Below are 461,373 nucleotides of genomic sequence, written 5' to 3'. Positions count from 1 at the left end.
AGTCAACCAGTAATTGATTAATTTCCCCTTGGGGTGTGCTAGGTTGACCACCACGTTTACCAACATCTAGGCACAGACAATCAGGTCTGACATACTGTAATAATTGCTGATTTACCAGAGCATCGTAGACTAACACCTCAGCCATAGCCAGAAGATTGTAAGCCTTTACCGTCAGATATGCCACATCTCCAGGTTCAGCACCCACCAGATAAACCTTCCCCTTTTGTTCAGTCATAAATTTAACCTGTGAAACCACCCAGAAAACAAATAAATTTTACTACAAAAACTGGAATTAACCTCCTATTAAAAACCCTGATAACTTGGCGTTAATCGGCGGAAAAAAGAAGAAATCACCCCCCAAAAATCAAGGAAAAAAATCGCAATAATCACTACAAATTAGATTTTATAAAATAGCAACTTGATTACAACTTTAAAAATAGATTCAAGGGACAATGAGTGCAGAAAAGAATACTCAAAATTTGCGCTCGGAGACGAATAATGGTAGCGATCGCAGAGAACGTACAGCATAGACTAAGTATACAGACTGTAGAAATTGCCCCTAACACAACGGCGATTCGCTCTCTTGATTGGACCGCGATCGCTTCGATATCGAATTCGGACTGCAAAACGGTACGACATACAACTCATATCTAATTAGGGGTGAGCAGACAATTTTGATTGATACTTCCCACCAGAAGTTTCGTCAACTATATTTAGACACACTGAAAAGTCTTGTTAACCCCAAGACAATCGATTACATAATAGTTAGCCACACAGAACCAGACCATAGTGGTCTAGTAGAAGATGTATTGCAATTAGCACCCAGAGCCACAGTATTAGCCTCAAAAATTGCCCTACAGTTTTTAGAAGGTTTAGTACACGAGCCATTTTCCAAGCGCATCGTTAAAAGTGGCGATCGGATTAATATTGGCAAAGGACACGAAATAGAATTTGTGAGTGCGCCCAATCTGCACTGGCCAGATACAATCTTCAGCTACGATCGCAAAACCGAAACCCTGTTCACCTGTGATGCATTTGGGATGCACTTCTGTGACGATCGCACCTTTGACGAAGACTTAGAAGCGATTGAACCAGACTTTAGATTTTACTATGACTGCCTCATGGCTCCAATGTCCGTTCTCTACTAAACGCCATGAAGAGAATGGGGGAACTGGGAAAAATTAACATGATCGCCAATGGTCACGGGCCAATACTGTACCATCACTTAGATATATTAACTGACTGCTACCAAACTTGGAGCCAAAGACAAGCTAAAACAGAAACCACAGTTGGCTTATTTTATGTTTCCCAGTATGGATATAGCGATGAGCTAGGTTTAGCCATAGCTGAAGGTATCCAAAAAACAGGAGTGGGAATAGAAGTCATTGACCTAGGCACAGCCGAACCCCAAGAAATTCAAGAGCTAGCAGGTAGAGCCACGGGATTGATCATCGGTATGCCCCCATCCACTGCTGTAGCAGCACAAGCCGGTATAAGTTCACTATTATCCGTAGTCACAAACAAACAACTAGTAGGTTTATTTGAATGTTACGGCGGTGACGACGAACCGATTGATACCCTGCGGCGGAAATTTATCGACCTGGGTGTTAAAGAAGCCTTCCCTGCTATTCGCATTAAACAATCTCCCACAGATGTAACATTCCATCTGTGCCAAGAAGCCGGTATAGACCTGGGACAATTACTGATGCGGGAACGCAACATCAAGCAAATCAAAGCCCTTGATGTCAACATGGAAAAAGCCCTGGGGCGGATTAGCAACGGACTGTATATTGTCACCACCCAAAAAGGTGATGTTAAAAGTGCCATGTTAGCCTCCTGGGTAGCCCAAGCCAGCCTACAACCTTTAGGATTCACCATAGCAGTAGCCAAAGACCGCGCCATTGACTCCTTAATGCGAGTAGGGGATCATTTCGTCCTCAACGTCCTAGAAGAAGGAAATTATCAAGAACTGAAAAAGCAATTTCTCAAGCGCTTACTTCCCGGTGCTGACAGATTTGCTGGGGTGAAAACCCAAACCGCTAAAAACGGCTCTCCCATCCTCACCGATGCTCTAGCATACATGGAATGTGAAGTCCAAAAGAGCATGGAGTGCAGCGACCACTGGCTCTTATACTGCACAGTTCAAGAAGGTCGTGTTTCTAAATCTGATGCACTCACAGCAGTTCGCCATCGCAAAGTAGGTAACTACTACTAATTAGGGAATGGGGAATAGGTATTAAGTATTTCCCCCCCTTTTAAAACATCCTCTTATTTTTGGCAAAAATCTATGAGCAATTCCAAACCCCGTGACGTACAAGTTATCCCCGTCGCTACAAACACCACATTTATTAGAGCGCGTAGTTGGTCACGCCTGCGGTTTGAAATTGAATACGCAAGAGAAAGAGGCACTACCTCCAATTGTTATTTAATTGAAGGTGATAAAACCGCAATTATTGACCCACCTGCTGAAACCTTCACGGAACTTTATTTAGAGGCGTTGCAGCAGACCCTGAACTTGAAAGAGTTGGATTACGTAATTTTAGGTCATTTTAGCCCCAATCGCCTGCCAACTCTCAAGGCGCTTCTACAACTAGCACCCCAGGTAACATTTGTTTGTTCTCTCTTGGGTGCAGCTAATTTGCGTCATGCTTTCCCAGATAACGCACTAGAAATTCTAGTCATGCGGGGGAAAAAAACCCTTGATTTAGGTAAGGGTCACGTTTTAAAATTCTTACCTATTCCCAGTCCGCGCTGGCCAGAAGGACTTTGTACCTACGACCAGCAAACCCAAATCCTCTACACAGATAAGCTATTTGGCTCTCATATCTGTGGGGATGAGGTGTTTGATGACCAACCGGAAGCATTACAAGAAGACCAGCGCTACTACTACAACTGTTTAATGGCTCCTCAAGCTCAACACGTAGAAGCAGCTTTGGAGAAAATATCTGATTTGCATGTGAGAATGTATGCTCCGGGTAACGGCCCATTGGTACGTACCGGATTAATCGAACTAACCAACGCCTATGCACAATGGAGCAATGCTCAAAAACACCGTGATATCTCTGTAGCTCTACTTTATGCCTCAGCTTACGGAAATACAGCAATTTTAGCTCAGGCTATGGCTTTGGGATTGACTAAAGGCGGCGCAGCAGTGCAATCAATTAACTGCGAATTTGCTACCCCTGATGAAATCCGCACTGCTATACAACAGTGTGATGGTTTTGTGATTGGTTCCCCCACTATCGGCGGTCATGCTCCCACACCTATTCACACTGCTTTGGGAATCGTCCTCACTGTGGGTGATAGTCATAAACTCGCAGGGGTTTTTGGCTCCTACGGTTGGAGTGGTGAAGCATTTGATTTGATTGAAGGTAAACTTCGCGATGCTGGTTATCGCTTTGGCTTTGATACTTTCAAAGTTAAGTTTAAACCTGATGATGTTACGCTCAAATTCTGTGAAGAAGTTGGTACAGACTTTGCTCAAACTTTGAAAAAATCTCAAAAAATCCGGTTACCCCAACAAGCTGCTACCCCTTTGGAGCAAGCTGTCGGTAGAATTGTTGGTTCAGTTTGTGTTCTCTGCGCTCAACAAGGTGATGTCTCTACTGGGATGTTAGGCTCTTGGATTTCACAAGCTACCTTCAATCCACCAGGTCTGACTGTGGCGATCGCCAAGGACAGAGCTATAGAATCTCTAATGTATCCAGGTAGTAAATTTGCTTTGAATATCCTGGAGGAAGGCCATCATTTAGAGTACACGAAGCATTTCCGCAAAAATTTTGCCCCTGGAGAAGACAGATTTGCCAACTTTAGCACCACAGTTGCAGATAATGGCTGTAAAATTCTCACCGATGCCCTAGCTTATCTAGAATGCTCCGTCCAGGAACGCATGGAATGTGGGGATCATTGGGTAATTTACGCAACTGTTGACAATGGTAAGTTAATCAAACCTGATGGTGTGACTGCCATCAACCATCGTAAAACTGGGACTCACTATTAGAAGTTTTGCCAGAGCCAGAACTTTTCGAGTACATGAAGTACAGATATTAATGTCTGGAAATGGTCTGTAAATCTCTACTGTCAGACTCCTGTCATCCTCTCAAGTTTGGCGGGAGTCTTCTTGTATAGTTAGATATTCCCTTAATTGCTCTGACATTTAGCAAAAACTTTTCTAGTTTCTAGCCCATAGGGTATCTAGAACTACAAGAGCATTTTGAACCTGGAACTTTTGGACTCATGGCCAGTCTAACAAATCTGACATAAATATTGAGGTAAGATTCCGCAATTGCCACCAAGACAATTGAATATGTATCATGTCATCTTAAGCTAGGAAATCACTATCCAGTAGTTCTCACACAACCCGTTAACCACTCTACTACAACGCTTTTATATTATTTGCTCCTATGTCTGCACCACACAACAAGATTAAATTTCCTTTTTGGCAATATTTGAATCAACCATTATTTAGTCGTAATTATCAATTAGAACTGAATCCCCGTCGTTTTGCCTATAGGTGGCGCATTGGACTTTTAGAGCGTTGCTTGAATAAAGAATGTGATGCTAAGGGGCCTCAACAGCATTAGTGGAAAATCATCGCTGGGTGTCCTACCTTTGGCGTGAGAATGGCAATTATGCTATTTTTTGGCTGGAATTTTCGGGGAACTGCTAAAAATTTAGCCCGTCTAGAGTGAAGGTAGTTAAGAGAGAATTATGCCGAAAAGCTGTTTTGGCTCCCGTGTACTCAGGGTTTCCCATGATGGGATTTTCTATTTAGAGTCCCCTGTTACCGAAGTCTGGGAGATTTTTAGATGATTAAAAAAAGTCTTGCTTTGGTCTCCTTGAGTTGGGGAATTGTCTGTGTAAGTAGTATGTGGTCAGCTGTGGCTCAGGTTTCCACACCGTCTCGGGTACAACCGCCACTCAGACTCTTTCGGGTGGAAACAGACCGCACCCCAAGGGTTGGTTGGTTGGGTTGGGATGAGCAACTTTTTCCAGGGGGTAATCCTAGTTTACCCTTAGGAGATCGCCCGGCTTTGTTGGTTGCTATTGATCATAGTTTGAGTTATCTGGAGAAAAGGAGTGCTATAGCGGCCTATCAAAACTATCCGGTTCGGGGAATAACCCATGATCGGGTGCGTCGGAGTTTGATTCGTTTCCGCCAGCTATTGGTCAGTTCCAACTCTACCGCTGAACTACAAGTTGCTGTCCGTAGAGAGTTTGACTTTTACCGTTCTGTGGGCAATGATGGCAGGGGTACTGTTAAATTTACCGCTTATTATGAACCTGTTTATTATGCTAGCCGGGTAAGGACTGGAGAATATAGGTATCCCTTATATCGCAGACCACCAGATTTTGATCAATGGCCTCAACCTCACCCGAAACGAGTTGATTTGGAAGGTGAGGATGGTTTACTAGGGGAAAGAAGCCGGTTACGCGGGTTAGAAATACTCTGGTTCCGCGATCGCTGGGAAGCATACATGGTACATATCCAAGGTTCTGCCCAAATTGAGTTAACTGATGAGGGTACTAGAACATCTGTAGGCTTTGCGGGGGGAACAGATTATCCCTGGACAAGTATCGGTCGCCAATTGTCTAAAGATGGCAAGTTGGCGGCAAATCAATTGAATATGCCGGGTATAATTAACTTTTTCCGCAATTACCCCCAGGAAATGAATAATTATCTACCCCGCTGGGAAAGATTTGTCTTTTTCCAAGAAAACCCTGGTAGACCAGCTACTGGTAGTATTAATGTCCCAGTTACGGCGGAGCGTTCTATTGCTACAGATAAGTCTCTCATGCCTGCGGGGGCATTAGCACTGATTCATACTTCACTTCCATATGTGGGTAGCAATGGCCAGATGGAATATCGCACTGTGAACCGCTTTGTTCTGGATCAGGATACAGGGAGCGCCATTAGAGGACCAGGAAGGGTGGATTATTTCATGGGGTCTGGTCAAGTAGCGGGCGATCGCGCTGGTGTTACAGGTGGGAACGGTTCACTATATTACTTACTCCTGAAAAGGTAGGGAGGGGGAATTGGGGATTGGCCACTGATGATGAGAAAGTTATCATCTTTCCTGCAGTCCCCATTAATCCGGCTGTGTACTCCTCAGTTTCTAATATGGTGGATAATCATCTTCATCTGCGTAAAGATAAGAACTAGAAATCCCAACTGCTGCCATTTTGGGTGCTTCTACTTTAATAGATTCCTTACCAAACTCTTTGTGTTCTTCAAAGGTCTTGCAGATCATTACTGACTCAGGAGAATCGGAAGCAATCAGGTATTGAGTTAATGTTCCCACTGTGGGATGCTTGTAGTCCACCGTTGAAGCCACCATGACAGTATTGGGTTCAATCCCTCTTTCTTCACACTCAATGATAGGGCAAAAAATCCCATGGGCGTGAAATAATGAGACCTTTTGCTGATAAAGGTTGCTGGCGATATACAGCATAAGCCCTTTCCAATTCAGCTATGAATCCACCGATGACTCTTCCTTGCTGAAATTCGCAGTAACTTTTGCTGAAACTTGCTCCCGCTACACCGCTGAGAGTTAATTGTAATGGAGATTCGTGGAGGAACTTTTTATTTTCCCCTACCAAGTAAATGAGGTGGCGAGTAAAGGTTTTAAATTTAAGCTTGTCTGCTAAGAAAGCATCATAATTTTCTTTAAGAGTACCAAGTTTATGACCAGTTTCCCGGTCTTTAACAGATAAAGGTCCCCGGCGCACTATAACTAATCTGGGAGCATTGCTGATAAAAACTGTTTCTACTCCAGAGCTAAACTCATGCTCTACCTGTTGCCAATTTTCATCGGGTTGAAAGCCTACAGCTGTAGCATTATCTAATTTAATTGCCAATCCATGGGGCTGCATACCATCCATACCATGGCGAGGATTAATCATCTGACACCAGGGGATGATTTGAGAAGGAGGGGCGTTAAATCTATCGTCCTCAAAGTCAAAATTAGCAGATGCTTGCATCGTTTTAGACTATCAAAAGTGTTTTGCTCCCCTCAGTTTAACAGTATGGGGAAGGAGTAAACTGGTGCTGATAGAGAGTGTTAATTTTTATTCCCAGTAGCGATTTCAACCAATATTCTCCTGAAATTAAACATAGATTTGTCCTCAAAGGGCATATCTACAGCCGTTGTAGCAGATTTAATCCGTGGGTATCAGTGCCACAGGTATTCAAGAGCTGATATTCAGCCGCTAAGTGTTGTACCTGTAGTGTTTCCACAGGGCTGGGTTTCCAAGGTTTGGGGTTGTTGTAAGCGTAGAAAGTTTCCACACCGTCAATTCCCCGTGCTGCCGCAGCTGGAATTAATTCAGCATGCGATCGCTTGTAACGAGCTGGATGGGCTAAAACTGCCAATCCTCCAGCTGCGTGGATGGATTCAATTATCTTGTCTGCTTGATATTCTAAGCCTACAGCCGGTTTTTTCTGCACATAGGGTTTCATACTAGGATGTTCTGGCTCAAAGGCGTAAGCCAAAATGTGAACTTCTACATCCAGAAGGTTAGCATTAATTTCTACCCCACTCCAGAGATAGGGAGTATTTTCACGGCTATATTCCCGGACTTTTTCTAAATAGGCTTGTGCTACATAATACCCATCTATACTATGGTGATCTGTAATTGCCAATCCTTCTAGTCCAATAGCGATGGCCTGTTCTATCAATGTAGTTGGTTGCAACCTTCCATCTGAGTGGACGGTATGCATATGAAAATTGAATAACTGGGGACAGCTGTAGGCATCAACACCTTGGAAGACTTGCCTGAGAATATTTGCACTAGTAGATGTCCTAGCAAAATTTACAACCATAAGCTTTTATCAATGAAAATACTTGATTGTTGATAGATAAACAACACCGCCAGCACTTGAAACTGTGAGTAGTTATTTTTTTAGCTTTACTAGCTCAATTTTTCAATATGTTAAGACTACCTTAGCAAATCTAAATGCTCATGGTCATGAGTATTTCCAATTACTTGTATTAATAAATGTGATGCTAATTACTAATTAATTTAAGTACTGAGATAATAGTAGATGAAATGTTGTACATCTTTACATAGAACCAACTATTGACTGAGTTGGGCGAAAATTGTTTCCCAGTTAATTACATATGGTCGTGTGCCTTTGTTAACTAAACTAAAGGCTTGGTTGGCTGTACCTGGGTAAAAAAGAGATTCTACACAAGCGGCAGCCACGTCAATGCGGCTAGCGTCTCCTGCTAAGTAATCACCAGTCTCAACTACTACCCCTTGTTTACCTCCGGTCTGAGCTTTTAGTAAGGTGTTGAGGTCATAGGATGTATAGGGGCCATCAATCAAGCGTCCCGGACGGATAATAGTGTAAGGTAATCTAGATGTGATGATGGCTTGCTCTCCCTTCTGCTTGGCATCAAGTACACCAAAGGCATTGAGAATATTAAAAGGTGGCTGGTCTTTACGGTCAACTCCCACAGAAGAGACGAAGACGAAGCGTTTGAGAAGGGGTGGTGCTGCTGATACTAAGTTGCTGACGCCTTCAGCATCTACTTTGACTGGGTGATTTTTGGCTCTGGTATTTCTATATTCAGCATCAATCAATATCCTTCCCCATTCTAGTAAGTTAGGTGGTGGGTCAAATTCCCATCTCTGGGAGGGGAAGGCAGTTGTGCCAGTACAGCAGATAATGTAGTTAATATCTTGCATAGCTGGGGGGAGGGTGGTTAGATCGCGGATGTCACCCACAGCAATTTCTACTTGTTGATTAAACATTTTTGTGGCTTGGGCGGCGTTGCGGGTGAGAAGACGAACCTTCATACCCTTTTGCAGCAAGTTGGCGGTGACCAGTTGACCCACGCCACCAGTAGCACCAGCAACTAGTACTAAATCGTTAACTGAGGCTGCAAGAGAAGTCATAAACTGATGTTAAAGGTGTTTATCTAATTTAATGAATATTTTGGCACGGTGTTTCTGCCTGGAGAAGGCGATCGCAAAAAAAAACCGGTTAAAATAACCGGGGGTGTTCATTAAGGCAGTTAAAGATATTTTCCCCGACAATGTAGAGAATTTCTGTATAAATAGTTATACTATTTCTCTTGACCACCACAGCGGGGACAATTCCGGAAAACCAGCTAAATTTTCCTGGTATCCACTCAAACCAGACTAGAGATTTGTCCTACTTGTTCCAACCCAATATCCATTAACCTGGAAAATGTACTAAAATCAATGACTTGAGTCACAAAGAGAGCAATCATGGCATCCATCCGCGAGTTGCACGAACAGTTAATTAAAAAAGAATGTTCTGCTGTTGAAATTACCCAAAAAGCCTTAGAGCGTATTCAAGCATTAGAACCGAAATTACACAGTTTCTTGCACGTCACCACAGAAAAGGCGTTAGAACAGGCTCGTGCTGTGGATGCGAAAATCGCCGCTGGGGAAGAAATAGGACTCCTAGCTGGGATTCCCATAGGGATTAAAGATAATTTGTGTACCCAGGGGGTTCCCACTACTTGCGCTTCTCGAATTTTAGAAAATTTTGTCCCGCCTTATGAATCAACAGTGACACAAAAACTGATTGATGCTGGGGCGGTACTGATTGGTAAAACGAATTTAGATGAGTTTGGTATGGGTAGTTCTACTGAGAACTCTGCCTACCAACTTACTAATAATCCTTGGGATTTATCAAGGGTTCCAGGTGGTTCTTCTGGGGGTTCGGCGGCGGCGGTAGCGGCTGATGAATGTGTTGCATCTCTGGGGACTGATACGGGCGGTTCTATTCGCCAACCGGCATCTTTTTGTGGTGTGGTGGGGATAAAACCGACTTATGGGCTGGTGTCTCGCTATGGTGTGATAGCTTACGCCTCCTCTTTGGATCAGGTGGCTTTGGGACGGACGGTGGAAGATACTGCTATTGTATTGAATGCGATCGCTGGTTACGATTCCAAAGACTCTACTAGCCTGAAAGTTGAAATCCCCAACTACACCGCCAATCTAACACCAGATTTCAAAGCCCGAAAGCTGCGAATTGGCGTGATTAAAGAAACCATGGCTGATGGTTTAGATGCTGTGGTAGAAAAGGCGGTCAGTCAAGCCATAGAGCAATTAAAGAGTTTGGGGGCGGAGATTTCGATTATTTCCTGTCCCAACTTCCGCTATGGTGTACCTAGCTACTATATTATTGCCCCCTCTGAAGCATCAGCTAATCTGGCTCGCTACGATGGTGTAAAGTATGGCTTCCGGGTTCAAGATGCAGATAATCTGCTATCTATGTATACTCGCACCCGTTCCACTGGTTTTGGTCCAGAAGTGAAACGGCGGATTATGATTGGTACTTATGCTTTGTCTGCTGGCTACTATGACGCATACTATCTCAAAGCGCAAAAAGTCAGAACTTTGATTAAACAAGACTTTGAAAATGCCTTTGAGCAGGTTGATGTGTTAGTTTGTCCTACTGCTCCCACCACAGCATTTAAAGCAGGGGAGAAAATTAGCGACCCCCTAAGTATGTACTTGAATGATCTGATGACTATCCCTGTAAATCTTGCAGGTTTACCGGGTTTAAGTGTACCTTGTGGTTTTGATGACCAGGGACTACCCATTGGGTTGCAGCTGATTGGCCGGGTACTCGGAGAAGAGCAACTATTTCAAGTGGCTTATGCTTATGAGCAATCGACTAATTGGCTAGTAAATCAGCCTCAACTCTAGGCGCAAAACCCCACCCTATAACTATTTGAGGGTGGGTAGTTTTAAGCTTCCTCCTGATGGCTGGGTAGAGTGTGAAAAATATTTGTTAAAATATATATATCTTAACAAACGGCAATTTTCAATGCAATTAAGTTTCAAACTACTATTGACGGTAGAAATAATTGTTGTCATTGGCTATTTTGCCATCTGTCTATTTCTGTTTGTCAGACAGCAGCGGTTAATTTTCTTTCCTTCCGCTGTGATTGAAAGAACACCAGAGATTTTTAACCTCCCCTATGAGGATGTCTGGTTACCTGTAAAAGTTAGGAATGGAAAGACAGAACTAATTCATGGTTGGTGGATTCCATCCCCAGAACCAAACCCTAATGTGTTGCTGTATCTCCATGGTAACGCCATCAATGTTGGCGCTAATGTTGGTCATGCTCGTCGGTTGCATCAACTGGGTTTTTCTGTGCTGCTGATTGATTATCGGGGGTATGGTCTGAGTGAAGGTGATTTTCCTAACGAAAAGCGGGTTTATGAAGATGCATCTGTTGCGTGGAATTACTTGGTAAATGAGAAGCAGATTGTACCAGGTAAAATATTTATTTATGGGCATTCTCTGGGGGGTGCGATCGCCATTGATTTGGGACTCAAACAGCCACAAGCAGCGGGGTTGATTGTGGAAAGTTCCTTTACCTCTATCCGGGATATGGTGGATTACAGGAATTTATTTTGGATGTTCCCGGTGAACTTAATTTTAACCCAGCGCTTTGAATCCATCAACAAAGTACCCCAGTTAAAAATACCAGTGTTATTTATTCATGGCATGGCTGATACAAGTGTACCATCTTTCATGAGCCAAAAGCTTTATCACGCGGCTCCCGAACCGAAAAAACTGCTGTTAGTCCCCAGTGCGGAGCATGATAATACGGCGATTGTTGCTGGTGAGGAATATCTACAATGGGTGATGTCTTTTGTGCAAGGGGTGAAAGGTGGGAGGATTTTGACTAATAGTGAGCATCAATCAGTCAATTAGGTGGTAATATTATATATATTGGGTGCTGGTAGATAAAAATACTTGAGCATTTCGCGTCAAGCCTTAATAATATAACTTTCTGGGCTTAATGGCTTGTGCGGGATTTCCTGCATAAATAGTCATTGATGCTAATGATTTAACAGCTACTCCACCCAGAGTTAATACAGCACCTTTACCGACAGTCACCCCAGGGCCAATTATTGACTTAGCAGCAATCCAACTACTTTCCTCAATATAAATTGGGGCAATTTTTAATTCAAAATCAGGGTGATTCCAGTCATGATTACCTGTGCAAAGATAGACATCTTGAGATATGCAAGCATGACTCTCTATAGTCACATGAGCTAGGTTATCTATCCAAGCATTTTCACCAATCCAGACATAATCACCGACAGTTAACCGCCAAGGAAATTTTACCCGCACTTTTGGTTTTAGGCGTACACCTTGACCAATAGTAGCTCCAAAAATGCGGAGTATCTGCACTTTGACCGATGAAATGGGTAACCAAGAACTTTCAAATAGAGGTGAACCGAGGAAGTACCAGCACAGTTGTTGCCAATAGGGAGCACCGGGGGTATAGTTACCGAGGGTGTAGTTATCTAATCGCATGCTTGGAATAAGGAAATTGAGAGTTAAAGCTGGTTCTGGTAGGACTTGAGACCATCCACAATAGGAGGTATTTCCGCGCCTTAAATTTCTTCGGGATTAATCCCCATTTCTTGCAGTCTGGCGGCTAATTTAGCGGCTTTTTCTTCCGCTTGTTCACCCTTTGACGTTCTTGTGCTACTAATTCAGTTCCCCAGGGGAGTAAATTACCGGATTCATCCCACCAGCGCAACCAAAAGCTGACTATCTCTGCTTTTTTCCCTCTCCATACACCCACAAACAGGTTTAATGCTACCAAGTAAAATCTTCCCTGTTCATCTGGGGATTGTTGCTGGTATTTACCGTCTGTTAAATGATAAACATCTAAGGTTCCGGTTTGAGGATGGAAGATCACATATACAGGGACTTTTAAAATTTGTTCATAAAAATACCATTTACCATAGGGATAATGGGGATTAATGGAGTATTCTCCCCCCTCTGTAGCACAGATAAATTCCATCACAATGGCGGGGGGTTCTCCTTCGGCGTGGGGGGTATAACTGCGGCGGATTTCCCCCTCTGGGAGGGGATGAGCTACAGGTATATAAACCCAGTCGGGGGCTTTGACGATGGTTTTGTCGCCCACGGTGGCGCATAGCCCAAAATTGGAAGCAATGAGCATGGATTCTAAGATTAATCCAGCCAGTTCTAAAGATTCTCGCAAAGCCGCAGCCAGGATGGGTTGAAGATTACTTTCCACAGGTTCATCTGGTAGGGGAAAATCCGCGGGTAGTTTTTCCCATCTCACTGGGGGTAACCTGTGTAAGGGATGGTGTTGTGTAACCGTCATGGTTTTAAGCAATGGCTGTTGATGTATTGTATCACAGATGATTATCCACCCATGGGGTATGGTTGGTGGTTATCCCTAGGTTAGGTATAATTGATGGTTATCCCTAGGTTAGGTATAATTGATGGTTATCCACACGGGAGCCAGGGAATAAATTCCCTGTCTAAAAGCTAAAGTCGGTTAAAAACCGACTGGTTTTGTGTTTGGTGATTATGGTGTTTTGGGGTGGAGTGGAGGAGGCGGTAAATCGGTTTCTTGTTCTCATAATGAAATTGTGGTTTTGTTAAAAACCGACTGGTTTTGTGTTTGGTAATTATGGTGTTCTGGGGTGGAGTGGAGGAGGCGGTAAATCGGTTGCTTGTTCTCATAATGAAATTGTATTCTACAATAGACAATTAAGGGGGAATGGAACCGATAAAATGAATATGGTTTTCAATTCCACTGATAGCATGAATAATACAAACTAGATGATCAGCCTTAGCAATTAAATAACCATATACACCTCATTTTCTATAGCAAGAGTAATTAAAGTTTTACCTTTTTTATTTGCCCCAATAATATGATAATATAAACGCCATAAAGCCATAATTAAATTGACAAATCACACAAAAATTCTCAACCCTCTTCCTCTTCCTAGTCGGTTTTTAACCGACTTGAGCTTTGAGACTCTTAATTCATTCCCCGGCTCCCCGTGTGGATAACTATCAACTATGGTTTGGGTGTGTGGATAATTATCAACTATGGTTTGGGTGTGTGGATAATTATCAACTATGTAGCTGATGTAGAGAAAATAAGCAAATATTATCTTTGATTTTTACCCAGAATTGATTATTTACCCCTTTCATTGAAACTAGCTTCTATTAAATTTATACTGAGCAGAATTTCTGCCAATACTCGCTGCAATGCGTAATATAAACCATATTTACCATCTAAAATGCCTCCTTTGACAATCAGGCAGTACACTAGTATAATTAATGGGGCGATGATTTTTAGCTTACGAAGGCGATCGCCTAAACTGAGTTCATGATTGGGGGTTTCTAGGAGTTTTTTGGTTTCAATCACCATGTAACGTTGTTGCGCCCATAACCAGCGATTTAATGGTTTGCGATCGTCGTGGTGAATGTATCCTATTAGTTGACTAGATTTACCCTCTACTAAAACCCGATGAGCGTGTCCATCATCTTGATAATTTGCTTTTTCTATTCTGTATAATACCTGGCGCGGTGGAAGTATTGTACCTCGTAAAGGTTTACCAAATACACAATATTTAAATCTAGCAAAGTAGCCGTCAATGGTAGTATCTAGAGGTAAATTTTTAATCTCCCTAATTAGTTCATCGGTTAAGATATAATCAGCATCCAGAGATAAAACCCATTCTGATTTAACTTGCTGTAAGCCATAATTGCATTGACCAGCAAAGGAATCAAATTTACGTTTAAATACGGTGGTTTGGGGATAATTTGAGAGAATTTCTAAGGTCTGATCTGTGCTGTAACTATCAATAACAATAATTGTTTTTGCCCAGGTGAGTTTTTCTAGGGTGCGATCGATGTTGGGTGCTTCGTTATAGGTGAGGATGAGGGGGGTAATTTGTTGTAGCATAGTTGGGGTAAATTTAAGCTGTCCCAAGTATAATTATCAAGGATAAGTGGCGGAAGGCGATCGCTCTGGGTTCGGGTATGTGCAGGTTGTATATATTATAGCAACCGCCAAGGTGGTTAGGACACAAACAGAAGATAAAACCATTGAAATTCAAGCGTTTCAAGGCTTCCCCCTGCTCCGGTGCCCTGTCCCCTGCTATATTTCACAGGTAGGGGATATTTGGGCGATCGTTGTTCACACGGGAACCATAATTGATCGTTATCCACACAGGGGAGCCAGGGAATAAATTCCCTGTCTCAAAGCTAAAGTCGGTTAAAAACCGACTGGTTTTGTGTTTGGCGATGATGGTGTTTTGGGGTGGGGTGGAGGTTGATCTAAATCTGTTTCTTGTTCTAATAATGAAATTGTGGTTCTGTTTAAATGATGGATTTTTTGATTATTAACATAATCTATGGCTGTGGATAATTGATGACCACCCAGGGAAAATATACCATATCCTTCTTGCCAGATAAATTTTTGTGGTAAGTTTGGCAATGAATGATTGTAATAATAAGCGCTACTTCCCTTTAAACTTTTCACACATTCGGCAATAGATAATTTAGGGGGAATAGAAATTACTAAATGAATATGGTCTTCAATTCCACCAATAGCATGAATAATACAACCCAGATGATCAGCCTTACCAATTAAATAACCATATACCTCATTTTCTATATCATGACTAATTAAAGGCTCACGTTTTTTAGTCGCCCAAATAATATGATAATATAACCGCCATAAAGCCATAATTAAATTGATAAATTAAATTAAAATAACCTCAACCTCCTTCCTAGTCGGTTTTTAACCGACTTGAGCTTTGAGACGGGGAATTCATTCCCCGGCTCCCCGGTGTGGATAACGATTGATGATGGCTCCCGTGTGGATAACGATTGAGAATGGTTCCCGTGTGGATAACGATTGAGAATGGTTCCCCCGTATGGATAACGATCGCCCCGGCTAATTAAAGGCTCACGTTTTTTAGTCGCCCAGATAATATGATAATATAACCGCCATAAAGCCATAATTAAATTGATAAATCACACAAAAAATCTCAACCTCCTTCCTAGTCGGTTTTTAACCGACTTGAGCTTTGAGACGGGGAATTCATTCCCCGGCTCCCTGGATATGCAAAACCGAATCAATCTTAGTTAAATTAGTAAGCATCGGGATTCAATCGGAGGAAATATGAGTGAATCGACATTGCTAAACTTAGATCAATCGACACCAGATTTAACCCCAGATTTTGTTAATCCCCCCACCCAGGATGAATTACTGTATGATGACGGCATCCCTATGGAAACCTATCGCCATAAACTGCAAATGGACTTACTAGTTGATCCCCTAGCAGCTTGGCTGGGCGATCAAGATGCCTTTGTAGGGGGTAATATGTTTGTTTACTTTAGTCCCCATCAATTGAAAAACCATGATTTTCGTCGTCCGGATATGTTTGCTGTGCTAGATGTTCCCAAGGGAGAGCGCAAATGCTGGGTAACCTGGGAAGAGGGTAAAGGTCAGATGTGGTAGTGGAATTGCTATCCTCTAGCACTGCTTCCAGAGACAAGACAGACAAAAAAGAAATATACCAAAACAGGCTGAGAGTACCAGAATACTTTTGGTATGATCCCTTTAATCCCAATGAGTTTGCTGGGTTCATCATCAGGGATCATGGATATGAACCAATCATCCCCGATGAGCAAAACAGGCTCATCAGTCAAAAATTAGGTTTAGCCCTAGTGCGTTGGGCGGGAGAATTTGGGGGAGCCAATGCCGTCTGGGTGCGTTGGGCAACTTTAGAGGGGGTTCTACTACCTACAGCCCGTGAATTAGCCCAACAAGCACAGCAAGAAGCCCAACAAGCACAGCAAGAAGCTCAACAAGCACAGCAAAGAGCAGAGGCTGCGGAATTGTTACTGGCACAGGAGCGCCAACAAAGGGAGGAATTGCTGGCTAAATTACAGACAATGGGGATAAATCCTGAGCAACTTTAGATGTTGTTTTATAACTTTTCAAGAGGTAATTGTCATTTTAGGGAACACCAGAAGACCGCAACAGGGGGGTGTAATTTGCTCTCCCAAGTATAATTACCAAGAATAAATTGCCGGGTGCGATCGCTGTTTTTAGCATAAATTCCCTAGGGCGATCGCTCAAACTCAGTTCTCACATTCTGAACCAGGGAGGAAATCTGGAGCTAGAATTTCTTCTAATGCAAAAGGACAGGATAGGGGAAATACTGTTTCCGGGAGGGATGTTTCTCTATGGGCATCACGCACGGACTTAGGATAAACTATTACTAATGCTGTCTCTAAATCGCTGCGCAGACTCGGACTGTCTAGCAGTAAAGCTTCTATTTGATCTCGTTGATGATCGATGGTAGCTAACCAACTCTGGCTTTGTTTATCCGGCTGATATTGCCATTTGAGCAGGTGCATAATTAAAACCTGTAAGCGGCTGCGAAGTTGACGGCGATCGCGCTTTCCCATGCTTTCCAACTCTTGAGCAATGTGTTCTGCGTCAATTTCTGATAAACATCCCCGCCGCAATAATTCCACATTCTTATTAATCCAGGCATAAAAATCTAGGTCATATTCAGCTTCTAAACTCATATTTGGCTCCCAGTTTTCCACCCGTTACTTAATATTAATATAGAATAAGATAGAATAAGTACCCCTGGGCGATCGCTCTGGGTCAGGGTATGTGCAAGTTGTATATATTATTGTCCAGCTAGGGGATATTTGGGCGATCGTTGTTCACACATTAGGTGTGGTCGCTGGTTATCCACACACCGGAGCCAGGGAATGAATTCCCTGGTTCAAAGCTAAAGTCGGTTTTTAACCGACTGGTTTTGTGTTTGGCGATGATGGTGTTCTGGGGTGGGGTGGAGGTTGGTCTAAATCTGTTGCTTGTTCTAATAATGAAATTGTGGTTCTGTTTAAATGATGGATTTTTTGATTATTAACATAATCTATGGCTGTGGATAATTGATGACCACCCAGGGAAAATATACCATATCCTTCTTGCCAGATAAATTTTTGTGGTAAGTTGGGGAATAAATGATTGTAATAATAAGCGCTACTTCCCTTTAAACTTTTCACACATTCGGCAATAGATAATTTAGGGGGTATAGAAATTACCAAATGAATATGGTCTTCAATTCCACCAATAGCATGAATAATACAACCAAGATGATCAGCCTTACCAATTAAATAACCATATACCTCATTTTCTATCTCATGAATAATGGCTCTACCGTACTTGTTATGCTAATTTAACAACTGGTTCGAGGGAACAGGGAACAGGGAACACACCGAACAGAGATTAAGAAGGAATATTCAGGCATTTTCTTCAATAACCAACATTATTTCCCTTATACGGTAAGCCTTTTCGGATTTTATCAAAACAATTTAGCATATTAGGTACTGAAGAACCTGAATAATTAAAGGCTCACGTTTTTTAGTCGCCCAAACAACAGCTTAATATAACCGCCATAAAGCCATAATTAAATTGATAAATTAAATCAAAAAATCACAGAATAAATCAAAATCACCTCAACCTCCTTCCAAGTCGGTTTTTAACCGACTTGAGCTTTGAGACGGGGAATTCATTCCCCGGTTCCGGTGTGTGGATAAATATCGACTATACCTAACGTGTGGAAACCCATGGACTGGCTCCGGTGTGTGGATAAATATCGACTATACCTAATGTGTGGAAACCCATGGACTGGCTCCCCCGTATGGATAACGATCGCCCCTGCGGTGTGTGGATAACTATTCACCGGCTCCCCCACATGGTTGTAGGCGGTTATAAAAATTAATCAGGTCTTCCCCCATTTTCAGGGAACTAAAACGTTGAATATTTTCCAGTCCCGCCTGCACTAGCTTTGTTGCTTCCTCCGATTGGTTGAGTAAAAAGTCACACTGTGCAACTATGGCTGATAAATCATCAGGACTGGCCATCAGAGCAGCATTACCAACTATTTCAGGGAGAGAACCACTGTTAGAGCAAACAACTGGACAGCCAAAAGCCATCGCTTCTAAAGGAGGCCAACCAAATCCCTCATAGTAACTGGGAAAAAGCAAGATGGAAGCCTTCAGGTATAGGGAAGATACCGCCTGATCATTGGGATGGGAAACAAAGGTAATTTTGTCACCTACTTGCAGTTCTTGAATGATCATTTGCAGCTCCATATCTGGAGGAGACCCAGCCATCACCAATGACAGGGGGTGACTCTTGACCAGTTCGGCAAAAACTCGAATTACCGTTGCTCGGTTCTTATAGAAGCCATTGTTACCAATGTGCAAAATTATTCTTTTCCCATCCCGCACTCGTTCCTGCCATCCGGGTATTTCTGCCGGAATTAAGTCTAATAAGCTACTCCTAATACCAGATAAAATCACGGTGGGAACAAGATTGCTAACGTTCTGTTGAAAGTCCTGACCTGTGCAGGTGCTGACAACACATATATTTTTCTGGGATTTGAGGGATTTTAGGTTTTCTCTAATTAACCAGCGGGCGAAAAAACCAGGCGGGGGTATGGGGAATTCCCCTTTTTGTTGCAAAACCGGAATTAAATCATGAAGGGTGACCACACATTTTTCTGGCGGTATTCCCCTGAGAACATAGCAGCTACTACCATCCATCAGGTGAAATATGTGCCCATTGTATTTGCGCATATATTTGCGCAACTGTAGCGGGGAAATCAAGAGTAACCAAAGCTGTTGAAACCGTTTTTTCAGTTTAGCCGGGAGAAAAAAAAGATCGGGGACAAGGTTCAGTAAGTCAATCCTGGTCAGTCGGACTTTTTGTGAGTAAGAAGATAAGGTTTCCGTCACCATTTCCACATAAATCAGCATACTGCCTACAGACTCAGTTGAACAAGTGGTGATTAATGCTACTTCTATCCCAGTTTGATTATCGTTAAGGGAAGGTAAGAATCCAGCCGATATTTCGGTCAATTTATCGGTCAATTTCAGAGTTTCCTATTGTTAGATTTTGGTTTATATTCTGGGTTTGATGCCATAAAAAAGCTTGCCAATACTTGGCGAAGGACAATACTAACCCCAGGGAGAACGCAATAAAAAAAGCAATAAAAGGGTCTGCCAATATTTGCCCAGAGACCATCAAGCTGCCAATGTTTGCCAGGAAAAAGGCTAAAATTCCACCTGTGTAAACCCCTAAGTACATTTGCCACTTGAATAGGGACTGCACTTGTGCCCATGCTGAAAGGACTAAACTGAGCAGCAGAAGGACTAAGGCTATAAAACCCGGTACTCCCAGTTCGACCATCACCCTACTGGTGCCACTTTCTTGCCAAGTTCTCGGTCTTTGGACATTGAAGATGGCAAGATTCTGGCTTCCTGGGGAAGCTGACCCCAGACCGGCTCCAAAAAATCCCGACTGACGCACTGTTTCGATCAAGGCATCAAAATTATGCTGTTGAAATTGTTCACCCGCAACAGCAAAATTATCTTGGTAATATCTGACATAGGTGGAGTCTTCTCCCAGATTGTTGCCAATATATGTCATAATTAACAGTGGAATCAGTAGAACGGGCAAAACGGAAAATATCCGCCCTCCACGGGCTTGGGCATAGATCAAAGTAAAAACTATTGCCGCTACGGGTAACATATAAAGCATCTTGCGACGACCACAGAAAAACAGGGCGGCGATCGCTATGGCACAAATAGCTAACCAGAGGTAGCGTTGGCTCGGTTTCGAGGTGGTGGACAGAAAAAAACTGAGTATAGAAGTTGCTGAAGCGTGCCAGCCCATGACATCTGGGGAACGGTAAAAACCTGCTACCAGCTTGACAACGTAGCCAGTACTATGTCGCACCCAATCAAAGTTAAAGGCACTGGTACCTATGAGAGTCCATCCAGGCACGACATTAAAGTATTCTAAAAATGTGCCACTCAGCATGACCACGGAGAGGAGACAATAAAAACTAAATAGTCTTTGGATATCTTCCAGGGATTGGGCAAAGTGAAAACCCACCAAAATCGCCGCCAAGAAAACGCCATAGTTAAAGATGCCAAAGACTGTCAGGAGCCAGGAGTTGGCACTATAGGTCAGAGAAATGAAGGCTGGTGGGATGCAGGCCACCAAAAACCAGTTAAAACTGCGGTTTACATTGGGATACATTCGCCAGAATGAATGCAACCAGCCTTTTTGTCCCGACATACCCACTATTATACCCAATATAATTGGCACACCTGCTAACAGGACACTGGCGGGGGCACCGGGAATTATTTTTCTCAGGGGGTCTTGTACTGCTGCTAGGAATACTAGCCAGTATATCCCCCGCCGCCAATTGCCTAGGGCGAGAATCGCCCCTAAAACTGAAATAAGTAATACTATACCAGATGCCATAAATCACTTTCCATTGTTGCTGGTAACAGTTAACTCCGCACATAACGAATGGCTTCTGTAATACCACAGACTACTTTTTGGTAATTATATTCCATCATCACTTTTCTCTGGGCGTTACTTCCCATCTCAGCCAGCTTTTCTTGACCTAGTTTGATCGCTGTAGCTAGGCGATCGCCTAACTTGTCTATTTGTCCCATGGGGTAAGTCCAACCGGTTCCCGGTGCAATCAGGTCAAGATGACATCCCACTTGATCGGAAACAATCGCTGGTAGTCCACAAGCCATAGCTTCATTGACCACTAGCCCCCAGGTTTCACCGGCATCAGAGGGGAGGACGAGACAGTCGGACACAAGGTAAGCAGCAATTATTTCACTCTGGTTGAGGAACCCGGCAAACCTAACTGGTAGTTGGTGCTCTCGGACAAATTGTTCACACATGGGGCGTAATTCCCCGTCTCCCACCATCAGTAGTTGCCCTGTGGGTTGATGGTTTTGTTGTAATAGGGCGATCGCCTGGAGTAAATCTAGGGGATGTTTTTTAGGGATAAACTTAGCACAGTAAAGGAAAGTGAGGGTGTGGGGGTCTAAGCGGAATTTTTCTACAAGAGAGGATTTTTCACCAAGGATCTGACTGGTATGGGCAGTGAATCCCTCGTTGTCTATACAATAGGGGGTAGAAAATAGTTTTTCTGGTGCTACACCATTGTTGACATAAAACTGTTGGTTAGCTCTTCCAATATACAAACAGGCACTATACTGACTAATTAATAGCCGTTGCAGTTGTTTTTTCCACCATGCCCTATGGGCAAGATGATTAGATTCCCCCCGGACAATACAGGGAATGCCATACAACCGGCAAGCTACCAGGAGTTGCAGGCAGCTTTTAACAACCCAACCATTGACGATAAAAGCATCCCAATTGCCGTTTTTGACGAGGGCAAAAATTTCTGGGGTATCACAGCCCCCAGAGTTGGTTACAGATGGTGTTTGGGCAATATTTGTTAAAACTTGATATTCATAGCCATTTAATAAAGGAACATCCCACTCAAAAGCCACCCCAAATCCATCCCCCTGCTGCATAGCATTGGGAATCATACAGAAAAAGACGTGCAGATCGATGTCGGCGTTCTGGGCTAATAGGCGAAACCAGGGTACTTGATATTGAATTGGGTGGGTGGTGAGAATACCGACTTTAAAGACCATAATTTACGTAGGGTTTGATGAAAAAGTGAGGCGGGATTAAGTCAATTAGATGCAAGGTTTCTCGTCTGTTCTACCCCTTGTTATTGCAACATTAGTCCGTCGTTTCATGAATGGCTTTTCAAAAAAAATAAAAAATAGTACACTAGCTAATAAAATGGCTGGCAACATTACTACCACTACAATGGTAAATTGTAACCACACAGGTAGTGATTCCACTAAGGGAAGTAGCACTCGACCAACTAAAGAGATGACGTAAAAATGATATAAGTAAATCGAGTAACACATTCCCCCTATTAAATAAATATAGGGCTGACTGAGTGCTGAGTTAATCAACTTTGATTTTAAAACTGAGATCAAAATAATATAGGTCAAAATGGGCAAATACAGCTTTTCATCCAAGCCAATCAATAATGTTCCGCTATAGGGTGGTAAAAACAGAAAACTCACTAATATGATGCACATGAAATCCCAGAAATAACTTTGTTTAACTGAGGTTCTCCAGTCAAACACAAAAATATTTGCTGCAAGTATTCCAGCTATGAAAAACCCAAAGTTATGGATAATTGTTGCTCCCTTTATCCAGGGGTAACTTATGTATCCTGAAGCAAAAATACCTCCTAGAAGCAGTAAAAATACTAGTACAAATTTACGAGTTTTATTGTTGATTTTTGTTAACGCAACTAATAAAATCGGTGCTATTAAATAAAACTGAAATTCTACCTCAAGAGACCAAGCAACAAAATTAATTTTGCTCATGCTGCCGTATATAATATTGTGCATGTAGGCAACACTGGCGAAAAAATGAGGCAACAGTTCATAAAAATCTTGATTTAAAACCAATACCAGCAAGGTATATATAATCAGCAAGTTAATAATATATGGAAGTCCTAAACGCAGGAGACGCCGTTTTATATATTGAAAAAAATTTGGGTAATATCCTTGTAAAAATGGCAGTGATATCATAAAACCACTAATGGCAAAAAATAATTGCACCCCTAGATAACCTCCTTTTAGTAAGGGGGCTAAAAATAATGATGTGTTTTGTTCTCCAGTTTTAGTAAAAAAATAGTCTTGAATATGATACAGAACAACACCCAAAATAGCAACAAAACGCAATCCGTCAATTACAGGCAAAAATTGCCTTCCACTTGTTTCTCTTGTGATTGTGGATAGTAATTTATTGTGCAAATCAACCATTAGACTTTTCATGGGAACTAAATTCACTAATAAAATTAATTAGGGGCAATGTTACCTTATTCCAGCGAAATCGCTCTGCATTATTAAAGGCATTTCTTGAATATAATTCCCACTCGGTTGAATCTGTTAATAATTTGATAATTTTATTAGTTTCTTGTAGAATCTTAGGCGGTTTGATAATTATACCACCAGGTCCAGCAACTTCTGGGGAAGCACAAAAATCTGCAACAATTGTTGGTGTCCCGTATGTTTGGGCTTCAATTGCTGGAATTCCAAAGGATTCGCAGCGACTAAACAAGCAGAAAACTCGAGATTTTTGATAAAATTCCTGTAGTTTCTCCCTCGATACTTTGTCAGTTATTGTGACATAATTATGCAACTTCAAATCTTGAATTAACTTTTCAATCTGCAGTTTATAGGATGTGTTACTCCATGGACCTACGATGATTAACTGTACAGAGAAGCCTTGTTGTATAACAATATCTAGCATATTGATAATTTCTTCAATTTTTTTATGCGGTGTCATGACTGAAACCGTTAAAATTGCTAACTCGCGGGGTTTAAATGCTAAATATTGCTCTCTTGCATTTTCAAAAAAATCATCATCTATTCCATTGTATAAAATATAGCTTTCTTTGGGCTGAATGCCCGTTTGTTCCAGATACAAATTCCCCAGATATGTGGAATTAAAAAACATGGCCTGTGCTTTTTTTTGGGCTTGTTTGTAGCCCTGTCTTTGCAGCCACGCCTTCAGGCGATCGCCAATTGTGTAGTGAAATTCCCCAGCATAACACCAGGGATTTTGGGCAATAACCACTTGGGGTAATTTAGTTCCGGGAACCAGAGCGCCGGAGGTTGAGATCATCAGTTGAGCTTCTAGTTGGGTCAGAAGGGACTCTAACTGAGTAAATTGCCACCAAAGTCGAGCCGGCCAGTTTTCACCAAAATTAGGGCACTCTATCCAGTGAAAACTCGAGCCTAGATCGCAACAAAGATCCCGATTGTTGTGGTGATGTAGAACAAAAAATTGATGGCGATCGCCATGATACTTGGCCAACATTCGTAAATGCCCAGAAATGACGTGTCTACCTGACATATGATTAATGGGCAGAGCATCTATGACAATATTCATATATGGGAATCCGGTTTGATTTATGAATCTTTCGCAGAGGCAGGGAACAGGGAACAGGGAACAGGGAACAGGGAACACCGAAAGAAGGGTTTCAGTATGTACTGGGTCTTGTTCAATAATCAAATAGAAGTCCTATATAGGACTTTTTGTCAGTATTCCGTACCGGATAACGGGGAACGGGTCGAGGTCAAACAATATTTGATACATTAATCATAACTTTTAAAACATCCTCTTAGTTAGCGAAAAACTATCGGGTAGGATCGTCCTGACTAATCTTATGAATGGCTAAACTTAGCCCTCTGGCCTCTGCAATTAACGTGGGGAAGATCCACCAAGGATGAGTGATATGGTGTTTTGTGCGAATGGAGCGCAATGGTCGCCAAAGTATTTGCCATAGCCAGCCATTGGGTTTTGACTTTAACAGGTAATAGTAAGCTCCCACAGCATGGGCGGGTTGGGCAGTTCTCAGGTGGTGACCATAGCTGCGTGTTCCTCCCCTTTCTACCCGTAGGTGGTGAATCAGGGCTTTCGGTTCGTAGGTAATCAAACCGTATTTTTGACAGTAGCGATGGGCAAATTCAGCTTCATAGCGGTACGCAGCCCCTATGAAGTTTTCATCAAATCCCCCCAGGGCGATCGCCACAGTGCGCTTAATGGAAAAATTGCCCCCCATGAACTCCGTAATTTGCCTGGGAATGTTACTAGTAAAGCGAAATGGATCCCCTGGTTGTAATGTCAGAGATTTTTCCCGGGCTGTAGTACCTGTCCTGCAACCAGATCAGCTTGTTGATGGGCTTGCTGGTGAGCCTGTAGTAAATCCTCATGGGGGATAATATCATCATCGAGGAAAAGGACTATCTCACCTTTAGCTTCCAAGATTCCCCGGTTCATGGCCATGGGAATAGATGGTTTAGGTAGGCGAATCCAACGAATAGAGCCTTGTTGGGCCAAGCTGTTTAATCTCGACTCAATTGTTACAGAATGATTTAAGGTCTGGTCAATCACCAAAAGTTCAAATTCTGGTGCCATTAGTCGCTGTAAGGACTCAATGGTATCAAGCAGAACTTCTCCCCGCTCATAGGTGGGGATGATCACGGAAAGTTTCATTAGTTTTTTCCCAGTCAAAAGGTTAGTTAAATATTATTATGTGGTTGATAGTTGGGATTTTCAACGATTACCGTTTTGACCTAGGAAACTCGCTGGACGACTGTTAATGAGTCACAATGATCAATTTCTTTATATCGTTCATCTTTGAGAATAACGTTTTGTGTATACTGGGCAGCACCAACGTGATCGATGTTTCTTCCTTCATAAGATCGGCTATCATGCAATGCAATTATTCCTCCACATCTAACTAAAGGTGACCAGAGTATCCAGTCGTTTTTTATTCCTTCATAGCTATGATCGCCGTCAATAAACATGAAGTCTATAGGTTGAGTCTCTATCTGCTTAAATTTCTCAATTGCTTTATGGGAAAACTCTTCTAACCATATGATATTGCCATTTTGGGTTTTAGATGCTTCGGAATGAGCAATCAGCTTTTGCCAAGAAATCCCCAACTTACCCGGCTCAAAAGGGTCAATTGCATAGATGGTTCCCTCGGTATTCATGACTTCTCTAAGTTTTCTGGTATTAACTCCATGCCAAATGCCGATTTCTACCAGGCAAGTTTTATTTTTCGCATACTTAGTCAAACATTTTGACTCAGAAGAAGTTGTTTGTGTCAAGGCTGGCTGAATAGTCACTAAGTAAGTAAGATAGTATAACAATGGGTTGTTTTTAAACATGATAGATGCAAGAATTAGCGCGTAAATACTAACTGAGTTCCGTTGCGAGGGTATTCAAAGGGTAGTGCTTGAACCAGAATCAATCCTGATGTTTCAATTTCAGTCTTCAGAGAATCGACAGTCTCATAGCTCATTGTTGCCCACAAGTCAGGACTAATTCCTTCATTTGACCCAGGGTCGGCTTCAATTATCAAGTAACCATCATTTTTAAGTAATCTTTTTATTTCTGAAAGTATTAATTTCAACTCATAACAATGGTCAAGGGAGTTTGAATAGATTACATCAACAGAATTATCGGAAAATTCTAATTTGTGGAAATCACCGTACATGACATAAGGATTGTTGTTACCAGGATTTAAATCAACGCCAACGGCAAAATAGCCTAAATCTCGAAAGGCCGCAACTTCAGCACCTAATCTTGCACCAAGACACAATGCTGTACGGTTTGAGGGTTTAATATAATCCTGTGAATGTAACTCTGATAATCTTTGCCTTAAGGATGTCCTAAATTTTTTTTCATGGCTAGATAGGTCTAGGTATTCAAGCTTAGATTTTTGAAGCTTGATATACTGGTCATAGGATGGGACATTTCTCTGAGAAATGTTTCCCGTGTTTTTCCAGTCATTCCTGGCAATAACTCTAATCTCTTGAAATCTCAGCCATTTTTTGAGAGATGAATAATCAAATAATTTGCCTAAGCGTTGCGGGCGCTCCAGTGTATCTTTTAATTCTTTGACTACTATTTGTATGAGGTTCATATTCAAAATATGTTCTATTTAAACAGGGCTTGTATGTAAAAACGAGTTGCCTCGGTGGCACATTTCTTCCATGTGTAGGATTGTGAAGTAGTCACAGCCTGTTTGCTCAATTTGGTGGAAAATTCTAAGTTTTTTAAAAGTAAGGATATTCGGTTAACAAATTCCTCTGAATTACCAACTTCACATAAAAACCCATTTTCTCCAGATTTTATATAATCTTTCATTCCTCCTTGATTACTGGCTACTACACAAAGACCCCTTGACAAGGCCTCTAATGAGGTTTTCCCTGCTCCTTCTACGAAGGAGGGAAAAATAAAAATTCCACATGAATCATATAAAGCAATAAGTTTTGGTTCTTCGGTACTTTTTATGGAGAACCCAGTTCAAAATCATTGAAAGCCTTATTGTGTCGGCATTTCATTGAAAATATTGGGCATAATTGTTTATAATCCTTACCCCGTAAGGGTTTTGTTGTTATCAATCCTCGATTACCATAAAATCTACGCAAGAACCTAAGTTTTTCTTGGGGTTGCCAATCTAGAACAGTCATTTTTTATGGCTAGACGACCTGTATAATCTATACGATTTAAAAGAATATGAATATTTTTGGATTTGAAATATTCATCAACAGCTTTTCTGGCTCCTTGCCAATGTCCGTAATCATCTATAATCAGTATTCCGTTGGGAGACAGCAAAGGAAACAAATACTCTAATTCTTTTTTCGTCGATTCATACCAATCTGTATCTAGACGAAGTAGTGATATCGATGAAGGTAAATTTAGTGGAAGAGTATCTTCAACTTTGCCTTTAACAAACACAAACTTGTCAGTTGGGTAACCAGTGGAATAACAATTCTCAGTTACAGTTCCCAGAGGAGAGTAACACCAATTAGAGGAACTATCTGTAATTTTTGTTTGAGAAAATTTCTTAATTGCATCCCCACCATAAAATGTTTTATCAAATCCTGTTGGGGAACTCATACCTTCAAACGTATCATATAGGTGAATTTTCTTGTATATACTTCCCATTTCTTTCATTTTTAATGCCATTGCCATAGCAGATCCTCCTTTCCAAACGCCACATTCAACCATATCACCGTCAATTTCATTGGAAATAATGTACTCAGTGGCTTTTATCAAGGCATTTAACCTTTCAACGCTTGTCATAGTGTAAGGTTTAACTTTATTACAAATACTAATAGTACATGGATCAAAATCTACGGGGAATTGAAGTATATTTGGGTCTTGATATTTTACAATATCTAATCCAAACTTGTTTATACCACGGAGTAGTTGTTTTTTTGCAAAGTTTTTTATTTTTTTGATAGTCATACTTCAAATGTGATGAACTTGGTTAAGTTGTTATTATATTTTGGGAAAGCTTCTGTGTAATTAAAGATGTGCCAATAACCTACAATCCAGAGCGTTGATATAGCTCTGAGGATATCAATATGAAGAAGTTTATTCTTTTATTGCTTTGCCTTAACCATTTCTACTTATTTCTAATAGGATTTGGTAGTAGTCAACTGCTTTGTCAGCACAATTTTTCCATGTATAAGACCGTGAGTCAATTACAGCTTTTTCCCTCAAGCAAGTAGCAAACTCCAGATTTTCTAGCAAACACTCTATACGGTTAACAAATTCCTCTGAATTACCAACTTCACATAAAAACCCATTTTCTCCAGATTTTATATAATCTTTCATTCCTCCTTGATTACTGGTTACTACACAAAGACCCCTTGACAAGGCCTCTAATGAGGTTTTCCCTGCTCCTTCTACGAAGGAGGGAAAAATAAAAATTCCACAGGAATCATATAAAGCAATAAGTTTTTCTTGGGGTTGCCAATCTAGAAATACTACACGAGATAAAATCTGGGCATTGAGCAAGGATTTTAAATAATTATGGGAGTTAACAGGAGTAACCCATGTCATTGTGACATCGGGATTAGAAAGTAATATTTTGTTGATGATTGCAGCTAAGATGAGTGGTGCTTTAAAAAAAGCAGATTGCCCGACATAGAGAAGTTGCTGATGTCTTTCTAAGGAATATGATTGATTCGGTGTATTGAAAAATGCTTCAGGAACTCCATGGTGTATGACTTTAATTTTCTCCGCATTGATATTAAGCTTACTTACAAGACAGTGCCTATCATCTTCACAAGTAACAATGACACCATCGCAGTATTTAATCACTTCATTCCACTGACGCTGTAACAACTTACGTAAACCTGTTGTTAATACTCCAGGAAAACGCGATTCTGGAACACCGAGTTTCTGATACCAGTAAGGTAACACTTCATCCACTCTTAACTCAACCCCATGACTGCGATTGATTACCAATCCCTTAAAGCCCCCCTGTTTTAAAGCCTTGGCGGCTAAATAAGCTTGAGGTTGACTCATTTGAATAACATCATAATCTTTTGTGGCGATCGCCTTCATAACAGCCTGACGGTAGGCTCTAGGTTGCTCTAACAAGGAATGGAGATTACCGTGAGCAATGCGCCTGGGTCTTAAATCATCAGCCCAAATTTCATCTACCTCATGACCAATTTCTCTCAATGCTTGGTTGGTGTAATAAACTGTTCCTGCAGCTCCAGAGTTAGGATCGCAAGGAGTATCGGCAACTGTCAGAATGCGTAAAGAGGACTTCATCATCAATAGGGTATTGTGTGGACTTTAGCAAAGGGAAATTGCAGAATACTTTGCCCCAAACGAAACCATCCTTTCCAGTGCCAGGGACACAGACGTACTGTTTGCCACAGGTAGTTAACTGCTCGGCGATCGCCGTTGGTTAGTAATTGAGATCCCAAAAAATAGGCAGCTTGAGCAACAGCCAAGGGGGCGGGAGGATGTTTTTGCCATTTGTTGGCGAGGAGTTGGCTGCGTAGTTGTTTTGCCTCTTCTAGATAAACAGACTCTGACTGGCTGTTTAAACGGGCAGTTTTACACAGTTGACCTAGTTCTCCAAATCGGAGTTGTATGGGACGATTAACACCGGAGGTGGAGTTAATCTCCCTGCGGTGAAGATATAGTACCTGGGACAGGCTGGCAAACTGGGCTTTTTCTGCTATCCTTAACCATAAATCTGAATCTTGAGCAAAATAGAAATCAGGGCGGTAACCACCGACGGCATTGTACACTGATTTGCGAAACAAAACACTACCATGGGCACCCGGACCCTGGCGAGCATGAAGTAATTCCTGGGTGGCTATTTCCGGCGTTTCAGCTCGTTGAATAATGGTCAGTGGCTCTCCTTGAGGTCCGATATATTGGGTAGAGCAGGAAACCATACCAATCTGTGGGCTACTTTGGATTTTAGCCAATTGCAGATCCAGGCGTTTCGGGTGGGAGTAGTCATCAGCATCCTGACGCGCAATGAATTCACCTTGGGCTTGGTTACACCCCCGGATTAAGGCCTGGGTTAGCCCAGTATTTTCTTGGTGAATTACTCTGATCCGCGAGTCCTGACTGGCTAGGCGATCTAAAATTGTTCTTGTTTCATCTGTTGAACCGTCGTTGATGATAATGAATTCAAAATCTGTGAAGGTTTGGTTCAAAATACTGTCTACTGAGGTTTTAACCCTCTGAGCATCGTTATAGACGCTCATGACAACGGAAATGATAGGCATACAGAAAGATTTTGATTTGGCTGAGTTTCTTAGCGGGGGGAAGACCGTAACCATAGCACTGTGAAAATGACTCCTAAACCAGCCCCCCAATTACGTCCGGTTAATGCTCCCACTAATATGGCATGGCGACTGGGGTTAGGTAATCGCCAGTTGCTCGGTTGCCATAGATCAGTTTGATATACTGTGTGGGCAATTAACCCTCCCAAACCTATACCAGTGCCAGTGATTGTAGCCACTAGTATTAATCCTAACAATAGTTGAACCAGTGAAAGGGGCTGTCTCCTGTCGAGTTTGTGGGATGCTGTTAATATTGTGCCCACAAACAGACCAAACCGGAGTCCCCAATCTTGATACTCTTGGGGGATGACAATGTAATCATAGCTGAGGCGATATAAACCGTAACCCAGCACTCTACCACCGATGGCACCAAACAATCCGGCAACCAAGATAATGAATATATACACCCCAAGGCGGACTGACCTGCTGCTCATCTTATGTTCTTTTCTACTTGTATATTGTTTCGGCACGCTAGACAAGTGCGCGGGTTACTTACTGGTGTTTAGATGATCGCTCCCCACACCACCATGAGGCGATCGCCATACCACTAATATCGCTAAATCTTTTGGTAATCACAATTTCATCTATCCGAGGAATCTTGGTCAAAGTCATTCTTTAACGACGCAAAAACAAACACTGCCAGCACGATAGAGTTTATCTAATTCCTTTTCTTGTTTAGTCCAGTTCATTTTTCTGGGAGCTAAAAGAGGCATACCTTGATGGATTTTATCTAGTTGAGATAATAAAAACTTAATCACTCGGGGATATCTACCCATACGGGATAACGCTTGGATTGTATCCATAGAATCCCAAAGCCGATCAACTCGTAGACATTCTACGGACGATATCAAGGAGATAAAGCCCCAAGGTGTTAAATGAAAGTAGGATTCATGAAAAGGTTCTCCTTGAGAAACTGTTCCTATATATATTCCACCTGGTTTAAGAACTCTGGCAATTTCGTGAATAACAACATAGGGATTGTGTAAGTGTTCAAGAACTGCGTATGAAAGAACGCAATCGAAGGAGGAAGATGCAAAGGGAATGGCGTGAGCGTCTCCTAAAAAGTCGGCAGAAGTGTTTGTATAATCAATGCCAACATATTGGTGTCCAAGGTATTCAACTGGAATAGCTTGATCCCGTGGGCCACATCCTAAATCAAGGATTCTACCCTTTGAATGAAGATGAGACGCAATCACAGACATCAGTTCCCTGGAATCTCTCTGTGCGTTAGGTCCACTATAGGTAATTTCAGGCCGACTTGATATTTTATCCCATGAGGCTTGGATATCAAAGATTGGAAGTCGAGGGAAACTAAGTTGTAAATTTTTCGGAGATTTGGGCTTAAGATTTTGACGGCTACCTATAAAGCCGCAGACTTGACAGCTAACAGAGCCTGAAGATAAAAAGATATCGGATAAACAATCTGGGCATCTTATGATCTCAAGATACCATGGGTTTTGTTCTAGCATTGGGTTTTAACAGGGTGTTGGAAAATTTCTAGGCAGTAAAAATTGCGGAGGGACTAAATTTTAGGATTTAAATTCACTTAATAAATAAATTGTTTCTCACTTTATCCTCGATAAATGAATGTAGCAATTGATCCTCCATAGACTTGCATATCATGAGTAAATAATTGTTTAAAAGATTCATGATTTTTTGGCTTAGGAATAGGAATTTCAACTTCAATTAGCCATTTATCCATCCACGAGCTACGCCAAATAAAATCATCATAAACATCAATTTTTTCTTACTCCTATTATGTAACGCTGAAAATACCATCATTTTTTCCCCAAAAACAAATCTGGGGATAAAACTTTATCAATATCCACAGTTGCTGGATGATCTTCATATTGAAGCCAACCAGGTCCAGGTCGGGGTATTGACCAACCTTGGAACCATTGAGGATTTGTGCCGGGGTTAGGATATTCCTGGGGTAATGTAATCATTGTATTATTGCGCACTGTCACCTGGGGATGCCAAGGGGGATTATTCATCCCTTCCACGGCAAAGAGATTTTTTTCCACCCATACATCTTTAACAGGTGGACCCCAATAGGCAAGATAACGCCCAACAAAGGTATTATTGCGAATCTGAATATTTTGAATCGGGCTTTGATTATTGGGCGAACCGGGTTTATACCAAGGATTGAGTAACTTGACCTGGGAGCCATTGACCCCACCAGCAGGATGCAGGAATCGGTTATTTTCTACTAAAACTGGCCCGGTTAAAACTGGACTTAATCCTAAGTTTTGTTCAAAGTCGTAAACTAGGTTGTGATGAAAATGAACTTTTTCAGCCAGTCCATCCATTTCGATGGCATCATCCGTACCATACATTAAAAGATTACCATAGATATTTGCCCCATTCTGCCCGGGTTTATCCAGATGAGGGGAAATCTGCAAGGCATCACCACCATGGCTAACCACATTATGACGAATTACTAAATTAGGAGAACTCGCAGAAATCAGTGTAGAGTCTGAGTAATGAGCGTATACTTCATTCCAGGGAAGCCAATTCTTTAGCCAGTTGTATTGGGGATAATTATGGTAAAGGTTATATTCAACCACGAGATGGGATGGTGCATTGATGTGAGGTGAAGCACTAATTCCTGTGCCAGCGCCTGTCAGCAGAGTATTTTTAATAGTAATGTAACCACTATCCCACAGCAAAAAGCCAGAACCAACGCCAAGTTCTAACCGTAGACCGTCAAAAACTAGATGTTGTGCCTCTAGCCAAATATTGGCCACCCGACTATTGCCCCACTCTCGCGGTGACGGAATTTCTCGGTGAAATACTAGCTTTTGATTATTTGGTATTTCTCCATGGGGTAGAAAAAGATAAAAATGCTTTGTTTCCCTATCGTAGGTAAAAGCACCGTAGGAGTTGGGTTGACTTACTAAGGTTTTCAGTCTTTCTATTCCCCCCCAGCGAACATCATAAAGAACACTGCCATTATACAGGGCATAGTAGATAGGCCAAGGGGTCTGGGTTGAATATAGTCCATTGCCATGCGATCGCCAGGTTAGATATTGGGTTACCTGTGGTGGAACAGCATTAGTGATGGTTACTGTTCCCGGTTGTTGGGCGCGAAAGGTAATGGGGCGATTGGGTGTTCCCCCACGGCGAACCCGCAGGTCTTCCCGATAGATACCGGGTAAAATAACTACCTCTTCTCCCGGTGTGGCCATATTCGCAGCCCGTTGTATAGTTTTAACAGCCCTTTGGGGACTGTTGCCTAGATTCCAGTCAGATCCCTGGGGAGAGACGTAAATTTTACCCTGGCGCAACCAAGGGGTTGGGGGTTGCCATAGATTGATGGCGGCTAAGAGGGTGCTAATTATTAGCAGTGTATCCCGCCGATAGTTTTTTATATTTTCCGACATCTAACGGCTTTTTTTCAAGGCTTCTGTCCAGGTTACTGCTCTTGGCCAACCCAAGACTTTTGTTAACGCTTTGAAGGTTCTAATTTCCCAAGGTGCATGGTGGGTAGCAACCATCTGTGTGGCAAAGCTGAGGGCTTCCTTAGCTTCTGCTATCAGTTGTCGTTCGCCGCATAGTCGAGCAATCCAGAACATTTTACGAGAAAATTGTTCTAGATAACTCCAATCAGTTAAGCCCTGGGATTTCATCCGCAGCCAAATGGATTTATCGGCCGGAAGAAATCACGGGTCAAGGCTGGGGTAAATCCTGTTTTCATCCCACTAGAGCGATCGCCGTCATGATCACGGACTAAAGCTAATGGTTCAGAAACTTGTACTATTTTAATATCTAACATTCCCGCTCGCAGGTCGTGTTCCCAGTCTTCCATACAGCAGAAGTTTTCCCATCTTTCCATGCGAGAATATAAACGACTGCGCCAAAGAGGAGAGATGGTGTGCCAACCACGGTGGATCAGAAAATCTGGAAAAATCCGTTCTATTTCCTCTGCTGTTCTGGCCCAAGTTTTTGTTTCCCCCGTTGCTATATTAGTACGGAGGGTTTGGCAATAAGCAACTTCTGACTCTGGGTTGTTTTGTAGGGCTTTAACCTGTAGTTCAATCTTTGTTGGCAGTAATAGATCATCAGAATCAAGGTATTGGATAAATTCTCCCGCAGAGTGGGATAGCCCTGTGTTGCGAGCAATGGCTGGACCAGAGTTGTCCTGATAAACATACCGAATATAATGGGGATATAGAGATGCCAATTCCTTAACTACTTGGGCAGTATTGTCAGTAGAACCATCATCAACAACCACTAACTCTATTGACTTGTAGGTTTGCTTCAAGACTGACTCAATGCACTCTCGAATCATCCTTTCCCGATTGAAAACAGGAATAATTATACTGACAAGTAAAGGTTTCATGACTTAATCTTAGGGTTTAGGAGGGTTAGTAGCTAGTTACTGTTTTCTTAACTAATACTAACAAATACTCACATTTGCTGAAAATTTCCTGTCATCTTTTGGCTTTGTGACAGAATTACAGTAAAATCACTGTATGCTACTAGGATTCAAAACCCAACTCAAAGTTAACAAGCAACAACGACTACTACTAGCGCAACACGCAGGAGTAGCCAGACCCGCTTGGAATCAAGGTTTAGCACTTTGTCAACAGGTATTATTACATAATAAACTTAATCCTGAAGAAAAAATCAAATTTCCCACAGCCATAGATTTACACAAATGGTTAGTAGCAGCCATTAAATCTAGCCATCCTTGGTATTATGAAGTGTCTAAATGCGCCCCTCAATACGCATTAAGATATTTGTCAGATGCTTTTAAATCTTTCTTCAAGAAAAGTAAAGGGTTTCCTAAGTTTAAGAAAAAGGGTAAACATGATTCTTTTACCTTAGATGGTGCCATAAAAATTGACTACAGAAAGGTAAAAGTACCCGTAATTGGTTGGATAAAAACTTATGAAATTCTCCCTACAGGATATAAACCGAAATCTGTCACCATCAGTAAACAAGCTGACAAGTGGTTTATCTCTTGTAAAATAGAAATAGAAACGACTCAAACCCAGAAAAATCAGGAGTTTGTAGGAGTTGATTTAGGAATAAATCATCTAGCAATATTATCAACAGGAGAAGTATTTGATGGAGTAAAAAGCTATAAAAAGTATGAGAAAAAGTTAGCAAGAATGCAATATTTGAACCGTCATAAACAAATATGGTCAAATAACTACAGAAAAGCACAAATCAAAATAGCAAGATTACACCAAAAAATAGCCAATATCAGAAAAGATACATTACACAAAATCACAACCTATATCAGCAAAAACCACGCGGTGATAGGGATAGAAGATTTGAATGTATCTGGGATGTTAGCGAATGGGAAATTATCAAAAGCTATATCAGATATGGGCTTTTATGAATTTAGAAGGCAGCTAGAATATAAAACACAACTGTATGGTAGTAAGTTAGTAATTGTGGATAGATATTATCCCAGTAGCAAGACTTGCTCAACTTGTGGAGAAAAGAAATCATCACTCTCATTATCTCAAAGAGTGTTTAAATGTGATAGCTGTGGTTTTGAGAGTGACAGAGATTTAAACGCTGCGATTAATTTAAAAAAAGAAGCGGTCAGATTGATCGTGTTAGCCTGTGGACTAGATAGTGCCGACACTGCTAGGAGTTCAGTGAGCGTAGTCGAACTGGTGAAACAGGAAGAAAAAGCCGACTTTTGTTAGCATTAGTTAGCTTTTTTGTATCGGTTTTGACTTTATGTTGACTTCTTTTATATCTAAACAAAGAAACCATCAGCCCTAAACCAGTGTGGTAAACAAACAGACCAGAAAGGTTGATAAAGGACAAGTCCACGGTTTAACATACCAGCAACATAACTCATGGAACTTTTTGCCATCACTAGGCAGTCAGCATAAGCTAAATGATCCATAACGGAAAATACATTCATGTCAACAAAAAGCCTTACGTCTTCATCCTCAAGAATCTTTAAGTCATCATCATCGGAGTAGGAAAATATGTAAAATCTAGGCCGGGCTTTTCTAAAGTAAAAACGTAGATGATTAATTAATGTCTGGATACACTGGCTTGAGGTATAACGCTCAGTCCACCTATTGATAGTAACATCTCCTCGCCTCATATGTATTGCAATATTGAAGTCAAATGGGGAGTAAACAAGTTCTGGATTTCTTCTCAAGAAAAAATGATCCCTTATATTGTCTAAAACACCTACAAATTCTTGAGGGTGTCCGTCACTGTAGCCATGGCAGTATAAAACACTTATACTGAGATCGTTTTTACTGGTAATAGCTTCATAAATTTTATCAACAATTGAATAATAATTGTCTACAAATAAATAATCTTGATTATTTAATCTAGGACTGTATAGATTAGTAAGGTCTAGATAATTTTCCCACTTTGCTTCCCAAAGAGGATCATTGTTATAGTTATGCTCAACTTTAATCAGTGGCGTATGATGATATCTTATACCCATACTATTAGCAAAAACTATCGTTGAGATACAAGCATGAAGCTGTGCGCCGCCTCCGTCTCTTTTTCCCGCACAAGTTATACTTATTTTTGCTTTTTCATCTAGGGCGCTTTTTTTAATGTATTCAAGTTTTTGACTGGTTTTCTTGCTTCTTAAACCATTAATATGCCGGAGATATTGTTGAAATAATCCGGATTTTTCTAGATTATAAAAACGGTTTTTTGTTAGCCTGTTCAGTAGCATAAATTTCATCCATATAGATAAGAAATAAGAAGATAGGACTTACGCACTGTACAAATTCACCATGATGTGCATGAACTAAAATCCGCCATTTCAGGCTTTTGACGATTAACTTCTGATCAATAGCGAACTGCTTGCAGCAGCGCTTCGCTATCGCTCAAAAATCATTCAAAAATCACGTTAAAATGCCTGAAACCCATACCTCATATTTGGTTGATCCTGTCAATGCGTAAGTCCTAGAAGAAATAAAATGCCATCAGTCAATGATGATAATACATATGTATTGTGATTATAACTATTGCCAACAACGCCTAATTGCTTCAAATTCATCAATAACCGCAAAAATTTGTTTAGCATAGTCTTGATCTGTCCATTTTTGAGATCTTGCCAAGCCCTTTGCTATTATATCTTGACGCAAACTATTGTTTTCCCATAAGAGTTTAATAGCACTAGCAATATCTTCAGGTTTTTTGGGGTCAACCAAAAGAGCAGCATCCCCCAATTGCTCTTGTGCACCTGGCACATCAGATGCAATTACGGGACAACCCAAGGACATAGCCTCTAACGGGGGTAAATTGTCTGGTCCAAAAAAGGTCACAAATGTAAGCGCAAAGGCATTGCGATATAATGATGCCATGTCTTCTTGAGGGACAAAGCCTAAAAAATGTACTTGACTTGACAAGTTTAATTCCTTTGTTACTGTTTCAACATAGGATTTGTTACCTGGATCAGAACCAACAAGTACCAGAGGCAACTCCAGTGCGTATTTTTGCTGTAGAGTTTTAACCGCCAATAAAAGTCCAATGTGATTTTTGTGTGACCAGAATTGTGCAGGATAAAATAAATAGTTAGGGGGGATTGAATATTTATTCAACAAGTCTTCACTAGTTACGCCAACTGGTGATAGTTGGGGAGTGAAAAAAGGTATAACCTTGATTCTCTCAGAAGGCACCTGATAAAATTTCTCGATTTCGGATTTACCCACTTCCGTGCCAGTAAGAATAAATGTAGCACGCTTAAATAGTTCAGAATAGTAGTTTTCTTTTTGATCCCATACTCCTATTTTACTTACCTCCGGGAAATATGGCTGCAAACGGTGCTGTAGATCCCAGATGGGGATGATATAAGGAACATCAAGTACGGGAAAAGTTTCTGGTGTAAGACTTAAATTCACTTGTACTTGATTAGCAATTAACAGGTCTAGTATGTATTTTTCATATAATTCCATTCCGGTTGGAAGCCTAAATTTGTTACTTGGCCTCCTGAGTTTACGGATTATTTCTTGTACCAGTGCTAGTATTTTAGACTTAATTCTAGCTCTCAAAGACCAGTCAAGAGAAACCAATTCAAGGGATGATCCCAGATGTTTGGTGTAGTGATGACTACGTGTAAATAAAATGATCGTATGTCCTGACTCGGGAGCTAATTGCAAAAACGCTTGTAATAATTGAGATCCAAAAGTGTAAGCTCCTCCAGACTGGGGAGAAATTTGGGCGTTGACTAACAAACCGATTCTCATTTAATTCCTCACCACGAAATAAACTCCCCAACTATCGAAGCCTGACGGTTTGTTAGTTAACCATTCATGATGGCTAATTAACTCCATTTGTAGTTGATTTAAGATTAATTCTATTTCTGGCTTAAACAAATACCGCATTCTGTGGGTTTCTCGCAACTCATTCACTTCGTCAGTAGTTTTATCTCTAATAAAAACATGGTAATTCACATCCACCCAATTTTCATTGGGATACATTATTGGTTCCGCTATCCGGGTAACCAAAATCTGATCATCTTCTAGGCGTTTAACCCTAACAGTGGGCTTTTCTGTCAATACTGCTGGACCATACCACACATCAAAAATACAAACTCCTCCCAATTTAAGATGTTTTTTGATAGTGTTAAAAGTAGCTTGCAAATCTTGATTAGTGGTTTGATAACTAACAACGTGAAACAAGGAAATAATGACATCAAATTGTTGATCTATGTCAACGGTTCTCACATCTCCTAGAGAGAATTTTAACCGGGAAGCTACTTGAGGATCAATATTGGTGAGGCGATCATTTGCCGATTTTAACATTTCTAAGCTGCGATCAACTCCATGAACTTGATAGCCATACTTAGCCAATAATTCAGCATGATGACCAGTACCACAACCCAATTCGAGGATTGTTTGTGCTAAAGGTACATGAGTTTGTATTAAATCGTGAATAAACTTAGCTTCTGCAAGATAATCCTTGTCTTGATAAAGCAAGTCATAATAGCGAGAATAGTTGCCGAAAATAGTCATCAAATTAATTACTTGTTTTAATTACTTATTAACTCAGAATACTCCTGAGAGTATTTGTCACTGTCACAACTTGATCTTCCGTTAATGCCAATCCACTGGGTAAGTAAAAACCACGACGGGCTAACTTTTCTGCTACCGGACAGCATACACCCTCAAATAGTCCCATTTTTTGCCAAACGGGCTGCTCGTGCATACACCAGAAAAATGGACGAGTACCAATTTTATAATCACTGAGTTTCTTCATCACTGCTTCGCCATCAAGGGGAATCTGTTCATCTAAAACAATTCCATACACCCAATAAATATTTTCTGCGTAGTCAGTTTTCTCTAGGGGTAACTGAATGCCAGGTATATCTTTTAATAAATCTGTATAAAGTTTTCCCATACTTCTCTTGCGAGCAACAAACTCATCTAGGCGCTCTAACTGGGCTACTCCTACAGCTGCTTGTAAGTTACTCATGCGCATATTCCACCCTAATTCTTCGTGGACAAATCGTTTATGGGGTTGAAAACAAAGATTGCGTAAAGATTGACAACGTTCCGCTAACTGGGGATCGTCTGTAACAATTATCCCTCCTTCACCGGTGGTAATATGCTTGTTAGGGTAAAAACTGAAGGTACTGATATGGCCAAAGCTACCACAGGGACGGTTTTTATAGCTTTGACCGTGCATCTCAGCGGCATCTTCAATTATATACAATCCATACTGATGAGCTAAATTAATTATTGGATCCATATCTACGGGCAATCCATAGATGTGAACCACCATAATGGCTTTGGTGCGGGGAGTGATTTTTGCCTCTATCTGGGTGACATCCATATTCCAAGTGAGGGGATCACTATCCACGACTATTGGTATAGCTCCAGCCCTTACAATGGCAGCAGCGCAAGAAATAATGGTAAAGGTAGGTAAAATTACTTCATCACCCGTTGTAATTCCTAATGCAGCCACAGCAGCATCTAGGGCGGCGGAACCATTGCTGACTGCAATACCATGTTGCCTTCCCACACGGTCTATAAAGTTTTGTTCTAACTGCTTAACAAAAGGACCTTCAGAAGAGATCCAGCCAGTATCAATACACTCAATCAGATATTTTTTTTCGTTGCCATCTAATAATGGCTGATTCACTGGAATAGGTTTCATTTACGAATTTAAAGTTTCTACAATTTTCGCTTGTTCTTTAGTGATACCAACAAATCTAGTTTTGTCTTGTTCTCCCACGTAAGGGCCTTGTTTAACCTCTATCATTTCAATTTCTTCTAATACTTCAAAGCCGTGACCTCCAGTGATTAAGAGAATGACATCTCCTGTTTCTAGTACACGACTTTCTAAATACTCTTGTTGGTCATTGTAAAAGTCCACACGCAGTTTACCGCGTTTGATAAACAGTACCTCTTGGGTGTAAATGACTTCACGGGGAACGGGGTTATGCACGTGGGGTTGAATAATTTTACCCATGGGGTGGTGCATATAAGCTAGTTGTTGGGATAATTCATCAGGGGTGAAAAAGTGAATTCCCGGTTGGTTGAATCGGTGGGAAATGATTAGGGCTAAGAGTTCATTTTGATGGATGATTTGCTCTATCATTTTAGTGCCCAGTGTTGATTGTCGTGTTTTAGCCTCATGTATAAACCAGAGTAAGAAAAAACGCAATGTTCAAGATGAAAAGGAATAATACAACGATCAACCAGATCTTGCCAACTGTCAACCAGCTCGTAACCAAGTTCAGATAGGGAGTCTATAAACTCCTTCCGATTAAAGACATATTGAGGGTAGAACACTTTACCACCATTCTGCAAGGTGACAAACGATTTTCCATCATACAGTGGCAACCTATTAATCAATAGATGAATAGGGGGTTTACTCAATAGAGATAGAGATAGAGATAGAGATTGAACATACTGAATAGACCCGGAGGCGATGAATATCTGTTTTGCGTTTGCTTCAGCAAATTCAGTTGTAAACTGCAAATCTACATTTCTTTCATCAGCTAATTCTTGCCCAGCTTTCACAATCTGAGGAACATCGCAAACCAACCATTTTAGTCCGTGTGAATAATCTAGGAAATGAGAATAGGCATAGTAATGGTTGCCTACATTACCACCAAAATCAAAAATTGTGGGGGGGGAAGAGTTTTGATCAAGAATTTTTATTAACCAGACCAAAAGTGGATAGTCATAAGAAGCAATTTTGGCAGGTAAATTATTTTTATACTCTAATGCTAAATCTAGGTCATTATATCCAATTGGTTTGGTTTTTGGTGCTGATAATATGGCTTCATCAAATGAGTTGTATACACCCCGAAAGCATCCATAGCAATTACCAGAAAACTGAATTTCGTACTGTCGTTCTTGCCAAGAACGATAGATTTTATAAACTAATGGAATTTTTTTTAAAATTTTCCTCATCTTTTTACCTAATTTAAATTAATTTGGATATTTTCCCACAATTTGCGGCTTTTTCGGATGATTTTATCCTGTAAATACGATTCTCGATTTAGATAGCGCTGACTTGAATTTAGAAGATTTAATGGAATTTGAGAAGATAACCGTGAGAGTAAACCCTGATGATTATGCCAATTCTCTCGAATAGCCTTAAGTTTGTTTTCAATCAGAAATGGATACATTTCATCGTAAAGATTGGGAGATAAGTTATCTAAAATTGATATTAGTTCCTCTTTGGTGTTGAAAGTCAGTATCCCTTTTGGATTAAACAATTCAGAAATCTCAGGAAAACCATAATAAATGGGAACAGTCTCTAAAAGCAGGCAATCAACAAGTTTTTCAGAAAAGTAATAATTACTAGCCACATTTTCCATTGCAATGGAAAAATAATAAGGGGCGATCGCCTCTCGTTTCCCTGGTACAGGATTAATTGATTTACCAAAGCACTCAACATTATTTGCAGTTAAACACAGATCGGCGATTTCTCGACGAAATTTATAAGCACCATCATCGGGATGAGCCAAACTCCCCATAAATGATATTAATTTTGATTTTGGTGGATGCTCGGCTAAAATTTGTTCTGAGTCTATCTCATTTCTAATGCCTAGCCAATTGGTTCCAAATATTAGAGGTTTAAAAGGCTTTCCCACATCCAGTAAGTGTTGTTGGTGTGTGAAGACAATGGGAAACCTGCGGACAATTTGGGCAATATGCTGGTAAGAATAATCAATTGGACTTTCTGTTAACATAGCAATGCGCCGATCTCTTGGATAGCGAAATACTTCATTGGATAAGACTGCTTTGCTTGCAAAAAGTCCCAGAACAAACTCCTGACCAATTTTTAAACTCGGTTCAAAAATGAAGTTAAAAGTTTGGTCTTGGAACCTGACGGTAATCGAGTCTTGACTTACCTGCTCGCCATATACATCGATGTTATAGCATTTCATTTTTTTGCTTGAGTGTATTAATCCGAACCTGAGATGAACAGGTCATTTTTTGAACAAGAATTTGATTATTGCGATCGCCGTTGGCTTTTTTGGGAGCGGAGGGGTGCCAAAGGTGAATGAAAGGCAACCACCCCCCTTCAGATATTTTACAAGTGCGTAAACGATCTAAAAATTCAGTGTCTTCTCCCCCCATCCCCAAAAGTCTTGATCATGTCCACCAATGTCCCAGTAAGTAGATTTGTGTAATGCTAGAGGGGTAGGATTATTTTCAACAATTTTCTCTACATTTATGCCAGCTACCAATTCCTGGGCATTAAGTATATGTTCAGTTGACTGACTATCAACATAAAAAATTAATCGTGCTAACCTGGCACTAGAAATTTTACCTAAAACTTGATTACATTCAATAACAAAATTAATTGGAACAACAAAGTCAGCATCTAAAATAATTAATTTTTCAGATTTAGCTTCTCTAGCCGCTTTATTTAAGGCGGAACTCTTATTAAACCCCTTCTCAGGTTGCGGGTTGACTTGATGGAAATAACGAACATCAGTGGGCAACTTATTTCTCAACAGAGGTTCGGGAGATTGTTCAACAACAATGATTTCGTAATCAACATCAACTTGGGCACGGGCTGAGGCTAAAGCCAATTCAAATTGCGGAAAACGCTCTATACCGCCAACAACAAATAAAATTGAACAATCTGGCTTGTTTGATAAATTGCTCTTAGATTCAAAGTTGAGTTTTACAGGATATAGTTGTAATACGTGCTGTAGAATACCTAACCCCACGCCGGGAAAAACCCGTGAAACTGTTAGCTGGGAAGAAAATTGCCACTGACAAATTCGCCCCCCTGTAATTAGATCAGGTTGCAAAACTTCAGAACGATTACACAGATCCAACCAGCTTAAACCCAGCAATTGGGCTAATTTAGGGGATCTTAATACTAACTCCGTTTGCCAGCGCTCGTTCAGCCAACATCCTAACTGCTCTTTTAATGTTGCCATCGGTTATCTGTCTCCTAGTTTTTTGGCAGGGACCCCACCCCAGATTTCGTAGTCAGGAATATCATGATTAACAACTGCATTGGCACCGACCACAGCACCATTGCCAATAGTAACCCCTGGCAACACCGTTACACCAGCTCCCAACCACACATCATTCCCTAGGATTACACCAGTGCGGTTTTGATCTGATGGTTGGACTTTAATCGGTAAACTCCTGTGTTTTTGATGATTACTGGCAACTAATGTACAGAATTGGCTGATCAGACAGTCTTCCCCAATCTGGATGTCACCACCCCCAGCTCGTAAATTATTGTACTGCCCAATCCAAGTGCGATCGCCAATGATAATATTGCCGTAGCCATTCAGGGGATCCCCAAATGCCAGTATATTTCCTTGACTGATGGTGACTTGTCCTGTAAGTTTTAGTCGTTGAGGTTCGTGATTGATCAAAATCACATCATTACTAATTTTCGCTTTGGGAAACCCTTGACGTATTCGGTCAACCTTAGCCAAGTGAAAGCGACGTTCTCCTAAATCTCGGATCAACAGCGGATCCCGCAGTTGCCAGATTCCTTTAAGTAAGGATAAAAACATTTTTACTCAAGCCGATCTAACTGTTGCGCTATATTCCAAAATTCGTTTTCTCTCTCGGATGTTTGTTTCTCACTCCAACTATGGGGCAATTCTCCCCCCGGATCACAGCTTGGGCCTGTGCGCTCCAACCAAATTCTAATTCTCTCAGCATTAGCCTTACCCAATAGTTTATCTAAACGATTATTTAACAACCGACTGTCTATATTGACAGGTAATATTTTTGAGGCAGATGTTGTTAAAATTTGCTCAAAAATCTTATTCCATTGCTGAACAGAAACAGGATGGGAATATTTTTTATTAATCGTTTCCCAACCACTTTGTTTTATTCTCTGCCACAAATCTTGATCTTGATGAAGCCGGATAATTTGTTGGCTAGCTGCTTGACAATCACCGACATCAAACATTAGACAATTTTCGTCATTTTTTAATGCTCCCTCTAGACCGCTGCCGACATAACGAGAGGATACAACTGCCACACCCCAAGCCATTGCTTCCCAAATCACAATTGGTCCTGTTTCCCAAGACGATGGCATAATCAATACATCACTTTCTTGATAAACTTGATTGATTAATTCATTTTCTTTTAATTGCCCTAAAAATGAAACCTCTTCAACTGAACTTAGCTCTTTCTTAAGTTCATTTTCTTCGCCCACTCCCCGCAATCAATAGTCTAAAGTTTAGATCAGCTTTTTTCAACAGACTGACAATTGTCACTAAATCATGGACTCTTTTTTGATGGCGCTCTAGTCGTCCCGAATAGGCAATAGTAAAAGGTAAATGAGGGTGTCTATTTAATGAGGTTTTGATTGCACTACCGTAAGGAGCATAGCAAACCTGATCAGCTTTTAACCCCCCATAGTTTTCCGTTAACTTACAAGCCAATTTATTTGTACAAACTACGGCATCCAGGGAATTTTTAAATAGTTTCATGTCGGCAAATAGGTCTTCCTGAATACCGTGACAGGTCATCACAATTTTAGCTTGAGTTTTCCCCCGACTTCTGAGTTCTGCTGTAGCGGCGATCGCATCAGGAATATTAACCGTTACTACAATATCTGGTGAATATTCTTGAATCGCCCTTTGCACAGCCCACCGTCGTCCTTGGGGAGTTCCAGTTTTGCAGGTAATGGCGATCGCGGTTTCACAGGGATGAACTGCTAAATATTCAGCGACTCGATGATACCGAGCCCCTTCTACTAGCCCCAAGGTAGTGCGCCACCCCAGTTGTTTTAGACCAGGTAACAGGTAGTCTAACCAGGTTGCCAGTCCACTAAGGGTGTAAGCGGAGGGTGCAATAAAAAGAATGTGAGGATTCATACAAATATACTAGTAATAATACATAAATGGTTATTCTTTTCTCAACCAAAGGCTGTCCCCGAATTTTTCAGAGACAGTGGCATACATTCTTGTAATATTTCCGGGTAGCGAACTGCTAAAGCATTTCCCCAAAGCTTTATTTTGAAATTATGGTTAAACATTAAGAGCGCACGCAATAAATATGCCTCATTCCACGACCGCCCTCCCCTGACCCATTCCTCTAAGTATTCAAATGGATAAAAAATATCATGAAAATGAATCCATACCCCCGATTTAAGCTTGGGAAGCACCTCAAAAACCAGAAAGTTAACATCACTTACCGCCTTGGAAACATGGGATGAGTCAATCAATAAAATATCTCCGGGTTGCAAACGCTCAAACAGTTCTAGCTCTTGTTCTTGTACCTTCTCTTGAATAATTGTTATTCTTGCCCTATCCGCGCTTCGCAAGTTTCTTATTAGGCGATCAGGGTAGGGTTCAATAAATATACAATTAATTGAGTTATCTAAAAACTGCTCATTGACATCTAGAATTAACGAAGATGAAAAGCCCGACCCAACTTCTATCAAATTTTTCGGATTTAAATACCTGAGTAGGGAGTAAAGTATAATTCCATCCGCATAAGTGAAAAAACCATTTTCATAAAAATAACGATTATTGTTGTCTGTGCGCTGATGTTCTGAGAATGGTATATCTTTATAAAAACGATTTGCTAAATCTTTTAGTAAAGAAATTTGCTCAGACCAGTAAAGCTCAATTCCGCCAATATCTTTTACCTGCGAAGGATATATTCGATTATCGAAATAATTTATTAAGTCTTCATGATCTGGAATGGGAGAGTAGTAATGTCCCGGCAAAAATTCTTGTTGATATTTCCATTTTTCCAGTTCTTTTAACAGAAAATCTTTTTGTGCGATAAGACTACGAAATCCTGGCAACCTTTTAATAACTTGCTTAAGCATTTTGGCTATTTATATTAATTGTTTATGTTAAAGATTATATTATTCGGCAGTATCAAGGTCTTTCAAAACTTGGGAAATTTCCTCCAGCAAAGACTCAGAATGATGACGATAAAATAACGGCCACTCTTCTCCACCAGGGGGAATGGGTGACCCCAACAAAAACCGACGGAGGCGACGTAACCCGTCAATGACACTGGCTGGAATCCCCAACTGTTCTAATCTTCCAGTTGTGGTGGGAATCTTGGGTAAAGGAGACGAACTTAAAAGCGGAGGGCGAGCCATGACTTGTTCTAAAGTTATTTTCCAACTAGTGAGGGAATTTTCCCAAGTATAGGGCTGTCCATGCACTTGCCCATTGCTAGACAGGCGGTGTCGTAAATCACCATCCTCGGCTAAACGCTGAATTTGTTGAGCCGCGCCAGCCATATCTCCCACAGGGAAGGACAAACCGGTTTCGTTTTCTTTGACTAAACCTTCGGCGTAAAAGCCGACATAACGGGAAGTGACCGGGATTACACCGTGCATCAAGGCTTCCACAATCACAATGCCAAAGGCTTCCGATGAGGATAGTAAAATCAGTACGTCAAGGTTGGGAAATATCTCTTGATAAACAACCTCGCGAGACAAAGCTCCGTGGAGTTTAACTTGGGGAGCCTTACCCAAAGCTTCATGGAGTTGAGCAAAACAAGGGCCGTCCCCGACAATATCTAATTGATAATTTAGGTTCAGCTTTTCGAGTTCTTGATACAGGGTAATTAAATCCGGCGATCGCTTGTCAAGGGTGGTTAAGCGGCCAATATATCCTATGCGAATAGGCTTTGCTTTTCCTGATGAGATGGGACGTTGTGAACTGCACTTTGGCTGATTAGCACCGTTGGGGATATGAGTCACTCTGTCTGATGGAAACCCTCCCCAGTTAATTAACACTCGTTTGGTTAGCTCTCCGGGGCAAATTACTTGGTCAATCCCATCCCGGTAACTCCTGAGATCGGCAAGCATTGGCTCTAAGTTTCCCTGAGCATGAATTACTAAACGAGTATCTAGCCCTTTTTGCTTGCTGCGAATCCCAGCCTCATAAGCATCGGCGATTCCCAATGGAATCACTATGTCAGGTTTAACTCCTTCAATACAGCGCATTAATGCCTGAACTCTACCTTCCCGATTACAGCCCCGTCCATCGACTTCAATGGTTTTTAGCTGGGGATGAACAGCACGATAGCGCTCTGGTTGGTTAAACTGCTGTCCTCGCAATAACCCGACTAATACTTCAAATTGATGCGTTGTTAAGTAGTGATAAATTTCATCAAGCCATGTCTCCACGCCGCCTGCGACAGAACTAGTTGGCATCAAAAACAAGAACCGTTTGGGATAACTCATTTGAGAAACACAATAATTGTACTGTACTAACTAGTTGGGGGTTCCAATTCAATAAACTGTTTTACCTGCTTGACAAAATTTTGGTGGCTTAATTCCTTTTCCCCAACCCAAGCAACCGTTTTAGCAGAGGCTTCATAAAGGCTGGTATTTTCCGCTAGGGCGGTAATTTGTTCAGCAATGACTTTTGGATCTAACGAAGTACAAAGCGCACCTAATGGATACTGCGCGTAAAAATCCACCAATGAAGCATATTCAGGCACGTGGGCAAAAATTGGGCGACCGAGGTTAACATAGGTACTGAGTTTAGTGGGGAAGGAGAGTTGAGCCAAGGGTTTGAGGTAGGAAGTAAAGGGATAAGGAACATAGAGCAAATCGCACTCAGCTAGTCGTTGTCTAACTTCATCAGTGGTTCGCCAACCTAAGTATTCAACATGGGCGGGGCTTGTACAGGGTAGGGTGATTTTTCCCGACATGACAATCAATTTAATTGGCTTGTTGTCTGCGATTTGCCAATTGATATAAGCCAGAGCTGCAAACAATGCCTGCCAAGCATCAGGGGCATACATCCCCCCGGAAAAGCCGATGCGGAATTCATCGGTTGATGAATATTCAGTCCGAGCTATTACCTGATTAGCCAGTCCATGACGGATAACTTCACAACGGGCTGTGTAGCGTTGTTTATAGCTTTGAGCCATAGTCTCACAAATCACACCAGTCTTAACTGATTTTTTCAGGAGTAGACCAAATCTCTTTCGGGTGCGAAATCGCATCGTAGCGTCAAGTCCACGCTCTTGGGTGAGGTAATCAATGTCATCCCAGACCTGGGTGTATAAAGGTAAATCACACTTTCCCATCAAACCAAACAGGGCGTCAACCACCACGGTTGTATTCAAAATGCCCCAGATGCGAGTGATACCTAATTCCCTCACTTGCTGCTCGATCTGGCTAACTAGGACTTTGATCTGTCTATCGTAAAATAGTAATCGTTCACCTGCACAGACTAAACCCCCCAAACGTCCACCCCAACGCCGAACGGCATGTTCTGGGGGAGATTTTAGCGGAAAAATTGTATTCAACTGCTGACTATTACCCCTGGCTTCTTCGGTAAAGGTCTCCCCAGTTAAAAGAGGAGCAACAATAAACTCTTCTCTTTTGAGACAGGTCAACATATCCCGCAACAAGATTTCTCCCACGTTAGCCCCTCCAGGGACAACGGAACCAATAACAATTAATGTTTTTGTCATCGCTGCAATAGGTACATGGTAGCCATTTCCTGGAAAATGCTATCTAAACTGCGGGTGATTTGCCAGTCGGGAAAATGGTTGTGAATTTTCGTCAGGTCACTGATATAGCAGATGTGATCGCCTTCACGATTTTTGTCAATGTAGGTGGTTCGGAAGGGTTTATTTAACAGCTGTTCCGCCTTGGCGATCGCCTCCAGGACGGAAATACTGTTTTTTCTACCACCACCCAGATTATAGACCTCACCGCAACGGGGATGTAAATAAAATTGATGCAACAAAGCACAGACATCAGATGCGTGGATATTATCCCGCACCTGTTTACCTTTATAACCGTAGATTTTATATTCTCTTCCTTCTGCACAGGCTCGCACCACATAAGCTAAAAAACCATGGAGTTCAGCAGCGCTGTGGGCTGATCCCGTCAGGCACCCGCCGCGAAAACAGGCGGTTTTCATCCCAAAGTAGCGGCCATATTCCTGTACCATCACATCCGCTGCTACTTTACTCGCACCAAATAAACTATGTTTACTCTGGTCAATGCGACAGGTTTCGGTAATACCGCCATAGTCCTGGGGATTAGCATAGTCCCAACGGCTCTCTAGTTCCACCAATGGCAACTCATTGGGGGCATCACCATAGACTTTGTTAGTGCTAAGGAAACAAAACACTGCTTCAGGGCAAGCTCTTCTGGTGGATTCCAGCAAGTTTAGTGTGCCAACGGCATTAACATCAAAATCATCAAAGGGACGACTGGCGGCTAAATCGTGGGAGGGCTGGGCTGCGGCGTGAATAATCAGGTCAAATTTTTGTTCTGAAAAGAGGTTCAGAATAGAGGGGCGATCGCGGATATCAAGGGAGAAATGCTGATACTCCGGACAGTCAACTTGTAACCGCTGCAAATTCCAGGTAGTGTCACCGTCTTTGCCAAAGAAGTCGGCTCGCATATTATTGTCAATACCTGTAACCTGCCAGCCCAGTTGGGTGAAATAACGCACCGATTCAGAGCCGATTAAGCCAGCGGAACCGGTGACTAACAGTTGCTTATCAAAAGGCATATTTAGAATTTAAAAAGGTTTATACTACCAAAATAACCCTATATCTAAAAAAACAAATTTCCCCTAAATTAGGGAGAGTAACTAGATACCGATATTTTCAAAAATCGCATCTGCGAAAAGTATTTTATCGCCGGATCGAGAGCGAAATTGCTCCAGGTTGCCCCGATAAACAAAACCCAAATTGCATAGGTATTTGTAGATATCATCAAACAGGGGTTGTTTTTCATAAAACTCATAAAAAGAAACCTCAATAATTACTAGCTTGGCACTTTTGAAAGTCTTCTCTCCTCCTTTAATAACAGAAAGTTCATAGCCTTGTACATCCAGCTTAATTAAAAGATCATCCCCAATAGTTTTATTGTTCTCTTTTACCCATTGGTCTAAACAAGTTTGTTGAACCATAACACTGGTATTAACTGATGATTCTGGCCATTCTTCTTTATGCAGTTTAGACATATTCAACATCGAAGAACTAGGGGAAAAGGAACTTGAGAACATTTGCTTTGTGCCAACTTCGTTTCCTAATGCTAAATTAAAAGTTTTAATGTTAGTATCTTCTGCTACTGATGAATAAAGCACCTTATAAACATCAGGTAGGGGTTCAAATGAATAGATAGTTGCAGCCGGAAACACATTACGAATTGTCCTAGCAGACTGTCCCTCGTTGGCACCAATATCGATAATACTTTTTATATGAAAATTCCCCAGAAATTTATAATCTTCTAATTCTTTCATTTTCTTTTCTCGTTTTTGTGCTTCACGAATATTCTTTAGAAGCCTAATTTCCAAACCAAGAGAATTGAATATTTTATGCATCACAGCTTTAATCATAGGGCTAGAAGATTGAGTTTCAAAAGATGGGTTTTAAACATATAACTAGGAAGTGATCGACAAGTTTCATAGTCCAAGGCACACTGGTTAAATGCTTAAGATGTGAGTATTGCGGGATTGAAAAGATGGCTCTTTGAGGAAGTCGCCAAAAACCACCCCGTTGCCAACACTCATAATAAGCAGCCTTGACGCGATCATCCCAAACCTCCCGACTGCTTCCCAATTGATGAGGAATCTCATACACACCTTTAACTTTAAGGGGCAATTTTTTCTCAACATAATCAAAAAATTGCCTTGTAGCAAAAGACAAATGCAATGGCGTTTGTAAGTACCAATGATTGCCCTTAAACCAACGCCAAGTCCAAGCATCCATATCGCCAGTGCTAATCAGCAATACCCCCCCCGGTTTAAGTAAATATTCTGCTTGATCTATTCCCTCTAGTGGATTGATGAGATGCTCAAACACATCAAACATTGTTACCACATCAAAACAATGATGCCACTTTGAATCTATATCTTGTAATCGCTGTGCAATAACATTAACTCCCTTAGCGCCAGCTGATTTAGCCGGTTGAATTCCCCCCTCAACGCCAAACTTGTGCCAATGAGTGGGTAAATTATGCAGAAACTTGCCCTCATTACAACCTACGTCGAGGACAGAAATAGACTCTTGATTCTGGAAATACTCTAGCAATAACGTCTTACTTCTTGACCACCCTGCATTCTTTGCCAACTCATAATCCATTGCTCCACCCGGCGCTGTGGCATAAACCTGTTTAAGTTCATCCGCTGTTAAGCAAGGTAGCCGTTGTCCTAACCCACAGTCCTGACAACGATACAGCGTTTCCGGCTGTTATGAGGTACAGTAGCAGCAATTAGCAAACCAGTTTCTTAAATGTTGAGGATTTATTAAGTCAAGTGCAACTGAAATTATTCGCTCTACCATTTCTGTTGTAGTTGGTGAAAACATCCGTAAGAAAGATTTAAGTTGTGACCACCATAACTCAATGGGGTTGAAATCTGGTGAGTATGGTGATAAACATAGAACTGAAGCCACGACAGATTCAATCATTGGCACAATTGAATCTAGTTTATGTGCGGATAAGTTATCCATCACCACCACTGCTCCTGACCATAACTCTGGCACTAAAAACTTCTCAACAAACACTTCAAATGCTGTGCCATCCATTGAATTATTCATTGTCATTAATGCCACTACTTTGTTAATACTAATTGCTCCAATTACAGTAACTTTTGAGCCTCGATAGAATGGGTTGAGAGAGTAAGCTCTTGTTCCCTTTTGTGAACGTGCATGAGACCTTGTTAGACCCAGTAAAACACCAGTTTCATCCAAAAATACTAAATTTTCTGGCTCTATATGTTTGACCTTTTCCCAATAATCTAATCTTAAATTCAGGACTCTCTCTGTCCCTGCTTGGGTAGTCTGCTTTGTTTTTTTTTACGATTTAATCCTAATTTCTGCAACGCACGACACATTGCACTTCGACCTACAAAATTGCCCGTCTTGTCTGCAAATAATTCACATAACTCTATCAATGTTGCATCTGGATATGCTTCAACCAATTCTCTTAACTCTATTTCCGCATTTGTCAGATGACTAAATTGTGGTTTTCCTCGCGGCTTGGATTGTAAATTTCCATCAAGTTTTTTTTGTTTGACAAGCTTCTGCACCAAACTCTTGCTGACGGAAAATATGTTAGCTACTTTCCTGATTGAGATATTTTTCTCAATATGTGCTGCAACTATTTTTTCTCGAAGATCGACAGAGTATGACTTCATTTGAAAGTATTAATATCTTAATCAAGTGTACCTTATAACAGACGGAAGTGCTGTATAACTGACCGGGGGAAAGATCCGATAGTCCGACCTGTTCGAGTAATCCATTGGGAAAGGGGGCACAATCCCATAAATAAACAAGACGATCAGAACCACATGCCCGACACAGTAATTTTTTAGATTTTGTTAACACTGAATTTACACTCTATATATTTCAAGTATTCTGTGAAGGTGACAACGGCACTCTCTTTTGGCTTGACTGTAACTGCCAATAATTTCTATAGATACCCGACGATAACCCCAGTAACTCACTGTGGGTTCCCCTTTCCACAATGCGTCCCTGCTGAAGCACCACAATCTGATCCGCATTAACAATCGTCGATAACCGGTGAGCAATCACTAACACCATCCGGTTTTGCCCAAACTTATCCAAAGCTTCTTGGACAAGCTTTTCTGAAACCGTATCTAGAGCGCTAGTAGCCTCGTCTAAAATCAGCAAATCCGGATCGGATAAAATCGCCCGAGCCAGGGCGATCCGTTGCCGCTGACCCCCACTGAGTCGGTATCCCCTCTCCCCGACTACCGTGTCATAGCCCAGGGGTAAATCCTGGATAAAGCCATCGGCTTGAGCCGCCTGGGCGGCAGCCATCACTTCCCAATCTGTAGCAGTCGGACAAGCAAAACGAATATTTTCAAGGATAGTGGCATTGAACAGAAAAGTATCCTGACTGACAACCCCCAATCGTTGCCGCCAGCTACTAGGATCATAGTCGCGCAAATCCCGACCATTGACCAAAATCTTTCCTCTGGTCGGCTCATAAAGCCCCACCAATAAATCCGCCAAGCTAGACTTACCCGCCCCCGACTGTCCCACCAGGGCCGTTACTTTGCCCAAAGGTAGGACAAGATTAATATCTTGCAGTACCTCCCCCTGATCAGCCAAGTAACGCAGACAAACCCCATGGAAGCTAATATCTGTGGCTAGGTTAGTAAAGGGCACTGTTCCCAGCCGCCCAAACTCCTTATCCCTGGGGTCAAGAATCTCTTGAAAGCGGGCTAACTTACCATAGTTATCAGCAAACCCCGTGACCGCTCCAGTAACACCCTGAAGACGGATATTAAACCGTTGCAAGGCCAACACAAAGGTGACTAAGCTGGGTAACACCCCAGTGCTCCGCCGGGAAAACAGCAAAAAGGCAATCCCCGCAATAATAGCCAACAAAACGACCGGTAAGGTTTGGGTAATGGGATTGGTAATATTCAGCAAGCGGATCTGTTTTTGCAGCCCCGGCTTAACCTGCTCTACTAATGCCTTAACTTCAGCCACAGCGCTGGATTGACGTCCCGTGGTGTGCAAGAGCCTTAACCCCTGCAAATTTTCCGTTACCCGTTTGCTAATTTCCACCAGTCCTTGCTCATTAACACTAGAGTAACGGCGGATACGGGGGAGTAATTGCTTTTGGATACCATAAAAAACTAAGACAGTGGCCAGAGCGGCCAATAACAGCCAAGGGGAAATGACCACCAGAATGCCTAGATAGACCAAAAGCAGCAAAAAGTTAGTGATCAAAGTATTAGCTAACTTAATCTGGGTTTGAACCGTGGGGCCAGCGCTAGCGGCATAGGAAGTTAAATCTCCTACCTTATAACGACTGGCACAGGCAAAGCTAAAACTGAGAATCAGGCGATGAATATACTCTGTGAACTTAACCTGTAATCTCACCCCTAGGTCCCCCGCAGTCACCAGATTCCAATAGTTGCAAAGCCCCAGGAAGATTTGGGACGTAACTGCTAGCCCTAATAAAAGAATAAATAACACCTCCTGACTAAGGGCATTCAACCAACTCCCTAGTCCGGGGACTCCTGCTAAGATGGCGTACTGGTTCGAGTCTATTCCTTGGGGGGTGCTCAACAGGGTAACCGCCAAGAAGATAATGCCAAAGGTTCCTCCTTCAAACATAGCCCCTACAATACCAGTGGCAAAGTTGGCTAGGATTAAGCCCCTGTTCTCCATTGCAGACTGCCAAATCAGTCGATCCGCTTCAGTTTTTAGGTAACGGTTCAAAAACCTAGAGGCTGATCTGCGTCCAAGCTTCACTGTCTTTGCTAAAGTCATTAATTCGGTTAAGGTTGTTTACAATAGTCTAGGGTAGCTGGGGAATGAATTAAGAGTCTAATAGCTTAACTCGGTTAAAAACCTACTGGTGTGGCTGGGTGTACCCAGTACCCAAGGCGATCGACCAAGGGTTGCTGCAAGCAGATCGCCCAATCGCCCAATTAGTTTAATATTTGCCATCACCTAGACAATCTAGCCGGTTTCAACTGGCTTGAGCTTTGAGACTGGGGTTTTAACCCCAGGCTCCTGGCTGGTGTGGCTGGGTGTACCCAGTACCAAAAATCGCGTTAGCGCTGTTTGCAAATCCTTATGCCGATGGTAAATACTTATTGCCAATCTTGGCTAGTATCACAAAGAAAACTATCTGCGATCGCTTCTTCAAACCTGTAGGGACATTTTTCCGGAAAAGTTCTCAAGGGTAAGTTGGTTTCTCGTAGAGCTAAATCCACCCCCGCTGCAAAACCATCCTCTACAGCCTCAGCCATGGAAGACTTTAAGCTAGGATTGCGACGAAAATGGCGGTTGATTGCACGGCGCTGTTCTCTGATATTCAGAAACCAACTGCGACAACGGTTTTCTGGCTGATATTCCCACTTGAGCAGATGACCTAACAAGACAGTAAGACGACTGACTAATTCTCGGTATTCCTGTCTTCCCAACCCTTCTAATTCAGCTTGTAAATTTTGCCAGTCTAATTCTGATACTTGCCTTTCTGCTAGTGCTTGTACTTGCCACTGAGTCCAGCCATAAAAATCCTCTTCGTATCGTGAAGCCCCTTCAGATTTCATAGTCTTGATATTAAGCTTCAAGGGTAAAACTTTTACTATATATTTTACAGGTAGCCTGGGAATAAATTAAGAGACTAAGAGGATGTTTGATAAGTTTTCAGCCGTAATTTTCATCACATCTTCACCCCATTTAATTGATTAAATCCTGTCCCCTTTCCCTTCTAAAGGGAAAGGTGAGGGTGGGGTAAAATAATATTCGATACACTAATCATGACTTGACAAACATCCTCTTAGACTTCAATAATACTCCATGTCGATCGCTGCTTTGCGCAGAAGGTCGCCAGAAACCACCACTGGATCAGGAAATACTATCATTTGTGGATACTAAAGTTGCTGCTGATGAAGTTATTTCAGTGTATCACCATTTGCGACTGGCACTGTCTAGATAACGTTTGCGATTGCGGTCACACCTTTTGGGCAATTCGGCCCCCTAATATCAAAATCAATAGGAAGGTTACGTTTGGAGAAACTGAGATCAATTAGACCGTCAAAGCCCACTCCTAAAAAATCAGCCTATGCCGAGAGTAACTATTAGTTTTTTAATATAGCATTTCCCATGCTCGTGAGGTACAATTTTTTTTAGTTTGAGGGAACACCGGAATAGGGAATAGGGAATTGGTGTGTACTTCATGAGCCTGAAAAAGGCTATAAACTTGAGATTAAAACTTCCGTTAGGAATTATTTCGTTTTTAAATTTTTTTTTATTACACATATCCATTGTACCACAAGAGTAAGAGCTAATTTCAACAATTTTTACTCTTTTTAATATTCGCTGTTTGTAGTAAAACCTCAAGATACTGTTGGCAAATAATTTGCGGTGTAAAGTGGGATTGTAGATACTCACGACCAGCTTTACCCATCTGTTCTGCTAGTGTTTGGTTATTTTGCAATAAACGGATAAATTCCGCCAGTCCCTGACCATCCCCATGGTCAAATGCCGACCCACATTCAGCCTCCGTAATTATTTGTCTTAAGCTAGAGTAGGGTGAACAAACTACCGCCAATGGCCTCCCAGCTGATAATGCTGAATACAACTTACTAGGTAATACTAAACTTTCGCTGCTGGGGCTAACACTCACCAAAGACAGGTCGCCGGTCGTGAGAGAATAGCCCAAATCTTCCTTATCTTGATAAGGTAAAAATGTAAAATTACTTAGCCCTAGTTCAAAAGCTTTAGCAATCAACTCTTCCCGTTTAGCACCCCCACCAATACACACAAACTGCACTGACTCATGTTGTAATTCTCTGGCCGCTACTAACAAAGTATCGATGTCATGACATCGCCCCATATTCCCAGAGTATAGGACTGTGAACTTATTGACTAACTTGTACTTCCAAGCAAACCAGTTTTCTGATTTGGCAATAGGTACAATTAAATCTGGGTTAGCCCAGTTATGAATTACAGAAACTTTATGGGCGACTTGGGGACAGTACTCTACAACCCGTTGTTTCATCTCTGGACTGAGAACCACAATTCCCCCTGCTTTGAGCCAGACTCGCTGATTTAAACCTTGCCAAAGTTTTGTTACCCAGTGCTGCTTTGATACTACACCCAGTGCGATCGCCACATCTGGATACAAATCATAGACTATACAAACATAGGGCAACTTCCACAGCACATTAGCCAAATAACCCACAATGGGCAAGAATGGTGGCGCTGTCGTGATCAGCAATACATCACTTCCCCGCCAAGGTGCGAGCAGATACAAAAAAGCACGAATGGTGTATAAAAGTCCATTTACAGCCTTACCGCGAATTCTCCCAGCCACATTTGCGCAGTCCGAGACCTATAAATCCTAGTTTGCTCACGCAGTTCCACACGGGGAGCCTTACTCACCCTGAACGCATATCCGGGTTGACTGGTAAACACATTAATGTCTACCCCTTGCTGTTCTAACTGCTGCACAAGTTCCTCAATTAATTGTCCTGTAGCAGCATAGTCTGGGGGAAAAAACTGTGTGACCACAGATAACTTAATTGGTTGATCACAGGAACGATCATCAACGTTGTTTGTCAAGGGTATTAATGATTTGCGCCTCTGTTGGAGATTCTTCATAAAGAATGTTGCAAAACTTGAGGGTGTAGGCGAGCGGACTTTTGAATGAAAAGTTACAATAGACAGAAAATAAATTCAAGGTTAATATATCACCTAAGATAGGCTTTTAACAATAAACGATACAAGTCGTCACAAGTCGTCATCAAAGAAATAACATTAAGTTGAGATGTATCTATCGAGACTTAGTATTTTTGATTCACAGTTAAAATAATTAACTTCAGCTTTTTATTTAGTGATATTTCAGTATTAAATATGTCTATCATTCACAACCAAACTGACAAACCCGTAAATCCCGAACAGACGAGAAACTCCATCACACCATTTTTTCCCTATTCCCCCATTCTGGAAAATCAGCAGCAAGGGGAGGATTGGAATTATAAAGAATTGTTAAGTTTGTTACGGCGTCGAGTTGTAGTTGTTGTGGGAGTAGCCACAGCTGTGCTCACAGGTGTAGGTCTAAATATTTACTTAAATCCCAAAACCCCAGAATATGAAAGCAGTTTTCAGATGCTGGTTGAACCCGTTGATAATGGGAGTGAGGTGTTAAACTTAGGCGGTAACATCAACCCAACAAGTAACCCAATAAGTTCAAGTCGTTTCGATTACGAAACTCAAATTCTAGTGCTCTTGAGTCCTCAAGTTCTGCAAAACAGCATTAAACAGTTACAAGCTAATTATCCAAACATCAACTATGGATATCTGAGTCGAGGACTGAGGATTTCTCGTGTAGGTCAAACCAAAATTATCCAGGTCAATTATCGTAGCCAAGACCCAGTGGAAGTGAAGGATGTATTAGAGAAAATCGCCGCAGATTATTTAGGCTACAGTCAAGGACAACGGCGAATTACCCTCAGTCAAGGTTTAAAATACCTAGATGAAGAACTACCCAATATACAGAAACGCGTCAACCGGGTTCAGGAAGAATTGGAAGTGTTCCGACGTAAGTATAATTTTCTCGGTCCAGATGTCCTAGCTGGTGAAATTGGAGAGCAAACCACAGATTTAACTCAACAACTCGAACAACTGGAACTACAGCTAGTCCAAGCTCGTGCTGATTGGAATTTCTTACAAACTGAAGATGGTGTCAGGTCTGTGCTGGATAACTATCCTGTATATCGGACATTAAATCAAGAATTGCGCCAATTAGAGATTCAAATTGCCACACAATCAGCTGTTTTTCAAGATGAAAACCCCACCCTAATTACACTCAAGGAAAAACAGGACAAACTCAAACCATTAATCGAGCGAGAATCACAACTATATATCCAAACCAGGCGAGCAGAAGCAGATAAATTACTCAAATCCTTAGAACTTAATCAACAAGAACTGGAAAAAAATCGCCGAATTTTAGAACTAGAACGTCAGGAATTACCCACCCTCATCCGAGAATATACAGAAATACAACGCCGTTTAGATATTGCTAATGAAAGTCTGAATCGTTTTTTATCCGCCCGGGAAGATTTGCTCATTCAAACCTCTCAGACGGAACAAGGTTGGCAATTAATTCATTTACCTAACCTACCCACAAGTCCCATAGCCTCTTCAACTATTATCCGGGATATTATTCTGGGAATTGCCGCGAGTATCTCCCTAGGGATTGGTGCAGCTTTACTCTTGGAAAAGCTAGATCATACTTATCACAATGCTTTGAGCCTCAAAGAAAGAATCAAAGTTCCTCTACTAGGGAATATTCCCTTGAACCAAGAGATGCAGCTGGGTAAATCTTCAACCCTCAAACTCAAAGATGCTTTGATGCAATTCTCGGATGGGCTGATGGAAACAAATACTCAGAGAAGCACCGTAGCCAAACGACGCTATAGCAATTACGCTAACCATTTTATCGAAGCCATCAGGGTGCTCTACACAAATATACAATTATTAAGCTCTGATACTCCCATCAGTTCTATTACCATCAGCTCCTCTATGCAAGGTGACGGTAAAAGTATAGTTGCCTTTTATCTGGCTCAAGTAGCTGTATCTATGGGGAGAAAAGTATTACTGGTAGATGCAGATTTGCGCCGCCCTAGTATTCATACCTTCGCAAATTTAAGTAATCTCTGGGGGTTGAGTAGTTTAATTACCACGGATATGTCCATAGAAAATGTAGTCACACCACTACCTGCTATGAATGAATTATCTATCATTACTTCTGGACCTATTCCCCCCGATGCACCTAAGTTACTCTCATCAGGGAAAATGAAAAAACTGATGACACAGTTTCAAGATACCTTTGATTTAGTGATTTATGATGCTCCTCCCATTGTGGGGCTAGCTGATACTAATTACATCGCTCCCCAAACCGACGGTGTGGTGATGATCGCCAGGATGGATAAAACAGACCGTTCTGTATTTGAGCAGGCTTTAACTGATCTGAAAAATTCACCGATTAATGTTTTAGGTGTAGTTGCCAATGGACACAAGCGTCATTCAGACAATTACTACCAATATTATGAATACCAACGTGACGATAAATAAGCCTCCCCTCCCGGTGCTATCCATGGGAAACCTAACTGTTATAACCCCATGGTAGCAAATTTCCCAGATTATGGAGTTGGTTTATGACCCAGTTTGATATGAGATAAACACGATTCTAAATATATACAGTCTTCACACTTTAGTTCTTTCCCAGGATTTGCACAGCCACAGGGAGGATTGACGAAACATTCCCCAGTATTTTGCGGTGTGGAATATTTTTTCCATATATAATACACAGCAGCTTCTTTTAAACAGAAAATAATATCTTGCACCATAAAAATTACCAATTACAGCATAGGCGACCTTGTACATCTTCCCATTCGATTAACCAATGCCAAATACTGAACCAACAGTTGATTTGAATGAATCTCTAGCATCTCTGAAACCTTGAGCCAAAGGATGCTTGGCTTGCAAAAATACCCGGGCACAATTACGTCCTGGTATTCCCGAAATTGACCCACCTGGATGAGTTCCCGCACCAGTTAAAAATAGATTTTCAATTGGTGTTTTATAGTTTGCTAATTCTGGTAAAGGACGGAAAAACACCATCTGATCTAAGGTCATATCAATATGATAATAATTTCCCTTATAAGCTCCTAATCTTTCTCCCAATTCCGCGGGACTCTCCACCCGACGGGCGATAGTTGCTGCTTTTACATTTGGCGCGTAGTTAGCCAACTTATCAATTACTCTGTCTGCAACTTGGTTTTTGAGTTCATCTGTCCAACCTGTACCTTTTAAACCCGTACCTTGCGCACCTGCTATCTGGTAGGGAGCAAAAAACTCAATCCATAAAGTATGTTTACCTGGTGGTGCTAATGTAGGATCAAGAGCGCTTGGCATGACCACATACATAGAGGGGTTAGTATCGGGGATTTCCCCCAAGGTACATTTACTATGGGTTTGTTCAACATGAGCCATGGAATCTGCAATTAAGATCGACCCAATCAGATAATCATCTTTGTGGTCATGGTAGGGAAAATGCAGAGGTTTATCTAAAGCCAAGTCGATTTTCAGGATGGTTTCGTTATTATTAATGATCCGGCGTTCTAATCTTGGTCGTAAATCAGGGTCAGCATCATCTACCTCATCAGTTTCCATAAGTTGTAAAAATAGACGTTTAGCATCAATGTTAGAGATAATGCCATATTTAGCCCGATATTCTTGACCTCCCCCAACTCGGACACCCACAGCCTTACCATTGTCAATTAATACTTTCTCTACCTGCTGCCCTGTTAAAATCTTACCACCTTTGCTAGTAACTAATTTAACTAATGCCTGGACTAAGGCCCCAGTTCCACCGCGGGGTCTAGTCATACCGGGATGATGACGCATAGCCATCATCATCACACCAATGGCTAGGTTTTTTTGTGAAGGGGGCGCACCGAGTTCGGAAGCGAGTCGAGACAGTGGGGCTTTTAAGAATTCTTCATCAAACCATTCTTCTAGAATATCCTCAGCACTATTCAACATGGTACGAACAAAATCCAAGCTTTTGGATGGTGAACCGATGACGGAAAATAAATCTTTGAATTTTTGGATGTTATAATTACCAAAAATATCTATAAATGATTTGGGTGGAGCGTTAAACATCGGACCCATGGCACTGATGACCCTTTGCCAGTACTCTGTAAATTCTGCGTATTTTTTAGCGTCCCGTTCATTATAACGGGCGATTTCTGCACAGGTCTTTTCTACTGATTTGTGAGCTAAAAAATACTTACCATCAGGATGGGGACAAAAAACCACTGGGTCACAATCTAAGTATTGTAAACCATATTTTTCTAGTTCTAATTCTTCGACAACTGGGCCTAAATGAATAAATTCGTGATCAATTGCACACAAGTTAAATTTAAATCCCGGGGCTTCTTGGGGTAAGCATTCCTCCGTTGTGGCTGCACCACCTGGAACTGAACGCTTTTCTAGCAGCAGAACACTATAACCAGCTTTGAGCAAATACGCTGCACATACTAGTCCGTTATGTCCTGCGCCAATGATAATAACATCATACTCTTGCATATTTGTGCTTGGATAATATGGTGATAAATTATTATTATTATTATAATTTGGGTTAGAAAGAATTTTGTTGATAATTGTATTCTACACCTGTGGTTATATGTCATGTAGTTTTACCCTGGTGTGGTTATCTATACCCCTTAATTTAAACTCTGGATATTCAACAATATATCTACAGTAAGTTATATACAAATAGCTGGTATTAATAATTAATTATCTTTGGCATCTTTGGCGATCGACCGATCGCCCTTGTTGTCATACCATAATAATGGTTGAAATACGAAGGATTTAAAGTTCTTATCCTCACCTTGTGAAAAAGCAATAAATCCTCACCACCTCAAAGATGTGAACTACCTACACTGACCTGGCGGTACAGTATAGGCTTCCCAATTCATCGGATACCGCCTCAGCCTTCGTAGATTTTTTACGTCCCGAAGACTTTGGTCTTACATCCCCTCCAAGGGCACAAGAGCTAGTTCCTAACTCTAAAAGTCGCAATCCTTCATTTCTAATATTTATCGCCGCATTAATATCTCTATCATGCTGTTTTTGGCAGTGGGGACAATCTACAAGCCTTACACCCAATGAATCATAACATTTTTGTAGCATCGGGATAGGTAGTAGAGTCTCACTACAAAGTTGAGATGATGGGAAAAAACGACCTACTTCAATATAGGTATGACCGAATTTCTCAGCTTTGTATTTAAGCATGGTTTGAAACATTTCCCATCCTTGAGCTGTTATCGCTTTCGCCAATTTGGGATTTTTCACCATATTCTTAACTGCCAAATCTTCTACACAAATAACTTGGTTGTCGTATGCTATTTTGCGAGATAGCTTGTGTAGAAAATCCTCTCTCACTCTAGCTATTTTACTAGAGACTTTTGCCACTAAACGTTTGGCTTGACGGCGTTTGTTGGATGTTTTATCTTTTTTTCTGGCTAGTTTTTTCTGCTTACGCTTTCTATTTTTTTCTAATTTTGCCAATTGTTTTTTGGGTAGGTCATACTTTGACCCTTCAGAGGTTACAGCAAAGTTTTTTAAACCCAGATCAACTCCGATCGCCTGTCGAACAGCGACTACTGGATTATCTGTTTGGTTGAAAAGAATAGAGGCGTAGTATCTGCCATCTGCATTTCTAGATATGGTGACGGTAGTGAATTTACCGGACGGTAGTTCTCTGTGAAACACGGCTTTCATTAATCCCAAATTACCAGGAAACTTAATCACAGAATCCTGTGGTAGTAACTTGACGTTTTGAGGATATTGAATCGATTGGTTACCATGTTTAGATTTAAAGTTAGGAAATTTAGTACGTTTTTCAAAGAAATTTACAAACGCACTTGAAAGATTAAATGTGACTCTTTGCAATACTTGACTGTATGCAAGTCCTAACCATTCATATTCTTTTTTTAAACCGGGAAGCAATTTATCCATTGCTGCTTTAGAAAGACCTTTCCCCGTTTCTTGATAAGCGGTAGTAGTGGCATTAAGCATATAATTCCACAACCATCGAGTATTCCCAAAACACTGAGCCAGATAGGATTCTTGTTCATCAGTAGGATAAATTCTCACTTTAATTGCTCTATACATGGTATCGACCTTACCGCGTTTATCATTTCATGATAACAGAAATCATCAAAAAATATCAACAAAAAAACAAATATTCGCAATTCATCTCAACACCTCCCTATCGGGTAGGTGTGAGCCTTCTTGCTGTTTAAGGTAAAATTTCTGTTAAGTTCATTAAGCATCTACAGCTTGCCCAGTTTTTATAAGGTACTCAGTATGACATCCACAGCATCTTCCGCCCTGCCAAATTTTTGTGAAGGAATCCAATATTTTGGTGAGGCCTTGCCAAATTTTGCAACTTATGGTAGAATTGCAGCAATAGAACCAGGAAAAAAGGCGATCGCCGATCCCACAGATCCCGCCGCCGTATATCAAACCTTACTAGCTGCCGATGCCCTACGCTATTTAACCCTACAAATCACAGCCAGTAAAGCTTCCGGACATCCGGGGGGTTTTGCCAGTCAAGCAGAAGCCTACGCAGCCTTGGTAATGCTAGGTCATAAAAACATCATGACAGAAGTGGGACACCACGCCCCCGGATTCTATAGCGCCATGTTTTTAGACCGCTCCCTAGAAGACATGGGGATTAATACAGTACAGCAACTGCGCGATCGCTTCCGGGAAAAGCACGGACTTTTAGGGCACCTTTCCGGCTACATCCCCGGCATTCTCGCACCCGCCGGACCCCTAGGGCAAGGACAACACTTTGCCATGGCCGCTGCACTACTGCACCCAGATAAGTTATTCCCTTTCACCCTGGGTGACGGCGGACTAGGTGAACCATATATTATGAGTTCCATGGCACATTTTAACACAGCCTATCCCAGTGCCACCAACTTCCTACCCGTCCTAGTGTGGAACGGCTACAGCCAAGAACATCATAGTATGGTTTCCCTCAAAACCAACGCCGAAATGAAAGCCTACTGGCAAGGAAACGGTTTTGCAGAAGTAATTCTAGTCGATGCCAAAGACTTTGACGACCAACACCAACCAGGGGACTATGTTGATAGTACCGCCTTTTCCTTTGAGCAGCGCCTAGCCTTCACCAAAACCGTACTTTTAGGCATAGATAAAGCCGCCCACTCCGCCCTCAACGGCAAACTTACCGTATTTATCATTAAACAACTCAAAGGCGCAGGGGTTCACGCCCGCGGTTCCAAATCTCATAACCTCTATCCCAAAGACACCCTAAACGCACCCCACATTATCAGTGCATTGCAAAGCCGCGCCCTCCCCGCAGAAGCTTGGGAAATAGTCAGAACCAACGCCGAACGCGCCGGTGGCGGACCCGCAGCCAAAACAGTAGTCACAGAATTTGAATTACCATTACCAGAGCTAGGGAAATTACCCCTAGAAGAATATACAGTCGCAGGTGACCCCCAAGTTTCCACCACCGCCATGGGGCGCTTAGTGGGAATCGTCGGTAAACAAGATAGTAAATTCCTAGTCACCAACGCCGACGGTAACGAAGCATCAGGAATTGCTAACATTAACCAAGCCCTCAAAGTCATTCACCCCACCACCGACGATTTATATAACCAAGCACCCAACGGTCAAGTTTATGAACCATTGAGTGAAGATGCTTGCGCAGGTTTAGCTGCAGGTTTAGCCCTCATGGGTGCGAGAACCCTATGGTGTTCCTATGAATCCTTTGCCATCAACGGGTTACCAATTTGGCAAACAGTCATCCAAGCCATGGCAGAATTACGCCGTCAAACTCCCTCAACCATTACCTTATTTACCGCCGGTGCATTAGAGCAAGGGCGCAACGGTTGGACACACCAACGCCCAGAAATTGAAGCATACTTTGCTTCCCTCATGCGTAATGGTAATGTTTTCCCCCTATTTCCCCCCGACGCTAACAGCATTCAAGTTTGTTATGACTGGGCTTTGAACACCAAAAATAAAGGAATCGTCATCACCGCCAGTAAATCACCCTTACCAATTCTTACCACCCTAGAACAAACTCGCCAAGGTTTAGCAGACGGCGCAATCTTATTACAAGAAGTTCCCGGTGATAAACAAGTTGTATTTGCAGTCATTGGCGATATGACCTTAATTCCCGTCTTTGAAGTCGCCGCTTTCTTAGAAACCGAAGGTATAGGCGTAAAAATTGTTTCTGTCATTAACCCCCGCCGTTTGTATCGTCCTCATGACACAGCTTGGGAAACTTGCTCAGAACCCGATGGCGGTTTCATGGATGATGCTCAATTTGCCCAATTATTCAGCGGTGACGCATTAATTGGTGTCACTGGTGGCGCAGCGGCCATGCTTGAACCAATCATGTTACGCAGCAACTGCAAACGTGATACTTTCGCCTGGAAACGTGGGGAAACCACCGCCAGCGCCGGGGAATTGATGGCCTTTAACGGGTTAACTGCTGAAGAATTGACTAAACGCGCCATTGAATTAGTCCACTAAACTCAGTTTTCACCCTTGACCACATACCCAACTCCCTTAGAGGATGTTTGTCAAGTCATGATTAGTGTATCAACTATTGTTTGACCCCACCCTAACCCTCCCCTTGTAAGGGGAGGGGACTGGATTTTATTGTTTTTTGTGTGTTCGGTTTGTTCCCCAATCCTTCGGTGTTCCCTGTTCGGTGTGTTCCCTTTCCTCACTGATAATTTCTCAACTCAAATAAGATTCCTATATTACCTAGAAAATTGAGCAATAGGCATTCTGGGCGGTGCTGTTCTCCACATTAAATCAATCTCCTGTGCTGTCAGTTCATAGGCTTGGTTAACTAAATCAGCCAGTCGATATTCTAATTTTACAGCTTCATATTTCCGACTTTGGATTGCTGGAACATAATCATTATATCCTTGACGCAGCGCTTTAAATTGGGAGACACCCAAAGGGTCAACCGTTTTAGATTTTGGCATTCTTTTTCTCACCTCTTCCACAAACTCAGCCAATTCTAAAGCAGCGAAATCTCCTAATTTTTGTCCCAGCTTCTCAATTTTAAATTCTATTTGCAACCACTCCAGGAAATCTTGCTCAACTTCCCCGTTCAGTTGAGTAATTTCAATTAACTTGGTAACTATTATTTCTACTTTTGCACGTATTTCTGCGGTAGGTGACGCAATGGGTAGAGTTTCTATCAAATAGCCGGCAGGGTTTAAAGCCTCATCTTTCATCCGTGGTAAACGTCGCCAATTATACCACCACATCAGAGGAGAATTGAGAACTCCCAGAATATATAAGTCAGATGTGGGAATGATAAAAGCTTTATCATTTGTAAAATAAGCTCGTGTATCATAGCTGTAAGCTGGATGAAATTGTATTACCTGATAAATTATTTTAGGTTGTGCCAAAAGAGGGTAGAATGATGGTGATGCTTGCAGCTGCCACCATAACTGTTTACCCGCTCTAGCTTCCAACTTATTTCTATAAATTTCTAAATGTTGTTTGATTACAGGATATTCTTCTATATCTATATCTTTGTGAGCGAAAATCATCCATAAATTTTCCCATTTAGAAACCCACCTTTTAATATCTTGGCCTCTTAAATAAGGCTGAATGATTTCTGCAGATTTCGGGTCAGCTTGAACCAACTTCTTCTTAGTCGCTTCATCTATTAAAAACGCCTCATTAAAACCTGTTTTGATTCCATAACAAGGTTTTACCCCAGCAAACTCCCTTAACGGAACTCCCAACCGCTGAATTTTCCCCATTAATTCCTCAACCGCAGGAGGTTCTAAACTCCAAGCATTGCTAGTAAACCGCGACCAAGGGATAGTATAACTGTTCTCTGGATTCTGCACATATTGAGTCAGGTTAATTTTAGCTATCTCCTGACGGGGAACAGAACAAACTAAAACTGATTGATTCTCATTTGATATCTGAACAATTTTAGGTTTCCTCACTACCACAATACAGGGAAAAGTATCAGCATCTTGAAAAATTGGCGCGTGTCCAAAATCTATAATTTCTTCAAACACACTCGACTCAGAAAAGAACCGTCGCAACGGTTCACCGTAACCAGAACGTAACCATTTATTAGTAACAATATAAGAAAGTATGCCTTCGGGCTTTAATAAATTTAAACCTTTTTCATAGAAATAAACATAAATATCCGCAACTCCATTATAACTTTGATAATTTGCTTGTAAATAAGGTTTAAATTCTGATAATAATTCCTGACGGATATAAGGAGGATTCCCAATTACGACATCAAAACCACCCTCAGCAAACACTTGGGGAAACTCACCTTCCCAATTAAAAGCTAAATCTGTCAGTTGTGAATCAACCACAATAGAATTACCAACTTTAATATTATCATCCAAATAAGTTAAACTTTTTCCCTGAGTTGCAGTTTTTAACCACAAAGATAACTTAGTAATTTCTACCGACTCCGGCGATAAATCAACCCCAAACAAGTTATTACTGAGAATAGTTCTATCTAATTCCATATTTTCTAAACCCTGATATTCCAGAAAGCGTAAATTATCATTAACTCGTCGATACTGACTTTCTAAATAATCAAAAGCTGCAATTAAAAACGCACCTGAACCACAAGCGGGGTCAATAACTCGCGTTTTTACTAATACCTCATCTCGGTAAGTTAACCAAAACTGAATTTCTTGTTCTCGCTGTTGTAGTGTATCTGCTGCTAGCTCAAACCGCTGTCTTAACTCATACTCTCGCGTTTGCAAATAACCACCAATGGCCACTTCAACGATATATTGAGTAATATAAGCAGGGGTGTAAAATACCCCTAATTTCTTCCGCTTACCTTGTTTTTTATCAAATTCCTTTTGAGTGATATCAGCTTTTAACTCTTCTAAATCTGTAATTGACTGCTCAAAAATCCGTCCCAGAATATCTACAGAAACTTCGGAATCAAAATCAAAGCGCGTCAGTTGTTTCAGTTGAGTACATAAAGAATCTGGAATATTTAACTGTTCATCTAACAGCGAATCATGTTGAAACAAACCCCCATTATAACCCGGAATTGGTGGATCATCATGACCTTGGTCAACCCAGCGGAAAACATTTTTATAAATTTCCCAAATCGGAACAGGAGTATAAGGGTTTCTACTATCATGAGCATTACTAATTGTCCTCTCTGGTAATAGTCCCCTATCCTCACAAAAAGCAATAAATAAAATTCTATCTAAAGTCTTTTGTGCTTTCTCAATTAAAACTTGCTCCCGGTTGGGAATATTTAAATCACAAATAAAGCGGAAATGTTTAACAATGTTTAATCTAACTTGCTGATATTCGTCATAGAGTTGTTTTGTAATTTCCTCTTGTGCTTGATTAGAAGCAGTTAACAACCTATCAATTACAGATACATTTTTAATGGGTAGAAAATTTTGCCGACAAAAAATAAAGTAAAATATTTTAAATTCCTGGAAATCTGCTAAATCTGTCAAAGAGAACCTTTGATAATAAGCAGGAGTTTTATTAATGTGATAGAGTCTTAACTCTCGATAATTAGAAATAATAATCCAATGACAATCAGGTGTATAATTAGCATAATGCCATCCTTGATCAACCGCTGATTTGTCCCTTCCAGATACAGCACGGTCTAAATTATTTTTACTTCCTTTTAATTCAATGGGTGCAACAACTAAACCCTGTAATTTTACTTGACCTTTATGGTTTTCTACGGCTGTAAAAAATCCCAAAGCTGCATCAGCAGCACCCCCACCATCAGCGATATGTTTTTCTGGGTAAATTTCCCAAGCTTTACCACCACCATCAATGACTGAACGATAACCCAACACATTTTGAAAGATATCTTTGATAAAATCACCATGTAAGGAAACTTCACTTATTTGGTCAAGTGTACCTGTTTGTAGAGCCTTAACCCATTTTTGAATAGTCTGGTGACGTTGCTCTAAATCGGAGGGAAACTTAAAATTACCTAAAGCATTTTTGAGAGCCTTTTTTTGAAATAAAGCTTTATCATCTTGCTGAATCATATATCCATATTCTCAGTAACTATATGCTGTTTTAAAAAAGTTTAAACTCATGTATATATCATTTCCCATGCTCGTGAGGTACAATTTTTTTTAGTTTGAGGGAACAGGGAATTGGTGTGTACTTCATGAGCCTGAAAAAGGCTATAAATAAACCAGTATACATTATACATTAGCATCTACCATCTCAATAACCGATGATACATATACCTAATCCTGACCAATTACTTAGTAACTAAGTATACTTTATATGTTGTTGAGATTTTATACCTGCGTGTCAATCCATCTTAATATTCACCCATAGGTAAAAAAATGGGGACACGACCGACTGAACAGCAGTATCCCCAAAAACCTATTGCCAAATATAGATAAGGATAAACAAAACAATCCAAATCACATCTACGAAGTGCCAGAATAACGAGGTCGCATTGACCCCAAAGTGACCGGAATCGTAGTTTCCCGGTAAGAAAGAACGGAAAAAAATAATCAACTGTAACAGAATACCAGTGAGAACGTGCAAACCGTGAAAACCAGTCAGCAGATAGAACATCCCACCGAATACCCCGGAAGTGAACCCAAACTCGAGGTTACTCCATTCAATACCTTGTCCCACTAAAAAGTAGGTACCCATGGCCATAGTGGCGGCCAGATAGATGCGAAATCCCCTTAAATCGTGTTTTTGTAGGGCTCGTTCTGCTAAGTAAATCACAAAGCTACTGGAAACAAGAATGACTGTATTGATGGCGGGTTCTATAATTTCTAACCCGGAAACTCCATCTGGTAACCAGTTAGGAGTTGTGGTTTTGTAGACGATATACCCGGCGAAGAAACTCAGGAAGATAACGCTTTCCGATAGGAGGAACACAATGAAGCCAAACATTTTATTGCCTTCTTCGTCGTGTTCGTGTTCAACGCCTGTGTGATGGTGAGGTAATTGCAACTCTTCTGAGTTGATGGAACTGTCCATTGATGGGAATTCTCCTTTTTTAAACCCAGAGGAACGCGGAGATTTAGTCTGCGTTTTTTAATGCGGGGTTGTTGGCTGTTAAGGGTTCTAATTTGCCGTAGCCGTAAGGTTCAGAAATAATGATGGGAATTTCCTCGAAGTTTTCCACTGGGGGGGGTGAAGAAACCATCCACTCTAGTCCGATCGCTCTCCAGGGATTATCAGGTGCTTTTTCCCCTTGCATCCAGGAAATGACCATGTTGAAAATGAATGGTAAGGTGGACATTCCCAGCATGAAAGCCCCCAGACTGGCGATAATATTCCAAAATTCGTACTCTGGAGCGTAGGAGGAAACCCGGCGTAACATTCCTTGCAAACCCAAGGGGTGCATGGGTAAAAAGTTCAGGTTAGTGCCAATAAATGTTAGCCAAAAGTGCAATTTACCCCAGCCTTCGTAGTACATTCTGCCGGTCATTTTGGGGAACCAGTGGTAAATGGCGGAATATAAACCCATGGTCACTGTGCCAAAGAGGACATAGTGAAAGTGACCGACCACAAAGTAAGTATTGTTGACGTGTACATCTACAGGTACTGAGGAAAGCATAATACCTGTGATCCCGGCGAATACAAACATGATTAAGCCACCCAGGGAAAACAGCATGGCTGTATCTAGCCGCAGTTTACCGCCCCAAATGGTTGCTACCCAAGCAAATACTTTAATACCTGTGGGTACGGATACAAACATGGTGGTAAGCATGAATATTAACCGCATCCAACCAGGTGTACCACTGACGTACATATGGTGTACCCAGACGATACCACTGACTACCGCAATTAACATTGAGGAGATGGCAACTACTTTGTAGCCAAACAATGGTTTGCGGGCGTAGACTGGGAATATTTCTGAGAAAATGCCAAAGATGGGCAAGATAATCACGTAAACAGCCGGGTGGGAGTAAAACCAGAAGTAATGCTGAAACATCACTGGATTACCGCCGTGGCTGGGGTTAAAAAAGGCAGTTCCTGCGGTCAGGTCTAGTAGTAACATCACTGCACCGGCTGTGAGTGCAGGTAATCCAAACAATTGGATAATCTGGGCGCTAAATACTGCCCAGACAAATAAAGGCATCCGAAAGAAGCCCATCCCCGGGGCGCGCATCTTGACGATGGTGGTAACAAAGTTAACAGCACCCATGATGGAGGAAACACCGGATATGGCTACTGCTAGTAACCAAACTACTTGACCATTAATTAAGTTACCGGTGGGGTTTTGCAAGCTTACTGGTGGGTAAGACCACCAACCAGCTTGGGCTGACGACCGGGGACTAAGAAACTGGTCATTAAGAGAATCCCTACCACCGGTACCATCCAAAAGGCGACGGCGTTGAGTCGGGGAAATGCCATATCTCGCGCCCCAATCATTAGGGGTACTAGATAGTTGGCAAAGCCTACTAGGGAGGGAAATGTCCACAAGAACAGCATGACAGTGCCGTGCATGGTGAACATCCCGTTATAAACGGTGCGGTCTACTAGGTCAGATTCGGGTGTAATTAGTTCTCCGCGAATTACCATGGCGAAGATCCCGCCGACGAGAAAGAAGATAAATGAGGTGACCAGGTACTGTATACCAATTACCTTATGGTCGGTGCTAAAGCTGAAGTATTTTTTCCAGCTACCTGGTTGCTCACCAGGGTGACTGATGTCTGTAACAGAGATATGTGTCATTGGTCATTACCCAGGATAATTGACTAGAGGAGATGTTGCTGGTGCTACTCTAGCCCAACCGTTTTTGACTGGCTGACTGGCTGCTTGGGCATACTCAGAGGCTGCCTGATTTGGGGCTGGTGTGGGCTTTTGGGTGGCAGCGTAGGATAGCCATTGATGGTAATCTTCGGGAGATTCCACAACTACATTGGCCTGCATGGTGGCAAAGTATGTACCACTATATTGAGAATCGGTTAACCGATACTGTCCCTCACGGATGGGTGTAAATTCAAAGTCAATGGTGTGGTTGGGTACAATGTCCTGCTTGAGGCGGAATGCAGGAATATAGAAGCCATGTAGCACGTCTTCTGATTTTAGTGCTAAACGTACCCGGCGATCGCTTGGTAAATGCAATTCGGTACTGGTAACATTTCTTTCAGGATAGTGGAACACCCACGCCCATTGTTTAGCCACTACATCAATGTTTTCTACCGGTTCCCCTTGCTCCTGGGGTGCTGCATCAGCGGCTTCCATACTTACAGGATTATGCAAATGGACTAGTTCCATGGGTCCTTGAATCCCCATTTGCTCGTAGACTTGGTAGCTATAGGCAGCAATCCATAACACTAACATAATGGGGATTGCTGTCCACACCACCTCTAAGGTAACGTTACCCTCAATGTGGGGGCCATCGCTCAAGTCCCATCTTTGTGCCCGGTGGAAAATGATCGAGTACATCAGAGTCCCGGTTACACCTAAAAAGATGAATGCACCCAGGGTGACTAAGAAGCTAATTAAATCATCAATTAGCTGAGATTCTGCTGCTGCTTGGGGGGGAAGCCAGCTATAAGCCTGCTGTCCTATCCAGAGACTGATGATAGTCACAATGGTTGCAGCCACCAACACGGTGAAAATATTTGAAATCTTCCGCAAGTCCATAATTGTTAGTTACTTGAGCATTGTGTTTAGGTCTGCGCCCATTCTCAGCAAGTTATCTGCTGTATTATGTATGCCAAATTCTGCCGCCATTTGCGCTCCTAGTGTGCCGTGGACGTACATAATCAACATCACTACTATTCCAGTGGCTAAATAACTCCACTGCACTTCTTGTGCTGGGTCTTGACTCCAAATAAAACGCTGCCATCCTCTCCAAACAGTCATCCCTAGAATCAGCCCCAGCAAGAATACCCCACCCACACCATGCCAAAGCATGGTTTCCATGGCCTGCATTCCCCAAGCACTTTTGACATCACTAGATGGTGTTGCGAGCAGCATTTCATAAAAGCCCGCAGCTACAGTGAAAATAGTAATGATAGTGGAGCCGACCATGTTGTACCACCCCACATCAAAAAAGTTGGCAGGTTCGACAGGAATGGCTAAAAACTTGAAGACCCATTTTTGCCAGGGGAACAGCATACCTACAAGATCAAAGGTAATGCCAATGATGAACAGACCCAAGGTAAGATGGACTAAGTTAGGATGAATGGGAATCGAGTAAGGTAGTCCATTAGCCCCGAATTGGCCGCTTATTTGATCAATTAATTCCGAGTTCATGGCAAGATACCTTCCTTGACTGCTTCAACAACTGGTACTGTGTGCAGTCCATATACCCACACCAGTTGATCTCCCAGATATACTTGCACGCCGACAATCACAGTTAACAACAACCCAGCCAGCATATAATGAATGGGCAATTTGTACGGGTTGCGGCTGCGAATTACATACCGCCAAGCTGTAACGGATGCGATAATTCCCGATAGGGACCAACCAACCAATGTATGTACATTTAATACTGATTTAGCTTGGGTGTAGGGTTGTGCTAAACCGGCTTCAAATTGACCGAAAATAATGGCCACGAAGATAGCGATGGTCGCCACAAACATATTCCACCAACTCACTTCAAACAGATGAGTTCTACCAGTAAAGTAACCGAGTATATCGCAGAAGAATGCAAACAAAACCATCGCAATTACGAAGTGGACAATGATGGGGTGCATCGTATCTGGATAGGGCAAATTGTGATCGTTTAAAGATGTCAGATACTCAAGCATTGTGTTCTCCTGGACATATCTATTGCACCTCACTTGTCAATGTTGCAAATCCTCACACCACTATCATGATTAACACGTGACCGGAGTTTGTATAGCTACTTGCAGCGAAATCCGGTCAATGTCAAAATATCTTACTCCTAGGTCTCTACTGAAGCTCAAAGTGATGCCGTTACTATTTATCATCAAGCATTGAGTTCAGTTCATTTGTTCATGCCGATAATCTACAAGAGCAATTTTTAATTTATCTAACAAAATTGCTGTTTTTTGTCGGAACTGTGTAACCTATCTTTTAGCTTAAAGATTTTTTTACTAATTGTCAAAAAAAATTAGAGAAAGTTGGAAAATTGTTTATCTGAAGCAACGTAATATTTCTCTAATGTAAATTATCTTGCTATTTTTCATATATTGCATATATGAAAACTTTTAGATGTATAATCTGATAGGAATACGGGGAAAAAGCCATACATTAATCAATTATTAATTTGTGATTTCCATGACTTAACACATCTGTGAGGATGTTTGTCAAGTCATGATTAGTGTATCAACTATTGTTTGACCCCACCCTAACCCTCCCCTTGTAAGGGGATGTTTGTCAAGTCATGATTAGTGTATCAACTATTGTTTGACCCCACCCTAACCCTCCCCTTGTAAGGGGAGGGGACTAGATTTTATTGTTTTTTGTGTGTTCCCCAATCCTTCCCAATCCTTCGGTGTTCGGTGTGTTCCCTGTTCCCTAAGATAAAAATTACCTGTTGAAAACTTATCAAACAACCTCTAAGAGTAAGTATTCAATCATTGAACAGCAATCTTTACCCTTTAATGGCAAGGACTTAACCAAAATCAGGGTAGGGTAGGTAATTTAGGGACGATTATACATCCACCTCAAAGGTTTTCCCTTCTACTGTTACTTTGTCGCCTAATACTAATTTGCGTCCTCTTCGGGTTTCCACTGTACCATTGACTTTTACGCCACCATCAATAATCATCAGCTTGGCTTGTCCTCCGGTTGCGGCTACACCCATGAATTTGAGAAACTGGTCTAGTTTAATCATTTAATTCGTTTTGCACGGGTCATATTTTATCCTATACGCCAGATGGCTAGTGATTCGCTATGCTGTCAGTATGTTGTTACTCTGGGTGCAAGGTGAGAAGATATTGGCAAGTACTAGGGTTATTTTGGAGTACGGCGATCGCATCTGAGATGGAGTATCGCCTGAATTTTCTGATAGCTACCCTCAGCAGTCTGGGTAATCTTGCAGGTAGTTTATTCGGACTCTTCTTATTTTACCGCACTGGTTACACCTTTACCGGCTGGTCATGGTCGGCGGCTTTACTAGTTCTGGGAATTTTTACTCTACTACAAGGGTTTGCAGCTACCTTTTTAGCGCCAAACCTCAATCGCATTGTCCGCCATGTCCAGGAAGGTACATTAGATTTTGTGTTACTCAAACCTATCCGCAGTCAGTTTTGGCTTTCGACTCACACCTTGTCACCTTGGGGACTACCAGATTTAGTTTTTGGTAGTATTGTCATTGGCTATGCAGGTACAAACCTGGGTTTAGGCATCAAGAATTACCTGATGAGTGCAGTACCGTTGTTATTTGGTTTGGTAATTCTTTATAGTCTCTGGTTTATACTGGGTGCAACCAGCATTTGGTTTGTAAAAATCTACAATTCTACAGAAGTTTTACGGGGCTTGTTAGAAGCTGGTAGATATCCTATGGTAGCTTATCCCACGGCTTACCGCTTTTTCTTTACCTTTGTAGTACCAGTGGCATTTTTAACTACAATACCAGCGGAAGCTATGCTGGGTCGGGGTGAAGTTAACTGGACAATAGGTGCTGGAATTTTAGCTGTGGTGCTGTTCTGGGTTTCTAGTAGTTTTTGGCGGTTTGCCTTGCGCTTTTATACCAGTGCTTCGAGTTAGGGCGAGAAGTGTACAAATTAAAAATAATTATAAATTACTGTTGAGCCAAGTTCTAAAATTACGCATAGCTTGACTTCTGCCAATAGTTAAACATTGCTGAACATATTCATTAATTAATTCCACAATGGGGATATTAGGAAAATTAGGACTAGATAGAACTTTGAGATATTTTCCTTGCTGTAGCACAGAAATTTCTAAACCTTGTTTTGTATATCGCCACAGTTCAGGAACTCGTAAAATCTCATAGTTATCAAATCGAGTCCGGGAAGTAATATCAATTTCAATTGCTAAATCTGGTGGTGGGTCTACAGTTAAATCAAGACGATTTTTAGCAATTACAGCAGCTTGATTTTGAATATAAAAACAAGTATCTGGTTCGACTGTTTGCCGCATTTGTTCGTTTTTTAGTGTAGTGGAACCAAAAGGTTCAAAATCAATTTGGAGTGTTTCTAGCAAAATTTTAACTAAATCACCAATATATTCTTTATCTTTTTCGTGTTCAGGTAAAGGAACCATAATTTCTAACCAACCATCACTATAAGAAATACGTGCAGCGCGTTTTTCTCCCATTTCTGCCAAAATATTTTCTAACTGCTGCCAAGTAATATCTTGTAGCAACATTTCTTGTCCTGGTTTGACGATAATCTGTTGTAGTTCTAAAAGCATACCGCCGCAAAGAGTGAGTGTAAATATTATTCTAAATCCTGCTTGGGGATTTAGGCGATCGCTCAACCATAATTCTATTGGTTAAATATAGCTAAAATCCGTTAAAATTAAAGCTTATGGATTATGGATAGGGGGATATAAGGGTGCCTACACTGGGGGTTAATATTGACCACATCGCCACCATCCGTCAAGCGCGACGGACAGTGGAACCAGACCCCGTAGCAGCGGCGGTACTGGCAGAATTAGCGGGTGCTGATGGCATTACTGTACATTTACGGGAAGATCGGCGGCATATTCAAGACAGAGATGTGTTACTGTTACGGCAAACAGTGCGATCGCACCTCAACTTAGAAATGGCCGCCACGGACGAAATGGTGAGAATTGCCCTTGATATTAAACCCGACTACGTGACCTTAGTGCCCGAAAAGCGGGAAGAAGTTACCACAGAAGGCGGACTAGATATCGCTGGGCAAACTGCTAGAATAGGGGAAATAGTTGATAAATTGCAGAGCGCTGGTATTCCGGTGAGTCTATTTATTGATGCTCAAGATGCACAAATTGAAGCATCTGTCAAGGTCAAAGCCCAATTTATTGAACTGCACACCGGCCAGTACGCTGAGGCTAAAGAGGAAAAAAGTCGCCAGCAAGAACTAGCCCTATTAGCTCACGGATGTGAGCAAGCAATAAAAGCCGGCTTACGGGTTAATGCAGGACATGGACTTACCTACTGGAACGTTTACCCCGTAGCTGCATTACCAGGAATGGAAGAACTCAACATTGGCCATACCATTATCAGTCGAGCAGCATTAGTAGGAATAGAAAGAGCAGTCCGGGAAATGAAACAAGCCATACAGGGGCTGTAACTATATCTACTGGTAGAAATTCAAAATAGAGGGGTTGGAACTGCGAAATCCACCAAATTTGGAGTTACATCTTTGAGAAGGAAGTTCTATGACCTCAACAGAGCCTAACGGTCTACCCCTTTGGGTACAGCACAGAGATCAAGTACTAGAACAGAGTACAAATATCGAATGGCGCTATGGCAAGTTTCCCGACTATACCCGTTCCAATGAGAATCTGGCGAAGGAGAGTACACGTAATCATCCCCAAGGTTCACTAGAGGCTATAGTGCAAAATCTGGTGAGAACTTTTGATGTAGAAGCTAACTTCAAAACCAACCCCCAGCAGTGGATATCAGTTGTCAATGATCAGTTCCGCATGAGTACCAATGGAGGTCCTAGCTACACTCTATCAGATGTGGTAGAGTCAGGGACTTACAAGCTGTTGATTGGTAATACTCAACATTACAAAGCTGCTGAGGAAAACTTTGAAACATCCACAAACCTCTTCCATACAGCATTTCCCGAAGGATTTCTCTGGGAGGTGTTAGAAGTGTTTTCAGCACCCCCGACTGTGGCTTTTAAGTGGCGACATTGGGGACACTTTAAAGGTGCATATAAGGACTACGCACCCACAGGAGAAACCATAGAAGTAATCGGTATGAGCATTGCCCATGTTAGCGATGACTTGAAAATCCTCTCCTTAGAACACTATTATGACAACACCAAGTTTTTGGAGAAGCTGACAGCAAGCGCAAAACCAGAAACTGGCGATCGCGATCGGGTGGTATCAGCCATACCAAAGCAGAAGCCAGGAAATTTTTGGAGTTTTCTCCAAAAATTGTGGTATGGGCAAGAAAAACCCAAAAGTGACTCAAGAAAACCTAGTGCTTGTCCATTTAGTGCCTTAATTAGGTAATTCCGGTTTAATTATTTTTCAGGGTGACAGTGGTGCATCTTCCTCAATTTATTGAATAGCAAGGGTTGAAAAATGCAAACATATTATTACGTTTTGGCAAGTCAAAAATTTCTCATCCACGAGGAACCAACCTCGGAGGTGCTCAAGGAGCGGACTCGATACTACCATGAACAAGAAAAAGAAATTGATTTTTGGTTGGTGAAGCAGCCAGCTTTCCTAGAATCACCTGAAATGGCACAGGTAAAAGCGAAGTGTCCTCAACCTGCCGCCGCCATTATTTCTACCAACCCCCAATTTATAACCTGGTTAAAACTGCGATTTGAGTATGTGATTACAGGAGAATTTCAGGCTCCCTCCGAGACTATCTCGGATCCTTTAGCATCTGTGAGCTATGTCTCTTAATATACTCTTATATTCCTGAGTTTGCTACTGAGGACTTTAGTCCTGATATTTTTGGGGACTAAAAGAGAAGAAAATCTAGGGTAGGTACAATACCTACCCTGACGGTAGGGGAACAAAAAATGCATTTTTGAAATCTTGGGCAAAGATTCCACCTGACGGGGAACAAAGAAGCTGCAAATCAAAAGATAAATTAGAGCCGTCTTGTGATGTGCAAGTGGTAGTGAATTTTGAAAGCAGTTTTGGGAGAATTTAGCTATCATTATCCTTCAATAGGTCTTGTTGAGAATCCGGTCAGACGGTTCTAGTTTCTTGGCTTCAACCCCTTTTTACCCCTCAAGAATTCCATTTATGCCTGCCAATTTTATCCAGAAATTTGATACTTTATCTAGGGCATTAGCACTGACTGCAGCCAGTTTGATGGGGAGCATGACTTTTGTGTCCGCCCAACAAAATCTTCCCGTTTGTGAACTCCCGCGCCCTGGGGAATATGTGTTATTGGTACTGAGTCCTAGGGCAGATAGTTACCAACAGCTACGCAATATTATACCAAATCAGATTCAAGCTACAACTTGCCGATATCTTACTGATACAGTCACACGCATAGGCGGATTTAACAGTATTGATGACGCGAATCGTTGGGGAAGATATATAAAGAATATTGCTGGCTTATCTAGTATCATCAGTACAAGAGCAGTAGCGGGTGATGTTGTACTAGATCCAGTTCAACCACCACCAACTCCAGGTCAGACAATTAGCTTTAATCCCCAATTACTAGGGGATGGTTATGCTGTATTGGTAGATTATTTCAATCGTCCAGAACTAGCAAATAGTATACAACAAGTAGTAGGCGGTAACATAGGTTTAGTTTCCTACGGACAACGCCCTTACCTATTGGCGGCTCATACTGGGAACCAACAAGAGGCATACAGGAAACTACAAAGGCTCAACGAAAGCGGTTTTTTTGCCATTCTAGTAGATGGAAATAAGGTAATGTTACTGCGCTCATCTGTAGCTGCTATATAAAAACTAGACAAAGCTAGACTTTACTTTCTACTTCAACGGGAGCATGGGAGCGGTTATCCCTGGTGTAGACTTGCACGCCTTAGCCAGACGCGATATTTCTCTTAAGATTTACAAGAAAGACTACCGCTATCATTGCTTGGTTTTCGCGTTGGCAATAGTCTTAATTCAATACTTGATATCGTATTATATATCAAGTGGGCGATTTTCTTAACTCACTTATGTCAATTGTTGTCAACATAAGTATAGTTTTGTCTATAAAATAGTCAGCTTAGGACTAGCTCTGTAAACTAGTAAGCAGACCGAGCTAACCAATAGATGGTTAAGCCCAAGGCGGAACCAGCGATCACCTGCACTGGTGTATGTCCGAGTAATTCCTTCAGACGGTCTTGACTAAAGTCTGGTTTTTCGTGGAATAATTCATCAATCATTTGATTGAGAATACGAGCTTGTTTACCAGCGGCTTGGCGGACTCCGGCAGCATCGTACATAACTATGATGGCGAAAACCGTAGCCAAAGCAAATTCAGCCGATGCCCAACCAAGACTTTCTCCCACACCGGCTGCAAGAGCGGTCACTAAAGCTGAATGGGCGCTAGGCATACCTCCAGTTGTAACTAAAACACGTACATTCAGTTTCCGATGTTTGACCAGCTCAACTATGAGCTTCAATGCTTGAGCAATGAAACAAGCTACCAGAGCAACCAGCAGCACCCGGTTATCTAAAATATGGCCTATGTCCTGCATGGTGTTTCGGTTCGGTTAGTAAATTTAGCGGCAATTATTTTCTGAGGAAACATTTTTATGCAACCCAAAATCCCAAGTCTAAGATTGACTTAGTGATTGCGACTGGTGATAAAGTAAGCCAGGGACTGGAGTGGGTGCGCCAATTTCCCGAAGGTTTCTAGTTCCTGACAGGCTGCTTCGACTAGCTGTTGAGCTTTGGAGCGTGACTCTTCGAGTCCCCACAGGCTAGGATAGGTAACTTTTTTAGCTATTAGGTCTTTACCGGCAGTCTTGCCTAATTGCTCCTGGGTGGCGGTGATATCTAAAATATCATCTATGATCTGAAATGCTAAACCAATGTTTTGAGAATAGCTGGTGAGTTTTTGTATATCTTGAGAAGATGCCCCGGCGAGTATTCCTCCACAAACGACGCTGGCTTCTAAAAGGGCAGCTGTTTTATGGTTATGAATGAAATTGAGGGTTTCTAGAGAAATATCTGATTTACCTTCGGAATCTAAATCAACCACTTGACCGCCCACTAAACCAGCTGCCCCTAGGGCTTTGCCCAGACGGGCGATTACTTGTAAAACTCGCTCTCTAGAAACGGTTTCGGGGGTTTGAGTGGCTACAAACTCAAAGGCGTAAGCCAACAAGCCATCACCTGCTAAGATGGCAATATCTTCACCATAAACCTTGTGATTTGTCAATCTCCCACGACGATAATCATCATTATCCATTGCTGGTAGGTCGTCGTGAATGAGAGACATTGTGTGTACCATTTCCATAGCACAGGCTGTGGGCATAGCCATGGAGATTGTACCGCCAATCATTTCACAGGCGGCAAGGCACAAAATGGGGCGCAGACGCTTACCTCCAGCTAATAGAGAGTAGCGCATGGATTGATAAATCTTTTCTGGATAGATCACAGGGATAGCCATATCCAAAGCAGTTTCACAAAGCTTTTGCCGCTCTTGGAGATAGGCTTCCAGGTTAAAGGTGGCTTGCTCTTTCATTTTCTGGAGGTTATCAGCTGCTACCATTCTTCAATTCCTTCTATTTTAGGGCTGGTTGGTTGTTTGTCTTATCCGTGACAATTTTAAACTGTTGACTGTTAAGTGTTAACAATTTGCTTTGTTTAAATAACTAGTAACTGTATTTTGTAACAACATGGCAACAGTCATGGGACCAACACCACCAGGAACTGGAGTCATATATTCGGCGACACTAGCAGTTGATTCCCAGTCAACATCTCCCACTAACCGACTTTTGCCACTGCTATCTGTTACACGATTCATACCCACATCTACCACAATAGAGCCTGGTTTGACTATTTCGCCGGTAATTAATCCTGGGCGACCTACAGCAGCAATAATAATATCAGCATTCTTGGTGATTTTACCAAGGTCGAGCGATCGCGAGTGAGCAATGGTAACAGTAGCATCAGCTTCCAGTAGCATTAAGGCCATTGGTTTACCTACTAAAATACTGCGTCCCACCACCACAACTTCTTTCCCCGGCAAAGAAATTTCATATTCCTGCAATAGCCGCATCACACCGGCTGGGGTGCAACTGCGTAAACCAGCCTCCCCCCGCACTAGCCGCCCTAAGTTAACTGGATGCAGTCCGTCAGCATCTTTGTCCGGGTCTATTTTATTTAACAGGGCTACAGCATCCAAGTGGCTAGGGAGAGGTAACTGCACGAGAATACCATCTACACGTTCATCTTGGTTGAGTGCGGCAATTACCTGCTCAAGTTCCCCTTGGGTTGTTTCTGTGGGAAAATGCTGACCAAAAGAAGCAATACCAACTTTAGTGCAAGCTCGTTCTTTGTTGCGTACATAAGCGGCTGATGCTGGGTTATCCCCCACCATTAATACAGCTAAACCAGGTAGCCGCCCAATTTTTCCTTGTGTTTGTGTAGTAATAGCTGAAATTTCTTGATGAATTTTTGCAGCTAAGGCTTTACCGTCGAGAATTTTGGCCGTTGTTGTTTTCATTGGAAAGGCTGTGAGGCGTGTTTACTTTTCGTAACATATTTGGGTTTTTTGCGTGCCTAACTACTTCAGGCATTGGCCCTTAGTTTCATAGGGTTTTGCTATCTAAAAGAATATACTCATATTATTTATCTTCTCAGATTAACTGTCTCATCTGAACAGGGAAGGATTGAAGAATCATTCCCCGAATCTGGAAATTTACCCACGGGAACTGACTCTATGCAACTAACAAAAAACTTTCATATTTGCAGCATTGCTTTGTTACTTTTAGCAGTACTTTGTAGTTGTAGTTCCTTGAGAACACCCAGCCTAAATGGAGGTAACTTGAGCATGGGTCAGAAAATCACCCTGATTCAGGAAATTAAACCAGCAACAGACCAGGGGAATATAGTTTACATCCGGGGTAAGGTAGAAAGGCAAGTTCCCCTAGTGAAGCAATGGGCATATCAAATTAATGACTCCACTGGCAAAATTTGGGTAATTACCCATCGACCCCATCTCCAAGAAGGCCAGGAAGTGGTAATTAAGGGTAAAGTTAGCTACAAGAGTATTACCCTGGCTGACCAAGAGTTTGGGGAAGTTTATCTAGAGGTTAGCCAATAGCTAGTTATTTGCTAATAATAGATTACATATCCTCATAAATGCTCAGATAGTAGTATGGCTTATGTACCACTACGAGAAGCAGTCAAACAACTGGGACTGCACCCACACACTTTAAGGAAGTACGCAGACAATGGCAAGATCGAAAGCATCAAAAACGAAGCAGGACAAAGACTTTTTAACGTTGAATCCTACCTCCGTGGTGCAGCTAGAACTTCCATTGTCTGCTACTGCCGAGTTAGTTCAACCAAGCAACGAGACGACCTTGGTAGACAAATCGCCTATATGCAATCACTCTACCCAGATGCCGAAATCATCAAAGATATCGGCAGTGGAATCAACTTTAAAAGAAAAGGACTGCAAGCCCTACTGGACAGACTTATGCTCGGAGATCAGCTCACGCTTGTTGTTACCTGTCGTGACCGACTCGCAAGGTTTGGATTCGAGCTTATTGAGTACATGGTCGAGCAAAACGGTGGACGAATCGTGGTTCTCGACAACACTGTACATTCCCCAGAGTCAGAGCTTACCTCGGATCTTCTCTCCATCCTCCACGTCTTCTCTCGTCGGATGCACGGACTCAGGAAGTACAGTAAAAAAATCAAGGAAGATCCGGATCTTCCTCACAACAGAGCAGAGGCGGATTGTTAAACAGTGGTTTGGTGTATCCAGGTTTGTTTACAACACTACTATCAAACTGCTGCAAGACTCTAGCATCAAGGCTAACTGGAAAGCGATTAAGACTGACATATTGAACGGATTACCAGAATGGAGTAAAGCAGTCCCTTATCAAATTAAATCAATTGCCATCAAAGATGCTTGTAAGTCTGTCAGCAATGCCAAGAAAAAGTTTAAAAACGGTGGTGGTGTTAGCAAGATTAAATTTAGGTCAAGAAAAGACGCTGTACAATCTTGCTACATTCCCAAATCTGCCGTAAAAGACTTAGGGATTTACCACACTGTATTAGGTAAGGTAACCTTCAAAGAAGACTTACCACAAAGCTTTGGCGACTGTCGTTTAGTATTTGCCTACCGTGATTACTATTTGACAGTTCCAGAGGATGTGCTGCAACGGAAGTCTGATAACCAAGGACGTGTTGTAGCACTTGACCCCGGTATCAGAACATTTATTACCTTCTTTTCTGAATGTAGTTTTGGCGAAATTGGCACATCTGCTAATTTACTTCAGAAGCTGTGTTTTCGTTTGGATAAGTTAATTTCTAAACTCACTAAAGCCAAGTGCAAACAAAGAAGAAGGATGAAACTTGCTGCTAGTAGACTGCGAGGTAAAATCAAAAACCTTGTAGACGAATTGCACAAGAAAACTGCTCGATTTTTGGTTAATAACTTTGACATTATTTTACTGCCCACCTTTGAAACATCCCAAATGTCTCAGAAGGCGAAACGACGAATTAGGTCAAAGTCAGTGCGCCAAATGTTAACACTCTCTCACTACCGATTTAAGTGTTTTCTCAAGCATAAGGCTTTTGAGACTAATAAAGTAGTGATGGATGTGAACGAAGCGTACACATCAAAAACAGTCAGTTGGACTGGTGAAATCATCCCCAACCTTGGTGGTGCTAAATTCGTTAAGTCTCCATCTGACGGGCGGGTAATGAGCCGGGACATAAATGGTGCGCGGGGGATTTTCCTACGTGCATTGGTTGATACGCCCTCTCTTAAAGAGTGTATTTGTTAGTGAAATTTAGCAAAAAAGTATCGGAAAGTTAAGATAATTCCGAGAAATTACCCATAAAAATCCATGATTAAGCAACCAGTTCATGTAGCGATCGCAATTCTTTATCAACAAGATAAATTCCTCATGCAACTGCGAGATAATATCCCTGGTATTCTCTACCCTGGTTACTGGGGGCTATTCGGTGGTCATCTGGAAGATGGCGAAACGCCAGATGCAGCACTCCAGCGAGAAGTAATCGAAGAAATCGGCTACAGTCTGCCAAAATTTTTTGCATTCCGCTGTTATGTAGATGATACTGTGGTTCGTCATGTGTTTCATGCACCACTCTTAGTCGAATTAAATCAACTAGTTTTAAACGAAGGGTGGGACATGAGATTATTAACACCTGAAGATATTCGCCAAGGTCAGTGTTATTCGCCAATAGCCGATGAAGTAAGACCTTTAGGGGATATACATCAGCGCATCATGTTAGATTTTATCGGTGATTAAGAAATGCCCATCTTGCCCCATAAGTCCCAGTCCCCTGGTACCACATAGTCAAGTGTTGAAATTCGGGTAAAAAACCGTACTTAAGCCGAAACTACTTTTCTATCTGAATTCCCTAGACTAAGATAATGATAGAGGCAAAAATATAAGCTACTGAGTCTCAACACTCAGTTTAATACAAGCAAAATGGGATTCTTTGACTCTGATATAGTTCAGCAGGAAGCAAAACAGCTGTTTGAGGATTATCAAGCACTAATCAAACTTGGCAGCAACTACGGCAAGTTTGATCGTGAGGGCAAAAAGCTATTCATCGAGCAAATGGAAGCTATGATGGATCGCTATCGCGTCTTTATGAAGCGATTCGAGCTGTCAGAGGATTTTATGGCGCAGATGACTGTGCAGCAACTCAAAACTCAGCTAGGTCAATTTGGCGTAACTCCCCAGCAGATGTTTGAGCAAATGCATCTGACCCTAGAGCGTATGAAAACCGAACTAGAAAAACAGCAGTAGTGAATTTAAATTTCTTGGTGCAATTTTAGTTTTTTGAAAAAAACTAAAATTGCACTAATTATTTATGGTTTAGGTTGCTCAAACTGCGAAGGTGGCTTAAAGTTCTGTGAAGGTACACCTTTGAGGGCTTGTTCCATAAAATCTTTCCAGATAGGAGCCACCATACCGCCACCGGTTGCACCTCTAGATAATGGTCTGTTATCGTCTCTACCCACCCAGACAGCAGTTGTTAACTGTGGTACAGTCCCGACATACCAAATATCCCTTTCAGATGAAGTTGTTCCTGTCTTACCAGCACTAGGACGACCTATATCCGCGGCTCTACCAGTGCCGTTAGTTACTACTGAACGCATAACATCAATGGTGGCTGCTGATGCCCATGGGTCGAGAACTAACTGTGGTTTGGGTGTATTATCTAACAAGATATTGCCACTACTATCGGTGACACGGGCCATAATCGTCGGTGGCGACTTCCAGCCATAATTGGCAAAGGTAGCGTAAGCACTCGCTAGTTCCAGAGGTGTTATGCCTATAGCTCCTAGGGGTAAAGAAGTCACAGGTTTCATGGGACTATTGATACCCAAGGTACGGGAGACTTCTACAACTTTATTCATGCCTATAGACATACCCACCCTAATCACGGGAATATTACGAGACTGGGCTAGGGCGGAACGTATTGTCATTCCACCTTGAAAGCCACCATCATAGTTTCTGGGACTGTACCAACCGCTACCATCTCGATAACTAACTGGTGTATCTTGCACTATGGTATCTGGTGTATACTTACCAGTGGCAAAAGCGGCATAGAATACTAGTGGTTTAAAAGCAGAACCTGGTTGACGCTGGGCTTGGGTTGCACGGTTAAATTCACTAGTTCGGGAATTTACACCCCCTACTAGAGCCTTAACAAACTGCGTCCGGGGGTCAATAGCTACCAGAGCAATTTGATTACCCCTTAACCCCTGACTGCTCAATTTTTGATGCCAGTTGCTGACAGTTTGTTCTGCCATAATTTGGAAATCAGCATCAACAGTGGTTTGCACACGCATTCCACCTTTTATCAGTGCGTCACGCCCAAATTTTTGAACTAACTCCCGAGACACAGTATTAGTAATATAAGGTAAAGCGCTACCTTGGAAAGAGCGAATTCTGCCAAACTTAAGTTCTTGGTTGAGAGCCTGATCATATTCATCCTGGCTAATCCAGTTCAAATCGAGCATCCGCCCCAAAACTTCTCTTTGTTTGCGTTTTGCCAGTTCCATATTCGCAAAGGGGCTAAATTCTTCTGGTGCTTGAATTAGTCCCGCCATCATGGCTGACTCAGCCAAGTTTAAAATTTCTGCTGACTTGTTAAAGTAACTGCGTGCTGCTGTTTGTACACCATAGTTATTATGACCCCAATAAACCTGATTGAGGTACATTTCTAGAATTTCTTCTTTCTTGAGGATTTGCTCTAACCTAATTGCTAGTACTGCTTCAGCTAACTTCCGGGTAAAAGCACGCCTGTGAGATAAAAACAAATTTTTTACCAGCTGCATGGTGATAGTAGAGCCTCCTTCGCGCACACCACCTGCTAGCAAGTTCGTTACCAAAGCACGTCCCACACCACTGGGATTGATACCGTGGTGATCGTAAAAATGACTATCTTCACTGGCTAGCACTGCCCGTTTAAGGTGCGGGGAAATTCTATTTAGGGGAATCACCTCCCGGTTAGCTTCTCCGTGAAGACTAGCTAGTAGTTTACCATTAATGTCATAGATATAACTTGTTTCCGAGGGAAAAAAGTTACGCATCTGTCTGACATCTGGTAAGTTACGGAAACTAACAGCCAGACCAACCAGCCCCCCGGCTACAATGGAGCTGGCCAGCATGGTGATTGACAGTAGAGTACCGCCAGTTATTTGGCCTACTCCTTTGAAAAACTCAAAACCTGATGAAGCGTGACCTTGCGGTTGCTTATTTGTCAAAGTCCTAGAAGACGACACGGCTTTCTTACTTCCTCACTTGTAAATATAACTGTAATTTATTCAATGAAGCTAGGCGGTTAATTTTTTGCCATTATATTAATTCGGTAGATTAAACTGCGGACATATTGCCTATGAGTATCACCAACCAGCCTTCCTATAGAGTACAAAACATAGTTAATGGTGAATCTGTGAGTATGAAAGAAAATTTTTTTTGGCTGCATCGTGGCGTGGTGGAAGTTTTCCCCCAACCAACTGATGCTGATAGTGAAACTGAAAGTTTAGAGAAACGCCTGTTAACTACGAACCGACCTTTAAGGATCAAACTGGGAATTGACCCCACAGGATCTGATATTCATCTTGGTCATAGCATACCAGTACGGAAACTGCGATCGTTTCAAGATGCTGGTCATACTGCTGTTTTGATTATTGGTGATTTTACCGCTCGTATTGGCGATCCTACAGGTAAGTCTGAGGTGCGCCGTCAGCTTACAGAAGCAGATGTGGCACGCAATGCTCAAACTTATCTTGACCAGGTGCGTCCTATCTTAGATTTTGACACGCCTGGTAGATTGGAGGTGCGTTATAACTCGGAATGGCTATCCCGGCTTAATTTAGGGGAGATTCTCGAGTTACTCTCTACTATGACTGTGGGACAGATGTTAGCCAAAGAGGGATTCGCGGAACGCTATAAAAAAGAGAATCCAATTTTCCTTCATGAGTTCCTCTATCCATTGATGCAAGGCTATGATTCAGTGGCTGTGGAAGCAGATGTAGAGTTAGGGGGAACTGACCAAAAGTTTAACATCGCTGTGGGGCGAGACTTGCAACGGCATTTTGGACAAAAGCCACAGTTTGGGTTACTGCTGCCGATTTTAATCGGTACGGATGGGGTGCAAAAAATGTCTAAGTCTCTCGGTAATTATGTCGGGTTATCAGAACACCCAGCCCAAAAATATCAGAAGTTACAAGGTGTTCCTGATAATTTACTATCTCAGTATTTTGAACTGTTGACTGATTTACCTTTGGATCAACTGCCAGAAAATCCCCGCGATCGCCAAATGCTTTTAGCATGGGAAGTTGTGCGACAATACAACGGTGAAGCTGCTGCTATTCAGGCTAAGGATGCGGCCAAAAGCGGTGGTAAGGAAGGTGCAGTTCCAGAGTTCTCCCTGGCGGGAGTCTCGGAGTTTCCTGTGAAGTTGGCTTACCTTCTGAATGTGACGGGTTTATGTAAAAGTACTGGGGAAGGTAAACGCAAAATTCAGGAGGGTGGTGTACGTCTAGATGGCGATCGCATTACTGATGTTGATACCATTTTTCAGGGGGAGAGTGAATTAGAGGGGCGGGTTCTACAAGTTGGCAAAAATAAGTTTGTCCGTTTAGTGCTTTAATGGCAGTTGGGAACAGATGTAGAGGCCTGAGCGGCTTCCCCTAGGGTACACAGATGAACACACATAAAAAGATTATTGTGCCTTTGGATGTGCCGGATTTACAAAGTGCGATCGCTCTTGTAGACCGGTTACCCCTGGTAGATTTCTGGAAGGTGGGTTTAGAATTATTTACTAGTTCTGGGCCAGCAATTCTGGAAGTTTTAAAGTCTCGCCAAAAGCGGATTTTTTTAGATTTGAAGTTTCACGACATCCCCAATACTGTGGCGGGGATTGTCGTGCTGCTGCTGGTTATGGGGTGGATTTACTCACAATTCACGCTACTGCTGGTCAAGATGCTTTAAAAGCTGCTTGGTCAGCTGTACAGGAGGGGGCGTTACAGGCGGGTGTGAAACCACCTCAGTTAATTGCTATCACCCTACTTACAAGTATTTCTTCTCGGCAGCTGGCAATTGATTTGAAGGTTCCCCTAGAATTACCAGAGTATGCTTTAGCAATGGCACTCATGGCTCAGGAGTGTGGGTTAAGTGGTGCTGTTTGTTCACCCCAAGAGGTAGCACAGTTAAGGCAAATTTGTGGCGATGACTTTTTGCTGGTTTGTCCAGGTATCCGCCCCAGTTGGGCACGAAAGGCAGATCAAAAGCGATCGCTGACCCCCGCCGAAGCTATACTCGCTGGCGCAGACTACCTAGTAATTGGCCGTCCTATTACTGGGTCTGATGATCCTCAGTTAGCCTGGAATCAGATCGTTGAGGAATTAACCACGTTGGCATGAAGGCAAAAGTCAGGAGAAGCAATTATCGCTGGTGGTTTATAGTTGTCTGGGGAGTCTTGACAGCAAATACTATGAATAATCCCGTATTTGCCCATATACCTATGTCACTAAACCAGAAAGAAACTCTTTGTTCTCAGACAAGTTTAGAAAAATTAACTACTCAGCTATTGCGTGATTTACCTGGCTATGCTAACCGTGCATCTCAGCGCGCCCGTCGTCGTAGTAGAAGCAGTGACATTTATAGCTATATGCTGGTGGCGGGAAAACCTGAATTTGCACCTCTACCCCTCAACATAGATGAGCGGCAAAATACAACGGTGGTTGAACAGGTTTTTTTTACTACTTTAGTAAGGCAGTATATCAGCGGCAAAGCTGTAGAATCGCAGCAATTTCACCGGCTGTTATTGACAAAATCTCTCACTGGTTGGCGTTTGGTAATGATGTTTACCCAAGAAGGTAATTATCCCCAACAGCAGGTAGTATCTCCCCCCAGGGATAGTAGTAACGGTGTGGTTGCACAAGCTGTAAAAACTTGGTTGCGAGACTGTCGGGCGCAGTAGTCAAAATTTTTCAGGTAAACAGTCATGATAGCTATTCCTCAACCCAGGGAAAAAATGTCAGTTCAAGAATATCTGGAATGGGAACCCCAGCAAGATATTCGTTATGAATATGTCAAAGGCGAAATTTTCGCCATGACGGGGGAACAATTCCCCACAATGATATTACCCTCAACCTTTATAGTGCCTTACGTCCTCATCTGGGTGGTAAAGGTTGTCGAATCAATGTCTCAGATGTCAAAGTCCAAGTTTCTCTGGAAAGTCCTTATTATTATCCCGATCTGATTGTCAGCTGTCATCCTCAAGACATTAAAGCCCAGAAATTTATTCAACATCCTAGGATAATTGTGGAAGTTCTTTCCCCAGGAACTAGCGCCAGAGATAGAGGTGAAAAATTATCAAATTATCTGCAAATGCCGAGTTTACAAGAGTATCTTTTAATTGACTCAGCAAAAATTGCCGTTGAGCGTTACTCAAGGGGGGAAGGTAGAATGTGGCTTTATTATCCCTATATCCCAGGAGACATGATTACTCTAGCAAGTATTGATTTTGAGTTTCCTATTGAGCTCCTCTATGAAAATCTAGTATTTGGGAGTCAGGAATAAAATAACTGTAGTCAGAATCCTTAACTTCTGCTATTTGTCAGTAATTTCATCTAACTTAGCGCGGACTGCTTGCATATCTTGCCACATTAACCATTTAGGCTTACCTACTTCCTTAGAAGGGTTACGCAGCAAATAAGAAGGGTGAAAAATCGGCATACACAAACGCCCCTCCCACTCCATCCACTGACCGCGAATTTTGGTCATTGCTTGTTTATCGCCGGTGATACCTTTTACCGCTGTTGCACCAGTGAGTAAAATTATTTTCGGGTCAACAAGGCGAATTTGTTCTAACAAGTAGGGTTTGCAAGCGGCAATTTCATCAGGGGTAGGGACTCGGTTTTGTGGTGGACGACACTTATTAATATTGGCAATGTATACATCACGTTCAGTACTCAGATTCACAGATGCTAATATTTTCTCTAGTAACTGTCCTGATCTGCCGACAAATGGTAAACCAGTCTCATCTTCACTTTGACCAGGGGCTTCACCTATGACCATAATTGGTGCTTGGAGATGACCACGCCCCACAACAGCATGAGTCCGACTGTCTCCCAAGGTACAACGGTGACAGTGATGACAATCCTGTGCCAACTCGCTAATATTCTTGTATGTTCCCGGTATGATGGGGATTTTTGCGTCTGTAGGAATTAAATCTCGCGGGTTCGAGTTGGGGTGGTCAAAAAGGTTGAGTTGGATGTCGCTGCTCATGAAAACGAAAATTTTAGGTTAGCAACAGATGACCTATTGCTGGCTGAGTCATGATATTACCATTTTCCAGTAGCGTTCATAAAACCCAACCCCAGCATCAAGTACTGACATCAATATAGAAATCCGGTTTGGTTTCTGAATTGATTTGTCTAGGTAGGGAACAGGGAACAGGTAAGAAGAATTGCCGTTTGTACTGAGTCTTGTTCAAAAATCAAATAGAAGTCCTATATATTAAAAATATTAATATATTGATCAACCTGCGGCTGTTTCTTGCAAAGATTATGAAGCAAAGGGTAAGCCTTGCCCTGGTGAATTGTTCAAGGGGAATAGATGACGATTAAGCGGTTAATTTTATTTTTTGTCCTCACACCGATAGCAGTCCTGTTGTCAGTCTCGTCTTTATTCGGTAGTTTACAAGAACCCCAGTTTCAGACAACTTTGGAACTGTACCAAACTAATATTGCACTCCAAGCCCAAACTTGGCTGCCAGAAGATATTAATGACGATAATTTGTCAGCAATTAAAGCTGCCATTGTGGGAGATAAACCTCTAGAAAGTGCTACCAAGCAATATCAGCAGGTACGTGAGTCGGTTCAAACAAATTGGGATAAGGTTCAAAACCAACTTGCTCAACCTCAGACTATTCCCCTACCTCCTAAACCTTTAGGAGGGGAACCCCCCCAAAGTCAGGCTTCGCCTGAAGACAAGCAAGAAAAGTTACGGCGATCACTCCAACAACTGCAAAAATTACGGGCTGACTTAGACTTAAGTCTGGGAATTTTACAAGCAAAGCAAGGACAGACAGATACGGCCATCCAGACTTGGGAAGAATTGCAGCAAACCGGGGAAGTAAATCCAGTGCGGGAAACTGCTGCTGTGTTGACTGGTCTATGGAGTACTCCCCCCCGTGTCTTACCCAATGCTCAACAGCTGATTAATCAAAATTTAGATGGTTGGTTTCGCTCTACTGCTTTAATTGAACTGTATCAACTGCAACAACGACAGGCAGCTTTATCGGAAATTAGAGCGGAACAACAAGAAGCTGCTAGCCAGTCTGTGACAAAACTAGCCCTAATTGCCACAATTCCCACGGTGACAGCATTAATGGGTCTAATATTACTGGTTTTCTTGATTGGTCAGCGTTTGCTCAAGGGGAAAGCTGCTTTATTGGCTCGCCATGCTGATTTATCTTGGTCAACGCCTTGGGGTGGAGAAACCATTTTACAAGTTTTTGTGGTGGGCTTTTTCTTTATGGGGCAAATCTTTGTGCCTCTGTTGCTATCCCTATTACCCATAGAGCGCCCTATTGTCAATGTGCGCTTTCAGGCTTGGTCGGTGTTAGTTAGCTATATGATGGTGGCATCAGGTGCACTGCTGGTGCTGTATTTATCGATTAAGCGTTTTTTGCCGCTCCCAGACCAATGGTTTCGCTTCCGGTTGCAGGATGGATGGTTTTTATGGGGATTTGGGGGTTATTGCGCGGCTTTGCCGATAGTGGTACTGGTGTCGTTGATTAATCAACAATTATGGCGGGGTCAGGGGGGTAGTAATCCTCTGTTACAACTAGCTTTGGAAAGTCAAGATAGTATGGCTCTGGGGCTGTTTTTTTTGACGGCTGCGATCGCCGCCCCCATTTTTGAAGAACTGCTGTTTCGCGGCTTTTTATTGCCTTCTTTGACTCGTTATGTACCTGTGTGGGGAGCAGTTATTTTCAGTAGTTTGTTGTTTGCGATCGCCCATTTGAGTTTATCAGAAATCCTGCCTTTAACAGCTTTGGGTGTGGTTTTAGGGATAGTGTACACGCGATCGCGTAATCTCTTGGCACCTATGCTTGTCCATAGTCTGTGGAATAGTGGCACTCTAGTGAGTCTCTTTATCTTAGGTAGTAGTAATTAATATAACATTGCTACACGGTTGATAATTTGTCAACGATTTGTTTTTATTTGCATATAATAACTATTGCACACCAAAATTCCCCACTCAGTTACTAGGCTGATCAGCTAATGTTGTACTTGTAGCAAAGTTTCCTGAATCATCAGGAAATAGCATCTACAAATAATACAAGTACTATGCATTAGTATTTAATTAATCCCACAAAACACAGCTAACTGCACTTGAACCCTATATCCTTGTAGGGAATGGGGCGCAGGTTAACACAGCGGCTGTGGTCTTGTAATATTAACGAATTGTTAATATTAATTAGAATATAGTCATCCTATTTGAGTTGAGAAATTATCAGTGAGGAAAGGGAACAGGGAAGAGAAATTGTTCATGAATCATTTAGGATTGCTATACTTTCCAAACATACTCAGAGGAATTATTCCTCTGGATCATATTGTCAAATTTGTATTTAAAATATACCAGTTAGCTTTAATGATGAATGTGGAAAATGTAGCTAGCAAAAACTTCAAAATCTATTTAGTCAATATTTACTGAAAAAATATGTTGGGTCATTTAAGTATCGATTAAAATTCTAATTTTATATTCACTTCCGAGCCGAATAGAACTAATATGGCAAATTTCAACACCACTCAACCAACTAAACAACTGATTGCTGGTTACTGCGGCATTATTTGCGGAGGATTTGGAGTTCATAAATTCGTTCTGGGATATACTCCAGAAGGCTGCATCATGTTGATTATAGCTTTAGTTGGAGGTTATTTTACCTACGGCATTAGTTTATTAATTATGCAGCTTGTGGGTTTAATTGAGGGCATGATCTATTTAAACAAAACCTCGGAAGATTTTGTTAATACCTATTTTGTGAATAAGCAGGGGTGGTTCTAGAAGTTGCTATTAGCCAGGGGAACTTATTTTTAGAGATATGCTAACAATTAAACCTAAATCTCTCACATGGGCGATGTTGCTGCTGCTGGGTATGGGCTACTTCAGCGCCGTGTCTATTTTGGACATCAACTATTTTGGTAAGAGTCTGATTGCTATGATGCCTATACAAGTGGTAGCTGTGATATATGTAACTTATATCAGAAAGATGGCTACAAAAATTCAACATTAGCGCATAAGTTTATGATCATTGAAGTTCTGTCAAATCTCCAAATTTCGCCTACGCTCAAAAGAGGTACGCTTTTATTAAGGCGTTGAATTTTCGTAGCCAACTCAACACTTGTCATGCAACTGACCCCGAAAACTCAGTTTACTCCAGAACGAAGCCCGACCTTAGAGAAAATTATCCTCGATGTGGGGGGGATGAAATGTGCTGGATGTGTAAGCGCTGTAGAGCGACAGCTAACCCAATATCCAGGAGTGAAAAGCGCCTGTGTGAACTTGGCTACAGAGGTAGCTGTGGTAGAGTCAGAACCTGGTGCTGTAGACCCGGACACACTAGCACAGCGATTAACATCAGCTGGATTTCCCTGTCAACCGCGTCAGACTAGGGGAAAAGTAGCTGGAGAAACTACGCTTGAAGAAAAAGAAGCACAAAAGCGCCAAGAAATGCGTTCTTCATTCCAGCAGTTAATCATTGCTGGGGTGCTGCTGGTGTTGTCAGGAATCGGACATTTTGAGAATATAGGCTTGTCGATCTTCTCAGAATTAAACAATATCTGGTTTCACTGTGGATTGGCAACATTGGCCATAATCATTCCCGGCCGCCCCATTATAGTAGAGGGTTGGCGGGGATGGCGGCGCAATTCGCCTAATATGAATACTCTGGTGGGATTGGGAACGCTGACAGCCTACATTGCTAGTTTAGTAGCGCTGCTATTCCCCAAAATGGGCTGGGAATGCTTCTTTGACGAACCAGTAATGATGCTGGGTTTTATCCTCCTGGGTAGGACTTTAGAACAACAAACCAGAGGAAGAGCGTCGGCGGCCTTTAGAGAATTGCTCACACTCCAACCACAAGTAGGACGGTTGATTCTCAACCCAGACCCGGAAAAAATAGGTTTGGGAACCAATATTATGGAGATTCCCGCAGAAAGGGTGCGTGTTGGTGAATGGTTGCAAGTACTACCAGGAGATAAAATTCCTGTGGATGGTGAGGTGCGCTTTGGGCAAACAACGGTGAATGAGTCCATGCTCACCGGGGAATCTGTACCAGTGATGAAGCAGCCCGGAGATATGGTAGCTGCTGGAACTATTAATCAGTCAGGAGCATTGGCTATAGTCGCCACTCGAACCGGTAGGGATACTACTTTGGCGCAAATAGTTACCCTAGTAGAAACAGCACAAACACGTAAAGCGCCAGTGCAAAAGTTAGCCGATACGGTGGCGGGTTACTTTACTTATGGTGTGTTGACGGCCTCTGTATTGACATTTGTTTTTTGGTTTTTTTGGGGTACTCACATTTGGAGTGATGTGACGGTTTCTGGGGGTATGGAAATGATGAACCATTCCCCAATGTCTCATACAGAGGTCATGGATGGGGTTCTTACCCACTCTCCTCTGCTAACCAGCTTGAAACTAGCGATCGCCGTTATGGTTGTGGCTTGTCCTTGTGCTTTGGGACTGGCGACCCCGACAGCAATTCTTGTAGGAACCGCCATGGGTGCTGAACGGGGTCTGTTAATCAAAGGTGGTGATGTCTTGGAAACAGTACACCAGTTAGATACTGTGGTATTTGATAAAACAGGTACTCTCACAACTGGTAATCCTACTGTAACAGATTGTCTACCTATGGGAGAATGGAAGGATGACAAACCCTACTCTCTCCTACAACTAGCAGCAGCAGTGGAAAATGGCACTTACCACCCCTTAGCTAAAGCCATTCAACAAGCAGCACGGGAGCAAAATCTATGTATTCCTGACGCTGTGGATTTTCATACGGAACCGGGATTGGGTGTATCTGGTATTGTGGAGGGTCTGTCTGTAATTTTGGGTAACTGCGCTTTCTTGAGTCAGCATGGCGTGACTTGGAGTGACGCTGCAGAACAGATGATCCTACAGCTAGCAGAAGATGGTAAAACAGTTGTGGGGGTAGCAGTTGGGGGAAATTTAGCCGGACTGATTGCTGTGCAAGACCCCCTGAGAGCGGATGCTCAAGCCACAGTCAACCAGTTGCGTCATATGGGTTTACGGGTTATTTTGCTCAGTGGCGATCGCTATGAAGCAGCTAAGTCCGTAGCTGAACAACTAGGACTAGATGGCGCTGATGTGATGGCTGGGGTTCTCCCCAGTCAAAAAGCGGTTCTGATCCAGGAATTACAAACACAATCAGCCTCTAAAGTCGCTATGGTTGGCGATGGTATTAATGATGCGCCGGCTTTATCACAAGCAGATGTCGGCATTGCTTTATATTCGGGAACAGATGTAGCCATGGAGACGGCGGAAATTGTCTTGATGCGCGATCGCTTAAATGATGTTGTCGCTTCAATTCAACTGAGTCGCTCTACTTTCAACAAAATCCGCCAAAATCTATTTTGGGCATTTGCATACAATACTATCGGTATTCCCTTAGCTGCGGGTGTATTATTACCCAGTTTTGGGTTTATTCTTAGTCCATCTGGGGCGGCAGCATTAATGGCTTTTAGCTCTGTGAGTGTTGTTACCAACTCAATCTTATTGCGCAATTGGTCGTCAAAAATCAAAGACTCATCACCGCTCGGTTAAAATAAGGGTTTGGTGGAAGTGCATTAAGATTATGAAAGTAGCAATTACAGGAGCAACAGGATTTGTCGGTAGTCGTTTGGTGGAAAAACTGCACAAGGAGGGTCATCAAATACTGGTGTTCACCCGCAACCCTGCTACAGCGGTGAAGGTTTTTCCCCCAGGGGCTTTTCCTCAAGTAGAAATTGTAGCCTATACCCCCACTGTGTCTGGTTCTTGGCAAGAAGCTATCAACCGTTGTGATGGTATAGTTAATTTAGCGGGAGAACCCATTGCTGAGGAACGCTGGACACCAGAACAAAAGCAGAAAATCCTCAATAGTCGCCAGCTAGGTACGCAGAAAATAGTCGAAGCTATAGCTCTGGCTAATCCTCGTCCCTCTGTGTTAGTTAATGCTTCTGCTATTGGTTATTATGGCACGAGTGAAACTGCTACCTTTGATGAAACCAGTTCACCTGGTGAGGATTTTCTAGCTCAAGTCTGTGAAGTCTGGGAAGCAGAAGCCCAAAAAGTTGAAGATGCTGGTGTCCGCTTGGTTATTCTGCGTTTTGGCATCGTTTTAGGCAATGGTGGCGCTTTGGCGAAAATGATTACACCTTTCAAGCTGTTTACAGGTGGACCCCTTGGTAGTGGTCGCCAGTGGTTATCGTGGATTCACTTAGATGATTTAGTAAATCTAATTTTGCAAGCTTTAACTAACCCGGGGATGAAAGGTGTGTATAATGCCACTGCTCCTCATCCTGTGCGGATGGCAGAGTTAAGCCAAACTTTGGGGGAGGTTATGCAACGGCCTTCCTGGTTACCCGTTCCTGGCTTTGCTCTGGAGCTGCTCTTAGGGGATGGAGCTATGGTAGTTTTGGAAGGTCAAAAAGTTATGCCTCAAGGTACTTTAGAGGCTGGCTTTAAGTATCAATATCCTCAATTATTACCAGCATTGCAAGAAATTATTGGGTAGGTTTTCACACCGGAGGAAAGAGGACTAATGTCCTCACTAAAAAACTGTTAATTAGCCTGAAATTTGCGGGAAATCCAACTAATTAAACCGCTAAGGATAGCGCCCCCCATCAGGATACCAATTGCTGGGTTAAACAGAGGTTGCCAAAGTTGATGCCATAAATCTAAACCGAGGTTGATTCCCGCAGCATCGCCAAAGGCGGCGATCGCTAACCAGCCAAAGCCAAATAAAACTAAGAATACATCAGCAACTAAAATCAAGTTTAGCCAGTTTAATAATTTTTCTTTCATACTGAGAATTGGAGTTGAAAAACCGGTATAGATATAAAGGGCTTGGGAAATTTTTTGGTTTCCCCTGTATCCCCCTAGAAGTTTTCCTCTGGGGAGAAAAACCCGGGGGATCTGATCCTAAATTTTAGGACTCAAATAGCCAGGTTTTAACTTTTGCCAAACTTTGCCAATCTGGTTTCCGGCTTAAACCATCGGCAATACTATCTTTAATATCGCTTTCCCATTCTGGGTTAACAAAAATTAACTGTTTGGCAAAATCAATATGTTCTCGTAATCCTTTTTGACCTGTTTCCAGCATTGAAACCGCCAAATTAATTCTGGCTTGTGGGTCTTGTGGATTTAACTTCACCGCCTTATGTGCTGCTTTGTAAGCCAAGTTGGGTTGATTTTCTAGCAAGTACAACCAAGCTAAACAAATCCAAGCAGAACTTGTTTTCGGGGCGCGATCGCACACTTCTTGAAATACTGGGATTAAAGATTCTGCTGGTTCACCAGCTTTATAGCGTTCCAATCCTGTATCAAACAGGAATTCAACTGTTTGAGCCATAGCAAATCAGTTAATAGTTATATAATCAATAGTCAGTAGTCAGCCGTCAATAGTCATGAACAACTGACAACCAACCACTGACAATATTACACTCCAAACGACTTACCGCAACCACAGGTTTGGGCTGCATTGGGGTTAGTAAATTGGAAACCACCACCAATCATGGCATCGCTATAATCGAGCATTAAACCATAGAGATATAATAGACTTTTGCGATCGCAAACAATTTTGAAGCCATCGTAATCAAACACTTCATCATGAGGAGTGATCTTGCTGGTGTCCTCAAAGTCCATCATGTAAGACATCCCAGAGCAACCACCTTGACGAACTCCCACTCGTAAGCAAAGTTCTTCTCCTTGCTTTTGTTGCAGGGATTTAACCTGGCGCAAGGCTGCTTCACTTAGTTGAATTCCACGTTGTTGAGACTGAGTTGCTTGTGTCATGTTGCCGTTTCAACTCCTTTAATGGTATAATAAGTAACCTATTTAGGTTTTTGATAATTCTCGGATCACCATTGAGTTTTTGCTCTTATTGTAGCGAGACTGAGATGATTATTTGCCAAATTGTAAACAATTGGTCAAAAGTAGCCAAAACTTATTATCCTAGAATGGAAGGATTGGGCATTTCCAGAGTTCGGCTCCTTATAACAACCATCAGTTGCAACTACTCTTCAGGTGTGGTCTTAGGAAGATTTTACCCAAGGCTAGCTGCTATATAAAACCTAGAGAAAGCTAGAGTTTACTTTCTACTTCAACGGGAGCATGGGAGCGGTTATCCCTTAGTAGACTTGCACGCCTTAGCCAGACGCGATATTTCTCTTAAGATTTACAATAAAGACTACCGCTATCATTGCTTGGTTTTCGCGTTGGCAATAGTCTTAATTCAATACCTGATATCGTATTATATATCAAGTGGGCGATTTTCTTAACTCACTTATGTCAATTCTTGTCAACATAAGTATAGTTTTGTCTATAAAATAGTCAGCTTAGAACTAGCTCTACTGCCAAATAGCTTCTTTTTGATTAATCTACTTTATGACAAGCTTTAATCGCTCTACCACTCGTCGGTTGAAAACATTAACTCAAATTCCTTCTGTATGGGAGGGCGATCGCCGTCCAATGTCATCATCGCCAACATCAGCTTCAGACTCCGAGAGCAACGGTGAATGTATTCTTTGGGTAGATGGTTCCCAAGGTGTGGTGCGGGGGATGGATGTAGTATCTCCTGAAATAGGTCCAGAAGCAATTGTTCGCACCTTAATGCGTGCAATGGAGCATCCCCATAGCCCTGGTAAACCAGCCAGACCCCAAAAGATTGTAGTTAAAGACCGAGAAATTCAGTTTTACCTGCGGGGTGTGCTGCAAGGCTTGGATATTAGCATTGATTACGTTCCCGAATTGCCCTTAATCGACGAACTTTTCCGCGGATTTACTGAGATACAGGATAACCAAGTTCCCGATTTACCTCCCCAATATGCACAAGTATTGCGTGATCAGGCCTTCGCTGTTTGGCACACTGCACCTTGGGAATTTTTACAAGAACAACAAATATTATCAATAGAGATTAATAACTGGGACGTTGGGACACTGTACGTTTCCGTCATGGGGATGTTGGGGATGGAGTACGGTATTTTACTTTATCGCTCTGAAGATTCTCTGAGGCAGTTTCGGGCAGAAGTTTTAGAGGATGATGAATCACAAGCACATTTAGAAGAGGCTTTCCTCAAACAAGACTGTCTATTTCTGACTTTTGAAAGTGAAGATGAAGATGAAGATGAAGATGAAATGGATGGGGACGAGGATTTAAGCGATTTACCCATATCGGAAATTGAGCCTACTTTCGGTAATATCCACCCATTAGAAGGATTGCGGTCGGTTTTGTATGAAGAGGAAGCACTAGCAGTGTTTGTGGCTCTAGAGAGCCTGATCCGCTTTATCCGCGATTACCATGAACAGCTCGATAGTGAAACTTTTCCTACCCTCAGCCGTCGCTATCGTATTTCTGTACCTAAATCCAATTCAGAATCAATTAAGTCTTTGTCTGTGACTGTCTCCACTATGCCGCAGTTAGCAGCAGAATTAGAGGAAATGGCAGGTTGGGACATGGAAGAACTAGAAATGGGAGCCGAAGACTCGCCTGATTTTCCTGGCTTGCGAGATGATCTGATCCCAGAAAATTCTTTTATCAGTCTGGGAGTAATCTCTTGGGAAATGTTAGACTCATTGCGTCAAGGAGTTCTAAATTATCAATCTGCTGAAATATCAAAAGTGGGTGATGGATTACCGGTAGTTTTAATTCAAACCTCACGACCCAAGGCTAAAACTATCATTGAAAATATTGTCGCAGCCGGCGGACTCAAAGCCATTTGCTTTAATCCGGGTGCTGATCCTTTTGATGGCGATCGCTACGATTTAGGTTTGTTGCAAACTGAAAATGGCGAATTATTCTTGTTCGGTGAATTTTTAGATGATGATCCAACCCATGGAGAAGCCCGGAAGAAATGGGATGAGCGGTGTAAAAACACCAACGGCTACTGTGCTTTGATTATTGCCAAAGGAATAAAAGGATCTACGAGTCGCAACCCCCAATTAGGAGATATGATGGCTTTATTTGAAGCGCACTCACTTTCTCATCAAGCCCTAGGTTTTGGCACTCTGCAACTCATGCCTGAGTGAGAATTTGACTAAAACTTACCCAAGAATCAATAGCTAATTCCGCTACCAACTCAGTTACAATTTGTAAAGAAACTGAAAGGGTAAGATGGAATGCGCGTTGCAATTGTGGGTGCGGGACTGGCTGGGCTAGCAACCGCGGTAGATTTGGCTGATGCTGGTTGTGAAGTAGAGATTTTTGAGTCCCGCCCATTTGTTGGTGGTAAAGTCAGTAGTTGGGTAGATGAAGATGGCAACCATATTGAAATGGGATTGCACGTATTTTTTGGTTGTTACTACCAGCTATTTGATTTAATGGAGAAAGTGGGGGCATTATCCAATTTACGGCTAAAAGAACATACCCACACTTTTATTAATCAAGGGGGACGTACTGGTAGTTTAGATTTTCGCTTTATTACTGGTGCGCCTTTCAATGGATTAAAGGCATTTTTTACAACTTCTCAATTATCATTACAAGATAAACTACAAAATGCCATCGCCTTGGGTACTAGCCCCATTGTTCGCGGATTAGTAGACTTCAACGGGGCGATGAAAACTATCCGTAACTTAGATAAAGTTAGCTTTGCTGAATGGTTCCGCAGTCACGGCGGTAGTGAGGGTAGTATCAAACGGATGTGGAACCCCATTGCTTATGCTTTGGGATTTATTGATTGTGATCATATTTCCGCCCGTTGTATGTTGACAATCTTCCAGTTTTTTGCATCTAAAACTGAAGCCTCAATTATGCGGATGCTGGAAGGTTCCCCAGATGAGTATTTGCACAAGCCCATCCTGAAATATTTAGAAGCAAGAAACGTTAAAATTCATACTCGTCGCCAAGTCAGGGAAATTCAATTTACTCAATCAGGAGAACAAACTCAGGTAACTGGTATTGTAGTTGCCCAAGGTGACACCACACAAACCGTTAGGGCTGATGCTTACCTGTGTGCTTGCGATGTCCCGGGGATTCAGCGTATATTACCCGAAGAGTGGCGTAAGTGGTCGGAATTTGACAATATTTATAAATTAGATGCAGTACCCGTGGCCACAGTACAGCTGCGATTTGATGGCTGGGTAACAGAACTCCAAGATGAACACGAACGCAAACAGCTAAATCATGCCGCGGGGATAGATAATTTACTCTATACTGCCGATGCTGACTTTTCTTGTTTTGCTGATTTAGCCCTGGCTAGTCCCAGTGATTATTATCGCCCGGGACAAGGGTCTTTATTACAGTTGGTACTCACACCGGGAGATCCTTTTATTAAACAAACCAATGAAGCGATCGCCCAACACGTCCTCAAACAAGTTCATGAACTGTTCCCCTCATCCCGCGAACTGAATATGACTTGGTATAGTGTTGTAAAACTGGCGAAATCACTCTACCGAGAAGCACCAGGGATGGATCCTTACCGTCCTGACCAAAAAACCCCAGTGCATAACTTCTTTTTAGCAGGTAGTTATACTCAACAAGATTATATTGACAGCATGGAGGGAGCAACCATTTCTGGACGGCGTGCAGCAAAAGTGATTTTAGAGAACCTGAAACAATAAGCAAACGCACCAAGCAGAGGTTAGCCAATAGCTAGTTATTTGCTAACAATAGATTATATATCCTCACAAATGCTAAGATAGCGGTATGGCTTATGTACCACTACGAGAAGCAGTCAAACAACTGGGAGTGCACCCAAACACTTTAAGGAAGTACGCAGACAATGGCAAGATTGAAAGCATCAAAAACGAAGGAGGACAAAGACTTTTTCACGTTGAATCCTACCTCCGTGGTGCAGCTAGAACTTCCTTTGTCTGCTACTGCCGAGTTAGTTCAACCAAGCAACGAGACGACCTTGGTAGACAAATCGCCTAAAAGAAGAAGGATGAAGTTTGCCGCCAGTAGACTGCGAGGTAAAATCAAAAACCTTGTAGACGAACTGCACAAGAAAACTGCTCGATTTTTGGTTGATAACTTTGACATTATTTTACTGCCAACCTTTGAAACATCCCAAATGTCTCAGAAGGCGAAACGACGAATTAGGTCAAAGTCAGTGCGCCAAATGTTAACACTCTCTCACTACCGATTTAAGCAGTTCCTTAAGCACAAGGCTTTTGAGACTAATAAAGTGGTTATGGATGTCAACGAAGCGTACACATCAAAAACAGTCAGTTGGACTGGTGAAATCATCCCCAACCTTGGTGGTGCTAAATTCGTTAAGTCTCCATCTGATGGGCAGGTAATGCGCCGGGACATAAATGGTGCGCGAGGGATTTTCCTACGTGCATTGGTTGATACGCCCTCTCTTAAAGAGTGTATTTGTTAGTGAATGTTAGCAAAAAAGTATCGGAATCAAAGAAAATGGCAGAGTGGTTAGAGCATAGTGTGCAGATTGAAGTCGATGCTCCCATAGAACTAGTATGGGGTCTGTGGTCTGACTTAGAGCAAATGCCACGTTGGATGAAGTGGATTGATTCTGTGAGGATTTCGCCAGACAACCCGGACATATCTCTATGGAAACTTAGTACAGGGGGTCTGGAATTTAAATGGAAATCCCGGATGATCAAGGTCGTCAAAGAGCAAATTATTCAATGGGAATCCGTTGATGGTCTGCCAAATCAAGGTGCGATCCGCTTTTATGACCGCCATGGTAGTAGTATTGTCAAAATGACGGTTTCCTATGCCATCCCTGGAATTATTGGCAAAATTATGGATAATTTGTTTTTGGGGCGGGTAGTTGAGTCTACCATTGAAGCTGATTTGGAAAGGTTCAAAGAATATGCTTTGAATGTTAAATCTCAAAACTAACCACCCCAAGCCATTCAAGACCAAATTAACTACCACGACTTAGCCCCTAAATTCTATTTATGGGGGCTAGCCGCATTATTGCTATAGGTTTATGATACCTAAATATTAAATGCTCACGTAACAAAATCAGGACAAAGAATTACCAAGTAGGGTCACCATACAAATTAATGATCATTTCTTCGCGCTCTGGTGACACTGAGGAAATACAGGCGCGAATGACTTCGCCATCTTCTAGTTCAACAGTGCAAGCATGACAAGAACCCATGAGGCACCCGGTGGCAATAAACACCCCAGCCCGTTGCGCTACATCTAACAGCGGTTCTCCCACTTCGGCATTAACAGTCACATCATCTGGTAAAAAGCGGACGCGAATAGTCATGAACAATAATTTTAGTTAAGGTAAAATTGGCTCTAAGTTTAAATGGGTTTCAATTTCTGTAGCCAGAGAGTCTAAAATTTGTTCTCGATGTTCTTTGTAGTTAGCAACACCTGTAGGCAAAGATTTTAAACCTCGTTGTTGACGCAGACGATTTAACCAAGCCCGTCGCCAAGGGCCATTATCAAACAGTCCGTGGAGATATGTACCCCAAACAGATTGAGAGTTATCCACTAGTCCTAAATTAGGATCATCAAATAAATGATGGTATCCTGGGTTATCTTCTGATTGTTCTATGCGCGATCGCCCTTGGTGGATTTCAAAGCCGTTGACTGGTAAACCCATTTGGGGATAATTGGAGCTAACTTGGCGCTGACGAGCAATTTTCTGTCCGGTAATTACAGTTCTAATGGGTAAAAGATTTAACCCCTGAAATCTACCAGCTTGTCCTTCTACTCCTTCGGGATCAGCGATAATTTGCCCTAGCATTTGATAGCCGCCGCAAATACCTAACACTGTACCGCCAGAAGCTGCATAGTTTTTAATTGCTTCGGACATACCCGTTTTATGCATTAGTAGCAAGTCGGTAATTGTGGTCTTTGTTCCTGGGATAATTACGGCATCGGGATGTCCTAAATCTTGCTTCATACTCAGAAATTTTACCGCAACACTCGGCTCCGACTCTAAGGGGTCAAAATCGGTAAAGTTAGCAATTCTGGGTAAGCGAATAACAGTGATATTCAGGTCAGTATTGGTTTTGTATGACTTACGTTCTAGTAGGTCTAGGGAGTCTTCGGCGGGAAAAATTTCTTGAAAATAAGGGATCACACCAATCACAGGAATGCCAATACGTTCTTCTAACCATTTTATCCCGGGTTGCAAAAGCGATCGCTGACCCCGGAATTTGTTAATTACTATACCTTTAATTAATTGACGTTCTTCTGGTTCTAGTAACTCCAGAGTTCCCACCACATGAGCAAAAGCACCACCCCGGTCAATATCAACTACTAATATAGTTGGTGCGTTTAAATATTTTGCTATCCGCATATTAGTTAAGTCGCGGTGCTTGAGGTTAATCTCCGCCGGACTACCCGCACCTTCACAGACAAGTAAATCAAATTCTGTGGATAAATGTTTTAGAGACTCTTCTATTGCCTGCCAACCAATATTAAAGTATTGTTCATAATAATCTGAAGCTTTGACTTTGCCTACAGCTCTACCTTTGATAATCACTTGGGATGTCATATCCCCCTGGGGTTTGAGTAAAATTGGGTTCATTTCTACCCCAGGGATAACACCAGCTGCCCAAGCTTGTACTGCTTGAGCATAACCAATTTCTCCCCCATTGGCGGTGACATAAGCATTCAGAGCCATGTTTTGACCTTTAAAGGGAGCGACCCGCCAACCACGCCGCGACAGAATCCGACAAATAGCTGTACTTATCAGTGATTTCCCTGCGTGGGATGTTGTTCCCACTACCATAATTGCTTTCATAGTTCGTAATTAAAAGGGTAGTCGAAACCAGTAAACTACCGCATTATACAAGCGATCGCTCCAGGAAGCATTAGGCCAATTTTGGCCATGGAATTGTTCCACCAACAGATGACCTAGAGGAGTGAGGCGGAAACTATCCGTAATTCCCTGACCATCCACTTCTCGCCGCAAAATACCCACTTGAATCAGCCAGTTTAAAGCATCATCACAAGCCAATTCTGATAAAGGGCTTTTAGTATAGCCATTCTGGACACCATTTTCCATAGCGATGGCACTTAATGGTAAACTCTGCTGACGCATAGCTTGCAACAATACAAGATTAAAAGGAGAGCATATAAGCGATCGCCTAGCCCTTTCTACTGTACTACTGGCATAAGATAAGGTTTTCTGGTCATTAGTCATTGGTCACTTCCCAATTTTGAGTACGATTTTTTTGAGTCAATTCCTTAAATATTGTAAATTATTGTAAAATTTCAAAGTCATCAATTTAAAACAGGAAAGGTTCATTATGCCTCTAGCAGTTGGTACGGATGCACCTGCATTTACCGTCAAAGATACTAACGGTAATACGGTTTCATTATCTGATTTTGCTGGGAAGACAGTTGTTTTATACTTCTACCCCAAAGATGACACCCCGGGTTGCACCAAACAAGCTTGTAGCTTCCGGGATGCTCAACCTGAATATTTAGGTAAAGATGTAGTGGTGCTGGGAGTCAGCGCCGATGATCAAGCCTCTCATCAGGCCTTTACCCAAAAATATAATCTCAACTTTCCTTTGTTGGCTGACACTAACCAAAGTTTAATCAAGGCTTATGATGTCGATGGCGGTGGTTACGCCAAGCGTGTTACCTACGTAATTGACCCTAACGGCAAAATCGTTCATGTTGACGCTAGTGTAAATACTACTACCCACGCCAGTGATGTTTTAGCGGCACTTGGTCTGTAGTTTTGAGATTTTGAATTAACCTATCAGGTTAATTCAAATCCAATTTATGGTGATTCAGTTCCTTGAGGTAAAACCGATGGTGAATCTGTATTTGAGCGTTCCTGTTCTTGAAAAGCTTTTTGTTGTCTGGCTCTAAAGTCGGATGCTGCTGAGTCTATTTGTTGTTGTTGCTCATCAGCATTCCAGTTGACATTCCCCAAATTCGCGCGGTGAATAATATCAAACATATTTAAATCACCTGAGTTTGGGCTAGCTAATGGGTCACTATTCTGGTTTGTACCACGATCTACAGAGTTAAATTGAGCCAAACTCGGTGGAGCGAGAAGCAAGGAAGCCACGCTAATTCCTGCAACACTGAGCAGGGAAAATTGAGTAAGTGATAAAAATGGTTTTTCCATGGAGTTTTGACTGTAAAATTACTATCAATAATTTAGCTGACTGAGCTTTTAGGCCAGAGTCCGCCGCAGTCGGGTTTGAATGCTCAATAAAGCTATCAACGCAAAGCCAAACAACACCAGGAGCGCTCCCCCAAAGGTAACATTACCCCAAGGTGCTGACATGACTACACTATTTAGCCCCCAATCGCTGTGAAGATATAGGTAACGAATTGGTTCTATGGCAAAGCTCAGGGGGTTGAGGGTAGCGACAATTTGCAACCACCCTGGCATAAAGGATAAAGGAGCTAAGGCGGTACTGGCAAACAATAAGGGTAGGTTAGTGACAAAAATAACCGCAATTAATTCAATGTGTCCAGGTAAGGCAAAGGCTAAACCCAGGGAAATGGCGGTTACACCCAAGGAGAGCAGAAACACGATTAAGGCGATCGCACTCAACCCGGCGGCATCGGGTAAGCCTGCCCCTAGAAATGCTGCTGCTGCTACAATTACCGCTGCTTGTAGTAAACTTTGGCTAATGATAAAGATGGCGGAAGCAAAGACAATGGAAAACCGAGAAGCTAAAGGTGCTACCAGTAACCGATTTAAAAAGCCAAATTCCCGGTCAAACATCACCGGTAACCCAGCATTCAAAGCACCCGCAAAAGCTGTAAACACAATTACACCAGCCGCCAAAAATTGACCGTAATTGCTCGTAGTTCCAAACAAACCTTTGGGGGCATTTTGGAATAAAGCCCCAAATAGCACTAACCACATCACCGGTCTGAATAATTCCAGCAACTAAGGTTGAGGGACGGCGTTGTAATTGAATAAACAACCGACGAGTTAAAGCTAGGGTCTCTTGGACTAGTTCACCCAATAAATTGGGGGCAGTATTCACATCTAATTCTGGCGATGCTAATTGCTGCCAATTCATTTCAGATTTAGGGGTAACACTCATAGTAATTTAGGAAGTAGGGTAAAAGCGGGAAGTTCCATGACCAATGACTATCTCATATTTTGCTTTTTCTCAGCTTTGAGATCGCGGGTGCTAATTGCAGCGAGTTCTGCATCCAGCAAAGTTCGCCCGGTGGCCGCGAGGTAAACATCATCTAGGCTGGGCCGAGATTGAGAAATACCAAAGATCGGCAAGCTCACAGTGTTGAGGGATTGCTGTATGGTCATTAAGGCATCATTTTCTGGTGTTACTACCAAGTTGAGGGAATTACCTTGGGCGCTGTTAATAATTACTTCTTGGACAAAGGGTAAGTTTTGTAACACTTGTTTGGCTTTTTCGGCTTCTTCTGCTGGGGAAAATTCCCGGATGCGCAGAGTGATGCGATCGCCCCCAACTTGATCTTTTAATTGAGAAGGTGTACCAACAGCAATCACCGTACCACGGTCAATAATAGCCACGCGATCGGCTAATGCGTCGATTTCTTCTAAATAGTGACTGGTAATCAATACTGTTGTTCCAGAGGCGCGTAACTGGCGTAAAAATTCCCATACCACAAACCTGCTATCTATGTCAAGCCCCACGGTCGGCTCATCTAACACTAAAACATCTGGAGCATGGAGTAAACCCGCTGCTAAGTCTAGGCGCTTGCGTAAACCACCGGAATAGGTTCCGGTCTTTTTCTCGGCGTATTCCTGTAAACCCAGTAAATTTAACACCATATCAATCCGCTGTTTAGCCACGGACCGGGGAATGTGATACAGCGCTGCTTGGAGTTGTAGTAGTTCCCGTCCAGTTAGAACCTTATCTAAAGCGACTTCTTGGGCTACATAGCCCAGTTTTTGGCGAGCGATTTTCGGGTTCTCCGTCACCGATATACCAGATACTTCGATTTTGCCAGCATCCGGTGTTGTCAGAGTACATAAAGCTCGCAGAGTCGTAGTTTTACCCGCACCGTTAGGACCGAGTAAACCAAAGATTTCCCCCGGTTCCACCTCAAAGGATACATCTTTGACTGCGACTACTTGACCGTAGTTCTTTTGTAGCTTTTCAATTAAAACGGCAGGAGCCATGACAGCTTAAACTCTAACTATACAAATCTCAACAAATTCTATTTCTATTGTAGATGAGTCGTGAGAGGTCAGGGGAGTTCTAGATCACCTTCCTTCCATGACTTTATGACTCCCCATACTGTCCCCCAGTCACCTTACCGCGAAACACAATGTACTGGTAAAGGTTGTAAAACAACATCACCGGAATCAGAAACCCGATAAAAATAATCATAATTACCAGGGAACTCGGATCAGCCGCCGCCTGATAAATGGTAATTTGATTAGGGATAATATAAGGAAAAACAATTAATCCCAACCCCAAAAAAGTCAGGACAAATAAAAGAATAGTCCAGACAAACGGCGCTCTTTCCTCTCTCAGGTTAAGACTCTTGAGAAGTTGCCAAATTAGTAACACTCCCAACACAGGAATTACCGCAAAGATATATACTAGTGGTTGTTGAAATAAGCGTGCTCTGGCATTTTCATAAATAATTGGTGTGCTAATGGTGATGAAAATAGCGCCTATTAAAGTCGTCCAAGCCGCAATTTTAGCAGTTTTAAAATGAGTAGCTTGTAATTCTCCTGTAGTCTTCCACACTAGGTAAGTCGAACCAATTAAAACATAGGCTTGAATCAAAGTTAAAGCCACTAACACAGAAGGAATGCTCAACCAGTCCCAGGTTGTACCAATAAAGTGTCCAGCTTCATCAACTTTAATTCCCTTGAGTACCGCACCTAAAGCAAAACCTTGACCGAGCGCGGCGGTAAAACTCCCAGCACCAAAGGCAAAATTCCATAAAAATTTGCGGTTGGATAACTCCCGAAATTCAAACGCTACTCCCCGGAAAATAAACCCAAACACCATAGTCAGAATGGGAATATACAAGGCGCTTAAAATTGTGCCATAAGCCAAGGGAAACGCACCGAACAGACCCCCTCCCATTAAAACTAGCCAGGTTTCGTTTGCATCCCAAATATTACTGAGACTGGTCATTAAAATTCCCCGGCGTTCCTCGTCGGATGAGGTGAGAGATAGTATCCCCACCCCTAAATCAAAACCGTCTAGCATGACGTAGAGGAACAGGAACAAAGCCAAAATTACAAACCATACTTGGGGGAGAAAATACTGGAGTGTCTCCATATAATTAACTCTTGAGATTGGTTGCTAAATTAGAGGTTGTGGAATTTTCTGATTATTGTTGTGCTTCTGCGGGACGTTCATCGGGTAGAAACTCCCCAGGGGTGGTTTCTACTGCGGGTTGAGTAATTTCTAGTCCTGGGACTGGTAAATCTAGATTTGGACCTTGACGTATTATGCGACTACCAAAGTACAAAGCTGCAATAAATAAGAGAGTGTAAACTGTAGCAAAGCTGCTGAGTGAAACTAAAACATTACTAGCAGGTATATGAGAAGCAGCGTCAACGGTGCGGATTTGTCCGTAAAGTGTCCAAGGTTGTCTTCCTACACAGCGCACAATCCACCCGGACTCTACGGCGATGTATCCTAGAGGTGCTGCAAGTATCCAACCCCGTAACAACCAGGATTGCTGGGTGATGTTTTCTACTGATAGTTTACCGCGTAACCATTGTAATGTACTGAATAACATTAAACCGGCTAAGAAAAAGCCAATGGCGATCATGGTGCGGAAGGCGTAATAAATTAAACCGACCATGTGGGGTCGATCCTCTGGTTTCCACTCTTTTAGTCCCCGTACTGGTTCGGAAAGATTTCTCTTAAATTCCAGAATGTACCCCAGGGCGTTGGGAACGGTGATTTCCCAGTCGTTTTTTTGGGCTTTTTCGTTGGGTATGGTTAGCAAACTCCAGTCAGCAGGTTGTCCCGCTGGTGAAGATTCCCATTGGGCTTCCATGGCTGCGAGTTTCGTGGGTTGATAGTGATAAACTTGCTCGCCGCTGAGGTGTCCGATGTATATTTGTAATGGTGCAACTGCGATCGCAGCTGCTAAGGCAATCTTAAAAGACTTAGAAAAGAAACCCGGTTGACGTTGCTTTAAAATATACCAAGCGCTAATTCCCCCAATCACAAATAAAGAGGTTTCCAGTGTCGCGAAAAACATATGCAGTACACTGTTAACCATAAAGGGATTTAAAATTGCTTGAAAATAATCACTGACAATAAATTTACCATCCACCATTTGCCCACCTGCGGGGGTTTGCATCCAGGAGTTTGCTGTCAAAATCCACAGGGTGGATAAGTTCGCACCTACAGCTACCAAAATTGTGGAAAGATAGTGAATGGCGGGATTGACACGCTCCCAGCCGAATAACATAATGCCTAAAAATGCAGCTTCTAGCATAAACGCCCAAGAAGCCTCAAAACCAATAACACTACCAAAAAAGTTACCCACGGCTTCCGAGAATGGTCCCCAATTGGTGCCAAACTGAAATTCCATGGGTATACCCGTTGCTACGCCAATACCAAAGTTAAGGACATAAAATTTAGACCAAAACCGAGCGTGAAGGTAATAATCAGGATTTTGAGTTTTTAGCCATACTCCTTCAACGATGACCAGATAAATCCCCATCCCCGTTGTTAGGACTGGCCAGAGCATATGGAATAGTGCTGTTAATGCAAATTGCATCCGTGATAACACCACAGAATCGGATAAAAATTCCACGATTTATCTCCCTGGGTTAGCCATACCTAGGATACACTTTTCGGCTACAATGTCAATATACTCAAAAGTTAAATTTGTATGATACTTTAGTAGAGAATATCACTTGTCCAGGATTTGTCCCGGTTGATGTTCATTGAGTAAGTGCTGAATGTTAAGTATAAGCTATAAGTTTTTGAGTATTACTTGGAGTAAATAAATTAGTGGATATAAAAAGGCGTTTTGCTCTGACTATAAACCAGCGAAGGAAGCAAATAAAATTATGTCAAGAACAAGCGAAAAAGGCATAACTTCATCGTACTTATATTTACGATTTCTTTGCTGATTTTGATATACATTATGGATAAAGATATTAAAGATAGAATCAAAGTTACCTTGAAAGAATCAATTAGGAATTTCTTTAAAGATAAAAAAGTCAAAAATTACCAAGTATTAGATGATATTTTCCCTGTTGAAAGGCGAATACGCTCTTTGATAGGCGGTTTAGAAACTAGTTTAGGTACAACTTTTTGGGAACCCATAGCTAAAACCTTAGCAGAAATCAACGGGTTTGAAATTATACATAAAAGAATATTACGCCCTGAACCATTTCCGGAAAAATTGCGGAATGAATTCAATCAATTAGTTTATGAACGTGAAAATAAGCCAAATAATCAGAGAGTTTCCACTAAGGAATGTATAAAAAGACTAAAAGAAGCTGCTTTAGCAACTCATCATCAAGATATAGGTAAATATACATCTCCTCCACCTGGAACTGGAGTTGATATTCATTTTTGTAAAGACGGAATAGAATATATTTTTGATCTCAAAACTACACAACCAAATCAAGGTGATTTTAAAGGATTCAATAAGCAACTTCTAGAGTGGTATACATATAGGTTTGCTGAAAATCCTGATGCTAACTTAGAAGCTCGTATTGCTATTCCTTTTAATCCTTTTACGCAAGATTGGTATAAAAACAAGAAAAGTATGTTAACTAATTCTCCCTTAGATATTGACCAAGATATATGGGTTGAAAATGAGTTTTGGGATTTTTGTTCTGGAATGGAAAACACCTTTGGACAACTTAAATCACTTTTTATTGAACTAGGGAAAGAAAATTTTGCAGCAGAATTTGATGATATTTTTTATCAAGACAATTTTTATAAATAAAACTTAAATTTCCAGAGTTTTGAGTAATTCTTTAGCTACATACTCGACTACAGGGACGGGAACAGCATTACCAAAGTGTTTTCTTGCAATATCATCTTTCTCATGATAATTAAAGTTTGCTGGAAAACCTTGTAACTTACAAGCGTGTTTTGCAGTAATAGGTATATATTTTTTATTTCTATATATTTTTTCTAGGAAAATATTTTTATAATCTTCCGGATGAGTAGCATAAATAGATACTGTTGCTATATAATCTTTAGCACCAGTCGCAGTTAAAGTTGGCACAATATCCGCCGTAGGTAAAATAATTCGATAAATATCATTAATACCTGTCATATTTTTAGAGTTAACAAATTCATACTTATTATCATGAGTTAAACGCAATATTGATTTTTTGACTAATTCATTTAATTCACTAACCTGGATATCAGATATTATTTCCTGAAAATTTTTAAAAGATAAAGGATTACCATCTTTATTACCGTATTTTTTACTTCTTCTATGTTTAAGAAGAGTTAAACAAATCATTTTTTCTCTGTCAGTGGTGAAGATTATATCCCAGGAATGGATTGTTGTATGTCCATTTCTCAAATCTGAAAAGATAAAAAAATCGTTTAATTCATCGTTTTTTTGAAATCTAGTTCTAGATGGTGGAACTACACCTCTAAATAAGGTCTCACTACCTAACTTAACCTTTTCCACAACTTGGATATTTTTGATATCCTCCAAAATATCTAAAACTTTGGGATGAATATTTAAAGGATTAGGAAATTTATATTCTTGATATCTGTCTATATTATTTTTAATTCCCACAATAAAAACTCTATCTCTATTTTGAGGTAAACCAAAGTCATAGGCATTTAATATTTTCCATTTAACACAATATCCTATATTCTGGAATTGTTGTAAAATCAATTCTAAGTTGTCTCGATTTTTTGGGCTGGCTAATCCACTGACATTTTCAAAAATAAAGGCTTTAGGTTGACTTTTTCTGACTAATCGAATTACGTCAAACCATAATTTACCTCTGGGATCTTCAAAACCTTTTAAACAACCTGCAACTGACCAAGGTTGGCAAGGAACACCACCGACTATTATATCAATATAAGGTGGTAGTTCACTGATTTTAGTAATGTCGCCTAGGTCAAGTTCATCTTTATTTAAGTAGCTAATAAAATTTTGTTTATAAACCTTTATTGCTTGTTTATCAACTTCGGAATATCCTAAACATTGACCACCTAATTTCTCTAAAGCAATTCTAAAACCACCAATTCCAGCAAATAAATCTATGAAAGTAAATTTGTTTTGATAAGTTACTAATTGTAAAGGTAGTTCTATTTGTTTTGGTATTTGCGAACATATAATTTTCATTTCTCTTGGCCAATCCTACTAACTAGCTATCAAGACAAAATTATTGATTATCAGAATAAATTATACCACATACTCGTCAAGATTAGCTAACAATTAAATTTTAAGCATAAAATATTGAGCCTGCATAGGCAGGCTTTTTGGTCTAACCTTAGAGGATATAGTAGCGCAATTACCGAATATCTTAATTTACCAAATCCGGGAAAACTTCTTGCACTGCTGGATGTACTAAGCGGTGATTTTGCACATTCAGGCCTTTAGCTAAGGCTGGGTTGACTTCTAGGGCTTTAATACCTAAATTTGCTAATTGGACAACATAAGGTAATGTACTGTTATTAAGGGCTTGGGTAGCCGTCCAAGGTACTGCACCCGGCATATTGGGAACTCCATAATGTACGACACCTTCTTCTATGTATACAGGATTGGTGTGTGAGGTCACGTGTAAAGTTTCTACACAACCGCCTTGGTCAACTGCAACATCTACAATTACCGAACCGGGGCGCATTTGTTGGACAAATTCACGGGATACTAGTATGGGCGCTCTGCGTCCGGGGACTAAAACAGCACCAATGAGTAAATCAGCTTCTTTGATAGCAGCTTGGATATGGGCTGAGTTGCTGTATAGTAGTTCTACTCTAGAACCAAATACATTTTCTAAGTAAGATAACCGCTCGACATTTACATCTAAGATTTGCACAGCAGCACCCATACCCACAGCAATTTTAGCCGCTTCTGTACCCACAACGCCGCCGCCTAAAATTACTACTTTTCCTGGTTTGACCCCAGGGACACCCCCTAAGAGAACTCCTCTACCACCTTGCTGGCGTTCTAGAAATCTGGCTCCGAATTGTACTGCTAGGCGACCAGCAATAATGCTCATGGGACTGAGCAAGGGTAGTTTATTGGCACCGGTTTGTTCTACGGTTTCGTAAGCGATCGCACAAGTGCCACAATCAATTAAATGCTCGGTTAAACTGCGATCGGCTGCTAAATGCAGATAAGTAAATAATATCTGCCCTTTTTGTAAATACTTATACTCATTTGTCAAAGGTTCTTTGACTTTGACAACTAAGTGCCGATTCCATGCTGCTTCGGCTGTGCAAACAATCTCAGCCCCGGCCTGTTGATAGTCCTCATCTGTAAATCCCGCACCACTACCTGCTTGACTCTGAACAAAAATGGTATGGCCATTTTCTCTGAGTACCCGCACACTAGAGGGACTTAACCCTACCCGAAACTCTTGATCCTTAAACTCCCGAGGAACGCCGATTTCCATGTTCCGCCTCTAATGATTTTTTTGTTCAACTTTAGCCTGCTCAGACTTGCACTTCCGTATTAGGGATAGCTAATTACTCAGCTAGGTGATCAAACTCCTGCCCTTGACTATTGCCCCCATATTTCTACAATATATAAAAAATAATTACAAATTGTTAAAATAGGATTGTACGGTTTCCTATTTGGAGGCTGTAGCAGATTCGGGGATTTATGCACCACCATCACTACCACCAGTTACCAATCATCTGGGGGTCAGGTTCTCCAAGTTTTAAATTCAGTGTGGTGATCAATGCCGTCTGCAAGTTTGATAATCCTTTACTGTTCACTGTTTTAACTCCCGCCAAAAAGAGGTTTCTAGAAAATGTCACAATCACAACCAACAATTACCCCCAAATTAGAAGAGCCTAAGTTTGGCTTTAATGAATATGCCGAACGCTTAAATGGCCGAGCAGCAATGATTGGCTTTTTATTGATGGTGGTGATTGAGTACTTCACTAACCAAGGTGTGCTATCATGGCTAGGCCTGAAATAGTGGGACTAGAAAATATAAAATTTCCGGTTGTAAGCTAGTAATTAGAAGTGTTTTAACCAGCTAGTTGTTTTAGCTGGTTTTGACCGTATCTCTACCTAATAGCATACCCGCTTGCACAACTTGCCATCTATGGCGCAAAAAAAATCTAGTTAGCTAGATGCATATCGTCACAATGGCAGTTAATGTGTAAGTTATTGTTGATCAAGTTAAACCTCAGGTAATCTGGACAAACCAAGCTGTGATGAATGCTGTATTACCTCGTTTTTTAAAGTCAGCCTACAGAAAAGATCCCATCATCAGCGTATTGATGACCATAGGCGTGGTAGATGCCCTGATTGGTGGACTGGATGATAGTTGGTCATTATTTGCTGTGGGTTTGGGAACTGCTGGGATTAGTCTAGCTTTTAAGTTATGGCGTATCCAGCAACGACAACCCCTACCGGATGCGGCGGAAGTACAACATTATTTACCTCCCCAATCCTCTAGTAGTACTCTACCGGTTATGACTGTTTCTCAGAAAAAACCACGCCGATAATTAACGGCTAATTGTTCTGAATTAGCTGCTGTAGTTGTTGTTGCAAAGCCGGGTCTTGCTGAACGGCGATAAATATCTCATTAAAGCGGTTGAGTTCTAGACCCCCAGCCTGCACAGCTTCCTGCTGTTGCAACACGGTTTCCTGTTGGATTGACTGAACCTGGGCGGCTACTTGGTTAAAAGACTGTTGCTCCTCTTGAGTAGCTGGTGAAGACGGTTGAGTACCGGGTGTTTGTTGTGCTTGGGACAGCTCTTGAAATCTCTCTACGCTTAGGGGTGATTGCTCAATAATTTGTAGACTTCTCTGTTGCCCTGTTTCGGCAATTTCCTGTAACCTGGGGAGAATGCTGGCAAATTTTTGCAGTTCTTCGGGGCTGACAGTAGTTTGTCCTTGAGACTGTTGAAATTGTTCCGAGATCCCTCTAGACAGTTGAGTTTGAGGTCTTGATTCTGGAGTTTGTCCAAGAGCTGAAAGATTACCTGCAAGCAACAAAAACAAAACTGAGCTACCTTTAAAAATTTGCTTTAACATACTGACTGACTCCGTAAAAATTATTAACCTTGCTCATGCAAGGAATCCGATTCCTCTTCCCAGATTTATTCAGCAATTGATGTGATAGCAAATACAAGGTATGACTGATATATAGACAGATGGGTGTACATCATGAATATCAGTTGTCGTTTAGCTTAATACATCTTGACCAATGTCTTCAAGATGACAGAGAAAGGTCTTTCGGTGAGGAGTATAAGGTTTAAATGATCAAAATATAATCAGATATAGTCAGATGTAATCATTTATGGGATATTTTGGGAATGAAACTATCTGACTACGCTAAATCAAAGGGAATAATTTACCAGACTGCTTGGAGGATGTGGAAACGTGGTGAACTTAAAGCTACTCAGCTTCCTACAGGTAGAGTCATCGTTGATGTACAAAAAACCTTTGAATGAGTTGTGATTTATACCAGAGTATCTAGTGCTGAAAATAAAAGCAATTTAGACGGTCAAGCATAAAGGCTTGTACGCTTTCTGTGGGAGAATCTATGGTCTAAGAAGAAGGAAAAGAAAAACACAAGTGCATTCTTAAATGCCTGGAGTCAGAATGCGATTAGTTGAACGACACATAATCAAAGGAAATAACAAGTGGTTTGGGGTGATTGCTCAAATGTCTTTTTTATCAAAAAACCTATTCAACTGTGCTGTTTATTTATGTCGTCAAGCCTTTTTCAATAGTCAACTGAAGAGAGCTACACTTCAAAATGTAGTTTTCTAGATTTTGAACCTATCAAAAAGCATGAACACTATTTAGGTAAAAGAATCAACAGAGGTTTATTTAGGTCTAAGTCTGGGAAAATATATTCAGCAGACTTGAATGGTTCCCTAAATATATTAAGAAAGGTAGCTGGGGACTCTATCTTTGATGGAAACTCAGTAGAGAGGCTTGTAGTTAGCCCAGTAAGGTTTAGACCTTACCAAGCTAAAAATATTTGACTATATTTTTAGTAACTATGAAAGCCAAACTTGATCAAAAAAACCCCTATCTAGGGGCTGATTGAGTAACTTTGCTGCAGTGATAATTAGTCTTTAAAGTAAATAGAGTAATCCGAACAGAATAATCCAAATTACGTCTACAAAGTGCCAATAGATTTCTGCGGCTTCGATACCAAAATGCTTTTCGTTACTATAGTGACCAGGAACGCGCGATCGCCACAATACCGCAACAATAGCCAAAACGCCAATAGTAACGTGCAGACCATGGAAGCCAGTTAAAACATAAAATGCACTGGCAAACAAATTGGTTGTTAAACCAAATTCCAGATGGGCATATTCATAAACCTGACCCATCAAGAAAACAGCACCCATCACAGCCGTAATTGTCAACCAAATACGCATCCCCTTGACATCATTCTTTTTGATGGAGGTATCAGCATTGTGCATGACAAAACTGCTAGCAATTAGATTGATGGTATTGACTCCGGGTAGCAATAGTTCTAATTCTGGCGTTCCTTCTGGAGGCCATGTTGGTAAGGTAGCACGAAAAGCTAAATAGGCTCCGAACATCCCCAGAAAAATCATTCCTTCAGCAACCAGAAACATCACTAGGCCAAATAGGCGCAGGTCTGGATGTTCTTCATGATCAGTATGGGCTGTTGCAGGATGATGATTCAGTTGAGTTTTCCCTGGGTCAATTGTTTGACTTTGCATGGATCTTTAAAAATGTAAAAATGTAAATTAACGGGGAATGGGGAATAGGGAATTATACCGATACTTTTTTGCTAACATTCACTAACAAATACACTCTTTAAGAGAGGGCGTATCAACCAATGCACGTAGGAAAATCCCCCGCGCACCATTTATGTCCCGGCTCATTACCCGCCCATCAGATGGAGACTTAACGAACTTAGCACCACCAAGGTTGGGGATGATTTCACCAGTCCAACTGACTGTTTTTGATGTGTACGCTTCGTTCACATCCATCACTACTTTATTAGTCTCAAAAGCTTTGTGCTTGAGAAACTGCTTAAATCGGTAGTGAGAGAGTGTTAACATTTGGCGCACTGACTTTGACCTAATTCGTCGTTTCGCCTTCTGAGACATTTGGGATGTTTCAAAGGTTGGCAGTAAAATCATGTCAAAGTTATCAACCAAAAATCGAGCAGTTTTCTTGTGCAATTCGTCTACAAGGTTTTTGATTTTACCTCGCAGTCTACTGGCGGCAAGTTTCATCCTTCTTCTTTGTTTACACTTGGCTTGAGTGAATTTAGAAATTAACTTATCCAAACGAAAACACAGCTTCTGAAGTAAATTAGCAGATGTGCCAATTTCACCAAAACTACATTCAGAAAAGAAGGTGATAAATGTTCTGATACCGGGGTCAAGTGCTACAACACGTCCTTGGTTATCAGACTGCTGTTGTGGCACGTCCTCTGGAACTGTCAAATAGTAATCACGGTAGGCAAACACTAAACGACAGTCGCCAAAGCTTTGTGGTAAGGCTTCTTTGAAGGTTACCTTACCTAATATAGTGTGGTAAATCCCCAAGTCTTTTACGGCAGATTTGGGAATGTAGCAAGATTGTACGGTGTCTTTTCTTGACCTAAATCTAATCTTACTAACACCACCACCGGTTTTAAACTTTTTCTTGGCATTGCTGACAGACTTACAAGCATCTTTGATGGCGATTGATTTAAGATAAGGGACTGATTTACTCCATTCTGGTAGTCCGTTCAATATGTCAGTCTTAATCGCTTTCCAGTTAGCCTTAATGCTAGAGTCTTGCAGCAGTTTGACGGTGGTGTTGTAAACAAACCTGGATACACCAAACCACTGTTTAACGATCCGCCTCTGCTCGGTTGTGAGAAAGATCCGGATCTTCCTTGATTTTTTTACTGTACTTCCTGAGTCCGTGCATCCGACGAGAGAAGACGTGGAGGATGGAGAGAAGATCCGAGGTAAGTTCTGATTCTGGGCAATGTACAGTGTTGTCAAGAACCACGATTCGTCCACCGTTTTGCTCAACCATGTACTCAATAAGCTCGAATCCAAACCTTGCGAGTCGGTCACGACAGGTAACAACAAGCGTGAGCTGATCTCCCCGCATAAGTCTGTCCAGTAAGGTTTGCAGTCCTTTCCTTTTAAAGTTGATTCCACTGCCGATATCTTTGATGATTTCGGCATCTGGGTAGAGTGATTGCATATAGGCAAGTCTACCAAGGTCGTCTCGTTGCTTGGTTGAGTTAACTCGGCAGTAGCAGACAATGGAAGTTCTAGCTGCACCACGGAGGTAGGATTCAACGTGAAAAAGTCTTTGTCCTGCTTCGTTTTTGATGCTTTCAATCTTGCCATTGTCTGCGTACTTCCTTAAAGTGTTTGGGTGCAGTCCCAGTTGTTTGACTGCTTCTCGTAGTGGTACATAAGCCATACTACTATATTAGCAGTTATGAGCATATATAATCTATTGTTAGCAAATAACTAGCTATTGGCTAACCCCTACTCGCTACTGTTAAACGCCAGACTCAATGGTGGGATATGGTTCATCAGGTTCGAGGCTCAACACCTGCTGAATATCCACTTCTTTCTTACCTACGCCATAATCATAGGGGCCTGTAGCTAAGACCGGGAGTTTCTCGAAATTCTCAATGGCTGGTGGTGAGGTGGTGGTCAATTCTAAGGTCAGTCCCCGCCAAGGATTATCACCAGCTTTTTGTCCATACCACCAACTCCAAACGGCATTGATGATAAAGGGTAATGTTGAAATCGCCAGAATATAAGACCCGTAGGTGCAGATTTCATTCAAGGAGGTGAATTTTGGGTCATATTGGGCAATACGGCGGTTCATCCCCATCAGACCCAGTTTGTGCATGGGTAAGAAGGTCATATTCAGACCGACAATGGTTAAAACAGCATGAACTTTACCCCAAAATTCGTTCATCATCCGTCCCGTCATTTTTGGGAACCAGTGATAAATAGCGGCAAAAATTCCTAAGACACTACCACCAAACAGAACGTAGTGCAAATGTGCCACTACAAAATAAGTATCATGAACGTGAATATCAAAGGGGACTGCGGCTAACATTACACCACTAACCCCGCCAATCACGAAGGTTCCTAAAAAGCCCATGGCAAAAATCATGGGACTATTGAGGCTAATTTTGCCACCCCAAATAGTTGCTAACCAACCAAAGATCTTAATCCCAGTGGGTACAGCAATGATCATGGTGGTGATCATAAAAAACATTCGTAACCAACCGGGGACACCACTGGTAAACATATGATGCGCCCAGACGATTAGCCCTAAGAAACTGATAGCCAGAGAAGAATAGGCGATCGCCTTATAGCCAAAAATTGGCTTGCGGGCATGAACCGGCAAAATTTCCGAAATTGCCCCAAAGAAAGGCAAAATCATGATATAAACCGCCGGGTGAGAATAAAACCAGAACATATGCTGGTAAACCACCGGATCCCCCCCGCCAGTGGGGTTAAAAAATGTTGTTCCTGCTAATAAGTCAAAGCCCAGAAGAATCAGCGCCCCGGCTAGTACTGGTGTAGATAGCAACACTAAAGCAGAAGTGGCCAACATTGACCAACAAAACAAAGGCATTTGATGAAAGCCCATACTGGGAACACGCATCTTCAGGATGGTAACAATAAAGTTAATGGCTCCCAAAATCGAGGATGTACCCAATAGCAGCACACTCATAATCCAGATAGCCTCACCCACTTGGCCTGTTACCAAGCTCAAAGGAGGGTAGGAAGTCCATCCAGCATCAGGCGCATCACCCAGGGCTAAACTAGCGATCAGCAACACACCCGCAGGGGGAATCATCCAAAAAGCTACAGCATTCAAGCGCGGAAATGCCATATCTCTAGCCCCAATCATCAGGGGAATGAGATAGTTAGCAAATCCTGCACCTGCTGGCACAATCCACAAAAAAATCATGATTGTGGCGTGCAGTGTAAATAAACTGTTATAAATTTCCGGGTTCACAAAATCTACCTCTGGGGTACGTAGTTCTGTCCGCACCAAGTCAGCCATCACGCCGCCAATGCAGTAGAAAACAAAGGATGTAACTAGGTATTGAATCCCAATTACCTTATGGTCGGTGCTGAAACCAAAAAAGTCTCGCCAATGTCTTTCTTGTGGTTCTTCTATATGAGGCGGAATATTGGCAGTTTTTTCTAACTGAGTTTGTGTCATAAGTTAATTAGTCATTACTCATTAGTCATTGGTCATTAGTCATTAGTAAAATGACTTTCTTCGCTTTCCTGACTTGTTTGTATGGATTGAATGACCATGAATTTATGTGCTTAGTGAGGGATGAAATCCTGACTCAGCTAGCCGCACTGTTTACTCAACAATCTTTTGGTGCATATGATGTAGCATCTCTGGCTGTATACCCATATCCCTAGTGTAAGGACTGAGAAATTCATCTGCGGACAAATCAGCAGGATTAACAGCAACGGCTTGGTTTAGGGTTTCGCTACTAGCAACCAATTGTTCTTGCATCCAGGCTTCATAGGCTTGTTGGGTTTCTACTACTACTTGGGTTTTCATTGCTCCGTGGTAAGGGCCACAAAGTTCGGCACAAATCAGGTCGTAAGTACCAGCTAATCTGGGAGTGAACCGAATTTCGCTTTGTCTACCGGGGATAGCATCTTGTTTGAGGCGGAACTCAGGAACCCAGAAAGCATGGATAACATCATTGGCTGTCATGTTGATTTCCACTTCCCGACCTACGGGAAGGTGTAGCTCACCTGTAGTCACCCCTGTATCAGGATAGGTGAAAAGCCAAGCATATTGTAAACCAGTCACATTAACCCGTAATTCTGGTGGTAGACCAGCCTTTTCGGGACTTCCCCCAATAGTGGGAGCCACACTACCTACACCGGGCGCATTCCGCTTTTGGGGAATTTGGTCAGCATTACGGACTGCTGCTGTGGCTGGGTCTTGCATTGCCTCCTCAGACTGTTCTTGATTGCGGTTCCCCCCTGTGCTGGGGGGTGTATCGCTTAAAGTTGCTGCAATCGCAGCCCCCGGCATTGTCATAGACTCCTGAGTCATCGGCGCTTCATGAACAGAATGGGGATCAAAGCCGCCAATGTCGTTATATACCTCAAAACTATAAACAGAAATACCGAGGACGATAATGGCTGGTATCGCTGTCCAGAGGATTTCTAAAGGCACATTGCCCTCAATTGGTGGTCCATCTTCAAGGTCACCGGCCCGTCGCCGGTATTTAATTGCCGAGTAGATCAAAATACCTTCCACAAGTAAGAATATACCTGTGGAAACGATCATCATGGTGTTAAACAGACCATCCACTAAAACGGCTTCGTCTGTGGCTGCTGTTGGCAACAGACCGTGATTTTGACCGTACCAAAGGCTCGATAGCGTTAGTACGATGCCAATTAGTAGTGTCCAGATGGAACTTGGAATCTTCACGGTTTACTTAAATGAATTTACTACGTTATCTCTATGCTACCCACTTACTAAGGTAGTTCAGGCAATTAAATCTGGAGTCTAATGGTTTTAAGATTTTATTAATTTTTCCAACTAAGTTCATAGTTTTGAGCATCACATATCTATTTTAGAGATTTTTATACATTTATGGCTAGACATAGCTTAGTGTCAATGCTATGTAAAATCCCATAAATATTTCAGATTGGTAAAATTAATCAATAATTATTAATCGTTAACAAATTAAAAAATACCTAAAGCTCGGCTAAAACTAGCTAGAGTGATCCAAAGTATAAGTGCAAGCCAATCTTTTCCACCCGGCTGCATAGGTTAGGGTGTAGATAGATTGGTACTCAAACTTGGAAAATTTAACGGCAGCTCAACCAAGAGCGGGCGGAAGGTACTGTTCATGAATGAATTTGTCCTAGAACAACAAAATGAAGCGGCCGCCGAGCAGCGAAAGCCCCAGGAATTAATTCGTCGCTTGGTGTGGAAAATTTGCATAGCCACCTTGATTTTGATGGCCATAGGCAGTGCCACCCGTGTGATGAATGCTGGGCTGGCTTGTCCGGACTGGCCATTGTGCTATGGGGAATTGGTGCCCACTAGACAAATGAATCTTCAAGTTTTCTTGGAGTGGTTTCACAGATTGGATGCAGGGTTAATTGGTTTGAGCGCCATAGCCCTGGCTGGGTTGTCCTGGTGGTATCGTCGTTGCTTACCCACTTGGCTGCCCTGGGCATCGACATTTGCCCTATTTTTAATCGTCTTCCAAGGGATTTTGGGAGGACTTACCGTTACCCAACTGTTGCGGTTTGATATCGTCACTGCCCATTTGGGAACGGCGCTGTTATTTTTCACTACCCTACTGGTTGTTGGCATCGCGCTCACTCCTTATCAAGGAACTGGAACTGTTGGTAAGTTACCTTGGTTGGGTTTGAGTGCCGTTATTTTTGTCTATCTGCAAAGTATACTAGGCGCTTTAGTAGGGTCTCGCTGGGCCTTACACCAATGCTTTGGTGATTCTCAGCTTTGTAATGTGATGTATAGCCATATTTTTGGCTTGGTACCGCCTACTGTGGCTACTTTGGCAGTGGTATTCATATCCTGGCGCACGCCAGCACTCCATCCAGCTTTGCGGCGATTGGCAACTATGGCTGGTGGGTTGCTGATGTTACAAATCTTCTTAGGAGTTGCCACTTTCCGATTACATCTCCAAGTCGAGCTTTTGACAGTTTCTCACCAAACTGTCGGGGCGGCTTTGCTTGGTACTTTAGTAGCTTTTACAGTTCTGGCACTACGCGACTCGGCTATGGCCCGTGAAATCAATGCTTACCCTGTTGCTTCAACAGCGAATGTTATCAGTACACCAATAAATGGAACCAATGCATAACTTAATTCGGGTTCGTTTCCCCATTGCTATGTAGCTTGCCACGGCAGGAAATCAAATTGCCATCACATCTAGCAACAACCCCCAGCTATTAGAAGTGGTAACACCATAAAAACCAAAACTGCTTGCACGCCCAAGAAAAGTCTCAACTTTCACTAGCTAGTCTGAACAAGGGTTTATGGGGGAGCCAGGAAAGATCAGGGAACCTGATCACAATCTTCCCGATCTTCTCCATCCTCCTCATCTTCCTCGTCTTCCCTGAGGATCAGTAACTATTTTTAATGTCAACTCAGTATGAGCAGGGGCTGCATAAAAGTTGTTGAAAAATAAGGAACAAGAGCTAACATGATTGAGACTAATGTCTCTCGCCAAAACCAAACATTTCTCCAAGTCATCCAAAGCTACTACCAACTCACAAAGCCGCGGATTATTCCCTTGCTGCTGATTACCACGGCTGGAAGTATGTGGATTGCTGCTCAGGGACAAGTAGATCCATTGTTGCTGTTAGTAACTCTTACTGGTGGTACTTTGGCAGCCGCTAGCGCCCAAACCATTAACTGTATCTATGACCGGGATATTGACTATGATATGGAGCGGACGCGTCATCGTCCTATCCCTTCTGGTAAGATCCAGCCCCGTGATGCCCTGATTTTTGCCATCGCTCTGGCGGTGATGTCTTTCACCCTACTCGCAGTATTCGCCAATTTACTCGCTGCTTCTCTAGCATTCTCCGGCATTATCTTTTATGTTTTGGTCTATACCCACTGGTTAAAACGCCACAGCACTCAAAATATTGTCATTGGTGGCGCGGCTGGAGCAATTCCCGCTTTAGTTGGTTGGGCGGCTGTCACAGGGACTTTAAGCTGGGCAGCATGGTTAATTTTTGCCATAGTTTTTTTATGGACACCTCCCCATTTCTGGGCGTTAGCGCTGATGATTCGGGATGACTACGCAAAAGTTGGTATCCCCATGTTACCTGTGGTTGAGGGTGATATGGCAACAGTCAAGCAGATTTGGTACTATACACTGGTCACCGTTGGTACTACTATCTTACTTGTTTATCCTTTGCACGCTAGTGGATTTGTTTATGCGGCGATCGCCCTCAGTCTGGGAGGATTATTTGTTCACAAATCTTGGCGTTTGTTACACAGTCCAGAGGATCGCACTGTGGCTAGAGAGTTGTTTCTCTATTCCATCTCTTACATGATGCTGTTATGTTTGGGTATGGTGATAGATAGTCTCCCGATTACCCATAATCTCATGACTATGATCATCACCCAGCTGCATTTTATCAGTTAAAGAATGGGGTACAATTCCCAAAAATCTGATGGTGGGTTAGCGATTACTAACCCACCATCATCTATTCTGCTTGTCAGACTCTCAGCTTGTATGCACTGGTCAATCTAAATCTGACTTTTAAATTAGGATTGATTACGAGCTTGTGTGCTATTTATCACAATGCCCACAGAATTAACCCTGTTCCCAACACACAAATAATTCCCGCCGCCCCCGCCAGGGGTTTTTTGTTTTTACCAGTCCACCATTCTGAGGCTTTACCAGTATAGCTAATTAGTTGTGCTGTATCTATGGTGGCGATCGCCCATACTAATGCTGTATGTAATCCCCAAGCTATACCCAAACTGCCCCCATCAGTAATCCTGGCTAATACCAGCATCATTCCCATCAGCCATAATCCAGGAATTTGGGGTTTGGTTTCCCGTTGTTCCCATACTAAGTGCAGAAGGGCAAAAATTAAGCTGGAAATTGTTGCTGCTACCCACAGTGGGTAATCACGCTCCAATTCAGTTAACAAGAAACCACGAAAAACTAACTCTTCTATGCCCCCAACTAATAAGGCTATCAATAAAATCGATGGTATAAACTTAATATTTGATTTTTCTAAATAGCACCAACCTAGCCAGAATTGGGACGTAAACATCATTGCTAGGCTCAATACTCCCAAACCGAAACCCAGCCCTAGGGAACTGAGCAGGGAAACACTGGCCACCAAGCCATAATCTGAAAAAGATTTATGGGATAGCCAAATCACTATCCAGAGAACCAGGGGCGCTAATAAGTAAAGTGGCACTAACAAGGGTAATTTTTGTTCCGGTTGTAAAGCTTTGGTAGGTTGCCAATTCAGTCTCATGGCGATGACTGCTGCTATTGGTAACCAGCACCCTATCCAGGTGATAAAAAATGTCATCACCATAACCAGCATTGATGCTTCTTGTATAAATGCTGCTACGCTATTGGATATTTTTATCAAAATAGACATAAAAAAACACGATAGACTTCCTGCTTGTTAATCAAGACTCTACTAGAGTTTGTCACTTGTGCAAGGGGTCTAATCGTATTGTTCCCATGTTACAAAGTTCAAGCAAAGAGAATTAGCGCTTGGCTGTTGTGGTACGAATTATTTATAAAGCCTTGACTGTTAACTTATTCATACCATTGGCAAACTTACTCTTCCAAATCTTCATCGGAGTCTTCTGAGTCTATATCTACTGAAGTCACTTTTTTATCACTTTCTCCCAGTTGAATTAAGTGGATATGTTTATATCCCAGTCTGATTTCAAACTCATCACCCGGCTTTAAGTTCATTGCCTTAGTGTAGGTAGCACCAATCACAATTTGACCGTTTTGATGAACGCTGACACGATATGTCGGTTCACGACCACGACCATCTTTAGGTGCTTCGGGACTCAGAGGAATTCCTCTAGCAGATAGCAGAGCATCATAAAAATCTGTGAGATTGACGCGAACTTGATTATTCTTAGTAACGGTGTAATATCCGCACTGCTTGGCTCTTTCTCGGCGTGGTAAATTAGATAATTCTTTCACCTTAGCAAGCAATGCTTTTCCAGTTAATGGTGCGGTTGCAGTTTCAGTCATTACGCTCAAATTTTCCTTACTTTCTCCAAACTGATAAACAAAGTTGTCTCATGTCCAGTATTTGACTACTCATGACTCTGGGGTGAGGGATAAATTCTATTATGGTCACCCACAACAGACTAGAGGTCATGGTGTCCACAAACATTGATTTCAGGGATTTTACGGCACTTTTCACCAGAAATCACCATGGGAAATCAATTGATTTTATGTGTTGGCGCTACTGTAGCAGTGTCACTTTCAGCCACCTGAACAAGTTATTTGAGTGCGACTACAAATAAGTCGTAGACCAAATAAATTGCTGGCTTTCAACTTTCAGTGCTGGCCTTTATTGCCTTTGAGTTGTGAGGTTTTCCCTAATCTGACTCTCCAGACCAAGACAGCATGGTATTTGAATAGGCTCTTACGGACATACACCTTTGTTCTGCCTGTAGAGACGTGATTTTTTTTGTCTCTACATTACGAATTTACAAATCAGCATTAGCGGTGCTTATGCAGCTATTGGTACTGGATTTGTTAGTTCGTAATTTTATATTAAATACTAGCATGAACTAATAATAGCAAAATAATTGTTTAGTTTTTAATTGAACTGCGACTAAAAACTTAAATCTAAATATCTAACCTTGGGGAGTCAAAAAGTGGGATTCATCGGACTTTTTGCCCTATTGAATATTGCAGCGAGACTTTTATAAAAATTCATCTAAATTTAGATGAGGAGTTTTGACAATTGAGTAAAATCCCAAATTTACTTGATTTTGTACACACATCCCCTAAGTGAGGATTGTCCTGATGGTTTATTCTCATGAGACAAACAGCGGATAGAGATTATATACGTCTGTCTTGGGGAAGAATAAATTTTCCCATATCTTGCAAATACCTGTTTATCACCCGATGTTATCCCACAGGTTCAGCGCTGACATATACACAAAAAAACTATCCCTTTGCGACTAGATTAGGGATTTTATGCGCCAATGGCTGCCATTACTCTTAACATCAAGAGATATTGAGAAACATGAATGGATTGAGTTTAGATATATTCACTATGCAGGATATGAACCTAGCTGTTTCTCCTGAAAAACCGACTTGTGCTTCTGCTGTGAAACAATTAGGTTAAATATTCCCCCCACCATAACTACATGATTTGCCTTTGATTTGAGAGGTTGACAAGAATCTCAGTTGTAGCACCCCTACAAATTGAATATGAATGGTTATCCTTAAACTAGAATCAGTTGCTCTTGTATGAGCAGCCTATTAACACTGGGCTGGCCATTAGGGTGAACAAGAGTATAGCTCAAGTGTAACCACCAGGCTTGATTCACGACTTCTGCGGCTGGCAATATAATTTGAAGATTGTGGTTGGTGATAATGGAAGTTTTATTTAAAATCATTCGGCAGCAACAAAATTTCTCTCCTGTTGTACAAACTTACCTTTTACAGGTAGATTCTGGCAATACAATCTTGGATTGCCTCAATCGAATTAAGTGGGAACAAGATGGAACACTCGCTTTTCGCAAAAATTGCCGCAATACAATTTGCGGTAGCTGTGCTATGCGAATCAATGGGCGTTCGGCTTTAGCTTGTAAGGAAAATGTCGGTAGTGAACTAGCTAGATTACCACAAATCCCTGCAGGGGAAAATAACGCCAACACAATTCGGGAAATTACAGTAGCTCCTTTAGGTAATATGCCGGTAATTAAAGATTTGGTCGTTGACATGACTAGTTTCTGGAATCATCTAGATGCAGTAGCTCCTTATGTAAGTACAGCGGCGCGACAGGTTCCGGAAAGGGAATTTTTACAAACACCACAGGAGCGATCGCGTCTTGATCAGACAGGTAATTGTATCATGTGTGGTGCTTGTTATTCTGAATGTAATGCCCGTGAAGTTAATCCAGATTTTGTTGGTCCTCATGCACTAGCCAAAGCCTATCGCATGGTGGCTGACTCTCGTGATGGTGAAACCGAAAATCGCTTAGAAACTTATAACCAAGGAACTAAAGGAGTATGGGGTTGTACTCGTTGTTTCTACTGTGACTCAGTTTGTCCGATGGAGGTAGCACCATTGGAGCAAATCACAAAAATTAAACAGGAAATTCTGCAACGCAAACAAGCCCAAGACAGTCGCTCAATTCGCCACCGCAAAGTATTAGTAGATTTGGTGAAAGAAGGTGGTTGGATCGATGAACGTCAATTTGGTATCCAAGTGGTTGGTAACTACTTTCGGGACCTGAAAGGACTACTGAGTCTTGCACCTCTTGGTTTACGAATGATAGTGCGCGGTAAATTCCCACTTTCCTTTGAACCTTCCCAAGGTACTCAACAAGTGCGATCACTCATTGAATCTGTACAAAAGAAAAAGAAAACCCCTGATTGATAAATTTCCCAGTCTCTATTTTCAGCGCGGCTCTTGAGGTATATTCAACCTTTGTCCCGATTGTTCATAAACTAAAACATCCCATTGACCATTGTTACTATACTCAAACGCAATCCTGCGACCATCAGCGCTAATCGTAGGGTTGCGGACTTCTGCTACCAAGTTATTAGTTAAATTTCTCGATTGTCTAGTTTCTCGGTCATAGAGAAAAATAGTAGATCGCCCCTGACGACTAGCCGCAAAAACAATGTACTGACCATTCTCAGCAACACTAGGATGAGAGGCGATGGTATCGAAGGAATTTAAACCCGGTAAATCTACCAAGGTGCGAGTTAGTGTATCGAACATATAAACATCTTGGCTACCCCGGCGATCGCTGGTAAAAACAATATATCTCCCTGAAGTTTGGGGATTTAGTTCCGAAGCTGGACTGTTAAGACTCCGACCACCAGGATCAAAAGGATAATTGACTAAGCGAGGATAGCCGACGCAGCCAGCCAATAAGCCCAACCCAGCAACAAGTATAGGTATAAAAATAGTTCGATTATTCATTTCGTCATTAGTCAATGCTGATGAACACAGATAAATTACCTAACGGATGATTATCTCACACTCGCACCGTTGGGAATATCTAACTCAATATCTGGTCCGCGGTCTAAAACTTCAATATCCCACTGACCACGGCTAGCGGTTTCAAAAACAATATAACGTCCATCTGGGCTAATTCCCGGATTTCTCAACCAGCCGCGATAAGTGGGAGTCATAACTTGTGAATTTTGCGTAGCGCGATCATAAAGTGCTACAACAGGTCTACCTTGGTCACTGGTCAGATAAGCAATGTAACGTCCGGTATAGCTCAGGCTAGGATTTTCAGTAATCGTCCTGGGTCTATTTAAACCCGGTATGCTAACCAACCGTTGTTCTTCCAAGTCATAGACCAACAGTTGGTGAGTACCATTACGATTAGATATAAATGCTAAAAAGCGACCATTTCCACTCAATGCAGGTTGCTCTTCAGTGTAGCGACTGTTGAGGGAAGTAGGCCCTAAGGGTATTTCGTTGGTACTGCAAGATAACAATAAACTAGCAAAGCTAAAAACCAGGCTCCAACGAATTGGTCTTTGGAGCCAAAATCTAGGCGTAAGTCTTTTCACCTCAATTGTCTTCCATCGCCTCCAGACCTAATGCACAGCCAATCGTATTAGATAACACCCTAATCCAAATCGGTCAAATTATCTGGCTCCCGATTGGGGTTTTCTATCGGGTTATATGGTACGTATTCAGTTGGTATTGCATCATCATCAATGGGTCTAGGTGAACTTGAGTCTGGAGACGGCCGGCGCTTTCTGGTTCGGGAAAGGACATCCTGGTCGCGAGTTTCCCGACGTGGTGGTCTATTAGTGTTACGGCTCGAAGATTTTCTCCCTTCAGTACCTGAAGTATCCCAATCATCAACTTCCCTATCAGCACTCCAATTTTCTGCTTCAAAACTCTCACGACTGCGACTCCCAGGACGGACAGAACTAGGACGACGCTTTCTGTCTGGGGTTTCTGGTCTTTCCCTACCACTGCGGCGTTCTGGGCGGCGAGGTGGTTGATCCTCATAGTATTCATCACGGGGGGAACGAGTATCCCTGCTACCCCGAATACGAGGGCGCACCGGTGGTTCTTCGTCTTCATAGGGAAGGGGTTCTAAGTCTTCTTCTACCTCAGCCTCATATCCCCTGCGATCGTAGGAATAGCTTCTGCTTACTTCTCGCTCCTCATCCACAATAGGAGTGTTCCGCTTGGCTTGTTGAGTAGCTATACCTCGCAAACGAATACTTTCAACTGCAAAAAATACAGTTGATCCGACTAAAAGCAGCTGATTAAATTGTAAAATTGGGTCTAACCGCCACCCTTGGAAAATGAGAATAAACCCGCAGAGTAAGCCCACTGCTGCAAAAAAAATATCTTGATCTCGTGACAGTTCTGGACGGACAGTGCGGAGAAAATACAGTGCTGTCCCAGACACAGCCAGGAAAATTCCTAGAATACTGGCTGAGTTCGTCCCAAAATTGACCTGAGCCAGAACGCTGGCTGAGTTCAGCCCAAAATTTACCATTGTTCTTTTCCAAATATCAAATCTATGTTAGCGAGTCACAATTAAAATCACTACTCTAATCAGGCACAATATCAACAATATATTGAAGCTTCAAAGCCTCTGGGAAAGAAGCTCTGAAGCTGTTTATCGCCAGCTAGTCAAAGTATAGCTTGTCTTCAGTGGGGGGACTGTTTGCTGTTGGTGCAATTGGGTAAGCTACATCATATTTTTTAACTCGCATAATTCAGCCCCGCAAGATGCCTAGCTGAGAAAATATGCAATGGTGTAAAGACACTGAGATCCTGCTGACAGAGTAACTTTAGGTCTAACCCCACGGTCTTACTCTCGCTACGGTCGTCAAAAACCGTTTACCCAGTCGGCTAAAGTATAAGCCTAGCTTAGTGGTTACTTTTCCCCAGAAAAGACCACGGTGGTTAAAACCACCTAGTGGCTTTCATCTGCGGGCTAAAGTCGCTGATTTTCCAGCTGACCGCGATATTTTTATGAGAGTCAAAGCGACTCTCCCAGGAATTATGAACGCTGGATTTTATCTTTTTGGCTAATGAAAATCAGCCCAACTGTAGCAGGGAGTACTACAATCACACCACCCCAAAACAGACTCCAAAGAAAATTTGCTAATGAAGGCGTCATAGTTCTAAACCTTTTTTTTACACACTTGATCATAATTCTAATATGGTGTCTCACCAAAAAAGTGCAACATCCTGACTGGTGAGTGAAAAAAAGTATCCTTCCTGGAATTCGTTAAAATTGAACCAAGAACATTCAAACATTGCAGCCTTGCTGGCTTTCGCCTAAATTCTTTCTTAGTTCACAGATAGTAGCTCAAACCAATGACTGGTGTTAACCTGACTGTTTGGATTCTCAGCCCTTTATTGGGACTGATGACATTTCTGTTTATTTTCCGGATAATTCTGACTTGGTATCCACAAGTGGACTTGAATCGTTTGCCCTTTAACCTGATAGCTTGGCCTACTGAACCCTTTTTAGTGCCATTGCGAAAGCTAGTGCAGCCCATAGGAGGGGTAGATATTACCCCTATTCTTTGGGTAGGAATTCTCAGCCTGATTAGGGAAATTCTGCTCGGTCAGCAAGGATTGCTCACCATGATGACTCGCTTGAATTAAGTAATAGGAGTGGGAGTAGGAAGAGGGTAAAAGATTTTAGCACCAGACTAACTGCTTTACCCCCTCCCCCAACCTCTTTTATTTTCCCAAGCCTAAAGGTTCATCTCCTGGACAAAATTGGTGTAGACATTACCTTGCAAGAATCGGGGGTTTTCCATAATCTTTTGATGAAATCCAATAGTAGTGGGAAGTCCGGTAATGGCACACTCTCGCAATGCGCGTTTCATGCGGTTAATTGCAGTAGCTCGGTCTGGACCCCAAACAATTAATTTACCAATCAGAGAATCATAATAGGGGGGGATTTGGTAGTCGGTGTAAACATGGGAATCAATACGGACACCGGGTCCACCAGGGGGAAGATAGCCGCTAATACGTCCGGGTGCAGGGCGAAAGTCATGCTCTGGGTCTTCGGCGTTAATGCGGCATTCAATAGCATGACCTCTTAAGATTACTTGGTCTTGGGTAATCCTTAGTCTTTCCCCTTGGGCAATGCGGATTTGTTCAGCAACTAAGTCCACTCCTGTGACCATTTCTGTTACAGGGTGCTCAACTTGAATCCGGGTGTTCATTTCCATAAAGTAGAACTTACCAGACCTATCTAGAAGAAATTCAACTGTACCAGCCCCAGTAAAGTTGATAAACTGAGCTGCTCTGACAGCAGCTTGTCCCATTTTTTCTCGTAGTTCTGGGTCAAGTGCGGGACTGGGAGCCTCTTCGAGTAACTTTTGATTGCGGCGCTGAATTGAGCAGTCCCGTTCGCCCAAATGGATAACGTTACCGTAATTATCTGCCAAAATTTGGAATTCAATATGCCGCGGACGTTCAATAAATTTTTCTATATAAACGCCAGAATTACCAAAGGCCGCTCCGGCTTCCCCTTGGGCTGCTAAGAAAAGTTTGACAAATTCACTTTCAGAACGCACTAAACGCATTCCTCTACCGCCCCCACCAGCAGTAGCTTTAATCATGACCGGATAATCCATATCCTTGGCAATTAGCAATCCTTCTTGTTCGGATTCTACTAAGCCATCACTACCTGGTACAGTTGGTACCAAAGCTTTTTGCATGGTTTCTTTAGCTGTGGATTTATCCCCCATGAGCCTTATGGCTTCAGGAGTCGGTCCAATAAAGGCAATATGATGGTCAGCACAAATTTCTGCAAATCTGGCATTTTCTGCTAAAAATCCATAACCAGGGTGAATGGCGCTGGCATTACGTGTTAGGGCAGCAGAAATAATGTTGGGAATATTCAAATAACTTTTACTACTAGCAGGTTCGCCAATGCAAACCGCTTCGTCGGCAAGTTGAACGTGGAGAGCATTCTGGTCAACTGTGGAGTGAACCGCAACCGTGGCGATTCCCATTTCTTCACAGGCGCGGAGAATGCGAAGGGCAATTTCTCCCCGATTGGCAATTAATATTTTGTCAAACTTCATAGAAATACATGGTATGCGGGAAACTCAGTCACGAAGCGTGCTGAGAGGGAAGCGACGCAAGCGGTTTGAACCGTCATGATAATTCATCCTGTTGAGCGTCAAATCAACCGGACTTTAGATTTACTAAACTGTCCTAACTGTTTCCAATCCTGATTAGATACAGAAACTTGTTTTTCATTGTCCCCACTCACCCAACCAGTTTCGATGTTAGTACCAGTAGATAGTTGTTGTCTCCTCTCGGATTTGCCACAATACTGTCGCTGGGTTTCAAATGATGACAGGATTGATTCTAGGAACTTTTGACCAACCTTTGAGTTTTGAGATAGACAAAAATAGCCAATCTTTTTCTACTCTCTCAATATTGATGGCTTGTCTTTCTATTTCCATAGTGCGGTAACGAGGATGATTCTGACAGCTTGACTTACTACTACTACTTGTGCATCTGCCAGTTTGGATTCTCTTCGGCTTTTGTGAGGGCAGTTGGTACTTCACTCATCAAGCCACTAGATTTGTCGGTCATATATCCTCCTTCCCAGGATTTGTGTCTACTTCCACTTAATTTTTGGGTGACTTTTACTAAATTTAACTATTTTCTCACTATCTTTATTTTTTTTGTGCTATAGTTTATTTCTGTACAAACAGCGCGGATGTGGCGGAATTGGTATACGCGCACGCTTGAGGTGCGTGTGGCTTTGCCTTGCGAGTTCGAGTCTCGCCATCCGCATTTTTTATTTGGTAGAAAATTGTCTCTGTAGTTTTCAACTCACTGTTGCAAGCATAATTTTTGTGCTTTTATAGAAGTAGGTGAACTTTTGTAAAGAACATTGACTGCAATTTTTACAGGGAAGAACAATTCAACATTGCCAATAGCATGGCATCCCCTCACTCCAATTTGGCAAGGTGGGGAAGAGGTGATCCAAAAAAGTTTGCCACACTCACAGTTAGCACCAGCGTGGCAATTGTTACTTTTAGGTGACGGATCGCCCACAAGACATTTACAATTACTGACGGGAGAACCGACAGAAGTGGATGTGATTGATATGTCTTTGATTGGCATGAACCCAGATGAAGCGCCGGAATTAATTCAAGCTGTGCCGGGGCCACGACTGCGGCGACAGGTATGGTTACGTACTGCATCGGGTCAACGATTGGGTTATGCTACGTCATGGTGGGAAGCTAGTCATGTGGATGAATTTTTGCAAAATCGTTCACTACCTATCTGGGCGAGTCTTGCTCGTATTCGTACAGAGTTATACCGTGATATACAGGGAATTTACTATGGTAATTCAGCCGCACTAGAGTCAGGTTTTGGGGTATCTGGTCTTTTTGGGGCCGTCATTACTTGTTTTGGCATCATGGACGACCCCTGACTTTAATATATGAAGTTTTTTCGCCTTGTTTAACCAAGTATTTGGGCAGTTCAACACTGATTTACCCAAATGGGCTAGAGCCGGGAAGTTAGTATTATTGGATACAAAATCAATATAATTTGTGTGACTACGGTGCATCTGAGGATACTGATAGCTTGCAGCTTTTTCAAGTTAGCTATACTTTCAAAGTGCTAGGAGGATGACTGATTTCCCTTCTAGGAAACATCCCAAAAAACTTGTCTACTCAATTTAGCAAAGGATGAGGTATAGGTTTCGATGACGCTGCCTATTGTATCTGTGATTAAAAAGAATACTAAGAAACCATCTGTGCTGCTGACACTATTGGCTGCTGGATTGTTAATTGGTGTGGGAAGTGCAGCATACTGGTTTTTAAGCCAGAGGCAAACATCTTCTAGAGGCTTGCCAGTGGGTGTAAATATTATCCCTCAAGATGCCCTGTTTACGGTTTCTTTAACCACAGATCCCAAACAATGGCAACAATTACAGGAGTTGGGAACAAAAGAAACCCAAGCAGAAATCACTAAAAATTTAGTGCAGTTGCGCGATCGCTTTTTGAGTGAGAATGGTTATGAGTTCCAGAAAGACATCGCCCCTTGGGTAGGCGATCAAGTCACCCTAGCAATTCTCTCGCCCCCAAAAATTCAACCAGGGATCAAACCTTTAAACAAGCATAGCGATGGTGCTATAGCCCAACAGTCCATGGTGATGGTATTACCGGTCAAAAACCTAGAAGCAGCCAACAGCATCTTGGCAGAACCCAAAACCCTGAAACAAGGTAAATGGACTGAGCATACTTATCAAGGAATTACCATTAGACAAACTGATAGTCAATCTGGGGAAAAGCTTTCAGCCGCATTAGTAGATCAAAGGTTTCTAGTCATCACTGATGATCCCCAAGCCACAGAACGAGCCATTGATACATATCAAGGTAAAGCATCCCTAGCAACAGTAGAGGGTTTTAGGGATAATTTGCGGAAAATTTCTGATCATCGCCCCTTTGCTCAGTTTTATCTGAATGTACCAATAGCCGCCAGACTAGCTGCTGTTGCTCCCAACAGTCCTTTACCTGCTCAAGTTTTAACTCAACTGCAAAATAACCAAGGTTTAGCCGGGTCTCTGACTTTGGAACCTGCAGGAATAAGGATCAGGGGTATTTCGTGGCGAAATTCTCAGAGTCAGCGTGTGCTAAAAGTGGAGAAGACCGCCGAAACCATGCAAAACCGGTTACCTGCGGACACATTAATGATGCTGTCTCACAGAAACTTACAAAGTTTGTGGGCAGACTACGTTTTAATATCACAAAAAAACCCTCTTGCGCCCATATCACCGGAACAATTGCGAGGTGGTGTCAAGTCACTTACCGGATTAGATTTAGATAAAGATTTTCTCAGTTGGATGCGAGGTGAGTTTTCTGTTTCGGTGATTCCCAATAGCTCAAATGAAGATTATTCTCAGGATTTCCGAGCTGGGTTGTTACTCATGGTACAAGCAAGAGATGCCTCTAACGGGAAAAGCCTGCGTAAGTCAGCTGAAGCATCTTTGAAAAAGCTGGATGAGGTGATGCAAAACCAATATCAGTTCCAGATTCAACCGAGTACAGTTGCAGGTAAACCGGTTATTAACTGGATTACACCCTTTAATACTTTAACTGCTACCCATGGGTGGTTAGATGACGATATTGCTTTTTTGGTAGTGGGGGCTCCCATCACAGATAAAATTATGCCTAAACCTGATCAAACACTAGCTAGTAGTGCGACATTTCAAGAAACGGTTCCTGTACAACTCCATCCCAATGGAAGATTTTTCTTGGATATGGAAAGGAGTGTACAAAACTTCACATTAAACACTGTATTTCCTCAGCAACAAACTTTTCTAGATGCCACACAATCAATTGGCGTAACATCTGCTGTCAGCGATGATCGCAGTATGCGCTATGAAATTTTTATAATACTGAAAAAAGGTGAGACAAAAGGTACCGGCTAGGTAGTCTCAAGGGTGATTTGCTGGCAGTATGGGTAGCAAGGGTTTAATGCACCAAGGGGGACTAAAAAGCATGTCCAATGAGTCTCCTAAGCCGATAGGATCAGAACAGTCAGAATGATTATTTTAAGGAATCAACTGGGGAGAACACTTTATGAATCTGGTTGAACTCCAGAACTGGTTGGACAATGCCAGTTTTGCTGTATTATTTCTCACAATGCTGGTGTATTGGGGAGGTGCTGCATTTCCCAATCTGCCCGCACTTGCTACTTTGGGGACTGGGGGTATGGCGATCGCCAATTTGTGTATAGCCACCCTGCTAGGGGCGCGATGGATAGAAGCGGGGTATTTTCCCCTCAGTAATTTGTATGAATCGCTATTTTTCTTGGTGTGGGGTATTACCGCAGTGCATCTGTTTGCGGAGAACACTAGTCACAGCCGCTTAGTAGGAGTTGTTACTGCCCCGGTAGCAATGGGGATTACTGCTTTTGCTGCTCTCACCTTACCATCAGAAATGCAATCAGCAGAACCTTTAGTACCTGCTCTCAAGTCCAACTGGCTGATGATGCACGTCAGTGTAATGATGTTGAGTTATGCCGCTTTGATGGTAGGATCACTACTAGCGATCGCCTTTCTCATAGTGACTCGCGGTGAAAATATTCAACTACAAGGCAGTTCTGTAGGTAATGGCGGTTATCGCAGTAACGGCTACCGCTTGTATAAAGCAGGGGAGCTAACTTCCCAAGCGGGGACACCGCCGGTAGAAAGTAATGGCTTTGCTCCCTTTGAAAATAACAACAATGGCAACGGTCATACGGCGGTTTTAAATTTAGTCACGGTTACTGAGTCTGCCAAGGTAGTAACTGCTGGGGAACTACTATCACCACAGCGCCTGAGCCTAGCTGAAACCTTAGACAATATGAGCTATCGCGTCATTGGACTAGGATTTCCTCTGATTACCATTGGTATTATTGCCGGTGCGGTGTGGGCTAACGAAGCTTGGGGGTCTTACTGGAGTTGGGATCCCAAAGAAACCTGGGCGTTAATTACCTGGTTAGTTTTTGCGGCCTATCTCCACGCCCGCATTACTCGCGGTTGGCAAGGTCGTCGCCCGGCCATTTTAGCCGCCAGTGGTTTTGTGGTCGTCTGGATTTGCTATTTGGGTGTGAATCTTTTAGGTAAAGGTTTGCATTCTTACGGTTGGTTTTTTTAATTATCCCCTAACTCCTCCCGCTAAGGGAGGAGGTAAAACAGAAGATCAAATGGTATGGACTGCCCTACACGCAAAAATACATCGTACGATTCGCTCGCGCCACTTATTTGAGCGTCATCAGAGGCTATTAGTAGCGGTTTCTGGTGGGCAAGATTCTCTGTGTTTAATCAAGTTACTGTCAGATTTACAACCCAAGGGTGAATGGGATTTAGGGATCGCCCACTGTGATCATCGCTGGCGTAGCGATTCTGAAGCTAATGCCCATCATGTGGAAAAATTAGCTAGAAGTTGGGGTATATGCTTTTATTTAGCCACCGCGAGGGAACCTTTAAAGAGTGAAGCGGCGGCTCGTAATTGGCGGTATCAAGCTTTAACTGCCATCGCCCAAGGAAATAGTTACCAGTATATTGTTACAGGACACACCGCCAGCGATCGCGCAGAAACTCTGCTTTACAACTTAATTCGCGGCACAGGTGCTGATGGGTTACAAGCACTTACTTGGCAAAGACCACTCACAGCAGATGTTTTACTAATTCGTCCGCTTTTAGAAATTACTCGCCAACAAACAGAGAAATTTTGTCAAGACTTTCATCTCCCCGTCTGGGAAGATATCACTAATCAAGATGTCAAATATGCCCGCAACCGCATTCGCCAAGAATTAATCCCATATTTACAAGCAAATTTCAATCCCAAAGTAGAATTCGCCTTAGCCCAAACAGCAGAACTATTACAAGGGGAAGTGGAATACTTAGAGCAAGCAGCTGACAAGTTAAGGGAAGAAGCTATAGGGGGTCTAGATGCGCACCGCAGAAGTAATGAAGGAAATTGGACTGATTTAAGGTTGAATCGGCGGGTATTACAGAAAGCACCATTAGCGCTGCAACGTCGCGTCATGAGACAAATATTACAAAATATTCTCAGTGAGCCTCCGAGTTTTGAACACATTGAAAAATTAACAGCGTTAATTATAGCACCAAACCGTTCACAAACCGATCCATTTCCTGGGGGTGCCATCGCCCAAGTCCAAGGGGATTGGATTTGCCTCGCTGTGTATAATAGACGAGATGAGTAGCGTCTCCACTGAACTTATTTACTCTCTGGCCCTAAAGCTAGGTAGGATGAAATTGGGTAAAACGCCGGGTAGTTTCACCAAACATCCTAGTGGTAATCCTAGAATCCAACTAAATCAGCAAAAACCAATCAGCACTCAGAACTTTTATTATGCTGCGGGAACAACAGCCAGTTTTAGGTTACTTCATAGAAGAAGCTAGAGACCATGTGAATACAATTGAGCAGGGGTTACTGGATATCCGAAATACCTTGAATAACCCGGAAATGGTCAACGAAATTTCCCAGGCCGCTCATTGGCTCACAGGAAGGGCGGGTATGCTAGGGCTAATTAGTATTGAACATACATCCCACCGTCTAGAAGATTGTTTTAAAGTTCTTCAAGAACATCCGGTTCAGGTTGACGAAAAGTTAACATCTTTATTTCTCAATGTATGTAATACCTTAAAGGTACTATTAGAAGATTTATGTGGTAGTTCCCAGGCTCTATCAGAAGAGACGCTTAATACTCGGGTATCAGAAAGTGCTGCGGAATTTCAAGGGCTGTATGAGCATCTGGAATTGCTTCTCAAACAAAACAGTACTAGACTGGCAAAGGAAAACACTCGAACAGAAGTAGAAATAACCGCGGAGGATATTGTCAGCCGACTGACTGAGGTGATAGCGTGGGTGGATATTCCTTATGTGCAAGAATACAGCGAAACTACATCCAAACAATCACCCCCGTCTGGAGGATTTTCAAAACAACATTCGTTCTTAGGCACGGTAGCTAAGGACTATGGGGATGAATTTCACCCGCAGGTGTTACAAAAAGTGCGGGAAATGTTGCAACTGTTTAAGAAAAACAAAACACCCGAATCTCGGCTACATCTCCAGCAATGTTGTCAGCAGTTGGTAGAAATTGGCCGGAGGCAAAATTTTCCTCACTGGTGTAGATTATGTCAAGCAGCGGCGAATGCGATCGCTAACCCTGACAATAGCTATCTCACCCTAGCCAAAATTGTCGTTACCGAAATCAAACAAGCCCAAGAACTAGTTCTCCAAGGTAGAGAAACGGAGATTGCAACTAGTGAGCAATTAATAGCCCTGTTGAACTTGGAACAACTGGAGTTATTACAGTCTGAGGACTTTCACCAGCTTGTATATGTAGAAGAAGCGACAACAGAGGATAAATTAGACTCCAATACAGATGATTGTGCTAATAATCCTGGTATTATAAAGCTTACAGACATCATAACCAGCTTAACTGAACTCTCGGATAACTGTCAAAAGGACACAGAAAATAGTGCTTGTACCCCGGTGTTATTGGGGGATGCTCAAGAAAACACAGATATGAGTGATATTGACCAGAATCATCAGGTAGGGTTAGCCGAGTTAAATATTCCCGCTGATTTAGTTCCAGATAAAACCTGTCCACAAGACAAAATTTTAGAGATTACCACTCTGAGTGAAATAGATTTTAGGGACGGCGGTTTAGCTGATTTGGGATCTTTTGTTAATATCCTCTCCTACTAACCCTTAGGGGTGTAGCGGCTTAGGAAGAGGATATCTGATAACTTTCGTTTTATGTTTTATATAAATTTACCATTTTTTTTAAGTTTTGATTGCTTATGTCTTACCCAATCAGCAACAAAAGTGATCAAGTTGATAACTACCATGGGACTTTAGTTACAGATCCTTACCGTTGGTTAGAAGAACCAGACTCAGCAGAAACCCGCAGATGGATTGCGGCTGAAAATCAAGTTACTTTTAATTACTTAAGAGAAATTCCTGCTAGGGAGAAAATTAAACAACGCCTGACTAAACTTTGGGATTATGAAAAGTATGGTACACCATGTAAAAAAGGTAATAACTACTTTTATGTCAGAAACGATGGACTGCAAAATCAAAGCGTCCTCTACACCCTAAAAAGCCTTGATGGTGAACCTAGAGTTTTACTGGACCCTAACAAACTCTCAAGCGATGGTACTATTGCCCTTTCAAGATTAGCCATTAGTGAGAATGGTCAACTTGTAGCTTATGGTATATCTATATCTGGTTCAGATTGGCAAGAGTGGAAAGTTTGTGATGTGGAAACAGGCGAAACCCTCTCAGATCATCTGAAGTGGATTAAATTTTCTGGTGCATCCTGGACAAAGGATAACCAAGGTTTTTTCTACTGTTGTTACGATGAACCAAATGCAAAAACTAAATTAGAAGATGTGAATTATTATGAAAAGCTTTATTATCATCAACTAGGTACTACCCAATCTGAAGATGTTTTAATTTACCATCGTGACGACCAAAAGGAATGGGGTTTTAGTGCTGAAGTAACTGAAGATGGCAATTATTTAATTATTTATGTTTGGCTGGGAACTGATGTGAGAAATTTAGTTTTCTACAAGGATTTAAATAACACCCATGCCGAAGTTGTAGAACTAATTAACCAGTTTGAAGCTAATTATAGTTTTATTGAAAATGATGAGAGCGTCTTTTATTTTCGTACAGATTTCAAGGCTCCACGGGGCAGATTAATTGCTATTGATACCGAAAACCCTGCTCAAGAAAGTTGGCAAGAAATTATCCCTGAATCTGCCGCAACTTTGGAAAGTGCGAAAATTATCAATAATCAATTTGTTGTTCACTACCTCCAAGATGCACGTACTCAAATTAAAATTTTTGATCTGAATGGCACATTAGTGCGTGAGGTAGAATTACCTGGAGTTGGTTCAGCAGGTGGTTTTAGTGGCAAGCGCAATGATACTGAAACTTTTTATAGTTTTACCAGCTTCACTGTACCAGAAACGATTTATCGCTACAACATGGCGACGGGTAAAAGTGAGGTTTTCCGTCAGCCACAAATAGATTTTCATCCAGAGGATTATGAAACTAAACAAGTATTCTACAGTAGTAAGGATGGTACTAAAGTACCAATGTTTATTACTCATAAAAAAGACATTAAATTAGATGGTAATAATCCCACTTATCTCTACGCTTACGGCGGTTTTAATGTCTCAATGACTCCTGATTTTTCTGTGAGCATATTGGTATGGATGGAGATGGGTGGTGTTTATGCTCTGCCAAATATACGCGGTGGTGGTGAGTATGGCGAAGAATGGCACGAGGCGGGAATGAGGGCGAAAAAGCAAAATACCTTTGATGATTTTATTGCGGCGGCGGAGTGGTTGATTGATAACAGTTATACACAAACTGGGAAATTAGCGATCGCCGGTGCTAGTAATGGCGGGTTACTGGTGGGTGCTTGTATGACTCAGCGTCCTGAGTTGTTTGGTGCAGCTTTACCAGCGGTGGGGGTAATGGATATGTTGCGATTTCATAAATTTACCATTGGCTGGGCTTGGACTAGTGAATATGGTTCACCAGATAACCCAGAGGAATTTCAAACAATATATAGTTATTCGCCACTACATAACCTCAAACCAGGGACGGTTTACCCTGCAACTTTAATTACCACAGCAGACCATGATGACCGCGTTGTTCCTGCTCATAGTTTCAAATTTGCCGCAACTTTGCAAGCTAGTCAAGCTAGTGGTGCACCAGTGTTAATCAGAATTGAGACGAAAGCCGGACATGGGACGGGTAAACCCACACAGAAGATGATTGAAGAAGCAGCAGATAAGTGGGCGTTTTTGGTGCGGACTTTGAGGGTTATTTTGTAAGTTGTCATATTTCCTATTTAACCTGTGATCCAGTTAAAGCCTCAAAACCTGAGACTATATCGAGGAGTTCAGCAGTAATAGAACTTTGACGTTGGCGGCGATACTCAGCATTAAGGTCTGATAACCGTTCGGCGATATTCTTTTGTGCAGCTTGCATTGAAGAAAGGCGACTGGCGTTTTCACTGGCTAAAGATTCAGCAAAGGCACGGTATAAAGATATAAATAAATATTCGCGGACTAATGCGGAAAATAATTGATTTTCATCCATTGTAAAGGTTGGTAATACTGGAGTAGGCCAAAGTTTGGTTTCTAAATTGTGCAACCAATGGGGGTCAACAGGTAAAAGCTGTAAACTCGTGGGGCGATAGGATGCACCAGAAAGAGATTTGTTGTAAAACAAAATAATCTGCTGGAGTTGTTGCTGTGTTTGCCATTGTTCGATGGTCAGCAACATTTCCTGCACGATAGAAGTGATTTGGCTCAGAGAATTAGGTAGAGAAAATTGGTCTGTGATGCTTTTTTCTAATGCTTCTAAGGGGTAGATTAACTGCGTTCCCACAGCGGCAATTTTGATGCTGTGTGGCTGTAACTCATTGAGTTGTTGCACAGCATAAGATACTATTCGCTCATTAAATTGACCGCACAGGCCTTGGTCTGAGCCAAATATAATTACAGCTATAGAATTATGAGATGATTTGCTGGTGGTTGCAGATGCTAATATACCCCGTTGTTGACAAAAATATCGCTGTTTGAGGACAATTTGTAATCCCATCTCGATGGTGCGGTTATAGTCAGCTAAGGATTCTACAGCTGTTTGATATTGTCTGATATTGACAGCGGCGAGGGCTTTCATGGTTTTGACTACAGACTGTAAATCTTGAACAGTACCAATTTGAGCTAATAATGATTCAATTGTGGGCATTTTCTGATTCCTCGGACTGGTGGGGGTGCAAAAAAGCTATGGCCTGTTGGACTAGATTTAACAAAGCGTTTTTATCTTCATCTCTGAGCTTTTCACCTCCTTGAATGCGATCGCTCACTTGGGGTAATTGTTCTGTAACTTTTTGGCGAACTGCTCTAGCCGCTTCCTCAATTTTATCTAGTGGGATGTCGTCAAAAATACCCTCAGTTACAGCTAACAAGACAGCAATCTGTTCTTCTACAGGTAAGGGTTGATACTGGGACTGCTTGAATATTTCTCGCACACGTCTCCCCCGTTCCAAGGTGTGGCGGGTTTCTTCATCTAACTGTGTACCAAAGCGAGCAAAAACCTCGACTTCCTGAAATTGTGAGTAAGACAGCCGTAAATCTCCAGCTACAGCGCTATAGGCTGGTAACTGGGTTTTTCCACCGACTCTGGAAACTGACTTACCTACATCCACTGCGGGTAAAATACCTTTTTGAAACAAGTCGGGAGATAAATAAATCTGTCCATCGGTGATAGAAATTAAGTTAGTGGGAATATATGCAGAAATGTTCTGCGCTTGGGTTTCCACAATTGGTAATGCAGTGAGTGAACCACCCCCAAGTTCTTCTCGCAGGTGGGTAGCACGTTCTAATAGTCGGGAGTGAATGTAGAAAATGTCACCAGGATAGGCTTCTCTCCCAGGGGGCGGCGTAATAACAGTGAGAGTTCCCGATACGCCCAGGCGTGATGGGTTAAATCATCGTAGACAATTAATACATCTCGGCCTTGTTCCATGAAGTACTCAGCAATTGTTGTGGCGGCGTAGGGGGTGATATATTGTAATCCCGGCGGATCTTCCCCAGATGCTACTACGACAATGCTATATTCCATGGCGTTATGGTTGCGTAGGTCGGCTATTACCTTGGCTACGGCTGAGGCTCGTTTACCAATGGCGCAGTAAATGCAAATGACATTTTTGTGCTTTTGATTGATTATAGTGTCTGTGGCGATCGCAGTTTTACCAATTTGGCGATCGCCTACAATTAACTCTCGTTGTCCCCTACCAATAGGCACCAAAGCATCAATCACTTTTATACCTGTCTGTAAAGGTACTGTTACGGGGGCACGATCCATAATTGCTGCGGCTTGTCTTTCCACAGGAAGACGTTCTGTATACTTAATTTTACCTTGATTATCCAGGGATTTGCCTGTAACATCTAGTACACGTCCCAAAAGTGTTTCGCCGACAGGTACATCTAAAACTCTGTGAGTGCGTTGTACCTCTTGTCCGGCAGCTATGTGTGTACTATTACCTAATAATACAACACCAATTTCCGTAGCATCTAAGTTAAAAGCAATTCCTAATACATCCCCCGAAAAGCGTAATAGTTCATCGGCTTTGACGCTGGATAAACCCGATACCTTGGCAATTCCTTGATATACGGATTTAACTATGCCAATTTCACAAGTTTTTATCTGGGGTTGGTGGTTATCTAATACTTGTTTCAGGTTTGTAAAGGTATTATTTAGGACTGTTTGTAAGGACTGTTGTTTGTTCATGAGATTTGTCTCACGTGGAGGCACAGTGGCGAAAAGGAGGAGAATTTTAATTCGTGCTTTGTTTGATGATGGCGGAGAATTCTTCTGAGAGGGTTTCTAGGTAGTCGTTGAATGTCCAGGAAACTTGATAATTGGATATTTGTAGTTTTATACCGCAGATGTTATCTGAGGATATGGTAAATTTGATATTTTTATCTTGACTGATTTTTTGGGCTTCCAAGGTATTAACAATTTTTGCTCGCTCAGGTGGGGAAATATCAAAACTGCTATAAATAACAATTTCTGGCGATGATTGGTTTACCAGTGTTTGAATTTCTGTTCTATCTATTTTTTGCAGACGATTTAAAAATACCTTGATCACTTGTTGTTCTAAACTTGCATCTGCTAAATCTTGCAAAGCACGGCGGGTAATTGCATAGGTTTGTTCCTGTACTTGTTGGCGCAAACTTGTTAAAAATTCATCTTGCTCCCGCTCAATTGCTTCCCGCCATCTTATCTGCATCGATTCAATTTCTTGGCGCGCTTGGTGGATTAATTGTTGACGTTCTTCATCGGCTGTGGCTCTAGCTTGATTGATTAAAGTAGCACGTTGTTCATTTAATTCTTGTTGCTGTCGGCGATATAATTGAGCTTCTTGTTCTGCTTCTTCCTGTTTTAATTGTGCTTCTTCCCAGCGATTGGTAATTTTTCGCTGGCGTTCTGCCATAGTTTTAGTTATGGGTTTGTACAAAAACCGCCACAGTAAAAAAACTAAAATTAGGAAGTTGATAATTTGAGCGATGACTGTAAACCAATCAATCAGCATAGATAATCTCACCCTGAATTATTTGCTAGTAAAATAATCCCAAAAAGGATTAGCAAAAATCAAAATCATTGATACCACAAAACAATAAATAGCCGTAGACTCAATAATTGCCAAACCCACAAATAAAGTGCGAGTAATAGTGTTAGCTTGGTCTGGTTGTTGAGCTATTGCGCCCAAAGCCCTGGCCACTGCCCAACCTTCAGCAATAGCCGGACCAACCGAACCAATTGCAATAGTCAAACCAGCAATAATAATAGAAACCATACCAATCAAACCAATATTATCAATATTCATCTGTGTTTATCTGTGTATATAGCATTTACCATGCTCGTGAGGTACATTTTTTTTTAGTTTGAGGGAACAGGGAACAGGGAACAGGGAATAGGGAATAGGGAATTGGTGTGTACTTCATGAGCCTGAAAAAGGCTATATCTTTGGACAAATAGATTACAATTTACTTCCTACCTTCCCCTATAAGCCCGAGTTGCAGAGGCAATATATACCATAGCCAAAATTGCGAAAATATATGCTTGAATAATCCCAATTAACAGCCCCAATAACCTAATTATAATCGGAAAAAATAAAGGCACAAGAGAAAGCAAAATAGCCACTAACATAGAACCACTCATAATATTACCAAACAAGCGCACAGCTAAAGCCAGAGTCCGGGAGAATTCGCTAATAATATTGAAAGGCAACATTAAAGGTGTAGGCTGAATATAATTTCTGAGATAACCTAATAAACCTCGATTGAGAATCCCAAACAAGGGCACAGCTACAAAGACAGACAAAGCTAAGGCCGCTGTAGTAGAGAGGGAACCTGTGGGAACTTGATAACCAGGGAAAATAGTCAGTATATTAGCGACAGCTATAAACAGAAACAAAGTACCGACAAAAGGCAAATATTGATTTGGTTCTTGTTGACTAACTTCTCTAATTTGCTGGTTGATGGTATCTATAATTATTTCTAGGCAGTTTTGCCAAGGTGAAATTGGTGGTTTCACTTTTAGGTTACGGGTGATCATCCAAGATACCACAACTAAGAGAATCATCACCAGCCAAGTAAATGCAATGGTGGCATTAATCTTGATGAATTTCCATTGCCAAAAAATTAGATTATCAGGACTAATTTCCATAGTTAGATTCCTGTTTTAGTTGCCAAAAATGCATGAAGATGATACGGGACAGTAAGAACCCTAATAGGGCAATTAGGACTCGTTGCCAGTTTCCATCCATAATCAGATATAATCCGAGTATAGTGATACTGAGGCGACCAAATAAACTACCGACAATTAAGCGAAATGGCCATTGGGTTGTGGGTATTTGTCTTACGGTTAACCATAAACTCACAAAATAGAAAATTCCCAAGGTAAATCCCAATGGTAAGGCGATGAATAAATATAAAATATTGTTCATGATGTTAGTTAATTTTTTTCTATCTCTATTGATTTGTGCTTTGCTGTTGTACCCAGAACCAGGCGTTGAGACAGCCGAGTATCAGCCCTATAAATAGCATCATTAATGTCCAGGAGTATTGGCTAGTCGATGTTTTATCAATCCAAATGCCTAGGGCAATACCAAGTAATGTGGGAATGGTGATCGACCATCCCACAAGACCGATCATGCCTAGATTAAACCATATACTTTCGTCTTTTTGTCTTTGCGCTGCCAATTTCCGGGCTAATTTGCTTTTTATCTGCTGTTGAAATTCTCTGTCTGATTTATGGCGTTTTTTTGGTAATGATTTATGTGGGTGCTTCACTGTTTGCACTTCCTACTTTTACAAGACCACGCATAAAACTAATTTCTAATTTAGCTGCGGCGGAACGCGCCATTTTTTGTTTTTCATTCAATTTTTTAAATTCTGTTTCTACTGTTTGTTGTAATGTTTCTAAATTATTACCTCTGATGGCTTGTCTAGTTGATATCAGGACTTGGTTACCACATTTGACTAAAATTCCTTGATCTACAGCCAGAAAATTTTCTTGCCCTTGTGGTGTTACAAAGGATAATATACTGGGGACTAGGGCAGTTACAAAGTCTATATGATTTGGTAGTATGCCAAAAGCGCCGTTTTCAGCTTCGGCGTTGATTTTTGTGGCTGGTTCTTCTAAAAGAATCTTTGTAGGGAGGAGGATTTTTATTTTCATACTTGTTATATAGTATAAGAAATAACTAAGTACACAAAGCCAGAGTAGATAACAAGTTAATAAATAAATAATTAATAATTATTTATTAATTCATCAACTGTACCAATCATGTAAAGTGAGCGCTCTGGATGATCAGCAAATTCATCATTGAGAATGCGATCGCATCCTGCAAGTGCAGCTTCTAAACTGACTAGTTTGCCTTGTTTCCCTGTAAACTGTTCTGTACTGAAGAAAGGTTGAGTTAAAAATCTTTCTAGTCGTCTGGCGCGGTTGACTGTTTGGCGATCACTAGCTGAAAGTTCTTCTATGCCTAAAATGGCGATAATATCTTTAAGGTCTTCGTAGTTTGCTAAGGTTTGTCTCACAGCTTGAGCTATCTGGTAGTGGTGGTTTCCCACTATTGGCGGTGTCAGCATTTTCGAGTTGGACTTTAAGGGGTCAACTGCTGGATAAAATCCCTCACTAGCACGTTTACGAGACAGCACAAGTGATGCTGATAAATGACCAAAGGTGTGAACTGCTGCGGGGTCAGTAAAATCATCGGCGGGAACATATACAGCTTGTACGGAGGTAATGGCGGCGCTGGGGGTGTTGGCGATGCGTTCTTGTAATTGAGCTAGTTCTGTTTCTAGGGTGGGTTGGTAACCAACCCGGGAGGGGATGCGCCCCATTAAACCGGAAACTTCTTGTCCCGCTTGGATAAACCGAAAAATATTATCAATCAATAAGAACACATCTTGTTTAAGATCATCGCGGAAATATTCAGCCATGGTCAGCGCTGCTTGTCCTACACGAAATCTCGCCCCGGGGGGTTCATTCATCTGACCAAAAATCATGACAGTATTCTCTAATACACCAGCCTCTTGCATCTCTCGATAGAGTTCTTCTGCTTCCCTGCTTCGTTCACCAATTCCACAAAACAGACTAATTCCGTGATACTCCCTGACTATGTTGTGAATCATCTCAGTAATCAACACAGTCTTACCCACACCTGCACCGCCAAATAATCCTGCCTTCCCACCTCGTTCTAAAGGTGCGAGAATATCAATAGCTTTAATCCCAGTTTCCAAAATTTCTGAATTTGTTGACTGCTCAATTAGGGGTACAGGGGACTGATGAAGCGATCGCCATTCTCCCCCGGATATCTCTGGTTTGCGATCAATTGTCTGGCCAAAGACATTGAACACTCTCCCCAGCAGTCGTTTTCCCACTGGAACCTGTAGGGGATGTCCCGTATTGGTTACCAAAGAACCTCGGGCTAAACCTGATGTTGGTGTCAAAGCAATTCCGCGCACGGTCTGATCGTCAATGTGACTCATCACCTCTATGACCACGCTGTAATTTTCCCCCGCTAACAACTGGGTATAAACATCGGGAAGCTGTTGATCAAATAGAATATCAATAATACTCCCGCGAACGGAAACAACTTGACCCTGATTAACTGGACACCAATCTACAGTTTGCTGCATCAATTTAATCCCTGGGAATTATTTCTATCTTTCTGCTCGTGGCGTAGTTATCTACTTGGTGCTTCCTGAAAAACACCAGATATTCACACTCCCCTGTGTCAACACACATTCATCCTTGATTCTAGCAGTGGAGGCGAGTTTACTAATATGCTGCTTAACAAGCAATTATACCATACCTGTTAACCCACCCTGACAAATAAACTCTTTGCTGTCTCCACTCCAGATGTGGCTCTTTCGACGGTCGGGATGTCCTCTTTTAGTTAGATGAGTGAAAATGTTTTTTTAGTGTTAATATTGTTTATCTGTAGCGCCTAACATCTGTAACAGTTTGTCTACATTATCTATATCCCCAACAATGCGCCGAATTGGTTGCGGCCAAACCTTAACCAGAGTGGGTGTGGCAGAAACTTGATCAATTTCCGCCTGTTCTGGATTGGTTAAAACATCAATCACTTTCATGGTGTAAGGATACCCCAGCGATCGCTCCAAAAGTCCGTGGAGATTCTGAAGAATGCGTTGTGTGTTCAAACTATGTCCAGCCACAAACAGCCGCAAAACATAACATTCTGCTTGTAACTGTAAGCTTTGTGTAAGGTTCATAGGTATATCAGACTGTACTCGAGCTTGGGAGGAGTCCAAATTGACTATTAAATCATGGTCTTGCCAAAGTTGGGGAAAGGTGGAGCGATAAGTTGCTAAGACCATATGATCGCACAATCCCTCTTGCCAAGGTGCTGTTTGCCAAACTAAATCCGTGCCAAAAATGGCATTCAGTAGAGCCTGATGTCGCATAACAGATGGATAGGCTTCAGCAAATGTTCTGACTTGGTGAGTATGTGGATCTAACCACTGGTCAATAGTTGCAGTATAGCAAGGCACTAAAAAATGTGGCGGTTCTGGTAAGTCCAAGATTTCCTGCAAAGCCGCACATAAATGTAAATGCCATCGCCCCTGCTTGTTAGGGTCGATGCAGTAAATTAAATCCCCTCCTGGTGTAAAAAGGGCAATACCTTTAAACAATTGCGGTTTTGATAGTTTATCAGTGATCAATTTAGTTACAGGGTTGAGGGAGAACAAAACTGAGAAGATTGTTTTTACCCTGTATTCTACCTAAACTTATCCCCACAGAAACCATGTGACTTGATCAAAAGCAATAACCCCCTGTCATTTTATATATTTTTATATATTTTTCTGATTTTTTGGCTCATATATAGTTGCTGCACAAAATACCGTATAATTTATCGATTTTTTAGTTATTTTCAATACTCAATAATATTTAGCTAAATCTACGTTAGATTTGCCGGTTGCGTTTGCAGCCGGCAACACTGAGGAGCTTTTCAGTCTTTTATGAGAATTATGAGAATTAGTAGTAACCTTGATAAGAAATGTTAAGTAAGACTGAATTTAAAACTGGGAAAAAACTGGCATAGCCAAGTCATATTCTGAAGTATTCCCGAAGATAGAGGCCAGAAACTAGGTGGCAAATCACGAGGGAAATTGAGCTTACACTCATCTTTATCAAAAATGAAGTGTAAAGTTTAGTAAATAAATGCTCATTTTAAGAAAAGCATTCTATATACTTAAACTTCAATTGAACAATTCAGTTAAGTCGTTAAAAACGATATATGACTGAAATGAAAACCTTGCTGTATATTTTTGGGAGGAAAAGTCATGGTTTCGGCTAAAGGCTCTAATCTAGGAAAGACCTACTCCTTGATGATCAAAAGTTTTTTGATTTGGACGTTCACATTGGCAGTATGCTTGTTGGTTGTCGGTTTTCCATTAGTCTTTTTAATGGCTACGGTCGGATGCTTATTGTCAATTGTCTTGCAATCTGTAATGCCTGTTAGTGCGGTTTTGCTGGTATCAGGCGGTTTAATTATGTTGAACGTCCTGGGAGTAATGATCGCTGCTGGCGTGTTGACTGTTAAAGGTGTACACCCCAATCAAGTCAAGTGGTTGAGCTGGTTACATGGAGAAGGAGAGCAAATACAGACCTCTTCTGTATACGCTGCTTGTCCTTTAACGTGTGAAATTGAGGTATAGTTCGTTCTGATCAATTCGACAAACAGAGCATCTGCCCGGTTAAGCCGGGTTTTTTCATGTTTAATTTCTCGATCTTGAATATAGGATTGCTATAGTTTGTACTGATCAGGTAATGATATATTCTGCAAAAATGACTATTAAAAAGAAAGTTGGCATTATTTTAGGTACACGTCCGGAGGCGATTAAACTGGCTCCTGTCATTCAAGTATTTCAAAATTCGCCAAAATTTGACTTACAGGTAATTTTAACTGGACAGCATCGCGAGATGGTAGAGCAAGTGATGCAGTTATTCAACCTAAAGGCTGATGATGATTTAGAAATTATGCAGCCCCAGCAAACCTTAAATGATATTACTTGTCGCAGCTTACAGGGATTAGAAAAATTATTTCACAAAAGTCAGCCGGAATTAGTCATAGTTCAGGGAGACACTACGACAGCTTTTGCCGCTGCTTTGGCAGCATTTTACCAAAAAATCCCCGTTGCTCATGTAGAAGCTGGGTTAAGAACTGACGAGTTATGGAATCCATATCCAGAAGAAGCGAATCGGCGGCTGATTTCTCAACTCACCCAGTTACATTTTGCGCCTACTCCCTGGGCGGCGGAGAACTTGCAACGTTCTGGCGTTTTGGGAACAATTCACATCACAGGTAACACTGTTATTGATGCACTATTAAATGTAGCTGCAACTAAACCCGCCTGTAATGTACCGGGTTTAAATTGGAATTCATATCGTACCTTGCTAGCAACAGTTCATCGGCGGGAAAACTGGGGAGAACCATTACAAGCGATCGCCCAAGCATTTTTACAGATATTAGATAAGTTTCCTGATACAGCCTTGGTGTTACCATTGCACCGTAACCCCACAGTGCGAGAACCATTACAAGGACTATTAGGGAATCATCCCCGCATCTTTTTAATTGAACCTTTAGATTATGCCGAACTAGTGGGGGCAATTGGGCGATCGCATTTCTTATTAACTGACTCTGGTGGTTTGCAAGAAGAAGCCCCAAGCCTGGGAAAACCAGTATTGGTTCTGCGAGAGACTACAGAAAGGCCAGAGGCTGTAACTGCTGGTACAGCCAAACTTGTAGGAACCACAGCGCAGAAAATTGTTCAAGCAGCCGCAGACTTACTAAGTAACCCCAAGGTCTATGACGCAATGGCCAACGCCATCAATCCTTATGGAGACGGTCACGCAGCCGAACGCATCTTAGAAATTGTGCAAAATTATTTTGAATTAACGCCCCAATAAAACCCTGCGAGTTTGAGAACCGACCATACCATCAATAGGTAAGTTATTGCGAGCCTGAAATTGTCGGACTGCGCGAGTAGTGACAGGTCCAATAATATCCCGTGGGTTGAACACCTAAAGCTCTTTGAACTTCTCTGACAGATGCGCCTCGAGATCCTAATCTCAGATTAACTCCTCTCCCCTGAGAACTTCTGTAAGTATTCCCAAATAAAACCCTACGAGTTTGGGGACCAACAATACCGTCAACAGGTAAGTTATTGCGAGCCTGAAATTGTCGGACTGCGCGAGTAGTGACAGGTCCATAATATCCCGTTGGTTGCACACCTAAAGCTCGTTGAACTTCTCTCACAGATGAACTACGAGATCCAAACCTCAGACTAACTGAGCTACCAACACCACGACTAGTAATATGAGTGTTACGACGACGATAATTTGGTGTTCTGCTAATCCATCTCGCAGAAACAAATCTATTGCGAGACAGCTTAGAAAAACCATTGATAATTTGCCCATCCCTGATTTCCGTACCATTGGGAAGACAGTCTACAATTCGAGAGTTGACGCTAGGCTGTTCACGGACACTCAGACAACTGCCGTTAGTACTGACGTATGATCTTGCAGATGTGTGAGCGTGGCTGACTGTACCAAAAAATATACTAAGCCCAGCTAAAAATAACCAAGCAGAAGATTTAAGAAAATTTAGCCCGTATAATTGCTTCTCGGAGAAATTATATTCTCTAGCTGTAACCACTCCAGAAGGCATGAAGAGTTTTTTCCACTCAAACTGAAAGTTAGGAACATGATCCTCATTTGCTTCTTCGTTGGCCATAAACATATGTGAATAAGCCATGTAGTCCATAATTGCTCCTTTGTGCAATCAATTGAGAATTTGTCCAGAATTTTTGCAGCTGGGGATTTAATTTTTCTGTAATTTCAATTACCTTCACAATTGCGATTCTGGGGAGTCAAAAGGATTAAACCCTGCCCTGAAGGTCTAATGCGTTACCCACATATTTCTTGAGGTTCTCGAAAGGATTTCGATAATTTGAAAATTACAATACTGTTGACAAAACCTAACTGATTGTGATCGATAACAACCTCATTTTATTGAGCATGAACAACTGAGGATTAAGGGTTAGGGTAGTGGTGAGCCATCGCTGTGAGAAATCTTGAGAAAAATCCGGGTAATGGATAGCTTAAGGGTAGGGACTGAATACAACAAATATCAGTGTGAATTTGCCCGCCATTGCTCTATACTTCCACAGTTTGAAAATTGCCTAAGTAACGAAGAGTACTATTTTGTGGTATAATCGATGTTTTTATTGCCCTGAGCTACTATAGTAGATAACTAAAAAAACTCATGATCAGGACCATCAGGTTAATTCCGAGGGTCTGGGTCATGAGTTAAGAAAATTATTTGATGATGGAATCAGGATTTAGTATGATTCCAGTTGTAGCTATTCCTCTTCCTCTGGTAAGCCGAAAATTGATTTATATAACTTTACATACTGCTTGGCGGATTCATGCCAACTGAAGTTCTGGCTCATACCACGTTTTTGCAATTCCTGCCATTGAGGTTGGAAACGGAAGCCTTCCCAAGCTCGGATCATACAGGTGAACAGATCTAATGGTTCATAGCGGTCAAAACAATAACCAGTACCGGCGGCGTTCATGGGGTCATGGTGCAATACGGTGTCCACTAGTCCACCTGTACGGCGCACAATAGGGGGACAACCATAACGCAAAGACATCATTTGACTGATACCGCAGGGTTCAAATCGGCTAGGCATTAAGAAAGTATCAGCACCAGCATAAATCCGACGAGACAGGGAATCATTATATAGCAGATAAGTTGCCATCCTTCCAGGATAGCGGGATGCTAACTGCCACATTTGGGTTTCGTAGTAGCGATCGCCTGTTCCCAACAGCACGAATTGGGCATCAGTATAAGCCATGAAACGGTCTAGGATTTGCAAGACCAGATCAATACCTTTTTGCTCTACTAACCGTGTTACCATGCCAATTAAAAAGGCTTTGCTGTTAACTTCTAAACCTACTTCTTCTTGGAGAGCAATTTTGTTAGCCTTGCGTTTATCCAGGGTATCGATAGTAAAGTTTTCGCTGATGGCTTTATCCGTGGCGGGATCGTAAAGCTCAAGGTCTATACCATTGATAATCCCGGATAATTTACCACTGATAAAAGATAGCAAACCTTCTAGGGTTTCGCCGTAAGCAGGAGTTTTGATTTGTTCAGCATAAGTGGGAGAAACTGTATTTACCCGGTCAGCGTACTGTACCGCTGCTGCCATGGTATTATGTCCCTGCATATACCATGGACACCAAGTAATTTTTTCTAAATACCATCTCCACGGCCCTTGATAGGCGAGGTTGTGAATAGTAAACACAGTGCTGATATCCGGGTCTTGGTGCATCCACACCGGAATCATGCCCGTGTGCCAATCGTGACAGTGGATAATTTGTGGTTTCCAGTAGTTCCAGCAAAATTCAGCTGCGCCATTGGCAAAAAAAGTAAACCGCCAGTCCTCATCATCACCACTATAAATCCGGCGGGGTAAAAATACAGGATGTCCGAATAAGTACAAGGGAACGTCAGTACCAGGTAAAACACTTTCGTAAACTTCAAAGTCCTGGAACATGGCATATCCCTTCCAAATTGGTGCTTCAGGAATCTGCATTTTGTCTGGGAGGAAGCCATAATAAGGCAAGAATATGCGGACATCATGCCCCATTTGTCTCAATATTTTGGGTAATGCACCCACCACATCCCCCATTCCTCCCACTTTGGCCACGGGAGCTGCTTCTGCTGCAACAAATAGAATCCGCATGGTAGTTTTTATTTCCCCGGTTATGCTTATCTGTTTTGAGTTATCAAGTTTTGCACTGCTATATAAAACCTAGACAAAGCTAGACTTTACTTTCTACTTCAACAGGAGCATGGGAGCGGTTATCCCTCAGTAGACTTGCACGCCTTAGCCAGACGCGATATTTCTCTTAAGATTTACAAGAAAGACTACCGCTATCATTGCTTGGTTTTCGCGTTGGCAATAGTCTTAATTCAATACTTGATATCGTAGGATTATATATCAAGTGGGCGATTTTCTTAACTCACTTATGTCAATTCTTGTCAACATAAGTATAGTTTTGTCTATAAAATAGTCAGCTTAGGACTAGCTCTAGTACTGATCTAATCACATCTGCTGACCCAATATCTCAGGAACCCCGTTGAATTTCGGTAAATATTTCCTCTAGGATTTCCTGTGCACCTTGTTGGCGTAACAGTTGTGCTAGTTCTGCGCCTAGGTTTTCAGCATCCTTAGCAGCACCTGTCACAGTGTCTTTTACCAGTTTTTGACCATCCACACTGGCAACTATGCCCGTTAGTGTTAATACATCACTATTTATCTCTGTATTTACACCTATAGGTACTTGACAACCGCCTTCGAGCACCCGCAAAAATGCTCTTTCGGCGAGACAGCGATCGCGGGTTTGAGGGTGTTCAATGGCTTTGAGGATGGTGATGATTTCCTGGTCATCTGCACGGCATTCTATCCCTAAAGCACCTTGTCCTACTGCATGGAGGGAAATTTCTGGGGGGAGAATTTGATGAATGCGATCGCTCATTCCCAGGCGCTGTAATCCCGCCGCTGCCAAAATTAGGGCATCATATTCCCCCGCATCCAGTTTAGCCATGCGTGTATTTAAATTTCCCCGGACATCCTTAAAAGTGAAATGGGGGAATTTGTGGCGTAACTGTGCGAGTCGTCTTAAGGAAGATGTGCCAATAACTGCACCTGCTGGCAAAGTTTCAATTTGCTTATCCTGATACTTCTCATGTACCACGAGGGCATCTGCGGGGTTTTCCCGCTCTGTAATCACTGCCAGGGTTAACCCTTCTGGTAAATTAGTGGGTAGATCCTTGAGGGAATGAACTGCAAAGTCAATCTCCTGACTGAGCATTCCCACTTCTAACTCTTTAGTAAATAGTCCCTTATCGCCAATTTTAGCTAATGCTACATCCAAGATTTTGTCGCCTTGGGTAGACATGGTATGGACTTCAAAAGTGATATCAGGAAAGCTTTTCTGAAGTTGTTCTCTTACCCAGTCGGTCTGAACTAGGGCGAGTTGACTTTTACGAGAACCAATGCGGATGGTGCGTGCAGGACTGGAAACAACTGAAGTCATAAATAAAACAGTATCTTAAAACCAGGCGATCAAGTTATTCTCATCTAGATTACCGCAGTGGGTAAGTCTCCGGATTGTTATTGTCTAAATTCAGGTAAACTTTATGCGGTTTTTTTTACATTTTTTTACATTTTGCTGAATTAGTTAACATTTCCCGGCTACAACCCAACTTCACGGGTAGAGGACAGACAGCCCGATAATTTGATAACTTAATTTTATGAAACTGAAGTTTTCTACCCATGAACCGTTCCGCTTGCCTTATCTTTAATCCAGTGGCGGGTCAAGGAGACCCAGAGCAAGAACTGGCGATGATTCGGGCATTATTAGAGCCAGAAATTGACTTGAATATTTATTACACAACAGCAGAACTTGGTGCTGACAAATTAGCTGAACTAGCTGTTAAACAGGGTGCACAAGCAATTATCGTGGCAGGGGGGGATGGCACTTTGTCGGCGGCTGCTACTGCTATAGTGGGTACTGATATTCCCTTGGGGATTATTTCTAGGGGAACAGCCAACGCTTTCGCTGCGGCATTAAAAATACCTGACACCATTGACGCTGCTTGTCAGACAATTTTGCAGGCGGGGACTCGATATGTAGATACAGCTTATTGTAACGGTAAGCCTATGGTACTACTGGCAGGTGTCGGCTTTGAAGCCGATACTGTAGAAATGACAGGTCCAGAAGCTAAAAAACGCCTGGGGATTATGGCTTATATTTTAGCCGGAGTACAACAACTGCGTAATTTACAGAGCTTTGAGGTTGAAATTGAGACTGATGATAAATTGATCAGAACCACTGCATCAGCTGTAACAGTAGCCAATGCTGCTCCTCCTAGTTCAGTTTTAGCTCATGGTCCAGCAGGTATAATTTATGATGATGGACTACTAGATTTAACCATAGTGGCTCCGGAAAGTAAAGCAGGAGCGATCGCCGCGACATTTCATTTATTACAAACGGCTTCCACTGGTAGCCCAGTAGAGCGAGATGATATCGGCTACCTGCGGGGAAACCGATTCAAAATTAACGCCTTACCGCCCCAAAAGGTAGTTTTAGATGGTGAAATCATTGGTACAACTCCCATTGAAGTTCATTGTGTACCAGCAGGCTTGAAAATTTTTGTCCCTTTTGACCAAGCAGTTAGCCCGGTGGAAAAACTAGAGGGACTTCCTAATTTAACAGTTGACAGCAAAGATAGCAGTAAAATTCAGGAGTAGGTTGTATTGAAACTCGTTTTTGATCCAGCGACGGCTAAAAAAATTAGCAAGATGCAGCAAAGAGTCAAATGGCAAGACCCGTTAATTTTACAGCGCGGGATTGACCAAACTCGGCTAGTTTTGGGGAACAACCACCCAGATAATCCAGAGTTTTCTTTTTTGGTAGTGGGTGACAGTGGGACTGGTAGTCACAGGGGACATCATCCGCAGCGACGGGTTGCAGAACAAATTCTACCCCATCGCCCGGAATGCAGTTTTATCTTACACACGGGTGATGTAATTTATTTAGTGGGTTCAAGTGAATATTACCAGCAGAACTTTATCCGACCTTACCGAGAATTTCTGGTGGGTGGAGAACATCCAGAAAAAATTGCTTATGACCAGATGGTTTTTAATTTTCCTGTGTTCCCAGTACCGGGAAATCATGATTACTATGACTTACCACCGATATTAAGTTTACTTTCCCTCACCACTTTACCCATTCGGCGTTTATTACCATCGCAATTAGCACTGGATGTAGGCTTACATGGTTCTGGGAAGGGTAGGGCTTATGCAAAGGCATTTTTAGATTATCTCCAAGCTTTTCAGGTTCCCGGTCAGTTAGGAAAACACTTAGATAATTACTATACGGCTCAGACAGATACAGGGCGCTGTCTGAATTACCAAGCGGGGCGCTTTACCCGGTTACCAAATCGGTATTATACGTTTTGCTACGGGGGAATTGACTTTTTTGCCCTTGATTCTAATACATTTAATGAACCAGCGGCAATACCTGAAACACGCGCCGGAATAGAACAGCGTAGACTGTTAGAAAAACGCCGTCAGGATTTTGAGCACGAAAAGCTGCAAATCATGGAAACTTCAGCCAAGCTAAATCCTGAGCATCCCAGCGCAGCGGAGAAACTGGATGACTTACAAGGTCAAATATCACAAATTGAGGAACTGATTGTTGATATTGACAAGCAATTAAACACCGATAAAACAACCGTGACTGATATCGAACAATTGGAGTGGTTAAAAAAAAGACTAATTAAATCTTGGAATACGGCAGATATACGGGGAAGAGTCCTTTATTTTCACCATCCGCCTTATGTGACTGAAGCGACAAAATGGCAACAAGCGCAAACTTTAGCCATTCGCCATCGCCTACGCGGTGTACTGGATGCGGTGGCGGCAGAAGTAGGTTATTTGACACAGGGACGACCCCTAGTGGATTTAGTCTTAAATGGTCATGCTCATTGCTTAGAACATCTGCAAACTTTGGATACAGGACACGCTGACGCTAATATTCACTGGGTTGTCTGTGGCGGTAGTGGGTATAGTCTGCGTCGCCAAAGAACTGAAGGCCCGGATTTAAGAGAAACTGTGGGAGATAGCAGTAAATTAGTGGCGCGATCGCATTTATTCATCGGTCGTCATGGTTACGGTTCTCAAAAGAGACGACCTTATTCCAGTTTACGCATTGACGTTACAGGGGATGAGCATCCTCAATTTATTCTCCGTCCCTTGGTCGCGGAATGGCATCAAAGGCAATGGCATAATTCCGAAATCAAATCTTTTACTCTGGGAAATACTCCCCTCTTCTGAGTCAGGAGAGGGGTTGGGGTGAGGTTATTTCTATGGTTGAGAAAATTACTCACCCAAAACTTCTTGTTTCCACAATCGAATTTTCTGAGTTAATTCTTGGCGAGTTTCAGATTTAGCTAGATATCGCCAACTAAACCAAGTAAAGTAAGTAAGACCAATCAACTCAAAAAATGGTGCTAGTAGGGGAACATCATTTATGGCACTTACTACAGCTATTACTAATTTAAGTGTAATCACTGCTGTAATAATTAAAGCTAAGTTGCTTAAAGAGCGCTGATTTTTATAAAAAAAGCTACTTACATATTCAGGAAATTCTCCTAAAAAGTCAGTTGTGCTTCTAGCAACTTGTTGCCATTGAGCTTGGGGTTCATAAGCTGGCGTTAGCTTTGCTAAGTTTGCATCCCTAGAAGGTGGTAGTATTCCATTAGGTGCGATAACTGCTTCGAGTTCCTTTTGTTCAGTTTCCATAGTTTTTGATGTTGGTAGTTACAGCATTTCTTTTAAATTACTGGATATTAATACAGATCACAATCGGGTTTGTGATCTGGGTGAAAATTTTTAATTAATAGGGTAATGTATAATTATCTGGATTTGCCAGTAATGAGGGTTAGATTCCCTCACTACCCTGGAATTATTTAGTTTTTCCTAGTAACTAAGCTTTAATTCCACCAATTTATCCCCGTGGCGGCGCAACAACTGCATTAACAATCACATCATTAACACCGTTAATTTCTTGGGCTAATGGTTCAATTTTAGATAACTGCGCCTGATTATTTACAGTTCCTGAGACAATGACTGTACCTTGTTCTGTAGCCTGAACTGTTAATCGGCCATCAGGTATATTCGCTTCTAATTTAGAACGAACTTCACTGGCTAAGTCTTCTGGAGTTCTGTCGGTAGTATCATCGGCTAAAGCATCAGTTCGCTCTTCACGGGCGCGAATATCAGCATCTAGTTGTCTTCTGCGGATTTCGCTTTGAGAATCTTCAAGTGAGGCTTGTCTTTCTTCTGGGGTTGGTGCTTCTACAACTTCACCGGGAGCGGGAGCAGTCCTATCGGTTCTCGCCACATCTTCACAAGCAACCGCACCCAATAATACAACGCAACTAATTAAAAAAGGAGTGAGCTTTTGCATTTTGTAACTCTTCCTCACAAATTGAAATTGTGAAAATATATTGGCGTTTTTAGGAGTAGCAAGCATTCTCTGGCGCTCTTCCTAGTTCCAATAAATAAAATGAAAGTGTTGTCAGTTTAGATTAAAGTTTTTCATCACGACGGTCTACAATCACTACTGTCGGTTCATGGCGATCGCTAGGAACTGTTTGTACAACTGGTGTAGTCTGATGTCTATGTTCTCTACCGTCATTGGGGTAGTCATAAACACCAAAATCTTGAACACCGTAGCGGTTAAAAATTGCTTCTGCTGTGGTAATTTCTGCGTCTGTGCCTTCTATAATCACTAAATAATGTCCTTGTTCAACCCGCTGCTGATAAACTCTAGCCCGTTCTTCGGGAATTCCTAAGCCGATTAAGGCACCTATTAGACCACCAGCAGCAGCACCTATACCAGCGCCTGCTAGAGTTGTCGCCAAAGTTGTTGCTGTTGCACCCGCGAGCATAATCGGCCCAATTCCTGGAATTGCTAAAGTTCCCAGACCGACTAATAAACCAGTAATACCGCCCAAAGCGCCGCCAGAAATTGCTCCAGCTGCAGCACCTTCATCGGCTTTATTACCTACCTGTTCTCTGGTTGGAGTACCAGCAATATCACCTCTGTGTTCTGCATCTTTGGCGATAACAGAAACTCCCTCCATGGAAAAGCCGGAACTTTTCAATTCATGCAATGCTTTTTCAACATCTCTACGGTTAGAAAAAGTACCTACAGCTCGTCTATGTACGTTAACTACCATTTTAACAAACCTCATCTTTATTGATATCGTTTAGATTCTTGCCAATTCTGTACCTTAACTTAGCCAGTTAATTGTATCTGGTAAATTACAGCGCATTTGATTTGATTGACGTACACAAGGGCGGGGATCCATACCCATCCTAGAGGAGTTATGATCTTAAGATGTGTACTTCATTTAGTTGAAAAGTGCTGTATTAAACTGCATCCTTCTATATAAAAATGCTATCAACACCTTCTATTTACACATTTTTATTGAGGATTTCCATCAATCCCTTGACATAATTGCGATCTCTTTCATTAGACATAAGTATTGATATCCCCAAAACAGTATGTGAATTATTGTGGAGATTTAAATTATGGCTTTTACCTTCTATTTGGGTAGGGAATTAATCAATAATAGTTAAATAGAATTATAAAAAATATGACTTTGGGAACAGGGGTTTATGACCTAAGAAAGTGGAGTTATAGATAAATGAATATTTAAAATGTGAGAAATGGTTATTGCATTCAGTAGGACTAGGAAAATCTTATGATTATGTTTCCAAGTGTGGGAACCATTTTGAAGTGGGTTTGGCTACCTATGGAGATAGCAACCAGAAATGGAACTTCAGAAAGTTTAACTCCAGAACAAGTATCATTACTGTTTTCTGGTCCGAAGTTGATAGTCGCACTATTAGCTGGTACCTTAATGGCTTTGGCCTTCCAATTTTTACTGACAAATTTTTCTCTAGCGGTAGGAATTTTATCTTTAGGAAGTGATTCCGCTGCTGGTGGTGAGTCGAGTACCTGGGGCGGTACGATTCGCAAAATTGAAAAGAAGGTGGGATTTTGGGGATTAATCAGCGCCAGTATTGCATTATTTATGGCTTGTTTTCTAGCAGTCAAACTGAGCTTAATTGAAAGTATGCTCCTAGGAGCAATTATGGGTGTAGTTATCTGGTCTACCTACTTTTCCTTAGTGGTTTGGCTGGGTTCATCAACCCTGGGTTCTTTGATTAGCTCCTTTATAAATACTACAAATGCAGGATTACAGGCTATACTCGGTGCAGTTAGGGCTAATGTGGCGAAAAAACCAGCGGTTTCTACTGCTGAAGAAATTATAGATACAGTCCGGCGGGAATTAACTTCGGGTTTAGATGCTGAAAGTATTAAGAATACTCTACAAGGTTCCTTAAAAGCTCTGCAAATACCACAACTAGATTTAGCCGATATTCGCCAACAGTTTGAGCGGATACTGGGCGATGTAGATTTATCATCTATTGGTGGGGGTGATTTAGCAGAAAAAATAAATCGCCAAACATTTGTGGATTTAATTAGCAGTCAGACAAATTTATCCAAAAAAGAAATTAATCAAATTGCTGACCAACTAGAACAGGCTTGGAAACAAGTTGTTGCTCCTCAAAGTCCTACGGAGCAAGTGATTAATTTAATTAAATCTGCTACACCCGAAGAGTTGAAATCTGAAAAATTAGGTGAACGTCTTGAGAAATTGGTGGGAGTTAGAGAAAATGGTAATGGTCGCAATGCTTGGATTCAAGAAGGGATAAAATATGGTTTGAGTAGTGGTATACCAGCAGTATTAGATCGGGTAGACTTTTCTGATATTGATCTAGAAAAAATTACCACTCAAATACAAAAGCTCAGAGACAAAGTTGAAGATATAGATGTGGAAAAAATTACCGCACAGTTACAAAGTAAAATAACTGCAAGATTACCACAGCCAACCTACAATAGTATCAAAGCGGATGTAGAAGACTACATTCTCAATTGTTTACCTTGGCATTTTAACCGCACGACAATCAGAGATGAATTTCAAGAAGTGATCTATGATCCACAGGCAGATCCTACCACCACGCGCTGGGAATTAAGCCAAATCAATCAAGAGGATTTTAGAAACTGGCTCAAACAGCGGGGTGATATCAGCGAGGGTAGGGTGACGGAAATTAGTCAGCAGATGGAAAGTATTCGGGAGGAAGTTTTAGAAATTGTTCAACAGGCCGAAGTCCGGGAAAAAGGTGACGAACTGCGCTTACGGATAGAAAATTATTTGCGTTCTACAGGTAAAGCAGAACTGAGTCCAGATGCTATTGAGCGGGATGTGAGCAATTTATTAGAAGATTTTACAGATTTAGATATCGGCTTACAAGCATTTGACCGTGATGCTTTTGTGCAATTGCTTTTACATCGTCAAGATTTGAGTACAGCAGAAGCTGATCAGATTGTCGGTCAATTAGAAAGTATCTGCGATCGCGTCTCGAATCAAGAAAGAGCAACGGCCAATGAATTATGGCAAAGAATAGAAGAGTATCTGCGGAATACCAACAAAGCAGAATTAAATCCTGAAGGTATTAAACGTGATTTTGCCGCTTTAGTAGAACAACCGGAAGTAGGAATTAATTTAATCCGCAATCGCCTATCCCATTTTAACCGGGATACAGTGGTAAAGTTACTGAGTCAAAGAGAAGATTTAAGCGAGGAGGAGGTTAACCAAACCTTTGAGGAAATCCAAGCAGTAGTTGAGCGCATTTTACAAGTACCGCAAACAACAATCAATAAATTGAGCGAATATCTGCGCAATACTAACTTGGAAACACTCAACCCAGAAGGTATGAGGAGAGATTTGGAAACATTACTCGCTGACCCGCGGGAGGGTGCTTTAGCATTCCGCCATCGCCTATCGGTTGACCGTGATACATTGGTAAAACTTCTGAGTCAACGTCAAGATTTGACCCCAGGGCAAGTTAATCAGATCATTGATCAGATAAAGTTGGGGATTAATAGTATAATTAGAACACCACGACGCTATACTAGTCGTGCGGCTCAAAGAGTTAGGGATTTTGAAGCTCATCTAGAAAATTATTTGCTTCACACTGATAAAGAGGAACTCAACCCAGAAAGCATTAAACGTGATGTGCAATTATTGCTGCGAGATCCACAAGTGGGATTGGCTAATTTAGGCGATCGCCTGGGGCGATTTGACCGTTCCACAATTGTGGCTTTATTATCTCAAAGGGAGGATATTTCCCAAGAGGAAGCTAACCGCATCGTGGATCAAATTGAGTCGGTGCGTGATTCAGTTGTGCAGCAATGGCAGCAGGTTCAGGAAAGGGTAGAATCGGTAATTGAGGGAGTTTTTGCCAAAATTCGCGATTATCTCAACTCCTTGGAGCGTCCAGAACTGAATTATGAGAGCATTCAGCAAGACTTTGCTAAATTATTCGATGATCCCCAAGCTGGATTTGAGGCTTTGCGCGATCGCCTGAATCAATTTAATCGTGATACCTTGGTAGCTATTCTCAGTTCTCGTGAGGATATTTCCCCGGAGGATGCTAACCGCATTATTAACCAAATAGAAGCGGCGCGGGATAGTATATTGCATAGAGTTGAACGCCTCCAGGAAGAAACCAAAAAACGCCTCCAAGCAATTCAAGAACAGGCACAAATTCAAGCTGAAGAAACCAAGAGAATTGTGGCTAATGCAGCTTGGTGGCTATTTGGTACGGCGTTGACTTCTCTGTTCGCCAGTGCGATCGCCGGAGCCATGGCGACTCAATTGCGGTATATGATATACATCCCACCAATGTAGAGAGCGATCAGAGTCAGTCCATCCCAAGTTACATACATCCGGGAGCGACTGACCGCATGATAGATTAGTCCAACAATGGCGACGGAGGTCATGATCATGGAAATGATCGCAGTAAACAGATGCACATCACTAATTTGCAACCACAAATCACCTTTGAGGTACGCCACATCGTAAATTCCCAGAATCGCTAAATTCCAGAGATTAGAGCCGAAAATATTAGAAACTGCCATTTCTACTGCATTCATGCGAATTGCTTCCAGGGATACCACCACTTCCGGTAGTGATGTGGCCGCAGCTAGTAACAAGGAGCCTATAAAGCTTTGTCCCAATCCAGTGGTTGTTGCTATCTCATCCCCCAAATACGCCAGCCACACACCTAAAAGTACGGTAGCTAGAGCCAGTAAGGTAAAATTCAGATAAGCTCGTCCACGTTTAATATGTTGGTATTGAGCAGCTTCTGGTTCCACTTCCAAGATAACCGCAGCCATTCGCCTGATTTCAAACTGTGTCATGATCCGGGCGCTGACTACATAAAGTAGGATTAATAACAAACTGGGAATACCAACCCATCCGAAAGCCAGATGAATTCCTTTGTTAGTTAATAGCATTCCCGCAGCAGTTAACCCCAACATCGCACAACCTAAACTAGCGGACAAACCCAGACCCACTGGTGCGCGTTTAAGTAATGGCTCCCGTCCGCTGACAAGATCGAGTATTCCCAAAACCATTAAATTGAACAGACAACTACCCAAAATACCCCCGACTGCTAAATCTGGAGCGTCTAATACCGTTACTGCACTGACTCCTGTAGCCAATTCTGGTAATGATGTGACACCGGCCAAAAGTAGACCACCAACCCAGGTACGCCCCAAGCCTGTTTTCTCAGCTACAACATCAGCGCTTTGGGAAAGCCGCATACCTACAGCAATCACCAACAGGACACACACAAGAACTTGAATAAAAAGAAACATAAGAAGTAGTGAATGAGAGAATGGGGATTAAACAAAGTATAGTCCCGTCAAGGCTATCCTTGGGGTTTTGTCAGCATTAAAAGTAATTTAACGCACATGACATCAATTTTCAAAGTAATTTAACGCACATGATATCAATTTTTGCTCCCATATGCTATTTTTTAAATTTCTTGATTTGTGTCTTTTGTGTATTTCTCCTGAGGGGGGAGGTTTCGCAAACGGTCTAGGTTCCGCATTGATTTTTAACAACTTTTAAATTTTTCAGACTGGGATCTGCGCAACCAGTGATTAGTCCACCCATGGCTTGAACTTGTTGTAAATATTCTAATGCCGATTTAGTAATCAATTCCCCTGGCATTAAAACCGGGATTCCGGGGGGATAAGGACAGACAATTTCAGCGCAGATGCGATCGCTGGTTTGTGCTAAGGGTAAAATTTCATTAGCAGCAAAAAAAGCTTCACGGGGGGAAACGGTTGTTAAATTATCGCCGACAATCAACGCCTTACCGCTTGGGGGATGACAATGGTGGTTCATCTTCTCTAGAGAGGTGAAACCTTGCACCAATTGCTCAATATCAGCTAAGGTGTTCCCTAGAGTAATAATAAAGGTGAGATGTTGCCATGAGGCCAACTCAGGGGTAACACCTAGCTGTTCATCCAGAATTGTTTCGGCTGCAAATCCTGTGAAACCTAAGCCGGAAACGTTGACAGTTAGCCGTGTTTGGTCTAAATTGGGTAGTTGTAAAATGGATAATCCGGCAATAGTGCTGATTCTGCTTCTGGCTATATCTGCAAGTTCCAGGGTGCGAGACATCAGGGCTTTTCCGTGGAGTGCCATTTGTTGACGTGCAGCATCTAAGGAAGCTAAAAGGATATAACTAGGACTGGTAGACTGGACAAGTTGTAAAGCTTTGTTGACTCGGTGAATATCTATGCTGTGTCCTTGGATGTGTAACATTGATGCTTGTGTCATGGCACCGAGTACCTTATGAGTAGATTGTACAGTTAAATCTGCGCCGGCGGCTAAGGCGGGGGTGGGTAATTGGGGATGAAAGGCAAAGTGCGCTCCGTGTGCCTCGTCTACGAGTAAGGGGATATGATATTGGTGGGTGATTTGGGCGATCGCTTGCAAATCTCCACAAACACCGTAATATGTGGGATAGACTACCAAAACTGCTTTGGCTTGAGGATGCTTTTGTAATGCAGCTTCCACAGATGCGGGTGTGATACTGTGAGCAATATCTGAAACTGGGTCATATTCAGGATTAACAAAAATTGGAATAGCACCAGAGAGAATTAACCCAGAAATAGCCGATGAATGCACATTACGCGGCAAGATAATTTTATCCCCAGGACTACAGGTAGCCAAAATTGCCGCCTCAATTCCACAGGTTGAACCATTGACAAGAAACCATGTTTGTGATGCGCCAAAAGCCTCTGCTGCTAGTGCTTGGGCGGATTGAATTACCCCTTGGGGTGCAAACAAATTATCTAAATCTGCTAGTTCTGTTAAATCAGCCTGAAAGACTTTTGTACCCAGTAAGTCAGCCAAGGGTTGAGAAATGCCCATACCTTGCTTATGTCCTGGGGTGTAAAAAGGCGCGTGAGCGTGGGTTGTATAAGCCTTTAGGGCATCTAACAAGGGGGTTTGGTGTTGATTTTGCATTTGGGAGAAAAGGAGCGGACTTGAAGTTAATATTAAAAATTTATGTGTAAAATATAATTAATTAATCAGCTATACTAGCTCATTTAAGTTTCTATATAGATTACAGTTATGCCAGAAGAAGAAGTAAATTTTTATGAAGAAGATGAAGATCAAGAAATTGAATCTGAATCGGGTATCAATCATAAATCCAAATTAGAAGAAATCCAAAAAATTGTTGTAGCTCGTACTGACTGGACAACGGCGACAATATTTGATCAAATAGTGCGTGAAAACATCCAGCTAAACCCCAGATTCCAAAGAAGAGATGCTTGGGATATTACTCGTAAGAGCCGATTCATCGAATCACTAATTTTGGGATTGCCTATACCACAAATAGTATTAGCAGCCCAGAAAGAGCGGGGTAAATTCATAGTTCTTGATGGTAAGCAAAGATTACTAACAATTCTGCAATTTTATGGTAGCAGTGAAACACCCAATAATGCTTTTGCGTTAAAAAATTTAGAGTTCAGAACTGATATGAATGGTAGTACGTATGAAGATTTAAAAAATCATCTTTTTTTCAACAAAGAGCTTGATGAGCTTGATAACCAAACTATTCGTACCATAGTACTGCGGAATGTGGAGAGCGAAACTTTTTTGTATAAAATTTTTCGCAGACTGAATGTACAAAGCACTCCTTTATCAGCACAAGAACTCAGACAAGCATTACATCCTGGGGAGTTTATCAATTTTCTCGATGACCAGTCAATTAAAAGTCAGGTTCTGAAAAAAATATTTAAATCACCCAACCCTGATTTTCGGATGCGTGATGTCGAGTTACTCTTACGTTATGTGGGTTTCCATTATTTTCTATCAGAATATCGCGGGAATTTGAAAGCATTTTTAGATGAAACTTGTCAGAGATTTAACCAAGATTGGGAACAAAGACATTATGATATTCAATATGTAGTTAATCAATTTGAACAAGCGGTGTATACAACTATTAATATATTTGAGGAAAAAAACTTTTGTCGAATGTGGTTAGAAAGTGATAAGACATATAGAAAACGTTTTAATAAAGACATTTTAGATGTGATGGTTTTTTATTTTTCCGATGAAATAATAAGAGATAATGCTGAAAAAAATAAAGAAAAAGTTGAGGAGGGATTTAAAAGATTATGTTCATCATCTCCTGACTTTAGGGCAGGTGTTGAGGGAACCACCAAGAATATGCGAGAAACTTACAATCGTCTGAGGTTATGGGGTGAAACATTATTAGAAGTTTTAGATGTAGAGTTTAATCTACCTGAATTTACTAACAATCGAATTTTCTTCAACCGTTTGAGGTAGATTTGATTGTAAATATGCCAAAATCCGCGAGGTTCCGTTGTTTAATTAAAGAATTAAAGAGGTTAAAAAGGCATTTTATCCCCAAGATTAGCCCCATAGGATCATATTCAGAAATGCAGTTATCTAGAACTCTTGCATACAGAGTTTTAGCCCATGCTGAAATTGAGTCTTATCTTGAAGATAGAGTTTGGGAAGTTACTCTAAATGCCAAACAGATGTGGGATAACGGAGGTAAAACCTGTTTGACCTTGATCAGTCTAATTGCCTTCTCAGGTCAAAATATGGAGATACCACCAGACACACTTACACCAAAACAAGGGAATAAAACAGTTCCATTAGATAAAATTAAGATAAGTAAGAAAATAGATTTGGCTATCAAGGCTTTTAAGAAGGTTATTGATAATAATCATGGAGTCAAAGAGGCTAACATTTTAGCATTACTCTTACCCATAGGGATAGATAGTGATGACTTAGATACTGCTTGGCTGGCTAACATGAATACATTTGGTAGAGAACGAGGTATTGTAGCGCATACCTCTGCTACATCATACATAACTATTCAACCACCAGACCCCGCAAATGAATTAAGCATGGTAGAGCAGATTACCGAGCAGCTTTTAAAATTAGATGAATTAATCAATAAATTAATGCAATGAAATATTCAACGCCACAGGAAATAATCATCTGTGGTGGGATGATTCTGACGGTCACTTAATGAGGTGGAAATTACTATGACAAAGTATAGCCATTTTGGGAGATGTCGGTTTTCTGGGTTGTCATTTAGCCTGGGAAGGTCGAATAATGGAATTACACCTAAGCTGATTTATTCCACTGCTATTTGGGTCTTAGAACCAGTACCAGTACACAAACTGTTCCCGGTGCAATCCCCCAAACCATCCCAGAACCTGTTTAAATTAACTTTGTAGTTCACAAAATCTTAAATCCAAAATGCTAAGAACCGGAATTGTCGGACTTCCCAACGTCGGAAAATCTACGTTATTTAATGCTGTGGTTGCTAACGCCAAAGCAGAAGCAGCTAACTTCCCTTTTTGCACGATTGAACCGAATGTCGGTGTTGTCTCAGTCCCGGATGAGCGGTTAGATGTTCTGGCTAAAATTGCTAGTTCTGTTCAGATTATACCAGCGCGGGTGGAGTTTGTCGATATCGCCGGCTTGGTTAAAGGGGCAAGTCAAGGAGAGGGGCTGGGTAATCAATTTTTGTCCCATATCCGTCAAGTTGATGCTATCGTCCATGTGGTGCGGTGTTTTGAAAATGATGATATTATCCATGTAGCCGGTTCTATTGACCCAGTGCGAGATATGGAAATCATTAATTTAGAACTGGGTTTATCAGATTTAGCACAAATTGAACGGCGAATTGAGCGCACGCGCAAACTAGCACGTACGAGCAAAGATGCACAGGTTGAAATCACAGTTTTAGAAAAATTAGCTGCTGCTTTAAACGAGGGTAAATCTGTCCGTCAGGTCAGTTTATCTGCAGAGGAAGAGGAGATAATTAAGGGATTAGAATTACTGACTAACAAGCCAATTATTTACGCGGCGAATGTGTCTGAGGATGAGTTAGCCACGGGTAATGAATTTGTGGAACAGGTTCGACAAGTTGCAGCTGGTGAAAATGCTCAAGTTGTGATTGTTTCCGCACAAGTAGAGGCGGAATTAGTGGAATTACCGGAAGAGGATAAGGCGGATTTTTTGGCCTCTTTAGGTGTGGAAGAAGGCGGGTTAAAATCTTTGATTCGTGCTACTTACACTCTTTTGGGTTTACGGACTTATTTTACTTCGGGTCCCAAGGAAACCCGCGCTTGGACAATTAACGCGGGAATGTCTGCACCCCAAGCAGCTGGGGTGATTCACTCAGATTTTGAACGGGGTTTTATTCGCGCTGAAACTGTGGCTTATCAGGATTTAGTTACACATGGTTCTATGAATGCTGCGAAGGAAAAGGGTTTGGTGCGCAGTGAAGGTAAAGAATATATTGTGCAAGAAGGGGATGTAATGCTATTCCGCTTTAATGTGTAGTTATGGGTGGTGTCCCCGGTTGATAACCGGGGACTATGTGAAAAAACTAACGACTTTTTGTTACCCAAAATTGATAGCCAGATTCATTACTTAAGCTATTGGCGAAACTCCTAGCGTCCATTTCTGAGGTAAAACTGGCAGCTTGGGTTTCTTTACCGACAATCAACGCATCACCACAATAATTATTTTTGACTGTACTCAAGCACTGGAAGGACCTTTGACAGCCCACCAATCAGCGCCAGAAACATAGGGATGACCACAAGTTGAGCGCCGTGTTAGGGAAGAATTAGAATTCCTAATGGTAGTGTTGGAAGTTGCAGTATTGACACTTGCGACATAGGTGGAGGCTAAAGATTCTAACCGTTTTCTTTCTGCGGCTAAACGTTGGCGTTCTTCCCTAGCTTGTCGAGCTTCTGCGGCTAAACGTTGTCGCTGTTCTTGAGCTTGTTGTTTCTCAGCTTCTAGGCGTTTTTGTTCTGCTTCTTGCTTTTCTCTCTCTGCTTGAGCGGCTCTTTGTTCTGCTTCTAGGCGTTTTTGTTCTGCTTCTTGTTTTTCCTGCTGGGCTTGAGCTGCATTTTGTTGGGCTTCTAGAATTTCTCGTGTCACAAAAAATCCGCCACCTAATCCTAAAGCAGTTAACACAACAGTTATGATGATCATTCTTAACTTCAAATTGGAAAACTTAGCTGTTTTTTCAGTCGGTATTTGCTTACTCTCTACTTCTGTATTGATCAGGGTTTGTGGAAGGGTATCGGATTTTGGTGATATGATGACTGTGTTTAAATGGCTGGGTGGTAATATTGATGTATTATGTTCTAATAAATGTAAGTCTTGATACATCTCTGCTGCTGTTCGATACCGACTAGATAAATCTAGCTTGATAGATTTATCTAACACCTTGGCCAATTTAGGTTCAAGATTGGGTACATGACTATGCCAATCCAGTTCCCCTGTAAGTTGACTGGTGTCAAACTCAATTGGTAATTTTCCGGTGAGGGTATAAATCATTGTTAGTCCCAGAGCATAGAGGTCTGTACTAAATACTGTTCGCCCGGCGCTCTGTTCGGGAGCCATAAAGCCTCTAGTTCCTACTATGACTGAACTGATGGTGGAACCTGACCCGAGGGTGACTGCTCCCATAGTTTCTTTGACTGCGCCAAAGTCAATTAATACGGGTAAGCGATCGCTGTCTCGTAGGATAATATTTTCTGGTTTAATATCTCGATGAATAATATTTTTGCTGTGAATATATTTCAGGGTATTAAGTAAAGAGGTGAGGATAGCGACTGCTTGCTCTGAGCTAATGATTCCCACTTGAGCCAGGTTTTTACCTTCAATATATTCTTGAACTAAATAAAATTGACCCTGATCCGCAAAGTAGCTGAGTAAAGTAGGAATTTGAGAACAATGGCTTCCGAGTTCTTCTAGCACTTCTGCTTCTTTACCGAAGAGTTTTTCAATCATTTCTGTGGAGGTATGATGACTCTGGGTAGCAGGTTTAAGGCGCTTCAACACCACCAAACGTTGGGAGGGAATTTGAGTATCCCGAGCTAGGAAGGTTTCACCAAATCCACCGGAACCCAGTGGACTAACGATTTCATAACGATTAAGGAGTAAGTTCTGCATATATAACTTCTATTTGATTGTGGGAACTGAGCTTTGTTTAATGCCAACTAAATTTGTTACTTACATAATCTTGGTTGTGATTTTTATTTTAAAGCTTCACTGAGAATAACAAAATGGAAACCTCGGCTTTTTAATTTGCTAATGATAGGTTGTATGGCGTTAACAGTGTTTTGACGATGGGGGCTTTCATCGGGATGGATCAAGGTGGGATTAGTGAGAAAGCCATCGTGCATCAAAATCACACCAGGGTTAATCACATTGGTGACAGCACGAATAATAGAAGCAACTGAACTGCTTTTTCTCCAATCATTAGTGTCAACTATCCATTGAATACTATTTAGTCCCAGTTGATGAACAATGTCTAATACCTGTGTATTTTGACGTCCATAGGGAGCCCGAAACCATTGAGTGGGATAATCCATCCCCAGACATTGGTTAATACTGTGTTCATTACTAATAATCTCCTGATGTTGTTGAGCAGGGGAAATCTGAGTAAATATAGGGTGACTATAGCTGTGATTGGCAATTTCATGTCCATCCTGATAAATATTTTTAAGAATCTCACAATTTTCTGCAATTTGTTTACCAACCACAAAAAATGTAGCTTTCACTTGATTTTTTTTGAGTATAGCTAGTATTTTGGGTGTGTATTCCTTTGTTGGAACGATCATCGAAGGTTAAGGCTACAGATTGGCTTTTCATGGCTGCTAAAAAAGTAGACTTATTGTTAAGAGATAGGTCAATAAGTGGTTTATGTGGTTTTTTTTGATCTTGAATGGTTGTTTGAAAATAATTTTCCCAAGCTTTAGCTGCTAATTGATATTCTTGTAAAACTAATAGCTGTTGATTAGCATCATTATAAATAGTGGTATTTGAAGGTATTGATTTCATTACTTTTTGAGATAGTTCTAAATTATTAATCACCTGGCTAAGAATTTTTAAACCTTCCTGTGGATCTACATTTTTATTAATAGTATTTAGCTCCTCAATAGCTTTATATAAATTTTCTTTAGCTTTGAGAAGAATTAAATTATCATAACTCACTTCAGGTGAGGAATTACCATGGGGTTGCGAATTTTTAGTAACTGTGGAATCAGGCTTAGATGGGCTTAAAGTAGAAACTTCGGTCTGTTCTGGATGCTGTTTGAAAGCAGAATTTGATATATTTCGTCTGTTATTTTGATAATCCAACAAAAAGTACGAGGTGATTATCCCTAAAATTGTGCTAATTAAGATGATTATTGCGAAATATTTATGATTTGGCATGATCAAAAAACATTGGTAGTTATTGGGTAATTTTTCAAGTCTAATTAGAGGATGTCCTTCTTTTTTTGAATGATCAAGGTAACTATCAGATAAACTAAGCTATGCACAAGTAATAATTTCCAGTTGAGACTGATATTATCCCAACTAGGTTCATAGACATCGGTGATAGCAAATGGTGCTGGGATGCTAGTACCATCAGGAAGTAAAATAGGCTCTGGGACTAAAGCATTAATATTCACTAAAGACCCATAAGCTCCCACAGACCACCGACTAACCATTAACCAGGCGAGGTATTTACTGATTGCTTCAGTTTTAAAGAGGACTCCAGAGAAAATGATTTGCGGTAGTAGTAATACTACTAGGGCACTGTTAGCCTGAGTGCTGTTTTTAACAGCGGCGGAAACCATTAGCCCTAGACAGAAACAGGAGAATAATGTCAAAAAGCTGGTAATGGAAACGCCATAAAACCAGGGAACTGTTAGAGAATCTGGCGCAGCAAAACTGATGAGAATAGCAATGACCATGATTATGGTTTGTAAACAGGTTATTGCGGCAAGAACTACTACTTTTGAGGTTAAATAGCTAAAAGCGCTTAAATTAACTAGTCTCTCTCTTAAATAAATATCATTTTCTTTAACAATTTCTTGTAAAGAAGTACCTAAACCTATCCAAATAGCAGCACAAGTAAAGACCAAGACTACAGTTTGAGCTAGGGGAGCTAGTTTAGGGTTAGCTTCACTAGCGAGAATAAAGGGTTCTTGATCTGCTATGGCTAAATTAATCAGTAAAATACCAAGGGGTGCAGTGACTAGGGAGATAATTAAGTTCACTCGGTCTCGAATCACTAACTGTAGGTATCTCTGGGCTAATATCCAGGTTTGATCTACTAAAGAGGCCTGAACTTGGCGGGGTTTGGTTGTGATGATGTGGGAATTGCTCATACCCAAGCGTTGGTCAATATATTGGGTTTGATACCGTGACTGCTTAAATAGTTCCGCAGTTCTCATGACAACTTCTTGATTATCCAACTGAATATAAATATCTGCGAAATCTTTGTTATTTAAGTCAAAAAATACACAGGCATCCTCAAATGAGCCAAAGTAGCAGAGGTTACCACCTTGACCGAGAAATACAATGCGGTCACACAGATCAATATTACTTGTAGCATGGGTAACTAAAATGATGGTTCTGCCTTGATTAGCTAACTTTCTGAGCAGTTGCATCATTTTTTTATCTAAACCGGGGTCTAACCCTGATGTGGGTTCATCTAGAAAAAATAGTTTGGGATCGACTAATAACTCTACTCCGATGGAAACTCGCTTTAATTGTCCACCGCTGAGGTTTTTAACTAACACATCCCGACAGCCTAACATTTCAATTTGAGTGAGAGTTTTTTGAATAATCGAATTTAGATCGGTATCGGGGGGAAGTCTGAGTTTAGCTGCATATCTTAAGGCTTCTGTAACTGTTAATTCCTTGTGAATAATATCTGATTGAGGCACATAACCGATTTGATTGCGATAAATATTAAAGCTCTGTCTGAGGTTTTCTCCATTGATGTAAACTGTGCCTTGGTTTGTAGGTTGAATCCCCAGTAAGGTTTTCATTAAAGTAGATTTACCGGTTCCACTTCCCCCAACTAAAGCAACTAGTTGGCCTGGCTCTATGGCTAAAGAAATCTTATTGAGTAAAACTTTTTGCGAGTTTTTATTTTTAACAACTCTAAAAATGTTCTTAGCGTCAATGCGAATATAATTACCAGTGTCAGAGATGACTAATTCATCCCCTTGTAAGACCAAAGTATAAGGAACAATTTTAATAACTGCGCCAGAGGTGAGATGAGTTTTACCATTGACTTTTGTACCATTGACAAAAACGCCATTAGTACTGCAATCATACAAGATATATTCCCCTGATCTGATATATTCAATCACCGCGTGTCTACGGGAAATGGTGGGGGCGATAATTTGTAGGTTGGCTGCGGGGTCTCTACCCACAACGGTTGACTTTTCCTTGAGAGAGATGGATGAGAAAAATGAACTTTTCTGCTGATGAGAACTACTGCTAGGGTGATGAAATTCTAATGTTACTAAAATGTTAAAATTTTGACCTATTTTAATAATATCTCCGTTTTGTAGGGAATATCCTAAATTATGACTAATTAAATGATTCTTTATAAAGAGTTTATTACTACTTGGTTGAAGGCGATCGCCATCATAAATGTAGTAATTTCCGTCAACTTCCACTAAAGTAGCTTGACAGCGACTAATTACTTTCCAGTCTGCGGGTACTAATAGGTCTGCTAGTTGGGGATCTCTGCCTATGATATGTTGGCTTTGGGTAAGTTCAAATTTGGGGAGTGTTTGACCCTGATTGGTAAGAATAATATAGGGTCTAGAGGTTGGGGTCATGCTAATGGATTGATATAAGTAATAAATGTTACTGTGTTATTGGTTAATTAGTCAAAAACTAGGTTTAAATGTCTTGTTTTTGATCACGGTTGTTTATATGTAGATAGCGCTTTGAGTTCTTAAATATACTTAAGTAGCAATAATATCTGTAACATTGTATAAAATTTATTGCATCTATCCTAAGACATATTTTTTGTGTTTATGGGTAGCAAGGTTGTTTAATCAAGGTCACAAAAAGCAAAACCGGAGGGGGATAACCTCCGGTGTGGTCAGAATTTATCGGGGAATAAAGTTCAAATTTGACCGGTAAAGACTCGTTGAGCAGGTCCTGTCATGTAAATTCGTTGGTTGGTTTCTGACCATTCAATTTGCAAGGGTCCACCAGGTAATTCTACGGTGGCGGTGCGATCGCATTTTCCGGTTAACACCCCTGCTACTAGGGAAGCACAAGCACCAGTCCCACAAGCTAATGTAATACCTGCTCCTCTTTCCCACACCCGCATTTTTAAATAGTCGCGACTGACTACTTGAATAAATTCCGTGTTTGTCCGTTGGGGAAAGGCTGGATGATGTTCAAATTGAGGGCCAATAATTTCTAGGTCAATGGCGGCGACATCTTCCACAAAGGTGATACAGTGGGGATTCCCCATACTTACACAGGTAACTTCCCAGGTTTTACCTGCTACTTCTAAGGGTTGATTAATCACTTTTGTCTGAGCAGTCCCTAGGGTTGTGGGAATTTCCCCAGCTAGCAACCGGGGTAAACCCATATCTACCTTGACTTGACCATCAGTCATGAGTTGGGGTGTAATTACACCTGCTAGGGTATGAATATGATATGAATCTTTGGTTCTAGATTCCCCTTCTAAGTCAGCTAAAAATCTGCCTAAACAACGAATACCATTACCACACATTTCCGGTTCTGAACCATCAGAATTAAAAATCCGCATAGTATAATCAGTACCGCTTTCTCCTGGTAAGGCAAAAATTACACCATCAGCACCAATGCCAAAATGGCGATCGCATAACTTAACTGCTTGTTCAGGAGTCAACAATGGTAAAGATGACAAGCGATTATCTATTAAAATAAAATCATTCCCCAAACCATGATACTTAGTAAATTCTGTTGCCATCTTCCCTAGAATAAATTATCAATGACTAGAGGAAATTATAACGAAAATGCCGACATACCCCACCTCAAAAAGATGGGGTTTTACCTACCATGAATAAATTTAACTAACTGTGGCGCGTGTTGATTCAGTATCAATGGGTTTGATGAAGTAAAGACGCAACATATGGGAAATAATCGCCAAAGTGGGGGGGATTTTTTGCCAGAACTTGATAATTCCAGGGCGATTACTTTCCTTAATTTCCGTCAGTCTCTGGGTGTTGATGAAACACTGTTCTAATCGCCAGAAAAATTCGGGGTGATTAGTATCTAAAATTATAGGAAAAGCCCTGGCTGAGGTGTTATTAGTCTCCTGGATGACTGTATTATTGTATTTGCGCGGGTGTATACCAATGGCTTCATAAAATGTGGCCCGTTCAAATACTGTAATGGTATGGGTGAGAAATACAGTCAACAAAAAGAACCGCACCCACAATCGTGCTTTCCAATTGTTCCATAATTTTGGTTGCGATCGCAACAGTGCTTTAAAGAAATCCCCATGACGGTTTTCATCCTGACACCAACTTTCAAACTTGCGGAATAGAGGATAAAATTGATATTCAGGATTTGCCTGTATATGACGGTGGATTAAGATGTAACGCCAGTAACCAATTTTCTCCGAGAGGTAGACTGTATAAATTACCCATTCTGGAGGGAAAAAAGTATATGTACGGTGTTTAGTCAGATAACTTAAGTCTAGAGACAGATTAAAATCTGCCATAGATTTATTGAGAAATCCCGCATGGCGTGCTTCATCCCGTGCCATATAATTAAAAGCATCAGCCAAGAGGGGATTTTTAGCTTTGAGTCTGCGGGATAATTCTTTAAACAGCAAAAACCCCGAAAACTCTGAAGTACATGAACGCTCTAAAAAGTCAATAAAAGCGCGGCGTTTTTCTCCATCAACGTGTTCCCAAGATTGCTGAAACTCTTCATCGCGCACAAAGTGATGGCGGTTATAGTCAGCGCGCAACTCGGCGACAATGGCCTCCAACTCAGTCTCATGCGCGGAAATATCTAAATTAGCCACCGCTTCAAAGTCAGTGGTATAAAAGCGAGGCGTTAACAAAGTTTCCTGAACAGGTGCTTTAATCCCTGGTTTCGTGTAATTGGGGTTGGGAGTTTCAATAGACTTAACCATGAGACTGCTTTCATGTTTGATCTTTTCATATTTATATAAGCATAAATTATCAAAATGACACATCAGTTAAATTATTGAAAAGTAATTTTAGATAAATAACCTTAACTACCAATTGCTAATTCTGATTTTATCCAGTAATCCAGGGAACCGAGAGACTATTTATTAACAAACTTTCTCTGTAGTCAGATGCTAAATGTGTACAGTAAAAGCCAGCCAAATCTAAAGAAATATTAATAAGTTTATAGCTATACAAATATTAATAGTTAAATTATTTTATGAGAGAACAATAATGCGATGCCTACCACCAATGATAATCGCAGCTAATTTCTACAGTTTAGCCTATTTGGTGGGAGTCAACACATCACGCATTGGGGAAACTCTTTAGACTAGATAACAGCGAAAGCAGAGAAATTTATTAGTAGTTTGATTTCCGCCGCGCTACATGAGGCGGGATGGTTACAGTTTTTTGGAGGTTTTGATGGTTTTTGTCTTGCCTGGTGTTAAATTTGATCTAAATATGATCCAAAAGTATGATACTCCTGCACCCCGATATACAAGTTATCCACCTGCTACGGAGTTAAATACAGAATTTATTGCAGGTGATTTTCGCACCGCCATCACCGCATCCAACTACCGAAAATCTCCCCTGTCTTTATACTTCCATATCCCCTTTTGTCAGACTGCTTGTTACTTTTGTGGCTGTAATACAGTAATTTCTCAAAACAAGAATATTGCCAAACCTTATATAGAACATTTGGCGCGAGAAATCAAGAACATGGCACGCTTAATTGATCAAGACAGAAAAGTCCTGCAAATTCATTGGGGTGGTGGTACACCCAACTATTTAAATCAGGAACAGGTCAAATTTTTGTGGAAACAAATTACAGATAACTTTAATATTGATTCCCAAGCTGAAATTTCCATTGAAATTAATCCCAGTTATCTCGATAAAGACTATATTTTCTTTTTGCGTGAGGTGGGGTTTAACCGGATTAGTTTTGGTATTCAAGACTTTAACCCCCAAGTACAAATTGCTGTGAATCGTCTCCAACCAGAAGCATTACTGTTTGATGTCATGGATTGGATTAAAACAGCCAAGTTTGATAGTGTGAATGTAGACCTAATTTATGGTTTACCCCATCAAACTCTCCAGACCTTTCGGGAAACAGTCAGCAAAACCATTGCATTAGATCCTAACCGCATTGTTGTGTTTAATTTCGCCTATGTACCATGGATGAAACCAGCACAAAAAAATATTCCCCAAGTCGCATTACCGCAACCCCAGGAAAAGTTAGAAATCCTCAAAATGACCATTGAGGAACTGACAAATAGTAAGTATCTCTTTATTGGTATGGATCATTTTGCTAAACAAAATGATGAACTAGCGATCGCCCAACAAAATCGTACCCTCCAGCGGAACTTTCAGGGATACACCACCCACGCAGGAACCGAACTATTAGGCTTTGGTGCTACATCTATTAGTATGCTCCATGATGCTTATGTACAGAACCACAAGCAGTTAAAGAATTATTATCAGGCGATCGCCTCGGATATTTTACCTATAAGTAAAGGTGTTAAACTTACTCAAGATGATATCATTAGAAGGGATGTAATCATGTGTATTATGTCTCACTTTCATCTGCATAAGCAAGATATAGAAGACAAACATCACATCAGTTTCGATGAATATTTTACCCATGAACTAGAGGCTTTAGCACAACTGCAAGCTGATGGACTGGTGAACATATCCACCAAAGACATAGAGGTCACAGATATTGGTAGGTTATTAGTCAGAAATATTGCTGTTATATTTGACAATTATCATCAAACCAAAGAACAGCGATTTTCCCGAGCAATTTGATATTGATGATTAATGTATAGAATATTGTTTTACCCCACCCTAACCCTCCCCTTGTCAGGGGAGGGAAAACCTTTGCGAACCTTTGCGCGTACTTAGCGACCTTTGCGTTTAAACACCGTACAGGCGATCGCCCCCCAGATCACCGACTTCCAGCCAAATTATGGTAGGGTATCTCTAATTATGTGAGAAGTCCGGGAGCTAAACTTACCCAAAGTGGATTAACCTATAACATGGTAACTACTCACACCACCTAGGGTATCTCCACCAAAAATGACAGCAGCAACCCCCCAAAGCCTAAATAAATTCGTCAACTTTTGTCAGCAACACATCAAAGGACAAGAAAAACAAGAAGCGCAAACATTCTTAGACCGATTTTTTAGAGCCTTTGGACACCAAGGACCTAGACGCGGGGGCGAAATTTGAAGAACCCATCAAAAAAGGGAGTAAAAAAGGTAAAACCGGGTTTGCTGACCTAGTGTGGAAACCCCGCGTATTAATTGAAATGAAAAAACGCGGCGAAGACCTAAGTAAACATTACTCCCAAGCATTTGATTACTGGACACGATTAGTACCCCAACGCCCCAAATACGTCATATTATGTAACTTTGATGAATTTTGGATATTTGACTTTGACATTCAGCTAGATACACCCGTAGATCAAATATCCCTAGAGCAGCTACCAGAAAGGGCGGGAGCCTTTACCTTTATGGAAATTGGCAATAAAACTCCCGTATTCAACAACAACCAGGTAGAAGTCACAGAAAGAGCCGCCCGACGCATGGGTCAATTACTCCTAGAACTAGAAAACCGGAAAATTGACAAACCAACAGCACAAAGGTTTATTTTGCAATGCGTCTTAGCTATGTTTGCTGAAGACAGACAACTATTACCAAGGGATATGTTTATTTCCTGCGTTCAAGACTGTATTAATGGCGCAAGTTCCTACGACCTTTTAGGTAATTTATTCCGGGAAATGAACCGACCGGGTAAAACCCCAGCGGGACGTTATCAAGGCGTAGAGTATTTTAATGGCGGGTTATTTTCCCACATTGAACCAGTGGAACTGACTCCAGGAGAATTAAACATTCTGGATGTTTCCGCTAAAGAGAATTGGAGTAAAGTTAGACCGGCTATTTTTGGTAACTTATTTGAAGGGACAGTAGATCAACAAGAGCGCCACGCTAAAGGTATTCACTACACCTCAGAAGTGGACATCATGAAAATTGTCCGACCTACCATTAGCCGTTATTGGGAAGAAAGAATAGAGGAAGCTAACACCCTTAAGGAATTAGAACTACTGCAATTAGAACTACAGAGCTATCGAGTCCTTGACCCAGCTTGTGGTTCTGGCAACTTTCTGTATATAGCCTATCAGGAATTAAAGAGAATTGAAACCCTGCTCTTAGAGAAAATCCAGGAAAATCGGAAATTAACCTCCAAGCAAATGCAGATGGGTTTAGTCACCCCCATGCAATTTTATGGGATGGATACTAACTTATTTGCGGTAGAGTTAGCGCGGGTAACATTAATGATTGGGCGGAAAATTGCCATTGATAATTTCCAGTTAACTGAGCCAGCTTTACCCTTGGATTCTTTAGATAGGAATATTATCTGTGGGGATGCCTTATTTAGTCAATGGCCAAAAGCCAACGCAATTATTGGGAATCCGCCATTTTTGGGGGGTAAACATATGAGAATAGCTTTAGGCGACGAATATATAGATAAAGTTTTTCAACAATTCCCCCAAGTTAAAGACTCAGTAGACTTTTGCGCCTATTGGTTTAGGTTAGCGCACCAACACCTTGATGAACAAGGGAGAGCAGGTTTAGTAGCGACCAATTCAGTCAGTCAGGGTAAAAGCAGAGTCGCAGCTTTAGATTATATTACTCAAAATCAGGGTTATATTCATGAAGCCGTATCTACCCAACCATGGTCAGGGGAAGCGAAAGTTCATGTAAGTATTGTCAACTGGTGTAAAGCCAAACCGGGTAAATACTATTTAGATGATGAGGTAGTTAGCAGAATTAATTCTTCTTTGAAATCTAGTATTGATGTTTCTCAAGCTGTGCGATTAAAAGCCAATTTGAATAAATGCTTTCAAGGGGTGATTCCGGTAGGAAAAGGTTTTTTTGTGACAGAGGAGCAAGTAAAGGAATGGATAAAAGCGGATGGGAAAAACCAAGACATTCTCAAGCAATCTATTTCAGCCAAAGATTTAACAGATAATCCCCATGGTAAACCAGAGCGGTGGATTATTGACTTTAATGATATGAGTATTGAAGATGCGAGTGAGTATCAATTACCCTTTGAGCATATTAAAATCAATGTCAAACCAGAAAGAGATAATAACCGTAGAGATGTTACCAGATTGAATTGGTGGAAATATGGCGAAAAAAGACCAGCTATGAGAAAAGCTCTTTCATCTCTATCATTTTATTTTATAGTTCCCAGACACTCTAAATGGTTTATTTTTATTCCTGCTGGATCTAATTTGCTACCAGCAGACTCAACTAATATTATTGCATCAGAAGACTTTTACATATTAGGTATTCTCACATCTAAAATACATCGCCAGTGGGTAAAAGCCCAAAGTTCAACTTTAGAAGATAGAACTCGCTACACTAATACCACCTGCTTTGAAACCTTTCCCTTTCCCCAGACAGCAACAGGGGAGATAGTAGAAAAAATCCGAGCCAAAGCCCTAGAACTGCATGAATATCGGACTCAACAAATGGAGTCTAAACAGTGGGGAATCACCACATTATATAATAAATTCTACAACGAGCCTAGTAGTAAACTGTATAAACTCCATGAACAACTAGATAAACTAGTCATGGAAGCTTATAAGTTTAACCCTGAAAATGACATTTTAGAGCAACTCTTAAAATTAAACCAAGAGCTAGGAGAGAAAGAAAACCAGAATCAACAGGTAATCGGACCCCAAGCAGTTAATTAAAATTTTGTCAAAAAACACCTTTGCGAACCTTTGCGCGTACTTAGCGACCTTTGCGTTTAAACCCCGGACAAAAACACAAATCTATAACATAGTAACTACTCACACCACCTAGGGTATCTCCACCAAAAATGACAGCAGCAACCCCCGAAACCCTAAATAAATTTGTCAACTTTTGTCAGCAACATATCAAAGGACAAGAAAAACAAGAAGCGCAAACATTCTTAGACCGATTTTTTAGAGCCTTTGGACACGAAGGAGCATTAGACGCGGGGGCGAAATTTGAAGAACCCATCAAAAAAGGGAGTAAAAAAGGTAAAACCGGCTTTGCTGACCTAGTGTGGAAACCCCGCGTATTAATTGAAATGAAAAAACGCGGCGAAGACCTAAGTAAACATTACTCCCAAGCATTTGATTACTGGACACGATTAGTACCCCAACGCCCCAAATACGTCATATTATGTAACTTTGATGAATTTTGGATATTTGACTTTGACATTCAGCTAGATACACCCGTAGATCAAATCTCCCTAGAGCAGCTACCAGAAAGGGCGGGAGCCTTCCGCTTTATGGAAATTGGCAATAAAACTCCCGTATTCAATAACAACCAGGTAGAAGTCACAGAAAGAGCCGCCCGGCCCATGGGTCAATTACTCCTAGAACTAGAAAAACGGAAAATTGAGAAACTAACAGCGCAGAGGTTTATTTTGCAATGCGTCTTAGCTATGTTTGCTGAAGACAGACAACTATTACCAAGGGATATGTTTATTTCCTGCGTTCAAGACTGTATTAATGGCGCAAGTTCCTACGACCTTTTAGGTAATTTATTCCGGGAAATGAACCGACCGGGAAAAACCCCAGCGGGACGTTATCAAGGCGTAGAGTATTTTAATGGCGGGTTATTTTCCCACATTGAACCAGTGGAACTATCCCCAGAGGAATTAAACATTCTGGATGTTTCAGCTAAAGAGAATTGGAGTAAAGTTAGACCCGCTATTTTTGGTAACTTATTTGAAGGAACAGTAGATCAACAAGAGCGCCACGCTAAAGGTATTCACTACACCTCAGAAGTGGACATCATGAAAATTGTTCGCCCTACCATTAGCCGTTATTGGGAAGAAAGAATAGAGGAAGCTAACACCCTTAAGGAACTAGAACTACTGCAATTAGAACTACAAAGCTATCGAGTCCTTGACCCTGCTTGTGGTTCTGGCAACTTTCTGTATATAGCCTATCAGGAATTAAAGAGAATTGAAACCCTGCTCTTAGAGAAAATCCAGGAAAATCAGAAATTAACCTCCAAGCAAATGCAGATAGGTTTAGTCACCCCCATGCAATTTTATGGGATGGATACTAACTTATTTGCCGTCGAGTTAGCGCGGGTAACATTAATGATTGGGCGGAAAATTGCCATTGATAACCTACAGTTAACCGAGCCAGCTTTACCCTTGGATTCTTTAGATAGGAATATTATCTGTGGGGATGCCTTATTTAGTCAATGGCCAAAAGCCAACGCAATTATTGGGAATCCACCATTTTTGGGAGGTAAAAAACTACGCCTAGAATTAGGAAATGAATATACAGATAAACTATATCAAGAATTTTCCGAAGTTAAAGGACAACCGGATTTTTGTGTGTTCTGGTTTAGAAAAGCCCATAATTATTTAGATGAGAAAGGGAGAGCGGGTTTAGTTGGGACTAATTCCATTGCTCAAGTCTCTGGGAGAAAAGCTAGTTTAGATTATATTGTTAGTCATGGTGGTATTATTTATGATGCAGTTTCTACCCAACCCTGGTCAGGAGATGCAGCTGTTCATGTGAGTATTGTTAATTGGTGTAAAGAACCAACTAAACAGAAGTTTTTAGACAGCGTAGAGGTTGAATTAATTACCACATCGTTAAAAAGTGAAACATCAGTCACCGGTGCTAAAGTATTAAAAGCTAATAAAAACTTTTCTTTTCAAGCTTGTGAATTATCCGGTAAAGGCTTTATAGTTTCTGAAGAGGAAGCGCAAGCATGGATGATTCAAGAGCCTAAAAACCGAGTAGTGCTTAAACCCATGGTGGATGGTAAGACTTTAATTAATCCCTATGAGAAGTTAGATTGGGTAATTGACTTTAATGATATGTCCATTGAACAAGCATCAGAGTATAAGTTACCTTTTGAAAGAGTTAAAGATCAAGTCAAGCCAGAAAGAGATAAAAATCGAGAGGAATCAAGAAGAATTAACTGGTGGAAATTTGGTAGAGTCAGACCAGCCATGAGGGAGGCTTTAAAAAAGCTTAAACTTTATTTTGCCATACCAAAGATTTCTAAATGGATAGTTTTCACCCCTGTAGATATATCGATTTTACCCTGTGAAGCTAATATGGTAATTGCATCAGATGACTTTTACATATTAGGTATTCTCACATCTAAAATACATCGCCAGTGGGTAAAAGCCCAAAGTTCAACCTTAAAGGGAGATACTCGCTACACTAATACCACCTGCTTTGAAACCTTTCCCTTTCCCCAGACAGCAACAGGGGAGATAGTCGAAAAAATCCGAGCCAAAACCGTAGAACTCCACGAATATCGGACTCAACAAATGGAGTCTAAACAGTGGGGAATCACCACATTATATAATAAATTCTACAACGAGCCTAGTAGTAAACTATCTAAACTCCATGAACAACTAGATAAACTAGTCATAGAAGCCTATAAATTTACCTCTGAAGATGACATTTTAGAGCAACTCTTAAAATTAAACCAAGAGCTACAAGACAAAGAAAACCAGAATCAAAAAGTAATTGGACCCGAAGCAGTGGGCGATCGCCCCTAGAGACACCCGCAGATCCCCGACTTCTAGATAAATTATGGTGGGGTGTCTATGATTATGTGAGAAGTCGGGGATCTTACCCCAAAACATCTTCCCAACAAACACCTTTGCGAACCTTTGCGCGTACTTAGCGACCTTTGCGTTTAAAAACCGTACAGGCGATCGCCTAACAAACACATAACCCCTGGTTTCTTACATCCCACCCAACCAAATAAAATATTGTCAAAAAACACCTTTGCGAACCTTTGCGCGTACTTAGCGACCTTTGCGTTTAAACATTGTACAGGCGATCGCCTAACAAACACATAACCCCTGGTTTCTTACATCCCACCCAACCAAATAAAATATTGTCAAAAAACAACTTTGCGAACCTTTGCGCGTACTTAGCGACCTTTGCGTTTAAACATTGTACAGGCGATCGCCCCAAAGCTCCCCAACTTCTAGATAAATTATCCTAGAGTATCCCTAATTATGTGAGAAATCGGGGATCTTACTTTTGATACTCATAACTATTTCCTCTGACAGAAAGCATTGTCCGTGAGAATTGATAATCTCAACTTAATCAGAGTAAATCTTGATTTTCGAGCCGTCCAGGATTTTATTCGGCTGGGGTATTACTTGCGATTAAAAATGCTTTTTATCAGAGGTATTTATGTTTTACCACAAAAAAGAGCCTATTCACCCTGTGAATGTTTGTGAAGCTGACCCTCGTTTTGCGCAATTACTCCTAGAGCAGTTTGGGGGAGCAACCGGGGAACTATCAGCAGCTTTGCAATATTGGGTACAGTCTTTTCATGTGGAAGATCCGGGAATTCGGGATATGCTCCAAGATATTGCGATTGAAGAATTTAGCCACCTGGAAATGGTGGGGAAACTAATTGAAGCTCATACTAAAAATACCGACCAGACCGAAGCATATAAAAGTACTCTGTTTGCTGTGAGAGGTATGGGACCCCACTTTTTAGATAGTCAAGGGAGTGCTTGGACAGCACATTACTTGAATGAAGGTGGCGATGTAGTTCGGGATTTAAGAGCTAATATTGCAGCTGAAGCTGGCGCACGTCAAACTTATGAGGAATTAATTAAACTAGCAACGGACCAAGGGACTAAAAATACTTTAGTGCACCTGTTAACCAGGGAAGTTTCTCATACTAGAATGTTTATGAAGGCTCTGGATTCATTAGGGAAATTAAGTGAGCCATTTTTTGGGAATATTCAACCCGATGAAACCGTTGATATTTATTACAACCTATCTGCAAATGGGGATGGTAAAGATCAGCGTGGCCCTTGGAATCGGGAGCCAGATTTTAAATACATCCCTAACCCACTGGAAAGAAAATCTTAAACTAAAGCCATAGAGCTAATAGTCAAAAAACAAAAAGCGCCTGGGAGTGTGGCCGTGTTTCCACCCCAAACGCTTTTTATTTTTAACTTGCTCCTCACACACTATTAGATAGTACAGTTAGTTACTCAAAAGGCAAGTTTGATATGTGACAGTTTATGAACTGTCATACAACCACTTGGCAGAAGTTTAGTGTAAAAAGTGACGTGTGCCAGTTAACACCATGACTAAACCGAGTTCATTTGCAGCCTTTACAGAATCCTGGTCGCGTAAACTTCCACCGGGTTGGACAATTGCAGTAATTCCCGCTGCTGCGGCTGTTTTAACTGAATCATCAAAGGGGAAAAATCCATCGCTGGCGAGAATTGCACCTTGGGCTTTTGCACCTGCTTGCTCTAAGGCAATTTTCACTGAACCAACCCGATTCATTTGACCAGCACCTACCCCTAGGGTGGTGCGATCGCGAGTAATGACAATAGCATTAGATTTGACGTGTTTACAAACCTTCCAAGCAAAGAGTAACTCAGCTAACTCGTCTGGGGTGGGTTGACGTTCTGTGACTACTTGCCATTCACCACTATCAGCTATTTTATCATCAGCGGACTGGACAAGAAAACCCCCGGCGATCGCCTTGACAGTTTCCTTAGGGCCACTAGTCAAATCTGGTAAAGTTAAAATCCGTAGTTTAGATTTTGCCGCCAAAACTTCTTGGGCTGCCGCTTCACAACCGGGAGCAACCACACATTCTAAAAATGTCTTAGTTAACTCTTCCGCTGTAGCCACATCAATGGGGTGATTGAGTGCGACAATTCCCCCAAAAGCCGAAACAGCATCAGCATTAAAGGCTTTTTGATATGCTTCCACCAGGGTACTACCCAAAGCCACACCACAGGGGTTAGTGTGTTTAATCACCGTTGCTGCTGGGGTATCAGTAAACTCCGCAATAATTTGGCGGGCGGCTTCTAAATCCACCAAATTATTATAACTCAGTTCCTTACCTTGCAATTTCGTAGCCGCAGCCCAACCGGTGGGAGTTGTACCGGTTTGATACCAAGCAGCAGGTTGATGGGGGTTTTCACCATAACGCAGAGATTGCAATTGCTGACCGGACAGGTTGTAAGTATTCTCAGATTGTTGGCTGAGATAAGCTGCTATGGCTTGGTCATAACTCGCTGTATGGGAAAACCCTTTTAAAGCAGATTTCTGGCGAAAATCTAGGGAAGCAGTCCCGTTATTGTGGCGTAATTCCTGTAAATATTCCTCATACTGTCCTGGGTCACATAATACCGTCAGATGGGCGAAATTTTTCGACGCAGCCCGTAACATCGCCGGACCACCAATATCAATTTGTTCTACCGCCTCCGATAATGTTACCCCGGGTTTAGCAATGGTCTCCTCAAAGGGATAAAGATTGACAACTACTAAATCAATGGGGCGAATTTGGTTAGTTTCTAAATCTGTTAAATGTTGGGGAATATCCCGCCGCGCCAAAATTCCGCCATGAATGCGAGGATGTAAGGTTTTAACTCGACCACCTAAAATCTCAGGTGAACCTGTGTAATCAGAAACCTTTGTCACTGGTAGTCCCGCATCCTTGAGGGTTTGGGCGGTTCCCCCGCTGCTGATTAAATTAAATTCAAATTCTTCGACCAAGCGACGGGCCAGGTCAACTATACCAGTTTTGTTAGATACACTCAGCAGGGCTAGACGCGCCATGTTTTAGTTCCTCAGATGTAGGCGATAAAACGAAAGATCCTCAGTTTTACATAAGGTTGGGTTCACTTCAAGACCGTAGGACTCAAAAGGCTGTTAGTTGTGCTGATGATCTGGGGAATAAATTAAGAGTCTGATAGCTAAAGTCCACTAAAAGTGGACTGGTGCGTTACTTAGAATACTCTAGTTAGTTTAATGTATTTTTTTATATTTCATATCAAGCTATAATATTTAGATAAATCTGCCATAGGAAGCTGCTGTTAGGCAATATCCGCGACTTCTATGAAAATTGATGCTTACTTGATAATATCATCCTAAGAAGTCGGGGATATCCTGTTAGTCAGCTTTCAGTCAGAGGTTAAAAATCCCACACTGTGGGTTTGTTACCAGTCAACGGTCAACAGTCAACGGTTCAACTCCGCTCACCGACCACCGTCAACAATGATGGGAGTTATAATTAAATCAAGCTATACGTAAACTTTTATGACTAAATGGTTTAACACTGCTGGCCCTTGTAAACCAAATATCCACTATACACTACCCACTACCGAACGGTTACCCCAATTAAAACGACTGATTGATCAAGAGAATTACTTTGTTATCCATGCACCCAGACAAACCGGTAAAACCACTGCCATGCTCACCTTAGCACAGGAATTGACAGCCAGTGGTAAATATACTGCTGTCATGGTATCTGTAGAGGTGGGGGCTGCTTTTCCAGATAAACCAGATATCGCCGAATTAGCGATTTTAGATGCTTGGCGTGGTGCTATTAGTCACAGGTTACCCGATGAATTACAACCCCCTAAATGGCCTGATGCTCCTGTAGGGCGACGGATTGGAGCAGCATTAGAATCATGGGCAAAGATTTCATCCCCTCCTTTAGTGGTGTTTATTGATGAAATCGATGCTTTAGCTAATGAAACCTTAATTGCTATATTACGACAAATTCGTGATGGTTATCCCAATCGCCCCCAAGGTTTCCCCCAATGTGTAGCCTTAATCGGGATGCGGGATGTACGTGATTATAAAGTAGCTTCTGGCGGTAGTGATAGGTTAAATACCTCTAGCCCTTTTAATATCAAGGTAGAATCTATCACATTAAGTAATTTTACATTAGAAGAGGTAAAAAGTCTATACGCACAACATACCACAGCCACAGGGCAAATCTTTACCCCCGAAGCCATTAACCACGCCTACTATTTAACTCAAGGTCAACCTTGGTTAGTCAATGCGATCGCCCGTCAAGTTACCGAGTATTTAGCAGAAGATGTAAATATCCCCATCACGGTAGATTTAATTAATCAAGCTAAGGATATACTAATTCAAAGGCAAGACACCCATTTAGATAGTCTCGCCGAGCGACTGCGAGAGGATAGGGTAAAAGCAATTATTCAACCCATGTTAGCCGGGGATGAGTTAGGCAACGTTCCTGATGATAATTTGCGCTATGTGTTAGATTTAGGTTTATGTAAACGGGATAGAGGTGGTGGACTGGAAATTGCTAATCCTATCTATAGAGAGGTATTTCCGACAACTTTAGCTAATGTCACAATTGCTTCTTTAACATTTGTTCAACCCCTGTGGTTAACACCCACTGGAAAACTGGATGTAACAGCACTGTTAAATTCATTCTTAGACTTTTGGCGACAACACGGGGAAGCATTATTTAAAAGTACCCCTTACCCAGAAATTGCTCCCCACTTAGTATTAATGGCATTTTTACACCGGGTTGTTAATGGTGGTGGTAGCCTAGAACGAGAATACGCCATAGGCTCTGGGAGGATGGATATATGTTTAAGGTATGGGGATGTAGTCTTAGGGATGGAATTAAAGGTATGGAAACAGGGTAAACCCACCCCATTACAGCAAGGATTGATACAATTAGATAAGTATTTATCAGGATTAAATCTAGATACAGGATGGTTAGTAATATTTGACCGTCGCCCTGATTTACCCCCCATTAGTGACCGAACCACCACGGAAATAGCCCGGAGTCCCCAGGGCAGAAATATCACAGTCATTCGCGGATAGGTTTGTCATCTATCCCTGTCAACCGTCAACCGTCAACTAATATGCACAGTTTTATTCCCCCTGAAAGGTTTTTTCCCTACCTAACTTGGACTGATATCCAAGCTATGCCAAATAAGGAAAATGTGGTTATTATTCAACCTGTGGGCGCTATTGAACAACATGGACCCCATTTACCTTTAATTGTTGATGCTGCTATTGGTGTGGGAGTGTTGGGGGAAGCTCTCAAAAAGCTAGATGCAAGTATTCCCGCTTATGCTTTACCTACCCTATATTATGGTAAATCCAATGAGCATTGGCATTTTCCCGGAACTATTACTTTAAGTACTCAAACCCTGACAGCAGTAATTATGGAAATGGGGGAAAGTATTTACCGCGCTGGGTTTAGAAAATTGGTGTTAATGAACTCACACGGTGGACAACCCCAAGTTATGCAAATGGTAGCCCGGGATTTACATATTCAATATGGTGATTTTTTGGTGTTTCCCTTATTTACTTGGCGTGTGCCTCATATTACCAAAGAATTATTAACACCCAAGGAAGCAGCCCAAGGTATGCACGCCGGAGATGCTGAAACTAGTATTATGCTGGCAATTCTACCAGAACAGGTAAGAATGGATCAAGCTGTTGCTGAGTATCCACCAGAACAAACACAAAGCAGTTTACTGAGTTTAGAGGGCAAACTACCTGTTTCTTGGGCTACAAAGGATATAAGTAAAACAGGGGTAATTGGCGATGCTACAACCGCAACCAAGGACAAAGGCGATCGCATCCTGGAATCTGTCTCTAACGGTTGGGTACAAGCTATTAAGGATATTTACGCTTTTGTGCAACCACAACCCCGGTGATAATTTCCATAATATCTGTCTACACCCCATTGAGATTTGTTAGTCTAGATATAGTAAAAATAATGGCTAACAGTTACCTGTTTAGACTCACAGATCATAGTTATGACGGCATTTGAACCTCACAAGCTTCGTTCTTATAGCCAGGAAGATGTCCAGAAAATACTTCAGTTAGCGATCGCTCGTCAAGCTGATGACCAAAATAAGGAATTTTCCTATGAGCAACTGTTAGAAATTGCTCAAGAGTTAGATATATCACCAGACTCTCTCAATCTAGCAGAAGTTGACTGGCGATCGCAACGGAGCGAAATTGAACAAAGACAAGCCTTTAACGCCTACCGCATCGGAAAATTTAAGAAACGTCTGGGTAATTACGCAATTCTTAACAGTTTTTTGATGCTGTTAGATTTCGTCGGCGGTGGCGGTCTTACCTGGTCGTTATATTTCTTAATATTTTGCAGCTGCACATTAGGGCTAGATACTTGGAATACCTTTCAAACTAAGGGGGAAGAGTACGAAATGGCTTTTCAAAAGTGGTATCGTAAACATCAAATCAAACAAACCATCAATACAGTCGTAAGTAAGTGGTTTAAGGCCTTACAAATTTAGCTAAAAGCCAATTTTACCAGAGATAAAACCCCTAGAAAACATCCAGAGGCTTAAACTAACAACGGGTTATTTCATAGCATTTCCCATGCTCGTGAGGTACAATTTTTTTTAGTTTGAGGGAACAGGGAACAGGGAACAGGGAACAGGGAACAGGGAATAGGGAATAGGGAATAGGGAATTGGTGTGTACTTCATGAGCCTGAAAAAGGCTATAAGTTGTTTATTCGTCGCTTTGTAAATATCCCATCGCCGCATCTAATTTAGAAGGATAACCTTCAGCAAACCTTTCAAACCAAAGACCTTCGGTAGAAAACGGATCTAATGTTTTCAACCATGTTTCTGCTTCCCCCCGTAAAGCTGCTAAACCTTGCGCCTTAATTTCAGCTTGGCGAATTTGTTCCTGTTCTATTGCTTGCTGTTTTTGCAACTCCTCAAGCGCATCTTGTTGAGCAAAATCAGTCCGCACCTGCGCCAAAAGACTATCCTCTAAAGATAAAGACTTTGTTGGTGGTGGAGTTGAGGATTTAGCTGTGTTTTTCTGTGGTTGTGGCCTGGGGATTTACCCTGATGATATTCAGCTTTGAGTTCACCCAGGAGCTTGTCAAGAGAATCCATGGTTTTAACTTAATCAGTACCCAATTAAAACTTGAAGAAGCCCAAACCACAAGGGAATCATCTGTGGTTAATTCAATCTTGAACACCGCCAAGCTCAACTAGTCAGTAATAGCATTGAGTAGAACTTCTGATAAACTCATATCTTCCATATCTTCCATGGTCACGGTGTCACAGATATCAAACTTCGCCCCAGCGCTTTGCAAATCATCATCTAAAACCTTGAGAAAGCGGGTAGCTTGTGGGTCTGTACCAACTTGAATCAAGGAAATACTTAATTCTTCGTCGGTATCCATACGGCGAGAAGCTTCGATAATTACCTTCATGACTGCTTTGCGGTCATCGGGTTCTCCATCGGTTACTACCAAGATGATTTCGCCATTGGGCTGAGTTTGACCTACACTCTTGCGGTGAAAGTAATTCTCAATTGCATCTTTTAACACAGATGCTAAGTCTGTGGAACCAGATGGGTCATTTTCTTGAAATATTTGTGTGACCTTGGACGCAGTGACATTCTCATAGCGCTTAAATCTACCAGAGAATAAATATACAGTGATCCCATCTGGGTCGAATTGCTCACACTTACTGGCTAAGGCTAGGGTGGATTCTTGTGCAGATTGCCATCTAGTTCTACCACCTTTTTGATCTGGGGTAGCCATGCTCCCGCTTTTGTCGATAATTAGTGTATAGTCCCTACTTTCTAGCATGATTTGATTCCCACTCATAACTATGCCATCTTTAGTATAGCAACTTGTATACAGGCAAGCGATCGCCCCTAGGTGAGTGAACGCTTGCCATTTAGAGGCTATTATTCCTCTTGGATATCAACCCAAATACTACCTTCTTCCACACGCACAGGGAATACAGGTAGGGTTTTTTGTTGTGAAATCATGGAAAGGACTTTACCTACACCAGGTGGCCATGGACACCAATCTTTTACCTCTCCAGTACCTAAGTCAAAAGCACTGCGATGTATAGGACAAACAATCGCCCCGTCTGCGGTAATTTTGCCATTTTTCATCGGCATTTTTAAATGAGGACAGGTGTTATCTACAGCATAAAGCTGATTCTCATGGTTGACAAGTAAAATTTTACGTGCGCCAACTTTTACTACCTGTCTCCCATTGGGTTCCAGGGACTCAGCCGCAATAACTTTAGTCCAGCCCATTAGGTTCTCCTTTCTTAATGATCTGCTTTCAGTTTCGCGCAATTGTGACCACTGCGATCGCTGGAATTAACTGATTAAACTGAATATTGTGGGTGTACGATCTGATCAGATGTAAATTTCCTCAGACTGGCCTACTTTATGCCGAAAAAACGCACACCTTCATCCCAGTCAGCAACTACAACATCACTGGCGCTGTCATCTATCCATCTTCGCATGGAAACTTTAGACAAAGAACACAAGTGGTTATTAAAACAAATTAAGCGAAAACGGACGGAACTGCAAAACTTTTTGACACAAATGAGTTCCGTAGCCACGGATGTATTAAATCGCTATCATCCCCATTTCCAAGAACTGGTAGATATTGATCGAGAAATTCATACTCTGTTTGATGAAATCTTGAATAAAAGAAAGTTGGGTAAACAGAGCAAAAAAGATATTCAAGCAATTTACTATCAACTCCAATTTGCCAGAATTATCACTCCTGAGCCTAGTAATTATGCAGAATCTCAAGACACACAGGAGGTAACAGATGATTTCTCACATCAGCAGAGAGAAGAACACAGTCAATACCAAGAACCCCAGGAGAGTCTAAACTTTTCTTCAGTAAACAAATCTGAAGCCGCCAGAAAAATTCGCCAGACATTTCTAAGTTTAGCAGAAATATTTCACCCAGACAAGGTAAAAGATAGGGAAACTCAAATACTGCATACTGAAATTATGAAAGAAATCAACAAAGCTTACCAAGAGGGTGACTTAGCCAGACTCTTGGAAATTGAACAGCAACATCAATCCGGAAAATATTATATTGATATGAATAATCAAGACGATTTAAATCGTCAATGTATGAGGATAGAACAGCAAAATCAAATCCTCAAAACTCAGTATCATAAATTGAAACAGGAACTTCGCCAAGTGAAAAATACCCCAGAAGGCGCAATGGTTACTGACTGTCGCAAAGCGGCGCGAGCAGGAATAGATGCTATTGCAAGTATGGCAGAACAACTAGAAGCTGAAATTAAAACTATTACTGCTATCCGCGATTTTGTGAGAGCCTTTAGAGAACAGAAGATCACTATCAGAGAATTCCTCGCTAGACCAGAGATTATGCGCACCTTCACCCAAGACAACATAGATGATAACCTTGAAGAAATGTTTTTTGAGTTGGGTGAAATTATGTTTTTCTAAGAGGATGTTTTAAAAGTGTTTTAGCCTAACCTAACCCTCCCATTGACAGGGGAATGGGACTTGATTTTATTGCTTCCCTTTTTGGTAAGGGTGGATTAATAGGGGGAAAAATCTGATAAAAATTCCCTCTGGGAAAGTTATAGAACAACTTCTAGAAATCAGAATTAAAAGTTACACAAAATATAATTCAATATTTTATCATGTCCCAAGGAAAAATATTACTGAAACCTGACACGTTGTGGAAAAGTATCAAGGAGCAGACCCAATACGCCCTAGAATGTGGGGCGCTGCTGTCAATACCGACTGATTTTGAATTGGTCGAAGACAATGGTGTTAAATTTTTAGTCAGAATTTTATCTAATCTGCTCCGCAAGGATACAGACAAGGAGCAGCAAAAGAAAAAAACTAATCCCTTTCTTCCCTATGAGCAAGATTTATTCGTTGCCGATATTTCCCAGAGTCATGTTTGTATATTAAACAAGTTCAATGTTGTTGACTATCACCTGCTAATTATTACCCGTGCCTTTGAAGAACAGGAAAAATTACTCACCCTAGAGGATTTTACAGCTATGTGGGCTTGTCTAGCTGAGTTTGAGGGTTTGGCGTTTTACAATGGTGGTAAACTGGCTGGAGCTAGTCAGCCACATAAACACCTGCAAATGGTACCCTTACCACTCACGCTTTCAGGGCTGCAAATACCTATAGAACCCCTACTAACATCTGCAGCATTTGTAGATTCTGTAACTACTATACCAGGATTGCCTTTTGTTCACGCTTTGGGCAAACTAAACCCCAGGGATTCGCCATACACAGCCGCAATAACTACACTAGAGCTATATCATACCTTATTAAGTGCTGTGGGGTTAGAAGCCCTTGACGACAACAGACAATCTGGAGCTTACAATCTTTTAGCTACACGGGAATGGATGTTAATTATACCGCGATCGCGTGAGGATTTTCATGGTATATCTATCAACTCCTTGGGATTTGCGGGGGCGTTGCTGCTACGAAACCAGGAACAAATGCAGATAATTAAACAATACGGCCCAATGACTATCCTCAAGAATGTGGCTTTAGCAGTGCCCTGAGTCAGTATTTCAGTGGTTCAGCCCTAACTGTACCGTGCTCAAACTCCTATTTCTAGATGAATTTAGCAAAATTGGCGGTTTACTTATTTACTTATGTTATGATTCGTATTAACATAGCTTTATGCTTTGTGCTGCACTTCTCATTTCCTCACCAGTATTTGGCGAATTAAGTTACCCGGAGTAACTCAGAATGAGAATGCTACTGGCGACAAACTTGATTCTTTTGAGCCTACAACTATTGCTGAAAAAGAGTAAAGTTTTGTTACAATGTTTTTAACTGTGTTGAAATTATGAATTTTGAGGAACAGAGGCTGGTATTAACTTAATTGAGGGAAACAGGAATTATCCTGAAATTCTCAATAGAGTCTAATCAGTAACTTTCATGTTTAGCTATTTTGTGCTTTGAGACTAATGCAAAACAACAGCAATTAGATGGTCAATAATGGTTGTGATCTCACATCTCATCGCAGAAATAGACAACATAAATAGACAACGATAGGAGTTTGACCAAGTTTAGCCTTGGGTAAGTTGCTAGAGTCAAAATACAGTGGGACTAGTTAACAATTAGAGAAAGTTTCTAGAAATCCACTGTCGTTCTCAGCTAAATAGAATGTGATGAGTTTAGCAATATAAGGTTTGATGTCATGCTAAGAAACAGCGAAATCGGGGTTAATCATGGTTCTAACCTCAAATTAAAGCTTGGAGATCAACATTACACATATTTTTCCAGGACTGGAATTTTAAGGAATCTCACCATCGGAAAGCCACTAAAATAAAAGATAGTGGAATGAATCTTTCCACTATTGAAGTCAAGAATCCCCAGATGCGAAGTGGATCTGTGATATTCACAAATCTGGGACATTTGACTAGTTTAAGTGTGCTCTCCCATGAGAGCTTAACCGAATTACATAATTTACTCCGATGAATGGTTTTGTCTAATCACATTACCAGTCAGTAAAAAAATTAAGCTTTTTTATGGAAAGCTCATTTTGTGTTGTTTTTGTTCTCAAAAGCGCAAAAGCATGATTTTTTGCTGGCGTTCATCCATCAGGGTAAATCGTAATTTTTGCCGAAATAGTGAATTTTTTAGTTGGAATCCAGTCAAGAAACATGAATAAAGTTCAAGCATCCTTTAAAGCTACAGAAACTCTGTTTCACGTGGAAGGTTACGAAAAAATTGACTTTAGTCTTGTCTATGTGAATGGTGCATTTGATATCAAAAACAGAGAAATTGCTGACAGCTATGAGAAATTTGGCCGCTGTCTAACCGTGATTGATGCTAATGTCTATGAACTTTACGGTCAGCAGATCAACTCATATTTCCAGCACTATGAGATTAAACTGACAGTATTTCCCATCATCATTACTGAACCCGCTAAAACCTTAGAAACTTTTGAAAAAATTGTCGATGCTTTTTCCAACTTTGGTTTAGTTCGTAAGGAACCGGTTTTAGTCGTTGGTGGTGGTCTAGTTACTGATGTGGCGGGATTTGCTTGCGCTGCTTACCGTCGTAAGAGTAACTATATTCGGGTTCCTACCACCTTAATTGGTTTAATTGATGCAGGTGTAGCGATTAAGGTCGCAGTTAATCATCGCAAGTTGAAAAATCGCTTGGGAGCATATCATGCACCTTTGAAGGTAATTCTGGACTTCTCATTTTTGAAGACCTTGCCAATATCTCAAGTTCGCAATGGGATGGCAGAATTAGTTAAGATTGCTGTAGTTTCTAACTCGCAAGTGTTTGAACTACTATACGAATATGGCGAACAACTGCTTTCCACTCACTTTGGACACGTGAATGCTACAGCAGAACTTAAAGAGATTGCCCATAAGGTGAACTATGAGGCTATCAAGACTATGCTAGAGTTGGAAACTCCTAACTTGCATGAAATAGACCTTGATCGCGTCATTGCTTACGGACACACTTGGAGTCCTACCCTAGAATTAGCACCCCGCGTACCTCTCTATCATGGTCATGCGGTAAACATAGATATGGCTTTGTCTGCAACCATCGCGGCAAAACGGGGGTATATTTTTACAGCGGAGCGCGATCGCATCCTAGATTTGATGAGTCGTATAGGTTTATCTCTGGATCATCCTCTACTAAATAGCGATTTGCTCTGGTATGCTACCGAGTCTATCAGCTTAACACGAGATGGCAAACAACGCGCTGCTATGCCTCGTCCCATTGGTGAGTGCTTCTTTGTTAATGATCTCACCCGTGAAGAACTTGATGCGGCTTTAGTTGAACATAAAAAACTTTGTGCTCAATACCCCCGGAAGGGAGAAGGGGTTGATGCATACATTGAAACTCAAGAAGCCAAACTACTGGAGGTGTAAAGGGATGACCAGTATTGTAGGAAAACAAACAGCTAGACCAATAACCCCACATAGCATCTTAGTCGTCCAGCTAGAGAAAACCCTGAAATTAGCACAACAAAGCAATATTCCCCCAGAGATATTAGATTCTCTGCGCCAGTCCGTGCAATTAGCAGCAGGTTTAGACCCCTATTTGGATGATTACACCACCCCGGAATCTAGACCCTTAGCAGCATTGGCGCAAAAAACTAGTCAAGAAGATTGGGGTAAACGCTTTAGCGATCGCGAAACAGTGCGTCAATTAGAGCAGGAAATGCTCTCAGGACATCTAGAGGGACAGACATTGAAAATGTTTGTTCACATGACCAAAGCCAAGCGCATTCTAGAAGTAGGAATGTTCACCGGATATTCAGCTTTAGCTATGGCTGAAGCTTTACCAAGGGATGGAAAACTGATAGCTTGTGAAGTAGACTCCTATGTGGCAAAATTTGCTCAAGCTTGCTTTGGTGAATCTCCAGACGGCTATAAAATAGTTGTAGAAGTAGCACCAACCCTAGAGACTCTACACAAATTAGCAGCCAGAAAAGAATCATTTGATTTGATTTTCATCGATGCTGACAAAAAGGAGTATGTAGAGTACTTCCACACTATCTTAGACCATCATTTACTAACCACCGATGGCTTAATATGCGTGGATAATACGTTGTTACAGGGACAAGTTTATTTACCACCAGAACAACGCACAGCCAATGGTCAAGCGATCGCACAGTTTAATTCTGTAGTCGCCGCCGATCCTCGTGTGGAGCAAGTTCTCTTACCCATCCGAGATGGTGTGACTCTGATTAGACGCATAGCGTAACCAAGCTTTCAGGGAGATGAACAGGATCAATGCTTCCTCATCTCCCCTACCTTCCTATTCTTGATATTTAGTGATAGATACAACCTGACAACCGGCTTTCATGGTAAAAATACTGACTACATTCAAAACTCTTGGTACCCTCGTCTTATTACTAATAGCCTTACCCTTCAATGCTTTGATAGTATTAACATCTTTGCTGTGGAGCCTTGTGAAATCCCCATTCACCCAAAAAAAAGCTCAACAGCAGACTATCCTGGTAAGTGGAGCCAAAATGACCAAAGCATTGCAACTGGCTCGTTGTTTCCATGCAGACGGACACAGAGTTATTCTGATTGAAACTCACAAATACTGGTTATCTGGTCATAGATTCTCCCGTTCTGTCAGTGCTTTTTATACAGTTCCAGCACCTCAATCAGACCCAGACGGCTATATCCAGGCCTTAGTAGAAATCGTGAAAAAAGAGCAAGTTGACGTTTATGTACCTGTATGTAGCCCTGTAGCTAGTTACTACGACTCCTTGGCAAAGCCAATACTATCAGAATATTGCGAGGTTTTCCACTTTGATGCAGATATTACCAAGATGCTAGATGATAAATTTGCTTTTACCCAGCAGGCGCGAAAGCTTGGTTTATCCGTCCCCAAGTCCTTTAAAATCACCGATCCACAACAAGTTATCAATTTTGATTTTAGTCAAGAAACCCGCAAATATATTCTCAAAAATCTGGCTTACGACTCTGTTCGCCGCTTAAATTTAACCAAACTTCCCTGCGAAACCCCAGAGGAGACAGCGGCCTTTGTCAACAGTTTACCCATCAGTTCCGAAAACCCTTGGATTATGCAAGAGTTTATTCCTGGTAAGGAGTTATGTACACATAGCACAGTGCGGGACGGGGAATTAAGACTACATTGTTGCTCCCACTCTTCTGCATTTCAAATCAACTATGAAAACGTCGAAAATTCCCAAATTCGTGAATGGGTGCAACACTTCGTTAAAAGTTTAGCACTGACCGGGCAAGTTTCCTTTGACTTTATCCAAGCTGAAGATGGGACAGTTTACGCCATTGAATGCAATCCCCGTACTCATTCGGCGATCACAATGTTCTACAATCATCCTGGTGTTGCACAAGCCTATCTTGGTAAAACTCCCCTACCTACAGTTTTGGAACCCCTAGCAACTAGCAAGCCCACTTACTGGATATATCACGAAATCTGGCGACTAACTGGTATCCGTTCCTGGAAACAATTGCAAACATCTGTGAATACCCTCCTCAAGGGTACTGATGCTATTTTCTGCTTTGATGACCCTGTACCATTTTTGACTCTACATCATTGGCAGATTACCTTGCTCTTGCTGAAAAATCTACAACAGCTTAAAGGTTGGGTAAAAATAGATTTCAATATTGGCAAGTTGGTAGAGTTAGGTGGCGATTAAAAGATAAATTTTTCCTTGGCTGCTATTTATAGGAAAGTCTATTATGTCTGTACTTCGTATTCTGCATTTGGTGGGGTCTGCATACAATGAGTTTTATAGTCATTTATCACGCCTTTATGCTCAAGACTGTTTGACAGCAACGGCAGATTCATCACGCTATGATTTTCAGATTGCATACGTTACACCTGATGGCCAGTGGCGTTTTCCTCCCTCTCTTAGTCCAGAGGATATCGCTATCACTAAACCGATGTCTCTAGGGGATGCTGTTAAATTTATTACATCGCAAAACATTGACCTGGCGTTACCACAAATGTTTTGTATTCCGGGAATGACTTACTACCGCGCCCTATTCGACCTGCTGAATATTCCTTATATTGGCAATAATGCCGATATTATGGCAATAGGTAGCCACAAAGCCAGAACTAAAGCAATTGTCGCTGCAGCAGGAGTGAAAGTACCTCGAGGAGAATTACTCCGCCCAGGAGATATACCCACAATTACACCACCAGTAGTCATCAAACCCGTTAGTTCTGACAATTCTTTAGGAGTGGCTTTAGTCAAGGAGGCTACTGATTATCAGGCTGCTTTGCAGACAGCATTTCAATATGCAGATGAGGTGATTGTAGAAACATTCATCCCACTCGGTCGAGAAGTTAGATGTGGTATCCTTGTTAAGGAGGGAGAGTTATTGGGTTTACCCCTAGAAGAGTATAAGTTAGACCCCCACGACAAACCTATCCGCAAATATGCTGATAAACTCAAGGAAACCGATGATGGTAACTTGGATTTTAGCGCTAAAGATCACACCAAGTCTTGGATTGTGGACTGTAATGACCCTATGACCCCACGGGTGCAGGAAGTAGCTAAACTCTGTCATCAGGCCTTGGGTTGTCGCCACTATAGTTTATTTGATTTCCGCATCGATCCAGATGGACAACCTTGGTTTTTAGAGGTTGGTTTATATTGTTCTTTTTCTCCGAGAAGTGTGATTTCCTCCATGGCCAAAACAGCGGGAATTCCTCTCAATGAATTATTCATGACGGTTATTCATGAAACTTTGCGTAGTAATCAATGAAATTTACTCAATTTCTGTTACTAGCCATTGCCATTCAGTAACTACATTCTCAGGTATATTGATCAGCAATGGCTTGACATTTTTAGTCGGCACATATAGTTTAAGTGCATCGGTGGTTCCTAGTTGGGGGAGAATTTTAGTTAATTCATATTCACCCACATTGGGAGCAGGTGCAGTTAAGCTATAGGCATCTGATGCACTCAATAGTTTTCCTGATGTTGTCTCAATTACTAATGGTTGCGGGTGAGCAATTTCTACAATCCCCGGAAAACCCACTAGGCGTAATCTTAAATCTTTGATTGTACTTTTGTCATCTTGTTTGAACAATAGCACCTGCCAAGTATAGCCTTTTTCATCTTTGATAGATACTTGGGAATGATAGCGCAAAACACCAGGGGAATCATGATGTTGTCGCAGTAATGCCTCTGCTGATTGCACACCCCATGCACTAAAAGTCAAGGTGACCAGGATTACTATAGCCCAAGTCCAGAAGTATTGCCAGACTTTTTGCTTGAGGTCATACATACGGTCAAGGGAATTCTCATGAGTAGAAACACAAAACCCGAACTACCCTAACTATAGCGTCAGTTGAGATAGGAAGTCCTCATTTTAGATTTATGTCGGAGTGTCAAATTAAATTATTTCTTGTCCTCGATGATGAGCCGCTTGTAATAATAAAGACTCAGCAAAAGCGATCGCATCTGTGGCGGACTTACCACCAGCTAACTGCGCCAGTTCTTCCCGGCGATTGGTCATATTCTCTAAACTAGTGACTCTTACCACCGTCCTGATTTCAGTGTTATTACTTAGACCAATAGTTTTTTTATCTACACGAAAATGTCTGTCAGCCATCGCCGCCACTAGGGGCTGATGGGTAACACATAAAACTTGGTTATTTTGACTTAGCTGGTGTAATTTTTCTGCGATCGCTTGGGCGACCCTCCCAGAAACCCCCACATCAATTTCATCAAATATCATAGTTTCCGCCGCATCCCCTCGGGAAAAACAAGCTTTCAGCGCCAGTAAAAAGCGACTCATTTCCCCCCCGGAAGCGATCGCTATTAAAGGTTGCAGGGGTTCCCCAGGGTTAGGGCTAAACATAAAGGTAATTTTGTCCGCACCTGTGGTTGTGGGGGAAATAGGCACGATCTCCACTTGAAACTTTACCTTTTCCATAGCTAAAGGCTTGAGTTCACACAGTAATTCAGATTCTAAATCCGCAGCGGTTTGCCGACGCAATTTAGTTAACTGTTCACAGACTTGGGTTAGATGGGCAAAACAGGCCATTTCCTGCTGTTCTAGACTTTCAATCGACTGTTCACCATCATTGAGTTCTGCCAACTCGTCTAGTATGCGTTGGTAGTGGGCGATCGCCTCTGTGAGGGTAGGGCCATACTTACGACAAATTTGCTTTAATTCTTGAATGCGCTCTTCTACTTCTTGCAATCTTTGGGGGTCGGCTTCTAAACTACTTCCGTAAGTATTAATTTGCCTTCCCACTTCCATGATCATAGTTTGAGCATCCCTGACCAGATCTAACAAAGGTTGCAATTGGCCATCGTACTCCACCATATCAGTTAATGTCGCCTCGCTGTCTGCTAATAAATCCGTTACAGAAGGTGTCTCATTATCGTTTTGATACAAGGATTGATACACCTTGTAACTCATCTGTTGCAGTTCCACTACATGATTGAGACGTTCCCGTTCTTGCTGGAGTTGTTCCCATTCCAGAGGATCTTGGAGGTTAGCAGTTCTCAATTCTTGGATTTGATACCTGAGCAAATCGAGTTGCTGTAGACGTTCCCGTTCTGATGTCCGGCGTTTTTCCAAGACCAGATAAGCTCTTTGATAAGCACTAAAGGCTGTGGCAATGATTTGACGCTGTTGCATCAGTAAGTCACCACCATACACATCTAACCATTCTCGGACTTGGGCCGGCTGTCCTACCTGTAAAGTTTGACCTTGGGCGGTGATTTCCACCAGGCGATCGCGCAGCCCTCCCATGATCTGGCGATTCACTAACACCCCATTTACCCGCGATCTACTACGGATATTACTACTACTGCCAGTAATTTCTCGGCTAACTATTACACAATTATCTTCAATTAAATCGATTTCCTGTGCTATCAACCAAGTGGTTAACGAAGGTGATAGGGTGAAAGTAGCTTCTACCAGTGAACGATTCGTTCCCGTGCGAATAACTCGACTAGAGATTTTACCCCCCAAAGCCGCATCAATGGCATCCAAGATAATGGATTTTCCCGCACCAGTTTCACCTGTTAGTACATTGAGACCAGGGCCAAATTCCAGCTCTAGTTGATCAATCAGGGCAAAATTTTCGATTCGCAGCCAAAGCAACATCAAGCCAAATTCTCCAAGAGGACAGATGCGGGTACTTTTAACTTACAGAACACTAAGCAGGTTATTTTTCTTACTTCTTGGTGCATTGTGGGCATATTGTTATGATACAACGCTTTTCTCTGGAAAGTCTATAATTGTTCCCCCTATAAGTATCAGTTGAGGATAGGGAATATCGAGATATTATTGAACTAGTAAGCCATTTTACTAGTTATTAGTAGTTTGGAGTGGATAACCCGCCCTGACAACTTGGGGAAAAACTCTAATTTATCCCTGTTTGAGGGATGATTCTTTGTAAACTTATTGTTACAATACTTTACATGCTTAATCCTCTCGGTGGCTTCCTTCATGATTGTTAAGACACTTTCCCCGACTTCGCGCAAAACCGAGGACGAACCACAAGTTACTCCAGTATTAACAGAAAATGGCATATCAACCTTAGTTGTTGATTCACCAAAATCTATGATTAACCAAAAGTCCGATACTGAGGCTATACCTTACGATCCCCAAGAGATTAGGGAACATTATCGCCAGCGCCCCCTAAAAGTTGTCCGGCGTATTTTCGCAGTCTTAGGGCCGACCCTTTCCTTTCTATTTGGGTTGTGGTGGGACAACCGCCGGGGAATAGTGGTGAAAAAAGACCCCCGTCGAGCTGTTCAACTGCGAGAGCTACTCACGAAATTGGGGCCGGCTTACATTAAAATCGGACAGGCTTTATCTACTAGACCAGATTTGGTTCCCCCCGCATATCTAGAAGAATTAACTAGGTTACAAGACCAATTACCGCCGTTTCCTAACGCCATCGCTTACCAATTTATTGAAGAAGAATTAGGCGCACCACCAGAGGAAATTTACGCCCAACTCTCCGAACAGCCCATTGCGGCGGCTTCTTTGGGGCAAGTTTATAAAGGTAAATTGAAAACTGGTGAAGAAGTCGCTATTAAAGTCCAACGCCCTGATTTAAGAGAAGCAATTACTATTGACTTGTTTATTTTGCGCCAACTCGCCGCTTGGGTAAAAAATAAAGTTAAACGAATACGCAGTGACTTAGTTGGTATCCTCGATGAATTAGGCGATCGCATCTTTGAAGAGATGGATTATATTCATGAGGGAGAAAATGCCGAACGCTTTTTCGAGTTATATGGTCACATAAAAGATATTTACATCCCGAAAATTTACTGGGAATACACCAATCGTCGCGTCCTGACCATGGAGTGGATAAGCGGCACAAAATTAACCCAAACCGCCGAAATCAACGCCCAAGGTATAGATGCTCGTTATCTGATTGAAGTGGGTGTCCAATGTTCCCTGCGCCAGCTACTCGAACACGGATTTTTCCATGCTGACCCCCACCCAGGTAATTTATTAGCCACACCAGAGGGGAAATTGGCTTATCTCGACTTTGGCATGATGAGTCAGGTACAACCGCCCCAGCGTTATGGTTTAATTGAAGCGATCGTTCACGTCGTTAACCGTGACTTTGAAGGTTTAGCCAACGATTACGTTAAACTAGATTTTTTATCACCAGACACCGACTTAACACCCATAATTCCCGCCTTTGCAAGAGTCTTTGCTGATGCTCAAGGAGCCAGCGTTGCTGACTTGAACATTAAAAGCATCACTGATGAACTCTCAGCTTTGATGTATGAATATCCTTTCCGCGTACCTCCTTACTACGCTTTAATTATTCGCTCCCTGGTAACCCTCGAAGGTATCGCTATATATATAGATCCCAACTTCAAAGTTCTCAGCGAAGCCTATCCTTATGTTGCGAAACGTCTGTTAACCGACGAAGCACCACAATTAAGAACATCACTGCAAAACTTACTATTTAAAGATGAAAAATTCCGTTGGAATCGGTTAGAAAACTTGTTACGTAATGCGAAGAAAAATCAGGATTACGACTTCAATCTAGTTTTAAACCAGGGAGTCGAGTTTCTTTCTTCTGAACGGGGTGCATTCATTCGCAACAAAATAGTAGATGAATTTCTCAATGGAGTTAATGCTGTAGGCAAAAATGTTCTGCACAACTTCACTTATATCCTGCGAGAAAGAGTAGGTTTAACAGCAGTTCACGAAATCCCAAAGGCCACAGTTGAGCAACAACAAACCTTAGACCATATTAAACGCATTTTAAATATTCTTCGGGAAAACCGTGATTTTGATCCGGTGGAATTAGCTCCCCAACTGGCCCAACTGTTAGTAAATCCAGGTGTACAGCGGTTGGGTCAACAAATTACTAATCGCCTGGCCCAAAAAGCCATAGCGCGTTTAATTCGCGAGTTATTAGCATCCGAAGAACTCGATAGTACTAAAGCTCTTCCCTTAGCTAAAACCGCAAGAGTTTAACTCAATATCTGAGAAGTTAACACCCCCCTCTTCTTACCAAGGAGAGGGGTTCGGGATCAGGTGATTTTTTCCCACATAAACTTAGATTTGAATTGTTTAACCAGAGTCTCCATGGTGACGATTTCTGTCACGTCGAAGACGTTCTTCTAAGGCTTGAATCTGTTCGCGACGTGCTTCTAGTTCTAGAGTACGACGAGCTAATTCTTGATTTTGTAAAGTTAGAGATTGTCGCCAGTTTTCGGCAAGTTCTACTTCTTCTTCTAACTGTTTTGGTGTCATACCAATGCTGAGGTAGGTTTGCACTAAATTTATTACCCAGTCCCTAGCATCTTCTAAACTTTCAATATCACCTTCAGGGGAAAGCTGCACTAAAACCAGCAAGTTATCACTCATCTTAGTTTCTGCATCCACACAAATCACAGTCTCTTCAGGGATAATTACCCACAGGTTTGGACTTTCTTGACGTGCTAACAAGCGTAACTGATAGTTATCTAAAAATTTCTTTTTATGTACTTGAGCTAGATATAGCATGGCTTTATTTTCAGCCGTGGGTAAAAGTAAAATATGATTTACAGCACTTTTAAACTCAATAAAGTAAACACATTAATATCATAAATCTTCTGGGGTGGGCAATGGCTTACGCAAGCGGTAGCTATCGGTGTCGCCCTTGTGTACCTAACTCAGATAAAATGCGCTGTAAGTTCATAGGTAATGGTTAATTTATATTTCACCATTACCTATTAGACCTATGTTAAACTACGCAAGCGATCGCGCAAAATTTCAGCTTGTTTCTCAGCTTCTGCTAAAGAATCTCTGGCTCCCTGTACCACTTCTGCTGGCGCTTTATCCACAAACTTCGGATTACTTAACCTCCCACTCAAAGACTTAGCCTCAGCTTCGGCTTTGTTGAGGCTTTTTTCCAGTTTAGCCCGCAGAGTAGCAATATCTACCACATCCCCACTCAAAGGAATTACCACTTGTACAGTACCCACAACACCAGCAATGGCATTTTCTGGTGCTGGTGGCTGTTGTAATTCTGTTTGTAAGATTTCCTTGGGATGGCGTGGCGCAGAAAACACAGCGAAAAGCTTTTGTCTGTCCTCAGCTAGGAGGAGATTTTGTACAACAAACCAAGATGCATAACCCAAACCAACTATTTCAAAAAATCTCCCCATTAAGGGAATTTCATAAATTGCCTTCCCCGTCGCTAAACCTATCCTAGTAAAGACAAGCAGTACAATAATTAAAGCAATTGTCTTTAAACCCCTCAGAGGTTTTTTCTCCACCATTTCTGGGACGGGTTCCTCTGCGGGAGAAGCTTCCCCCACACCAGCAATAGTTAAATTCTCCACCTTAGCCAAATCTTGAATATACGCCCGTCCATCTGTGAGGATTTGCTGTTCCTGGGGATTATCAGTTTGCAAGTTGGTGGTAATTTTCGCCCCTGGCTTAATATCCGCCTCAGCGCGTAAATTCCGAATCGTACGGATTGTACCAATGAGCAATTCAAACTGTGCTTCCAAATCGGGATTAATCAGGTGATTATCGCTTTGCGGATAGGCTTGTAAAGATAAACTTTCTAAAGAATCCCCTGGTTGTTGGGTGAGAGTTTGCCAAATCTCCTCAGTAATGTGAGGCATTAAGGGATGCAGTAATTTTAAAATCCCTTCCAGGACATAGGCAAGAATTTGTTGTGCTACCTTGCGGGATGCGGGATCGGCATCTTTTTGTAACCGGGATTTGACTAATTCAATATACCAGTCACAAAAATCACCCCATATAAACTCATACAGACCTTTGGCCGCTTCCCCTAAACCGTAGTTATCAATGTAATTACTAGTTTGTTTGATAACTTGATGATAACGGGAAAGAATCCACTTATCACTTAATTCTGTAGCCAGTGGTTGACCTAACTGTTGCGGCGTTTGTCCATCCAAATTCATCATCACAAACCGGGCCGCATTCCATAACTTATTAGCAAAGTTGCGCCGCCGCTTCCACCGATGACGACTCATCCTTTTTGCGGTCATATTCCAGGCGGATATTTTGACCCGCCCCCGCCACTTCTTTAACTAAGGTATAGCGCAGCGCGTCAGTACCATACTTGTCAATTAATAATAGTGGGTCAATCCCATTACCTTTAGTTTTCGACATTTTCTGACCGTTTTCATCCAGAACTAACCCGTGAATGTAAACATCATTAAATGGCATTTTCCCAGTAAAGTGTCCGGCCATCATCGTCATTCTGGCCACCCAGAAAAAGATAATATCAAAACCAGTCACCAAAGCAGTGTTAGGGTAATAAGTCCTTAAATCCGGCGTTTGTTCTGGCCAACCCAAAGTTGAAAATGGCCAAAGCCCAGAAGAAAACCAAGTATCTAACACATCTGGGTCTTGTTCTAACTTGACATTTTCGCCAAATTGTGTTTTAGCTTTTTCCCAAGCCTCATCGGCTGATTTTGCCACCACAAAGGGGGTATTATCGGTAATTTGGCCGCCGGTTTCACTCACCGCATACCAAGCCGGAATTTGATGACCCCACCATAATTGACGAGAGATACACCAATCCTTTAACTTAACCAGCCAATCACGATAAACCTTACTCCAGCGTTGGGGGACAAACTCCGGCGAATTTTGCCCGTCCAGAAATTCTAAAGCTTGATCAGCCATGGGGCGAATTTTCACAAACCACTGAGTAGATAATAGTGGTTCTACCGGGACTTTACCGCGATCGCTATAAGGAACAGTATGCTTATAATTCTCTACCTTCACCAGCACACCCTCTGACTCCAAGCGAGAAACCACATTCTTCCTAGCCACAAAGCGGTCTTGTCCCTGGAACTCCCCAGCCTGAGCATTAAGAGTTCCATCCTTATTCATAATATTGATCAACGGCAGATTGTGACGCTTACCCATTTCAAAGTCATTCGGGTCATGGGCTGGAGTCACCTTAACACAACCAGTTCCGAAAGTGGGATCAACAAACTCATCACCAATAATGGGAATTTCCCGATTCATAATTGGTAGAGTCAGGGTCTTACCAATCAAATGAGAGTACCTTTCATCATTGGGGTTAACAACCACAGCAGTATCACCCAGCATAGTTTCCGGTCTAGTGGTCGCCACCTCCACAAACCCAGAATTATCACTCAGGGGATAGCGGAAATGCCAAAGATTCCCATCAACTTCTTGATTATCCACTTCTACATCAGACACCGCCGACCCAGAAGCAGGACACCAATTCACTAAATATTCTCCACGATAAATTAATCCTGACTCATAGAGACTTACAAAGGCTTCCAGAACAGCTTTTGATAAACCTTCATCTAAAGTAAACCGTTCCCGTGTCCAATCAACCGACACACCCAAACGTTTTAACTGATTAACAATTGTACCCTCAGAGTCCGCCTTCCATTGCCAAGCGCGTTCTAAGAATTCCTCGCGCCCCAGTTCGTAGCGAGTTTTACCCTCTTTCTTGAGTTGTTTTTCTAACATCGTGTGAACGGCGATGCTGGCGTGGTCAGTTCCCGGTACCCATAGGGTGTTACGCCCTTTCATGCGGTGATAGCGCACCAGAGTATCAATTAAGGCACTTTCAAAAGCATGACCCATGTGTAAACTCCCCGTGACATTAGGAGGGGGAATCACAATACAGTAAGGTTCACCGCCTTGATTGGGGTCAGCTTTGTAAACTTGGTTTTCTTCCCAAAATTTTTGCCACCTGGCTTCGGTGGTAAATGGGTCATAGAGACTAGGGAGGTTGCTAATATTTGCGGTCATGCGGGGACAAGTAATTCTGGAAGGACTCTTATAAATTTTGCCATAGCCTGGAAGAAGGATTCATGGAAAGGAAAAGCATCAGGCGGAGATGACAGACAAACAGGAGATTTGAGAAGGTTAACCAAGAAAGTTAATGGGTGCTTCCCAGTTGAATCGAGGGTTAGTAGCTAGTTACTCTTTCCTTAACTAATACTCATAAATAATGACATTTGCTCGAAAGTTCCTGTCATCTTTTCGCTTGGTGACAAAATGCTACTAGGATTCAAAACCCAACTCAAAGTTAACAAGCAACAGCGACTACTACTGGCGCAACAGTTAGCTTTTTTGTATCGGTTGTTAGAGCAACTGTATAAATCTTCTGTGACACTTGTGCAGTCCAGTGACTAGTTAAAAAAATCAGTCCCTCTCATGGCTAAAAGCGCCGTACCATAAGCAGCTTCCCTATGCAGCGACGACATCACAGACACCTTTAAATGTCGTTCACGAATGCGAGACCAAGTAGAATTTACCGCACCACCCCCGGCAGTGTAAACACGAGTTAATTTATCTGCCCCCATTTTCTGCAATAATTTATACCCATTAGCCTCAATTCGGGCAATACTTTCTAACAACCCATGCAAAAATTCCACACTACTCTCAGGGCGTGGTGTTAATCGCGGCGGTAAAGCCGGATCATTAATGGGAAAGCGATCGCCTGGCTGCAACAATGGATAATAATCTAACTCGCTGGCTCTTGTAATATCAATTTCGCTGCTCAATCTTTCTAACTCAGCATCACTAAAAAATTGCTTTAGCACCGCCCCCCCAGTATTAGAAGCACCCCCAGCCAGCCACAAGTTACCCCAGCGATGGCTATAAATACCATATCGTGCATCTTCTACCCGGGTACGACTCAATAGTTTGACCGCCAAAGTCGAACCCAAGGATGTCACAGCTTCCCCGGGGGATTCGCCCACTAGCCAAGAAAGCGGCAATACTATCAGTTGTACCAGCATACACCAAGCAATCATCAGGGAAATGAAACTGAGTTGCTATTTCCGGGCGCAATTTGGCAATGGGAGTACCGGGGGGTAAAACTCTGGGTAACTGAATCGGTAATTCTAGTTTTTCTAGCCATTGTGGATATTTCAACTCTTCCACGTCATAGCCCAGCTTTAAAGCGTTATGGTAATCGCTAATTCCCAAATACCCATGCAGCAAAAATCCTAACCAATCGGCTTGATGCAGAAAATATCTCGCTTTGCTGAAACTCGGCTGTTGCACCATCCACAGCAATTTTACTAGGCTAGAAGTTGCACTTAATACGTTACTTTGCGGTGGTGCAAGAGTTTTTAATTGCGGCAGCACCACTGCTCCCCGCCCATCGTTATACAATAAAGGTGCATCTACAGGCTGACCAGCCGCATCACACAGCAGGACTGTGGAAGAAGTACCGTTAATGGCGATCCCCTTGATTTCTCGCCGCAATTTCTCTGGTATTTGTGTCAGCAGTCGAAATAAAGCCCCATGCCACGAATCTGCTAAGTTAGTAACAGCCCCATCTGCCCAAGGATGCTTGATTTCTGCCTGGGTGCAAGCTTCATGATTAATCACCACACCCCTAACCCCAGATGTACCGAAATCGATCCCCAAATAAAAATCCATAGTTTTATAAATTTTTTTAATGACAAATCACTGTTTTTGTTGCATCTTGTAACAAGATATTCCACATTCTTGGCAAAACAGTGAAAAGTAGTAAACGAACTGTTCAATATTGATTTGAAGCTCAGGAGGGTTCAGACCATGCCTATATCAGACACTCAGGTGTACATTGCTCTAGCTGTAGCGCTGATTCCAGGAATTCTGGCTTGGCGTTTAGCAACAGAACTCTATAAATAACGCCACGTTCTGACATGGTAACCGGGGTAGATTCAAAATCGCCCCACTCTCAAACAACAATCAGGCCAGTCCTGGTTGTTGTCTTTATAAGTATATTCTTTTAGTCAAATAGAAAACCTTTCAATTTTACCCGACAACATCTGGGAGATTTATTCAAAACAAGGCAAGATTACATATCCCCGAAACCCTGTGAAAAAAATAACCATGACTCGGAATTGACATAATCTTATAAAAGAATAATAATCGGGTAAACGGGGTGCTAGTGGCTAAATGCTAGAAGTTTTTAAATGCTAGCTACTTGCCCATATAGAGTAACATTTTAACTTTAAATATACGTGTAGCAATTTCGGAAAAATGAAGTAATATGACAGCTAAGTAAAGGTGTAAACCCTGTCAGTGTGCATTCTATGAAGTTGTCATGAAATTAGTCAGGTTTTTTAATTAAGCATAATGAACGCCATTCAACCGTCTAGACCGCCGGTACAACCTATACAAAAACGCCGGGCTGCTCCTCGACCAAAACGGCATCTTCGTCAACGTTCCTACCAGGTTATAGCCCTGGAAACCACAGCTAAAATAGCAGTTAACTTAGTCCTGTGCAGTGCAGCAGTATCTGCCCTGGTACAACTTCTGCCTTATCATTGGACACAGCAAAACAGGTTGCGAGAAGTTAAGACTGAGGTCAAGCTGATGGAAGAACGTGTTGAGAGTTTGCAAAGGGAATTTCAGCGGAATTTCGACCCCCATCAAGCTCATATTATTAGACAACAGCAAGGGTATAAATTTGACCCTAATCAATTTCCAGTAGTACTCGTAAATCCTGATGTTCAGGAAGCGGAAATATTAAATGTATTACCATAAGGCAAACAATACGTATTTATATGGATAAATCAGACTGTGGACACCCAGTTATTTTGTATCTACCCCCGGCAATATATCTACAGCAAAAAAGATTAGATGACTATGGCGTAACCGTCTTACTCATGGAGATGTAGAAACCCCATCTTCAACGAAGTAAGATGGGGTAGTTCATGACTAATCAAGTAGTAACACGAACAAATTGCTAGAATGCCCACAAGCCTTGATTTAGCTCATTGCTTGTTGCCGTCAGGTATCGTGCCTACTGTAACTCATGCTGTAGGCGACGGACAAGTGTAGCACTCAAGCACACATCGTAATTTTGAAGGTTGGGAAAATTTTTATGACAACAGCAATTTCCTATGAAGATGCACCAGATCTCACCGCTAACGATTATATTGTTATAGGTCTATCAACCTGCTTCATTAAGGAAGATGGGGAAGTTTATCAAGTGGAAGTAGTAGAACCAATTCCCTCTGCTGCTTTAGAAGCATTGTTCAAAGGTATTCCCACCTCCTATAAGCTGGCTTGTGCAACCACCCTGGGATCTGTTCTGGATGGGAATACACCTGTGCTACCAGATGGCTTTCCAGATTCGACTCAGTTTGGGGAAGAATTCGCTGTGCGGGTGTTTGCTGCAGCTCGCACCTACAAACGACGTGAAACTGCACAGTCCCTCATTCCTTTAGGTACAACCTACACTGATTTTCAATATTCAACGGAGCGTAAGCGCGTACTGAATGCCGCTAGAGTTGTCACTAAAGAAGACAATGTTAAGCAGCATTCCCACACTCACAAAATTCTTTAATCTCAGCTAATGCGGAAGGCAGTTAACTAGTTAATAATTAGCGAAAAACTATCGAACCTGATTTGAAAACAATGGTATGGGGTGGATAAAATCCACCCCATAGGTTGTTTAACGGTAATTGGTAAATTGTAAAGCCACAGGAAGGTCTTCTTGTTTCAGACGCTGCATCACAGCTTGTAAGTCATCCTTAGCTTTAGCTGAAACTCGTACAGCATCACCTTGAATTGAGGCTTGTACTTTTTTGAATTCGTCCCGAATCAATTTGGAAATTTGTTTAGCTATTTCCTGACTGATGCCTTTTTTGAGTGTGATTTCTTGACGTACACGGTTACCACTAGCTGATTCAACTTTGCCAAACTCGAAAATTTTCTGAGAAAGCTGACGCTTGGCGGCTTTTTCCCGGAGGATGTTGTGAACAGAATCTAAGGTAAACTCGCTGTCAGTGCTGACATTAATGGTTTGCTCGTTTAACTCTACAGTGGTTTGAGTATCTTTGAGGTCATAACGACCTTTGATATCTCGCATAACTTGATCGACCGCATTCACTAACTCTTGTCGATCAAAGTCGCTCACAATGTCAAAGGAATATGTAGAAGCCATAAACAATTTTAGATTTTCGGTTTACCGGTGATTTTCAACCCGCATTTCTACTGCCCAATTAACTCTGGGCTTGAATGATGCTGGAGATAATCAGAGTAGCAGAGCTCAGGGAGGCAATGGCAAACATCAGCGATCGCAATAGGGGTATATTCAAAATATAAAAAATTGAGTATAGCAAACGCGCCACCACAAAAGCGATCGCCGCCACTGTTGCTGTAGTATTATTTACCCCAGTTACATATGCCATCAGTGCTGCGGTGGCAAACAACATAAATGCTTCCAGAGAGTTTTGATGCGCCCAAGTGGCTCTTTGAGCATAGGGGGGCAATTTATCAAACATGGCGCGAGGAGTAGCAAGGGCTTCATAGCCAATCCGCACCCGCGCATAAGCTACCAATAGAAAGGGCAGATAAATCAGAAGGGCGGCAGCAGCAATAGAATACAACAAAATAACAGACACAGGCAGTTGCGATAGCATGATTAAACCAATCAATGTATTTGTAGTTAGCTGTGATGAACAGGTAACAGGTGGTTACCTGTTACCAATTCGCAGTTTCCTATATCTATCATTACCAGGGCGAGGACTTACTGCACTTTAGTCAAAGTAGAAAAGTGTGACAACTTTTCTTTGTTCTTCTGCATCTCCACAAGTTTGCAGCAGAGTACGACTGTCGTGAAAAGCAAAACAGATGAGTTGCTGGCATCGGGAGATAATCTCCTTGTTACAAATGTAACTAGCTTCAGCTAAAGACAGATTATCATTACTGGAATTTTCTACCAGATGCATCACCTGCTCTAGTTGTTGGCGTGATTCATGGGGCTGACGTTCCAAACTTTGGGGTAAAATCACCGTCAATAAATTGGGATCAGCCCGCATTGCTCCCTTAATGGCAGCTGAATTTGTCCCTGTAGCCCCAGAGGTGATGACCCGATTCCTGATAGAACCAAGGCATAGGTCATCATCTCAATGAGATTTTGATGCGTAATTGGCACATGACGAGAACCCAACAAGGCGATTCGCTTAGAACCCGTTTGTTGGATGGTCGCCAGTTCCTGCGCTAATGTATCTAGGTTGGTAAGGTCTGTTGACTGGCTCAAAGATGGACGTAATCACATTAAACAACCCAGTTATTCTACCAAACAGAGTGTAGGTGAACAGCCAAATATAGTTACATCTTGCTACATTTTTATGATGTTTGCTTCAGTAGGTCAATAGCTGCTGGACACTCCCCACGTCTAAAGACGGGGGATTCCAGCTTCACTTAAGCTAATGTCCCTCGGTGAGTTAAGCCTAGTTTAGATAACAAGCGATCAATGTCAAAATTCTCAGCCATCAACTGGCGAATGCAGTGAACCTTGATGGGTTCATGTACCCGTACTTGACCAAAGGTCCGGTCGATAATTTCCACAGTGGTTAGGGTATCTAAGTCAACCGATAGGATGGGGATTTCTAGCTCTTCAGCACGACTGAGAATAAAGGCAGGTGGTGGCAGCTGTCCAGTCAAAATCAGGCATTGTGTAGAGGTTTCTAGGGCGGCTTGTTGAATTTCCACGCGATCGCCTCCTGTGACTACTGCCATATTTCGGCGTTTGTGGAAATACTTCACAGCCGCATTGACATTCATTGCCCCAATTGCCAAACTCTCCACCATCAAATCCAAGCGATCTCGACGACAGAGAACTTCCGCCTTTAACTGGTTTACCAGTTCACCAACGCTGACACTGCGGAGTAAATCACTTTTCGGCAATGTGGCCAATACAGGGATGTCTTGCTTTTCTAGAAACGGGCATAATTGAGCGTCAACTATTTCTAATTGTTCGCTAGGGATATCATTAATCACAACTCCCACCAAGCGATCGCCCACATACCGCTTGGCAGATAATAACGCCCCAGTTGAGAGCAGTGAACTATAACGTGTTACCAACAGTACAGCCGCATCTAACGTCTCAGCAACCTGTAACAAGGACAAATCAAACAGACTGCCTTGTGTCAAATCACCTGGTCCCTCTAGCAACACTAAATCTCCCTGGGAAATTTGCAAATATTGCTGTTTTAATAACTGCCGATAATTGGTGTTGTCTTCGCCGCGCCAGCGTCTTTGGACATTGACCTCATCCAAAGCCAGTATTGTGGCCGCAACACGGTTTTTTGGTAAGTTCAGACTATGAGCAATAAACTGGACATCTTCCTCAACTAAGGTTCCGCCAGATGCACTAAAACAAGTGCCCAGGGGTTTACCGTAGGCAATATCTAGTCCTTTTTGCTGTAGCTGATGAGACAAACCCAAAACAGTTGCAGATTTACCACTATAAATCTCAGTTGAGCCAATCAGCAAACATTTAGCAGATTGTGGCACACATGCACTCCTAATTGCAAAAGGAAGGTGTTTACTAATTTTAGTGGGTTACGGCAACAGGGTGGAGTGCTCACAAGGTACAGTTCCCCATAATCTACTTTCTTGGGGCTGGTCACTGTAAAACCTAAACCTAATAAATCATCCAAAATACTTTGAAACTCCAAATTTGGTGCTAAGAAATGTTAAAAATTCGGTTACAATTAATATGCATTGGCTTTTAACAAAGAAGCTGAAGCAATAAAAGCAGAAATCAGCGCTCTCAAGTGTTGGATTCCTTGCTTTTTTTCAGCTGTATAACAACTGGTTTTTGAATCAAGTAACCTATGCCAGCGAATTCCTGGCCCGAAGATGATTATTACGAAGAGCTTGACCCACTTAACTCTGTGTTATCCGATCCCTCGGCAGATCAGCAGGAGTTAGTGGTAGAGGTGGATCCCATGTCTCTACCATCCCGGTTTCAAGGACGTAGACGCAAAGCTGCTCTCATGTTGACTGTAGTGTGGAGCGGTACAATCGCTCTGCATTTAGCTTCTTGGGGTTCAATATTGATTCTAGGACTGACCACTCTTCTAGGATTTCATGCCTTAGTGGTGGTATTTGCTAGACCCCGGCGCTATGCCAAAAACATCCAGGGAGATTTTCCCTGTGTATCTGTGCTAGTAGCTGCAAAAAATGAGGAAGCCGTTATTGGCAAGTTAGTCAAGAATCTTTGCAATCTGGAATATCCAGGTGGGCAATATGAAGTCTGGATAATTGACGATAACAGCACAGATAAGACACCGGAACTCTTAGCCCAACTAGCCCAAGAATATCAGCAACTCAAGGTTATCAGACGTTCTCCACAAGCTAGTGGCGGCAAATCAGGAGCATTAAATCAGGTATTGCCATTGACTAAGGGCGAAATTGTCGCAGTGTTTGATGCTGATGCTCAGGTAGTGCCAGACTTATTGCTCAAGGTGGTACCTTTATTCCAACGAGAAAAGGTGGGGGCGGTGCAGGTGCGAAAAGCCATCGCTAACGCCAAAGAAAATTTTTGGACTCAAGGTCAGATGGCAGAAATGGCTTTGGATACCTGGTTTCAGCAGCAACGTGTAGCCCTGGGTGGTATTGGCGAACTCCGCGGTAATGGTCAATTTGTCCGGCGTACAGCCTTAGAAAGTTGTGGCGGGTGGAATGAAGAAACCATCACGGATGATTTGGATCTGACTTTGCGCCTACATTTAAACCAATGGGACATTGACTGTACATTTTGCCCAGCTGTGCAGGAAGAGGGTGTCACAAATGCCATCGCCCTTTGGCATCAGCGCAATCGTTGGGCAGAAGGCGGCTATCAACGCTATTTAGATTACTGGGATCTAATTGTGAGAAACCGCATGGGTACGCGAAAAACCTGGGATATGCTCATGTTTATGTTGAGTATGTATATCCTACCCACAGCAGCAATTCCAGATTTATTCATGGCCCTGGCTCGGCATCGTCTACCAATTTTAGGATCGGTAACTACACTATCCGTGGGTATGTCTGTTGTGGGTATGTTTGCCGGACTGAAGCGCATACGTCAAGATGAGAAATTTAATATTTCTACATCTTTCCTGTTGCTGTTACAAACACTACGTGGTGCTTTGTATATGTTGCACTGGTTAGTTGTGATGAGCAGTACCACTGCTCGGATGTCCCTCAGACCAAAACGTCTAAAATGGGTAAAAACCGTGCATTCAGGAACCGGTAACTAGTTTTTTGCAGCCAAGTTAACACTGAAAATCCATTTCCAAATTTAAATTTGGATGGATTTTTTTTATTCGTCATCAAGTTCTGACTCGTCCATCCACTCAGATATAGTCATGGTTTCAGGACAAGTCTGATGCATCCCCTGTGAGGCGGATAATTTGCCCATCGAAGAATTGAGCTAGACGCTGGGCTGCGCTTTCCACCTCTTCGGTTCCCCAATCAGCCGGAGGTGTGGGTATTTGTGGCGGGGACAAGGTTTGCACCTTATGTACACCTGTGGTTGATTCGGTTTTGCTTGGTGCTGGTTTGGGTGTAGCTGGCGGCGGTGCGTCAGACACAAGTTGATTGTATTTGGCTGCTGGTGGTTGCTCAACGGGAGTATAATTTTGTGGTTGAGGATTTGTTCTTGTGGTGTTACCAGTCGAAGAAGTCCCTTTTTCGAGATAAACTTCGATTTGCCGCTGAAAAATCTCTTGGAAAGCAGCCTTAATCATGGGTAGATCAGATTTGAGTGCGTCTAACCAAGTACCTTTGACCGCAATACGAGCCAAGTTCCCATTAAACTCTATTATCTGGCACATTTGACCAAGTAAGGCTCTGCGGGAAGGTATGTGAATATTCACAAGTACCTGTTGCCAAACTTGAGTTAAGTCACACTCTGATGGTGTGGTCACTTTCTCTCTAGAAGGAGGGTTAGTAGTTCCACTTGCTGGTGGGGAAGTGAGAGGTTGTGGTGTGATGGTGGGTGGATGAGCCGTGCTATTTTCACTTGTGGGCTGATGTGAAGATATTGGGTTAAGGGTGGTATTTTGATTCGTGGGCTGAGGTGGTGGAGAAACAACAGGGTAATAATTTGTACCTACAACTGGCGGATTCACTGGCTGAGGTGTAATCACAGTTTGGATTTGAAGATTAGCACTGGGTAATAAACCTAATAATGTCACCTCTAACCACAAGCGCGGTTGGGTGGTATTTTTAATTTGTAGTTCCGCTGTGCGCAGGTGTTGCTGCCCCTGTAAAATGATCGTCATGTCTAGTTGCTGGGCAAATTCAACCAGTGCTATCCAGGTTTGCTGGGTACAGGTAACTAAATCCTGGCGGTTAGGTGCTGTTTTAGCTATGAGTAAGTCCCGATAGCAGGCGGCGAGATTTTGCAGAATAATTAGGGGTTCCCGTCCACTATCAAGGATTTTACGGCTGCAATCTAAAACTGCTTCTGGTTGGTTTTGAGCGATCGCCTTTAATAGCGTTAGTAAGTCTTGTTCACTGACTGAACCAACCAAATCCCAAACTTTCTCCGGGGTGACTTCACCAGTCACCAGCGCTAATTGGTCTAGTAAACTTTCCGCATCTCGCAATCCTCCCTGAGCGATTTGAGCAATCAAGGTGACAGCATCAGGAGAAATATGAATATTTTCTTGACGGGCGATCGCACTTAAATGCTTCACCATGGACTCTAACTGAATACGTCTAAAGTCAAATTTTTGGCAGCGTGAAATAATTGTTGGTAATACTCGCTGGGGGTCTGTTGTGGCTAACACAAAAACTACGTGTTTTGGTGGTTCTTCTAATGTTTTCAGGAGCGCATTAAATGCTGCGGTACTGAGCATATGACATTCATCGATCACATAAACCTTGTAGCGACACTGTACTGGTGCAAACTGCGCCTTTTCAATCAGCTCACGGATATTATCGACACCAGTGTTGCTAGCGGCATCAATTTCTATCACATCGAGGGAATAACCCTTAGTGATACCTTGACAAACATCGCACACTCCACAGGGTTCAGCAGTGGGCTGATCACTGTGGAGACAATTTAGGGACTTAGCCAGAATCCGCGCGCTGGAAGTTTTTCCCGTACCTCTCGGTCCAGTAAACAAATAGGCTGGGGCAATTTTAGCTGTGCGAATCGCGTTGGTGAGGGTGGTAGCGATCGCCTCTTGTCCGACCAATTCTACAAAACTCTTTGGGCGATACTTGTGGTGGAGGGGTTCGTAAGACATGGATAGAAGACTTTAGTGCCTTTCAATTTTGGTTAGCAGCACCCAGTCGAGTTTGGGATTAAACTATTTTAAACTTTTGGACATGGGTTGTGTATATTTGACACTCCCTCGCGCTGGTCTGTGGGCGTGTTGATCGCCTTGCCTGTGCTGGTATAATGGTCAACAATACTCAATGGTGTAGCAAAAAATGCTCAGGCGGTTAATTCAATGGTTGAAGGGTCTAATTAGTAGGTGGTTTGGCGGACAAAGAACTCACTCCCATACGGAAGATGATTTAGCACCAAGACCAGCCCCACCGCTAACAGATAGCGATTTAGAGTTTCTGTTCAACGAACTGATAGAAGGTGTCCATCAAGCCAGAGGAAAAGATTGGGCGCAAAAATGGCTAGATAATCTTGAACACCGTGTTTCTACTGAAAATTGGATACAATGGTTACGCCGCTTTGGCGAAAGATTGCTAGCATCACCTACGCCGAATAATGAATTAGCCGCTCGCTTAGTGCATCTGGGTGAGTTGGGTGTTGGTGAAGTGGGAAAAGTTGCCTATGAAGTGGGAATGCAGTTGTTAACACGCCTTTCCACAGAACCAATATGGGAATATGACAGGGATATGCCCTTAACACAACTGTACCCACCAAGGGAGTAACCCAAACCGTCACCCTAGATCAGCTGTTAGTCATGTTACAGCAGGATGAGAATTTACGCCAGCAAATTGCCCAGCAACTGGCTATTGAAACAGACGATCCACAGTTGATTGTCCAGGAACTAATCAATCAACATTATGCTGCTAGTCAATCAAATACAGATCGGAGTTAAGCGGTGATGGGGAGATGGGCGATAAATATAAATATGGTTAACTTCACCCCTATGGGTGTATGATAAGCCTCTATCCACTTGGATTGCGATTATTAGTAAGGGGCTGGGTTGATGTAATTCTGCTTCCTACTTTCGAGATATCTGTTATGTCTAGAAAAGCCAAGAGAAGAATTAGATCGAAGTCAGTCCGACAAATGCTTACTTTAAGCCAGTACAAATTCAAACAGTTCATCAAACACAAAGCTCAAGAATATGACAAAATAGTAGTTGATCTAAACGAAGCGTACACATCAAAAACGGTAAGTTGGACTGGCGAAATTATCAACAATCTAGGAGGGTCTAAAATCATCAAATCTAGGATAGATGATAAAATCATAAATTGCGGGTTGAATGGTGCGCGAGGAATTTATCTGCGCGCATTGGTTGATAGGCCTTGGTTAAGAGAGAATCACAAATTATGTATTTGTGAACATTAGTTAGCGAAAAAGTATCGCTAAGAAATCTACAGTCGGCGCTAGGGCATGCGTGGACTTAAAACAAAGCTCATCGTCTCCGATAGCCTGCATGGCCTAGGCACTGCACTAGCTGGATTGGATGAGAAGCCTACACTGAATTTCTCAAAAAAATTCAGTTACGGTAGTATGTCACGTAAGACAAAATCGGAAAGTGTTACAGATGCTCACGCAGCTATTCCAGCGGCTTAACAAGTTTTTCAAGCACCCCATGGGTCATAAGTCGACTCCATCGTTCAATACGGTAGGGGGATCTGAGGTGGCACAACCACTACCTGAGCTAACTAATGCAGATCTAGAATTTTTGTTTACCCAGTTATTGGAAGGTGTACAACAAGGACGCGGAAAACAATGGGCGATTGAGTATCTACAACGCATGGAGAATCGTATCAGTGTTGAGCGCTGGATAAATTGGTTGGTGATGTTTGGCGAAAAGTTGCTGTTATCACCACAGTCCAATCGTCAGTTAGCAAGACAGATGATACAACTAGGGCAGATGGGAATTGGCAAGGTGAGTGAACTGGCTGACGAAATTGGTATCCGCTTGTTAACGGGAGGATGGGGTGAACATGGCAAACAGAGTGAAACTAGAAGCCGTGAAATATTAAATATGCCACTGGACTCTGGAGGACAAGAGTTAATCCCTACCCATGGCGAGTTTTTATGGGATTCTCAAGGCTGGCGGGGCCAAGCCATAGATACAGAAGAATATCAGGCGACAGGAGCAACAAGCCTTGATTCTCCCTCAGAAAGATTGACTGACAATACCGAAGAAGTGACCTCGGAATATACAAATCAAGAAACCACAATCACAGCGCCAAATCTGCCCAGCCCATTTGAGAAAGATGTAATCGCCAATTTAAGGGCAATATTCTGGGAGTCACAAAGAGAAAAACCTCAGATGATCAAGTCAGAAACAGGAGGGGCAATAGTATCTTCTCCTGAAAATTGGCAAGATTTATTGGTTAATTTAGATGCAAATGTAGCGCACACCTTACATGAGTTGTTCGTGCAGCTGCATGAGAATATGAATTTAGTCCAACAGCTAGCAGATTATCTCTCACCGGCTATTATTGCTGATTCCGATGACATGCAAGCGCAAGAGTACTTTTATCAAGGTCTTCAGCAAGGGAAAACCGGTGATTTGGTAGGAGCGGTAATTTCTTATAATCAAGCCATAGCAATCAAACCTGATGCTTTTGAATATTGGTTTAACAAGGGTTTAACTTTATTTCATTTAGAAGATTTTGCACAAGCCATCGCCTCTTATGACCAAGCCGTAGCATTAAAACCCAATCATTACAAATCTTGGTATAATCGCGGTGTGACTTTAGGTGAATTAGGAGAATTTGAAGCGGCCATCGCCTCCTTTAACCAAGCTATAGAAATTCAGCCCCAAAATCCGGAGGCTTGGTCTGGTAAAGGTTTAGCGCTGCTAAAATTGGGACAAATCGGCGAGTCAATTTCTAGTTATGACCAGGCCCTGGATTTAGAACCACAAGACCCATATACCTGGTATTACCGAGGTATAGCCTTGGCTATAGATGAGAAATATCTAGAGGCTATCACCTCTTACGACAAAGCCATCGCCATTCAACCCGACTTTCATGAGGTCTGGATTGACCGAGGCGTAGTATTATTTAATTTAGGAAATTGGAACCAAGCGATCGCCTCCTGGGATCAAGCACTTGCCACCCAACCAGATTTATACTTAGCTTGGTATAATCGGGGCATTGCCTTGGAAAGGTTAGGAAATATAGAAGAAGCGATCGCTTCCTATGACAGGGCCATAGCTATCAAACCAGACTTTCACTTAGCTTGGCATAACCAGGGGCTGGCGCTGTTTTATTTAGCCAGATTTGCCAAAGCGATCATTTCCTACGACCACGCCTTAGAAGTTAAACTTGACTACTGGGAAGCTTGGATTGGTCGAGCGACAGCTGCTGGCCATTTACCTACCCAAATACCGTTAAGTTCCTTAACAGGGATCGCCAAACAAAATCCTGCCTTGCAGCGGGGCGGCTATGAGGGTAGACTAGCCAGCTTAGAGGAAGGGTTGAAATATATTCAGCCAGATACCCATCCAGAAGGTTGGGGTAGATTGCATATAGAAAAAGGTAACACTTATTACGATTTAGGCAAAAAACTGCCCAGAAATCGTTATTATTGGTCTCAAGCCATAGCTGAATACAATCAAGCACTGTTAACCTTAACAACACCAGAGTTTAGCGAATTGCATTTAGAGGTTTTGCAGTCTCTGATTAGAACATATTTAGCCATAGGTCAAACAGCACAAGCACAAGAACTACAGCAACAAGCCACTGATTTATTAACACAATTACTAATTTCACCAACTCCTTCTGAGGAGAGTAGAAGACAACTAGCCCTCAAATTTAGCGGAATTGCTCAATTAGGAGTTGATTTAGCGGTAGAGTGCGGCGAGTTGGTACAAGCTTGGGAAATGGCAGAACAGGGCAAAAATTCTTGTTTAAATTGGCTATTATTTGATTCCCATGAACACACTTATACACACTACTACACTTCGGTTCAACAACTGCTCAATCCCCACACAGCAATTATTTACTGGCATATTAGCCCAGTGGCGTTACATACCTTCATTATTAAACATCAAGCGCCATCACCCATTTTAGTCTTTACACCCATACAAGATGTAGTTAAAACAGACTTAGAAGAAAAATCCCTGCTTGTGGATGAAGTACCTCTAGCGGAAGCTGTAAGACGCTTAATTAAATTTGAACGTTGGTCTGGAAGATTGGGAACACTCATACCAAGAATATCTGACTCAAGGCGAAGACCAACACAGCAGAAGTCATCATGTTTGGCGAGTGGATATGACACAAAAGCTGGGGAAACTCCAAAATATTCTCCAGATTTCCACAGTTATACAAGAACTCAAAGATATCACCCAAGTCATTTTAATTCCCCATCGGGACTTACATAGATTACCTCTCCATGCCCTTTTTTCTCTGTCTTCGCCCTCCCGGGAAGAATTACCAAGTAAGTTGACTATTAGCTATTTACCCAGTGTCCAAACAGGTTTGTCTGTCCAAGCTCAAAGTATATCGCCATTGCTGCATCCTATATTCCTTGGTGTCGAATCTGCGAAAAGCACGAATTATCCTCCGCTAGAATTTGGTCAATTGGAAGCAGAAATTATTAGCAAAATGTTCAATAACTCGCAACTAATCCAGGGAGCTAATGCTACCAAAAGTTTAGTAGAAAATGCTGTATTTAATAAAAGTATTTTTCACTTTTCTGGCAGTGTTATCAACTGTTACAATGACCCAAAAACATCTGCATTAGTATTAGTAGATGAAGATAAAATCACCTTAGAAGAAATCCGCGATCGCAATTTAAATAGTTATCAATTGGTTACTCTTGCGGCTGGTGAAAGTGCAGTAACTAAACACCAGAATATTACCAGGGAATATGTGGATTTAGCCAGTGGTTTTCTTTGTGGAGGAGTACCTTATGTGGTAAGTAGCCTATGGACGGTAGAATCATCTGCTAGAGCCTTAGTGATGATTGAGTTCTATAGAAGACTACAAATCAATAAATCCCCAGTTAGGGCTTTAAATGAAGCAACATTATGGTTAAAAGAACTGACTGGGGATGATTTCACAAAATGGTATGAAGACTTACGAAATCATCTCACTGCTGATGAACGAACACTTGGAGTTGATTTAGCAGCTTTATATAGAAGTATTGAAACTGTTCCCCATGAAAAACTTTACAGTCATCCTTACTATTGGGCGGGATACACGATTAAAGGTGTTGCTACTTGATAACAAGATTTAAAGAAATGTGATTTTTGCATCTCATATTCAAGTGCTGTAATGCCTAATTTTTCAGGGTTTGAGGAGTGGGGAACTATCTTTTACAAACATAAAAGCACCAAAGCCCACTGACTTTTAGTCGGGGAATGAATACATAGCACCTAATGGTACATTGAGCAATTCAGTATTGACTTGATTTAAACATTATTGTAGAATTAAAGGCTGATGTATTGCACCCATAATCTAAAGCTTGTGGACGAAATAACCTCTGGGAATGAGAGGAAACTCCTCTAAGTAGGTTAGCTGGATAAAGCAATAACCCCACGTGCTTTCAGCCGTGGGAGTGTCAAGGTTGCTGCAAAACCTATCAAGCGTTTTGAGCCTGACTATGAGTTCCAATCTGGCGCTTTTGCCAAAGAATGGCTGCCAAATTACTTACCAAGGCGCTAATTGCTAGGGAGAGCAATATATAAGTAGGTAACATGACTACGCCAATGATGAACCAAGTAAATACATGGAATACCATCGCTAAGGCGAATATGCTAGCAAGTCCCGCAGATTTCCACACTTGATGTGTTGGGCGACGCAATACTGTGAGGATGATGGTCAGTAAGGAGGTAATCAAGTTGGCTGGGACTAGAAATGCACAAATGCCGATGCAATTGTCACGGGAGAACTCAGCTAAGGCGTTGAAATCAAGCATCAATTTGGTGGTATTAATGTCAACGTCTTAAAAATAAAGAATGAACGTATTTTTAGACATTTGAATTTACCTTAGCATATGCCTGAAGTGATTACTCCACTCATGTAATATAATTTAAAGTTTTTCCTAGAAATTATCATAGGAATAATAATTTTATGTCACAGGTACATAAGTCCTAAAACATCATCCTCTCCCTGAGCAAGAGCAAAATTTCAATTATTTTCAAATAGGTTAAAATTTTATTACAAAAAGTTAAGTATACATTTATAATTATGCTCAAAGAATTCTGTGTGTCACAGATGTGCGATTCCTTGACACCAGTTTGCGATCGCAAATACGCTATCCTCGGGACTGGTGCTTTAGGTGGGTTTTATGGCGCTAAATTGCAACAAGCTGGTTACGATGTCCACTTTCTGCTCAAGAGTGATTACGAACACGTGAGCAAATCTGGTTTATTGATCGAATCCAAAGACGGTGATTTTACCCTTCCCCAAGTTAAGGCCTATAATGATGTGGAACAGATGCCACAATGTGATGTAGTAATAGTGGCACTCAAGACAACTCAAAACCATTTACTACCGAAATTATTACCCCCCCTGGTAAAAGATGGTGGCGTAGTATTGGTATTGCAGAATGGATTGGGTGTAGAAGAGGATATTAGCCAAATAGTCAAGAATGTTCAAGTTATCGGCGGCTTATGTTTTCTGTGTTCCAATAAAGTAGGAGCCGGACATATTCGACACTTAGACTATGGAAAAATTACTTTGGGGGAATATACCCCTAAATATGATCCCGCTCCTCTAACAGAAAGAATACAATATGTTGCTAATGACTTTGAAACTGCTGGTATTACCATTGAATTAGCCACAGACTTACTGTTAGCGCGTTGGCAAAAACTGGTGTGGAATATACCCTACAATGGACTCTCTGTTATTCTCAATGCTAGAACAGACGAATTAATGACAGATGCTCACACCCGGATATTAGTTGAACAATTAATGAATGAAGTAGCAGCTGGGGCGAAAACCTCGGGACGAGTTATCCCTGATAGCTTCATTCAAACCATGCTGAATTATACTGTGAAGATGAAGCCCTACCGTACCAGCATGAAAATTGACTATGATGAAGGCCGTCCCCTAGAGGTAGAAGCGATTTTCGGTAACCCCTTACGAAAAGCCCAAGCAGCTGGTGCAAATTTACCGCAGATCAGCTGTATGTATCATCAACTAAAATTTCTGACCCAAAGAAATGGCATTGCTTAATCTGATTACCTGGGGTGATGGTTTTAGCACCTTGGTGAATATTGGTGCTGGTTAAAACCTCTCCTAGGCAGCAGTGCCCATCTATTTAGATTTTAGCTGAGATTGTAGCAAAAATTATTATTAATGTAAATACAACTTTTGTAGCAATACTTAAAACTAATTACAGTCTTCTATTGCAGTTTGTAAATATTTTTTGGGGGTGGCGAGATTATTCCTTTAGACTGAATCTCAACAGGAGAATATTAGAGCAATTCAGATGCATTCAATGAATTTAATGTGCCATGAATTTGTAGTTTGTCTATCCTTTTTTGCTTGTATTGCAGGGTTGCTATTACTTTGGGATCCCAAACAGCCAAAAGATAATCTAGAAGAAACAGAGAAAATTCTCTTGAGAATGAGCTTCTCTTACTGGCTAGTTTACTGTTTTGCTTTTGGTATTGAGAAGTTGATTTTACCTGACTGGGAAACCGCGCTCATGTCTGTGAAAATCACTATTGCTTTGTCGTATTTTCTGACTTTTTCTTGTGTCCTGAGTTTGCCATTACACAAGTTCTCAGTCCGCCGTGTGGAAGAATAGGCAATAGTTAACAATGGACTATGAAGCTGATTTAGTTCTCATGGCGATCGCAATGGTATCTTGAAATTTATCCTGATCTAAAGTGGTTAGGATAAAAACCTCTTGTACAGTTTTACCCTGACGGGTTATGACCTTATAACCACCCCGAATAGGTACAGATACACGCAGTTGCATTTTTGGACAGTGACCTTTAGCCCGCCCAATAACACCAGGGGTGACAGTTTGAATCCCATCCTGCAGACAGAGACGTTCTAAAATTGGGATGAGGCCAGAAATATGAGTTGAGTGATTCCAGACTAATCTGCCATCTTTAACAGAAGCGTCTTTCGCGGGTTTACCCATAATAATTAAGCCGCTTCTAAGGGAGCCATTGTTAAACCAGCTCGACGCAGCTGTTGATGATATAGTTCCGCCATTTCTTGGCGACTACCCAGACAATAGCTTGGCCTTCATAGTGTATCTGATTGGTCAAATCCCAAGCCAGATCACCCGTCATTCCGGGAATATACTTCATCAAACACTCAGAAACGTGTTGAAAAGTATTGAAGTCATCGTTTAAAACAATCACCTTATAATTCGGATAAGTTTTACGAGTGACTTGAGTAGTCCGTCCAGGATCTACAGTTGGTGCTGTACCTGCGCCGTATACAGCTGCTGAAATTCTTGTAACCATAAAACAGTTAGCCAACAGGATTTTACAAATCTACACCTACAAATTACTAGTTTAGTCTATTGTCCAGGGACTAGGGAGTAGGGAATGGAAAATTCCCCATCCCAAATCCTCAAGAAACCCTGTGAGATTAACGCCAATTATCCCAGTTTTCGTTAAAAATTGAAGTATCAGGAAAAGCTGTCGGGTTGCCATTTTGCTCTAATAGACGTTTGAGAGCCTCTAATTGTGGTTCTGGACTGGGTAAATTGTTCACCAGTTGGTAAGGTGCAACTTGATTTTTTAAGGCAAAAGCCGCGGTGGTTCCCGCAGCAGCACCCGCAGACCATTCAAAGGAGTGTACCCGATAAGCAGCGGCCGCAATGTGACTAGTGGCGATACTTTTACCTCCTACCAGCAAATTGTCGATTTTCTGGGGAATCATGGCTCTGAGAGGAATTTGGAAGGGATAAGCAGCACCAGCACCCCGCCTTTCTCCGGGAAGTTCTCTATTACCGGGCTTTTCTGGGGGGCTTTTCTCCATACAAGGATGAAAGTCTATGGCATAGTGACCAATACCTACAGAATCAGGGAAAATAGTAGAACGAGTCCGCCGTATTACCTGTTCCGGTGGCTTTGTACCTATAATAACGGATATGGCTTCTAAGCCAGCCAGTGTTGCTTGTAACCGGCGGTACATATCAGCAGGAAGTGTACGACGATAATATCCATCGTTGTAGTTGCGGCGAGAAATATCAGTTTCCCAAATGGTAAAACCTCCGGGTTGTCCCCAACTGGGACGGCCAATAATGCGTCGTCCTTCCCGGATATAGGGATATTTGGATAAGCCATGGGCTGTTCCCATGGGGGAATTGAACCCAGATATAAAACGGTGATTTGTGTGTTGCTCCTTGACACCTGTACCAAGTTGTGAATCTGTAGTCCCAGCAACTAACCAATAATAGTAGGCTAGTGCATTTTCTTCACCTTTGCGGAGGCTTTCGGTTCGTAGTCCCCCATCCATCCGCCGGGTTGTAATTGTCCAGTAGCTTGCAACTGTTGGCGAGTGTAAACTAGGTTATCTTGAGGGGTTCCAGGGCGATAGTCGTTACCCCAAGTCCAATTTTGCATGGAAATGTCCCCTGGTGTGGGAGCCGAAAACCTTACACCTCCAAATGTTGCAGGTGCTCCCTGTTGCTGGCTCCAAATGCGGCGATAGGTGAAAACTAGGTCAAAGTTTGCCAACCGCTGTAATTCATAACTAAAATATGGGGCATACTGTGGATAGAATGGGGGCATTTCCTGGGGTTGTGGTTCCTTAGTGGCTTCCATTGCAAAGGTGTAAGTGAAGCCTTGGGTACAATAAGGATTGTTTTTGGTACTGGAGGAAGAAGGTTCGAGGTGGGAGAGGGGGTCAATACCCAAACGGTAGGGAACATCTGCCAGGGCGATAATTTCTCCGGTTTCGCTAGCGTCTACGATGTACCATTTGGGAGAATTCCCTTGTGTGTTTTGGGGAACTAAGCGAATGATATTTTTAGTAAACCGAGATGAGTTTTGGTAACGATAAGCATCTTCAATGGTTTGAGATAAGGTGAAGGTGTTATGAGGTGGTGCGCCTGGGACTGGTTGATGTTGAATGGCGATCGCACTACTAATTAATTGTCCACCCCCGTCAACTGTAGAGGGTGTAATTTCTAAATCCTTAATTACTGTATTGGGAAACCATTCTAACTTGCCTTTCCCCTTTCTTTCGGCATCTCTGAGCATATGACTGATAATCGTGTGGGCATCACGAGGCAGAAAACAAGAGTCACTTACCCAGCAGTCCCCAGGGTTTAGTTTACCATACTTGCGTTCAATGCGATTTCGCAATTCCAAGTAGCCGCGAGAATAAAATTGGCGACTGCGTTGGGTGGGGCGTTCATCTAATGCAGATGTTCCCTGGGAAGAAATTTGACCCCCTAACCAATCAGTAATTTCTGTGAGACAAACTTTGCTTCCTGCTAGTAACCCCTCGTAAGCTGTAGCTACACCTGAGAGTCCGCCACCCACAACTAAAATGTCACAATTTACTGTTTTGTCTGGGTTTCTCGGTGGTGCGGCAAGAATGGCAGAATCAGGTGTAATCAAGTTGTATATTAAGCTGATACTGATTAATGAGGTCAAGCTGTAAGCTAATTTCTGTTGATGCTTCATAGTTAGGATAACGTTGAACCGCTATCTCAGGTAGACGCTACCATGTAATAAATGTTCTTCACAACTTCAATAGAGACATGGAAACTTTTGATACTTGAGCAAAAAAGCCAGACTTAAATAGGACTTAAGTAAGATTGGACTAAAAACCTGGTTCTGATGTAGGGGTGATTCATGAATTACCCCTACTTTTGTTGTGTTTTGCGTAAGTCCTGATTGTATGGGGATACTCCAGCGGTAAAGACTTGTTTTGCTGCTAATTGCAAATTAGGAAAGATCGAGGATACCAATTGATCGTTGTTTTGAAACAATCGCTTTTGATACTCATCCTCTAATAATGTACAAATTGTAACAGTAGGCTGCTTGATTTTGCCAATATAGTCTCTACCACCTATACCCAAATAATCAACTATCCAATATTCCGAGACACCCAGTAAGGCGTAATCTTCGACTTTACGGGCGTAGTCATTTTGCCAATTTGTACTGACGACTTCAGCTATTAGTTTGATAGATTTACCTGATGTAATGACTGGTTCTTGTTGCCACAATGGCTCATTGATTAGTTGTGTTTGGTCTAGGACAATAACATCGGGACGAAATGCTGTATTTGTTCCTAATAGTTTAATTAAGCAGCGATGGGGGATAAAGTATGGTAAGTCCTGATGATCAATTTCTACGTTAAGTTTGCGCCCAATTACGGATGATACCTGCTCATGGGGTCCGGTTGGTTCCACTTCGATTAATTCCCCATCAATTAGTTCGTAATTTTCTTGATCGCCGTATTCAGCAATAAATTCATCAACTGTGATTAGCTTTAGGGCTGATTTTCCCATGATGATTTTTCCTGATGATTCAATAAAGCAAGTATTCTGTGAATAAATTTCTGGAATTGTTTTTTACATATAGCTTACCTCTTAGATCAATTTTAACTTGTTTCGTCTAATTGATGCTACAGGGGGAGCCGGGGGTTAGAAACCCCCGTCTGAAAGCTAAAGTCAGATAAATCTGACACCGAAGATCATATATTGGATGGTTTTGACCGGATGCGATAGCGAAGCGCTGGTGTTAAAGGCGATCGCCATTCCATATAGCCCCCTCCCTTTGTAAGGCTATCCATTACCCGGATCTTTCTTAACATTCGTGAGAGCGATCGCTCGCAAACCCCCAAACCTTAATCCTCCGTTGATGATTCTCAAGAAAATAAGGTTTTTATCAAGAAGAATAAGGTACATTTTGTCAAGAGTAGGGAAATTTTCAAGCCTTGAAACCGTTGCCACATAAATGTTTCAAGATTGTTAAGAAAAATGTGGGTAATGAATAGCCTTTGTAAGGGTGGGGTCAAACCTCACCATAAATATTTAGTGCAATACCACTGTAAAAATTTTATGTTTTTTTAAATCTATCTTTAGATAGATGACCAGATTACTTAAATAGTATCACTGAGGTTGAATAAAATAAATGACACATTTATTTTATTATTTCCATTTGAGCGTGGTATTATAAATTTCATCTATTTAAACTTTTGCTGTTTCTTCTTATAAGTACGCATACCGTTAAATATTCAACTAACCATCAAAGGTAAAACCCATGCAATTAATAGGATTAACTAGGGCTGTAGGCTTAACAACACTGACATTCACCCTCAGTGCTACTCCCACTTGGAGTCAAACTAATCAAAACAGTTTTAAAAGGACTCCAGTACTTTACAGTCAAAGTCAGTCTGAGTTAGATAGAGCTAGAACTCACATTGGGCGCGGTCAAGAATTTTCTCGTCAGAAAAAATGGAATTTAGCTTTAGCTGAATTTAACAGAGCTATTGCCCTTGATCCTAATAATGCTCATGGTTACAGCGGTAAAGGTTTTATATATTATCGGCTGGGATATATTAGCCAAGCCACAGATAATCTTACAATGGCACAACAACTATACAAAGAACAAGGAGACGCTAAACTGTATGGGATAGTAACTCAGCTTTTAAACAATTTGGAGAAGTATTGCCGTGAGCGATCCTGTAGATCCTAAAGTTATTTAGAGGATGTTTTAAAAGTCAGAGAAGGCTAAAAATTATGCCAGCCGTCAAATCATAGCAACATAGATGAATGTCTCGGAAATTTGACGTAATCGTTTTTTTTATAACATCGCCAAATACCGCCAAGGGGATGTGTTAGCATTTGGCGAGATTTGGGGTATTTTTAACTTAATCCTAATTCTGCTCTAGCTTACTTCGGTCGCGGTGGTGTTTACTTTGGGCTAGGAGATATCAACAAAGCCAGGGAAAACTTCCAAAGAGCAGCGCAATTATTCCTCGCTCAAGGTCGTACCGCTGATTATCAAGAAGCAATTGAGATTTTAAACTCACTGTAGCTGCAAAGATACCTGAAAGTAAGCACTGAACAGGTTTTAGTATCCACACTACAATTATCGCCAGTAGAAGAAAGTCAAGTCATTCAAGTTTGATTGAACCCCGCCTAATTACCTTTCCACCTAATAAGTATCGCGTAACACCTCATTATATAATGTCCCCAAGACTAAATTAACTACCAGTGGTAACCTATCATGAACGAGCCACAACCAGGGGAATTTGATGTACTACTAGGTGGTACTAGTAACGCTCCAGAAAATGCCCTGGTCTTAGGGGGAATCCAAGAGGAGCAGCAGAGATATAAGAACCCTGACCCCAAGGTGAGGATAAATGCGATATCCCAAGCATTAAACTATGGAGATGATGGGGTTAAATTACTTCTCCAAGCTTTAACCACAGATGAATCAACCGATGTCAAGGATGCGGCTTATAATCTCTTGCGCTCTAAATATGGCGAGTTAATTGAGTCTGTAAACGCTTATCAAGCAGAAAAATCACTAACATCATGGGAGTTAAAATATACCCTCACAGGACATTTATTTGGGGTTAATTCAGTAACTTTCAGCCCGGATGGTAAAACCTTAGCTTCTGGCGGTTGGGATTGGACTATCAAACTGTGGGATGTCGCCACCCAAGAGAAAATCGCCACACTCACGGGACATTCAAGTGGGGTTCTTTCAGTAGCCTTCAGCCCGGATGGTAAAACCTTAGCCTCTAGTAGTTTTGAAGATAACACCATCAAATTGTGGGATGTCCCCACTCGGCGAGAAATCGCTACTCTCACAGGACATTCAGATGACGTTACTTCAGTAGCCTTCAGCCCGGATGGTAAAACCTTAGCTTCTGGGAGTGATGATGAAACCATCAAACTGTGGGATATCGCCACGGAGGGGTCAATCGCCACCCTCACGGGACATTCTCTGGGGGTTCGTTCAGTAGCCTTCAGCCCGGATGGTAAAACCTTAGCTTCTGGGAGTTGGGATTGGACTATCAAAGTGTGGGATGTAGCAACCCAAGAGGAAATCGCCACCAGAGATTCAGATGACGTTACTTCAATAGCCTTGAGCCCGGATGGTAAAACCTTAGCCACTGGGAGTGATGATGAAACCATCAAACTGTGGGATGTCGCCACGGGAAGGAAAATCGCCATACTTGTGGGACATTCAGATGAGGTTACTTCAGTAGCCTTCAGCCCAGATGGTAAAATCTTAGCTTCTGGGAGTGAGGATAAAACCATCAAACTGTGGAATGTAGCAACCCATCCGTTAATAGCCACCCTCACCGGACATTCATGGAACGTTACTTCAGTAGCATTCAGTCCAGATGGTAAAACCTTAGCCTTTGGGTGTTGGGATGAAATCAAACTGTGGGATGTAGCAACCCAAGAGGAAATCGCCATACTTGTGGGACATTCAGATAAGGTTACTTCAGTAGCCTTCAGCCCAGATGGTAAAATCTTAGCTTCTGGAAGTAGGGATAGCACCATCAAACTGTGGAATGTCGCCACTCAACAGGAAATCGCCACACTCACCGGTCATTCAGATCACGTTACTTCAGTAGCCTTAAGCCCAGATGGTAAAATCTTAGCTTCTGGGAGTGTGGATAAAACCATCAAACTGTGGAATGTCGCCACCCGTCAGGAAATCGCTACACTCACCGGACATTCAAGTGGGGTTAATTCAGTCGCCTTCAGCCCTAATCGTCGCACCTTAGCTTCTGGGAGTTGGGATAACACCATCAAATTGTGGGATGTCCCCACTCGGCGAGAAATCGCCACACTCACGGGACATTCAGGTGACGTTAATTCAGTAGCATTCAGCCCGGATGGTAAAACCTTAGCCTCTGGGAGTGATGATGAAACCATCAAAGTGTGGGATGTCGCCACGGGAAGGGAAATCGCCACACTCACGGGACATTCACATTACGTTTATTCAGTAGCCTTCAGCCCGGATGGTAAAACCTTAGCTTCTGGGAGTGTGGATGACACCATCAAAGTGTGGGATGTAGCAACCCAAGAAGAAATCGCCATACTTATGGGACATTCAGATGAGGTTACTTCAGTAGCATTCAGCCCAGATGGTAAAATCTTAGCTTCTGGGAGTGAGGATGACACCATCAAAGTGTGGAATGTAGCAACCCATCCGTTAATAGCCACCCTCACCGGACATTCAGACAGGGTTACTTCAGTAACCTTCAGCCCGGATGGTAAAACCTTAGCCTCTGGGAGTAGCGATAACACCATCAAGATTTGGCGAAGGCGTTATTAATCCACACCTATTCTCACAGAGAAGAAGTGAATGACAGCCCCGCTAGTGGAACAGCAGGCAAACTTATATTAACGATCGCCCTTAGTGTCGCAGCCCGTCGCCTACTTTCAAGGTTATTAAATTAAATTTATCAGCAAACGCTACCGGCTGCTTATATCAAAAAACCAGAGAAAAAAAACCAATTAGTAAAGTCCATTAGTGTGGATGATTTAATGATTCCACCCACCAAGCGATCGCTCCTAGAAGCAGCACAAATCAGAGCTACAGAAAACCGCTATCAACGGGGTGAAATCACCGAAGTAGAACGATTCCAAAAAGTCATCAATATCTGGAATGGAAGCAGTGAGAGCCACTCAAGGATGAAGTAGTAGTAAACTTCAAAAGTACCGACCCCTTAAACTCCTCCCCCTGATATTCCTTCGACTGCGCTCAGGGAACATATTGATGTCGGTGGGTAAAACCCCACAGTTCAGGCGAAGCCAAATGTGGGTAGTTTATGCTGGAACTACTTGAAGGACTAGTGAGCGTTTATCGAGGGATTGGACTTTTCCCACCTCACTCAAAGCGCTAACAATGCGGTCTAACATCTCTCCTGCTTGTTCGCGGTGTTGATGCTCTCTTCCTCGTAAGCGAATGGCGAATTTGACAGAATCGCCTTTGCTCAACCATTGAGTTGCTTGTGCTATCCGTAAATTATAATCAGCTAAACCCACATTGGGACGTAAGCGAACCTCTTTGACAGTGGGTCTAGCGCTCTGGGTCTGACGTTTTTTCTTTTGATACTGGAGCTTACCATAGTTGACAATCTTGGCAACCGGTACCTCTTTACTTTCCGACACCACAACCAGGTCAAGCTCTAGAGTTTCTGCTAGCTCTAGCGCCTCAGCAGTATCAACAAGACCACGGTTATTATTCTCATGATCAATCAAGTAGACTTGATTGGATTTAATTTGGGAGTTGATCAGTTGTTTTTTAACTACGATAATGATTTCCTCTTAATTTAATATTTGGGTTTGTGGCTTCCCTAGTCTCTGTTCTAAGACAGGTGCGCTGACTTTGCACTCACCATCTCCATAATATCATAACCGACTGCTCCACCAACCAGGTTACCCGCAATAAATTAATTTAGGGACTTGCGGGGGGGAAGTCTTCGGTGAGAATTGAATTCTGGTATAGATTGGAGATAAGCCACCCACTGCAAAAAAACTGACCCCAGAATCAGGATGGTTCTTATGAAGCGCAAAAATCAAGTTGTCCTCACTTTAGTATTGAAAAGCGCTATTGTCTTTTCGCCCTTGCTGCTCTCTGCTGGTATTGCTACTGGACAAACCAGGCCATCCGTTTCCACAGCACTGAATAGGGCTGAGGTAATATCTGCTCAGAAGTTGCAAGCACAACAGCTTACTCCAGAGCGAGTTTCCCCGGGAGTGGAACCAGGTTTGAATAACACAAATGTCTTGTGGAGTCTGTGGTTAGTGATCTTGAGTTTATTTCCTGTGTCGGTAATTGCTTTATTCTGGCTGTTGCGCCGGGTAGCAATTCGTGAGATTGTTCATAGAGCAATGGCACAGCTAGACGGGTTAGAAAATCTCCAAAACCAGCTGATTATTGTCAAGCAAGATGCGGAAAATCTGATTGGAGAATCTAAACAGAGAAATCGTGAATTGGAAACAGAACTTTTGAACTTGCAACATAATATACAAAGACAACAAGAGAATTTAGCTAATTTAGCATCGGAAATGGTGCAGTCAAAAGATGCCATCCTAGGAGAATTAAAAACGACAATTAAAGAGATTGAAGATAATTTAGAGTCTGATTTTACAGTCAAAGTCTCTCAGTTGCAGTTAGCAGCAGAACAAACAAGAGATAGAATCATAGAAGGTTTAGAAAATCTAGAGTCTGACTTTATCCATAAACTAGAGAATTTGCAGTTAGAGGCTGAACAAAAAAAGAATCTCACTCTGGAAGATTTAGAAGCATCTAGGAGTGAATTTGTGGCAGAACTTTCTCAGTTACGGTCTCAGACTCAATCAGAGAAAGATCACACTGTGGCAAATCTGATTAAAGTATATGGTGATGCTGAAAACCAAAAGAATGATATTCTAGAGAATATTAGAGAATTAGAAAGATTATTTCAAGGAGAAATATCTCACTGGCAGTCTGAGGTTCGGCAAGGAAAAGATAATATTTTTGAGAGTTTAGGAAAGTTACAGGTAGATGCGCAGCAGGAAAAAGATAAAACCCTAGATAGTTTAAGGGAGTTAGAAAATTTATTTAAGGCTCAAATCGCTGTATTACAGTCTGGGGTAGAATCACATAAGGATACTCTCCTGGAAAGTCTGACGGAATTACATTCAGAATTTGCGGGTGAATTATCTGAGTTACAGTTGGAGGCTCAAAACCGCAAAGCGCTAATTGTTACCAATTTAGAAGCATCAGCAGGGGAGTTGACAGAGCAATTTTCAGATTTACAATTTCATGCTCAAGAGCAAAAGCTGTTGATTCTGGAAAAGCTGGAAAAATTAGAGAGGGATTTTGGATCTCAACTTTCTAAGTTACAGTTGGATGCTGCACATCGCCAGGAGATGATTTTACAGGAATTAATCCAGTCTGAAGAGTCACAGGTGCAGCTACAAGGTTCAGAGTCAGTTAATGATGACTTTCAACAAGCAGAAGATTTATTTACTCAAGGGAAATATACCGAGGCGATCGCAGTTTATAATCAGGTGGTGAAAAATCAGCCAGATAATTCCCTGGCTTGGTTAAAACGAGGTTTAACTTTAGGAAGATTACAACGTTACCAAGATGCTATTGCTTCCTATGACAAGGCCATTGAAATTCGCCCAGATTATCACCAGGCTTGGTGCGATCGCGGTGTGGCTTTTGGTAAACTAGGACAGCATCAACAGGCTTTTACATCTTTTGACCAAGCTACTCAAGTCAAGGGTGATGATCCGGTGGCTTGGTTAAATCGTGGTCTTTCTTTGATAGAATTAGAAAGATATGAAGATGCCATGGCTAGTTTTGACCAAGCTATCAAAATTAATCCTAATTCTGCCAAGGTGTGGGATAAACGGGGTTATACTTTGGTCAGATTGGGAGAAGATGACGAAGCGATCGCCAGTTTTGACAAGGCGTTAGAAATTAATCCCAACTATGGGAGTGCTTATTATAATAAAGCCGCTTGCTATGCTCTGCAAAGACAACTAAAGTTAGCATTGACAAATCTGCAAAAAGCCATTGAACTCAATCCCAGTTATAAGGAAGATGCAGGATTTGACATTGATTTTGATGAAATTGCCGATGATAAAAGCTTTAAGGAAATTATTTCTGAATAGAACCATCACTATATTCCTTTCATTTTCCATATTAAAAAATTGAAAATATTCAAAGGAAACATGGGAGGATTATAGATGAGCAAACAAACCGTTGGTATCACATCTATTGGTTATTACATTCCCCCAGGAATTTTAACCAGTAAGGAAATGTCAAAACTATCTCAGTTACCTGAGTTTATTTTCACTGACAAGATTGGGATCAAACAGAAACCAGTTGCAGGTAAAGATGAACATCCCAGTGATATGGGAATTAAAGCAGCATTAGGGGCTATAGAGCAGGCAAAAATTACAGCGTGTGAAATTGATATTATTGCTTATTGTGCTGCGGGAGATTATGATTATAGATTTTGGTCTCCTGCTGCAAAAATTCAAGATGCACTTGGGGCAGAAAACGCTTTTGCATTTGAAGTGAAAAATTTTTGTAATAGTGGGAATTTAGGGATACATATTTGCAGAAATATGTTACTGGCAGATAATGATTTATGTTATGCATTAGTAGTCTGTAGTGATAAATTATCTATGCTGTTAGATTATTCAGATGTGAATAATTTATCAACATTTATCATGGGTGATGGTGCAGCAGCAGTGATTCTGAAAAAAGGAGAATTAAGTAATGAAATTCTCTCTTATCACGGGATCACCAATGGAAAGTTAGTAGATTGTCTGAAGGTATCCTCAGCAGGAACTAAGTTTCCGGTGGGAGGTAAACCAATTAAGGATGAACTAAATTATTTAAAGGTTGAAGACCCTAAAGAACTAGAAAGAATCTTACAGGATGTCTATTTATAAAACTATGGTAAAGTGATTCACAGGTCTTTAGAGAAAAGCGGTTATTCAATCAAAGATGTGGACTTTTTATTAACTAATCAAGTCAAAAAAAGTTTATCTAAAGCAATTTTAGAATCTTTGAATTTAAAGGATGAGCAGACATTGATTTCTTTGCCTGAATATGGTCATCTGGGTGCTGTAGATACTATATTTGGCTTGGCAAAAACTCTAGAAGCAAATAAAATAAAGCCTGGAAATATCGTGGTGTTAGCTAGTAGTGCGGCTGGTTTTTCATGGGCAGCATTAACTGTAAGATATTAGATAAAAAAGTATTCTAACAAGAGAATAATTTGAGCAAGATAGAGATTTATCGCTAAACTAATAATATTTGGTATGACTAGCAATATTATAGTATGACTGCTGCCACAACTGTAAAAACTGAGTACGAAGCGATTATAGGTCTAGAAACCCATTGTCAACTGAGCACCAATACCAAGATTTTCTCTAATAGCTCCACTGCTTTCGGTGCTGATCCCAATACTAACATTGACCCCGTGTGTATGGGCTTACCTGGAGTTTTACCTGTACTGAATGAAAAAGTCCTAGAATATGCGGTAAAGGCGGGTTTGGCTTTGAATTGCCAAATTGCTAAGTATAGTAAATTTGACCGTAAACAGTATTTTTATCCTGATCTGCCCAAAAATTACCAAATTTCTCAATATGACCTGCCGATTGCGGAACATGGTTGGTTAGAAATCGAATTGGTAAATGCTGAGGGGGAACCGATTCGTAAACGCATTGGTGTGACTCGGTTGCACATGGAGGAAGATGCAGGAAAACTGGTACACGCGGGGAGCGATCGCCTGTCTGGTTCTAGCTATTCTCTGGTAGACTATAATCGCGCCGGTGTGCCATTAGTAGAAATTGTTTCTGAGCCTGACTTGCGTTCTGGTGAAGAAGCTGCGGAATATGCCCAAGAATTACGCCGAATTATGCGTTATCTTGGTGTGAGTGATGGCAATATGCAAGAAGGTTCTCTACGCTGTGATGTGAATATCTCTGTGCGTCCAGTGGGACAACAGAAGTTTGGCGTTAAGGTAGAAATTAAAAATATGAACTCCTTCAACGCCATTCAAAGAGCCATTGATTATGAGATTGAGCGCCAAATTGCAGCCATAGAAGCAGGGGAGCGGATTATCCAAGAAACTCGCCTATGGGAAGAAGGCGCTCAACGTACGATTAGTATGCGGGTGAAAGAAGGTTCTAGTGATTACCGCTATTTCCCCGAACCAGATTTAGCACCGATTGAGGTATCCCAGTCCCAATTAGAGGAATGGCGAGGGGAACTTCCCGAACTACCAGCCCAAAAACGTCATCGTTATGAAAGTGATTTAGGGCTTTCAGCTTATGATACGCGGGTGTTGACAGAAGACCGCACGGTAGCAGATTATTTTGAAGGTGTGATTGTTGCTGGGGGTAATCCCAAAGCTGCTGCTAACTGGATTACTCAAGACATCGCCGCATACCTCAACAAGCAGAAGCTGAGTATTACGGAAATTGGCCTAACTCCCGCCAATTTAGCTGAGGTGATTAATCGAATTGAATCTGGTAAAATCAGCAATGCCCAAGCTAAACAAAAGCTGGCGGATTTGCTGACTGGTATTTCCCCAGAGGAGGCTTTTGCAGGTCAGGAGTTAATCACTGATCCTAGTGTACTAGAACCGATCATTGATGAGGCGATCGCTGCTAATCCCAAAGAACTAGAGAAGTATCGCAATGGTAATACTAAGCTGAAAGGCTTCTTTGTGGGACAGGTTTTGAAGAAAACCGACAAACGAGCCGATCCTCAACTAACTAATGAATTAGTTGAGAAAAAACTAAATTCTTAGAGGATGTTTGTCAAGTCATGATTAGTGTATTAAATATTGTTTGACCCCACCCTAACCCTCCCCTTGTAAAGGGAGGGGGACCTAAGAGGTTGTTTGATAAGTTTTCCACAGGCAATTTTTATCTTAGGGAACAGGGAACAGGGAACAGGGAATGGGGAATGGGGAATGGGGAACAGGGAATGGGGAATGGGGAATGGGGAACCGAAACAATCAAATCCAGTCTTTACTGTTTTTTAACCTAATTCTTCATCAATTCTTTACAAAAAGATAGAAAAATAGGTTACACCCCTCACCCCTTAAAGGCTATTCTATGTATTGTAGATGAACCCTAATGATCTGGAGAGCTGCCCATGAGCTCTCCTAATTTTTTTGTTTATTCACCACAGATAAACGGAGATAAATCAAAAGTTTGTCCTGGGAACCCGGGGTAGGTCAGGCGTACAATTACACATATAACCATAGAACTAGTCAAGCTGGTTAGCCTAGCCATATGATATAAATTCGTTTAAGTGCAGTTTTCGCCAAAATTGGTATAAGTTATGATTCATGACTGGAATACCATAACTTAAACAATTGCATCGAAATTATCAATGGTGAACTCTACTTTCGTGACCAAATTCTATGTCAATCCTATCCAAGGGAATGATACTAATCCTGGTTCTCGGTCTAGTCCCTTTAGAACTCTCACCCGGGCTTTAAAGGCCACCAAAACACCCCTAATTATTCAGTTGACATCTGGGACTTATAGTGTGGCCAATGGTGAGGTGTTTCCCCTAGTTATTTCTGCGGGGGTGACATTAGTAGGTAACGAAGCGAAAAAAGGTGTGGGGATTGTGATTTCCGGGAGTGGTGAGTATCAAACTTCTAGTTTTGGTAGACAAAATATCACATTACTGTTGCAAGATAATGCCAGTCTCTTGGGTGTGACTGTGATTAACCCTATGTCTAAAGGGACTGGGGTCTGGATTTCATCGTCAGCAAAAAATGTGGCTAACAATACTTTAACTAACTGTGGTAGAGAAGGTATATTTGTCACTGATACTGCTAAACCCGCCATTGTAGATAATGTCTTCAGGCAAAATGCTGCCAGTGGCTTGATGATGGCGCGTCATAGTAAGGGTGAAGTGCGGCGGAATGTCTTTGAGCAAAACCCCTTGGGTATTGCCATCAGTGACTATGCCGCTCCATTAATAGCAAATAACATCATATCAAATAACCGTCTAGCGATCGCCCTGTCTCGCCACGCTAGACCTGTACTGCGTCAGAATCGAATTACACAAAATACCCAGGGGGGGATGTTAGTTAATGGTAACGCCATTCCTGATTTAGGCAATAACCAAGACCCAGCTGGGAATATTTTTGAGTATAACGGTCAATTCGATTTACACAATACCACACCAGAAACACTGGTTTCAGCAGGTAATAAATTAAATCCCACCCAAGTTAAGGGTAGGGTAGATTTTATAGCTGTCCTCCAAGAGCATCCTCAAAGCCTCTCAGCCAGCAGTATTTTTCCTGACTTAGTTGGACATTGGTCAGCAGCTTTTGTGGAAGCATTGGCGAGGATGGGTGTCATTAGCGGCTTTCCCGATGGTACTTTTGCGCCGGATAGCGCCATGACTCGCGCTCAGTATGCAGCCATGATTGCCAAAAGTTTCCAGTTACCAACAAGAAATATTAATAGTAAATTTACGGATGTAAATCCCAGTTTTTGGGCAGCATCAGCGATTTACCGAAGCGCCGAAATGGGTTTTATCAGTGGGTTTCCTGATGGGACGTTTAGAGGCGGACAAAATTTGACCAGAGTACAGGCTATAGTATCTATAGTTAGTGGGTTAAAACTCACAGGGGGTCATCCCCAGGTGTTGAACCTGTACCGCGATCGCGCTCAAATCCCTACTTATGCCATTAATGCCGTAGCAGTGGCTACCCAAGCATTGCTGGTGGTGAACTATCCCCAAGCAGAAGAATTAGAACCTATGCGAGATATAACTCGTGGCGAAGTGGCAGCATTAATTTATCAAGGGTTAGTAACCAGCGGTCAGGAAAAGGCCATCCCTTCACCCTATATTGTCAGCCCCGATATTGATCTCCCCAGCTTTACAGACATCATGGGACATTGGGCAGAACCATTTATTCGGGGATTAGCCAGGATGAATTTAACTAGTGGTTTTGCTGATGGTAGCTACCAGCCCGATAAACCCATGACCCGTGCCCAATATGCCGCTTTAGTAGCCGCAGCCTTTAAGCCAGCACCCAAACGCCCAGCACCTGAGTTTACAGACGTGTTGCCAGATTTTTGGGCTGATCAAGCCTTGCAAATTGCCGCTAGGGCTGGCTTTGTCAGTGGATTTAGAGATGGCACTTTCCGACCCGGGCAAAATGTGCAAAGGTTACAGGTAATTGTCTCCCTAGTGAATGGACTGACCCTACCAACATCTGACGATAATACTTTACTCACTTATACTGATGATCATACAATTCCCGATTATGCGCGTCAAGCAGTGGAGACTGCCACACAGCACAGAATTGTTGTCAACTACCCTGACCCTAAACAACTTGTACCCCAGAGGGAAGCAACACGTGGGGAGGTGGCCGCAATGGTCTATCAGGCATTAGTTGCAATCCAGCGAACCTCAACTATTAATTCACCCTATATTGTTTAGAGAGTAAGGAGTTGAACAAGTAAAATGAAAAACACAATGTATGATGATCAGCCTGGAAACTCTCGGGAAAGAATGCTATACCAAAAAACACCATAGGCTATGAAGGATGGCTAGACAATTTATACCCCTATTCTGAACCCAATAGCGCCATGTTAAGCACAGAGTCAGAAATCTCTGCCGAATTGGCAGCCGCTCTATTAACCCATTACAGTTTTGATCTCAGTGGATATACTGCCAGGGATCTGATTAACCGTTGGCAAACCCAATATCCACTCAACTGGCTGCACTTGGCAGTGATTGAGGCGCTATATCAAGGTCGCTATAAAGCCATCTCAGTGCAACAAATATTACTATTTTGGCAACGCCGCGGTCAGGTGATTTATCATTTCAATATGGAATTTGAACGCCTGATTTGTAGCAAATTTCCCGAAAGCTTAACTCAACAGGCTACACCAGTTCTACCTGCTATTAACAAACCAATTCGCCAGGGATCAGGATCTACTGATAAACCAGTGACAACGAATTGCTTACCAGATGATCTAAAAAATGGCTATAGGCAAAGTCACACCACCACCCAACAAGGGATCAACTCACAAGAAGAGGAGAAAAACAGGACATTAGTATCTACCGGTGTGAACCTTGCTGTGTCTGGTAGTGATTCCAGGCTGAACTTACCAAGGTATCATGAGAGAAATTCCCCATTACCCAAACCTCACCAGCAGACAAAGCTGATAGCATCATCTGCTAATCATCCACCCATTGGACAATTTACTCCAGCAACCGGCAATTACTCTGATTCATTTACATCAAAACTAAAGGCGATGTCGGACGAAAAGAGATAACCGTCTATAGCTTAGGAATGACTCTATACTGACTATTAATAAAAATTCTTACCTGCTTTTAGTCAAAGACTGGTAACCTCACCCGGACTGTTTGGGGGTGAGGTAAGTGTATTTCACAAGACAGGTGATGCTTTCGCACAAATCATTTTAATGGTTCCATTATAGTTCTTAAACCCAAACTTTTGAGGACATTAAGGATTTCATCGGCATTATTGCGATCGCTAAACACTCCCACTTGCATCACTCTGCGACCTTGCCGGACAGTAGCAAATGCTTCTGGTACTAAGTTTAACACTAGATCTCGTTCCTGATTATTTGTGATATTAACTACAACGCGGTAGCGTAAACCCGGCGGATTTTCAGTAGATGCGATGCTCTGAGTGGGAGGAGTATTGGGAGGAGTATTGGGATTGGGAATTGGTAACAGAGGTGATTCCCCAAAGGGAGGTGCTTGACCTGGAGGTGGCGACTGGGGGGCTACAAATTCCACAATATTAGGATCAATCTGGAGATAATTCCTCTGTGATTGATTAGCTTGGTTTGGCTGATTGGGAGCAGAAAAGATAATTTCTTCATTGGTAGGGATTGTCTGGGTGGGAGGATTGGCGAGGGTAGGCCGCTGAGGGTTTTGACCTATGGGTGCTGTTTGAGCTTGAAAGTCTACGTTACCAATAATGCGATTTGGGAACAGGTTATTACCAACTGCAGGAATCCTCTGGTTACTCCCACTGGCATTAATATCATAGCCCATATTATTGCGAAATTGGTTTCCACCTACTTCAGTCATAGTACCTAGGTTTGGCATTGCTGGGGTGAGAACCACTAAACCATCTTCCCTACTACCTTGAATTAAATTCTGCCGTAAAATCGGCCGAGCATTACCTTGTACTATGATGCCATACCGATTGTTTTGAATTTGATTACTGCCCAATATGGGCGCAGCATTGTCAGTAATATTGATGCCAAATCCTGTTTCCTCAAAAACATTTTCCCGCACTTGCGCCTGGGAATTACCGCCAATGGTCATACCATTGGCCCCATTACGATGAAAGTAATTCTGCCTAATTGTGGGGGAGCTGTTACCACTGATAGAGATCCCATCCTGAGTATTGCGGGTAAATGTATTGTTTGTGATCACAGGATTGCTGGAGTCAACCCACAAACCATAACCACGGGGCTGGGGATTTGTGACCGTTACCCCACTTAACTCAGCCTTGTCTGCACCGACGATAGTGACGTTTTGACCACCAAAGCTGCGACTAAGGAATGTCCCACCACCTCTAATTGTAATTCCCTGTCCTTTGCTGGGACTATCTCCTTGAATCACAACACCCGGTTTGAGGTTGAGGGGAAAAATCTCCCCAGTCTCAGCAGTATAATTACCAGGGAAGAGGATAATCATTGTATTGGGAGTCGCTACTTGCAAGGCGTGGGTAATAGTTTGGAAAGGAGCGCTCTGAGTACCATTACCCGAAGTGTTATTTCCCAGACGGGGGTTGACAAATAACATTTTCACTTCAGACCTTGTGCTTTCACCCTGGGAGGTCTGAGGTATTTGAGCCGAAACTCTACCGGAACCGACACCCAGTACAGTTATAGTTATTACTCCTAAGCCTAGGGTGAAAGATAAGATGGAAGAAACCAAAAACCAGACTAATTCCTGGGAAGAATTTGATTGATCAAGGTTGCGAGTTAGCTGTAATTGCAGGAGCTTTGCTTGAGAATATTGAGAATACATAATTGGGATAAATCCACTTTCGATAAATGCTAATAATATAGGACTTATGTAGCTGTAATCATATCTTAACTGGGGGGGGAAAGTGCAATCCTCACAATCAGGTAAGGAGCAGCCCTGAATACCAGCAAAAAATATAATTTTTTATGACAGGTGTCTAAGTCCTATACTAAAGTTTTTATCCCCTGAGAATGAAGAATGTCAATCATTGGTATTATGCGATCGCTCACAGTCATCAACCTGGTAATTGTGAGAATCAATACTAGAAGTAAGCATGAACACTTTGATTTCGGCGATTGTCTTAGCCACCACACATTTATTTGCAGCTAAACTAAGATTTCTCAAATCTACACCACGTAGTCGTGGTTTCTCCTTTGGTAGCGGTGTATCTGTAGCTTATGTGTTTATTCACATTTTGCCAGAACTGAGTCAAGCACAAGTAAAACTGCAAAGCAGTGTAAATATGGTATGGAGTTTTTTAGAGCATCATGTCTATATAGTGGCACTTTTAGGTTTAACGGTTTTTTATGGCTTAGAGAGATTGGCGAAAACTTCACTTGCAGAGAGTGAAACAACAGGAAAGCCGACAGATTTTTTTTTCCTACATATTGCTGCTTTTGCGATTTATAATGTCTTAATTGGGTATTTGCTAGTACAACGAGAGAACTCAAATATTAAGGGTTTATTATTATTTTCTTTGGCCATGGCGCTGCATTTTGTGGTTAACGATCATGGTTTGCGTCAACATCACAAAAGGATCTATGACAAAATTGGTCGTTGGCTGTTGTCAATAGCGATAATTGTGGGTTGGTTTCTGGGCTCAGTTACGGAAATTAATCAGGCTATTGTTGCGGTTTTATTTGCGTTTTTAGCTGGTGGTATTGTCCTCAATGTTCTGAAGGAAGAACTACCAGAAGAGAGGGAAAGCTGTTTTTGGGCATTTGCTTGTGGTACATTGAGCTATGCAATTCTTTTATTAGCTGTGCAATAGCTGTTGGGGATTGGACTTGATGCAAATGATTGATTGACTTTGCCCAAATAAATTACACAATAAAAGTTACTAGACCTGCTGATAAATAATTCTCTATTAAAGAAAAAAAGATATTTTGTGTGTTATGCAGGTGAATTGCTGAATATATGCTTGTTGTTCAGTTTAAGATATATGATAATATCGTTCTTAAATCTTTGCTGTTTCATCTATCTAGCAAGTAAAGTATGTATAAAATTATATTAAATTTGTACTTATTTTTGATATTACCGTACTAGAAATTTTTGATCAAAATGTCTCAAAGTTTTGATATTACCCCACTTAATGCAAGTAATAATAGGGTTGTTGTTATGGTGGAGCCAAACAGCCAAAAAGCGCAAATACAGCCAGCTGTTTACCGGATTTTAGATGCTAATCTAGACCGATCCCGGGAAGGATTGCGAATTATAGAAGAATGGTGTCGCTTTGGGTTAAATAACGCGCAATTAGTTGGGGAATGCAAGTACCTGCGTCAAGAATTGGCTCATTGGCATACTGCGGAACTGCGGGCGGCGCGAGATACACCCGGTGATCCGGGTACGGAATTGACCCATCCGCAGGAAGAACAACGCTCTAGCATTGGGGCGCTATTACAAGCAAACTTTTGTCGTGTCCAAGAAGCAATGCGGGTGCTCGAAGAATACGGTAAGCTTTACCATCCCGATATGGGTAAAGCTTTGAAGCAGATGCGTTATCGTGTTTATACTCTAGAAACTAGTTTAATGGGCTACCAGCGTCATCAACTACTGTGGCGATCGCAGTTATATCTAGTGACTGCTCCCGCAGAAAATTTACTCCCACAGGTGGAAGCTGCTCTCAAGGCTGGATTAAGCCTTGTGCAATACCGGGAGAAAACTGCTGATGATTATATACGTGTGGAACGGGCGACAAGATTAAGGGAATTATGTCATTCCTACGGTGCTTTATTTATCGTTAATGACAGAGTGGATCTAGCTTTGGCGGTGGATGCAGATGGTGTACATTTGGGACAACAAGATATGCCTATTGCCATGGCTAGACAATTACTAGGACACCAACGTTTAATAGGGCGTTCTACTACCAATCCTGAAGAAATGCAAAAGGCAATTGCTGAAGGTGCAGATTATATTGGTGTGGGTCCAGTTTATGAAACCCCCACGAAAGCAAATAAGCCAGCAGCGGGCTTACAATATGTTACCTATGCCGCCCAACATAGCTCAATTCCTTGGTTTGCCATTGGGGGTATAGATACAAATAATATCAATGATGTGATCGCAGCGGGGGCGGAACGTGTAGCGGTGGTACGAGCTATCATCCAAGCGGAACAGCCGACCCTGGTAACACAATATTTGATTTCCCAGCTTCATCACATCCAACCATAACCAGTTGATAAATCAGCACTTTAAGATGTCTAATCAGATTACACTCCAGGTAAATGGCGAAACCCGTAGTTGCTCCTCCCAAACGCTGTTACCAGATTTACTGCAACAGTTCGGTTTTAATCCCCGTTTAGTAGCGGTGGAATATAATGGTGAAATTTTACACCGTCAATTTTGGCCAGAAACACAAATGCAGCCAGGCGATCGCTTAGAAATAGTCACCATTGTAGGTGGTGGTTAATTCAACACACCATTAGGGATAGGTTCAGATAGGTACAGCGAACGGTAAAGGGTTTTGCGTCTGGCTAATTGTTTACCTTTGCGACCGAGTTTTTCACGTAAATGCTGGTCGTTACACAATCGTTTGAAAGCCTGAAAAACTTCGGATCCAGATTTGGGATTCACGAGAATCCCATTTTCTTCATGGCGAACTATATCAATCACCGAGCCTAAACGAGAAGCAATCACAGGTTTACCGAAATAATTTGCTTCTAAGTAAACAATACCAAAACCCTGTATACATTCCTTGGGATCTAAGGAACTGAGCATCGCAAACAGATCACAAGCTGCATAATAACCAGCTAATTGGTCATCGGGTATATGTCCGGTCAAGTGTACTCGCTTGTCTACTCGCAAGCGCTGGGCTAATTTTTTTAATGCGGGTTCACATGGCCCTTGTCCGCAAAGTATATAGTAAACATCAAGTCCAATTGTGAGTAGCAGTGGTAAGTTTTCAATCACACGATCAAAGCTTTTTTCCTTGACTAACCTTCCTACCGAAAGAATTACTATTGCTGTTTCCGGAATATTGTACGCTTCCCGCACCCGTTGACGTAAATCATCAAAATTAGCTTGATTCTTTTGAATACCAAATTTTTCTGGTCTGACTATAGGTTGAATAACATGGGTGGGAGTGGTTAACCGGAAAGTTTTGTGGAGATAATCTTGGGTGACGTAACTGTTACAAACAATTCCCTCGGCGCGTTTCAGGGTCAATTTTAAGAGTGATCGCCATATGGGATTATTTAAACTCTCAAGAATATCGCTACCATGGAGATACATAAAAAAGCGTATGGGTAGGATATAGCTCAATAGTAATAATGCTGGAAAATCGTAGCCGTGACCCCATTCAATATAACGGTAATGATAACGAAAATAGAGTTTGATGGCTAGCACAAATGAGCAGACTAAATCGATAGTAGGTTGTAATAGACTTCCCAGAAAATTACCCAACCAGTATCGACAATTGATCCAGCGATATACAGGAAATTCTTGAGCCGCATCAAATACTTGATCGCCAGAACAAGCAGATGTGAGAACAACTACTCTTTCTGGGTCTTGAACACAGCGATTATAGAGATATTCCCCAATCACTGCTTTTTTTGGCAGAAATAGATGGGATACTACTAATATATCAGGATTTGCCCTTTCCTGTCTAATTTTTGTTCGGAGTTGTGAGATATGTTCCATGCTAATTTTTGATCAGTTGAATTTAAAAGATATGTAAGCCTTAATACTAGAATTTAGGTCAATGTTTAGATGGATTTAAATTCTAGTAATTGAACTGACTAACTTGGTAAGTATTGACTATGTTGTACCTCAAGCCAAGAAGTTAACTACATAGAAAACAAAATAGTTTATAACGGAATTAAAACCTGAAATTTGAGTGATTTCGCCATTTACAGCATCTTTTTACAACGTCTTAAATCCTCAAATTCCCCTCGCTATAGATGCTATATATACTAACTAGTGAGTGCAGAGCTTCGTGATCATTTAAGCGAGAAATGGGCTATTTTTTTATTTTAGCTAATAGCTATCATTGACAAAACAGGGATTTGTACTTTTTTTTACCAGGTTTTTTCGCACTCTGAATTAATCCCGTAACAGTTGAGTTATGTATAGATATTTACCTCTGTTTAGGATATAGAAAATTTAAATTTTGTATCCTTGCTTGAGGGAATAGATTACACATCTCTCAGCTATATTTTATAACATTCAACATGGGAAATTTCTGTGAAGTTTTTGTAAATTATTTTAGTGCTACATAAATTTTACCAATTTGATAATTTCAATGCCAAACAACTCCCCAGAAATCGTGATTCTTAGCCGATTTCATGAATAAAAAAATGCTAAAAACCTATTCAATATTGTCGGTATTAATAGCATATCCTAAATAAAGTTCTATGTCATGCCAAAATGCCCAACAAATATGATTTCCTGGTAGTATATATCATCAAATTTAGGAAACTCCCGGAAAATTATCCTGTTTTTCTGATGATGCTCAAGTTGTTAATCCGCTGGCTACATAGTTAATAGTAATACAAGTAAAAGTGATACATTACCGAGCTATTGTTAATAGCGAGTATATCTGTCATATCTGGCGTGGCGTAGCCATACCCTTAGAAGATTTTTTAAAAGGTATGATTAGTGTATCAACTATTGTTTGACCCCACCCCCTTCCTTACAAGGGTAGGTTTTTAATATGATCTGTGAAGGCAAGACTACCGAAGACAAGGAAGGAAAGTGGACAAGGAAGATTTTATACGGACAATGGTCTTTTAATGGGCTATTTTTCTTACTAAGAATACAGACTTTGTACTGTTTTTCTCCGGTGGTCACCTTGTCCACCTTGTCCACCTTGTCTTGTTCTTGTAAGGGGAGGGGACTGGATTTTATTGTTTTTTGTGTGTTCCCCAACCCTTCCCAATCCTTCGGTGTGTTCCCTGTTCGGTGTGTTCCCTAATATAAAAATTACCTGTTTAATACTTGACAAACATCCTCTTACTGATGATTATGACTGGTCTGACATCATATAAATTGTCCGTATCCTTCATGTACGGTTATCTACCACAGAAATCCCCCCTGGGCTGACTGTCCAATCCGGATAGGACGCGGTAAATTAGATATATATCAAAAAAGTGAATGTTAAAAAGAGCTAGTGTCAATCAACAACTCACTAGTTCGAGTAAGTAAAAGATTTTTGGGAACCTAGAAAGCAATCATAACTAATACAATTTCTAAGCGCCTGTGTTATGGCTAACAAACTAAAACAAACCATCAAACCCTTGTTAAAGGTTTTCTTTCTTTTCAGCCTAGTGTTAACTTTAGCACTTAGCCATGGTGATAATGCATTAGCAGCCCGCAGCGGTGGTCGCATCGGTGGCGGCTCATTTAGAGCGCCTTCTAGCCGCACCTACACACCGCGTACTTATGCGCCTCCTGGTGGTGGAGGATACTATCCCGGTGGTGGTTTCGGCTTTCCCTTCTTGATTCCCTTTTGGGGGATTGGTGGTGGGTTTGGCGGTCTATTTACCATCTTAATTTTCTTGGCGATCGCGAATTTCTTGGTACAAACCTTCCGCCGTGTGAGCGGTGGTGAAGGGGTAGACGTAGAGTATAGCAGCAATCCTGCTGTTTCTGTAACTCGGTTACAAGTTGGTTTATTAGCGCAAGCGCGTGGTTTGCAAACCGAACTTGACCAGATAGCCGAATCTGCTGATACTAACTCCCCAGAAGGGAGAGCAGAAGTATTGCAAGAAGTCAGTTTGGCTTTACTGCGTCATCCAGAATATTGGGTCTACGCAGGTGGGGGTACGCAGCAAGTTAAATTAAATGCGGCTGAAAGTCAGTTTAACCGTTTATCATTAGCCGAACGCAGCAAGTTTAGTGAAGAAACTCTCTCTAACGTCAACAACCAGCTGAAAGCAGCTTTGAAAAAAGAGGCTTTACCCCCTGCTGACCAAATCAGTGAAGCACCAGGGGAATACCTAATTGTTACCCTACTAGCGGCGACATTAGGGAAGTTGGAAATCCCAGAGGTTAACAGTGCTGATGATTTGCGTCAAGTTTTGCGGCGAATTGGTGGAATTCCAGGTGATCAACTTTTAGCTATTGAGGTGCTTTGGACTCCTCAAGCTGAAGGGGATACCCTGACTTCTGATGATATTTTGGCGGAGTATCCTGATTTAAAACTAGTGTAAAGGTCTTCTTCGCAGATGATTCCATTGAGCCATTAGATAGAGTCATTCTATCTACTGGCTTGATTTTTTCGGCTGATATAGAATTTCCCATGCTCGTGAGGTAAACAGTTTTTTAGTTTTAGGGAACAGGGAACAGGGAATAAGTAATAAGTAATAAGTAATAAGTAATAAATTGGTGTGTACTTCATTAGATACACCAAAAGGCTTTATAGTTCTTAAAAGTTCACAGTTTAAAAGTGGGTATAAAGCCACAAAAAAAGACACTTAAAATTCTCTAGCTAAAATAGCGATAGTTGTTCAGATGTTTCTTTAGCTTTGGGTTTATTTCCCTGGATTAAATTAAAAAGATAAGTACCAATTTCTTTTGCAAGCAATACCGGAACTGCATTACCAATTTGTTTATATTTAGAACTTATCGAACCAGAGAAGATCCAATCATCGGGAAAAGTTTGAATTTTTGCCGACTCGCGTACAGTTAAAGAACGCAACTCTACGGGATGACACATATCAGTAGCTTTTTGATGTGGACTTGTGGTTATTGTCGGAGAAGGTTTATCCCAGGATAATCTTCTATAAAAACCGACTTTTCCACCTCCCGAATCATAAGCACCGCCCATAGCCTCTTTTTTTAATTCCTCTGGTAAATGTCTCCAGTTTTGTCCTGCTTCTAATAATCTTAAGTATTTTAAGCGATTTTCTGAATAACTTATAAACTCTGACTCTCTATCAACTAAACCTGTTAAAGCATCTCTGAGAGTCCGCCATTTAGGTAGATGTTGACCATTTTGGCAATATTTGGGGAGAGGAAATGTAGCAGTCTCACCATCTCTAGAACCGATAAATACTACACGCTCTCTATTTTGTGGAACGCCATAATCTGCTGCTTCTAAGAGATTATAAACTACCTTATATCCTAGTTGTTTCATTTCTGATAGTACCACCCTTAATGCAGATCCTGGCATTTCATCATCTGCTAAAGGGGGATGATTTTTACCCCGTTCATTAATTGGTCTGTGACGAATAGGTGCTGAAAGTAAACCTTTGACATTTTCCATCAAGAAAAAACGGGGTTGAACTTCTTTAACAATACGAATAAATTCCATAAATAAACTACCGCGAGGGTCCATCACTGAACCTCTTTTTCCGGCGGTACTAAATGGTTGACAGGGTCAGACCACCTGTTACTAAGTCTACTTCTCCCACTTGTAAAGCACGACCTAATTTTAAAAATCTTCCTCCTTCCTCAAGTAGTCTTTGGGAACTGAGTTTTTCTATTTCTCTAGGAACAGCACTTTCTTTAAGATCAGGTCTGTTAAGAAGAATTGTTTTTGCAGCATCATGGTCTTTTTCTACTACAGTCACTGTATGAAATCCGGCTGCTTCCATACCTAAATCCAGACCAAATGCACCTGTAAATAGGGAAATAGAAATCCCTTGATCATGTATCATGAGAAGGACTACCACACAGAGTAAATATTCTTGCAGTACAATTATACTACTTGTGGCTAAAATATTTCTAACTTTTGTATGAGCCGAGGATACCGCCATCGGGGGCGGAAATTATCCACTGTGGTGGGTAAATCCCAAGGTTCACCAGTATGTAAATGAATTTCATTCACATACTGGATTGTCCTTAAATTTTAGTATGTTTATCTACTATATTAGCTAAGTCTGGAACTGCTTCTTCTACGTGTTTTTTGGCGGAACTCCGGAATTTTTCATAGGTTCCTTTAACTATTTGCCGCTTTGTGTGCTGGATTCTAGCATCGGTAATACTGAGCATAGCGTCTGCTGTTTCAGAACGACTGGCGATGAGGTGAGATGCGGGATCACCCTTGGCTATACCCTCAGTCCAGAGAGGGTCAAGGGCTGTCAGGAATTGTGGTAGCAGCTGCTCGACAATATAAGGGATGTATCCGGGGTTCACTCCTTTTAAGGCGGTGAAGGCGGTTTTCAAGGCTATACCAGTGATACCTGATTTAGAAGCTAGCTGCTGATCAATCATTTGGCAGCAATCATCTATAAGCATAGCCTTTTTGTTGGCAGTTAACAGCTGTTCAGTTAATCCCATTTTATTGCTCCTGAATATCAATGCAATGCTAATTGTAAGCTAATGGCCATTTAACTGGGTTGACATGGGCGGGTTAAATACCCACAGGTGTTTTGCGGCCGAGTAGCTGATATCATTTCCGGGTGATGGCTATTTAAACCCGGAATCCTGTAAAATTCAGTTTCTCAGTAATCTTAAACCACTGAGTGTAACTAACACTGTTGAACCTTCGTGACCAATGACCCCAATGGGTAAGTTAATGTTGCCTAAAAAGTTACCGATTAACAGTAATATAATAAAGCCTAGAGCTATAACTATATTCTGTTTGACAATGGAGTGCGATCGCCTACCTAATTCGATAGCTGTGGCTAATTTCTCTAATTTATCCGCCATCAATACTATATCTGCGGTTTCCAAAGCTACATCACTCCCGGCTATCCCCATAGCAATACCCACAGAAGCCTGGGCGAGGGCGGGAGCATCATTAATGCCGTCCCCCACCATAGCCACAGTTTGATACTCTTGTTGCAGCTGACGGATCACATTTAGCTTATCTTCAGGTAAGAGTTCCGCATACACTTGATCAATACCCACAGTCTGGGCTACGCTGTCAGCCGTGCGTTGATTGTCCCCGGTAATCATGACAATTTGCTCAACCCCTAACTTTCGCAAGCGAGTAATCATAGATACAGCTTCTGGTCTAATCAGGTCAGCAATGGCGATCGCACCTATGATCTGTTGAGCCTGTGCCACCCAAACCACAGTTTTACCCTGATTTTCCTGAGATTGCGCCCAGGTTTGTAACTCCTCCGGGGACTGGTCTACATATTCCCGGATAAAAGCTGTATTCCCCACAAACACCTGTTGATGGTTGACAAAGCCGACAATTCCCTGTCCGGGTATAGCTTGGACATCAACCCCACATTCCCAACCTGTACCAGCCGCCTGTACAATAGCCTTACCAATGGGGTGTTCAGAGCAGGATTCCAAAGCTGCCGCTATTTTTAATACTTCTGGCTCCGAATATTCACCACTAGAAATTACCCCATAAACTTGCAGATTACCTGTAGTTAAAGTACCAGTTTTATCGAAAGCAATGGCGCGAACCTGACCAATTTTTTCTAACTGCGCCCCATTCTTAAATAAAATTCCCTGTCGTGCACCATTAGCAATACCCGATAACAGTGTAGGCATAATTGCCGCCATCAGGGCACAGGGAGAAGCCACCACCAAAAAAGTCAAAGCACGATAAATAGTAACTTCCCAACTCCAACCCCAAATTAAGGGCGGTAAAAACACCAACAACACCCCGCCGACCACAACTACCCGGGCATAGATGCGTTCAAATTGCTCAATAAACTGTTGAGAAGGGGGTGCGTCCGTCTGTGCTTGTTCCACCAAACGAATCACACGCTGAATCAAACTGCTAGAAGGTGGTTTATGTACCCGAAGATGCAAAGCGCCAAAACCGTTGAGAGTTCCGGCAAAAACCTCATCTCCCACAGACTTTTCTATAGGTAAAGACTCCCCTGTAATTGCTGCTTGATTGAGGCTACTATAACCAGATATAATTATACCATCAGTAGGAATCAATTCACCTGGTTTAACAATAATTTCATCACCCACCTTGAGTTGAGTAATAGGCAGCATTTCTGCTTCTCCCCCCAGTAAAACCCGAGCTGTATCTGGTGTTAAACTCATCAAACTACGGATACTCTTCTCAGTGCGACGCATAGCGTAACCTTCCAGTGCGCCACTAATAGCAAAGATGAGGATCAAAATTCCCCCATCAATAATTAGATAGTATTCTCCACGCCATAAACCCAACCCAGCAGCACCCAGAGCAGCCACAATCATTAACAGATCAACATCTAATTCTTGTTCTTTAATTAGAGTGGTCAAACCCTCCCGGGCGCTATCATAACCACCAATCACATAAGCAGCGGGTAAAAACAGCAAAGCCCATCCTAACCAATCAACAGACAAAGCCAACCAACCCACAAACAAAAACATACCACAAAACACAGCTGCCAAAGTATCCGAACCTTCGGCAATAAATCTTGTTAAACCCCGATAACTCAGCATAATAACTCATTGATCACAATGCCCTCACCCTAAACCTTGACATTACTGTCAATGTCAAGCCTAAAATCGATAAAAACCACTTTGCGAACCTTTGCGTTAACCTTTGCGAACCTTTGCGTTTAAAAACAGATGACCACCCTAACAATCAAAGAACTCACCCAAGCAGTAGGACAAGGGATAACCCCGCGGATGGTGAGACATTACCATCAACTAGGACTACTACCACAACCACAGCGATCGCCTGGTAACTACCGCCTGTACACAGATAGAGATATAGTTAGACTGCAGCGCATAGTCGCCTTAAAAAACCAAGGCTTTCAACTTAACCATATTCGCCAGATTTTAGAAATAGAACCAGAAACAGACAACAGCAAAAGCCTAACAGAGCAACTGCAAAAACAATATGGGGCCGTAATGCAGCAAATATCCCAACTCAGACAAACAGCCTCAGCATTAGAGAGCTTATTAGGACGCGATCGCCATTGTCAAATCATGCAAGCCGAGGTATTATCGCAACTCAAACTGTTAGAAGTAGAAACCCAAGTAGGACTAGGAGAACTTAATCAACTGTGGAGTGGGTTAGATGCAGAAGTACATAATCATGCAGAAGCATTTACCGAGTCATTACAACGCATCCTTCCTGACCTGTCCGAGCGTTCGGAAATTGAACAACATTTAATAGCTGAACTAGTTTTAGCCTGTGGTGATGTGAGTTTAGTATCCTTTGTCAAACTCAGTCCAGGTGCGATCGCCACCAGTCGTAAAACCTTAAAAACCGGGTGTAAAATAGTAGTAGATATACCCACAGTCGCCGCCGCCTTAGACCAAACCAGACTCACCCACTTAGGGTGTGAAATTATCACCTTAATTGACAACCCCCATATTACCACTGCCCCAGAAGCCGAGACAGAATTCTGGGAGCAGGACAAATGGCGGCAAAAACTTGCCCAAATCAGTAATAATAGTATATTAGTCATAGGCTACGCCCCATCAGTCCTTCTAGAGACCTGTGAAGCCATCAAGCAGCAGAAAATCGCACCAGCCCTGATTATAGGCTTACCCATAGGCTTTAGCCACGCTCCTGCGGCCAAACGCCGACTTATGCAACAACCGATACCATACATTACCATAGAAGGGACTCTAGGAGGAGGCTTACTAGCGGCCACAGCCCTCAACTCTTTAGTGGAAACCTTAATCACCAAACCCCACTGCCACTGTCATCTTACAAAAATATCAGTATCTGCGCCGCAAAATCAACCAACTAATAACCGGAGTTCCAATTAAAGCTGTCACAGAGTTGATGGGTAAAACCAGGTGATTTCCTGGTAACTGAGACACCAAATCTGCAATTAAAGCCAAAATACCCCCCATGATCCTCGCAGCAGGTATTAAATTAAACTCTTGAGTAATCTGAGAGCGAGTACATGACCCCGTTGTCAAAAAGTAATGATAAATTTCATCCCAGATGTATAATTAGCGCGTCTGCTCCTAATATAAAGAGATACAATTCCAGATCCTCTAGCTTTGTCTACCCAGATCAATAATATATGTGGCAAGAAGAAAAAAAGATAGTGCAATAGTTACTCTAGCATTATTGCTGTCTTTAGTGACTACCCCTATGACAGTACCTTTGTTTGTACCGACATCAGTGCTGGCACAATCTGCTACTGACTCTTTCCTAGCGCCTCAAACAGTGGAAGATCAGACTAAAATCAAAATTGATGGTTCTACCAGCTTGGGAGCAATCAACCGCAGTTTAAAACAGAGTTTTGAGCAAGGGTTTTCTGGGACAAATGTAGAGGTTGCAACTAATGGGTCTGATGCGGCGATTTCAGCTTTGCTAAGTGGAAATATTGATATAGCAGCGATACCTCGTGATTTGACTCCAGAAGAACAAGCCCAAGGTCTGGCACAAGTATTGATTCACAGTGCAAAAATTGCTATCATAGTTGGGCGGGATAATCCCTTTGAGGGTAGTTTGACTTCTGAGCAATTCGCCGGTATTTTCAGCGGAAATATTACCAACTGGTCAGAAGTTGGAGGTACAGATAGTAATATTCGATTCATTGACCGCCCGGTAAATAGCGAAACCCGCAACACATTTCGCACCTACCCAGGTTTTCAGGGATCTGAACTGGTTACAGGCGCGAATGCTACCGTAGTCCTAGAGGATGATACCACGGAAATTATCGCCAGACTGGGCAATGATGGTATTAGCTATGCCCTGGTTCATGATGTATCGCGTCTGCCCAATGTGCGAGTGATTCCTGTGAATGAAACTTTACCGGATCAGCTTAACTATATCTATTCCCTGCCTTTGGTGTATGCTTACAGGCAAAATCCTAGCCCCAATTTAGATGCTTTTATCAAGTTTACCCAGGCAGTACCAGGAAAGCAAGCCATAGAAACGGCCCTGGCTGGGAGAGAAGTAGAAACACTAGAAATTCCTGGACTAGATCCTCCAGCTCCCCTATTAGATGAAGACCAGTCGCCAGAAAATATTTCTAGTTCTGATCAGATGCCTGAGATACCTTTATGGTGGCTTTTATTACCTACGCCTGTTATAATTGGGTTACTAATATGGCTGTTCCGGTCACGTCGGGCAGATCCTAAGAAAAAAGTCCCTGGTTATACTGCCGAAATCTCTAAAAAAAATGAGGACTCAACCCCCAGAAATGATACCTCTGTTACAGCAGCAACTGCTACGGGGTCTGTTGTTGTGCCTGAAACAGTGAATGATCAAGAACCGGTTGAAACTCAAAATTTTCAAGCTACAGATTCTCAAATCTCAGATGTGGTGTTTGAAGGGGAAAATTGGCAGAGCAAATACTCTCTTGACCAAACAGCAGCACAACACCAGCCAGAATTTGATTTAAGCGCCAGTTTGCGACTAAGTGAAAATATATCGGCACGGGTGACCAATTTACAGGAAATATCCCTAGATATTAGTGAAGAGGTGTTGAATACAGTAGCCGATGCAGCTGAACCCATCAACCATGGGACTGTCTGTGATTATCCGGAGAGGACAGATATTTTTGCAGACAGTGAAACCTTTGTAGAAATGGGGATTGACCATGAGGGTCATGGGGGCGAAGATCCATTGTTGAATCATCCCCTGGGGGATAGCTTGGCTGGCGTAGTCATGGCCGCTGCAGTGAATGGGGATCTGAGTATTATCCTTAAGCTGCGAAATCCAGAATGGGCTTATGTGACTTGGTACATTGATCAAACTTGTCAGGAAGGATTATCAAATAATGGCATATCTCAATTGTATCTGCGGCTGTATGATGTGACAGATTTAAACTTGAGTTATCAAAGTCCTCAACTGGTAGATGAATATAAAGTAAAGTGGGAAACACCAGAGAAATATATTCCGATTCCCCAAACAGATCTGCTTGCGGGGACGCTTCGCGATCGCAGTTATATCGCCGCCATAGGTTTTAAGGTAGATGATAATTGGGTAACTATTACCAGTTCTGAAGAGGTGCGCGTTTTTGCTACACCCCAAGAAGACACCAGAGGAGGATTGAATCTCGATGGGGAGCGGAGTATGATGCTTAAGCCGCGAAATCCAGAATGGGCTTATGTGACTTGGTACATTGATCAAACTTGTCAGGAAGGATTATCAAATAATGGCATATCTCAATTGTATCTGCGGCTGTATGATGTGACAGATTTAGACTTGAGTTATCAAACTCCCCAAGTGCTACAGGAGTATGAACTAGACTCAGGAATAAAAGAGGAATATATTCCGATTCCCCGCAGCGATCGCGATTATATCGCCGCCATAGGTTTTAAGGTAGATGATAATTGGGTAAGTATTACCAGTTCTGAACGGATTCGCGTTTTTGCTACACCCCAAGAAGATAGTAGGCCAGGATTTCATCTCTATGGCGACCAAAATATTATCCTCCAGCCCAAAAATGCAGAGTGGATTTATGCCACTTGGCACATTGATGGCCTGGAAGTATTGTCAAATAATGGCATATCTCAATTATATCTGCGGCTGTATGATGTCACGAATTTAGACTTGAGTTATCAAACTCCCCAACTGCTACAGGAGTATGAACTAGAGTCAGGAATAAAAGAGAAATATATTACCATTCCCCGCAGCGATCGCGATTATATCGCCGCCATAGGTTACAATATAGGTGATGATTGGGTAACTATTACCAGTTCTGAACGGATTCGCGTCTTTGGTATACCCTTGACAGATGGCACAGATAAAAATCTCCAAACGGCAAACACAACATTTCTAGATTTACCCGAGATCAGTAATGAGAGTAGTCTGATCCTTCAATTACGTACACCCAAGTGGGCTAATGCCACTTGGTACATTTCCCCATCTGACAAGGAAATATTGCAAAATAACAGCGTATCTCAATTATATCTGCGCTTATATGATGTCACAAATTTAGACTTGAGTTATCAGACTCCCCCTCTGGTACAGCAGTACGAATGCAATGACATTGCGCCTAGTCGTTATGTGGGAATTCCCGAAACTGATCATGATTATATTGCCGAAATAGGTTATACTAACCAAGGCGGTAGCTGGGAAATAATCGTCCGTTCAGAAATAGTTCGCGTATTCAGTCGTCCCCAAACAGATTTTTGGTTGATCACAGATGCTGAATTAATTATCCACGGCTCAACAGAACCCGGTGCAAAAGTAAATATTGCTGGTAAACCCATTAAAGTAAAAACAGACGGTACATTTCACCTCCGGGTTCCTTTCTCCGATGACTCAATTAACTATCTCATGACAGCAACTGCTGCTAATGGGGAAAGTAAAACAATCCGTAGGAGATTTTCTCAGGAAGATTCACGAGTGGAGCAAAAATTATAACTCTTTTGGGGTGGGTATCCCTGGGGTCGGTTAATATGATCTCCGGTGAGACCCACCCTTAAGGGCGGGTTCCATTTAAATCATGCTTTAGGGACGATGAGGAATTATTGCTAAGATACCATATCAGCTACAGCAGCTCGGACTTGCTCCGATGGCTGTGCTAAAGCTGCTAGGTAGTCTGTTTTTAATTTCTCCAGCATTGCTGGTCGTCTGTCATATAACCGCTTCAGAGGTCGAGGTTGACACTGGTTGAGAACATAAGCTGTGACTAATGGTACAGCTATGGTACTATCAGTGTAACAAACAATTGTGCTAGGTAACTCTTCTGGGTCTATTTTACCCCAACTCACAGCTTCCGAGGGAGTTGCACCTGACAAACCTCCGGTATCCGGCCGAGCGTCGGTAAACTGTACAAAGTAATCGTGTCCCCTTTCTTCTAGCCCTAAAACCTCGTGAATTTGCGGTTGTGTTTGTAGTAAAAAGTTCTTAGGGCTACCCCCACCGAGAATTACAGCTGCACTTTTTCCGGCTGATTCTCTGGCACAATAGGCGATCGCTGCTGTCTCATTCACGTCAATAGAAGGGTCTATGACTAACTTTGAACCTTCCAAAGCTAAAGCTGCAACATTCATCCCAATGGAACTATCTCCTGGGGATGAGGTATAAATAGGTACGCCACATTCATAAGCTGTGGCTAACAAACAAGAATGCTGCACTCCCAACTGCTTTTCTACTTCTCGGACATACTTACCCAATAGATAGTGAAACTCGGCAGTTCCCATGGGTTTTTGAAATACTTCTGCTTGGAGAATCTTGCGAATAAAAGCGTCAGTTTCCAGCAAGACATCATAGCCAAAGATAATATCATAGATTCTGATCGTACCATCTTGGCGCAACTTGACATCATCCAAAAACGGATTACCGGCAAACAGTTCAAAACCTAAGCCATAGTGCATATCATGGTAAAGATTTGCACCTGTACTAATCATCCAGTCAATAAAACCGTTGCGAATTAGGGGCGATAGTGCTGAAACTCCAAATCCAGCTGGTGTCATCGCACCAGAAAGGCTAACTCCCACAGTCACGCCATCTTTTAAGATATCGTGACTCATGAGTTGACAGATTTCTCGCAAACGTGCTGAGTTATAGGCTGTGAAGTAATTATTAATCAAATCTACCACGCCGATATCGGTGGACATGGGTATGGGGGAGATTTTTTGACCCAGTTTTTTTGACATTTTGGCACTCCTGAATAGTAAACACGCTGAATCTAATGTTATCTAGATTTCAGGCAATTATGACATTACCCCTAGGAAAGAATTTCGGCAAAAATTATACTGATATAAGAATAGACTGTATCGAATATTATTTGACCCCACCCTAACCCTCCCCTTGTAAGGGGAGGGGACTGGATTTGATTGTTTTTTGTGTGTTCCCCAATCCTTCCCATTCCCTAATCCTTCGGTGCTCCCCAATCCTTCGGTGTTCCCTGTTCCCTGTTCGGTGTGTTCCCTGTTCCCTAAGATAAAAATTACCTGTTGAAAACTTATCAAACATCCTCTCAGATTCTCCCGAAATTTAGTTAATTAAATCCTACAAAAATGTTGAATATCTACATTTTTCATGATCTCCAAGCCATATGATCAGGAATTAATATAGTGTTCCCAAATAATTTCTCAAGAGAATTAAATGAAACAACACGTAGTCACTCACCTGAATAAATCCAGTCTTTTCAAGACTAACCCCTTCGTCCTATAACCCTGCTGTGGGTGAGAAAATTCATATTTGATAAGTAAGGTTGATGAAAAGCGATACACCAGAAGAGTTAAACTCAGATAGAGAAATTGAACGCTTAATAGACGAAATCATGTCCTCAACCCTAACTAACTTAACTGATGAACAATACCGCCACAAGATGCAGCGGCGCAAAGAGGTACAGGATCGCCGTATAGCAGAGGCTGTACCAGAAAAAGGTTTAATTATAGTTAATACTGGTAATGGTAAGGGTAAAACCACGGCGGCTTTGGGTATGGTGTTGCGATCGCTCGGTCATGGGTATAAAGTAGCGATTGTGCAATTTATCAAAGGTGCTTGGGAACCATCAGAAAAAAAGGTTTTCAGCTTTTGGGAAAACCAGATAGAATTTCACGCTATGGGGGAAGGCTTTACCTGGGAAACTCAAGACCGCGATCGCGACCTTGACAAAGCCAGCGCCGCTTGGGAAAAATCATTAGAATATATTCGCAATCCAGAATTTCAGTTAGTGTTGCTCGATGAAATCAACATCGCCCTGAAAATGGGCTATTTACAAGTAGATCAAGTTTTAGCAGGGTTAGCAGAAAAACCACCCAACAAGCACGTAATTCTCACAGGTCGAGGCGCACCTCCTGCTTTAATTGAGCGAGCAGATTTAGTCACGGAAATGACTCTGATTAAACATCCTTTCCGGGATCAAGGAGTGAAGGCCCAAGCTGGGATTGAGTTTTAATTAACACCATCCCTCGTGGAAAAACAAGATAAAAAATCGCCCCCTGACTTCAGGAGGCGCGTCACCGCAAGCTATCTGCTTTTAGCTAGCAACATACTCCTTAACATTGGCGCGACGACGGCGCAAATGAGCAAGAGCTTGATGTTCTAGCTGACGGACGCGCTCACGGCTAAGATTTAAGCGTTCTCCCACTTTAGCTAAAGACATTTCATGACCATCTTCTAAACCAAAGCGCAGGGCTAAAACCTGTCTTTGTTGGGGGGTAAGTTCTGCGAGCAAGTTATTCAGATCTTCACGCAAGAACTCTTGGGTGGTGTAATACTCAGGAGATGGTCCTTCATCTTCGAGCATTTCTTGCAATTCTGTATCCTGGTTATCGCCGACTTTCACATCTAAGGACACTGGTTGACGCGCCATATTCAGGTATTCCCGAATCTGCATCGGCTCTAGTTCCAACTCTTGCGCAATTTCCGCAGGATTCGGCGATCGCCCCAACTTTTGCGCCAATTCCCGCTGTACTTTTTTGATTTTGTTGAGTTTCTCGGTGATATGAATCGGTAACCGAATAGTCCGACCTTGCTGGGCGATCGCCCGGGTAATCGCTTGGCGAATCCACCAGTAAGCATAGGTGGAGAACTTATAACCCCTGGTGGGATCAAACTTTTCTACACCCCTTTCTAATCCTAGAGTTCCTTCCTGGATCAAATCCAAAAACTCCATGTTGCGCTTTTGGTATTTCTTGGCGATGGCCACAACCAAACGCAGGTTGGCTTCAATCATCTTTTGCTTGGCCCGTTTACCTAGGGTCACAGAGTGTGTGATCTGTGTTTCCGTTTGGTTAACATGGGCTGCCCACTCTGCTAAACTAGGTTCATGACCTAGCTCCTGCCCTAAGGAGTCTTTAGCCTCCACAAGGGTCATCATTTGTTGTACCTGCTTGCCAAAAATAATCTCTTCTTCTCGCGTTAGCAGTGGTACCCGACCAATTTCCCGCAGATAGGTTCTGACCATATCAGCCGTGAATTTGGTATTGAGGTTTTCGGTTTTGGTTTTAACAATAGCCATTGGTGCGTTGTCCTCTACTCCGTAAATACAACGGATCTTGAATAACTAAATCTGGTTTGGAAAGGTAGTAAACATATCACGGAACATAGGGCGCTACCAAAAGAAGTCAATTCATACACCGCCTATGAAAGATTAAGAATACCCCTACCCGATATAGGTTCCCTTACCTTCCCTGAATTTTGAAGTCTCCTAGAAGCACACTTGGTTATTGGCGTAAATTCTTTTTATCCTCGGCCGCGATGTGCAATTGTAAAATCTGAAGTCGATATGATTTCTACTTATCCTATACTAAGACAAATCAAGCAGATAGTAAAGTAACTCAGGTAAATCTTTCAATTATAATTGAAAACTGTTTCGTTGACAAAAAAAATAATTTACACAAATCTTACTAACTATATCCATAGTGACGCAAAAACCCCCTCTTCAGTTGCTGACAAGTAGCGGGATAACCGAACTATTTGACCGGCGAAGATGGAGAGATGTTACGCAACCAAAGAATTTTAGGCAGCAAAAGTGCTATTGGGGATCGAATGTAGGTAGACGCGATTCATCGCGTCTTGGCAAGATTAAGGCACAATTAGCACTGGGCAAGGAGAAAGATTAATTACACGCGTAGTAACACTATCACTTGCTCCCTCGTCAGTCAAACCTAATCCTCTACAACCCATGATAATTAAATCTGCCCCGATGTCATCAGCCACATCGCAGATAGTAAAGGCTGGTTTCCCCTGTTTTTCCAGAATCTCACATTGAATTCCTTGCTGAGAAAACAAAGATCGCGCATTTTCCAGCAATTGAGAGACAAGGTCTGACGACTTCATGGGATCTGGACTGGGTACATCCGTGACTGGTTCTTCCACCACAGACAGCAGCACCAAGCGACTACCGTACTTCTGCACAACGTTGGTAACTACATCAGCAGCTTCTCGCGCTTCCCGGCTTTGATCAATTGGAAATAGTACTGTTTTAAACATCTCTGTCACTTAGCACCCCTGACTACGTTGACACTCACCTAACTAAGGATATTTAGTGTTTACCCTTGCTTCACTGTGCAAAAGTCCGCCTCTGCGAGTCCACAAGTTAACACCGTGGAACTCACCTACCGCCCTGGCAGTTCTCAAGCGCACGCTTTTTAAGTGTACGCTTTACCGCTATGATAATTTTAGCATTTCACGACAGAATCAAATCAGTCATTAGCTTAATATGCCCCGCATAAATAACGGGGGATTTACGCATCACTGCTTGCTCGTAAAATCTTGATGGTTCCACTTTCAAAACAATAACAAAAGGCTAATCAGGAGAGTCTATCATAATGTCGAAAAAAACTTTAGCAAATTTGTCTGCAAGTGATATATCAGGTAAACGTGCCTTAGTACGGGTTGATTTTAACGTCCCTGTGGATGACCAAGGCAACATCACAGATGATACTCGCATTCGCGCTGCTTTGCCCACTATCCAAGATTTGACCCAGAAGGGAGCTAAGGTAATTCTAGCTAGCCATTTTGGTCGTCCCAAGGGTGTGGATGACAAGCTGCGTTTAACCCCAGTTGCTAAACGTCTCTCGGAATTGCTAGGTCAAGAAGTTGTCAAAACTGATGACTGTATCGGCGATGCGGTTGCTGCTCAAGTTGCAGCTTTACAAAATGGACAAGTTCTGCTACTCGAAAATGTCCGCTTCTACAAGGAAGAAGAGAAAAACGACCCAGAATTTGCTAAAAAACTGGCAGCTAATGCTGACTTTTATGTGAATGATGCTTTTGGTACAGCACACCGCGCCCACGCTTCCACTGAAGGTGTAACTCACTACTTGAGTCCTTCTGTGGGGGGATATCTGATCGAGAAGGAACTACAGTACTTACAGAGTGCTATTGAAGATCCCCAACGTCCTTTGGCGGCAATTATTGGCGGTTCCAAGGTTTCCAGCAAAATAGGTGTGATTGAAACTCTCCTGGAAAAATGCGATAAGCTGATCATCGGTGGTGGGATGATTTTCACCTTCTATAAAGCCCGGGGTTTAAGTGTTGGTAAGTCTTTGGTAGAAGAAGATAAATTAGAACTGGCCAAGACTTTGGAAGCTAAAGCTCAAGAACGTGGCGTTACCTTCTTGTTACCTACAGATATCGTCTCAGCAGATAAGTTCGCCCCCGATGCTAATGCAACAACTGTCAGTATTGAAAATATTCCCGCTGATGGTATGGGTTTGGATATTGGCCCCGACTCTGTGAAGGTTTTCCAAGCAGCTTTGGCTGATTGCAAAACTGTGATTTGGAACGGCCCTATGGGTGTGTTTGAGTTTGATAAATTTGCTACCGGTACAGAAGCGATCGCTCATACTCTCGCAGAAATCGGTAAAACTGGTACAACCACAATCATCGGTGGTGGTGACTCAGTGGCGGCTGTGGAAAAGGTCGGTTTAGCTGATCAAATGAGCCACATCTCCACCGGTGGTGGCGCTAGCTTGGAACTGTTAGAAGGTAAAATCTTACCTGGTATTGCGGCTTTAGACGAAGCATAAGTAATTAATTAACAGTCAAGAGTGAACAGCCTCAAGGCTGTTCACTGTCACATTTAATACAATTTAATATAGTGTTAAGTATTTTAGCAGGGTTCCCCATCTGCAGCTATGGTGACAAAATCTCTATTACCAGTTAAGTAGTTCTTGTATGAAATATCAAATTTGGCTACACTGTCTATTGACTGGCTGCTTCTGTTTACCCCTAGGTTTTATCCCTCCTACTCCAGTCTTAGCAACACATCAACCTGACCACATAGTTAAGAGCATTTCCAGCTATGACGAATATATGCAAGTTGGTTATGCAAAAATTGCTGACAGGGAATATCGCCAAGCTTTAATATATTTCCAGCAAGCATTAGCAGCACGTCCGGGCGATCGCCAAGCCGCAGAAGCCATCAGGAATATTGAAGCTTATATTCAACCCGGTGGCAATGTAATTATATTCCCGGAAGGCAGGCCTAGCAGAACCACTGGTGCAGGTACACGTCTACCTGAATCGCTTACAAATGAAGAGGAAAAATGTTTCCCGGATGAGCAGTTTCCTGTTTCCCTCATCCCGGCCCACGAACAAGATGGAAAGCAACGAACCACGTCAGACCATCCCCAATTCTGGTTCTACATTCCTGAAACTACCACAGCAATACAAGGACTGGAATTTCTGCTCAGGGATGATCAAATACCCCAAAACCTGTATACAAAGACCTTTGAGGGTGGTATCAAAGCAGGTATTGTGAGTATCAAAATACCTACCAGTGAAGCACCATTAACAGCAGACCGTGCATATACTTGGAAACTTTCCATCATTTGTGATTCTTCTAGTCCTTCAGATTTGTACTTAAAAGGTAAGATTGAGGTAGTCAAAGATCCTAATCTTTACTCTCAGGTGCAACAGACCACGGAACCCTTAGATCAGGCAATGCTTTATGCCACCGCTGGACTGTGGGAAAATTTTGTCAGTATTTTAGCTGATTTACACCGTCAACGCCCCAATGATCCCCAGATTAATCAGTATTGGGTAGAATTGTTGACATCAGTGGGGTTGACAAAAGCACCTTCAGACTCACCATGATCAGGAAACCCAGGGAATATCAAATTTACCGACAATATGCCGTAGCAGCATCAACTCGGTGAGGGTGATTTCCCCTAGGAGCAGCCACTAAAACCACATCTCCTTGAGCATTAACTACCCATCCCTGGGCGGGGATAACTCTTCGAGTCATCATAGATACAGGACTGACCACAGCCGATGATTCCTCAGATGTGGGAGCAATTAAACTCACTTCCACCTCGCTACTACTATGTATTTGTTCCGGGGAACCAGGTAAACCCCCCTTACCTCGGACTGTAAATTCACTTTGTCCCCATTGTCGGACAAGCATTTTTAGCAATTAAAGCATTGGGGTCAACGACGTTTTCAGACAATTCAATTAATCCCTGACTGGGGTCAACCTCCGGGGTATTAGTTTCTATAACACCATCAATACCCAGTTGGGAACTAGCAGTAATTTTACTCTGTGTATCCTGAAAAATTCTCTGGGCAGTGATGTTAATATTTCCTCCTCTTCCCGCAAAAGCATCGGCAGTAATATCACTGTCTCTACTGAGGAGAAAACTGGTATTAACTGTCATGTTACCACCATTGCCAGTACCGCCGGCGCTGGCGGAAATATTGCTCTTGTCCCGTTGACGGATGTTGTCTGTGATGTTGAGGGTAATATTACCACCCTCTCCACTAGCAGTGTTGGCGGTAATTGTCGAGCCTTGACGGAGATTGAGGTTTTGCCCGGTGAGGGAAATATTACCACCGTCCCCGGCTCCCGCACTATTAACAGCAATGGTGGAACCGCCATTTAATTCTATGAGTATGGGGTTAATGACAATGTTTCCCCCTTTGCCTGTGGAGCCTGGGGTGGTGCCGAAGAAATACTGCTATGATTTAACCGCAGGTTGTCTGTGATGTTGAGTTGAATATTGCCACCGTTGCCTTGTTGGCTGGTGGAGGCGGTGATTTCTACGCCACGGGCGAGGTTTAAGTTACGGGTCTTGATGTCTATCTGACCAGCATTACCACTACCTGATGTTTCCACAGAGATTTTACCATTGCCCTGAATATCCATCTGTTGGGGGGCGGTGAGGGTGATATTTCCCCCGGCTCCGCTGGCGGTGGTGGAGGCAGAAATAAAACCGTTGTCGGTAAAGTTGATATTCAGGTTGGGCTGATTGTTATAGGGTTGTAAGGTAAGGTTACCGGCGGGGGCTTGTCCTTGGGTTTCGGCAAATATACCGAGTTTGCCGGAGATGTTTAAGTTAGAACTGTTAAGGGTGATACTACCGCCGCCTTGGCTATTAGTGGCGGTGGCGGTGGCGGTGGCACTCAGTTGAGCATCTTTACTTATGTTCAGGGTGTCTGTATTAATGTTGATGTTACCCGGTCGCCCGTCGCTGGAGGTTTCCACGATGATTTTACTGTTGTCCCCAATATCTACTATTTGAGGTGCGGTGATGGTAACATTACCGGCGTTACCTGCGCCTTGGGTAAAGGCTTCTACTCCGGCTCCGTCGGCAATTTGGAATCTGGGGGTGTTGATGGTGATGTTACCGGCATTGTTATCTGTGAGGGTGACGGCTAAAATGCCGCCAAAATCTCTGTTTAATATTCTGTCAAAATAAGTACCTGAAATCCCTACTTGCTCTGTAGCTCGAATGTTAATCGCACCGGCATTACCCTGACCACTGGTACTAGTATTAATATTACTACCATTTTCCACAGTCAAAGTAGAAGTATCAATGGTAATATCCCCGCTATTTCCTTTTGCTGTTGGTGCTACTGTACTAGATACAGAACTAGTAAAGCCTGCACTAGATTTCCCCCGGATAGTCACCCCATCGGCGGCTCTAATCACAATCGCCCCGGCATTACCCTGACCAAAGGTAGTAGCATTAATACTAGTACCATTTTCTACAGTCAAAGTAGAAGTATCAATGGTAATATCCCCGCTATTTCCTTTTGCGGTTTCTTGTCCTACTGCACTAACTACTAAACTAAGAAATCCTCGACTAGATTCCCCCCGGATAGTCACCCCATCAGCGGCTCTAATCACAATCGCCCCGCCATTACCCTTACTAAAGGTACTAGCGTTAATATTACCACCATTTGCCACGGTTAAAGTAGAAGTATCAATGGTAATACCCGCGCTATTGCCTTGTGCTGTTGGTGCTACTGCACTAGATACAGAACTAATAATGCCTTGACTAGATTCCCCCCGGATAGTTACCCCGTCAGCGGCTGTAATCACAATCGCCCCGGCATTGCCTTGACCAATGGTGCTAGCGTTAATAGTACCACCATTTTCCACAGTTAAAGTAGAAGTATCAATGGTAATATTCCCGCTATTTCCTTGTGCTGTTTGTCCTACTGCACTAATTACTGAACTAATAACGCCTTGACTAGATTCTGCGCGTATAATTACCCCATCAGCGGCTGTAATGGTTATTGCTCCCGCATTACCTTTACCAATGGTACTAGCATTAATACCACCACCATTTTCCAGAGTTAAAGTAGAAGTATCAATAGTAATACCCCCACTATTCCCTTCTCCTGTTGATCCTACTAGACTAACTACTAAACTGATAATGCCCAGACTAGATTCCCCGCCGATAGTCACCCCATCAGCGGCTGTAATCGTTATCGCTCCTGTATTACCTTTACCAGAGATACTTGCATTAATACGACCACCATCTTGTAAAGTTAAACTAGAAGTATTGATGTGGATATTCCCAGCATTTCCTTGGCCGAATACTTCATTAAATATGAATGAGTTATCCAGGGTGATGTGCTCAGTATTATTAATCTGAATATCTCCCCCTTGAGCATCTGGTGAACCCATCCCCGGTGCTATCCCAACACGCAGCTGACTATTCCCAGTTATCTCTAAATTTTGGGAATTTATTGTTATGCTCCCACCACCACCAGCAGCAACATCTACCACCGCACCATTACTGATGCTGATATTTCCTCTGGTGATATTTGTGGCTGCGCCACCCAAACTCTCAGGAAAACTCAAACCCAAGTTTTCATCTATATCAACCCTTCCGGTTTGGGTTAACCCACCCAACTCTACTGTACTTCCCGGTGATATGATTTGAGTGTTATTCAGGCTGACATCACCACCAATCAAAGCTAAAGTTTTACCCTCTGGAACACTCAGACGAGAATTAGTCAGGGTAATATTTCCTGGATGATCCCGGAATCTTAACCCCCTGGGAATATTTACTGTTAATAACGGGTCTATTGTGGTATCTGTGCTACTAAACTCATAATTATCAAAGATGATACTATCGGCACTAGAAGCCACAAAGGAACCTTTGACATCTAACCGAGCATTGGCACCAAAACTAATACCATGGGGATTAATTAAAAACAGGTTAGCATTCCCCAATACTCCCAAGGTTCCCAAAATACTAGAAGGATTACTTCCCGTCACCCTGGTTAAAATATTGCCAATACTATCGGGGTTACTAAAATAAACCCCTCTGTCAGCGCCGACATTAAAATCAGTGAAACTATGAAATAAGTTACCCCCACGGATGGCTCCCCCTTCAATGATGTCACGGTTATTTACTGTATCATTCCTGACTCTAGAATTTAAGCTATTGTCTGGTGTGAGTTGGGCGTTTACCATCTGCATATTTGCAGTAGTAATTAAGCCGATGAGCATCTGAAGGACTAACTTACAAGTGGGATGTTTGATGAATCCATCAATCATAACCTGGAATCTCCGCTTTTTTGCCATGTTCTACCCTATACTGTCAGCTTGTGGATTTATCCCAACCCAGAGGTTAGGTGCTGGTATTTCATCTGGGGAGTCTCAAAACCATTTACCTAAGAGAACGTAAATCGCCCAATAATAGGGACTCTTGTATTCTGGGTTGTTTAAAAGAGCTAATTGGGCTTGGCGTACAGCAGCGGCTTTGCTCATATTGTTACCCATCAAAGCCTGATAAAATTGACTCATGAACAGAGCCGTTGATTGATCATTTACTTGCCAAAGGGTAGCTAATGTGCTGCGAGTCCCCGCTCGGACAGCAACGCCAGCCAACCCTAGGGCGGCTCTGCTGTCTCCCTTTACGGTTTCGCAAGCACTCAATACTAGTAATTCAATAGGCTGCTGATCTCTGGAACGCAGTAAACTATTTAACTGGTTGAGATTCAGGCGATCGTCCCAAGTCAGGATAAAAGTATCATCACGTTGGGAGCTAAACTGTCCGTGGGTGGCTAGGTGAACAACAGAAAAAGGGGCTGAATTGAGGGTATTTTTGAAGCCTGCATTGGTAAAAGAGGGATTAAGTAACTCAGTGCTACTAGGAACTTGTGATTTAATTTCTTGTACTTCTTTGAGGACAAAGGGTAATGGGGAGAATTGTTGCTCCCGCGCTTCGGGGGATTCACTCAATCCGCCGATGAGAGTCCGAGGTTTTTTGTCCCGATAAGTTTGAAAGTCGGTAAGTTGTAAGCCAGGAGCACGGGCAATGTTGTACTGTTGGATCAAATAGTTTTCACCGTTGTGCAGTACAGACATAGGAATATTCTGCAAAGCACTATCCAAGACAAAAACCAAAGTTTTAGTCTGACTTTGGGCTAAATCTTTTTCAGCAGGGGCTAACAGCCATTTGTATAGTATCTGTGCATTGCTCAGGATTACTCGTTCATAGACTCGGGGATCAATTCTAATATTGTTTGGGTTAGCTAAACTCAACTCCTGAGTCAGTTCCCCCAGGATTTCCTCAACTATATTTTTATCAATCTTTGTGGTGTAATGAAGTAGGTCTTTATTTTGTGGTAACTTAACAATAATCTCAAGACGGTCTTGTAAAACAATGGGATAAATCAAGGCCGCTGTAGGGTCTTGTTTATCCGTTATGTCGTCAATTACCACCGGCTTCGCATCCAGACAAACCAAGCGCAGGAAGTTTTCTAACTCAGCTAATTGCAGAGAATCTATGGTTTCACGGGCTAGCTCTAAGTTTTTTTGGGGTATGTCTGCGTTATCTTGACGCTGCAACAGTAAACTGACATATTCACGATAAACAGGTTCAGTACTTTCTCTAAAATTAAACTGATTTTCTGTATTTATAGCCACTAAATCTCTGCGGAAGGAGCGGAGATTTGCCAATGATTGGGCGTAAGCAGTCAGGGCTGCTTCAGTTTTTCCTTGAGCTTTTAGCAGTCGCCCCTGTTGCCATTGCCATTGATAAGTTAACTCTGGTGCCTGAGCCTGCCAAGAGTACTGTAATGCCTTTTGAGTGTACTTACTAGCTGTATTCCAGTCTTGGCGACTCTCATATAATCTTCCTATAAGCCCCAGGATATAGGATTTCGTCCGTTGATCCTCAAGTTGGGCAGCATCTTGTGCAACACTGTTTAAGGTTTGAATTGCCTCCTGGAAAGATACCTCACCAACCGATGATAAATTCGGAGTGATGGGGCTGAGGCAACTCGACTGTTTTTGCTGTAAACAAAGAGAGTTTTGAGTGTAACTAACCCGAGTATAAATGGTTTCTCTACTCAGGGGGAGGTGAGTTAATGAAAATTTGAGTGGAGATATCAAAGTTTCTGCATCTGTCCATTTTTGCTCTGCTATTAATAGTTCTAGCTGATTTAGTTGAGATTTCACTTGTAAAATAGCTGAACCCGGAGATGAAAGAGAAACTGCTTTTTCATAAGCTGCTTGATATTTCTCCAAGGCTTTGGCTCGATAAATTGCCGCTTGTCGCCTATTTGCTACTTCTGTAGCTCTGTTAGCTAAGGCCAGTTCTATATTACCTAAGTTCAGCAAAACTTTACTTTCATCTTCCGGTAAATTATTGGTTTGAGCAATTGCTAAACTAGCTTGGAGGATTGTTTCCGCTGCGGGAAAATCGCCTATAATCCGCATGACATTACCGAGACTTCTTAAAGCTTGTGCTGGGTAAATATTTTGGGGATTCCCTAGTATTTGCTGTTGCAGTTTTGCTATTTCTGCCTCGGAAATATGACATTCTGCATTGCTTAAACCTAATATTTCTAATAAAGTTTGACAAGCTCGCGAATACATTCCTAAATCTTGCATAGCTTGAGCTTGATTAATCAAATTAAGATGAAGTTGACCATTGGGTGACTGGGGATAAAGTGTAGCTGCTTGTCGCCATGTATTTAAAGCCTCCTGAGATTGCCCAGTTTTTTGTAAGAGTTGCCCTTGAATATCCAGGGTTTGAGCTAAAATGCGCTGTTGTTCTGTGGTGGTTTTGGCAGATTGTAAAATCTCTAAACTTTTGTGAATGGCTGTATTAGCTGCTTCCCATTCTCCTAATTGCTGATGGGTGAGAGAAAGGTTGCTCCATACAGTGGCTGTATTGAGGGAATTACTGGGTAATGTTGTGATGGCTTGTTGCCAAACTGGTATAGCTTTGGTAAATTCCCCTGAGTTGTAAAGTTGCCTGCCTTGTTGCATCAGTTGTACTGTATCTGTATGAATCTGAGCAAATACAGGGGGGATGGCTAAAGAAAGGCAGAACAGTAGAATCAGCAGAAAAACAGAGGGCTTGAATCTGGGTTCTAATCTGAGCTTTTTTTTGTGAGTTGTTTTCATTGTCACCCTGACTTTAATTTGATCAACAATTAAGTTACATCAATACCCGGCAAGATGCCCGTACTACAAGAGCTTGAGTGCGACATTTACCGACAATATGCCGTAGCAGCATCAACTCGGTGAGGGTTATTTCCCCTAGAATCAGCCACCAAAACCACATCTCCTTGAGCATTAACTACCCATCCCTGGGCGGGGATAACTCTTCGAGTCATCATAGATACAGGACTGACCACAGCCGATGATTCCTCCAGGGTGGGAGCAATTAAACTCACTGCTACCTCATGACTGCTGTGGAGTTGTTCCGGGGAACCAGGTAAACCCCCCTTACCTCGGACTGTAAATTCACTTTGTCCCCATTGTCGGCAAGCATTTTGAGCAATTAAAGCATTGGGGTCAACGACGTTTTGAGACAATTCAATTAATCCCTGACTGGGGTCAACCTCCGGGGTATTAGTTTCTGTAACACCATCAATACCCAGTTGGGAACTAGCAGTAATTTTACTCTGTGTATCCTGAAAAATTCTCTGGGCAGTGATGTTAATATTTCCTCCTCTTCCCGCAAAAGCATTGGCAGTAATATCACTGTCTCTACTGAGGAGAAAACTGGTATTAACTGTAATCTTACCACCATTGCCAGTACCGCCGGCGCTGGCGGAAATATTGCTCTTGTCCCGTTGACGGATGTTGTCTGTGATCTTGAAGGTAATATTACCACCCTCTCCACTAGCAGTGTTGGCGGTAATTGTCGAGCCTTGACGGAGATTGAGGTTTTGCCCGGTGAGGGAAATATTACCACCGTCCCCGGCTCCCGCACTATTAACAGCAATGGTGGAAGCGCCATTTAATTCTATGAGTATGGGGTCAATGACAATGTTTCCCCCTTTGCCTGTGGAGCCTGGGGTGGTGCCGAAGAAATGCTGCTATGATTTAACCGCAGGTTGTCTGTGATGTAGAGTTGAATATTGCCAGCATTGCCTTGTTGGCTGGTGGAGGCGGTGATTTCTATGCCGTTGGCGAGGTTTAAGTTAGGGGTCTTGATGTCTATCTGACCAGCATTACCACTACCTGATGTTTCCACAGAGATTTTACCATTACCCTGAATGTTCATCTGTTGGGGGGCGGTGAGGGTGATATTTCCCCCGGCTCCGCTGGCGGTGGTGGAGGCAGAAATAAAACCGTTGTCGGTAAAGTTGATATTCAGGTTGGGTTCGTTGTTATAGGGTTGTAAGGTAAGGTTACCGGCGGGGGCTTGTCCTTGGGTTTCGGCAAATATACCGAGTTTGCCGGAGATGTTTAAGTTAGAACTGTTAAGGGTGATACTACCGCCGCCTTGGGTATTAGTGGCGGTGGCGGTGGCGGTGGCACTCAGTTGAGCATTTTTACCTATGTTCAGGGTGTCTGTATTAATGTTAATGTTACCCGGTCGCCCGGCGCTGGAGGTTTCCACGATAATTTTACTGTTGTCTCCAATATCTACGATTTGAGGTGCGGTGATGGTAACATTACCGGCCTTACCTGCGCCTTGGGTAAAGGCTTCTACTCCGGCTCCGTCGGCGATTTGGAATCTGGGGGTGTTGATGGTGATGTTACCGGCATTGTTATCTGTGAGGGTGACGGCTAAAATGCCGCCCACATCTCTGTTTGATCCTCTGTCAAAAGAGATGCCTGAGATCGCTACTTGTTCGGTTGCCGTAATTGTTATCACCCCTGCATCACCTTTACCGCGAGTATCAGCGGTAATCAAAGAACCGTTTTCCAGGCTTAAGGTGGAAGTGTTGATAGTAATACCCCGACTACTTCCTTCTGCTGTAGGTCTTACTCTACTAGATATATAACTACTAAATCCTTGACTATTTTTCCCCCTGAGACTCACTCCATCAGGAGCTGTAATGGTGATCGCTCCTGCATTCCCTTTACCAAGGGTACTGGCATTAATATTAGCTCCGTTTTCCAGGGTTAAGGTAGAAGTATCAATAGTGATACCGCCACTATTTCCTTCTCCTGTACGTAGTACTCCATTAGCTATATAACTACTAAATCCTTGACGATTTTCCCCCCTGAGACTCACTCCATCAGTAGCTGTAATTTTTATGTCTCCGGCATTACCTTTACCAGATGTACTGGCATTAATATTAGCTGCGTTTTCCAGGGTTAAGGTAGAAGTATCAATAGTGATAGCCCCACTATTGCCTACTCCAGTCCCTAATACTGTACTAGCTATATAACCACTAAATCCCAGACGATTTTCCCCCCTGAGACTCACTCCATCAGTAGCTGTAATTTTTATGTCTCCGGCATTACCTTTACCAAACGTACTGGTATTAATAAAACTATTCTTTTCTAAGGTTAAGGTAGAAGTATCAATAGTGATACCGCCACTATTTCCTTCTCCTGTAGTTAGTACAGTACTAGCTATATAACTACTAAATCCTTGACTATTTTCCCCCCTGAGAGTCACTCCATCGGTGGCTGTAATTTTAATAGCGCCGGCATTACCTTTACCCGAAGTATAGGCATTAAGATTAGCTGCGTTTTCCAGGGTTAAGGTAGAAGTATCAATAGTGATAGCCCCACTATTTCCTTCTCCTACCTGTTGTACAGTACTAGCTATATAACTGCTAAATCCTTGACTATTTTCCCCTGTCAGAGTCACTCCATCGGTGGCTGTAATTGCGATCGCTCCTGTATTACCTTTACCAAATATACCGGCATCAATAAAACCACCGTCTTTCACAGTTAAGGTAGAAGTATTGATGTGGATATTCCCAGCATTTCCTTGGCCGAATACGCCATTAAATATGAAGGAGTTATCCAGAGTGATTTTATCAGTATTATTAATCTGAATATCTCCCCCTTGGGCATCTGGTGAACCCAACCCTGATGCTATCCCTGCAAGCATTAGACTATTTCCAGTTATTTCTAAATTTTGGGAATTTATTGTTATGCCCCCACCACCCCCAGCAGCAACATCTATCACCGCACCATTACTAAGGCTGACATTTCCCATGGTGATATTTGTGGCTGCGCTATCTAAGGGCTGGGGAAAGGTCAAACGCTTTTCATCTATATCAACCCTTCCGGCTTGAGTTAAACCACCCAACTGTACTGTACTCCCCCGTGACCTGATTTGAGTGTTATTCAGGCTGACATCACCCCCAATCAAAGCTAAAGTTTTACCCTCTGGAATACTCAGACGAGAATTAGTCAGGGTAATATTTCCTGGATGATCCCGAAATCTTAACCCATTGGGAACATTCACAGTTAATAACGGCGCTACTGTGGTATCTGTGCTACTAAACTCATAATTATCAAAGATAATACTATCCGCAGTGGCAGCCACAAAGGAACCTTTGACATCTAACCGAGCATTAGCACCGAAATTAATACCATGGGGATTAATTAAAAACAGGTTAGCATTACCCAACACTCCCAAGGTTCCCAAAATGCTAGAAGGATTACTTCCCGTCACCCTGGTTAAAATATTACCAACATTATCGGGGTGACTAAAATAAACCCCTCTGTCAGCGCCGACATTAAAATCAGTGAAACTATGAAATAAGTTACTCCCACGGATGGCTCCCCCTTCGATCAGGTCACGGTTATTTACTGTATCATTCCTGACTGTGGAGTTTAAGCTATTGTCTGGTGTGAGTTGGGCGTTTACCATCTGCATATTTGCAGTAGTAATTAAGCCGATGAATATCTGAAGGAATAACTGATAACTGGGATGTTTGATTAACCCTGGAATTTTCATAACCTGGACTCCACAGAGAAATATAAACCGCTTTCTTGCCATGTTCTATCCTGAGATTTGACATGAATCAGGGGAATTCCCCAGTCAATACGAGCTTTTAACTGACCAGTCTGCCACTGCAGACCTAAGCCAGAACCCATCAAAGTATTAGTATTTAATTTAACTGTATGATCACTATTCCACCCGACCCCAAAATCTGCAAAGGGAATCACCGATAACACGCTTTCATTTTTGGATAGTCGCCACACAGGTAACTGAACCTCTGCTGTGACGACAACGCCATTATCTGTTAATAGGGACATCCTGACGATAACCCCGCACACTAGAAATTCCCCCGACACTAAACTGTTCCAATGGCACAAGAGTTTCTGTAGCTAACTGCCAATCAGAACGCAGCACCAGTAACATATCACGTTTTTGATTTAAGGCACGCACATATTGCCCTTGTCCACGCCATGAAAAAAACCGACTATCGGGCAGCTGATTGTTAATAGTAGCATCAAATAATCCCACCCCTAAATTAAATTGAGAGTAAAAAGCTAATACTGAGGTTGGGTTGCGTGTTAGCCAATTCTGAGAGAAAGCAATTTTAGAAATCCGAGTTTTCCCATCATTATTAGCACCACGAGATATAGGAAAACCTTCCGCTTCCAGTTTAGTTTGGCTGTGTTGATGGGAAAAAATCACACTTAAACCGAATTCTTGATTAGGAGTTTGAAATAATGGTTGACTCAAACCAGCTTCGTAATAGCTAGAGTCGCCAGTAATATCGAGTCTGTCAAAGGGCGGCTCGGTGACGTTAGTTCTGGTCAACCCACTGGCTAATCGCAGTTTACCATTGCTGGGATTCAAGGGGACAGTGTAGCTCAAATCTATGACATTACTACCATCAGTGTTGGCATAACCCACAGTTAAACTATCACCATCACCGGAGACATTAGCTTGATTAATTTTAATTCCCCGTCGCCATGTACCTACACTCGGAGATCGACCGTTATTAGTAAAGATATCGATATGAAAAGTATCGGCTTCTGTCACGGTAACTTCTAATAAACTTAAATCTGGTCGCACTCCTGGTGTTAATTGTGCCGATATATTTTGAATTTGAGGATCGAGTTTCAAAAGTTGTAGGGCTTCTAGGATGCGATTTTGATTCAGGGGAGTTTGTGCAGCTAAAGCCAACCGGGAACGGATGTACTCCGGTCTTAAGCGTTGGGTTCCCCTAACCTTAATATCCTCAATACCTCCCTCTATGATTGTAACTTTGACTACTGCACCTTGAGCAGAAAGGTTTTGAGTTTCAATTACCACCCCAGAATTAACAAAACCATTATCAACATAAAACTTATTTAACCGCGATTCTACTGTTAGTAAATCAGCAAAGGTAATTTTTTGATCAAGAAAATCTTGAATTTCTGCCCTTAATTTCTCGTCACTAAAGGCCGTATTACCTAAAAATTCAAATCCTTGAACTTTAAATTGACTAGGAATAGCTTCTAGGGGTGCAGTATTAGTCGGGGGGGATGGGTTTCGAGTGTAGGTTCCTGTGTTATTATATCAGGCCTACCGGCGATTGGTGTCATCATCTGCTCATAGCTCTTGGCATATGCTGGATTTGTTATGACGACGAAAAATATACTACAACAGATCCTACCCAGCCAACCTCTCTTGATTTGGCAAAATACACCTTTACAGTTTTCAACATCTTTCAATGTCTGCTTTAAGACTGGAGCCATGTATTTACCCTGATCGTACGATTGTGCATGGTTTTTCCTTAATAAAGAATATTGTGTGTTTATAAGTATTTTTAGTATATAGCGCAACGTGGTTAAGTAAACAATATGAAAAATCCTCAAAATTCAATGTTTACGATATGATTTACTTAATCCTTTAAATAAATCAACTCGTCTTGGGAGTGTCAAAGCTCCCCTACCCACCTTGGCTAGGCTAACACCTAGCTGTGTGGCTACTTTTGTTAAGATATTTGCAGCACCGTTACAGTCAGCGTTTACCAGTATCCCAGCAGAAGTTTTGTACAATCCGGGTTTTACCCTTTGACCTGACGGTTTCCATCCATTGGGTTTTTCACCATGTTTGTAGAGGCGATCGCCATCCAGGTAAGAGGCTTTTGATGTATACGCTTCTTCAGTCAGCGTTATTTTTATACCATATTCTGGACAAAGTTGTTTAAGACGTTGCGGGAAATGAGGAAACATGGGGATAAATCCCCTTGAGTCGGGTTTCATCCCCTCGCTAAAGCGTAGGGGTTCTCACGCTCCCACTATGTTTTGAGAGCAAGTTATTAATATCCTCTAACACCTGCATTGCTGAATCATATCTTTGATGGTGGTGGAGATGTACCATTTTATTTAATATTCTGGTCAATTCCTCAGTAGTATCCGCTAGTTCCGACCAATCTTGCCAAGTCTGCTCACCACTAGGAGATACTGCAGGAATAATGATGAAACCAGTTTTCAGATCCCTACCAAACTCTTTTTCTTGAGGATTTAGCCCTGTTAAGGCTTGTATGGCAATTATTCCCAAAGCATAAATGTCACTATTGAGTTTTGGTATACCACTCATTTGTTCAGGAGGTGCATAACCACGAGAAGCAAAGATAATTGAATCTAAGACATGGTTTTGGGCTTGCAGTTGTTTCACACCCCCAAAGTCAATTAAGACAATGTGTCCATCTGTTGTTCGCCTCATTAAGTTGCTGGGTTTGATGTCTTGATGAATGACATCATAGCTGTGGACAAAAACCAGTATCTGTAAAACTTCTGTGAGGATGTTGATGACTTCAGACCGTAAGTAACATATCCCGGAAGTTAACTCATGTTTCAAGGTATGACCTGGAATAAACTCCTGGACTAAATAAAAATTATTATTTTCTGAGAAAAAAGCTAGTAATTGGGGTATTTGTGGGTGTTTACCCAGGATTTCCAGAATATCTGCTTCGGTATGAAATAGCCGTTTGACTAGATTCAGATATTCTTGATCTTGACGGACAGGGCGCATCTGCTTCACAACACACAGGGGATTTCCTGGGCGTTGAATATCTTGGGCTAAGTAAGTTTCGCTAAATCCTCCCCGCCCTAAATTATTGATAATTTGATAGCGCTTTCCCAGTAATGTCTGGGTTGTGAGTAATTTTCCTAAATAATCAGGCTCTGGTGTGGGTGTGACAGTTGTTTGTTGTTTTTGCAACTCAGCAATTAATTCTTTTTGTGCTTGCAACAGTTGTATAATTTGTTTTTTCTCCCGTTGACTATCATGAGCGCTATAGGCCAGCACACTTACACTTGCAACTACCAGACCCAGTGCAGGCGCAACCACGGGAAACCATCCGCCGTGGGTAAAAATTACAAAGTTACCCACAAATAAAACCAGCAAAGATGCGACTGACCGCAGTCCTAAGCTGAATGGATATCGCAGACGCCGGGCTAAATATCCCCCCAGTACAGACCATGACCCTATCCAAAGAACTTCAACCCAACCGGGTAAAAACCAAAACAGAGGCTGGTTATTTAAAACCGCACTCAGAATCTGACTAATCATGTGTCCATGTATTTCTACCCCTGCCATCCTACCGGAATTATCAGCTTTTCCAGTATTAAATGGGGTATTGAATATATCTTTTAGGCTCGGTGCTGTGGAACCAATTAAAACAATTCGGTCTTTGACTAAATCTGGCGTAATTTTACCTGCAAGTACTTGTGTAACAGTAACTTTTTCGGCAATGTTACCTGGGGAACGGTAATTCAGTAAGATTTGGTAGCCTCTGGTATCTGCATTTTGATAACCCCCAGAGTTACTTTTGATGGGTGTAAATATCACATCACCTAATTGTAGTTCCTGATTCACGTTTGATTGCAGTGGAATGCCTTGCAGTGCTAAGTATTTCAGGGTCACCTCCAACTTAAGGAATAGCTACTTTGGCAAATGTCAGACTTTTCCACTTTCACTGCTATGAGATTACGGCGAATCAAACCATCTGTATCTTCCACAAGATCGCTAAATCCTACCCGCCCGGGTTTTACTCCCGCAGGGGCTGCAATACCAGGCTCTCGAACATTGGTATGTTTACATATAGAAATAATCGAATCACTCCGCACTAAGCGTTGTAGAAGTTGTTCATGACCTGGTTGTACAGGTAAATCACGGAAGATATCTAAACCGATCGCAATGGGTTGATGTTCTTCGAGTTTGCTCAAAAGCTGATTGAGTACTTCACCAGATAAAGGCCAACCCCATCTTTGCAAATCCTCTTCGGTGATGGAGACAATTAATAAACGGGGATCTTTACCGGGATCAGTACGCATTTGCATCATCTGGTCATAGACCTTTAACTCCAGTACCTGTAATACTTGCAGTTTCTGCAATCCCAGTATTAACACTGTGGCAATTACAGTGCCAATAATCACTGGGTACTTCAATATTTTTACTAAAAATTTAGTGATTTTTTTGATTAAGTAAGAGTCATCCACCATGATTGTTTACGTAATTTTTGCCAAGCCCAAATTTTAACTATTTCTGCTGGTCAGACTGAGAACTAGGATGATGTCCGCCCACCGATGATCAATAGTTTGTGGTGAAAGAGTCGGTAAAACCATGGCTAAAATCCTAGGTATTGGGGAAATTGAATAAACAGTATAATCATTTATATCATCGTGCTGAGAGGATGTTTTAAAAGTCAAAGTTAGTCAATGACCCACAGCAAGTTTTGCCGATCTCAAGGAGGAATTTAAACCCGCTAGCAAACAAAACTAGTTGGGTTCACTATCATTTGGCTCTGGGGTAGGTTCTGGGGTAGGTTCTGGGGTAGGTTCTGGGGTAGGTTCTGGGGTAGGTTCCGGGGTAGGTTCTGGAGTAGGTTCTGGAGTAGGTTCTGGAGTAGGTTCTGGAGTAGGAGTTTGTGCCGCAATGCTGAGTTGATAACTTAGTGGTTCTGATGCTGTGGAAGCAATTACAAACTGATAAAATCCCGATTCTGGTAATTTATTAACTAATAAATTACGTTCTGGAGAGTCTTCTAAAAATTTCACTTGGCCAGAAGGAGAATAAACCGAAAGTAAAACTTGAGGACTGGTTTCTAACTTCACTTCCATTAATTGATTTTGCGCCAGGTGAGCAATAAAAACTTTACCCCCAGTCGGGTCAACAGCTGATTGCAGATTACCTGTAACTGTTTTGCTGGTAGTACCTGGATCAAATAGAATTCTGTCTAAAGCCGTTCCAGAGACAATAGCGTTAAGTTTATCGCTAACAAACCCGTGCCAAACTTGTCCCATGGGTTGATTGATAAAATTTTGGCCTTGCTGTTGAGGAAATTGGTTGAAAAACGCAGGGTCAGCTAAATCATATAAAGAAGTCATACTCACATTGAGTTTGTTAACTTCCACTCGCCAAGCTTCCCGTTCTGCTGCTGTATAAGTTCCCAATTGTTGGCGCGACCTCGTACTCAATACAGCTACTTTTTCTAGTAATTGAGCGGCTGTTTTATCCCATTGTGCCCGCAAACTTTCATCTTGCGCTTGATCAGTGAGAGTGCGTCGCTGTAAACTGGGGTTATTGTCCCAAAATATTTGATCTACCAACCGGACGTAAAAGCTGGAATCAATTCCCAATTGTTGACGGCGATTGTTTAATCTTTGTTTACGTTGACGTTCCGCTGGGGAGAGTGGATCTGGGGGTGTCGTGGGTTGCTCAAGGGTGGGAGGGCGAGTAGGTGTAACTGTTTGTGGAGTGTGATCACTGCTAGTGAATCCCCACCAAATTCCCCCAGCTGTACCCGCAACTATGATTACTGCTACTAAGGCTGTTGCTGGTGTTAACCCGGATGTTGGTTCGGGAGATGATGAGGGAGATGGGCGCGGTGGGGGAGGGGGGGAAACAGCAACTGTAGCAGATGTGGGTGGGTTAGTGGGATATTGAGTTGGGGGATGACTCACTGATGAGGGGTTGAGAGCAGCTAAGACGTGAGCAGCTGAGTGATAGCGATCGCCTGGTCTGGGGGATAGCATTTTATCTAATATCTGTCCCAATACCGGACTGAGAGTAACTTCTCGTCGCCATTGCCAAGTTAGATTATAATTATCAATGAGTTCTGGCGGTTGTTTACCTGTCAATAAAACTAGGATGGTGACAGCCAAGGCGTACAAGTCGCTGTGAGTATACACCATACCTGTTTGCATCTGTTCTGGAGGTGCAAAGCCTATTTTACCTAGTAGGGTGGGTGATTGGGGGGATGGGGTTTTTTCCCCTTGGTAATATTGCGAGGCCACCGTTGCGGCTACTTGTTTCACGCCGCCAAAGTCAATTAATACCGGTAATTTGTCAGTACTGCGCAGAATTAAATTATCTGGTGAGATATCCCGATGAATGACCCCCATGGAGTGGATATATTTCAACACTGGCAGAATTTCTAATAACAATTGCCTAACTTCAAGTTCTGTAAATCGTAATCCTTGCTGTTTACGCGCATCTAATAAGGAACTATAAGTTTGTCCTTCTACATAATCCTGCACCAGGAACAGGTATTCCTGACCTTGTAAGTTAATTCGCAGCAGTTCCCGAAAGCGGGGAATTTGTGGATGTTCTAGCTTGTAGAGAACCGCCGCTTCTCGCTGAAATAATTCTTGGGCTTTTTGTGCAATATAGTCTGTTTGAACTTGAGGGGAAAATTCTTTTAAAACACACAGTTCACCGAAGCGGTTCAGGTCTTCAGCTAAATAGGTACGTCCAAAACCTCCCTGACCGATTTGACGAACGATTACATAGCGATCGCTTAAAGTTACACCGGGTTGAATACTATTATTTATATACATAAGTCATTAGCTATCCGATTTTTACCTGACTGACTTGATCAGCTGCGATCGCATCCCAAAGTGTCTATAGGATTTATGCTGATCTGGAGCCGAATAAGTGCGGTCAAAACCACCATATACTAAACCACAATAGGACTTATACACGAGTTACTTTGACACTATAAACTAGATTGAAACAAATTTTTCTTGATTTAGCAGTGGAAAAGGAATGGGATATTTTAGCTGGTGGAAGTCGCACCAGACTATATTCATCTGTTTGTCAGCCTCAAACCAACCGACACACCACATTTAATCGTTAAAGCTTTTAACGGTTACAGTAGCAACTATTCAAGATTTCTTAATACCTGTTAAAACCTTTTTGTTAAGCATACAATAGGATAAATCTTGTTGAGTCGGGTTTCATCCCTATGCTTTAGCGTGGGGGTTCTCACACTCCCACTATGTTTTGATAGTTAAAAGCTCCGAACATGGACTAAGCCTTGCTCGGAACCACAGTATTAAAGGGGTTGAGGACTAGATACTAGGACAAACTTCCCCCCTAGTCCTGAGGTTTTAGTAGCGGTTACGGGAACCGCCACCACCGTATCCTCCCCGTCCACCACCAAAGGAACCTTTATCCTCTTTGGGTTTAGCTTTATTCACTTTCAGGTCGCGTCCCATCCATTCCGCACCGTCTAGAGCCTCAATGGCTGCTGTTTCTTCATCGTCCGAACCCATCTCTACGAAGGCAAATCCGCGTACACGACCTGTTTCACGGTCGGTTGGTATTTGCACTCGTTTGACGGTGCCGTACTCTGTAAACACCTCAGTGAGGGCTTCTTGGGTAACGCTGTATGAAAGATTACCTATATAAATTGACATCAATGGTCTCCAAAATCACAAAAACGTAGAGATTTAGATTTCGGAGATAAGTCTGTAAATACCACAAGGAAAAAGCCTGTCAATACTAAAAACAAACGCTGTCGCCGAATTAATTCTCAACTCCAATTGTGGCACATAATTTTAATGATCACAGGAAAAGTGAAAAAAACTGTTATAAAAAGTTATGTTAAGGTAAATCTATATTTATGTCGTCTTGTCTACCCCCAGTAAGATAGATATTTGAGTCTTGCGGATTGGCAATATCAAGTCCCCCTACCCCACCTAACACACAGAAAAAGACCGCTTAGATATTGATCTCAACGGTCTTTCATGCTTGAATAATGGTATCAACGATGGGGTCTACAGGTCAGGAGGCAAAATCACCTGATCAATAGCGTGGATCACACCATTAGTACCCTTAATATCTACTTCAACTACGTTGGCATCATTGACCATCACCCCATTAGAACCAACGGAGACCCTTATGGCTCCCCCTTCAAGGCTTTGCACTTCCCCAGATGACAAATCAGTAGATAGAACTGTGCCACTGACTACGTGGTAAGTTAATAGCTTGAGCAAGATTTCTTTATTCTCTGGCTTTAACAAGTCTCTGACAGCATCTTGTGGTAATTTGGCAAATGCTTCATTGGTGGGAGCAAAGACTGTTAATTGATCTCTACCTTGCAAAGCTTCCGTTAATCCCGCTGCTTTTAATGCCGCCATTAAGGTGGTAAACTTAGGGCTAGACTCTGCTAGTGCTAACAAGGTTTTGTTTTCAGTTTGAGTTGTGGGTGGTGTGACCCTGGGGGTGGTGGGTTGAGTTCGAGGTTTATTACGGTTATAGGGAAACTCATCAAAAATACTGGGTCTAGGATTAAGTGTTCCACCCCCAGCTTGTGCTAGATTATTGGTTGCTTCATTGGCTAGAGATGGTAAATTGAGCAAAAGGCTAACACTGGCTAACCCAACTATTCCCGCAAGATTGGTCAAAAAATTGCTGTAATTTGCTTTCATAAATCTTTTTAGTCCTTCTTAATATAGGTGACATTAAAGATTTATAACACTTCGCTATGCAAAATATATAAATCCAGCAGCAATATTTTTAGTGCAAATAACTATGTAAAATTATCACTTATGCTTTTAAACACCTGAGATAATTTCCCAGAATCCATAATAAACACTTTGTACATCCTACTTGGTTTCCTAGCACCATGGCTACAGTCCTGACTAACAGACAGAATCTCCTATTTCCTCCATAAGATTTTTGCTAAATTGCTGACTTGCTCAGGAAAATTACCGGAAGTGAAGATAGAATAAGAGCGTTGTAGAATTAAACTATTGAAAATATAGGTTATGCTGGAATTATATCAGTGGGAAATATCTCAATATTCAGAGAAAGTACGGTTGATTCTAGATTACAAAGGGCTAAATTACCGTAAAATAGAAGTTACCCCCGGAATTGGACAAATAGATTTATTTCGGCTGACTGGACAAAGACAAGTGCCAGTTTTAAAGGATGGTAACAGATATATTGTTGATTCTACTGAAATTGCTAAGTATTTAGATTTAGAATATCCCGATCGCCCACTCATACCTCAAGATTCTCGACAACGTGGTTTATGCTTATTGATGGAAGAATGGGCAGATGAATCAATCGGTAAGAAAGCAAGGGTAGCTCTTTTTTCTGCTATTAGTCAAGACCAAAATTTCCGCCAGTCTTTATTACCTAATTCCACACCGGATATATTTAAAAGTCTAATTGCAGGAGTACCTGGTGATGTGTTGACTGTTTTGGGCTTTGGGGTCGGTTATAGTCCAGATGTGATTAAATCGGCGATCGCGGACTTGAAACAAGACTTAGAAGCACTAACATTATTATTGGCAGATAGTCCATATTTAACCGGTGATGAGCCGACTTTAGCTGATTTGACAGTGGCGAGTTTATCAATATTACTCAAGTTCCCAGAAGTCCCCTATTTAGACTTACCCGCAGGTATCAGAGGTAAAGGTGTACCTGGTTTAGCTGATAATCCTGATTATCAGCCATTTTTTGACTGGCGCGATCGCCTGTATACTCAATTCCGTAAACCATTAATCGCAACCCCACCAACGGGAAATGCACCCACTTCTATTCAAATTGAATAGGTGATGGGATGATGGTGATTAACTTTGTATTATTGGCTGGTTGGGTTATGGAAGTTAGGAACCACAGATGAACACAGGAATCTATAAGTTATTCAAATGAATTCTTCACAACCATTAGGTTCGGTTATCCAAGGTTCTCTGACTGGGGGGTTAGAAGTAAGATTACACCCGGATATTTCTGTGGAAGATATGCGGGTGGGTAAATTCTTGGTTGTCCATGGATTGCGATCGCGTTTTTTCTGTATGCTGACAGATGTAGCATTAGGAACTTCTAACCCCCGCATTCTTGCTAATCCCCCCGGTTGGGAAGACACTTTTTTACGGGAAGTTTTAGCTGGTAGTGGTACTTATGGTACTATCAACCTCGCCCCCATGTTGATGTTTACCCCTGAGTCTGATGAATCCTCAAATCATAGTACCAATGGTTTGGTCAAATCGCCAAATGGTTTAGCCTCATTTCAGCCCCAAACTAGTACTACTATGGAATTGCTCCCAGTAAAAACAATTCCCAGTCATTTCAGCCAAGTTTACGAAGCAAGTGAAGAGGATTTTCGCCGGGTGTTTGGTTGGGAAGATGACCCCCACAGGCGGAATTTTTCTGTGGGTAAACCCTTAGATATGGATGTACCAGTTTGTATTGATTTAAACCGCTTTGTTGAGCGGAGTAATGGGGTGTTTGGTAAATCTGGAACTGGTAAATCTTTCCTCACACGCTTACTTTTAGCCGGAGTCATCCGCAAAAATGCGGCGGTAAATTTAATTTTCGATATGCATTCCGAGTATGGTTGGGAAGCAGTAGCAGAAGGGAAAAATGTTAATACTGTTAAAGGCTTAAAACAACTATTTCCTGGTAAAGTGGAAGTCTACACCCTTGACCCTCAATCTACAAAGCGTCGGGGGGTGCGGGATGCTCAAGAATTATATCTGAGTTATGAGCAAATCACAGTTGAAGATATTAAATTATGTAGTCGAGATTTAGGACTCTCGGAAGCAGCTTTAGATAACGCCAGTATTTTACACAACGAGTTTGGTAAATCTTGGATTACCCAATTGTTTAAGATGACCGGTGAGGATATTAAAATGTTCTGCGAAGAAAAGCCAGGACATCCAGGTTCTATCACCTCTTTACAGCGTAAACTCTTGCGCTTGGAGAGTTTGAAATATATGCGGGGAGTTTGTCCCCAGAATTATATTAGTAAAATTATCCAGTCTTTGGAAGCCGGGAAAAATGTAGTCATAGAATTTGGTTCCCAATCCAATATGCTTTCTTATATGTTGGTGACTAACATGATTACTCGACGTATTCATGAGGAATATGTCAAGAAAGCAGATAAATTCTTACACAGTAAAAATCCCTGCGATCGCCCGACACCATTAATGATTACCATTGAGGAAGCGCACCGGTTCCTTGATCCGTCCATTGTCCAAAGTACAATTTTCGGCACCATCGCCCGAGAACTGCGAAAATATTTCGTAACTTTGCTAGTAGTAGACCAACGTCCATCGGGAATTGATAATGAAGTTATGTCTCAAATTGGCACACGCATCACCGCTTTGCTGAATGATGAAAAAGATATTGATGCCATTTTTACCGGTGTATCTGGTGCTGGTGGTTTGCGCTCAGTCTTAGCCAAATTAGACTCTAAACAACAAGCCTTAATTTTAGGCCATGCCGTTCCTATGCCCGTTGTGGTCAAGACTAGACCCTATGATACCACATTCTACGCCGAAATTGGTGATCCCGCTTGGGAAGAAAAGCCAGATGCAGAAGTATTTGCTGCGGCGGAAATAGCTAAAGCAGATTTAGGTTTTTAGTGCAACTTTTAAGCTAATCAAAGCGATTAAACTAGATTAACTACGGCATCCGTCAATTCTGACTCCTCAGAAAGCACGATAGAATCATGGGTCACGGTAAAGGCAGTTGCTTGCAAAGCACACAATAAAATATTGCGTGCGCCATTTACATCACGAGAAATCTGTATTCCGCAATGTGAACATTTAAAAACTTTGTTTCCACCTAGTTTATAATGAACATGACCGCAGTTACCGCACGTTTTTGATGTATATGATTCGTTACAAAGCACGACTATTACACCTTTTCTTTGTGCAGCTTGCTTAAGATGTCGCTCAAATTTGTAATGGGAAAGAGTCAACATTTGCCTTACAGACTTACTGTTTATTCTGCGTTTCTTCCCGCTACGTTTTTTAATCACCATTTGACTAGAATCAAAGGTTGGTAAGTAAATTACTTTGTAGCAATTAACAAGCAAGTTAACAGTTTTGTTATGCAAATCCTTAATTAAATTCTCAATTCTTTCTCTGACACGATTAGCAGCAATACGCATCTTTCTACGTTGACGGCATCTTGTTTTGGTAGAACGGCTGATGAGATTATCAAGGTGCTGACACAATCTTTGTATGCGTCCGATGTCTCCGGTTGCAATCTCTAAGACATTCTCGCCATCAAAACCAGTTAAGAAAGTGCGATTACCAGGGTCTACTGCTATTACCCTATCACTGCCAGTAGGTACAGTTTCTTTATATTGAGGAAAGCAACCAAACCATTTACCACGACGGTATACAAGCTCTGTGCCATATTCGCATTGCTCAGGAATAGTTTGACCAATTGTGGTAAAGCCTAAACCTTTGGTTGTGCGCGGATACCAGGTAGCATTTTTGAAATTGCCTACCTTGAATTGAATAGCTTGGCTTGTGGCTTTACAGCTTTTAAACTTCGCATTACCACCTTGACTACGAGCTTGTTTAAAGGCATCAAATGCCTCAAAACAAGCTTCTTGACGTTGATGGCCTGGTAAGGATTTTAGCTGCTTCCTTGGGAGTGACATGTTGCATCAAGACTTCATTAAATCAACTACTTTTAGTATAGGGTGAGTTAGTAAGATTTCATCGCTTTAAGCAAATCAGTTACAATTAGTTACACGTCGTAGACCTTATTGGTTTCAACCCAACTGTTCAAACAAATCAGCTAACACCACATTAGAAAATAAAAACCCTTGGGGGTCAGACAAGCGCAACCTCTCCCCAATAACTTCTACCCAACCCTTATCTAAATAAGGCTGTAAACATTTGTAAATTTCTTTGACTTGATCTTCCCCAAACTTCCCAACTAACATACTCAAACTTACACCCTCAGCCAAACGCAACCCTAACATTAAGGTTTCTAATAATACTTCTTCTGGGGGAGTCACTTCACAATCAATTATACCCCCAGAATCTAACCATCGGTAATATTCCTTGGTCTTACGGGGGCGGGTAAAGCGCTTTCCATCTATATAACTCGCCGCACCCATACCAAAACCATAATAAGGGCGGTTTTCCCAATATACCCGATTATGCTGACATTGATGACCAGGGCGGGCATAATTGGAAATCTCGTAATGTTCATAACCTGCATCAGTGAGAACTTTTTGCCCCATTTGGTACATTTTGACGGTGGTTTCATCGGTTGGTAATGGCTGGTCACCAGGTTTGTAGTAACGACCAAAGGCTGTACCTGGCTCTATGGTAAGGTCATATATAGATATATGAGTAGGCATCATCGCCACTGCTTGATCTAGGGAATCCTGCCATTGTTCTAAAGACTGATGCGGCAAACCTGAGATGAGGTCTAAGCTAAATTCGGAAATTTCGACTTGATGAATTAATTCCACAGATGTAAAAATATCTACAACAGAATGCGATCGCCCCGCAAACTGCAATAATTCGGCTTGAAAGGCTTGTACACCCAAACTAACCCGATTTACACCAACGCTGCTATAGCCAGATATATGTGCTAAATCAAAGGTTCCTGGGTCTACTTCCATAGAAATTTCTGCACCAGCAGCAATTCCCAAATGTTTTTCCAGCGTTGCTAATATCTGTTGTAACTGCTTTGTTGATAGTAAAGAAGGAGTACCACCACCAAAAAAAATTGTCTTCAGAGGTTGACCAGTGGGAGTCATGGCAATTTCCCGACATAGAGCCTCCACATACTGGGATATAGTACCAGATGTTTCGCCCCGCAGGCGATCGCCCACCACAGACACAGGAAAATCACAATAAAAGCACCGCCGTCTGCAAAAGGGAATGTGTACATATGCAGCACTCGCCATTTCAGGAACATTAAGTTTTTGATTCATTGTCAGTAAGAACTAATCAACCCCAGTGAGTATGACAAACAGTGAAAATAAATAGTTTTTCTTACAATTTCTTATCGTTTTACAACAAAAGTATGAAAAATAAAGCCAAAAAACAGTTTAGTTATAATATTTGCAGATATTACCTGCTAAAAACCCTAATGTAAGTCAATATTGATTAATCTCTCCCACCGATGAAAAATACTTGAGTTTATTGGGTCACACAATCGCGGGAAAACAAGACAACTATGATTGACGCCATTATTATTCTCTCATTCATCCTAGCAGCAGCGGGAATCGGCTTCTACAGCATTGAACTACTACCCGACGGTTCCCTTGATGGGGTCACAAACCTAGACGCTTTACGCCTGGTTTTTGCCGTATTTGCCGCTATTCTTGGCGGTGCAGTGGGTCTACGTTTCCAAACATCATATCGGCGCTTAGAGGTACAAGTCCGAGAAATGCCCTTGGAAATGATCTTAACTCGCGCCATTGGCCTAGTTATTGGGCTATTACTAGCTAACTTAATGCTAGCGCCATTATTTTTACTACCAATTCCCCAGGATTTTGGCTTTATTAAGCCACTAGTAGCCGTTGTCGGCAGTATTTTACTGGCTGTGACCGGGATGAATTTAGCCGATACCCACGGACGCGGGTTATTGCGGTTCATTAATCCCAACACTGTAGAAACAATGGTAGTGGAAGGCACACTCAAACCTGCCAGTACCAAAGTTTTAGACACTAGTTGCATTATTGACGGTCGCATTGAAGCTCTCCTAGAAACCGGATTTCTCGAGGGACAAATTTTAGTACCACAGTTTGTATTGCAGGAGTTGCAACAAGTAGCTGATGCTAGCAAAGACCAAAAGCGAGTCCGGGGAAGGCGGGGATTAGAGATTCTCAACCGCATTAAGAAAGATTACCCAGATCGGATATTGATTAACCCTGTGGACTATGAAGAAACTGCCACAGTCGATGCTAAATTAGTCCGCTTTGCCCAAGAAATCAACGGTACACTCCTCACCAATGATTACAACTTATCCAAAGTAGCCAGCGTGCAGAAAGTGCCGGTTCTGAACGTGAATGACTTAGTAAATGCTGTGCGTTCTACTTATTTACCTGGTGATAATCTTGACCTAAAGATTCTCAAAGAAGGTAAAGAACCCACTCAAGGAGTGGGCTACCTCGATGATGGCACAATGGTTGTGGTGGAAGAGGGGAGAAGTTATGTCGGTGGTGAGGTGCGGGTAGTGGTTACTAGTGCTTTGCAAACCTCCGCCGGACGCATGATTTTTGCTAAACCTCAGGCTTCAGCTTTGGCATGAAATCTCACGGCGAACTAAAGTTAAATTGCGTTATCGGTGTAGTCCCACTGCACCGATTTTGTTTAGAAAGATACAGCCAATGTCATCAGTTTCAGGTGGAAGATGGGGCACAGATACTGCCACAGCAATAGTTTTACTATTTCAATGATACGTAGGTAATTTGAGCATTGCCTGTAATAAAAGGCATCTTGATTCCAGAGGAGTTTAACCTTTATTGGCGAGGAGTGTCTTGCAAGACCGTTTTAGAGACAATTCTGGTTTTCTTGCGATCGCTCTGGGATAATTCTTCCCCAGATTGTAATCTGGTAGCAGAAGTTTGTAACACCGTTGCCGCCCCTTGATCACCCATTTGCAGAGCCGTTTTCGCCGCAGTTTGCAGCATAGTAGCAGCACCGGCGCGATCGCCCTGTTGTAATTTCGCCTCAGCTAACTGGGTTTGTCGGTACTTAGCCAATGCCAAAATAGACTGATGCACACGTGCATCAGTTTTTGGTTGATACATCCCCGTTACCTGGATATAAACCGGAACCGGAGCAGTCAATAAACCCATTTGATTTTGAGCCGGGTTATCATAGCGGACTTGGAGATTAGCGATCGCCTGTTGACCTTGTGGTAATTGTCCCAGGTAGATATTAGCCAAAATTACCCTTTGTGCATCCTTCATTAAATCTCCCAAGCGCACAGCCAAGCGCCCATCTGCTTCTTGGATCACTGGTAACTCAATGGTTTCTGGCGCAACTTGAGCAATGGGTTTAAGTTCTGCTAGGCGAGTATGACCCATCAGGGAGATCAGCAAATAAGCATTAGTCAATCCCACCCCTTGCACACGCCTAAACAGGCGGTTAAACTCATCTGCTGCTTGTTCGGGTCGTTGAATGTGGGACAAACTACCCAAGCCAGCATCGGCGATTTTTTCTAAAATATCTTGATTCCATTTGTCACCAAATCCTAAGGTGTTTAAAGTTAAATTATAGCTAGTGGCTAATTGAGCCAATTTTAAACAACGTTGATTATCGCCGTGTTCATTTTCACCATCGGTTAATAAAAAGGCTTGAGAAACAGTTTCTTTCTTTCCCTTAGCTAACTCCTGAATCCCCAAACGCAAACCTTCATCAATAGCCGTACCACCACCAGCAGATAAACTCTGAATCTGGTTTTTAATCTGCTGTGGGTCAGTAATCATTTGATTAGATACCAACACAGTCGCACGGTGATCAAAAGCAACAACACTCAGGCGATCGCCTGGTTTGAGTTTATCGACTAGATTACTAGCCGCCTGCTTCACAGTTTCTAAAGGTCGGCCGTACATTGAGCCACTATGGTCGAGAATTAAGCATAAATTCAGTGGTATATCACTGTCTTGAGCTTCAACCACAGCCGAAACCGATATAGACAACTGACGTTGACTGCTCGGTTGATATGCGTCCAAACTACCATCATTCAAGATAGGCTGTAAATTGACCTTCATAACCCAAAATTTTTAGTTAGGATATCTCTATAAAATAACTTCAAAACGCCACATCGGCACTGCGGAAAAATCAAACAGTGGCAAACAAGCAGGGTCAATCACTAATTAGCGAGAAATCCACACTTGAAGTCAGCTAACATCGCGTTAGGATGTATTACAGTTAACGGCATAGTTTCAGGCGATCAGTTGCTATGGACAATTCCCCCATCAAGGCTGTGCAAGCCCCTTATTACGGTGATAACTTTTACCGGACACCCCCGCCAGACTTACCTTCCTTATTGATGAAGGAAAGAATTGTCTATCTGGGAATGCCATTGGTGCCAGCGGTAACAGAATTGATTATTGCTGAATTGCTGTATTTGCAGTCAGACGACCCAGAGAAGCCGATAAAAATCTATATCAACTCCACAGGAACCTCCGGTTACAGTGGCGAACCCATTGGCTTTGAAACCGAAGCCTTCGCCATCTATGACACGATGAAATACATCAAGCCCCCCATCCACACCATTTGTATTGGTTCGGCAATGGGTATGGCGGCAATGTTACTCAGCGCTGGTACAAAAGGCTGTCGCGCCAGTTTGCCCCACTCGTCCATTATCCTACACCAACCTAAGAGCTACGCCCAAGGTCAAGCAACGGATATTCAAATTCGGGCAAAAGAAGTTTTGGTCAACAAAGCGGCAATGGTAGATATTCTATCCCACACCACCGGACAGGCACCAGCAAAAATTACCAAAGACATGGATCGGCTATTCTACATGACTCCCTATGAAGCTAAGGAGTATGGTTTAATTGACCGAGTTTTTGAAAAAGAGGAACTCGCCAATCCCCCATTACCTGCCAGTGTTCTCTAAGTAACACAGGTAGTGATTTACCTTGGTAAATCACTCATAACCAATGACTAATTACAAGCGGAGTAACGAATATGCCTATAGGTGTTCCTAAAGTTCCTTACCGGATGCCCGGAGGACAATATACAGACTGGATTAGCATCTACGATCGCCTTTACCGGGAGCGGATTATTTTCCTAGGCCGAGATGTTGATGATGAAATTGCTAACCAAATTATTGCGGTAATGCTATATCTGGATTCAGACGATCCAGGTAAGGATATTTATTTATACATCAATTCCCCTGGTGGTATGGTAACCTCTGGCATGGCCATTTTTGACACCATGCAACACATCAAATCAGATGTGGTGACAATTTGTGTAGGTCTAGCAGCCTCCATGGGATCATTCCTGCTCGCAGCCGGAACCAAGGGTAAGCGCATGGCATTACCTCATTCTCGGATTATGATTCACCAGCCCTCCGGCGGAACCCGTGGCCAAGCCAGTGATATCGAAATCGAAGCCAGAGAAATTCTGCGGATTCGTAGCCAGCTAAATAATATCTATGCTCAGAATACTGGTCAACCTTTAGCCAAGATTGAAAAAGACATGGATCGGGACTTTTTCATGTCTGCTGCTGAAGCTAAAGAATATGGCTTAATTGACCGTGTGATTGAAGAGCGTCCGTAAGCTAATGTTTAATACTCTCCCGATGGCCGACATTAGCGCCGGAATATGAATTAAGTAACACAGTAATCTGGTTTTTGGCCTCACCCCACCTTTGACTTGTCTCAAAGTCTCCCTTTCCCTACTAAGGAAAGGAATTGGGGGTGAGGTTCTATTTTTTTCTCCTCCATTAGATAGATCAGTAGATTGTTGATGTCGCGTCGTTAGTCAGAGGTCATGCCAGGTCTAGCTTTCTATGATCAGTTCAGAAACACTAGCAAGACTTGATGACTGTTAGTGGTCACCATTACCACTGAAAGACTCAACCAAATCGGGAGGAAAAATGCCAGCTGTTGATCAGTCAGAATTTCGACTTTTCTTTGAGGGGAAAAGTCCAGTAAAACCTCAATTCTGAGGCAAATATCAGGAGAGTAATACCATGCTATTCAAAAATCGCACAATAGCAGGTCAAATGTTGGCCCGAGAATTAGCAGACTATGCTAACACTACAGATGTCATGGTGTTAGCTCTGCCCAGAGGCGGTGTACCCGTAGGTTTTGAAGTTGCTCAAGGGTTAAATGCTCCCTTAGATGTGCTGGTGGTGCGTAAATTGGGTGTGCCTGAACAAGAAGAACTAGCAATGGGGGCGATCGCATCTGGTGGCGTGCGGATTATTAACGAATATATTATCAATTTGGTGAAGATATCCGAAGAAACAATTGCTAGAGTTGCGGCGCAAGAAGAACGAGAATTAGAACGTCGAGAACTACTGTATAGAGGCCATCGCCCTGACCCTGATTTAGAAGGACGCATAGTCATCTTGGTAGATGATGGGTTAGCTACAGGTGCCACTATGTGGGCTGCGGTAGCATCCGTGCGGCGACAGCACCCAGCCAAAATAGTTATTGCTGTACCCGTTGGTGCTGCCGCCACTTGCAAAGAGTTACAAACCGCCGTCAACGAGATCATCTGCCTTGCCACACCTGACCCCTTTTATAGTGTTGGTCTATGGTACGAAGACTTTCCCCAAACTACAGATGAGCAAGTCCGCGATTTGCTTTTCCAAGCTGAAACTAGCTATCAACCACTATCTATTGGTACCTAGGTTTACCCCAAGCGTGACAAACATATGAAAGTACCACCAGAAATTACTTATCGCAATGTTGAGAAAACCAATGCAATTGATACCCTAATTCATGAGAAAATCGCTAAATTAGAGAGTGTTTGCGATCACATCAGTAGCTGCCATATTGCCATTGAAAAAATACATGACCGCCCCCGCAGTGGTTCACCATATCGCGTGCGCATTGATATCACCGTACCCCCCGGTCACGAACTTGTGGCAGAAAGAAATCCGGGAGAGGGTATTCAGTATGACCCATTAGATGCAGTCATCCGCGATACTTTTAACGCCGCTCGTCAGCAACTAGTTAAACTCAACCAACTGCAATATGAGCGTAACGGCCAAGGTGGTAAGCTACGAGGTCATAATCAGGAACAATTCCAGGAAGCAACGGGACTAGTTACCAAACTCTTTAAAGATAGGGGCTATGGCTTCTTAAGAACTTTAGAAGGCCGAGAAATTTACTTTCACCGCAACAGTGTGTTACATCACGAATTTGAACGTTTAGAAATTGGTACCGCAGTCCATTTTGCCGAAGAAATGGGCGAAGAAGGCCCAAGCCAGCACCGTGAAGATTTTTGATAAGCCCGGCGCTGCTGTGGGTAAGTCAGACCAAACCATGATTGAACCACCATTGGGCTGGAGGGTTAGCCAATAGCTAGTTATTTACTAATAATAGATTACATATGCTCATAAATGCTCAGATAGTGGTATGGCTTATTTACCACTACGAGAAGCAGTCAAACAACTGGGACTGCACCCAAACACTTTAAGGAAGTACGCAGACAATGGCAAGATTGAAAGCATTAAAAACGAAGCAGGACAAAGACTTTTTCACGTTGAATCCTACCTCCGTGGTGCCACTAGAACTTCCTTTGTTTGCTACTGCTGAGTTAGTTCAACCAAACAACGAGACGACCTTGGTAGACTTGCCTATATGCAATCACTCTACCCAGAGTCCGAAATCATCAAAGACATCGGCAGTGGAATCAACTTCAAAAGAAAAGGACTGCAAGCCTTACTGGACAGACTTATGCTCGGAGATCAGCTCACGCTTGTTGTTACCTGTCGTGACCGACTCGCAAGGTTTGGATTCGAGCTTATTGAGTACATGGTCGAGCAAAACGGTGGAAAAATCGTGGTTCTCGACAACACTGTACATTGCCCAGAATCAGAGCTTACCTCGGATCTTCTCTCCATCCTCCACGTCTTCTCTTGTCGGATGCCCGGACTCAGTAAGTACAGTAAAAAGATCAAAGAAGATCCGGATCTTCCTCACAACCGAGCAGAGGCGGATTGTTAAGCAGTGGTTTGGTGTGTCCAGGTTTGTTTACAACACCACAGTCAAACTGCTGCAAGACTCTAGCATTAAGGCTAACTGGAAAGCGATTAAGACTCACATATTGAACGGACTACCAGAATGGAGTAAATCAGTCCCTTATCTTAAGTCAATCGCCATCAAAGATGCTTGTAAGTCTGTCAGCAATGCCAAGAAAAAGTTTAAAACCGGTGGTGGTGTTAGTAAGATTAGATTTAGGTCAAGAAAAGACGCTGTACAATCTTGCTACATTCCCAAATCCGCAGTAAAAGATGTGGGAATTTACCACACTGTATTAGGTAAGGTAACCTTCAAAGAAGCCTTACCACAAAGCTTTGGCGACTGTCGTTTAGTGTTTGCCTACCGTGATTACTATTTGACAGTTCCAGAGGATGTGCTGCAACAGAAGTCTGATAACCAAGGACGTGTTGTAGCACTTGACCCCGGTATCAGAACGTTTATCACCTTCTTTTCTGAATGTAGTTTTGGGGAAATTGGCACATCTGCTAATTTACTTCAGAAGCTGTGTTTTCGCTTGGATAAGTTAATTTCTAAATTCACTCAAGCCAAGTGTAAACAAAGAAGAAGAATGAAACTTGCTGCTAGTAGACTGCGAGGTAAAATCAAAAACCTTGTAGACGAATTGCACAAGAAAACTGCTCGATTTTTGGTTAATAACTTTGACATTATTTTACTGCCCACCTTTGAAACATCCCAAATGTCTCAGAAGGCAAAGCGACGAATTAGGTCAAAGTCAGTGCGCCAAATGTTAACACTCTCTCACTACCGATTTAAGCAGTTTCTCAAGCACAAGGCTTTTGAGACTAATAAACTAGTGATGGATGTCAACGAAGCGTACACATCAAAAACAGTCAGTTGGACTGGTGAAATCATCCCCAACCTTGGTGGTGCTAAATTCATTAAGTCTCCATCTGACGGGACTGGTAATGAGCCGGGACATAAATGGTGCGCGAGGGATTTTCCTACGTGCATTGGTTGATACGCCCTCTCTTAAAGAGTGTATTTGTTAGTAAATGTTAGCAAAAAAGTATCGGAATAAGGGTGTCACAACTTAATCAACTCCAACAAACTGCATCTCAACTGCTGGCCGCTATGCTATCTAACCCTCATATTTACCCAAAAGTTAGTGATGAGGGCGGTAATGGGGCTATGGAAGAGCAATTAATTATTGTCGCCATTGAGATGGCTGAAAGTTTAAACCAACATATAGAAAATTCTCATGGCCAAGGTACTGCTCAACTAAAGGAAAAAAACTAAATTATTCACAGGTTGACACTCCCCTGGCAGAAAATGCAGGGGATTGTTACTTGATAGGGAGATGCAAAACTGCTAGATAAATTATAATATTCTCAGCTATTAGCGGCGTTACAGGAGCAAATTTTGCTGTGATTAAGGCTATACACACTAAAGTTAAAGGGAGAGCTAGATACAAGGTTAATCAACTTTATGGTTCGCTATTACTAGAAAGATATTTAGAGCGATCGCTTGGTAATAACCCAGAAATAATTTATGTTTCTGCTAATTCGTTAACTAGTAATATTCTGGTTATTTTCACAAATAAACATAGCTTTCAGACTATAGGTTTACTTCTTGAGACAACTTTAAGAAAATTTCAAGAAAAATCTAGTTTGACTCCAACCGAAAGTTGGTTAAATAATCAGAGATTAGTTATTAATGATGCCAACCAAGAAAACACCGATAATTGGCATTTAATGACAGCAGATAGAGTCATAGATAGGTTAAATTCTGCGAAAATATCAGGTTTATCTAGTGAGTCTGCCATAGCAAACCTCAGTAAATATGGGCGAAATGTTTTAACTGCAATTCCGACCCGTTCCCCTAGCAATATTTTAATTGACCAGTTTAAATCTCTGCCAGTAGCTTTACTAGTGGGAGCGGCCGGAATTGCCATGATTACCGGGGGGATAATAGATGCTGTGGTAATTATGGGTGTTGTGGGTCTGAATGCCTTCATTGGATACACCACAGAAAGCCAATCAGCAAAAATCATTCAATCTCTCCAAAGTCAAGAGCAAATATTAACTTGGGTAATTCGAGATAGTCAGCAGGTGGAAATACCTACAGAGAACGTGGTTATAGGAGACATTTTATTGCTCAAATCTGGTAGTTATATCGCCGCAGATGCCAGACTCATGGAAGCTGATAACTTGATTGTTGATGAATCTCCCCTGACTGGGGAAAGCATCCCCATTACTAAAACTACTGCGCCTGTGTCTGGTGAAAATATACCTTTAGCAGACCGCTTGAACATGGTCTATCAAGGAACTTTTGTCACTGGCGGTCAAGGATTGGCTGTGGTTGTGGCCACAGGTAGATTTACAGAAATGGGCAAAATCCAACAACTGGTGAATCAGTCCACAGCTACAGATACCCCGCTAGAAAGACAACTAGACCAGGTGGGAAATCAACTGGTTTTATTGGGTATGGGAATTTGTAGTTTTGTCTTTGGTTTGGGAGTGCTGCGGGGATATGGTTTATTAACAATGATGCAATCATCTATATCCCTCGCGGTAGCGGCTGTTCCTGAAGGTTTGCCCACAATTGCTACCACAACCCTGGCTTTAGGTATCCGTGAGATGAGGAAGAATAATGTCCTGGTTCGCAGTCTTAGGGCTGTGGAGGCTTTGGGTTCTGTACAAACAATTTGCTTGGATAAAACCGGGACAATTACAGAAAATAAAATGTTGGTAGTGGAAATACGTACAACCACTCAACAAATTACTGTGGAGGAAGAAAATCTTAACCCCTACAGCAATGATGAACTGTTAAAGCTGATTCATATATCCGTTCTGTGCAACGAAAGTGAAGTCACTCTACAGGATAATGGTGAGTATGCGGTTACAGGTTCGCCCACGGAAAATGCTTTGATTTACTTGGCAATTAGTGCTGGGGTGGATGTCATCGCACTCAGACAAAAGTATGAACTGTTAGAAACTAATCTGCGCAGTGAAAACCGTAATCTTATGAGTACAATTCATCGCATTGACAATGATCACAAGTTGATTGCAGTTAAAGGTAACCCCGGCGAAATGATTAACTTATGTCAATGGTGGATGAAAAATGGCCAAGTTGTGCCTTTAACAGCAGAAGACAGGCGGGTAATTGAAATGGAAAACCATCGCTTGGCTGCAAAGGCTCTGCGAGTGTTGGGGGTAGCTTATAGCTATGTTGATCATGGCAATTCTGATAATTATGAAACCAACCTGATTTGGCTGGGTTTGGTGGGGATGACAGACCCGATTAGAATGGGTGTGAAACAATTAATTGGGGATTTTCATCAAGCTGGAATTGAGACGGTGATGGTTACTGGTGATCAAAGTTCCACTGCTTATGCGATCGCTCAGGAATTAGAATTAAGTCAAGATTCCCAATTAGAAATTCTGGATGCTACCCACCTTGAGAGTCTCACATCGGAGGAACTGACAGCAGTCAGCGATAAAGTTAACGTTTTTGCCCGTATCAGTCCTAGCAATAAACTGCAAATTGTCCAAGCTTTGCAAGCAGCGGGAAAAGTGGTGGCCATGACCGGGGATGGTATTAATGATGCGCCAGCACTGAAGGCGGCGCAAGTTGGTGTAGCAATGGGTAAGGGAGGAACTGATGTGGCGCGTGAAGTGGCAGATATTGTCCTAGAAGATGACAGACTAGAAACTATGATGATTGCTGTCAGTCGGGGGCGGACTATCTATAACAACATTAGAAAATCAGTGCATTTCCTCCTCTCCACCAATCTCAGCGAAATCATGGTCATGACCACCGCTACAGCTGCTGGTTTAGGTGAACCCTTAAATGCTATTCAACTGCTGTGGCTCAATTTAATCAGTGATATTTTCCCTGGTTTGTCCCTAGCTATGGAAGCACCAGAACCTGACGTATTGAGTCAGCCGCCGCGAAATCCTCATGAACCAATTATTAAAAATTCTGACTTGGGTAGAATTGTCTTTGAGTCGGGAACAATATCTGTGAGTACTTTAGCAGCATACATTTATGCTATCCTCAGATATGGTACAGGATCCCGGGCTAGTACTGTGGCCTGTATGACCCTAACAACCGCACAACTACTACATACCATTAGCTGCCGTTCGGAAAACCACAGCATATTTAGTCAAGATAGATTACCTAATAATACCTACTTAAATACTGCTATTATAGGTTCTCTTATTATACAACTGTTGGCTTTAGCTATGCCACCATTAAGGAACCTTTTAAAGATTACCTCCATTAGTTTTGTGGATAGTGCGGTGATTGTTGGTGGTGCTTTATTGCCTTTCGTTGTGAACGAAACTACAAAGATTGGTGATGAAACTGCAAAATCAAAGCTAGAAGGATTTTGAGATTTACTTTAATTAACAAGAGTCCATAACCTCCCTTGTGTACCTCACTCAGATGAAATATGCTGTATTTGTAGTTCACGCAGTCGGGGTAAAAACTGAGAAACCTAGTTCAAGAGATGTTTTTCTCTAAGGCTACTAACTATTTGGGTATGAAAAAATAGGTGGAATCAGATAAGGGTTTGTTGCTATTGTCAGACAGTTTTGGATGAGATTTTTACACGTAGCATCAAAAGCCATAACCTTAAGTGCAAGCTGAACAATTCAGATGATTTGTCAGAAATATTGCTCAAAATATGTCTAATTTCTATATTTAGTAACCCAAAGACATAGAAATTATCTACAGATCAATGGTGATAATTAACTATATGTATCTCAAAAAGATAACCTATTGGTTCCTCCCAAGTTAACTTGATTCCAATCAATGACTTGAATAAAACTTACAATTGAAGATACACTGATCACATTTCCTTTGCTTGAATAGTTATATTGATAGGAATAAAACTCACCGTTCTGGATTATGCCTAGTAAGTTCATTGATGTTAGAGAGTATACTGTTCGGGCGCATAAAAGACAGATTCATACTCGTGTTTTCCACTTCGTCTGTAAGCAATGCGACCAAACTACACAACGCGAGACCTTTGGGCCTCGTCCATTGTATTGCGAACAATGCCGGCCACCACAAGCACCAAGAAAATCCCATGAGTCATCTAAAAAAGCAAAACCCAGAGCAATGACTTATAAAAGTGATGTCAATTTAGGATAATTTGAAGTTTTATGAATAATCGACTACCATCAGCACCCCCTGAAGTTTTTATCTCGCCGTTGTTGGAATTACGAGACTACTATGCTCGTCTGGTTAAAGAGTATGAAACATTATACACACAGGCGCGATCGCAGCTGCATCATGTAGATTCTTTGTTATCTCATTGGTCTTCTGGGTCAGATGCTCAGGATGTGGGAAAACTTGAAATGCTTCCAGAAGTTTCCTACCCACCTGAAACAGACTCGTTGTTATCCATACCTGATAAGACTCTTAAGTCCGCCAGGTCTGAACTTCAAGAGTCAGAGAATTTAAATGGGAAAAATACAGAGATTACAGAACCTCGCGCACCAGCAACATCTCTAGAAAGTCAAGATCAATCAATTAAAGTCCCAGATATCCCCATGGTACCTGAGTATCAATCTCAAAGTCGCATGGAAGCTATTAAAAGTCTTCTAGAAGAACATATTGGTACTGTCTGTCATATAGACTTTATTGTGCGATCGCTTTATGGAGATTTAGCATCACCCATCTTTAGAGTTGTTAAAGCCAGAGTGCAATCCTCCCTGACACAGGGGAAAGAAAGAGGCGCCTGGTCAGTCGTTCCTGACGAACCTGGTTGCTACACTCTCAAATTAAGTTTAGTTAAGTCCAACAAAACTAAAAGTTACTCTCCTAGCGGGAAATATAACCCGAAGAAACCGCAGATTATCCCCCAGACAAATGCCATACCCATGGTTAAAGAATTTGAGGGTCGATTTTTGATCGATGCTCTTTCGGATTTCTTGCAAAAACATTCAGGGAGGGTTTTCAGTGTGGCGCAAATCATTAATGGTCTTTATGGTGAACTAGATGATCAGCAAGTGCGAGAAGTCAAGAGTAAAGTTCTTAATGAACTATCACGAGGTTATCGCATAGGGCGATTCTCTAGAGTACCCGACAAAATTGGCGTGTACACTTGGGATTCAAAGTTGATGCTAGCAGCTAGTAGAGGGAGATGAAAGGGCAAATAGTTGGTTTTTCCCCCATTTAGAAATCTCCGACATCCTCTTAGAGGATGTTTGTCAAGTCATGATTAGTGTATCGAATATTATTTGACCCCACCCTAACCCTCCCCTTGTAAGGGGAGGGGACTGGATTTTATTGTTTTTTGTGTGTTCCCCAATCCTTCGGTGTTCCCTGTTCCCTGTTCCCTGTTCCCTGTTCCCTAAAATAAAAATTACCTGTGGAGAACTTATCAAACATCCTCTTAGGGACAATTGATGAATTGTCCCTAAAGGGATAATTAATCCCCTAAAATAATATATTTTTTGGGGTCAAAACTAATCAAACCCTGTTGTTGTAATTTTCCCATCAATCGGGTAATTGTTACTCTAGTAGTACAACAAGCACTAGCCATATCTTCATGAGTTAATCGCACACTTAAGCGAGTCCCTTGTGGTACAGGCTCACCTATTTCCTGTTTCAAAAGTTGCAACAGATGATATAGTCTTTCTTCCACCCGACGCTTACCTGTAATAACTAAAAAAGATTCCGTCTGTTGTAAGCGTTGATTAATTTTTGGTAAAAGCATATGACTAAGCATTGGGTTAGCTGCTATTTCTGCTACATAAATTGAGCTTAATTCAACATCACACAGGGCCACGGCTTGATAAATGGGTAGAGAGGTCATGTGAGAGCCAAAAATCATGTCTTTGGTAGCTAATCCTATGAATATTTCTTCCCCAGTTTCGCAAAAAGTATTGAGCTTCACTAAACCCTGGCGTACATACCAAACAACTAAAGGATTGAGGGGAATGCTTTCTCCTTTCAGGTGTTTATATACAGGTCGATCATGAATCAAATCACTCTCATAATTGATCGCTTCTGTTTTCTGTTTCTCACCTTCATTGATATTACGCAACAGCCAACAGAGAAAGTTTACTTTACCCTCTGGGTTACGGACTGCGGACACTTTTAAAGCTGCGTCAAAATACTCACCTTCATTTTGTTGTAAGCGGACTCTTAATCTTGTGACTCTGTCCGAGTGGTATAGCTGGCTGAGTTCACCTCGAAAGGGCTGTCTTTCTTCCAGAGGGAGAAAATTAACTATTGCTTGACCTACTAGTAATGGTCTGGAAATGTTGAGTAATTTAGCTGCGGACAGATTCGCTTGTTCGATGATTCCTGCGGTATTAGTCACTAAATAAGCTTCTGGTGCAAAGTCGAATAAATTCTGGTAGCGTTGGCGTTCAGTTTCTAGACAATTGCTTGTTTGAATCATCTCCTCATTTTGCTGATAAAGTTCCTCTGCTGCTGACCGCACCATTTTGGAGCTACTATAGAGTTCTTTCATAGCTTGAGGTAGCAGTTCAGGCGGAATCCAAGGTAATACGTTAGCTGTTTGGTACAAATCTGCTAAACGGCTATGTAATGCTTCTGCACTTTGAATAAATTGTTCTATATTCACCTTAAATTCTCGTTACTTACTTGCAGAGATTGAGCAAAAAAAGGTCTCCTAGCAGAATACCAGGATAAACTACGCCAGTTTTCAAGCTCCTCAATCATGAAACTAACTTTGAATAAGCAGCAACTATTGCCCATAGGTTCCTTGAATATGTACGTACGTATATTTGACTGCTATACTATTTCTTTAAGGTAACACAAAATAGGGTTCTCAGAAGTTTGGTAAATATAATCTTACAATATTTGTAAATTGTATATTGAAGGTTTTCTACTGGCGATTATTCAGGTGTAGCGATGTGCTTCCATACTATTCAAACTTTAAACTTGTTTACGATCATTGACTTCTACCTTTGGTTATGGGTTTACATATATGTCTAATTACCAACCATGCTCTTACTGATAGCACACTGTTAAATTAGTTTAATTTTTCATAACTAATCCCTCCAAACCCAGAATACACAAGGCGGACTTGATATCAAAGGCTCAGAAGTATTTTTTACCTATACTCCCAGATAACTGAGACTGAATGTTATAATATGTACTGTCAATTTTTCTAGGAAATAGCAAATCAGGCTGACAGGTATGGATACTAATGAGTTAAAGTTTCTGTTAAAATTGCTCGGATGTATAAATTATCGAGCCAGCCTGACTAGTAGTGGTTTTAAAGGTAGTAAACGAACTTGCCAGAGTTTAGGCGATCGCGAGCTGGTAGACTATTCTCGTGAGATTGCTAGCGTTAAAATTCTCCCCCCCGGTCAAGCACTGCTCAAACTCGATTTAACTCAAGTTCCCATTCCACCCAAAGAACTCAAAGTACTACAGAAGATTGCTCAAACATCCGGTAAAATCGCCCCCAGTAAAATCACCTCACTCAAAGCTGCTGAACGAGACACCGTACTACAAACCCTGAATGACCGTGGTTTGATTGCAATTGAACTCAAAATCAAAACAACAAAATCTCAAGTGTGGCTAACTGAAAGAGGAATGGATTTCTTACGGGATGAATACACCCCCACAGGAACGGCAAATATTAGCCTAGACTTACTCAATAATTACCTCCGGTTTTTGCGCAAGCATTTACGCGGTAATGTAGCTGTAGCGGAAATTACTACTGCAAAAACAACTCTTAATTTTACTGATGAAGATATTTTACAGATTATTCAACAGTTAGATAAAGAACTAGGTACAAGGAATTACTTACCCATTTTTCACTTACGTCAGAAGTTACAACCGCCACTGTCACGAGATGAACTAGACCAGGCGCTGTATCGTTTGCAAAAAACTGACAAAATTGAATTGAGTTCATTGTTAGATCCTACACGGTACACCACAGAACAAATTAATGCAGGTATTCCGCAAAACGTTGGTGGTTCCTTGTTCTTTATAATTGTGAACAACCAATAGATACATTAGTTTATCAATCCAGTTCGCTCCCTCACCTGAATCAATTATGGCATCTATTAACGACATTATTAAACGCGAAGTTAACCCCTTTGACTTAGTAAATTTGAGGACGGGTAATTTTTGGGGTCAAAGTCAAGAGTTAAACTCTATGGTTGAGTCAATCCATCAAGAAGTAATCACAGAAACTGAAAACCTGCTGAATTTAGTAGTTAAAGATAATAGTAGTCGGACAATTTTACTTATAGGTGATTCTGGTTCCGGTAAAAGCTATCTTTTAGGTAGAGTCAAACGTCAACTCAACCCAAAGGCTTTTTTTGCTTATATAACTCCCTGGGTAGATGATAATTATATTTGGCGTCATATCTTACGAGCTACCGTTGATAGTTTAATTCAGGTACCAGATGGACAGCAAGAATCTCAACTAATTCTGTGGCTGAAAAATTTATCAGCCTTCACTCAAGGAAACTTAAAAAATAAACCATTTAATGATAGTATTTGGCAATTATTGCTAAATGATCGTCAAAAATTTATTAAACAACTGAAAAGAAAGTATCAAACTGCTGGTATTTACAACCCAGATCATTATTTTGGAGTTCTACATGACCTCACAGATCCAGAACTTTATCCCCTCGCTTGCGAGTGGTTGAGAGGTGATGACTTAAGTGAAGAATCAATGCAGACTTTAAGAGTTAAGCAATGTATTGACACAGAAGATGCAGCCAAGCAGATTTTGGCTAACTTTGGTAAAATATCCACCGCTACTCAGCCCATTGTTTTATGTTTTGATCAGGTAGAAAGTATACCCAATTTCTTATCTAATCCGCAATCCATATTTAGGGTAAACACTACTATTCATAATGAAAATATCTACAATTTTCTCATAATAATTACCTTAGTGTTAGATCCTTGGAAGCAAACGCGGGATCATATTCCCGAATCTGACCGAGCGAGAATCGATAGAGAAATATTCCTAAAACAGATTGACCTCAAACAAGCGGAAGCACTGTGGTACTACCAGTTACAAACAATATATCAACAAGCCCAACCCCAGCCGGAATCACCTATTTTTCCCTTAAATATTCAATTATTAGAGAAAAATTTCCCCGGTGGTAAAACTAATCCCCGAAATGCGTTAATCTTGGGAAGGTCAGAGTACCAAAAATATAAAGTTTCCCTTTTGAATATTGGACAAACTATATTAATTGACCTACCACAACAGCCACAAAAACAGCCCATAAATTTTAAAGTCAGAAAGAATGATTTTTCTGGGAGCTTCGATTCTGAGGAGAAAGATCGGGCGGAATTTCAATTATTATGGCAACAAGAATATAAAAAGTATCAAGGGAAATTGAGTAAAATTTCCTTATTGTCATCTCCTGAGTTAGTGCGGATGCTGCAAGAAGCATTAGAAGCATTACAATTGCAGTCCGTAAAATCTAAAATGATTGCAGGTAAATATGCGAGCTATTCCTTGAGTTATCAACATCGTGGTAGTAGACAAAAAATAGGTGTTGTATGGACAGAAGATTCTAACATGATGAATTTCTTCCATGTAATGAACGCCTGTGATAAAGCAGTTCAGCAAAATCTATGTCAGAAACTTGTCCTAATTAGAATTAGTAATGTAGGAAAACCACAACTGAAATCTTATGAGATCTATAGCCAGATTTTTAACAATACTCAACATATTCACATTAAACCGACTATTCAATCAGTGCATCACTTAGCTACCTACCATTCTTTAGTTAATTCGGCACTTTGCCAAGAATTATTTATTGGAAATAAAAACATTAATTTACAGACATTACAAAGCTTTATCCGTGATTGTAAAGTGTTGCACAAATGTGTTTTACTACAAGATTTAGGAATTATTACCAAACCTCAACCTAATGATGATAGCAACTTTAATAGAAATGCTAAACAAGATTTCAGGCCAATCAAAGAGTTTTTATTAAATGTCATCACAACCCAGGGTTTGATGGGTGTCCCTATCCTAATTTCCCAAGCAGCAAGTCAGTTTCCCAATCTCAAAGAAACTGAAACCCACCTATTAATTGATTTATTATGTCAGGAAAGGAAAGTAAAAATTCTCAACCCGGAGGCTAAAGTAAAAGACCAATTGATTTGTTTACTTAATTAAAGTTAATGCAGTACCTCACAGACCCAGGCGAAATTAAATATGTAATATCTGAGTTAGCATCTACAAAACTCCTATGGGTAGATACAGAAATTGCAGATTGGTACACTCAAAATCCCCGGTTATCCCTAATTCAGGTGTTAGCTGACTCTAGAGATTTAACAGGGGTATCTGCTTATATTCTGGATGTATTAGATCAATATCATTTAGCCACAAAGTTTATTAATCAAATCATGGTTAATTCTAGTATTGAAAAGGTTTTTCACAATGCTAGTTTTGACCTGAGGTATTTAGGGGGAGAACTAGCAACTAATGTTACCTGTACCCTAAAAATAGCCAGAAAAATTACCCGTGAACGTTTGCAAGTTTCTAATTTAAAACTGAAAACCTTAGCATCAGAACTTTGTCACTTTGTCAATGTAGATGCGGAATCAGGAGCAAGCGACTGGGGAATACGCCCCCTGAGCGAAAAGCAATTACAATATGCAGCTATGGATACAGTGTATTTAGCTGCTGTACATCGGAGTTTATTAGATATGGAAAATAATATTTCAGAACCGGTAAAAGAAAGACCTTCTCACCCCTCCTTAAATCCTACTAAGGTGAGAATCGCTTTTGAATGTCCGCGGCTTTTTTATTTAAATCATAAATTTGGCGACTCAGCAATATTTTTACCCCCTGATACTCCTAGAGGTATTGGTAACCACTTTCACAAATTAGCAGATGAGTTGATCAAACTAGCTTTAGTAGAACCTGAATTTCAGACTTTATTTGAGCCAGAATCATACTTGCTAAATATAGAGGAGGTTGCCTCTAGAATGCAAGGAATATTTTATAAATTAATATTTTACCCATACTTAGAAAGAGTAATCCAAAACTACCCTGATACAGTAGTAATTTTATTAAAAGTTTGGGAGGACTTACAGGGACTGATTAAACGCTTTGCACAGTTGTTAATCGCTAATCGTAGTTATTGCGATGGAGAAAGTTTAATTAGTCAGACTTTCATATCTGGAGAATCCAGCCTTGAGCATTACTTTACTTTACCTGATGGCAGACAGCAACGGGTGAGGGGGGAATTTGATTGCTTAGTTTTTAACTTGGCTAAAAAACGTTTGTGTGTGGTAGAATTTAAGACCTATCAGCCTGTAGACCCATCGGCGCAATTAGCCCAGGTTTCACTTTATAGTTATATGCTATGGCAAACTAAAAAGGTGGCTGTGGATGCATCGGTTTATTGTGTTTTACCGGAGTTTAAAGAATATCAATATTCTTGGGAACAGCTAGAAAGTACAATACATCAACTGATTCCCTACAAATTATTACAGATGCAGCAATGGTTGAGTTGGGAACCACCCCAACCCGATGGGCCACCTGTAACAACTCAGGTTCATTTGTGTGAAATTTGTCCCCAGCAGCAAAAGTGTGGGACTTTTTTTAGTGTGGTTCCTGAAAACAGGGACAATCAAGTTACTCAAGATCATACTTGGGAAAATAATAGAGGAGAGTCTGTAAATGCTGATGCTATTGGGGAGGATTTAGTTAATACTCTGCAATCTTTTAAAGTACCTGTGGAGTACCAGGGTGCGGCGATTGGTCCAGCTTTTATCAGGGTGAAGCTTAAACCTGATTTAGGTGTAAAAGTCAATGCCATTATGAAATTATCAGCAGATTTACAAGTACACTTGGGTTTAGAACGACCGCCTTTGATTGCTCCCCAAGCTGGTTATGTCAGCATTGATTTACCACGTCCACAGCGTCAAGTTGCTAGATTTGAAACATATATTCAACAGGAATTTTTACCACCCACAGTACCGATAAAAATCGCTATGGGGGTGAGTATAGATGGAGATTTGATAGAGGCTGATTTATCCGATGCGAATACTTGTCACTTTTTGGTAGGTGGTACTACTGGGAGCGGTAAAAGTGAGTTTTTGCGATCGCTCCTCTTAAGTTTACTATATCATCATTCTCCCCAACATCTGAAAATTGCACTAGTTGACCCCAAAAGAGTCACATTCCCAGAATTTGAGCAAATCCCCTGGTTATATTCTCCTGTAGTCAAAGACAGCGATCGCGCTGTAGAACTCATGGAAGAATTAGTTACAGAAATGGAATCTCGTTACCACAAATTGGAGAACGCCAGATGTCCTGATTTGATCACCTATAATCAAAATTCGCCCCACCCTTTACCCCGTATTGTCTGCATCTTTGATGAATATGCCGACTTTATGGCAGAAAAAGCAGTCCGTAAAGTATTAGAATTAAGTATAAAACGTTTGGGAGCAATGGCTAGAGCTGCAGGTATACATCTAATTATAGCCACACAGCGCCCAGAAGCGGGTATTGTTACCCCCATTATCCGTTCTAACTTACCGGGAAGAATCGCCCTGCGAACTGCTAGCGAAGCTGACTCAAAAATTGTCCTGGGAGGGACAGAAACATCTGCTGCTTACCTGTTGGGTAAAGGTGATTTGCTTTACCAGATAGGGGCGCAAATGCAGCGACTACAGAGCTTGTATGCTCAAAAGATTTACATACCCTCATTTTAAGCTGTAAAATAAGTTTCCCAAAATATGCCAAAAATATTAACTTTATACAAGTTTTAATTATTGAGTAACAGTGTACCCTACCTAAATATGGGAACGCGTCATCAGAGGAATTCACCAATGGGATATATTATAGCTACTGCAAATATGAAAGGCGGCGTTGGTAAAACCACCCTTACAGTCAACATCGCCACCTGTTTAGCGCAAAATCACGGTAAGCGGGTACTTGTCTTAGATTTAGACAGCCAAATCAGTGCTACACTTAGCATGATGTCTCCTTTAGAGTTTGCTAAACTTCGCAAACACCGCAAAACATTTAGATATTTAATAGACCAAATTATCAACCCTGAACCAGACGCAAAACTGACAATTCATGATATTATCCAAGCTCAGGTTTGTAATCTTCCTGGACTAGATTTATTACCCGGAGATATTGACTTATATGATGAATTTGTTGTGTCAGAAATGCTGCACCAACAAGCAATAGCTTTAGGTGAACAAGATTTTGAAACTGTATGGAATCGCTTTGAAAGAGTCCTGATCAATAATATTTTAAAACCAGTGCGCCAGGAGTATGATTTCATCCTTTTAGATTGTGCGCCGGGCTATAATTTATTAACCCGGAGTGCTTTAGCAGCGAGTGACTTTTACATTCTCCCCGCTAAACCCGAACCCTTATCTGTGGTTGGTATCCAGTTATTAGAACGACGCATCGGTCAATTAAAAGACAGTCACGAACAAGAAGCCAAAATAGATATCAAAATGCTGGGAATTGTCTTTACAATGGCTAGTTCTAATCTTCTCAACGCTAGATATTATCGACAAGTAATGCACCGCGTCATTGAAGACTTTGGTGTAGAACAAATTTGTAAAGCCCAAATACCAGTTGATATGAATGTCGCCAAAGCTGTAGATAGTTTTCTACCTGTAGTTTTAAATGCGCCTCAGTCATCAGGTTCCAAAGCATTTAATCAATTAACTCAGGAATTATTACAGAAATTGTAACGGGATTCGATGGGTTTTACCCCACCCTCAGAGGATGTCTGAGGGTGGGGAGTGAGATTCTGTATTTAATTAAAACTCTCCTGCTAAAGCTGGGATACAACGCTCACACAGTAGGGGGTGTTCTGCTGATTCTCCTACATGGGTAGAATAATTCCAACAGCGATCGCATTTTTTCCCTTCTGCATCTACTACCCCAATTCCCCAGCTATCAGATTGCAAATTGTATTTTAAATTTGCTAATGCTTCTGGAGTCTCTAATAGTTCCACTTGGGAAGTGATAAACAGATAGCGCAGTTCATCAATACCATTACCATTGTCAGAATCCAGTTTTTTCACCAGGGAACGTAATTGATCATCCTTCACGTACAGCAAAACCTTTGCTTCTAGGGAGGAACCAATCATTTTTTCTACCCTAGCTTGTTCTAACACCTTATTCACATCATTGCGAACTTGGCGCAATTCTTGCCAAAATTCCGCTAAATCAGGATTTAACCATTTTTCATCTACCTGTACCCAGCCAGATTCAAACACCGACTTATAGGGTGTATAGTAGGGGATAAATTGCCAGATATCCTCAGCAGTATGACATAAAACCGGAGCGATCGCCCGTGCTAAATTCTCCAAAGCAATTTGCAACACCGTTTGACAACTGCGACGGCGCAAAGAATTAGGCGCACTGATGTATAACCTATCCTTAGCAACATCTAAGTAGAAATTGGATAAATCCACCACACAGAAATTCTGGACAGTTTGGAAAAAGCGGAAGAATTGGAAACTCTCAAAAGCTGTGGTAACTTCTGTAAACACCTCAGTCATCCGGTGTAACATATAGCGGTCAATTTCTGCTAAATCTTCCAGAGCTACTGCGTCCGTTTCCGGGTCAAAATCATGTAAGCTACCCAACAAAAACCGCGCTGTATTGCGAATTTTGTTCCTCACATCAGCCAATTGCTTAATGATATTACTACCCAGACGCACATCAGCAGAATAGTCAACCGAAGACACCCACAAACGCAGTACATCAGCACCATAAGCAGGTTCCTTCTTCTGGTCTTTACCGCCATTGATCACAATTTGCGGGTCAACCACATTCCCCACAGACTTACTCATTTTTCGCCCTTGTTCATCTAAAACAAAGCCGTGAGTCAGTACAGTTTTATAAGGTGCAACACCATTTACAGCTACACTAGTCAACAAACTTGACTGGAACCAACCCCGGTGTTGGTCAGAACCTTCCAAATACATATCAGCAGGATAGCTTAACTCTGGACGTTGTTTAGCCACCGCCGCCCAAGAAGACCCAGAATCAAACCATACATCCATGGTATCAGTACCCTTGCGGTAAGACTTACCATTATGGCGGTAAGACTCCGGTAACAACTCCTCCACCGACATTTCCCACCAAGCATCAGAACCTTTTGCAGCGATAATACCTTGAACGTGCTTGATAGTTTCCTCATTTAGCAGTGCTTCCCCCGTCCCTTGATCATAGAACACCGGGATAGGGACACCCCAGGACCGTTGACGGGAAATACACCAATCAGAACGCTCCGCCACCATGGGCGTAATGCGATTTTCCCCTTGGGCTGGAACCCATTTTACACCAGCGATCGCCTTTAAAGCTGCTTCCCTAAAACCAGCCACCGAAGCGAACCATTGTTCAGTCGCCCGAAAAATTGTAGGTTTTTTTGTCCGCCAATCATAGGGATACTTGTGGGCGTAGGGTTCCTCTTTCAACAAAGAACCAGCAGCAGTCAAAGCATCAATTACCGCCTGATTTCCCTCACCCAAAACATTTAACCCAGCAAAACCACCCGCCTCTGGGGTGAAATTGCCATTGTCATCTACGGGAGCAAGGATAGGTAAACCATAACGCTGACCCACAATATAGTCCTCTTGACCATGACCCGGAGCAGTATGTACTAACCCAGTACCGGACTCAGTGGTAATATAATCACCACCGACGACAACGGGACTTTCGCGGTCAAACAGAGGATGACGATAAGTAGTATGTTCTAAATCTTGCCCCTTAAAGGTAGCCTTCACCGTAAGCCGAGTGGAAAGGGTGGCTGACAGACTTTGTACTAAATCTGCGGCTACGATAAGATATTTGGGAATTTGCTTTGGTTTTACTTGTCTTTCAAGTTCATGTAAAGCTTGAATATAGTCAGCATCTTGACCGAATTTATCTTGTTGAGGTCTGCCTTTTGCTTCCCATATTTCTCTTGCTCTACGTTCAACTTCCTGATGTGTAAATCCGCGTTCAAGTTCATGTAAAGCTTGAATATAGTCAGCATCTTGACCAAATTTATCTTGTTGAGGTCTGCCTTTTGCTTCCCATATTTCTCTTGCTCTACGTTCAACTTCCTGATGTGTAAATCCGCGTTCAAGTTCATGTAAAGCTTGAATATAGTCAGCATCTTGACCAAATTTATCTTGTTGAGGTCTGCCTTTTGCTTCCCATATTTCTCTTGCTCTGCGTTCAATTTCCTGATGCGTAAATTCCTGCTTGGTAGAAACCACAGCATAACTCAAATCACCATTTACCGCCACAGCCAAATTCCCCGGAATAGTCCAAGGGGTCGTAGTCCAAACAGCCACAGACAAATGAGGTAAAAATTCACCCAAAATAGCTTTAGCCGCCTCAGACAGACCCGTTACCGCGAAAGCTGCATAGATACTGCGGGAAACATGACCCTCCGGGTATTCCAACTCCGCCTCAGCTAGAGCAGTTTTAGAACTAGGGCTCCAGTGAACCGGTTTTAAACCGCGATAGATGTATCCTTTTAACACCATATCGCCGAACACCCCAATCTGTGCCGCTTCATATTCCGGCTTCAGAGTCAAATAGGGATGTTCCCAGTTACCCCACACACCGTACCGTTTAAAACATTCCCTTTGGTCATCTACTGTAGCTAAAGCAAACTCTTTCGCCTTTTGTCGCAGTGTCAAAGGCGTTAAATTTTGCCGTTCTGCTGACTTCATGTTTTGCAGAACTTTCAACTCAATAGGAAGACCGTGACAATCCCATCCAGGGACGTATCTAACCTTACGTCCTCTCAGTAATTGGTAGCGGTTAATAATATCTTTGAGAATTTTATTTAAGGCATGACCAATATGCAATGAGCCATTGGCGTAGGGAGGCCCATCATGGAGTATAAATAATTCGCCGGGGTTTTCCTGCGACAGGCGATCGTAAATCTGATTTTCCGCCCAGAATTTTTGAATTTCGGGTTCCCGCTTCATCGCGTTAGCCCGCATCTCAAATTGAGTCTTGGGTAAGTTTACCGTATCTTTGTAGCTTCCAGGTTCTGTCACAGTCTCATGCCTATGATTATATATGCAAGTTATCCCATCAATTATAGAAGATGGGCATGGATACCGAGAAATCACCTTGACAATTAGTTCTCAAAATGAGAACCTAAATTAAGTGAGACAAAAAACATCTACTTTGATATAAACCGGCAAAATGCACCTAATCAGCATTCGCAACTTACGAGCTGATGCTAGTAAATACCCAGATGCAGTAGAACCTATTAACTCTTGGTATCAAGTTGTGAAATCTGCATCATGGCACAAGTTAAATGAAGTTAGACAAGTTTACCCCACAGCAGATGTAGTCAGCAATTTTACAGTATTCAATATTAAAGGTAATGCCTATCGCCTCATTGTGAGTATTGATTATGAAATTCAAACAGTTTATTACAAATATTTTTTAACCCACGCTGAATATAATAAAGATAAATGGAAAAATGACCCTTTCTTTTGAGAACTAGATATAATTATTATATAATAATATATTCGATTGATAAATGTTAACTTTCATACTTACTTTTGTGGATTGAAGTAAGCCATGATACGGGTCGCCGCCGATAACGGGCGAAAATCCTCCTAATGTTGGGTCGCCGCCAAGCGGGCGCAAAGGAATATGACGACTTCTTTTAACAGAATCACTTACAGTCAACTTCTACTAGAGTATCAACCTCAAGTTATCACCACAGAAAAAGAATGCGATCGCGCTTTAAAAACAGTTGAGCAATTAATGGCCTGTAAACAACGTACGCCAGAGCAAACTGCTATACTAGAGCTTTTAGTAACTCTTATTGAAGAATTTGAAAACAAGCAGTATCCCATTGAAGCATCGTCCCCTTGTGCAATTCTGAAGCACTTAATGGATGTTCAGGGAATTAAACAATCTGACTTAGTAGGAATTATTGGCTCGAAAGGAGTTGTTTGCGAAGTTGTCAATGGTAAAAGAGCAATTAGTAAAGGTCAAGCCAAAGCTTTAGGAGAATTTTTTAATGTTTCTCCAGCATTGTTTATCTAGCAGTATAATTAGGTGGGTTTGATACTCCCCACGGCTAGAAGCCGGGTAATTCTTCAAGACTCCACAAATAACCCTTCAATGGTGCTATCAAAGACACCCTACTGCTTCGGCTGAGGTCTAAACCTAGCTTTATTGCTACTTTTCTTAAAATATTAGCTGCAACCTTGGCAACAAGTCAAACTATAGTCATCCTATTTGACTTGAGAAATTATCAGTGAGGAAAGGGAACAGGGAACAGGGAACAGGGAACAGAAATTGTTCATGAATCATTTAGGATTGCTATATATCATATTCAATAATAAACTGCATTATTTTTTATACATCTATTAATAACTTATATATTATAATATTTACTAGTTTGACATAGAGTAATTACGTATGGCTGGTGATTCCTTCTTTGATGAACAGACAGAGCAATCTTTAATCAAAACCAGAATTGTAGAAAAATATTTTTGGGCTTGGGCGAAAGTAATTATACCACATGCAAAAAAAAGAGGTTCTCAAATTGCCTACATCGACCTTTTTGCTGGACCTGGTAGATATGAAAATGGTTCTAAATCAACACCAATCAAAGTTTTAGAAACCGCAATTGCTGACCCAGATATGCGAAATATGCTGAAGACATTATTTAATGATGCTAATTCTCAGCATACTAATTCTCTGCAATCAGCTATCAATGCAATTCCTGGTATTCAAAACTTAAAATATCAACCTAACGTCATCAATTACGAAGTAGGAGAAAATATTGTTCAAACATTTAAACAGCTAAATTTAGTTCCTACATTATTCTTTGTAGATCCTTGGGGATACAAAGGATTGTCATTAGAACTTATCAACTCAGTCGTCAAAAACTGGGGCTGTGATTGCCTTTTCTTTTTTAATTACAATCGGATTAGCATGGGGTTAGGTAATGCATTAGTTGAAGAACATATAAATGCACTATTTGGAAAAACAAGAGCAGATAAACTACGTTTACAACTACAAGCACTCAAACCAGGAGAAAGGGAGTTAACAATCTTAGAGGCTATATGCGAAGCTCTGCAAGAAATGGGTGGTAAGTATGTTTTACCCTTTTGTTTTAAAAATGAAAACGGAAATCGTACAAGCCATCATTTAATTTTCGTCAGTAAGGAATTCAAGGGATATGAAATAATGAAAGAGATAATGGCTAAAGAGAGTTCTGAAGAAAATCAAGGCGTACCATCTTTTGAATATAACCCAGCTACTTCTATACAACCATTGCTGTTTGAACTTAGTCGTCCTCTAGATGAATTAGAACAAATGCTCTTAGATGAATTTGCAGGAAAAACAATCACCATGGAAAAAATTTATCTACAGCATAATGTAGGTAAAGCCTACATTGAAAAGAATTACAAAGCCGCTCTCAAAAATCTCGAATCCCAAGGAAAAATCACAGCAGAACCACCTGCTAATAAAAGACGAAAATACAAAGGAGAAATTACCTTTGGAGATACAGTTAAAGTGACATTTCCACCTAAGCAGTAAGCCCTAAACTTTCTTTTTTAACTCTTAATTTCTGTGGAGATACACCCCATTGCTGATGGTGTTTTTGCCAAGCATTAGGCATTTCATCCCAGATTTTACCATCTAGTAACTTACCACCAGCTTTAGAAGTTCTTCCACCAACTTGCTTAAAGAAAAATGCTACTTCAGCTTTTTGACATTGGTCACGAATATCCTCAGCCCACTCAATTTTCATAGGACGATGTTTTTGTCCTGACTCTCCCCCAACTATAACCCAATCAATATTTTTTAAGTTCAGGTTCAATGAACCTAAAAGTGGTTCACATGAAAGAAACCTGACATTTGCAGCAACTTGACGCAGCAAATCAACGCGGTGGACATAATTTTGATTTTCTACGGATACACCCAACCATATATTTTTATGGAATTGTAAATTAGGTGCTAACTCAACTAAACGTTCAGGTCTTTTTGTTAAGATTTGATATATGTGCCAAGGTGTAGCCTCAATAACTTTGAATACTTTTTGTATAAAATCTAGAGGTACTTCTTCGTGAAAAAGGTCACTCATGGAATTGACAAAAATTCTGCTAGGGGTTCTCCACTTTAAAGGTTCTACCAACCTGTCGGGATGTAAAGTTAAATTAAATCCATTTCTAAAATTATTAGGAAACCGTTTAGTCAAAGCCTCTGCGTAGCAATGTAAACATCCTGGACTAACTTTATCGCACCCAGTTGTGGGATTCCAAGTTTTATCAGTCCACTCAATACCTGTGTGTGTACTAGACATGATTATTTAACCTGATAATTATTAATTTGGCTTAATTATTTTAAATGCTTGTAATTCATCTGTACTATAGTATAGCAGAGTTTTGAATTAAGAAATTACTCTAACTATTTTTTTATACAGGAAGATGAGCCAAAATGAATCAAAATACACCCAAATTACTAGAGGTAGTAGCACTTAAATAAAGTACACATCTTAATATCATAAATCTTGTGGGGTGGGCATCTTGCCCGCCCTTCTACTCAGATGAAATGTGCTGTAAATTAATGATATTATTTGCTTTTAGTTCTCACAAAACTCGATAGTTACCAGTAGCAATAAATTTAAACAAATATTTAAACAAATGAAGTAAAACCCAGCACACGAAAGCTTAGAAGCTTTCATGTTTTGGGTTTAATCCAAGTCAACCAGCTTGATTAGTAGGTGGTATTTGTTCGGACTGGCGCTTCCGCAGGGGGCGCAAGTGCTGCATCCGGTGCAATTTCCTCAGCAGGAAGCGATGGTTTTTCTTCCGTCTCAGGTTGTGCTGCAGCTACCATTTCCGCAGGTGGGGGATTTGGTGGAGTTGGTTCGGGGACTTCCTGGGTTGGAACTTGTTCTGCTGGTGGTGCGTCTGGTGTCACCGCAGTTTTATCAATAATCTCTACTAGAGGTTTCTGGGGTGGTGTAGAGTTGGTCGGCTCCATCTTAGGAGTTTCAGGGGTTTTCTGGGCGATCGCCTCTTGTCCCTTGTCTTGTGCGCCGCTAAATATCTTACTAATACTTTGTTGTACCTGAGCCAGCCTATCTGGGAGAGATAACTTAGTTATTTGCTCCTGAATCCCAGTTTTTATGGTTTCAGCACTGGGGACTGGGGTTTGTGCTGTTTGGGGGGTGACTTGGCGACGTAATGAAAAAGTTTGCCACCCAAACCAAACTAACAGAGCGACGCTAGCTATATGACCCAGTAATAAGCCTCCAGAAATGTGCGGAGCAAACACCCATAACACTAAACCATAGAAAAGTCCCACACCACTCCAGATAAAATCATTTTTACGGTGGATTTCCGGAAACAAGAAAGCTGTTATATAAATGGCTAAACTACCTAGTCCAACCACAAAAGCTAGAATATATGCCAGCATTTTTGGTTACTCCTTATTGCATCAGGGGTTTTAAACCCATTTTTGTCATCATTCTCCTGTTTGTGTTTGTGGCCATTGCTCCAACATTCGGTGCACAATCAGAGGCGTGGCGACACTAGTCAAACCACATACAACAACCATAGCAGCAAATACCTGTGGAGAAATTACCCAATTTCCTAATGATAGACCTCGTTGCATGATAATTAGGGTAATTTCGGCTCTGGGAACCAAACTCACACCTAGTAATGTCGCTCCGACCCATCCACTCATAAATACAGCAGGTACTGTAGCACCAATAATTTTACCTAGTACGGCTACAATTAACAGAGCGCCACCCAGACCGAAAGCCGTTATTAAGGCGTTAGGTTCAATTTGCAAACCGATACCAATAAAAAAAAACGGCACAAAAAATTCATAAAGTGTACTGAATGAAGTATCTAATTTGACAGCTTCAGGGTCGCGGCTAAACACGAGTCCAGCAAAGAATGCGCCGATGGCAACGGAAAATCCCAATAAACCAGCGATCGCAGCAATCATGAATCCAATGCTGGCAACAGTCAACATTGGATCTGGGGGTTTTTCTATTCTCCTGAGAAAAACTGTAACTGCCTCCTCACAATACCTGGAAAATACATAACAGATAGTGGCAAATAATATAGATTTCAGCAAGAAACCTCCTGCTGTTTTAACTATAACGGGTAAGATAGAACCGTTAGCACTCTCTTCTAACATAGGTGCGATCGCAAACAGCAATGCCATCAAAATCACACCGGAAATATCATCCATTTCGGCTACATCTAGCATTAGCTGACCGTTGGGGGAGTCTGTCGCTTTCTGTTCCTGCCAAACCCCAACGGCTACCCCTACACTGGTAGCGGTCATGGCAGTACTGACAAACAAACTGGAAATTAAACTTAGTTGCAGCCACCAGTAGCAGACAACAAAAGCAAGTGAGCCACTCACTAAAACATCACCCGCCCAGACGATGCTGGCACGGTAAAGTTGGCGGATTAGTCCGGCTAGGTCACTTTCTAATCCCACTCGGAATAGTAAGATAATGATGCCTAATTTTGCCAAGAAGTCAAAAATTTCTTCTCCCTCTGGGGAAAGGATATGCCATTGATGATCAATCAGGCGCAGGACAAATCCTACTACTAAATAGCCAACCAAAGCAGGAACACCAATGCTTTCTAAACCAGACTTGATGAAAATGGCGATCGCAATTGCTATACCCACCAGTAACACCAATAATGGTAGTGCCTGTAAGGATTCATTCATATAGGCTGTCCTGACTGTTTTTGATTTGTTGACCTTCTACTATGTCTAAAGCAATGGAGAGGGTTAACTCATCCTCTATATGAAAGAAATTGATTTAATCAACTACCCCGCCCCATCAGCTGATGGGGAATTCCCCGAGTTTAGTTAACATTGTCATTTCCTGATTTTGTACTTAAGTAACAAGTATACAAAATTGACTGGAATACTGAGAGTTGCAACAACTATTTCCTTGTGTTAATTATAGATTCTCACTGTTTATTCAAGTCTTAAGGTCTTCTTTAGGAGATCAGCCAAAATCTCGGTCTACCCTAAAGATAAAAGGATCTGCAAGAGTTAGCCAAACATAATTTATGACACTACAAAGCTTTGGTGTGATTGGATTAGCCGTAATGGGTGAAAATATAGCTCTTAACGTCGAGCGTAATGGCTTCCCAATTGCAGTTTATAACCGCTCCAGAGAAAAAACCGACGCGTTTATGGCGCAGCGTGCACCAGGAAGGAACGTCAAAGCCGCCTTTACCCTAGAAGAATTTGTTGCATCATTAGAACGCCCCCGCAAAATCCTGGTGATGGTGCAAGCTGGTAAGCCAGTAGATGCAGTAATTGCCCAACTCAAACCTTTACTAGATGAAGGCGATATCATTATCGATGGTGGTAACTCTTGGTTTGAAGATACAGAACGCCGGACTCAGGAATTAGAACCTGTGGGACTGCGGTTTATTGGTATGGGTGTGAGTGGCGGTGAAGAAGGCGCTTTGAATGGCCCTTCACTTATGCCTGGTGGTACACCCAGCTCCTATGAATATCTCTCCCCAATTTTAAACAAGATTGCCGCCCAAGTCGATGATGGCCCTTGTGTAACCTATATTGGCCCTGGTGGTTCTGGCCATTATGTCAAAATGGTACACAACGGTATTGAGTATGGTGATATGCAGTTAATTGCAGAAGCCTACGACCTGCTGAAAAATGTGGCTGGGTTAAGTGCAAGTCAGTTACATGAGGTGTTCACTGAGTGGAACACCACCGATGAACTTAATTCCTTTTTGATTGAGATCACATCTAATATTTTCCCTTACGTTGACCCCGAAACCAAGAAACCCTTGGTAGATTTAATTGTTGACGCAGCTGGTCAAAAGGGAACTGGACGTTGGACTGTACAAACTGCTTTGGAATTGGGTGTGGCTATTCCCACAATTACCGCAGCAGTTAACGCCCGCATTATGTCTTCTATTAAAGATGAACGGGTAGCAGCATCTCACAGCCTCACAGGTCCTAGTGCTAAGTTTGATGGGGATGTGAAGGATTTTGTCAATAAGGTGCGTGATGCTCTTTATTGTTCTAAAATCTGTTCTTATGCTCAGGGTATGGCGCTGTTATCTACAGCTTCCCAGACTTATAAATGGGATTTGACTCTGAGTGAAATGGCTCGGATTTGGAAAGGTGGCTGTATTATTCGTGCTGGCTTCTTAAATAAAATCAAGAAGGCTTTTAACGAAAATCCTGCATTACCTAATCTGTTGTTGGCTCCCGAATTTAAGCAAACTATTCTCGACAGACAAGATGCTTGGCGGGAAGTGATTATGACAGCTGCAAAAGTGGGTATCCCAGTACCTGCTTTTAGTGCATCCTTGGATTATTTTGACAGCTATCGCCGCGATCGCCTACCCCAAAATCTCACTCAAGCGCAACGGGACTACTTCGGCGCACATACTTACAAGCGTCTTGACAAGGAAGGAACATTCCACACTGAGTGGGTTCCGATTGCTGAAGCCAAAAAGTAAGTTCTCCAGCCTTAACCAGATTATCTGGTAACATACTTAAAAGTGACTCTGAACTTCAGAGTCACTCCGTATACATACATATCAGCGCTTCATCCCATCATTCAGTATTTACCCCTACCAGACAATTACCGCAGGCTTGTTGAGGATTTGATCCGGGTGCTTTTCACTTCTGACCGAACAGATAGGCCACTCTTCGGTCAACCATCAATACCCTGCTCTTCTATGCTATTGATACGCCCACTACCCCGGTGTGGTATGGGTTTTTCTCGGTCATTAGCTCGCGCTTGATATGCAGATGAATCTGAGTAGAACTGTTGCGAACTAGAAGAAAATAACAACATCTCAGATGAGAGATTTGCCTTTGCCTGGTAGCTAACAGCTAATACACTGAAAACCAAACTCGGAACCAAAAGTGAAATCGTAGCTCCCATAATAGATGTTTATTTTAGGACTCTCTGACTAATACTACTGTTTTTCTGGTAGAGTTTCCGGAAAAATCCTCAAAAGGTAGTCAGCTTTACTGAAAAAAAAATCAGTTTAGGATATGTCCACTTCTTCAGCTATTAACCAATAACCAGCATGATTTAAGTGACCCCAAATAGTTAGGGGTTGCCCATCTATTAACCTTTGTAGTTTTTCCGCTATGGGCGATCGCAAGGTCACAATCTGCCAAGTTTGACCATCATAGTCATCTGGTGTTGTCATGGTAAATTGGTAATCCTGCTGATTTCGCCCCTGAAAAATACCTGTAAAACAACTTACACTGTGTGTTAACACTTGTTTACTCTCTAAGTAAATAGGGTAATTTCCACTGAATGGATAGGCTTGAGGTTGATTTAAATAATACAATTGCCAATTTATCCATGCAGGATTTTGGGCTGATATATCTAAATTAAATAAAGGTACAATAGCCCCAGGCGCTTGCAAGTCTGTTAACAGAGCAATTTGCAGTTGTCTCACAGGTAAATCCCTCGGTCGACAATTCAACTCCACACACATAGCTGCAGCCATTCCCGCAGCTTGACCAATACCCATCACCACAGGTTGTAATCTAGTAGCACCATTGGCAATGTGAGATACAGAAATATTCTTTTCACAAACCAATAAACCATCTGTGATTCTGGGGATCAAGCACCCATAGGGAACAGTAAAGGGTGTACCAGTCCAACGCCCCCCCCAGCATATAGATTTAGGTTGCAGTGGTAAATTGAATCCAGGATAATGATGGTCGTTAGCGTAATTACCCACAGCAATGGTATCGGCACACAAAGGGGCGACCCTACCCCCAGACATGGGTAAAATATCCTGTTCTACCACAGTAGTTACCCCCACCAAGCGGCGACTTTCCCGGTAGTAAGGATGCAAGGCAAAAGCACCACAGTTACCCGGAAAAACTGACTTAGCCAAACCATAGCGCCTACCCAAGTTTTTTTGGATAAAATGAGCAAAATTTTGGCTATGCCAGCGACATTCTTGTAAAAATTCTTTTTTATCTGCTTCTGATTCGATTAATCTTCCTACACCTTCGCCATAGTCATTACCACATATAGGCCAGTTGATCATAAATCGACCACCCGGCAAACGTCCATAATTTAAGAACTTCTCAGCCCCATAATTATCCCAAGCACCGGCAAACAAGGCCGGATCATAATTGGGGGATCGGATAATTTCCGGAGCAATACTTTCACCAAAATCTTGCATCACTACCACCCAAGTAGGGGCTTGCACCGGATACCTTTGTGTGACATAATTAAAATACGCTGGGGCGCTGCTTTCTCCCCACTGAGATTGTAATTCCCAGCCCCAACGGTGAGGTATTTCTGCTAAAGCCAATAAATCCCCCAATTCTGTACCGTCAAGAATTATCTTGGCAGTAACTGTGAAGTCGGCAAACCGCGCACCAGTTATACAATTCCCCTGCTGCAATACTTCTTTTGGTACCTGTCCAGAAATCCAATGCAGATTCTCTAATTCTTCCACCCAATCAGTAAAAATCTTGGCTCCAATGCCGGGATCATAGCTAAAAAAGCTCACCCAACTATTATCTAATCCCCCCGGCTGTCGCCGCCGTAATTCTTGTAAAAATGCGCCCCATAAGCCAGTTTGAAAAGCCATTAACTCATTCCCATCGGGTGCAGATACCCCTGCGGATGTGAGCATTCCCCCTAACCAAGGAAACTCACTGACTAAAATGGTTTTTGCTCCCCTTCTTGCTGCTTGAATGGCCGCCGCAGTTCCCCCAGTTCCTGCCGCCTACAACTAAGACATCAGCTGTATATGTCTGATGAACCATCACTCCACCTCGGTCAATTTTTCATGATTTTATTTCATTGGGAAAATTTAATCTTAAAAGGGAGGATGACAGTTGATTATTTAAGCTCGACTAAATGTTAAATCTAATAAAGATGAGTGGGAAAAAACAAAGGTGAAAGCACAAGTATTTAGAGGTGTCAATCAACTATCATACGAAGAAATCCCTGTCCCGAACCTAGAACCGGATGAGGTGCTGGTACAGGTGAGAGTTGTGGGGTTGTGTCAGTCAGATATTAAAAAAATTCGTTATCCTTTGTATGCACCACCGCGGATATTTGGTCATGAAACAGCCGGAACTATTGCCGCTGTAGGTTCTCAGGTACAATCTTGGCAAGTAGGACAACGGGTAGCGGTGATGCACCATATCCCCTGTATGCGTTGCTCCTACTGCCTCAATGATAATTTCTCTATGTGCGATGTTTATAAAAATATCTCTACCACGGCCGGATTTAATGCTAGCGGTGGCGGTTTTGCTGAGTATGTCAAGGTTCCCGGACATATTGTCCAGAATGGGGGGTTAATTCCCATTCCCGATGAGATCAGCTTTGAAGAGGCGAGTTTTGTAGAACCGACTAACTGCTGTCTCAAAGCTGTGAAAAAAGCCCAAATTGCTCCGGGACAAACTGTTCTAGTAACAGGTGCAGGACCGATTGGGTTAATGTTTGTCATGTTGGTTAAGTATTTTGGGGCGAAAGCGATCGCCACTGATTTATTACCATCGAGAATTGAGAAAGCCCTGAATGTGGGTGCAGATGCGGCTTTTGATGCGCGGGATCCTGATTTACCAGGGAAAATTCACGCCTTGACTGGGGGGATGGGCGTTGATGTGACTCTCTTAGCGGTTCCCAGTGATAAGGCTTTCTTTCAAGCCTTGGAATGTACCCGCAAAGGTGGTAAAATCCTATTCTTCGCCGAATTTCCCGATCAAGTAGAAATTCCCATTAACCCGAATATTCTTTACCGTCGGGAAATTGACTTGATGGGTAGTTACAGTTCATCCTATCGGCTTCAGGGTTTATCAGCGGATATTGTGTTTAATCGGCGTATCGATGTCCAAGCCTTGATTAGCGATCGCTATCCATTACAAGATTTATCAGCAGCCGTAGCACAAGCGATCGCACCTACACCAGAAACATACAAAATTTTAATTTATCCGTAATCCGGGCAAACAAGATAACAGCAGAAAATATTTATAGCGCTGCTCGTGATTTGAGGATAGTCCCTTGCTATTGATTGATCACAGAATCGCTGTTTTCTTTCCATCTACCCCCTCCCTAAATGTCCATTACCTTAATTTTCATCGCCCTACTAGCCTTTTACGTCGCCTGGAATCTCGGCGCTAATGATGTCGCCAACTCCATGGGAACCTCTGTAGGATCCAAAGCTATCACCCTAAAACAAGCAATAATTATTGCTGGAATTTTAGAGTTTACGGGCGCTGTATTATTTGGGCATGAAGTATCCCAAACCTTAGCCACGAAAATTGCTCATCCTGCTTTATTCACTGCTACACCAGAAATTTACATAACTGGTATGGTAACAGTCTTAATTACCTGTGGTTTGTGGCTGCAAATTGCTACCTCTCGCGGTCTACCTGTAGCTTCATCTCATGCAGTGGTCGGTGCGATCGCCGGATTTAGTTGGGTAGCTGGGGGAGGAAGTGCAATTAATTGGTCATCCATTGGCTTAGTCAGCATAGGCTGGATTTGCACACCAATTATTAGTAGTGCCATTGCGGCTTTATTCTACAGTCAAATTAAGCACTGGATTTTACAACAACCAAATTCAATAGCACGGCTAAAACAGTGGATTCCCTGGTTGAGTGTAATTATACTCAGTATATTTGGTGTAATTGTTATCCCTTCCTTAACGGAACCCCTGACCAACTACTTAAATCAGCAAGTAGGTTTAAACCTACCCAGTTATGACATTCCCTTATTTACAGGTGCTGTTGCAGCTGTTGCACTCACGGTGATTAGTTGGCGACAGTTAGCAGCACAGGGAGCAGAAGTAGAACGCCTATTCGCTCGCTTTCAAGTTCTCAGTGCTTGCTTTGTCGCCTTTGCTCATGGTTCTAATGATGTGGGTAATGCCATAGCTCCTTTAGCTACTATCGTGTATATTAATCTCACTGGTAGCGTACCTATTAATGGCATCACCATCCCCATCTGGATTCTAATCCTTGGTGGTGCTGGTATTGTCGCCGGTTTAGCTGTGTGGGGTGAAAAGGTAATTGCTACCATTGGCGAAAATATAATTTCTTTACAACCTAGTAGTGGATTTTGTGCCGAACTTGCAACCGCTACTACCATCCTGCTAGCCTCTCGGTTAGGCTTACCTGTATCCACCTCCCATGCTCTTGTTGGCGGTGTGATTGGTATTGGAATGGTGCAAAATACCAAATCAATTAAATTTCGCACTTTACAAGATATCGCAGTTGCATGGATAATTACAATTCCAGTGACTGCAATCCTGAGCGCTGTCATCTTTAGTACAGCCAGGATTGTATTCCTATAATATATAGAAATCCGTTTTGATTTCTGAATTGATTTGTCTAGGTAGGGAACAGGGAACAGGGAATAGGGAACAGGTAACAGGTAAGAAGAATTGCCGTTTGTACTGAGTCTTGTTCAAAAATCAAAATAGAAATCCGTTTTGATTTCTGAATTGATTTGTCTAGGTAGGGAACAGGGAACAGGGAATAGGGAACAGGTAACAGGTAAGAAGAATTGCCGTTTGTACTGAGTCTTGTTCAAAAATCAAAATAGAAATCCGTTTTGATTTCTGAATTGATTTGTCTAGGTAGGGAACAGGGAACAGGGAATAGGGAACAGGTAACAGGTAAGAAGAATTGCCGTTTGTACTGAGTCTTGTTCAAAAATCAAAATAGAAATCCGTTTTGATTTCTGAATTGATTTGTCTAGGTAGGGAACAGGGAACAGGGAATAGGGAACAGGTAACAGGTAAGAAGAATTGCCGTTTGTACTGAGTCTTGTTCAAAAATCAAAATAGAAATCCGTTTTGATTTCTGAATTGATTTGTCTAGGTAGGGAACAGGGAACAGGGAATAGGGAACAGGTAACAGGTAAGAAGAATTGCCGTTTGTACTGAGTCTTGTTCAAAAATCAAAATAGAAATCCGTTTTGATTTCTGAATTGATTTGTCTAGGTAGGGAACAGGGAACAGGGAATAGGGAACAGGTAACAGGTAAGAAGAATTGCCGTTTGTACTGAGTCTTGTTCAAAAATCAAAATAGAAATCCGTTTTGATTTCTATTTTGATTTGTCTAGGTAGGGAACAGGGAACAGGGAATAGGGAACAGGTAACAGGTAAGAAGAATTGCCGTTTGTACTGAGTCTTGTTCAAAAATCAAAATAGAAATCCGTTTTGATTTCTGAATTGATTTGTCTAGGTAGGGAACAGGGAACAGGGAATAGGGAACAGGTAACAGGTAAGAAGAATTGCCGTTTGTACTGAGTCTTGTTCAAAAATCAAATAGGAGTCCTATATATTATTCTTTATTTATGTTCATCAAATGATACTTATCTACCTTCTACCTCAAACTCATGTTGCTACAACGCCAAAAGCAGAATGTGTTTTTGCAGAATAACAGTTAATTGATTAAAATAGTTTATAGAGGATAATTATACTGGGAATTTCTGGTGATTACGAGTTTAATAGATATTAATAATGTGACTTATCACACAAGATACATTCAGACAAAATTAACATACAAGCCCATAACTTTTTTCATACGGTGGTCTTAATATACTTACTCATAAGTTGTTAGGAATTACTGTTACTGCTAAAAAAACAGTATTTATATGCGGTATGATGTTTTTCTGTCATCAATTCTCCGTAGAGAACCGTTAATTTAGATAAGTCTGTCATGAAAAGCAGTTCTGTGATAGTGAAGATAACAGAGTATAGTATGGCTGTTATGTAAATAAATAAATTTAGATACTTTGCCAACCGGGCACTCAGCATGACAAAATTACCTTTAGGTCTACAGTTTCTACGAAAGTTTTCAGCCAGTCTGACAAAATCCAGAAACTGAGTATGAGTACCAAGCCAGTTGACAAAAAGGAGCTTTATCTTCCAGGTGTTAGAGGTGAGAAGCTAATGGGGCGATTTGAGAAGCGACCAGACAACCAGCGAGTTAGAGGTGATCTATCCAGAGCAGCAGAGACAGCTTTATGGGCTGTAGTGGAGGACTTAGAAAGTCTCCAGCAAAATGTGCTCAGATCCTTACAGGAAGAAATAAAACGGCTTCAGGCGGATAAAAGTCGTTTATCTGACGAAATTCAGCAGTTATTAGAGGAAAAAGAACACTTACAAAAGGTACGGCAAATCACCGAACAGCAAGTGTTAATCCGTCAGTTATCAGAAGCCTTAGCAAAACATATATCTTCGCAACTGCAATTATCACTGGCCAGTTTAGCTCGCAAATCAGTAGAAGGTGATTCTCAGGAAACACCTGCTATTCAGTCAGCAGGGAACAACAGTCAGAATGTTGAACAGATGCTTGCTACTTTGAATGATACCCTGATTATTAGCCTTAACTCCTTACAACAGGATCTGAAAAGTTATCAAAATCATCTTTCTCAACAGTTGTCTCAAGTGCAGAGCCAACAGCAGCAAGGGGAAGTGATGGCACAGGAGTTGATTAATCATCTGCGTGCTGAACTGGTCAAAACCATGGAGGAAATCTCTATATCAGCAGTCAAAGCATCACCTCCTGCCATTTTACACCCATCGGAGTCACAGCTACCCCGTTCTTCTCAGACACATTTACAGTCAGGAGTAATCGAGACTAGCAACAGCGACCCAAGTTCTACTGGAGATTTATCAGAAAGTAACAATATTGATCTTTCTACACTAGGTTTATCGTCGAACACAATATCATCTCTAGAGACTAAACCAAATTCTCTACCCGATAGAGATGTGTCTGAACCTGAAACCCCATCACCACCAGAGGTGAGGGAATCGAGTTTATTAACTAGTACGGAACCTTTGGAACCTGAAACCCCATCACCACCAGAGGTGAGGGAATCGAGTTTATTAACTAGTACGGAACCTTTGGAACCTGAAACCCCATCACCACCAGAGGTGAGGGAATCGAGTTTATTAACTAGTACGGAACCTTTGGAACCTGAAACCCCATCACCACCAGAGGTGAGGGAATCGAGTTTATTAACTAGTACGGAACCTTTGGAACCTGAAACCCCATCACCACCAGAGGTGAGGGAATCGAGTTTATTAACTAGTACGGAACCTTTGGAACCTGAAACCCCATCACCACCAGAGGTGAGGGAATCGAGTTTATTAACTAGTACGGAACCTTTGGAACCTGAAACCCCATCACCACCAGAGGTGAGGGAATCGAGTTTATTAACTAGTACGGAACCTTTGGAACCTGAAACCCCATCACCACCAGAGGTGAGGGAATCGAGTTTATTAACTAGTACTTTATCTGAACCCAAGACTAAAACCCTTAGTTCTGAACCAGCAACTAGTCCAGAAGTAAAACCCCCATCACGACGGTCACTTAGCTCCCGCAGGTTTTCGCCAGTCCAGGTCGGTTTCTTGCTGGTTGTGTTGTCAACAGTCGTATCATCGCTATACAACATAGTCATCAAGTGGATGTTTTTTAAACCTCAGGACAATTTGGGAGTTTTGGAGATACAGGGAGTTATTTCGCCAACACTGGGAAATATATTTTTAATTTTAATGCTACGTCTGCTGGTAGTTGTGCCACTAATGTTGCTCTTGGCTCCCATGATGCATCCACAAGTATGGCAAGATATACAAACTCTGGTGGAATCATTAGGTGGTAACTCTACTCCGAATCGTAGTCTGAAGAAACAAAGAATTTTACAGATGTCGATCGCCAGTGGTTGTTTTCTGTTTGTATCTCAGGTGCTGATCTACCTTGCTATTGGTCAGGTAGCTACTGGAATGGCGATCGCTTTGTTCTTTGTCTACCCCATGATCAGCGGATTTCTCTCATGGTTACTGTTCGGCGATCGCCCTCATGGATTCCGATTTGCTGCTATGGTTGCTATTTTATGCGGTGAATTAATGGTTTTAGGCGGTTCTAGTACCATGGGTACGAGTATTTTTAATCTGGGAAGCACCACGGGTATTTTAGCTGGTTTAGCTTTTGCATGCTACGTGATTTTGACAAGGATATGTGCTAGTAAACTGCATCCAGTGTCTTTTACGTTAGTTAATTTTAGCACCATGTTCCTGTTGACCTTTATCTGTTTGATGCTACCTTTACCAAGAAACTTGAATATTAGTGTTGAGCCTTCTAATTTGCTGGAACTTATTTTGATTGCTTTTATTTTGGGCGTTCTAACTCTAGTAGGTTATGTCCTCAACAATGTTGGTATTCGCAAATTAGGTGCTTTACGATCAGCGATTATTGGAGCGGGTGTGCCAATTTTAACTTTAGTTTTTGCTGCTTTAATACTTCAGGAAAGCTTGGCAGTTGTGCAAGTTATGGGAGTGTTATTTGTAACAATTGGCGTAGCAGCTTACAGTTTGGAGAAAATGCTCCCCTCCCCTTAGAACTTTTTCTAGTTGGCAAAATGACACAAAGTCCAGACCTGACACAAGACTACCAGGGGAAAACCACACTAGCAGTCACGACTCCTTTAGCCTACATCCCCGATGCCCCAACGTAGCTTACTTGTGTCTTCCTTTTTTCATTTTCAGATGAATTCTTCAGTGAATATATTGAGGTTAATTAATTATATATTATATGTAGTAATATTTACTGATGTTTTTTAGCATAGTACTTTCAGAGAATCAGAGATTTATTCGGGATCATGTCCAGCCCGAAGAGCTAATGAGGCTATAAATGATCATCTTTGGGTAAATATCAGGGAAGCTTGACAAATAATTGCATATTAAGCATTTTAATGCTATTGAAGTGGGTATTGAAAATAAATTACTTTATATAAAATTAATACAAAACCAAGCCAAAAAAGAATATCATATTCTAAGAAAATAAAATGTATGTTGAACTGAGAATTATCTGCTAAATTTTAGGTAGATAACTTTACCTTAGAGCAACTGCCTATACTCCCAAAAAATGCTGAAAGTTTTAACCAACAGGGTTACAACATCTTGGCAAAGCTGCCTGTGAACCTAATGGCATCAGGTTCACCTTATGGCTAAATAAGTCCCAACCACGAATGGAAATCTGTAAACAACCAACGGATGCTGGAAGCTTATTGAATCCATGCGAGAGTTATTGTAGTCAGATATACCCACTCGATTATCATGTGCGACTCCCGAAAAATTGGGAATTCAAGGATAATAAGGATAATTAGCTGGAAACTGAAGACACTGGCGGCAATTGGATGTATAATAGTTATTACTGTGTGACTAACAAATCTGTAAACTTGCTATTCAACTGTCTGTAATATGAATAACGACATAGATCTGATTAAGCGTCTTAGCCCTAGTGCCATGGATCAGATCATGCTTTATCTGGCTTTTAGTGCCATGCGGACGAGTGGGCATAGGCATGGAGCATTTTTAGATGCAGCAGCAACGGCGGCTAAATGTGCGATATACATGACCTATCTAGAGCAAGGACAAAATCTGCGGATGACCGGTCACTTGCATCATCTAGAGCCGAAAAGGGTAAAAATCATTGTGGAGGAAGTCAGACAAGCGCTAACAGAAGGGAAATTATTAAAGATGTTAGGTTCTCAAGAACCTCGCTATCTGATTCAATTGCCTTATGTTTGGATGGAAAAGTTTCCCTGACAACCAGGGATGTCTCGTGTACCTGGGACGAGTTTGACCGGTGAAGAAAAAAGACAAATTGAGCAGAAACTACCGAGTAATCTGCCTGATGCTCAATTGACTACATCTCTTGAGTTTTTGGATCTGATTGAATTTCTACACAGGCGATCGCAAGAGGTATTGCCACCGGAGCATCAAATGCCCTTGAGCGAAGCCTTAGCAGAGCATATCAAGCGTCGGCTACTATACTCGGGTACAGTCACGCGCATTGATTCTCCTTGGGGAATGCCCTTTTACGCTCTTACCCGTCCTTTTTATGCGCCAGTAGACGATCAAGAGCGCACATACATCATGGTGGAAGATACAGCCCGGTATTTCCGGATGATGAAAGATTGGTCAGAACAGCGGCCAAATACCATGCGAGCCTTAGAAGAACTTGATATACCATCCGAAAAATGGGATCAGGCCATGGCAGAATTGGATGAAATCATTCGTGCTTGGGGGGATAAATATCACCAAAGCGGTGGGATTCCTATGATTTTGCAGATGGTTTTTGGGAGAAAAGAAGACTGATAGTCGAGGTGTTATAGCATTAACACCTTTTACTATGACAGTGGGATGTAAATATGAATACTATACTCTAAAGGTAGGGGCTGCTCTTTCGCTGCAACGCTGCTGAAGTGACTGCGCTTTTATGCACCTAGAGGGGGCGATGGCATCTAGGGGAGAACAAATAGTTTTAAGTGCTTCCCTGAAACCAGGAATCTCCACCTCTGGGGACTGGAGAGTATCAACTCTTGGCAGTGCGGGATCAAACCGGGATAAAACACTTAAAAAACTCACAAGCAAGAGCTTTTAACTTTTAGTCCTCCGTGCTAGGGAGCATACCCGCGCCTAATCTAGAGGTAAGTGAATTTATCACCAATGTCTGATATAATTAAGATAGTTTGTTACTGACAGATCCCTGATCTCATGGCATTTGTATGATGCCATTATCTGACTTTCTTCATGGGGATGGGAACCCCATCCACCATGGGGCGGGGTACTTCATACAGCTAATTTATTCGATTACTCAATAATCTACAATGGGAGTGACCTCAAAAGAAGGACTAAATTTTGTGGGAACTCTAGGCGGTGCAGATGGAGGTGAAAAGCCACTCACACTGTCACTGGCATCAATACAAGTATCCATTGCTTGGGTAGGTGCAATATCCATCACACTACGTAAACCCACCACACACTGAGCGAAACGCTCAGGTAACAAACTACGCATACAGTAATTTAAAACTCTTGTGTCTACGGTTTTTTCAGTATTAATACTGACATCAACAACACAAGTAGATAAATCTTGGGGTCGCCGGGATTGCTCACAGGAAGAGAGAGCATCTACGGCACTAATTTGAGTTTGCTGATTAATTCTCACCACGCAAGCCGATAAGTCTCTCGGACGCAGTGCTTTTGCACATCCTTGTGATACAGCTTGTTCAGTTAGTCCCAAATCCAACAGTCGAGCTGTACAGACACGATAATCATTAGCGTTAGAGACAGCCACACTGGGATTGGGGATCATCACCGCCAAAAATCCAGCTATAGCCAAAACTGGCGTTGTCAAATGCATCCTTTTACTCTCAAATCTTCCCAGAGTTGAACTACCTTGGGAGTTCCCAGCTTGACTCAATTTTTTTTTCCTCATCGCCTTTCTCCAAACACCCAAGGTTATGCTAACTCAAATTTATGCCTAGTATGGTAGCAAACCAGGAAATTTAGCTGAATTTTAATCACCCGCAGCTAAATCTTGACAGATTCTAGGGTGGCGGGGAAACAAGTTGTATTGCTTGAGAGGTTAATCCGAGACAGTTTAAACAAGGCTAAGAGGATGTTTGATAAGTTTTCAACAGGTAATTTTTATCTTAGGGAACACCGAACACACCGAACACACCGAACACACCGAACAGGGAATGGGGAACAGGGAACACACAAAAAACAATAAAATCCAGTCACCTTTCCCTTATAAAGGGAAAGGTGAGGGTGGGGTCAAACAATAGTTGATACACTAATCATGACTTGACAAACATCCTCTAAGGCTAACTTTTTTGACGGGTGTGCTAAGTTTCCCAGATTTCAATGAAAGCAGCATAAGCAATCAATTCAATATCGCCAAAATGTTAAGATTGCAGGGGATTGTTTAGAAGTTCCCAAAATTGGTTTGATTAAGGCAGTCTTTCATAGACCAATTGAGGGTAAATTCAAAACCGTTACCCTGAGCAAGACCCCTACAGATAAATATTTTGCTTCCATCTTCTGTGAGGTAGAGGGTGACTTTAGTGAACCCCTTGGAGATAAAATCCTGGGTGTTGATTTGGGATTGAAAGACTTTGCTGTGGGTATCTGTCAATCAAACCAGAAGCCTACAGTGTAGCGTCAGGTCAGTGTAGGTAGTTCACAACCTGATAATTGGCCTAGTATAACCAGAATAAATTAGAACTTAGAAGCAAAACTAGAGGTTCAACACATGAAATTTGGCATTGATATTGGTCATAATTCGCCTCCAGACACAGGTGCTGTTGGGATCAAATCTGAGGATGTTTTAAATACAGATGTGGGGAATAGAGTTATCTCAAAGTTAAGGGCTTTGGGACATGAAGTCATAGTCTGTAAACCAGATAGGTCTACTTCCGTCTCGAATTCACTGTTCCAAAGAATTAATACCGCCAATACTAACAAAGTTGGAGTTTTTGTCTCAATACATTTTAACGCTTTTAATGGTCGGGCTAATGGTACAGAAGTATTTGCAACTAGTGATGCTGGAAGGAAAATTGCTCAACCGGTGTTAAATGAAATTGTCAAATTAGGATTTTTTAATCGTGGGGTTAAAAGTGGGTCTCACTTATATGTCCTGAAAAATACTAGGATGTCTGCCATTCTTATAGAATGCTGCTTTATTGATTCACCAAGAGATATGAATATCTTTGAATCGGAGGCAACTGCTAATGCCATCGTCAAAGGCTTGACGGGTGAACTGCCTAGCACCCCTGTTAATCCGGTGCCAGATGAAGAGTTGAATATAGACACTACAGTTATCAGACTGCAGAGAACCTTAAACCAATTACAAATTACCGATAGTAATGGTAGGCCTTTGGTAGAAGATAACATCATGGGACAGGCCACAAGCTCGGCAACAGTCAATTTTCAGAATATTGTCGGACTATCACCCACTGGAGTTGCAGACACAAGTACCTGGAATGCGATTAATCTGATTTTAGCTAAACGAATAGTCAGACCTAACCACGCTGGCGGTGAAGTTGTCAGATATCTACAACACCGTGTCGGTGCTGGTGTGGATGGTATCTATGGACCCCAGACAAGAACAGCCATTAGGGCATATCAAAGACAAAATGGTTTACTTACCGATGGTATTGTTGGACAAATGACCTGGCAAAAATTAATTGGTTAGCTTCACTAGACTTACCAGCAAGCAATCAGTGGGGGCTTCCTCCACTGGGGGCAAATACAATTGTACATGTCATGGGGCAAGCAAATTCTCAATCTTGTGTAGCCATAAGGTTGAGTACTGTTAAATGAAAACTGTGGCGATGTTGAGTTTGCAAATAGCGCTCTTGCAAAGGTTGCCATTGCTGCCACATTTGATAACGATTTTCTTTTAATAAACTGGTGAGGGTCGGTAGTTGGGCATCAAGTGACTGGAATACATCCTCCAGCCACTCACCCATCACCACACTATCTTGCATCTTTCCTAATATGTCTTGGATACTTTTGACTTCCGCAACATAACCTGCGTAAGATTCACCATATAAATCACTAAATAACTCCATTTGGTAACGCAGGCGTTTGGCTTGTTTACGTAAATTGTGAATGCTCGCGCCTTTAGTTGTCAATTCCTGTTCTATGTTTTCTGCTGGCCAGTTTGTACAAACTTTTACATCTGCATCTATAATATCAGTCCCCACTAGCCACCCCGGATGTAGTAAAAAACTACTCACTTCAGGTAAAAGTAAATCCGGTAACACTTGTTCAATGCTTAGAGATGCTAAAGGTTTATAAATAGGTTGATCTAACCAAAGTAACAATCCTTGTTTGAGAGAATTGTAAGCTTCCCCTTGTAATGTTTTCCGCGTCCGCGATAATGCCTTTTGGCGTTGTTTACCTAAAACATTTAAAGCTGTTGCCAGTACTTTTTGTTCTTTGGCAGGTAAATATGGTTGGTAAAGGGTTTCTACAGTTTCTTTAAGTACATCTATATCCCTGAGATTACCTAAATTACTGGCAATTTTACTGATTTTTTTGTCACTAGCTGACTGCGGTAAATTGAGTACCAAATCAAACCTACTGATTGCAGTACGTAGGCGACGCATCCCGACTCGCATTTGATGCAATCCTTCTGGTCCCTCATCTTTTTTTACTGCTGTCTCCCATTTCACAGTTTTTTTCAGGTGTTGTTGAATTGCCTGGTAAGCATATTCCTTGATACTTTTCACTGTGGGTTTTACTACCAATGTCATAATTCAAAATCAAATACTGAGTTAAATGATTGTATATTAACATTAGTTAAAAAATTGTATTTGTATATTCTCCTTTATGAATAGTAACCAATAATACCGTTACCACTTGATGGTGTTTATTCCTAATCTGGAATTAAGAAAATTATATGTCGTTTAAGAAAATATTAACAAAATAATTGCAATCACCTGGTAATAAGCAGTTTTAGCCATATATTCAGACCTACATACCTTCGCCGTTCAAGAATATTGATACAAAAGATAAATAAAGTGTATGACACCTCATATCTAAAATGCTATACTGTGCTATGTGGATGCACCCTGATGATCTGGAGAGCTGCCCATGCGGCTCTCCTTATTTCATACCCGGCAAATATCTGGTGGTTGTGAAGAATTGGTATAATCATCGCCAGTTAATCAGCTAAGAGTGGCGGGAGAAAAAAATGGCAGATTGGCAGGAAATTAGTGGCGGTGTTACAGCTCCAAGAGGTTATCAGGCGGCGGGGATCACGGCGGGACTAAAGCCTTCGGGATTGCCAGATTTAGCTTTAATCTGGTCCGATGTAGAGGCGATCGCAGCTGGTGTATTCACCACTAGCCAAGTTAAAGCCGCCTGTGTAGACTATTGTCGCCAACGCCTACAAGCCAAACATAGCGCCCGTGCAATCCTCTGCAATGCTGGTCAAGCCAATGCTTCCACAGGTATGCAAGGTATGCATGATGCTGTAGAAAGTGCCGAAATATTAGCGCGGGAATTAAATATCTCCCCGGAATCGATTTTGCTAGCTTCCACCGGTGTGATTGGTCAACGCATGAAAATGGATGCCCTACGTGGTGGTATTCCTCAGCTAGTAGCAGCACTCTCCCAAACAGGTTCGGATGCAGCAGCCAAGGCAATTGTCACTACAGACTTGGTAACAAAATCTATTGCTTTAGAAACAACTATCGGCGATCGCCCAGTGCGAATTGGTGGTATTGCCAAAGGTTCCGGGATGATTCATCCCAACATGGCTACTATGTTAGCATTTGTGACTTGTGATGCAGCCGTTTCATCTCATTTGTGGCAACAAATGTTAAGTAGGGCTGCCGATCAAAGTTTTAATTCCATTACCGTAGATGGTGATACCAGCACCAACGATAGTTTAATTGCTTTGGCTAATGGTCAATCTCGCACACCAGCAATTACCGAAATCGGTCCAGAAGCTGAAAAATTACAGGCCATGTTGACAGCAGTCTGTCAGCATTTAGCAAAAGCGATCGCCCGTGATGGTGAAGGTGCAACCTGCTTAATTGAAGTTCAAGTCACAGGTGCTCATGATCAAGCTTCCGCCCGTCAAATTGCTAAAACCATTGTAGGTTCATCTCTGGTTAAATCTGCCATCTTTGGACGTGATCCCAACTGGGGACGTATCGCCGCCGCCGCCGGACGTGCTGGCGTACCCTTTGAGCAAGACAACTTACAAATTAAATTAGGGGATTTCCTATTATTAGAAAATGGTCAACCAGTATCATTTAACCGTGCAGCAGCCAGTGCATATTTAAAACAAACTGCGGCTGACTCTTCTGTGTATCACGACCATCTCCCAGGACAAAGAATAGATAATCCGGTCATTATTGCAGTTAAGGTTGGTAATGGACATGGTTCTGGTAAAGCTTGGGGGTGTGATTTGAGTTACGACTATGTAAAAATTAACGCCGAGTACACCACTTGAGTTAAAGCTGAGAAACACCCCGGTGCGGTAATGACTCGGTATAAAGCCTAGCTCTTGCATCTAGATTTCCCGAATTTATTACCGCAACATTGATGATTTTTTACTCATTCATATTCCGATATGTAGCCACAGCAGAAGGTGATATGCGGTTTAAATAACGGAAAATCCAGTACTTAAAGATGGTATCCAAAATCACCGGGAATGTAGCAATAAATAAGAAAATAAAATCTCGGTTAGCTGGTAAGCCCCAATGACGTGATACACTCTCTAAAATTATTTCCCAGCCATGGGGAGAGTGGAAACCGACAAAGACATCAGTAAATAAAATAATAATAAATGCCTTAGCACTATCACTTAAACCATAAACAATATTATCAAAGAAATCTTTTAACACCATAATCGAAGGCTTGCTAATCAGCAGCAAATAAATAAAAGCACCAACAGAAAAAATATCTGAAAAAACATTTTTAATGGCGTTAGCACTTTCCCGACGAAATTGTTCGGCAATTTCATGGGCTTTTTCCTCCATCTCCATTTCCATCTCTTCCCCAGATAGTCGCGGTGCGCCACTAATCAAATTTTTAAACTTGATTTTTTCTTCAAATCTTTGCATTTCTACTAATGCTTCTTCCTCCATTTCCAAGTTGAGAAATATTGGTGCTGTTTCCTCACTTCTGAAATGATTAACCAGCGGACTTACTACTAATACCTTAGATATTTGATGGGTTAAGAGAGGAACTATTATTAATAATAAAATCAATCTAATGGCTATTATGGTTCTTCTTTGATTATGACGAAAGTTTTTAATAACATCTTCTTCAGCATTGGGATCTAATTCAACTTGCAGACGACTGATTGTACCTAAAAGCGAACGGGGTAATATTCCAACTGTGTCAGATTTACCGCGCTTTTTTTGATTCTGTTCTTGATTTTGACTTGGTAGTTTTGGTGCAGATGGTTGAGAGTTAGGCGGAGTAACTTTGACTATTTGAGGCGGATTTACTAACTCCGGGTAATTGACCTCAGAATCCAAGTTCTGATATTTACAGATAACTTGATCAATGAAATTTAATTTCTCTAAAATGGCAGACGGAGTAGGATATTCTATACCGGTTTTCCTCGCAGCCCTGTGATGAGATTCATTAGAAAACCAACGACTGGCTCGAAACTCTGTCAGTCGCATCCGAGCAATTTTTAATTGTTGCTTTAAAACTGACTCAAAATAATCCATCACACTGTTACTGTAGATGTCTGAATTTATCTCTATTTTGTTCCCAGCGAAATGCTCATTTTCTACTAATTTAATCTCTAATGCAGCCTTATAAGCTGCATCCAGTGAACGCTCAGGCGTGAGTAAGTACCATCTGTAGGCAGACAATAAAAACGGGTAAACTTTCTGGCTCAAAATCGGTATTTTCATCGTCAGTAATTATTCATCATTGATGATTGATTATGATCATTAAGTTGAAATACGAAGTATAATAGCAAATCTACAAGGGGAGTATTTGTGATTTCTCATTCTATTTGGGTTGAAGGTCCTAGTCGCAGTGGTAAGACGACGCGCTTGGTAGAGAATTTGTCTAATTGGCTGCAAACTGAAAATTATAATTCCCCATTATCTGACACCGATAAACTAGGAAAGCAACCGACCCAGTCCATACAACCACTCTTACATCTGCAAAAAACACATCCGGGGGTTTTGGTTTTAGCTGCAAATAGTGATAATCGTCGTACTTTGGCTGATCAAATCGCTACAGCTACTCAGGGAAAATATCCACTTCGAGTCAAAACGATGATGGGTTTTTTTCAAGATGAAGTTATTTTATTTTGGCCTTTATTAATTGAGTCTTTAAATCTCAAAGCACAATTCCCCATAGTATTACGCCCCGAGACTGAACAAGAATTGGCTACAAAATTGTGGGGTTCCCAGTTGGATGCAGCTACTGTGCGCCGTCGTGCAGGAGTGAACGAGTACCGTTTAGTACGCCGTATCCTCGATTTACTACAATTAGCCGCTTACAGTGGTACCCGCTGTGAAGATATTAGTGAGATTTTGCAAACAGGCTTACAAGAAAATGCCATGGATTTAGATCCGGATTTTGTGGCATCTTTATTGCTAGGTTGGCGCAACTGGTGTTTAGAAAGGGGATTGCTTAGTTATGGGATAATTACTGAAGTTTATAGTCAAAAATTATTCAGCCATCCCAACTACCAACAGCACTTAAATCAACGCTATCAAGCTATAGTGGCAGATGATGTTGATGATTACCCAGGAGTAGCGCGACAACTGTTTGATTTTTTGTTGGATCAAGGTGCAGTGGGTGCATTTAGCTATAACCCAGATGGTGCATCACGTCTGGGATTGGGGGCTGACCCCGATTATTTGCAGGGTTTAGCACAGCGTTGTCAGATTCAGACATTAACTACATCACCTTTACCAAGTTTATCAGATAAACTTTTGACCCCCATGCTAGACTTAATCACCCCATCGATGATGTTATCTAGCTTACCACCACCAGCACGGCTAATTAAAACCACCTCTCGGGCTGAATTATTAAGAAATATAGCAAAGGAAATTATTCAAGCTATCAAAACTGGACAAGTTAAACCAGAGGAAGTAGCAATTATCGCCCCTGGTCTAGATGCGATCGCTCGTTATACTTTAGTAGAAATCCTCACCAAGCAAAATATACCAGTCCAATCACTCAACCACCAACGACCCCTGATTACTTCATCTGTGATTCGTGCATTACTGACCATGCTAACACTAATCTATCCGGGTCTAGGTCGCCTAGTACATCGAGATGCGGTAGCCGAAATGTTAGTTATCTTGAGTAGAAAAACAGCAGTTGTTGATCATTCTTCCTCATTTTCCCCCCGCATCGACCCAGTACGCGCCGGATTGATTGCAGATTACTGTTTTGTACCTCATCCCGACCATCCCCACTTGCTACCAGTTACCGCATTTGATCGCTGGGATCGCATCGGCTATGCCGCTACTACAGCTTATCATCAGATTTTACAGTGGTTAGAAAAACAGCGAGCTGCTTGCAGCAGCGCTACGCTATCACAGCTGCGTTTAATTTCCAATCCCATTTCTGTTTTATTCCTAGCGATTCAAGACTTTTTATTGACAAATTCTCATCTTCCCTACGACCAAATGGCAGCATTGCGCGAATTCCTAGAAACTGCTCAACACTATTGGGAAATTCATAGCCGATTACAGCAGGGGAATTCCAGCACAACCATTGCTGAATTTATACAACTACTCCGACGTGGGACTATTACCGCCAATCCCTACCCCTTGCGTCCTATTGGACCAGGTAGCAAAGCTGTTACCCTCACAACTATTTTCCAATATCGTTCTAGCAGAACATTTCACCCTTGGCATTTCTGGTTAGATGTTGGTTCCCCGTTATGGGTAAAAGGTGGTGCGTCTATGCTATTTGGGTCACAATTATTCTTACAACAGAGGTTAGGGGAACCTTGGACAGCAGAAGATGAAAATCTGCTAGAAGAAAGAAGATTACCGCATATTTTGGCAGATTTACTCTCTCGAGTCAGCGATCAACTCTATTTATGTCACAGCGACTTGGCTATAAATGGGCAAGAACAATTAGGACGTATGTTATATTTAGTACATTCTATTGGGTAAAAGTTATGGCAGTGATCAAAATGCGAATCATCCATGAGTTTTTTCCGGGTCACCCTACGTCAGTGTAGGAGTATGTCACAATATTAAGTAACGTAAATAAATTTAAGACAAATCAAACTTAAAAGCTATGGGACTATTTGGATTTGGAAAAAAACTAACTATCCCCTCTCCAGAAGAAGCTTTACCAGGAAGAAGCTCATTAATGCCAGTACCTAATGAACATTATGTGAATCACAATCCCCTCAAACCTCCTTTTCCCGCCGGATTGGAAACAGCAATCTTTGGCTTAGGCTGTTTTTGGGGTGCAGAACGCAAATTTTGGCAACTTCCAGGAGTCTACACAACCGCCGTGGGTTATGCTGCGGGTAGCACCCCTAACCCCACTTATCATGAAGTGTGCACAGGAATGACTGGTCACAACGAGGTCGTATTGGTTGTCTTTGACCCCAAGGTGATTAGTTACACTCAATTACTCAAAGTCTTTTGGGAAAGCCATAACCCCACCCAAGGAATGCGCCAAGGTAACGACACTGGTACTCAATACCGTTCGGGAATTTACGTTTATTCCCCACAGCAGAAGCAACTAGCAGAAACATCCAGGGAAGCTTATCAACAAGCTCTCAACAAAGCAGGTTATGGTACGATTACCACAGAAATCTTAGATGCCCCTGAATTTTACTACGCAGAAGCCTATCATCAACAGTATCTCGCCAAAAACCCCAATGGTTATTGTGGTCTAGGGGGGACAAATGTTACTTGTCCCATCGGTGTTGTAGAATCTCAAGTTACCGGTTAATACAAAATTAACTACTCCTTGTGGAGACGTTCCCATGAACGTCTCCGTCTTGATGATAATTATTTGCTCAAACCGCCTTGATAACCAGTCACAATCCGGCTACCATCCTTGAGAATATGTATTTCTATCTGGTCGCTAGTCCCAAGTCATCTGGTTTGCTAACTCTGGGTTAAAAACATGAACCCCTTGATTACTAGAAGAAACCAGAGACGTGGGAGAATTGATAGCTAGAGACTCCACAAAAGGCCCATCAATCAAGATATCTAGTTCTGCTAATAAGGCCTGAGAATCTGGGGGAGCAGATTCCGACTGTAATTGTTTGAGGGTGAACCCAGTAAAAGACATGATATTTAATCCCCCAGCCTTGAGCTTACGGGCCAATGCACTTAATGCGGTGGCTTGCCAAAATGGTTCTCCACCAGAAAATGTCACACCTGTATTCTGAGGTTTGCTGAGGATGTTTTCAGCAAGAGTGTCAACAGCAATTAATTGATTAATCTCAAATGACCAAGACTCAGGATTAAAACAACCAGAGCATTCACGGGGACAACCTTGTACCCACACAACAGCACGACGACCAGGACCGTTAACCTCTGACTCATCCACATAACCCATGATGTTCAGATACCCCGGGGGAATTTCTGTCGGTGCTACAGATGGTTCGGTTGATTTAGTTTCCATCTCTATTCCTCTTTATTCCATAGTAAACCAATTGTCACCACAGGCTGCTTGACTCGCTGCTATTGATTTGACTAATAGAACTGTTCTTCTTTGAGCTTCTCTCACTCTTAAGGGTAGCAAAATTTATTCACCCAAAAGCATCTCTACAGTTTTTTAATAACCCATCAACCCATCTACTCTCCCTAACACCGCCATATCCTCCCCATCTAACTCAACGGGAATACCACTACGAATTAATTCGGAAAAATCTTCATTGGGAACCATCACAGTTAAAGTATACAACCGAGTCTTACCTGTGTTCTTAATCAAATGAGTTCCAGTAGGCGGTACTAACAAACTATCCCCGGCTTTAATTTCCACAGTCTTACCATCACATATTGCTAGGGCTTCCCCCTTGAGCACAAAAAACATTTCTACCGCCCATTGATGACGATTCGGTGGTGTTTGACCCCCCGCGTCAAAAATTTCTACGCAGCAAGTGAGGGAAGTATTAGCATTCATCGAATCAAAAATAATCGCCAACCGATTAGAATCATCTGGACTAATCCGATATGTTTGATAATCTTTCGGAGACTTGATAATAGGAATTACACATTTAGTAGCGTGCATAAGCATAAATTTATCCCTGCCAAATTATTTGTCCACATTGCCCAACTGTTAATATTTAGAACAGCGAACTAGGTTAACCACTATGAGTTTTTAATTCTGCTGAAGAAAAAAGGGTTTAAAGAATCAAGTTTACCCCACGCATCATCACAACGCTCTACTAGACTAGCACAGCTAAAGGAAATAACAGATAGTACGGCAAAAGTAAGATCTTTAAAAATCAGTAAATCATACTGTTGTATTAATAATACCAGTAATAGCCGTGATAACACAAGTAAGTTTTTTGCCAAGAATATGAATGATTTTCGGAAATTATCTGAGATTTTTTGGTCATAATTTTAAATTTTACATTTTACTGACATCTTTGTATTCTGGCAATAATGTTTACTTTAAAAACTTTTGCATCTATCTTTAGATAGATTTACAGCGATTTTCAGTTAAATAGACCACAGTGGTTGAACCAAGCGAAGGCATGATCTTCGGTAACATAATTTACAGCTTCAGCCATGGCTTTATCGAGTGATTCCGGGGTACGAGCCTCACAAGACCGAAGAAATTGCTTCAGTTTTGACCAACAAAGTTCGATAGGTGATAAATCAGGAGAATAAGGGGGCAAAAACTTGACTTTGGCACCGACGGACTCGATAGCAACTCTGACACGCTCGGCATGATGAACCTTAAGATTATCCATGACTACAATTGCCCCTTTCCACAACTGAGGAAGTAAGACCTGGGTAACATAAGTGAGAAACACATCAGTATTTGTACTTCCTGGTACAGTCATCGATACAATCAGCCCATCGAGGTTCAAAGCACCAATCAAAGACACATTTCCACCCTTGTTTCCAGGAATACTACCAACAGCGCGTTCACCATTTACGGCTCTGGCAAACAAGCGTGACATTGATAAATTTATTCCGGCTTCATCCACGAACACTAAATTTCAACACATCAATGTGATCTAAGCAACGTCGATAGTCATGTCTTAACTCTTGCACTCTTGGAGTATCTTGCTCACTGGCATAAAGACTTTTTTTTAGACCTTAAGCCTAATTTTTTTAGGGCGCGATGCATTGTCGGGATACTCACCCTAATTCCTGTTTTTTCTTGATAGCGATCGCATAATTCTCTGAGCAACAAATCATTTTTCTCCTCCACCAAAGATTGAATGATCCTCAATTGCTCGTTTTGAATTGTTGGTTGTTGGTATCCTCCACGTGGTTTCGCCTCAATTTTTCCATTTTGACGATAATGACGCAACAGATTTCGCACAAAAGACAAGCTGACCTTAAATCTTTCAGCCAACTGACGTTGAGAGCCTTCCTTTGCTTCCCAAGCTATAATCACACGACGACGCAAATCACCTGAGTACGATACTGGCATCGAATCTAATAATCACTTCTTTCACACCTTACCGCATTTTGTGGTTCAATTACCTGGAAATTGCTGTAATTCTGGAGAAGGTTCCCCTGCTAAGATTTCTTCTCTGGGAATGCAAGTTTTGAATACTGAGGGCAGCATAGGACTAAGAAGATAGTTTATACTTAATGGTTGATACTTAACTATTTTGAAATCTCAACCAGTGACTAGACAAATTTATCATTTTCCTTTTAAATAACCTATCAAAACATAGAGGGTTAGGGTGGGGTCAAACAATAGTTAATACACTAATCATGACTTGACAAACATTCTCTTAGCTTCCGACCCGTCAACCGTCAACCGTCAACCGTCAACCGTCAACCACCAACAAGGTTAAAATCGTGAATTTTACCATTCAGAATGTTTTAATTGCTATTGAGGATGCTTATCTCACCCTAGATGTACAAGTAATAGATGGTAAGATAGCCGCCATAGCACCGGATTTAGATGTGGTTGGTAATACCATTGATGGTAGCAATAAGCTGTTACTCCCTGGTTTCTTTAACGCCCATACCCACTCATCGGAAATGTGGCAACGGGGAATTATGTCCATGTTGCCTTTAGAATTATGGTTAGGGGAATTATATGACTTTGCGCCTCTGGATTTAGAAAAAGTTTATCTGAGTGCTTTGGGAACCGCTGTGGAAACTTTACTTTCCGGTGGTACTAGTGTGGTAGACCATTTGGTGTTAACTCCTGGACAGGAGTTAGAAACTATCGCTGCTGCGGTTCGTGCTTATGAAGAAGTGGGAATACGTGCTTTTATCGCACCCCTGATTCAAGATCAGTCCCTCACTGCGGGTATACCGGGGGGAGAGTCAAATCAAAACCATGCACCGTATTTTCGCTCAACTGCGGCTACCTTGGAAATTATAGAGGAAGCAGTCAGACAATTTCACCGTCCTGAAGCAGGTATAAGTATTGTGGTGGCACCAACGGGGATACAATTGTGCAGCGATAGTTTATTTATAGGATGTATTGAGTTAAGCGATCGCCATCATCTTTGTCGTCACTCTCATTTACTAGAAACTAAAGCACAGGAAAAACTCGCCCAAGAAAAATACGGTTGTACCGCAGTCCAACATCTACAACGCATCGGATATTTAAGCGATCGCACATCCTTGGCTCATTGTGTTTGGTTAAACAATAACGATATCACCATCCTCGCCCAAACTCAATGTACAGTTGTGCATAACCCCTTGAGTAACCTCCGTTTAGGCAGTGGTATCGCCCCTATTTTAAAATATCTCCAAGCCGGGGTAAATGTTTCCTTTGGTTGTGATGGTGCTTCCAGTAATGATTCCCAAGACTTACTAGAAGCCATCAAAATCGGTTCCATCTTACACAACACTACAGACCTAGACTATCACAACTGGATCACACCCAGAAAATCTGTAGAAATGGCCTCCCTAGGAGGCGCAAAAGGGCTGAAAGTAGCTGACAAACTTGGTTCCCTCACCCTAGGGAAACAAGCCGATTTAGTCATGTATGATCTCACCAGTCTATCATTACTACCCCGAACAGATCCCATTGGCTTATTAGTATTAGGTCGTCCTATCAATGTTGTCCATAGTGCTTGGGTAAACGGAAAGCAAATTGTTAGCAATGGTCAAGTTAACACCATTAAAGTAGATGATTTACAGCAAGAATTATTTAAACTTAGTCAGTGGGAAACAAAGCGCAAATCTCCAACCGTAGCAGAAATAGAAACCCATTATCGCCAAGTCATGGACATATAGCCTCTGCTGACCTTTACGCCTCTTTACTTTGAAAATAACCCAACCTCCAATTTTTCGGTTCCCTTAACTGACTGAACTTACCTTGAAGAATAAATTGTACTGCAATTCGAGTGTTTAAAAATCCCCTCACCCGATTGTAATCATTAGTGTCATCAACTCCAGATACAACCTTGCCAATCTTCTGAGACCGTCCACAGTGAGTAGAAGAACCAGGTATTGTTAAGGTGAACAATCCATCATGTTCGTATCCTGCGGGAACTAAAAATATAGCATAGACATGATGTCGTCCACGCCAGGGTTGAACCACTAATGTATCAGGATGTGCGTAGTATTTATGATCTCCTTCCTCCTGAAATACCCATTGCTGACACCTAACTATAGGCTTTTGTTCAAAGAGATAATTACAGATATAAGCAAATGCTATAACGCTCAATAAACCAAGTAAAAATAACGTGTAAACTATAGGTTTTCGCACTTTTTCAATGGTAGGCTAATTGTTTAAATTCATATCTAAGCTAGTGAATTCAGAATCCCGCGTTCATCATACTTTTATCCTCAAAAATACACAGAAGTCACTTAAATTATTAAAATTTATACAGTATCACAGTGGCTATGGGTCTGCTGTTGTTAAATTAACAAATAGTGTAAGAATGAAGCCAAGTTAGTTAATATCGGTCATGATATCTAATTCTACTCGTTTCCCGGATGTTCAAAATCATTGGGCCGGCTTATTCATCCAAGAATTAGCGGTGCGTCGAATTTTAAATGGCTATCCTGATGGCAGTTTCCGACCAGATAGCCCAGTGACTCGTGCGGAGTTTGCTGCTATAATTGCCGCAGTATTTACAGTATCAGCAAAGCGTCGTTATGTCCCCTTTGCTGATGTCCCCCCTAATCATTGGGCTGTGACTGGTATTAAAAAAGCTTACGAAAGCGGATTTATTATTGGTTATCCCGACGGGAATTTCCGCCCCAATGACAGAATTATCCGCGGCGATGCTTTAGTTGCTTTAGTCAATGGTTTGGCAATAGCTATTGATGCTCCACCAGACTTGCTGAGTAAATTACCAGAAATATATCAAGATGCGGAAAAAATCCCTGGTTATGCTAGAAATCAAGTGGCGATCGCTACTCAAACAGAATTAGTAGCTAGTTACCCCAACACCAAATTACTCAACCCCACCGTACCAGCCACCCGTGCAGAAGTGGCAGTAATTGTATATCAAGCGTTGGTTTACTTAGGTAGAGCCGATAAAATATCATCTAATTATATCATAGTTCCCCCAAAACTTGTCAATACTCCTAAAACTGTCAAGGTAAATCATCAGCGAGAGTTTCGGGGGGCGTGGGTAACAACAGTATGGAATAGTGACTGGCCTTCTAAAGCCGGACTCTCAACAGCACAACAGCAAGCTGAATTGATTGCAATTCTCGACCGATTACAAGCACTCAACTTCAACGCCCTGATTTTGCAGGTGCGACCAGAAGGTGATGCTTTATATGCTTCCCAACTAGAACCCTGGAGCGCTTGGTTGACGGGAACTCAAGGGAAACCACCAGAACCATTTTATGACCCTTTGGAATTTGCGATCGCTCAATGTCACCAACGTAATATTGAACTTCATGCTTGGTTCAACCCCTACCGGGCCAAAACTAGCATCACAGCTAGACCCAACGCCAGACCCCATATAGCTTTGAGCAATCCCGAAGTAGTTTACAAATGGGGTAATCAACTATGGATGGACCCAGGAATCAAAATCGTCCAGGATAGGGCGTACAACGTGATGATGGATGTTGTGCGTCGCTATGATATAGATGCCATTCACTTGGATGATTATTTTTATCCCTATCCCATCGAGGGTCAAACCTTCCCCGATAGTAAAACCTATGCAGCTTATAGATCAACTGGTGGTCAACTCAGCTTAAGTGACTGGCGACGGGAAAACGTGAATCAAATGGTATTACGGCTATTTCAAGGAATCAAAGCCATAAAGCCCCACGTCAAATTCGGTATTAGTCCCTTTGGTATTTACCGACCTGGACAACCACCAGGAATAAATGGCCTAGATGCTTATAGTGTACTGTATGCTGATGCTAAAAAATGGTTAGAACAAGGTTGGGTGGATTATATCGCCCCTCAACTTTATTGGCGCATTGACCAGACCGCACAAAGTTATCCCACACTACTAAAATGGTGGACAGAAATTAATCCTCAGCAGCGACATATATATGTAGGCAACAATATTAGTCAACTTGATGGCAAAGCTTGGAAGAGTGGAGAGATTAGCAAACAAGTTACCATCACTCGCAACCTAGCTGCTAACTTGTCACTGGGTAATATCTTTTTTAGCATGAGTCACATTAATCAAAACCGTCAGGGAATTGCTGACAGTTTCCGCAATTCCCTTTATCCCACCCCCGCCATAGTACCTACTATGTCATGGCAGAATACAGACCCACCACCACCACCCCGAGAACTACAAGTTAATAATCGTCGCCTAAGTTGGGAACCCGGCGATGAGCAACCCGTGCGTTCTTGGACACTTTATCGACAGACTGGTGAAAATTGGGTACTTCAGCGGGTCTTATCTGCTGGAACTTATGGCTACGCCACGCCAGCTACCGCCACGGTGCAACAAGCTGGAACCTATGCAGTGTGTGCTGTTGATAGGTTGGCGAATGAGAGTCTGGGAGCGGTAATTACAGTGAGTTAAAATTTCAGTCCCTCACCTGAACATTCAAATAAATGTAACCCTAATCGCTGGGAAAGTTCCTCACACACTTTCACTCCCCGGACACTATTACCACGGACATCTAACAATGGCGAAAATACCCCAATGCCCATTTTATGGGGTACAACCGCCATAATTCCACCACAAACCCCACTTTTAGCCGGAATACCAACTTTGTAAGCCCATTCCCCAGCAAAGTTATACATACCACAGGTGTACATGACGCTGAGAATATCTTTAATGTAACGACTATCTATTGCTTGTTCTCCTGTAATCGGGTTCATACCTCTGTTAGCAAGGGTGGCCGCCATCACCGCTAAATCCTGGCAATTTACCATCACAGCACACTGCTGAAAGTAAAGATCCAAAACTTCTTCAATGTTTTGGTCAATCATGCCAAAATTGAGCATTAAATGTGCTATGGCGCGGTTGCGATGTCCCGTACTACGTTCAGAGGTAAATACTGAGATATCAACCAGTGCATTCTGTCCGGTGTATTTCTGAAACATATCCAGAACCCGGTTTAAGCGTTCCGTCGCACCAGACCCTTTAATTAAACTGGTAGTGGCGATCGCACCTGCATTTACCATGGGGTTATAAGGTCGCTTCGATTGTTCATCGAGAATAATGGCGTTGAATGCGTCTCCTGTTGGTTCAACCCCCACTTTAGTTAAGACATAATCCCGTCCATGATCTTCTAAAGCCAGTCCATAAGCAAACACTTTGGAAATGGACTGGATAGTAAATTGGTGTTGATTATCCCCGACTTCGTACCTTTGACCATCTACTGTGACAATGCAAATGCTGAATAATTCTGGATTTACCTTTGCCAGTTCTGGAATATAGTTTGCTAGTGTACCCTCCTTGAGTAACTTGTATTGGGAATATAAGTCGTTGAGAACAGCTAAAAATGGCGCTGAACCGATTTCTACATTTTCTGGATTTGCTTTGTTTGCCATGAGCCTAATATTTTTCTCTCGGAAATCATATTTAAGTTAATCTAGCAACCGAAAATATATGTAATTTTCGCTACTTTATTTTTTGTTAGCTCAAGCCAGTGAAGCTTTTTTAATTTTCTCATCATTGATTTTAATTTGTAAAAAAATACTTTTTAGTTACCAAATGATGGGGGTTTTTCAGTAATTAAATGGCATATATACATAAAATATAATACTTAAATATATAGTTGTGTAAATGTATTTACTGAGAAAAGGTCTCATCAGATGACTAACCACTAGAACATGACTGCTAGCCTATTTAAAATTAAAAATATTTGTATGTAGACTTACAGATGATTTTGAGTGGGCTGCCCAAAAATTCCTCAAGGAAATATACTCAAGTATTTTGAGGGAGTTTTGACAAAAATATATTTAATAAATTTATATGTTTCTTAAAATACATTTTTGTCTAAGGAGTGTTATTACTAATCAAAAACCGCCGAAATATTAGATTTTCATATGAAAGCTTGAGTCAGTTACAAAAAACGTTACATCCTCAAAATCCTGATTTGAAAACGGTTTCGCCGCGGAAATTAGAATTGAAATCGAATAAAGTGATTTAGATCTACGGTAAAACCCTGATCCCCAACCTTCAAAGTTCGTGATAGTGTGTTGCAGTTATAAATCAAAAAAGTGAAACCCAGAACCCAGGAAACTTCATGGGAGATGTCACTGAAACTGGCAAAAAATCCCAGGAACTAAAAAACTGCTGTTCTACACTCGCTTTAAAAATCGGACGCATGAATCAACGATATTTGTGGACTATTGTCGCCCTGTTTCTGACTGTTGTGGGTACGCCCTTAGTCGGACGCACTCAAACTACTACTACAAAGCAAACTAATCGAGTTTCTCCAGAAACATCAGTTAAAAATGTAGTTAAAGTAGGAGAGTTTCAAACCTCATCTGGGAAACTGACTTCCGATGCTGTGATAACAAACATTCATTCTCACTACATTGGAGGTCGTAAAGCGGCAACCCTGTTTATCAAAAATATTCCAGTTATTACCTTTTTGAGTTCTCAGCCACAGCCGCAAAGTTTGACGGTGAGTGGAATTGGAACTACTGCGGGACAACAGTCCTCTGGTCGCACGGGGACGAGTGTAGGGAACTTGAGGAATGCGACAAAGGAAAAGAAATCCCTTAATGATGACCCGGTTTATAGAGCTGGACTCATAGCAGCCAGTATTAACCAGCTAGTGCGTAATGGTGAGGATGCTCAACAGATTACCGTTAGTTGGATGGGTCAGGGCGAATCTACAGATGGCAACAAAAGTGCCTCTGTCACACAACACACCGGCGAGAGCTATACGATTAAAATTAAAGATCGGGAATTGGTGCAAATCAATGCAAAAACCATCCTAGCAGGAACCACCGAAAATCTCGCAGAAGATGCATTGCAAGTAACTAATCGCTTGCGGAGACTCATTGGTAATGCATCTCCCATCACAGAAATTGCTAATCTCCCCGAACCAGTAAAAGTTGGTTCGCAGCAGCCCGCACAGCAGCTTGCGAGCAACAAACGACTCACTTTCCGTGGTATAGCTTCCTTTTACGGTCGCGGTTTTGCTGGTAGACCTACCGCCACCGGTGAAAGATTTAATCCCGAAGGTATGACTGCAGCCCATCGTAGCTTACCTTTCGGCACGCGAGTTCGTGTGACTAACACCCGTAATGGTCGTTCGGTTGTGGTGCGAATTAATGACCGAGGCCCATTCATTCGCGGAAGAGTCATCGATGTATCCACTGGTGCTGCTCGTAGCTTAGGAATGATTAACAACGGTTTAGCACCTGTGAAGATTGAAGTTATGGGGCGATAATTCCTGAGAATTTCAGTGGATAATGTCCCCAGTCCCTAATACCCCTGGTTCGATACCCCAGCCCCCTATTTCAGATATAAACTAACGGGGGAGAGGCTTAAAAAGAACTAGGGGTATTTTGTGCGTCTGCTGACAACAGTTGCAGCTTTACGCTGCTATTTAACTCAACGTTGTTCACAACATCAGTTCAGGGTTCCCGAAGATTTGGGACTAGATGCGATGTCTAGCTGGTACCAGACGGCCGTCGGTTTGGTGCCAACTATGGGAGGATTACATCAAGGTCATTTGAGCTTGATGGCAAGGGCAAGGCAAGAAAATTCTACGGTGATTGTCAGTATTTTTGTCAATCCCCTCCAATTTGGCCCCCATGAAGATTATCAACGTTATCCCCGCACTTTAGAGCTAGACCAACAAATGTGTAGAAAAGCGGGGGTAGATGCGATTTTTGCCCCCACACCAGAGGAAATGGGTGTTTCTCAGAACAGTCTAGAAGCATCTCAACTGACACAAGTAACGCCTCCATGTGCTATGATGTCCAGTTTGTGTGGTCGTTCTCGCATTGGTCACTTTCAGGGTGTCGCGACGATTGTCACCAAGCTTTTTAACTTGGTACAACCCGACCGCGCCTACTTTGGACAAAAAGATGGTCAACAACTAGCTATTATTAGACGGTTGGTGAGTGATTTAAATTTGCCAGTAGAGATTATTGGTTGTCCAACCCTGCGGGAAGAGTCGGGTCTGGCTTTAAGTTCTCGTAACCAATATTTGACTGCACAAGAAAAAGCCCAAGCAGTAATTTTATATCAAGCTTTACGGGCTAGTGCTGCTGGGTTTGGGGCGGGTGTTCGTGATCGCAGTACCCTCATAGGATTGGTACAGCAAGAACTGGCAAAGGTTCCTCATCTCATGGTGGAATATATTGAATTAGTTAATCCGAGTACGTTAATGTCTTTAGAAACAGTTGAGGAGGAAGGAATGCTGGCGATCGCAGGTCGTCTTGGTTCCACACGTTTGATTGATAATACCATCCTGCGCGATCGTCAGCCCATCATCGCTATCGATGGACCAGCCGGTGCTGGTAAATCTACAGTGGCTCGTCAAGTGGCCACTCACCTGGGTTTAGTGTATCTCGATACAGGAGCTATGTATCGGGCTGTGACTTGGCTGGTGCTACAAAAGGGTATTGCTCTTGATGATGAATGCGCCATTGCTGAGTTAGTTAGTCGGTGTAATATTGAACTTACACCCACTGACGATCTGCAATCTCCCGTCAGGGTTTGGATTAATGGTACTGATGTCACTCAAGCAATTCGCACAATTGAAGTCACATCTCAAGTATCCGCGATCGCAGCACAAAGCGCCGTGCGTCAAGCACTCGTTAAACAACAGCAAAGCTGGGGTAAAAAAGGTGGTTTAGTCGCCGAAGGACGAGACATTGGGACTCATGTCTTCCCCGATGCCGAAGTTAAGGTATTCTTAACCGCCTCTGTTGATGAACGAGCACATCGCCGTCAGCAAGACTTAAAAAAACACGGACAACCCGAAGTGAATCTAGAGCGTCTCAAAGGCGATATTGCCGAACGAGACCGAAAAGATAGCACTCGGAAAATCTCCCCTTTACAAAAAGCAGCGGATGCAGTAGAAATACAGTCTGATGGTCTTAACGTGTCTGAAGTTACAGCACAAATTGTTAACTACTATCAAAAACGCTTATCTTAGTTGTCGAGCATCTCTGATATTTCTACCTTTATGCAATTTGGCTCAAATCAAACAGTATTTTGCCCGAATCCTCCCTTTGGTAGTAGAATGACAATGTTAAGTTTTATATCCTATAGCGTTGGGATAGAAAACGCATACAGATAACACCTGTCGTTTCCTAAGTTTCGCTCAACAGTTTTAAACCGGAAAACAGTCAAGAGAGGATTTCACAAAATGGCATTTACACAACCCCCCTTACCTTACGACTTTAACGCTCTCGAGCCCTATGGCATGAAGGGAGAAACATTTGAGTATCACTATGGCAAACATCATGCAGCCTATGTGACTAACTTAAATAAGCTGACTGACGGGACAGAACTGGCTGACAAATCTTTGGAAGAGGTCATCCAAATTGCCTTTAAAGACTCCTCTAAGGTGGGAATCTTCAACAATGCTGCTCAAGTTTGGAATCACACCTTTTTCTGGAATTGCTTAAAGCCCGCAGGTGGGGGCGCACCCACTGGCGACCTTGCAGCCAAAATTAATCAGGATTTTGGTAGCTTTGACAAATTTAAAGAAGAATTTTCTAACGCTGCAGCAACTCAATTCGGTAGCGGTTGGGCTTGGTTAGTTGATGACGGTGGTACTCTCAAGATCATGAAAACACCAAATGCAGAGAACCCCTTAGCCCATGGCAAAAAAGCCCTCCTAACTTTAGATGTTTGGGAACACGCCTACTACATTGACTATAAAAATGCGCGTCCTGCTTTCATCAAGAATTTCTTAGACCAGTTAGTCAATTGGGACTTTGCTGCTGCAAATTACGCTCAAGCCTGATAATTTCTCAGTCTTACTCTGAGTTTAACCCTAGTTAATTCTAGAAAGTAAAAATCAGTTAATTTAAAGTACTCAGTCACGATTAGTATCGTGGCTGTTTTTACTCAGTACAGTAAGCTCTATACTTGCTACAGGTGCTTAGTAAGTACAAACACAATTGATTTGAGAATTGCGGTGGCGACTAAAATCGCCAACGGCTAACCGCCATATCTAGAGCTTGGACTTGCTCACAGTTGAATTATTCCTCAACTGCAATTCTCGGCGATCGCCCGGGGTGAGTTCCATCACCTGGGTAGACAAATTATATTGCTGCAGTAGGCAATTAAATTCTGCCACACTTCCTTGAGCTTTCAAGAATTTCGTCAGCACACCTTCAAAAACCACATCTCCACCCGCGGCCGTGGGAAGCATAATTTGAGGTTGTAACCATTGTGCAACTTCCAATGCACTCTTCCTACCTTTAATAACTGGCACACCCAAAGGCAATGTTATATCTACTATCGGCGTAATCACCACGTCAACCGGGGCAAATTGTTTAATTTCCGGGGAATGAGACCCATGAGGCTCATAATAAATTGTTAACCCACTGGTTAATTCTTTAATCAGGTAACCATTTTCTACCAGATTATAACCTACCACAGAGCCGGGAACAGCTGTAATTTCCACTTGTTGATTCAAGTTGAAACTTTCCCCGTGCTTCAGGGATGTTACGTAATTGTAGCCCAACTCACGTGATAGTTTGGCCGCATTGGCAGAACCCACAACCTTAATTTCATGATCTAGTTGTTTCAGAGTGGGTGGATGAGCGTGGTCTTCTAAACCTTGAGACAGCAAAATCAAATCAATATTTTGTGGTATGGGGCGTTCTTGTGTCCGAGAACCTTTGAAAAACCAATCTAAATTGCCAAAAGTTAAAGAACCAACCAGCCAAGGATCCAGTAGTATCCGTTGGTTACCCATTTCCAGTAACCAACTATTGCTGTCTAACCAAGTTAGGTACATAATCAAATTAAAAATAATACTTACCCCATTATGGATGAGTTCACCGCAATTGTGCTATCATTTCCTGCGGATTCCAGTAAGCGCGAGTTGTTTGAATCTTACCAGCTGAGTTGATTTCAAAAATCGTAATTCCTGCAAAGATAACTGGCTTACCTGTCTTACTCACCCACCCTTCTGGATTCATTGCTGCAATATTGGCAAAGTAGGTAGATATAATTTTTTCAATGGTTTGGGGTGACATGATGGGAGTTGATGACTGATAGATTAAAAATATCTTTTTATTTTACAGTAAATTCACGGAAAAATACTCAAAGGTGGATGGTTTACCTGAGAGTTGCAATACAATATGACAGGTAGTTTCCCATAAAAACGGTGAAAAAATCGGTTATTGCCAAAATACTCATTCCATCCTTAACTTGCTTAACTGTATTTGTCCCCAGTCCAGCACCTGCCCAATTGTTACCACAACCCTGGGTTTCTGTGGGTGAAAAGGATGGAGAAGTCACCTATGCTGCTGGTGTGAGAGTTTTAGATTTTGGTTTTGAGATCGGTAGAGGTCCCGAAGGTGCTACTGGAGGAGATGTTTTAAAATTCTTCAGTTTACCAGTGATTTCACCTTATCTCGGACTTGGCTGGTATTCAGAAGACCAAGGTGTTGCTGTTTCTGGCGGTGTCCAAATAGGTGCTACCGATAATATTTTTGTCGGTGCTGGTTACAATTCTGTGCGAGGATTTAATGGACAATTAGGCATTAGGTTTTAACTTATCCTCACATCCCAAAACTTAAAATTTTAAGTTTTGGGTTCATTCCTTCCGCTCTTGATAATCATCAGAAGACATCGGATCTAATTCCCAGCGAGAATGATCACGCCGCTCTAAAATATCCTCAGTATGGAGAAAATCACCGTCATTCATCGGTAATCCTACTGCCTTTCCTAAATCATCAGTTACACTTTGATCAGGAGTAGGGGCAGTACCACCTACAGCTTCATCTCCCACCGTATCTTCCTGTTGCCAATAAGCATCAACATCACCGCCAGTAATTTCCGGACTTGTGTGTGTATACTGACGTTTTCTTTGTCTGAGCGATCGCCCGCCAATATTATACCCCGGCAAATCCTTAACACCAGTACCGTAAGATTCGGTAATTTCTGCGCTTAAATCATCTGAATTGACCTCTTGATTCTGATTATTTTCTTCCATAAATAACATTAATTCTATTTACCGATTCATCATAACCTTACCAAAGGTAAAGACAGTATCACCAAGGGTATATTACTTTAGTGATAAAAAAATATATCCCCTGAGTACGAAGAAAAAATAGTAATTAGAAGATACTTTAATAAATAAGTCTAAATTGAAATTACTCAACTGTGTAGGAGTGAAATCCATATATTAGGAATTAAATAGGAATTAAATCAATAGTCTACTCTTAATTACAAATTACAATAAAAAGAGGTATAGAATGGAATATAACGAGTTTATTACACACGTACAAAGCCTAGCTCAATCAAATTCTCGTGAAGAAGCCGAACGGGCCACCCGTGCTACCTTAGAAACCATCACAGAGCGTATCCCCGGCGATGAATTCAAAGAAGTAGCAGCAGAATTACCACAAGAATTAGCTCAATCTTTGCAAAGGCGAGAAGGAGAAACTAGTGAACCTTTCAACCTGCAAGAATTCATTACTCGTGTGAGTCAAAGAGAAAATATAGAACCGACAACCAGCGCCATTCATGTTCGGGCTGTATTTGCAGTCTTACAAAACGCCATTAAGCCTGACAAATTCAGCAAATTTCATAATTATTTTGATCATGACTATGAGGAACTATTCACCACATCACCAACTTAAATTCCTGCAGTCAAGCATCCTATTGAGTAAAATTATTAACCTAGGCAAAAATCATGACCAATCATAACAATCATTCCCGGAAGAAAAAAGTCGCCATCCTCATAGAACATGGATTTGAGGATATAGAATTTACTATCCCGTGTAATGGACTAAAGCAAGCTGGGATGGAGATAGTTGTCCTCGGTTCACGCATGAATGAAAAATATAAAGGTAAACGAGGTAAAGTTTCAGTTGAACCCGACGCTACCACCACAGAAGCCATAGCAGCGGAATTTGACGCAGTAGTAATTCCCGGTGGTATGGCCCCGGATAAAATGCGGCGGAACCCGAACACAGTCAGCTTTGTGCAAAAAGCCATGGAACAAGGGAAATGGGTAGCAGCTGTATGTCACGGGCCGCAACTTTTAATTGAAGGTGATTTGCTCACAGGTAGAAAAGCCACGGGCTTTACTGCTATCCGCAAAGATATGATGAATGCAGGTGCAAATTACCTAGATGAACCCTTAGTGGTAGACAGGAATTTAATTACCTCACGCGAACCAGGAGACTTAGGGATTTTCACCACAGCATTGCTCAGTCGTCTAGGGTACGGTGGTAAAGATGCTGCACTTCCAGATGAGAAAGATACCAGCGCCCAGTGGTGGAAACTCGCTGATGCTTGGGGTGGTTCTACTAAAGGTGAAATTACCAGGGGGTTGAATATAGCACTGAGTGGGGAGCGTTATTCAATGGAAACCTTAGAACAGTACACCCAAAAAGAATCAGATCACGAAGTGCGATCGCTCTTTCAAGAGATGATTAGTAATAGACAGCGCCACATTCAGAAATTGGAAACCTATCTCAACACACTCCATGAAAAACCTTCCATAGTGGCAAATATCGCCAATCAATACGCCAAAGTTAAAAGTACCTTTACTGGTAGCGATGACATCTATCAGTTACGTTGCGCCCTAGGAGATGTACAAACAGGTCTTGGCGATATTAGCAATTTGTCTGCAATGTATACTGACCCCGTAGCAACCGCGATATTTAAGGAAATTTACCAGGACTTACTTAAATACGAGCAGCGATTAGCACAACTATATCGCCGAGGCATAGGCACTGAAATTCAGCCTCCCAAGCCCACCACAGGCGTAGCTCTGTAGATATCTAGCAACTGCGAGGAAATAGGGTTACCGCTGGGAGAATCAATTCAGAATCTTGATCCCTTAGCCAGTCCCCGCTACTCTAAGAGGATGTTTGTCAAGTTATGATTAGTGTATCAAATATTGTTTTACCCCACCCTAACCCTCCCCTTGTAAGGGGAGGAGACTGGATTTTATTGTTTTTTGTGTGTTCCCCAATCCTTCGGTGTTCCCTGTTCCCTAAGATAAAAATTACCTGTTGAAAACTTATCAAACAACCTCTTACGATTTACCAGAAATGACTGGATGATACTGAGTATAAGAATCGGGTATTTGTAATCCTTGAATCTTCAGATTTTGTAATCTGTATAAAAATGCTGCTCCTATCATCATATGATGGGCAACATCAACTACCTTCCGATTATTTAAATCTGCCAAGTAAGAACCTTGTATCCAGTTATTGAAGCTTCCCATGGATTGAACCGCACCAGATTTGATAATCAATTTCCCGACCTTTCTCACCAGAGTTAGACCAACGAGAAGACAATCCTAGATACCAGCGAAAAATTAGAGCCATTTTCAGCTTGGGATTGTTGGCGGCTTTGTGCAGTTTTTCGGGATTACGTTGAGATAAATAATTAACTGTTTCTTGCCAAATGCTATCTAGACTATTTCTGAAGATTTGCTTTTCTATCTTCTCTCTTTCGGTAACAGGTATATCTTCAATTGAATCATAGTTTTTGTATAAGTCAAACAGTTTTTGCGCCCGGAGAGGAAAGAGCGTTCCTCTTTTGAGAACTTGCAGTTTTACTCCCATCTCAAACATATCTGCTGCTGGAGCCATCATCACATCAGCCATATCCGCTTGGGCTAGCAATTGTTTAGTATATTCAGAAGTTCCAGCTTCAATACAGGATTGGTTAATGGAACCAGTAACGACATAAGCAGCACCCATCATAAAAGCAGCCAATACTGATTGGGGAGTCGCAATTCCTCCCGCTACTCCAATTCTGACCGGTCTTTCGTAACCATATTGGCCTTGAATTTGATCTCTTAATTCCAAAATCGATGGTAACAGACAAACTAAGGGACGATTATCTGTGTGACCACCGGAATCTGCTTCCACGGTAATATCGTCAGCCATGGGAACTTTTGCGGCTATACTTGCCTGTAATTCACTGATGAGACCTTGCTGTACTAATCTTTTAAGAATTTTCACAGGAGCAGGTTCTAAGAATTTTGTGGCCACTTCTCGGCGAGAAACTTTGGCAATGACTTTATTTTTAATTTGGATTTGATTAGCCGCATTCAAGCCTAGTCCCGCAACCCGGTAGTAGACAACGTTGTCAGTTAAATCTAAAAATGCAGATGCTTCTATTGTTCTGACTTGATATTTCAAATACAAATCAATTGTACCACGTTCAAGAGTAGGTTCACTGGGACTATGAAGTAAGTTAAAAGCGTAAATTCCTTCGGGTAGGGCTTGCTGAATACGCTTGATGGCTGCTTCCACACGGTCAGGAGAGAGACCACCAGCACCAAATGAACTTAAAATTTTCTCCTTACCAAGAGCTATTACTAATTGTTCAGAAGCAATACCATGAGCCATGGAACCAGTAGCATAGGCATATTTAACATTATGGAAATCTATAAAGTTGGGATCTCCTAACTGTTGAATATGTATAGGTGGAACGGACATCAACATTTCTTGTCCAGTTTTACCATTAGGATAATGAATTAATTCTCCTTGATTAGTAACACCAATTTTATCTTCTACTCTGATAATGTAACAAGGTTTAGCTAAGTTAATTAGTTTAGCTCTTATGCCATTACCATCAAAAGATATTGTATTTATATCACCATGCCATGCTTGACGGTTACTCACAAAAAAATTAGATGTTTTTAACAGTGAATTTCCGCGTTTATGACTGAGTACATTTTTGTTAAACATGACGTTTTTAGGGTGTTATTTGTTAGGCATTATGAGGAGCAATTGTCGGCATAATTTTTAATTGCTTAAGAAACAATGGGGTATGGCTTTGTTATCATCATGAAATACTTTCGTGAATTAATGACTTTATGCGTTAAATATTTTCTGGTATAGATTTAGTTGTTGCTGGATTATGACGCTGATTTGATGTAGTGATTGTTGTCGTATTTCTAATACATTGCTGTGGTTTTGTGCCATGTGAAAAGCATTATATATCAGCTTCTGATACTGAGGATTGCGTAAATTATCTAGCTGTTGTTTATCAACTGTATGATCATTTTTGCAGTCTCTTTCTTCCACAATAAAAATCTCATCTTCTTGAGGTGAAATAGTATGACCTACTCCGACATTGTGTGATAGCTTGGGTAGCGAAGCCTTAAAGTTAACTGACAAGTCAGGGCTTGGTCTATCCTTCAATAATACACTAGAAGCTTTATCATCCCCGGCGATTAAGTTGCTCATAAATCTCTTTTCCTCAGCTAATACTGAATTTTTATTCAGAGAATATGTGGGTCTGGCTTGACTAAATTCCAGTAATTCATACTGCTGACTGGGAGGACTAATTGATGGGTTATAAAATTTTTCTGGGAATATTTCCTGCTTATTCTTACCCAGAAATATGTCATCAGTTTTCTGGCTACCCAAGGTGATGTTTTGATCTAGTATTTGATTGTGATTCAAGCTACGGTCTGAGAGAGAATACAGTGGCGACAAATCCATGTCCACTCTATGACTCAATAGCTTTGCTAATACTCTGATAATAGAAATATGATCATTCATAAATACTTTGTTCAAAACTATCTAAACCCTGGCAGTTACCACCCAAATAGCAATCCATGCCCACAATCGCTATTTTTGGTATTTGATTCTGTGTTGGTTTTCCCATCACCCAAATACTAAAAATGTTATTTAATTTTTATTGATGGTGGGCGTTGCTATAGTCCTGATGTACTCGGCTATTTGGGCCAGAGTCCGTAGCTGTGCCAGTTCCTCTAGATTGGGCCTGGGTAAATCGGGGTATATTTCTAATAATGCTCCCAAAATCTCCACCCGTTTGATGGAATCAATCCCTAAATCTGCTTCAATGTCCATGGACATCTCTAACATTTCACTGGGGTAGCCTGTTTGATCACTGACAATGGTGAGCAGGGTGGGCTGCAGGGTAGCTGGATCAATATCTACGGGTGGTGTGGCTACTATGGTTGCAGTGGGATTCTGCCGGGTGGCAATTATATCTGTAACTGGTATGGTTTGATGATGTGCACCCTGACCATTACCGTTACCACTACCGTTAGTTGTCACCGTCTGTAATTCAGTCGCCACAGCCGATACGGCTGTTACTGGTATGGGCCGCTCTTCTCCGTATACCGGAGTATTCAAACTGTGTTGAATCCTGTCATCACAGGTTGGTAGTTGATGTTGCTGGACTAACTGGAAAAAGTTATGAGTATATTCTTGCTGATACTTCAGATATTGCTCATGAATGCGGAGGCTGTCAGCTTGATGATCGTGAAACCGCATCATGCTACGTTCTAAACTGGAGATGGCTAGTTGCTGGGTTTCGGGTTGTTTCTCAATGAATTGACCATTTCCCCAGAGGATATGCTGTTGTTGCATCAGCCCGAAAAAGCTGTTCGTGTATTCTGTTTGATGCCGCAAAGATTGTTCATGAACCTGCAATATTTGACGTTGATGGCGATTTAGTTGGATGAGAGTATACTCTAAGTTGTCTATAGCCCTTTGGTAATTCACAAATGTTTCTAAATTGGTTGGTGTAGAGTTGCTATCCTGTTGGTCTGATTGGCTGTTGTTCATAGATTTGGCAATACCATTCACTGCTACCTTGTTTGTAGGTGTGGTTTTCTGACCCGAATCCTCAGAAGTAAAAAGGTTTGGTGTTTCTGAGTGATTTTTGTTAACTGGGGTTGAGTTACCATTGCTCATTTTTTCCTAAATGGGATACTGCATTCTACAACTGAGTGGTAATGCTAATTGTCTACCCAGGGCTGCACCTAACACTACACCGGTGCGATCGCGAAGTCTATCGTAGATATGACGATTTCCAGATTCACCATGGCCAGCATCTTCTATGACAGATTTGTCCACCAGCAACCCTAACAACTGGGAAATATCTGTGACTTCTAAGATGTTGGGTGGTAGCCCAAATTCCATGGGATTAAAGTCAACTTCTCGGAGAAATCCGCCCCGTTTACGGTAGGTTTTGTCACGTGTTCTGGGTTTAGGGTCATAATAATCATCTATGCTCCAACGCGAAGCTCGAACATCAGTAATACAATCTACTTTGTGAATAATGTTTTCCCAATATTCCTGTAAGTTTTTGGCTTGGGGGAATATAAAAGCCATGCTGATGATGGCAATTGGGGTCTGTTGCCGTTTTGTGTTAATTTCCCTAGGGTTTAACGATACATTTGTCACCATTATTTTCTTCCCCTGTATGATCTGAAGCAGAAAATTTTCACAATTGCTGATATCTTATTGCAACTGTTGTAATTGAGCTTCAATTGTAGAAGCAGTAATGAATTCACGGTCACTATTTTGCTTGTCAAATTTAGATAGGTTCAGAGTTTTACTGTGTCAATGAGAGAGTTGAGAATAATCTATGCTCCACAAGGTTATTCTGGAAACATCAACAGCAGATATATGGAAGTTTGCCATAGGTGTGTGGAATAGTTGAATCTCGAAACCTCAGCCTCATGCACATCGATTAATTTGCTAATTACAGTTATATTAGGATGTTTGATTCTTGATCGCAACTCCTATGCAACTCCATATGTCTAACATAGATGAAACACCCTGTTAAGCCGGATGATATCAGCGGAGCAATTTCTTGGTCACATGGTTGTGCTTAGACATGATTAACTTGATTAACTTGATCAATAATTGTTTTCTGAATCCCCATGATTATCTTCTTTTTTCTTCATTGCCTTTTTCTGATTAGCAGCTAATAGTTTCTGCTCTAGCTCACTAATACTAATACCAAGCTCAGAAGCCGTTTTATTTTTCCACTCTTCTAGTTCAAAATCATGGTGATTTAGCCATTCATGCACCGCTAGTCGTGCCATTTCAGCTTTGCGAAGAGTTTGGCGAGCGGCATGAAAAATTAGCCTCTGATTATCAAAACTTGGTAAGGAGAGCATGAATCTCTGTAATCTCATTTTGTCTATGCTCTTGGAAGGGCAGTAAGTATGAACTCAATAATTATTTAATGTCTGACTTACTAGTATGTCATACGGTAAGGTTTTATTGGTATCAATTGCATATAAATTGCATAGATGAGACTTTTCGTATTTGTTGCCAAGGGGTTTTGAAGTTTATTTTCTAATTGGACTGTTGTATCCTACTATAAATCTATGTGTCAAAAATATTAACTTTAGATACTTAATTTATCTAAGATTTTTTACATCTGCCTAAAGATTGATTAAAATTGAAATCATTATTTTCAATATATGGACTATTGTCACAAAGTTCACCAGTCTAATATAGACATTAGTACCTCATGAGTGAATGAGTACAAACCTGAGAAATAACTAGACTAAGATTGGGTAGAATCTCCCCTATACATCAATTTTAATTTATTTGCACTACATCTATCCTGGGGAACATCGCTATGCTTCTAAAGCTTGATTATATTTACTTTCTAATTGCCATAAATGTTGTATAGTTCATTTATTTATGCTGATTATTAATGTTATTTCTATTCCTAGGTAAATTTATTTACTAATCAATTATTTATATCTCATTAAGAATATAAATAATTGATTATGTAGCATTTTTATCTGATGAAATAAGATTTTAATACTTGCTTAATTTCCATAACGTATTTACATATTATCTCTGTGCCAAATTGCCATTTTTTCATTTTAAAATTTATTTTCAAATATGTTGCTTATGGGTTGCAATTGAGGATCAAGATGTTTATGGTAGGTGATATAAAGGCTAATCAAATGCTGTTGAATTGCCAATCTGAGAAATACAGAGACATACAATTACTTGATGGTCTCCTATCTCTCTTCAGGGAAATTCACGTGCTCACACAATGCACTTGCATATCATTAAACCGTGCTGCATTAAGTATTGTACATCATTAGACGGACACGAAACTATAAAGGATTGCTGGCATGAGACTATCTGAGTTAGATCCACTCATACCGCTAATTGAGTTAAGAGAAGAACTTCTAAAATTGCCCAAGGGCTACTCGTTTTATGAACAAGAAATAATAGATTTCCTATCTAGACGAAGATGGCCTGAAAGTAATCGTCGTATTGATCGAACAACTTTTTGGCGATGGAGGACTGATAATAAGATTCAGCATCAAAAACTATTCAGCCGATTGGATGTTTTGAAACTATGCAAAATTTGCGACCATTACCGGATAGATGGAACACGGAGTGAATACTTAGCAATTTTGAAAAACGAACAAGCCGCAGTGATTAACAAGTAAGAATGTCTGAAGCTTTATTAAAAGCGGATGCTGCTCATGTATTCCATAGTTTTACCGGGATTATCCACAAGCAGACCGGATATACGACGACTGTCGTATATCTTCACCAACAAAAGATATCAACAACTTCTAGATATCTCTAACTGAGAAAAAAAGTGATTATGGTACCCAAGCAAAAGCACTTATTTACAAAACCTGTAAGAGGATGTTTGATAAGTTTTCAACAGGTAACTTTTATCTTAGGGAACAGGGAACACACCGAACACGGTATGGCTAACGCCACGCTATCCCTATCGACTTCGCTCACCGACCACACATAAAATCCAGTAGTTATGGTAGGGAACTGCTGTTGCTGCTTTAGGACGTTTAGAGCCTCAAGGTGAAGTAGTCCGTTTATCTGCTCCTAATTCTCAAACTGGGGTGCGGATAGGAAAACTCTTGGTTAAGCAAGGGGGTTGAGTGTCTCAAGGACAGGTGGTGGTAATTCTTGACAATTATCACCCTCGACTTGCAGCTTTAGAAAAAGCGCAAAAACAAGTTGTAGTTGCTCAAGCTGTTGTCCATCAGGTAAAAGCGGGAGCAAAAGCCGGAGACATCTCTGCAAGACAAGCTACAATTGCTCGTCTAGAAGCACAGTTGCGTAATGCACAGATCCATGGTGTGAAATTGGGATATCGAGTCAATTACTATCCATCCAATCTTTCAGGAGGACAAAAGCAACGGGTAGCGATCGCCCGGGCTTGTGGTGTGTAATCCGACTTATGAATAGGTGTCAAATATAAGTCGCCCACAGTCATATTTTTCCCTAGGGAGTAAATACAGGTATTCTCTTCTCAAAATTATTGGGAACAATTTAATCATCAACATAATTAACAAAAATTGATAAAAATATTTATCAATTCGTTAAGAGTTATTTAATTCAACAATAGGAATACCAGTAAAAACAGAGGCTAGATGCCAATCACTAAGAGGGTTTGAGCTATTAACGACCTGCCCAAGCAGCCAAAATTACTATTTCTCACTAACTCCAAAGTTTTGAGACAATCAGAAGCGATTTAATCATCATGCACTCATAATTATTTGAGTAGAAAAGGGAGAACACAGTCATGAAATTGGCTTACTGGATGTATGCAGGACCTGCCCACATTGGCACTCTGCGGGTCGCTAGTTCATTTAAAAACGTTCATGCGATTATGCACGCCCCATTAGGCGATGATTACTTTAACGTCATGCGATCCATGTTATCGCGGGAGAAAAACTTCACCCCGGTGACCACCAGTGTAGTTGACCGCAACGTTTTAGCAAGGGGTTCTCAAGAAAAGGTAGTAGATAACATCACCCGCAAAGATGCCGAAGAACACCCAGATTTAATTGTGTTAACTCCCACCTGCACCTCTAGCATCCTACAAGAAGACCTGCACAATTTTGTCGAGCGGGCGCAGCTGGAGGCTAAAGGAGACGTGATGCTAGCGGATGTCAACCACTACCGTTTCAACGAACTACAAGCCGCCGATCGCACCCTGCACCAAATCGTGCAATACTACATTGAAAAAGCCAGGAAGCGGGGCGAATTACCCCAAGGGAAAACCACAAAACCATCTGTTAACATCATTGGTAATTCTACTCTTGGTTTCCATAATAACCACGACTGTACGGAACTGAAGCGGTTAATGGCGGATTTGGGAATCGAAGTCAATACGATCATTCCCGAAGGTGCTGCGGTTCATGACTTGAAAAAACTGCCCCAAGCCTGGTTTAACCTGGTTCCTTATCGGGAATTGGGTTTAGCCACTGCTACTTACCTAGAACAAGAATTTGGAACGCCTTATGTAGACATCACCCCTATGGGGGTAGTAGAAACTGCTCGGTGTATTCGCAAGATTCAGCAGGTGATTAACGCCCAGGGTGCGGAGGTAGACTACGAAGACTTTATCAATGAACAAACTCTCCATGTGTCTCAGGCGCTTGGTTCTCCCGTTCTATTGACTGTCAAAATTTGACTGGTAAAAAAGCTGTGGTATTTGGTGATAATACCCACGCCGCGGGAATCACGAAGATTTTAGCGCGGGAAATGGGGATTCACGTTGTCTGGGCGGGAACCTACTGTAAATATGATGCTGAGTGGTTCCGGGAACAGGTGAGTGAATATTGTGATGAAGTGTTGATTAGCGACGACCATGGGGAAATTGGTGATGCGATCGCCCGTGTCGAACCCGCAGCGATTTTTGGGACACAAATGGAACGCCACGTTGGTAAACGCTTAGATATTCCTTGTGGTGTAATTGCGTCACCCATACACGTGCAGAACTTCCCCATCGGTTACAAACCATTTTTAGGTTACGAAGGTACAAATCAAATTACAGATTTAATTTACAACTCCTTCACCTTGGGAATGGAAGACCACCTGTTAGAAATATTTGGGGGACACGATACCAAAGAAGTAATCACCAAAGGAATTTCAGCCGCATCTGACCTCAACTGGACCAAGGACGGTCAAGCAGAACTAAACAAAATTCCCGGATTTGTCCGTGGTAAAGTCAAGCGCAACACGGAGAAATTTGCCCGTGATCGCGGCTTAAAAGAGATAAACGCCGAAGTCCTTTACGCAGCTAAAGAAGCTGTAGGCGCTTAGTCAAAATCCTGTTAAACACAACATCTTCATTGTCCCTTTCCGGTGGGGAGAGGGACTCCATGAAATCGCCAATACCCGACCCCCACATCTGACGCAATAAACCTCTGCGTCCCTTTGCGTTAAAAATCATCTCCCGGCGATATACTTAAATTCAGCAATACAGAATGTTCTATAGCTTACAAACCACGAATTAAACGTTTCAAGGCGCGTCCAGTAACCTCACTGTAGTGTACTTCACCACAGAAAAGCTGACCCATAACTTTCGCACTAGATGGGTGCTTAACTCCCACTTTGTAAGCGATACCAGGAAAACGATAGAATGCACCTCCTAGTTTTTGCGCCCAAGCCATCTCACTACCCCATTGTTCGTTCATGGCGGCGCTGTATTGCTCTAAAGCGTTAATGTCACCAGAAAGTGCTTGATCAATTGACACCGCAGCGAGTAAACCGCTAAAAATAGAGGGGCGAATACCTTCTGCTGTCATGGGGTCAACGACACAAGCCGCTTCCCCAGCTAAAATTGCGTTTTGGGTATGTAGCTTTTGATGACCATTCCACGAACAAATGGGATGACCATATTGCTGACTAGTCTTAATATCTAGATCAAAGGATTGGGCGTATTCGTCCAAAATTTTCTTAAAGTTTTGTCTTTGACCGCCCATAAATGTCCCTACGCCAATTGAATAACCATCAGCTTTGGGGAAATTCCAGATATAACCGTTTTTAACCAAACCAAACTCAAGGTGAGCAGTGGATTGATTGACCACATTAGCAGGAACTTCTGCTTCTAAAGCTGCTGCTAAAACACGTTTCCTGTCTTTGAAGCCTAACCATTTAGCCATGGTTCCCTTTGCACCATCAACCGCAATTAAGTAACGACCTGTAACCGGCCCATTATTCGTGTTAACTTGCCAATAGTCATTTTTAAATTCAAGTCCTGTAGCCCCATTATGATCACTTAGTCTAGCCCCTTGTTTCTGTGCTTGCTGCACTAAGAAATAATCAAAAATATCACGTCTTACCATCCAGATTGGTTCTTTGGTGACGATTTTTACTTCTACAGGGTCGCCCATTTTCCAAGTGAAGCGCAGAGAGTCTACTTTTACCGAAATTGCTGGGCTAAAGTCAAAGTCAAACCATTGCGCAATGGCTGGTGAGACACCACCACCACAGGGCTTATACCTAGGTAGCGATTCCTTTTCCAAAAGTAACACTGAGTGTCCTTTCTTGGCTAAATGATATGCTGCCGTGGCACCAGCTCGTCAAGCACCCACGATGATAGTGTCGTACATAATAGCTGAATTTTTACCCTCGAATTAGTAAATTGTGGATTTTATCTCTATTTATCTGTGTCAAGTGATATTTTCCCCATAGCTAGAGAAAACGCTATTAACATCCTTATTTGGCATACATAAAGGCTGAAGAATGTTTCTTCAGCCTTTAAATTTGATAATACTCTAGTCTAGGAGCAATTGCTTAACAGCCATAGCTTCCTAGAGAGTTGTAATGTCTTTTTCTTTTTCTACCAGCAACTCATCTATTTTGGCAGTGTATTTATTTGTGAGCTTTTGCAGTTTATCTTGTTGGTCTTTTGATTCATCTTCAGAGATTTCTGCAGCTTTTTCCTGCTTGCGAATAGAGTCTTGGACATCACGACGGATATTGCGGATGGCTACGCGACCATCTTCAGCATACTTAGCAGCCATTTTGACTAATTCTTTCCGGCGATCGCTTGTTAACGGTGGAATGTTGAGCCTAATTACAGAACCGTCATTACTGGGTGTTAAACCGACATCAGAGAGAGCAATTCCTTTCTCAACTAGGTTTAAGCTGCTTTTATCGTAAGGCTGAATCAAGATAGTTGTGGCATCGGGAGTGCTAATATTTGCCAGTGATTTCAAGGGTGTAGGTGAACCATAGTAGTCCACCAAGACCTTATCTAGTAAACTCGCATTGGCGCGGCCAGTGCGAATAGTGTTAAAAGCTCGTTGAGTCGCCTCAACGGTTTTTTGCATCGTACTCTCAGCTTCAGATAATTTCACAAGAACCTCCCACAAGGGTACCGATAGATTCTCCCAAAACGGCTCGGTGGATGTTACCTCGCACCGTTAAATCAAAAACCAGAATTGGGATATTGTTTTCTTTACACAAGGCGATCGCAGTACTATCCATTACGCGCAAATCTTTAGCTAAGACGTGGGCGTAAGTAAGACTGGTGTAACGCTTGGCGTTAGAATATAGATTTGGGTCAGCATCGTAAATTCCGTCTACCTTAGTGGCCTTAAAAATCACCTCGGCATCAATTTCTGCGGCTCTTAAAGCTGCAGTGGTGTCAGTGGTAAAGAAAGGATTTCCTGAACCAGCACCAAAAATTACCACCCGCCCTTTTTCTAGATGGCGGATAGCGCGACGACGGATATACGGTTCCGCTAATTCTTGCATAGCGATCGCGGTTTGTACCCGCGTCTGTACCCCCATACGTTCTAACGAATCTTGTAGCGTCATGGCATTCATTACCGTGGCAATCATTCCTATGTAGTCAGCGGTGGCCCTGTCCATTCCTGCCGACGCAGCTTTAACACCACGAAAAATATTACCGCCGCCTACGACGATGGCGATTTGAACCCCAGTGGCTACTACCTCTGCTACTTCCTCGGCTATTTCTTTGACCACTTCAGGGTCAATACCATAGCCCATATTGCCCATTAAGGCTTCACCGCTTAGTTTAAGTAAAACCCGTCGGTAATTTGTTCCCATGAAGTTACGCTTATCAAAAAAAGTTGCAATTGCCTCCAATTTAAGATAGCAGTAGAGTGACTATATATGTCTAGTTAGGCCAAATCAGTACCTCGGATGGTTTTTTCTCCACAGGCGGAAATTCTCCACTTACATAGCTGCTGTTAACTAACCTGCTGCGAGCTATGCAGGACAGAAAACGGCAAGATTAGGAAATGTGAAGTATTATAACAATAATATCGAAATTCGCAAAAAACATCACCAGGTAATCCGTAGGAATCCCCTGGCTTTAGACATGGGGCTAAGTTGCGGGGAAATTTATCAAGCCTCCGGCACGCTTCAGGTGAGCGATACGCCGTCCCCCTTATATCTTTCTTTAATATTTACAAATTCCTGATGACAACTTCCACAACCACATTTACCTCAAGTAAAACTTGGACTTGGCAAGGTTTCCCCATCTGCTATCAAACTCTAGGAACTCATGGCCCCGCAGTTGTTCTCGTCCATGGCTTTGGAGCTTCATGGTGGCACTGGCGGAAAAATATCCCTGTGCTAGCAGAAAATTGTCGCGTTTATGCCATTGATTTGATTGGCTTTGGTGGTTCGGCTAAACCTGAACCAGGGGGAGAAATCACCTACACCCTCGAAACGTGGGGACAGCAATTAGCCGACTTTTGCCGCCAAGTTGTGGGTGAATCTGCCTTTTTAGTCGGAAATTCCATTGGCTGTATTGTGGTATTACAAGCAGCAGTTAGTAACCCAGATATAGCTTTAGGAGTATCCCTAATCAATTGTTCTTTAAGATTGTTACACGATCGCAAGCGGGCAACACTACCCTGGTCACGTCGCTTCGGCGCACCAATTCTCCAAAAAATATTATCTATCAAACCAGTTGGTAAGTTTTTTTTCAATCAAGTTGCTAAACCGAAAACAGTACGCAAGATTTTGCTCCAAGCCTATGCTAATGCAGAGATAGTTACAGATGAGTTGGTGGATATTCTCACCGCACCAGCAAAAGACCCAGGCGCTGTAGCGGTGTTTCTCGCCTTTACTGCTTATTCTACAGGGCCTTTACCAGAAGACCTTTTGCCCCTGCTCCCTTGTCCTGCTATTATCTTGTGGGGGACGGCAGACCCTGGGAACCAGTAGATTTAGGTAGGGAATTAGCTAACTATCCACAAGTGCTTAAGTTTATCGCCCTGGAAGGGGTGGGACATTGCCCCCAAGATGAAGCACCTGAGTTAGTCAATCCGATTTTACTCCATTGGATGGGCGAGCGATCGCCCGTATAAAAAACGAAGACCGCGCGGTCTTCGTTTCCTCAAACTTGTGGAGGTAGCCTTTTCACATAAGTGGTATGAGTCTTTGCTTACCTCCTCATGCACAGTTGAAACTAGCAAATGACCCAGTTGGTGGACTTTGCCAACTTAGAAAAAGCCACGGCGACCACCGAAACCCCAGCCTCTGTAGCCTCGGAAGCCAGGGACTCCGAAGCCTCCGAAGCCACGGCCAGCACCGAAGCCAGGGACTCCGAAGCCTCCGAAGCCACGGCCAGCACCGTAACCCCAGCCTCTGTAGCCTAATCCTCCGACGAAACCGAAACCGCCAGAAACATCCTGTTGTTCTTCTGCGGATAAATCCATCAACAAATTAGATGGGAGGTCTTTAACTGACATAATTTTCCCTCAAATTCGTTTGTATGTGGTACACACTTCCGTAACAAGAAATATGAGAGTGTAGTACCTTGTTTTTCATTTTTAAACCAATTTTATAGTCATTAAATTATCCCCAAGTTATAAAAAATAATCTCAAATAATATATCTATTGGTTAATCTATAAGCACTTAATTTTACTCTATTATCTGCGCAAAAATATGAATTAAAAATAACGGCTATAACGAAAAATTACCATTAATTTGATATTAGAATAAGACAGAATTATCAACCTTTTTTTCATGGAAAAAAGGTTGTGAATATTCCTCTTCTGTTTTAGAGAAGAGGAAACTTATAACAACTTTAAAGGTAATAGTGACAGATAGACTTACGCCCCCAGGTATATCAAGGGATTACTCATCCATAGTTGAAAATCCCAAATCCCAAATGGTATTATTCCAGGTGATTTAATGTTTCGCAAACATCCTCTTTTGAGTCTTACTGGAAGAACCCGTCAAAAGAACCACCACCACCACCACCAGTAGGTGGTCCAGCAACAAAGCCAAAAATGCGAACGGGGATACGTTGACCACGAGAATCAATAAGAGTACCAACGACGGTAATATCAGGTCTAGTCGGTCACCCAATTGTAGTTGTTGACCCGCAGATATAAGTTCTTGTGAATCTGGGGATAAATCCACCAATAAATCAGGTTGAGTTATTTTTTCTGACATAATTTATTCCCTCAATCTCGCAGATATACCAGATATATTTTAGGTAGGTAGCACCTATCATGGGTGCTACCAAATTACAGATCAGGTTTGGTGTTGTACCTTCAAATATCTGTAATACAAGACTATTTTCCAAGTAGAAATCATGGTAATACTTTAGTCTTTATTTAACGACTTCAAGAATACCAGTTAAGCGAATGGGAATACGGCGAACACGTTTCCTGGGTCGTTCATCAAAGCTATCTTCTTCGGGAAATTGAGTGTCAAATTGGTTCATTTGTTCTTCAGATTGTCCACCAGCTAAAAGCTCTTGTTGTTCTACAGATAAATCTTCAAACAGGTTTGATAGGGTAATTTTGTTTGACATAATTTTGTACCTCAATTAATGGCTTTAGGTGTGTAATTACCTATGTTTTTATTATTGGGCATAATCGATTTATTTAAATGTCCCTTAAGTTATAAAAATCTCATTAATTTTTATCTCTATAGACTCATGTAAATTGTCTTAATTTATCTTTATTTATGATGCTATAATTTGTTTATTAGTATATTTATATATACAAAAAAATCCCAGATAAAAAACATATGAGGATGTATTCAATATATAATTAAAAAAGGTTGGCAGCTAAATTTAACCATTTACAAAAATAGCCAACCCAGACCAACACGTATATATTAACAGTTTATGGTTTAAGTAATTGTTTAAGAGATAAATCCTCTAATAATTTGAGCGATGAGATTGTTTAAGCTATTCCCAGGAGAAGGAAAATTTGGTAATGTAAAGGTTATAGATGATGCCATAGTAATCTGTGATAAATTGTACTTTGTAGTTTGGGTTCCAGATTCATCTTCTCCCAAATTTAAGTTATTATCTGCCTGACTTTGAATATCAGTTTTTTGAAAGAAAAAATTACTAGTTGCTAGTATGTTTTCTCCTTGACCACCAACTAGGCTTTCTTGCTGTTCTTCACAGAGGTGCTGCCAAAAATATATATGATTTTCAGACATGATTATAGTTGCTCATACTAGGGTTAATTTTCATCACAATAAAAACTTTTGATGCTCTCCTTTGTGTGAAAGAAAAGTTTCTAGATTACCTTGTAACTGCACTTCACCTTTTTCTAACATCACAATCCAATCGGCTCGCTTGATCACACTGGGGCGATGGGTAATTAAAATTGTAGTTTTGCCTTGGCGGTGTGCTAAGATGGCATCTAAAACGCTAGCTTCACTTACTGGGTCTAGTCCGGCGGTGGCTTCATCTAAAATGAGGACTGGTGGATTAGTGAGAATTCCCCGAGCGATCGCTAATCTTTGTCTTTGTCCACCAGAGAGATTAGCGCCAAATTCACCTAACACAGTTTGATACTTATTGGGAAGTTGACTGATAAAGCTATCAGCATCCGCAATTTCGCAAGCTTTGACAATTTCCTCAAAGGAAATGTAGGGCGTTCCTAAACGGAAATTCTCTAAAATCGAGCGACTCCAGAAATGAGGTTCTTGGGGTACATAAACTATTTGTTGTCGTAGACAATCAAGAGCGAGGTCATCGAGGTTAAAAGAGCCAATGCGGATATTACCGGAATTTGGCTGATATAAACCTGCTAACAGTTTTGCCAAGGTACTCTTACCACAACCAGATTTACCAATTAAAGCGATCGCTTGTCCACCGGGTAGCTTGAGAGAGAAATCTTCTAATAAGTCCACTCTACCGGGGTGGTGAAATGTCACATGAGAACAATGAATATCTGCACCGCCAGAAATTTGGGACACAGGCTTTTGACTGCTTCCCGCATCCTCCGGTGTAGCATCAATCACTTCTAAAAGCCGAGAAACTGCTGTTTGAGAGCGAAAATATTCATCCACTAAGCCCACTAAAGAATTAATTAAACCCAGAACATTCACCTGTAGCGCATTAAAGGCGAGCATTTGCCCAATACTTAATTGGCCCTGAATCACTAAAAGACTTCCCAACCCCAGTAAAGCCACACCACCAATACTAGAAAAGAGTCTAGAAATAGTAGTATTGATAATTCCCAATTGCACAGTACTAAAAGTCAGATTAGCCAGACGACCAAAACGACTTTGAAATTCTTCCCAAAATTGGGGAGCAGCATTTGTAGTTTTAACTACCTGTGCGCCCTTAAATGTTTCTACTAAAACCCCTTGATTTTCCGCCCCCAAGACTAAAAGACTGCGAGTCTTTTGTTGGAGGATAGGTAAAAAAGGCAAAGTAGATAAAGTCATTAAACCACTGATGAGGATAACTGCTAGTGTGAGCCGCCAACTATAAAACAGCATTAAGCAGAAAGAAATCACTGCAATGAAAAATTTACTAGGTAAAAGAACCACTATCTGTGATACTAACTGGTTAATGTCATTAATATCTCTTAATCGGCTGGTGATTTCACCACTACGGCGGGCTTCGTAGTAATTCAAAGGTAACTGGAGTATTTTGCGCCCAAACTCTAAAACTAGCCCTAATTGTAGCCTTTGACCAAAGTGAGCAATCATTGTCGATTGCAATAATTGTAAGGTACTACTGAATAAGGTCATAACTACAACTGCAGCCACAACAACAGTGAGTAGCTGGACATCTCCGCGCACTAAAACATCATCTGTCAGGATTTGGATGAGTACCGGAGAACCCAAAGCGAGTACACCCAGGACAATATTGAGCATTAAAACCTGAGTGAGCAAACCACGATAAGGCAATATCCGCTTAATAAAGCGTCCTAAGCCGCCTATTGGTTGCTCTTGGGGCTGCTCAAAAAAGCGGTCTGGATCTGGTTCTAGTAAGAGCATCACCCCATTCCAAGCGGCTGTTAACTCGTCTCGGGTAACATAACGGATCCCTACAGATGGATCAGCAATCACATACTTTTTGCCCTCTTGCTTATATAACACTACCCAGTGATAACCATGCCAATGGATAATCGCTGGTAACTGCACTTCTTTGATTCTGTCCAGAATTTCTGGGGAGGCTTTAACTGCTCTAGCATTAAAACCCAAATTCTCAGATCCGCGTTTGAGACCTAACAAAGTAGTGCCTAGTTGTCCAGTTCCTACTGATTCTCGACTGCGATTAATACTCAAAAACCGTCCATAATGTTTGCAAATAGAAGCCAGACAGGCTGCTCCACAGTCTTCTTCGCTCAACTGTGAAACGCACTGATAGTTTTTTTGCAGTTTGATTAAACCAAACATAATTAAGTTTTGTTTGTTGAACTTTTATCCTTAATCTCAAACTTGCTAGCGCTGGAAATGTAACTAAAGATTTATTTATCGGCGGTTAACTGTTTGTAATTACGTCAGAGAATTTCAGACCCCCAAACTTTCCTAAAAATCAGTGATTAATCTGGCTTTGCGGAGAATGAAATTAAGGACTGTTTCCTGACGGGAAATAATATCAGCCCTACCTTCCATACCGGGTTTGAGATGACACTGACGATCGCCTCTACCCACAGATGTAGTTTGGGCTTCTATAGTGGCTTGATAAGCAACCATCTGGGTAGGATTTTGAACAGTGGGCTGGGGGCTGTGATTTCCCACTGGTAGGGCATCTGGTGCGACGGTTCTCACCGTTCCGTGAAGAGTACCATAATCTGGATAGGGGCAAGCGGAAACCTGCATCTGCACTTTTTGCCCGGGTTGTACTTTGTCGATATCTTGAGGCTGAATAAAAGCTTTAATCATCATCGGACCATTGGGGGGAGCAATTTGAGCAATAACTTGACCGGTTGTACTACCTGCCCAGGATTACGCAGATTTAACTGTAGCAATGTCCCTGTAATTGGCGCTCGAATTACAGTTTGATTCAGGTCAGTTTGTAGTTGTTGTAGTTCTTTGCGCGTCCGAATCATTTGTTTTTGTAGTTCTAGACGCTGTTGCATGAGGGTTTCTCGCTCTCTGTTCAAAGCAGCTAAGGTCGCTTTTCCACTGGCTTTTTCTTGTTGAATCCGTTCATAGGCGACGGTGAGTGCGGCATTACTGGGATTGAGATTAGTTTGAGCTTTTTTGAGTTTGATTTCAGCAATTTTTAAGGCTTGTTCTTTTTCTTCTATTAGGTCTTTGGCGCTAGCTTTTGCTTGTTCTAACTTAGCCTGGGCTGACTTGACAGCCTGTTCTTTTTCTTCATATAAACTGCGAGTAACGGCTCCGGATTCTACTATTGATTGTAAGCGATCGCGTTGCAATTTGGCTAAATTTAAAGCTATTTCAGCCTCTTGTACAGTTGCTGTTAATAGGTTATTCTGTTGTAGGCGATCGCGTTGTATTTTCGCTAAATTCCAGGTAGCTTCGGCCTCTGTCAGCTCCGCTATGGTTCTAATTTGTTGATCTTCATAGTTGCGTTGAGTAGCACTGAGTTCGGCTTGTGCGGAGATGATAGCCCGGTTAACTAAGGTTGTTTGGGCTGTAATCTGAGTAGTAATTTCACGGATTTGAGCATCGATTTGGCGCAGTTGTAATTGACTCTGCTCAATGCTGTTTTCTAGTTGGCTTTTTTGATTTTGCAGGCGGGAATCATCAATGTAAGCTATGGCTTCTCCTTGATTGACTATTTGATTTTCTTGCACATCTATTTTTTGCACTGTTCCGATGACGGCGGATTCCACAATTCCTAGTTTTCCTTCTGGTCGAATAGTGGCTGGAACTTTGACTGTGACATTGTAATTAAAAATAGATGTGAGACCCGTGGCCGCCAGAAATATACTTAGTAAAACTCCAGCACCGATATTTGTCCATTTACTGATGCGGGGAAGAAACTCGTCAGGTTGCACTAAACTGAGTTCTTCTGGAGTCGGTTCATTAAACCTATTCCACTGGTTTTCTGGTTGGGGAAAGGAATTCACTATACTGTACCTTGGCTGGGATTCTCATGTATAAAAAAAATGTGCAAACATTCATAAACACAGTTACCTGTGCAGTCATCAATTACAGGACTTACGCACCTAACATCATAGCCTGGCTACAGAGGACTTTAGTCCTCTGTGATCAGGAATAGCAATGACCACAAACAGAAAATTTTCTTTGATAGTCTTTGATAGTTGCGTAAGTCCTAAATCATTCAAGATGGTAATTGCAAATATCTCTAGTACTGGTCAAATGATCACTGATGAATTTCAACTTGACAGACCAGAGCCGATGGGATGTTATTCGTTATTGGAGTTATTCCCTGCGCCGTTGAGAATTGGTGCAGCACCCAAAGCATCAACGTCAGGAACTTGTGCGGCACCCAATCCCAATAAATCTTGTGCTGCGGTGTTAGTAGCTGTCAACTCACCTGTGGAGTTTGCACTGCTACCATCCGGACCAGATCTGACTGATCCTTGTAAATTTGCCAGTCTGTTAGCGAAATTGCTCCCAGCTAGGTCAAAGTCAACACCGCCAGCTATAAGTTCTTGCTGCTCATGGGATAAAGCAACACACAACTCTGATAAAATATGCTCTGTCATGATTGTTAGCCTCGGTTACATATTTTTGATTTTTGCCAAAAATTCTAGATTTTAACTAACAGGCATTTAGCCAAAATCAAGAAAATTCTGGAATAATAGCCTACTTTCCACCCCTGCTCACAAGAAACCCCCGGTGTTTTGTTGATTCATCGCTACCATATTTCCTGGGGAAATTCACCAGGGTGATCTCTGTAATATTTCAGTTATTAGAGACTGTTTGTTAAACCCCACACATGATTTTCGACTGAGGTGGGTACAACGCTCTCACAAATCGGATTTATGGGTTACTTATTAACCATTGTTATTATTTACACCGTTTAGCACTGGTGCAGAACCCAAAGCGTCAACTGAAGGTACTTCTTGGGCACCCAATCCCAACAAGTCTTGAGCCGCAGTATTAATAGCCGTAACATCACCTGTAGAGTTGGCATTACTACCATCTGGACCGGCCTTACTTGTTCCTTGTAAGTTGGCACGTCTTCGTGAGAAGTTGCTCCCAGCTAGTTCAAAGTCCGCACCGCCAGTTAAAAGCTGCTGTTGCTCATCAGATAAAGTAACAAATAATTCTGATGTGAATATTCCATGTGACATGATTGTTAGCCTCAGTTATGTACATAGGTGTGTGAGCACCTAAGAACTCAACTATAAGCACTGTTTGTCACGAATTCATAAATCTGGAGATAGAAATCAATGTTATCTATTTACTCCTTAAAGTAGATATAATGTCCGATTTTTTCGAGGTAAAGTCACACACCTAGGACATAAATGGTTAATATTCTCGGTTTTTGCGGCTATTTATCAAATCATCGAGTTTTTAATTATCTGTTGATTATGGGGAATGGTGTAACAGAGTGTTAGTTAATATAAGTGCTAGGGTGGCACTTCCTAAAGGAACTGTTAAATTATCAATGCCCAAAAATGAAATTGCTTCTAAGCTAGTAGCAACTAGAGCGATCGCCAGGGATATTACCCAAGTTTGCCAAAGATTACCTTCAACACTCAGTAAAATTAAACTACTGATGAAAAAACTCACTGTAGCCATGGTCAAGGAGCCTTCCCAACTTTTTTGCGCTCCCAAAAGTTTATACTTATGTTGACCAAAGCGTTGCCCAATCAATGCTGCTAACCCATCACCCCAGGCCATGACCATGATCCCGATGGCGGCGTATTGGGGCTGTTGTATATGCCAGAACCAGGCGACTAAAATGCCCATACTGACAGCATAAAAGAAGGTTCCCAAACTTTGCCGACCGACGCTATTAATACCAGGCAGAATGGGATATCTGTATGATAATAAGGTGATGGTGCTGGCGACAATGGAAGCTGTAATGCCTAAACTGGCGGGAACATTTAGCCACCAGGCTAGTAAAATTACATTACCTGTGCCAATGTGAACTATTTTCCTAACTATTTCTGGTTCACCCTTACCAAAGCGATGCACCACCCATGAAATCAGGAGGATCAGTGACACCCAAACTGTAACTACGGTAATTTGCAGCCACAAAGGTGGAACAGAGGTTAAATTTATAACAGAAGATAACAAAGAAACTACAAGATATAAGTTTTCAGATTTATTATTAATTTATCGGATCTAGGGGATGGTGATGAAATTATTATTGATTTGGTTAATTAAAGGTTACAGAATGTTTATTTCGCCATTATTTCCCCCTACTTGTCGCTTTCAACCAACTTGTTCAATGTATGCTATTGAAGCTATTGAGCGATTTGGGGTATGGCGCGGTGGGTGGATGGCTACGCGGCGGATTTTACGTTGTCATCCGTTTCATCCGGGTGGTTATGATCCAGTCCCGGAGGCTAAGACCCATTGCTGTGATTCTACTCTACCTGATTGCGAGAAATAACCCCCGGGATTCTAACACAGCCGTCACTTGTAAAATGAAGGCTTGGTTATAGGGTGCAGGGATTAATTGTACACCCAAAGGTAAAGCCTGATGCTGCAAAATTGGCACTGACTGCTTGATATTAACGCCGCCAAGGTGTAAATTAAATTCTCATCAAAGCCCCAGGACCCAGGGGTAAACCCAAAACAAACCAGATCATTAATAGAATAGACCAACCCAACAAAAAGGCGATCGCATAAGGTAACATCATAGCTATGAGCGTCCCCATACCTAGGTTTTGATCGTATTTCTGGCCAAAAGCCACCACCAAAGGAAAATAAGGCATCAAAGGGGTGACAATATTAGTAGTAGAATCACCAATACGGTATGCAGCTTGGGTTAACTCTGGGGAGTAACCCATTAACATAAACATGGGTACAAATACAGGAGCCATAATTGCCCACTTGGCGGAGGCTGAACCCACAAATAAATTCAGCAGCATACTGACTATGATAAATAATATCAGTAATGGTGCCCCTGTAATCCCTGTAGACTTGAGAAATTCTGCCCCATTGATCGACATAATCACCCCTAAATTACTCCAACTAAAATAGGCAATAAATTGGGCGGCGATGAATGCTAAAACGATATAATATCCCATGGCACTCATGGAATTACTCAAGGCTTTAGCAATATCTTTGTCATTTTCAATAGTTCCGGCAATCCTACCATAAACAATCCCAGGAATGAGAAAAGCCAAGGCAATAATAAACACGATGCTATCTAGAAAAGGTGAAGGAATAATTGTCAAGGTTTCTGGATGTCGTAAAATTCCTTGTGGTGGTAGCACCATAACCAAAACGAAGGCGATAAATCCTAGTAAAGCATAAGTAGCCCAGCGTAAACCTTTATTTTGCGCTACGCTGAGTTGTTCCATTTGGTAATCTACTTCCCCTGTGTAATTACCCAATCTGGGCTCTACAATTTTTTCGGTAACAAACCAGCCAATTAGAGTTATTAACAAAGTGGAAACTGCCATAAAATAATAATTGGCAGTAGCATTAACTTGATAATTAGGGTTAATTAATTCTACGGCACTTTGGGTTAATCCAGCCAGTAACGGGTCTAGGGAACTAATGAGTAAATTGGCACTAAACCCACCAGCTACACCCGCAAAAGCAGCTGCTAAACCAGCCAGGGGATGCCGGCGAAATGCTAAAAATACAATGGCTCCCAGGGGTACAAGTACTACATAACCAGCATCAGCAGCAATGTTGCCCATGATACCAGTAAATACTACCGCAGGGCAGATAAATTTACTAGGGGCAATTAATACTATTTTGCGTATTACTGCTGAGAGAAACCCAGTATACTCAGCCACTCCCACCCCCAACATGGCCACCAGGACAGTACCCAGGGGAGGAAACTCCCTGAAGTTGTTCACGGCGGAGGTAAAAATGTGGCGGATACCCTCCGGGGTAAGTAAGGAAACTGCGACGATGGTGTCACCGTTTCCAGGGTGGACAACAGAAAGGTTAAAAGCAGCGGCGATGGTACTGGCGAGAATTACCATTAAGGATAATAGGAAAAATATCGTCAGTGGGTCGGGGAGTTGATTTCCTACAGCTTCGATGAAGGCTAAAGCTGCACCTAAACCGGTAGCTTTTTGACTTTTTTGAGGATTCATAGTTTGTGTGCTTGGCCAGCGCGTACTCGTTCAGGACTACCGGTAGGAATGGAAGCAATTAATTTTTGTGTATATTCTTCCTGGGGGTTCATGTAAATACTTTCGGCTGTTCCCTGTTCTACAATTTGACCACAATTCATGACTAAAATGCGATCGCTCATAAATTTGACGACACTTAAATCATGAGAAATGAAAATATAGGTAAGTTGAAATTCATCCTGCAATTCTTTGAGTAAATTCAACACTTGGGCTTGTACAGAAACATCCAAGGAAGAAACCGACTCATCACAGATAATAAACTTAGGATTTAAAGCCAAAGAACGCGCAATACAAACCCGTTGACGTTGACCACCAGAAAACTGATGAGGATAGCGGTGTATTGCATCTGCACTTAAACCTACCCGTTCTAAAAGTTCAGCTACACGTTCTCGGCGCTGTCCCTTGGTCTTCCCCACAGAGTGAATTAACAACGGTTCCATCACCGCATCCCCAACTTTCATCCGGGGGTCTAGGGAGCTAAAGGGATTTTGGAAGACAATTTGCATTTCTCGGCGCAGTTTCTGCAATGCTTCACCCTTCAGGTGAGTAATATCTTGACCCTCAAAGATAATTTCACCACCCATTGGCTGAATTAATCGCAGCAAACTTCTACCCAGGGTAGTTTTACCACAACCAGATTCTCCCACCAATCCCAGTGTTTCCCCAGGCTTAACATCAAAAGAAACATTGTTAACTGCCATATGGTAGCGTTTTGTACCACCAAATACTCCCCGCACGGGAAAACCTACCTGGAGGTTGCGGACTTGCAATAAAGGTGACTTATGATTAAAGTTGTTCCACCTTTGAGACATTTCCTCAAGGGTGAACTCTGGGGGATGCAGGGGTTGTTTGGGGTGAATTACTGCTTTTCCGGTGGGAGTTTCTTCCACGCTCATATAGTCGGAAACAGTAAGTAGTTTGTGAGGACGGTGGTTAAGTTTAGGACGACAAGCCACCAGACCTTTAGTATATGGATGTTGGGGACGGCTAAAAATTTCTGCTGCTGCACCATATTCGACAATTTGGCCTTTGTACATTACCGCTACTTTGTCAGCAATTTCCGAAATCAGTCCCAAATCGTGGGTAATGAAAATGATGGACATATCACGGGTTTGCTGCAATTCTCCCAACAACTCGATAATAGTAGCTTGCACCGTCACATCTAAAGCTGTAGTGGGTTCATCAGCAATTAATACCACGGGATTGCAAGAAATAGCCATGGCAATCATTACCCGTTGTAGCTGACCTCCAGAAAGTTCGTGGGGGTAACGCTCTAGGATAGCTTCTTTGTGCTGCTTGACTAACCTAGCCAAGGTTAGCCCGTCTGGTTGACCTGTGCTTTGCAGACACTGCTGTTGTATAATCTCATCATGAGGCAGAAGTTTGACTTCTTGCAAAAGAGCGATCGCAATTCTTTTGGCTTCAACTAGAGAAACATTCTCATGTTGCATAATTGCTTCTGCCATCTGAAACCCAATATTATAAACCGGATTGAGGGAACTCATGGGTTCTTGAAAAATCATGGCGATATCGCCACCCCGGTGTAGCTGCATTTCTTCAGGAGGTAATTCTACCAAATTAATCGGGTTACTACCGGACTGGGGACGAAACCAAACTTCACCACCGCTAATTTTACCGGGAGTGGGTAATAAACCCATGACAGCCAATGATGTTACCGATTTACCACTACCCGATTCACCGACTATACCTAGAGTCTCGCCGCGATTAATTTCAAAGGATATATTATCTACTGCTTTGACACTGCTACCATCACTGGAAAATTCCACTTTTAGATTGCGAACCTCTAGGACAGTTTCTTTCATAGGAATCAGGTGATAAATATTGACGGTAATTTATTTGGATTTTAGCAATACTTCCTGCTCTATAACCCCAAACTAAGAATTTCTCAGAAATCTGATTATAGCCTTTTTCAGGCTCATGAAGTACACACCAATTCCCTATTCCCTATTCCCTATTCCCTGTTCCGGTGTTCCCTGTTCCCTGTTCCCTCAAACTAAAAAAAATTGTACCTCACGAGCATGGGAAATGCTATATCTTTGAGCCATCTTCGGGTTTGGTGTTGTGTTTATGGGAAAGTCAGTAATTTTCACCAGATTGCTGACATCGCGTTATTCTAAAATTGAACTTTCGCCGAGTGCATCGAAAATTCATGAAAGGTAAGCAAGTTTTACTCACCGGTGGTACTGGTGGACTAGGTTTAGGAGTCACCCCAGCTGTTGTGTCCCGGGGTGCAAATGTAACTATTCCTTATCGTCTCCCCAAAGAAGTTGAACGTCTCAAAGGAATCCTTTCACCTGCTGATTTCGCCAGAGTTCACTTTATCCCTGCTAATCTGGAGGAAGAAGCCTCAGTAGATCATCTGATCAATCGTATGGGACGGGTGGATGTATTAATTCATCTGGTGGGGGGGTTTTCTATGGGGAAAACTCATGAATACAGTTTTTACAGTTGGAAGCGGGAATTTGATTTAAATCTGAATACAACTTTCTTGACTTGCAAGTATAGCCTAAAAAGTATGTGGGAACATGGCTATGGTAGAATTGTCACGGTGGCTTCTAGGGCTGCTGTAGAACCTGCGGCGCAATTAGCGGCGTATTCTGCGGCTAAAGCCGGTGTGGTAGCCTTAACAAAGGCGATCGCAGATGAAACTAAGGGTACAAATATTACTGCTAATGTGATTCTTCCCAGTGTAATTGACACACCTAAAAATCGCGAATCTATGGGGACCAGAAAATGCTCACAAGTGGGTAAAACCCGAATCTCTAGCTCAATTAATCTGCTTTCTGGCTTCAGAAGCTGCTCAGGATATCCGTGGTGCTGCAATTCCCATATACGGTGATATTTAGTCCCAACAGGTGAGTCAACCAGGTAATTGATATCAAAGTGTAGCATTGATCAACAGGTGAAAGGTTTTATTGAGTTGTCAATCTTTGATTCTGACTAGGTAGGGAAAGAAAATCATGCACGTGGAATTTTTTCACAGGATACCAGTCATACCCCTGATATTACTCTGGTTAGCTTATGCCCTTTTAGGGTGGTATCTTGCTGCTCATCACATTATTTGGTTGACGGGGGCTTTTGTTGTCGCCGTCACCTTAGCTATTGTCAGAAAAACTATTGTTTGGTTGGATCACTTAGTGGCTCTTGGCTCTAGAATCTTGGTTGTGGTTTTATTTTTAAGTCTATCAGTTGCTTTGGTAGAAACTTGGTCGCTATTCTTCAGTCTGTTTCTCATACCCATAGCAACTACGTTTTTAGCTGATTTAGAAATGCGTTGGAAAGGCTTTAACAAAACCGACTCATTTTGGATTTTAACCCTCTTAGCTTTGTGCGGTTTGGTAGTCGGTGAAATGATCGATATTTTACTTTTACCCAGTAGCGGATTTTAGATGTTATGCCACTGACTGAAATAATAAATTATGATAGTTCTTCCTTATCGATTATAAGATAACAAATCTGGGAGTAATTGTCAACCTCCACATCTTCATTATTTGCGGCCTAGAAACTGCCTATGCAGTCAGACTGCAAGCAACTAAAATATAAACTTGCTCTGGATAAGTGAAGAAAAACTCGTAACATAAGTAACTCGCAAAACCTTATTGTAAAGTAGGGAAAAAGTCTAATGTCACAGTTGGTCACAGTAAAAGTAAATGAGCTTGAGAGAACACAGCCTTTATTATTAGTTCACAAATGCAAAGCAGATCCAGACAAGATTTACAAGACCTAGTGCGCGAGCAGCTGCAAATCCTACTTGAACAGAAAAATTTTCAGGGTGCTAAAGCTTTGTTGGTTCCCATTCAGGTAGCAGATATTGCCGCATCTATTGAAGGCTTACCAGAGGCTACCCAGGCGATCGCCTTTCGGTTACTTTCTAAGGAAGAGTCCATAGAGGTGTTTGAATACCTCGATCCTACCGTACAACAAACACTACTAGAAGACTTTAAGCGCCACGATGTCCAGGAAATCGTCGGTAATATGTCCCCTGATGACCGGGTTCGTCTGTTTGACGAACTCCCGGCTAAAGTTGTCCGACGGCTATTACAGCAACTCAGCCCAGATGAACGGGATGCAACTGCTTTGCTTTTAGGTTATGCGCCTAATACTGCTGGGCGCATTATGACTCCTGAGTATGTCTCACTCAAGGAAAATATCACCATTACTCAGGCGTTAGCACAGATTCGTTCTCAGGCTGATGTCAGGGAAACTATTTACTATATTTATGTCACTGATGATGCTCGTCGGTTGACGGGGATTCTCTCCCTGCGGGATCTGATTTTGGCTCAACCAGAGGAAACTATTGGCAGCATCATGACCCGTGATGTGGTATTTGTCAATACAAATACTGACCAGGAAGAGGTGGCGCGGACAATTCAGCACTATGATTTTGTGGCCATTCCTGTGGTAGATGCTGAACAGCGCCTCGTCGGTATTGTCACGGTGGATGATGTCCTGGATATTTTAGAACAAGAAACTACAGAAGATATCTATAAGTTGGGTGGTCTACAAGCTGGTGGTGATAATTATTTTCAAACTAACTTATTTACTGTTGCCCGTAAGCGGGTAGTATGGTTATTTATTCTGTTGATTACTAATAGTGCAACGGCGGCGGTAATTAGAGACCAAGAGGATGTTTTACAAAAAGTAGTAGCTTTAACTGCATTTATCCCCTTATTAATTGATACGGGGGGGAACGTAGGCGCTCAGTCTTCCACTGTGGTGATTAGGGGGTTGAATACAGAGGATGTCCGCTCTCACGAAGCTTTAAATATAATTAGACGGGAGGCGATCGCCGGCATACTCCTGGGAGGTATGTTAGGTACTGTAGTCATAGTCTGGGCATACTTATTACAAGCTAATATCTCAGTAGCCCTGGCGGTGGGTATTAGTCTATTTTCCATCTGCGTTTTAGCGTCGGTTTCTGGTTCCGCATTGCCATTTTTATTCCGGGGGATGGGACTAGATCCGGCTTTGATGTCAGCACCTTTTATTACTACAGCTGTGGATGTATTGGGGGTTTTAATTTACCTAAATGTAGCTCGCATGATTTTAGGGTTATGAGGAGAACGGCCAAAGCAGCTGACTGTTTCGGGAAAAAATAGCTATTGACTAACCTCTGATTGAGTCGTTGAATCATCCTTTCCAGTTAGGTGTTCAAAGTTGATGATGTGGCCTTGAGCTAAAATTTACCGCACCTGTGCCTGAATAAATAAGAGAGGTACATAATTATACCTCTCTTTAAGGGAAAAAATTAATTCAACTTCTCAGATTTTAGTATCTGCTGGGCTTGTGAACAATAAAGCTGAGAACTTGACACTGCTTGATGTTGTCAAAACCTACAACACGAATATAGCAGTTACCATACTGAGAACGGCAAGATTGAACTTCGCTGAGTACATCGTGAGTAGATGTGGCGTTGAATAAAGGTAACTTCCACATTGTCCAGTACAATTCTGTGGGTTCAGAAGTTTCGTTGAACTCAACAGCAGGAATGTAACCTTGACTCAAAATGTACTGAACTTGCTTGGCAATTTGAGCATCAGTAAGAGCTGGTAAGTAGGAAAGGGTTTCGTAACGACGCTCTTTTGGTAAAGTTTGCATAGCTTTTGATAATGGTTTGGGATTGATAGTAGTTTTTCAGTTATTAGTGAACCACTGTTCACTCTTCACTGTGGGGATCTGAACTTGTCTGCTGTTCCCGGTGCGGACTGGGGTTAGATGTATCTAGTTGTGTTATGCGTTCTAGATGCTGGCGACGTTGCTCCATATTGGCTTGTTGAATGCCAGTACAAACCATTTCTGGCAAAAATTCGGCTATTTCTGCGGCTATGTGTTCTCTGACGGTCATGAGCCGCAGTGCCAAATCTGGCTTTTCTTGGAGCAGTTGCTCAAGATATGCTTCTCCGTCTTGGATTTTCCCCGCAGAAAAGTTTTGCAACCAATACGCTAAGGGAGGATTCGTTTCGCCTAGCTGTGCCAATACAGTCCGCAGCGCCTGATAAGTCAGGTAACTTTGGAGAGTTTTGGCTGTGTCTTTCGCAATTTGCTTTAGATTCATGCTTGACCCCAGCCCATAAAAAGTAAAAAGTCAAAAGTCAAAGGTTAAAAGAAAGAATGATTATTTTCTTGTACTCTTTAACTTTTTACCGGTTACTTGAGGATCAGACAGTATCCATGGCCTCGAACTCGAACTTGATTTCTTTCCACAGTTCGCAAGCAACAGCCAACTCAGGGCTCCACTTAGCAGCTTCGCGGATGATATCGTTACCTTCACGAGCGAGGTTGCGGCCTTCGTTACGAGCTTGGATACAAGCTTCTAGAGCTACGCGGTTAGCGGTTGCACCAGGTGCGTTACCCCAGGGGTGACCCAGTGTACCACCACCAAACTGGAGTACGGAGTCATCGCCGAAGATTTCTACCAGTGCGGGCATGTGCCATACGTGGATACCACCAGAAGCAACTGCCATTACACCAGGCATAGAAGCCCAGTCTTGGGTGAAGTAGATACCGCGAGACTTGTCTTGCTCAACGTAGTTTTCACGTAACAGGTCCACGAAGCCCATGGTAATACCACGTTCGCCTTCCAACTTACCAACTACTGTACCGGTGTGGATGTGGTCACCACCAGACATCCGTAGGGTTTTAGCCAATACACGGAAGTGGATACCGTGGTTCTTTTGACGGTCGATAACGGCGTGCATAGCGCGGTGAATGTGCAGCAAAATGCCATTATCACGACACCAATGAGCCAAGGTGGTGTTGGCTGTGAAACCTGCGGTGAGGTAGTCGTGCATGATGATGGGCATCTTCAGTTCTTTAGCGAACTCAGCCCGTTGCAACATTTGTTCACAGGTGGGGGCGGTAACGTTCAGGTAGTGACCTTTGATTTCGCCGGTTTCTGCTTGTGCTTTGTGGATGGCTTCTGCTACAAACAAGAAGCGATCGCGCCATCTTTGGAATGGTGCAGAGTTGATGTTTTCATCGTCTTTGGTGAAGTCCAAACCACCGCGCAAGCACTCATATACAGCGCGTCCGTAGTTCTTAGCAGACAAACCTAATTTGGGCTTAATGGTACAACCCAACAAAGGACGACCATATTTGTTTAATTTGTCACGTTCTACTTGGATACCGTGAGGAGGTCCTTGGAAGGTTTTCAGGTAAGCAACGGGAATCCGTAAGTCTTCTAGACGTAGCGCCCGCAAAGCTTTAAAACCAAATACGTTACCTACAATAGAGGTCAACATATTGGTAACGGAACCTTCCTCGAATAGGTCTAGAGGATAAGCAACATAGGCGATGTACTGGTTATCTTCACCAGGAACGGCTTCGATGTCGTAGCAACGACCTTTGTAGCGATCTAGGTCTGTGAGCAAGTCTGTCCATACAGTTGTCCAAGTACCGGTGGAAGACTCAGCCGCCACAGCAGCACCCGCTTCTTCTGGGGGAACTCCAGGCTGGGGAGTCATCCGGAAGGCGGCTAGAAGGTCTGTATCTTTAGGTGTGTAATCTGGGGTGTAATAAGTTAGTCTGTAATCTTTAACCCCGGCTTGATATCCTGATTTGCTCTGGGTCTTCGTTTGAGCGTAAGACATAAATTCCCCTTCCAAGAAGTCACTCTATTAATTACTTAATCAAATCACGTTCTGTGCAACTTTTTCTCACTCCCGCTTTTTACCCTTATTGATTGGGCGAAAAATCAGGAAAAATTTTTTGTTAGAGGTTGGTTTTGGCGGGTAGATTTTCTGGCAACGAAACATTTATTTACAAATGTTCTCCCCAAGCTGGGGTGCATCAAGCCCGTCATGCTGTTTCCTCATCCCGTAAATAAAAATTCTCTTTTAACTCTTTCTCTTACCCCGCTAAATTTTTGTCTTTACACCGCTGTCTGAGGATGGTCACAGGACTATTACCCCACATAACGGCGTTTTTAGCTGACTGGGTTGATATCCCAAGGATAGACTCGGTGATCTATTCCCCTCATAATGGGGGAATAGATCACGGGAGAATTTGCTTGACATAAACTCGGCAGAGTGATAAGCGAAAGAAAAAGAAATTGCACACCACGTCATTTGTATGTTGTCTTACAATATATCAAGAATTTGATAAGTTATTCTTTCAAAGTTTTTAACTTATTTATTTAAATTTGTTATTACATAAAGTTTTAAACATTTTGTTAAGACTGATTTACAAAAGTCCAATTTAAATGTACCCAAGTGGGAGGAAATGGAGACGAGAGGAGGCATAACCCGAAAATGTACCGGAGAATAAACTAGACTATACTCAATGTCCACAGCTTCCCCACTCTCGCGTACAGAAGGCATAAGTCTCGCGTCTACCTAGTTCAACAATGGCAATTACTACTGGGCAATTAATTCAATGGAAACAACAGGGGCGGTCAATCGTCGCCTTGACTGCTTGGGATTATGCGATCGCCCAACTTCTAGATGCAGCAGGGGTAGACTTAATCTTAGTGGGGGACTCACTGGCGGTGATTTTAGGTTACGAAACAACACTACCAATTACCCTAGAGGAAATGCTGCACCATGCTAAAGCTGTGCGTCGTGGTGTCAAACAGGCTTTAGTGGTGGTTGATTTACCATTTTTAACTTACCAAGAAAGCATCTCACAGGCGATGCACTCAGCCGGATTAATTTTGAAGGAAACAGGAGCCCAAGCAGTTAAGTTAGAAGGTGGTTATCCCGCCATGGTAGAAACCATTGCTCGACTGGTACAAGCGGGGATCCCAGTCATGGGTCATGTCGGTTTGACACCCCAATCAGTACATCAACTGGGACTAAGACAACAGGGAAAAACTCAGGACGCTAGGGAGAGAATTTTCCATCAGGCCATGGCTCTAGAACAAGCCGGTGTATTTTCCATTGTTTTAGAGCATATACCCGCAGATTTAGCAAGCAAGATTACACAAAAATTAAATATTCCCACGATTGGCATCGGTGCGGGAGTTGATTGTGATGGACAGGTGTTAGTCACCTCGGATGTCCTAGGTTTGGGAGAAAAGCACCCACCCTTTGCAAAAGTTTACACAAATCTGCGAGAGACAATTACCAAAGCGGTGAAAGATTACGCATCAGAAGTGCGCGATCGCCAGTTTCCCTAACCCAATATACTGAAATATTAGGAGTAGTTAATTAAATGTTGGTACAAATTCCCCCTACTCAAAAAACACAAAAAGAATTAAATATTACTTGGGAAGCTCTTCCCGCCGAATTCATTCTACCCGATGATCCAGTGGAAAATATTCAACAACCGGCGCTGGCTTCGGCACTGACCGATGCACTAGGAGCCACACAACGCATCCAACCCCAGATGTTAATTGCTTCTAACTTCGGTCTAGTAGCGACAGTCAACAAAAAAATAGTTGTCAAAGCGCCTGACTGGTTGTATATTCCCCAAGTCCAACCCCTAGCCTCTGGGGTGATTCGTCGTAGTTATACCCCCCATTTAGAAGGTGATCCTGTGGTTGTAGTCATGGAATTTTTATCAGACACAGAAAATGGAGAACTATCAATCCGTTCAACGCCACCTTACGGTAAACTATATTTTTATGAACATATTCTTAAAGTTCCCACTTATATCACCTATGACCCCTACGAAGTGATTCTAGAAGTCAGGTGTTTAGAAAACGAAAAATATAGCTTAATGACGGCAGATGACAATGGTCGTTACTGGATTGAGCAATTAGAATTATTCCTGGGAGTTTGGCCAGGTGAGAGACTATGCCAAAATATGAATTGGTTGCGGTGGTGGGATAAAGAAGGTAATTTGTTGTTGTGGAGTAGTGAGCAAGCGGAACAGGAACGCCAACGGGCTGAACAAGAACGCCAACGGGCTGAACAAGAACGCCAACGGGCTGAACAAGAACGCCAACGGGCTGAACAAGAACACCAACGCGCTGAAATACTAGCAGCAAAGTTACGTGAGCTAGGTGTTGACCCTGATGGGATGGTATAGTATCATATACTTAGATATGATAACTGGAAAAGACGAGCATCCAGCATTATTAACAGCAGCCCAACTAACTTTGACATATGAGCAAGTGAAGTCAAATGTATTCAGTCTAGCTGCACAATGGATGGGCGACCTACAGAAGTTGAGGGGATTCTGGGAGCGGTGATTGAACTGGGAAAACTCACCCACATCCCCACACCCTATATGGATAGAGTATACGCTAATTTGACACTCCCCACGTCTAAAGCCGGGGGATTCTTGAAGAGTCACCAAACTGACCTTCAATGGTGCTGGCAAAAACACCCTACACGCTCAAAACAACTACCAGTACAAAAGGTAATGCAATTGCGCTTACTTTTATTTTTTTTGCTTTGGTGAGTCCATCGCAATGCCAGTTAGGTACGCTCAACATCCTGCCATTATTTGCCCTTTAACTATTCCAAATCAAGTTGGATATGTCCGTTGCCGGGATTTCTCCGCACTAGGATGAATTATCACGTAGATGGTTATTCTTACTGCCTTTGGCAATTATACCACTGTGGCTAAAGCAAGTCAATCGTTCTAATGCGACTAAAGTCGCTATCGACTTATCCCCATGTCTAAAAGCCATTGGCTCAGGTCTCGTTTTCTGGTCAAACTACTAGAAAAAACTTTACGCCATTATTTATAAAAATATTAGCTTTGTAGCTATGATCATGGTTTATATTACCGGAAGGGTGCCACAAATCACTAATAGTCTATGGCTGACGCCACGCTACGGAATCAGATCCGATAAACCAGTACCGGAATATCTGTGCAACTGATGCTTTCTTACTTGTACCATCACCAGGTAAGAAGTTGATATGAAAATGCTAAATTTTAAACTCCTGCTCAATTGCCACAGATAAAGACTAAACTAAAAAGTCTTGTGCTGCATAACCTGTAAATTGCCAAAAAATCAAGTAATCATGTCCAAGGTTCTCGTCTCCGATCCTATTGACCAAGCTGGAATTGACATTCTCACCCAAGTTGCTACGGTAGATGTCAAAACAGGTCTCAAACCAGCAGAACTGATCGAAATTATTGGTGAATATGATGCGCTGATGATCCGCTCTGGTACGCGGGTTACACAAGAAATTATTGAAGCTGGTACCCAGTTAAAAATCATCGGTCGTGCTGGTGTGGGGGTGGATAATGTCGATGTTCCCGCAGCGACCAGGCGCGGAATTGTCGTTGTCAATTCGCCAGAAGGTAACACCATCGCCGCTGCGGAACACGCCCTGGCGATGATGTTATCTTTATCTCGTCACATCCCCGATGCTAACGCTTCTGTGAAAAGCGGTGAGTGGGATCGTAAAACTTTCGTAGGGGCGGAAGTTTATAAAAAAACTCTCGGTGTTGTGGGTTTGGGTAAAATCGGTTCCCATGTTGCAGCAGTAGCTAAAGCTATGGGAATGAAACTCTTAGCTTACGATCCTTTTATCTCCAGAGAACGAGCCGAACAACTTGGCTGTCAGTTAGTGGATATGGATTTACTGATGCAACAAGCTGACTATATCACGCTACACATCCCCAAAACACCAGAAACCACCCACTTAATTAATGCTCAAAGTCTAGCAAAAATGAAACCCACAGCCAGAATAATTAATTGCGCTCGTGGTGGTATCATTGATGAAGCTGCTTTAGCAGCGGCAATTAAAGAAGGTCAAATTGCCGGTGCTGCGTTGGATGTGTTTGAGTCAGAACCACTGGGTGAGTCTGATTTGCGATCGCTCGGTAAAGAAGTCATCCTTACCCCCCATTTAGGACCTCCACAACGGAAGCACAAGTAAATGTAGCTATTGATGTGGCCGAACAAATTCGCGACGTTCTCTTAGGACTACCAGCGCGTTCAGCAGTGAATATACCCGGATTGGGTCCGGATGTCCTAGAAGAACTCAAGCCTTATATGCAGCTAGCAGAAACCCTGGGTAAACTGGTGGGACAGCTAGCTGGTGGAAGAGTGGAGTTACTCAATGTCCGACTACAAGGTGACCTCGCAACTAATAAGAGTCAGCCTTTAGTTGTCGCCTCCTTGAAAGGACTACTTTACCAAGCCTTGCGGGAACGGGTGAATTACGTCAACGCGAGTATAGAAGCCAAAGAGCGGGGAATTCGGGTGATTGAAACCCGGGACGCTTCAGCTCGTGACTACGCTGGATCTTTGCACCTGGAAGCTACAGGTACTTTGGGAACTCATTCGGTAACAGGCGCTTTATTAGGGGACAAAGAAATTCACTTAACCGACGTTGATGGTTTCCCCATTAATGTACCCCCCAGTAAATATATGCTGTTTACTTTACACCGTGATATGCCGGGAATTATTGGTAAACTTGGTTCGCTCCTGGGCAGTTTTAATGTCAATATTGCTAGTATGCAGGTAGGCCGTAAAATTGTCCGTGGTGATGCTGTCATGGCTCTGAGCATCGATGATCCATTGCCGGATGGCATTTTGGATGAAATTGTCAAAGTACCGGGAATTCGGGACGCATACACAGTAACTTTATAAACTTGAAGAAATGAGGCCTGCCTCATTTCTTGAAATCAGAAGTAAATATGACAAACAGTTGGTGGGAATTACAGATTTTATGTGATCCAGCCCTAGAAGATTCTATCTTTTGGCGACTGGAAGATTTTGGCAGCCGTGGTACAGCCAGCGAGGGTAAAGGTGATTTGTGTCTGGTGAAGGCTTACCTACCAAAATTGCCAGGAGCAACTCTAGATTTAGAGTTGCTCTCTAGCCAGTTGCATGAAGATGCTGTGTGTGTGGGCTCACCTATCCCTACTCTCAGTTGTGAGTTAATTAACGAGGAAGATTGGGCTACTAGTTGGAAACAATACTGGCAACCGGAAAAAATAGGCGATCGCTTTTTGATTAATCCCGCCTGGCTACCAATACCCGCCGCACCGGAACGCCTGGTAATTCTTCTAGATCCTGGCGTAGCATTTGGTACAGGAAATCATGCCACAACCCAATTATGCTTGGAATCCCTAGAAAAGGTGGATTTTCAGGGTAAAAGTGGTCAGTTAGTTGCTGATATCGGCTGTGGTTCTGGTATACTTTCCATAGGAGCATTACTACTGGGGGCAAAAAAAGTTTATGCAGTGGATACTGACCCCTTAGCGGTGCAATCAACTGTGAGTAATCGTGACATGAATCGGATTAGCCCAGTATCCTTAGTACCGGCGGAAGGTAGTGTAGATATGGTCATGGAAGGGTTACAAGAACCAGTAGATGGCATTGTTTGTAATATTTTGGCTGATGTGATTATTCAGTTGCTTCCACAAATGAGCAACATCACTAAACCCAGTAGTTGGGGAATTTTTAGCGGGATTTTAGTAGAACAATCTCAAACTGTGGCTGATGCCTTAGAAAAAAATGGTTGGATTGTTGATAACCTGTTAAAAAAGAAAGAATGGTGTTGCCTGAATGTGCGGCGTTCTCAGAGTTAGTGATGAATTCAATGGAGCAACAGATAAGACATAGTAATTTACCGGTAACTGCTACCACAGAAACACCAGATGTGAGTTTAGACTACTCATTGAGTGGGTATGATTATATATTACCAGAGGAACTAATTGCTCAAAATCCCGTATTTCCCAGGGATAGCTCCCGTTTATTAGTGGTAAATTCCTCTACCGAAACTGCACCTGTACATCATGTTTTTCGAGATTTACCAGATTTGTTACGCCCTGGTGATTTGCTGATTGTCAATGACACAAAAGTAATTCCAGCTAGGCTGTATGGCAGTAAATCTACTGGTGCTATGGTAGAGGTTTTGCTTTTGGAAGAACGAAAATATAACTGTTGGTTAGCTTTAGTTAAACCCGGGAAACGCTTCAAAATAGGATCTAGAATTTTTTTTACATCTAAAGATTCTCTACAAAATCCCAGTACCCTAACTGCTACTGTTTTAGCAACCGACCCAGCTACGGGAGGGCGTTTATTAGATTTTGATGTCCCCGATGGGAAACCTTTGATAGAGGTTTTAGAGCAATTCGGTGAAATACCTCTACCGCCATATATTACCTCATCCACTGCTGCTGATGAACAATATCAAACGGTTTACGCCCAGCAACCAGGAGCGATCGCCGCACCTACAGCAGGATTACATTTTACCCCAGAGTTACTAGATAAGTTACGCGATCGCGGCATTAATCAAGCTTTCATCACCTTACACGTGGGGGTAGGGACATTTCGCCCTGTGGAAATAGAAGACGTAACTAATCACCAGATGCATCAAGAATGGATTTCGGTTCCCCCCACTACGGTAGAACAAATCCGCGCCACCAAAGCAGCGGGGGGTCGAATTATTGCAGTGGGGACTACAGTAGTCCGCGCCTTGGAAGGAGCAGCACAGTCTGGGGATTTACAATCATTCTGTGGTCAAACAGATTTATTTATCTATCCGGGTTACCAATGGCGGGTAGTAGATGGTTTAATTACCAATTTCCACTTACCGCGTTCTAGTTTGTTGATGCTGGTAAGTGCGTTGATTGGTAGGGAGCGGTTGTTAAATATATACCAACAAGCTATAGCTGGGAAATATCGCTTTTATTCTTTTGGGGATGCTATGTTAATTCTTCCGGGATTTTAATACTGGGGGAAGTTTGACTAAATGGTAAATCTTGATTGATGGCTTCTATCTCCTGCTGTTCTAGTTGATTTACTTCCTTAAGATAGGGATGGAGAATTTTTTCTAAGCGCCGATTGTAAAAGCGGTGCAAACTATAATTGGGTGTAGCTGGGAAACCACGGCGTTTTTTATGTCGTCCCCCAGCACCAGGATCGAAGCTTTGGATACCATGGGCGATCGCCCACTCGATTGGTGTATAATAGCAAGCATCAAAATGTAAACAGTCTATTTCTTGAAAACTCCCCCAGTAGCGTCCATATAGGCGATCGCCTTTATACAAACAAAAAGACATACCTATAGGTTGCCCTTGATCTTCCTGATGATAAGCTGGGAAAAACACCACTCGATGGCGATAGTTAGTGTGTAGCTGCTCAAAAAACTGCTTTGTCAGGTATTTACTACCCCACCAGCCAAACTTATCACAAGTATCACCATAGAACTGGTACATTAAAGGAAATAAAGAGTGAGGAATTGCATCACCAGTCACCGGTTGAAATTCTAAACCCACCTTTTCCACAGCTTTGCGCTCTCGCTTGATATTGCGGCGCTGATTAGCGTTGAATAATTTTAAGTAATCATCAAAAGTTTTAAACTCCAGGTTTTCCCAAATGTAGCTATGGTGTAACCAAGTGGTAAAACCTTGGCGTTCTAGGACAGTGCGCCATTGAGGATCAACATAGAGAAAATGACACCCAGAAATTCCATGCTTACTACACCAAGAATCTATCTCATGTACCATCATGGCTGTAATGTAGTCTTCATCTTCCCCCGGAGCAATTAAAAAACGATAGCCTTCAGCGGGGGTAAATGGTGTCATTCCCAGTAGTTTGGGATAATATTGTATTCCCAAGCGATGGGCTAATTCTGCCCATTGCTGGTCAAAGACAAATTCACCATAACTATGTCCTTTCAGGTACAGTGGCGCTGCTGCTATCAAAGTCCCCTCTCGCCAAAGTGTTAAGTGATTGGGTAACCATCCGGTTTTCGCCGTCGCGCTCTGGGATATTTCCAAATTATTCAGCCAATCCCATTCTAAAAACGGGGTTTTCAGGGGTATTGCTAAAGCATCCCAAGCATTTTGGGGTACTTGTGCAATGTGGTTAATCCAGAGACTAGAGTAATTAGGTTTGATTTGTTTGACCATTGTAAGGTTTTTCTGGGGAACCAACTTCCTGATGACTAATTACTATATATTTTAGTCGCTGGGTGTTGGCGTAGCCTACCCCAGCAACCCGGAGGTGAAAGCATTAATTTCGGCTCCTGTATTTCTCGGTCCTGTGAGTTCACTAGTAAACAGATTAAAGGTAGTTTCCAGAATCGCATTGACGTTAGGATGATTCTTGAGTAACAATCCTTGACGAATTAAGAAGATATCCCCCCCTGTCACTTGACCATTACCATCAACGTCAAAAGCTAAGTTGTTGACCCCATTGGCGATCGCACTCCTTAAAGCTGCACCTGTGGTGTTTGTGGCTCCCACGGTTTCAGTGCTAAAGAGATTAAAGGAAGTTTGGAGAATCGCATCGACGTTAGGATTATTCCGTAACAGCAGATATTGGTCAATGAACAATAAATCAGCACCGGTCACCCTACCGTTACCGTCAATATCGGCGGGATTGAGGAGGTCTACTACTGTCAAGGCGAAGGTATCACCTACACTTGTACCCGCTGTATCTGTAGCAGTGAGGGTAATATCAACAGTACCGACATCTTCATTACCCGGTGTACCACTAAAGGTGCGAGTCACCGGATTAAAGGTTAACCATGAAGGTAAGGGTTCACCATTTTCTAATGTGGCTGAATAGGTAATGAAATCTGGAATCACCTGCTGATTCAGCAGTTGATTTCTCAAGTTTTCCGCAATAAATTGATGAGCTTTAGTAGTAGGATGTCTGTCATCCCAAAAGAAATATTCATCCGCAGATAGAGTTTCAATGATATTACTCAGAGGATTAGTATAATTAGTAAATCCGTAATCCTGGAGGACACTGTTATCTTCCTGCAGTAAAGCAAAGTTATCTATCAAAGATAAATTGACATTCAAACTGGGCGCTAAGTTGTTTAATGCTGCACTTAAAGCAGTATTAAAGCCCATAGTAATAGCTGTAGCACCTGGAGCATTAGGAGTATTTCTCAAACCAGGAAGAAATCCCAAGTCTGGCAAATTAGCTACCAAAATCTCTTCAGCGCCTGACTCTGCTAACATACCGATGGCACTACTGATATTATTTACAGCATCAGTGATAGCTTGGTTGACATCTGCTGGAATCGATAGAAAATCATTAGCACCAGCCCAAATCACATACAATCCATCTGCGCCAATAGGATTAGTAGCAGTTAAATCAATAAATTCCTCAACCTGGGTGAGTAATCCTGGTATAGGAAAGGGTAATAAAGGATTACTGCTAAATTCACTGGTCGTAGCACCGCCAAAGGCAAAGTTTTTCACAGTTTCGGTGGTAAATTCTAACTCATCGGCGAAATAATCAACCCAAATTAAACCGTTAGAAAAACGCCCCTGGTAATTTGGCGATGGAGGAAACAGGTTACCTGTAGCAGTGTATAACTTACCAGTATCAGAGAGACTATCACCGAAGATTACTAAATTTTTAAAGGGGTTAATTACATCTATATCGTTGAAAGTGCTTTCTGGGAAGGTGAAGTTAAAGCTTTCATCTTCTAGGGTGGTGATGTCGTCAATGGGATTAACTAAGGTTGGGGTATCATTGGATGTTCCCCCAATGGTGATGTTGGCAGTAAAGGTATTATTAGTCTCATCTGTTTCATATTGTCGGTTGTAGTAGTAATTGTCAGGATTTGTCACTACTAACAGATGATAATTACCCGCTGCTACATCATAAGGAATGAATATATTGCCTGTTAAGCTGTAACTTCCATCTATTGCCAAGGCGCTATTACCAGAATGGAAACTGGACACTAAGCGATCGCTATCATCCCATATGTCATCAGTGGATAGGTAAATATAATCATACCACTCCTCCTTAGCTATACCCTCTCCCTGATTAGTCACAGTCCAACTTACTTCTACAGACTCACCCCAACCTGCGGTACTGGTGGAAATTGTTGCTTCTGTGACTACTAAATCTGGTAAATCAACTTCGTTGATGGTAATGGGAACTGCAAAGGTATTATTAGTTTCATCTGTTTCGACTTGACCGTTCCATGAATAATCAGTGCGGAATAACAGGTAACGGTTGCCTGTGGCTGTATTCGGTAAGGTAATATTACTGCTGATGGTGTAGCTACCATCTGCTGCTAAGGGTGTTTGCTCAGAAATATATACATCTGATACATATGTATCCCAGTAATCATATACCTCATCATCTGAGATGTAAATAGCGTCCCACCAATCTGTTTGTGCTGTTACTATTCCCTGATTAGTGACAGTCCAGGATACCTCTATGGTACTACCTATGTTACCTGATGCTGGTGCGCTGGCGGTGGTGATGACTAAATCTGGTAAATCAACTTCGTTGATAGTAATGGGAACTGCAAAGGTATTATTAGTCTCATCTGTTTCATATTGTTGGTTGTAGTAGTAATAATCGTCAGGATTTGTCACTACTAGCAGATGATAATTACCCGCTGCTACATCATAAGGAATGAATATATTGCCTGTTAAGCTGTAACTTCCATCTATTGCCCAAGGGGCTATTACCAGCCCAGAAATCGGACACATAGCGATCGCTATCATCCCATATGTCATCTGTGGATAGGTAAATATAATCATACCACTCCTCTTTAGCTATACCCTCTCCCTGATTAGTTACAGTCCAACTTACTTCTACAGACTCACCCCAACCTGCGGTACTAGTGGAAATGGTTGCTTCTGTGACTACTAAATCTGGTAAATCAACTTCGTTGATGGTAATGGGAACTGCAAAGGTATTATTAGTCTTATCTGTTTCATATTGTTGGTTGTAGTAGTAATAATCGTCAGGATTTGTCACTACTAACAGATGATAATTCCCCGCTGCTACATCATAGGGAATGAATATATTGCCTGTTAAGCTGTAACTTCCATCTATTGCCAAGGGGCTATTACCAGCCCAGAAATCGGACAGGAAGTAATCGCTATCATCCCATATGTCATCTGTGGATAGGTAAATATAATCATACCACTCCTCTTTAGCTATACCCTCTCCCTGATTAGTTACAGTCCAACTTACTTCTACAGACTCACCCCAACCTGCGGTACTAGTGGAAATGGTTGCTTCTGTGACTACTAAATCTGGTAAATCAACTTCGTTGATGGTAATGGGAACTGCAAAGGTATTATTAGTCTCATCTGTTTCATATTGTTGGTGGTAGTAGTAATAATCGTCAGGATTTGTCACTACTAGCAGATGATAATTACCCGCTGCTACATCATAAGGAATGAATATATTGCCTGTTAAGCTGTAACTTCCATCTATTGCCAAGGGGCTATTACCAGCCCAGAAATCGGACACATAGCGATCGCTATCATCCCATATGTCATCAGTGGATAGATAAATATAATCATACCAATCTTCATTGGCTATAGCTTCTCCCTGATTGGTCACGGTCCAAACTTACTTCTACAGACTCACCCCAACCTGCGGTACTAGTGGAAATGGTTGCTGCTGTGACTACTAAATCTGGTAAATCAACTTGGTTAATTTCAATTGCTTGCGCCAAAACATTATTAGTAATATCCGACTCGTATAGACTATAATAGGAATTTGTCACTACCAACAAATACCCACTACCTGTAAACCCTGGGGGAACTGTGACTGTCTGTGAAGCTGTATAACTCTGCCCAGGAGCTAGTTGTTGATTATAATAATAGTTAGAATACTCACCTACAAATATATCATTCTCATCAAAACTCTCATCTAAGGAAAAATAAATCCTATCCCTCCACCAATAGTAGTTTGTCCCAGTTGTCTGACTACCTTGGTTAGTGACAGTCCAGGATATTTCCTGAGTTTCCCCCACCTCACAGATTCCGCCGCCGTAATTGAGGTGACGACTAAATCCGGTAAATCACCCAATAAATCAGAAGCACTGACCTGTACTGCTTGGACTGCTAGATTATCTTGTCTGTCTGTCTCTAATTGTTCACTATACTCATTGGCAACAACAAAAATATATCCAGTTCCGCTAAATCCGGGGGGGACGGTAATTTGAGCAGAGCCAGTGTAACTGTCCCTGGTGCTAATACCGCCCCTTCATATTCGTAACCACCTAAGTAAAAGTCATTGCCCAGTTGGTCATTAAGTGAAAAGTAAACCTCATCATACCAATATCTTCTCGTGGTTGCTGTTTCACCTTGGTTGGTGACCGTCCAAGAAACCTCATAGGTTTCGCCCCAAGTTACCTCTGTGGGAATTGTCAGGGAACTAATCACTAAGTTGGGATGGTTGGAAGCACTAGTTACCATAGATAAATCACCTTTTCCTAAAATATCTGTGAGCTACAAAAGTCAAGGGTTGTCCTATCCCTGAAGTTGAAAATGTAAATTTAATCTGTTACTATACGGGGCTGTTTTTGTTATGGCCGATGGCGATCGCACTATTTCCGCACATTGGAGATGTCCGCACCAGATGTTAATCTAGTACTTTGTAATTTTGTGAAACTGCCAAGGGAATTATTAGCCAGTAGTATAACCTATGACACTTGTCAAAGATCCGCTGTGATGTCAAAATTAAGTAAATTTTTTTAAATAAAACTGTTGGTAAATAAAAAAGGGAACAGGGAACAGGGAACAGGTAAGGAGTGAGGAGTAAGGACTAAGGAGTAAGGGGGAAATTGGTGTCTACTTCCATTCGCCAGGGAATAAATTCCCTGTCTAATAGCTCAAGTCCACTGAAAGTGGACTAGTGGGTTACCTAGAATACAGTTAATGGTTATTAACTGTATTGTGTAATAATTAATACCTGTTTAAAATTATCTGGATTGAAGCTCTCACCACAGAAGTTTTAACCCCTAGCTCCTGTTGCTTACCCCAGTAGCAAGTCCGAGATGAAAGTATTGATTTCGGTTCCCGTGTTTCTCTGTCCTGTGAGTTCACTCGTAAACAGATTAAAGGTAGTTTCCAGAATCGCATTGACGTTAGGATTATTCTTGAGTAACAATCCTTGACGAATTAAGAAAATATCCCCCCTGTCACTTGACCATTACCATCAACGTCAAAAGCTAAGTTGTTGACCCCATCAGCGATCGCACTCCTTAAAGCAGAACCTGTGGTGTTTGTGGCTCCCACGGTTTCAGTGCTAAAGAGATTAAAGGAAGTTTGGAGAATCGCATCGACGTTAGGATTATTCCGTAACAGCAGATATTGGTCAATGAACAATAAATCAGCACCGGTCACCCTACCGTTACCATCAATATCGGCGGGATTGAGCAGGTCTACTACTGTGAGGGTAAAGCTGTCAGAGACACTTTCACCTGATGTATCTGTAGCAGTGAGGGTAATATCAACAGTACCGACATCTTGATTACCCGGTGTACCACTAAAAGTGCGAGTGTCTGGATTGAAGTTTAACCAACTTGGTGTGGTAGCTGTGTAAGTGAGGTGATCTCCAGTATCTATGTCGTTGAAGGTGTTTTGTGGGAAGGTGAAGTTAAAGCTTTCATCTTCTAGGGTGGTGATGTCGTCAATGGGATTAACTAAGGTTGGGGTATCATTGACGTTTTCTACTGTGAGGGTCAAGCTGTCAGAGACACTTTCACCTGATGTATCTGTAGCAGTGAGGGTAATATCAACAGTACCGACATCTTGATTACCCGGTGTACCACTAAAAGTGCGAGTGTCTGGATTGAAGGTTAACCAACTTGGTGTGGTAGCTGTGTAAGTGAGGTGATCTCCAGTATCTATATCGTTGAAGGTGTTTTGTGGGAAGGTGAAGTTAAAGCTTTCATCTTCTAGGATGCTGATGTCGTCAATGGGATTAACTAAGGTTGGGGTATCATTGACGTTTTCTACTGTGAGGGTCAAGCTGTCAGAGACACTTTCACCTGATGTATCTGTAGCAGTGAGGGTAATATCAACAGTACCGACATCTTGATTACCCGGTGTACCGCTAAAAGTGCGAGTGTCTGGATTGAAGTTTAACCAATTGGGTGTGGTAGCTGTGTAAGTGAGGTGATCTCCAGTATCTATATCGTTGAAGGTGTTTTGTGGGAAGGTGAAGTTAAAGCTTTCATCTTCTAGGGTGGTGATGTCGTCAATGGGATTAACTAAGGTTGGGGTATCATTGACGTTTTCTATTGCGAGGGTAAAGCTGTCAGAGACACTTTCACCTGATGTATCTGTAGCAGTGAGGGTAATATCAACAGTACCGACATCTTGATTACCCGGTGTACCACTAAAAGTGCGAGTGTCTGGATTGAAGTTTAACCAACTTGGTGTGGTAGCTGTGTAAGTGAGGTGATCTCCAGTATCTATGTCGTTGAAGGTGTTTTGTGGGAAGGTGAAGTTAAAGCTTTCATCTTCTAGGGTGGTGATGTCGTCAATGGGATTAACTAAGGTTGGGGTATCATTGACGTTTTCTACTGTGAGGGTCAAGCTGTCAGAGACACTTTCACCTGATGTATCTGTAGCAGTGAGGGTAATATCAACAGTACCGACATCTTGATTACCCGGTGTACCACTAAAAGTGCGAGTGTCTGGATTGAAGGTTAACCAACTTGGTGTGGTAGCTGTGTAAGTGAGGTGATCTCCAGTATCTATATCGTTGAAGGTGTTTTGTGGGAAGGTGAAGTTAAAGCTTTCATCTTCTAGGATGCTGATGTCGTCAATGGGATTAACTAAGGTTGGGGTATCATTGACGTTTTCTACTGTGAGGGTCAAGCTGTCAGAGACACTTTCACCTGATGTATCTGTAGCAGTGAGGGTAATATCAACAGTACCGACATCTTGATTACCCGGTGTACCACTAAAAGTGCGAGTGTCTGGATTGAAGGTTAACCAACTTGGTGTGGTAGCTGTGTAAGTGAGGTGATCTCCAGTATCTATATCGTTGAAGGTGTTTTGTGGGAAGGTGAAGTTAAAGCTTTCATCTTCTAGGATGCTGATGTCGTCAATGGGATTAACTAAGGTTGGGGTATCATTGACGTTTTCTACTGTGAGGGTAAAGCTGTCAGAGACACTTTCACCTGATGTATCTGTAGCAGTGAGGGTAATATCAAAAGTACCAACATCTTCATTACCCGGTGTACCGCTAAAAGTGCGAGTGTCTGGATTGAAGTTTAACCAATTGGGTGTGGTAGCTGTGTAAGTGAGGTGATCTCCAGTATCTATGTCGTTGAAGGTGTTTTGTGGGAAGGTGAAGTTAAAGCTTTCATCTTCTAGGATGCTGATGTCGTCAATGGGATTAACTAAGGTTGGGGTATCATTGACGTTTTCTACTGTGAGGGTCAAGCTGTCAGAGACACTTTCACCTGATGTATCTGTAGCAGTGAGGGTAATATCAACAGTACCGACATCTTGATTACCCGGTGTACCACTAAAAGTGCGAGTGTCTGGATTGAAGTTTAACCAACTTGGTGTGGTAGCTGTGTAAGTGAGGTGATCTCCAGTATCTATGTCGTTGAAGGTGTTTTGTGGGAAGGTGAAGTTAAAGCTTTCATCTTCTAGGGTGGTGATGTCGTCAATGGGATTAACTAAGGTTGGGGTATCATTGACGTTTTCTACTGTGAGGGTCAAGCTGTCAGAGACACTTTCACCTGATGTATCTGTAGCAGTGAGGGTAATATCAACAGTACCGACATCTTGATTACCCGGTGTACCACTAAAAGTGCGAGTGTCTGGATTGAAGGTTAACCAACTTGGTGTGGTAGCTGTGTAAGTGAGGTTATCTCCAGTATCTATATCGTTGAAGGTGTTTTGTGGGAAGGTGAAGTTAAAGCTTTCATCTTCTAGGGTGGTGATGTCGTCAATGGGATTAACTAAGGTTGGGGTATCATTGACGTTTTCTACTGTGAGGGTCAAGCTGTCAGAGACACTTTCACCTGATGTATCTGTAGCAGTGAGGGTAATATCAAAAGTACCAACATCTTGATTACCCGGTGTACCACTAAAAGTGCGAGTGTCTGGATTGAAGTTTAACCAATTGGGTGTGGTAGCTGTGTAAGTGAGGTGATCTCCAGTATCTATATCGTTGAAGGTGTTTTGTGGGAAGGTGAAGTTAAAGCTTTCATCTTCTAGGGTGGTGATGTCGTCAATGGGATTAACTAAGGTTGGGGTATCATTGACGTTTTCTATTGCGAGGGTAAAGCTGTCAGAGACACTTTCACCTGATGTATCTGTAGCAGTGAGGGTAATATCAACAGTACCGACATCTTGATTACCCGGTGTACCACTAAAAGTGCGAGTGTCTGGATTGAAGTTTAACCAACTTGGTGTGGTAGCTGTGTAAGTGAGGTGATCTCCAGTATCTATATCGTTGAAGGTGTTTTGTGGGAAGGTGAAGTTAAAGCTTTCATCTTCTAGGGTGGTGATGTCGTCAATGGGATTAACTAAGGTTGGGGTATCATTGACGTTTTCTATTGCGAGGGTAAAGCTGTCAGAGACACTTTCACCTGATGTATCTGTAGCAGTGAGGGTAATATCAACAGTACCGACATCTTGATTACCCGGTGTACCACTAAAAGTGCGAGTGTCTGGATTGAAGTTTAACCAACTTGGTGTGGTAGCTGTGTAAGTGAGGTGATCTCCAGTATCTATATCGTTGAAGGTGTTTTGTGGGAAGGTGAAGTTAAAGCTTTCATCTTCTAGGATGCTGATGTCGTCAATGGGATTAACTAAGGTTGGGGTATCATTGACAGAATTAACCGTAACTGTAAAGCTATCATCCACAAGTTTACCGTTAGATGTTCCCCCAATGGTGATGTTGGCAGTGCCGAACTGATTGGGTTGATAAGTGAGGGTTAATTGATTCTCAACTATGGTTGCAGTGACTAAGTTGGTATTATCGTTACCCAACACAGATTTAACAATCAACTCCACATCATTGTCAACATCAGTAAACACATTACTTAGGTCAATGATAGTACTGTCTGCATCTTCATTAAGAGTAATATCACTAATGGGATTCAAGACGGTGGGGGGTTCATCGGGAATAATTTGATTACCAAAATCAATATCTGTGGCAATTTCTCCTGATGTGAGGGTGACAGTGTGAACTAAACTCAGAGTGTTGGTAGCAACATCAGAATTATCATTACTACTATTGCCTGGGTTGCTAGTGTCTGGGGCTGTGGGGTTGAGGTTGAGAATACCTTCAGCTAGACCTAACATATTAATCCGAGGATAGGCAATGCCTGTATTATTCACATTATCATTCTCGTCATCGCCATCAATGATTAAATCACTAGTGGTGTCTAGTAAGGTGCGGAATTCTGTGAATGTTAATTCCCTATCTAAGTAGGTGTGAGCTATTTCCTGGGCTAGGGTGGCAATTCCGGTAATGTAGGGAGCAGCTTGAGATGTTCCCCCCATGGTCATAGTACCGCCAGTGGCATTGGCACCTGTAATGAGGATACCAGGGGCAAACACATCTAGGAGGGGGTGACGTTGAGAGAAGCTGGCAATGTAATCTGCTCCTGTGGTGTAGTTTATCGCTCCAGTACCGAGGGTGTGAGCACCAAAGTCATCAGCCCACACCGCACCCACAGAAATCACATTGGGGTCAATGGCGGGGTAGGCCAGTCCGGGATTACTATTGAAGTTGTAGAAACCATTGCCCGCCGCAGCAGAAATGATGACATTTTGGTTAGCTATGGCGGCTAATTCATCCCCAATTCCATAACGCCCTGTGGTTGTAGTCCAGTTTTGATTATCTCCTAAAGAAAGGTTGACAGATGCAATATTATATGTATCAGCGTTGCTGTTGACCCATTGTAAAGCTGCTTCTAAGTCTGAGAAGTAACCAGAACCGCTATCTCTAAAGACTTTGAGGATAATCAGATTACTATCTGGGGCGATGGATGTGGCGATACTAGCGACGTGGGAACCGTGGTTATTTTTATCGCTGGCGTTATCATCCCTATCAGCAAAATCATACTGGTAAATAATTCGGTCGGCAATGCCATCGTTATTGTTGTCCGCACCAAAGAAGGGATGATTTAAATCAATACCCGTGTCAATGATCACGGTGCTGTAACCCTGACCTTTGATGTTAGTAAAGCGGGTATCTGCCCAGAATTCATGGAGGTTAATTAAACCTAATGCTTGAGTATTATCCCCAGAAACTTGTGTATTGGGAGTGATGACAATATCACTAGGAGATTCATCATCAATAATTGTCACTGTAGCTGTACCTTGACTCCCAATTGATGCGCCCCCCGTGGGATTGGTCAACTTAATAGTAAAGTATTCATTCCCTTCAACCTGACTATCATTACGGATGCGGATGGCCTTGGGATTACCTAGCACAGCATTTTCTACAGCGATAACTTTGGTAGTTTCGTTTTCGGCGAAGGTAATAGTAATGGGAATATTATGGAAATCATTATTGACTGAACTAGGACCACAACCACAGCCTTGAGCAGTCCCATCCATAAAAGTAATTGTTGCACCCACCACTCCTGCAAGATTACCACTGCGGGTGACCACAATTTCCGTCAAGGCGATGCCATCTTCTGTAACAATGTAATCGGGAGAACTAAAGTTAAGTTGCGCTGTATCACTTGTAGTTACAGGCAAAGTAGGAATAAATAGGGGAATATCCGCAGCAGTGGTACTAACATTCACAATGGGGTAAGTTTGTTGCCAACCCTCTGGGAGAACTTGAGCCACCTGATAAGTACCAGGACGCAGATCATTAAAAGTATAATTACCATCTGCATCTGTAGTAGTAAAAACCTCACCCTCATCTAGTTGACTATTATTATTGCCATCTAAATAAACCGTCCAATTTTCCAGGCTAGGCTCATTTTCATCTCTAGCAGTATTACCATTGACATCATGCCAAACCCTACCTGTAATTTCTGCATCATTATCTGTGATGGTGACATTCACCGTGGGCAGAGTTAAGCTATTGTATTCAGGGTCTGCACTACTAATACTGTGGGTAATACTATCATTGTGTGTTCCTTCAGTAACCACATCATCCACCGCCGTCACCGTCACCACTTGGGCAATGTTCCAATTAGCAGGGGTAAAAATGAGAGTATTGGTATTAGTAGTGATTTGATTCCCTGGACTCAAGGTAATGGTAACGTCGGCACTAGGCTGGGTTTTTAAGGAAATAGTATAAGTGTCAGTATTTCCACCTTCTGTAACCATGGTACTACCACCAGTGGGAATTAAATTAATTCCCGGTGTTGGGGGTGGTGTGACTGTGAAGGTAGTGGTTTTTGCTTCACTCCCACTATTACCAGCGTTGTCTTGGATGGTGGTAGCATCAACTTGTAAGCTGTAAGTTCCCGGGGTTGCTGTTAAGTTTTCTAATCCGTTAATTCTGTAGGTAGTATCAGATATATAACTAACAGTCACGGTTTCGGGAATGGTAAGGAGAACACCATCACGGGTGAGAGTAATATCAGCTTTGTCAAAGGTGTTAATATCAATGAGTTCAGAGAATTGAACATCAATGAATGGCAATGAGTTGGGGCTAGAAGTAGGAACATTGAGAAATTGAGTGATAATTGGGGTAATTACATCGGCAAACAGGCTTAAAGTCGTGTTTGTAGTATTTCCCGCTGCATCTTCTAGCCTAATGTCTAATTCTCTAGCCCCGGGAGCGGGTAGTTGAACATTACCAGTAAATTCAGTTCCTGTAACGGTTCCCTGTTGTAAGAGTTGGTTAGTAACTTGATCATAGAAGAAGACCTTTAAACCTGTTTCTCCTAGTTCACCACTAATGGTAGGGGTAGTGGTGTTGATGCGCTGCTGTCCCGATACTGTTAAAGGTTGTAAGGATGCTAAACTCAAACCTGCTGGGAGGAGAGGATTGGTGACAGTAATATTAGTGGGTAAAGCTGGAGCAATGGTATCCATTACCCAGGTTTCCGACTGTATACCGATTCCCAGGTTCCCTGCTAGGTCTTGAATATTCGCAGTATTGACTGTCAAGGTATATGTTCCGTCAATTGCTGTTAACCCACTGAGTCCATTAATCCGGTAGGTGGTATCATCAATGGCAGTGATGGTGACGGAATTATTAATTAAGTTAGTACCACCATCGCGGGTAAGGGTAATATCTGACCAAGTTAAGGTACTGATGTCAATCTTTTCAGAAAAGATGACATTAATACCGGATACTGGTTGGTTACGGGGGTTAATGAGCAGATTAACAACATCCACTATTTCCGGTGCAGTGGTGTCTGCGTTACCCGTGGGACTTTTCACCCAGGTTTCACTCAGGGAGTCAATGCCTACTTTACCTGTGGTATCTTGGATGCCATTGGCGTTGACTGTGAGAGTATATTCCCCATCTTCTCTGGTGAGGTTGTTTAACCCCGTGATTTGGTAGCGGGTGGGAGATAAAGCAACAGTGGTAACAGTATTATCAATCAAGTTACTACCACCATTGAGAGTCAGGTTTAAGTCGGTGTAGTCAAAGGTATGGCCTTGAATGGGTTCGGAAAATTCTACCGTAATCGCATTGACTGCGGTGGCGATCGCCTCGGTACCAACCTTACTAATGTTAGTGACCCTAGGACCGCCGGGAGTATAAATAACGGTGTAGTTAGTATTGCCCGCAGTGGTATCATCCAGGAAGTGCAGAATGTTTTCGTAAGTGGGTCGTCCTGTAGCTGGGAAGGTGCGATCTGTTGTCCAAATATTTTCCGGGTTAATTTGTGTACCGTCAACCCGGAGGATTTGCACAATATCAAATTGACTATCACTGGGTTCAGGAAGGTGGAAATATGTCCACCCGTCTTCTACTGCGGCGCTAATTTGTACGGTTAAATCATTGATGCTGGGAGCAGCGTCAATGGTGGCATTTTTCACAGCGTTTACTGTGGCGGTACCACCGCTACTAAAGTAAAGAATATCGGGGGTAAATTCCGCGTCAAAGGTACCGTTAACTAGGAAGTCTGGTAAGTTATCTGGTTGAGGATGGTCAACTTCAACTATGCGGATGAGTTCATGTATGGTGACTTCTTTGATTAAGGATAGTTCTGGTTTACCCAAGCTGTTAATGTGTTCAAAGGTGGCGCTGTACTCGATGAATTTCCCTTGTAAGGAAGACTTGAGCAGCCAGTTAGCCACTGCGGTATCCCCTGCGGGGATGTTACCAAAGTCTACGGTGAGGGAGGGATTAACTCCTGTACCATTGACTTCTGAGCCGATGATTTGGAAGTCAATTAATAATCCCTTCTCATTTTCGATGATTTTGGGCTGACCGGAGGTGATTTTTAGGTTTTTAGCTTCGCCTTTCCCTTCGTTACGAACTATAACACCGAGGGAGTAGGGTACTGAGATTTCTATTTTATCGGTGAAGGGATCATCGGCGAAAACATCTCTTTGATGGAAATAGTCTAAATATAATTCAGCTTGGGGGAAAACGGTGATGGGGGCAGAAAGGAGGGGTACGGTGATGTTAGCGCCATTTTCCAGGTAGGAGAGAACTCCACCTATGTTGTATTCTGTGGGTACTTCCAGGGCGGCGAGGTTAGTAGGGATAAATGTCCACTCGGCGGTACCAATCCCTTCATTTTGGGGGGTATTGGGGTCGTTTCCTGTGAGGATACCAGTACCGTCTACAGCGCTGATGTTTCTGAGAATGGGGGCGGTGATGCCAAAGAGTTCGTTAACTATGTTTCCTTGGGCGTCTTTGACTTCCAGGATAACTGAGAGGTTTTCTATGTTGGTGGGATTACCATTTTCTATTTCTAGGGTTCCCAGGAAGGCTGCACGAGTCATTACTGCTTCTTGGTCGATGCGGAGTCTGACTGTGGCGCATACTCCCCCGTCTCCTTCTAGGGCTGTCTGCAATTCGTTGACTACATCTAATGTTGCTTCGGTTAAGTCCTCATAACCTGCTGTTTCCAACTCACTGAGGATGGAGTCTATATCAGTACCAATTGCTCGGAGTTGATCCTGGGCTAAAAAGTCAGTATTTTCCCCTGGTGGAACATCTTGGACAGTGTAAATGCCTTGGCTGTAGTAGTCAATGGTTCTATTCCAACGGTCTATAAACTTATTAACGTTGGCATCGGTTAATACATTGGGAAGTGCTAAGGTAAGTAATTCTGCCCTTTCTGTATCTGAGATTTTTACCTCTGCTGATGTTGAACCTTGAGTATTGTTACTAAAGGCTGTCATCCAGGTATTGAGTAGCTCCTGGTTTTGAGAGCTTGCTTCTAACCAGGCGGAATCGCCATAGTAGAGTAAATAAAAATCTTGCAGTGTTTGCCAGTATTCCAAATAACTCGTTAATTGAGCCAGTCCGGCATTAATTGTACCGGAAGTATTAGCTGTAGTGATGTCATTGGATAGAAAGTCATAACAAATACTAATCAGACAATCAGTAATGGAAGAAGTACAACCAATTGAACCAGGAATGCAACCTCCATCACCAAAGGTAAGTTCCCCATCTCCCAAGGCAATAATACAAGCAATGACAGTAGCAGCAGTACTCAGGGGGTTAGGAATACAACCAAGGGTAGCCAGGGATAAACAACCAAGTGCCTGTATATTCTTTTCCTTACAAGGGTCGCAGTCGCTAGACTGTATGTTAACTGTCACAGGGGTGATACGTCCACCGCCGCCACCGCCAGGACCAATGCTAAATCCACCGCCACCAGGACTAATGCTAAATCCAGGGCTACCCGCGCTAACACAATTACCTTGAACATTCAAGAAAGGAATGGGGATGGCTCGTTTAATTTGTTCCCCTGCACATTCATAGTAGTAATCTAACCCTGCTGAAATACTACAAGGAACGGATGGGGTAGATTGTAAGGCTAATTCTCCCCCAGAGGTGCTTAAACTGTCAAAGTCGGCAATGCGAGTAATACGGACTGGTACTGTAATGGAACTCTTGGCGGCTAGTGTATCGATGTTATTAATTAGCGGCTCAATTGTATAGAAAGGATGTGTACCGAAAAATAGGTTAATATCTTCAGCGGCAATTAAACCATGATTAGTGGCTGTAATATCAATTTGCATGACTTGACCGACGACTTGCAACCGTTCCAAGTCAATAAATGTCGGTTCAATGACTACTGTGGGAATGGGGACATCAGTTTCAAAAACGCTTTCGATGCTGATTGTATATCTGTCTTCGATTTCCGTGGGGACTACAGTCCAGGTATATTTAACTGTCTGACGGGAAAGGAAAGCTTGAACGTTGTTGGTTTCTCCTGCACCTATGTAGATATTGCCCTCATAGGTATCATGGCTGTCGGCTGTAACTCTGAGTTTATAATACCCTTCTGTTAGGTCATTCTTTAATAACAGTCCGTCGGCATCGGTTTCTGAGAAAATTACTCTACCAGTAAAGGGATCAACAAGGGTGATGGTGGCATTTTCTAACCTGGGTGAACCTTCGGCAAAGAAAAATAGTTCATTGACGACACTAATATTTAAGTTACCTGTAGCTTCTGATATGGCGCGGAAGCTAAAGGGGAGTTGTAATGATGCTTCATCCCCAGCAATGACTACATCTCCGTTATAAACTGTTAATTCCTCGGTGACTGATGGTTGCAATAACAGGGAGACTTGGGTTGATTCCCCAGGACTGAGGGAAGGTAGGCTTAAAGATGATGCTGACTTGAGCCAGGTTGTTTCTGGGAGACGAATCTCTAAGGAACCAGAGGAGATTTCCCCTTGGTTAGTGACTGTAAATTCTACTATGTTTTGTTCTCCCCTAAGCATACTGGCTTGGAGACTGTTGGTATCTGCAACCAACCGGGGTAAGAGTCTGGCTACATCTACCCGCACTGGTAAGGAGGCGCTTACACCTTCTGTGGTGTTTAAGTTGAGGCCAAAGTTATAGTATTGCCATTGGTCGTCGGGAACATAGATGCTGTAGTCGATGGCAATTTCTTCGTTACCCAGTAGGTTGGTTTTTTCGGGTGTTAGTGATACTGTCCAGTTACTGGGTGCGCCAATGACACTGGCTGTTATGCCTGTTAAGTCAATATTACTCAGGTTTTGGAGGTTGACTATGCCATTAAAGGTTGTTCCTTCTGTGATGCGGTGGGATAGTTGAGTTAATGATTGATTATTGCGCTCAAATCCCATCCCCAGGATAGTAAATTGGTCTTCTGGGCTACTATCTTCTTGGGGATAATTGGGGAAGTAGGCATTAATATTGTATGTTCCCCCTTCCCTGGGTAAGGGGTTAAACTGGCGACTAAAGTTACCATTAGCATCAGTGAAGGCATCTAGCCGGCGAATGTTGCCGTTGTTTTCTATTTGAATGGTGACAAATTCAAAGGGTACGGGGACATCATTACTGTTGCTGATGGCTTGTCCCCGCAGGACTATCGGTGTAGCTGGTGGGGTTATTTCTGTGTCTGTATATACACTGGCTCTGTATGCAGGGTTAATGGTAATGGGTGTAATGGTAGTGTTGTTGTTTTCCCCGATACCAATTCCTTCATTAATATTATTTTCCCTGTCTGTGATACCAATTAAGTAATATTCTCCAGGGGTACGGGGGGTAAAGTAGGTAACTGTACGGCTGTAGGAGCTTCCAGGTAGGAGGTCGGCGGGATTTTCCTGGCTGCCTAGGGGGAATTCTCCCAGTAGCAGGTCACTAGCATCTATTCGGTTATCTGTAGATAAGTATACTCTATCTTGCCAGTTGTTAGTGGCGCTGATGATGCCGTTATTACTAACTGTATAGGTAAATTGGGCTTGTTGACTTGTGTAGGTGGTTTCTACTGTGCCTAGTTGTGTGATTACTAGGTCAGGTATGTCTATGTCCGTGATTTGCAGGTTGGCTGTACCGCTATTTAGTCCGGGGGCGATCGCAGTGATGATGAGTGTTTGACTACCATCGTTAATGCTATCGTCAACACCTGCAATGGTGAAGGTGACGGAATTTTCTCCAGCGGGAATGGTTACTGTGTCGGGTACTGTTGCCTCTGTGGTATCACTACTGATAACTGTAATGGCTAGTGCCTCTGTTGTATCTGTATTGCGAGTAATGGTCCCTGTGGCTGTTGCTGTTTCACTGATGATGTCTCTGTCTAGGATCAGGGTCAGGCTGGGACTTTCATCATCCACAATGTTAATATTGACAGTGGCAAATCCCAAGGGTAATGGGGTATTTGTGCCTGTATAGGTAGGTGTAGCGGTAACTGTTACTGTTTTTATGCCATCAAGAATGTCATTGTCTACCGCTGAGACTTCAAAGGTGGCGGAAGCTTGATTAGCCCCAATAGTCACATTATTGGGGACAATGGCTTTGCTCCTATCACTACTACTCAGTTGCACTAGTAAGGGAGTATTACTGACTACATTACGACTAACAGTGGCGATCGCTTTATCTCTGTTCTCGTTAATACCATCTGTATCCAGGCTTAAGGATAATGTCACGCGATCATTATCGAGAACCGAAACGTTAGCTAAACCACTAATAAATCCTTGTGCAGTGGCAATAACTGCATAACTTCTAGTAGGTTCAATTAAGGTATCATCAATAGCGATAAGGTTAAAAGTTGCAGAAGTCGCCCCAGCAGGGATGATTACGCTGCTAGGAATGGTAATTTGCTCGCTGTTACTATTAGATAAGGTGACGGTTAAAGGTTGGGTGGTATCTGTATTCCGGGTAATTGTACCCTCAAGGGTATTTCCCTCAGTTACTTGATTGTTGGCAAAATTAACCGTCAAGGTAGGTTTAAAGTCATCATCTATGATGGTTAAAATGGCTTGGTTGTTAGTGCCTAAAGTTGCTCCCCCAGTGGGATTAACCAGAGTTAAATTGATTGTTTCCTCTGGTTCCACCAATCCATCATTAATAATGGGAACATTAATTATTTTACTGGTTTCGCCATCGGCAAAGTTAAGTAAAATTGCTGTGGCAATGTAATCACTACCAGCACTGGCTGTACCATTAGTTAACCTCAGAGTGACGCTGACATTTCCATTACTTCCCTCCGTGCGGTTAATGGTGACAGGAATTACAGGGGTTCCATCTTCATTGAGGCTAAAATTAGCGGCGGAAAAGGATAAAACACCAGGTAGGGCATCATTATCTATGATATTGAGGATAGCAGACCTGGTTGTACCTAATCTGGCACCACCTGTGGGGTTAGAAAGGGTCAGGTTGACAGTTTCTGTGGCTTCATAAATACTGTCATCCACTATGGGGATGGTGACTGTCTTCAAGATTTCTCCATCACCAAAGGTAACAGTGATGGGAGTATTGTCATAGTCATTGGGAGCGATCGCGCTTCCATCAGTCAGTTCAACGGTGACGCTGACAACACCTGTACTACCATTGGTACGTTGAATCCTGACAGTATTGATGGGGGTTCCATCTTCATTCACACTAAAGGTAGAGGATGTGAAAGATAATAGCCCAGCGACATTATTAACTAAGATTGCAATTGTAATGTTACGCTCATAAAATAAACCGCTGTTGTCTGTGGTTTTCACCCGTATTGTGTGCTGGGTAGCATTTTCGTAGTCTAACAGTGCACCATCAGCTACCACCAGTTGATTACCTACAATGGCAAATCGCCCACCGGCATCATCCGATAATGTATATGTATGGGTGTCATTGGTGTTATTATCTTCCGAAGTAAACACCCCAACTACAGTACTATCGGCACTATTTTCTCTAATGGCGTTATTACTGAGGTAAATATTAGTTGGCGCACTATCAACAATAGTTAACCCAAAAGTGTCACTTACAGAATCATTACTTTGATCTGTGGCTGTCACCCTAATTTCATATTCTCCCGTACTACCAATAACAGGGTTAGCCGTAAAAGTTCTATCACTAAAAGTCAACCAGTCCGGTAAAGGACTACCATCAGCTAAGGTAGCAGAATAAGTAAGAGAGTCCCCTATATCAACATCTTCAAAGGTATTGGCGGGAATAGAAAAAGTAGACAGACGGTTACTAAATATCCTGCGGTCAGAAATTTGGTTACCTAGGAAGGGAGAATCATTTACCGAGTTGATAGTTAAAGTTACAGACGAAGAGTCAACAGCATAGGTTGTGCCATCGGAACCAACCCAGGTAAAGCCCACAGTGCCGTTAAAATTGACATTGGGAACGAAGGTGAGACGATCTAAATCAGAAGCGAGAATTTCCTGATTGGCTGTAACCAAATTCTCCTCTAGCTTCAAAACTCCATTGCTAGGTAGCAGTAAAATTTTCACTGCAACTAAGCTTAAACCACCACTACCAGCAAACACATCTGCAAAGTCTGTAGCACTGAAGTTAATTATTTCGTCTTCATTTGAAGACTTCTCAATATTACCAACAGTGTTACTAACAACTACATCCACAGCCCAGAGTTCTAAACCCCGCGTACCATCATCGGCGGTAAAATACAACCTGCCATTGCTATATGTGAGATTACCAGGATTAGAACTACTGCTACCTTCTTGAATATCTTTGAGCAATATGGGAGTATCGGTGGTGGAATCTACTTTCCATAACTCCTGACCATTAGCTGAATTGGAGGCGGTAAAATAAAGAATGCCGTTGATATTAGTTAAATTACGCGGTGATGAACTACTGCTACCAGCAACAATATCAATGACGGTGGGGGTTCCGGTGGTGGGGTCTATTTTCCAGAGTTCTGTACCTGTGGTAGAACTAGAAGCTGTAAAATACAGCGTTCCATTCACATTGGTTAAATTATCGGGACTGGAACTACTGCTACCTGTGCGAATATCAATGACGGTGGGGGTTCCGGTGGTGGGGTCTATTTTCCAGAGTTCTGTACCTGTGGTAGGACTAGAAGCTGTAAAGTAGAAATCACCATTAACATTAATAAAATTACCAAAGTTAGAACCTTCCTCAGGATTAGTTTCTAGTAGGGTTACTTCTCCCGTATTCGGGTCTGCTTTCCACAGTTTTGTACCATTAATTTCATCATTGGCTGTAAAGTACAGTACTCCACCGATATTGATAAAATTACCCGGACTGGCACTCAAAGTAGTTTGATTAATATCCGCTGTGAGATTAGTACCTTCTGGTGTACCGTCAGTTTCCCACAGTTCTACGCCTTGGGTGTAATTATCGGCGGTAAAATACAACTTGCCATTACTATAAGTGAGATTACCAGGGTTAGAACTACTACTACCTTCGCGAATATCCTTGAGCAATATGGGAGTATCAGTGGAGGAATCTAGCTTCCATAACTCCTGACCATTAGCTGAATTGGAGGCGGTAAAGTAAAGAATGCCGTTGATATTAGTTAAATTACGCGGTGATGAACTACTGCTACCAGCAACAATATCAATGACCGTGGGGGTTCCGGTGGTGGGGTCTATTTTCCAGAGTTCTGTACCTGTGGTAGAACTAGAAGCTGTAAAATACAGCGTTCCATTCACATTGGTTAAATTATCGGGACTGGAACTACTGCTACCTGTGCGAATATCAATGACGGTGGGGGTTCCCGTGGTGGGGTCTATTTTCCAGAGTTCTGTACCCGCTGCTAAAGTAGAGGCTGTGAAATATAGGGTTCCATTAACATTAGTTAGATTACTCAGGGAAGAACTGTTACTACCTGGTTGAATATCTAAAACTTCGGGATTACCTGTAGTTGCATTAATTCGCCATAGTTCCGTGCCATTGCCTTCATTATTAGCGGTAAAATATAAAACATTATTTACCTCAATAAAGTTACTCGGATTAGAGCTATTAGTACCAGGATAAATTTCTAGTAGAACTGTCCCTACTGTTGTTCCGTCACTTTTCCATAATTCACTACCATTTACTCCATCATTGGCAGTGAAGTACAGTATACCATTGAGATTAAATAAATTACTAGGTGAGGAATTATTATTACCAACGCGAATATCTTTGACTAAAACTGGGTTTCCTGTACCATCTAGCTTCCATAGTTCCCTACCATTTTCCGATGTGGATGCTGTAAAAAATAAAGTACCATTGACATTAGTGAAATTACCCGGTGAGGAACTACCACTACCTGTGACAATATCAACTACACTCAGTGTCCCCGTGGTAGGGTCTAACTTCCATAGTTCTTCACCTGTATTGTTACCACGACCATTAAAGTACAGTACTCCATCAATATCTGTGAGATTCTCCACATAAGATACACCGTCAAGTATCACAGGGTTACCAGTGGTGTCATCAATGGTATAGAGTGGTCGGTAAATGGTAAAGTTGCTGTTGTAGTAGGAATTTCTAAAGTAGAGTTTCCCCCCAACATTCCTGAAGCTATCAAGATAATCTGCGTTGTTATTGGAGAGATTTGGCACTTCTAAGGCTACGGGGTTACCAGTGGTGGTGTCTATTTTCCACAGTTGATTCCCTACTATGCCATCATTAGCAGTGAAGTACAGTGTGCCATTGACATCAATGAGGTTCTGGGGGGTAGAACCAGGAGTACGTCCGTTAATGTCTTTGGCGAGCACCGTCCCTGCTGTTGTTCCGTCACTGATCCACAGTTCTACTCCCCTAATGCCATCATCAGCAGTGAAGTACAGTGTACCATTGAGATTAAATAAATTACTAGGTGAGGAACTATTATTACCAACGCGAATATCTTTGACTAAAACTGGGTTTCCTGTACCATCTAGCTTCCATAGTTCCCTGCCATTTTCCGATGTGGATGCTGTAAAAAATAAAGTACCATTGACATTAGTGAAATTCCTAGGGGAGGAACTACCACTACCTGTGACAATATCAACTACACTCAGTGTCCCAGTGGTAGGGTCTAACTTCCATAGTTCTTCACCTGTATTGTTACCACGACCACTAAAGTACAGTACTCCATCAATATTTGTGAGATTCTCCACATCAGATACACCGTCAAGTATCACAGGGTTACCAGTGGTGTCATCAATGGTATAGAGTGGTCGGTAAATGGTAAAGTTGCTGTTGTAGTAGGAATTTCTAAAGTAGAGTTTCCCCCCAACATTCCTGAAGCTATCAAGATAATCCGCGTTATTATTGTAGAGATTTGGCACTTCTAAGGCTACGGGGTTACCAGTGGTGGTGTCTATTTTCCACAGTTGATTCCCTACTATGCCATCATTAGCAGTGAAGTACAGTGTGCCATTGACATCAATGAGGTTCTGGGGGGTAGAACCAGGAGTACGTCCGTTAATGTCTTTGGTCAGCACCGTCCCTGCTGTTGTTCCGTCACTGATCCACAGTTCTACTCCCCTAATGCCATCATTAGCAGTGAAGTACAGTGTACCATTGAGATTAAATAAATTACTAGGTGAGGAACTATTATTACCAACGCGAATATCTTTGACTAAAACTGGGTTTCCTGTACCATCTAGCTTCCATAGTTCCCTGCCATTTTCCGATGTGGATGCTGTAAAAAATAAAGTACCATTGACATTAGTGAAATTCCTAGGGGAGGAACTACCACTACCTGTGACAATATCAACTACACTCAGTGTCCCAGTGGTAGGGTCTAACTTCCATAGTTCTTCACCTGTATTGTTACCACGACCACTAAAGTACAGTACTCCATCAATATTTGTGAGATTCTCCACATCAGATACACCGTCAAGTATCACAGGGTTACCAGTGGTGTCATCAATGGTATAGAGTGGTCGGTAAATGGTAAAGTTGCTGTTGTAGTAGGAATTTCTAAAGTAGAGTTTCCCCCCAACATTCCTGAAGCTATCAAGATAATCCGCGTTATTATTGTAGAGATTTGGCACTTCTAAGGCTACGGGGTTACCAGTGGTGGTGTCTATTTTCCACAGTTGATTCCCTACTATGCCATCATTAGCAGTGAAGTACAGTGTGCCATTGACATCAATGAGGTTCTGGGGGGTAGAACCAGGAGTACGTCCGTTAATGTCTTTGGCGAGCACCGTCCCTGCTGTTGTTCCGTCACTGATCCACAGTTCTACTCCCCTAATGCCATCATTAGCAGTGAAGTACAGTGTACCATTGAGATTAAATAAATTACTAGGTGAGGAACTATTATTACCAACGCGAATATCTTTGACTAAAACTGGGTTTCCTGTACCATCTAGCTTCCATAGTTCCTGTCCATTTTCCGATGTGGATGCTGTAAAAAATAAAGTACCATTGACATTAGTGAAATTCCTAGGGGAGGAACTACCACTACCTGTGACAATATCAACTACACTCAGTGTCCCAGTGGTAGGGTCTAACTTCCATAGTTCTTCACCTGTATTGTTACCACGACCACTAAAGTACAGTACTCCATCAATATTTGTGAGATTCTCCACATCAGATACACCGTCAAGTATCACAGGGTTACCAGTGGTGTCATCAATGGTATAGAGTGGTCGGTAAATGGTAAAGTTGCTGTTGTAGTAGGAATTTCTAAAGTAGAGTTTCCCCCCAACATTCCTGAAGCTATCAAGATAATCCGCGTTATTATTGTAGAGATTTGGCACTTCTAAGGCTACGGGGTTACCAGTGGTGGTGTCTATTTTCCACAGTTGATTCCCTACTATGCCATCATTAGCAGTGAAGTACAGTGTGCCATTGACATCAATGAGGTTCTGGGGGGTGGAGCTATTACCTCCTTCTCTTATATCTATATCCAGCAGTACTAAGTTACCGGTTGAATCTAAACGAAATAACTCAGTTCCATTAGTGCCATTATTAGCAATAAAATACAAGTTGTCACCAGATTTAGTCAAAGTTGTGGGATTAGAACTACTGGTACCCGGATTAAGATCGCTAACTAAACCAGGGGTGTCATTAGCGGGATCTAGTTTCCATAACTCCTGACCATTAGCTGAATTGGATGCGGTAAAATAAAGAATGCCGTTGATATTAGTTAAATTACGCGGTGATGAACTACTACTACCAGCAACAATATCAATGACGGTGGGGGTTCCGGTGGTGGGGTCTATTTTCCAGAGTTCTGTACCTGTGGTAGAACTAGAAGCTGTAAAATACAGCGTTCCATTCACATTGGTTAAATTATCGGGACTGGAACTACTGCTACCTGTGCGAATATCAATGACGGTGGGGGTTCCCGTGGTGGGGTCTATTTTCCAGAGTTCTGTACCTGTGGTAGGACTAGAAGCTGTAAAGTAGAAATCACCATTAACATTAATAAAATTACCAAAGTTAGAACCTTCCTCAGGATTAGTTTCTAGTAGGGTTACTTCTCCCGTATTCGGGTCTGCTTTCCACAGTTTTGTACCATTAATTTCATCATTGGCTGTAAAGTACAGTACTCCACCGATATTGATAAAATTACCCGGACTGGCACTCAAAGTAGTTTGATTAATATCCGCTGTGAGATTAGTACCTTCTGGTGTACCGTCAGTTTCCCACAGTTCTACGCCTTGGGTGTAATTATCGGCCGTAAAATACAACTTGCCATTACTATAAGTGAGATTACCAGGATTAGAACTACTGCTACCTTCTTGAATATCTTTGAGCAATATGGGAGTATCAGTGGCGGGATCTAGTTTCCATAACTCCCGACCATTAGCTGAATTAGAAGCGGTAAAATAGAGGGTGCCATTGGCATTGATTAAATTATTGGGACTGGAACCACTGCTACCAGGAACAATATCAATGACCGTTGGGGTTCCCGTGGTCGGGTCTATTTTCCAGAGTTCTGTACCTGTGGTAGAACTAGAAGCTGTAAAATACAGCGTTCCATTCACATTGGTTAAATTATCGGGACTGGAACTACTGCTACCTGTGCGAATATCAATGACGGTGGGGGTTCCCGTGGTGGGGTCTATTTTCCAGAGTTCTGTACCTGTGGTAGGACTAGAAGCTGTAAAGTAGAAATCATCATTAACGTTGATAAAATTACCAAAGTTAGAACCTCCCTCAGGATTAGTTTCTAGTAGGGTTACTGCTCCTGTATTCGGGTCTGCTTTCCACAGTTTTATACCATTAATTTCATCATTGGCTGTAAAGTACAGTATTCCACCAATATTGATAAAATTACCGGGATTGGAACTGACACTAATTTGATTTATATCAGCAACTATATAGGGTTCATCTGCTACACTCTGGGTAATGGGAACTGTAGGGGTATTATTAGTCTCATCTGTTTCCCCTGATACGGTGGTGACAACTAAATCCGGTAAATCACCAAAGAAAGAAGCACTAGTTACCATATATCAATCACCTTTTCCTAAAATATCTGTGAGCTACAAAAGTCAAGGGTTGTCCTATCCCTGAAGTTGAAAATGTCAATTTAATCAGTTACTATACGGGGGCTGTTTTTGTTATAGGCGATCGCACTATTTCCGGACATTGGAGATGTCCGCACCAGATTGTCAATAAAGTACTTTGTAATTTGGTGAAACTGCCAAGGGAATTATTAGCCAGTAGTATAACCTATGACACTTGTCAAAGATCCGCTGTGATGTCAAAATTAAGTAAATTTTTTTAAATAAAACTTTGGGGAAATAAAAAAGGGAACAGGGAACACACCGAACAGGGAACAGGTAAGGGAGAAGGAGTAAGGAGTGAGGAGTGAGGAGTAAGGGGGAAATTGGTGTCTACTTCCATTCGCCAGGGAATAAATTCCCTGTCTAATAGCTCAAGTCCACTGAAAGTGGACTAGTGGGTTACCTAGAATACAGTTAATAACCATTAAGGGAATAGGGAATGGGGAATGGGGAATGGCTACAATAGATTAACGTTGTAGCCGATAGTGTAAAAACACCTCTTGCTGGACTTGATGCACTTCTAAAAGTTCTAACTTGGGGGCTAATTGTGATAAAAATCCCTCACCTTCTACTGGTGTAGGCGCGGATGCACCACCTAAAATTAGTGGACACACTGTTAACCACAGTTCATCAATTAAATCTAATTGCAGGAGAGCAGCTACTAATTCCCCGCCCCCTAATACTGCTAACCGGTTTATGTCTAGGGATCTAAGGTGTAACAAAGCAGCAGATAGGTCTACATTGCCCGTGGGTGTATCAAAAATGAGAATTTGATCAAATTTAGCAGGACAACCCTGTAAGGCTGTTAACTCCCTTGTGGGTGCTGTCTGTTGGGTTTTTGCCCAAGCATCTGCTCCCGTGGTTGTGGTGAGTAACCAGCGTTCAATAGGCTGTTGGAAAAACTTAATTTCCGGATGAAGTTCGGCAGATTGTGTAAGGACTATATGAACCGGCTGGGGGGGTTTACCCTCTTTCATTCGTTGTTGCAGCAGAATTGGTTGTGATACGGTAAGTGTTGTACCGTAGGCGCGAATAGTGCCAGCACCTAATAAAACGGCATCAGAAGCAGCGATTTGTTTTTCCAGGTGTGCTTTATCAGCTCCTGAGCCAAAACGAGCAGGGGATCGCCTAAAATCTGCTATCTTGCCATCTGCACTCATGGCCAAAACTACTATAGTATGAGGACGATGTTGCATTATGGGATGAGTGTGATATTTTGGAAATTTTACTTGTTAGTGAATTGATTTGCTAAACAATATTTGCCCACGGCTACTATTGAGCAATTTCATAATATATCTATATCTATATGCAACAGCAGTCACATTCACATTTACCCCATAAGAGTTTTGGTATGTCTAATTTCTGGTTATACGTTCAATATTTGCAACTTTTGGCAGTTGACAAAAACACAATTATAACTTAGCGGAATATCTCTTTGAGCTGTTCTAATTGCACATCGTTAATTTTGTGGTTTACAGATGCGAAGTGAGATACTCGATGGCTAAGGCTCGTCAATCATCCTTTCGACGTATTTTAGTAACAAGAATTTTGCTGTTGTTTGTCCCGGTGATATTGCTCGGGGAAATCGTGGCTTTGAATAAAGCCAGATCTAGCCTATTAAAAACCGCCGGCGAAAATCTTACAGAGAGTGCTGTTTTCAAAAGTGAAAAAATAGCTAATGCGATCGCTACCCTCAAAACTCACTTACTCATTCTGAGTCAAACAAGAGTCATTCAGTCCGGTTCCTCAGCCCAGGTAGAAAAATATCTCACTGAAGTAGCAAAACAATTACCAAGTCACATTGACTGCTTACAATTAACTAATATACAAACAAGTAAAATTATTGCCAGTAGCTGTGGTGAGCAACCAATTACCGAGTGGGAATCATCTATTCCTCAGCAAACAGGAGAAATTAATATACAAAAAATATTACCGCCAAAATTAGGAACCACAGGTCAAATAAATCGGGGTAATCAACTGCAACTGCTACTATCTACCCCAGTCAACAACCCCACAGGGCAAGTGCGATATACATTGAGTATCAAATCAGCATTATATAAACAAAGCAGAAATCAACCGGGTTCCTTAACAGGCTCTACGGTAGTAATTTCTGAAAATGGGATAATTTTAGCACACCCATCAGCGGAGTTAGTTGGTAGTAATATTCAAGAACACCCAGATGCTGGCCAACTGCAAGCAATTGTCAAAAATGCCGTAACCGGACAAAGTAACTCCGTCAATTTAGCTTCTCAAGAGGGTACAGAATTCATCGTGGGTTACAGGGCTATTGCTAATCCCATCACAACACAAGCGGGTAAAAAATGGATAGTTTTGGCTGTAACCACTGTAGATAATGCCCTCCTAGGTTTAGAAGAAATTAAACTCATCCTGATTGTTTTAACAGTTGGTTTGATTGGTGCGAGTTTGTTAGTATCCCTATATCTAGCGCCTTATTTAGCCAGTCCTGTAGAACAATTGCGAGACTATGCTCTGCATCTTCATAGCCACCACGCCGCACAACCAGTACCGCGAAATTTCCAAATTCGGGAGTTTAACCAACTAGCCCAAGCCATAGACCAAATGGTTGAGAGACTCAAGGCCTGGCCGAAGAACTAGAAAATGCTTGGAAAGAGGCAAAAAGTGCCAACCAGATCAAAAGTCAGTTTTTGGCTACTACTTCCCATGAGTTGAGAAATCCACTTAATGTGATTATTAATTGTGTGCGGGTGGTGCATGATGGCTTGTGTGATAGCCGGGAAGAGGAAATAGAGTTTCTTCAACGTGCCGACGAAACAGCTATTCACTTGTTAGGTATTATTAATGAGCTGCTTGATATTTCTAAAATTGAAGCAGGTAAGCTGTCAGTAGTTACAGTACCTATTGATCTGCGACAAATACTGCTGGAAGTGATTAATTTACAATCAGTAAATATTCAAAACAAAGGTTTGCAGTTAAAAACCGATTTAGGTACTGATTTGATTCCTGTCGCAGCAGATGCGGTAAAGTTAAAGCAGGTGATCATTAATATCATTGGTAATGCCACTAAGTTTACCGACCAAGGAAGCATTACCATTGCTACAGCCATTTCTAAATCTAGTCAGAACAAATCTCAGGTAATAATCAGCATCACAGATACAGGTCTAGGGATAGAACCTACCCAGCAGCACAAACTATTTCGCCCCTTTGTGATGTTAGATGGAGGAACCACACGCAAAGTTGAAGGTACGGGGCTAGGATTAGCTATTTCGCGGAATTTAGTCGAAGCGATGGGAGGTAGTATTACTCTGGAAAGTGCGGGTATAAACAAAGGCACGGCTGTCAAGATTACCTTGCCGATGATTGATAGTGCTTTATTAACTGGTGCAGCTGCAAAAGAAGGCGTGATTGAGACTTCTGGTGGTCAAGATAACGGCATTATGGGTTACCTGACTCGCCATTAGGAAGTCAGAGCTATCGTTATATTCACTGTTTTTCTGGGGGAGAAATAGCTAAAAAAGCTACCTTGGCTGCGGCTTGCTCCGCAGCTTTGATTGAGCGTCCTTTACCTTCACCTAGTTTATTGTCATGAAGCCAAACTTCTGCGGCGAAGCGATCTTGATGTGGATTCGGTTGATTAACTTCCCTGACTCGATACTCAGGTAAAACTTTAAATTCTGCCTGTGTCCATTCTTGGAGAGCTGCTTTGTAGTTGAGTCGGGCTGGGTCGCGGCGAATTTCCGTGGCTAACTTTTGCCAGTGAAAATCTAGCCAAGGGCGAATTAATTCCAGGTTGTTTGTGCTCAGGTACAAGGCACCTAGAACAGCTTCAAAAGCATCTGCTAATCGTGATTCTTGACCAATTTTATCACTGGTAGCACTACCGACCACAAGTAAATATAACTGGAAACCATATTCTCTTGCTAGTTGAGCCAGGATGCGATCGCTCACCAAAACTGAACGAATAGCAGCAAAATCCCCTACTGGACAATCAGGATATGTTTCCCACAAAACTACCGAGGCCGCCAGTCGCACCACCGCATCACCGACAAACTCCAATTGTTGATAATTTGCGGATTCAGAAACACTAGGATGAGTCAGAGCCAAATCCAACAGTTCCCACTTAATGGGTAAACCTGGTGGTAAACCTAACTTTCTGACTAAACTTTCGAGCTGTCGCTGACGACGTGGATAAACAAGTGTCATTAAACCGGATGGGGGGCTGGGGAATAAAAAGAGGGGGAGAGAGTCGGACATAAGCCGGGTTCTGTTCTCGCCGACTGTTAAAAAACACCTTTGAGGGCAGTTATCTATCTGGGACGCTTGTTACCAAACGCCTCTAGCGGCTCTAATCATTGGAAACTGGTAAAAGACCAACCTTTGTTTCCTTTCGCCTTGCTCCCAACCGGGGTTTACCGAGCCACAACCTCTCGGTTGTGCTGGTGCGCTCTTACCGCACCTTTGCACCCTTACCTTTAAAAAAAAGGCGGTATCTTTCTGTGGCACTATCCTCGCGATCGCTCGCACTGGGGGTTATCCAGCAAGTTTGGTCTTTGGGGAGCCCGGACTTTCCTCAAACCAGTCACTGTAACTGATCTGCAACCGCCTGCGCCTACTCTCTCCCCAACTCCAGTGTAATCCGGGATGGCACAATGTGCCTGGTTTGGATTACTTATTTTTTCTTCCAAGGCAAAGCATAAGTCCAGGGTACTTTTCTAATAGTGAAAGGACAATTGATAATACAAGTGGGGGGATATCCACACCCGGGGCTAGACCCACACGTAATTCAGAGATGCGTAACACTAGCTGGAGTGAAAATGTCAAGTCCTTTCTTTCCTTCATAAAATCGTTATATAACTTTTTTTGCGGTTCACCACCTTTACTTAGTGCTGTGATATTAACTATGGGTTTGGTAGCAGAGTAGGTTCCTGTGGCGGCATCACGGTCAAAAACATCTTCTGCTGTTACCGTTTCTGAAAGAGTTTTCTGGGGAGCAATCAGGCTAGGACTTTGTGGTACACCTAAGTCACGGGTTAAATCAGGTGATTTGCGAATGACTCGACGTGATTGCTTGCTATGTTCCACCACTAAAGAGCTATTGTCCCAGTCTACATATATGGCAATATTATCGGATTTATTTTCAATACTCAGGGATAAATCTTTGACGTCATCTACGGCATATAAGGATTTGAATTTAAAAGAAATCCCCACTTGGTCGAGGAGATTTTGTTCTTTGAGTTGTTGATCAACAGCTGCTTTTTGAAATTCAAATTTTACTTGATCATCAATAGACTCCACCATACGATTAAAGACGTAAGCAACGCCAATAATATAGAGGGTCAAAATAACTAAATTTTGGTCGCCACTCCTCATAATTCATTCCCTAACTGTTTACAGTTTTAACCCATAGGAATCATTTGATCAGTATACCAGCGTCGCGCCAGCCCAACGCTCCCGCCAGACTTGGAGATGAAAAAAAACAGTTTGCCTGAGCAAGGCAAACTGCACCAGAAAATATTTACATTCAGCAACACAGACTAGAACATACCCATACCGCCCATACCGCCCATGCCGCCCATGCCGCCCATGCCGCCCATGCCGCCCATGTCAGGAGCAGGACCTGCGGGTTTCTTCTCTGGTTTTTCGGCGACAATGGCTTCAGTAGTCAAGACCATAGCGGCAATAGAAGCAGCATTTTGCAAAGCTGAACGGACAACTTTCGCAGGATCGATGATGTCGGCAGCAATCAAATCCTCAAATTTGCCAGTAGCGGCGTTGTAACCAATATTGAAATCGCTGCCCTTGACTTGAGAGACAATCACAGAACCTTCGTCACCGGCATTATCTGCTATTTGACGCAAGGGAGCTTCTAATGCGCGTTTGATAATATCCGCGGCAATTTTTTCTTCTTCGTGAAGGGTTGCTTTGATGGCGTCGATTTTCTCGGTCAAGTTGATCAGGGTTGTACCACCACCGGGAACTATCCCTTCTTCTACAGCAGCTTTAGTGGCGTTGAGCGCGTCTTCAATCCGTAGTTTGCGGTCTTTGAGTTCGGTTTCTGTGGCTGCACCCACTTTAATGACTGCGACACCGCCTGCTAGCTTGGCAATGCGTTCTTGGAGTTTTTCGCGATCGTAGTCAGAATCAGTTTCTGCCAATTGCTTACGAATTTGAGCAACTCGGGTTTGTACCTCTGGTTTGGTTTCACCACCGGCCACAATTGTGGTGCTTTCTTTGTCAATGGTGATTTTGCGGGCAGTTCCGAGCATTTCTAAAGTAGCAGTGTCTAGACTTAAACCGATTTCTTCAGAAATCATCTGTCCATCGGTGAGAATCGCAATATCTTGTAACAACGCTTTGCGGCGATCGCCAAATCCGGGTGCTTTGATAGCAACCACAGCCAGGACACCGCGAGCTTTATTGACTACTAAAGTTGCTAAAGCGTCTCCTTCTAAGTCTTCGGCAATAATCAGCAAGGGTTGACCCAGACGGGCTACTTTTTCCAACACAGGAACTAAATCCTGGATGCTGCTGATTTTTTTGTCGGTAATCAGGATGCGGGCGTTTTCAAATTCTACGATTTGTCTGTCGTTATTGGTAATGAAGTAGGGAGAAATATAACCCCGGTCAATTTGCATCCCTTCCACTACTTCCAGTTCGGTAGTCAGGGATTTAGATTCTTCCACAGTGATCACACCGTCTTTGGTGACCTTTTCCATGGCTTCGGCAATCATTGCGCCCACTTGTTCATCATTACCGGAGGAAACAGTGGCCACTTGGGCGATCGCACTTCCTTCTACTGGTTTTGCCAACTTGGCAATTTCTTGTACCAACACTTCAATAGTTTTGTCGATCCCCCGCTTCAAGCTCATGGGGTTAGTACCAGCGGCGACGTTCTTTAAACCTTCTCTAATCATCGCCTGTGCTAAAACTGTGGCGGTGGTGGTTCCATCACCAGCGATATCCTTGGTTTTGGATGCCACTTCTTGAATCAGTCTTGCACCGGTGTTTTCTAAGGGATCTTCTAGTTCAACTTCTTTGGCAACTGTGATCCCATCATTAACGATTTGGGGCGCGCCAAATTTTTTTTCTAAAAGGACGTTACGACCTCTAGGTCCGAGGGTGATTTTTACCGCGTCAGCTATGGCGTTAACACCTTTCTCTAGCGCGCGCCGTGACTCTTCATCAAATGAAATAATTTTTGCCATGTTTTATCTCTCTAGTCCTTCCATTAGACAATTTAGCACTCACTAGACTAGAGTGCTAATCACCAAACAGTTCAGATTATAAATGCAAATTCCCAAAATTGAGTAATATTACAGTTGATACTCATATAGGACAATGGCAGTAATGCTTGAATTGGGGGATGAATCTAGACAACTTTCTTAAGTCCCTCGGCATTGCCGACCCTAGCGGTTCCGGCTGGTTGGCAGTAGTATTTACGTTTCTTTTGGCTTGGTTGGTAACCTGGCGTTTGATTCCCACAATACGCAAATTTGCCTTGCGGGTAGGTTGGGCTGACCAACCAAATGCACGACGACTCAACCAGCAGCCTTTACCCAATGCGGGTGGTTTAGCTATTTATGCGGGAGTGATTGCCGCTATGGTACTAGCTAGCCTGTTACGACCTATTGCCCTGCAAAGCGTCTTGGCTCAAGTCCTAACCATTTTACTAGGAGGTTCCATCCTAGTGCTTGTTGGTTTTATTGATGATCAGTTCGGTTTGCCGCCCTCTGTGCGCCTGTGGGCACAGATTGTCACGGCATTGTTGCTGTATGCCAACGGCATCAGGATTGATGTTGGATTGAACACGCCCCTAGACTCGCTATTTTCCATGGCGATAACGGTACTTTGGGTAGTAGGTATCACTAACGCCATCAATTTGATGGACGGTATGGATGGATTGGCTGGGGGAGTGAGTTTTATCACTGCCATGAGTTTGTTAGGGGTTGCTGCCCAATTTCCCAATCGGGCGGCTGCTATTTTAGTGCTGGCAGCTTTAGGGGGTGGAGCTTTGGGCTTTTTGCGCCATAACTTCCACCCCTCAAGGATTATCATGGGTGATGCTGGTGCATACTTTTTTGGTTATGTCCTAGCTGCAACTAGTATTTTAGGTAACCTGCAACAAAATACAATTTTTGCCCTCGGACCGACGATTTTATTTCTCATATTGCCAGTATTGGATACTACACAAGTGTTTATCCGCAGGTTATTGGCAGGAAAAAACCCTCTGAGTACCCCCGGTAAAGACCACATACACCACCGCTTACTCGCCTGGGGATTTTCCCAAGGCCATGCTGCCTTGACTCTGTGGAGTATCACTTTAGTTTTTAACTTGCTAGCCATGAGAATACAAGGCATGACTGTGGTGGTGATATTGACCACTGCCATTAGTATTGTCATGCTCTTGAGCTTTACCATCTGGCAAAGAACCTGGAGTCACTCATGATTACATTACCATGCCGCCATCAACGTTAAAGACTTGTCCAGTAATGTAAGCAGCAGCAGGATCAGCAGCGAGGAACCGCACCATACCAGCTATTTCTTCTGGTTGACCGTAGCGACCCAGAGGGATATATTTCAAAATATCTTCGGTGTTGCTAAGTTTACTGGTCATGTCTGTGGCAATAAAACCAGGAGCAACGGCATTAACTGTGATCCCGCGAGAAGCGAGTTCTTTGGCGACTGTTTTAGTAAAGCCGATGACCCCTGCTTTGGCGGCGCTATAGTTGGCTTGACCAGGGTTACCCATTTGTCCAGCTACGGAGGCAATATTAATAATGCGTCCAGAACGTTGTTTGAGCATGATTTTACTGGCGGCGCGTGTGCATAAGAACACACCTGTCAGGTTGAGGTCAATTACTGCTTGCCAATCTTCTGGCTTCATGCGTAAAAGTAATGTGTCGCGAGTAATACCGGCATTATTGACAATAATATCAAGGCGCTGAAACTTTTCTATGGTGGCGTTAAATAATGCCTCCACTTGCTCAACCTTTGATACATCAGCTTTTAGGGCAATAGCCTGACCTCCGGCGGCATTAATTTCTGCGGCTACAGTGTCGGCAGCACCGCTAGAACTAGCATAATTAACTACTATACTCGCTCCTTGTTTAGCTAGTTCTAAAGCGATCGCTCGTCCAATCCCCCGTGAAGCCCCTGTGACAATTGCAACTTTTCCCTGCAAGGTTTCCATAAATTATTCCTTTTGCTTTTCAAATAACCGCGCTAATAATCTTATGGTGATTTGTGCTTATAATTGCAGGATTTTAGATTTATAGCAACCGCCAAGGTAATTTAAGCATAAACTATAAGTAGTCCCTTTTCATGTGAAGCGATCGCTTGCTACAGGTATATGCCCAAGCCGTACAGTTACGACCTTCGTCAAAAAGTAATCCAAGCGATTGAACTCGATGGCTTGAAGAAAACTGAAGCCAGTCAAATGTTTAATATTAGTCGCAACACCATCACCCTATGGTTGAAGCGAAAAACCGAAACGGGGGACTTCCAAGCCTTGCCTAGTAAGCGTCCTGGGAATGGTCACAAAATTACCGATTGGGAAAAATTTCGTGAGTTCGCTTCCGTGCATGGCGATAAAACCCAAGTAGAGATGGCCTCACTTTGGCCTGAAGAAATTAGCGAGCGCACAATCTCAAGAGCTTTGAAAAAAATTGGTTTTACGCGAAAAAAAAGACTTATGGCTACCGTGAGCGCGATGAGGTTAAACGACAGGCTTTCGTAACGCAGTTGTCTAAGTTACCTGTGGAGAAGATTGTATACCTCGATGAGTCAGGAATGGACAACCGAGACCAGTATGATTACGGTTGGAACTCAAAAGGACAGCGCTTCCATGCACTTAAATCAGGTCGTCGTCAAGGTCGGGTGAACATAATTGCCGCGCTGTGTAACCATCAGCTGATAGCTCCTTTCACTGTTGAGGGTGCGTGTAATCGAATAGTATTTGAGACTTGGCTTGAAGCTTGTTTGCTTCCCACACTCAAACCGGGACAGGTTGTGGTGATGGATAATGCTACATTTCATAAAGGTGGGCGCATTCAACAACTGATTGAGTACGCAGGGTGTGAAGTGTTGTACCTACCACCTTATTCTCCAGACCTGAATCAGATTGAAAAATGTTGGTCTTGGTTAAAAAGTCGAATCCGCAAAAAACTTGAGCAGTTTGATTCTTTACGAGATGCCATTGAGGATGTCTTACTTTTTGCGTCCTAACCTCCTTGGCGGTTGCTATAATTGCTTGCTGATCCGGATATCTATACCTTTGGGAAGATGGGGAAATTGAGCAACAATAAAAACAAAATGATGATATGCCGATTCTTTAAGGTACACATTACCATTAAAAGCAATCAATAAAGATTTGGTGTGTGTCACATGGCGACAAAAAAACAATTCAACAGTTTTGAAGAGATGTTATCTGGTTCTGATGTACCAGTATTAGTGGATTTTTATGCTGATTGGTGTGGCCCCTGTCAGATGATGGTGCCAATTTTAGAGAAAGTTAATGCTCAATTACAAAATCGGTTGCGTGTCGTAAAAATTGATACTGAAAAGTATACAGTGCTAGCAAATCAGTACCAAATTACTGCCTTACCAACATTGGTACTATTTAAGCAAGGTCAGCCAGTGGAGAGAATTGAGGGAGTGATGCAAGCAGAACAACTAGTGCAACATCTGCAAAATTTCATTTAAAACAGATTAAGTTATAGAGACGCACAATTGTGCGTCTCTAGATATTAAAAAACATTAATTTTTAGTCATTAAATGTTAAGATATAAAACATGGATTGCATGCGGAAACATTCTATGTAAGTTTACTTAAAATTTGATTTAGCTGGTACTGCTAGTACATCCGTATATTCCGGCCGAATAGGCATTTAATCGAGGCAAAACGTACTAGAGTTTACCTTCATAGCCTAATATTATGTAACTTTCATGTGAATTGGGAACATACAAAACCATGAAATAGGATGAAAATTGGGTAGACCTCCCCATATAAAAACGGGTGCTTTTACCCTATTCGCAAGGGCGATCTATTGAGGAAGATGGAAATGTAGGATGGGCGGTAATCCCAAGCAGCAACTATGGAATATTTATATTACCTGGCAAATGCCAGTATAACCCTGAGAATTGTACAACATCTCCACACCAGACCTCAGATGCCAGTTTCTTTCGTCACCGTAATTCATCAAATTGATGGGTGGGTGGTGAGAATAAAATTAAGAGAGGAAGTTTCGCCCCAGGAGGATGGGGACTTTCGAGCTTTTCTCAATGAATTAGGAATTAGGTATACACCACCAATGCGGGTGCAGATGGCACTTTGGAGTTTACAAGGGGGACAATGTCCCGTAGAGGTAATGCGCCGCTACCAAGTGGCCATAGTTTCTCATGGTAACCCTGAGAAAGAAGAAATTGAAGCCTTCCGACAACAATTTGTGCGAGGATTGGGTTACTGTCCGGAAACACTAGCGTGATTGTTAATTCCAGACCATCAGCCATCAGCAAAACAATCAAAAGCTGCTCGGAGATATTCTTGCAAATAAAATTGGTATCCATCTGCGGATAAACTAGCTAAAGGTTCTGAGGTCAATGTCATTCCAGTCCGCTGTTTTGAGATTTGCTGACGGTGGACAATGGCAACATCAAAGCGACATGGGTAGTCAGCCTTGTGAGGATACTCAGCTAAAAATATTTTGGCCGTGCGCCAAATTTTAGCTTGCTTTTGTGGCGTGATGGCACTTTTACCCCCTGCATCCCAACTTCTGGGACTACGGGTTTTGACTTCGACAAATGCTAGTTGGGGTAATTGGTCAACAAACAGACCACCTTCACTACCTAGCTGTTGCTCCTGAAACTGGGCAATAATGTCGATTTCCCCCCAGCGGCTGCAAAAACGACGATGCAAAATAGTCCAGCCCCTAGACTGTAACCATTGTGCTACTAGGTCTTCTCCTAATTCACCAATATCGGGATAATGAGAGAAAGGAGGTTTAGCCATTGGTTAAAAATATGATGAATAATAGATTAAGTAAGGAAAATTGGGCCAGCATACTCGGTGTATTGCTTGGGGTCGTGGTGGGCATGATAATAATTGTAGGGTATACGCCAACAGCTTTAGCCCTAGAATATAACAAAGAGATTTTAATAGAGTCTGACTTTTCCGGACGTGATTTAACAGACTCTAGTTTTACTAAAGCTAATCTCCGCCAGAGTAACTTTAGCCATACTAATTTGCGTGGTGTCAGCTTTTTTGCGGCGAATTTAGAATCGGCAAATTTGGAGAGTGCTGATCTGTCCTTCGCTACTTTAGATTCAGCTCGACTGATTAAAGCTAATTTGACCAATGCGATTTTAGAAGGTGCGTTTGCTTCTAACGCTAGGTTTGATGGTGCGATTATTGATGGTGCTGATTTTACTGATGTTCTGCTGCGTCCGGATGAGGAGAAAAAATTGTGTCAACTTGCCAAAGGTACTAATCCCGTAACAGGAAGAGATACACGGGAGACATTGTTTTGTGAGTAATTCGCTTTTCAAAAGTTAAAACTCGGTGGTTCTGTGATATGAGAACATTAGAGATTATAAAAATGTCACCAGACAATTCATGCAGTTTTAATTAAAATGGCACAACATCAGAAGTCAACAGTCGTGATTACTGGCGCTTCCTCTGGGGTGGGTTTGCAAGCCGCGAGAGCGCTTTCCCAAAGGGGATGGTATGTAGTGATGGCCTGTCGGGATTTATCCAAGGCGGAAAATGCTGCTAAGTCTTTGGGAATGGAGCAGGACAGCTACACAGTCATGCATATTGACTTAGCCTCTTTAGATAGTGTTCGGGAATTTGTCAAGGACTTTCGCGCCAGTGGTAGGTCTTTGGATGCTTTGGTTTGCAATGGGGCAATTTATATGCCTTTAATCAAGGAGCCATTGCGCAGTCCAGAGGGATTTGAACTGACTGTGGCCACAAATCACCTGGGTCATTTCCTTTTGTGTAATTTGCTTTTGGAAGACTTGAAAAATTCCCCATCTACGGAGCCGAGGTTGGTGATTTTGGGAACTGTTACCCATAACCCCAAGGAGTTGGGAGGAAAAATTCCACCGCGTCCAGATTTGGGCGACTTGAAGGGTTTTGCCCAAGGGTTTAAAGATCCAGTCACGATGATTGACGGTAAGAAGTTTGAACCGGTGAAGGCTTACAAGGATAGCAAGGTGTGTAATGTGTTGACTATGAGGGAGCTACATCGGCGTTATCATGAGTCACACGGGATCACTTTTAGCTCGCTCTATCCCGGTTGTGTGGCGACGACTGCTCTGTTTAGAAATCATTATCCTTTGTTTCAGAAGATTTTCCCAGTTTTCCAAAAGTACATTACTGGGGGCTTTGTATCCGAGGAGGAGGCTGGCGATCGCGTGGCAGAAGTGGTGAGCGATCCTGCATATAATCAGTCTGGTGCTTATTGGAGCTGGGGAAATCGACAAAAGAAAAACCGTAAATCATTTCTACAAGAGGTTTCTAATGAAGCCAGTGATGATGACAAGGCTGAACGTCTGTGGGATTTAAGCGCCAAGTTGGTAGGACTAGCTTAGGCTTTTGCTAAGTTGAATCACAGATGAACTTTGTTCATCTGTGGTTTTTTATTGCCATGGGTAAAATTTATTCAGTATGGTGACCCATAGGCAATTTTCAGGATGAAATTAAAGTAAATCTGTAATGGAAAACTGGCGTTGACACTCTAATTCCTGTAGTCGGATTTTTTCCTTGTAGAAAGATTGGTAATCTGATTCTGAGCCGGTTTTTTCCCACAGTTCTAAGAAGTAACGATAGCGTTTTTCTGTAAATACTCTCTCCATCGCAGCCATGGCTGCTTGGACTACTTGGGGTGTCCGGAGGATGTCTTTCTGAGTTTTTTCAGTCAGATGAAATAAATGGGAAATTACCTCAATTGGTTCTGATAATTCTAAATATTTATTTTGTAACCTTGATATTAAATCTAGTTCATCTCCGGTTAATTCCAAAATTTTTTGCCATAATAATCGATGGTGGGAAAGGCTAAATTCTAAATTCCTTGCTTCTAAAGTCTGCAAAATAGCTTGGCGCTGCTCGGGACAGTGCAGATAAATTCTTAATAGTAAAGACTCTGCTAATTCTAAAAGACTTTTATCCCCTGAAATAGGAGAGGGGGTAGGTTTGGGACTATACCATTTTTTCTGAGGGGGTAAAGGTTTATTTGTTATAACTCTAGTGGGCGCAATTTGAGTTAAGAGATTTTCCACCCGTAGGGGTATGAGTCTGGTGTCACCTAAGCTGAGGATTTCCGCACAGTGAGAGATGTAATAATTTCTTGTATCATTATTATCTATATCTTTAAGTAATTTAACTATTTGCTGGCTAACCTGCTGAAAGTCGGCAGCTTGTTTTAAGTCTCGATTGTGAATAATTTGCTGAATCTGCCAATCCAGCCATAGTGGGGCGGTTGCTAGCAGTTTTATATACTCTTCTGGTGTATGAGTATATAAGTATTCGTCAGCATCTTTACCATCGGGAATATTGAGAATCTTCAGCTGTACTTCACCTTTATATGCTAGTGCGGCTATTTCCCCAATGGCGCGTTCAGCAGCGATATTACCGGCTTTGTCAGCATCAAAGTTGAGTATTAATTCTTTAGATTCGGTATAGCGTAAGATTGACCGCACTTGTTCTATGCTTAAGGCTGTACCCAGGGAAGCCACAACATTAGTAATACCAGCAGCATGGAGGGCGATCGCATCAAAATATCCTTCCACTACCACAGCTTGATCAGATTGGGAAATTCCAGTTTTAGCTTGATCAAGGGCGAACAAAGTTTTACCCTTATTAAAAAGCTCGGTGTCTGGCGAATTTAAATACTTTGGCTGCTCATCAGATAGGGTTCTAGCACCAAAAGCAATTATCCGCCCTTGAACATCGCGGATAGGAATCATCAAGCGATCGCGGAACACATCATAATAACCGCCTCCTCCCTGACGCGGCTTAATTAATCCTGCTTTCTCTAATAATTGTACTGGGTAGTGTTTATCTTCCACTAGATAGCGATGTAAAGTTTCCCACCCTGATGGTGCATAACCTAAACCAAACCGCTGAATTGTTTCCTCTTGGAGTTGGCGATCGCGTAGTAAATATTGATATGCTTTTTCTCCCAGGTTCTGTCGGAGAGCGTGTTGATAAAACTGTGCCGCAGAAGCAAGAACCTCATACAACTTTTCTCGTAAAGAAATGTGACGTTGTAATTCTTGACGTTGTTCTGGGGCGAGAGTTTGGATAGGTACTTGATAACGTCGTGCTAAATCTAACACTACTTCCGCAAAAGACTGTTTGCCCAAGTCCATTAAAAACTTGATAGAATTTCCCCCGGCTTGACAGCCGAAACAATAATACATTTGCTTAGTTTGACTGACTGTGAAACTGGGGGTTTTTTCATCGTGGAAGGGACACAAGCCCACAAAATCTTTACCACGCTTGCGTAAAACCACGTACTGTGAAACAATATCAACAATGTCAGCACGCTGTTTAATTTCCTCAATTGTATCTGGGTGCAAACGGGGAATTTGCATTTTAGTTCATTATTTTGTAGTCACTAATAGGTATTATATTGTTACTCCAAAGCCAACAATCATGTGTAAAATTCTTTGCACTGAATTTTGATAACACACAGTAACTAAAGAATGGGACGTATTTTTATTTCCGCTGCTGGAGGTAAAGCAGCAAAAGGTTTATATACAGGCTCCATAGCAGGTAATATAAACGAAACCAGAGAAATGATTTTGCTGCGGGATTTAATAGTCACAGAATTACGCGCGCAAAGTTGTAACGTTTTAGCGGTTCCCGATGACCTGAGCGCCACTGAGAGTATTGCTTGGATTAATTCCCGTAGCTGTCCGGGTGATGTCGCCCTAGAAATTCATGCTCAAGCTGCTATAAGTCCCACTCTCCAGGGTGCGGGTGTCCACTACATTGCTGATAACCAAGAGCGTCAAAGTCATGGGGAATTATTATTACTCAAGCTTTTAGGGCGTGTCACGCGGTTAGCAAATTGGGGAGTTAAACCAGATACAGACAGCTGCTTGGGGAGTTTGGCATTTTGCCGCCAGATTATCATTCCTTCTTTATTGATGCAAGTAGGCTTTCTCAGCAGTCCAGAAGATTGCTTATTGTTACAAAATTATCGCCGTGATTTTGCCTTGGGAATTGCTGAGGGTTTAATATCTTGGAGTCGGCTAATTGACCGCAGTACTGTAAATGCTGTTGTATCTGATTACCCAGTTATTGATATTCATATTAATGGGCAAAAATATGGGGAGAAAGGAATATTAGTTAATGGTAATTGCTACATTCCGATTAACATAGTAGATCAACTACAAATTGATTTATTAAAGTTAAGAGATGTTCACCGCATTAGTTACCATAGAATAGTTTATATTAAAGCTGTGGATTTAAGAGAATTTCACGTTCAAATTACATGGGATACCACAATTAATCTAGTTACTTTACGCTCAAATTTATTAATTTGCGTTGATCAAATAGACCGCATTATGTCAAGGGGTAACACATCGGAAGTAGAGTTACAATTATTCCTGAAAAGCAACCATGAAAAAGCTTTAGTAAATTTTTCACAGATAGCCCAATTGTATCGAGAAGAGGGTAAGATTGAGGGTGTAAACTATGACATTGCTTTCTGCCAAATGTGCTTAGAAACTGAATTTTTACGTTTTGGGGGCGATGTCAGACCTGAGCAAAATAACTTTGCTGGTTTGGGTTGTATTGGTGGTAGTGTTGAAGCTGCGTCTTTTCCTAGCGCCAGAATTGGTGTGAGAGCGCATATTCAACACTTAAAAGCCTATGGGAGTCTTGAACCTTTAGTAACCGAAGTGGTAGACCCACGATTTCGCTTTATCACCCGGGGAATTGCGCCATCAATTTATCAACTTTCTGGGCGGTGGTCAGCAGATTTAGATTATGGTACAAAAATCTTAGCAATCATGAAACGCTTATATACTTCAGCACAGATTTTGTGATGTCACTGATATCAAAGGATTAAATAGCTGCGCCAATTCCCTTGTGACTCCTGATTTTGTTGTTGGGGAACTAGCAAGCGCCAGCTCTTACCTTCTTGCTGAATTTGCAAATAAATTTCAAAAGGTTGTTGGTGTTGTGTTAACTGTCTTTTGGGAAGGTGCAAAATTAAATCGTAGGTTCCCCGGACGCGGAAAGCTGGTAGGTTTTCAATGGTTAGGGGTTGTTCCTGGCGAATTTTTAAATGTTTGATTTCAAAATCGGATAAGTCTAAATCCAGTTTTTGGTTGAGTTGCTGCTGAGTTTGTTCTACCTGGAGTGCGATCGCTTTTTGGACTAACTGAGTAGTCGGTAATAGTCCGATGGTACCACACCCTGTCAATAACGCCAGTAAAATACCCGTCACCAAAAGCCGTATCATATTAAATGCATATACAATCTGTCAGCGATAGTATACAGCAATTTCCCTGGTTAAGGTCTAACAGCTTTAGCGACAAACAATTTCTGAAACACTTGTAGCCTTTGCTGGGGAGGTTCTGGGGTGATGCTACCCCACAAACTTTCCCAGTAAAAAAACGAAATACCAGTAAAATTGCGATCGCGTACCGTTTTCACCTGTGCTTGAATTTGGGAAATCTTCATAGGACTAGTAGAGGTTCCGGTTAAAATACCAATACTAACCGGTATCCGAGTCCGAGCAAATTTTACTGCTGGTTGTTCTAATTCAGTCAGGACTTACGCAACTGGCACAAATAGGGAGCGGAGGGAACCGCGCCACGGGACAATTTCAATTAAACCAAGCACATAGGAATACTTGGGCGTTTGAGTTGCTGTATTAAATAATTAGACAGCAAATTATGCTTGATTTGATAAACAGTTTGGCCAGTTTGATAGGCTAAATTCTTTAATCTAATCCAAACCAACATTGCACAAGCAATATGATTTCTTTGAAGCCTAGCTTTACGACATTGACAAGATTCAATCCCTGTTAGTTGTTTAATCTCTCTGTGAAACTCCTCAATTTTCCAACGAATTTTACACACTTCTTGTACAACATTCGTGGAACTTTGAGATAAATCGTTGGTAGCGACATAATCCGTTCTGTTGTTAGAAACAGCAACCCGGAATAATTTCACTTTTTTCTGGGCGGGAAATCCTTTAATTTTTATGATTTTACCACATTCTGATTCTTCTTCGCTCCATTCTAATAATTCAATTCGTTTATATTTTTCTTTACCCAATGTATCATCAACTAACCGATTATTTTTTAAAGGGCAATAATAAACTTTCTCTAGACTATCAATATAAAGCATTAAACTGTTTACCGCATACCACGTGTCCATCAACACCGTATCAAACGGTAAAAGCTTTTGATACACCAGGTTTGACAGCATATCCTTCACATGGTCTATCTTGGTTTTACCATCCACATCAGGATTAAAAATTCGATAATCTACTACCCAAAATCTTTTAAATTGAGGGTTCACATATACACAACTAACCACACCAATTCCTTTGACTACACCATGTTCATTCCCACTATATTGTCTCCTCACCATCTCTATTTCTTGAGAATATCTTTTGTCTAAAACGCTATCATCAAATATTATGTAACCATTGGCATCTTCCTCAATTATGTCTTTCACATTTTCCCATAGTAACCTAGGTGTTAGCTTTTCTCTCTTCAAATAATAATTAATTGCATCATGGCTAATCTGCTCTAAATGCTCTGCTAAATTGGTAATCGTGTAATTAATTTGACTGCTTAATAAGTATTGGCAGTAATTAAGCTTTGTAAATCTCATGCTCATCACCAACATTATCTCTTACACCCTCTACCTATTTTCTCATGAATCGCTATCTGAATCTGGTTTTATTCATACTTTTTTACTATCAACTGCACTAGGCATCCCCCCGTGCCATTGACATCACTTATATAATACCAATGTGCTTTCATTTAGCAATTGCTACACACTGATGCAAGCTCTGCGTAGCGATCGCCTGTGCCAGTTGCGTAAGTCCTATCAGTAATAAAACTCTTTTGATTATTGCGATATACCTGCAATATTAGCTCATCTACTAAACCTCTTCTTACCCAGGTTTCCCAGTCTTGTAAATAGTATTTATAGGCAAAACCCTGTGAATTTGGGGATAGAGATATGACCGCATTAGGTTTAATTGCTTTCACACTTTGATGAACTTTTACCATAAAATCAGTAATCTTATTAGCGCGCCAACTCATCCATTCTGGATTAAACGGGTCACTAGGAGGACTTTTACCTTGATGTTCTTGGCGATAGAGATCAACTGTGAAAGCATCATAACCAAATTCTACAGGCATACCAAAATGATCATCTAATTGAATGCCATCCACATGATAAATGCTGACAACTTCCTGAATTAAACCTAACATAAACTGCTGCACTTCTGGGTGCAGAGCATTTAACCAAGCTTGCTGATGTCCTGAATTATCATTTATTTCTTCTAAAGGAACTTCGTTAGTAGATTTTATCCCTTCTTTTCCCATGGTTAACCAATCCGGATAACCCTTGGCTAATTGTGAATGAGGTGGGGTCATAAAACCATATTCAAACCAAGGAATCACACTTAAATTTTGAGGTCTAGCCAGTTGAATAATTTTTGCTAAAACATCTTGTCCGCCGTGCATGATATTTAGTAAAGTATCAGCATCAGAGCCTGTTACACTTTTAGCTAACTTACTCTTATAGAAAGTATGGCCTCGATTCCACACCACAGGGTAAATAGTATTAAAGTTTAGCGCAGATAATTGTGTAACAGCGCGGTGAATTCCCCAGGGCAAAAATAAAACGCCACTAGCAACATTAGTTAGCCAAACCCCTCGTAGTTCTGTTGTTATTGGTAAGCTTTTATCCGATTGAGATCCCGTTAGTAAAGGAAAAGAAAATACTGTGTAGGCGATTACAAATCCCCAACACAGTAAGTAAAAAAAACTACGTTTATTCAACCTATTCATTTATGGGCTTGACTTTGTTTTTTACTGAGAAACAGTTTTATAAAGCCTTTTTCAGTCTCATGAAGTACACACCAATTCCCTGTTCCCTGTTCCCTGTTCCCTGTTCCCTCAAACTAAAAAAAATGTACCTCACGAGCATGGGAAATGCTATATACATATTTAACTAACATTTCTCAGAATTATGTGATGATATCCTCAATACAAAACTCACCCTAACTTAAAGCCAAATTAAAATTTTTCCACGCCGGGAAACTGCTTGATGTTTCCTGAATTTGCGGCTTCGCCACAAGTGCGGGGGGTAGGAAATATTTTACCAGGATTTGCTAAACCTTGGGGATTAAATACCAGCCTGACCCATTGCATAGTTTCCAAGTCAGCCGGGGTAAACATATCTGGCATATAGCATTTTTTATCAGCACCAATACCATGTTCACCGGAAATACTGCCACCGACTTTAACACAAAGCTTCAGAATTTCTCCCCCTACTTCTTCTACTTTTTCCAAGGCTCCTGGTATAGAATTATCATACAGAATCAAAGGGTGTAAATTACCATCGCCAGCATGAAATACATTGGCAATTTTATAACCATATTTTTCACTTAATGCCTCAATTTCTTGGAGGACATAAGGTAACTGAGTCCGGGGGATGACACCATCTTGGACATAATAATCTGGGCTTAAGTGTCCAGCGGCTGCGAAAGCTGCTTTCCGTCCTTTCCAAAGTTTTAAACGTGTCTCTGGGTCACTAGCACTAGTTACATTTCGCGCCCCATTTTGGCGACAAATTTCAATAACCCGTTGTTTATTGACCTGAACTTCCACATCTAAACCATCGATTTCTACTAATAAAATAGCCGTAGCATCGCGAGGATAACAATTTGTGGCGACAACATCCTCAACTGCATTAATGCTGATGTTATCCATCATTTCCATCCCACCGGGAATAATTCCGGCGCTGATAATATCAGAAACCGTTGCTCCAGCCGCTTCGATACTGGTAAAATCGGCTAATAACACACAAATTGATTCGGCACTTTTGAGGATTTTCAGAGTAATTTCTGTAGCGATACCTAAAGTACCTTCAGAACCCACAAATACACCTGTTAAATCATAACCAGGTGTTTCGGGAATTTGCCCCCCTAAATCTAAAATTTCCCCGGTGGGCGTGACAATTTTTAAACCCAAGACATGGTTAGTTGTGACACCGTACTTTAAACAATGTACTCCCCCTGAGTTTTCCGCCACATTACCCCCAATTGAGCAGATAATTTGACTAGATGGGTCTGGTGCATAATAAAATCCCGCCCCGCTGACGGTTTGTGTTACCCAGCTATTAATTACCCCTGGTTGTACTACAATGCGCTGATTATCTAAATCAATATTCAGGATTTGCCGCATTAGGGAAGTGACAATTAAAACAGAATTTTCCGAAGGTAAAGCCCCTCCAGATAAACCAGTACCAGAACCACGGGCGATAAAGGGTACAGAATATTGATTGCATATTTTGACAATTTGGGCAATTTGTTCTGTAGTTCTGGGTAGTAATACCACAGCAGGGCGTTGACGATAACTGGTTAAACCATCGCACTCATAGGTGATGAGTTCTTCACGGCGTTGTACCACGCCATTTTTACCAACTACGGTTTCAAATGCTTTAATAATAGCTTTCCAGTTGTATTGCTTTTTCTCTTGGATGAGCATAGCTTTTTATAGTCAAATGTAGATATATCTTCATTGTTACCAGAATAGCGCTTGCAAAGGGGGAGAGTTACTACTTTTATCCCAGAGTTGAGGCTTTGCTGCTAAACAAATTCCCCTACTCGTCGCCCAACCTTTTCTAGTAAATCAGGATCATCTGCGTTAAACCACTGAATTTGAGGATATGCTTTAAACCAAGTACGCTGGCGCTTGGCAAATTGTCGTGTATGTAGAACAGTTAATTCTTTGGCTGACTCTAAAGAAATTTTACCCGCCAAATACTGGTTAATTTCTTGATATCCCAAGGTATTTAATAAAGGTAAATCAGCACCATATTTTTGAGAGAGATATTCTACCTCAGCCACTAAACCATCAGCGATCATTTGTTCGGTTCGCCTGTGAATGCGCAGCCTTAGTTTTTCCGGGTCACAATCTAGACCTATTTGCAAAATTGGGTAATCTGGGGGGTTCTCTCCTTGCTGCTGGGAAATGGGGCAACCGGTAATGTAAAATACTTCTAATGCTCGTAAAGTCCGGACAGTATCATGGGGATGAATTTTTTGGGACGCGATCGCATCTACTTGTTTTAAAATGCCATATAGGGAGGTTTGTCCTAAAGATTCCAGTTGCGATCGCAATTCTGGATGTGGTGCAACCCTGGGAATTTTCATTCCTTGAACGATAGAGCGGATGTACAAACCAGTACCACCAACTAACAGTAGTGGAGATTGGGGTAGGGAAGTAATTAAACTTTGTGCTTGTTCCTGATAGTCTGCTACCGTCATAGTGTCCCTGGGGTCGCAGATATCTATTAGATAATGTGGTACTAATTTTTGTTCTGTAGATGTTGGTTTCGCCGTTCCAATATTAAATTCCCGGTACACCTGACGGGAATCAGCACTGAGGATGACAGAATCTAAACCCCCGGCTAAACTCAAAGCCAAACCTGATTTACCTGTGGCCGTCGCACCACAAATTACAATCAATTTAGTCATTTATCTTAACTTCCCATACTCACCGGTTTCTAGTCAAGCTTTTGTGATAGAATCCTAAAGTTTTTATTTTATTTTTTCTCATAGGTAGTTTCCTAGCCCTTACTAATTAAAATTCATATACTACAGATAATACAGAGTGCATCTCAGTAACTGCAAATTTTGAGGCAATCAGTTCACAAAACTTATGGGGTTATATCCCCTAGATAAACTTCTCATAAAAATGGTCTACAGTCCTCATTAACCCTTTTGTGTTATAATTTTGGGGTGTTTTAACTTTTTTGTTTTTGGGCGACTTTCAACCCACGCATCAGGAGAATTTTCATGACGAGCAGTTACAGTGCCGATCAGATTCAAGTTCTGGAAGGTCTGGAAGCCGTCCGCAAACGGCCAGGGATGTACATCGGGACTACAGGGCCGCGAGGACTCCACCATTTAGTTTATGAGGTGGTAGATAACTCTATTGATGAAGCTTTGGCGGGTCACTGTACCCATATAGAAGTGGATATCAATGCTGATGGTTCCGTGACCGTCACAGATGATGGTCGGGGTATTCCCACCGACACTCACTCGCGCACGGGGAAATCTGCTTTGGAAACTGTGTTAACCGTACTACACGCTGGGGGTAAGTTTGGGGGTGGTGGTTACAAGGTATCTGGGGGATTACACGGGGTGGGGATTTCCGTAGTTAACGCCCTGTCGGAACTAGTAGAAGTGACTGTTTGGCGGGATTATAAGGTTCATGTCCAGCGCTATGAAAGAGGTCTACCAGTTACTGAACTGCAAGTAAAGCCTGAAAAAGATGGCAGAACCGGGACTTCTGTCAAATTTAAGCCAGATTACCAAATCTTTACTACTGGTATTGAGTTTGATTACATGACTTTAGCAGGTCGCCTGCGGGAACTGGCGTATCTAAATGCAGGTGTCAAAATTACCTTTAGCGACCATCGGCTGGAACTGCTCAAAAGCGATACACCCAGGGTAGAAACCTACGAATACAAGGGTGGGATTAAAGAGTATGTTGGTTACTTGAACCGCGAGAAGCAACCACTACACGAAGAAATTATTTATGTGCATGGAGAACGCAATAATGTACAAGTAGAAGTTTCTTTACAGTGGTGTACTGATGCTTACACAGACAATGTGCTGGGGTTTGCTAATAATATTCGCACCGTTGATGGTGGTACTCACTTAGAAGGGTTAAAGGCGGTTCTGACTCGCACTTTAAATGCCATCGCTCGCAAGCGCAATAAAATTAAAGAGAATGAATCTAACCTCAGTGGTGAACACGTGCGGGAAGGTTTGACAGCAGTAATTTCTGTGAAAGTCCCCGACCCAGAATTTGAAGGACAAACTAAAACCAAACTGGGTAATACTGAAGTTCGCGGGATTGTTGATTCTTTGGTGGGAGAAGTCCTCAGTGAGTATTTAGAATTTCATCCGGGAATCGCTGACTCGATTTTAGATAAAGCTATTCAAGCCTTTAAAGCGGCCGAAGCAGCTCGTCATGCGCGGGAGTTAGTGCGGCGCAAATCTGTTCTGGAATCTTCACCCTTACCAGGTAAATTAGCAGATTGCAGTTCTCGTGACCCAGCAGAGTCGGAAATCTTTATCGTGGAGGGCGACTCAGCAGGTGGGAGTGCTAAACAAGGACGCGATCGCCGTACCCAAGCCATCCTCCCCCTTCGTGGTAAAATCCTCAATATCGAGAAGACAGACGACGCTAAAATCTATAAAAATAACGAAGTCCAAGCATTAATTACAGCCCTGGGTTTAGGGGTAAAAGGTGACGAATTTGACGCTTCCCAACTGCGTTATCATCGCATTGTGATTATGACTGATGCTGATGTTGATGGGGCGCACATCCGTACACTATTGTTAACTTTCTTTTATCGATATCAGCGATCGCTCATTGAACAGGGTTTTATATATATTGCTTGTCCACCACTATTTAAATTAGAACGGGGACGCAATCATGAGTATTGCTATAGCGATCGGGAATTACAACAAAAAATTGCTCAATTCCCCAGCAACGCTAACTATACCATCCAACGTTTCAAAGGTTTGGGTGAAATGATGCCTCAACAACTCTGGGACACGACCATGAACCCAGAAACCAGGAAAATGAAGCAGGTGGAAATTGAAGACGCAGCGGAAGCTGATCGCATTTTTACAATTTTAATGGGCGATCGCGTTGCACCCAGACGCGAATTCATCGAAACCTATGCTTCTAAACTCAATCTCACGGATTTAGATATCTAAATACTTAGATATCTAAATCCCTTGATATAGCGTTGATAACGAAAATGGCGAAAAACCTGATTGTTCATAAAAATATCGCGGTCAGCGGGAAACTCAGCGGTTTTAGCCCTGAGAGGGAAAACTAGGCTTAGACTTTAGCCGACTGGGTAGACGATGTTTGACGACCGGATCTCAGTGTCTTTACACCATCAGAGTGTCAAATAGTTTATCGGGTAATTCTGCCATCAGATTTCCCCGATACTTAGACCACAAGCTAGAACTCAAATAATTTTATCAACAGCAATATTCCCTGCTTAAATTTCCCCGTCGAATCAAAACCGGGGAAATTTGCTTGGTGATTTCTTGTCTGGTCAAATTGTTTGATATAATACATCAAGATAAAACTAGCATAACTATAATTTTTTCAATGGTAGAAATATCACAAAAACAAATTTTTGTCAAGTATATGCCAACTAGATTGTATTGGCACTTTAGTCAGAGTCAAAAGCATCGATATAGCATTTCCCATGCTCGTGAGGTACAAAGTTGTTTAGTTTCAGGGAACAGGGAACAGGGAACAGGGAACAGGGAATTGATGTGTACTTCATTAGCCTGAAAAAGGCTTTATCTAAATCTAAGTCATGGGTGAAATTCACCCACAAGTTAGAAAAGCATTTGTTATGCTTGAATAGCAAAGCTTAATTTATTCTACCCAGCGGAATTAGCTCAATATCTTAAAGATTAAATATCGCGTAATCACAACATTGTCCCTAGAGTAAGAGTATTAGATTTAACAATGTTATGACTTACAGCCACGCCGCCAGTGGGTGAGCAACCAATAATCTGACTGTTTGATGTTGGGAATTCTGACTGCTTATACCTTCTTGGGATTGCCGGGGTGATGTCTATGATATTACCGGTATAATTTAGATATTAGTCTACTTAAGACTAAAATCTGTAATTTTAACTGTTAAAATTCCTCTGAATTGATTAAAATATCGGTGTATACAATAAGAACAGTTTGTCAACTATCATAAGGTAGAAATCTCGGCAGTGCGCTAATGTGTGAATAAGACGAATCAGTCAAATCTCAACTGTTGGTCATTTTGCTGATGACACCACAGCCTTAACTCCCTAGTTGAGGCATTTGGCAGAGCTAAAGTTCCGTGTCTGAAGACAAGCATGATGATTATGACTGTATTTACGGCGCCAAAAGCTCCGTGCAAATCTAAAAATTGAGTTGTTTATGAAGGAAATGTAAAAATGGGTGCATTAGTATTTCTCGCTTAAGTTAAGATTAACAAAACGGCTGCTATGTAGTTAATGTTGCATATCATACTTAAATGTATGTAATAGCGGGTGTAGTTTCCTTTGAATGTAAACATAACGCCACTAGAAGGGAGAAAGTTAAAAATTTCAGGGTATGACTACCATTTCTAATATCTTTTAGTTATTAGCGGCTTGACTTTGCACAATTGCATCATGATTAACACACAAAAAGAGTGCAATTTTTGTGAAACACGCTACAATCGGAAAAGTCTTTATCAGAAAATATGCCAACATTCATATTACACTCATATTTTGGTTATATGGAGTGGTAGGTTTTTGGGATCAAGACAAATATTTGTTTAAACTTGGTTAAAAGTTGTATGTCATAGCAACACATATGATTTCTAACTAAAATGAGCAAGTCAGTAATATGACTTTCTACATATCATCAAACAGTCCTCTCACAGAGGAGAAAAACTTCCGGGAAGTCAGCCTAAAAACCTATTTTCGGTAGTGAAATAGCTCGGTTAATAGAGCAGTAAACACATCTTGAGTAATTGATTCTGCAAGGAGCATGAGGAACGCGGCATGAACCAGGCTAACAACGTACTCGAAAGCATTTATCAGCCTGACCTAGAAATAATAAATCAGCCTGAGCTCGAGTTAGAACTCTTAGTCGAAGAAGAAGAAGAAGAAGAGGACTTGCTGATTAATGATGATGGCGAAGATGAGTTTTTAGAGCCTCAGTCTGATGAGGACGACATAAAGTCTGGAAAAGCCGCTAAATCACGTCGTCGGACACAAAGCAAGAAAAAGCACTACACTGAAGACTCTATTCGCCTTTATTTGCAAGAAATTGGCCGGATTCGCCTATTGCGGGCAGATGAGGAAATCGAATTGGCGCGGAAAATCGCTGATTTACTGGAATTGGAAAGGGTGCGGGATAGACTGCAAGAGCAGTTAGAACGGGAACCTGAATATCGGGAATGGGCAGAAGCTGTACAATTGCCATTGCCAGCATTTCGTTATCGCCTGCATATTGGTCGCCGGGCAAAAGATAAAATGGTGCAATCGAACCTGCGTCTTGTGGTGTCAATTGCCAAGAAATACATGAATCGTGGTTTGTCTTTCCAAGACTTAATTCAAGAAGGTAGTCTTGGTTTGATTCGCGCCGCAGAAAAGTTTGACCACGAAAAAGGTTATAAGTTTTCTACATACGCTACATGGTGGATTCGTCAAGCTATTACCCGGGCGATCGCTGATCAATCCCGTACTATCCGCCTACCGGTTCATCTCTACGAAACCATTTCCCGGATTAAAAAAACTACCAAGTTGCTATCTCAAGAAATGGGTCGCAAACCCACTGAAGAAGAAATCGCTACTCGCATGGAAATGACCATCGAGAAGTTGCGGTTTATTGCCAAATCTGCCCAGTTACCCATTTCACTAGAAACCCCTATCGGTAAAGAAGAAGATTCTCGATTGGGCGACTTTATTGAATCCGATGGTGAAACTCCAGAAGATCAGGTTTCCAAAAATCTGCTGCGTGAAGACCTAGAAAAAGTCCTTGATAGTCTCAGCCCTCGTGAACGTGATGTACTCCGACTCCGCTATGGTTTAGATGACGGTCGCATGAAGACTCTAGAGGAAATTGGGCAGATTTTCAACGTCACCCGGGAACGGATTCGTCAAATTGAGGCTAAAGCACTCCGTAAGTTACGTCATCCCAATCGCAATAGTGTTCTTAAGGAATATATTCGCTAGTCATTAGTCATTAGTCATTAGTCATTAGTCATTAGTTTGACCAAAGGAGTGGGATACACAGCAACGTCCTTCTAGGACGGCTTTCGTCTGTCCTGCATAGCTCTTGCTGTTTAGCGTGCAGTACAGTAGAGTCTAAAATGGTCGGCATGGGGCATCGGCACGACTTTAAATGGGCGAGGAGCGACTGTAAGACTACTTCGGCAGCTTGCAGTAGGTCAATAATGCAAAAATGAACCACAAATAAAAAAACCTGGCACTACCAGGTTTTTTTATTGATTTTTTTTATCTACCTATTTCTGTATATCAAACTTACAGATGTCCCAAAAATGAAGGAAGCCTTGACCAGAAAACAACTCAATCAGGGCAGCTGCTAAAAAGCCAATCATCGCCAAGCGACCATTCCAGATTTCCGCCTGGGGTGTAAAGCCCCAACGCCAAGCGTTGCGATCTTCAGTTACGGGGGCATTAACGTTTGTTGCGTTTGTCATGGTTGGCACTCCTAACTATATATTATTGCCTTATGTAAAATAATATAACAAATAGTTTAGAAATACAACATTTATTTATGATTTGTTGCGATATCTTGACTTAGGTATTTATTGCTGATAAGGCTAGAAAAGCATCTATCACTGGGTAGATATGCAGAAATTACAACTATTTTACATAAATATTAAGATTTATTCTCAATAAATATATGATTAGTTGGGTGATTTGCCCACAAAAATACCGATATTAGCGATTATTTTGGGAATACCTAGCCGGGAAATTATATTGATTAATAGTAAAGTTTATGATTTATGACGCTAAAAACCCCACACATAGAAGCTGCGTGAGGTTCCCATAGTTATAAATTAGTGTATGCGGATTACAGTCCGACTAGCATCACCGTGATCACTCTTTCATCCCTGTGCAGGTCAAGAATGCTTTCACCCTGACCATCTCTACCCAAAATGGGCACAGTCTCTACTCTAATGCGTACAACACGCTCTTTATTAGTCACCAGTGCCACCTCAGCAGAGGCGATCGCCCTAACCATCCCAACTAAATGATCCGTTTTAGTGGCAAATTTCAGGGCTTGTGTGCCTAAATTACCCCGATCAGCTCGTTTTAAATCACTCACAGGTAGCCGTTTGGCATATCCCTCTTCAGTCACCAGCAACAGGTGATCCTCCCCAGGCACAGTAACACAGCCTACCATGTGTTGATGTTTTAACAGCCGGAATGCTTGCAACCCCATAGCAGTCCGCCCCATAAGAGGAAGTTGTTGATCATCAGCAGCAAACTTTAACAAGCGTCCGCCAGAACTAGCTAAAATGAGATTGTCCTGAGCAGTAGTTAACTGGGTCAACAACAACTCATCATCTTCTTTGAGCTTCAAAATCGTAATTCCCCGACGGGTGAGATTGGTAAATTCTCCCAAAGATAGGCGCTTAATTCGTCCTTGCTTTGTCAGCACAACCATCTGCCTAGTTTGAGAATTTTCTGGTAAGAGGACACGACTAACCACCGCTTCCTGAGCACTTTGAGCCGTACTACTAAGCATAGTAATCAGTGGTGTTCCCCGGGGAGAACGTCCAGTCGTAGGGGGAATATCTCCCACACTCATAGGGTAGAGTTTGCCACCACTGGTAATTAGTAGTAACTCCTGATCTGTTGTAGTTAACTCGGTTTGGGTGATGAAGTCATGATCCGCTAGACCATTTTCGGCTTTCGATTTTTTCCCTGATGGCTGCAGTCTACGCACATATCCCCGGTGGCTGAATTCTAACACCACTTC

353 protein-coding genes, 1 tRNA gene, 1 other RNA gene and 44 pseudogenes (2 of these 399 only partly in view) are annotated in these 461,373 nt (G+C 42.0%); 168 read left to right on the top strand and 231 right to left on the bottom strand.

What is annotated here, in order from left to right:
* Window positions 1-235, bottom strand: the start of a protein-coding gene (gene cobA / locus AC6IZ0_RS05520; RefSeq protein ID WP_497725361.1) for a uroporphyrinogen-III C-methyltransferase. Its footprint begins 1,334 nt before the window's first position; the window shows 235 of its 1,569 coding nt (coding positions 1-235); it begins with the start codon at window positions 233-235; the stop codon falls past the left edge of the window.
* Window positions 236-498: 263 nt separating this feature from the next.
* On the opposite strand from cobA, the pseudogene AC6IZ0_RS05515 reads away from it, so the two are divergent.
* The 4 genes and pseudogenes from AC6IZ0_RS05515 (at window position 499) to mltA (ending at window position 6,026) form a co-directional block, all read left to right on the top strand.
* Window positions 499-2,215, top strand: a pseudogene (locus AC6IZ0_RS05515) (diflavin flavoprotein).
* 72 nt (window positions 2,216-2,287) lie between these two features.
* A complete protein-coding gene (locus AC6IZ0_RS05510) occupies window positions 2,288-4,000 on the top strand; it encodes a diflavin flavoprotein (protein ID WP_497725360.1) in 1,713 nt (570 codons plus the stop codon).
* Window positions 4,001-4,403: 403 nt separating this feature from the next.
* Window positions 4,404-4,583 (top strand): hypothetical protein, encoded by a 180-nt coding sequence (locus tag AC6IZ0_RS05505; RefSeq protein WP_271734305.1) that lies wholly within the window; start codon window positions 4,404-4,406, stop codon window positions 4,581-4,583.
* Between the two features lie 225 nt (window positions 4,584-4,808).
* Complete coding sequence (gene mltA, locus AC6IZ0_RS05500; RefSeq protein WP_497725359.1) at window positions 4,809-6,026, top strand: murein transglycosylase A; 1,218 nt, start codon at window positions 4,809-4,811, stop codon at window positions 6,024-6,026.
* 90 nt (window positions 6,027-6,116) lie between these two features.
* Here mltA and AC6IZ0_RS05495 read toward each other — a convergent pair.
* From AC6IZ0_RS05495 to AC6IZ0_RS05485, 3 genes and pseudogenes are all read right to left on the bottom strand, one after another.
* Window positions 6,117-6,981: pseudogene (locus AC6IZ0_RS05495) on the bottom strand (DUF5895 domain-containing protein).
* A gap of 157 nt (window positions 6,982-7,138) precedes the next feature.
* Window positions 7,139-7,822 (bottom strand): PHP domain-containing protein, encoded by a 684-nt coding sequence (locus tag AC6IZ0_RS05490; protein WP_497725357.1) that lies wholly within the window; start codon window positions 7,820-7,822, stop codon window positions 7,139-7,141.
* 254 nt (window positions 7,823-8,076) lie between these two features.
* Window positions 8,077-8,901 carry an SDR family oxidoreductase gene (locus AC6IZ0_RS05485; RefSeq protein WP_271734300.1) on the bottom strand — a complete coding sequence of 275 codons (825 nt, stop codon included), beginning with the start codon at window positions 8,899-8,901 and terminating at the stop codon, window positions 8,077-8,079.
* A 336-nt stretch (window positions 8,902-9,237) separates the two neighbouring features.
* On the opposite strand from AC6IZ0_RS05485, the gene gatA reads away from it, so the two are divergent.
* Together gatA and AC6IZ0_RS05475 are read left to right on the top strand one after the other, a co-directional pair.
* Window positions 9,238-10,689 (top strand): Asp-tRNA(Asn)/Glu-tRNA(Gln) amidotransferase subunit GatA, encoded by a 1,452-nt coding sequence (gatA, locus tag AC6IZ0_RS05480; protein WP_497725355.1) that lies wholly within the window; start codon window positions 9,238-9,240, stop codon window positions 10,687-10,689.
* A 121-nt stretch (window positions 10,690-10,810) separates the two neighbouring features.
* The gene (locus AC6IZ0_RS05475; protein WP_497725354.1) at window positions 10,811-11,707 is read left to right on the top strand and encodes an alpha/beta hydrolase; all 897 of its coding nucleotides are present in this window, start codon (window positions 10,811-10,813) and stop codon (window positions 11,705-11,707) included.
* A 63-nt stretch (window positions 11,708-11,770) separates the two neighbouring features.
* On the opposite strand, the gene AC6IZ0_RS05470 is transcribed toward AC6IZ0_RS05475, so the two are convergent.
* The 6 genes and pseudogenes from AC6IZ0_RS05470 to AC6IZ0_RS05445 all read right to left on the bottom strand — a co-directional run.
* Window positions 11,771-12,316: a WcaF family extracellular polysaccharide biosynthesis acetyltransferase gene (locus AC6IZ0_RS05470; RefSeq protein WP_271734297.1), complete on the bottom strand. Its 546-nt coding sequence runs from the start codon at window positions 12,314-12,316 to the stop codon at window positions 11,771-11,773.
* Window positions 12,317-12,440: 124 nt separating this feature from the next.
* Entirely contained in the window at window positions 12,441-13,142 is a 702-nt protein-coding gene (locus AC6IZ0_RS05465) for a Uma2 family endonuclease (protein WP_497725353.1), read from the bottom strand.
* A 261-nt stretch (window positions 13,143-13,403) separates the two neighbouring features.
* A pseudogene (locus tag AC6IZ0_RS05460) lies at window positions 13,404-13,725 on the bottom strand (transposase); the annotation flags it as partial.
* Between the two features lie 242 nt (window positions 13,726-13,967).
* A complete protein-coding gene (locus tag AC6IZ0_RS05455; RefSeq protein ID WP_497725351.1) occupies window positions 13,968-14,741 on the bottom strand; it encodes a glycosyltransferase family 2 protein in 774 nt (257 codons plus the stop codon).
* Between the two features lie 312 nt (window positions 14,742-15,053).
* Window positions 15,054-15,527: an IS200/IS605 family transposase gene (gene tnpA / locus AC6IZ0_RS05450; RefSeq protein WP_497725349.1), complete on the bottom strand. Its 474-nt coding sequence runs from the start codon at window positions 15,525-15,527 to the stop codon at window positions 15,054-15,056.
* Window positions 15,528-15,735: 208 nt separating this feature from the next.
* Window positions 15,736-15,802 (bottom strand): annotated as a pseudogene (locus AC6IZ0_RS05445) (IS200/IS605 family transposase); the annotation flags it as partial.
* A 163-nt stretch (window positions 15,803-15,965) separates the two neighbouring features.
* Between AC6IZ0_RS05445 and AC6IZ0_RS05440 the strand changes: the two are divergent.
* Together AC6IZ0_RS05440 and AC6IZ0_RS05435 are read left to right on the top strand one after the other, a co-directional pair.
* Window positions 15,966-16,304: a hypothetical protein gene (locus tag AC6IZ0_RS05440; RefSeq protein WP_497725348.1), complete on the top strand. Its 339-nt coding sequence runs from the start codon at window positions 15,966-15,968 to the stop codon at window positions 16,302-16,304.
* Window positions 16,304-16,768, top strand: a complete 465-nt coding sequence (locus AC6IZ0_RS05435; protein ID WP_497725347.1) for a Uma2 family endonuclease — start codon at window positions 16,304-16,306, stop codon at window positions 16,766-16,768. Before AC6IZ0_RS05440 ends, AC6IZ0_RS05435 begins: the two co-directional genes overlap by 1 nt.
* Window positions 16,769-16,805: 37 nt before the next feature.
* On the opposite strand, the gene AC6IZ0_RS05430 is transcribed toward AC6IZ0_RS05435, so the two are convergent.
* The 21 genes and pseudogenes from AC6IZ0_RS05430 to AC6IZ0_RS05330 all read right to left on the bottom strand — a co-directional run bounded on the left by AC6IZ0_RS05430 (window position 16,806) and on the right by AC6IZ0_RS05330 (window position 35,249).
* Complete coding sequence (locus AC6IZ0_RS05430; RefSeq protein WP_497725346.1) at window positions 16,806-16,928, bottom strand: hypothetical protein; 123 nt, start codon at window positions 16,926-16,928, stop codon at window positions 16,806-16,808.
* Between the two features lie 2 nt (window positions 16,929-16,930).
* Window positions 16,931-17,383, bottom strand: a complete 453-nt coding sequence (locus AC6IZ0_RS05425; protein ID WP_271734291.1) for a DUF29 domain-containing protein — start codon at window positions 17,381-17,383, stop codon at window positions 16,931-16,933.
* Window positions 17,384-17,608: 225 nt separating this feature from the next.
* Window positions 17,609-18,022 (bottom strand): annotated as a pseudogene (gene tnpA / locus AC6IZ0_RS05420) (IS200/IS605 family transposase); the annotation flags it as partial.
* A 522-nt stretch (window positions 18,023-18,544) separates the two neighbouring features.
* Window positions 18,545-19,744: a glycosyltransferase family 4 protein gene (locus AC6IZ0_RS05415; protein ID WP_497725345.1), complete on the bottom strand. Its 1,200-nt coding sequence runs from the start codon at window positions 19,742-19,744 to the stop codon at window positions 18,545-18,547.
* Window positions 19,734-21,146 carry a hypothetical protein gene (locus AC6IZ0_RS05410; protein WP_497725344.1) on the bottom strand — a complete coding sequence of 471 codons (1,413 nt, stop codon included), beginning with the start codon at window positions 21,144-21,146 and terminating at the stop codon, window positions 19,734-19,736. The genes AC6IZ0_RS05415 and AC6IZ0_RS05410 overlap by 11 nt, the downstream gene beginning before the upstream one ends.
* Window positions 21,147-21,175: 29 nt before the next feature.
* The gene (locus AC6IZ0_RS05405; protein ID WP_497725343.1) at window positions 21,176-22,348 is read right to left on the bottom strand and encodes a glycosyltransferase family 4 protein; all 1,173 of its coding nucleotides are present in this window, start codon (window positions 22,346-22,348) and stop codon (window positions 21,176-21,178) included.
* Between the two features lie 45 nt (window positions 22,349-22,393).
* Entirely contained in the window at window positions 22,394-23,572 is a 1,179-nt protein-coding gene (locus AC6IZ0_RS05400) for an acyltransferase family protein (protein WP_497725342.1), read from the bottom strand.
* Window positions 23,538-24,677 (bottom strand): glycosyltransferase, encoded by a 1,140-nt coding sequence (locus AC6IZ0_RS05395; RefSeq protein WP_497725341.1) that lies wholly within the window; start codon window positions 24,675-24,677, stop codon window positions 23,538-23,540. The genes AC6IZ0_RS05400 and AC6IZ0_RS05395 overlap by 35 nt, the downstream gene beginning before the upstream one ends.
* A 247-nt stretch (window positions 24,678-24,924) precedes the next feature.
* Window positions 24,925-25,350, bottom strand: coding sequence for a glycosyltransferase family 2 protein (locus tag AC6IZ0_RS05390; protein ID WP_497725340.1), 426 nt, complete (start codon window positions 25,348-25,350; stop codon window positions 24,925-24,927).
* A 62-nt stretch (window positions 25,351-25,412) separates the two neighbouring features.
* Window positions 25,413-25,784, bottom strand: a complete 372-nt coding sequence (locus tag AC6IZ0_RS05385) for a glycosyltransferase family 2 protein (protein ID WP_497725339.1) — start codon at window positions 25,782-25,784, stop codon at window positions 25,413-25,415.
* 80 nt (window positions 25,785-25,864) lie between these two features.
* A complete protein-coding gene (locus AC6IZ0_RS05380; RefSeq protein ID WP_497725338.1) occupies window positions 25,865-26,446 on the bottom strand; it encodes a class I SAM-dependent methyltransferase in 582 nt (193 codons plus the stop codon).
* 32 nt (window positions 26,447-26,478) lie between these two features.
* Window positions 26,479-27,222 carry a class I SAM-dependent methyltransferase gene (locus tag AC6IZ0_RS05375; RefSeq protein ID WP_497725337.1) on the bottom strand — a complete coding sequence of 248 codons (744 nt, stop codon included), beginning with the start codon at window positions 27,220-27,222 and terminating at the stop codon, window positions 26,479-26,481.
* A gap of 14 nt (window positions 27,223-27,236) precedes the next feature.
* Entirely contained in the window at window positions 27,237-27,536 is a 300-nt protein-coding gene (locus AC6IZ0_RS05370; protein ID WP_497726003.1) for a glycosyltransferase, read from the bottom strand.
* 198 nt (window positions 27,537-27,734) lie between these two features.
* Entirely contained in the window at window positions 27,735-28,553 is an 819-nt protein-coding gene (locus AC6IZ0_RS05365; protein WP_193942869.1) for a TylF/MycF/NovP-related O-methyltransferase, read from the bottom strand.
* A gap of 150 nt (window positions 28,554-28,703) precedes the next feature.
* Complete coding sequence (locus AC6IZ0_RS05360) at window positions 28,704-29,876, bottom strand: glycosyltransferase family 4 protein (protein ID WP_497725336.1); 1,173 nt, start codon at window positions 29,874-29,876, stop codon at window positions 28,704-28,706.
* On the bottom strand, window positions 29,876-30,850 hold the full coding sequence (locus AC6IZ0_RS05355; RefSeq protein ID WP_497725335.1) for a glycosyltransferase family 2 protein: 975 nt from the start codon (window positions 30,848-30,850) through the stop codon (window positions 29,876-29,878). The genes AC6IZ0_RS05360 and AC6IZ0_RS05355 overlap by 1 nt, the downstream gene beginning before the upstream one ends.
* A gap of 29 nt (window positions 30,851-30,879) precedes the next feature.
* Window positions 30,880-31,341: a hypothetical protein gene (locus AC6IZ0_RS05350; protein WP_497725334.1), complete on the bottom strand. Its 462-nt coding sequence runs from the start codon at window positions 31,339-31,341 to the stop codon at window positions 30,880-30,882.
* 174 nt (window positions 31,342-31,515) lie between these two features.
* A complete protein-coding gene (locus tag AC6IZ0_RS05345) occupies window positions 31,516-32,376 on the bottom strand; it encodes a class I SAM-dependent methyltransferase (protein WP_497725333.1) in 861 nt (286 codons plus the stop codon).
* Window positions 32,377-32,685: 309 nt separating this feature from the next.
* Window positions 32,686-34,290, bottom strand: a complete 1,605-nt coding sequence (locus AC6IZ0_RS05340) for a right-handed parallel beta-helix repeat-containing protein (protein ID WP_497725332.1) — start codon at window positions 34,288-34,290, stop codon at window positions 32,686-32,688.
* Entirely contained in the window at window positions 34,291-34,536 is a 246-nt protein-coding gene (locus AC6IZ0_RS05335) for a hypothetical protein (RefSeq protein ID WP_497725331.1), read from the bottom strand.
* Window positions 34,533-35,249 (bottom strand): glycosyltransferase family A protein, encoded by a 717-nt coding sequence (locus AC6IZ0_RS05330; RefSeq protein WP_497725330.1) that lies wholly within the window; start codon window positions 35,247-35,249, stop codon window positions 34,533-34,535. Before AC6IZ0_RS05330 ends, AC6IZ0_RS05335 begins: the two co-directional genes overlap by 4 nt.
* 133 nt (window positions 35,250-35,382) lie before the next feature.
* Here AC6IZ0_RS05330 and AC6IZ0_RS05325 point away from each other — a divergent pair, with 133 nt between their 5' ends.
* Window positions 35,383-36,573 (top strand): RNA-guided endonuclease InsQ/TnpB family protein, encoded by a 1,191-nt coding sequence (locus AC6IZ0_RS05325; protein WP_497725329.1) that lies wholly within the window; start codon window positions 35,383-35,385, stop codon window positions 36,571-36,573.
* Window positions 36,574-36,626: 53 nt separating this feature from the next.
* On the opposite strand, the gene AC6IZ0_RS05320 is transcribed toward AC6IZ0_RS05325, so the two are convergent.
* From AC6IZ0_RS05320 to AC6IZ0_RS05210, 23 genes and pseudogenes are all read right to left on the bottom strand, one after another.
* Window positions 36,627-37,580: an O-fucosyltransferase family protein gene (locus AC6IZ0_RS05320; protein ID WP_497725328.1), complete on the bottom strand. Its 954-nt coding sequence runs from the start codon at window positions 37,578-37,580 to the stop codon at window positions 36,627-36,629.
* 292 nt (window positions 37,581-37,872) lie between these two features.
* Entirely contained in the window at window positions 37,873-39,096 is a 1,224-nt protein-coding gene (locus AC6IZ0_RS05315) for a glycosyltransferase family 4 protein (RefSeq protein WP_497725327.1), read from the bottom strand.
* Window positions 39,097-39,864, bottom strand: coding sequence for a class I SAM-dependent DNA methyltransferase (locus AC6IZ0_RS05310; RefSeq protein WP_497725326.1), 768 nt, complete (start codon window positions 39,862-39,864; stop codon window positions 39,097-39,099).
* Between the two features lie 28 nt (window positions 39,865-39,892).
* Window positions 39,893-41,008, bottom strand: coding sequence for a DegT/DnrJ/EryC1/StrS family aminotransferase (locus tag AC6IZ0_RS05305; RefSeq protein ID WP_497725325.1), 1,116 nt, complete (start codon window positions 41,006-41,008; stop codon window positions 39,893-39,895).
* Window positions 41,009-41,452 carry a cupin domain-containing protein gene (locus AC6IZ0_RS05300; RefSeq protein WP_497725324.1) on the bottom strand — a complete coding sequence of 148 codons (444 nt, stop codon included), beginning with the start codon at window positions 41,450-41,452 and terminating at the stop codon, window positions 41,009-41,011.
* A complete protein-coding gene (locus tag AC6IZ0_RS05295; protein ID WP_497725323.1) occupies window positions 41,449-42,273 on the bottom strand; it encodes a methyltransferase, TIGR04325 family in 825 nt (274 codons plus the stop codon). The genes AC6IZ0_RS05300 and AC6IZ0_RS05295 overlap by 4 nt, the downstream gene beginning before the upstream one ends.
* A gap of 8 nt (window positions 42,274-42,281) precedes the next feature.
* Entirely contained in the window at window positions 42,282-43,256 is a 975-nt protein-coding gene (locus AC6IZ0_RS05290; RefSeq protein WP_497725322.1) for a glycosyltransferase family 10 domain-containing protein, read from the bottom strand.
* 165 nt (window positions 43,257-43,421) lie between these two features.
* A complete protein-coding gene (locus AC6IZ0_RS05285; protein ID WP_497725321.1) occupies window positions 43,422-44,264 on the bottom strand; it encodes a glycosyltransferase in 843 nt (280 codons plus the stop codon).
* A 3-nt stretch (window positions 44,265-44,267) separates the two neighbouring features.
* Window positions 44,268-44,858 (bottom strand): acyltransferase, encoded by a 591-nt coding sequence (locus tag AC6IZ0_RS05280; protein WP_497725320.1) that lies wholly within the window; start codon window positions 44,856-44,858, stop codon window positions 44,268-44,270.
* A gap of 2 nt (window positions 44,859-44,860) precedes the next feature.
* Window positions 44,861-45,511 carry a glycosyltransferase gene (locus AC6IZ0_RS05275; protein WP_497725319.1) on the bottom strand — a complete coding sequence of 217 codons (651 nt, stop codon included), beginning with the start codon at window positions 45,509-45,511 and terminating at the stop codon, window positions 44,861-44,863.
* Window positions 45,495-46,175, bottom strand: a complete 681-nt coding sequence (locus AC6IZ0_RS05270; RefSeq protein WP_497725318.1) for a glycosyltransferase family protein — start codon at window positions 46,173-46,175, stop codon at window positions 45,495-45,497. Before AC6IZ0_RS05270 ends, AC6IZ0_RS05275 begins: the two co-directional genes overlap by 17 nt.
* Window positions 46,176-46,216: 41 nt before the next feature.
* Window positions 46,217-47,137 carry a class I SAM-dependent methyltransferase gene (locus AC6IZ0_RS05265; RefSeq protein ID WP_497725317.1) on the bottom strand — a complete coding sequence of 307 codons (921 nt, stop codon included), beginning with the start codon at window positions 47,135-47,137 and terminating at the stop codon, window positions 46,217-46,219.
* Between the two features lie 39 nt (window positions 47,138-47,176).
* Window positions 47,177-48,484, bottom strand: a complete 1,308-nt coding sequence (locus tag AC6IZ0_RS05260) for a glycosyltransferase family 4 protein (protein ID WP_497725316.1) — start codon at window positions 48,482-48,484, stop codon at window positions 47,177-47,179.
* Between the two features lie 56 nt (window positions 48,485-48,540).
* The gene (locus AC6IZ0_RS05255; protein WP_497725315.1) at window positions 48,541-49,758 is read right to left on the bottom strand and encodes a glycosyltransferase family protein; all 1,218 of its coding nucleotides are present in this window, start codon (window positions 49,756-49,758) and stop codon (window positions 48,541-48,543) included.
* Window positions 49,755-50,813 (bottom strand): NAD-dependent epimerase/dehydratase family protein, encoded by a 1,059-nt coding sequence (locus AC6IZ0_RS05250; protein WP_497725314.1) that lies wholly within the window; start codon window positions 50,811-50,813, stop codon window positions 49,755-49,757. The genes AC6IZ0_RS05255 and AC6IZ0_RS05250 overlap by 4 nt, the downstream gene beginning before the upstream one ends.
* An 81-nt stretch (window positions 50,814-50,894) precedes the next feature.
* Window positions 50,895-51,644: an FkbM family methyltransferase gene (locus AC6IZ0_RS05245; protein ID WP_497725313.1), complete on the bottom strand. Its 750-nt coding sequence runs from the start codon at window positions 51,642-51,644 to the stop codon at window positions 50,895-50,897.
* Between the two features lie 19 nt (window positions 51,645-51,663).
* Window positions 51,664-52,389, bottom strand: coding sequence for a class I SAM-dependent methyltransferase (locus tag AC6IZ0_RS05240; protein ID WP_497725312.1), 726 nt, complete (start codon window positions 52,387-52,389; stop codon window positions 51,664-51,666).
* Window positions 52,390-52,497: 108 nt separating this feature from the next.
* Complete coding sequence (locus tag AC6IZ0_RS05235) at window positions 52,498-52,998, bottom strand: transposase (protein ID WP_497725311.1); 501 nt, start codon at window positions 52,996-52,998, stop codon at window positions 52,498-52,500.
* Between the two features lie 59 nt (window positions 52,999-53,057).
* On the bottom strand, window positions 53,058-53,444 hold the full coding sequence (locus AC6IZ0_RS05230; RefSeq protein WP_497725310.1) for a helix-turn-helix domain-containing protein: 387 nt from the start codon (window positions 53,442-53,444) through the stop codon (window positions 53,058-53,060).
* 211 nt (window positions 53,445-53,655) lie between these two features.
* Window positions 53,656-55,455, bottom strand: coding sequence for an ABC transporter ATP-binding protein (locus AC6IZ0_RS05225; RefSeq protein ID WP_497725309.1), 1,800 nt, complete (start codon window positions 55,453-55,455; stop codon window positions 53,656-53,658).
* 159 nt (window positions 55,456-55,614) lie between these two features.
* Window positions 55,615-55,737: a hypothetical protein gene (locus AC6IZ0_RS05220; protein ID WP_271734412.1), complete on the bottom strand. Its 123-nt coding sequence runs from the start codon at window positions 55,735-55,737 to the stop codon at window positions 55,615-55,617.
* Window positions 55,738-55,883: 146 nt separating this feature from the next.
* Complete coding sequence (locus AC6IZ0_RS05215) at window positions 55,884-56,345, bottom strand: DUF29 domain-containing protein (protein WP_271734413.1); 462 nt, start codon at window positions 56,343-56,345, stop codon at window positions 55,884-55,886.
* A gap of 743 nt (window positions 56,346-57,088) precedes the next feature.
* Window positions 57,089-58,401 (bottom strand): annotated as a pseudogene (locus tag AC6IZ0_RS05210) (glycosyltransferase family 4 protein).
* Between the two features lie 252 nt (window positions 58,402-58,653).
* On the opposite strand from AC6IZ0_RS05210, the gene AC6IZ0_RS05205 reads away from it, so the two are divergent.
* Window positions 58,654-60,876 carry a GumC family protein gene (locus AC6IZ0_RS05205; protein WP_497725308.1) on the top strand — a complete coding sequence of 741 codons (2,223 nt, stop codon included), beginning with the start codon at window positions 58,654-58,656 and terminating at the stop codon, window positions 60,874-60,876.
* 324 nt (window positions 60,877-61,200) lie between these two features.
* Here AC6IZ0_RS05205 and crtO read toward each other — a convergent pair whose 3' ends face one another.
* Together crtO and AC6IZ0_RS05195 are read right to left on the bottom strand one after the other, a co-directional pair.
* The gene (crtO, locus tag AC6IZ0_RS05200; protein WP_497725307.1) at window positions 61,201-62,895 is read right to left on the bottom strand and encodes a beta-carotene ketolase CrtO; all 1,695 of its coding nucleotides are present in this window, start codon (window positions 62,893-62,895) and stop codon (window positions 61,201-61,203) included.
* 351 nt (window positions 62,896-63,246) lie between these two features.
* Window positions 63,247-64,485 (bottom strand): RNA-guided endonuclease InsQ/TnpB family protein, encoded by a 1,239-nt coding sequence (locus AC6IZ0_RS05195; RefSeq protein ID WP_497725306.1) that lies wholly within the window; start codon window positions 64,483-64,485, stop codon window positions 63,247-63,249.
* 195 nt (window positions 64,486-64,680) lie between these two features.
* Between AC6IZ0_RS05195 and AC6IZ0_RS05190 the strand changes: the two genes are divergently transcribed.
* Entirely contained in the window at window positions 64,681-66,885 is a 2,205-nt protein-coding gene (locus tag AC6IZ0_RS05190) for a phosphoketolase family protein (protein ID WP_497725305.1), read from the top strand.
* Window positions 66,886-67,118: 233 nt separating this feature from the next.
* Here the strand turns inward: AC6IZ0_RS05190 and AC6IZ0_RS05185 are convergent, their stop codons facing one another.
* From AC6IZ0_RS05185 to AC6IZ0_RS05155, 7 genes and pseudogenes are all read right to left on the bottom strand, one after another.
* Complete coding sequence (locus AC6IZ0_RS05185) at window positions 67,119-70,397, bottom strand: Eco57I restriction-modification methylase domain-containing protein (protein WP_497725304.1); 3,279 nt, start codon at window positions 70,395-70,397, stop codon at window positions 67,119-67,121.
* Between the two features lie 349 nt (window positions 70,398-70,746).
* Window positions 70,747-71,361, bottom strand: coding sequence for a cytochrome c oxidase subunit 3 (locus AC6IZ0_RS05180; protein WP_271734421.1), 615 nt, complete (start codon window positions 71,359-71,361; stop codon window positions 70,747-70,749).
* 43 nt (window positions 71,362-71,404) lie between these two features.
* Window positions 71,405-73,065: pseudogene (locus tag AC6IZ0_RS05175) on the bottom strand (cytochrome c oxidase subunit I).
* 6 nt (window positions 73,066-73,071) lie between these two features.
* On the bottom strand, window positions 73,072-73,983 hold the full coding sequence (locus tag AC6IZ0_RS05170; protein ID WP_497725303.1) for a cytochrome c oxidase subunit II: 912 nt from the start codon (window positions 73,981-73,983) through the stop codon (window positions 73,072-73,074).
* Window positions 73,984-73,992: 9 nt separating this feature from the next.
* Complete coding sequence (locus tag AC6IZ0_RS05165; RefSeq protein WP_271734425.1) at window positions 73,993-74,598, bottom strand: DUF2231 domain-containing protein; 606 nt, start codon at window positions 74,596-74,598, stop codon at window positions 73,993-73,995.
* Window positions 74,595-75,095 carry a DUF2231 domain-containing protein gene (locus tag AC6IZ0_RS05160; protein WP_271734426.1) on the bottom strand — a complete coding sequence of 167 codons (501 nt, stop codon included), beginning with the start codon at window positions 75,093-75,095 and terminating at the stop codon, window positions 74,595-74,597. The genes AC6IZ0_RS05165 and AC6IZ0_RS05160 overlap by 4 nt, the downstream gene beginning before the upstream one ends.
* Window positions 75,096-75,964: 869 nt before the next feature.
* Window positions 75,965-76,147: an RNA-binding S4 domain-containing protein gene (locus AC6IZ0_RS05155; protein WP_271732433.1), complete on the bottom strand. Its 183-nt coding sequence runs from the start codon at window positions 76,145-76,147 to the stop codon at window positions 75,965-75,967.
* A gap of 92 nt (window positions 76,148-76,239) precedes the next feature.
* On the opposite strand from AC6IZ0_RS05155, the gene AC6IZ0_RS05150 reads away from it, so the two are divergent.
* Entirely contained in the window at window positions 76,240-77,022 is a 783-nt protein-coding gene (locus AC6IZ0_RS05150) for an ABC transporter permease (RefSeq protein WP_497725302.1), read from the top strand.
* Between the two features lie 27 nt (window positions 77,023-77,049).
* Here the strand turns inward: AC6IZ0_RS05150 and AC6IZ0_RS05145 are convergent, their stop codons facing one another.
* Window positions 77,050-77,688, bottom strand: coding sequence for a Uma2 family endonuclease (locus AC6IZ0_RS05145; protein ID WP_497726002.1), 639 nt, complete (start codon window positions 77,686-77,688; stop codon window positions 77,050-77,052).
* A gap of 143 nt (window positions 77,689-77,831) precedes the next feature.
* Here AC6IZ0_RS05145 and AC6IZ0_RS05140 point away from each other — a divergent pair, with 143 nt between their 5' ends.
* From AC6IZ0_RS05140 to AC6IZ0_RS05125, 4 genes are all read left to right on the top strand, one after another.
* Window positions 77,832-78,551: a pyridoxine 5'-phosphate synthase gene (locus AC6IZ0_RS05140; RefSeq protein ID WP_271732431.1), complete on the top strand. Its 720-nt coding sequence runs from the start codon at window positions 77,832-77,834 to the stop codon at window positions 78,549-78,551.
* 88 nt (window positions 78,552-78,639) lie between these two features.
* Window positions 78,640-79,446 carry an ester cyclase gene (locus AC6IZ0_RS05135; protein WP_497725301.1) on the top strand — a complete coding sequence of 269 codons (807 nt, stop codon included), beginning with the start codon at window positions 78,640-78,642 and terminating at the stop codon, window positions 79,444-79,446.
* Window positions 79,447-79,518: 72 nt separating this feature from the next.
* A complete protein-coding gene (locus tag AC6IZ0_RS05130; RefSeq protein WP_271732428.1) occupies window positions 79,519-79,848 on the top strand; it encodes an MgPME-cyclase complex family protein in 330 nt (109 codons plus the stop codon).
* Window positions 79,849-80,196: 348 nt separating this feature from the next.
* On the top strand, window positions 80,197-80,871 hold the full coding sequence (locus AC6IZ0_RS05125) for a hypothetical protein (protein WP_271732427.1): 675 nt from the start codon (window positions 80,197-80,199) through the stop codon (window positions 80,869-80,871).
* A 287-nt stretch (window positions 80,872-81,158) separates the two neighbouring features.
* On the opposite strand, the gene AC6IZ0_RS05120 is transcribed toward AC6IZ0_RS05125, so the two are convergent.
* From AC6IZ0_RS05120 to folD, 3 genes are all read right to left on the bottom strand, one after another.
* Window positions 81,159-81,614 carry a divergent PAP2 family protein gene (locus AC6IZ0_RS05120; RefSeq protein WP_271732426.1) on the bottom strand — a complete coding sequence of 152 codons (456 nt, stop codon included), beginning with the start codon at window positions 81,612-81,614 and terminating at the stop codon, window positions 81,159-81,161.
* Window positions 81,615-81,703: 89 nt separating this feature from the next.
* Window positions 81,704-82,633 carry a geranylgeranyl diphosphate synthase CrtE gene (gene crtE / locus AC6IZ0_RS05115; RefSeq protein WP_271732424.1) on the bottom strand — a complete coding sequence of 310 codons (930 nt, stop codon included), beginning with the start codon at window positions 82,631-82,633 and terminating at the stop codon, window positions 81,704-81,706.
* A 78-nt stretch (window positions 82,634-82,711) separates the two neighbouring features.
* Window positions 82,712-83,590 carry a bifunctional methylenetetrahydrofolate dehydrogenase/methenyltetrahydrofolate cyclohydrolase FolD gene (gene folD, locus AC6IZ0_RS05110; RefSeq protein WP_497725300.1) on the bottom strand — a complete coding sequence of 293 codons (879 nt, stop codon included), beginning with the start codon at window positions 83,588-83,590 and terminating at the stop codon, window positions 82,712-82,714.
* Between the two features lie 216 nt (window positions 83,591-83,806).
* Between folD and AC6IZ0_RS05105 the strand changes: the two genes are divergently transcribed.
* The 5 genes from AC6IZ0_RS05105 to AC6IZ0_RS05085 all read left to right on the top strand — a co-directional run bounded on the left by AC6IZ0_RS05105 (window position 83,807) and on the right by AC6IZ0_RS05085 (window position 86,882).
* Entirely contained in the window at window positions 83,807-84,190 is a 384-nt protein-coding gene (locus AC6IZ0_RS05105) for a hypothetical protein (RefSeq protein WP_497725299.1), read from the top strand.
* Window positions 84,191-84,244: 54 nt separating this feature from the next.
* Window positions 84,245-84,838, top strand: a complete 594-nt coding sequence (locus AC6IZ0_RS05100) for an IS607 family transposase (protein ID WP_497725298.1) — start codon at window positions 84,245-84,247, stop codon at window positions 84,836-84,838.
* Window positions 84,723-85,886, top strand: coding sequence for an RNA-guided endonuclease InsQ/TnpB family protein (locus AC6IZ0_RS05095; protein ID WP_497726001.1), 1,164 nt, complete (start codon window positions 84,723-84,725; stop codon window positions 85,884-85,886). Before AC6IZ0_RS05100 ends, AC6IZ0_RS05095 begins: the two co-directional genes overlap by 116 nt.
* A gap of 63 nt (window positions 85,887-85,949) precedes the next feature.
* Window positions 85,950-86,375, top strand: coding sequence for an NUDIX hydrolase (locus AC6IZ0_RS05090; protein WP_497725297.1), 426 nt, complete (start codon window positions 85,950-85,952; stop codon window positions 86,373-86,375).
* Between the two features lie 183 nt (window positions 86,376-86,558).
* Entirely contained in the window at window positions 86,559-86,882 is a 324-nt protein-coding gene (locus tag AC6IZ0_RS05085; RefSeq protein WP_271732847.1) for a DUF1825 family protein, read from the top strand.
* A gap of 62 nt (window positions 86,883-86,944) precedes the next feature.
* Here AC6IZ0_RS05085 and AC6IZ0_RS05080 read toward each other — a convergent pair whose 3' ends face one another.
* On the bottom strand, window positions 86,945-88,867 hold the full coding sequence (locus AC6IZ0_RS05080; protein WP_497725296.1) for a transglycosylase domain-containing protein: 1,923 nt from the start codon (window positions 88,865-88,867) through the stop codon (window positions 86,945-86,947).
* 176 nt (window positions 88,868-89,043) lie between these two features.
* Between AC6IZ0_RS05080 and tyrS the strand changes: the two genes are divergently transcribed.
* The 4 genes and pseudogenes from tyrS (at window position 89,044) to AC6IZ0_RS05060 (ending at window position 92,174) form a co-directional block, all read left to right on the top strand.
* Entirely contained in the window at window positions 89,044-90,240 is a 1,197-nt protein-coding gene (gene tyrS, locus AC6IZ0_RS05075) for a tyrosine--tRNA ligase (RefSeq protein WP_271732849.1), read from the top strand.
* A 53-nt stretch (window positions 90,241-90,293) separates the two neighbouring features.
* Window positions 90,294-91,012 (top strand): annotated as a pseudogene (pyrF, locus tag AC6IZ0_RS05070) (orotidine-5'-phosphate decarboxylase).
* Window positions 91,009-91,572, top strand: coding sequence for a hypothetical protein (locus AC6IZ0_RS05065; RefSeq protein ID WP_497725295.1), 564 nt, complete (start codon window positions 91,009-91,011; stop codon window positions 91,570-91,572). Before pyrF ends, AC6IZ0_RS05065 begins: the two are co-directional and overlap by 4 nt.
* A 24-nt stretch (window positions 91,573-91,596) precedes the next feature.
* Window positions 91,597-92,174: pseudogene (locus AC6IZ0_RS05060) on the top strand (Uma2 family endonuclease).
* 30 nt (window positions 92,175-92,204) lie between these two features.
* Here AC6IZ0_RS05060 and AC6IZ0_RS05055 read toward each other — a convergent pair.
* Window positions 92,205-92,882: a uracil-DNA glycosylase gene (locus tag AC6IZ0_RS05055; protein WP_497725294.1), complete on the bottom strand. Its 678-nt coding sequence runs from the start codon at window positions 92,880-92,882 to the stop codon at window positions 92,205-92,207.
* A gap of 330 nt (window positions 92,883-93,212) precedes the next feature.
* On the opposite strand from AC6IZ0_RS05055, the gene AC6IZ0_RS05050 reads away from it, so the two are divergent.
* The 5 genes from AC6IZ0_RS05050 to thyD all read left to right on the top strand — a co-directional run bounded on the left by AC6IZ0_RS05050 (window position 93,213) and on the right by thyD (window position 99,402).
* Window positions 93,213-94,778: a CPBP family intramembrane glutamic endopeptidase gene (locus tag AC6IZ0_RS05050; protein ID WP_497725293.1), complete on the top strand. Its 1,566-nt coding sequence runs from the start codon at window positions 93,213-93,215 to the stop codon at window positions 94,776-94,778.
* A 615-nt stretch (window positions 94,779-95,393) separates the two neighbouring features.
* Window positions 95,394-95,669, top strand: coding sequence for a TM2 domain-containing protein (locus AC6IZ0_RS05045; protein WP_271732836.1), 276 nt, complete (start codon window positions 95,394-95,396; stop codon window positions 95,667-95,669).
* Window positions 95,670-95,706: 37 nt separating this feature from the next.
* On the top strand, window positions 95,707-95,898 hold the full coding sequence (locus tag AC6IZ0_RS05040; protein WP_271732835.1) for a hypothetical protein: 192 nt from the start codon (window positions 95,707-95,709) through the stop codon (window positions 95,896-95,898).
* Between the two features lie 113 nt (window positions 95,899-96,011).
* Window positions 96,012-98,450: a heavy metal translocating P-type ATPase gene (locus tag AC6IZ0_RS05035; RefSeq protein ID WP_497725292.1), complete on the top strand. Its 2,439-nt coding sequence runs from the start codon at window positions 96,012-96,014 to the stop codon at window positions 98,448-98,450.
* Between the two features lie 31 nt (window positions 98,451-98,481).
* Window positions 98,482-99,402, top strand: a complete 921-nt coding sequence (gene thyD / locus AC6IZ0_RS05030; protein ID WP_497725291.1) for a thylakoid membrane protein ThyD — start codon at window positions 98,482-98,484, stop codon at window positions 99,400-99,402.
* A gap of 47 nt (window positions 99,403-99,449) precedes the next feature.
* On the opposite strand, the gene AC6IZ0_RS05025 is transcribed toward thyD, so the two are convergent.
* The 3 genes from AC6IZ0_RS05025 to AC6IZ0_RS05015 form a co-directional block, all read right to left on the bottom strand.
* On the bottom strand, window positions 99,450-99,692 hold the full coding sequence (locus AC6IZ0_RS05025; RefSeq protein ID WP_271732829.1) for a DUF8620 family protein: 243 nt from the start codon (window positions 99,690-99,692) through the stop codon (window positions 99,450-99,452).
* A gap of 124 nt (window positions 99,693-99,816) precedes the next feature.
* Complete coding sequence (locus AC6IZ0_RS05020; protein ID WP_497725290.1) at window positions 99,817-100,239, bottom strand: tetratricopeptide repeat protein; 423 nt, start codon at window positions 100,237-100,239, stop codon at window positions 99,817-99,819.
* 86 nt (window positions 100,240-100,325) lie between these two features.
* Window positions 100,326-100,682: an iron-sulfur cluster assembly accessory protein gene (locus tag AC6IZ0_RS05015; protein WP_271732826.1), complete on the bottom strand. Its 357-nt coding sequence runs from the start codon at window positions 100,680-100,682 to the stop codon at window positions 100,326-100,328.
* Between the two features lie 591 nt (window positions 100,683-101,273).
* On the opposite strand from AC6IZ0_RS05015, the gene AC6IZ0_RS05010 reads away from it, so the two are divergent.
* The 5 genes from AC6IZ0_RS05010 (at window position 101,274) to AC6IZ0_RS04990 (ending at window position 105,690) form a co-directional block, all read left to right on the top strand.
* The gene (locus AC6IZ0_RS05010) at window positions 101,274-102,914 is read left to right on the top strand and encodes a DUF6930 domain-containing protein (protein ID WP_497725289.1); all 1,641 of its coding nucleotides are present in this window, start codon (window positions 101,274-101,276) and stop codon (window positions 102,912-102,914) included.
* A gap of 90 nt (window positions 102,915-103,004) precedes the next feature.
* Window positions 103,005-104,444: a 9,9'-di-cis-zeta-carotene desaturase gene (gene zds / locus AC6IZ0_RS05005; protein WP_271734340.1), complete on the top strand. Its 1,440-nt coding sequence runs from the start codon at window positions 103,005-103,007 to the stop codon at window positions 104,442-104,444.
* Between the two features lie 85 nt (window positions 104,445-104,529).
* Window positions 104,530-104,757 (top strand): IS607 family transposase, encoded by a 228-nt coding sequence (locus AC6IZ0_RS05000; protein ID WP_497725288.1) that lies wholly within the window; start codon window positions 104,530-104,532, stop codon window positions 104,755-104,757.
* A gap of 10 nt (window positions 104,758-104,767) precedes the next feature.
* On the top strand, window positions 104,768-105,208 hold the full coding sequence (locus AC6IZ0_RS04995; RefSeq protein WP_497725287.1) for a zinc ribbon domain-containing protein: 441 nt from the start codon (window positions 104,768-104,770) through the stop codon (window positions 105,206-105,208).
* 35 nt (window positions 105,209-105,243) lie between these two features.
* Window positions 105,244-105,690 carry an SRPBCC family protein gene (locus AC6IZ0_RS04990; RefSeq protein WP_497725286.1) on the top strand — a complete coding sequence of 149 codons (447 nt, stop codon included), beginning with the start codon at window positions 105,244-105,246 and terminating at the stop codon, window positions 105,688-105,690.
* 139 nt (window positions 105,691-105,829) lie between these two features.
* Here AC6IZ0_RS04990 and AC6IZ0_RS04985 read toward each other — a convergent pair whose 3' ends face one another.
* Genes AC6IZ0_RS04985 through AC6IZ0_RS04975 form a run of 3 tightly spaced genes read right to left on the bottom strand, consistent with a single transcriptional unit; the run spans window position 105,830 to window position 107,962 of the window.
* Window positions 105,830-106,069 carry a 2Fe-2S iron-sulfur cluster-binding protein gene (locus AC6IZ0_RS04985; RefSeq protein ID WP_271731023.1) on the bottom strand — a complete coding sequence of 80 codons (240 nt, stop codon included), beginning with the start codon at window positions 106,067-106,069 and terminating at the stop codon, window positions 105,830-105,832.
* A gap of 15 nt (window positions 106,070-106,084) precedes the next feature.
* Entirely contained in the window at window positions 106,085-107,560 is a 1,476-nt protein-coding gene (cobQ, locus tag AC6IZ0_RS04980; RefSeq protein WP_497725285.1) for a cobyric acid synthase CobQ, read from the bottom strand.
* A 9-nt stretch (window positions 107,561-107,569) separates the two neighbouring features.
* The gene (locus AC6IZ0_RS04975; protein WP_497725284.1) at window positions 107,570-107,962 is read right to left on the bottom strand and encodes an Npun_F0494 family protein; all 393 of its coding nucleotides are present in this window, start codon (window positions 107,960-107,962) and stop codon (window positions 107,570-107,572) included.
* Between the two features lie 106 nt (window positions 107,963-108,068).
* Between AC6IZ0_RS04975 and AC6IZ0_RS04970 the strand changes: the two genes are divergently transcribed.
* Entirely contained in the window at window positions 108,069-108,506 is a 438-nt protein-coding gene (locus tag AC6IZ0_RS04970; protein ID WP_271731026.1) for a peroxiredoxin, read from the top strand.
* Between the two features lie 44 nt (window positions 108,507-108,550).
* Here AC6IZ0_RS04970 and AC6IZ0_RS04965 read toward each other — a convergent pair whose 3' ends face one another.
* The 5 genes and pseudogenes from AC6IZ0_RS04965 to AC6IZ0_RS04945 all read right to left on the bottom strand — a co-directional run bounded on the left by AC6IZ0_RS04965 (window position 108,551) and on the right by AC6IZ0_RS04945 (window position 113,526).
* The gene (locus tag AC6IZ0_RS04965) at window positions 108,551-108,904 is read right to left on the bottom strand and encodes a hypothetical protein (RefSeq protein ID WP_271731027.1); all 354 of its coding nucleotides are present in this window, start codon (window positions 108,902-108,904) and stop codon (window positions 108,551-108,553) included.
* A gap of 48 nt (window positions 108,905-108,952) precedes the next feature.
* Window positions 108,953-109,841 (bottom strand): annotated as a pseudogene (locus AC6IZ0_RS04960) (ABC transporter permease).
* A gap of 47 nt (window positions 109,842-109,888) precedes the next feature.
* A complete protein-coding gene (locus AC6IZ0_RS04955) occupies window positions 109,889-110,908 on the bottom strand; it encodes an ABC transporter ATP-binding protein (protein ID WP_497725283.1) in 1,020 nt (339 codons plus the stop codon).
* A gap of 103 nt (window positions 110,909-111,011) precedes the next feature.
* A complete protein-coding gene (gene cydB, locus AC6IZ0_RS04950; RefSeq protein WP_271731032.1) occupies window positions 111,012-112,028 on the bottom strand; it encodes a cytochrome d ubiquinol oxidase subunit II in 1,017 nt (338 codons plus the stop codon).
* Window positions 112,029-112,080: 52 nt separating this feature from the next.
* A complete protein-coding gene (locus tag AC6IZ0_RS04945) occupies window positions 112,081-113,526 on the bottom strand; it encodes a cytochrome ubiquinol oxidase subunit I (protein WP_497725282.1) in 1,446 nt (481 codons plus the stop codon).
* 336 nt (window positions 113,527-113,862) lie between these two features.
* Between AC6IZ0_RS04945 and AC6IZ0_RS04940 the strand changes: the two genes are divergently transcribed.
* Window positions 113,863-114,675 (top strand): TdeIII family type II restriction endonuclease, encoded by an 813-nt coding sequence (locus AC6IZ0_RS04940; protein ID WP_280793620.1) that lies wholly within the window; start codon window positions 113,863-113,865, stop codon window positions 114,673-114,675.
* A gap of 3 nt (window positions 114,676-114,678) precedes the next feature.
* Here AC6IZ0_RS04940 and AC6IZ0_RS04935 read toward each other — a convergent pair whose 3' ends face one another.
* Both AC6IZ0_RS04935 and ald read right to left on the bottom strand, forming a co-directional pair.
* The gene (locus AC6IZ0_RS04935) at window positions 114,679-116,046 is read right to left on the bottom strand and encodes a DNA cytosine methyltransferase (RefSeq protein WP_280793619.1); all 1,368 of its coding nucleotides are present in this window, start codon (window positions 116,044-116,046) and stop codon (window positions 114,679-114,681) included.
* A gap of 181 nt (window positions 116,047-116,227) precedes the next feature.
* A complete protein-coding gene (gene ald, locus AC6IZ0_RS04930) occupies window positions 116,228-117,319 on the bottom strand; it encodes an alanine dehydrogenase (RefSeq protein ID WP_271731035.1) in 1,092 nt (363 codons plus the stop codon).
* Between the two features lie 360 nt (window positions 117,320-117,679).
* Here ald and AC6IZ0_RS04925 point away from each other — a divergent pair, with 360 nt between their 5' ends.
* Window positions 117,680-117,850, top strand: coding sequence for a CAB/ELIP/HLIP family chlorophyll-binding protein (locus AC6IZ0_RS04925; protein WP_271731036.1), 171 nt, complete (start codon window positions 117,680-117,682; stop codon window positions 117,848-117,850).
* A gap of 241 nt (window positions 117,851-118,091) precedes the next feature.
* Window positions 118,092-118,385 (top strand): hypothetical protein, encoded by a 294-nt coding sequence (locus tag AC6IZ0_RS04920; protein WP_271731577.1) that lies wholly within the window; start codon window positions 118,092-118,094, stop codon window positions 118,383-118,385.
* Window positions 118,386-118,392: 7 nt separating this feature from the next.
* Here AC6IZ0_RS04920 and AC6IZ0_RS04915 read toward each other — a convergent pair whose 3' ends face one another.
* Complete coding sequence (locus AC6IZ0_RS04915) at window positions 118,393-118,917, bottom strand: DUF4168 domain-containing protein (protein WP_497725281.1); 525 nt, start codon at window positions 118,915-118,917, stop codon at window positions 118,393-118,395.
* A gap of 281 nt (window positions 118,918-119,198) precedes the next feature.
* Here AC6IZ0_RS04915 and AC6IZ0_RS04910 point away from each other — a divergent pair, with 281 nt between their 5' ends.
* Entirely contained in the window at window positions 119,199-119,336 is a 138-nt protein-coding gene (locus AC6IZ0_RS04910; protein WP_271731573.1) for a hypothetical protein, read from the top strand.
* 633 nt (window positions 119,337-119,969) lie between these two features.
* Here the strand turns inward: AC6IZ0_RS04910 and AC6IZ0_RS04905 are convergent.
* From AC6IZ0_RS04905 to AC6IZ0_RS04885, 5 genes are all read right to left on the bottom strand, one after another.
* Entirely contained in the window at window positions 119,970-120,590 is a 621-nt protein-coding gene (locus tag AC6IZ0_RS04905) for a cytochrome c oxidase subunit 3 (RefSeq protein ID WP_280792057.1), read from the bottom strand.
* 81 nt (window positions 120,591-120,671) lie between these two features.
* The gene (locus AC6IZ0_RS04900) at window positions 120,672-121,724 is read right to left on the bottom strand and encodes an RNA-guided endonuclease InsQ/TnpB family protein (protein WP_497726000.1); all 1,053 of its coding nucleotides are present in this window, start codon (window positions 121,722-121,724) and stop codon (window positions 120,672-120,674) included.
* Entirely contained in the window at window positions 121,717-122,307 is a 591-nt protein-coding gene (locus AC6IZ0_RS04895) for an IS607 family transposase (protein ID WP_497725280.1), read from the bottom strand. The genes AC6IZ0_RS04900 and AC6IZ0_RS04895 overlap by 8 nt, the downstream gene beginning before the upstream one ends.
* Window positions 122,308-122,388: 81 nt before the next feature.
* Window positions 122,389-124,083 (bottom strand): cytochrome c oxidase subunit I, encoded by a 1,695-nt coding sequence (ctaD, locus tag AC6IZ0_RS04890; RefSeq protein ID WP_497725279.1) that lies wholly within the window; start codon window positions 124,081-124,083, stop codon window positions 122,389-122,391.
* Window positions 124,084-124,233: 150 nt separating this feature from the next.
* Window positions 124,234-125,328, bottom strand: a complete 1,095-nt coding sequence (locus AC6IZ0_RS04885; protein WP_271730878.1) for a cytochrome c oxidase subunit II — start codon at window positions 125,326-125,328, stop codon at window positions 124,234-124,236.
* A 424-nt stretch (window positions 125,329-125,752) separates the two neighbouring features.
* Here AC6IZ0_RS04885 and AC6IZ0_RS04880 point away from each other — a divergent pair, with 424 nt between their 5' ends.
* A complete protein-coding gene (locus AC6IZ0_RS04880; protein WP_271730876.1) occupies window positions 125,753-126,736 on the top strand; it encodes a COX15/CtaA family protein in 984 nt (327 codons plus the stop codon).
* Window positions 126,737-127,078: 342 nt separating this feature from the next.
* Window positions 127,079-128,032 carry a heme o synthase gene (locus tag AC6IZ0_RS04875; RefSeq protein WP_271730875.1) on the top strand — a complete coding sequence of 318 codons (954 nt, stop codon included), beginning with the start codon at window positions 127,079-127,081 and terminating at the stop codon, window positions 128,030-128,032.
* A gap of 154 nt (window positions 128,033-128,186) precedes the next feature.
* Here the strand turns inward: AC6IZ0_RS04875 and AC6IZ0_RS04870 are convergent, their stop codons facing one another.
* A complete protein-coding gene (locus tag AC6IZ0_RS04870; RefSeq protein ID WP_497725278.1) occupies window positions 128,187-129,011 on the bottom strand; it encodes a CPBP family intramembrane glutamic endopeptidase in 825 nt (274 codons plus the stop codon).
* 185 nt (window positions 129,012-129,196) lie between these two features.
* On the bottom strand, window positions 129,197-129,628 hold the full coding sequence (locus tag AC6IZ0_RS04865) for an AbrB family transcriptional regulator (RefSeq protein WP_271730873.1): 432 nt from the start codon (window positions 129,626-129,628) through the stop codon (window positions 129,197-129,199).
* Window positions 129,629-130,990: 1,362 nt separating this feature from the next.
* On the opposite strand from AC6IZ0_RS04865, the gene AC6IZ0_RS04860 reads away from it, so the two are divergent.
* Window positions 130,991-131,998, top strand: a complete 1,008-nt coding sequence (locus tag AC6IZ0_RS04860; protein ID WP_497725277.1) for a succinate dehydrogenase/fumarate reductase iron-sulfur subunit — start codon at window positions 130,991-130,993, stop codon at window positions 131,996-131,998.
* A 21-nt stretch (window positions 131,999-132,019) separates the two neighbouring features.
* Here AC6IZ0_RS04860 and AC6IZ0_RS04855 read toward each other — a convergent pair whose 3' ends face one another.
* From AC6IZ0_RS04855 to psbX, 4 genes are all read right to left on the bottom strand, one after another.
* Window positions 132,020-132,550, bottom strand: a complete 531-nt coding sequence (locus tag AC6IZ0_RS04855; RefSeq protein WP_497725276.1) for a TolB family protein — start codon at window positions 132,548-132,550, stop codon at window positions 132,020-132,022.
* 50 nt (window positions 132,551-132,600) lie between these two features.
* Window positions 132,601-133,152, bottom strand: coding sequence for a TolB family protein (locus tag AC6IZ0_RS04850; protein WP_280801933.1), 552 nt, complete (start codon window positions 133,150-133,152; stop codon window positions 132,601-132,603).
* Window positions 133,153-133,211: 59 nt separating this feature from the next.
* Window positions 133,212-134,102: a Ycf66 family protein gene (locus AC6IZ0_RS04845; RefSeq protein ID WP_497725275.1), complete on the bottom strand. Its 891-nt coding sequence runs from the start codon at window positions 134,100-134,102 to the stop codon at window positions 133,212-133,214.
* Between the two features lie 510 nt (window positions 134,103-134,612).
* Window positions 134,613-134,732: a photosystem II reaction center X protein gene (psbX, locus tag AC6IZ0_RS04840; RefSeq protein WP_200987310.1), complete on the bottom strand. Its 120-nt coding sequence runs from the start codon at window positions 134,730-134,732 to the stop codon at window positions 134,613-134,615.
* Window positions 134,733-134,932: 200 nt separating this feature from the next.
* Here psbX and AC6IZ0_RS04835 point away from each other — a divergent pair, with 200 nt between their 5' ends.
* Complete coding sequence (locus tag AC6IZ0_RS04835) at window positions 134,933-135,226, top strand: YggT family protein (protein WP_271730866.1); 294 nt, start codon at window positions 134,933-134,935, stop codon at window positions 135,224-135,226.
* Between the two features lie 92 nt (window positions 135,227-135,318).
* Here AC6IZ0_RS04835 and accC read toward each other — a convergent pair whose 3' ends face one another.
* On the bottom strand, window positions 135,319-136,662 hold the full coding sequence (gene accC, locus AC6IZ0_RS04830) for an acetyl-CoA carboxylase biotin carboxylase subunit (protein ID WP_271730865.1): 1,344 nt from the start codon (window positions 136,660-136,662) through the stop codon (window positions 135,319-135,321).
* Between the two features lie 643 nt (window positions 136,663-137,305).
* Here accC and AC6IZ0_RS04825 point away from each other — a divergent pair.
* The 7 genes and pseudogenes from AC6IZ0_RS04825 (at window position 137,306) to AC6IZ0_RS04795 (ending at window position 145,973) form a co-directional block, all read left to right on the top strand.
* Window positions 137,306-137,386 (top strand) — tRNA-Leu (locus tag AC6IZ0_RS04825).
* 100 nt (window positions 137,387-137,486) lie between these two features.
* A pseudogene (locus AC6IZ0_RS04820) lies at window positions 137,487-138,124 on the top strand (chorismate lyase).
* Window positions 138,125-138,308: 184 nt separating this feature from the next.
* Entirely contained in the window at window positions 138,309-140,036 is a 1,728-nt protein-coding gene (locus AC6IZ0_RS04815; protein ID WP_497725274.1) for a DUF3352 domain-containing protein, read from the top strand.
* A gap of 151 nt (window positions 140,037-140,187) precedes the next feature.
* Window positions 140,188-141,246 carry a c-type cytochrome biogenesis protein CcsB gene (gene ccsB, locus AC6IZ0_RS04810; RefSeq protein WP_497725273.1) on the top strand — a complete coding sequence of 353 codons (1,059 nt, stop codon included), beginning with the start codon at window positions 140,188-140,190 and terminating at the stop codon, window positions 141,244-141,246.
* A gap of 49 nt (window positions 141,247-141,295) precedes the next feature.
* Window positions 141,296-142,318, top strand: coding sequence for a tRNA lysidine(34) synthetase TilS (gene tilS / locus AC6IZ0_RS04805; protein WP_497725272.1), 1,023 nt, complete (start codon window positions 141,296-141,298; stop codon window positions 142,316-142,318).
* 149 nt (window positions 142,319-142,467) lie between these two features.
* Window positions 142,468-143,829, top strand: a complete 1,362-nt coding sequence (locus AC6IZ0_RS04800; protein ID WP_497725271.1) for an Hpt domain-containing protein — start codon at window positions 142,468-142,470, stop codon at window positions 143,827-143,829.
* Between the two features lie 95 nt (window positions 143,830-143,924).
* Entirely contained in the window at window positions 143,925-145,973 is a 2,049-nt protein-coding gene (locus tag AC6IZ0_RS04795) for a prolyl oligopeptidase family serine peptidase (RefSeq protein ID WP_497725270.1), read from the top strand.
* Between the two features lie 13 nt (window positions 145,974-145,986).
* On the opposite strand, the gene AC6IZ0_RS04790 is transcribed toward AC6IZ0_RS04795, so the two are convergent.
* The 10 genes and pseudogenes from AC6IZ0_RS04790 to AC6IZ0_RS04745 all read right to left on the bottom strand — a co-directional run bounded on the left by AC6IZ0_RS04790 (window position 145,987) and on the right by AC6IZ0_RS04745 (window position 153,914).
* The gene (locus tag AC6IZ0_RS04790) at window positions 145,987-146,895 is read right to left on the bottom strand and encodes a F0F1 ATP synthase subunit gamma (protein WP_497725269.1); all 909 of its coding nucleotides are present in this window, start codon (window positions 146,893-146,895) and stop codon (window positions 145,987-145,989) included.
* A pseudogene (locus AC6IZ0_RS04785) lies at window positions 146,882-148,440 on the bottom strand (alternate F1F0 ATPase, F1 subunit alpha). Before AC6IZ0_RS04785 ends, AC6IZ0_RS04790 begins: the two are co-directional and overlap by 14 nt.
* A 46-nt stretch (window positions 148,441-148,486) precedes the next feature.
* On the bottom strand, window positions 148,487-149,245 hold the full coding sequence (locus AC6IZ0_RS04780) for a F0F1 ATP synthase subunit B family protein (RefSeq protein ID WP_497725268.1): 759 nt from the start codon (window positions 149,243-149,245) through the stop codon (window positions 148,487-148,489).
* 18 nt (window positions 149,246-149,263) lie between these two features.
* Window positions 149,264-149,539, bottom strand: coding sequence for a F0F1 ATP synthase subunit C (locus AC6IZ0_RS04775; RefSeq protein WP_271732535.1), 276 nt, complete (start codon window positions 149,537-149,539; stop codon window positions 149,264-149,266).
* A gap of 167 nt (window positions 149,540-149,706) precedes the next feature.
* The gene (locus tag AC6IZ0_RS04770) at window positions 149,707-150,381 is read right to left on the bottom strand and encodes a F0F1 ATP synthase subunit A (protein ID WP_497725267.1); all 675 of its coding nucleotides are present in this window, start codon (window positions 150,379-150,381) and stop codon (window positions 149,707-149,709) included.
* Window positions 150,371-150,661: an N-ATPase subunit AtpR gene (locus AC6IZ0_RS04765; protein ID WP_497725266.1), complete on the bottom strand. Its 291-nt coding sequence runs from the start codon at window positions 150,659-150,661 to the stop codon at window positions 150,371-150,373. The genes AC6IZ0_RS04770 and AC6IZ0_RS04765 overlap by 11 nt, the downstream gene beginning before the upstream one ends.
* 25 nt (window positions 150,662-150,686) lie before the next feature.
* Window positions 150,687-151,007, bottom strand: coding sequence for an AtpZ/AtpI family protein (locus AC6IZ0_RS04760; RefSeq protein WP_271732530.1), 321 nt, complete (start codon window positions 151,005-151,007; stop codon window positions 150,687-150,689).
* Window positions 150,991-151,395, bottom strand: a complete 405-nt coding sequence (locus tag AC6IZ0_RS04755) for a F0F1 ATP synthase subunit epsilon (RefSeq protein ID WP_271732529.1) — start codon at window positions 151,393-151,395, stop codon at window positions 150,991-150,993. The genes AC6IZ0_RS04760 and AC6IZ0_RS04755 overlap by 17 nt, the downstream gene beginning before the upstream one ends.
* 71 nt (window positions 151,396-151,466) lie before the next feature.
* Window positions 151,467-152,864: a F0F1 ATP synthase subunit beta gene (atpD, locus tag AC6IZ0_RS04750; RefSeq protein ID WP_271732528.1), complete on the bottom strand. Its 1,398-nt coding sequence runs from the start codon at window positions 152,862-152,864 to the stop codon at window positions 151,467-151,469.
* Window positions 152,865-153,152: 288 nt separating this feature from the next.
* Window positions 153,153-153,914, bottom strand: a complete 762-nt coding sequence (locus AC6IZ0_RS04745; RefSeq protein ID WP_497725265.1) for a circadian clock KaiB family protein — start codon at window positions 153,912-153,914, stop codon at window positions 153,153-153,155.
* Between the two features lie 621 nt (window positions 153,915-154,535).
* Here AC6IZ0_RS04745 and AC6IZ0_RS04740 point away from each other — a divergent pair.
* Both AC6IZ0_RS04740 and wecB read left to right on the top strand, forming a co-directional pair.
* On the top strand, window positions 154,536-154,910 hold the full coding sequence (locus tag AC6IZ0_RS04740) for a hypothetical protein (RefSeq protein ID WP_271732526.1): 375 nt from the start codon (window positions 154,536-154,538) through the stop codon (window positions 154,908-154,910).
* Between the two features lie 130 nt (window positions 154,911-155,040).
* Entirely contained in the window at window positions 155,041-156,162 is a 1,122-nt protein-coding gene (gene wecB / locus AC6IZ0_RS04735) for a non-hydrolyzing UDP-N-acetylglucosamine 2-epimerase (protein ID WP_497725264.1), read from the top strand.
* On the opposite strand, the gene AC6IZ0_RS04730 is transcribed toward wecB, so the two are convergent.
* The 4 genes from AC6IZ0_RS04730 to hemC form a co-directional block, all read right to left on the bottom strand.
* Window positions 156,148-156,255 carry a peptidoglycan-binding domain-containing protein gene (locus tag AC6IZ0_RS04730; protein ID WP_497725999.1) on the bottom strand — a complete coding sequence of 36 codons (108 nt, stop codon included), beginning with the start codon at window positions 156,253-156,255 and terminating at the stop codon, window positions 156,148-156,150. The two genes, wecB and AC6IZ0_RS04730, sit on opposite strands and share 15 nt — an antisense overlap.
* On the bottom strand, window positions 156,206-157,018 hold the full coding sequence (locus AC6IZ0_RS04725) for a peptidoglycan-binding protein (RefSeq protein ID WP_497725263.1): 813 nt from the start codon (window positions 157,016-157,018) through the stop codon (window positions 156,206-156,208). Before AC6IZ0_RS04725 ends, AC6IZ0_RS04730 begins: the two co-directional genes overlap by 50 nt.
* 598 nt (window positions 157,019-157,616) lie before the next feature.
* Window positions 157,617-159,005, bottom strand: a complete 1,389-nt coding sequence (gene glgA / locus AC6IZ0_RS04720) for a glycogen synthase GlgA (RefSeq protein ID WP_497725262.1) — start codon at window positions 159,003-159,005, stop codon at window positions 157,617-157,619.
* A gap of 385 nt (window positions 159,006-159,390) precedes the next feature.
* Window positions 159,391-160,362 (bottom strand): hydroxymethylbilane synthase, encoded by a 972-nt coding sequence (hemC, locus tag AC6IZ0_RS04715; protein WP_497725261.1) that lies wholly within the window; start codon window positions 160,360-160,362, stop codon window positions 159,391-159,393.
* Window positions 160,363-160,601: 239 nt separating this feature from the next.
* On the opposite strand from hemC, the gene AC6IZ0_RS04710 reads away from it, so the two are divergent.
* Window positions 160,602-161,579 (top strand): YegS/Rv2252/BmrU family lipid kinase, encoded by a 978-nt coding sequence (locus tag AC6IZ0_RS04710; protein WP_497725260.1) that lies wholly within the window; start codon window positions 160,602-160,604, stop codon window positions 161,577-161,579.
* 6 nt (window positions 161,580-161,585) lie between these two features.
* Complete coding sequence (locus AC6IZ0_RS04705; RefSeq protein ID WP_271731499.1) at window positions 161,586-163,166, top strand: metallophosphoesterase family protein; 1,581 nt, start codon at window positions 161,586-161,588, stop codon at window positions 163,164-163,166.
* 45 nt (window positions 163,167-163,211) lie between these two features.
* Here AC6IZ0_RS04705 and AC6IZ0_RS04700 read toward each other — a convergent pair whose 3' ends face one another.
* The 3 genes from AC6IZ0_RS04700 to AC6IZ0_RS04690 form a co-directional block, all read right to left on the bottom strand.
* Window positions 163,212-163,634 (bottom strand): CAAD domain-containing protein, encoded by a 423-nt coding sequence (locus tag AC6IZ0_RS04700; protein WP_271731501.1) that lies wholly within the window; start codon window positions 163,632-163,634, stop codon window positions 163,212-163,214.
* Window positions 163,635-163,839: 205 nt separating this feature from the next.
* On the bottom strand, window positions 163,840-164,301 hold the full coding sequence (locus tag AC6IZ0_RS04695) for a BON domain-containing protein (RefSeq protein ID WP_271731502.1): 462 nt from the start codon (window positions 164,299-164,301) through the stop codon (window positions 163,840-163,842).
* Window positions 164,302-164,422: 121 nt separating this feature from the next.
* On the bottom strand, window positions 164,423-165,076 hold the full coding sequence (locus AC6IZ0_RS04690; protein WP_497725259.1) for a general stress protein: 654 nt from the start codon (window positions 165,074-165,076) through the stop codon (window positions 164,423-164,425).
* Between the two features lie 534 nt (window positions 165,077-165,610).
* On the opposite strand from AC6IZ0_RS04690, the gene AC6IZ0_RS04685 reads away from it, so the two are divergent.
* On the top strand, window positions 165,611-168,661 hold the full coding sequence (locus tag AC6IZ0_RS04685) for an MFS transporter (protein WP_497725998.1): 3,051 nt from the start codon (window positions 165,611-165,613) through the stop codon (window positions 168,659-168,661).
* Here the strand turns inward: AC6IZ0_RS04685 and AC6IZ0_RS04680 are convergent.
* Together AC6IZ0_RS04680 and AC6IZ0_RS04675 are read right to left on the bottom strand one after the other, a co-directional pair.
* Window positions 168,625-169,632 (bottom strand): sodium:calcium antiporter, encoded by a 1,008-nt coding sequence (locus AC6IZ0_RS04680; protein WP_497725258.1) that lies wholly within the window; start codon window positions 169,630-169,632, stop codon window positions 168,625-168,627. The two genes, AC6IZ0_RS04685 and AC6IZ0_RS04680, sit on opposite strands and share 37 nt — an antisense overlap.
* 223 nt (window positions 169,633-169,855) lie before the next feature.
* Window positions 169,856-171,298 carry an aminotransferase class I/II-fold pyridoxal phosphate-dependent enzyme gene (locus tag AC6IZ0_RS04675; RefSeq protein ID WP_497725257.1) on the bottom strand — a complete coding sequence of 481 codons (1,443 nt, stop codon included), beginning with the start codon at window positions 171,296-171,298 and terminating at the stop codon, window positions 169,856-169,858.
* A gap of 108 nt (window positions 171,299-171,406) precedes the next feature.
* On the opposite strand from AC6IZ0_RS04675, the gene AC6IZ0_RS04670 reads away from it, so the two are divergent.
* From AC6IZ0_RS04670 to ychF, 3 genes are all read left to right on the top strand, one after another.
* Window positions 171,407-172,627, top strand: a complete 1,221-nt coding sequence (locus tag AC6IZ0_RS04670; RefSeq protein WP_497725256.1) for a GmrSD restriction endonuclease domain-containing protein — start codon at window positions 171,407-171,409, stop codon at window positions 172,625-172,627.
* A 113-nt stretch (window positions 172,628-172,740) separates the two neighbouring features.
* Window positions 172,741-173,283 carry a HEPN domain-containing protein gene (locus AC6IZ0_RS04665; RefSeq protein ID WP_497725255.1) on the top strand — a complete coding sequence of 181 codons (543 nt, stop codon included), beginning with the start codon at window positions 172,741-172,743 and terminating at the stop codon, window positions 173,281-173,283.
* A gap of 292 nt (window positions 173,284-173,575) precedes the next feature.
* Entirely contained in the window at window positions 173,576-174,667 is a 1,092-nt protein-coding gene (ychF, locus tag AC6IZ0_RS04660; protein ID WP_497725254.1) for a redox-regulated ATPase YchF, read from the top strand.
* 46 nt (window positions 174,668-174,713) lie between these two features.
* Here ychF and AC6IZ0_RS04655 read toward each other — a convergent pair whose 3' ends face one another.
* From AC6IZ0_RS04655 to acsF, 7 genes are all read right to left on the bottom strand, one after another.
* A complete protein-coding gene (locus tag AC6IZ0_RS04655) occupies window positions 174,714-174,869 on the bottom strand; it encodes a hypothetical protein (RefSeq protein ID WP_497725253.1) in 156 nt (51 codons plus the stop codon).
* Complete coding sequence (locus AC6IZ0_RS04650) at window positions 174,866-176,293, bottom strand: protein kinase domain-containing protein (RefSeq protein ID WP_497725252.1); 1,428 nt, start codon at window positions 176,291-176,293, stop codon at window positions 174,866-174,868. Before AC6IZ0_RS04650 ends, AC6IZ0_RS04655 begins: the two co-directional genes overlap by 4 nt.
* Window positions 176,294-176,376: 83 nt before the next feature.
* Window positions 176,377-176,904: a polysaccharide deacetylase family protein gene (locus AC6IZ0_RS04645; protein ID WP_497725251.1), complete on the bottom strand. Its 528-nt coding sequence runs from the start codon at window positions 176,902-176,904 to the stop codon at window positions 176,377-176,379.
* Window positions 176,876-177,484, bottom strand: coding sequence for a hypothetical protein (locus AC6IZ0_RS04640; protein ID WP_497725250.1), 609 nt, complete (start codon window positions 177,482-177,484; stop codon window positions 176,876-176,878). The genes AC6IZ0_RS04645 and AC6IZ0_RS04640 overlap by 29 nt, the downstream gene beginning before the upstream one ends.
* Window positions 177,485-177,603: 119 nt before the next feature.
* Complete coding sequence (locus AC6IZ0_RS04635) at window positions 177,604-179,970, bottom strand: ATP-binding cassette domain-containing protein (protein ID WP_497725249.1); 2,367 nt, start codon at window positions 179,968-179,970, stop codon at window positions 177,604-177,606.
* A 293-nt stretch (window positions 179,971-180,263) separates the two neighbouring features.
* The gene (dapF, locus tag AC6IZ0_RS04630; protein WP_271731513.1) at window positions 180,264-181,103 is read right to left on the bottom strand and encodes a diaminopimelate epimerase; all 840 of its coding nucleotides are present in this window, start codon (window positions 181,101-181,103) and stop codon (window positions 180,264-180,266) included.
* A gap of 99 nt (window positions 181,104-181,202) precedes the next feature.
* Complete coding sequence (gene acsF / locus AC6IZ0_RS04625) at window positions 181,203-182,279, bottom strand: magnesium-protoporphyrin IX monomethyl ester (oxidative) cyclase (protein WP_497725248.1); 1,077 nt, start codon at window positions 182,277-182,279, stop codon at window positions 181,203-181,205.
* Window positions 182,280-182,757: 478 nt separating this feature from the next.
* Here acsF and hemN point away from each other — a divergent pair, with 478 nt between their 5' ends.
* The 4 genes and pseudogenes from hemN to AC6IZ0_RS04605 all read left to right on the top strand — a co-directional run bounded on the left by hemN (window position 182,758) and on the right by AC6IZ0_RS04605 (window position 191,257).
* Window positions 182,758-184,140, top strand: a complete 1,383-nt coding sequence (hemN, locus tag AC6IZ0_RS04620) for an oxygen-independent coproporphyrinogen III oxidase (RefSeq protein ID WP_497725247.1) — start codon at window positions 182,758-182,760, stop codon at window positions 184,138-184,140.
* A 270-nt stretch (window positions 184,141-184,410) separates the two neighbouring features.
* Window positions 184,411-187,096, top strand: a pseudogene (locus tag AC6IZ0_RS04615) (DNA methyltransferase).
* Between the two features lie 128 nt (window positions 187,097-187,224).
* Complete coding sequence (locus AC6IZ0_RS04610) at window positions 187,225-189,915, top strand: DNA methyltransferase (RefSeq protein WP_497725246.1); 2,691 nt, start codon at window positions 187,225-187,227, stop codon at window positions 189,913-189,915.
* Between the two features lie 649 nt (window positions 189,916-190,564).
* Window positions 190,565-191,257 carry a manganese catalase family protein gene (locus AC6IZ0_RS04605; protein WP_271733119.1) on the top strand — a complete coding sequence of 231 codons (693 nt, stop codon included), beginning with the start codon at window positions 190,565-190,567 and terminating at the stop codon, window positions 191,255-191,257.
* 186 nt (window positions 191,258-191,443) lie between these two features.
* Here the strand turns inward: AC6IZ0_RS04605 and purH are convergent, their stop codons facing one another.
* Window positions 191,444-192,970 (bottom strand): bifunctional phosphoribosylaminoimidazolecarboxamide formyltransferase/IMP cyclohydrolase, encoded by a 1,527-nt coding sequence (purH, locus tag AC6IZ0_RS04600; RefSeq protein ID WP_497725245.1) that lies wholly within the window; start codon window positions 192,968-192,970, stop codon window positions 191,444-191,446.
* A 480-nt stretch (window positions 192,971-193,450) separates the two neighbouring features.
* Between purH and AC6IZ0_RS04595 the strand changes: the two genes are divergently transcribed.
* The 3 genes from AC6IZ0_RS04595 (at window position 193,451) to AC6IZ0_RS04585 (ending at window position 196,452) form a co-directional block, all read left to right on the top strand.
* Complete coding sequence (locus tag AC6IZ0_RS04595; protein WP_497725244.1) at window positions 193,451-195,001, top strand: P-loop NTPase family protein; 1,551 nt, start codon at window positions 193,451-193,453, stop codon at window positions 194,999-195,001.
* A gap of 41 nt (window positions 195,002-195,042) precedes the next feature.
* Window positions 195,043-195,846 (top strand): creatininase family protein, encoded by an 804-nt coding sequence (locus tag AC6IZ0_RS04590; RefSeq protein ID WP_497725243.1) that lies wholly within the window; start codon window positions 195,043-195,045, stop codon window positions 195,844-195,846.
* Window positions 195,847-195,948: 102 nt separating this feature from the next.
* Window positions 195,949-196,452, top strand: a complete 504-nt coding sequence (locus AC6IZ0_RS04585; protein WP_497725242.1) for a 2TM domain-containing protein — start codon at window positions 195,949-195,951, stop codon at window positions 196,450-196,452.
* 219 nt (window positions 196,453-196,671) lie between these two features.
* On the opposite strand, the gene AC6IZ0_RS04580 is transcribed toward AC6IZ0_RS04585, so the two are convergent.
* From AC6IZ0_RS04580 to AC6IZ0_RS04570, 3 genes are all read right to left on the bottom strand, one after another.
* Window positions 196,672-197,010, bottom strand: a complete 339-nt coding sequence (locus tag AC6IZ0_RS04580; RefSeq protein ID WP_497725997.1) for a salt stress protein, Slr1339 family — start codon at window positions 197,008-197,010, stop codon at window positions 196,672-196,674.
* A gap of 154 nt (window positions 197,011-197,164) precedes the next feature.
* The gene (locus AC6IZ0_RS04575) at window positions 197,165-197,770 is read right to left on the bottom strand and encodes a vWA domain-containing protein (RefSeq protein WP_497725241.1); all 606 of its coding nucleotides are present in this window, start codon (window positions 197,768-197,770) and stop codon (window positions 197,165-197,167) included.
* Window positions 197,771-197,871: 101 nt separating this feature from the next.
* Entirely contained in the window at window positions 197,872-198,231 is a 360-nt protein-coding gene (locus tag AC6IZ0_RS04570; RefSeq protein WP_271730851.1) for a Rieske (2Fe-2S) protein, read from the bottom strand.
* A gap of 138 nt (window positions 198,232-198,369) precedes the next feature.
* On the opposite strand from AC6IZ0_RS04570, the gene AC6IZ0_RS04565 reads away from it, so the two are divergent.
* From AC6IZ0_RS04565 to AC6IZ0_RS04540, 6 genes are all read left to right on the top strand, one after another.
* Window positions 198,370-199,416 carry a J domain-containing protein gene (locus tag AC6IZ0_RS04565; RefSeq protein ID WP_497725240.1) on the top strand — a complete coding sequence of 349 codons (1,047 nt, stop codon included), beginning with the start codon at window positions 198,370-198,372 and terminating at the stop codon, window positions 199,414-199,416.
* A 200-nt stretch (window positions 199,417-199,616) separates the two neighbouring features.
* Entirely contained in the window at window positions 199,617-200,504 is an 888-nt protein-coding gene (locus AC6IZ0_RS04560) for an ATP adenylyltransferase family protein (RefSeq protein WP_497725239.1), read from the top strand.
* A gap of 1,110 nt (window positions 200,505-201,614) precedes the next feature.
* Window positions 201,615-202,844 carry a sedoheptulose 7-phosphate cyclase gene (locus AC6IZ0_RS04555; protein WP_271760671.1) on the top strand — a complete coding sequence of 410 codons (1,230 nt, stop codon included), beginning with the start codon at window positions 201,615-201,617 and terminating at the stop codon, window positions 202,842-202,844.
* Between the two features lie 4 nt (window positions 202,845-202,848).
* A complete protein-coding gene (locus AC6IZ0_RS04550; RefSeq protein ID WP_497725238.1) occupies window positions 202,849-203,682 on the top strand; it encodes an O-methyltransferase in 834 nt (277 codons plus the stop codon).
* A gap of 100 nt (window positions 203,683-203,782) precedes the next feature.
* Complete coding sequence (locus tag AC6IZ0_RS04545; protein WP_497725237.1) at window positions 203,783-205,114, top strand: ATP-grasp domain-containing protein; 1,332 nt, start codon at window positions 203,783-203,785, stop codon at window positions 205,112-205,114.
* 43 nt (window positions 205,115-205,157) lie between these two features.
* Window positions 205,158-206,189, top strand: coding sequence for a D-alanine--D-alanine ligase family protein (locus AC6IZ0_RS04540; protein WP_497725236.1), 1,032 nt, complete (start codon window positions 205,158-205,160; stop codon window positions 206,187-206,189).
* A gap of 3 nt (window positions 206,190-206,192) precedes the next feature.
* On the opposite strand, the gene AC6IZ0_RS04535 is transcribed toward AC6IZ0_RS04540, so the two are convergent.
* Both AC6IZ0_RS04535 and recN read right to left on the bottom strand, forming a co-directional pair.
* On the bottom strand, window positions 206,193-206,714 hold the full coding sequence (locus AC6IZ0_RS04535; protein WP_271730861.1) for a DUF3122 domain-containing protein: 522 nt from the start codon (window positions 206,712-206,714) through the stop codon (window positions 206,193-206,195).
* Window positions 206,715-206,822: 108 nt separating this feature from the next.
* On the bottom strand, window positions 206,823-208,550 hold the full coding sequence (gene recN, locus AC6IZ0_RS04530; RefSeq protein WP_497725235.1) for a DNA repair protein RecN: 1,728 nt from the start codon (window positions 208,548-208,550) through the stop codon (window positions 206,823-206,825).
* Window positions 208,551-208,895: 345 nt separating this feature from the next.
* Between recN and AC6IZ0_RS04525 the strand changes: the two genes are divergently transcribed.
* Complete coding sequence (locus tag AC6IZ0_RS04525) at window positions 208,896-210,896, top strand: ABC1 kinase family protein (protein WP_497725234.1); 2,001 nt, start codon at window positions 208,896-208,898, stop codon at window positions 210,894-210,896.
* A gap of 96 nt (window positions 210,897-210,992) precedes the next feature.
* Here the strand turns inward: AC6IZ0_RS04525 and AC6IZ0_RS04520 are convergent, their stop codons facing one another.
* Window positions 210,993-211,427: an HmpF-related protein gene (locus tag AC6IZ0_RS04520; RefSeq protein WP_497725233.1), complete on the bottom strand. Its 435-nt coding sequence runs from the start codon at window positions 211,425-211,427 to the stop codon at window positions 210,993-210,995.
* 215 nt (window positions 211,428-211,642) lie between these two features.
* Window positions 211,643-214,676, bottom strand: a pseudogene (locus tag AC6IZ0_RS04515) (valine--tRNA ligase).
* A gap of 249 nt (window positions 214,677-214,925) precedes the next feature.
* Between AC6IZ0_RS04515 and AC6IZ0_RS04510 the strand changes: the two are divergent.
* Complete coding sequence (locus AC6IZ0_RS04510; RefSeq protein ID WP_497725232.1) at window positions 214,926-215,063, top strand: hypothetical protein; 138 nt, start codon at window positions 214,926-214,928, stop codon at window positions 215,061-215,063.
* Here the strand turns inward: AC6IZ0_RS04510 and AC6IZ0_RS04505 are convergent.
* Window positions 215,060-216,320, bottom strand: a pseudogene (locus AC6IZ0_RS04505) (FGGY-family carbohydrate kinase). The gene AC6IZ0_RS04510 and the pseudogene AC6IZ0_RS04505 sit on opposite strands and share 4 nt — an antisense overlap.
* Window positions 216,321-216,458: 138 nt before the next feature.
* Between AC6IZ0_RS04505 and psaM the strand changes: the two are divergent.
* From psaM to AC6IZ0_RS04490, 3 genes are all read left to right on the top strand, one after another.
* The gene (gene psaM / locus AC6IZ0_RS04500; RefSeq protein WP_006196319.1) at window positions 216,459-216,554 is read left to right on the top strand and encodes a photosystem I reaction center subunit XII; all 96 of its coding nucleotides are present in this window, start codon (window positions 216,459-216,461) and stop codon (window positions 216,552-216,554) included.
* A gap of 450 nt (window positions 216,555-217,004) precedes the next feature.
* Entirely contained in the window at window positions 217,005-217,415 is a 411-nt protein-coding gene (locus AC6IZ0_RS04495) for a slr1601 family putative cell division protein (protein ID WP_271733482.1), read from the top strand.
* Window positions 217,416-217,755: 340 nt separating this feature from the next.
* Entirely contained in the window at window positions 217,756-218,220 is a 465-nt protein-coding gene (locus tag AC6IZ0_RS04490; protein WP_271733481.1) for a hypothetical protein, read from the top strand.
* A 108-nt stretch (window positions 218,221-218,328) separates the two neighbouring features.
* Here AC6IZ0_RS04490 and AC6IZ0_RS04485 read toward each other — a convergent pair whose 3' ends face one another.
* The 4 genes and pseudogenes from AC6IZ0_RS04485 to AC6IZ0_RS04470 form a co-directional block, all read right to left on the bottom strand.
* Entirely contained in the window at window positions 218,329-218,820 is a 492-nt protein-coding gene (locus tag AC6IZ0_RS04485; RefSeq protein WP_271733479.1) for a YajQ family cyclic di-GMP-binding protein, read from the bottom strand.
* A 58-nt stretch (window positions 218,821-218,878) separates the two neighbouring features.
* On the bottom strand, window positions 218,879-219,298 hold the full coding sequence (locus AC6IZ0_RS04480) for an MAPEG family protein (RefSeq protein WP_497725231.1): 420 nt from the start codon (window positions 219,296-219,298) through the stop codon (window positions 218,879-218,881).
* A 117-nt stretch (window positions 219,299-219,415) separates the two neighbouring features.
* Window positions 219,416-219,918 (bottom strand): annotated as a pseudogene (locus AC6IZ0_RS04475) (DNA recombination-mediator protein A).
* Window positions 219,919-220,082: 164 nt separating this feature from the next.
* A complete protein-coding gene (locus AC6IZ0_RS04470) occupies window positions 220,083-221,177 on the bottom strand; it encodes a phosphotransacetylase family protein (protein WP_497725230.1) in 1,095 nt (364 codons plus the stop codon).
* A 323-nt stretch (window positions 221,178-221,500) separates the two neighbouring features.
* Here AC6IZ0_RS04470 and AC6IZ0_RS04465 point away from each other — a divergent pair, with 323 nt between their 5' ends.
* Window positions 221,501-222,910, top strand: a complete 1,410-nt coding sequence (locus AC6IZ0_RS04465; protein WP_271733475.1) for a glycosyltransferase family 2 protein — start codon at window positions 221,501-221,503, stop codon at window positions 222,908-222,910.
* Between the two features lie 62 nt (window positions 222,911-222,972).
* On the opposite strand, the pseudogene AC6IZ0_RS04460 reads toward AC6IZ0_RS04465, so the two are convergent.
* A pseudogene (locus AC6IZ0_RS04460) lies at window positions 222,973-224,908 on the bottom strand (DNA polymerase III subunit gamma/tau).
* A gap of 187 nt (window positions 224,909-225,095) precedes the next feature.
* Between AC6IZ0_RS04460 and AC6IZ0_RS04455 the strand changes: the two are divergent.
* The 3 genes and pseudogenes from AC6IZ0_RS04455 to AC6IZ0_RS04445 all read left to right on the top strand — a co-directional run bounded on the left by AC6IZ0_RS04455 (window position 225,096) and on the right by AC6IZ0_RS04445 (window position 230,042).
* A pseudogene (locus AC6IZ0_RS04455) lies at window positions 225,096-225,724 on the top strand (hypothetical protein).
* A gap of 59 nt (window positions 225,725-225,783) precedes the next feature.
* Window positions 225,784-226,200 carry a zinc ribbon domain-containing protein gene (locus AC6IZ0_RS04450; RefSeq protein WP_497725229.1) on the top strand — a complete coding sequence of 139 codons (417 nt, stop codon included), beginning with the start codon at window positions 225,784-225,786 and terminating at the stop codon, window positions 226,198-226,200.
* A gap of 199 nt (window positions 226,201-226,399) precedes the next feature.
* A pseudogene (locus tag AC6IZ0_RS04445) lies at window positions 226,400-230,042 on the top strand (CHAT domain-containing protein).
* A 358-nt stretch (window positions 230,043-230,400) separates the two neighbouring features.
* On the opposite strand, the gene AC6IZ0_RS04440 reads toward AC6IZ0_RS04445, so the two are convergent.
* Window positions 230,401-230,736 (bottom strand): hypothetical protein, encoded by a 336-nt coding sequence (locus AC6IZ0_RS04440; RefSeq protein WP_497725228.1) that lies wholly within the window; start codon window positions 230,734-230,736, stop codon window positions 230,401-230,403.
* Window positions 230,737-231,008: 272 nt separating this feature from the next.
* Here AC6IZ0_RS04440 and AC6IZ0_RS04435 point away from each other — a divergent pair, with 272 nt between their 5' ends.
* Window positions 231,009-231,998, top strand: coding sequence for a putative 2-dehydropantoate 2-reductase (locus AC6IZ0_RS04435; RefSeq protein ID WP_425332620.1), 990 nt, complete (start codon window positions 231,009-231,011; stop codon window positions 231,996-231,998).
* Between the two features lie 256 nt (window positions 231,999-232,254).
* Window positions 232,255-232,575: a hypothetical protein gene (locus AC6IZ0_RS04430; protein WP_271733468.1), complete on the top strand. Its 321-nt coding sequence runs from the start codon at window positions 232,255-232,257 to the stop codon at window positions 232,573-232,575.
* Between the two features lie 18 nt (window positions 232,576-232,593).
* On the opposite strand, the gene AC6IZ0_RS04425 is transcribed toward AC6IZ0_RS04430, so the two are convergent.
* From AC6IZ0_RS04425 to AC6IZ0_RS04405, 5 genes and pseudogenes are all read right to left on the bottom strand, one after another.
* Window positions 232,594-232,917, bottom strand: a complete 324-nt coding sequence (locus AC6IZ0_RS04425; RefSeq protein ID WP_497725227.1) for a DUF2103 domain-containing protein — start codon at window positions 232,915-232,917, stop codon at window positions 232,594-232,596.
* Window positions 232,918-232,922: 5 nt separating this feature from the next.
* Window positions 232,923-233,248, bottom strand: a pseudogene (gene clpS, locus AC6IZ0_RS04420) (ATP-dependent Clp protease adapter ClpS).
* A gap of 127 nt (window positions 233,249-233,375) precedes the next feature.
* Window positions 233,376-235,423, bottom strand: a pseudogene (locus AC6IZ0_RS04415) (FAD-dependent oxidoreductase).
* A 182-nt stretch (window positions 235,424-235,605) separates the two neighbouring features.
* Window positions 235,606-236,253, bottom strand: a complete 648-nt coding sequence (locus AC6IZ0_RS04410) for a Uma2 family endonuclease (protein ID WP_497725226.1) — start codon at window positions 236,251-236,253, stop codon at window positions 235,606-235,608.
* Between the two features lie 185 nt (window positions 236,254-236,438).
* Window positions 236,439-236,588: a hypothetical protein gene (locus AC6IZ0_RS04405; protein WP_497725225.1), complete on the bottom strand. Its 150-nt coding sequence runs from the start codon at window positions 236,586-236,588 to the stop codon at window positions 236,439-236,441.
* 419 nt (window positions 236,589-237,007) lie between these two features.
* On the opposite strand from AC6IZ0_RS04405, the gene AC6IZ0_RS04400 reads away from it, so the two are divergent.
* The 4 genes and pseudogenes from AC6IZ0_RS04400 to AC6IZ0_RS04385 form a co-directional block, all read left to right on the top strand.
* A complete protein-coding gene (locus AC6IZ0_RS04400) occupies window positions 237,008-237,442 on the top strand; it encodes a tetratricopeptide repeat protein (protein ID WP_497725224.1) in 435 nt (144 codons plus the stop codon).
* Window positions 237,443-237,673: 231 nt separating this feature from the next.
* Window positions 237,674-237,784 (top strand): annotated as a pseudogene (locus AC6IZ0_RS04395) (hypothetical protein); the annotation flags it as partial.
* Window positions 237,785-237,976: 192 nt separating this feature from the next.
* Window positions 237,977-240,049: a WD40 repeat domain-containing protein gene (locus AC6IZ0_RS04390; RefSeq protein WP_497725223.1), complete on the top strand. Its 2,073-nt coding sequence runs from the start codon at window positions 237,977-237,979 to the stop codon at window positions 240,047-240,049.
* A 191-nt stretch (window positions 240,050-240,240) separates the two neighbouring features.
* A pseudogene (locus tag AC6IZ0_RS04385) lies at window positions 240,241-240,452 on the top strand (hypothetical protein); the annotation flags it as partial.
* Between the two features lie 91 nt (window positions 240,453-240,543).
* Here AC6IZ0_RS04385 and infC read toward each other — a convergent pair.
* Entirely contained in the window at window positions 240,544-240,978 is a 435-nt protein-coding gene (infC, locus tag AC6IZ0_RS04380; RefSeq protein ID WP_497725222.1) for a translation initiation factor IF-3, read from the bottom strand.
* Window positions 240,979-241,281: 303 nt separating this feature from the next.
* On the opposite strand from infC, the gene AC6IZ0_RS04375 reads away from it, so the two are divergent.
* The 6 genes from AC6IZ0_RS04375 to AC6IZ0_RS04350 all read left to right on the top strand — a co-directional run bounded on the left by AC6IZ0_RS04375 (window position 241,282) and on the right by AC6IZ0_RS04350 (window position 249,552).
* A complete protein-coding gene (locus AC6IZ0_RS04375; protein ID WP_497725221.1) occupies window positions 241,282-243,387 on the top strand; it encodes a tetratricopeptide repeat protein in 2,106 nt (701 codons plus the stop codon).
* 75 nt (window positions 243,388-243,462) lie between these two features.
* On the top strand, window positions 243,463-244,176 hold the full coding sequence (locus AC6IZ0_RS04370; RefSeq protein WP_497725220.1) for a hypothetical protein: 714 nt from the start codon (window positions 243,463-243,465) through the stop codon (window positions 244,174-244,176).
* A gap of 12 nt (window positions 244,177-244,188) precedes the next feature.
* The gene (locus AC6IZ0_RS04365; RefSeq protein WP_497725219.1) at window positions 244,189-244,476 is read left to right on the top strand and encodes a 3-oxoacyl-[acyl-carrier-protein] synthase III C-terminal domain-containing protein; all 288 of its coding nucleotides are present in this window, start codon (window positions 244,189-244,191) and stop codon (window positions 244,474-244,476) included.
* A gap of 92 nt (window positions 244,477-244,568) precedes the next feature.
* Window positions 244,569-246,044 (top strand): Asp-tRNA(Asn)/Glu-tRNA(Gln) amidotransferase subunit GatB, encoded by a 1,476-nt coding sequence (gene gatB, locus AC6IZ0_RS04360; RefSeq protein WP_497725218.1) that lies wholly within the window; start codon window positions 244,569-244,571, stop codon window positions 246,042-246,044.
* Between the two features lie 590 nt (window positions 246,045-246,634).
* Window positions 246,635-248,710, top strand: a complete 2,076-nt coding sequence (locus AC6IZ0_RS04355) for an S-layer homology domain-containing protein (RefSeq protein WP_497725217.1) — start codon at window positions 246,635-246,637, stop codon at window positions 248,708-248,710.
* Window positions 248,711-248,859: 149 nt separating this feature from the next.
* A complete protein-coding gene (locus AC6IZ0_RS04350; protein ID WP_497725216.1) occupies window positions 248,860-249,552 on the top strand; it encodes a hypothetical protein in 693 nt (230 codons plus the stop codon).
* Between the two features lie 142 nt (window positions 249,553-249,694).
* On the opposite strand, the gene AC6IZ0_RS04345 is transcribed toward AC6IZ0_RS04350, so the two are convergent.
* Window positions 249,695-251,290, bottom strand: coding sequence for a DUF1565 domain-containing protein (locus AC6IZ0_RS04345; RefSeq protein ID WP_497725215.1), 1,596 nt, complete (start codon window positions 251,288-251,290; stop codon window positions 249,695-249,697).
* A 271-nt stretch (window positions 251,291-251,561) separates the two neighbouring features.
* Between AC6IZ0_RS04345 and AC6IZ0_RS04340 the strand changes: the two genes are divergently transcribed.
* From AC6IZ0_RS04340 to thiS, 3 genes are all read left to right on the top strand, one after another.
* Window positions 251,562-252,278: a hypothetical protein gene (locus AC6IZ0_RS04340; RefSeq protein WP_497725214.1), complete on the top strand. Its 717-nt coding sequence runs from the start codon at window positions 251,562-251,564 to the stop codon at window positions 252,276-252,278.
* Window positions 252,279-252,568: 290 nt separating this feature from the next.
* Window positions 252,569-253,675, top strand: coding sequence for a thiamine phosphate synthase (locus tag AC6IZ0_RS04335; protein ID WP_497725213.1), 1,107 nt, complete (start codon window positions 252,569-252,571; stop codon window positions 253,673-253,675).
* 25 nt (window positions 253,676-253,700) lie between these two features.
* Window positions 253,701-253,913, top strand: coding sequence for a sulfur carrier protein ThiS (thiS, locus tag AC6IZ0_RS04330; RefSeq protein ID WP_271731616.1), 213 nt, complete (start codon window positions 253,701-253,703; stop codon window positions 253,911-253,913).
* Here thiS and AC6IZ0_RS04325 read toward each other — a convergent pair.
* On the bottom strand, window positions 253,910-255,142 hold the full coding sequence (locus AC6IZ0_RS04325) for a glycosyltransferase family 4 protein (protein ID WP_497725212.1): 1,233 nt from the start codon (window positions 255,140-255,142) through the stop codon (window positions 253,910-253,912). The genes thiS and AC6IZ0_RS04325 overlap by 4 nt on opposite strands.
* 1,562 nt (window positions 255,143-256,704) lie before the next feature.
* Here AC6IZ0_RS04325 and AC6IZ0_RS04320 point away from each other — a divergent pair.
* Entirely contained in the window at window positions 256,705-257,652 is a 948-nt protein-coding gene (locus tag AC6IZ0_RS04320) for a DUF1517 domain-containing protein (protein WP_271733976.1), read from the top strand.
* Between the two features lie 278 nt (window positions 257,653-257,930).
* On the opposite strand, the pseudogene AC6IZ0_RS04315 reads toward AC6IZ0_RS04320, so the two are convergent.
* The 3 genes and pseudogenes from AC6IZ0_RS04315 to AC6IZ0_RS04305 all read right to left on the bottom strand — a co-directional run bounded on the left by AC6IZ0_RS04315 (window position 257,931) and on the right by AC6IZ0_RS04305 (window position 261,787).
* Window positions 257,931-259,101 (bottom strand): annotated as a pseudogene (locus AC6IZ0_RS04315) (DNA cytosine methyltransferase).
* 184 nt (window positions 259,102-259,285) lie between these two features.
* Window positions 259,286-259,723, bottom strand: coding sequence for a DUF6918 family protein (locus AC6IZ0_RS04310; RefSeq protein WP_271733977.1), 438 nt, complete (start codon window positions 259,721-259,723; stop codon window positions 259,286-259,288).
* Between the two features lie 156 nt (window positions 259,724-259,879).
* Window positions 259,880-261,787, bottom strand: a complete 1,908-nt coding sequence (locus AC6IZ0_RS04305; RefSeq protein ID WP_271733978.1) for a heavy metal translocating P-type ATPase — start codon at window positions 261,785-261,787, stop codon at window positions 259,880-259,882.
* Window positions 261,788-261,916: 129 nt separating this feature from the next.
* On the opposite strand from AC6IZ0_RS04305, the gene AC6IZ0_RS04300 reads away from it, so the two are divergent.
* Window positions 261,917-263,071, top strand: coding sequence for a precorrin-8X methylmutase (locus tag AC6IZ0_RS04300; RefSeq protein ID WP_497725211.1), 1,155 nt, complete (start codon window positions 261,917-261,919; stop codon window positions 263,069-263,071).
* Here AC6IZ0_RS04300 and AC6IZ0_RS04295 read toward each other — a convergent pair.
* Window positions 263,021-263,179: pseudogene (locus AC6IZ0_RS04295) on the bottom strand (iron chelate uptake ABC transporter family permease subunit); the annotation flags it as partial. The gene AC6IZ0_RS04300 and the pseudogene AC6IZ0_RS04295 overlap by 51 nt on opposite strands.
* Before the next feature lie 157 nt (window positions 263,180-263,336).
* Here AC6IZ0_RS04295 and AC6IZ0_RS04290 point away from each other — a divergent pair.
* Window positions 263,337-266,633 carry a DUF4912 domain-containing protein gene (locus AC6IZ0_RS04290; RefSeq protein ID WP_497725210.1) on the top strand — a complete coding sequence of 1,099 codons (3,297 nt, stop codon included), beginning with the start codon at window positions 263,337-263,339 and terminating at the stop codon, window positions 266,631-266,633.
* Window positions 266,634-266,743: 110 nt separating this feature from the next.
* Here the strand turns inward: AC6IZ0_RS04290 and AC6IZ0_RS04285 are convergent, their stop codons facing one another.
* Window positions 266,744-267,871 (bottom strand): homospermidine biosynthesis protein, encoded by a 1,128-nt coding sequence (locus tag AC6IZ0_RS04285; protein WP_271733981.1) that lies wholly within the window; start codon window positions 267,869-267,871, stop codon window positions 266,744-266,746.
* A gap of 563 nt (window positions 267,872-268,434) precedes the next feature.
* On the opposite strand from AC6IZ0_RS04285, the gene cobO reads away from it, so the two are divergent.
* The gene (gene cobO / locus AC6IZ0_RS04280; protein ID WP_280791591.1) at window positions 268,435-269,121 is read left to right on the top strand and encodes a cob(I)yrinic acid a,c-diamide adenosyltransferase; all 687 of its coding nucleotides are present in this window, start codon (window positions 268,435-268,437) and stop codon (window positions 269,119-269,121) included.
* Window positions 269,122-269,202: 81 nt separating this feature from the next.
* Here the strand turns inward: cobO and AC6IZ0_RS04275 are convergent, their stop codons facing one another.
* The gene (locus tag AC6IZ0_RS04275) at window positions 269,203-270,186 is read right to left on the bottom strand and encodes an RNA polymerase sigma factor, RpoD/SigA family (RefSeq protein WP_271734196.1); all 984 of its coding nucleotides are present in this window, start codon (window positions 270,184-270,186) and stop codon (window positions 269,203-269,205) included.
* Between the two features lie 566 nt (window positions 270,187-270,752).
* Window positions 270,753-271,160 (bottom strand): universal stress protein, encoded by a 408-nt coding sequence (locus AC6IZ0_RS04270; RefSeq protein WP_271734194.1) that lies wholly within the window; start codon window positions 271,158-271,160, stop codon window positions 270,753-270,755.
* Between the two features lie 338 nt (window positions 271,161-271,498).
* Here AC6IZ0_RS04270 and AC6IZ0_RS04265 point away from each other — a divergent pair, with 338 nt between their 5' ends.
* Together AC6IZ0_RS04265 and AC6IZ0_RS04260 are read left to right on the top strand one after the other, a co-directional pair.
* Window positions 271,499-272,701 carry a phosphoglycerate kinase gene (locus tag AC6IZ0_RS04265; RefSeq protein WP_271734193.1) on the top strand — a complete coding sequence of 401 codons (1,203 nt, stop codon included), beginning with the start codon at window positions 271,499-271,501 and terminating at the stop codon, window positions 272,699-272,701.
* A 148-nt stretch (window positions 272,702-272,849) separates the two neighbouring features.
* Window positions 272,850-273,770 carry a DUF928 domain-containing protein gene (locus AC6IZ0_RS04260; RefSeq protein ID WP_497725209.1) on the top strand — a complete coding sequence of 307 codons (921 nt, stop codon included), beginning with the start codon at window positions 272,850-272,852 and terminating at the stop codon, window positions 273,768-273,770.
* 25 nt (window positions 273,771-273,795) lie between these two features.
* On the opposite strand, the gene AC6IZ0_RS04255 is transcribed toward AC6IZ0_RS04260, so the two are convergent.
* A complete protein-coding gene (locus AC6IZ0_RS04255; RefSeq protein WP_497725208.1) occupies window positions 273,796-274,080 on the bottom strand; it encodes a hypothetical protein in 285 nt (94 codons plus the stop codon).
* Window positions 274,052-274,330: a hypothetical protein gene (locus tag AC6IZ0_RS04250; protein ID WP_497725207.1), complete on the bottom strand. Its 279-nt coding sequence runs from the start codon at window positions 274,328-274,330 to the stop codon at window positions 274,052-274,054. The genes AC6IZ0_RS04255 and AC6IZ0_RS04250 overlap by 29 nt, the downstream gene beginning before the upstream one ends.
* A 54-nt stretch (window positions 274,331-274,384) precedes the next feature.
* Between AC6IZ0_RS04250 and AC6IZ0_RS04245 the strand changes: the two genes are divergently transcribed.
* Window positions 274,385-274,555 (top strand): hypothetical protein, encoded by a 171-nt coding sequence (locus AC6IZ0_RS04245; protein ID WP_497725206.1) that lies wholly within the window; start codon window positions 274,385-274,387, stop codon window positions 274,553-274,555.
* A gap of 2 nt (window positions 274,556-274,557) precedes the next feature.
* On the opposite strand, the gene AC6IZ0_RS04240 is transcribed toward AC6IZ0_RS04245, so the two are convergent.
* The 3 genes from AC6IZ0_RS04240 to AC6IZ0_RS04230 form a co-directional block, all read right to left on the bottom strand.
* Window positions 274,558-277,494, bottom strand: coding sequence for a two-partner secretion domain-containing protein (locus AC6IZ0_RS04240; protein WP_497725205.1), 2,937 nt, complete (start codon window positions 277,492-277,494; stop codon window positions 274,558-274,560).
* 75 nt (window positions 277,495-277,569) lie between these two features.
* Window positions 277,570-280,329, bottom strand: a complete 2,760-nt coding sequence (locus AC6IZ0_RS04235) for a CHAT domain-containing protein (protein ID WP_497725204.1) — start codon at window positions 280,327-280,329, stop codon at window positions 277,570-277,572.
* An 86-nt stretch (window positions 280,330-280,415) separates the two neighbouring features.
* Window positions 280,416-280,742, bottom strand: coding sequence for a hypothetical protein (locus tag AC6IZ0_RS04230; protein ID WP_497725203.1), 327 nt, complete (start codon window positions 280,740-280,742; stop codon window positions 280,416-280,418).
* A 66-nt stretch (window positions 280,743-280,808) separates the two neighbouring features.
* Between AC6IZ0_RS04230 and AC6IZ0_RS04225 the strand changes: the two genes are divergently transcribed.
* On the top strand, window positions 280,809-281,174 hold the full coding sequence (locus AC6IZ0_RS04225; RefSeq protein ID WP_497725202.1) for a hypothetical protein: 366 nt from the start codon (window positions 280,809-280,811) through the stop codon (window positions 281,172-281,174).
* Between the two features lie 2 nt (window positions 281,175-281,176).
* Here AC6IZ0_RS04225 and AC6IZ0_RS04220 read toward each other — a convergent pair whose 3' ends face one another.
* The 8 genes and pseudogenes from AC6IZ0_RS04220 to AC6IZ0_RS04185 all read right to left on the bottom strand — a co-directional run bounded on the left by AC6IZ0_RS04220 (window position 281,177) and on the right by AC6IZ0_RS04185 (window position 291,054).
* Window positions 281,177-284,083, bottom strand: coding sequence for a two-partner secretion domain-containing protein (locus AC6IZ0_RS04220; RefSeq protein WP_497725201.1), 2,907 nt, complete (start codon window positions 284,081-284,083; stop codon window positions 281,177-281,179).
* A complete protein-coding gene (locus tag AC6IZ0_RS04215; RefSeq protein WP_497725200.1) occupies window positions 284,080-284,385 on the bottom strand; it encodes a BamA/TamA family outer membrane protein in 306 nt (101 codons plus the stop codon). Before AC6IZ0_RS04215 ends, AC6IZ0_RS04220 begins: the two co-directional genes overlap by 4 nt.
* Window positions 284,366-285,574: a ShlB/FhaC/HecB family hemolysin secretion/activation protein gene (locus AC6IZ0_RS04210; RefSeq protein ID WP_497725996.1), complete on the bottom strand. Its 1,209-nt coding sequence runs from the start codon at window positions 285,572-285,574 to the stop codon at window positions 284,366-284,368. The genes AC6IZ0_RS04215 and AC6IZ0_RS04210 overlap by 20 nt, the downstream gene beginning before the upstream one ends.
* A 368-nt stretch (window positions 285,575-285,942) precedes the next feature.
* Complete coding sequence (locus tag AC6IZ0_RS04205; RefSeq protein WP_497725199.1) at window positions 285,943-286,299, bottom strand: zinc ribbon domain-containing protein; 357 nt, start codon at window positions 286,297-286,299, stop codon at window positions 285,943-285,945.
* Window positions 286,300-286,336: 37 nt separating this feature from the next.
* On the bottom strand, window positions 286,337-287,377 hold the full coding sequence (locus tag AC6IZ0_RS04200; protein ID WP_497725995.1) for a protein kinase domain-containing protein: 1,041 nt from the start codon (window positions 287,375-287,377) through the stop codon (window positions 286,337-286,339).
* 216 nt (window positions 287,378-287,593) lie between these two features.
* Window positions 287,594-288,573 (bottom strand): annotated as a pseudogene (locus AC6IZ0_RS04195) (CHASE2 domain-containing protein); the annotation flags it as partial.
* A 276-nt stretch (window positions 288,574-288,849) separates the two neighbouring features.
* Window positions 288,850-290,910, bottom strand: coding sequence for a protein kinase domain-containing protein (locus AC6IZ0_RS04190; protein WP_497725198.1), 2,061 nt, complete (start codon window positions 290,908-290,910; stop codon window positions 288,850-288,852).
* Between the two features lie 21 nt (window positions 290,911-290,931).
* Complete coding sequence (locus tag AC6IZ0_RS04185) at window positions 290,932-291,054, bottom strand: hypothetical protein (protein ID WP_497725197.1); 123 nt, start codon at window positions 291,052-291,054, stop codon at window positions 290,932-290,934.
* A gap of 20 nt (window positions 291,055-291,074) precedes the next feature.
* Here AC6IZ0_RS04185 and AC6IZ0_RS04180 point away from each other — a divergent pair.
* Window positions 291,075-291,243 (top strand): annotated as a pseudogene (locus AC6IZ0_RS04180) (transposase); the annotation flags it as partial.
* Window positions 291,244-291,462: 219 nt separating this feature from the next.
* Here the strand turns inward: AC6IZ0_RS04180 and rbp are convergent.
* Window positions 291,463-291,771, bottom strand: coding sequence for an RNA-binding regulator (rbp, locus tag AC6IZ0_RS04175; protein ID WP_280793334.1), 309 nt, complete (start codon window positions 291,769-291,771; stop codon window positions 291,463-291,465).
* 360 nt (window positions 291,772-292,131) lie between these two features.
* Complete coding sequence (locus tag AC6IZ0_RS04170; RefSeq protein WP_271730840.1) at window positions 292,132-292,785, bottom strand: fasciclin domain-containing protein; 654 nt, start codon at window positions 292,783-292,785, stop codon at window positions 292,132-292,134.
* Window positions 292,786-293,124: 339 nt separating this feature from the next.
* On the opposite strand from AC6IZ0_RS04170, the gene AC6IZ0_RS04165 reads away from it, so the two are divergent.
* Complete coding sequence (locus AC6IZ0_RS04165) at window positions 293,125-293,916, top strand: glutathione S-transferase family protein (RefSeq protein ID WP_271730842.1); 792 nt, start codon at window positions 293,125-293,127, stop codon at window positions 293,914-293,916.
* Window positions 293,917-294,012: 96 nt separating this feature from the next.
* The gene (locus AC6IZ0_RS04160; RefSeq protein ID WP_271730843.1) at window positions 294,013-295,731 is read left to right on the top strand and encodes a helicase HerA domain-containing protein; all 1,719 of its coding nucleotides are present in this window, start codon (window positions 294,013-294,015) and stop codon (window positions 295,729-295,731) included.
* A 26-nt stretch (window positions 295,732-295,757) separates the two neighbouring features.
* On the opposite strand, the gene AC6IZ0_RS04155 is transcribed toward AC6IZ0_RS04160, so the two are convergent.
* Window positions 295,758-296,762: an RNA-guided endonuclease InsQ/TnpB family protein gene (locus AC6IZ0_RS04155; RefSeq protein ID WP_497725196.1), complete on the bottom strand. Its 1,005-nt coding sequence runs from the start codon at window positions 296,760-296,762 to the stop codon at window positions 295,758-295,760.
* A 114-nt stretch (window positions 296,763-296,876) separates the two neighbouring features.
* Complete coding sequence (gene hemW / locus AC6IZ0_RS04150; protein WP_497725195.1) at window positions 296,877-298,055, bottom strand: radical SAM family heme chaperone HemW; 1,179 nt, start codon at window positions 298,053-298,055, stop codon at window positions 296,877-296,879.
* Window positions 298,056-298,300: 245 nt separating this feature from the next.
* On the opposite strand from hemW, the gene AC6IZ0_RS04145 reads away from it, so the two are divergent.
* Window positions 298,301-299,377 carry a PIN/TRAM domain-containing protein gene (locus AC6IZ0_RS04145; protein WP_271732088.1) on the top strand — a complete coding sequence of 359 codons (1,077 nt, stop codon included), beginning with the start codon at window positions 298,301-298,303 and terminating at the stop codon, window positions 299,375-299,377.
* A 211-nt stretch (window positions 299,378-299,588) separates the two neighbouring features.
* Here AC6IZ0_RS04145 and AC6IZ0_RS04140 read toward each other — a convergent pair whose 3' ends face one another.
* Entirely contained in the window at window positions 299,589-300,845 is a 1,257-nt protein-coding gene (locus tag AC6IZ0_RS04140; protein ID WP_497725194.1) for a vWA domain-containing protein, read from the bottom strand.
* Between the two features lie 191 nt (window positions 300,846-301,036).
* Here AC6IZ0_RS04140 and AC6IZ0_RS04135 point away from each other — a divergent pair, with 191 nt between their 5' ends.
* The 11 genes and pseudogenes from AC6IZ0_RS04135 to AC6IZ0_RS04085 all read left to right on the top strand — a co-directional run bounded on the left by AC6IZ0_RS04135 (window position 301,037) and on the right by AC6IZ0_RS04085 (window position 310,918).
* Window positions 301,037-301,699 carry an ATP-dependent Clp protease proteolytic subunit gene (locus AC6IZ0_RS04135; protein ID WP_271732086.1) on the top strand — a complete coding sequence of 221 codons (663 nt, stop codon included), beginning with the start codon at window positions 301,037-301,039 and terminating at the stop codon, window positions 301,697-301,699.
* Window positions 301,700-301,770: 71 nt separating this feature from the next.
* Complete coding sequence (locus tag AC6IZ0_RS04130) at window positions 301,771-302,364, top strand: ATP-dependent Clp protease proteolytic subunit (protein WP_271732085.1); 594 nt, start codon at window positions 301,771-301,773, stop codon at window positions 302,362-302,364.
* Window positions 302,365-302,779: 415 nt separating this feature from the next.
* Window positions 302,780-303,445: a phosphoribosyltransferase gene (locus AC6IZ0_RS04125; RefSeq protein WP_271732084.1), complete on the top strand. Its 666-nt coding sequence runs from the start codon at window positions 302,780-302,782 to the stop codon at window positions 303,443-303,445.
* A gap of 24 nt (window positions 303,446-303,469) precedes the next feature.
* A pseudogene (locus tag AC6IZ0_RS04120) lies at window positions 303,470-304,121 on the top strand (HPF/RaiA family ribosome-associated protein).
* 54 nt (window positions 304,122-304,175) lie between these two features.
* Window positions 304,176-304,355: a MerR family DNA-binding transcriptional regulator gene (locus AC6IZ0_RS04115; RefSeq protein ID WP_497725193.1), complete on the top strand. Its 180-nt coding sequence runs from the start codon at window positions 304,176-304,178 to the stop codon at window positions 304,353-304,355.
* A 45-nt stretch (window positions 304,356-304,400) separates the two neighbouring features.
* Complete coding sequence (locus tag AC6IZ0_RS04110; RefSeq protein ID WP_497725192.1) at window positions 304,401-304,766, top strand: IS607 family transposase; 366 nt, start codon at window positions 304,401-304,403, stop codon at window positions 304,764-304,766.
* Window positions 304,651-305,781 (top strand): RNA-guided endonuclease InsQ/TnpB family protein, encoded by a 1,131-nt coding sequence (locus AC6IZ0_RS04105; RefSeq protein WP_497725994.1) that lies wholly within the window; start codon window positions 304,651-304,653, stop codon window positions 305,779-305,781. Before AC6IZ0_RS04110 ends, AC6IZ0_RS04105 begins: the two co-directional genes overlap by 116 nt.
* 62 nt (window positions 305,782-305,843) lie before the next feature.
* Window positions 305,844-306,059, top strand: coding sequence for a hypothetical protein (locus tag AC6IZ0_RS04100; RefSeq protein ID WP_271734613.1), 216 nt, complete (start codon window positions 305,844-305,846; stop codon window positions 306,057-306,059).
* A gap of 128 nt (window positions 306,060-306,187) precedes the next feature.
* Entirely contained in the window at window positions 306,188-309,157 is a 2,970-nt protein-coding gene (locus tag AC6IZ0_RS04095) for a cation-translocating P-type ATPase (protein WP_497725191.1), read from the top strand.
* A gap of 517 nt (window positions 309,158-309,674) precedes the next feature.
* Window positions 309,675-309,920: a hypothetical protein gene (locus tag AC6IZ0_RS04090; RefSeq protein ID WP_271734605.1), complete on the top strand. Its 246-nt coding sequence runs from the start codon at window positions 309,675-309,677 to the stop codon at window positions 309,918-309,920.
* Between the two features lie 11 nt (window positions 309,921-309,931).
* A complete protein-coding gene (locus AC6IZ0_RS04085) occupies window positions 309,932-310,918 on the top strand; it encodes a hypothetical protein (protein WP_497725190.1) in 987 nt (328 codons plus the stop codon).
* 284 nt (window positions 310,919-311,202) lie between these two features.
* Here the strand turns inward: AC6IZ0_RS04085 and AC6IZ0_RS04080 are convergent, their stop codons facing one another.
* On the bottom strand, window positions 311,203-312,366 hold the full coding sequence (locus tag AC6IZ0_RS04080) for a Crp/Fnr family transcriptional regulator (protein ID WP_497725189.1): 1,164 nt from the start codon (window positions 312,364-312,366) through the stop codon (window positions 311,203-311,205).
* 578 nt (window positions 312,367-312,944) lie between these two features.
* On the opposite strand from AC6IZ0_RS04080, the gene AC6IZ0_RS04075 reads away from it, so the two are divergent.
* From AC6IZ0_RS04075 to AC6IZ0_RS04060, 4 genes are all read left to right on the top strand, one after another.
* The gene (locus AC6IZ0_RS04075; RefSeq protein WP_497725188.1) at window positions 312,945-313,766 is read left to right on the top strand and encodes a transcription factor RcaD; all 822 of its coding nucleotides are present in this window, start codon (window positions 312,945-312,947) and stop codon (window positions 313,764-313,766) included.
* A 46-nt stretch (window positions 313,767-313,812) separates the two neighbouring features.
* Entirely contained in the window at window positions 313,813-315,906 is a 2,094-nt protein-coding gene (locus AC6IZ0_RS04070) for a P-loop NTPase family protein (protein WP_497725187.1), read from the top strand.
* Window positions 315,907-315,911: 5 nt separating this feature from the next.
* Window positions 315,912-318,455, top strand: coding sequence for a DNA translocase FtsK (locus AC6IZ0_RS04065; RefSeq protein WP_497725186.1), 2,544 nt, complete (start codon window positions 315,912-315,914; stop codon window positions 318,453-318,455).
* Between the two features lie 117 nt (window positions 318,456-318,572).
* Window positions 318,573-319,457, top strand: coding sequence for a ParA family protein (locus AC6IZ0_RS04060; RefSeq protein ID WP_497725185.1), 885 nt, complete (start codon window positions 318,573-318,575; stop codon window positions 319,455-319,457).
* Window positions 319,458-319,526: 69 nt separating this feature from the next.
* On the opposite strand, the gene ileS is transcribed toward AC6IZ0_RS04060, so the two are convergent.
* Window positions 319,527-322,775, bottom strand: a complete 3,249-nt coding sequence (ileS, locus tag AC6IZ0_RS04055; protein WP_497725184.1) for an isoleucine--tRNA ligase — start codon at window positions 322,773-322,775, stop codon at window positions 319,527-319,529.
* Window positions 322,776-322,926: 151 nt separating this feature from the next.
* Here ileS and AC6IZ0_RS04050 point away from each other — a divergent pair, with 151 nt between their 5' ends.
* From AC6IZ0_RS04050 to AC6IZ0_RS04040, 3 genes are all read left to right on the top strand, one after another.
* On the top strand, window positions 322,927-323,226 hold the full coding sequence (locus AC6IZ0_RS04050; RefSeq protein WP_497725183.1) for a type II toxin-antitoxin system HigB family toxin: 300 nt from the start codon (window positions 322,927-322,929) through the stop codon (window positions 323,224-323,226).
* 159 nt (window positions 323,227-323,385) lie between these two features.
* Window positions 323,386-323,784, top strand: coding sequence for a helix-turn-helix domain-containing protein (locus AC6IZ0_RS04045; protein ID WP_271734590.1), 399 nt, complete (start codon window positions 323,386-323,388; stop codon window positions 323,782-323,784).
* Window positions 323,785-324,162: 378 nt separating this feature from the next.
* Window positions 324,163-325,290, top strand: coding sequence for a three-Cys-motif partner protein TcmP (locus tag AC6IZ0_RS04040; protein WP_497725182.1), 1,128 nt, complete (start codon window positions 324,163-324,165; stop codon window positions 325,288-325,290).
* Here the strand turns inward: AC6IZ0_RS04040 and AC6IZ0_RS04035 are convergent.
* From AC6IZ0_RS04035 to AC6IZ0_RS04025, 3 genes and pseudogenes are all read right to left on the bottom strand, one after another.
* A complete protein-coding gene (locus tag AC6IZ0_RS04035; RefSeq protein ID WP_497725181.1) occupies window positions 325,280-326,056 on the bottom strand; it encodes a DUF5131 family protein in 777 nt (258 codons plus the stop codon). The genes AC6IZ0_RS04040 and AC6IZ0_RS04035 overlap by 11 nt on opposite strands.
* Window positions 326,057-326,456: 400 nt before the next feature.
* Window positions 326,457-327,174: pseudogene (locus AC6IZ0_RS04030) on the bottom strand (Ycf66 family protein).
* Between the two features lie 48 nt (window positions 327,175-327,222).
* A complete protein-coding gene (locus AC6IZ0_RS04025) occupies window positions 327,223-328,452 on the bottom strand; it encodes a cation:proton antiporter (protein ID WP_271734585.1) in 1,230 nt (409 codons plus the stop codon).
* 350 nt (window positions 328,453-328,802) lie between these two features.
* On the opposite strand from AC6IZ0_RS04025, the gene gnd reads away from it, so the two are divergent.
* Window positions 328,803-330,233: an NADP-dependent phosphogluconate dehydrogenase gene (gnd, locus tag AC6IZ0_RS04020; RefSeq protein WP_497725180.1), complete on the top strand. Its 1,431-nt coding sequence runs from the start codon at window positions 328,803-328,805 to the stop codon at window positions 330,231-330,233.
* Between the two features lie 197 nt (window positions 330,234-330,430).
* Here the strand turns inward: gnd and patX are convergent, their stop codons facing one another.
* Both patX and AC6IZ0_RS04010 read right to left on the bottom strand, forming a co-directional pair.
* On the bottom strand, window positions 330,431-330,664 hold the full coding sequence (gene patX, locus AC6IZ0_RS04015) for a heterocyst-inhibiting protein PatX (protein WP_271734583.1): 234 nt from the start codon (window positions 330,662-330,664) through the stop codon (window positions 330,431-330,433).
* Window positions 330,665-330,770: 106 nt separating this feature from the next.
* Window positions 330,771-332,526, bottom strand: a pseudogene (locus AC6IZ0_RS04010) (FAD-dependent oxidoreductase).
* A gap of 132 nt (window positions 332,527-332,658) precedes the next feature.
* On the opposite strand from AC6IZ0_RS04010, the gene AC6IZ0_RS04005 reads away from it, so the two are divergent.
* The 4 genes and pseudogenes from AC6IZ0_RS04005 to hetR all read left to right on the top strand — a co-directional run bounded on the left by AC6IZ0_RS04005 (window position 332,659) and on the right by hetR (window position 340,880).
* Window positions 332,659-333,705: a zinc-dependent dehydrogenase gene (locus tag AC6IZ0_RS04005; RefSeq protein ID WP_497725179.1), complete on the top strand. Its 1,047-nt coding sequence runs from the start codon at window positions 332,659-332,661 to the stop codon at window positions 333,703-333,705.
* A gap of 119 nt (window positions 333,706-333,824) precedes the next feature.
* Window positions 333,825-335,063, top strand: coding sequence for an inorganic phosphate transporter (locus AC6IZ0_RS04000; RefSeq protein ID WP_497725178.1), 1,239 nt, complete (start codon window positions 333,825-333,827; stop codon window positions 335,061-335,063).
* A 1,542-nt stretch (window positions 335,064-336,605) separates the two neighbouring features.
* Window positions 336,606-339,119, top strand: coding sequence for an EamA family transporter (locus AC6IZ0_RS03995; protein ID WP_497725177.1), 2,514 nt, complete (start codon window positions 336,606-336,608; stop codon window positions 339,117-339,119).
* Between the two features lie 861 nt (window positions 339,120-339,980).
* A pseudogene (hetR, locus tag AC6IZ0_RS03990) lies at window positions 339,981-340,880 on the top strand (heterocyst differentiation master regulator HetR).
* Between the two features lie 499 nt (window positions 340,881-341,379).
* Here hetR and AC6IZ0_RS03985 read toward each other — a convergent pair.
* Window positions 341,380-342,000 carry a hypothetical protein gene (locus AC6IZ0_RS03985; protein ID WP_271734573.1) on the bottom strand — a complete coding sequence of 207 codons (621 nt, stop codon included), beginning with the start codon at window positions 341,998-342,000 and terminating at the stop codon, window positions 341,380-341,382.
* A gap of 819 nt (window positions 342,001-342,819) precedes the next feature.
* Here AC6IZ0_RS03985 and AC6IZ0_RS03980 point away from each other — a divergent pair.
* Window positions 342,820-343,761 carry an N-acetylmuramoyl-L-alanine amidase gene (locus AC6IZ0_RS03980; protein ID WP_497725176.1) on the top strand — a complete coding sequence of 314 codons (942 nt, stop codon included), beginning with the start codon at window positions 342,820-342,822 and terminating at the stop codon, window positions 343,759-343,761.
* An 88-nt stretch (window positions 343,762-343,849) separates the two neighbouring features.
* Here AC6IZ0_RS03980 and AC6IZ0_RS03975 read toward each other — a convergent pair whose 3' ends face one another.
* Window positions 343,850-344,827, bottom strand: coding sequence for a CHAD domain-containing protein (locus AC6IZ0_RS03975; protein ID WP_497725175.1), 978 nt, complete (start codon window positions 344,825-344,827; stop codon window positions 343,850-343,852).
* A 440-nt stretch (window positions 344,828-345,267) separates the two neighbouring features.
* Between AC6IZ0_RS03975 and argJ the strand changes: the two genes are divergently transcribed.
* Window positions 345,268-346,536 carry a bifunctional ornithine acetyltransferase/N-acetylglutamate synthase gene (gene argJ / locus AC6IZ0_RS03970; protein ID WP_497725174.1) on the top strand — a complete coding sequence of 423 codons (1,269 nt, stop codon included), beginning with the start codon at window positions 345,268-345,270 and terminating at the stop codon, window positions 346,534-346,536.
* 100 nt (window positions 346,537-346,636) lie between these two features.
* On the opposite strand, the gene AC6IZ0_RS03965 is transcribed toward argJ, so the two are convergent.
* A complete protein-coding gene (locus tag AC6IZ0_RS03965; protein ID WP_497725173.1) occupies window positions 346,637-347,956 on the bottom strand; it encodes a proton extrusion protein PcxA in 1,320 nt (439 codons plus the stop codon).
* 87 nt (window positions 347,957-348,043) lie between these two features.
* Here AC6IZ0_RS03965 and AC6IZ0_RS03960 point away from each other — a divergent pair, with 87 nt between their 5' ends.
* Entirely contained in the window at window positions 348,044-350,191 is a 2,148-nt protein-coding gene (locus AC6IZ0_RS03960; RefSeq protein WP_497725172.1) for a recombinase family protein, read from the top strand.
* A gap of 127 nt (window positions 350,192-350,318) precedes the next feature.
* Entirely contained in the window at window positions 350,319-350,987 is a 669-nt protein-coding gene (gene msrA / locus AC6IZ0_RS03955; protein WP_271734566.1) for a peptide-methionine (S)-S-oxide reductase MsrA, read from the top strand.
* A 59-nt stretch (window positions 350,988-351,046) separates the two neighbouring features.
* Here msrA and AC6IZ0_RS03950 read toward each other — a convergent pair.
* The 4 genes and pseudogenes from AC6IZ0_RS03950 to AC6IZ0_RS03935 all read right to left on the bottom strand — a co-directional run bounded on the left by AC6IZ0_RS03950 (window position 351,047) and on the right by AC6IZ0_RS03935 (window position 353,657).
* A pseudogene (locus tag AC6IZ0_RS03950) lies at window positions 351,047-351,668 on the bottom strand (4Fe-4S single cluster domain-containing protein).
* 153 nt (window positions 351,669-351,821) lie between these two features.
* A complete protein-coding gene (locus AC6IZ0_RS03945) occupies window positions 351,822-352,277 on the bottom strand; it encodes a cupin domain-containing protein (RefSeq protein WP_497725171.1) in 456 nt (151 codons plus the stop codon).
* Window positions 352,278-352,707: 430 nt separating this feature from the next.
* Window positions 352,708-353,178 carry a transposase gene (locus AC6IZ0_RS03940; RefSeq protein ID WP_497725170.1) on the bottom strand — a complete coding sequence of 157 codons (471 nt, stop codon included), beginning with the start codon at window positions 353,176-353,178 and terminating at the stop codon, window positions 352,708-352,710.
* 110 nt (window positions 353,179-353,288) lie between these two features.
* On the bottom strand, window positions 353,289-353,657 hold the full coding sequence (locus AC6IZ0_RS03935; protein WP_271734558.1) for a helix-turn-helix domain-containing protein: 369 nt from the start codon (window positions 353,655-353,657) through the stop codon (window positions 353,289-353,291).
* 377 nt (window positions 353,658-354,034) lie between these two features.
* On the opposite strand from AC6IZ0_RS03935, the gene AC6IZ0_RS03930 reads away from it, so the two are divergent.
* On the top strand, window positions 354,035-355,432 hold the full coding sequence (locus AC6IZ0_RS03930) for an amidohydrolase (RefSeq protein WP_497725169.1): 1,398 nt from the start codon (window positions 354,035-354,037) through the stop codon (window positions 355,430-355,432).
* Between the two features lie 13 nt (window positions 355,433-355,445).
* Here AC6IZ0_RS03930 and AC6IZ0_RS03925 read toward each other — a convergent pair whose 3' ends face one another.
* A complete protein-coding gene (locus tag AC6IZ0_RS03925; RefSeq protein WP_497725168.1) occupies window positions 355,446-355,907 on the bottom strand; it encodes a hypothetical protein in 462 nt (153 codons plus the stop codon).
* 202 nt (window positions 355,908-356,109) lie between these two features.
* Between AC6IZ0_RS03925 and AC6IZ0_RS03920 the strand changes: the two genes are divergently transcribed.
* Complete coding sequence (locus AC6IZ0_RS03920) at window positions 356,110-358,146, top strand: glycoside hydrolase family 10-like protein (protein ID WP_497725167.1); 2,037 nt, start codon at window positions 356,110-356,112, stop codon at window positions 358,144-358,146.
* On the opposite strand, the gene glsA is transcribed toward AC6IZ0_RS03920, so the two are convergent.
* Complete coding sequence (gene glsA / locus AC6IZ0_RS03915; RefSeq protein ID WP_271734551.1) at window positions 358,143-359,123, bottom strand: glutaminase A; 981 nt, start codon at window positions 359,121-359,123, stop codon at window positions 358,143-358,145. The genes AC6IZ0_RS03920 and glsA overlap by 4 nt on opposite strands.
* Window positions 359,124-359,902: 779 nt before the next feature.
* On the opposite strand from glsA, the gene AC6IZ0_RS03910 reads away from it, so the two are divergent.
* From AC6IZ0_RS03910 to sodB, 3 genes are all read left to right on the top strand, one after another.
* Window positions 359,903-360,979, top strand: coding sequence for a septal ring lytic transglycosylase RlpA family protein (locus AC6IZ0_RS03910; RefSeq protein WP_497725993.1), 1,077 nt, complete (start codon window positions 359,903-359,905; stop codon window positions 360,977-360,979).
* Window positions 360,980-361,099: 120 nt separating this feature from the next.
* Entirely contained in the window at window positions 361,100-362,698 is a 1,599-nt protein-coding gene (locus AC6IZ0_RS03905) for a bifunctional pantoate--beta-alanine ligase/(d)CMP kinase (protein ID WP_497725166.1), read from the top strand.
* Between the two features lie 213 nt (window positions 362,699-362,911).
* Entirely contained in the window at window positions 362,912-363,514 is a 603-nt protein-coding gene (sodB, locus tag AC6IZ0_RS03900; RefSeq protein ID WP_271734549.1) for a superoxide dismutase [Fe], read from the top strand.
* Between the two features lie 210 nt (window positions 363,515-363,724).
* On the opposite strand, the gene AC6IZ0_RS03895 is transcribed toward sodB, so the two are convergent.
* Complete coding sequence (locus tag AC6IZ0_RS03895; protein ID WP_497725165.1) at window positions 363,725-364,516, bottom strand: MBL fold metallo-hydrolase; 792 nt, start codon at window positions 364,514-364,516, stop codon at window positions 363,725-363,727.
* A 40-nt stretch (window positions 364,517-364,556) separates the two neighbouring features.
* Window positions 364,557-364,757 (bottom strand): hypothetical protein, encoded by a 201-nt coding sequence (locus tag AC6IZ0_RS03890; protein ID WP_497725164.1) that lies wholly within the window; start codon window positions 364,755-364,757, stop codon window positions 364,557-364,559.
* Window positions 364,758-364,888: 131 nt separating this feature from the next.
* On the opposite strand from AC6IZ0_RS03890, the gene AC6IZ0_RS03885 reads away from it, so the two are divergent.
* Entirely contained in the window at window positions 364,889-365,278 is a 390-nt protein-coding gene (locus tag AC6IZ0_RS03885; RefSeq protein WP_497725163.1) for a hypothetical protein, read from the top strand.
* Window positions 365,279-365,320: 42 nt separating this feature from the next.
* On the opposite strand, the gene AC6IZ0_RS03880 is transcribed toward AC6IZ0_RS03885, so the two are convergent.
* Window positions 365,321-365,719: a DUF6335 family protein gene (locus AC6IZ0_RS03880; RefSeq protein WP_497725162.1), complete on the bottom strand. Its 399-nt coding sequence runs from the start codon at window positions 365,717-365,719 to the stop codon at window positions 365,321-365,323.
* 262 nt (window positions 365,720-365,981) lie between these two features.
* Here AC6IZ0_RS03880 and AC6IZ0_RS03875 point away from each other — a divergent pair, with 262 nt between their 5' ends.
* Window positions 365,982-366,368 carry a DUF2267 domain-containing protein gene (locus AC6IZ0_RS03875; RefSeq protein WP_271734541.1) on the top strand — a complete coding sequence of 129 codons (387 nt, stop codon included), beginning with the start codon at window positions 365,982-365,984 and terminating at the stop codon, window positions 366,366-366,368.
* Between the two features lie 53 nt (window positions 366,369-366,421).
* Entirely contained in the window at window positions 366,422-367,513 is a 1,092-nt protein-coding gene (locus AC6IZ0_RS03870) for a DJ-1/PfpI/YhbO family deglycase/protease (RefSeq protein ID WP_497725161.1), read from the top strand.
* A gap of 261 nt (window positions 367,514-367,774) precedes the next feature.
* Here the strand turns inward: AC6IZ0_RS03870 and AC6IZ0_RS03865 are convergent.
* The 5 genes and pseudogenes from AC6IZ0_RS03865 to AC6IZ0_RS03845 form a co-directional block, all read right to left on the bottom strand.
* Window positions 367,775-369,443 (bottom strand): annotated as a pseudogene (locus AC6IZ0_RS03865) (PfaD family polyunsaturated fatty acid/polyketide biosynthesis protein).
* A gap of 126 nt (window positions 369,444-369,569) precedes the next feature.
* Window positions 369,570-370,262 (bottom strand): hypothetical protein, encoded by a 693-nt coding sequence (locus AC6IZ0_RS03860; protein ID WP_497725160.1) that lies wholly within the window; start codon window positions 370,260-370,262, stop codon window positions 369,570-369,572.
* 156 nt (window positions 370,263-370,418) lie between these two features.
* Window positions 370,419-371,051: pseudogene (locus AC6IZ0_RS03855) on the bottom strand (phosphopantetheine-binding protein); the annotation flags it as partial.
* A 384-nt stretch (window positions 371,052-371,435) separates the two neighbouring features.
* Window positions 371,436-371,972: pseudogene (locus AC6IZ0_RS03850) on the bottom strand (beta-ketoacyl synthase N-terminal-like domain-containing protein); the annotation flags it as partial.
* A 404-nt stretch (window positions 371,973-372,376) separates the two neighbouring features.
* Window positions 372,377-372,640 (bottom strand): hypothetical protein, encoded by a 264-nt coding sequence (locus tag AC6IZ0_RS03845; protein ID WP_271734530.1) that lies wholly within the window; start codon window positions 372,638-372,640, stop codon window positions 372,377-372,379.
* Between the two features lie 981 nt (window positions 372,641-373,621).
* Between AC6IZ0_RS03845 and AC6IZ0_RS03840 the strand changes: the two genes are divergently transcribed.
* The 3 genes and pseudogenes from AC6IZ0_RS03840 (at window position 373,622) to bchB (ending at window position 376,577) form a co-directional block, all read left to right on the top strand.
* Window positions 373,622-373,945: a hypothetical protein gene (locus AC6IZ0_RS03840; RefSeq protein WP_271734528.1), complete on the top strand. Its 324-nt coding sequence runs from the start codon at window positions 373,622-373,624 to the stop codon at window positions 373,943-373,945.
* A gap of 342 nt (window positions 373,946-374,287) precedes the next feature.
* Window positions 374,288-374,698: pseudogene (locus tag AC6IZ0_RS03835) on the top strand (ATP-binding cassette domain-containing protein); the annotation flags it as partial.
* Between the two features lie 353 nt (window positions 374,699-375,051).
* Window positions 375,052-376,577, top strand: a pseudogene (bchB, locus tag AC6IZ0_RS03830) (ferredoxin:protochlorophyllide reductase (ATP-dependent) subunit B).
* A gap of 176 nt (window positions 376,578-376,753) precedes the next feature.
* Here the strand turns inward: bchB and AC6IZ0_RS03825 are convergent.
* The 3 genes and pseudogenes from AC6IZ0_RS03825 to pyrH form a co-directional block, all read right to left on the bottom strand.
* Window positions 376,754-377,869, bottom strand: a pseudogene (locus AC6IZ0_RS03825) (geranylgeranyl reductase family protein).
* Between the two features lie 201 nt (window positions 377,870-378,070).
* On the bottom strand, window positions 378,071-378,619 hold the full coding sequence (frr, locus tag AC6IZ0_RS03820; protein WP_497725159.1) for a ribosome recycling factor: 549 nt from the start codon (window positions 378,617-378,619) through the stop codon (window positions 378,071-378,073).
* A complete protein-coding gene (pyrH, locus tag AC6IZ0_RS03815; protein WP_271734496.1) occupies window positions 378,606-379,334 on the bottom strand; it encodes a UMP kinase in 729 nt (242 codons plus the stop codon). The genes frr and pyrH overlap by 14 nt, the downstream gene beginning before the upstream one ends.
* 375 nt (window positions 379,335-379,709) lie before the next feature.
* On the opposite strand from pyrH, the pseudogene AC6IZ0_RS03810 reads away from it, so the two are divergent.
* Together AC6IZ0_RS03810 and AC6IZ0_RS03805 are read left to right on the top strand one after the other, a co-directional pair.
* A pseudogene (locus AC6IZ0_RS03810) lies at window positions 379,710-380,605 on the top strand (alpha/beta fold hydrolase).
* A gap of 108 nt (window positions 380,606-380,713) precedes the next feature.
* Window positions 380,714-380,896, top strand: a complete 183-nt coding sequence (locus AC6IZ0_RS03805) for a hypothetical protein (RefSeq protein ID WP_497725158.1) — start codon at window positions 380,714-380,716, stop codon at window positions 380,894-380,896.
* A 536-nt stretch (window positions 380,897-381,432) separates the two neighbouring features.
* Here the strand turns inward: AC6IZ0_RS03805 and AC6IZ0_RS03800 are convergent.
* From AC6IZ0_RS03800 to AC6IZ0_RS03765, 8 genes and pseudogenes are all read right to left on the bottom strand, one after another.
* A complete protein-coding gene (locus AC6IZ0_RS03800; RefSeq protein WP_497725157.1) occupies window positions 381,433-381,699 on the bottom strand; it encodes a hypothetical protein in 267 nt (88 codons plus the stop codon).
* A 160-nt stretch (window positions 381,700-381,859) separates the two neighbouring features.
* On the bottom strand, window positions 381,860-382,063 hold the full coding sequence (locus AC6IZ0_RS03795) for a hypothetical protein (protein ID WP_497725156.1): 204 nt from the start codon (window positions 382,061-382,063) through the stop codon (window positions 381,860-381,862).
* 335 nt (window positions 382,064-382,398) lie between these two features.
* Entirely contained in the window at window positions 382,399-382,704 is a 306-nt protein-coding gene (locus tag AC6IZ0_RS03790; RefSeq protein ID WP_280791968.1) for a hypothetical protein, read from the bottom strand.
* 33 nt (window positions 382,705-382,737) lie between these two features.
* Window positions 382,738-384,903, bottom strand: coding sequence for a peptidase domain-containing ABC transporter (locus AC6IZ0_RS03785; RefSeq protein WP_497725155.1), 2,166 nt, complete (start codon window positions 384,901-384,903; stop codon window positions 382,738-382,740).
* 132 nt (window positions 384,904-385,035) lie between these two features.
* Window positions 385,036-386,549 (bottom strand): annotated as a pseudogene (locus AC6IZ0_RS03780) (HlyD family secretion protein).
* Window positions 386,550-386,849: 300 nt separating this feature from the next.
* Entirely contained in the window at window positions 386,850-387,152 is a 303-nt protein-coding gene (locus AC6IZ0_RS03775) for a CTB family bacteriocin (RefSeq protein ID WP_271734481.1), read from the bottom strand.
* A gap of 291 nt (window positions 387,153-387,443) precedes the next feature.
* Window positions 387,444-387,743, bottom strand: a complete 300-nt coding sequence (locus AC6IZ0_RS03770; RefSeq protein ID WP_497725154.1) for a CTB family bacteriocin — start codon at window positions 387,741-387,743, stop codon at window positions 387,444-387,446.
* 238 nt (window positions 387,744-387,981) lie between these two features.
* On the bottom strand, window positions 387,982-388,695 hold the full coding sequence (locus AC6IZ0_RS03765; RefSeq protein ID WP_497725153.1) for a diacylglycerol/polyprenol kinase family protein: 714 nt from the start codon (window positions 388,693-388,695) through the stop codon (window positions 387,982-387,984).
* Window positions 388,696-388,756: 61 nt separating this feature from the next.
* Here AC6IZ0_RS03765 and yidD point away from each other — a divergent pair, with 61 nt between their 5' ends.
* Window positions 388,757-389,014 carry a membrane protein insertion efficiency factor YidD gene (gene yidD, locus AC6IZ0_RS03760; protein ID WP_497725152.1) on the top strand — a complete coding sequence of 86 codons (258 nt, stop codon included), beginning with the start codon at window positions 388,757-388,759 and terminating at the stop codon, window positions 389,012-389,014.
* Window positions 389,015-389,156: 142 nt separating this feature from the next.
* Here yidD and AC6IZ0_RS03755 read toward each other — a convergent pair whose 3' ends face one another.
* Entirely contained in the window at window positions 389,157-390,680 is a 1,524-nt protein-coding gene (locus AC6IZ0_RS03755; protein ID WP_497725151.1) for an AbgT family transporter, read from the bottom strand.
* The gene (locus AC6IZ0_RS03750; RefSeq protein ID WP_497725150.1) at window positions 390,677-392,542 is read right to left on the bottom strand and encodes an ABC transporter ATP-binding protein; all 1,866 of its coding nucleotides are present in this window, start codon (window positions 392,540-392,542) and stop codon (window positions 390,677-390,679) included. Before AC6IZ0_RS03750 ends, AC6IZ0_RS03755 begins: the two co-directional genes overlap by 4 nt.
* A 347-nt stretch (window positions 392,543-392,889) precedes the next feature.
* Here AC6IZ0_RS03750 and fabG (AC6IZ0_RS03745) point away from each other — a divergent pair.
* The 3 genes and pseudogenes from fabG (AC6IZ0_RS03745) to mgtE all read left to right on the top strand — a co-directional run bounded on the left by fabG (AC6IZ0_RS03745) (window position 392,890) and on the right by mgtE (window position 395,798).
* Window positions 392,890-393,586, top strand: a pseudogene (gene fabG, locus AC6IZ0_RS03745) (3-oxoacyl-ACP reductase FabG).
* A gap of 114 nt (window positions 393,587-393,700) precedes the next feature.
* Window positions 393,701-394,129, top strand: a complete 429-nt coding sequence (locus tag AC6IZ0_RS03740; protein WP_271734468.1) for a hypothetical protein — start codon at window positions 393,701-393,703, stop codon at window positions 394,127-394,129.
* A 301-nt stretch (window positions 394,130-394,430) separates the two neighbouring features.
* On the top strand, window positions 394,431-395,798 hold the full coding sequence (gene mgtE / locus AC6IZ0_RS03735; protein WP_497725149.1) for a magnesium transporter: 1,368 nt from the start codon (window positions 394,431-394,433) through the stop codon (window positions 395,796-395,798).
* 210 nt (window positions 395,799-396,008) lie between these two features.
* Here mgtE and AC6IZ0_RS03730 read toward each other — a convergent pair whose 3' ends face one another.
* The 3 genes from AC6IZ0_RS03730 to AC6IZ0_RS03720 form a co-directional block, all read right to left on the bottom strand.
* Window positions 396,009-396,338, bottom strand: a complete 330-nt coding sequence (locus AC6IZ0_RS03730) for a ribulose bisphosphate carboxylase small subunit (protein WP_271734466.1) — start codon at window positions 396,336-396,338, stop codon at window positions 396,009-396,011.
* A 58-nt stretch (window positions 396,339-396,396) separates the two neighbouring features.
* The gene (rcbX, locus tag AC6IZ0_RS03725; protein WP_497725148.1) at window positions 396,397-396,795 is read right to left on the bottom strand and encodes a RuBisCO chaperone RbcX; all 399 of its coding nucleotides are present in this window, start codon (window positions 396,793-396,795) and stop codon (window positions 396,397-396,399) included.
* A gap of 103 nt (window positions 396,796-396,898) precedes the next feature.
* Window positions 396,899-398,329: a form I ribulose bisphosphate carboxylase large subunit gene (locus tag AC6IZ0_RS03720; RefSeq protein WP_271734461.1), complete on the bottom strand. Its 1,431-nt coding sequence runs from the start codon at window positions 398,327-398,329 to the stop codon at window positions 396,899-396,901.
* Window positions 398,330-399,084: 755 nt separating this feature from the next.
* On the opposite strand from AC6IZ0_RS03720, the gene panB reads away from it, so the two are divergent.
* The 6 genes and pseudogenes from panB to queA all read left to right on the top strand — a co-directional run bounded on the left by panB (window position 399,085) and on the right by queA (window position 405,322).
* Complete coding sequence (panB, locus tag AC6IZ0_RS03715; protein WP_280791961.1) at window positions 399,085-399,855, top strand: 3-methyl-2-oxobutanoate hydroxymethyltransferase; 771 nt, start codon at window positions 399,085-399,087, stop codon at window positions 399,853-399,855.
* Window positions 399,856-399,890: 35 nt separating this feature from the next.
* On the top strand, window positions 399,891-400,709 hold the full coding sequence (locus AC6IZ0_RS03710; protein ID WP_497725147.1) for a Uma2 family endonuclease: 819 nt from the start codon (window positions 399,891-399,893) through the stop codon (window positions 400,707-400,709).
* A 117-nt stretch (window positions 400,710-400,826) separates the two neighbouring features.
* Window positions 400,827-401,084: a ketopantoate reductase C-terminal domain-containing protein gene (locus AC6IZ0_RS03705; RefSeq protein ID WP_497725146.1), complete on the top strand. Its 258-nt coding sequence runs from the start codon at window positions 400,827-400,829 to the stop codon at window positions 401,082-401,084.
* Window positions 401,085-401,653: 569 nt separating this feature from the next.
* Window positions 401,654-403,233: pseudogene (gene serA / locus AC6IZ0_RS03700) on the top strand (phosphoglycerate dehydrogenase).
* Between the two features lie 47 nt (window positions 403,234-403,280).
* Window positions 403,281-404,177 (top strand): 50S ribosomal protein L11 methyltransferase, encoded by an 897-nt coding sequence (gene prmA, locus AC6IZ0_RS03695; protein WP_271734454.1) that lies wholly within the window; start codon window positions 403,281-403,283, stop codon window positions 404,175-404,177.
* Between the two features lie 11 nt (window positions 404,178-404,188).
* Window positions 404,189-405,322 carry a tRNA preQ1(34) S-adenosylmethionine ribosyltransferase-isomerase QueA gene (gene queA / locus AC6IZ0_RS03690; RefSeq protein WP_497725992.1) on the top strand — a complete coding sequence of 378 codons (1,134 nt, stop codon included), beginning with the start codon at window positions 404,189-404,191 and terminating at the stop codon, window positions 405,320-405,322.
* On the opposite strand, the gene AC6IZ0_RS03685 is transcribed toward queA, so the two are convergent.
* From AC6IZ0_RS03685 to AC6IZ0_RS03655, 7 genes are all read right to left on the bottom strand, one after another.
* The gene (locus AC6IZ0_RS03685; protein WP_497725145.1) at window positions 405,297-406,505 is read right to left on the bottom strand and encodes a GNAT family N-acetyltransferase; all 1,209 of its coding nucleotides are present in this window, start codon (window positions 406,503-406,505) and stop codon (window positions 405,297-405,299) included. The genes queA and AC6IZ0_RS03685 overlap by 26 nt on opposite strands.
* A 75-nt stretch (window positions 406,506-406,580) precedes the next feature.
* On the bottom strand, window positions 406,581-409,088 hold the full coding sequence (locus AC6IZ0_RS03680) for an SGNH/GDSL hydrolase family protein (protein WP_497725144.1): 2,508 nt from the start codon (window positions 409,086-409,088) through the stop codon (window positions 406,581-406,583).
* Window positions 408,976-409,926: a CARDB domain-containing protein gene (locus tag AC6IZ0_RS03675; protein ID WP_497725143.1), complete on the bottom strand. Its 951-nt coding sequence runs from the start codon at window positions 409,924-409,926 to the stop codon at window positions 408,976-408,978. The genes AC6IZ0_RS03680 and AC6IZ0_RS03675 overlap by 113 nt, the downstream gene beginning before the upstream one ends.
* On the bottom strand, window positions 409,895-410,341 hold the full coding sequence (locus AC6IZ0_RS03670) for a CARDB domain-containing protein (RefSeq protein ID WP_497725142.1): 447 nt from the start codon (window positions 410,339-410,341) through the stop codon (window positions 409,895-409,897). The genes AC6IZ0_RS03675 and AC6IZ0_RS03670 overlap by 32 nt, the downstream gene beginning before the upstream one ends.
* A 115-nt stretch (window positions 410,342-410,456) precedes the next feature.
* Window positions 410,457-410,786: a hypothetical protein gene (locus AC6IZ0_RS03665; protein WP_497725141.1), complete on the bottom strand. Its 330-nt coding sequence runs from the start codon at window positions 410,784-410,786 to the stop codon at window positions 410,457-410,459.
* A 705-nt stretch (window positions 410,787-411,491) separates the two neighbouring features.
* The gene (locus tag AC6IZ0_RS03660; RefSeq protein ID WP_497725140.1) at window positions 411,492-431,549 is read right to left on the bottom strand and encodes an ELWxxDGT repeat protein; all 20,058 of its coding nucleotides are present in this window, start codon (window positions 431,547-431,549) and stop codon (window positions 411,492-411,494) included.
* 524 nt (window positions 431,550-432,073) lie between these two features.
* Window positions 432,074-432,805, bottom strand: coding sequence for a RibD family protein (locus AC6IZ0_RS03655; RefSeq protein ID WP_497725991.1), 732 nt, complete (start codon window positions 432,803-432,805; stop codon window positions 432,074-432,076).
* A gap of 298 nt (window positions 432,806-433,103) precedes the next feature.
* Between AC6IZ0_RS03655 and AC6IZ0_RS03650 the strand changes: the two are divergent.
* Window positions 433,104-435,046: pseudogene (locus AC6IZ0_RS03650) on the top strand (ATP-binding response regulator).
* A 22-nt stretch (window positions 435,047-435,068) separates the two neighbouring features.
* Here the strand turns inward: AC6IZ0_RS03650 and rnc are convergent.
* From rnc to groL, 4 genes and pseudogenes are all read right to left on the bottom strand, one after another.
* Window positions 435,069-435,788, bottom strand: coding sequence for a ribonuclease III (rnc, locus tag AC6IZ0_RS03645; protein WP_497725139.1), 720 nt, complete (start codon window positions 435,786-435,788; stop codon window positions 435,069-435,071).
* 35 nt (window positions 435,789-435,823) lie between these two features.
* Window positions 435,824-436,201: RNase P RNA component class A (gene rnpB / locus AC6IZ0_RS03640), an RNA gene on the bottom strand.
* 53 nt (window positions 436,202-436,254) lie between these two features.
* A pseudogene (locus AC6IZ0_RS03635) lies at window positions 436,255-436,955 on the bottom strand (hypothetical protein).
* A 164-nt stretch (window positions 436,956-437,119) separates the two neighbouring features.
* The gene (gene groL, locus AC6IZ0_RS03630; RefSeq protein ID WP_497725138.1) at window positions 437,120-438,790 is read right to left on the bottom strand and encodes a chaperonin GroEL; all 1,671 of its coding nucleotides are present in this window, start codon (window positions 438,788-438,790) and stop codon (window positions 437,120-437,122) included.
* Window positions 438,791-438,948: 158 nt separating this feature from the next.
* Between groL and AC6IZ0_RS03625 the strand changes: the two genes are divergently transcribed.
* Window positions 438,949-440,031, top strand: coding sequence for an MraY family glycosyltransferase (locus AC6IZ0_RS03625; protein ID WP_271731483.1), 1,083 nt, complete (start codon window positions 438,949-438,951; stop codon window positions 440,029-440,031).
* On the opposite strand, the gene fabG (AC6IZ0_RS03620) is transcribed toward AC6IZ0_RS03625, so the two are convergent.
* On the bottom strand, window positions 440,032-440,775 hold the full coding sequence (fabG, locus tag AC6IZ0_RS03620) for a 3-oxoacyl-[acyl-carrier-protein] reductase (RefSeq protein WP_271731482.1): 744 nt from the start codon (window positions 440,773-440,775) through the stop codon (window positions 440,032-440,034).
* A gap of 159 nt (window positions 440,776-440,934) precedes the next feature.
* Here fabG (AC6IZ0_RS03620) and AC6IZ0_RS03615 point away from each other — a divergent pair.
* From AC6IZ0_RS03615 to AC6IZ0_RS03605, 3 genes are all read left to right on the top strand, one after another.
* Window positions 440,935-441,809, top strand: a protein-coding gene (locus tag AC6IZ0_RS03615) for an IS630 family transposase (protein WP_497722827.1) whose coding sequence is annotated in 2 segments (ribosomal slippage) — window positions 440,935-441,264 and window positions 441,267-441,809 — 873 coding nt in all. Because the reading frame shifts where the segments join, the coding sequence is not laid out codon by codon here.
* A 159-nt stretch (window positions 441,810-441,968) separates the two neighbouring features.
* Window positions 441,969-442,286, top strand: coding sequence for a thioredoxin (trxA, locus tag AC6IZ0_RS03610; RefSeq protein ID WP_271731481.1), 318 nt, complete (start codon window positions 441,969-441,971; stop codon window positions 442,284-442,286).
* Window positions 442,287-442,677: 391 nt separating this feature from the next.
* Window positions 442,678-443,067 carry a hypothetical protein gene (locus AC6IZ0_RS03605; RefSeq protein ID WP_271731480.1) on the top strand — a complete coding sequence of 130 codons (390 nt, stop codon included), beginning with the start codon at window positions 442,678-442,680 and terminating at the stop codon, window positions 443,065-443,067.
* A 17-nt stretch (window positions 443,068-443,084) separates the two neighbouring features.
* Here the strand turns inward: AC6IZ0_RS03605 and AC6IZ0_RS03600 are convergent, their stop codons facing one another.
* A complete protein-coding gene (locus AC6IZ0_RS03600; protein WP_497725137.1) occupies window positions 443,085-443,591 on the bottom strand; it encodes a YraN family protein in 507 nt (168 codons plus the stop codon).
* A 14-nt stretch (window positions 443,592-443,605) separates the two neighbouring features.
* Here AC6IZ0_RS03600 and AC6IZ0_RS03595 point away from each other — a divergent pair, with 14 nt between their 5' ends.
* Together AC6IZ0_RS03595 and AC6IZ0_RS03590 are read left to right on the top strand one after the other, a co-directional pair.
* Window positions 443,606-444,115 (top strand): pentapeptide repeat-containing protein, encoded by a 510-nt coding sequence (locus AC6IZ0_RS03595; RefSeq protein WP_497725990.1) that lies wholly within the window; start codon window positions 443,606-443,608, stop codon window positions 444,113-444,115.
* A gap of 96 nt (window positions 444,116-444,211) precedes the next feature.
* The gene (locus AC6IZ0_RS03590; RefSeq protein ID WP_497725136.1) at window positions 444,212-445,174 is read left to right on the top strand and encodes a protochlorophyllide reductase; all 963 of its coding nucleotides are present in this window, start codon (window positions 444,212-444,214) and stop codon (window positions 445,172-445,174) included.
* A gap of 108 nt (window positions 445,175-445,282) precedes the next feature.
* On the opposite strand, the gene dnaG is transcribed toward AC6IZ0_RS03590, so the two are convergent.
* On the bottom strand, window positions 445,283-447,178 hold the full coding sequence (gene dnaG / locus AC6IZ0_RS03585) for a DNA primase (RefSeq protein ID WP_497725135.1): 1,896 nt from the start codon (window positions 447,176-447,178) through the stop codon (window positions 445,283-445,285).
* A 111-nt stretch (window positions 447,179-447,289) separates the two neighbouring features.
* On the opposite strand from dnaG, the gene tftA reads away from it, so the two are divergent.
* The gene (tftA, locus tag AC6IZ0_RS03580) at window positions 447,290-448,639 is read left to right on the top strand and encodes a hormogonium tapered terminus morphoprotein TftA (protein ID WP_497725134.1); all 1,350 of its coding nucleotides are present in this window, start codon (window positions 447,290-447,292) and stop codon (window positions 448,637-448,639) included.
* 11 nt (window positions 448,640-448,650) lie between these two features.
* Here the strand turns inward: tftA and AC6IZ0_RS03575 are convergent, their stop codons facing one another.
* The 6 genes from AC6IZ0_RS03575 to miaA all read right to left on the bottom strand — a co-directional run bounded on the left by AC6IZ0_RS03575 (window position 448,651) and on the right by miaA (window position 454,325).
* Window positions 448,651-449,058, bottom strand: a complete 408-nt coding sequence (locus tag AC6IZ0_RS03575; protein ID WP_497725133.1) for a hypothetical protein — start codon at window positions 449,056-449,058, stop codon at window positions 448,651-448,653.
* Between the two features lie 50 nt (window positions 449,059-449,108).
* Window positions 449,109-449,279: a hypothetical protein gene (locus tag AC6IZ0_RS03570; RefSeq protein WP_497725132.1), complete on the bottom strand. Its 171-nt coding sequence runs from the start codon at window positions 449,277-449,279 to the stop codon at window positions 449,109-449,111.
* A 149-nt stretch (window positions 449,280-449,428) separates the two neighbouring features.
* Window positions 449,429-450,442 carry an IS701 family transposase gene (locus tag AC6IZ0_RS03565; protein ID WP_272012089.1) on the bottom strand — a complete coding sequence of 338 codons (1,014 nt, stop codon included), beginning with the start codon at window positions 450,440-450,442 and terminating at the stop codon, window positions 449,429-449,431.
* Between the two features lie 152 nt (window positions 450,443-450,594).
* On the bottom strand, window positions 450,595-451,632 hold the full coding sequence (locus AC6IZ0_RS03560; protein WP_497725131.1) for a glycoside hydrolase family 10-like protein: 1,038 nt from the start codon (window positions 451,630-451,632) through the stop codon (window positions 450,595-450,597).
* 228 nt (window positions 451,633-451,860) lie between these two features.
* Window positions 451,861-453,333, bottom strand: a complete 1,473-nt coding sequence (gene glcD, locus AC6IZ0_RS03555) for a glycolate oxidase subunit GlcD (protein WP_497725130.1) — start codon at window positions 453,331-453,333, stop codon at window positions 451,861-451,863.
* 101 nt (window positions 453,334-453,434) lie between these two features.
* The gene (miaA, locus tag AC6IZ0_RS03550; RefSeq protein ID WP_497725129.1) at window positions 453,435-454,325 is read right to left on the bottom strand and encodes a tRNA (adenosine(37)-N6)-dimethylallyltransferase MiaA; all 891 of its coding nucleotides are present in this window, start codon (window positions 454,323-454,325) and stop codon (window positions 453,435-453,437) included.
* 321 nt (window positions 454,326-454,646) lie between these two features.
* Between miaA and gyrB the strand changes: the two genes are divergently transcribed.
* Window positions 454,647-456,584 carry a DNA topoisomerase (ATP-hydrolyzing) subunit B gene (gyrB, locus tag AC6IZ0_RS03545; RefSeq protein ID WP_271731804.1) on the top strand — a complete coding sequence of 646 codons (1,938 nt, stop codon included), beginning with the start codon at window positions 454,647-454,649 and terminating at the stop codon, window positions 456,582-456,584.
* Window positions 456,585-458,420: 1,836 nt separating this feature from the next.
* Window positions 458,421-459,596 carry an RNA polymerase sigma factor RpoD gene (gene rpoD, locus AC6IZ0_RS03540; RefSeq protein ID WP_271731803.1) on the top strand — a complete coding sequence of 392 codons (1,176 nt, stop codon included), beginning with the start codon at window positions 458,421-458,423 and terminating at the stop codon, window positions 459,594-459,596.
* 290 nt (window positions 459,597-459,886) lie between these two features.
* On the opposite strand, the gene AC6IZ0_RS03535 is transcribed toward rpoD, so the two are convergent.
* Window positions 459,887-460,084: a CAB/ELIP/HLIP family chlorophyll-binding protein gene (locus AC6IZ0_RS03535; protein ID WP_497725128.1), complete on the bottom strand. Its 198-nt coding sequence runs from the start codon at window positions 460,082-460,084 to the stop codon at window positions 459,887-459,889.
* Between the two features lie 377 nt (window positions 460,085-460,461).
* Window positions 460,462-461,373 carry the 3' end of a DNA gyrase subunit A gene (gyrA, locus tag AC6IZ0_RS03530; RefSeq protein WP_497725127.1) on the bottom strand. 1,608 nt of this gene lie beyond the right edge of the window, so only the last 912 of its 2,520 coding nucleotides appear in the window; its start codon lies off the right edge, out of view; its stop codon occupies window positions 460,462-460,464.

The sequence above is a fragment of the Anabaenopsis sp. NIES-4685 genome (assembly GCF_059725405.1).
Note: the sequence above shows the minus strand (reverse complement) of the source record. Positions and strands in the feature narration are given on the sequence as shown.

Bases quoted from the DNA above. Each gene is read 5' to 3' on its own strand.
- AC6IZ0_RS05510 (WP_497725360.1), top strand. From the start codon at position 2,288: ATGAGCAATTCCAAACCCCGTGACGTACAAGTTATCCCCGTCGCTACA.
- AC6IZ0_RS05505 (WP_271734305.1), top strand. From the start codon at position 4,404: ATGTCTGCACCACACAACAAGATTAAATTTCCTTTTTGGCAATATTTG.
- mltA (WP_497725359.1), top strand. From the start codon at position 4,809: ATGATTAAAAAAAGTCTTGCTTTGGTCTCCTTGAGTTGGGGAATTGTC.
- AC6IZ0_RS05490 (WP_497725357.1), bottom strand. From the start codon at position 7,822: ATGGTTGTAAATTTTGCTAGGACATCTACTAGTGCAAATATTCTCAGG.
- AC6IZ0_RS05485 (WP_271734300.1), bottom strand. From the start codon at position 8,901: ATGACTTCTCTTGCAGCCTCAGTTAACGATTTAGTACTAGTTGCTGGT.
- gatA (WP_497725355.1), top strand. From the start codon at position 9,238: ATGGCATCCATCCGCGAGTTGCACGAACAGTTAATTAAAAAAGAATGT.
- AC6IZ0_RS05475 (WP_497725354.1), top strand. From the start codon at position 10,811: ATGCAATTAAGTTTCAAACTACTATTGACGGTAGAAATAATTGTTGTC.
- AC6IZ0_RS05470 (WP_271734297.1), bottom strand. From the start codon at position 12,316: ATGCGATTAGATAACTACACCCTCGGTAACTATACCCCCGGTGCTCCC.
- AC6IZ0_RS05465 (WP_497725353.1), bottom strand. From the start codon at position 13,142: ATGACGGTTACACAACACCATCCCTTACACAGGTTACCCCCAGTGAGA.
- AC6IZ0_RS05455 (WP_497725351.1), bottom strand. From the start codon at position 14,741: ATGCTACAACAAATTACCCCCCTCATCCTCACCTATAACGAAGCACCC.
- tnpA (WP_497725349.1), bottom strand. From the start codon at position 15,527: ATGGCTTTATGGCGGTTATATTATCATATTATTTGGGCGACTAAAAAA.
- AC6IZ0_RS05440 (WP_497725348.1), top strand. From the start codon at position 15,966: ATGAGTGAATCGACATTGCTAAACTTAGATCAATCGACACCAGATTTA.
- AC6IZ0_RS05425 (WP_271734291.1), bottom strand. From the start codon at position 17,383: ATGAGTTTAGAAGCTGAATATGACCTAGATTTTTATGCCTGGATTAAT.
- AC6IZ0_RS05410 (WP_497725344.1), bottom strand. From the start codon at position 21,146: ATGGCATCTGGTATAGTATTACTTATTTCAGTTTTAGGGGCGATTCTC.
- AC6IZ0_RS05405 (WP_497725343.1), bottom strand. From the start codon at position 22,348: ATGGTCTTTAAAGTCGGTATTCTCACCACCCACCCAATTCAATATCAA.
- AC6IZ0_RS05395 (WP_497725341.1), bottom strand. From the start codon at position 24,677: ATGAATATTGTCATAGATGCTCTGCCCATTAATCATATGTCAGGTAGA.
- AC6IZ0_RS05390 (WP_497725340.1), bottom strand. From the start codon at position 25,350: ATGGGGGGCAATTTTTCCATTAAGCGCACTGTGGCGATCGCCCTGGGG.
- AC6IZ0_RS05385 (WP_497725339.1), bottom strand. From the start codon at position 25,784: ATGAAACTTTCCGTGATCATCCCCACCTATGAGCGGGGAGAAGTTCTG.
- AC6IZ0_RS05375 (WP_497725337.1), bottom strand. From the start codon at position 27,222: ATGAACCTCATACAAATAGTAGTCAAAGAATTAAAAGATACACTGGAG.
- AC6IZ0_RS05365 (WP_193942869.1), bottom strand. From the start codon at position 28,553: ATGACTATCAAAAAAATAAAAAACTTTGCAAAAAAACAACTACTCCGT.
- AC6IZ0_RS05360 (WP_497725336.1), bottom strand. From the start codon at position 29,876: ATGATGAAGTCCTCTTTACGCATTCTGACAGTTGCCGATACTCCTTGC.
- AC6IZ0_RS05355 (WP_497725335.1), bottom strand. From the start codon at position 30,850: ATGCCTATCATTTCCGTTGTCATGAGCGTCTATAACGATGCTCAGAGG.
- AC6IZ0_RS05350 (WP_497725334.1), bottom strand. From the start codon at position 31,341: ATGAGCAGCAGGTCAGTCCGCCTTGGGGTGTATATATTCATTATCTTG.
- AC6IZ0_RS05345 (WP_497725333.1), bottom strand. From the start codon at position 32,376: ATGCTAGAACAAAACCCATGGTATCTTGAGATCATAAGATGCCCAGAT.
- AC6IZ0_RS05340 (WP_497725332.1), bottom strand. From the start codon at position 34,290: ATGTCGGAAAATATAAAAAACTATCGGCGGGATACACTGCTAATAATT.
- AC6IZ0_RS05335 (WP_497725331.1), bottom strand. From the start codon at position 34,536: ATGAAATCCCAGGGCTTAACTGATTGGAGTTATCTAGAACAATTTTCT.
- AC6IZ0_RS05330 (WP_497725330.1), bottom strand. From the start codon at position 35,249: ATGAAACCTTTACTTGTCAGTATAATTATTCCTGTTTTCAATCGGGAA.
- AC6IZ0_RS05325 (WP_497725329.1), top strand. From the start codon at position 35,383: ATGCTACTAGGATTCAAAACCCAACTCAAAGTTAACAAGCAACAACGA.
- AC6IZ0_RS05320 (WP_497725328.1), bottom strand. From the start codon at position 37,580: ATGCTACTGAACAGGCTAACAAAAAACCGTTTTTATAATCTAGAAAAA.
- AC6IZ0_RS05315 (WP_497725327.1), bottom strand. From the start codon at position 39,096: ATGAGAATCGGTTTGTTAGTCAACGCCCAAATTTCTCCCCAGTCTGGA.
- AC6IZ0_RS05310 (WP_497725326.1), bottom strand. From the start codon at position 39,864: ATGACTATTTTCGGCAACTATTCTCGCTATTATGACTTGCTTTATCAA.
- AC6IZ0_RS05305 (WP_497725325.1), bottom strand. From the start codon at position 41,008: ATGAAACCTATTCCAGTGAATCAGCCATTATTAGATGGCAACGAAAAA.
- AC6IZ0_RS05300 (WP_497725324.1), bottom strand. From the start codon at position 41,452: ATGATAGAGCAAATCATCCATCAAAATGAACTCTTAGCCCTAATCATT.
- AC6IZ0_RS05295 (WP_497725323.1), bottom strand. From the start codon at position 42,273: ATGAGGAAAATTTTAAAAAAAATTCCATTAGTTTATAAAATCTATCGT.
- AC6IZ0_RS05290 (WP_497725322.1), bottom strand. From the start codon at position 43,256: ATGAAATGCTATAACATCGATGTATATGGCGAGCAGGTAAGTCAAGAC.
- AC6IZ0_RS05285 (WP_497725321.1), bottom strand. From the start codon at position 44,264: ATGGCAACATTAAAAGAGCAGTTAGGATGTTGGCTGAACGAGCGCTGG.
- AC6IZ0_RS05280 (WP_497725320.1), bottom strand. From the start codon at position 44,858: ATGTTTTTATCCTTACTTAAAGGAATCTGGCAACTGCGGGATCCGCTG.
- AC6IZ0_RS05270 (WP_497725318.1), bottom strand. From the start codon at position 46,175: ATGAATCCTCACATTCTTTTTATTGCACCCTCCGCTTACACCCTTAGT.
- AC6IZ0_RS05265 (WP_497725317.1), bottom strand. From the start codon at position 47,137: ATGCTTAAGCAAGTTATTAAAAGGTTGCCAGGATTTCGTAGTCTTATC.
- AC6IZ0_RS05260 (WP_497725316.1), bottom strand. From the start codon at position 48,484: ATGCCAACTAGTTCTGTCGCAGGCGGCGTGGAGACATGGCTTGATGAA.
- AC6IZ0_RS05255 (WP_497725315.1), bottom strand. From the start codon at position 49,758: ATGACAAAAACATTAATTGTTATTGGTTCCGTTGTCCCTGGAGGGGCT.
- AC6IZ0_RS05250 (WP_497725314.1), bottom strand. From the start codon at position 50,813: ATGCCTTTTGATAAGCAACTGTTAGTCACCGGTTCCGCTGGCTTAATC.
- AC6IZ0_RS05245 (WP_497725313.1), bottom strand. From the start codon at position 51,644: ATGATTAAAGCTGTGATGCATAAAATATTCAATTCTCTTGGTTTGGAA.
- AC6IZ0_RS05240 (WP_497725312.1), bottom strand. From the start codon at position 52,389: ATGGATTATGAGTTGGCAAAGAATGCAGGGTGGTCAAGAAGTAAGACG.
- AC6IZ0_RS05230 (WP_497725310.1), bottom strand. From the start codon at position 53,444: ATGAAGTCATACTCTGTCGATCTTCGAGAAAAAATAGTTGCAGCACAT.
- AC6IZ0_RS05225 (WP_497725309.1), bottom strand. From the start codon at position 55,455: ATGGAGAACAGGGGCTTAATCCTAGCCAACTTTGCCACTGGTATTGTA.
- AC6IZ0_RS05220 (WP_271734412.1), bottom strand. From the start codon at position 55,737: ATGGCAAATATTAAACTAATTGGGCGATTGGGCGATCTGCTTGCAGCA.
- AC6IZ0_RS05215 (WP_271734413.1), bottom strand. From the start codon at position 56,345: ATGAAATCTGAAGGGGCTTCACGATACGAAGAGGATTTTTATGGCTGG.
- AC6IZ0_RS05205 (WP_497725308.1), top strand. From the start codon at position 58,654: ATGTCTATCATTCACAACCAAACTGACAAACCCGTAAATCCCGAACAG.
- crtO (WP_497725307.1), bottom strand. From the start codon at position 62,895: ATGCAAGAGTATGATGTTATTATCATTGGCGCAGGACATAACGGACTA.
- AC6IZ0_RS05195 (WP_497725306.1), bottom strand. From the start codon at position 64,485: ATGTATAGAGCAATTAAAGTGAGAATTTATCCTACTGATGAACAAGAA.
- AC6IZ0_RS05190 (WP_497725305.1), top strand. From the start codon at position 64,681: ATGACATCCACAGCATCTTCCGCCCTGCCAAATTTTTGTGAAGGAATC.
- AC6IZ0_RS05185 (WP_497725304.1), bottom strand. From the start codon at position 70,397: ATGATTCAGCAAGATGATAAAGCTTTATTTCAAAAAAAGGCTCTCAAA.
- AC6IZ0_RS05180 (WP_271734421.1), bottom strand. From the start codon at position 71,361: ATGGACAGTTCCATCAACTCAGAAGAGTTGCAATTACCTCACCATCAC.
- AC6IZ0_RS05170 (WP_497725303.1), bottom strand. From the start codon at position 73,983: ATGGACTTGCGGAAGATTTCAAATATTTTCACCGTGTTGGTGGCTGCA.
- AC6IZ0_RS05165 (WP_271734425.1), bottom strand. From the start codon at position 74,598: ATGAACTCGGAATTAATTGATCAAATAAGCGGCCAATTCGGGGCTAAT.
- AC6IZ0_RS05160 (WP_271734426.1), bottom strand. From the start codon at position 75,095: ATGCTTGAGTATCTGACATCTTTAAACGATCACAATTTGCCCTATCCA.
- AC6IZ0_RS05155 (WP_271732433.1), bottom strand. From the start codon at position 76,147: ATGATTAAACTAGACCAGTTTCTCAAATTCATGGGTGTAGCCGCAACC.
- AC6IZ0_RS05145 (WP_497726002.1), bottom strand. From the start codon at position 77,688: ATGCTTTTAGAACTACAACAGATTATCGTCAAACCAGGACAAGAAATG.
- AC6IZ0_RS05135 (WP_497725301.1), top strand. From the start codon at position 78,640: ATGACCTCAACAGAGCCTAACGGTCTACCCCTTTGGGTACAGCACAGA.
- AC6IZ0_RS05130 (WP_271732428.1), top strand. From the start codon at position 79,519: ATGCAAACATATTATTACGTTTTGGCAAGTCAAAAATTTCTCATCCAC.
- AC6IZ0_RS05125 (WP_271732427.1), top strand. From the start codon at position 80,197: ATGCCTGCCAATTTTATCCAGAAATTTGATACTTTATCTAGGGCATTA.
- AC6IZ0_RS05120 (WP_271732426.1), bottom strand. From the start codon at position 81,614: ATGCAGGACATAGGCCATATTTTAGATAACCGGGTGCTGCTGGTTGCT.
- crtE (WP_271732424.1), bottom strand. From the start codon at position 82,633: ATGGTAGCAGCTGATAACCTCCAGAAAATGAAAGAGCAAGCCACCTTT.
- folD (WP_497725300.1), bottom strand. From the start codon at position 83,590: ATGAAAACAACAACGGCCAAAATTCTCGACGGTAAAGCCTTAGCTGCA.
- AC6IZ0_RS05105 (WP_497725299.1), top strand. From the start codon at position 83,807: ATGCAACTAACAAAAAACTTTCATATTTGCAGCATTGCTTTGTTACTT.
- AC6IZ0_RS05100 (WP_497725298.1), top strand. From the start codon at position 84,245: ATGGCTTATGTACCACTACGAGAAGCAGTCAAACAACTGGGACTGCAC.
- AC6IZ0_RS05090 (WP_497725297.1), top strand. From the start codon at position 85,950: ATGATTAAGCAACCAGTTCATGTAGCGATCGCAATTCTTTATCAACAA.
- AC6IZ0_RS05085 (WP_271732847.1), top strand. From the start codon at position 86,559: ATGGGATTCTTTGACTCTGATATAGTTCAGCAGGAAGCAAAACAGCTG.
- tyrS (WP_271732849.1), top strand. From the start codon at position 89,044: ATGAAAGAAAATTTTTTTTGGCTGCATCGTGGCGTGGTGGAAGTTTTC.
- AC6IZ0_RS05065 (WP_497725295.1), top strand. From the start codon at position 91,009: ATGAAGGCAAAAGTCAGGAGAAGCAATTATCGCTGGTGGTTTATAGTT.
- AC6IZ0_RS05055 (WP_497725294.1), bottom strand. From the start codon at position 92,882: ATGAGCAGCGACATCCAACTCAACCTTTTTGACCACCCCAACTCGAAC.
- AC6IZ0_RS05050 (WP_497725293.1), top strand. From the start codon at position 93,213: ATGACGATTAAGCGGTTAATTTTATTTTTTGTCCTCACACCGATAGCA.
- AC6IZ0_RS05045 (WP_271732836.1), top strand. From the start codon at position 95,394: ATGGCAAATTTCAACACCACTCAACCAACTAAACAACTGATTGCTGGT.
- AC6IZ0_RS05040 (WP_271732835.1), top strand. From the start codon at position 95,707: ATGCTAACAATTAAACCTAAATCTCTCACATGGGCGATGTTGCTGCTG.
- AC6IZ0_RS05035 (WP_497725292.1), top strand. From the start codon at position 96,012: ATGCAACTGACCCCGAAAACTCAGTTTACTCCAGAACGAAGCCCGACC.
- thyD (WP_497725291.1), top strand. From the start codon at position 98,482: ATGAAAGTAGCAATTACAGGAGCAACAGGATTTGTCGGTAGTCGTTTG.
- AC6IZ0_RS05025 (WP_271732829.1), bottom strand. From the start codon at position 99,692: ATGAAAGAAAAATTATTAAACTGGCTAAACTTGATTTTAGTTGCTGAT.
- AC6IZ0_RS05020 (WP_497725290.1), bottom strand. From the start codon at position 100,239: ATGGCTCAAACAGTTGAATTCCTGTTTGATACAGGATTGGAACGCTAT.
- AC6IZ0_RS05015 (WP_271732826.1), bottom strand. From the start codon at position 100,682: ATGACACAAGCAACTCAGTCTCAACAACGTGGAATTCAACTAAGTGAA.
- AC6IZ0_RS05010 (WP_497725289.1), top strand. From the start codon at position 101,274: ATGACAAGCTTTAATCGCTCTACCACTCGTCGGTTGAAAACATTAACT.
- zds (WP_271734340.1), top strand. From the start codon at position 103,005: ATGCGCGTTGCAATTGTGGGTGCGGGACTGGCTGGGCTAGCAACCGCG.
- AC6IZ0_RS05000 (WP_497725288.1), top strand. From the start codon at position 104,530: ATGGCTTATGTACCACTACGAGAAGCAGTCAAACAACTGGGAGTGCAC.
- AC6IZ0_RS04995 (WP_497725287.1), top strand. From the start codon at position 104,768: ATGAAGTTTGCCGCCAGTAGACTGCGAGGTAAAATCAAAAACCTTGTA.
- AC6IZ0_RS04990 (WP_497725286.1), top strand. From the start codon at position 105,244: ATGGCAGAGTGGTTAGAGCATAGTGTGCAGATTGAAGTCGATGCTCCC.
- AC6IZ0_RS04985 (WP_271731023.1), bottom strand. From the start codon at position 106,069: ATGACTATTCGCGTCCGCTTTTTACCAGATGATGTGACTGTTAATGCC.
- cobQ (WP_497725285.1), bottom strand. From the start codon at position 107,560: ATGAAAGCAATTATGGTAGTGGGAACAACATCCCACGCAGGGAAATCA.
- AC6IZ0_RS04975 (WP_497725284.1), bottom strand. From the start codon at position 107,962: ATGACTAATGACCAGAAAACCTTATCTTATGCCAGTAGTACAGTAGAA.
- AC6IZ0_RS04970 (WP_271731026.1), top strand. From the start codon at position 108,069: ATGCCTCTAGCAGTTGGTACGGATGCACCTGCATTTACCGTCAAAGAT.
- AC6IZ0_RS04965 (WP_271731027.1), bottom strand. From the start codon at position 108,904: ATGGAAAAACCATTTTTATCACTTACTCAATTTTCCCTGCTCAGTGTT.
- AC6IZ0_RS04955 (WP_497725283.1), bottom strand. From the start codon at position 110,908: ATGGCTCCTGCCGTTTTAATTGAAAAGCTACAAAAGAACTACGGTCAA.
- cydB (WP_271731032.1), bottom strand. From the start codon at position 112,028: ATGGAGACACTCCAGTATTTTCTCCCCCAAGTATGGTTTGTAATTTTG.
- AC6IZ0_RS04940 (WP_280793620.1), top strand. From the start codon at position 113,863: ATGGATAAAGATATTAAAGATAGAATCAAAGTTACCTTGAAAGAATCA.
- AC6IZ0_RS04935 (WP_280793619.1), bottom strand. From the start codon at position 116,046: ATGAAAATTATATGTTCGCAAATACCAAAACAAATAGAACTACCTTTA.
- ald (WP_271731035.1), bottom strand. From the start codon at position 117,319: ATGGAAATCGGCGTTCCTCGGGAGTTTAAGGATCAAGAGTTTCGGGTA.
- AC6IZ0_RS04925 (WP_271731036.1), top strand. From the start codon at position 117,680: ATGTCACAATCACAACCAACAATTACCCCCAAATTAGAAGAGCCTAAG.
- AC6IZ0_RS04920 (WP_271731577.1), top strand. From the start codon at position 118,092: ATGAATGCTGTATTACCTCGTTTTTTAAAGTCAGCCTACAGAAAAGAT.
- AC6IZ0_RS04915 (WP_497725281.1), bottom strand. From the start codon at position 118,917: ATGTTAAAGCAAATTTTTAAAGGTAGCTCAGTTTTGTTTTTGTTGCTT.
- AC6IZ0_RS04910 (WP_271731573.1), top strand. From the start codon at position 119,199: ATGAAACTATCTGACTACGCTAAATCAAAGGGAATAATTTACCAGACT.
- AC6IZ0_RS04905 (WP_280792057.1), bottom strand. From the start codon at position 120,590: ATGCAAAGTCAAACAATTGACCCAGGGAAAACTCAACTGAATCATCAT.
- AC6IZ0_RS04895 (WP_497725280.1), bottom strand. From the start codon at position 122,307: ATGGCTTATGTACCACTACGAGAAGCAGTCAAACAACTGGGACTGCAC.
- ctaD (WP_497725279.1), bottom strand. From the start codon at position 124,083: ATGACACAAACTCAGTTAGAAAAAACTGCCAATATTCCGCCTCATATA.
- AC6IZ0_RS04880 (WP_271730876.1), top strand. From the start codon at position 125,753: ATGAATGAATTTGTCCTAGAACAACAAAATGAAGCGGCCGCCGAGCAG.
- AC6IZ0_RS04875 (WP_271730875.1), top strand. From the start codon at position 127,079: ATGATTGAGACTAATGTCTCTCGCCAAAACCAAACATTTCTCCAAGTC.
- AC6IZ0_RS04870 (WP_497725278.1), bottom strand. From the start codon at position 129,011: ATGTCTATTTTGATAAAAATATCCAATAGCGTAGCAGCATTTATACAA.
- AC6IZ0_RS04865 (WP_271730873.1), bottom strand. From the start codon at position 129,628: ATGACTGAAACTGCAACCGCACCATTAACTGGAAAAGCATTGCTTGCT.
- AC6IZ0_RS04860 (WP_497725277.1), top strand. From the start codon at position 130,991: ATGGAAGTTTTATTTAAAATCATTCGGCAGCAACAAAATTTCTCTCCT.
- AC6IZ0_RS04855 (WP_497725276.1), bottom strand. From the start codon at position 132,550: ATGAATAATCGAACTATTTTTATACCTATACTTGTTGCTGGGTTGGGC.
- AC6IZ0_RS04845 (WP_497725275.1), bottom strand. From the start codon at position 134,102: ATGGTAAATTTTGGGCTGAACTCAGCCAGCGTTCTGGCTCAGGTCAAT.
- psbX (WP_200987310.1), bottom strand. From the start codon at position 134,732: ATGACGCCTTCATTAGCAAATTTTCTTTGGAGTCTGTTTTGGGGTGGT.
- AC6IZ0_RS04835 (WP_271730866.1), top strand. From the start codon at position 134,933: ATGACTGGTGTTAACCTGACTGTTTGGATTCTCAGCCCTTTATTGGGA.
- accC (WP_271730865.1), bottom strand. From the start codon at position 136,662: ATGAAGTTTGACAAAATATTAATTGCCAATCGGGGAGAAATTGCCCTT.
- AC6IZ0_RS04815 (WP_497725274.1), top strand. From the start codon at position 138,309: ATGACGCTGCCTATTGTATCTGTGATTAAAAAGAATACTAAGAAACCA.
- ccsB (WP_497725273.1), top strand. From the start codon at position 140,188: ATGAATCTGGTTGAACTCCAGAACTGGTTGGACAATGCCAGTTTTGCT.
- tilS (WP_497725272.1), top strand. From the start codon at position 141,296: ATGGTATGGACTGCCCTACACGCAAAAATACATCGTACGATTCGCTCG.
- AC6IZ0_RS04800 (WP_497725271.1), top strand. From the start codon at position 142,468: ATGCTGCGGGAACAACAGCCAGTTTTAGGTTACTTCATAGAAGAAGCT.
- AC6IZ0_RS04795 (WP_497725270.1), top strand. From the start codon at position 143,925: ATGTCTTACCCAATCAGCAACAAAAGTGATCAAGTTGATAACTACCAT.
- AC6IZ0_RS04790 (WP_497725269.1), bottom strand. From the start codon at position 146,895: ATGCCCACAATTGAATCATTATTAGCTCAAATTGGTACTGTTCAAGAT.
- AC6IZ0_RS04780 (WP_497725268.1), bottom strand. From the start codon at position 149,245: ATGCTGATTGATTGGTTTACAGTCATCGCTCAAATTATCAACTTCCTA.
- AC6IZ0_RS04775 (WP_271732535.1), bottom strand. From the start codon at position 149,539: ATGAATATTGATAATATTGGTTTGATTGGTATGGTTTCTATTATTATT.
- AC6IZ0_RS04770 (WP_497725267.1), bottom strand. From the start codon at position 150,381: ATGGAAATTAGTCCTGATAATCTAATTTTTTGGCAATGGAAATTCATC.
- AC6IZ0_RS04765 (WP_497725266.1), bottom strand. From the start codon at position 150,661: ATGAACAATATTTTATATTTATTCATCGCCTTACCATTGGGATTTACC.
- AC6IZ0_RS04755 (WP_271732529.1), bottom strand. From the start codon at position 151,395: ATGAAAATAAAAATCCTCCTCCCTACAAAGATTCTTTTAGAAGAACCA.
- atpD (WP_271732528.1), bottom strand. From the start codon at position 152,864: ATGCAGCAAACTGTAGATTGGTGTCCAGTTAATCAGGGTCAAGTTGTT.
- AC6IZ0_RS04740 (WP_271732526.1), top strand. From the start codon at position 154,536: ATGGTTTCGGCTAAAGGCTCTAATCTAGGAAAGACCTACTCCTTGATG.
- wecB (WP_497725264.1), top strand. From the start codon at position 155,041: ATGACTATTAAAAAGAAAGTTGGCATTATTTTAGGTACACGTCCGGAG.
- AC6IZ0_RS04725 (WP_497725263.1), bottom strand. From the start codon at position 157,018: ATGGACTACATGGCTTATTCACATATGTTTATGGCCAACGAAGAAGCA.
- glgA (WP_497725262.1), bottom strand. From the start codon at position 159,005: ATGCGGATTCTATTTGTTGCAGCAGAAGCAGCTCCCGTGGCCAAAGTG.
- hemC (WP_497725261.1), bottom strand. From the start codon at position 160,362: ATGACTTCAGTTGTTTCCAGTCCTGCACGCACCATCCGCATTGGTTCT.
- AC6IZ0_RS04710 (WP_497725260.1), top strand. From the start codon at position 160,602: ATGAACCGTTCCGCTTGCCTTATCTTTAATCCAGTGGCGGGTCAAGGA.
- AC6IZ0_RS04700 (WP_271731501.1), bottom strand. From the start codon at position 163,634: ATGGAAACTGAACAAAAGGAACTCGAAGCAGTTATCGCACCTAATGGA.
- AC6IZ0_RS04695 (WP_271731502.1), bottom strand. From the start codon at position 164,301: ATGCAAAAGCTCACTCCTTTTTTAATTAGTTGCGTTGTATTATTGGGT.
- AC6IZ0_RS04690 (WP_497725259.1), bottom strand. From the start codon at position 165,076: ATGGTAGTTAACGTACATAGACGAGCTGTAGGTACTTTTTCTAACCGT.
- AC6IZ0_RS04685 (WP_497725998.1), top strand. From the start codon at position 165,611: ATGTTTCCAAGTGTGGGAACCATTTTGAAGTGGGTTTGGCTACCTATG.
- AC6IZ0_RS04680 (WP_497725258.1), bottom strand. From the start codon at position 169,632: ATGTTTCTTTTTATTCAAGTTCTTGTGTGTGTCCTGTTGGTGATTGCT.
- AC6IZ0_RS04675 (WP_497725257.1), bottom strand. From the start codon at position 171,298: ATGCAAAATCAACACCAAACCCCCTTGTTAGATGCCCTAAAGGCTTAT.
- AC6IZ0_RS04670 (WP_497725256.1), top strand. From the start codon at position 171,407: ATGCCAGAAGAAGAAGTAAATTTTTATGAAGAAGATGAAGATCAAGAA.
- AC6IZ0_RS04665 (WP_497725255.1), top strand. From the start codon at position 172,741: ATGCAGTTATCTAGAACTCTTGCATACAGAGTTTTAGCCCATGCTGAA.
- ychF (WP_497725254.1), top strand. From the start codon at position 173,576: ATGCTAAGAACCGGAATTGTCGGACTTCCCAACGTCGGAAAATCTACG.
- AC6IZ0_RS04650 (WP_497725252.1), bottom strand. From the start codon at position 176,293: ATGCAGAACTTACTCCTTAATCGTTATGAAATCGTTAGTCCACTGGGT.
- AC6IZ0_RS04635 (WP_497725249.1), bottom strand. From the start codon at position 179,970: ATGACCCCAACCTCTAGACCCTATATTATTCTTACCAATCAGGGTCAA.
- dapF (WP_271731513.1), bottom strand. From the start codon at position 181,103: ATGGCAACAGAATTTACTAAGTATCATGGTTTGGGGAATGATTTTATT.
- acsF (WP_497725248.1), bottom strand. From the start codon at position 182,279: ATGGTTAAGTCTATTGAAACTCCCAACCCCAATTACACGAAACCAGGG.
- hemN (WP_497725247.1), top strand. From the start codon at position 182,758: ATGGTTTTTGTCTTGCCTGGTGTTAAATTTGATCTAAATATGATCCAA.
- AC6IZ0_RS04610 (WP_497725246.1), top strand. From the start codon at position 187,225: ATGACAGCAGCAACCCCCGAAACCCTAAATAAATTTGTCAACTTTTGT.
- AC6IZ0_RS04605 (WP_271733119.1), top strand. From the start codon at position 190,565: ATGTTTTACCACAAAAAAGAGCCTATTCACCCTGTGAATGTTTGTGAA.
- purH (WP_497725245.1), bottom strand. From the start codon at position 192,970: ATGGCGCGTCTAGCCCTGCTGAGTGTATCTAACAAAACTGGTATAGTT.
- AC6IZ0_RS04595 (WP_497725244.1), top strand. From the start codon at position 193,451: ATGACTAAATGGTTTAACACTGCTGGCCCTTGTAAACCAAATATCCAC.
- AC6IZ0_RS04590 (WP_497725243.1), top strand. From the start codon at position 195,043: ATGCACAGTTTTATTCCCCCTGAAAGGTTTTTTCCCTACCTAACTTGG.
- AC6IZ0_RS04585 (WP_497725242.1), top strand. From the start codon at position 195,949: ATGACGGCATTTGAACCTCACAAGCTTCGTTCTTATAGCCAGGAAGAT.
- AC6IZ0_RS04575 (WP_497725241.1), bottom strand. From the start codon at position 197,770: ATGCTAGAAAGTAGGGACTATACACTAATTATCGACAAAAGCGGGAGC.
- AC6IZ0_RS04570 (WP_271730851.1), bottom strand. From the start codon at position 198,231: ATGGGCTGGACTAAAGTTATTGCGGCTGAGTCCCTGGAACCCAATGGG.
- AC6IZ0_RS04565 (WP_497725240.1), top strand. From the start codon at position 198,370: ATGCCGAAAAAACGCACACCTTCATCCCAGTCAGCAACTACAACATCA.
- AC6IZ0_RS04560 (WP_497725239.1), top strand. From the start codon at position 199,617: ATGTCCCAAGGAAAAATATTACTGAAACCTGACACGTTGTGGAAAAGT.
- AC6IZ0_RS04555 (WP_271760671.1), top strand. From the start codon at position 201,615: ATGAATAAAGTTCAAGCATCCTTTAAAGCTACAGAAACTCTGTTTCAC.
- AC6IZ0_RS04550 (WP_497725238.1), top strand. From the start codon at position 202,849: ATGACCAGTATTGTAGGAAAACAAACAGCTAGACCAATAACCCCACAT.
- AC6IZ0_RS04545 (WP_497725237.1), top strand. From the start codon at position 203,783: ATGGTAAAAATACTGACTACATTCAAAACTCTTGGTACCCTCGTCTTA.
- AC6IZ0_RS04540 (WP_497725236.1), top strand. From the start codon at position 205,158: ATGTCTGTACTTCGTATTCTGCATTTGGTGGGGTCTGCATACAATGAG.
- AC6IZ0_RS04535 (WP_271730861.1), bottom strand. From the start codon at position 206,714: ATGTATGACCTCAAGCAAAAAGTCTGGCAATACTTCTGGACTTGGGCT.
- recN (WP_497725235.1), bottom strand. From the start codon at position 208,550: ATGTTGCTTTGGCTGCGAATCGAAAATTTTGCCCTGATTGATCAACTA.
- AC6IZ0_RS04525 (WP_497725234.1), top strand. From the start codon at position 208,896: ATGATTGTTAAGACACTTTCCCCGACTTCGCGCAAAACCGAGGACGAA.
- AC6IZ0_RS04520 (WP_497725233.1), bottom strand. From the start codon at position 211,427: ATGCTATATCTAGCTCAAGTACATAAAAAGAAATTTTTAGATAACTAT.
- AC6IZ0_RS04510 (WP_497725232.1), top strand. From the start codon at position 214,926: ATGCTACTAGGATTCAAAACCCAACTCAAAGTTAACAAGCAACAGCGA.
- psaM (WP_006196319.1), top strand. From the start codon at position 216,459: ATGCCTATATCAGACACTCAGGTGTACATTGCTCTAGCTGTAGCGCTG.
- AC6IZ0_RS04495 (WP_271733482.1), top strand. From the start codon at position 217,005: ATGAACGCCATTCAACCGTCTAGACCGCCGGTACAACCTATACAAAAA.
- AC6IZ0_RS04490 (WP_271733481.1), top strand. From the start codon at position 217,756: ATGACAACAGCAATTTCCTATGAAGATGCACCAGATCTCACCGCTAAC.
- AC6IZ0_RS04485 (WP_271733479.1), bottom strand. From the start codon at position 218,820: ATGGCTTCTACATATTCCTTTGACATTGTGAGCGACTTTGATCGACAA.
- AC6IZ0_RS04480 (WP_497725231.1), bottom strand. From the start codon at position 219,298: ATGCTATCGCAACTGCCTGTGTCTGTTATTTTGTTGTATTCTATTGCT.
- AC6IZ0_RS04465 (WP_271733475.1), top strand. From the start codon at position 221,501: ATGCCAGCGAATTCCTGGCCCGAAGATGATTATTACGAAGAGCTTGAC.
- AC6IZ0_RS04450 (WP_497725229.1), top strand. From the start codon at position 225,784: ATGATAAGCCTCTATCCACTTGGATTGCGATTATTAGTAAGGGGCTGG.
- AC6IZ0_RS04440 (WP_497725228.1), bottom strand. From the start codon at position 230,736: ATGCTTGATTTCAACGCCTTAGCTGAGTTCTCCCGTGACAATTGCATC.
- AC6IZ0_RS04435 (WP_425332620.1), top strand. From the start codon at position 231,009: ATGCTCAAAGAATTCTGTGTGTCACAGATGTGCGATTCCTTGACACCA.
- AC6IZ0_RS04430 (WP_271733468.1), top strand. From the start codon at position 232,255: ATGCATTCAATGAATTTAATGTGCCATGAATTTGTAGTTTGTCTATCC.
- AC6IZ0_RS04425 (WP_497725227.1), bottom strand. From the start codon at position 232,917: ATGGGTAAACCCGCGAAAGACGCTTCTGTTAAAGATGGCAGATTAGTC.
- AC6IZ0_RS04410 (WP_497725226.1), bottom strand. From the start codon at position 236,253: ATGGGAAAATCAGCCCTAAAGCTAATCACAGTTGATGAATTTATTGCT.
- AC6IZ0_RS04400 (WP_497725224.1), top strand. From the start codon at position 237,008: ATGCAATTAATAGGATTAACTAGGGCTGTAGGCTTAACAACACTGACA.
- AC6IZ0_RS04390 (WP_497725223.1), top strand. From the start codon at position 237,977: ATGAACGAGCCACAACCAGGGGAATTTGATGTACTACTAGGTGGTACT.
- AC6IZ0_RS04375 (WP_497725221.1), top strand. From the start codon at position 241,282: ATGAAGCGCAAAAATCAAGTTGTCCTCACTTTAGTATTGAAAAGCGCT.
- AC6IZ0_RS04370 (WP_497725220.1), top strand. From the start codon at position 243,463: ATGAGCAAACAAACCGTTGGTATCACATCTATTGGTTATTACATTCCC.
- gatB (WP_497725218.1), top strand. From the start codon at position 244,569: ATGACTGCTGCCACAACTGTAAAAACTGAGTACGAAGCGATTATAGGT.
- AC6IZ0_RS04355 (WP_497725217.1), top strand. From the start codon at position 246,635: ATGGTGAACTCTACTTTCGTGACCAAATTCTATGTCAATCCTATCCAA.
- AC6IZ0_RS04350 (WP_497725216.1), top strand. From the start codon at position 248,860: ATGTTAAGCACAGAGTCAGAAATCTCTGCCGAATTGGCAGCCGCTCTA.
- AC6IZ0_RS04345 (WP_497725215.1), bottom strand. From the start codon at position 251,290: ATGTATTCTCAATATTCTCAAGCAAAGCTCCTGCAATTACAGCTAACT.
- AC6IZ0_RS04340 (WP_497725214.1), top strand. From the start codon at position 251,562: ATGAACACTTTGATTTCGGCGATTGTCTTAGCCACCACACATTTATTT.
- AC6IZ0_RS04335 (WP_497725213.1), top strand. From the start codon at position 252,569: ATGTCTCAAAGTTTTGATATTACCCCACTTAATGCAAGTAATAATAGG.
- thiS (WP_271731616.1), top strand. From the start codon at position 253,701: ATGTCTAATCAGATTACACTCCAGGTAAATGGCGAAACCCGTAGTTGC.
- AC6IZ0_RS04325 (WP_497725212.1), bottom strand. From the start codon at position 255,142: ATGGAACATATCTCACAACTCCGAACAAAAATTAGACAGGAAAGGGCA.
- AC6IZ0_RS04320 (WP_271733976.1), top strand. From the start codon at position 256,705: ATGGCTAACAAACTAAAACAAACCATCAAACCCTTGTTAAAGGTTTTC.
- AC6IZ0_RS04310 (WP_271733977.1), bottom strand. From the start codon at position 259,723: ATGGGATTAACTGAACAGCTGTTAACTGCCAACAAAAAGGCTATGCTT.
- AC6IZ0_RS04305 (WP_271733978.1), bottom strand. From the start codon at position 261,787: ATGCTGAGTTATCGGGGTTTAACAAGATTTATTGCCGAAGGTTCGGAT.
- AC6IZ0_RS04300 (WP_497725211.1), top strand. From the start codon at position 261,917: ATGACCACCCTAACAATCAAAGAACTCACCCAAGCAGTAGGACAAGGG.
- AC6IZ0_RS04285 (WP_271733981.1), bottom strand. From the start codon at position 267,871: ATGTCAAAAAAACTGGGTCAAAAAATCTCCCCCATACCCATGTCCACC.
- cobO (WP_280791591.1), top strand. From the start codon at position 268,435: ATGAAAAGCGATACACCAGAAGAGTTAAACTCAGATAGAGAAATTGAA.
- AC6IZ0_RS04275 (WP_271734196.1), bottom strand. From the start codon at position 270,186: ATGGCTATTGTTAAAACCAAAACCGAAAACCTCAATACCAAATTCACG.
- AC6IZ0_RS04270 (WP_271734194.1), bottom strand. From the start codon at position 271,160: ATGTTTAAAACAGTACTATTTCCAATTGATCAAAGCCGGGAAGCGCGA.
- AC6IZ0_RS04265 (WP_271734193.1), top strand. From the start codon at position 271,499: ATGTCGAAAAAAACTTTAGCAAATTTGTCTGCAAGTGATATATCAGGT.
- AC6IZ0_RS04260 (WP_497725209.1), top strand. From the start codon at position 272,850: ATGAAATATCAAATTTGGCTACACTGTCTATTGACTGGCTGCTTCTGT.
- AC6IZ0_RS04255 (WP_497725208.1), bottom strand. From the start codon at position 274,080: ATGCTTGTCCGACAATGGGGACAAAGTGAATTTACAGTCCGAGGTAAG.
- AC6IZ0_RS04250 (WP_497725207.1), bottom strand. From the start codon at position 274,330: ATGACAGTTAATACCAGTTTTCTCCTCAGTAGAGACAGTGATATTACT.
- AC6IZ0_RS04240 (WP_497725205.1), bottom strand. From the start codon at position 277,494: ATGGCAAAAAAGCGGAGATTCCAGGTTATGATTGATGGATTCATCAAA.
- AC6IZ0_RS04235 (WP_497725204.1), bottom strand. From the start codon at position 280,329: ATGAAAACAACTCACAAAAAAAAGCTCAGATTAGAACCCAGATTCAAG.
- AC6IZ0_RS04220 (WP_497725201.1), bottom strand. From the start codon at position 284,083: ATGAAAATTCCAGGGTTAATCAAACATCCCAGTTATCAGTTATTCCTT.
- AC6IZ0_RS04215 (WP_497725200.1), bottom strand. From the start codon at position 284,385: ATGTCCCTATTAACAGATAATGGCGTTGTCGTCACAGCAGAGGTTCAG.
- AC6IZ0_RS04205 (WP_497725199.1), bottom strand. From the start codon at position 286,299: ATGTTTCCTCATTTCCCGCAACGTCTTAAACAACTTTGTCCAGAATAT.
- AC6IZ0_RS04190 (WP_497725198.1), bottom strand. From the start codon at position 290,910: ATGTATATAAATAATAGTATTCAACCCGGTGTAACTTTAAGCGATCGC.
- rbp (WP_280793334.1), bottom strand. From the start codon at position 291,771: ATGTCAATTTATATAGGTAATCTTTCATACAGCGTTACCCAAGAAGCC.
- AC6IZ0_RS04170 (WP_271730840.1), bottom strand. From the start codon at position 292,785: ATGAAAGCAAATTACAGCAATTTTTTGACCAATCTTGCGGGAATAGTT.
- AC6IZ0_RS04165 (WP_271730842.1), top strand. From the start codon at position 293,125: ATGCTGGAATTATATCAGTGGGAAATATCTCAATATTCAGAGAAAGTA.
- AC6IZ0_RS04160 (WP_271730843.1), top strand. From the start codon at position 294,013: ATGAATTCTTCACAACCATTAGGTTCGGTTATCCAAGGTTCTCTGACT.
- AC6IZ0_RS04155 (WP_497725196.1), bottom strand. From the start codon at position 296,762: ATGTCACTCCCAAGGAAGCAGCTAAAATCCTTACCAGGCCATCAACGT.
- hemW (WP_497725195.1), bottom strand. From the start codon at position 298,055: ATGAATCAAAAACTTAATGTTCCTGAAATGGCGAGTGCTGCATATGTA.
- AC6IZ0_RS04145 (WP_271732088.1), top strand. From the start codon at position 298,301: ATGATTGACGCCATTATTATTCTCTCATTCATCCTAGCAGCAGCGGGA.
- AC6IZ0_RS04140 (WP_497725194.1), bottom strand. From the start codon at position 300,845: ATGAAGGTCAATTTACAGCCTATCTTGAATGATGGTAGTTTGGACGCA.
- AC6IZ0_RS04135 (WP_271732086.1), top strand. From the start codon at position 301,037: ATGGACAATTCCCCCATCAAGGCTGTGCAAGCCCCTTATTACGGTGAT.
- AC6IZ0_RS04130 (WP_271732085.1), top strand. From the start codon at position 301,771: ATGCCTATAGGTGTTCCTAAAGTTCCTTACCGGATGCCCGGAGGACAA.
- AC6IZ0_RS04125 (WP_271732084.1), top strand. From the start codon at position 302,780: ATGCTATTCAAAAATCGCACAATAGCAGGTCAAATGTTGGCCCGAGAA.
- AC6IZ0_RS04115 (WP_497725193.1), top strand. From the start codon at position 304,176: ATGGCTTATTTACCACTACGAGAAGCAGTCAAACAACTGGGACTGCAC.
- AC6IZ0_RS04110 (WP_497725192.1), top strand. From the start codon at position 304,401: ATGCAATCACTCTACCCAGAGTCCGAAATCATCAAAGACATCGGCAGT.
- AC6IZ0_RS04090 (WP_271734605.1), top strand. From the start codon at position 309,675: ATGCCTAGTAAGTTCATTGATGTTAGAGAGTATACTGTTCGGGCGCAT.
- AC6IZ0_RS04085 (WP_497725190.1), top strand. From the start codon at position 309,932: ATGAATAATCGACTACCATCAGCACCCCCTGAAGTTTTTATCTCGCCG.
- AC6IZ0_RS04075 (WP_497725188.1), top strand. From the start codon at position 312,945: ATGGATACTAATGAGTTAAAGTTTCTGTTAAAATTGCTCGGATGTATA.
- AC6IZ0_RS04070 (WP_497725187.1), top strand. From the start codon at position 313,813: ATGGCATCTATTAACGACATTATTAAACGCGAAGTTAACCCCTTTGAC.
- AC6IZ0_RS04065 (WP_497725186.1), top strand. From the start codon at position 315,912: ATGCAGTACCTCACAGACCCAGGCGAAATTAAATATGTAATATCTGAG.
- AC6IZ0_RS04060 (WP_497725185.1), top strand. From the start codon at position 318,573: ATGGGATATATTATAGCTACTGCAAATATGAAAGGCGGCGTTGGTAAA.
- AC6IZ0_RS04050 (WP_497725183.1), top strand. From the start codon at position 322,927: ATGCACCTAATCAGCATTCGCAACTTACGAGCTGATGCTAGTAAATAC.
- AC6IZ0_RS04045 (WP_271734590.1), top strand. From the start codon at position 323,386: ATGACGACTTCTTTTAACAGAATCACTTACAGTCAACTTCTACTAGAG.
- AC6IZ0_RS04040 (WP_497725182.1), top strand. From the start codon at position 324,163: ATGGCTGGTGATTCCTTCTTTGATGAACAGACAGAGCAATCTTTAATC.
- AC6IZ0_RS04035 (WP_497725181.1), bottom strand. From the start codon at position 326,056: ATGTCTAGTACACACACAGGTATTGAGTGGACTGATAAAACTTGGAAT.
- AC6IZ0_RS04025 (WP_271734585.1), bottom strand. From the start codon at position 328,452: ATGAATGAATCCTTACAGGCACTACCATTATTGGTGTTACTGGTGGGT.
- gnd (WP_497725180.1), top strand. From the start codon at position 328,803: ATGACACTACAAAGCTTTGGTGTGATTGGATTAGCCGTAATGGGTGAA.
- patX (WP_271734583.1), bottom strand. From the start codon at position 330,664: ATGGGAGCTACGATTTCACTTTTGGTTCCGAGTTTGGTTTTCAGTGTA.
- AC6IZ0_RS04000 (WP_497725178.1), top strand. From the start codon at position 333,825: ATGTCCATTACCTTAATTTTCATCGCCCTACTAGCCTTTTACGTCGCC.
- AC6IZ0_RS03995 (WP_497725177.1), top strand. From the start codon at position 336,606: ATGAGTACCAAGCCAGTTGACAAAAAGGAGCTTTATCTTCCAGGTGTT.
- AC6IZ0_RS03985 (WP_271734573.1), bottom strand. From the start codon at position 342,000: ATGAGGAAAAAAAAATTGAGTCAAGCTGGGAACTCCCAAGGTAGTTCA.
- AC6IZ0_RS03980 (WP_497725176.1), top strand. From the start codon at position 342,820: ATGAAATTTGGCATTGATATTGGTCATAATTCGCCTCCAGACACAGGT.
- AC6IZ0_RS03975 (WP_497725175.1), bottom strand. From the start codon at position 344,827: ATGACATTGGTAGTAAAACCCACAGTGAAAAGTATCAAGGAATATGCT.
- argJ (WP_497725174.1), top strand. From the start codon at position 345,268: ATGGCAGATTGGCAGGAAATTAGTGGCGGTGTTACAGCTCCAAGAGGT.
- AC6IZ0_RS03965 (WP_497725173.1), bottom strand. From the start codon at position 347,956: ATGAAAATACCGATTTTGAGCCAGAAAGTTTACCCGTTTTTATTGTCT.
- msrA (WP_271734566.1), top strand. From the start codon at position 350,319: ATGGGACTATTTGGATTTGGAAAAAAACTAACTATCCCCTCTCCAGAA.
- AC6IZ0_RS03945 (WP_497725171.1), bottom strand. From the start codon at position 352,277: ATGCACGCTACTAAATGTGTAATTCCTATTATCAAGTCTCCGAAAGAT.
- AC6IZ0_RS03940 (WP_497725170.1), bottom strand. From the start codon at position 353,178: ATGTCACGCTTGTTTGCCAGAGCCGTAAATGGTGAACGCGCTGTTGGT.
- AC6IZ0_RS03935 (WP_271734558.1), bottom strand. From the start codon at position 353,657: ATGCCAGTATCGTACTCAGGTGATTTGCGTCGTCGTGTGATTATAGCT.
- AC6IZ0_RS03920 (WP_497725167.1), top strand. From the start codon at position 356,110: ATGATATCTAATTCTACTCGTTTCCCGGATGTTCAAAATCATTGGGCC.
- glsA (WP_271734551.1), bottom strand. From the start codon at position 359,123: ATGGCAAACAAAGCAAATCCAGAAAATGTAGAAATCGGTTCAGCGCCA.
- AC6IZ0_RS03910 (WP_497725993.1), top strand. From the start codon at position 359,903: ATGAATCAACGATATTTGTGGACTATTGTCGCCCTGTTTCTGACTGTT.
- sodB (WP_271734549.1), top strand. From the start codon at position 362,912: ATGGCATTTACACAACCCCCCTTACCTTACGACTTTAACGCTCTCGAG.
- AC6IZ0_RS03895 (WP_497725165.1), bottom strand. From the start codon at position 364,516: ATGTACCTAACTTGGTTAGACAGCAATAGTTGGTTACTGGAAATGGGT.
- AC6IZ0_RS03890 (WP_497725164.1), bottom strand. From the start codon at position 364,757: ATGTCACCCCAAACCATTGAAAAAATTATATCTACCTACTTTGCCAAT.
- AC6IZ0_RS03880 (WP_497725162.1), bottom strand. From the start codon at position 365,719: ATGGAAGAAAATAATCAGAATCAAGAGGTCAATTCAGATGATTTAAGC.
- AC6IZ0_RS03875 (WP_271734541.1), top strand. From the start codon at position 365,982: ATGGAATATAACGAGTTTATTACACACGTACAAAGCCTAGCTCAATCA.
- AC6IZ0_RS03870 (WP_497725161.1), top strand. From the start codon at position 366,422: ATGACCAATCATAACAATCATTCCCGGAAGAAAAAAGTCGCCATCCTC.
- AC6IZ0_RS03860 (WP_497725160.1), bottom strand. From the start codon at position 370,262: ATGAATGATCATATTTCTATTATCAGAGTATTAGCAAAGCTATTGAGT.
- AC6IZ0_RS03845 (WP_271734530.1), bottom strand. From the start codon at position 372,640: ATGCTCTCCTTACCAAGTTTTGATAATCAGAGGCTAATTTTTCATGCC.
- AC6IZ0_RS03840 (WP_271734528.1), top strand. From the start codon at position 373,622: ATGAGACTATCTGAGTTAGATCCACTCATACCGCTAATTGAGTTAAGA.
- pyrH (WP_271734496.1), bottom strand. From the start codon at position 379,334: ATGGGAACAAATTACCGACGGGTTTTACTTAAACTAAGCGGTGAAGCC.
- AC6IZ0_RS03805 (WP_497725158.1), top strand. From the start codon at position 380,714: ATGACCCAGTTGGTGGACTTTGCCAACTTAGAAAAAGCCACGGCGACC.
- AC6IZ0_RS03800 (WP_497725157.1), bottom strand. From the start codon at position 381,699: ATGTCAGAAAAAATAACTCAACCTGATTTATTGGTGGATTTATCCCCA.
- AC6IZ0_RS03795 (WP_497725156.1), bottom strand. From the start codon at position 382,063: ATGTCAAACAAAATTACCCTATCAAACCTGTTTGAAGATTTATCTGTA.
- AC6IZ0_RS03790 (WP_280791968.1), bottom strand. From the start codon at position 382,704: ATGTCTGAAAATCATATATATTTTTGGCAGCACCTCTGTGAAGAACAG.
- AC6IZ0_RS03785 (WP_497725155.1), bottom strand. From the start codon at position 384,903: ATGTTTGGTTTAATCAAACTGCAAAAAAACTATCAGTGCGTTTCACAG.
- AC6IZ0_RS03775 (WP_271734481.1), bottom strand. From the start codon at position 387,152: ATGACAGAGCATATTTTATCAGAGTTGTGTGTTGCTTTATCCCATGAG.
- AC6IZ0_RS03770 (WP_497725154.1), bottom strand. From the start codon at position 387,743: ATGTCACATGGAATATTCACATCAGAATTATTTGTTACTTTATCTGAT.
- yidD (WP_497725152.1), top strand. From the start codon at position 388,757: ATGAAATTATTATTGATTTGGTTAATTAAAGGTTACAGAATGTTTATT.
- AC6IZ0_RS03755 (WP_497725151.1), bottom strand. From the start codon at position 390,680: ATGAATCCTCAAAAAAGTCAAAAAGCTACCGGTTTAGGTGCAGCTTTA.
- AC6IZ0_RS03750 (WP_497725150.1), bottom strand. From the start codon at position 392,542: ATGAAAGAAACTGTCCTAGAGGTTCGCAATCTAAAAGTGGAATTTTCC.
- AC6IZ0_RS03740 (WP_271734468.1), top strand. From the start codon at position 393,701: ATGCACGTGGAATTTTTTCACAGGATACCAGTCATACCCCTGATATTA.
- mgtE (WP_497725149.1), top strand. From the start codon at position 394,431: ATGCAAAGCAGATCCAGACAAGATTTACAAGACCTAGTGCGCGAGCAG.
- AC6IZ0_RS03730 (WP_271734466.1), bottom strand. From the start codon at position 396,338: ATGCAAACTTTACCAAAAGAGCGTCGTTACGAAACCCTTTCCTACTTA.
- rcbX (WP_497725148.1), bottom strand. From the start codon at position 396,795: ATGAATCTAAAGCAAATTGCGAAAGACACAGCCAAAACTCTCCAAAGT.
- AC6IZ0_RS03720 (WP_271734461.1), bottom strand. From the start codon at position 398,329: ATGTCTTACGCTCAAACGAAGACCCAGAGCAAATCAGGATATCAAGCC.
- panB (WP_280791961.1), top strand. From the start codon at position 399,085: ATGGCAATTACTACTGGGCAATTAATTCAATGGAAACAACAGGGGCGG.
- AC6IZ0_RS03710 (WP_497725147.1), top strand. From the start codon at position 399,891: ATGTTGGTACAAATTCCCCCTACTCAAAAAACACAAAAAGAATTAAAT.
- AC6IZ0_RS03705 (WP_497725146.1), top strand. From the start codon at position 400,827: ATGGATGGGCGACCTACAGAAGTTGAGGGGATTCTGGGAGCGGTGATT.
- prmA (WP_271734454.1), top strand. From the start codon at position 403,281: ATGACAAACAGTTGGTGGGAATTACAGATTTTATGTGATCCAGCCCTA.
- queA (WP_497725992.1), top strand. From the start codon at position 404,189: ATGGAGCAACAGATAAGACATAGTAATTTACCGGTAACTGCTACCACA.
- AC6IZ0_RS03685 (WP_497725145.1), bottom strand. From the start codon at position 406,505: ATGGTCAAACAAATCAAACCTAATTACTCTAGTCTCTGGATTAACCAC.
- AC6IZ0_RS03680 (WP_497725144.1), bottom strand. From the start codon at position 409,088: ATGACATATGGGATGATAGCGATCGCTATGTGTCCGATTTCTGGGCTG.
- AC6IZ0_RS03665 (WP_497725141.1), bottom strand. From the start codon at position 410,786: ATGGTAACTAGTGCTTCCAACCATCCCAACTTAGTGATTAGTTCCCTG.
- AC6IZ0_RS03660 (WP_497725140.1), bottom strand. From the start codon at position 431,549: ATGGTAACTAGTGCTTCTTTCTTTGGTGATTTACCGGATTTAGTTGTC.
- rnc (WP_497725139.1), bottom strand. From the start codon at position 435,788: ATGACACTTGTTTATCCACGTCGTCAGCGACAGCTCGAAAGTTTAGTC.
- groL (WP_497725138.1), bottom strand. From the start codon at position 438,790: ATGGCAAAAATTATTTCATTTGATGAAGAGTCACGGCGCGCGCTAGAG.
- AC6IZ0_RS03625 (WP_271731483.1), top strand. From the start codon at position 438,949: ATGAATCTAGACAACTTTCTTAAGTCCCTCGGCATTGCCGACCCTAGC.
- fabG (WP_271731482.1), bottom strand. From the start codon at position 440,775: ATGGAAACCTTGCAGGGAAAAGTTGCAATTGTCACAGGGGCTTCACGG.
- trxA (WP_271731481.1), top strand. From the start codon at position 441,969: ATGGCGACAAAAAAACAATTCAACAGTTTTGAAGAGATGTTATCTGGT.
- AC6IZ0_RS03605 (WP_271731480.1), top strand. From the start codon at position 442,678: ATGGAATATTTATATTACCTGGCAAATGCCAGTATAACCCTGAGAATT.
- AC6IZ0_RS03600 (WP_497725137.1), bottom strand. From the start codon at position 443,591: ATGGCTAAACCTCCTTTCTCTCATTATCCCGATATTGGTGAATTAGGA.
- AC6IZ0_RS03595 (WP_497725990.1), top strand. From the start codon at position 443,606: ATGAATAATAGATTAAGTAAGGAAAATTGGGCCAGCATACTCGGTGTA.
- AC6IZ0_RS03590 (WP_497725136.1), top strand. From the start codon at position 444,212: ATGGCACAACATCAGAAGTCAACAGTCGTGATTACTGGCGCTTCCTCT.
- dnaG (WP_497725135.1), bottom strand. From the start codon at position 447,178: ATGCAAATTCCCCGTTTGCACCCAGATACAATTGAGGAAATTAAACAG.
- tftA (WP_497725134.1), top strand. From the start codon at position 447,290: ATGGGACGTATTTTTATTTCCGCTGCTGGAGGTAAAGCAGCAAAAGGT.
- AC6IZ0_RS03575 (WP_497725133.1), bottom strand. From the start codon at position 449,058: ATGATACGGCTTTTGGTGACGGGTATTTTACTGGCGTTATTGACAGGG.
- AC6IZ0_RS03570 (WP_497725132.1), bottom strand. From the start codon at position 449,279: ATGAAGATTTCCCAAATTCAAGCACAGGTGAAAACGGTACGCGATCGC.
- AC6IZ0_RS03565 (WP_272012089.1), bottom strand. From the start codon at position 450,442: ATGAGATTTACAAAGCTTAATTACTGCCAATACTTATTAAGCAGTCAA.
- AC6IZ0_RS03560 (WP_497725131.1), bottom strand. From the start codon at position 451,632: ATGAATAGGTTGAATAAACGTAGTTTTTTTTACTTACTGTGTTGGGGA.
- glcD (WP_497725130.1), bottom strand. From the start codon at position 453,333: ATGCTCATCCAAGAGAAAAAGCAATACAACTGGAAAGCTATTATTAAA.
- miaA (WP_497725129.1), bottom strand. From the start codon at position 454,325: ATGACTAAATTGATTGTAATTTGTGGTGCGACGGCCACAGGTAAATCA.
- gyrB (WP_271731804.1), top strand. From the start codon at position 454,647: ATGACGAGCAGTTACAGTGCCGATCAGATTCAAGTTCTGGAAGGTCTG.
- rpoD (WP_271731803.1), top strand. From the start codon at position 458,421: ATGAACCAGGCTAACAACGTACTCGAAAGCATTTATCAGCCTGACCTA.
- AC6IZ0_RS03535 (WP_497725128.1), bottom strand. From the start codon at position 460,084: ATGACAAACGCAACAAACGTTAATGCCCCCGTAACTGAAGATCGCAAC.